Source organism: Thioclava sp. GXIMD4216 (genome assembly GCF_037949285.1).
GTDB classification, from domain to species: Bacteria; Pseudomonadota; Alphaproteobacteria; order Rhodobacterales; family Rhodobacteraceae; genus Thioclava; species Thioclava litoralis.
Window position 1 is genome coordinate 1,486,787 of record NZ_CP149926.1, and the last position, 454,053, is coordinate 1,940,839.

The 454,053-nt window shown below is 60.8% G+C and carries 417 protein-coding genes, 10 tRNA genes, 1 other RNA gene, 1 pseudogene and 2 riboswitches (2 of these 431 only partly in view); of the genes and pseudogenes, 203 read left to right on the plus strand and 226 right to left on the minus strand.

All coding sequences use genetic code 11. From position 1 onward, the window contains the following. From WDB88_RS07435 to WDB88_RS07530, 20 genes are all read right to left on the minus strand, one after another. Positions 1-2,252, minus strand: partial view of a chemotaxis protein CheB gene (locus WDB88_RS07435; RefSeq protein WP_339107047.1) — the 5' portion only. Its footprint begins 955 nt before the window's first position; the window shows 2,252 of its 3,207 coding nt (coding positions 1-2,252); the start codon lies at positions 2,250-2,252; its stop codon lies off the left edge, out of view. 226 nt (positions 2,253-2,478) lie between these two features. Next, entirely contained in the window at positions 2,479-3,408 is a 930-nt protein-coding gene (locus WDB88_RS07440; protein ID WP_339107048.1) for a carbohydrate kinase, read from the minus strand. A 22-nt stretch (positions 3,409-3,430) separates the two neighbouring features. Next, positions 3,431-4,876 (minus strand): xylulokinase, encoded by a 1,446-nt coding sequence (gene xylB, locus WDB88_RS07445; protein WP_339109495.1) that lies wholly within the window; start codon positions 4,874-4,876, stop codon positions 3,431-3,433. A gap of 4 nt (positions 4,877-4,880) precedes the next feature. Continuing rightward, the gene (locus tag WDB88_RS07450; RefSeq protein ID WP_339107049.1) at positions 4,881-6,347 is read right to left on the minus strand and encodes a mannitol dehydrogenase family protein; all 1,467 of its coding nucleotides are present in this window, start codon (positions 6,345-6,347) and stop codon (positions 4,881-4,883) included. An 81-nt stretch (positions 6,348-6,428) separates the two neighbouring features. Next, positions 6,429-7,436 carry an ABC transporter ATP-binding protein gene (locus tag WDB88_RS07455; protein WP_330629236.1) on the minus strand — a complete coding sequence of 336 codons (1,008 nt, stop codon included), beginning with the start codon at positions 7,434-7,436 and terminating at the stop codon, positions 6,429-6,431. A gap of 11 nt (positions 7,437-7,447) precedes the next feature. Continuing rightward, positions 7,448-8,278, minus strand: a complete 831-nt coding sequence (locus tag WDB88_RS07460; protein WP_330629631.1) for a carbohydrate ABC transporter permease — start codon at positions 8,276-8,278, stop codon at positions 7,448-7,450. Between the two features lies 1 nt (position 8,279). Further along, positions 8,280-9,152: a sugar ABC transporter permease gene (locus WDB88_RS07465; RefSeq protein ID WP_330629630.1), complete on the minus strand. Its 873-nt coding sequence runs from the start codon at positions 9,150-9,152 to the stop codon at positions 8,280-8,282. A 125-nt stretch (positions 9,153-9,277) separates the two neighbouring features. Beyond that, on the minus strand, positions 9,278-10,597 hold the full coding sequence (locus WDB88_RS07470; RefSeq protein WP_339107050.1) for a sugar ABC transporter substrate-binding protein: 1,320 nt from the start codon (positions 10,595-10,597) through the stop codon (positions 9,278-9,280). A gap of 230 nt (positions 10,598-10,827) precedes the next feature. After that, positions 10,828-11,790, minus strand: a complete 963-nt coding sequence (locus WDB88_RS07475; RefSeq protein ID WP_339107051.1) for a sugar-binding transcriptional regulator — start codon at positions 11,788-11,790, stop codon at positions 10,828-10,830. Then, positions 11,787-12,518 carry an HAD-IA family hydrolase gene (locus WDB88_RS07480; protein WP_339107052.1) on the minus strand — a complete coding sequence of 244 codons (732 nt, stop codon included), beginning with the start codon at positions 12,516-12,518 and terminating at the stop codon, positions 11,787-11,789. Before WDB88_RS07480 ends, WDB88_RS07475 begins: the two co-directional genes overlap by 4 nt. An 82-nt stretch (positions 12,519-12,600) precedes the next feature. Beyond that, on the minus strand, positions 12,601-15,651 hold the full coding sequence (locus WDB88_RS07485) for an efflux RND transporter permease subunit (protein WP_339107053.1): 3,051 nt from the start codon (positions 15,649-15,651) through the stop codon (positions 12,601-12,603). 11 nt (positions 15,652-15,662) lie between these two features. Then, the gene (locus tag WDB88_RS07490; protein WP_339107054.1) at positions 15,663-16,802 is read right to left on the minus strand and encodes an efflux RND transporter periplasmic adaptor subunit; all 1,140 of its coding nucleotides are present in this window, start codon (positions 16,800-16,802) and stop codon (positions 15,663-15,665) included. After that, complete coding sequence (locus WDB88_RS07495) at positions 16,799-17,905, minus strand: efflux RND transporter periplasmic adaptor subunit (RefSeq protein ID WP_339107055.1); 1,107 nt, start codon at positions 17,903-17,905, stop codon at positions 16,799-16,801. The genes WDB88_RS07490 and WDB88_RS07495 overlap by 4 nt, the downstream gene beginning before the upstream one ends. A gap of 216 nt (positions 17,906-18,121) precedes the next feature. Further along, the gene (locus WDB88_RS07500; protein ID WP_339107056.1) at positions 18,122-19,396 is read right to left on the minus strand and encodes a LysR substrate-binding domain-containing protein; all 1,275 of its coding nucleotides are present in this window, start codon (positions 19,394-19,396) and stop codon (positions 18,122-18,124) included. A 215-nt stretch (positions 19,397-19,611) separates the two neighbouring features. Continuing rightward, positions 19,612-20,715: a TRAP transporter substrate-binding protein gene (locus tag WDB88_RS07505; protein ID WP_339107057.1), complete on the minus strand. Its 1,104-nt coding sequence runs from the start codon at positions 20,713-20,715 to the stop codon at positions 19,612-19,614. Between the two features lie 196 nt (positions 20,716-20,911). Further along, on the minus strand, positions 20,912-22,006 hold the full coding sequence (locus tag WDB88_RS07510) for a TRAP transporter substrate-binding protein (RefSeq protein WP_339107058.1): 1,095 nt from the start codon (positions 22,004-22,006) through the stop codon (positions 20,912-20,914). Between the two features lie 165 nt (positions 22,007-22,171). Then, complete coding sequence (locus WDB88_RS07515; RefSeq protein WP_339107059.1) at positions 22,172-23,002, minus strand: arginyltransferase; 831 nt, start codon at positions 23,000-23,002, stop codon at positions 22,172-22,174. A gap of 162 nt (positions 23,003-23,164) precedes the next feature. Beyond that, positions 23,165-23,653 carry a DUF2852 domain-containing protein gene (locus WDB88_RS07520; protein ID WP_339107060.1) on the minus strand — a complete coding sequence of 163 codons (489 nt, stop codon included), beginning with the start codon at positions 23,651-23,653 and terminating at the stop codon, positions 23,165-23,167. A 171-nt stretch (positions 23,654-23,824) separates the two neighbouring features. Continuing rightward, positions 23,825-24,292, minus strand: coding sequence for a YbaK/EbsC family protein (locus WDB88_RS07525; RefSeq protein WP_339107061.1), 468 nt, complete (start codon positions 24,290-24,292; stop codon positions 23,825-23,827). 56 nt (positions 24,293-24,348) lie between these two features. Beyond that, positions 24,349-24,651 carry an HNH endonuclease gene (locus WDB88_RS07530; RefSeq protein WP_339107062.1) on the minus strand — a complete coding sequence of 101 codons (303 nt, stop codon included), beginning with the start codon at positions 24,649-24,651 and terminating at the stop codon, positions 24,349-24,351. Positions 24,652-24,783: 132 nt separating this feature from the next. Between WDB88_RS07530 and WDB88_RS07535 the strand changes: the two genes are divergently transcribed. Together WDB88_RS07535 and WDB88_RS07540 are read left to right on the plus strand one after the other, a co-directional pair. After that, positions 24,784-27,561: a glutamine-synthetase adenylyltransferase gene (locus tag WDB88_RS07535; protein WP_339107063.1), complete on the plus strand. Its 2,778-nt coding sequence runs from the start codon at positions 24,784-24,786 to the stop codon at positions 27,559-27,561. Between the two features lie 11 nt (positions 27,562-27,572). Next, the gene (locus WDB88_RS07540) at positions 27,573-27,851 is read left to right on the plus strand and encodes a hypothetical protein (RefSeq protein ID WP_339107064.1); all 279 of its coding nucleotides are present in this window, start codon (positions 27,573-27,575) and stop codon (positions 27,849-27,851) included. Between the two features lie 170 nt (positions 27,852-28,021). On the opposite strand, the gene eda is transcribed toward WDB88_RS07540, so the two are convergent. Next, entirely contained in the window at positions 28,022-28,663 is a 642-nt protein-coding gene (gene eda, locus WDB88_RS07545) for a bifunctional 4-hydroxy-2-oxoglutarate aldolase/2-dehydro-3-deoxy-phosphogluconate aldolase (RefSeq protein WP_339107065.1), read from the minus strand. A gap of 21 nt (positions 28,664-28,684) precedes the next feature. Further along, positions 28,685-30,505 carry a phosphogluconate dehydratase gene (edd, locus tag WDB88_RS07550; RefSeq protein ID WP_339107066.1) on the minus strand — a complete coding sequence of 607 codons (1,821 nt, stop codon included), beginning with the start codon at positions 30,503-30,505 and terminating at the stop codon, positions 28,685-28,687. 230 nt (positions 30,506-30,735) lie between these two features. Between edd and WDB88_RS07555 the strand changes: the two genes are divergently transcribed. From WDB88_RS07555 to WDB88_RS07565, 3 genes are all read left to right on the plus strand, one after another. Beyond that, complete coding sequence (locus tag WDB88_RS07555) at positions 30,736-31,929, plus strand: class I SAM-dependent methyltransferase (protein ID WP_339107067.1); 1,194 nt, start codon at positions 30,736-30,738, stop codon at positions 31,927-31,929. Next, on the plus strand, positions 31,929-32,477 hold the full coding sequence (locus WDB88_RS07560; protein WP_339107068.1) for a PIN domain-containing protein: 549 nt from the start codon (positions 31,929-31,931) through the stop codon (positions 32,475-32,477). Before WDB88_RS07555 ends, WDB88_RS07560 begins: the two co-directional genes overlap by 1 nt. Before the next feature lie 203 nt (positions 32,478-32,680). Continuing rightward, positions 32,681-33,946 carry an arabinose transporter gene (locus WDB88_RS07565; RefSeq protein ID WP_339107069.1) on the plus strand — a complete coding sequence of 422 codons (1,266 nt, stop codon included), beginning with the start codon at positions 32,681-32,683 and terminating at the stop codon, positions 33,944-33,946. A gap of 424 nt (positions 33,947-34,370) precedes the next feature. Here the strand turns inward: WDB88_RS07565 and pgi are convergent, their stop codons facing one another. From pgi to WDB88_RS07590, 5 genes are all read right to left on the minus strand, one after another. Then, positions 34,371-35,975 (minus strand): glucose-6-phosphate isomerase, encoded by a 1,605-nt coding sequence (pgi, locus tag WDB88_RS07570; protein ID WP_339107070.1) that lies wholly within the window; start codon positions 35,973-35,975, stop codon positions 34,371-34,373. A gap of 47 nt (positions 35,976-36,022) precedes the next feature. Continuing rightward, positions 36,023-36,694 carry a 6-phosphogluconolactonase gene (gene pgl, locus WDB88_RS07575; protein WP_339109496.1) on the minus strand — a complete coding sequence of 224 codons (672 nt, stop codon included), beginning with the start codon at positions 36,692-36,694 and terminating at the stop codon, positions 36,023-36,025. Continuing rightward, positions 36,694-38,166, minus strand: a complete 1,473-nt coding sequence (zwf, locus tag WDB88_RS07580; protein ID WP_339107071.1) for a glucose-6-phosphate dehydrogenase — start codon at positions 38,164-38,166, stop codon at positions 36,694-36,696. The genes pgl and zwf overlap by 1 nt, the downstream gene beginning before the upstream one ends. Before the next feature lie 128 nt (positions 38,167-38,294). Further along, positions 38,295-38,768, minus strand: a complete 474-nt coding sequence (locus WDB88_RS07585; RefSeq protein ID WP_339107072.1) for a DUF2478 domain-containing protein — start codon at positions 38,766-38,768, stop codon at positions 38,295-38,297. Further along, positions 38,765-39,982: an MFS transporter gene (locus tag WDB88_RS07590; RefSeq protein WP_339107073.1), complete on the minus strand. Its 1,218-nt coding sequence runs from the start codon at positions 39,980-39,982 to the stop codon at positions 38,765-38,767. The genes WDB88_RS07585 and WDB88_RS07590 overlap by 4 nt, the downstream gene beginning before the upstream one ends. 81 nt (positions 39,983-40,063) lie before the next feature. Between WDB88_RS07590 and WDB88_RS07595 the strand changes: the two genes are divergently transcribed. The 4 genes from WDB88_RS07595 (at position 40,064) to WDB88_RS07610 (ending at position 43,028) form a co-directional block, all read left to right on the plus strand. Continuing rightward, complete coding sequence (locus tag WDB88_RS07595; RefSeq protein WP_339109497.1) at positions 40,064-40,696, plus strand: DNA-3-methyladenine glycosylase 2 family protein; 633 nt, start codon at positions 40,064-40,066, stop codon at positions 40,694-40,696. Continuing rightward, positions 40,693-41,355, plus strand: coding sequence for a dienelactone hydrolase family protein (locus tag WDB88_RS07600; protein WP_339107074.1), 663 nt, complete (start codon positions 40,693-40,695; stop codon positions 41,353-41,355). The genes WDB88_RS07595 and WDB88_RS07600 overlap by 4 nt, the downstream gene beginning before the upstream one ends. A 218-nt stretch (positions 41,356-41,573) precedes the next feature. Continuing rightward, positions 41,574-42,173: an HNH endonuclease gene (locus WDB88_RS07605; RefSeq protein WP_339107075.1), complete on the plus strand. Its 600-nt coding sequence runs from the start codon at positions 41,574-41,576 to the stop codon at positions 42,171-42,173. Between the two features lie 231 nt (positions 42,174-42,404). Further along, positions 42,405-43,028 (plus strand): thermonuclease family protein, encoded by a 624-nt coding sequence (locus WDB88_RS07610; protein ID WP_339107076.1) that lies wholly within the window; start codon positions 42,405-42,407, stop codon positions 43,026-43,028. A gap of 335 nt (positions 43,029-43,363) precedes the next feature. Here WDB88_RS07610 and WDB88_RS07615 read toward each other — a convergent pair whose 3' ends face one another. Then, positions 43,364-44,212, minus strand: coding sequence for a DUF1206 domain-containing protein (locus tag WDB88_RS07615; RefSeq protein WP_339107077.1), 849 nt, complete (start codon positions 44,210-44,212; stop codon positions 43,364-43,366). A 277-nt stretch (positions 44,213-44,489) separates the two neighbouring features. On the opposite strand from WDB88_RS07615, the gene adhP reads away from it, so the two are divergent. Then, the gene (adhP, locus tag WDB88_RS07620) at positions 44,490-45,524 is read left to right on the plus strand and encodes an alcohol dehydrogenase AdhP (RefSeq protein WP_339107078.1); all 1,035 of its coding nucleotides are present in this window, start codon (positions 44,490-44,492) and stop codon (positions 45,522-45,524) included. Positions 45,525-45,724: 200 nt separating this feature from the next. Next, positions 45,725-45,946, plus strand: a complete 222-nt coding sequence (locus tag WDB88_RS07625) for an HGGxSTG domain-containing protein (RefSeq protein ID WP_339109498.1) — start codon at positions 45,725-45,727, stop codon at positions 45,944-45,946. A 76-nt stretch (positions 45,947-46,022) separates the two neighbouring features. Here WDB88_RS07625 and WDB88_RS07630 read toward each other — a convergent pair. Further along, positions 46,023-46,112: transfer RNA gene (locus WDB88_RS07630), tRNA-Ser, on the minus strand. A 361-nt stretch (positions 46,113-46,473) separates the two neighbouring features. On the opposite strand from WDB88_RS07630, the gene WDB88_RS07635 reads away from it, so the two are divergent. Beyond that, entirely contained in the window at positions 46,474-47,034 is a 561-nt protein-coding gene (locus WDB88_RS07635; RefSeq protein WP_339107079.1) for an outer membrane beta-barrel protein, read from the plus strand. 90 nt (positions 47,035-47,124) lie between these two features. Here the strand turns inward: WDB88_RS07635 and WDB88_RS07640 are convergent, their stop codons facing one another. Together WDB88_RS07640 and ppk2 are read right to left on the minus strand one after the other, a co-directional pair. Next, positions 47,125-47,742 (minus strand): TetR/AcrR family transcriptional regulator, encoded by a 618-nt coding sequence (locus WDB88_RS07640; RefSeq protein WP_339107080.1) that lies wholly within the window; start codon positions 47,740-47,742, stop codon positions 47,125-47,127. After that, positions 47,735-48,631 (minus strand): polyphosphate kinase 2, encoded by an 897-nt coding sequence (gene ppk2, locus WDB88_RS07645; RefSeq protein WP_339107081.1) that lies wholly within the window; start codon positions 48,629-48,631, stop codon positions 47,735-47,737. The genes WDB88_RS07640 and ppk2 overlap by 8 nt, the downstream gene beginning before the upstream one ends. Positions 48,632-48,773: 142 nt before the next feature. Here ppk2 and WDB88_RS07650 point away from each other — a divergent pair, with 142 nt between their 5' ends. Then, positions 48,774-49,406 carry a LysE family translocator gene (locus WDB88_RS07650; protein WP_339107082.1) on the plus strand — a complete coding sequence of 211 codons (633 nt, stop codon included), beginning with the start codon at positions 48,774-48,776 and terminating at the stop codon, positions 49,404-49,406. Here the strand turns inward: WDB88_RS07650 and WDB88_RS07655 are convergent. From WDB88_RS07655 to WDB88_RS07675, 5 genes are all read right to left on the minus strand, one after another. Further along, positions 49,403-50,362 carry an alpha/beta hydrolase gene (locus WDB88_RS07655; RefSeq protein WP_339107083.1) on the minus strand — a complete coding sequence of 320 codons (960 nt, stop codon included), beginning with the start codon at positions 50,360-50,362 and terminating at the stop codon, positions 49,403-49,405. The two genes, WDB88_RS07650 and WDB88_RS07655, sit on opposite strands and share 4 nt — an antisense overlap. Beyond that, a complete protein-coding gene (gene metA / locus WDB88_RS07660; RefSeq protein ID WP_339107084.1) occupies positions 50,337-51,257 on the minus strand; it encodes a homoserine O-succinyltransferase in 921 nt (306 codons plus the stop codon). Before metA ends, WDB88_RS07655 begins: the two co-directional genes overlap by 26 nt. Positions 51,258-51,313: 56 nt before the next feature. Next, positions 51,314-52,186: an ATPase gene (locus WDB88_RS07665; RefSeq protein ID WP_339107085.1), complete on the minus strand. Its 873-nt coding sequence runs from the start codon at positions 52,184-52,186 to the stop codon at positions 51,314-51,316. Positions 52,187-52,310: 124 nt separating this feature from the next. After that, entirely contained in the window at positions 52,311-53,435 is a 1,125-nt protein-coding gene (locus WDB88_RS07670) for a hypothetical protein (protein ID WP_339107086.1), read from the minus strand. Positions 53,436-53,488: 53 nt separating this feature from the next. Then, complete coding sequence (locus WDB88_RS07675) at positions 53,489-53,617, minus strand: hypothetical protein (protein WP_339107087.1); 129 nt, start codon at positions 53,615-53,617, stop codon at positions 53,489-53,491. 101 nt (positions 53,618-53,718) lie between these two features. Here WDB88_RS07675 and WDB88_RS07680 point away from each other — a divergent pair, with 101 nt between their 5' ends. After that, complete coding sequence (locus WDB88_RS07680; RefSeq protein WP_339107088.1) at positions 53,719-54,588, plus strand: GNAT family N-acetyltransferase; 870 nt, start codon at positions 53,719-53,721, stop codon at positions 54,586-54,588. A gap of 437 nt (positions 54,589-55,025) precedes the next feature. Here WDB88_RS07680 and guaB read toward each other — a convergent pair whose 3' ends face one another. Next, complete coding sequence (guaB, locus tag WDB88_RS07685) at positions 55,026-56,474, minus strand: IMP dehydrogenase (RefSeq protein WP_339107089.1); 1,449 nt, start codon at positions 56,472-56,474, stop codon at positions 55,026-55,028. A gap of 259 nt (positions 56,475-56,733) precedes the next feature. Here guaB and WDB88_RS07690 point away from each other — a divergent pair, with 259 nt between their 5' ends. Beyond that, positions 56,734-57,906, plus strand: a complete 1,173-nt coding sequence (locus WDB88_RS07690; protein ID WP_339107090.1) for an RsmB/NOP family class I SAM-dependent RNA methyltransferase — start codon at positions 56,734-56,736, stop codon at positions 57,904-57,906. A gap of 95 nt (positions 57,907-58,001) precedes the next feature. Next, positions 58,002-60,347, plus strand: coding sequence for an ATP-binding protein (locus WDB88_RS07695; protein ID WP_339107091.1), 2,346 nt, complete (start codon positions 58,002-58,004; stop codon positions 60,345-60,347). Here the strand turns inward: WDB88_RS07695 and WDB88_RS07700 are convergent. Beyond that, a complete protein-coding gene (locus WDB88_RS07700) occupies positions 60,335-60,943 on the minus strand; it encodes a hypothetical protein (protein WP_339107092.1) in 609 nt (202 codons plus the stop codon). The genes WDB88_RS07695 and WDB88_RS07700 overlap by 13 nt on opposite strands. 216 nt (positions 60,944-61,159) lie before the next feature. Here WDB88_RS07700 and recA point away from each other — a divergent pair, with 216 nt between their 5' ends. From recA to WDB88_RS07720, 4 genes are all read left to right on the plus strand, one after another. Beyond that, entirely contained in the window at positions 61,160-62,227 is a 1,068-nt protein-coding gene (gene recA, locus WDB88_RS07705; RefSeq protein ID WP_339109499.1) for a recombinase RecA, read from the plus strand. 134 nt (positions 62,228-62,361) lie between these two features. Then, the gene (locus WDB88_RS07710) at positions 62,362-63,243 is read left to right on the plus strand and encodes a bifunctional helix-turn-helix transcriptional regulator/GNAT family N-acetyltransferase (protein ID WP_339107093.1); all 882 of its coding nucleotides are present in this window, start codon (positions 62,362-62,364) and stop codon (positions 63,241-63,243) included. A gap of 89 nt (positions 63,244-63,332) precedes the next feature. Further along, positions 63,333-65,987 (plus strand): alanine--tRNA ligase, encoded by a 2,655-nt coding sequence (gene alaS / locus WDB88_RS07715; protein ID WP_339107094.1) that lies wholly within the window; start codon positions 63,333-63,335, stop codon positions 65,985-65,987. 51 nt (positions 65,988-66,038) lie between these two features. Next, positions 66,039-66,329: a DUF1330 domain-containing protein gene (locus WDB88_RS07720; protein ID WP_339107095.1), complete on the plus strand. Its 291-nt coding sequence runs from the start codon at positions 66,039-66,041 to the stop codon at positions 66,327-66,329. Positions 66,330-66,370: 41 nt separating this feature from the next. On the opposite strand, the gene WDB88_RS07725 is transcribed toward WDB88_RS07720, so the two are convergent. Then, complete coding sequence (locus tag WDB88_RS07725; RefSeq protein ID WP_339107096.1) at positions 66,371-67,303, minus strand: hypothetical protein; 933 nt, start codon at positions 67,301-67,303, stop codon at positions 66,371-66,373. Positions 67,304-67,591: 288 nt separating this feature from the next. On the opposite strand from WDB88_RS07725, the gene cysS reads away from it, so the two are divergent. From cysS to WDB88_RS07760, 7 genes are all read left to right on the plus strand, one after another. Beyond that, complete coding sequence (gene cysS, locus WDB88_RS07730) at positions 67,592-68,977, plus strand: cysteine--tRNA ligase (RefSeq protein ID WP_339107097.1); 1,386 nt, start codon at positions 67,592-67,594, stop codon at positions 68,975-68,977. Between the two features lie 27 nt (positions 68,978-69,004). After that, the gene (gene cimA, locus WDB88_RS07735; protein ID WP_339107098.1) at positions 69,005-70,621 is read left to right on the plus strand and encodes a citramalate synthase; all 1,617 of its coding nucleotides are present in this window, start codon (positions 69,005-69,007) and stop codon (positions 70,619-70,621) included. Further along, positions 70,618-71,376: a squalene/phytoene synthase family protein gene (locus WDB88_RS07740; RefSeq protein WP_339107099.1), complete on the plus strand. Its 759-nt coding sequence runs from the start codon at positions 70,618-70,620 to the stop codon at positions 71,374-71,376. Before cimA ends, WDB88_RS07740 begins: the two co-directional genes overlap by 4 nt. A 116-nt stretch (positions 71,377-71,492) precedes the next feature. After that, complete coding sequence (locus WDB88_RS07745; protein WP_339107100.1) at positions 71,493-74,630, plus strand: methyl-accepting chemotaxis protein; 3,138 nt, start codon at positions 71,493-71,495, stop codon at positions 74,628-74,630. A 76-nt stretch (positions 74,631-74,706) separates the two neighbouring features. Continuing rightward, positions 74,707-75,753: a chemotaxis response regulator protein-glutamate methylesterase gene (locus tag WDB88_RS07750; RefSeq protein WP_339107101.1), complete on the plus strand. Its 1,047-nt coding sequence runs from the start codon at positions 74,707-74,709 to the stop codon at positions 75,751-75,753. Continuing rightward, positions 75,750-76,262, plus strand: coding sequence for a chemotaxis protein CheD (locus tag WDB88_RS07755; protein WP_339107102.1), 513 nt, complete (start codon positions 75,750-75,752; stop codon positions 76,260-76,262). Before WDB88_RS07750 ends, WDB88_RS07755 begins: the two co-directional genes overlap by 4 nt. A 16-nt stretch (positions 76,263-76,278) precedes the next feature. Continuing rightward, complete coding sequence (locus WDB88_RS07760; protein WP_339107103.1) at positions 76,279-77,628, plus strand: ATP-binding protein; 1,350 nt, start codon at positions 76,279-76,281, stop codon at positions 77,626-77,628. 17 nt (positions 77,629-77,645) lie between these two features. Here the strand turns inward: WDB88_RS07760 and WDB88_RS07765 are convergent, their stop codons facing one another. Continuing rightward, positions 77,646-79,052, minus strand: a complete 1,407-nt coding sequence (locus WDB88_RS07765; protein ID WP_339107104.1) for an MFS transporter — start codon at positions 79,050-79,052, stop codon at positions 77,646-77,648. 98 nt (positions 79,053-79,150) lie between these two features. Beyond that, positions 79,151-80,290 (minus strand): tRNA 2-thiouridine(34) synthase MnmA, encoded by a 1,140-nt coding sequence (gene mnmA, locus WDB88_RS07770; protein WP_339107105.1) that lies wholly within the window; start codon positions 80,288-80,290, stop codon positions 79,151-79,153. Positions 80,291-80,416: 126 nt separating this feature from the next. On the opposite strand from mnmA, the gene WDB88_RS07775 reads away from it, so the two are divergent. From WDB88_RS07775 to recG, 4 genes are all read left to right on the plus strand, one after another. After that, positions 80,417-80,695 (plus strand): DUF1153 domain-containing protein, encoded by a 279-nt coding sequence (locus WDB88_RS07775; RefSeq protein ID WP_339107106.1) that lies wholly within the window; start codon positions 80,417-80,419, stop codon positions 80,693-80,695. A gap of 95 nt (positions 80,696-80,790) precedes the next feature. Continuing rightward, positions 80,791-81,498: a response regulator transcription factor gene (locus WDB88_RS07780; RefSeq protein WP_339107107.1), complete on the plus strand. Its 708-nt coding sequence runs from the start codon at positions 80,791-80,793 to the stop codon at positions 81,496-81,498. 205 nt (positions 81,499-81,703) lie between these two features. Further along, on the plus strand, positions 81,704-83,827 hold the full coding sequence (gene ligA / locus WDB88_RS07785) for an NAD-dependent DNA ligase LigA (RefSeq protein WP_339107108.1): 2,124 nt from the start codon (positions 81,704-81,706) through the stop codon (positions 83,825-83,827). Next, on the plus strand, positions 83,827-85,917 hold the full coding sequence (gene recG / locus WDB88_RS07790) for an ATP-dependent DNA helicase RecG (protein ID WP_339107109.1): 2,091 nt from the start codon (positions 83,827-83,829) through the stop codon (positions 85,915-85,917). The genes ligA and recG overlap by 1 nt, the downstream gene beginning before the upstream one ends. Positions 85,918-86,369: 452 nt before the next feature. Here recG and WDB88_RS07795 read toward each other — a convergent pair whose 3' ends face one another. Together WDB88_RS07795 and WDB88_RS07800 are read right to left on the minus strand one after the other, a co-directional pair. Further along, positions 86,370-87,776 (minus strand): methyl-accepting chemotaxis protein, encoded by a 1,407-nt coding sequence (locus WDB88_RS07795; protein WP_339107110.1) that lies wholly within the window; start codon positions 87,774-87,776, stop codon positions 86,370-86,372. Between the two features lie 52 nt (positions 87,777-87,828). Beyond that, positions 87,829-88,260: an iron-sulfur cluster assembly scaffold protein gene (locus tag WDB88_RS07800; RefSeq protein ID WP_339107111.1), complete on the minus strand. Its 432-nt coding sequence runs from the start codon at positions 88,258-88,260 to the stop codon at positions 87,829-87,831. A 61-nt stretch (positions 88,261-88,321) separates the two neighbouring features. Between WDB88_RS07800 and hisI the strand changes: the two genes are divergently transcribed. Further along, on the plus strand, positions 88,322-88,681 hold the full coding sequence (gene hisI / locus WDB88_RS07805) for a phosphoribosyl-AMP cyclohydrolase (protein WP_339107112.1): 360 nt from the start codon (positions 88,322-88,324) through the stop codon (positions 88,679-88,681). On the opposite strand, the gene gluQRS is transcribed toward hisI, so the two are convergent. The 7 genes from gluQRS to WDB88_RS07840 form a co-directional block, all read right to left on the minus strand. Further along, positions 88,671-89,504, minus strand: a complete 834-nt coding sequence (gene gluQRS, locus WDB88_RS07810; RefSeq protein WP_339107113.1) for a tRNA glutamyl-Q(34) synthetase GluQRS — start codon at positions 89,502-89,504, stop codon at positions 88,671-88,673. The two genes, hisI and gluQRS, sit on opposite strands and share 11 nt — an antisense overlap. Positions 89,505-89,510: 6 nt before the next feature. Then, positions 89,511-90,854: a methylenetetrahydrofolate--tRNA-(uracil(54)-C(5))-methyltransferase (FADH(2)-oxidizing) TrmFO gene (gene trmFO / locus WDB88_RS07815; protein WP_339107114.1), complete on the minus strand. Its 1,344-nt coding sequence runs from the start codon at positions 90,852-90,854 to the stop codon at positions 89,511-89,513. A 217-nt stretch (positions 90,855-91,071) separates the two neighbouring features. Then, on the minus strand, positions 91,072-91,422 hold the full coding sequence (locus tag WDB88_RS07820; RefSeq protein ID WP_339107115.1) for a DUF6614 family protein: 351 nt from the start codon (positions 91,420-91,422) through the stop codon (positions 91,072-91,074). Positions 91,423-91,593: 171 nt separating this feature from the next. Continuing rightward, positions 91,594-92,298, minus strand: coding sequence for a porin (locus WDB88_RS07825; protein WP_339107116.1), 705 nt, complete (start codon positions 92,296-92,298; stop codon positions 91,594-91,596). Between the two features lie 84 nt (positions 92,299-92,382). Continuing rightward, positions 92,383-95,187: a DNA gyrase subunit A gene (gene gyrA, locus WDB88_RS07830; RefSeq protein WP_339107117.1), complete on the minus strand. Its 2,805-nt coding sequence runs from the start codon at positions 95,185-95,187 to the stop codon at positions 92,383-92,385. Between the two features lie 142 nt (positions 95,188-95,329). Beyond that, complete coding sequence (locus WDB88_RS07835; protein WP_339107118.1) at positions 95,330-95,800, minus strand: disulfide bond formation protein B; 471 nt, start codon at positions 95,798-95,800, stop codon at positions 95,330-95,332. Next, positions 95,797-96,375: a YqaA family protein gene (locus WDB88_RS07840; RefSeq protein ID WP_339107119.1), complete on the minus strand. Its 579-nt coding sequence runs from the start codon at positions 96,373-96,375 to the stop codon at positions 95,797-95,799. The genes WDB88_RS07835 and WDB88_RS07840 overlap by 4 nt, the downstream gene beginning before the upstream one ends. Before the next feature lie 215 nt (positions 96,376-96,590). Between WDB88_RS07840 and WDB88_RS07845 the strand changes: the two genes are divergently transcribed. Next, positions 96,591-96,674 (plus strand) — tRNA-Leu (locus tag WDB88_RS07845). Between the two features lie 84 nt (positions 96,675-96,758). Here WDB88_RS07845 and WDB88_RS07850 read toward each other — a convergent pair. Genes WDB88_RS07850 through WDB88_RS07870 form a run of 5 tightly spaced genes read right to left on the minus strand, consistent with a single transcriptional unit; the run spans position 96,759 to position 99,417 of the window. Next, positions 96,759-97,799, minus strand: coding sequence for a tyrosine-type recombinase/integrase (locus WDB88_RS07850; RefSeq protein WP_339107120.1), 1,041 nt, complete (start codon positions 97,797-97,799; stop codon positions 96,759-96,761). Next, on the minus strand, positions 97,796-97,996 hold the full coding sequence (locus WDB88_RS07855; protein ID WP_339107121.1) for a hypothetical protein: 201 nt from the start codon (positions 97,994-97,996) through the stop codon (positions 97,796-97,798). Before WDB88_RS07855 ends, WDB88_RS07850 begins: the two co-directional genes overlap by 4 nt. Beyond that, positions 97,997-98,635, minus strand: a complete 639-nt coding sequence (locus WDB88_RS07860) for a hypothetical protein (protein WP_339107122.1) — start codon at positions 98,633-98,635, stop codon at positions 97,997-97,999. Continuing rightward, positions 98,632-99,144: a hypothetical protein gene (locus tag WDB88_RS07865; protein WP_339107123.1), complete on the minus strand. Its 513-nt coding sequence runs from the start codon at positions 99,142-99,144 to the stop codon at positions 98,632-98,634. The genes WDB88_RS07860 and WDB88_RS07865 overlap by 4 nt, the downstream gene beginning before the upstream one ends. Before the next feature lie 51 nt (positions 99,145-99,195). After that, positions 99,196-99,417 carry a hypothetical protein gene (locus WDB88_RS07870; protein ID WP_339107124.1) on the minus strand — a complete coding sequence of 74 codons (222 nt, stop codon included), beginning with the start codon at positions 99,415-99,417 and terminating at the stop codon, positions 99,196-99,198. Between the two features lie 57 nt (positions 99,418-99,474). On the opposite strand from WDB88_RS07870, the gene WDB88_RS07875 reads away from it, so the two are divergent. Continuing rightward, on the plus strand, positions 99,475-99,609 hold the full coding sequence (locus WDB88_RS07875; RefSeq protein WP_339107125.1) for a hypothetical protein: 135 nt from the start codon (positions 99,475-99,477) through the stop codon (positions 99,607-99,609). 119 nt (positions 99,610-99,728) lie between these two features. Here WDB88_RS07875 and WDB88_RS07880 read toward each other — a convergent pair whose 3' ends face one another. From WDB88_RS07880 to WDB88_RS07895, 4 genes are all read right to left on the minus strand, one after another. Next, on the minus strand, positions 99,729-100,001 hold the full coding sequence (locus tag WDB88_RS07880; RefSeq protein WP_339107126.1) for a hypothetical protein: 273 nt from the start codon (positions 99,999-100,001) through the stop codon (positions 99,729-99,731). Between the two features lie 53 nt (positions 100,002-100,054). Beyond that, on the minus strand, positions 100,055-100,213 hold the full coding sequence (locus WDB88_RS07885) for a hypothetical protein (RefSeq protein WP_339107127.1): 159 nt from the start codon (positions 100,211-100,213) through the stop codon (positions 100,055-100,057). Continuing rightward, a complete protein-coding gene (locus tag WDB88_RS07890) occupies positions 100,213-100,647 on the minus strand; it encodes a TerB family tellurite resistance protein (protein ID WP_339107128.1) in 435 nt (144 codons plus the stop codon). Before WDB88_RS07890 ends, WDB88_RS07885 begins: the two co-directional genes overlap by 1 nt. 187 nt (positions 100,648-100,834) lie before the next feature. Further along, positions 100,835-101,110: a DUF2312 domain-containing protein gene (locus WDB88_RS07895; RefSeq protein ID WP_339109500.1), complete on the minus strand. Its 276-nt coding sequence runs from the start codon at positions 101,108-101,110 to the stop codon at positions 100,835-100,837. Positions 101,111-101,171: 61 nt separating this feature from the next. Here WDB88_RS07895 and WDB88_RS07900 point away from each other — a divergent pair, with 61 nt between their 5' ends. The 7 genes from WDB88_RS07900 to WDB88_RS07930 are packed head-to-tail and all read left to right on the plus strand — an operon-like array spanning position 101,172 to position 106,517. Beyond that, the gene (locus WDB88_RS07900) at positions 101,172-103,433 is read left to right on the plus strand and encodes a hypothetical protein (RefSeq protein WP_339107129.1); all 2,262 of its coding nucleotides are present in this window, start codon (positions 101,172-101,174) and stop codon (positions 103,431-103,433) included. Continuing rightward, a complete protein-coding gene (locus WDB88_RS07905; protein WP_339107130.1) occupies positions 103,433-104,047 on the plus strand; it encodes a hypothetical protein in 615 nt (204 codons plus the stop codon). Before WDB88_RS07900 ends, WDB88_RS07905 begins: the two co-directional genes overlap by 1 nt. Continuing rightward, a complete protein-coding gene (locus WDB88_RS07910) occupies positions 104,044-104,655 on the plus strand; it encodes a hypothetical protein (RefSeq protein WP_339107131.1) in 612 nt (203 codons plus the stop codon). Before WDB88_RS07905 ends, WDB88_RS07910 begins: the two co-directional genes overlap by 4 nt. Positions 104,656-104,659: 4 nt before the next feature. Beyond that, positions 104,660-105,076 (plus strand): hypothetical protein, encoded by a 417-nt coding sequence (locus WDB88_RS07915; RefSeq protein ID WP_339107132.1) that lies wholly within the window; start codon positions 104,660-104,662, stop codon positions 105,074-105,076. 4 nt (positions 105,077-105,080) lie between these two features. Continuing rightward, the gene (locus tag WDB88_RS07920) at positions 105,081-105,464 is read left to right on the plus strand and encodes a hypothetical protein (protein ID WP_339107133.1); all 384 of its coding nucleotides are present in this window, start codon (positions 105,081-105,083) and stop codon (positions 105,462-105,464) included. A 43-nt stretch (positions 105,465-105,507) separates the two neighbouring features. Beyond that, on the plus strand, positions 105,508-106,161 hold the full coding sequence (locus WDB88_RS07925) for a glycoside hydrolase family 19 protein (RefSeq protein ID WP_339107134.1): 654 nt from the start codon (positions 105,508-105,510) through the stop codon (positions 106,159-106,161). An 11-nt stretch (positions 106,162-106,172) separates the two neighbouring features. Next, positions 106,173-106,517 carry a hypothetical protein gene (locus WDB88_RS07930; RefSeq protein WP_339107135.1) on the plus strand — a complete coding sequence of 115 codons (345 nt, stop codon included), beginning with the start codon at positions 106,173-106,175 and terminating at the stop codon, positions 106,515-106,517. A gap of 31 nt (positions 106,518-106,548) precedes the next feature. Here the strand turns inward: WDB88_RS07930 and WDB88_RS07935 are convergent, their stop codons facing one another. Further along, positions 106,549-106,941: a type II toxin-antitoxin system HicB family antitoxin gene (locus WDB88_RS07935; RefSeq protein ID WP_339107136.1), complete on the minus strand. Its 393-nt coding sequence runs from the start codon at positions 106,939-106,941 to the stop codon at positions 106,549-106,551. A 59-nt stretch (positions 106,942-107,000) separates the two neighbouring features. Next, positions 107,001-107,183: a type II toxin-antitoxin system HicA family toxin gene (locus WDB88_RS07940; protein WP_339107137.1), complete on the minus strand. Its 183-nt coding sequence runs from the start codon at positions 107,181-107,183 to the stop codon at positions 107,001-107,003. Positions 107,184-107,376: 193 nt separating this feature from the next. Here WDB88_RS07940 and WDB88_RS07945 point away from each other — a divergent pair, with 193 nt between their 5' ends. The 7 genes from WDB88_RS07945 to WDB88_RS07975 all read left to right on the plus strand — a co-directional run bounded on the left by WDB88_RS07945 (position 107,377) and on the right by WDB88_RS07975 (position 115,038). Then, entirely contained in the window at positions 107,377-108,699 is a 1,323-nt protein-coding gene (locus WDB88_RS07945) for a hypothetical protein (RefSeq protein WP_339107138.1), read from the plus strand. 554 nt (positions 108,700-109,253) lie between these two features. Beyond that, positions 109,254-109,460, plus strand: coding sequence for a cold-shock protein (locus WDB88_RS07950; protein WP_339107139.1), 207 nt, complete (start codon positions 109,254-109,256; stop codon positions 109,458-109,460). Continuing rightward, the gene (locus tag WDB88_RS07955) at positions 109,457-109,687 is read left to right on the plus strand and encodes a hypothetical protein (protein ID WP_339107140.1); all 231 of its coding nucleotides are present in this window, start codon (positions 109,457-109,459) and stop codon (positions 109,685-109,687) included. The genes WDB88_RS07950 and WDB88_RS07955 overlap by 4 nt, the downstream gene beginning before the upstream one ends. A 346-nt stretch (positions 109,688-110,033) precedes the next feature. Next, a complete protein-coding gene (locus WDB88_RS07960; RefSeq protein ID WP_339107141.1) occupies positions 110,034-110,261 on the plus strand; it encodes a DUF982 domain-containing protein in 228 nt (75 codons plus the stop codon). 492 nt (positions 110,262-110,753) lie between these two features. Then, on the plus strand, positions 110,754-111,179 hold the full coding sequence (locus WDB88_RS07965) for an SMI1/KNR4 family protein (protein ID WP_339107142.1): 426 nt from the start codon (positions 110,754-110,756) through the stop codon (positions 111,177-111,179). 309 nt (positions 111,180-111,488) lie between these two features. Continuing rightward, a complete protein-coding gene (locus tag WDB88_RS07970) occupies positions 111,489-112,439 on the plus strand; it encodes a BRCT domain-containing protein (protein WP_339107143.1) in 951 nt (316 codons plus the stop codon). Positions 112,440-112,848: 409 nt separating this feature from the next. After that, a complete protein-coding gene (locus tag WDB88_RS07975) occupies positions 112,849-115,038 on the plus strand; it encodes an AAA family ATPase (protein ID WP_339107144.1) in 2,190 nt (729 codons plus the stop codon). Between the two features lie 511 nt (positions 115,039-115,549). Here the strand turns inward: WDB88_RS07975 and WDB88_RS07980 are convergent. Genes WDB88_RS07980 through WDB88_RS07990 form a run of 3 tightly spaced genes read right to left on the minus strand, consistent with a single transcriptional unit; the run spans position 115,550 to position 117,055 of the window. After that, a complete protein-coding gene (locus WDB88_RS07980; protein WP_339107145.1) occupies positions 115,550-116,545 on the minus strand; it encodes a tyrosine-type recombinase/integrase in 996 nt (331 codons plus the stop codon). Next, entirely contained in the window at positions 116,542-116,715 is a 174-nt protein-coding gene (locus tag WDB88_RS07985; protein WP_339107146.1) for a hypothetical protein, read from the minus strand. Before WDB88_RS07985 ends, WDB88_RS07980 begins: the two co-directional genes overlap by 4 nt. Before the next feature lie 16 nt (positions 116,716-116,731). Continuing rightward, positions 116,732-117,055, minus strand: a complete 324-nt coding sequence (locus WDB88_RS07990; RefSeq protein WP_339107147.1) for a hypothetical protein — start codon at positions 117,053-117,055, stop codon at positions 116,732-116,734. Between WDB88_RS07990 and WDB88_RS07995 the strand changes: the two genes are divergently transcribed. Both WDB88_RS07995 and WDB88_RS08000 read left to right on the plus strand, forming a co-directional pair. Further along, the gene (locus WDB88_RS07995; RefSeq protein ID WP_339107148.1) at positions 117,024-117,470 is read left to right on the plus strand and encodes a lysozyme; all 447 of its coding nucleotides are present in this window, start codon (positions 117,024-117,026) and stop codon (positions 117,468-117,470) included. The two genes, WDB88_RS07990 and WDB88_RS07995, sit on opposite strands and share 32 nt — an antisense overlap. After that, positions 117,452-117,622 (plus strand): hypothetical protein, encoded by a 171-nt coding sequence (locus tag WDB88_RS08000; RefSeq protein WP_339107149.1) that lies wholly within the window; start codon positions 117,452-117,454, stop codon positions 117,620-117,622. Before WDB88_RS07995 ends, WDB88_RS08000 begins: the two co-directional genes overlap by 19 nt. 20 nt (positions 117,623-117,642) lie before the next feature. Here WDB88_RS08000 and WDB88_RS08005 read toward each other — a convergent pair whose 3' ends face one another. Both WDB88_RS08005 and WDB88_RS08010 read right to left on the minus strand, forming a co-directional pair. After that, complete coding sequence (locus tag WDB88_RS08005) at positions 117,643-118,464, minus strand: IS3 family transposase (RefSeq protein ID WP_339107150.1); 822 nt, start codon at positions 118,462-118,464, stop codon at positions 117,643-117,645. A gap of 42 nt (positions 118,465-118,506) precedes the next feature. Further along, entirely contained in the window at positions 118,507-118,815 is a 309-nt protein-coding gene (locus tag WDB88_RS08010) for a DUF1153 domain-containing protein (RefSeq protein WP_339107151.1), read from the minus strand. Positions 118,816-119,528: 713 nt separating this feature from the next. Between WDB88_RS08010 and WDB88_RS08015 the strand changes: the two genes are divergently transcribed. The 3 genes from WDB88_RS08015 (at position 119,529) to WDB88_RS08025 (ending at position 126,690) form a co-directional block, all read left to right on the plus strand. Further along, positions 119,529-124,481 (plus strand): Hint domain-containing protein, encoded by a 4,953-nt coding sequence (locus WDB88_RS08015; RefSeq protein ID WP_339107152.1) that lies wholly within the window; start codon positions 119,529-119,531, stop codon positions 124,479-124,481. Between the two features lie 245 nt (positions 124,482-124,726). Then, positions 124,727-125,878 carry a Hint domain-containing protein gene (locus tag WDB88_RS08020; protein WP_339107153.1) on the plus strand — a complete coding sequence of 384 codons (1,152 nt, stop codon included), beginning with the start codon at positions 124,727-124,729 and terminating at the stop codon, positions 125,876-125,878. A gap of 125 nt (positions 125,879-126,003) precedes the next feature. Beyond that, the gene (locus WDB88_RS08025; protein WP_339107154.1) at positions 126,004-126,690 is read left to right on the plus strand and encodes a Hint domain-containing protein; all 687 of its coding nucleotides are present in this window, start codon (positions 126,004-126,006) and stop codon (positions 126,688-126,690) included. A 115-nt stretch (positions 126,691-126,805) separates the two neighbouring features. Here WDB88_RS08025 and WDB88_RS08030 read toward each other — a convergent pair whose 3' ends face one another. Continuing rightward, positions 126,806-126,943, minus strand: coding sequence for a DUF1127 domain-containing protein (locus WDB88_RS08030; RefSeq protein WP_339107155.1), 138 nt, complete (start codon positions 126,941-126,943; stop codon positions 126,806-126,808). A 172-nt stretch (positions 126,944-127,115) separates the two neighbouring features. On the opposite strand from WDB88_RS08030, the gene WDB88_RS08035 reads away from it, so the two are divergent. The 4 genes from WDB88_RS08035 to WDB88_RS08050 all read left to right on the plus strand — a co-directional run bounded on the left by WDB88_RS08035 (position 127,116) and on the right by WDB88_RS08050 (position 131,476). Then, entirely contained in the window at positions 127,116-128,543 is a 1,428-nt protein-coding gene (locus WDB88_RS08035) for a PLP-dependent aminotransferase family protein (protein ID WP_339107156.1), read from the plus strand. Positions 128,544-128,682: 139 nt separating this feature from the next. After that, the gene (locus WDB88_RS08040) at positions 128,683-129,573 is read left to right on the plus strand and encodes an ABC transporter permease (RefSeq protein ID WP_339107157.1); all 891 of its coding nucleotides are present in this window, start codon (positions 128,683-128,685) and stop codon (positions 129,571-129,573) included. Then, positions 129,570-130,376: an ABC transporter permease gene (locus tag WDB88_RS08045; RefSeq protein ID WP_339107158.1), complete on the plus strand. Its 807-nt coding sequence runs from the start codon at positions 129,570-129,572 to the stop codon at positions 130,374-130,376. Before WDB88_RS08040 ends, WDB88_RS08045 begins: the two co-directional genes overlap by 4 nt. Positions 130,377-130,402: 26 nt before the next feature. Further along, positions 130,403-131,476 (plus strand): ABC transporter ATP-binding protein, encoded by a 1,074-nt coding sequence (locus WDB88_RS08050; protein ID WP_339109501.1) that lies wholly within the window; start codon positions 130,403-130,405, stop codon positions 131,474-131,476. Positions 131,477-131,635: 159 nt separating this feature from the next. Here the strand turns inward: WDB88_RS08050 and typA are convergent, their stop codons facing one another. The 4 genes from typA to WDB88_RS08070 all read right to left on the minus strand — a co-directional run bounded on the left by typA (position 131,636) and on the right by WDB88_RS08070 (position 135,316). Next, the gene (gene typA, locus WDB88_RS08055) at positions 131,636-133,453 is read right to left on the minus strand and encodes a translational GTPase TypA (RefSeq protein WP_339107159.1); all 1,818 of its coding nucleotides are present in this window, start codon (positions 133,451-133,453) and stop codon (positions 131,636-131,638) included. A gap of 72 nt (positions 133,454-133,525) precedes the next feature. Continuing rightward, positions 133,526-133,858 (minus strand): SMR family transporter, encoded by a 333-nt coding sequence (locus tag WDB88_RS08060; protein WP_339107160.1) that lies wholly within the window; start codon positions 133,856-133,858, stop codon positions 133,526-133,528. A gap of 56 nt (positions 133,859-133,914) precedes the next feature. Further along, positions 133,915-134,622: a YitT family protein gene (locus tag WDB88_RS08065; RefSeq protein WP_339107161.1), complete on the minus strand. Its 708-nt coding sequence runs from the start codon at positions 134,620-134,622 to the stop codon at positions 133,915-133,917. An 85-nt stretch (positions 134,623-134,707) separates the two neighbouring features. Continuing rightward, positions 134,708-135,316: a YitT family protein gene (locus tag WDB88_RS08070; protein WP_339107162.1), complete on the minus strand. Its 609-nt coding sequence runs from the start codon at positions 135,314-135,316 to the stop codon at positions 134,708-134,710. Between the two features lie 231 nt (positions 135,317-135,547). Here WDB88_RS08070 and WDB88_RS08075 point away from each other — a divergent pair, with 231 nt between their 5' ends. Beyond that, positions 135,548-135,868, plus strand: a complete 321-nt coding sequence (locus WDB88_RS08075; RefSeq protein WP_339107163.1) for a hypothetical protein — start codon at positions 135,548-135,550, stop codon at positions 135,866-135,868. Between the two features lie 59 nt (positions 135,869-135,927). Here the strand turns inward: WDB88_RS08075 and WDB88_RS08080 are convergent, their stop codons facing one another. The 4 genes from WDB88_RS08080 to WDB88_RS08095 form a co-directional block, all read right to left on the minus strand. Then, the gene (locus WDB88_RS08080) at positions 135,928-137,136 is read right to left on the minus strand and encodes an NADP-dependent isocitrate dehydrogenase (RefSeq protein WP_339107164.1); all 1,209 of its coding nucleotides are present in this window, start codon (positions 137,134-137,136) and stop codon (positions 135,928-135,930) included. Between the two features lie 297 nt (positions 137,137-137,433). Further along, positions 137,434-138,054: an HD domain-containing protein gene (locus tag WDB88_RS08085; protein ID WP_339107165.1), complete on the minus strand. Its 621-nt coding sequence runs from the start codon at positions 138,052-138,054 to the stop codon at positions 137,434-137,436. 218 nt (positions 138,055-138,272) lie between these two features. Further along, positions 138,273-138,503, minus strand: a complete 231-nt coding sequence (locus tag WDB88_RS08090; RefSeq protein WP_339107166.1) for a hypothetical protein — start codon at positions 138,501-138,503, stop codon at positions 138,273-138,275. Continuing rightward, complete coding sequence (locus WDB88_RS08095) at positions 138,503-139,162, minus strand: alpha/beta hydrolase (RefSeq protein ID WP_339107167.1); 660 nt, start codon at positions 139,160-139,162, stop codon at positions 138,503-138,505. Before WDB88_RS08095 ends, WDB88_RS08090 begins: the two co-directional genes overlap by 1 nt. Before the next feature lie 300 nt (positions 139,163-139,462). Here WDB88_RS08095 and WDB88_RS08100 point away from each other — a divergent pair, with 300 nt between their 5' ends. From WDB88_RS08100 to WDB88_RS08150, 11 genes are all read left to right on the plus strand, one after another. After that, positions 139,463-139,921 (plus strand): Rrf2 family transcriptional regulator, encoded by a 459-nt coding sequence (locus tag WDB88_RS08100; RefSeq protein WP_339107168.1) that lies wholly within the window; start codon positions 139,463-139,465, stop codon positions 139,919-139,921. Positions 139,922-140,046: 125 nt separating this feature from the next. Further along, entirely contained in the window at positions 140,047-141,132 is a 1,086-nt protein-coding gene (locus tag WDB88_RS08105; protein WP_339107169.1) for an aminotransferase class V-fold PLP-dependent enzyme, read from the plus strand. Between the two features lie 83 nt (positions 141,133-141,215). Then, a complete protein-coding gene (gene sufB, locus WDB88_RS08110; RefSeq protein ID WP_339107170.1) occupies positions 141,216-142,730 on the plus strand; it encodes a Fe-S cluster assembly protein SufB in 1,515 nt (504 codons plus the stop codon). 15 nt (positions 142,731-142,745) lie between these two features. Continuing rightward, positions 142,746-143,084 (plus strand): DMT family protein, encoded by a 339-nt coding sequence (locus tag WDB88_RS08115; protein ID WP_339107171.1) that lies wholly within the window; start codon positions 142,746-142,748, stop codon positions 143,082-143,084. 10 nt (positions 143,085-143,094) lie between these two features. Next, positions 143,095-143,409 (plus strand): heavy metal-binding domain-containing protein, encoded by a 315-nt coding sequence (locus WDB88_RS08120; protein WP_339107172.1) that lies wholly within the window; start codon positions 143,095-143,097, stop codon positions 143,407-143,409. A 14-nt stretch (positions 143,410-143,423) separates the two neighbouring features. Continuing rightward, on the plus strand, positions 143,424-144,197 hold the full coding sequence (gene sufC, locus WDB88_RS08125) for a Fe-S cluster assembly ATPase SufC (protein ID WP_339107173.1): 774 nt from the start codon (positions 143,424-143,426) through the stop codon (positions 144,195-144,197). After that, positions 144,197-145,507: a SufD family Fe-S cluster assembly protein gene (locus WDB88_RS08130; protein ID WP_339107174.1), complete on the plus strand. Its 1,311-nt coding sequence runs from the start codon at positions 144,197-144,199 to the stop codon at positions 145,505-145,507. The genes sufC and WDB88_RS08130 overlap by 1 nt, the downstream gene beginning before the upstream one ends. A 9-nt stretch (positions 145,508-145,516) precedes the next feature. Continuing rightward, positions 145,517-146,014 carry a YIP1 family protein gene (locus tag WDB88_RS08135; protein WP_339107175.1) on the plus strand — a complete coding sequence of 166 codons (498 nt, stop codon included), beginning with the start codon at positions 145,517-145,519 and terminating at the stop codon, positions 146,012-146,014. Positions 146,015-146,016: 2 nt separating this feature from the next. Beyond that, positions 146,017-146,601: a YIP1 family protein gene (locus WDB88_RS08140; protein ID WP_339107176.1), complete on the plus strand. Its 585-nt coding sequence runs from the start codon at positions 146,017-146,019 to the stop codon at positions 146,599-146,601. A gap of 70 nt (positions 146,602-146,671) precedes the next feature. Next, the gene (locus WDB88_RS08145) at positions 146,672-147,892 is read left to right on the plus strand and encodes a cysteine desulfurase (protein ID WP_339107177.1); all 1,221 of its coding nucleotides are present in this window, start codon (positions 146,672-146,674) and stop codon (positions 147,890-147,892) included. 75 nt (positions 147,893-147,967) lie between these two features. After that, a tRNA-Arg gene (locus tag WDB88_RS08150) sits at positions 147,968-148,044 on the plus strand. 440 nt (positions 148,045-148,484) lie between these two features. On the opposite strand, the gene WDB88_RS08155 is transcribed toward WDB88_RS08150, so the two are convergent. Both WDB88_RS08155 and WDB88_RS08160 read right to left on the minus strand, forming a co-directional pair. Then, a complete protein-coding gene (locus WDB88_RS08155) occupies positions 148,485-149,408 on the minus strand; it encodes an EamA family transporter (protein ID WP_339107178.1) in 924 nt (307 codons plus the stop codon). A 1-nt stretch (position 149,409) separates the two neighbouring features. After that, positions 149,410-149,994: a helix-turn-helix domain-containing protein gene (locus WDB88_RS08160; RefSeq protein ID WP_339107179.1), complete on the minus strand. Its 585-nt coding sequence runs from the start codon at positions 149,992-149,994 to the stop codon at positions 149,410-149,412. 605 nt (positions 149,995-150,599) lie between these two features. Here WDB88_RS08160 and WDB88_RS08165 point away from each other — a divergent pair. The 8 genes from WDB88_RS08165 (at position 150,600) to WDB88_RS08200 (ending at position 155,353) form a co-directional block, all read left to right on the plus strand. Next, complete coding sequence (locus tag WDB88_RS08165) at positions 150,600-150,833, plus strand: hypothetical protein (protein WP_339107180.1); 234 nt, start codon at positions 150,600-150,602, stop codon at positions 150,831-150,833. Positions 150,834-151,014: 181 nt separating this feature from the next. Next, positions 151,015-151,686, plus strand: coding sequence for a class I SAM-dependent methyltransferase (locus WDB88_RS08170; RefSeq protein ID WP_339107181.1), 672 nt, complete (start codon positions 151,015-151,017; stop codon positions 151,684-151,686). Positions 151,687-151,865: 179 nt separating this feature from the next. Continuing rightward, complete coding sequence (locus WDB88_RS08175) at positions 151,866-152,804, plus strand: pirin family protein (protein WP_339107182.1); 939 nt, start codon at positions 151,866-151,868, stop codon at positions 152,802-152,804. A gap of 253 nt (positions 152,805-153,057) precedes the next feature. Beyond that, positions 153,058-153,134: transfer RNA gene (locus tag WDB88_RS08180), tRNA-Asp, on the plus strand. A gap of 38 nt (positions 153,135-153,172) precedes the next feature. Next, positions 153,173-153,249: transfer RNA gene (locus tag WDB88_RS08185), tRNA-Asp, on the plus strand. Positions 153,250-153,280: 31 nt separating this feature from the next. Further along, a tRNA-Asp gene (locus tag WDB88_RS08190) sits at positions 153,281-153,357 on the plus strand. Between the two features lie 105 nt (positions 153,358-153,462). Next, positions 153,463-154,728: a glutamate-5-semialdehyde dehydrogenase gene (locus WDB88_RS08195; RefSeq protein WP_339107183.1), complete on the plus strand. Its 1,266-nt coding sequence runs from the start codon at positions 153,463-153,465 to the stop codon at positions 154,726-154,728. Positions 154,729-154,921: 193 nt separating this feature from the next. Then, positions 154,922-155,353, plus strand: coding sequence for a hypothetical protein (locus WDB88_RS08200; RefSeq protein ID WP_339107184.1), 432 nt, complete (start codon positions 154,922-154,924; stop codon positions 155,351-155,353). Here WDB88_RS08200 and WDB88_RS08205 read toward each other — a convergent pair whose 3' ends face one another. Next, positions 155,354-155,992, minus strand: a complete 639-nt coding sequence (locus tag WDB88_RS08205; RefSeq protein ID WP_339107185.1) for a histidine phosphotransferase family protein — start codon at positions 155,990-155,992, stop codon at positions 155,354-155,356. It lies immediately after the preceding gene. On the opposite strand from WDB88_RS08205, the gene WDB88_RS08210 reads away from it, so the two are divergent. From WDB88_RS08210 to WDB88_RS08220, 3 genes are all read left to right on the plus strand, one after another. Next, positions 155,991-156,164, plus strand: coding sequence for a DUF3553 domain-containing protein (locus WDB88_RS08210; protein WP_339107186.1), 174 nt, complete (start codon positions 155,991-155,993; stop codon positions 156,162-156,164). The genes WDB88_RS08205 and WDB88_RS08210 overlap by 2 nt on opposite strands. Positions 156,165-156,309: 145 nt before the next feature. Continuing rightward, positions 156,310-157,083 (plus strand): GNAT family N-acyltransferase, encoded by a 774-nt coding sequence (locus WDB88_RS08215; RefSeq protein ID WP_339109502.1) that lies wholly within the window; start codon positions 156,310-156,312, stop codon positions 157,081-157,083. Then, positions 157,080-157,910, plus strand: coding sequence for a lysophospholipid acyltransferase family protein (locus WDB88_RS08220; protein ID WP_339107187.1), 831 nt, complete (start codon positions 157,080-157,082; stop codon positions 157,908-157,910). Before WDB88_RS08215 ends, WDB88_RS08220 begins: the two co-directional genes overlap by 4 nt. On the opposite strand, the gene WDB88_RS08225 is transcribed toward WDB88_RS08220, so the two are convergent. Then, a complete protein-coding gene (locus WDB88_RS08225) occupies positions 157,899-158,156 on the minus strand; it encodes a ribbon-helix-helix domain-containing protein (RefSeq protein ID WP_339107188.1) in 258 nt (85 codons plus the stop codon). The genes WDB88_RS08220 and WDB88_RS08225 overlap by 12 nt on opposite strands. Beyond that, positions 158,153-158,350 (minus strand): DUF4169 family protein, encoded by a 198-nt coding sequence (locus WDB88_RS08230; RefSeq protein WP_339107189.1) that lies wholly within the window; start codon positions 158,348-158,350, stop codon positions 158,153-158,155. The genes WDB88_RS08225 and WDB88_RS08230 overlap by 4 nt, the downstream gene beginning before the upstream one ends. A 188-nt stretch (positions 158,351-158,538) precedes the next feature. Between WDB88_RS08230 and cydD the strand changes: the two genes are divergently transcribed. From cydD to cydX, 5 genes are all read left to right on the plus strand, one after another. Then, positions 158,539-160,308: a thiol reductant ABC exporter subunit CydD gene (gene cydD / locus WDB88_RS08235; protein WP_339107190.1), complete on the plus strand. Its 1,770-nt coding sequence runs from the start codon at positions 158,539-158,541 to the stop codon at positions 160,306-160,308. Further along, a complete protein-coding gene (locus tag WDB88_RS08240) occupies positions 160,305-161,972 on the plus strand; it encodes an ATP-binding cassette domain-containing protein (protein WP_339107191.1) in 1,668 nt (555 codons plus the stop codon). Before cydD ends, WDB88_RS08240 begins: the two co-directional genes overlap by 4 nt. A 108-nt stretch (positions 161,973-162,080) precedes the next feature. Continuing rightward, complete coding sequence (locus WDB88_RS08245; RefSeq protein ID WP_339107192.1) at positions 162,081-163,691, plus strand: cytochrome ubiquinol oxidase subunit I; 1,611 nt, start codon at positions 162,081-162,083, stop codon at positions 163,689-163,691. 6 nt (positions 163,692-163,697) lie between these two features. Next, positions 163,698-164,858: a cytochrome d ubiquinol oxidase subunit II gene (cydB, locus tag WDB88_RS08250; RefSeq protein WP_339107193.1), complete on the plus strand. Its 1,161-nt coding sequence runs from the start codon at positions 163,698-163,700 to the stop codon at positions 164,856-164,858. Positions 164,859-164,874: 16 nt separating this feature from the next. Then, positions 164,875-164,985: a cytochrome bd-I oxidase subunit CydX gene (gene cydX, locus WDB88_RS08255; RefSeq protein WP_339107194.1), complete on the plus strand. Its 111-nt coding sequence runs from the start codon at positions 164,875-164,877 to the stop codon at positions 164,983-164,985. A 52-nt stretch (positions 164,986-165,037) separates the two neighbouring features. Here cydX and WDB88_RS08260 read toward each other — a convergent pair whose 3' ends face one another. The 6 genes from WDB88_RS08260 to ssrA form a co-directional block, all read right to left on the minus strand. Continuing rightward, positions 165,038-165,496, minus strand: a complete 459-nt coding sequence (locus WDB88_RS08260; RefSeq protein ID WP_339107195.1) for a hypothetical protein — start codon at positions 165,494-165,496, stop codon at positions 165,038-165,040. Continuing rightward, a complete protein-coding gene (locus tag WDB88_RS08265; protein ID WP_339107196.1) occupies positions 165,493-166,113 on the minus strand; it encodes a L,D-transpeptidase family protein in 621 nt (206 codons plus the stop codon). Before WDB88_RS08265 ends, WDB88_RS08260 begins: the two co-directional genes overlap by 4 nt. 79 nt (positions 166,114-166,192) lie before the next feature. Continuing rightward, entirely contained in the window at positions 166,193-167,587 is a 1,395-nt protein-coding gene (gene fumC, locus WDB88_RS08270) for a class II fumarate hydratase (RefSeq protein ID WP_339107197.1), read from the minus strand. A 188-nt stretch (positions 167,588-167,775) separates the two neighbouring features. Then, entirely contained in the window at positions 167,776-168,237 is a 462-nt protein-coding gene (locus WDB88_RS08275; protein WP_339107198.1) for a ClpXP protease specificity-enhancing factor SspB, read from the minus strand. Positions 168,238-168,341: 104 nt separating this feature from the next. Next, entirely contained in the window at positions 168,342-168,770 is a 429-nt protein-coding gene (locus tag WDB88_RS08280) for an ester cyclase (protein ID WP_339107199.1), read from the minus strand. A 188-nt stretch (positions 168,771-168,958) separates the two neighbouring features. After that, positions 168,959-169,314: a transfer-messenger RNA gene (gene ssrA, locus WDB88_RS08285) on the minus strand. A 166-nt stretch (positions 169,315-169,480) separates the two neighbouring features. On the opposite strand from ssrA, the gene ndk reads away from it, so the two are divergent. Then, positions 169,481-169,903 (plus strand): nucleoside-diphosphate kinase, encoded by a 423-nt coding sequence (gene ndk / locus WDB88_RS08290; protein ID WP_339107200.1) that lies wholly within the window; start codon positions 169,481-169,483, stop codon positions 169,901-169,903. 158 nt (positions 169,904-170,061) lie between these two features. On the opposite strand, the gene WDB88_RS08295 is transcribed toward ndk, so the two are convergent. After that, complete coding sequence (locus WDB88_RS08295; protein WP_339107201.1) at positions 170,062-170,547, minus strand: Rrf2 family transcriptional regulator; 486 nt, start codon at positions 170,545-170,547, stop codon at positions 170,062-170,064. Between the two features lie 182 nt (positions 170,548-170,729). On the opposite strand from WDB88_RS08295, the gene speB reads away from it, so the two are divergent. The 5 genes from speB (at position 170,730) to WDB88_RS08320 (ending at position 177,755) form a co-directional block, all read left to right on the plus strand. Continuing rightward, complete coding sequence (gene speB / locus WDB88_RS08300) at positions 170,730-171,701, plus strand: agmatinase (protein ID WP_339107202.1); 972 nt, start codon at positions 170,730-170,732, stop codon at positions 171,699-171,701. A gap of 86 nt (positions 171,702-171,787) precedes the next feature. Then, complete coding sequence (locus WDB88_RS08305; protein ID WP_339107203.1) at positions 171,788-173,404, plus strand: FMN-binding glutamate synthase family protein; 1,617 nt, start codon at positions 171,788-171,790, stop codon at positions 173,402-173,404. Positions 173,405-173,635: 231 nt separating this feature from the next. Continuing rightward, the gene (locus WDB88_RS08310) at positions 173,636-174,865 is read left to right on the plus strand and encodes an MFS transporter (protein WP_339107204.1); all 1,230 of its coding nucleotides are present in this window, start codon (positions 173,636-173,638) and stop codon (positions 174,863-174,865) included. Positions 174,866-174,924: 59 nt separating this feature from the next. Further along, complete coding sequence (locus WDB88_RS08315) at positions 174,925-175,320, plus strand: VOC family protein (RefSeq protein WP_339107205.1); 396 nt, start codon at positions 174,925-174,927, stop codon at positions 175,318-175,320. A gap of 122 nt (positions 175,321-175,442) precedes the next feature. Beyond that, a complete protein-coding gene (locus WDB88_RS08320) occupies positions 175,443-177,755 on the plus strand; it encodes a Tex family protein (RefSeq protein ID WP_339107206.1) in 2,313 nt (770 codons plus the stop codon). 31 nt (positions 177,756-177,786) lie between these two features. Here WDB88_RS08320 and WDB88_RS08325 read toward each other — a convergent pair whose 3' ends face one another. The 9 genes from WDB88_RS08325 to WDB88_RS08365 all read right to left on the minus strand — a co-directional run bounded on the left by WDB88_RS08325 (position 177,787) and on the right by WDB88_RS08365 (position 184,965). After that, positions 177,787-178,179, minus strand: a complete 393-nt coding sequence (locus tag WDB88_RS08325; protein WP_339107207.1) for a hypothetical protein — start codon at positions 178,177-178,179, stop codon at positions 177,787-177,789. Next, positions 178,176-178,562 (minus strand): response regulator, encoded by a 387-nt coding sequence (locus WDB88_RS08330; RefSeq protein WP_339107208.1) that lies wholly within the window; start codon positions 178,560-178,562, stop codon positions 178,176-178,178. The genes WDB88_RS08325 and WDB88_RS08330 overlap by 4 nt, the downstream gene beginning before the upstream one ends. 15 nt (positions 178,563-178,577) lie before the next feature. Further along, a complete protein-coding gene (locus WDB88_RS08335; RefSeq protein WP_339107209.1) occupies positions 178,578-179,420 on the minus strand; it encodes a protein-glutamate O-methyltransferase in 843 nt (280 codons plus the stop codon). Beyond that, on the minus strand, positions 179,417-179,884 hold the full coding sequence (locus tag WDB88_RS08340; RefSeq protein WP_339107210.1) for a chemotaxis protein CheW: 468 nt from the start codon (positions 179,882-179,884) through the stop codon (positions 179,417-179,419). Before WDB88_RS08340 ends, WDB88_RS08335 begins: the two co-directional genes overlap by 4 nt. A 5-nt stretch (positions 179,885-179,889) precedes the next feature. Further along, a complete protein-coding gene (locus tag WDB88_RS08345; protein ID WP_339107211.1) occupies positions 179,890-182,073 on the minus strand; it encodes a chemotaxis protein CheA in 2,184 nt (727 codons plus the stop codon). An 11-nt stretch (positions 182,074-182,084) separates the two neighbouring features. Continuing rightward, positions 182,085-182,450 (minus strand): response regulator, encoded by a 366-nt coding sequence (locus WDB88_RS08350; protein ID WP_339107212.1) that lies wholly within the window; start codon positions 182,448-182,450, stop codon positions 182,085-182,087. Next, the gene (locus tag WDB88_RS08355) at positions 182,447-182,722 is read right to left on the minus strand and encodes an STAS domain-containing protein (RefSeq protein ID WP_339107213.1); all 276 of its coding nucleotides are present in this window, start codon (positions 182,720-182,722) and stop codon (positions 182,447-182,449) included. Before WDB88_RS08355 ends, WDB88_RS08350 begins: the two co-directional genes overlap by 4 nt. A gap of 122 nt (positions 182,723-182,844) precedes the next feature. Then, positions 182,845-183,828, minus strand: coding sequence for an ROK family protein (locus tag WDB88_RS08360; RefSeq protein WP_339107214.1), 984 nt, complete (start codon positions 183,826-183,828; stop codon positions 182,845-182,847). Positions 183,829-183,939: 111 nt separating this feature from the next. Then, entirely contained in the window at positions 183,940-184,965 is a 1,026-nt protein-coding gene (locus WDB88_RS08365) for a LacI family DNA-binding transcriptional regulator (RefSeq protein ID WP_339107215.1), read from the minus strand. Between the two features lie 251 nt (positions 184,966-185,216). Here WDB88_RS08365 and WDB88_RS08370 point away from each other — a divergent pair, with 251 nt between their 5' ends. Together WDB88_RS08370 and WDB88_RS08375 are read left to right on the plus strand one after the other, a co-directional pair. After that, on the plus strand, positions 185,217-186,851 hold the full coding sequence (locus tag WDB88_RS08370; protein ID WP_339107216.1) for an alpha-glucosidase: 1,635 nt from the start codon (positions 185,217-185,219) through the stop codon (positions 186,849-186,851). A gap of 75 nt (positions 186,852-186,926) precedes the next feature. Next, positions 186,927-188,405, plus strand: coding sequence for a trimethylamine methyltransferase family protein (locus WDB88_RS08375; RefSeq protein ID WP_339107217.1), 1,479 nt, complete (start codon positions 186,927-186,929; stop codon positions 188,403-188,405). 63 nt (positions 188,406-188,468) lie between these two features. Here WDB88_RS08375 and WDB88_RS08380 read toward each other — a convergent pair whose 3' ends face one another. Genes WDB88_RS08380 through WDB88_RS08395 form a run of 4 tightly spaced genes read right to left on the minus strand, consistent with a single transcriptional unit; the run spans position 188,469 to position 192,785 of the window. After that, positions 188,469-189,794: an HlyC/CorC family transporter gene (locus WDB88_RS08380; protein ID WP_339107218.1), complete on the minus strand. Its 1,326-nt coding sequence runs from the start codon at positions 189,792-189,794 to the stop codon at positions 188,469-188,471. 30 nt (positions 189,795-189,824) lie between these two features. Beyond that, positions 189,825-190,772 carry a site-specific tyrosine recombinase XerD gene (locus tag WDB88_RS08385; RefSeq protein WP_339107219.1) on the minus strand — a complete coding sequence of 316 codons (948 nt, stop codon included), beginning with the start codon at positions 190,770-190,772 and terminating at the stop codon, positions 189,825-189,827. Next, on the minus strand, positions 190,769-192,385 hold the full coding sequence (locus WDB88_RS08390; protein ID WP_339107220.1) for a hypothetical protein: 1,617 nt from the start codon (positions 192,383-192,385) through the stop codon (positions 190,769-190,771). The genes WDB88_RS08385 and WDB88_RS08390 overlap by 4 nt, the downstream gene beginning before the upstream one ends. Before the next feature lie 13 nt (positions 192,386-192,398). Beyond that, positions 192,399-192,785 carry a hypothetical protein gene (locus WDB88_RS08395; RefSeq protein ID WP_339107221.1) on the minus strand — a complete coding sequence of 129 codons (387 nt, stop codon included), beginning with the start codon at positions 192,783-192,785 and terminating at the stop codon, positions 192,399-192,401. A gap of 45 nt (positions 192,786-192,830) precedes the next feature. Here WDB88_RS08395 and WDB88_RS08400 point away from each other — a divergent pair, with 45 nt between their 5' ends. The 5 genes from WDB88_RS08400 to WDB88_RS08420 all read left to right on the plus strand — a co-directional run bounded on the left by WDB88_RS08400 (position 192,831) and on the right by WDB88_RS08420 (position 197,434). Continuing rightward, positions 192,831-193,388 carry a shikimate kinase gene (locus WDB88_RS08400; protein WP_339109503.1) on the plus strand — a complete coding sequence of 186 codons (558 nt, stop codon included), beginning with the start codon at positions 192,831-192,833 and terminating at the stop codon, positions 193,386-193,388. Further along, positions 193,381-194,490, plus strand: coding sequence for a 3-dehydroquinate synthase (gene aroB, locus WDB88_RS08405; protein ID WP_339107222.1), 1,110 nt, complete (start codon positions 193,381-193,383; stop codon positions 194,488-194,490). Before WDB88_RS08400 ends, aroB begins: the two co-directional genes overlap by 8 nt. A gap of 150 nt (positions 194,491-194,640) precedes the next feature. Then, positions 194,641-196,203, plus strand: coding sequence for a glutamine-hydrolyzing GMP synthase (gene guaA, locus WDB88_RS08410; RefSeq protein ID WP_339107223.1), 1,563 nt, complete (start codon positions 194,641-194,643; stop codon positions 196,201-196,203). A 353-nt stretch (positions 196,204-196,556) separates the two neighbouring features. After that, positions 196,557-197,186 (plus strand): hypothetical protein, encoded by a 630-nt coding sequence (locus tag WDB88_RS08415; RefSeq protein ID WP_339107224.1) that lies wholly within the window; start codon positions 196,557-196,559, stop codon positions 197,184-197,186. Beyond that, positions 197,159-197,434, plus strand: coding sequence for an antibiotic biosynthesis monooxygenase (locus WDB88_RS08420; protein WP_339107225.1), 276 nt, complete (start codon positions 197,159-197,161; stop codon positions 197,432-197,434). The genes WDB88_RS08415 and WDB88_RS08420 overlap by 28 nt, the downstream gene beginning before the upstream one ends. Before the next feature lie 36 nt (positions 197,435-197,470). Here the strand turns inward: WDB88_RS08420 and WDB88_RS08425 are convergent, their stop codons facing one another. The 7 genes and pseudogenes from WDB88_RS08425 to WDB88_RS08455 form a co-directional block, all read right to left on the minus strand. Next, positions 197,471-198,802, minus strand: coding sequence for a branched-chain amino acid ABC transporter permease (locus WDB88_RS08425; protein ID WP_339107226.1), 1,332 nt, complete (start codon positions 198,800-198,802; stop codon positions 197,471-197,473). Then, positions 198,799-199,851 (minus strand): branched-chain amino acid ABC transporter permease, encoded by a 1,053-nt coding sequence (locus WDB88_RS08430; RefSeq protein WP_339107227.1) that lies wholly within the window; start codon positions 199,849-199,851, stop codon positions 198,799-198,801. Before WDB88_RS08430 ends, WDB88_RS08425 begins: the two co-directional genes overlap by 4 nt. Beyond that, the gene (locus WDB88_RS08435) at positions 199,851-200,213 is read right to left on the minus strand and encodes a hypothetical protein (protein WP_339107228.1); all 363 of its coding nucleotides are present in this window, start codon (positions 200,211-200,213) and stop codon (positions 199,851-199,853) included. The genes WDB88_RS08430 and WDB88_RS08435 overlap by 1 nt, the downstream gene beginning before the upstream one ends. Before the next feature lies 1 nt (position 200,214). Further along, positions 200,215-200,919, minus strand: a complete 705-nt coding sequence (locus WDB88_RS08440) for an ABC transporter ATP-binding protein (RefSeq protein WP_339107229.1) — start codon at positions 200,917-200,919, stop codon at positions 200,215-200,217. Continuing rightward, positions 200,916-201,707 carry an ABC transporter ATP-binding protein gene (locus tag WDB88_RS08445; RefSeq protein ID WP_339107230.1) on the minus strand — a complete coding sequence of 264 codons (792 nt, stop codon included), beginning with the start codon at positions 201,705-201,707 and terminating at the stop codon, positions 200,916-200,918. Before WDB88_RS08445 ends, WDB88_RS08440 begins: the two co-directional genes overlap by 4 nt. Before the next feature lie 108 nt (positions 201,708-201,815). Further along, positions 201,816-203,000 (minus strand): ABC transporter substrate-binding protein, encoded by a 1,185-nt coding sequence (locus WDB88_RS08450; RefSeq protein ID WP_339107231.1) that lies wholly within the window; start codon positions 202,998-203,000, stop codon positions 201,816-201,818. Positions 203,001-203,364: 364 nt separating this feature from the next. Further along, positions 203,365-204,375 (minus strand): annotated as a pseudogene (locus WDB88_RS08455) (GlxA family transcriptional regulator); the annotation flags it as partial. A 217-nt stretch (positions 204,376-204,592) separates the two neighbouring features. Between WDB88_RS08455 and WDB88_RS08460 the strand changes: the two are divergent. Further along, positions 204,593-205,966 (plus strand): 3-deoxy-7-phosphoheptulonate synthase class II, encoded by a 1,374-nt coding sequence (locus WDB88_RS08460; RefSeq protein ID WP_339107232.1) that lies wholly within the window; start codon positions 204,593-204,595, stop codon positions 205,964-205,966. A 185-nt stretch (positions 205,967-206,151) separates the two neighbouring features. Here WDB88_RS08460 and WDB88_RS08465 read toward each other — a convergent pair whose 3' ends face one another. Further along, on the minus strand, positions 206,152-206,850 hold the full coding sequence (locus tag WDB88_RS08465; protein WP_339107233.1) for a PAS domain-containing protein: 699 nt from the start codon (positions 206,848-206,850) through the stop codon (positions 206,152-206,154). A 999-nt stretch (positions 206,851-207,849) separates the two neighbouring features. Between WDB88_RS08465 and gmk the strand changes: the two genes are divergently transcribed. Together gmk and WDB88_RS08475 are read left to right on the plus strand one after the other, a co-directional pair. Continuing rightward, on the plus strand, positions 207,850-208,488 hold the full coding sequence (gmk, locus tag WDB88_RS08470) for a guanylate kinase (RefSeq protein WP_339107234.1): 639 nt from the start codon (positions 207,850-207,852) through the stop codon (positions 208,486-208,488). Continuing rightward, the gene (locus tag WDB88_RS08475) at positions 208,485-209,003 is read left to right on the plus strand and encodes a gamma carbonic anhydrase family protein (protein WP_339107235.1); all 519 of its coding nucleotides are present in this window, start codon (positions 208,485-208,487) and stop codon (positions 209,001-209,003) included. Before gmk ends, WDB88_RS08475 begins: the two co-directional genes overlap by 4 nt. 17 nt (positions 209,004-209,020) lie before the next feature. Here the strand turns inward: WDB88_RS08475 and WDB88_RS08480 are convergent, their stop codons facing one another. Next, the gene (locus WDB88_RS08480; RefSeq protein WP_339107236.1) at positions 209,021-209,440 is read right to left on the minus strand and encodes a hypothetical protein; all 420 of its coding nucleotides are present in this window, start codon (positions 209,438-209,440) and stop codon (positions 209,021-209,023) included. Positions 209,441-209,610: 170 nt separating this feature from the next. Here WDB88_RS08480 and WDB88_RS08485 point away from each other — a divergent pair, with 170 nt between their 5' ends. The 3 genes from WDB88_RS08485 (at position 209,611) to WDB88_RS08495 (ending at position 213,910) form a co-directional block, all read left to right on the plus strand. Then, on the plus strand, positions 209,611-210,666 hold the full coding sequence (locus WDB88_RS08485) for an ATP-binding protein (protein ID WP_339107237.1): 1,056 nt from the start codon (positions 209,611-209,613) through the stop codon (positions 210,664-210,666). Between the two features lie 260 nt (positions 210,667-210,926). Next, positions 210,927-212,552 carry an alpha-D-glucose phosphate-specific phosphoglucomutase gene (locus tag WDB88_RS08490; RefSeq protein ID WP_339107238.1) on the plus strand — a complete coding sequence of 542 codons (1,626 nt, stop codon included), beginning with the start codon at positions 210,927-210,929 and terminating at the stop codon, positions 212,550-212,552. A 119-nt stretch (positions 212,553-212,671) separates the two neighbouring features. Beyond that, the gene (locus tag WDB88_RS08495; RefSeq protein ID WP_339107239.1) at positions 212,672-213,910 is read left to right on the plus strand and encodes an aminopeptidase; all 1,239 of its coding nucleotides are present in this window, start codon (positions 212,672-212,674) and stop codon (positions 213,908-213,910) included. Between the two features lie 112 nt (positions 213,911-214,022). Here the strand turns inward: WDB88_RS08495 and WDB88_RS08500 are convergent, their stop codons facing one another. Both WDB88_RS08500 and WDB88_RS08505 read right to left on the minus strand, forming a co-directional pair. Beyond that, positions 214,023-214,655: a peptide chain release factor-like protein gene (locus tag WDB88_RS08500; RefSeq protein ID WP_339107240.1), complete on the minus strand. Its 633-nt coding sequence runs from the start codon at positions 214,653-214,655 to the stop codon at positions 214,023-214,025. After that, positions 214,652-215,770: an RNA ligase RtcB family protein gene (locus WDB88_RS08505; protein WP_339107241.1), complete on the minus strand. Its 1,119-nt coding sequence runs from the start codon at positions 215,768-215,770 to the stop codon at positions 214,652-214,654. The genes WDB88_RS08500 and WDB88_RS08505 overlap by 4 nt, the downstream gene beginning before the upstream one ends. Before the next feature lie 470 nt (positions 215,771-216,240). Between WDB88_RS08505 and WDB88_RS08510 the strand changes: the two genes are divergently transcribed. Genes WDB88_RS08510 through WDB88_RS08520 form a run of 3 tightly spaced genes read left to right on the plus strand, consistent with a single transcriptional unit; the run spans position 216,241 to position 220,383 of the window. Further along, positions 216,241-216,924, plus strand: a complete 684-nt coding sequence (locus tag WDB88_RS08510; protein WP_339107242.1) for a response regulator transcription factor — start codon at positions 216,241-216,243, stop codon at positions 216,922-216,924. Positions 216,925-216,946: 22 nt separating this feature from the next. Beyond that, positions 216,947-218,149: an FIST N-terminal domain-containing protein gene (locus WDB88_RS08515; protein WP_339107243.1), complete on the plus strand. Its 1,203-nt coding sequence runs from the start codon at positions 216,947-216,949 to the stop codon at positions 218,147-218,149. Beyond that, positions 218,146-220,383, plus strand: coding sequence for a PAS-domain containing protein (locus WDB88_RS08520; RefSeq protein ID WP_339107244.1), 2,238 nt, complete (start codon positions 218,146-218,148; stop codon positions 220,381-220,383). Before WDB88_RS08515 ends, WDB88_RS08520 begins: the two co-directional genes overlap by 4 nt. 115 nt (positions 220,384-220,498) lie before the next feature. On the opposite strand, the gene WDB88_RS08525 is transcribed toward WDB88_RS08520, so the two are convergent. After that, positions 220,499-221,464 carry a zinc-binding alcohol dehydrogenase family protein gene (locus WDB88_RS08525; RefSeq protein ID WP_339107245.1) on the minus strand — a complete coding sequence of 322 codons (966 nt, stop codon included), beginning with the start codon at positions 221,462-221,464 and terminating at the stop codon, positions 220,499-220,501. 67 nt (positions 221,465-221,531) lie between these two features. Here WDB88_RS08525 and WDB88_RS08530 point away from each other — a divergent pair, with 67 nt between their 5' ends. Then, entirely contained in the window at positions 221,532-222,023 is a 492-nt protein-coding gene (locus tag WDB88_RS08530; RefSeq protein WP_339107246.1) for a MarR family transcriptional regulator, read from the plus strand. A gap of 193 nt (positions 222,024-222,216) precedes the next feature. Here the strand turns inward: WDB88_RS08530 and WDB88_RS08535 are convergent, their stop codons facing one another. Continuing rightward, positions 222,217-223,095, minus strand: coding sequence for a LysR family transcriptional regulator (locus WDB88_RS08535; protein WP_339107247.1), 879 nt, complete (start codon positions 223,093-223,095; stop codon positions 222,217-222,219). A 93-nt stretch (positions 223,096-223,188) separates the two neighbouring features. On the opposite strand from WDB88_RS08535, the gene WDB88_RS08540 reads away from it, so the two are divergent. Further along, entirely contained in the window at positions 223,189-224,124 is a 936-nt protein-coding gene (locus WDB88_RS08540) for an AEC family transporter (protein ID WP_339107248.1), read from the plus strand. 266 nt (positions 224,125-224,390) lie between these two features. Here the strand turns inward: WDB88_RS08540 and WDB88_RS08545 are convergent, their stop codons facing one another. Both WDB88_RS08545 and WDB88_RS08550 read right to left on the minus strand, forming a co-directional pair. Further along, positions 224,391-224,609, minus strand: coding sequence for a hypothetical protein (locus WDB88_RS08545; RefSeq protein WP_339107249.1), 219 nt, complete (start codon positions 224,607-224,609; stop codon positions 224,391-224,393). Then, complete coding sequence (locus WDB88_RS08550) at positions 224,606-224,812, minus strand: cold-shock protein (protein ID WP_339109504.1); 207 nt, start codon at positions 224,810-224,812, stop codon at positions 224,606-224,608. The genes WDB88_RS08545 and WDB88_RS08550 overlap by 4 nt, the downstream gene beginning before the upstream one ends. 544 nt (positions 224,813-225,356) lie before the next feature. On the opposite strand from WDB88_RS08550, the gene dusA reads away from it, so the two are divergent. Together dusA and WDB88_RS08560 are read left to right on the plus strand one after the other, a co-directional pair. Then, on the plus strand, positions 225,357-226,397 hold the full coding sequence (dusA, locus tag WDB88_RS08555) for a tRNA dihydrouridine(20/20a) synthase DusA (protein WP_339107250.1): 1,041 nt from the start codon (positions 225,357-225,359) through the stop codon (positions 226,395-226,397). 37 nt (positions 226,398-226,434) lie between these two features. Beyond that, the gene (locus WDB88_RS08560; protein ID WP_339107251.1) at positions 226,435-227,253 is read left to right on the plus strand and encodes a sulfite exporter TauE/SafE family protein; all 819 of its coding nucleotides are present in this window, start codon (positions 226,435-226,437) and stop codon (positions 227,251-227,253) included. A gap of 23 nt (positions 227,254-227,276) precedes the next feature. On the opposite strand, the gene mazG is transcribed toward WDB88_RS08560, so the two are convergent. Beyond that, the gene (mazG, locus tag WDB88_RS08565) at positions 227,277-228,122 is read right to left on the minus strand and encodes a nucleoside triphosphate pyrophosphohydrolase (RefSeq protein WP_339107252.1); all 846 of its coding nucleotides are present in this window, start codon (positions 228,120-228,122) and stop codon (positions 227,277-227,279) included. A gap of 349 nt (positions 228,123-228,471) precedes the next feature. Between mazG and WDB88_RS08570 the strand changes: the two genes are divergently transcribed. From WDB88_RS08570 to WDB88_RS08620, 11 genes are all read left to right on the plus strand, one after another. After that, the gene (locus tag WDB88_RS08570) at positions 228,472-228,945 is read left to right on the plus strand and encodes a hypothetical protein (protein WP_339107253.1); all 474 of its coding nucleotides are present in this window, start codon (positions 228,472-228,474) and stop codon (positions 228,943-228,945) included. A gap of 532 nt (positions 228,946-229,477) precedes the next feature. Next, entirely contained in the window at positions 229,478-229,999 is a 522-nt protein-coding gene (locus tag WDB88_RS08575) for a hypothetical protein (protein WP_339107254.1), read from the plus strand. A gap of 357 nt (positions 230,000-230,356) precedes the next feature. Beyond that, positions 230,357-230,698: a preprotein translocase subunit YajC gene (yajC, locus tag WDB88_RS08580; protein ID WP_339107255.1), complete on the plus strand. Its 342-nt coding sequence runs from the start codon at positions 230,357-230,359 to the stop codon at positions 230,696-230,698. A gap of 17 nt (positions 230,699-230,715) precedes the next feature. Beyond that, entirely contained in the window at positions 230,716-232,380 is a 1,665-nt protein-coding gene (gene secD / locus WDB88_RS08585) for a protein translocase subunit SecD (RefSeq protein WP_339107256.1), read from the plus strand. 13 nt (positions 232,381-232,393) lie between these two features. Further along, entirely contained in the window at positions 232,394-233,374 is a 981-nt protein-coding gene (gene secF / locus WDB88_RS08590) for a protein translocase subunit SecF (protein WP_339107257.1), read from the plus strand. A gap of 18 nt (positions 233,375-233,392) precedes the next feature. Then, positions 233,393-233,779, plus strand: a complete 387-nt coding sequence (locus WDB88_RS08595) for an Mth938-like domain-containing protein (RefSeq protein WP_339107258.1) — start codon at positions 233,393-233,395, stop codon at positions 233,777-233,779. A 10-nt stretch (positions 233,780-233,789) separates the two neighbouring features. Further along, entirely contained in the window at positions 233,790-234,425 is a 636-nt protein-coding gene (ccmA, locus tag WDB88_RS08600) for a heme ABC exporter ATP-binding protein CcmA (RefSeq protein ID WP_339107259.1), read from the plus strand. Further along, on the plus strand, positions 234,422-235,078 hold the full coding sequence (gene ccmB, locus WDB88_RS08605) for a heme exporter protein CcmB (RefSeq protein ID WP_339107260.1): 657 nt from the start codon (positions 234,422-234,424) through the stop codon (positions 235,076-235,078). The genes ccmA and ccmB overlap by 4 nt, the downstream gene beginning before the upstream one ends. 68 nt (positions 235,079-235,146) lie before the next feature. Next, on the plus strand, positions 235,147-235,875 hold the full coding sequence (locus WDB88_RS08610) for a heme ABC transporter permease (RefSeq protein WP_339107261.1): 729 nt from the start codon (positions 235,147-235,149) through the stop codon (positions 235,873-235,875). Continuing rightward, positions 235,872-236,078, plus strand: a complete 207-nt coding sequence (gene ccmD / locus WDB88_RS08615; RefSeq protein ID WP_339107262.1) for a heme exporter protein CcmD — start codon at positions 235,872-235,874, stop codon at positions 236,076-236,078. The genes WDB88_RS08610 and ccmD overlap by 4 nt, the downstream gene beginning before the upstream one ends. After that, positions 236,071-236,601, plus strand: a complete 531-nt coding sequence (locus WDB88_RS08620) for a DsbE family thiol:disulfide interchange protein (RefSeq protein ID WP_339107263.1) — start codon at positions 236,071-236,073, stop codon at positions 236,599-236,601. The genes ccmD and WDB88_RS08620 overlap by 8 nt, the downstream gene beginning before the upstream one ends. A 429-nt stretch (positions 236,602-237,030) precedes the next feature. On the opposite strand, the gene hpt is transcribed toward WDB88_RS08620, so the two are convergent. Then, a complete protein-coding gene (gene hpt / locus WDB88_RS08625; protein ID WP_339109505.1) occupies positions 237,031-237,579 on the minus strand; it encodes a hypoxanthine phosphoribosyltransferase in 549 nt (182 codons plus the stop codon). A 110-nt stretch (positions 237,580-237,689) separates the two neighbouring features. Between hpt and WDB88_RS08630 the strand changes: the two genes are divergently transcribed. Beyond that, the gene (locus WDB88_RS08630) at positions 237,690-238,145 is read left to right on the plus strand and encodes a type II toxin-antitoxin system RatA family toxin (protein ID WP_339107264.1); all 456 of its coding nucleotides are present in this window, start codon (positions 237,690-237,692) and stop codon (positions 238,143-238,145) included. Positions 238,146-238,221: 76 nt separating this feature from the next. On the opposite strand, the gene WDB88_RS08635 is transcribed toward WDB88_RS08630, so the two are convergent. The 4 genes from WDB88_RS08635 to WDB88_RS08650 form a co-directional block, all read right to left on the minus strand. After that, positions 238,222-239,400 carry an ammonium transporter gene (locus tag WDB88_RS08635; RefSeq protein ID WP_339107265.1) on the minus strand — a complete coding sequence of 393 codons (1,179 nt, stop codon included), beginning with the start codon at positions 239,398-239,400 and terminating at the stop codon, positions 238,222-238,224. 179 nt (positions 239,401-239,579) lie between these two features. Then, positions 239,580-240,053, minus strand: a complete 474-nt coding sequence (locus WDB88_RS08640) for a CinA family protein (protein ID WP_339107266.1) — start codon at positions 240,051-240,053, stop codon at positions 239,580-239,582. A 14-nt stretch (positions 240,054-240,067) separates the two neighbouring features. Beyond that, positions 240,068-240,559 carry a phosphatidylglycerophosphatase A gene (locus WDB88_RS08645; RefSeq protein WP_339107267.1) on the minus strand — a complete coding sequence of 164 codons (492 nt, stop codon included), beginning with the start codon at positions 240,557-240,559 and terminating at the stop codon, positions 240,068-240,070. A 35-nt stretch (positions 240,560-240,594) separates the two neighbouring features. Then, complete coding sequence (locus WDB88_RS08650; protein ID WP_339107268.1) at positions 240,595-241,755, minus strand: bifunctional 2-C-methyl-D-erythritol 4-phosphate cytidylyltransferase/2-C-methyl-D-erythritol 2,4-cyclodiphosphate synthase; 1,161 nt, start codon at positions 241,753-241,755, stop codon at positions 240,595-240,597. Positions 241,756-241,983: 228 nt separating this feature from the next. Between WDB88_RS08650 and dusB the strand changes: the two genes are divergently transcribed. From dusB to hflX, 9 genes are all read left to right on the plus strand, one after another. After that, positions 241,984-242,958, plus strand: coding sequence for a tRNA dihydrouridine synthase DusB (gene dusB / locus WDB88_RS08655; protein ID WP_339107269.1), 975 nt, complete (start codon positions 241,984-241,986; stop codon positions 242,956-242,958). Next, on the plus strand, positions 242,955-244,022 hold the full coding sequence (locus WDB88_RS08660; protein ID WP_339107270.1) for an ATP-binding protein: 1,068 nt from the start codon (positions 242,955-242,957) through the stop codon (positions 244,020-244,022). Before dusB ends, WDB88_RS08660 begins: the two co-directional genes overlap by 4 nt. Positions 244,023-244,027: 5 nt before the next feature. After that, on the plus strand, positions 244,028-245,407 hold the full coding sequence (locus WDB88_RS08665) for a response regulator (protein WP_339107271.1): 1,380 nt from the start codon (positions 244,028-244,030) through the stop codon (positions 245,405-245,407). 256 nt (positions 245,408-245,663) lie between these two features. Next, a complete protein-coding gene (locus WDB88_RS08670; protein ID WP_339107272.1) occupies positions 245,664-247,850 on the plus strand; it encodes a PAS domain-containing sensor histidine kinase in 2,187 nt (728 codons plus the stop codon). After that, complete coding sequence (locus WDB88_RS08675) at positions 247,847-249,250, plus strand: sigma-54 dependent transcriptional regulator (RefSeq protein WP_339107273.1); 1,404 nt, start codon at positions 247,847-247,849, stop codon at positions 249,248-249,250. Before WDB88_RS08670 ends, WDB88_RS08675 begins: the two co-directional genes overlap by 4 nt. 73 nt (positions 249,251-249,323) lie before the next feature. Further along, positions 249,324-250,703, plus strand: coding sequence for a Trk system potassium transporter TrkA (gene trkA, locus WDB88_RS08680; RefSeq protein ID WP_339107274.1), 1,380 nt, complete (start codon positions 249,324-249,326; stop codon positions 250,701-250,703). Between the two features lie 10 nt (positions 250,704-250,713). Then, the gene (locus WDB88_RS08685; RefSeq protein WP_339107275.1) at positions 250,714-252,237 is read left to right on the plus strand and encodes a potassium transporter TrkG; all 1,524 of its coding nucleotides are present in this window, start codon (positions 250,714-250,716) and stop codon (positions 252,235-252,237) included. A 139-nt stretch (positions 252,238-252,376) separates the two neighbouring features. Further along, positions 252,377-252,610, plus strand: a complete 234-nt coding sequence (gene hfq / locus WDB88_RS08690) for an RNA chaperone Hfq (protein WP_339107276.1) — start codon at positions 252,377-252,379, stop codon at positions 252,608-252,610. A gap of 85 nt (positions 252,611-252,695) precedes the next feature. Next, positions 252,696-253,901 carry a GTPase HflX gene (gene hflX, locus WDB88_RS08695; RefSeq protein WP_339109506.1) on the plus strand — a complete coding sequence of 402 codons (1,206 nt, stop codon included), beginning with the start codon at positions 252,696-252,698 and terminating at the stop codon, positions 253,899-253,901. Positions 253,902-254,057: 156 nt separating this feature from the next. Here hflX and WDB88_RS08700 read toward each other — a convergent pair whose 3' ends face one another. After that, a complete protein-coding gene (locus WDB88_RS08700) occupies positions 254,058-256,514 on the minus strand; it encodes a penicillin acylase family protein (RefSeq protein WP_339107277.1) in 2,457 nt (818 codons plus the stop codon). 131 nt (positions 256,515-256,645) lie between these two features. On the opposite strand from WDB88_RS08700, the gene WDB88_RS08705 reads away from it, so the two are divergent. The 5 genes from WDB88_RS08705 (at position 256,646) to WDB88_RS08725 (ending at position 260,573) form a co-directional block, all read left to right on the plus strand. Then, entirely contained in the window at positions 256,646-257,530 is an 885-nt protein-coding gene (locus WDB88_RS08705; RefSeq protein ID WP_339107278.1) for an NAD(P)-dependent oxidoreductase, read from the plus strand. A 238-nt stretch (positions 257,531-257,768) separates the two neighbouring features. Further along, complete coding sequence (gene rpe, locus WDB88_RS08710) at positions 257,769-258,467, plus strand: ribulose-phosphate 3-epimerase (protein ID WP_339107279.1); 699 nt, start codon at positions 257,769-257,771, stop codon at positions 258,465-258,467. Next, complete coding sequence (gene gph / locus WDB88_RS08715) at positions 258,464-259,159, plus strand: phosphoglycolate phosphatase (protein ID WP_339107280.1); 696 nt, start codon at positions 258,464-258,466, stop codon at positions 259,157-259,159. Before rpe ends, gph begins: the two co-directional genes overlap by 4 nt. A gap of 80 nt (positions 259,160-259,239) precedes the next feature. Further along, entirely contained in the window at positions 259,240-259,671 is a 432-nt protein-coding gene (locus tag WDB88_RS08720; RefSeq protein ID WP_339107281.1) for a TIGR01244 family sulfur transferase, read from the plus strand. A gap of 107 nt (positions 259,672-259,778) precedes the next feature. Then, a complete protein-coding gene (locus WDB88_RS08725) occupies positions 259,779-260,573 on the plus strand; it encodes a LuxR family transcriptional regulator (protein WP_339109507.1) in 795 nt (264 codons plus the stop codon). A gap of 384 nt (positions 260,574-260,957) precedes the next feature. Here the strand turns inward: WDB88_RS08725 and tsf are convergent, their stop codons facing one another. The 3 genes from tsf to WDB88_RS08740 form a co-directional block, all read right to left on the minus strand. Beyond that, entirely contained in the window at positions 260,958-261,836 is an 879-nt protein-coding gene (tsf, locus tag WDB88_RS08730) for a translation elongation factor Ts (RefSeq protein WP_339107282.1), read from the minus strand. A gap of 75 nt (positions 261,837-261,911) precedes the next feature. Next, a complete protein-coding gene (gene rpsB, locus WDB88_RS08735; protein WP_339107283.1) occupies positions 261,912-262,676 on the minus strand; it encodes a 30S ribosomal protein S2 in 765 nt (254 codons plus the stop codon). 204 nt (positions 262,677-262,880) lie between these two features. Then, positions 262,881-263,477: a helix-turn-helix transcriptional regulator gene (locus WDB88_RS08740; RefSeq protein WP_339107284.1), complete on the minus strand. Its 597-nt coding sequence runs from the start codon at positions 263,475-263,477 to the stop codon at positions 262,881-262,883. 227 nt (positions 263,478-263,704) lie between these two features. On the opposite strand from WDB88_RS08740, the gene WDB88_RS08745 reads away from it, so the two are divergent. The 5 genes from WDB88_RS08745 (at position 263,705) to WDB88_RS08765 (ending at position 268,248) form a co-directional block, all read left to right on the plus strand. Beyond that, entirely contained in the window at positions 263,705-264,322 is a 618-nt protein-coding gene (locus WDB88_RS08745) for a hypothetical protein (RefSeq protein ID WP_339107285.1), read from the plus strand. A gap of 76 nt (positions 264,323-264,398) precedes the next feature. Then, positions 264,399-265,634, plus strand: coding sequence for a porin family protein (locus tag WDB88_RS08750; protein ID WP_339107286.1), 1,236 nt, complete (start codon positions 264,399-264,401; stop codon positions 265,632-265,634). Between the two features lie 46 nt (positions 265,635-265,680). Next, positions 265,681-266,574: a PfkB family carbohydrate kinase gene (locus WDB88_RS08755; protein ID WP_339107287.1), complete on the plus strand. Its 894-nt coding sequence runs from the start codon at positions 265,681-265,683 to the stop codon at positions 266,572-266,574. Then, complete coding sequence (locus WDB88_RS08760) at positions 266,571-267,485, plus strand: pseudouridine-5'-phosphate glycosidase (protein WP_339107288.1); 915 nt, start codon at positions 266,571-266,573, stop codon at positions 267,483-267,485. The genes WDB88_RS08755 and WDB88_RS08760 overlap by 4 nt, the downstream gene beginning before the upstream one ends. Positions 267,486-267,570: 85 nt before the next feature. After that, positions 267,571-268,248, plus strand: a complete 678-nt coding sequence (locus tag WDB88_RS08765) for a DUF502 domain-containing protein (RefSeq protein WP_339107289.1) — start codon at positions 267,571-267,573, stop codon at positions 268,246-268,248. A gap of 18 nt (positions 268,249-268,266) precedes the next feature. On the opposite strand, the gene WDB88_RS08770 is transcribed toward WDB88_RS08765, so the two are convergent. Both WDB88_RS08770 and WDB88_RS08775 read right to left on the minus strand, forming a co-directional pair. Continuing rightward, positions 268,267-269,316: a patatin-like phospholipase family protein gene (locus tag WDB88_RS08770; RefSeq protein ID WP_339107290.1), complete on the minus strand. Its 1,050-nt coding sequence runs from the start codon at positions 269,314-269,316 to the stop codon at positions 268,267-268,269. Positions 269,317-269,456: 140 nt separating this feature from the next. Beyond that, positions 269,457-270,230: a 3-hydroxybutyrate dehydrogenase gene (locus WDB88_RS08775; RefSeq protein ID WP_339107291.1), complete on the minus strand. Its 774-nt coding sequence runs from the start codon at positions 270,228-270,230 to the stop codon at positions 269,457-269,459. Between the two features lie 574 nt (positions 270,231-270,804). Here WDB88_RS08775 and WDB88_RS08780 point away from each other — a divergent pair. From WDB88_RS08780 to WDB88_RS08800, 5 genes are all read left to right on the plus strand, one after another. Next, positions 270,805-272,541: an extracellular solute-binding protein gene (locus tag WDB88_RS08780; protein WP_339107292.1), complete on the plus strand. Its 1,737-nt coding sequence runs from the start codon at positions 270,805-270,807 to the stop codon at positions 272,539-272,541. Then, entirely contained in the window at positions 272,538-272,657 is a 120-nt protein-coding gene (locus WDB88_RS08785; RefSeq protein WP_339107293.1) for an entericidin, read from the plus strand. The genes WDB88_RS08780 and WDB88_RS08785 overlap by 4 nt, the downstream gene beginning before the upstream one ends. Positions 272,658-272,904: 247 nt before the next feature. Then, complete coding sequence (locus WDB88_RS08790; RefSeq protein ID WP_339107294.1) at positions 272,905-273,240, plus strand: hypothetical protein; 336 nt, start codon at positions 272,905-272,907, stop codon at positions 273,238-273,240. A gap of 75 nt (positions 273,241-273,315) precedes the next feature. Next, the gene (locus WDB88_RS08795) at positions 273,316-273,963 is read left to right on the plus strand and encodes a DsbA family oxidoreductase (protein ID WP_339107295.1); all 648 of its coding nucleotides are present in this window, start codon (positions 273,316-273,318) and stop codon (positions 273,961-273,963) included. Positions 273,964-274,082: 119 nt separating this feature from the next. Then, a complete protein-coding gene (locus tag WDB88_RS08800) occupies positions 274,083-275,306 on the plus strand; it encodes a multidrug effflux MFS transporter (protein WP_339107296.1) in 1,224 nt (407 codons plus the stop codon). A gap of 30 nt (positions 275,307-275,336) precedes the next feature. Here WDB88_RS08800 and mfd read toward each other — a convergent pair whose 3' ends face one another. Continuing rightward, positions 275,337-278,789: a transcription-repair coupling factor gene (gene mfd, locus WDB88_RS08805; protein WP_339107297.1), complete on the minus strand. Its 3,453-nt coding sequence runs from the start codon at positions 278,787-278,789 to the stop codon at positions 275,337-275,339. Between the two features lie 63 nt (positions 278,790-278,852). Next, a complete protein-coding gene (locus tag WDB88_RS08810) occupies positions 278,853-279,383 on the minus strand; it encodes a component of SufBCD complex (RefSeq protein ID WP_339107298.1) in 531 nt (176 codons plus the stop codon). A gap of 142 nt (positions 279,384-279,525) precedes the next feature. Here WDB88_RS08810 and hemB point away from each other — a divergent pair, with 142 nt between their 5' ends. Both hemB and WDB88_RS08820 read left to right on the plus strand, forming a co-directional pair. Beyond that, positions 279,526-280,533, plus strand: coding sequence for a porphobilinogen synthase (hemB, locus tag WDB88_RS08815; protein WP_339107299.1), 1,008 nt, complete (start codon positions 279,526-279,528; stop codon positions 280,531-280,533). A gap of 139 nt (positions 280,534-280,672) precedes the next feature. Next, on the plus strand, positions 280,673-281,224 hold the full coding sequence (locus tag WDB88_RS08820) for a lipid-binding SYLF domain-containing protein (protein WP_339107300.1): 552 nt from the start codon (positions 280,673-280,675) through the stop codon (positions 281,222-281,224). Positions 281,225-281,297: 73 nt separating this feature from the next. Here the strand turns inward: WDB88_RS08820 and WDB88_RS08825 are convergent, their stop codons facing one another. Further along, positions 281,298-281,912 (minus strand): lytic transglycosylase domain-containing protein, encoded by a 615-nt coding sequence (locus WDB88_RS08825; RefSeq protein ID WP_339107301.1) that lies wholly within the window; start codon positions 281,910-281,912, stop codon positions 281,298-281,300. 227 nt (positions 281,913-282,139) lie between these two features. Between WDB88_RS08825 and ssb the strand changes: the two genes are divergently transcribed. Next, positions 282,140-282,661, plus strand: coding sequence for a single-stranded DNA-binding protein (ssb, locus tag WDB88_RS08830; protein ID WP_339107302.1), 522 nt, complete (start codon positions 282,140-282,142; stop codon positions 282,659-282,661). Between the two features lie 214 nt (positions 282,662-282,875). On the opposite strand, the gene WDB88_RS08835 is transcribed toward ssb, so the two are convergent. The 5 genes from WDB88_RS08835 to WDB88_RS08855 all read right to left on the minus strand — a co-directional run bounded on the left by WDB88_RS08835 (position 282,876) and on the right by WDB88_RS08855 (position 289,322). Then, positions 282,876-283,727, minus strand: coding sequence for a bestrophin family protein (locus WDB88_RS08835; protein ID WP_339107303.1), 852 nt, complete (start codon positions 283,725-283,727; stop codon positions 282,876-282,878). Positions 283,728-283,853: 126 nt separating this feature from the next. After that, positions 283,854-286,799, minus strand: coding sequence for a Hint domain-containing protein (locus WDB88_RS08840; protein ID WP_339107304.1), 2,946 nt, complete (start codon positions 286,797-286,799; stop codon positions 283,854-283,856). A gap of 89 nt (positions 286,800-286,888) precedes the next feature. Continuing rightward, positions 286,889-287,287: a DUF4186 domain-containing protein gene (locus WDB88_RS08845; protein ID WP_339107305.1), complete on the minus strand. Its 399-nt coding sequence runs from the start codon at positions 287,285-287,287 to the stop codon at positions 286,889-286,891. A gap of 5 nt (positions 287,288-287,292) precedes the next feature. Continuing rightward, positions 287,293-288,243 carry a lipoyl synthase gene (lipA, locus tag WDB88_RS08850; protein ID WP_339107306.1) on the minus strand — a complete coding sequence of 317 codons (951 nt, stop codon included), beginning with the start codon at positions 288,241-288,243 and terminating at the stop codon, positions 287,293-287,295. Positions 288,244-288,380: 137 nt separating this feature from the next. Continuing rightward, complete coding sequence (locus tag WDB88_RS08855; RefSeq protein WP_339107307.1) at positions 288,381-289,322, minus strand: LysR substrate-binding domain-containing protein; 942 nt, start codon at positions 289,320-289,322, stop codon at positions 288,381-288,383. 108 nt (positions 289,323-289,430) lie between these two features. On the opposite strand from WDB88_RS08855, the gene WDB88_RS08860 reads away from it, so the two are divergent. After that, the gene (locus WDB88_RS08860) at positions 289,431-290,879 is read left to right on the plus strand and encodes a catalase (protein WP_339107308.1); all 1,449 of its coding nucleotides are present in this window, start codon (positions 289,431-289,433) and stop codon (positions 290,877-290,879) included. 131 nt (positions 290,880-291,010) lie between these two features. On the opposite strand, the gene WDB88_RS08865 is transcribed toward WDB88_RS08860, so the two are convergent. Continuing rightward, entirely contained in the window at positions 291,011-292,033 is a 1,023-nt protein-coding gene (locus WDB88_RS08865; RefSeq protein WP_339107309.1) for a DUF6456 domain-containing protein, read from the minus strand. Positions 292,034-292,242: 209 nt separating this feature from the next. Here WDB88_RS08865 and WDB88_RS08870 point away from each other — a divergent pair, with 209 nt between their 5' ends. Beyond that, positions 292,243-292,539, plus strand: coding sequence for a DUF6477 family protein (locus tag WDB88_RS08870; RefSeq protein WP_339107310.1), 297 nt, complete (start codon positions 292,243-292,245; stop codon positions 292,537-292,539). 54 nt (positions 292,540-292,593) lie between these two features. On the opposite strand, the gene WDB88_RS08875 is transcribed toward WDB88_RS08870, so the two are convergent. Further along, a complete protein-coding gene (locus WDB88_RS08875; RefSeq protein ID WP_339107311.1) occupies positions 292,594-294,141 on the minus strand; it encodes a helicase HerA-like domain-containing protein in 1,548 nt (515 codons plus the stop codon). Between the two features lie 478 nt (positions 294,142-294,619). Here WDB88_RS08875 and WDB88_RS08880 point away from each other — a divergent pair, with 478 nt between their 5' ends. Next, complete coding sequence (locus tag WDB88_RS08880; RefSeq protein ID WP_339107312.1) at positions 294,620-295,297, plus strand: invasion associated locus B family protein; 678 nt, start codon at positions 294,620-294,622, stop codon at positions 295,295-295,297. A gap of 49 nt (positions 295,298-295,346) precedes the next feature. Here WDB88_RS08880 and WDB88_RS08885 read toward each other — a convergent pair whose 3' ends face one another. Genes WDB88_RS08885 through WDB88_RS08900 form a run of 4 tightly spaced genes read right to left on the minus strand, consistent with a single transcriptional unit; the run spans position 295,347 to position 299,635 of the window. Further along, a complete protein-coding gene (locus tag WDB88_RS08885; RefSeq protein ID WP_339107313.1) occupies positions 295,347-296,552 on the minus strand; it encodes a beta-ketoacyl-[acyl-carrier-protein] synthase family protein in 1,206 nt (401 codons plus the stop codon). 3 nt (positions 296,553-296,555) lie between these two features. After that, positions 296,556-296,834, minus strand: a complete 279-nt coding sequence (locus WDB88_RS08890) for an acyl carrier protein (protein WP_339107314.1) — start codon at positions 296,832-296,834, stop codon at positions 296,556-296,558. A 7-nt stretch (positions 296,835-296,841) separates the two neighbouring features. Next, positions 296,842-297,942: a UDP-3-O-(3-hydroxymyristoyl)glucosamine N-acyltransferase gene (locus tag WDB88_RS08895; protein WP_339107315.1), complete on the minus strand. Its 1,101-nt coding sequence runs from the start codon at positions 297,940-297,942 to the stop codon at positions 296,842-296,844. Between the two features lie 52 nt (positions 297,943-297,994). Next, on the minus strand, positions 297,995-299,635 hold the full coding sequence (locus tag WDB88_RS08900; RefSeq protein ID WP_339107316.1) for a L,D-transpeptidase family protein: 1,641 nt from the start codon (positions 299,633-299,635) through the stop codon (positions 297,995-297,997). Between the two features lie 303 nt (positions 299,636-299,938). On the opposite strand from WDB88_RS08900, the gene WDB88_RS08905 reads away from it, so the two are divergent. Beyond that, complete coding sequence (locus tag WDB88_RS08905) at positions 299,939-300,502, plus strand: DUF882 domain-containing protein (protein WP_339107317.1); 564 nt, start codon at positions 299,939-299,941, stop codon at positions 300,500-300,502. A gap of 29 nt (positions 300,503-300,531) precedes the next feature. Here the strand turns inward: WDB88_RS08905 and WDB88_RS08910 are convergent, their stop codons facing one another. The 4 genes from WDB88_RS08910 to WDB88_RS08925 all read right to left on the minus strand — a co-directional run bounded on the left by WDB88_RS08910 (position 300,532) and on the right by WDB88_RS08925 (position 307,138). Then, the gene (locus WDB88_RS08910; RefSeq protein ID WP_339107318.1) at positions 300,532-301,206 is read right to left on the minus strand and encodes a DUF1045 domain-containing protein; all 675 of its coding nucleotides are present in this window, start codon (positions 301,204-301,206) and stop codon (positions 300,532-300,534) included. Then, a complete protein-coding gene (gene metH, locus WDB88_RS08915) occupies positions 301,206-304,973 on the minus strand; it encodes a methionine synthase (RefSeq protein ID WP_339107319.1) in 3,768 nt (1,255 codons plus the stop codon). Before metH ends, WDB88_RS08910 begins: the two co-directional genes overlap by 1 nt. Before the next feature lie 152 nt (positions 304,974-305,125). Continuing rightward, a complete protein-coding gene (locus WDB88_RS08920; protein WP_339107320.1) occupies positions 305,126-305,674 on the minus strand; it encodes a CHAP domain-containing protein in 549 nt (182 codons plus the stop codon). A 378-nt stretch (positions 305,675-306,052) separates the two neighbouring features. Then, positions 306,053-307,138 (minus strand): AI-2E family transporter, encoded by a 1,086-nt coding sequence (locus WDB88_RS08925; RefSeq protein WP_339107321.1) that lies wholly within the window; start codon positions 307,136-307,138, stop codon positions 306,053-306,055. Between the two features lie 195 nt (positions 307,139-307,333). On the opposite strand from WDB88_RS08925, the gene WDB88_RS08930 reads away from it, so the two are divergent. The 3 genes from WDB88_RS08930 (at position 307,334) to WDB88_RS08940 (ending at position 311,243) form a co-directional block, all read left to right on the plus strand. After that, positions 307,334-307,423, plus strand: a tRNA-Ser gene (locus tag WDB88_RS08930). 248 nt (positions 307,424-307,671) lie between these two features. Beyond that, positions 307,672-309,765 carry a DEAD/DEAH box helicase family protein gene (locus tag WDB88_RS08935; protein WP_339107322.1) on the plus strand — a complete coding sequence of 698 codons (2,094 nt, stop codon included), beginning with the start codon at positions 307,672-307,674 and terminating at the stop codon, positions 309,763-309,765. Next, positions 309,762-311,243: a hypothetical protein gene (locus tag WDB88_RS08940; RefSeq protein WP_339107323.1), complete on the plus strand. Its 1,482-nt coding sequence runs from the start codon at positions 309,762-309,764 to the stop codon at positions 311,241-311,243. The genes WDB88_RS08935 and WDB88_RS08940 overlap by 4 nt, the downstream gene beginning before the upstream one ends. Positions 311,244-311,249: 6 nt before the next feature. Here the strand turns inward: WDB88_RS08940 and WDB88_RS08945 are convergent, their stop codons facing one another. The 15 genes from WDB88_RS08945 to WDB88_RS09015 all read right to left on the minus strand — a co-directional run bounded on the left by WDB88_RS08945 (position 311,250) and on the right by WDB88_RS09015 (position 332,462). Continuing rightward, positions 311,250-311,546: a hypothetical protein gene (locus tag WDB88_RS08945; RefSeq protein ID WP_339107324.1), complete on the minus strand. Its 297-nt coding sequence runs from the start codon at positions 311,544-311,546 to the stop codon at positions 311,250-311,252. 341 nt (positions 311,547-311,887) lie between these two features. Continuing rightward, the gene (locus tag WDB88_RS08950) at positions 311,888-313,039 is read right to left on the minus strand and encodes an alginate lyase family protein (RefSeq protein ID WP_339107325.1); all 1,152 of its coding nucleotides are present in this window, start codon (positions 313,037-313,039) and stop codon (positions 311,888-311,890) included. Further along, positions 313,036-315,831, minus strand: coding sequence for a hypothetical protein (locus WDB88_RS08955; protein WP_339107326.1), 2,796 nt, complete (start codon positions 315,829-315,831; stop codon positions 313,036-313,038). The genes WDB88_RS08950 and WDB88_RS08955 overlap by 4 nt, the downstream gene beginning before the upstream one ends. 17 nt (positions 315,832-315,848) lie before the next feature. Next, entirely contained in the window at positions 315,849-316,553 is a 705-nt protein-coding gene (locus WDB88_RS08960) for a hypothetical protein (protein ID WP_339107327.1), read from the minus strand. A 2-nt stretch (positions 316,554-316,555) separates the two neighbouring features. Beyond that, complete coding sequence (locus WDB88_RS08965) at positions 316,556-317,926, minus strand: hypothetical protein (RefSeq protein ID WP_339107328.1); 1,371 nt, start codon at positions 317,924-317,926, stop codon at positions 316,556-316,558. Positions 317,927-317,938: 12 nt separating this feature from the next. After that, positions 317,939-318,628, minus strand: coding sequence for a hypothetical protein (locus tag WDB88_RS08970; protein ID WP_339107329.1), 690 nt, complete (start codon positions 318,626-318,628; stop codon positions 317,939-317,941). Between the two features lie 115 nt (positions 318,629-318,743). After that, on the minus strand, positions 318,744-319,982 hold the full coding sequence (locus WDB88_RS08975; RefSeq protein WP_339107330.1) for a hypothetical protein: 1,239 nt from the start codon (positions 319,980-319,982) through the stop codon (positions 318,744-318,746). Positions 319,983-319,991: 9 nt separating this feature from the next. Further along, complete coding sequence (locus WDB88_RS08980; protein WP_339107331.1) at positions 319,992-321,488, minus strand: MBOAT family protein; 1,497 nt, start codon at positions 321,486-321,488, stop codon at positions 319,992-319,994. Positions 321,489-321,491: 3 nt separating this feature from the next. Beyond that, a complete protein-coding gene (locus WDB88_RS08985) occupies positions 321,492-323,180 on the minus strand; it encodes a right-handed parallel beta-helix repeat-containing protein (protein ID WP_339107332.1) in 1,689 nt (562 codons plus the stop codon). A gap of 15 nt (positions 323,181-323,195) precedes the next feature. Then, on the minus strand, positions 323,196-324,692 hold the full coding sequence (locus WDB88_RS08990) for a sugar phosphate nucleotidyltransferase (protein ID WP_339107333.1): 1,497 nt from the start codon (positions 324,690-324,692) through the stop codon (positions 323,196-323,198). 2 nt (positions 324,693-324,694) lie between these two features. Next, the gene (locus tag WDB88_RS08995; RefSeq protein WP_339107334.1) at positions 324,695-325,828 is read right to left on the minus strand and encodes a hypothetical protein; all 1,134 of its coding nucleotides are present in this window, start codon (positions 325,826-325,828) and stop codon (positions 324,695-324,697) included. A 69-nt stretch (positions 325,829-325,897) separates the two neighbouring features. Beyond that, positions 325,898-327,373 carry a glycosyltransferase gene (locus tag WDB88_RS09000; protein WP_339107335.1) on the minus strand — a complete coding sequence of 492 codons (1,476 nt, stop codon included), beginning with the start codon at positions 327,371-327,373 and terminating at the stop codon, positions 325,898-325,900. A gap of 1 nt (position 327,374) precedes the next feature. Then, a complete protein-coding gene (locus WDB88_RS09005; protein WP_339107336.1) occupies positions 327,375-328,691 on the minus strand; it encodes a nucleotide sugar dehydrogenase in 1,317 nt (438 codons plus the stop codon). Between the two features lie 319 nt (positions 328,692-329,010). Continuing rightward, a complete protein-coding gene (locus WDB88_RS09010; protein WP_339107337.1) occupies positions 329,011-329,751 on the minus strand; it encodes a response regulator transcription factor in 741 nt (246 codons plus the stop codon). Positions 329,752-330,173: 422 nt separating this feature from the next. Continuing rightward, positions 330,174-332,462 (minus strand): calcium-binding protein, encoded by a 2,289-nt coding sequence (locus tag WDB88_RS09015; RefSeq protein WP_339107338.1) that lies wholly within the window; start codon positions 332,460-332,462, stop codon positions 330,174-330,176. 342 nt (positions 332,463-332,804) lie between these two features. Here WDB88_RS09015 and WDB88_RS09020 point away from each other — a divergent pair, with 342 nt between their 5' ends. After that, positions 332,805-333,518, plus strand: coding sequence for a peptidoglycan peptidase (locus WDB88_RS09020; protein ID WP_339107339.1), 714 nt, complete (start codon positions 332,805-332,807; stop codon positions 333,516-333,518). Positions 333,519-333,691: 173 nt separating this feature from the next. Here WDB88_RS09020 and WDB88_RS09025 read toward each other — a convergent pair. The 3 genes from WDB88_RS09025 to lon all read right to left on the minus strand — a co-directional run bounded on the left by WDB88_RS09025 (position 333,692) and on the right by lon (position 336,720). After that, a tRNA-Val gene (locus WDB88_RS09025) sits at positions 333,692-333,766 on the minus strand. Between the two features lie 59 nt (positions 333,767-333,825). Further along, complete coding sequence (locus WDB88_RS09030) at positions 333,826-334,173, minus strand: HU family DNA-binding protein (protein WP_339107340.1); 348 nt, start codon at positions 334,171-334,173, stop codon at positions 333,826-333,828. A 129-nt stretch (positions 334,174-334,302) separates the two neighbouring features. After that, positions 334,303-336,720: an endopeptidase La gene (gene lon / locus WDB88_RS09035; protein WP_339107341.1), complete on the minus strand. Its 2,418-nt coding sequence runs from the start codon at positions 336,718-336,720 to the stop codon at positions 334,303-334,305. Between the two features lie 270 nt (positions 336,721-336,990). Between lon and WDB88_RS09040 the strand changes: the two genes are divergently transcribed. Beyond that, positions 336,991-337,176 (plus strand): hypothetical protein, encoded by a 186-nt coding sequence (locus WDB88_RS09040; protein ID WP_339107342.1) that lies wholly within the window; start codon positions 336,991-336,993, stop codon positions 337,174-337,176. A gap of 19 nt (positions 337,177-337,195) precedes the next feature. On the opposite strand, the gene WDB88_RS09045 is transcribed toward WDB88_RS09040, so the two are convergent. Continuing rightward, on the minus strand, positions 337,196-338,539 hold the full coding sequence (locus WDB88_RS09045; RefSeq protein ID WP_339107343.1) for an ATP-binding protein: 1,344 nt from the start codon (positions 338,537-338,539) through the stop codon (positions 337,196-337,198). A gap of 41 nt (positions 338,540-338,580) precedes the next feature. On the opposite strand from WDB88_RS09045, the gene WDB88_RS09050 reads away from it, so the two are divergent. From WDB88_RS09050 to WDB88_RS09060, 3 genes are all read left to right on the plus strand, one after another. Then, positions 338,581-339,477 carry an MBL fold metallo-hydrolase gene (locus WDB88_RS09050; RefSeq protein WP_339107344.1) on the plus strand — a complete coding sequence of 299 codons (897 nt, stop codon included), beginning with the start codon at positions 338,581-338,583 and terminating at the stop codon, positions 339,475-339,477. 70 nt (positions 339,478-339,547) lie between these two features. Continuing rightward, a tRNA-Asn gene (locus tag WDB88_RS09055) sits at positions 339,548-339,622 on the plus strand. Positions 339,623-339,658: 36 nt separating this feature from the next. Then, positions 339,659-339,733: transfer RNA gene (locus WDB88_RS09060), tRNA-Asn, on the plus strand. Positions 339,734-341,052: 1,319 nt separating this feature from the next. Here WDB88_RS09060 and cobF read toward each other — a convergent pair. The 7 genes from cobF to cbiE form a co-directional block, all read right to left on the minus strand. Continuing rightward, entirely contained in the window at positions 341,053-341,817 is a 765-nt protein-coding gene (gene cobF / locus WDB88_RS09065; RefSeq protein ID WP_339107345.1) for a precorrin-6A synthase (deacetylating), read from the minus strand. Between the two features lie 118 nt (positions 341,818-341,935). Next, on the minus strand, positions 341,936-342,601 hold the full coding sequence (locus WDB88_RS09070; protein ID WP_339107346.1) for an energy-coupling factor ABC transporter permease: 666 nt from the start codon (positions 342,599-342,601) through the stop codon (positions 341,936-341,938). Positions 342,602-342,654: 53 nt separating this feature from the next. Further along, a riboswitch (cobalamin riboswitch) is annotated at positions 342,655-342,874 on the minus strand. A gap of 75 nt (positions 342,875-342,949) precedes the next feature. After that, positions 342,950-343,684 carry a uroporphyrinogen-III C-methyltransferase gene (gene cobA, locus WDB88_RS09075; protein ID WP_339107347.1) on the minus strand — a complete coding sequence of 245 codons (735 nt, stop codon included), beginning with the start codon at positions 343,682-343,684 and terminating at the stop codon, positions 342,950-342,952. Beyond that, the gene (locus WDB88_RS09080; protein WP_339107348.1) at positions 343,681-344,991 is read right to left on the minus strand and encodes a cobyrinate a,c-diamide synthase; all 1,311 of its coding nucleotides are present in this window, start codon (positions 344,989-344,991) and stop codon (positions 343,681-343,683) included. Before WDB88_RS09080 ends, cobA begins: the two co-directional genes overlap by 4 nt. Next, positions 344,988-345,773 (minus strand): precorrin-4 C(11)-methyltransferase, encoded by a 786-nt coding sequence (gene cobM, locus WDB88_RS09085; protein ID WP_339107349.1) that lies wholly within the window; start codon positions 345,771-345,773, stop codon positions 344,988-344,990. The genes WDB88_RS09080 and cobM overlap by 4 nt, the downstream gene beginning before the upstream one ends. Then, on the minus strand, positions 345,770-346,147 hold the full coding sequence (locus WDB88_RS09090) for a cobalamin biosynthesis protein (protein WP_339107350.1): 378 nt from the start codon (positions 346,145-346,147) through the stop codon (positions 345,770-345,772). The genes cobM and WDB88_RS09090 overlap by 4 nt, the downstream gene beginning before the upstream one ends. After that, positions 346,144-347,334 (minus strand): precorrin-6y C5,15-methyltransferase (decarboxylating) subunit CbiE, encoded by a 1,191-nt coding sequence (gene cbiE / locus WDB88_RS09095; RefSeq protein WP_339107351.1) that lies wholly within the window; start codon positions 347,332-347,334, stop codon positions 346,144-346,146. The genes WDB88_RS09090 and cbiE overlap by 4 nt, the downstream gene beginning before the upstream one ends. Between cbiE and WDB88_RS09100 the strand changes: the two genes are divergently transcribed. Beyond that, positions 347,333-348,112, plus strand: coding sequence for a cobalt-precorrin-6A reductase (locus WDB88_RS09100; protein WP_339107352.1), 780 nt, complete (start codon positions 347,333-347,335; stop codon positions 348,110-348,112). The two genes, cbiE and WDB88_RS09100, sit on opposite strands and share 2 nt — an antisense overlap. On the opposite strand, the gene cobJ is transcribed toward WDB88_RS09100, so the two are convergent. The 7 genes from cobJ to WDB88_RS09135 are packed head-to-tail and all read right to left on the minus strand — an operon-like array spanning position 348,094 to position 356,050. Next, positions 348,094-348,840 carry a precorrin-3B C(17)-methyltransferase gene (gene cobJ, locus WDB88_RS09105; protein ID WP_339107353.1) on the minus strand — a complete coding sequence of 249 codons (747 nt, stop codon included), beginning with the start codon at positions 348,838-348,840 and terminating at the stop codon, positions 348,094-348,096. The genes WDB88_RS09100 and cobJ overlap by 19 nt on opposite strands. After that, positions 348,837-349,553, minus strand: a complete 717-nt coding sequence (locus tag WDB88_RS09110; protein ID WP_339107354.1) for a precorrin-2 C(20)-methyltransferase — start codon at positions 349,551-349,553, stop codon at positions 348,837-348,839. Before WDB88_RS09110 ends, cobJ begins: the two co-directional genes overlap by 4 nt. Position 349,554: 1 nt before the next feature. After that, positions 349,555-350,184, minus strand: coding sequence for a precorrin-8X methylmutase (locus WDB88_RS09115; protein ID WP_339107355.1), 630 nt, complete (start codon positions 350,182-350,184; stop codon positions 349,555-349,557). Next, entirely contained in the window at positions 350,184-351,374 is a 1,191-nt protein-coding gene (locus WDB88_RS09120; RefSeq protein ID WP_339107356.1) for a precorrin-3B synthase, read from the minus strand. Before WDB88_RS09120 ends, WDB88_RS09115 begins: the two co-directional genes overlap by 1 nt. After that, a complete protein-coding gene (gene cobN, locus WDB88_RS09125) occupies positions 351,371-354,631 on the minus strand; it encodes a cobaltochelatase subunit CobN (RefSeq protein WP_339107357.1) in 3,261 nt (1,086 codons plus the stop codon). Before cobN ends, WDB88_RS09120 begins: the two co-directional genes overlap by 4 nt. Positions 354,632-354,634: 3 nt before the next feature. Further along, complete coding sequence (gene cobW, locus WDB88_RS09130; protein WP_339107358.1) at positions 354,635-355,678, minus strand: cobalamin biosynthesis protein CobW; 1,044 nt, start codon at positions 355,676-355,678, stop codon at positions 354,635-354,637. 3 nt (positions 355,679-355,681) lie between these two features. Next, positions 355,682-356,050 carry a DUF1636 domain-containing protein gene (locus WDB88_RS09135; protein WP_339107359.1) on the minus strand — a complete coding sequence of 123 codons (369 nt, stop codon included), beginning with the start codon at positions 356,048-356,050 and terminating at the stop codon, positions 355,682-355,684. A gap of 90 nt (positions 356,051-356,140) precedes the next feature. Then, positions 356,141-356,352: riboswitch (cobalamin riboswitch) on the minus strand. A 38-nt stretch (positions 356,353-356,390) separates the two neighbouring features. On the opposite strand from WDB88_RS09135, the gene cobO reads away from it, so the two are divergent. Continuing rightward, the gene (cobO, locus tag WDB88_RS09140) at positions 356,391-357,029 is read left to right on the plus strand and encodes a cob(I)yrinic acid a,c-diamide adenosyltransferase (RefSeq protein ID WP_339107360.1); all 639 of its coding nucleotides are present in this window, start codon (positions 356,391-356,393) and stop codon (positions 357,027-357,029) included. A 311-nt stretch (positions 357,030-357,340) separates the two neighbouring features. Further along, a complete protein-coding gene (locus WDB88_RS09145) occupies positions 357,341-358,786 on the plus strand; it encodes a cobyric acid synthase (RefSeq protein WP_339109508.1) in 1,446 nt (481 codons plus the stop codon). Here the strand turns inward: WDB88_RS09145 and cobD are convergent. Genes cobD through WDB88_RS09165 form a run of 4 tightly spaced genes read right to left on the minus strand, consistent with a single transcriptional unit; the run spans position 358,766 to position 362,195 of the window. Further along, entirely contained in the window at positions 358,766-359,740 is a 975-nt protein-coding gene (cobD, locus tag WDB88_RS09150; RefSeq protein ID WP_339107361.1) for a threonine-phosphate decarboxylase CobD, read from the minus strand. The two genes, WDB88_RS09145 and cobD, sit on opposite strands and share 21 nt — an antisense overlap. A gap of 27 nt (positions 359,741-359,767) precedes the next feature. Continuing rightward, on the minus strand, positions 359,768-360,706 hold the full coding sequence (gene cbiB / locus WDB88_RS09155) for an adenosylcobinamide-phosphate synthase CbiB (RefSeq protein WP_339107362.1): 939 nt from the start codon (positions 360,704-360,706) through the stop codon (positions 359,768-359,770). Then, a complete protein-coding gene (locus WDB88_RS09160; RefSeq protein ID WP_339107363.1) occupies positions 360,706-361,599 on the minus strand; it encodes a propanediol utilization protein in 894 nt (297 codons plus the stop codon). The genes cbiB and WDB88_RS09160 overlap by 1 nt, the downstream gene beginning before the upstream one ends. Before the next feature lie 11 nt (positions 361,600-361,610). Further along, positions 361,611-362,195, minus strand: coding sequence for a histidine phosphatase family protein (locus WDB88_RS09165; protein ID WP_339107364.1), 585 nt, complete (start codon positions 362,193-362,195; stop codon positions 361,611-361,613). 48 nt (positions 362,196-362,243) lie between these two features. Between WDB88_RS09165 and cobU the strand changes: the two genes are divergently transcribed. From cobU to WDB88_RS09195, 6 genes are all read left to right on the plus strand, one after another. After that, entirely contained in the window at positions 362,244-362,756 is a 513-nt protein-coding gene (gene cobU, locus WDB88_RS09170; protein WP_339107365.1) for a bifunctional adenosylcobinamide kinase/adenosylcobinamide-phosphate guanylyltransferase, read from the plus strand. Further along, on the plus strand, positions 362,753-363,790 hold the full coding sequence (gene cobT, locus WDB88_RS09175) for a nicotinate-nucleotide--dimethylbenzimidazole phosphoribosyltransferase (protein WP_339107366.1): 1,038 nt from the start codon (positions 362,753-362,755) through the stop codon (positions 363,788-363,790). Before cobU ends, cobT begins: the two co-directional genes overlap by 4 nt. After that, complete coding sequence (locus WDB88_RS09180; RefSeq protein ID WP_339107367.1) at positions 363,787-364,539, plus strand: adenosylcobinamide-GDP ribazoletransferase; 753 nt, start codon at positions 363,787-363,789, stop codon at positions 364,537-364,539. Before cobT ends, WDB88_RS09180 begins: the two co-directional genes overlap by 4 nt. A 126-nt stretch (positions 364,540-364,665) precedes the next feature. After that, a complete protein-coding gene (locus WDB88_RS09185) occupies positions 364,666-367,998 on the plus strand; it encodes a transglutaminase family protein (protein WP_339107368.1) in 3,333 nt (1,110 codons plus the stop codon). A 24-nt stretch (positions 367,999-368,022) separates the two neighbouring features. Beyond that, on the plus strand, positions 368,023-370,440 hold the full coding sequence (locus WDB88_RS09190) for a circularly permuted type 2 ATP-grasp protein (protein WP_339107369.1): 2,418 nt from the start codon (positions 368,023-368,025) through the stop codon (positions 370,438-370,440). 3 nt (positions 370,441-370,443) lie between these two features. Then, complete coding sequence (locus tag WDB88_RS09195; RefSeq protein WP_339107370.1) at positions 370,444-371,322, plus strand: transglutaminase family protein; 879 nt, start codon at positions 370,444-370,446, stop codon at positions 371,320-371,322. 90 nt (positions 371,323-371,412) lie between these two features. Here the strand turns inward: WDB88_RS09195 and lpxB are convergent, their stop codons facing one another. From lpxB to pyrH, 12 genes are all read right to left on the minus strand, one after another. After that, positions 371,413-372,564: a lipid-A-disaccharide synthase gene (gene lpxB, locus WDB88_RS09200; RefSeq protein ID WP_339107371.1), complete on the minus strand. Its 1,152-nt coding sequence runs from the start codon at positions 372,562-372,564 to the stop codon at positions 371,413-371,415. Then, positions 372,564-373,364 carry a UDP-2,3-diacylglucosamine diphosphatase LpxI gene (gene lpxI, locus WDB88_RS09205; RefSeq protein WP_339107372.1) on the minus strand — a complete coding sequence of 267 codons (801 nt, stop codon included), beginning with the start codon at positions 373,362-373,364 and terminating at the stop codon, positions 372,564-372,566. Before lpxI ends, lpxB begins: the two co-directional genes overlap by 1 nt. Positions 373,365-373,389: 25 nt before the next feature. Continuing rightward, the gene (lpxA, locus tag WDB88_RS09210) at positions 373,390-374,190 is read right to left on the minus strand and encodes an acyl-ACP--UDP-N-acetylglucosamine O-acyltransferase (RefSeq protein ID WP_339107373.1); all 801 of its coding nucleotides are present in this window, start codon (positions 374,188-374,190) and stop codon (positions 373,390-373,392) included. A gap of 10 nt (positions 374,191-374,200) precedes the next feature. Then, complete coding sequence (fabZ, locus tag WDB88_RS09215) at positions 374,201-374,662, minus strand: 3-hydroxyacyl-ACP dehydratase FabZ (RefSeq protein ID WP_339107374.1); 462 nt, start codon at positions 374,660-374,662, stop codon at positions 374,201-374,203. 133 nt (positions 374,663-374,795) lie between these two features. Continuing rightward, entirely contained in the window at positions 374,796-375,491 is a 696-nt protein-coding gene (locus WDB88_RS09220; protein ID WP_339107375.1) for an OmpH family outer membrane protein, read from the minus strand. A gap of 40 nt (positions 375,492-375,531) precedes the next feature. Next, entirely contained in the window at positions 375,532-377,877 is a 2,346-nt protein-coding gene (gene bamA, locus WDB88_RS09225) for an outer membrane protein assembly factor BamA (protein ID WP_339107376.1), read from the minus strand. A 155-nt stretch (positions 377,878-378,032) separates the two neighbouring features. After that, entirely contained in the window at positions 378,033-379,379 is a 1,347-nt protein-coding gene (gene rseP, locus WDB88_RS09230; RefSeq protein ID WP_339109509.1) for an RIP metalloprotease RseP, read from the minus strand. A 13-nt stretch (positions 379,380-379,392) separates the two neighbouring features. Continuing rightward, the gene (dxr, locus tag WDB88_RS09235; protein ID WP_339107377.1) at positions 379,393-380,556 is read right to left on the minus strand and encodes a 1-deoxy-D-xylulose-5-phosphate reductoisomerase; all 1,164 of its coding nucleotides are present in this window, start codon (positions 380,554-380,556) and stop codon (positions 379,393-379,395) included. 3 nt (positions 380,557-380,559) lie between these two features. Next, entirely contained in the window at positions 380,560-381,354 is a 795-nt protein-coding gene (locus WDB88_RS09240; protein WP_339107378.1) for a phosphatidate cytidylyltransferase, read from the minus strand. After that, positions 381,351-382,127, minus strand: a complete 777-nt coding sequence (gene uppS, locus WDB88_RS09245; protein WP_339107379.1) for a polyprenyl diphosphate synthase — start codon at positions 382,125-382,127, stop codon at positions 381,351-381,353. Before uppS ends, WDB88_RS09240 begins: the two co-directional genes overlap by 4 nt. A 34-nt stretch (positions 382,128-382,161) precedes the next feature. Further along, positions 382,162-382,725 carry a ribosome recycling factor gene (gene frr / locus WDB88_RS09250; RefSeq protein WP_339107380.1) on the minus strand — a complete coding sequence of 188 codons (564 nt, stop codon included), beginning with the start codon at positions 382,723-382,725 and terminating at the stop codon, positions 382,162-382,164. Between the two features lie 86 nt (positions 382,726-382,811). Further along, positions 382,812-383,546: a UMP kinase gene (pyrH, locus tag WDB88_RS09255; RefSeq protein WP_339107381.1), complete on the minus strand. Its 735-nt coding sequence runs from the start codon at positions 383,544-383,546 to the stop codon at positions 382,812-382,814. 144 nt (positions 383,547-383,690) lie between these two features. Here pyrH and miaA point away from each other — a divergent pair, with 144 nt between their 5' ends. Both miaA and WDB88_RS09265 read left to right on the plus strand, forming a co-directional pair. Next, on the plus strand, positions 383,691-384,572 hold the full coding sequence (miaA, locus tag WDB88_RS09260; RefSeq protein WP_339109510.1) for a tRNA (adenosine(37)-N6)-dimethylallyltransferase MiaA: 882 nt from the start codon (positions 383,691-383,693) through the stop codon (positions 384,570-384,572). A 97-nt stretch (positions 384,573-384,669) separates the two neighbouring features. Next, positions 384,670-385,554 (plus strand): AraC family transcriptional regulator, encoded by an 885-nt coding sequence (locus WDB88_RS09265; RefSeq protein ID WP_339107382.1) that lies wholly within the window; start codon positions 384,670-384,672, stop codon positions 385,552-385,554. A 281-nt stretch (positions 385,555-385,835) separates the two neighbouring features. On the opposite strand, the gene WDB88_RS09270 is transcribed toward WDB88_RS09265, so the two are convergent. The 6 genes from WDB88_RS09270 to WDB88_RS09295 form a co-directional block, all read right to left on the minus strand. Beyond that, complete coding sequence (locus WDB88_RS09270; RefSeq protein ID WP_339107383.1) at positions 385,836-386,081, minus strand: hypothetical protein; 246 nt, start codon at positions 386,079-386,081, stop codon at positions 385,836-385,838. A 149-nt stretch (positions 386,082-386,230) separates the two neighbouring features. Then, positions 386,231-386,572, minus strand: coding sequence for a DUF779 domain-containing protein (locus tag WDB88_RS09275; protein ID WP_339107384.1), 342 nt, complete (start codon positions 386,570-386,572; stop codon positions 386,231-386,233). Positions 386,573-386,647: 75 nt separating this feature from the next. Continuing rightward, a complete protein-coding gene (adh, locus tag WDB88_RS09280) occupies positions 386,648-388,177 on the minus strand; it encodes an aldehyde dehydrogenase (protein WP_339107385.1) in 1,530 nt (509 codons plus the stop codon). Positions 388,178-388,348: 171 nt separating this feature from the next. After that, positions 388,349-389,299 (minus strand): helix-turn-helix domain-containing protein, encoded by a 951-nt coding sequence (locus WDB88_RS09285; protein ID WP_339107386.1) that lies wholly within the window; start codon positions 389,297-389,299, stop codon positions 388,349-388,351. A 133-nt stretch (positions 389,300-389,432) separates the two neighbouring features. Then, on the minus strand, positions 389,433-390,188 hold the full coding sequence (locus WDB88_RS09290; RefSeq protein WP_339107387.1) for an RlmE family RNA methyltransferase: 756 nt from the start codon (positions 390,186-390,188) through the stop codon (positions 389,433-389,435). A gap of 3 nt (positions 390,189-390,191) precedes the next feature. Further along, positions 390,192-391,304, minus strand: coding sequence for a Ppx/GppA phosphatase family protein (locus WDB88_RS09295; RefSeq protein WP_339107388.1), 1,113 nt, complete (start codon positions 391,302-391,304; stop codon positions 390,192-390,194). 280 nt (positions 391,305-391,584) lie between these two features. Here WDB88_RS09295 and queF point away from each other — a divergent pair, with 280 nt between their 5' ends. The 8 genes from queF to WDB88_RS09335 all read left to right on the plus strand — a co-directional run bounded on the left by queF (position 391,585) and on the right by WDB88_RS09335 (position 399,794). Then, positions 391,585-392,049 carry a preQ(1) synthase gene (gene queF, locus WDB88_RS09300; protein WP_339107389.1) on the plus strand — a complete coding sequence of 155 codons (465 nt, stop codon included), beginning with the start codon at positions 391,585-391,587 and terminating at the stop codon, positions 392,047-392,049. A gap of 738 nt (positions 392,050-392,787) precedes the next feature. Then, on the plus strand, positions 392,788-394,092 hold the full coding sequence (locus WDB88_RS09305) for a DUF2927 domain-containing protein (protein ID WP_339107390.1): 1,305 nt from the start codon (positions 392,788-392,790) through the stop codon (positions 394,090-394,092). 108 nt (positions 394,093-394,200) lie between these two features. Beyond that, entirely contained in the window at positions 394,201-395,382 is a 1,182-nt protein-coding gene (locus tag WDB88_RS09310) for a VWA domain-containing protein (RefSeq protein WP_339107391.1), read from the plus strand. Beyond that, a complete protein-coding gene (locus WDB88_RS09315) occupies positions 395,379-395,750 on the plus strand; it encodes a hypothetical protein (RefSeq protein ID WP_339107392.1) in 372 nt (123 codons plus the stop codon). Before WDB88_RS09310 ends, WDB88_RS09315 begins: the two co-directional genes overlap by 4 nt. Beyond that, the gene (locus WDB88_RS09320; protein WP_339107393.1) at positions 395,747-396,415 is read left to right on the plus strand and encodes a DedA family protein; all 669 of its coding nucleotides are present in this window, start codon (positions 395,747-395,749) and stop codon (positions 396,413-396,415) included. Before WDB88_RS09315 ends, WDB88_RS09320 begins: the two co-directional genes overlap by 4 nt. After that, a complete protein-coding gene (locus WDB88_RS09325) occupies positions 396,412-397,140 on the plus strand; it encodes a M48 family metallopeptidase (protein WP_339107394.1) in 729 nt (242 codons plus the stop codon). Before WDB88_RS09320 ends, WDB88_RS09325 begins: the two co-directional genes overlap by 4 nt. Before the next feature lie 57 nt (positions 397,141-397,197). Next, positions 397,198-398,436, plus strand: a complete 1,239-nt coding sequence (locus WDB88_RS09330) for a hypothetical protein (RefSeq protein WP_339109511.1) — start codon at positions 397,198-397,200, stop codon at positions 398,434-398,436. Beyond that, the gene (locus WDB88_RS09335; RefSeq protein ID WP_339107395.1) at positions 398,433-399,794 is read left to right on the plus strand and encodes a cytochrome P450; all 1,362 of its coding nucleotides are present in this window, start codon (positions 398,433-398,435) and stop codon (positions 399,792-399,794) included. Before WDB88_RS09330 ends, WDB88_RS09335 begins: the two co-directional genes overlap by 4 nt. A 27-nt stretch (positions 399,795-399,821) precedes the next feature. Here the strand turns inward: WDB88_RS09335 and WDB88_RS09340 are convergent, their stop codons facing one another. The 5 genes from WDB88_RS09340 to WDB88_RS09360 form a co-directional block, all read right to left on the minus strand. Further along, positions 399,822-401,276, minus strand: a complete 1,455-nt coding sequence (locus WDB88_RS09340; RefSeq protein ID WP_339107396.1) for a sugar porter family MFS transporter — start codon at positions 401,274-401,276, stop codon at positions 399,822-399,824. 197 nt (positions 401,277-401,473) lie between these two features. Continuing rightward, a complete protein-coding gene (locus WDB88_RS09345) occupies positions 401,474-402,946 on the minus strand; it encodes a carboxypeptidase M32 (RefSeq protein WP_339107397.1) in 1,473 nt (490 codons plus the stop codon). Between the two features lie 4 nt (positions 402,947-402,950). Next, positions 402,951-404,093 carry a heme A synthase gene (ctaA, locus tag WDB88_RS09350; protein ID WP_339107398.1) on the minus strand — a complete coding sequence of 381 codons (1,143 nt, stop codon included), beginning with the start codon at positions 404,091-404,093 and terminating at the stop codon, positions 402,951-402,953. Between the two features lie 207 nt (positions 404,094-404,300). Then, the gene (locus WDB88_RS09355; RefSeq protein WP_339107399.1) at positions 404,301-404,555 is read right to left on the minus strand and encodes a hypothetical protein; all 255 of its coding nucleotides are present in this window, start codon (positions 404,553-404,555) and stop codon (positions 404,301-404,303) included. A 51-nt stretch (positions 404,556-404,606) separates the two neighbouring features. After that, positions 404,607-405,374, minus strand: coding sequence for an RNA methyltransferase (locus WDB88_RS09360; protein WP_339107400.1), 768 nt, complete (start codon positions 405,372-405,374; stop codon positions 404,607-404,609). Between the two features lie 128 nt (positions 405,375-405,502). Between WDB88_RS09360 and WDB88_RS09365 the strand changes: the two genes are divergently transcribed. Both WDB88_RS09365 and WDB88_RS09370 read left to right on the plus strand, forming a co-directional pair. Further along, positions 405,503-406,123 carry a thiamine phosphate synthase gene (locus tag WDB88_RS09365; RefSeq protein ID WP_339107401.1) on the plus strand — a complete coding sequence of 207 codons (621 nt, stop codon included), beginning with the start codon at positions 405,503-405,505 and terminating at the stop codon, positions 406,121-406,123. Positions 406,124-406,160: 37 nt separating this feature from the next. Beyond that, positions 406,161-406,865: a hypothetical protein gene (locus WDB88_RS09370; protein ID WP_339107402.1), complete on the plus strand. Its 705-nt coding sequence runs from the start codon at positions 406,161-406,163 to the stop codon at positions 406,863-406,865. Between the two features lie 54 nt (positions 406,866-406,919). Here the strand turns inward: WDB88_RS09370 and tgt are convergent, their stop codons facing one another. From tgt to WDB88_RS09390, 4 genes are all read right to left on the minus strand, one after another. Next, complete coding sequence (gene tgt / locus WDB88_RS09375; RefSeq protein WP_339107403.1) at positions 406,920-408,050, minus strand: tRNA guanosine(34) transglycosylase Tgt; 1,131 nt, start codon at positions 408,048-408,050, stop codon at positions 406,920-406,922. Positions 408,051-408,243: 193 nt separating this feature from the next. Continuing rightward, positions 408,244-409,011, minus strand: coding sequence for a YoaK family protein (locus WDB88_RS09380; protein WP_339107404.1), 768 nt, complete (start codon positions 409,009-409,011; stop codon positions 408,244-408,246). A 215-nt stretch (positions 409,012-409,226) separates the two neighbouring features. After that, positions 409,227-409,694, minus strand: coding sequence for a DNA polymerase III subunit chi (locus WDB88_RS09385; protein WP_339107405.1), 468 nt, complete (start codon positions 409,692-409,694; stop codon positions 409,227-409,229). Between the two features lie 3 nt (positions 409,695-409,697). Next, positions 409,698-411,161, minus strand: a complete 1,464-nt coding sequence (locus tag WDB88_RS09390; RefSeq protein ID WP_339107406.1) for a leucyl aminopeptidase — start codon at positions 411,159-411,161, stop codon at positions 409,698-409,700. A 210-nt stretch (positions 411,162-411,371) separates the two neighbouring features. Between WDB88_RS09390 and lptF the strand changes: the two genes are divergently transcribed. The 6 genes from lptF (at position 411,372) to rsmA (ending at position 419,166) form a co-directional block, all read left to right on the plus strand. Continuing rightward, on the plus strand, positions 411,372-412,502 hold the full coding sequence (gene lptF, locus WDB88_RS09395; protein WP_339107407.1) for an LPS export ABC transporter permease LptF: 1,131 nt from the start codon (positions 411,372-411,374) through the stop codon (positions 412,500-412,502). Further along, entirely contained in the window at positions 412,499-413,614 is a 1,116-nt protein-coding gene (gene lptG / locus WDB88_RS09400; protein WP_339107409.1) for an LPS export ABC transporter permease LptG, read from the plus strand. Before lptF ends, lptG begins: the two co-directional genes overlap by 4 nt. A 3-nt stretch (positions 413,615-413,617) precedes the next feature. Continuing rightward, positions 413,618-415,837 (plus strand): LPS assembly protein LptD, encoded by a 2,220-nt coding sequence (gene lptD / locus WDB88_RS09405; protein WP_339107410.1) that lies wholly within the window; start codon positions 413,618-413,620, stop codon positions 415,835-415,837. A gap of 55 nt (positions 415,838-415,892) precedes the next feature. Further along, a complete protein-coding gene (locus WDB88_RS09410; RefSeq protein WP_339107411.1) occupies positions 415,893-417,179 on the plus strand; it encodes a SurA N-terminal domain-containing protein in 1,287 nt (428 codons plus the stop codon). A gap of 59 nt (positions 417,180-417,238) precedes the next feature. Next, on the plus strand, positions 417,239-418,210 hold the full coding sequence (pdxA, locus tag WDB88_RS09415) for a 4-hydroxythreonine-4-phosphate dehydrogenase PdxA (RefSeq protein ID WP_339107412.1): 972 nt from the start codon (positions 417,239-417,241) through the stop codon (positions 418,208-418,210). Between the two features lie 113 nt (positions 418,211-418,323). Next, entirely contained in the window at positions 418,324-419,166 is an 843-nt protein-coding gene (gene rsmA, locus WDB88_RS09420) for a 16S rRNA (adenine(1518)-N(6)/adenine(1519)-N(6))-dimethyltransferase RsmA (protein WP_339107413.1), read from the plus strand. Between the two features lie 70 nt (positions 419,167-419,236). On the opposite strand, the gene WDB88_RS09425 is transcribed toward rsmA, so the two are convergent. The 3 genes from WDB88_RS09425 to prfA form a co-directional block, all read right to left on the minus strand. Beyond that, a complete protein-coding gene (locus tag WDB88_RS09425; protein ID WP_339107414.1) occupies positions 419,237-420,034 on the minus strand; it encodes a DUF4167 domain-containing protein in 798 nt (265 codons plus the stop codon). A 333-nt stretch (positions 420,035-420,367) separates the two neighbouring features. Then, positions 420,368-421,201 (minus strand): peptide chain release factor N(5)-glutamine methyltransferase, encoded by an 834-nt coding sequence (gene prmC / locus WDB88_RS09430; RefSeq protein WP_339107415.1) that lies wholly within the window; start codon positions 421,199-421,201, stop codon positions 420,368-420,370. Positions 421,202-421,206: 5 nt separating this feature from the next. Next, positions 421,207-422,262 (minus strand): peptide chain release factor 1, encoded by a 1,056-nt coding sequence (gene prfA, locus WDB88_RS09435; protein WP_339107416.1) that lies wholly within the window; start codon positions 422,260-422,262, stop codon positions 421,207-421,209. Positions 422,263-422,441: 179 nt separating this feature from the next. Between prfA and dld the strand changes: the two genes are divergently transcribed. Continuing rightward, positions 422,442-424,121, plus strand: coding sequence for a D-lactate dehydrogenase (dld, locus tag WDB88_RS09440; protein ID WP_339107417.1), 1,680 nt, complete (start codon positions 422,442-422,444; stop codon positions 424,119-424,121). A gap of 199 nt (positions 424,122-424,320) precedes the next feature. Here the strand turns inward: dld and WDB88_RS09445 are convergent, their stop codons facing one another. The 5 genes from WDB88_RS09445 to WDB88_RS09465 form a co-directional block, all read right to left on the minus strand. Continuing rightward, entirely contained in the window at positions 424,321-426,855 is a 2,535-nt protein-coding gene (locus tag WDB88_RS09445; RefSeq protein WP_339107418.1) for a DUF3772 domain-containing protein, read from the minus strand. After that, on the minus strand, positions 426,852-427,883 hold the full coding sequence (locus WDB88_RS09450) for a cysteine synthase A (RefSeq protein WP_339107419.1): 1,032 nt from the start codon (positions 427,881-427,883) through the stop codon (positions 426,852-426,854). The genes WDB88_RS09445 and WDB88_RS09450 overlap by 4 nt, the downstream gene beginning before the upstream one ends. A 336-nt stretch (positions 427,884-428,219) precedes the next feature. Next, positions 428,220-429,359 (minus strand): NUDIX domain-containing protein, encoded by a 1,140-nt coding sequence (locus WDB88_RS09455; protein WP_339107420.1) that lies wholly within the window; start codon positions 429,357-429,359, stop codon positions 428,220-428,222. A gap of 68 nt (positions 429,360-429,427) precedes the next feature. After that, on the minus strand, positions 429,428-429,961 hold the full coding sequence (locus tag WDB88_RS09460) for a TrgA family protein (RefSeq protein ID WP_339107421.1): 534 nt from the start codon (positions 429,959-429,961) through the stop codon (positions 429,428-429,430). Positions 429,962-429,983: 22 nt separating this feature from the next. After that, positions 429,984-431,399, minus strand: a complete 1,416-nt coding sequence (locus WDB88_RS09465; RefSeq protein WP_339107422.1) for a deoxyribodipyrimidine photo-lyase — start codon at positions 431,397-431,399, stop codon at positions 429,984-429,986. Positions 431,400-431,562: 163 nt separating this feature from the next. Here WDB88_RS09465 and WDB88_RS09470 point away from each other — a divergent pair, with 163 nt between their 5' ends. The 5 genes from WDB88_RS09470 to WDB88_RS09490 all read left to right on the plus strand — a co-directional run bounded on the left by WDB88_RS09470 (position 431,563) and on the right by WDB88_RS09490 (position 437,204). Continuing rightward, positions 431,563-432,609 carry an extracellular solute-binding protein gene (locus WDB88_RS09470; RefSeq protein ID WP_339107423.1) on the plus strand — a complete coding sequence of 349 codons (1,047 nt, stop codon included), beginning with the start codon at positions 431,563-431,565 and terminating at the stop codon, positions 432,607-432,609. Between the two features lie 237 nt (positions 432,610-432,846). Further along, complete coding sequence (locus WDB88_RS09475) at positions 432,847-433,287, plus strand: hypothetical protein (RefSeq protein WP_339107424.1); 441 nt, start codon at positions 432,847-432,849, stop codon at positions 433,285-433,287. Positions 433,288-433,329: 42 nt separating this feature from the next. Then, positions 433,330-434,514, plus strand: a complete 1,185-nt coding sequence (locus WDB88_RS09480) for a hypothetical protein (RefSeq protein WP_339107425.1) — start codon at positions 433,330-433,332, stop codon at positions 434,512-434,514. 110 nt (positions 434,515-434,624) lie between these two features. Further along, the gene (locus WDB88_RS09485; RefSeq protein WP_339107426.1) at positions 434,625-435,272 is read left to right on the plus strand and encodes a hemolysin III family protein; all 648 of its coding nucleotides are present in this window, start codon (positions 434,625-434,627) and stop codon (positions 435,270-435,272) included. A 78-nt stretch (positions 435,273-435,350) separates the two neighbouring features. Then, on the plus strand, positions 435,351-437,204 hold the full coding sequence (locus tag WDB88_RS09490; protein ID WP_339107427.1) for an ABC-F family ATP-binding cassette domain-containing protein: 1,854 nt from the start codon (positions 435,351-435,353) through the stop codon (positions 437,202-437,204). A 12-nt stretch (positions 437,205-437,216) separates the two neighbouring features. Here the strand turns inward: WDB88_RS09490 and WDB88_RS09495 are convergent, their stop codons facing one another. Beyond that, positions 437,217-438,620: a sulfotransferase gene (locus WDB88_RS09495; RefSeq protein WP_339107428.1), complete on the minus strand. Its 1,404-nt coding sequence runs from the start codon at positions 438,618-438,620 to the stop codon at positions 437,217-437,219. A 119-nt stretch (positions 438,621-438,739) separates the two neighbouring features. Beyond that, positions 438,740-439,591: a MipA/OmpV family protein gene (locus tag WDB88_RS09500; protein ID WP_339107429.1), complete on the minus strand. Its 852-nt coding sequence runs from the start codon at positions 439,589-439,591 to the stop codon at positions 438,740-438,742. A 237-nt stretch (positions 439,592-439,828) separates the two neighbouring features. Here WDB88_RS09500 and WDB88_RS09505 point away from each other — a divergent pair, with 237 nt between their 5' ends. Both WDB88_RS09505 and WDB88_RS09510 read left to right on the plus strand, forming a co-directional pair. Continuing rightward, positions 439,829-440,830, plus strand: coding sequence for a Fe(3+) ABC transporter substrate-binding protein (locus WDB88_RS09505; protein ID WP_339107430.1), 1,002 nt, complete (start codon positions 439,829-439,831; stop codon positions 440,828-440,830). 133 nt (positions 440,831-440,963) lie between these two features. Continuing rightward, the gene (locus WDB88_RS09510) at positions 440,964-441,899 is read left to right on the plus strand and encodes a nucleoside hydrolase (protein WP_339107431.1); all 936 of its coding nucleotides are present in this window, start codon (positions 440,964-440,966) and stop codon (positions 441,897-441,899) included. Here the strand turns inward: WDB88_RS09510 and WDB88_RS09515 are convergent. Beyond that, positions 441,896-442,897: a DNA topoisomerase IB gene (locus WDB88_RS09515; protein ID WP_339107432.1), complete on the minus strand. Its 1,002-nt coding sequence runs from the start codon at positions 442,895-442,897 to the stop codon at positions 441,896-441,898. The genes WDB88_RS09510 and WDB88_RS09515 overlap by 4 nt on opposite strands. 63 nt (positions 442,898-442,960) lie before the next feature. Beyond that, complete coding sequence (locus WDB88_RS09520; RefSeq protein ID WP_339107433.1) at positions 442,961-443,179, minus strand: DUF2945 domain-containing protein; 219 nt, start codon at positions 443,177-443,179, stop codon at positions 442,961-442,963. 120 nt (positions 443,180-443,299) lie between these two features. Between WDB88_RS09520 and WDB88_RS09525 the strand changes: the two genes are divergently transcribed. Next, positions 443,300-444,733, plus strand: coding sequence for a YdiU family protein (locus WDB88_RS09525; RefSeq protein ID WP_339107434.1), 1,434 nt, complete (start codon positions 443,300-443,302; stop codon positions 444,731-444,733). Between the two features lie 2 nt (positions 444,734-444,735). Here WDB88_RS09525 and WDB88_RS09530 read toward each other — a convergent pair whose 3' ends face one another. Then, on the minus strand, positions 444,736-445,434 hold the full coding sequence (locus tag WDB88_RS09530) for a hypothetical protein (RefSeq protein ID WP_339107435.1): 699 nt from the start codon (positions 445,432-445,434) through the stop codon (positions 444,736-444,738). Between the two features lie 158 nt (positions 445,435-445,592). On the opposite strand from WDB88_RS09530, the gene WDB88_RS09535 reads away from it, so the two are divergent. From WDB88_RS09535 to WDB88_RS09550, 4 genes are all read left to right on the plus strand, one after another. Beyond that, positions 445,593-446,300, plus strand: coding sequence for an endonuclease/exonuclease/phosphatase family protein (locus tag WDB88_RS09535; RefSeq protein WP_339107436.1), 708 nt, complete (start codon positions 445,593-445,595; stop codon positions 446,298-446,300). Positions 446,301-446,519: 219 nt separating this feature from the next. Next, positions 446,520-447,794, plus strand: coding sequence for a phosphopyruvate hydratase (eno, locus tag WDB88_RS09540; protein WP_339107437.1), 1,275 nt, complete (start codon positions 446,520-446,522; stop codon positions 447,792-447,794). Positions 447,795-448,016: 222 nt separating this feature from the next. Next, entirely contained in the window at positions 448,017-448,931 is a 915-nt protein-coding gene (locus WDB88_RS09545) for a DMT family transporter (RefSeq protein ID WP_339107438.1), read from the plus strand. Beyond that, a complete protein-coding gene (locus WDB88_RS09550) occupies positions 448,928-449,353 on the plus strand; it encodes a cupin domain-containing protein (protein ID WP_339107439.1) in 426 nt (141 codons plus the stop codon). Before WDB88_RS09545 ends, WDB88_RS09550 begins: the two co-directional genes overlap by 4 nt. Here WDB88_RS09550 and WDB88_RS09555 read toward each other — a convergent pair whose 3' ends face one another. After that, positions 449,354-449,698, minus strand: a complete 345-nt coding sequence (locus WDB88_RS09555) for a hypothetical protein (RefSeq protein ID WP_339107440.1) — start codon at positions 449,696-449,698, stop codon at positions 449,354-449,356. A 128-nt stretch (positions 449,699-449,826) separates the two neighbouring features. After that, positions 449,827-450,924, minus strand: a complete 1,098-nt coding sequence (locus tag WDB88_RS09560; protein WP_339107441.1) for an anhydro-N-acetylmuramic acid kinase — start codon at positions 450,922-450,924, stop codon at positions 449,827-449,829. 59 nt (positions 450,925-450,983) lie between these two features. Between WDB88_RS09560 and tyrS the strand changes: the two genes are divergently transcribed. Then, complete coding sequence (tyrS, locus tag WDB88_RS09565; protein ID WP_339107443.1) at positions 450,984-452,234, plus strand: tyrosine--tRNA ligase; 1,251 nt, start codon at positions 450,984-450,986, stop codon at positions 452,232-452,234. A gap of 184 nt (positions 452,235-452,418) precedes the next feature. Here tyrS and WDB88_RS09570 read toward each other — a convergent pair whose 3' ends face one another. Together WDB88_RS09570 and WDB88_RS09575 are read right to left on the minus strand one after the other, a co-directional pair. Next, positions 452,419-453,321, minus strand: coding sequence for a fructose bisphosphate aldolase (locus WDB88_RS09570; protein WP_339107444.1), 903 nt, complete (start codon positions 453,319-453,321; stop codon positions 452,419-452,421). Between the two features lie 231 nt (positions 453,322-453,552). Then, a protein-coding gene (locus WDB88_RS09575; RefSeq protein WP_339107445.1) for a phosphoglycerate kinase crosses the window boundary here: on the minus strand, positions 453,553-454,053 show its end. The gene runs 690 nt beyond the window's last position; the window shows 501 of its 1,191 coding nt (coding positions 691-1,191); its start codon lies off the right edge, out of view; it ends in the stop codon at positions 453,553-453,555.

Sequence of the window (454,053 nt, forward strand, 5' to 3'; positions counted from 1 at the left end):
AAGGTCCGTGTGGCCGACTGACTGGCATGGCGGATCAATAGCCCCTGATCAAGCATCATCATCACCGTGGGCAGACCCTTGATCAGCCCGTTCAGCTCGGCCGAGGTGCGTTCGAGCTGGCCGGTATTGACCAGCAGCTCCTCGTTGACGGTGATCAGCTCCTCATTCGTGGATTGCAGCTCCTCGTTCGAGGTCTCCAGCTCCTCATTCGTGGATTGCAGCTCCTCGTTCGAGGATTGCAGCTCTTCGTTCAGCGATTGCAGTTCCTCGTTCGAGGTCTGGAGCTGCTCTATCGTGATCTGTAGCGTGTCGCGGGTGCGCGACAGCTCTGTTTCGAGATAGTTCAGGTAATCCGAACGCTCGATATTCTCGGGGTCGGGCTCCGAGCGCATCTCGGTCTCGAAACCGATCAGCACCACCGGCTCCTCGGCCTTGTCGTCGATGATCGGCCACGCGGTCATCCGCACGGTATTGAAGTCGCGCCCGTCCACCTGATGCCATTGGCCCGACCGTGCCTCACGCTGCTTGAGCGCGACCAGCACCATGGAATTGGCCTCATAGGCCAGCGCCTTTTGCAGCACATCCAGCGTCATGCCGCCATGAATGGGGGTGCGCATTTCCACGAAGGGGGCGATATCGCCATAGATTTTCAGCACGGCGCGGTCGCGATTGGTCAGGAAGCCATTGCGCACCACGGATTTCGCCAGCGCATCGAAACGCCACCAGTCATTGGGAGGCGTCGGTGCATTGCGGTAGCTTGCAGGCGACGCGGCGCGCAGATGATTGGCAGGCGGCAGCGAGCCGTTCAGGGCAGGGGCTGCCGAATTCAGCCTTGTGGAGCGTTTGCGCAGGATCTTTCCATGCTGGCTGAGCGGCACGAAGAAGCTTTCCAGCGCGCCGGTCGTCTCGGATGTGCCCAGAAACAGCAGACCGTCCTGTTTGAGCGCATACTGGATCCGCGTCAGCACCCGTTCCTGCAGCTTGGGTTCGAAATAGATCAGCACGTTACGGATCGACACGAGGTCGATCGACATGAAGGGCGCATCCTGAAAGACGTTATGGCGCGAGAACATGACGAAGCTGCGCAGCTTCGATTTCACCACGACATGATCTTCGGCCAGATCGAAATAGCGCGACAGATATTCCTGCGGAATATCGGTGACGGCAGAGGCCGGATATTGCCCGCGCCGACCGATGGCCAAGGCACGGTCATCGATATCAGTGGCAAAGATCTGCAGCTTGTCCTTTTCGACCTTTGCCAGCCCGCCCAAGGCCTCGACGATGAGGATGGCAATCGAATAGGCCTCCTCGCCGGTGGCGCAGCCCGCAATCCAGACCCGCAGCGGCTCTTGCGCGCCATCGGAGACCTTCTTGGTAATCGCATCGCGCAGCGCCAGAAACTGGTCGGGATCGCGGAAGAAATTGGTGACCGAGATCAGCAGGTCGCGATAAAGCGCCTCGACCTCGTCTACCGACCGGCGGCAGAGTTCGACGTAATCGGCGTAATTCTCGATGCCCTTGGCGATCATCCGGCGATGGATGCGGCGGTTGATCGTGCTTTCCTTATACTGGCGGAAATCGACCAGCGTATGGCCCAGCAGGATCTGGAACAGATCCGAATTCTTGCCGGTGTGTTCGTTGATATCCTTGAGGCTTTCCAGATCACGCGGCTGGGCAAGGATCATGGCCAGATGCTGGCCCATCTGCTGCGGTGTCAGCGTCAGGTCCACACAGCCGGTGCGGATGGCCGACACCGGCATGGAATCGTATTTGGAGCTTGAAGGTTCCTGCGCGATGGTGATCCCGCCCGCCTCGCGGATGGCCTGCACCCCGTAGCTGCCATCCGATCCCGTGCCCGACAGCACGATACCCACCGAACGTTCGCCCACTTCTGAGGCTATGGATTTGAACAGCCGGTCTGCCGAGGGTTTGGGGGCCGCCGGATGCCCTTCGGGGTTGCGCAGCACAAACTCGCCATCTTCCAGAACGACGTCATGGCCGGGCGGCGGGATGTGGATGGTATTGGCCGCAGGCACCACACGTTCTTCGATCTCGACCACGGCAAGGCTGGTTTCACGCGCCAGAAGCTGCACCAGCATGGATTTATGGCTGGGCGACATATGCTGGGCCAGCACATAGGCCACATCAAGCGATTTGGGCAGGTTCTGTGCCAGCAGGGATGTGGCTTCAAGCCCGCCTGCGGACGCGGCGATCCCCACGATGTAAGCGGGGGTTTTCGCATCGCTTGTCACGTCATGTTCTCCCGAGAATGGTGCCCGATGGGCAGTGCACCGTAAGGCGAAAAGCTTGAAAGAATAAATCCTTATATTTGTGATATAGAAGCAATTATCTGATCTGTCCAAAAAGAATGACGCGAAATAGTAAAACTACTTCGCGTCGTAGGCATCTGGTTCAAAAGACGGCAGCCGCCTCTTTGTGGCTGTTCCGTTGCGGGCTGCCTGATGTGGTCACACCCTGTCAGGCCAGTTCCACAGCCCAAGGCGGGTTGGCCCCCGCGCGCGAGACGGTGACGGCCGCGACTTTCGCCCCGAAGGCCAGAACGCGGCGCATATCGTCCGGCGCAAGACGGCGCAGCTGGGGTTTCTCCAGCAGGCCCAGTTCCGACAGCTTCGCCAGAATGCCCGCGTTGAACGTATCTCCCGCACCGACCGTATCGATCACGGTGACCCGCTCGGCGGCAATGCTGACCTCGGTGCCATCCGCAAGCCACGCGCTGGCCCCTTGCGCCCCGCGTGTCACGATCACCACGGCAGGGCCGCTGGCCTGCAGCGCCTGTGCCTTCTGGGGCAATGTCTGCGCGCCGGGGAGGATCCAGTCGAGATCCTCGTCGGAGACTTTCACGATATCGGATTGGGCCAGCATCGCGCCAAGCCGTGCCCGATAGCGCGCCGCGTCACGGATGAAACCGGGGCGGATATTGGGGTCGATCATCACCGCGCGGTTGGTATGGTTGCGGGCCAGAAGGGCGGCATAGGCATCGGCCCCCGGTTCGCAAGCCAGAGAGATCCCGCCAAAATAGAGCGCGTTCACGCTGTCGGGCAGGGGCGGCAGATCGGCTTCGGTCAGCATGCGTCCCGCCGAATTCTCGTCGTAGAAGACATAGCTTGCATGTCCGTCGACCAGCTTGACGAAGGCCAGCGTAGTTGGCCTGTCGCTGCGGATGCAGAGCTGGGTGTCCACCTGACTGTCGCGCAGCCCCTGATCAAGCTGCTGCCCGAAAAGATCGCTCGACAGTCCGGTCAGCATCCCTGCCGTCTGTCCAAGCCGCCCCAAGGCGATCGCGGTGTTGAACACCGCCCCGCCATTATGGGGAACAAACCCATCGCCGCCCGAGACGGTCGGGGTGGGGATCATGTCGATGAGGGCTTCACCAGCACATAAAATCATCGCTTTGTCCTTAGTGAGAACGTTACTGGATGGCACGGATGGCCGGATAGGCCGCGCGGAAGGCGCGATAGGCATCGTCATAGGCGGGGACCAGATCGGCTTGCGGTGCGATGACTGCGCCAATGGGCGGCGGTGTCATGATCCGTGCAGGGTCCGCGCCTGTCGCCGCAACCTGACCAAGGCGCGCAGCCCCGAGGGCCGCCCCGAATTCACCGGCTTCGGGTTTGGCCAAAGGCAGATCCAGCACCGTCGCAATCAGTTTGAGCCAGAGCGCCGAGGCCGAGCCGCCGCCGATGGCGAAAAGCTGGCCCAGTTGGGCACCTGTGGCGCGTAATGCCTCGGCGCTGTCGCGCAGCCCGAAGGCCACGCCGGTCAGCACGGCCAGCACCATGTCATTGACGGTTGTATCGGTGCCCAGCCCCGTGAAACTGCCACGGATGGCGGCGTCATTATGCGGGGTGCGCTCGCCCGAGAGATAGGGCAGGAAACGCACCCGCCCCGGAGGGGGCAAGGTCTCGCCCAGCGGCTCCACCAGCTCGCGCGGGGATTTGCCGGTGATCGAGGCCAGCCAGTTGAGGCTGTCGGTGGCCGAAAGCATCACGCCCATCTGGTACCAGCGGTCAGGCACCGCATGGCAGAACGTGTGCAGCGCCGTCTCGGGCGCGGGGGCAAAGCCGTCACGCGCGGCCAGCAGAACGCCCGATGTGCCCAGCGACACAAAGCCCTGGCCTTCGGTCAATGCACCGATCCCGCAAGCGGCGGCGGCATTATCGCCCGCGCCGCCTGCCACGGTGACATCGCCCACGCCCCACGCCTGCGCCAGATCGGCGCGCAACTGTCCGGCGGGGGCGGAGCCCTCGACCAGACGCGGCATCTGGTCCTTGCGCATATGGCTTGCGCTGAGCAGGCGGCTTGACCAGTCACGCGCGCCCACATCCAGCCAGCTGGTGCCCGCGCTATCGGACATATCGGCCACATGCGCGCCCGTCAGATACCAGTTGAGATAGGCCGCAGGCAGCAGGACCTTTGCAACCTTGGCAAAGATCTCGGGTTCATGTTTGGCCACCCACATCAACTTGGGCGCGGTAAAGCCCGGAAAGACGATATTGGCGGAAATCTCGCGGAAAACCGGCAGGTGATCCAGCGCCGCGGCCTCGGTATGGCTGCGGGTGTCGTTCCAAAGAATACAGGGCCGCAGAACGTTATTCTCGGCATCCAGCAGCGTCGCACCATGCATATGGCCCGCAACACCGATACCCTTGAGGGCTGCAAATTCCGGATGGCTGGCGCGCAGGTGCGCAACGGCCTTTTCCAACGCCGCAATCCATTCGGCGGGGTCCTGTTCGGACCAGCCGGTATGGGGATGCACGGCGCTATAATGCGCCTCCGACGAACCAATGGCGCGCCCCTGATCATCAATCAGAAGCGCGCGCAGACCCGATGTGCCAAGATCGATGCCCAGATACATCGGATCAGGCCAGATAGGCGTCAAGCGCGGCTTCAAGGCCCTGCGCATGGATCATCGTCAGCCATTTCGCGAAGGGCTCGGCAAAGCGCGCATCATCGGCCAGTTCGCCATATAGAAGGCGGTTTTCCAGCCATTCCTGCGGGTTCTCTTTGGCAGCCAAGGCGCGGATTTGCAGGTCCGCCCAGAAGGGGTCATTGGGTTCGACGACCGTGCCATCCTCACGGATGCCGGTGCAGTAGCGCGCCCAAGCCGCCGAGACGAGCGCCAGACCCTCGACGGTCAGGCCCTTCTCGAGGCATTCGCGCACCGAAGGCAGGATGAAGCCCGGATGGCGTGACGACCCGTCAAAGGCCACACGACGGGTGGTGTCGACAATCATCGGGTTCGAGAAACGCGCCTCGATCAGGGCGACATAGCCTTCGGGCGTCATGCCGGGCACGGCATGCACATGCGGCATGATCTCTTCGGTCTCCACCTTGCGGTAGAACGCGTGGATCTTGGGATGGTCCATACATTCGGAAATATGTGCAACCGAAAGCACTTCGCCCACATCCGAAATGACCTGATGGCCACCATTGAGAATGCGGATCTTCATGGTCTCGAAGCTGTGCACATCATCCGAGAAGGTCGCGCCCGCTTTGTCCCAATCGGGGCGGCCCGCGCAGAAGTTGTCCTCGATCACCCATTGGCGGAAGTTCTCGTGGGTGACGGGGCAGTTATCCTCGATGCCGATCGAGCGCACCAGTTCCAGCTCTTTCGGGCCGGTGGCGGGGACGATGCAATCGACCATTGCGTTGGGGAAGGTGCAGTTGGCATCGATCCAGTCGGCCAGCTCGGGGTCCGACAGACGCGCCAGCGACACCACGGTCTGACGCAGGATCGCGCCATTGCCCTGAAGGTTGTCGCAGCACTGGCCGGTAAAGGGGCCGACGCCCGTGTCACGGCGGATTTTCAGCGCGGCCACGATGGCCCCGAAGGCGGTCTTCGGCGTCTCGGGATTGGCGGCGTCATGCAGAATATCGGGGTGCTTGGCGTCAAAGCCTTTGGTGGCGGGGTCGATGAAATACCCGCCCTCGGTGACGGTCAGCGCCACGATGCGGATCTGCGGATCGGTCATCGCCTTGATCAGCGCGCCATTGCCGTCCTCGATCGGAATATAGTCGATCATCGAGCCCACGACCTCGGCCGACTGGCCTTTGGGGTCCAGCTCGATCAGCGTGGTCAGACAATCCTGCGCCAGCAAACGGTCGCGCATGGCCGCATCGGGGGCACGCACGCCCGCGCCGATGATCGCCCAGTCATGGGCAAGGCCCGCTTCCATCAGCCGGTGCAGATACCACGACTGGTGGGCGCGGTGGAAATTGCCCAGACCGATATGCACAATGCCGGGGGTCAGTTTGCTGCGGTCGTAGCTGGGGCGCTTAACGGCCTCGGGCAGTTGCGACAGAGTGGCGTTGGAAAGCTGTACCATGGTGGCACCTATCTGAAATGGAGTGGGGGCCACCTGAAAGGGGGCGCAAGGGGCAGGGGCGCCAGCCCCTGCCAGAGTGGTTTACCGGATCGCTTTACCGTTTTCGTCGAAGCGGTGGATGTTATGCTCTTGGGGGGTGAGCCAGACGGTGTCGCCGGCATGGACATCGACCTCGCCCGAGACGCGGACGTTGAACTGGCCGATGCCTTCGACCTGCACATGGGCATAGGTGTCCGAACCAAGGTGCTCGGAGACGCCAACCAGACCCTCGATCGCGCCGTCGACCGGCGTGGTCGAGAGGTCGATATGCTCGGGGCGGATGCCGATGGCATGGGCCCCGCGGGCCGCGGCGCGCTCGCCTTCGATGAAGTTCATCTTGGGGCTGCCGATGAAGCCCGCGACAAAGCGGTTATCGGGGTTGCGGTAGAGATCGAGCGGGCTGCCCACCTGCTCGATGCGGCCTGCGCGCAGCACCACGATCTTGTCGGCCATGGTCATCGCCTCGACCTGATCATGGGTCACATAGATCATCGTGGTCTTGAGCTTCTGATGCAGCTCCGAGATCTCGAGGCGCATGTTCACCCGCAACGCCGCGTCAAGGTTCGAGAGCGGCTCGTCAAACAGGAAGGCGGCCGGTTCGCGCACGATAGCCCGCCCGATGGCCACCCGCTGGCGCTGGCCGCCCGAGAGCTGGCCGGGCTTGCGGTGCAGGTAATCGGTGAGGTTGAGCGCCTCGGCCGCCGATGCGATGCGGCGCTCTTGCTCGTCGGTGGGCACACCGGCCATCTTCATCGGGAAGGCGATGTTTTTCTTCACCGACATATGCGGGTAAAGCGCGTAGCTCTGGAACACCATCGCGAGGCCGCGCTTGGCGGGGGGGGCCTCGGTGGCATCCGTGCCGTCGATCATGATCTGCCCGCCCGAAAGATCCTCGAGCCCCGCGATCAGACGCAGCAGGGTGGATTTGCCGCAGCCCGACGGGCCCACGAAGACCACGAATTCGCCGTCCTTGATATCCAGATCCAGCGGCGGAATGACTTCGACTTCGCCAAAGGTCTTGCGCACGCCCTTCAGAGTGATTTGTCCCATGACTTATGTCCTTATTTCACCGCGCCGAAGGTCAGGCCGCGGACAAGTTGTTTCTGGCTGAACCAGCCCATGATCAGGATCGGCGCGATGGCCATGATCGAGGCGGCAGAGAGTTTTGCGTAGAAGAGGCCCTCGGGCGAGGAATAGGAGGCGATGAACTGCGTCAGCGGCGCGGCTTTGGAAGCCGTGAGGTTGAGCGTCCAGAAGGCCTCGTTCCAGGCGAGGATGATGTTGAGCAGCACCGTCGAGGCCATGCCCGGGACCGCCATCGGCGTCAGCACGTAAAGCACCTCTTCCTTCAGCCCCGCGCCATCCATGCGCGCCGCCTCCAGGATCTCGCCGGGGATCTCCTTGAAATAGGTGAACAGCATCCAGACGATGATCGGCAGGTTGATCAGCGTCAGCACGACGACCAGACCGATGCGGCTGTCCAGCAGTCCCAGATCGCGGAAGATCAGGTAGATCGGCACCAGAACCCCCACCGGCGGCAGCATCTTGGTGGACAGCATCCACATCAGGATATCCTTGGTCCGACGGCCCGGCACAAAGGCCATCGCCCAGGCGGCGGGCACCGCGATGATCAGCGCCAGCAGGGTCGAACCGACCGAGATGATGACCGAATTCATGAAGAATAGCGGGTAGTTCGAGCGTTCGAGCACGGTATGGTAGCTTTCCAGCGTCCAGCCCGAGAAGAGCACCTTGAGCGGCGAGGCGATCGCATTCCCTTCCGTCTTGAACGACAGGATGAAGATCCACAGGATCGGGAAGAAGATCGCAATGCCCACAGCCCAGGCAAGCACGGTGGTCAGCGCCTTGCGGCGGGGAGTGACGATACGGGACATCTCAGGCCTCCAGATTCTTGCCGATCATCCGCATCAGGAAGATCGCAACGATATTGGCCAGAATGATCGCGATGACACCGCCCGCCGAGCCGCCGCCGACATCGAATTGCAGCAGCGACTGCACATAGATCATATAGGTCAGGTTGGTCGAGGCCACGCCCGGACCGCCATTGGTGGTTACCAGGATCTCGGCAAAGATCGACAGCAGGAAGATGGTCTGGATCAGGATCACCACGGTGATCGCCCGCGACAGGTGCGGCAGCATGATGTAGAAAAACCGCGCCAGTTTCGAGGCCCCGTCCATCTCGGCCGCTTCCAGCTGTTCCTGATCAAGCGATTGCAGGGCCGTCAGCAGGATCAGCGTCGCAAAGGGCAGCCATTGCCACGAGACGATCCCGATGATCGAGGCCAGCGGCGCCTGAGCCAGAAAATCATAGGCCGGAAGCCCGAAGAGATGCGCGATATGCGCAAACAGCCCGTTGACCGGATTGAGGAACATGTTCTTCCACACCAGCGCCGAGACGGTGGGCATCACGAAGAACGGCGCGATCACCAGAATGCGCACGATCCCCTGCCCGAAGAAGGGCTGGTCCAGCAGCAGCGCCAGAAGAATGCCCCCCACGATGGTGATTGCCAGAACCCCCACCACCAGTAACACGGTGTTAAGCAGCGCCGTGATAAAGGCAGGATCCGTGACAAAGAACTCGTAATTGAGGAAGCCTGTCCATTCTTCCATGCCGGGCATGAGAAGGTTGTATCGCAGGAAGGAGAAGTAGAGCGTCATCGCCAGAGGGACGATCATCCAGCCGAGAAGAAGAATAACGGCAGGAGAAATCATCAACCTCGCAGCGGCGCGGGAATGCTTCGTGGCCATGGGCTACCTCGGCACGCTTGGTTGGATTTTGGGTCGAAGGTCCACGGTCCCGCGCTGCGGGGCCGTGGTGTATAGCGCAATGCGGGCAGGGGGACCTGCCCGCAGCTATAATTGCGGTTGGTGGATTACTTGACGTAACCGGCTTTCTTCATTTCACGCTCGGTCAAGGCCTGCGCGGATTGAAGTGCCTGATCTGCCCCCATCTGGCCTGCCAGAGCGGCGGAGAAGATCTGGCCCACAGCCGTGCCGATCCCTTGGAATTCGGGGATCGAAACGAATTGTGCGCCGACATAGGGCACATCCTGCACCGACGGTTTCTCGGGCGTGGCCTTCGAAATCGTGTCGATGGTCAGCTGTGCGAAGGGCGCGGCAGCCAGATAATCGGGGTTCTCGTAGAGCGAGGTCCGGGTACCGGGAGGGGCTGCGCGCCAGCCTTGCTTGTCGGCCACAATCTGGGTGTACTCTTTCGAGGTTGCCCATTCGACGAAGGCTTTCGCCGCGTCTTTATGTGCCGAGCTTTCCGGAATGGCGAGGTTCCACGACCACAGCCAGTTGCCGTGATTGTCGACGCCTTCCTTGTTCGGGAAGACCGCATAGCCGACCTTGTCAGCCACGGTGGACTCTTCAGGGTCGGTCACGAAGCCTGCCGCGACGGTCGCATCGATCCACATGCCACACTTGCCTTGCTGGAAGAGCGACAGGTTTTCGTTGAAGCCGTTGGACGACGCACCGGGCGGGCCGTATTTGGTCATCAGGTCGAGATAGTCGGTGAGCGTGGCTTTCCACGGCTCGCTATCGAATTCCGGCTCCCAGTTCATATCGAACCAGCGGCCACCATAGGAGTTTGCCATAGCCGAGATGAAGGCCATGTTCTCGCCCCAGCCGGGCTTGCCGCGCAGACAGATGCCATAGATGCCGTTGTCTTTATCGGTCATCTTCGCGGCGGCGTCCTTGATCTGGCTCCAGGTCGGCTGGTCAGGGATACTCACACCGGCCTTCTCGGCCAGATCCTTGCGATACATCACCATCGCAGATTCGCCATAGAACGGCACCGCGTAAAGCGTACCATCCACCGACAGCGCCGAGCGCATGGCGGGCAGCAGGTCATCGGCATCATAATCTGCCGGAAGATCGTTGAGCGGCACCAGCCAATCACGTTGGGCCCAGATCGGAACCTCGTAATTGCCGATGGTCATCACGTCGAACTGGCCGCCATTGGTGGCGATGTCCTGCGTGACACGCTGGCGGAGAATGTTCTCCTCGAGCGTCACCCACTCAACCTTGATGTCGGGATGTTTGGCGTAAAAGTCGTCCATCAGCCCTTGCATCCGCACCATGTCGCCGTTGTTCACGGTGGCGACGGTAATGGTGGTTTCGGCTGCAGCAGCTGTGGCAAGCGCGCCAAGGGCGCAAGCACCCAGAAGGGCACGGATTGTCATGGTCATGAATTCCTCCCAAAATTCAAACGAGCAATTATCCGCTCTATGGGCAAATGCTCATGAACGGGGCTGTGAGTCAAGTGTGAATTGCGCTGGGGAGAAAGGTGATATGCGCAAAACGCCGCTTGGATGTGCGCAAATTGGTGATAGCGGTAACATATCCTCTCCTTCCGCGCAGGAATGCGGCCCTTGTCAGGGGGACGCAATGGCTGGTTCGCGCCAGAGTAGAATGGGAATCAATCGTTAAGAAGTGCTTTCGCGGTGCGCTCATCTGTCACCAGATGGCTCAGCAGGCGGCCTTTGAGGGCCGCCGTCAGGGCCGGAAGCTTCTTCTGGCCTGCGGCAAAGCAATGGACCTGCATATCGCCATGAGGCACCCGTGCCCCCACGATGCGCCGCGACATCGGGTGGTCGAGAAACTGCCCTTCGGCGTTGAAAGCGTGGCCGCCGATCTCGCCGATGGCTCCGGCGCGAACCCAGTCCGCATGCTCTTCTGGGGTGATGAACCCGTCCATCAGAAGCGGCGCATCGGCCCCCATCTGCCCCATGCCGACAATCGCGAAATCGGCGCGCAGTGCCAGATCGATAGAGGCTTTGACATGCGGCAGCGAGCGGTAGAGATCGCGTTCCGCCTCGGAGGCGGCAACCACAGGGATCGACATCGGGAAATGCGGTGCCGAGACCTTTTCGGCCAGACGCACGATCACTTCGTAATGCGAGGCCGAGCCGTCGGGGGCGACGTTGCCGATCAGCGAGACCAGCTTGTGATGGCCGCCCGCAAGGCTTTGCATCTGCTCGACAATCATGCGCAGGGTCCGGCCCGTGCCAAGCGCGATCAGCTTGGGGGCGGGGTCGGTGAAAAACCGCTCGAGCAGAGGGGCGGCAAAAGGGGCCAGCGCGTCATTCGGGTCGCCGGTGGCCGAAAGCGAGGGCGCAACGCGGGCGGAGAGCAGCCCGTAGCGGTCGCGCAGCCTTTGTTCCAGTTCCAGACATTCGGCAATCGGGTGATCGATCCTGACGCGGATCAGCCCTTCGGCAGATGCCCGCGCCACCAGCCGCTGGACGCGCTGGCGCGAAATGCCCAGTTCAAGCGCGATCTGGTCCTGCGTCATGCCGCCCACAAAGGAAAGCCATGCCGCGCGGGCGGCAAGATCAAGAAGGTTGGCTTCGGCTTCATTGACGCGGTCGGACGGGATCATTTGGAGGCTCCGGAAAAGGGGCTGGACTGGATAAGCGGCCGCAGGGGCCATGCCGAGAGCAATGCGGTGAACTGCGCGAAACTGTCAAAGGCCAGATCGGCCCCGCCCAGCAGAGCGGGGTCCTGCGGTGTTTGGGGAAGGGCTGCGGCCAGAGGGGCAAGATGGGCCCCGCCCAGAAAGCGCCAGACCCGCATGCCCGCTGCACGGGCCCCCGCAATGCCCACCTCCGAGTCCTCGATTACCAGACAATCCTGCGGTGCGACATCGTAAAGGGCGGCCACATGCAGGAACAGATCGGGGGCGGGTTTGCCGCGTCTGACCTCGGAGGCCGTAGAGCAGCGGCCCTCGAAGAGCGTGTTCAGGCCGGTAATGGCCAGAGATTGCGCCAGCCGTGCCGGTGCCGAGGAGGTGGCCAAATGATAGGGCCTGTCCAGCCGACGGATGGCCTCGACAACTTCGGGCATGACCTTCAGATCGCGCGAGAAGCGGGTCATCAGCTTGGTGCGGTAATGTGCCTCGAACCCCTCGGGGAGGGCTTGTCCGAAATCGCGTTCCAGCTTTGCACGGACGCTTGGAAAGGCGCGCCCCAGACAGTTGCGGGCGAAATAGTCGAGGTCGATCCCCATTCCCAGCAGGGCCAGCTCTTCCATGAAGACAGAGGCCGAAAGCGCCTCGGAATCGATCAGGACGCCATCGCAATCAAAGATCACCAGCGCGGGGCCAGCCATCGGGTTCCTCCTCTTTGGTCTTCTCGCTATAGCGCGGCAGGGCCGGTTTCGCCAAGCCCTGCCGTGATCGGCGGAGGCGGACCTAGCGCGCCCCTTGCTCGGGCGCAGGCGCCTTGACGCGGAAGATCGCGCAATAGAGGGCGGGCACGAACAGCAGCGTGATCAACGTACCGGCGATAATCCCGCCCATCATGGCAATCGCCATCGGCCCCCAGAAGATCTGCCGTGCAATCGGGATCAGTGCCAGCGAGGCCGCCGCCGCGGTCAGCAGGATCGGGCGGGCGCGCTGGTCGGAGGCATGCCAGATCGCGCTCCAGCGGTCATGGCCCTCGGCGCGCAGATCCTCGGTGGCCTGAATCAGGATGACCGAATTGCGGATCAGGATGCCGATCAGCGCCAGCACCCCCAGAAGCGCCACAAAGCCCATCGGCGCGCCGAGCGGCAGCATCGAGGCCACCACCCCGATCAGCCCCAGAGGTGCCGCCGCCAGCACGACCACCATCAGGCGGAAGCTGCGCAACTGGAACATGATCAGCGACAGCATGATCAGCACCATGAAGGGCACGATCGCGATGATCGGAGCTTGCGATTTGCCGCTTTCCTCGACCGAACCGCCCATTTCCAAGCTGTAGCCCAAGGGCAGAGCGGCGGTAAACCGCGCGATCTGCGGCGCGAGGTCATTGACGATTGTGGCGGGCTGGGCTGTGCCGTCAATCGCGCCGCGCACGGTGATTGTGGGTACACGGTCGCGCGAGTGGATCACCGGAGGTTCGGTGACATATTCGAAATGCGCGATCGAGGTCAGCGGGATGGGCTTGCCGCTGGTATTGGCAAATTGCAGGCTTTTCAGCCCGTCCAGCGTGTCACGGTCGGATTTGCGGCCCCGCAGTTCCACCTCGATCAGGTCGATCCCCTGCCGCAGATTGGTGATGGTGGTGCCGGAATAGAGCGTGGTCAGCACCTGCGCCACATCCGACTGGGTCAGGCCAAGCTGGCGCATCCGCGCCTGATCAAGGTCCAGCCGCACGACACGGGCAGGGGCCCCCCAATCCATGTCGATGGCGTAAAGGCGGTCATCCTTTGCCATCAGCGCGGCCAGTTTGCGGGCCTCGCCCAGCAGGGTGGTGTAATCGCTGCCCGAAATCCGGTATTGCACGGGCTTGCCCACGGGGGGGCCAAGTTCGATCGGTTTGGGGTAGAACTCCACCCCCGCGCGGCTGTCCGAATAGCTGCGGATTTTGGCCCGCAGGCTATCGCGGTCGGTCAGGCTTTTGGTCTCGATCACCACCTGCCCCTCATTGGGAACGGCGGGCTTCACATCCAGTGTCAGCACGAAACGCGGAGCGGGGGTGCCGACATAGGCGGTCCAGAATGCCACCTCCGGCTGGGCTTTCAGCCATGTCTCGAAGCGGGAGATCTCGGCATCGGTTGCCTCGAAGCCCGCATCATCGCGCAGCGTCACATCGGTTATCAGCTCGGTGCGTTCGGAAGAGGGGAAGAACTGCTGTTCGACATGGCCAAGCCCCAGCACCGAAAGGGCAAACAGCCCCACGGTGGCGAGAATGGTGATCCAGCGATGGACCATCGCCTTTTCCAGAACGCGGTGGAAGCTGCGGCGCAGGCGGCCCGCCTCATGGGTCTGGTGCTTCCATTTGGCGGGCAGGAATGTCTTGCCCAGAACCGGCGCGAAAAGCACGGCCACGATCCAGCTGATCAGCAGGGATATGGCGATCACATAGAAGAGCGAGCGGGTATATTCGCCCGCCTGCGAGGCATTGAGGCCAATCGGAATGAAGCCCGCAACCGTGACAAGCGTGCCCGTCAGCATGGGCCATGCAATGGCGGTCCACGCGTAAGAGGCGGCCTTGGTGCGGCTTTCGCCCCGCTCAAGCCGCGAGATCATGGTTTCGATCGCGATCATCGCATCATCGACCAGAAGCCCCAGCGCGATGATCAGCGCCCCGAGCGAGATCCGCTGCAGGGTGATCCCCATCAGATCGAGGATCAGGAAGGTCACGGCCAGCACCAGCGGAATGGTCAGCGACACCACAAATCCCGCGCGCACGCCCAGCGAGACGAAGCTGACGGCCAGCACGATCACCAGCGCCTCGGCCAGTGCCCGCACGAAATGGCCCACCGAATCCTGCACCACCGTCGGCTGGTCGGCGATCTTGTGCAGGGTGATCCCCATCGGCAGCTTGGCGACTTCCTGCGCCATCAGCGCATCGAGGCTCTTGCCGAAATTCAGGATATTGCCGCCCTCGCGCATGCCGATGATTAGGCCCACCGCAGGCTGCCCCTTGTAGCGGATCAGCGAGGCGGGCGGGTCGTCATAGCCGTCCTTTACCTCGGCCACATCGGAGAGGGTGAAGAAGGTGTCATCCACCCGCAGCGGCGCATGGGCCAGCGCCGTGGCATCGGGGAATGCGCCGGTAAGCCGCAATCCGATCTGCTCTTGCGGGGTCTGGATCGTGCCGGTGGGGGTGATCTGGTTCTGGGTGGAAAGCGTGTTGAGCACGGTTTGCGCATCCAGCCCCAGTGCCGCCAGGCGGCGGGTCGAGAATTCGACGGTCACCACACGGTCGCGGGTGCCGATCAGGTCGACCTTACCGGCCTGATCCAGCCGCTCGACATCGTCGCGGATCTTGCGCACCCATGACTTCAGCTCGTCTGGGCTGTAATCGGGGGCGGTAAAGGCATAGACATTGCCATAGACATCCCCGAAATCGTCATTGAAGGAAAACCCTTGGAACGCGCTGGGGAAATCGCCGCGGATATCCGACATCAGCTCGCGCACGCGGGTCCAGGTCGGCTGGATCTGGTCATCGGGAATACTGTCGCGCAGATCGACATAGATCACCGCCTGACCGGGATAGGTGATCGAGCGGGTGACATCGAGCGCGTCGATCTCGGCCAGCTTGCGTTCGATCCGGTCGGTGACCTGTTCCATCGTCTCTTCGGCGGTGGCACCGGGCATGCTGCCCGACACGACCATCGTGCGGATGGTGAAGCTGGGGTCTTCCTCGCGCCCCATCGAGTTGAAGGCCAAGATGCCTGCCACCAGCGACATGACCATCAGGAACCAGATGACAGAGCGGTTGCGCAGCGCCCAGTCCGAAAGATTGAACTTCATATCTGCGGACCTCATTTTGTCGTGCTTTCCTGTGCCGTTGGGGAGGTGGTGCGCGGCGCGCCCGCAAGGGTCAGGCCCTGACCGGCCCGCGCGCCTTCCTGCAAGGCGTCAAGCCCGCGCAGCACGACCTCGTCGCCGCTTTTCAGGCCTTGGGTCACCACGATGCGGCTGCCGTAATCGGTGCCGGTGGTGATGGTGGTGCGGTGCAGCACGCGGGGGGTGCCGCTCACCACCCAGACGCTGGGCGGGGTGCCCGCGACAAGAGCCGCCTTGGGGATGCTCAGCATTTCGCCATTGCCGGTATCCAGCCGTGCCGATACCAGCGAGCCGATACGGTAATCCTCGCTGGGCGCGATCAGGGTCAGATGGGCGCGCATCGTATCAAGGCTGGAATTGGTGACCGGCTCGACCAGTCGCAGCTTGGCCTTGATCTGGGGCACATCGGTGGAATGATGGCTGACGGTAAAGCTCTGGTCGCGCTCCAGCGTGCTGGCCAGAACCTGCGGCATGTCGATCACCGCCTCACGGTCATCGCCGCGCGCAAAGGTCACCACCTCGGTGCCTGCCGAAACCAATGTCCCCGGCTCGATCGCGCGCGAGAGCACGATGCCATCGGCAGGGGCCGTCAGCTTGCCATAGCCTGCGGCCTGCGTGCTCTGGCGTTCCTGCGCCTGGGCGCTGTCAAACTGGGCCTTGGCTGCGGCAAGGCTTGCCTCGGCGGTTTCGAAATCCGATTGCGCCAGCACGCCGCGTTTGCGCAAGGTGGCGGCGCGATCATAGCTTGCCTGCGCATAATCAAGCGCGGCCTGCGCCTGCCCGACTGCGGCCCTGGCCTCGCGCAGGTCCTGTTCTAGTGTGATCTGGTCCAGTTCGGCAATGACATCGCCCTGTTTGACACGGTCGCCCGCCTCGACATGGATGCGCGACACCCGCCCGCCCGTGCGAAAGGCCAGCGAGGTCTCGTAGCGCGCGTCGACCATGCCCGAAAAGACACGCTGGCCGGTGGGCACCTCGCCCAGAATTTCGGTGATGACAGGGCGTGGTGTGGCCGTGTCCGGCCCGCTCTGCGTCGGCTCGCTCTGTGTTGAGGCGTCCTGTGCGAAGGCGGGCAGGGCAAGGCAGCAGCCCAGAAGGATAGCGGCATATCTCATTGGCTGTCTCCGCGGGTCTCTGTCACGGTCTGGCCGTCGAACAGGCCATCGGCTCCGGTTGCGACGATCTTCATATCGGCAGTGATCGCGGAAGACGGCACCAGTTCGATCTGAGTCGTGCTATAGGCGGCGATCTCGACGGGGGTCAGGCGGATCTGCATGCTCTGCGGGTCCACCACCCAGACGGCATCGCCCTCGGGGCCGCTCACCAGCGCATCCCACGGCAGGGCAAGGCGCTGCGGTTGCGGCAGCGAGATCTGGCCGGTGATCAGCGTGCCGATCCGTGGCGGCTGGGCGCTGGCATCATCGATGCGGGCCTTGATGGTCACGGTGCCGGTATCGCTGAGTTGTGGCGAGACTTCGGTGATCTTGGCATTCAGCGGAGTGGTCTGGGCGGGGCTTTCAACGGTGATGCTGCGGCCTGCCAAACCGGCCAGTCCGGCGATGTCGGGGGCCTGAAATACCGCCTCGCGGGCCGTTTCATTGGCCAGCATCACCACCTCCTGACCGGCGCTGACGACCTCGTCGATTTCGGCGGCGCGTTCGGTGATCACGGCATTGTCGATGGCGCGTAAAACGGTATCGTCCATGCCCTGCTGTGCGGTTTCAAGCTGGGCCTGGGCCTGATCGAAACCGGCTTTCGCCTGCAGGAAATTCTGCGTGGCCTCGTCCAGCGCGTCCTGTGTGCCGGTGCCACGGGCAAGCAGGCCTTGTGCACGGTCGCGGGCCTGTCGCGTCTGGTCCAGCTGGGCCTGCGCCGAGGTCAGGCTGGCCTTGGCCGCATCCAGAGAGGCCTGCGCCGCTGTCTGGTCAAGCGTGGCGATGATATCGCCTTTTGCGACATGGTCGCCGGTATCCACCGCCATCTGGGTGATCCGCCCGCCCGAGCGGAAGCTGGCGGGATAGGTTTCGGGGGCCTCGATCGTGCCGATAAAACGCACATCATGCTGGGCTGGCACGGTCTGGGGCTGGGTGATTTCAACGGCGACGGGCGGCTGCGCCTGAAGCGGCCGCGCCGGTAGGGTGGTCAGGCATAGCAGTGCTGCGAGCCACAGATATGTTGTTTTGCGCCCTTGCGCGGCCCCGAAACGAGGACGGATCATCGCCGATCCTTTCCAATAGATGGTCCAGCGTCATGATGATGCTGTCTGGTAATGGCTGGCCCTCAATGTGCTGGCCCTCAATGTGCTGGCCCTAATGTGCAGGCCTGTCAATGGCTTGCCCGATGGTCTTTCGATGCTGTGGCAAGTCTGCGCAAATGATGCGCGGACATTAGCCTCTTTCGGAGAAAAGGCAATCTCGGGGGAAAGATTAGATTTTTATCGCGCTTCGGCCAGAGCTTTTGCGCGCTGGATGAAATGTTCGGCCGCAACGGAATGTCCGCTGGCCAGCGGATAGACCAGTATCGCCTGATCGACCGCCCCCGCGCGCAATTCCAGCCGCCGCGCGACGATCTTGTGACCGGCGAGATCGGGCGGGCTGAGCGGGCTTGCGGCGCGCAGCGAAAACCCCTTTTCCTGCGCCACAGCGGTCAGGATCTGGATGTCGTCGGGATATTCTTCCACCAGCCGCGGCTCGACGCCTTCGGCCCGCAGGATATTGGGGAACAGGTCGCGTGCAGGGGGCAGCGACAGGCCGATCATTGCCTCGCCCTCCAGATCCTGCGGTTTGAGACTGTCCTGCGTGGCAAGCGGGTGGGTTTGCGGCAGCAGAACCCAAGGCTGGAAAGGGACCAGCGGGATCTGTGCCAGCGTGTCGGGCAGATTGGCCTCATGGACCAGCGCCACCTCTATGCGTCCTTCGTCCAGCGCGTGCAGGAGGCGCCCCTGATCACCGCGCAGCAATCGGGGCGAGACCTCATGCAACCCGCGCAGAAGTTCGGGCAGAAGCCAGCCCGCGAAAGACGGGATCGCTCCGATCCAGAGCGGCAGTTTGGGCTGCGCCTCCGGCTCGTCAAAAAGCGGATCGCCGGTCAGGGGGCGGATGAATTCGCTATCGCGGCCATAGACCTGCTTGACCGTGTTCAAAGGCAGCCCGAGTTCGCCCAGAAAGGGGCGTTCCTGCGAGACATAGCCAAGTTGCGAGGAAAGCGGCAGGCGGTCCTGTGCCCGTCGCTCTGCCGCGCTGGTTGTGGCATTGCGCGTGGCCAGTAGGGCGGCCTGTATCAGCGCCGGTTGCAGGCTGTCTGTCATCATCCGTGCGGGCAATGCGGCGGCGTTCTGGCTGGCGGCCTGCGCGGTGCTTGTCTGGGCGGCGGTCTGCGCATTCGGCAAAGCCTGCGAGGGCATTTGCGGCGTCACGGGGGGCGGTGCTGGCTGGGTCGCCGTCTGCGAGGTGGCGCTATTGCTGCCACTTGTCGCAGCTGCGGCGCTTCCGGCAAGTTTTGCTGCGGTGGCGGTTGCGGTGGCGGGGTCGGTGGAGGGCTGCGACGGAGACTGTGTGCCGGAGCCCGTCTGCGCGGCCGCCGTGCTTTTGCCGAGTTCCTGCAAAAGGGTGCCGAATTGCGCGCTTTGCTTGCCCGCCTGCACACCGGCCTGTGCCGCCAGCCGCAGCAGTCCGGCCAGCCCGTCCGCCGTGAGGCGCGGGGGGATCATGCAAGCCCCCGTAATGAGCCGCGCCTATGCTGCATTGCACCTTCTCCCGATGGCAGTTCCTTTCACGATAGAAGCGGAGTGGTTTAGATTTTATTGAGGCCCTTTGCCCTCTCCCGTTTTGCCCTGTCCCGTGCGGTCAGGCTGTCTGCGCGCTGATCCCAATGCAAAAGGCCCCGCAGATTTGCGGGGCCTTCCGGTGTATCTGTGCGGCTGGATTACAGCGCGCCTTCACGTTGTTTGATCATCATGAAGGTGTCGTAGTTATATTCGGCCAGCTGCGCCCAGAGATAGGCGTCTTTCTTGAAGGCCGCCTGGCTTTCATAGACTTTCTTGAAGTTCTCGTTCGAGCCGTTCAGCTCGGTATAGACCTCTTTCGCCGCGTTGAAGCAGGCATTGAGAACCTCTGCCGAGAAGGGACGCAGTTGCGCACCCTGACCGATCAGAGATTTCAGTGCCGTCGGGTTTTTCTGGTCGTAGGAGGCCAGAACATCGGCATTCGCTGCCTGACAGGCCACCTTGATCGCGTCTTTGTAGGCCTCGGGCAGGGCGTCATATTTCTCTTTGTTGAAGAAGGAGTGCAGCACGGCGCCACCTTCCCACCAGCCCGGATAGTAGTAATAGGGGGCCACTTTCACGAAGCCGAGCTTCTCGTCATCATAGGGGCCGACCCATTCGGTCGCGTCGATGGTGCCTTTTTCAAGCGCGGCATAGATATCGCCACCCGCGATCTGCTGCGGCACGACGCCGAGCTTTTCCATGACCTTGCCCGCAAAGCCACCTAGACGCATCTTCAGACCATTCAGATCCGCAACCGTCTTGATTTCCTTGCGGAACCAGCCGCCCATCTGGGCACCGGTATTGCCGGTCGGCAGGCCCACGACATTGTAGTTCGCGTAGAACTCGTTCATCAGGTCGATGCCGCCGCCGTAATACATCCACGCGTTCTGCTGGCGCGAGTTGAGGTTGAACGGCACAGCCGTCCCCAGCGCAAAGGTCGGGTCCTTGCCCCAGAAATAGTACGAGCAGGTGTGGCAGGCTTCGACCGTGCCATTGGACACCGCATCAAGCGCCTGCAGACCACCGACGATTTCACCTGCGGCAAAAACCTGAATCTTGAATTTGCCATCCGTGATCTCTTCGACATATTTTGCCATCGTGGCACCGCCACCATAGATCGTGTCGAGCGATTTCGGGAAAGACGAGGTGAGGCGCCAGTTCAGAGTGGGCGCTTCCTGTGCGATCGCGGGGGCTGCAAGTGAGGCACCTGCTGCCGCAACACCACCCAGCGCACCTTTGCGAATAAACGAACGACGATCCATATTACCTCCCAACCGTCAGAAAATCTCTGGGCGACGCTCCTCTTGTCACCCTGTTTGGCTATATTGCCTTACCAATTCCGCTTGTCCAGCATTTCCTTGGCCCGAGCTTGCGCTTTTGATCTCTCTCGCGCAAGAAAAAACCCGAGCCGGTGGCTCGGGTTCGGAACTGCGGTGTTTTCGGGCCTGCGTCGCGCGCTTAGAGCGTGCCCTGACGCTGCTGCACCATCATGAAGGTGTCGTAATTATACTCGGCCACCTGCGTCCAGAGATAATATTCGTTCTCGAAGGCGCGCAGCGAGTCATACATCTTCTTGAAGGTCTCGTTTTCTGCCGAGATTTCGGCATAGACTTCTTTGGAGGTCTCGAAACAGGCCTGCATGATTTCTTGGCTGAACGGACGCAGCTGGGCACCTTCGGCCAGAAGCGTGCGCAGGGCCTTGGAATTCTCGTAATCATAGGTTTCGAGCATATTGGCATTCACGCTCTGGCAAACGGTTTGCAGAAGCGATTTATACTGATCGGGCAGACCCTCATAGGCGGCTTTGTTGAACAGGAAGTGGACCATCGCCCCACCTTCCCACCAGCCGGGATAGTAGTAATAGGGCGCAACTTTCACAAAGCCGAGCTTCTGGTCGTCATAGGGGCCGACAAACTCGGTTGCATCGATGGTGCCTTTTTCCAGCGCCGCATAGATATCGCCGCCCGAGATCTGCTGCGGCACAACGCCAAGACGCTTGAGAATGGCCCCCGCAAAACCGCCCACGCGGAATTTCAGACCTTTGAGATCCTCGACAGTGTTGATTTCCTTACGGAACCAGCCGCCCATCTGGGCACCGGTATTGCCGCCCGGAAAGCCGATAAGCCCCTTATCCGAAAGGAACGCATTGAACATGTCATTGCCGCCGCCATTGCGCATCCAGGCATTCATGCCACGTGCGGACAGGCCGAAGGGCAGGGCCGTGGGGATCGCCCAGACCGGATCCTTGCCCCAGTTATAATAGGTCGGAAAATGCGCGACCTCGACAGTGCCCGCTGCTGCCGCATCGGCCCCTTGCAGGCCGCCTACGATTTCCCCTGCCGAGAAGGACTGGATCTGGAACGCGCCGTCGGTGGCTTCGGCCACACGTTTGCCCAGCTCTTGGCTGTTGCCGTAAAGGGCGGGCAGCGAGTTCGGGAAGGACGAGGAAAGACGCCACGTGATTTGCGGCTTTTCCTGCGCGATGGCAGGGGCAGCAAGGGCGGAGGCGGTCGCGCCAATGGCGGCCGAAGAGAGGAAGGAGCGGCGGTCCATGATGATCGTTCCTGAAGGTTTTATCGGGTCATGCGAATGGCGGCATACCTGTCAGGACAATCGACCCCTGTAAAGGCTTCATGTAAGGGCTCTGGCCGCAATCGACATGTTTTGGCCGCCGCTTGCGGGAAATGGCGCATTTCCTCCGGAGAACCCTGTGCAGGCTTATTTTTTCGAGGCATCCGGAAGGTTGATCTGGGCAACCTGTTCGGCAATCGGATCGACCGAAAGCGGGTGGGTCTCGCTCTCATGTTCCTGCGGATCGCCAATATCCATCCACTGCCCGCCCTTGAAGATCTCGAGCGCCCCGAAATTCGCTTTATAGCCCATCTTGCGCGAACCGGGCACCCAATAGCCAAGATAGACATAGGGAAGGCCTGCCTTGAGCGCGATATCCACATGATCGAGGATCAGATAGGTTCCGAGGCTGTTTTTCTGCAGGCTGGGATCGTAGAAGGAATAGACCATCGACAGCCCGTCATCGAGCACATCGGTCAGGCAGACGGCCATCAGGTCGCGGGTCGAGCCCGGACGGTCGGCGGATTCCCGGTATTCGATCACACGCGACTTGATCGGCGTTTCCTCGATCATGGCGGCAAATTCGAAGATATCCATATCCGCCATGCCGCCATCGGCGTGACGGCTATCGAGATAACGGCGGAACAGGGCGAACTGCTCTTCGGTGGCCCAAGGGCTGGTCGCTGTCCGCTTGAGCCAGTCATTGCGTTTGAGAATACGCTTTTGCGTGCGGGTCGGGGCGAAATCCGCCACGCGGATACGTGCCGACAGACAGGCGGTGCAATCGGCACAGGATGGCCGGTACAGCACGTTTTGCGACCGCCGGAAGCCTTGCCGTGACAGCGCATTATTCAGCTTTTCCGCCCCCTCACCTTGCAGGGCAGTGAATAGCTTACGTTCCGCGCGCCCGTCCAGATAGGGACAGGGCTGCGGGGCGGTCACGTAAAACTGCGGAGCAAGCGGGAGAGAATGTCGCATGAAACTCGCGGCGATTTAGGTTTATGGCGATAAGGTAGCAAGTTCACGCCCATGCGCCAAGTCCTCACGAAAGAGTTGTTCTGGCAAAACGGTAAACTCCCGGCCTTTTGAAGCCGGGAGCGGTTAAAACTGCCTTAATGCTGGGCGGGATGAGGCGCGATTTTACTTCGCATCGCCTTTATGGTCGAGGGTGGTGCCGGTCGAGGCCGCCTCGGGTTCGGCTTCGGGGCTTTCTTCGGCGGCGGTGCGGGCGCGCTCGTCCATATACTGGTCGAACTCGGCTTTGTCGCGGGCGTCGCGAAGACGTTTCAGGAAGGCTTCGAAGTCATTTTGTTCCCGTTCGAGGCGGGCGATGGTTTCGGCTTTGTAATTGTCGAAGGCGGCATTTCCCGAGGGGCGGGACATATGCATGCCGTAACCGCCAAAGCGCTGGGCGCAGAACTGGCGGGCTTCGGCCCGGCGCCGACGGCCTTTGCCGAAACGACCGGTGAACAGGATGAACCCCAGCACCAGAAGGCCCAGCGGGCCGGCAAAGATGAAGGACGCCACCATCAGCGCGATCCAGGAGAGCGGCCCGTTCTCATCCATCCACGCGATAGCGCGGCGGATCGGTCCGGTGCGAGGGGCGGCAGAGGCATCAAGATAGGACATGGGTCATTGGCTCCTGAAAGCGGTTTTGAGGATGTGAATGCTTTTCACATAACCGGAGATAAGGACTCTGCGGGGCGGTTCAAGAGTGTATGTAAATATTTTTTACATAGGGCCGTCCCGCCTATGCCGCTGTCATGATACGCCGCTGTCATAGGGGTGCGGGCGGCTGACCTATTCGGTGAAGCTGCCGGTTCTGGCCCGTGTGGCATGGGCCAGTTGCGCCGGTGTGATGCGGAACAGGTGGCGAGGGGTGCCTGCCGCCGCCCAGACCGTGTCGAACGTCGTCAGGCGCAGGTCCAGAAACGCCTGCACGGGGGTCAGATGGCCGACCGGAGAAACGCCGCCGATGGCAAAGCCCGTGACCTCGCGCACCTTGCTGGCATCGGCGCGGGTCAATGGCTGCCCTGCCAGACCTGCGGCGCGCTGCTGGTCGACCCGATGTCCGCCTGCCGTCAGGAACAACAGGATCTCGCCGGTATCGGCCCCTTCGAAGAGGATGGATTTGGCGATCTGGTCGATCTCGCACCCCACCGCATCGGCGGCGTCCTGTGCGGTGCGCGCATTTTCGGTTTCGATAATCTCGATTTCCAGCCCTGCGGTTTCAAGGGCCGCTTTGACGCGCTTGAGGGATTTGCTCATGGGATATCCTTTCCGTCGTCCCTGTCGTGGCATCACGGCGGCCGGAAGAAAAGGCCTTAGCGCCGTTTGCGTCGTCCGCCGCTGGATCTTGCGTGAAATGTGGGCGGGCGGCTGGCGATCCATGTCAGGAAGGGCTGCATCGCGGGATGGGCGCGCAGGGCGTCGGCTGTGTTCAGGTTGCGGGCCAGTTCGGTCTCGCGGAAGGTCTTGTGGATCTCGTTATGGCAGATCTGGTGCAAAAGGACGGTCGGGCCGTTCTTGCCGCCGCGCAGCTTGGGCACAAGATGGTGCAGGCTCTGGCGCGCCTCGCGGGGGATCGGGCGCAGACAAAGCGGGCAGATCGGGTCGGTTTCGGTCATCGGAGGCGGTTTCGGTTGGATCGGGACGTCACGCAAACATTGTTAACCCAGACCATAATCGGCATTCTTGCGAGGTCAAATTTCGGCTAAGCTGTGATTGACGCCTTGTTCTTGCCAAGCCACTGTTGAGCCATGAGTTTTGCATCCAGATTATCCCGCCTGCCCATTGTCGTAGATCAGGAGCGCGCCGATACGGTCGTTGCGCTCTATTCCGGCCAGCCGCCGGAGGTTCTGGCCCTGATCGAGGGGGTGGCAGGCACGAGCCCTTTCCTTGCCACGCTCCTTGAACGCGAGAAGGGCTGGATCGCCCCGTATCTGTGCGATAATCCCGAAGAGGCGATCACGGCAGAGTTCGCCCGCCTGCCAGAGGTCGCGCCGCCGGATATGGCGGTCGAGTTGCGGCGTGCCAAGCGCCGCGTCGCGCTGGTGATCGCTCTGGCCGATCTGGGGGGCATATGGGGGCTGGAAGAGGTCACGCGGACGCTGTCGGCCTTTGCCGATCTGGCGGTCGATCTGGCGTTGAAATCCTTGCTGAGCGAAGAGATCCGGCGCGGCAAGATCCCCGGGATCGGGGCGGAAACGCTGGCACGGGCCTGCGGCATCGTGGCGCTGGCGATGGGCAAGATGGGGGCGGGGGAGCTGAATTATTCTTCCGATATCGACCTGATCTGCCTCTTCGACCAGACGCAGTTCGATCCCGATGATCTGTTGGAAATCCGTGCGGGGTTTGTGCGGGTGACGCGCAAAATGGCGCAGATGCTGTCGGATATCACCTCGGAAGGCTATGTCTTCCGCACCGACCTGCGGTTGCGCCCGGATGCGGGCGCGACGCCGGTCTGCCTTTCTATGGCGTCGGCAGAGCTGTATTATGCGGCGGAAGGCCGCACATGGGAACGGGCCGCGCATATCAAGGCCCGTCCTTCGGCGGGGGATCTGGAGGCCGGAGCCGCCTATCTGGACCGCCTGAGCCCCTTTGTCTGGCGCAGGCATCTGGACTTCGCGACCATTCAGGACACCCATGACATGCGCACCAAGATCCGCGATCACAAAGGGCTGAACGGGCCCTTGAAGATCGAGGGGCATAATCTCAAGCTGGGGGCGGGCGGTATTCGCGAGATCGAGTTTTTCACCCAGACGCGCCAGTTGATTGCGGGCGGTCGGGACCCCGATCTGCGCGATCCGACCACAGTGGGCGGGCTGGCCGCGCTGGCGCAAAAGGGCTGGATCCCGCGCGAGGTCGCGGCCAAGCTGACCGCGCATTACCGCGCCCATCGCGAGATCGAACACCGGTTGCAGATGGTCAATGACAGCCAGACCCAGACGCTGCCGAACGCGCCCGAGGGGATTGCACGGATTGCCGCGATGATGGGCGAGAGTGACCCTGATCGCTGGATGGCAGAGTTGAAAGACCGGCTGGAAGAGGTCGAGGCCCTGACCAGTGATTTCTTCGCTCCGACGCAGGATGCGGCCCCCCGTCCGGCGTTGTCGGAGCGGGCGGCTGCACTTGTGGCGCGCTGGACGTCCTATCCTTGCCTGCGATCCTCGCGCGCCCGTCTGATTTTTGCGCGGCTGGAGCCGGATATCCTGCGCAAATTGCAAAGGGCCGCCGATTTCGAGGAGGCTTTGCAACAGTTTGACAGGTTCCTGCACGGGCTTCCTGCGGGGGTGCAGCTATTTTCGCTCTTCGAGGCCAACCCGCAGCTTGTCGATCTTCTGGTGGATATCTGCGGCACCTCGCCGATGCTGGCCAATTATCTCTCGCAAAATCCCGGCGTGCTGGATGCCGTGATCGGCGGCAGTTTCTTCGAATCCTGGCCGGGGATCGCGACGCTGGAAACCGAGCTGGACCAGATCCTTGCCCAAGCCAGCGATTACGAGAACGCTCTGGACCAGACGCGCCGCTGGGCGAAGGAATGGCGCTTCCATGTCGGGGTGCATCACCTGCGCGGGCTGATCGATGCCACCGAGGCCGCGAAATATTTCGCGGATATCGCGGGGGTGGCGCTGGAGCGGCTCTGGCCGGTGGTCTGCACGGAATTCGCCGGTAAATACGGGCCGCAACCGGGGCGGGGAGCCTGCGTGATGGCGATGGGGTCCTTTGGCTCCGAGCGGCTGACAGCAGCCTCCGATCTCGATCTCATCGTGATTTACGATGCACAGGGTGTGGAGATGTCGGACGGGCCGAAGCCCTTGGCATCGCGCCAGTATTTTGCCCGTCTGACGCAGGCGCTGATTACGGCGGTGTCCGCGCAGATGCCGCAAGGCCGCCTTTACGAGGTGGATATGCGCCTGCGCCCGTCGGGGCGCTCGGGGCCTGTGGCGACCTCTCTGGATGCGTTCCGCTCCTATCAGATGACCGAAGCATGGGTCTGGGAGCATCTGGCCCTGACGCGTGCACGCCCGATTGCCGGTGACCCGTCGCTGGCGGCAGATCTGGAATACCAGCGCCGCGAGATCCTGCGGGCGCGGGGCGGGGATGCGCGGGTGCTGCCGGATCTGGCCGAGATGCGCGCGCGGATCTTTGCGACGAAACCTGTCGAGACGCCTTGGGAGGCCAAGGTCGGGCCGGGGCGGTTGCAGGATATCGAACTGTTGGCCCAGAGCCTTGCCTTGCGGGCAGGCTCGGCGGCGCGCAGGGTCGAGCAGCAGTTGCGCGCGGGCGGACGGGCGGGGCTGATCCCCCATGCGCAGGAAGAGCGACTGGCCTCGATTTACCGCTTCCTGTGGCGGTTGCAATCGGTCAACCGTCTGCTGAGCGAGAACGGTATGGACATCGCCACCCTCGGCGAGGGCGGGCGCAGTTTCCTTTTGCGCGAAACAGACCAACCGGATGTTAAGACTTTGCAGGCTAGGATTGCGCAGCTAACGGAAGAGGCTGCCGCGATGATCAACCAGATAGTGGATCCCTGATGGGGCGCGCCATGTTGCCCTTACACCGTGCCGATCCGCGCGGCTATGTCCGCACGGCATTTGAAAGCGCGCTGATCGAGCCGGAAACCTGTCGATTTCTGATTCTGGAATGGGCGTTGAAGCTGCCACAGGATGTCCGCCCCGCCGAAGCGGCCCGCGTGCTTCTGGCAGAGTTTCACGCCCAGAGCACGCATCCGATGTATCAGCTTCTGGGAAAGGTTCTGGCCGATCCGGTTCCGGCGGCACAAAACACTCCGCAGGGTCGGGCGGGGCTGCATCAGGACCAGTAGTTTCGGGCCCGAAGGGACTGTGCCGAAATGGGACAGGCCATTTCGGCGCTTGGTTCCGTTTTAGCGCTTGGCTGTGTGGGGATGCGGCGAAGGGCCGCGGTCGCACATGAAAAGGCCGCGCAAGTTATGCGCGACCTTGCAAGGCTATCGGGGGATGTGTCGTGCAGCCGTCAGGCAGTAAGGGCTGCCGCCTCGCGGGCCAGCGTCTCGATAGCGGCCCAGTCGCCCGTTTGCACCAGCTTGTCAGGCGCGACCCACGACCCGCCACAGCAGACCACGTTTTTCAGTGACAGGTAGTCGCGGGCATTGCCCATGTTGATACCACCCGTGGGGCAGAAGCTCATCTGCGGCAAGGGGCCACCGAAGTTCTTCAGCGCGGGCGCGCCGCCATTGGTTTCGGCAGGGAAGAATTTGACCATGTCATAGCCAAGCTCCAGCAGCTTCATCACATCCGAAGGCGTTGCCGTGCCGGGCAGCAGCGGCAGCCCCTCGTCGGCGCAGGCCTTGATCAGATTATCGGTGATGCCGGGGCTGACGCCGAATTTCGCGCCCGCTGCCTTGGCGGCTTTCACATCGGCGGGGGTCAGCAGGGTGCCAGCGCCCACAACGCCGCCTTCGACATCGGCCATCGCGCGGATCGCCTCAAGCGCGCATTCCGAACGCAGGGTGACTTCCAGCGCGGGCAGGCCGCCTTTCACAAGGGCCGTGGCCAGAGGCACCGCATGGGCGACCTCTTTGACCACGATCACCGGAACGATGGGGGCCAGTTCGCAAATCTTGCGGGAGGCGGCGGATTGTTCTGCGGGGGTCATGTGAGACTCCTTTCGTGATGATCAGACGACAACGGCGGCGCCGCTGGTCGAGGGGCCGACCTGATTGCGGAAAGCCTCGAAAAGTTCGCGGCCCAGACCGACGTGATTGGCCGAAAGATCTTCGACGACCGGCTCACGCGCGTCCAGATCGGCCGAGAGGCAGGTCAATTCGCCCTTGGGCGCATCCAGCCGGACGATATCGCCATCGCGCAGTTTCGACAAAGGCCCGCCATTGGCCGCCTCGGGCGAGACGTGGATCGCCGCGGGAACCTTGCCAGAGGCACCCGACATCCGGCCATCGGTCACCAGCGCCACTTTCAGCCCGCGCTGTTGCAGCACCGACAGAACCGGCGTCAGCGAGTGCAGTTCCGGCATGCCATTGGCCTTGGGGCCTTGGAAGCGCACCACAACGATGGTGTCTTCGGTAAACTCGCCTTTGTTGAAGGCTTCTTTCACCTCGGCCTGATCCTTGAAGACACGCGCCTTGGCCTCGACTACGCGATGTTCCTCGGCCACCGCCGAGATCTTGATCACGCCACGGCCCAGATTGCCGTTGAGCTGCTTCAGACCGCCCGTCTTGGCAAAGCCCGAAGAGGCGGGGCGCAGGATCTTGTCGTTCAGCGTCTCTGCCGCACCATCTTCCCAAGTCAGCTGACCGTCGATCAGCTTGGGCTCTTGCGCGTAACGCGCCATGCCGTCGCCCGCCACGGTTTTCGCATCGCCATTCAGCAGGCCCTCTTTCAGAAGCTCGCGGATCATGAATTGCAGCCCGCCCGCCGCGTGGAAGTGGTTCACATCGGCCAGACCATTGGGATAGACCTTGGCCATCAGCGGCACCACATCCGAGATATCGTCAAAATCTTCCAGATCCAGCGCGATACCGGCAGCTTTCGCCATTGCCGGCAGGTGCAACACAAGGTTGGTCGAGCCACCCGTCGCCATCAGGCCGACAAGCCCGTTCACGAAGGCACGCTCGTCAAGGATCTCGCCTGCGGGGCGGTAGTCATTGCCCAAAGCAGTGATCTCGGCGGCACGTTTGGCGCCTGCAACCGTCAGCGCCTCGCGCAGGGGCGTATTGGGGTTGACGAAGCTTGCGCCCGGCAGGTGCAGCCCCATGAACTCCATCAGCATCTGGTTGGTATTGGCGGTGCCATAGAAAGTACAGGTGCCCGGACCATGGTAAGAGGCCATCTCGGCCTTCATCAACTCCTCACGGCCCACTTCGCCGGTGGCATAGAGGTTACGGATGCGCGATTTCTCGTCATTGGGCAGACCCGAGGTCATCGGACCCGCAGGCAGGAAGACCGCCGGAATATGGCCGAAGGTTGCAGCGGCCATGATGAGGCCCGGCACGATCTTGTCGCAGACCCCCAGATAGATCGCGGCGTCAAAGGTGTTATGCGACAGCGCGACAGCAGAGGCCAGCGCGATCACATCGCGGGAAAACAGCGACAGCTCCATCCCCGGCTGGCCTTGGGTCACCCCGTCACACATGGCGGGCACACCACCGGCCACCTGTGCGGTCGCACCGGCTTCGGCGGCGGCCTTCTTGATCAGCTGCGGGAAGGTCTCATAGGGCTGATGCGCCGAGAGCATATCGTTATAGGCGGTGACGATCCCGATATTGGGTGCACGCCCCCCCACAAGCGCGTCTTTCGCATCACCCATCGCGGCGTAGGCATGGGCCTGATTGCCGCAGGTTAGATGGGCACGGGCGACACCTTTCGAGGCCGCCTCGTTGATACGGGCCAGATAGTCGTCGCGCATCGCCTTGGACCGCGTGCGAATCCTGTCGGTCACACGGGCAATCGTGGAATTGAGGGGGGTGGCTGTATCAGTCATGATGGGCTTTCCTGATCGTTTGACACGGGCCGCGGCTCTTGCGGGTAGGGACTCGGCATATGTGGTTGCGGCGACTTTACTCGGTTAGCGCTAACGGTGCAACCAATCGAACAATGTTTGATATTTGGCCCCTTGAGAGGGCTTGGCAAGACGCTCGGGGCGTTCTTGGCTTTGCAACGCTGCGGTATTGGGGATAGGAGAGGCCAAATGCCGTCCAAGGAGTCGTCCCCATGTCCACCGATCTGCCCGTCGTCCGTCTGCGTCCCAAGGGGGAGGCCCGCGCCATCCGTCACGGTTTTCCTTGGGTCTATGTGGACGAGCTGGTTCTGGACCGTCGCACCAAGGCGATTGCTCCGGGAACGATGGCGGTGCTGGAAGATGATGCGCGCCGCCCGCTGGCGCTGGTGACGGTGAACCCCAATTCCAAGATCATCTGCCGCGTGATGGACCGCAACGCCGAAGCGGTGATTGACCGTGCCTGGCTGGTGGAAAAGATCGCTCGGGCCGCGCAGATGCGTGACCGTCTGTTTGGCGCGCCTTTCTACCGTTTGATCCACGCCGAGGCAGACGGGCTTCCGGGGGTGATTATCGACCGTTTCGGGGATGTGGCGGTGATCCAGCCCAATGCCGCTTGGGCCGAGGCGATGATCGAGGATCTGTCGGGCGCTCTGGTCAAGGTGACGGGCGTGAAAACGGTCATCAAGAACGGCTCGGGGCGTGCGCGAACGCTGGAGGGGCTGTCTGAAGAGATGGTCACCCTACTGGGGGGCGTTGATGCGCCTGTTCCGGTGCAGATGAATGGCGCGACCTATATGGCCGATGTCATGGGCGGGCAGAAGACGGGGCTGTTCTATGACCAGCGTCCGAACCATGCCTTTGCGGCGGCGCTGTCGAAAGAGGCGCGCGTTCTTGATGTGTTCTCGCATGTGGGTGGCTTTGCCCTGGCGGCTTTGGCGGGGGGTGCGCGTTCGGCCCTGTCGGTGGACGGGTCGGCCTCGGCGCTGGATCTGGCCGAGCAGGGGGCCAAGGCGATGGGCATGGCAGAGAAGTTCTCGACCCGTAAGGGAGATGCCTTTGTCACGCTGGAGGCTTTGGCTGCGGAAGGGGCGGAATATGACGTGGTCATCTGTGATCCGCCCGCCTTCGCGCCCGCAAAACCCGCGCTTCAGGCCGGTCTGCGCGCCTATGAGCGTGTGGCACGTCTGGCCGCCCCTCTGGTGGCCAAGGGCGGCTATCTGGTACTCTGCTCGTGCTCGCATGCGGCGGATCTGTCGAACTTCCGTGCGGCCTCAACGCGGGGCATCGGGAAGGCGGGGCGGTCGAGTCAGCTTTTGCATACCGGTTTCGCGGGGGCTGATCACCCGATGCTGCCGCAGCTGGCCGAAAGCGGCTACCTCAAGTCTCTCTTCTTCCGGCTTGACTGATGAAACTGGTTCTGGATGCCTGCGTTCTCTATCCCACGGTCCTGCGTGAGATCCTGATCGGTGTCGCGGCCAAGGGGCTTTACCAGCCCCTTTGGTCCGAGCGCCTGCTGGAGGAATGGGCGCGCGCCGCAGCCCGTCGTGGAGAGGCCGATGAGGTTATCGCCCGGGGTGAGGTTGCCATGTTGAAGGCCCGCTTCCCGCAGGCGATGATTGCCCGTCACGAGGGGTTGGAGAACCGCCTGCATCTACCGGATGAAAACGACATCCATGTTCTGGCCACGGCCATTGCCGGAAACGCCGATGCGATTGTGACGATGAATGCAGCGGATTTCCCGCGTGGGGTGCTGCAATCCGAAGGGCTGGATCGTCGCAGCCCTGATGACGTGCTTTGGGCTTTGTGGTCGGATCATCCTGACACCGTGGCCGAGGTGGTCGAGACCGTCCGTCAGGAGGCCGAGCGCCTGTCGGGCAAGCCCCAACCCGTGCGTGCGCTTCTCAAACGTATCCGCCTATCGCGCCTTGGCCGTGCGCTTGAGGCGGCCTCCTGATCGGCGCCGCTTGCGCAAACAGGTTGACGGGGCAAATTTCGTAAGGTAGCTCATAAACGCCGGAGCGATCAATCTTGGTCGGACGTCTTCGGTCGTAAGCGTCTAACGTCAAGCAACGCACCTTCTTTCCGCTCGGTCGGGGAGGGTGTGTGCATGGCTTGCGCCGCTCTCCCGCCGATGTGACCAGACACCGGAGTGAGAACATGTCTGACAGACTTTCCGAAACCATTGCCGATCCGCCCCCGGGTCCGCCTGCCCACAACGGAGCATCCGAGGCCAAGCCCGTGGTCAGCGAGGCGCAGGGCCTGCGGCTGCTGCTGGCGTTGAGCGTGATCCTGTTTTTCGCCTATATCTGTGTGGCGATGGCGCTGCCTGTGGTCTCTGTGCATGTGGTAAAAGGGCTCGGGCTGAGCAATGGCTGGGGCGGGCTTGCCGCCGGTATGGCCTTTGTCTCGACCATCTTCAGCCGCGCTTGGGCGGGTGGGGTATCGGACAGGCTCGGCCCTAAACCGGCAATGGCGCGCGGGCTGTGGTTCTATCTGATGGGCGCGGTGATCTGCATTCTCGCCGGTGTCTTGGGCGCGCAACCTTGGCTGGCGCTGGCTGTTCTGTTGTTGGGGCGGGCGATTGTCGGTGTCGGTGAAAGCTATGTGTCGGTCAGTATGGTGACATGGGGCATCGGTCTGGCCGGACAGCACCGCGCCGGTCGGGTCATGGCGTTCATGGGGGCTGCGATGTATGGCGCGCTGGGGGCGGGGGCACCGCTGGGGCTGCTGCTTTACCATATCGGCGGGTTCAGTGCGGTCATGTCCTTCAGCGCCCTCTTGCCGCTGATCGGCCTTCTGGCGATTATCAAGATGCCCGGTGTGGCACCGCATGCTGCCACGATGCGGCGGTCCTTCCTCAGCATGATCGGCACGATCTGGAAACATGGCTTTGTCATTCTGGCACAGGGGATCGGCTTTGCCGCGATCGGGGCGTTCTTCTCGCTTTATTTCCTTGCGCAGGGCTGGCAGGGCGCTGGGCTTGGTCTGACCGCTTTCGGGGCGGGCTTCGTGCTGGTGCGGGTGCTGTTTGGCCATCTGCCCGACCGTATTGGCGGGCTGCCGGTGGCGATGGTCTCTCTCGGGGTCGAGGTTATCGGGCAGTTGCTGATCTGGGGCGGGGATATGTCCGGCCTTGCCTTGCTGGGGGCATTCATGACGGGGCTGGGATGTTCGATGATCTACCCGTCCATGGGGCGCGAGGTGGTGGCACTTGTCTCGCCACAGCAGCGCGGCATGGCCTTGGGCGGGTTCGCGGCCTTTCAGGACCTTGCCTATGGTCTGACGGGGCCTGTCGCAGGGATGCTGGCAGACCGTGCGGGCTACGGGCCGATCTTCCTGATTGGGGCGATTGCGGCGGCGTCGGGGCTGGGCATGGTGCTGTGGCTCCGGCGCGGGGCGCGGATTGCCGTGCACGGCACCTGACCGTCATCTCCATGCGCCCTGTGGCGAAGGACCACTGGCGATCCGGAGGGGGCGCTACAGGGGCCATGAGAGCCGCGTTGAAGATGCGCGGCATCAGGTCTTGGGGCGTCTCGGTTTTGCCCGATCGAATGGGATCATGTCGATGATCCATTCGATCGGGCAAAGACGCGGCCATAGGGCGGGTTTGTTGTCGCTATAGGGGCGGCATCTCTTCGCCGGAATGTGCGACGCATGCTTCTGCAATATGCGGCATGTCATGAGACATGACGATACGGCGGTGTCGAGGCTTCTCGGTGGCGGCTACGTCGCCGTGTAGCATCCGCCCCCGACCGGTCCGACCTATGAAAACAGCCGCCGGTGCTCCGGCGGCCGTGTCATGTCTGCGAAAGGCGGGCCGATGGGGGCTTGGCACCCTGTCGCGCGTCTAGTCTTGTGCGTCGCGGATCATCTGCGCCAGCCGCAGGGTCGAACCGTCCTTGCCTGCTCCGTCAGCCTCGCCGGTCAGAACCGGTTGCAATGCCAGCGCGAGTTCCTTGCCCAGCTCGACCCCCCATTGGTCGAAGCTGTTGATGCCAAGGATCACGCCCTCGACAAAAACGCGATGTTCGTAAAGTGCCACGATGCCGCCGAAGACCTCGGGGGTCAGCATCGGGTAGATCAGCGTGGTCGAAGGGCGCGAGCCGGGGAAGACGCGATGTGCGGCCTGACGTTCCAGTTCTTCGCCCTCGAAGCCCTTGGCTTCCATCAGCTTGCGGGCCTCATCCATCGAACGGCCCCGCATCAGCGCCTCGGATTGCGCGAGGCAATTCGCCGCCAGCAGGATATGCTGATGCGCCAGATCGGGTTCATGGCCCTTTTCGGCGATCATGAATTCACAGGGAACGATCCGCGTGCCTTGGTGGATCAGCTGGTAGAAGGCGTGCTGGCCATTGGTGCCCGGCTCGCCCCAGACCACAGGGCCGGAATGATAGGGCAGCACCTCGCCATCCATCGATACACGCTTGCCGTTGCTTTCCATCTCAAGCTGCTGGAGATAGGCGGGCAGGCGCGAGAGGCGCTGGTCATAGGGCAGCACGGCACGGGTTGCGAAATCGCAGAACTGGTTGTGCCACATGCCGACAAGCGCCAGCAGGACAGGCAGGTTCTCCTCGAAACCGGCCTCGCAGAAATGCTGGTCCATCGCGGCCGCACCGGCGAGGAAATCGCGGAAATGTTTCGGCCCGATGGCGATCATCAGCGACAGCCCGATCGGCCCCCACATCGAATAGCGCCCGCCGACCCAGTCGGCAAAGCCGAAGACGCGTTCGGGAGAAATGCCGAAGGCCGCCGTCTTTTCCGCCGAGGTCGAAAGCGCGACGAACTGTTCGGCAGGGTCTTCGATGTCTTTCGCCATCCATGCCTTCGCGGTTTCCGCATTGGTCATGGTCTCGATGGTGGTGAAGGTTTTCGATGCGACGATCACCAGCGTGGTTTCGGGGTCGAGATCCTTCAGCGTATCGTGGATATGCGCGCCATCGACATTGGACACGAAATGGCAGCGCGGCCCGTCATGATAGGGGGCCAGCGCCAGACAGGCCATCGCCGGACCCAGATCCGAGCCGCCAATGCCGATATTGACGACATCGGTGATGCGGCCCCCATGACCGTGAAATTTGCCCGAACGCACATCATCGGCAAAACGGACCATGCGGTCATAGGTCTCGCGGACCTCGCCCATGATGTTCTCGCCATCGACCTCGACATCGTTTTCCAGCCGTCGCAATGCGGTGTGCAGCACGGCGCGGCCTTCGGTGTCGTTGATTTTCTCGCCCGAGAACATGGCGTTGCGTTTTTCGGCCAGACCCGACTGCTCGGCCAGCTGGACCAGAAGATGGCGGGTAGAGGTGTCGATATTGGTCTTCGAATAGTCGAACAGGAAGGGGCCAAAGGATGCGCTAAACTTCTCGGCACGGCTGTCGTTGAACAGGTCGAGAATGCGGCGCTCACGCACGTCGGATGCGTGGCTGCGTAGCGTTTGCCAGATGCTCATGGAAATTCCTTATGTGTGACCCTGTGTCGGTGTATCTGAGCGCGAGCTTACGCCGCCCAATGCACGGTTGCGTTGTGCAGAATACACTTGATCGGGGCTTGTTCAACGGGCAGATTCTGCGCCGCCTCTATCGCGCGCTTTTTTTCCTCGCCGGTGATCAGCACATGGGTGTGCATCGCATTCTTGAGCACACGCGCGGTCATGGTGATCCGCGGCTCGCCTGCGGCTTCGGCGCGCAGGGCCATCAGTTCGGGCGCGTCATCCGAGAGCGCCTCTTGCAGGCGGTCCGCTCCGGGAAAGAGCGAGGCCGTATGCATATCGGCCCCCATTCCCAGCAGCAGCACCGAGATCGGCAGATTGGGGCGCAGGTTTTCCGACAGCGCATCCAGCCGCTCTTCGGGGACGGGGGCATTGACATAAAGCGGCAGGAGGCGGGCCTTGATGGCCTTGTTTTTCAATAGCCGCTCCGAGAGCAGGGCAGTGTTCGAGCGCGGGCTCGACAGCGGCACCCAGCGTTCGTCATTCAGCACAACGGCCACATGTTCCCAATCCAGATCGATATCGCTGAGAATGTCGAAGACGGGGCCGGGCGTTGTGCCGCCGGGTACCGAAAGCGTCGCACGGCCCTCGCGGTCGAGAATGGCCCGTAATTGGCTGGCGATCTTGTCGGCCAGCGAGACCATCAGCAATTCGCGGTCGGGATAGGTTTTGAAATCCATCATTTGATATGTCTCCAGCGCCGCCCGTCACGATGCATCAGCATAAGTGCATCATCGGGGCCGGTCGTTCCGCTATCATAGGGGCGGGGCGTATCCCCGCGCTCTTCCCAGCCTTGGATGATCGGATCGGTCCAGGCCCAGGCCGCTTCAACCTCGTCGCCGCGCATGAACAGCGTCTGGTTGCCACGGATCACATCCATGATCAGCCGCTCGTAGGCATCGGGCATATCCGCGCCTTCCTCGCCAAGCGCCTGCGCAAAGGACATATCCAGCGGCACCTGTTTCAGGCGCATGCCGCCCGGACCGGGTTCCTTGATCATCATCTTGAGGTTCATGCCCTCGTTAGGTTGCAGGCGTATGACAAGCTGGTTGGGCTGCCACGAGCCTTCCGCCTCATCGAAGATCGAATGCGGCGGTTCCTTGAAGGTGATCGCGATCTCGGAGGTGCGCGCACGCAGACGTTTGCCGGTGCGCAGGTAGAAGGGCGTGTTCTTCCAGCGCCAATTGGCGATATGCACCTTCATCGCGATATAGGATTCGGTCTTGGAATGCGGGTCTTCGCAATCTTCCAGATAGCCGGGCATCGGGGTGTCCTGATCTTCGCGATGCCAGCCCAGATATTGCCCGCGCACGATATCCTGCGGCGGCACCGGTTGCAGCGCGCGGATCACCTTCAGCTTTTCGTCGCGTACGGCATCGGGGTCGAAGTGATAGGGCGGCTCCATCGCGATCATGCACAGAAGCTGCATCAGGTGGTTCTGCACCATATCGCGCATTGCCCCCGATTTGTCGTAATAGCTGCCGCGGCCCCCCACGCCCACGGTTTCGGCCACGGTGATCTGCACATGGTCGATATATTGCGAATTCCAGATCGGCTCGAAGAGGATATTGGCAAAGCGCACGGCCATCAGGTTCTGCACCGTCTCTTTGCCCAGATAGTGGTCGATACGGTAGATCTGATGTTCTTCGAAATGCTCGGCGAGCGATTTGTTCAGCGCCCTTGCCGAGGCGAGATCGCGGCCAAAGGGCTTTTCCACCACAATGCGCGCGTCGTCACCGGCAATGCCATAGGCTTTGAGGCGCTCTGCCAGATCCCCGAAAAGTGCGGGCGCGACCGAGAAGTAGAACGCATTGATCACCTCGGGGCGGATCAGGGCCTTGAGTTCGGGCCAGCCCGCCTCGCCACGCGCATCGATCGGGACATAGTGCAGGCGGCTGATAAAGGCGTCAATCTGCGCGCTATCCTGTTTGGAGGGCGACACGAATTCCTTGATGGCCGCACGGATCTGGGCCTGAAATTCCTCGCGGCTCTGTTCGGTGCGCGCCGCGCCAATCAGGCGGGCGTCATCGGGCATCTGGCCCGCGAGAAAACGGCGGAACAGGCCCGGAAAGATCTTGCGATTGGCAAGGTCGCCAGTGGCACCGAAAATTACCAGATCGAATGCGTCCACCGGGATGATGCGCGAAACCATGGGGTCCTCCGTAATACACCGTCGCTTGAGCTGTGATAGCGCTAACGGGGCGCAATTGGCCACAACGGCACAGGAAAGTCTAGTGCTCTAAGAGAGCAGGCGCAAATTCTGCGGGCAAGAATCTTCTCTTAGCCACGCAAAAAATCGATAAGGCCTTGGATATCATGGTCCAATTTCTCCGCAAGCGGCCCCGCAAAGGCGTGAAATGCGGCTTCGGTCTGGGTCGGGACGCCGAGGATGATCGGATGTCCCGCCTCGAGTGCCTGCGCGATCAGCGGTCGCAGGCCGTGGCCCTCGGCCTCCTGCCGTCCGAATTTGTTCAAGATCACCGGCACGTTGCAGGGCAGGCGGGCAAGGTCTTGGGACAGGCGGAATACGGCGCCCTCCAGCGCGGTGCTGTCCAATGTGCAGGCCGCCGCCCCGCGGCCCAGATCCTGCCGGATCGGCCAGCGCAGATCGGCGGGCCACAGGTGCAGCAACAGATTATCCTGCGGGTCAGGGCTGACAAGCGCGGCCACATCCGGTCGCAGCCTCAGGGCCAGTTCGGTCAGAAGGCGGTCGGTCATGCCCCGCTTGGCGGACTGGACATATCCCAGCCTCATCGGCCGTCTTTCGGGCGCAGCGCCAGCCAGATCAGCGCACCACCTGCCAGTGTGACAAAGGGCACCATCGCCAGATTGACCGCCTGCCATCCGGCCTGCGCATCGCCTCCCTCAAGGCAGTTCATCAATCCTCCCGAGCTGAGTGAGGCCAGAAAGACGCCGCCGAAGACGATGAAATCATTCACCCCCTGCACGGTGGCGCGTTCCTCGGGGGCGTAGCTTTGCGCCAGCATGGCCGTGCCGCCGATAAAGCCGAAATTCCAGCCGAGCCCCAGCAGCACCAAGGCACCGAAGAAATGCATCAGCTCCACCCCGCTAAGCGCCACAGCTCCGGCGCAGATCAGGATGAAAAGCCCAAGCCCCACGATCACCCGCGCGCCGAAGCGTGCGATCAGATGGCCGGTGAAGAAGGACGGGATATACATCGCCAGCACATGCGCCGAGACGATATCGGCGGCATTATTGGGGGTGAAGCCGCAGCCAACCACCGCCAGCGGCGAGGAGGTCATCACAAGGTTCATCAGCGCATAGGAGACCATCGCGCAGATGATCGAGACGGTGATCACGGGGTCGCGCAGCAGCTCCATTTTGCTGCGGCCTCTGGGCGCGCGGGCCTGCGCGTGGTGGTCGGGACGCGGAATGTCGAGAAAGCTGAAGAGCAACGGTCCCAGAAGGTTGAGCACGATGATCACCAGATAGGTCGCCATGAAGGGCACGACGGTGGCATCCGATGTCAGCTTGACCAGTTGCGGTCCCAGAAGGGCGGCCACCAGCCCGCCTGCCATGACATAGCTGATGGCTTTGGGGGCGAATTCGGGCGCGGCGGTATCGGTTGCGGCAAAGCGATAGAACCCCTGCGAGGACATATAGACGCCGGTGAATAGCGCGCCAAAGGTAAATAGCGGGAAGCTGCCCCAGTAAAGCCCGCCTGCGCAGATGGCCGCCCCCAGAGCGCCCGCAAGATTGGCAAGGATGAAGCCCCGTCTGCGTCCGTGCCGCCCCATGAAACGCGACAGCGGCTGTGCCGTCAGCACCGAGCCCAGAATGATGAAGGACAGGGGCAGGGTGGCCAGACAGGCATTGGGGGAGAGCATCTGTCCCGCCAGGCCTCCGATGGTGAAGATCATTGGCATCTGCGCCCCGAGGATCGCTTGGGCAAGGACCAGAACCAGAGTATTGCGCCGGTCGCGCGGGAGGAGAAGAGAGCTGTTCATAACCCTATGCGTAAGGCGGGTTTTCGCGGCTGGCAAGCAGCCATTCTTGCGCAGCGCCCCGCTTTGCGCCAAGCTGCCGCGATGCATATGAGGATCATCGAGACCGAGGAGGATATTGCCGAAGGGGCCGCCTGTCTGGCGCGTCTCGAGCCGCGCTTTGGCGATGTTCTGGCGCAGACCGGCCCTTGGCCCTTGCGCCGCCGTGCCGACGGCTTCGGGGCGCTGCGTGATGCCATTCTGGGGCAGCAGGTCTCGGTTGCGTCGGCCAATGCGATCCGTCTGCGTCTGGAGGCGGCGGGGCTCGGGGGACGCCGCGCCCTGGCCATAGCCGCCCCCGAGGATCTGCGCGCCTGCGGGTTCTCGCGGCAGAAAATCCGTTATATACAGGCGCTGGCGCAGTCGGATATCGACTTCACCCGACTGCGGTCCTGTTCCGATGCCGCGATCTTCGATCAGTTGCTACCGCTTCCGGGGATCGGGCGCTGGACAGTGGAGATGTATCTGATGTTCGCGCTTGGCCGCGCCGATATCTTCGCCGCCGATGATCTGGCACTGGCGGAGGCCGCCCGAATGCTGTTTGATCTGCCCGAGCGCCCGAAGCCGCGCGCTTTCCGCGAGATGGCGGCCGCTTGGGCGCCGTGGCGGTCTGTCGCGGCGCGCGGGCTCTGGGCCTATTATGCCTATAGCAAGAAACGGGAAGGGGTGTCGCCATGACGCGTGTATTGAAAGCTGGCCGCAAGGGGCCGAAATCGGGGCAGGTGAAGTCAGTGGTCGTGCTGCTGCACGGCTATGGTGCGGACGGCGCCGATCTTCTGGGGCTGGCCGATCCGCTGGGCGATCACCTGCCGGACACGCTTTTCATCGCGCCCGATGCCCCCGAAACCTGTGCCGCCTCGCCCTTTGGCCGCCAGTGGTTTCCGATCCCGCGCTTTGACGGATCGACCGAGGCGCAGGCCAGCGCCGGTCTGGAGGCTGCGGCCCAAGACCTGAACGCCTTTCTCGACGGTATTCTGGAGGAAACCGGTCTGCCGGCCAGTGCGATGGCCGTGATCGGGTTCAGTCAGGGCACGATGATGACCCTACAGGTGACCCCGCGCCGCGCCGCGCCTGTCGCGGCGGTCGTCGGCTTCTCGGGCAGGCTCTTGCGGCCCGAACTTCTGGCCGCCGATGTCGTCTCGCGACCGCCGGTCCTGCTGTGTCATGGTGATGCCGACGAGGTCGTGCCCTTCGCCTCTATGGCCGAGGCGGGGCAGGCGTTGATCGACGCAGGCTTCGAGGTCTATGCCCATGTCGAAAAAGGCACAGGGCATGGAATCGCGCCAGACGGGCTTTCGGCGGCGTTGGGCTTTCTCAAGGCGCATTTGCCGAAATAACGGGCAGAGAGACCGCTGTCACAGCAATGTCGCGCAATATTGCTAAGCCTGATCCCGCAAGCCGCGCTTTCCCGCCCCCGTGGGAAAGCGCCCAGATCAAGAGGCTTGCCAGATGGCTGACGCCATATATAGTTGATTTATCGGCTGGGGCGTTCCCCGCGCCCCGGACATGATCCCGCCTTCGGGGCATGTTCCGCCGCGCGAACAGGGAGTGCACAATGCTGGACCACGCAGACAGGACGGATTTCAGGCACCATTTCACCCGCGAGGCGGCATCGCTGCGGCGTCATCCGGCGCTGGTGCTCAACGCGGATTTCCGGCCTCTGAGCTATTATCCGTTATCGCTCTGGCCGTGGCAGGAAGCCATCAAGGCGGTGTGTCTGGATCGGGTGACGATACTGGCCGAATATGAAGAGGTGGTGCGAAGTCAGCGGACCGAGATACGTCTTCCCTCTGTTGTGGTGTTGAAAGAGTTCGTTCAACCGAGAAAGCGCGTGGCCTTCACGCGCTTTAATCTTTTTCTGAGGGATGAGTTCGAATGCCAGTATTGCGGCTGCAAGGATCATCTGACCTTCGATCACGTCATTCCGCGTTCGCGTGGCGGGGTGACAAGCTGGGAGAATGTGGTGGCGGCCTGTTCGCCCTGCAATCTGAAAAAGGCCAACAAGCCGCTCTCGCGCTGCGGGCTGAAACTGCGCCGGATGCCGAAACGCCCGAGCTCCGAAGACATGCTGCGCATCGGTCGCCGCTTCCCGCCGGGGCATCTGCATAAAAGCTGGATGGATTTTCTCTATTGGGATGCGGAGCTTGAGGAATGATCGGCATACAACGCTTGACGCCGTCATATGGCGTCCGCGCAGTGCGGGGGGGCTGCCAGTGTTTGGGTTCCGGCACTGCGCATGTCGCCTGATAACGCGCTAACCGTTGCAGGGTGATTGGAATGTCGGCAGGAATATCGAAGATAATTTATCGAGAGATTTACTGATCTTGTCCTTTGTTTTCAATGTAATCCGCTTGCCCGGAAAGCGGGCCGTTCTTACAATCCTGCTATGTGGAAAATTCTTTTAAAAGCTCTTTTTAAGTCGACCCATCGACCCAAGCCTCGGGTATATAGAAAACCTGTTGAGGAAACGCGTGTCCTTCAGGCGGCTCTTGAAGAGACCCCGCCTTCTGCTCAGCCTCATATGTCACAATCCGATGTGGTAGAGCAGGGGGAGACATTTGATGACGCACAAGCGCGTCCGGTTGCGCCGCCGCGGGTGCTGGAGGGGCCAGCCTATGTGACGGATGGTGACACGATAACCATACGAAAGACCCAAATCCGCCTCTTTGGAATAGATGCACCGGAACTCCATCATCCCTTTGGCAAGAAAGCCAAATGGGCCATGATACGTCTGTGTAAAGGCCAGATTATACGTGCTGAGATGACGGAGGAAGACGTCTATGGCCGCGCGGTTGCAACGTGCTTTCTGCCCGATGGTCGGGATCTTTCTGCGGAGCTGGTGAAGCAAGGACTCGCTATCGACTGGCCAAAGTTTTCGGGCGGAAAATACAGTGATCTTGAGGTTGAAGGTGTCCGTAAGAAGCTTTGGCTTGCCGAGGCACGGCAAAAAGGCCGTATGAGTGTCTGGGAAAAGTTTGACGCGTTAAAAGAGGCGGAACGCAGACCCTAGTGGCAAGACGTCCGAGATGTTGGCAGGGGGCTGCGATAGGGTGCAATGCCTACCCAAGCTTGCTGCGAATGCGAGTGGTGTAGCCGTGAACGCTGGATGATCCGGTCTGGCTGGGCTTGAACGGAGCCGCCTTGTGCAGGCCGTGCCCGTGACGCGGATAGATCGGCATGGCTCCCCTTCGCCGAAAAGCCGAAGCAGGATTGCCTGAAATGTCCCGATCGTAAAATAATGGTACTTTGTGACGGGGCCTGACAGCAAACCGGTCAGGCATGGTTGGGGGCTAGGGCGCGCTTTGCCCCATGCTGGGCAGTCACGATAAGGCAAAGGCCGCAGGGTCAGTCCCCGGCTGCCTTTGCCTTCAGCTTGCGGGCCAGCGTCTCGACATCCGTTTCTGTCGCGCGGGGTACGATGCGGTAGAGCGCGTTTACGAAACAGAAGAGGGCAAAGCCCAAAAGTCCTGCACTGACCGCGCCGCAGATCATGCGGCCATAGGGGTGGGCCCTCATCCATTCGAAGGCCCGATCCATCCCGCCTGCGGCCTCTGGCGCATAGGCATAGGCCGCATAGATAATCAACCCGCCCGCGACGCTAAGAATGGCCGCCTGTGCCAGCAGGCCGAGTTGCAGGATCACATTGGCTTTCTCGGTTACCGCATTCGCCCGCAGACGCTGGCGGTAGCTGGCTTTTGCGCCTTTAATGACGTAATAGCCCCCCGCGCCGATGACAGCAAAGCCGACCGCTCCGACGGCAAGACGGCCAAAAGGCAGCTGCATCACCTGCGTTACCAGCTGTGCAGAGCCGTCGCTTTGCAGCCGTGCCATCAGGGCGGTCACGGCAACACCGCCCAGCCCGAGATGGATCACGCCGCTGATTGCCAGTCCACACCGCGCCGCCAGACCTTTGACCTCAGCGCCATAGGCTTCCAGATCCCAGATCGCATCGGTGACCCGCCATACGGCATAGGCCAGCATCCCGAGCGCAATCAGGATCAGGACAACACTGCCGCCTGCGCCTTTCAGATGGCGCAACGCCTCCTGCGTGCCTTCGGCCTCGCCCCCTTGCAAAAGCGACCAGATCGACGTCACCCCGACGGCCAGATATACAAGCCCGCGCCCTGCATAGCCTGCGCGCATCACGGGGACGGCCCATGCGAAGTCGTCAGGATTGTGAGTGCTTCCAGCCATTTCGCCGCCTTTTTTACCTATGGATCGTCACGGTTCTACAATGCGTCCGCGCCGGAAGAGGTTCCCGGTTGCCTGTCGGGACGGGACAGGGCGCGCGGAATGCGGGCGGTGCAGGAAAAATGGCACGCATCAAAGCTGTTAATATTCTGTGTGAAGCTGTCTCAATATCGAAACAGCGTGCCGCAGTAAAAGCACCGAACGGGGCTGACATTATGCCTACTTACGACACATCTTTCCTTACCCGGTCGGAGGAACCGGGACTATCGGAGGAAATATTTTGGCTAAAACAATGAAAGCCGCCGTCGTTCGCAAATTCGGCGCACCGCTGACCATTGATGAAGTGCCGGTGCCGGAGGTTTCGGATGGCATGATTCAGGTCGCGATCCAGGCATCGGGTGTGTGTCACACCGACCTGCACGCAGCCGAGGGCGACTGGCCGGTCAAACCCGAGCCGCCGTTCATTCCGGGCCATGAAGGTGTGGGCTATGTGTCGGCGGTCGGCAAGGGCGTGAAGCATGTCAAGGAAGGCGACCGTGTGGGCGTTCCGTGGCTTTACACCGCATGCGGCTGCTGCCGTCACTGCCTTGGTGGCTGGGAAACCCTGTGCGAGAGCCAGCAGAATACCGGCTATTCGGTCAATGGTGGCTTCGCGGATTATGTGATCGCGGATCCCAACTATATCGGCCACCTTCCCGCAGGCAGCGACTTCGCCGAAATCGCGCCCGTCCTGTGTGCCGGTGTGACCGTCTACAAAGGTCTGAAAATGACCGAAACCAAGCCGGGCGATACTGTTGCCATCTCCGGTATCGGTGGTCTGGGTCACATGGCGGTTCAATACGCTGTGGCGATGGGGCTGAATGTCGTGGCCGTCGATATCGATGATGCCAAGCTCGATCTGGCGCGCCGTCTTGGTGCGAAACTGACCGTGAACGCCCGCGATATTCAGGATCCGGCAGCTTACGTGAAGAAAGAAACCGATGGCGGCGTCAATGGCGTTCTGGTGACTGCGGTCAGCGAGAAAGCCTTCGAGCAGGCTGTTGGCATGGTTGGCCGCGGTGGCACCGTGTCGCTGAACGGCCTGCCTCCGGGGGATTTCCCGCTCAACATCTTCGGTATGGTGCTGAACGGTGTGACGGTGCGCGGCTCGATCGTGGGCAGCCGTCTGGATCTGCAGGAGTCGCTTGATTTCGCTGCTGCAGGCCGTGTCAAGGCGACCATCTCCAAAGCGCCGCTCGAGCAGATCAACGATGTGTTCGACCGTATGCGCAAGGGGCAGATCGAAGGCCGCATGGTGCTGGATCTCGCAAGCTAATCTAGCCGCTCCGGAAAGCGAACTAGCGCGCCAGCGATACCCCGCTGGCGCGTTTCCTTTTGGCGGTCGTGTCCTTGGCTGTGCAGGGCTTTGCCAGCGGTCGCTATTGTCGCATACACAAGGCAGAGGTCGAGGCAGGTGTGCGCGTGCGCGCGGCATGGGGTCTTGTGGAGCCAAAGGCTGAACCGCATGAAAAGAAGGTGGGCAAAAACGTTCGCATCATATGCGGCGCAAAAACGCGCAAAGGTGAAACATGCAAGGCGTTGGCGGTCGTGGGTAAGAAACGCTGTAAACATCACGGCGGCCTAAGCACGGGGCCAAGAACGCCAGAGGGCAAAGCAGCTATCGCCTATGCCCAGCGCGCGCGGTGGCAGGTATATCGCGAAAAAGTCTCACGGCGAGAAAACAGCAAGGGTTTCTAGCGCTTCGGTTTTTGATGGGTCGTATGTTGGGCCAACTTTGTTTTCATCAAAAAAATTCAACAAAAACAAGGTAAGGTGGCGGAGAGACAGGGATTCGAACCCTGGGTAGGCTTTCACCCACAACGGTTTTCGAGACCGCCCCGTTCGACCGCTCCGGCACCTCTCCGCACTGGATCATCTTTCGATCGGGTAGCGGCGATGTACCCAAGTCCCGAGGGGAGCGCAACAGCTTTTTTCGGCTTTGCATGATTTTTTTCGCTACGCCCCGAAATGGCCCCGAAATTGCGCCTTGTGAATGTCGCAGCGCGCCTGCGCGCGGGGGGAAGTCAAGCGAAGCGGTCGCTAATCTACGAAAAAGGCACCGGTTTTTGTGTTACCTTGGGGCATCGGCGGGAACTTGCGGGCCTCACATGCTGCGCCGTTTCTTGTGATCATCTGGCCTCTCCCAATTTCCGATAAGAGGTATATGTGAGCAATACGAGCTTGAGAGGGACAGCCCTCAAGATAACGAAAAAAGGAGAGTTAAGATGAAAACTCTGGTTCTGGTTTCTACCGCTCTGATCGCTGGCGCAAGCGCTGCTATGGCTGGCGGCTATTCGCAACCCGTTGTGGCTCCGGCCCCGATCGCTCCCGCTCCGGTCGTGACCCCCGCTGCAAACTGGACCGGCTTCTACGCTGGTGCCAATCTCGGCTATAACAACATGGAAGGCGATTACGGCGATGACCGTGGTGGCTCGCTTGGTGTTCAAGCCGGTTATAAATACGACCTCGGCAAATACGTCGTTGGTGGTGAAGTCGATTACTCGGCAATCGATTCCGACTACTATGATGGCATGGGCCATATCAAAGCCCTCGCCGGTGTGAAAAACGGCCAATGGCTGTATTACGGCTCGCTCGGTGGCGCGTATATCGACGGTAAAGACAACTCCGATTGGGCACCGTCCGTCAGCGCAGGCGTCGATTACATGTATAACGACAACTGGGTTCTGGGCGGCGAAGTCTCCTATGCGGATACCAATGACTTCGACAGCACCGACCGTGACTTCAACAACACCACGGTTGCTCTGAAAGCTTCCTACAAATTCTGATTTGTCGGAACCTCTACGGAAAAGCGCGCCCTCGGGCGCGCTTTTTTGCTGTTCTACGACCCGTAGCTATACGGGCGAATGCGTGACGCTTTACTGATCTGGCGGCAAAATACCCAAGCCGCGCAGATAGATCCCGACACCGCTTTCCAGCAGATCTTCCGGACTATAGGGGCTGCGGGTGCCAGCGGGCGGGCGGGCATGAAGTTCGATCACGCCATGCGATAATGCGGCGATATGGGCGGAGACCATCGCAAGAGGCGGGCGGCGGTCGGGCGGGATATGGGCCAGCAGGGCCTCGGTGGCCTGATCCATGACATTGCGCGCCTTGAGCGCAACCTGTCCCAAGGCGGGCGAATTCTGGGGCGAAAGGCCGCTTTCGAACATTGCCATATAATGGCCCGGATAGCGTTTGGCGAAGGCCAGATAGGCCCGTCCCACCGCACTGAAGGCCGAGAGGGCCGAAGGCTGGCCGCCATCCCACGCATGTTCCAGCACGTCACCGAAAATCACAAAGCCCTGACGTGCGCATTCGGCGATCAGGTCTTCGCGTCCGGCGAAATGGCGGTAGACGGCAGCGGGGGTGACACCTGCGGTTTTGGCCGCCTCCGACAGGGTAAACCCCGTGGGGCCTTTCTCTTCGATCAGATGCAGCGCCGCCTCGACCAGCGCACGGCGCAGATCCCCGTGATGATAGCCTTGCTTAGACATTCAGGATGTCGAGCCCGCCACAGATGCTGCCATCGATTTCGCCGATCACATCCCGATCCTTGCCCGGATAGCTGATCGCATTGAGAATTGTCTGGATGGCCGCGATCCGCGCGCGTTTCTTGTCATCCGAACGAATGACCGTCCAAGGGGCATGCAGATTGTCCGAGCGTGTCAGTGTTTCGACGATCGCCTGACTATAGGCGTCCCATTTGCGCAGACCCTCGACATCGATCCAGCTCAGCTTCCATTGTTTGAGCGGGTCCCTCTCGCGGTCAAGAAAGCGCCGCAGCTGCTCGGCGCGGTCGACATTGAGCCAGAGCTTCACCAGAATGATACTGTCATCCACCAGCATTTTCTCGAATTCCGGCAGCTGGTAGAAGAAATGCTCGCGCTGTCGCTGGGTGCAGAAGTCGAATACTTTCTCGACCACGCCGCGATTATACCAGCTCCGGTCAAACAGCGCGATCTCTCCGGCGGCGGGGATCCGTTCGACATAGCGCTGGAAATACCATTGCGAGGCTTCGCGGTCATTGGGCTTGGGCAAGGCAACCACATAGGCCGAACGCGGATTGAGGTTTTCCTGCACCCGCTTGATCGTGCTGCCCTTGCCGGCGGCATCGCGGCCCTCAAACAGCACCATCATCCGCTTGCCCGACGCCTTCAGGCCGTAATGCATTTTGACAAGCTCGATCTGGAGCTCTTCCATCCGCTTGTCATAGTCCTTCCCCTTCATCGCTGTCGGATAGGGATAAGAGGGGCTGAGCATCTCTTTGGGGCCTTTGGTGCGAATGGCCTCGCGGATGTCTTCGGGCGCGGTATGTTCGAGAAAATCAGTGATCTGCCCGATGAAGGGTACGGCCTGCGTGCTGGGTTGAGGTGTCTCGCTCATGGGCCCTCCTTTGGATCGTTCTACTATGCAAAACTGCGACCGTCAGGGCAAGGGTCGCCCCTGCCATATGCCGCGCGATATCCTGCTTGTAGAATGCCGTGCGATGCCCGAAGATTACGGAAATTTTTCAAGGAAGCCGTTGATGTTTGAATATTCTTTGCTGCATTGGCTGACATTCCTGTCGGCGGCGGTTGTGCTGAATGTCTCGCCCGGTCCGGATATGGCCTTTATCCTCGGCCAGACGCTCAGCCGTGGAAAGCGGGCGGGGCTTGCGGCGCTGGCGGGGGTCTGGTGCGGGGCGCTTGTGCATATCTGTGCCGCAGCGACCGGGCTTTCGGCGCTTCTGGCAGGGTCGGCTGTGGCCTTTTCCGTCGTGAAATGGGTCGGCGCGGCCTATCTGTTCTATCTGGGCCTCATGGCGTTTCGCACGAAAGCGGGCGTGTTGCAGATTGCCCCCGTCCGGCCAGCCTCGTTTGGCAGAACGCTCCGGCAGGGGCTTATAGTGTCTGTCCTCAATCCCAAGGTGGCCCTGTTTTTCCTCGCGTTTCTGCCGCAATTCGTGGTGGACGGGGCAGGGCCCGTCTGGGCGCAACTGGCGCTGCATGGCGGGCTGATCATTGTGGTGGCGGCGCTTTTCGAGCTGCCGCTTGTTTTTGTCGCAGACAGGCTTTGTGCAGGTTTGCGCCGCGCACCCCGCCTCGGAAAGATCTTCGACCGGATATTCGGGTCGATCCTGATCGTTTTGGGGGTGCGTCTGGTGGTGTCCCAGCGTTAGGGCGCAATCCGCCGGATGGCGGCAAGAACCGCGTCCAGCCGCGTATGATTGATCATATGGCCCGCTCCCTGTAGCACCGTTAGCTGCGCCTGTGGCAGCAGGGCCTGTGTCGGGCGCGAATGGATGCCAAGATCGACGATTGTATCCCGATCGCCATGCAGCAATTCGACCGGCACGTGGATCTGTTGGTAACGCGGCACCATCTGCCGGATTTCCGTCTCCAGATTGGCACGCTGGCGGGCATTGGCGCGCATGGTCTTGTGGCGCAGGGTCATCTGCGGCCCGAAATGCGCGATATAGCCCTCGGGCATGGCCTCGGGCGCGAATACCTCTTCGACGGCAGAGCTGACAGCCCCGTCGGGTGCCCAAGCCGAAATCACCGGCACGGCCAGGGCCTGCCCCAGCGCAGGGGCGGTCAGGCGGTAGAGCCACGGCAGAGGCGTATGCCATTCCTGCGATGCGGCCGCCAGAAGCACCAGTCCCGACAGGCTTTCAGGAGCCTCGCTCGCCCATGCCAGCGCCACGGCCCCACCATAGGAGTGCCCGACAATCAAGGGCTGTCGCGCCCCAAGCCGGGAGGTGGCCGCCTGTAGCAGACGCGCCTGACGGAAGATGCTGTCGTGTTTGAGCGGGTCCGACCAGCCAAAGCCGGGGCGGTCAACGATAAAGAGGCGGTAATCGCGCTCCAGAGCGGGGGCGAGCCGGAAGGTCATGTCACGCAGGCTTCCCGAGGCCCCGTGGATCAACACGATCTGCGGGGCCGCTTCGGGGCCGCGTATGTCGATATGGACGCGGGCTCCGGCAAATTCGCCCGCCGCAAGCGTCACGATCTCGCCGGTAGGGGGGTATCGCGCTTCGGCGCGGGCTTCGCGCCGCGCAGCCTGCCAGAGCGTGCCCCCCGATGCGATGGCCGCAGCCAGAACCGTATATTCAAGCGCCGATATCGCGAAGGTCATAGGGCGTATCCTGATAGATCTGATTGATCCAGTTGCCGTAAAGAAGATGCGCATGGCTGCGCCACCGGTTCTTCGGCATCCGGGTTGGGTCATTCTCAGGATAGTAATTCACCGGAAGGGCGACGGGTTTCCCCGCTGCCACATCACGATCATATTCGTCTTTCAACGTCGCGCTGTCATATTCGAAATGGTTGAAGACATAGAGCGCCCGCGCGGCTTTGTCCTCGACGAGGCAGGGGCCCGTTTCGGCACTGTCAAGCAGCATCTTCAACCCTGCCGCTTCCATCTCGGCACGGCGCATCTCTGTCCAGCGGGAGACGGGCACGAGGCAGTCATCCGAAAACCCGCGCAGATAATGCGAGGTCGGGTCGCAGTTCTCGTGCCGGTAAAGGCCGAACTGTTTTTCGGGAAGCAGGTGCTTGGGGATGCCGTGGGTGTGATAGGCCATTGCCATCCCGCCCCAGCACACGCCAAAGGTGGAAAACACATGGGTCCGCGTCCAGTCGAAGACGCGGCGGAGCTCGTCCCAATAGGTGACCTCCTCGAAGGGCAGATGCTCGATCGGGGCGCCGGTGATCAGCAGCCCGTCGAAACGCTCGCCCGCGGCCTCGACCTCGGCAAAGGGGCGGTAGAAAGCCTCCATATGTTCGGCGGCGGTGTTCTTGGTCTGATGTTCGGTCATGCGGATCAGCTGGAAGTCGATCTGCAGGGGTGTTGCCCCGATCAGACGGGCAAACTGGTTTTCGGTCTGGATTTTCTTGGGCATCAGATTCAGCAGCCCGATCCGCAAAGGCCGGATATCCTGTGTCGCCGCGCGACCGGGGCTCATCACCATCACGCCTTCCTTCGACAGGATGTCAAAGGCGGGGAGCGTTTCGGGCAGGGTGATGGGCATGGGTCTGTTCCTGAAGGTAATGTCTATGCGGAAGATAGTAGATAGGGAGGAAAGGCTTATTTGGGAAGGGCAGAGGCCACCAGCTGGATGAAGTCCTGTTCATCGCGCACCGTGACAAGCTGCTCCGCCTTCAGCGTGATGCCCCAGTTCCGTGCCATTGCCGCATAGCGCGGCTGACGGTGTTCAAGTGCCTGGCGGTAGGTCCAGCGCACGAAATCATCGGGATCGACCTCCTCCTCCTTGAGGCCCCGCGCCACCCGATATTCAACCCATTTCCGTTCAAGGAATTGCGGCTGGTAATACATGGGTTTGGGAGCACGGTCGAAGCGGCGGACAAGCTCGTCCGTATGGGCGTCCGACCCCTCGATCCAGATCATCAGGTTATGGGCGGCCAGTTCCGACAGGATCGGATCTTTCGGGTCTTCGGGGTCCACGACCTCGCAGATGGACCCGCCGGTGTCACAGATGAAATGCGGGATGTCATAGATGGCGCGGGCGCGGCGGATGAAATGGGTCGTATCCAGAAGGGCTGCGGTCTCGGCGCGACGATGCTGGTCCTGACGCAGCATATATTCCTCGAAGGGCAGGCCGCCTTTCTGGCTGGAGCCGGGCTTGCCGAGATAGGTGGACAGCGGCGCGAGATTGTCGAAGGTGATGTTGGACGCGATATAGACCGCATCTTGCAGCAAAAGCTCGCGCAGGAAGGGCACCTTCATCGCCTCGCTTTTGAAGTTATCGGCAATATATTCGCCCATGTATCGGGTGCCGATGCGGTAATCGATGGAGTAGTGGAACCATCTCCCTCCAGCGCGCAGCATGGAGGAAAGGTAGGTTTTTCCCAAACCCGACATTGCAAAAAGCAGGACATGTCTGTTTTTGGCCGCCAGCCAGTCTGCCCGTGTCTTGTAAATCGGTGTTCCGTAGCTCATCGGCGCGCCTCAACCCTCTGTCTTCAGCCGCAGCTTTAGCGGGTCGGGCGGCCAAGGTCACGGGGTTTCATCGCATGGCGGCGATCTGAGCGATGTGATCCGTGGGGAAGAACCGGACCGGTTTTTAAAACCGATAGCCGAGCCGCAGCCCGACGGCCCAGCCGGAATTGTCGTCAAATTCGGCAATCCGTGTTTTTGCGCCACCGATCTCGATATAACGCAGCCCTAACGTGGCCGAAAGCGCGCCATCGGTCCATGTGGCGGCCAGCGCGAGGCTCCGGTAGCCATCGGTCGGACCGAGATTGCCGACGATATCGCCGCTGGAGGGCTCGTAGGTTGCAATCACCGCTCCCGACCACATCGCGTTGAAGCGATGCCCGACACCGAGCGTGTAGGTCATCGTATCGGCCACCGGATCAACAAGATCGCTGCCCTCTACGCTGAAAGGCGTCTGGCGGTAGAGATCCGGTCCGATGGAGAAACTGCTCCAGTCCGTCCAGCGGATAGAGCCGAAGAGAAGCGTGTCGGGGGCGATCCCCGTCTGGGCTTCCAGCAGAATGGATTGCGGTGTCTTGGTGGTCCAGTGGCTGCGCGCCTGCAGGCCCATTGTGGTTTCCCTGCCGCTGAAGTCATGGGTGATCGAGGAAAGATAACTGAGTGTTACACGTGCCGCGATTTCTGGCTTCTCCCATGCCACGCCGATGATATAGCCCGGATCGGCTTCCCGACTGGCCGCCAGATCATAGGTCAGCACCGCCGGTCCCATATGCAGCTGCAATGCGGCATCGCCGGTCATCTGCTCGATACGTATCCCCGCCAGCGCCGAGATCGAGGGAGTGAGCCTGTACCGCAACAGGCCGGTCAGCGCCTGACTTTCCAGTTTGGCGACCGATCCGGCAAGCGGATAGCCATCTGTCGAGGAAGGATAGGCAACATTTGCCCCGAAGGGATGGTCGACACTCAGCACAAGATCCGTTTTCTCGGATAGCGGTAGTTTGACACCCAAGGTCCAAGTGCCGAAGCCCGTCGACATATCGCCGGATTTCAGTCCGGGCGGGAAGACGGTGCCGGAGCGCAATTTCCCCGAGACCTCCGGCTGGAAGCCGCCCAGCTCGAACTGGACGATGCGACCGGGTTCAAACAGTAATTCCGTGCTGAAAGGGGTACGGTCGATTCCGCCCGCATGGACGGGACCGCAGAGACAGAGGGTGACGGCACAGGCCATGACGGCTTTGCAGGAAACGCACATAGAGGATCCGTTTTCGCAATGAGTGGAGGCAGGCTACGGATAGTCCGTCGCTGTCAGGTGATCAGACGGACGCAGACAAACAGGCCAAGCCAGAGGATCGACAGGCCGGATGCAAGGCATCCTGCGGCCCAGAGCGTATAGCGCGGCGCGGCAATTCTGGGCAGAGATGAATGATCGGACATGGACTATCCTTTAGCCGTGAATTCGATCCCCATTAAGCACGCGTTAGGTGAATTTGTGCTTAACAGAGACCATGAACAAAATAACGGTTACAGAATCGCGCTTGGACGCTGCGGGATGGGATGCTGCCCTGCTGGCCTTCAATGCGGCTTACCCTCCGGCGTTCCAGCAATTCGGGGCCTATGGCGAAATTGCGCGGGCTGGCGGGCGGCGTGTGGCGCGGCTTGTGCTGTCACATGCAGGGGAACGGATCGCGCTGGCGCAGGTGATCGGCCGGCGTGGTCTTTGGTGGCTGGGGCGGGGGCCTGTCTTTGCCAAGGGCGTGTCTGATGCGGATCAGGCGCGGGTCTTGCGTAAACTGGCGCGCAGATTTGCGCCGGGTCTTCTGCTTGTAACGCCCGAAACGCCGCTGTCAGGGCGTGGCCTTATTCCGATTGTAACGGCACGACATGAAGCGGTTTGGGCCCTGGGCCCCGAGATTGCCAATCTGCGCAGCTCGCTGGACCCGAAATGGCGCAATCGCCTGGCCTCTGCCGAGCGCAAGGGGATGCGGATCACGCTGGAGGAAGACCCGGCATGGCTTCTGGAGGCCGAGCATGCCCAAAGAAAACAGCGTGGTTACAAGGCACTGCCACGTGATTTTATCACGGCGTGGGAGATGGCGATGCCCGGGTCGGTGATCTCTCTCGGGGTGCAGTCCGAGAGCGGCGCGCGTTTGGCCGGGATGGTGCTGATGTGTCACGGGCGGGTTGCGACCTATCATCTTGGCTGGTCCGGTGAGGAAGGCCGCAAGGCGGGGGCGCATAATTTCCTGCTCTGGCAGGTCTCGATCGCGCTGCGCGCTCAGGGAATCCGATGGATCGATCTGGGGGATGTGAACTCGGAAGAGGGGGCGGGGCTCATGCGCTTCAAGATGGGAACGGGGGCACAGCTGCAATCGCTTGGTGCGACAGTCTGGGTGCTGCCGATCTAGAGAATGTCTGCCAGCTTTTGCGGTGTTTCTTCTTTGGACAGAGGGGCTGGAGCCATGATGATCCGCGCGACGGAGAGGTCATGGGGCGCACTCGTCTCGTCCAGACAAGTGGGAGGGGCAAGAAAGGCGGTGCGCGTTCCCCCCCCCCTTGGTTCTGCGCATGCCGATATCGACGTTCGGGACTTGCGCATGATGCCGAAGGGCGCGACCGAGCCGAACAAGCGTGACAGTGATGTGAAGCGGGCCAGCAGCCATCCTTTGCAGGGTCGTTGATTTCTCCCAGACCCGCCGCTGGCGTTCATCCCTTTTTCGGAATGGTTCCAAACATTCCTGTATCCGCCATCTGCTTGATACTCTGCCCGGTTCGCCTTGTGGTCATGAAAAAAGGCTGGGGCGATTTCTCGCCCCAGCCCCATAAAGCCCAGTAAAATACGGGGTCAGCCGATCCGATAGTTCGGCGACTCCCGCGTGATCTGCACGTCGTGGACATGGCTTTCTTTGAGGCCCGCGCCGGTGATGCGGACAAATTCGCAACCGCCGCGCATGTCGGCGATGGTGGCCGAGCCGGTATAGCCCATAGCTGCGCGCAGGCCGCCAACCATCTGGTGGATCACGGCACCGGCGGCACCTTTATAGGGCACCTGACCTTCGATCCCTTCGGGGACCAGCTTGTCGGACGCGGCATCTTTCTGGAAGTAACGGTCTGCCGAGCCGCGGGCCATTGCCCCCAGAGACCCCATCCCGCGATAGGACTTATAGGAGCGACCTTGGTAAAGGATCACTTCGCCCGGCGATTCATCGGTGCCAGCAATGGCCGAACCGACCATTGCGCAGCTTGCGCCCGCCGCAATCGCCTTTGCGAAATCGCCCGACATCTTGATCCCGCCATCGGCGATGATCGGGGTGTCACCCGCGCCCGAGACGCAGTCCATGATCGCCGAAAGCTGCGGAACACCGACGCCTGCTACGATACGGGTGGTGCAGATCGAGCCCGGGCCGATCCCGACCTTGATGGCATCCGCGCCCGCCGCGATCAGGGCTTGGGTGGCTGCCGCTGTCGCAACGTTCCCCGCCACGACCTGAACGTCGGAGCGATAGGCCTTGATGGCCTCGACCGCTTTGGCCACGCCGGCGCTATGGCCGTGGGCGGTGTCGATCACGATCAGATCGCAGCCTGCATCGACAAGCGCGGTCGAGCGTTCATAGCCCGCGTCACCTACGGTGGAGGCCGCCGCCACGCGCAACCGCCCCTTGTCGTCTTTGCACGCGAGCGGATTCAGTACGGCCTTGTCGCTGTCTTTCAAGGTCAGCAGACCCGTCAGATGGCCATTGGCATCGGTCACCAGCAGTTTCTCGATCCGGCGCTCTTTCATCAGCTTGCGTGCTTCGTCGCGGTCGGCAGGCTCTTGCAGAATGGCCAGATTGTCTTTGGTCATCATCGCCGAGACCGGCGTTTTCGCATCGGAGGCAAACCGCATGTCGCGGTTGGTCACGATGCCGACCAGACGGTTATCGGCATCCACAACGGGGAAGCCCGAGACGTTGTAGCGCGTCACCAGATCCTGTGCATCGGCCAATGTCTGGTCGGGGCGCAGGGTGATCGGGTTATAGACGATGCCGGATTCGAACCGCTTCACACGGCTGACTTCCTCGGCTTGCTCGGCAACGGTGAGGTTGCGGTGGATCACGCCCATCCCGCCAGCCTGCGCCATAGCAATCGCCATACGGCTTTCGGTCACGGTATCCATGGCCGAAGAAAGAAGGGGGATGTTCAGACGGATCGATTTCGTGACGAAGGTCGAAACATCGGCCGTCGATGGCAGCACCGTGGATGCTGCTGGAACTAATAGGACATCGTCGAAGGTAAGTGCCTCGCGAATCTGCATGACCGGGTCTCCGTGGCAGGGTTCGTTTGACGCTTCCTCATTTCACTACTTTTCGGGAAAGGCAACCCCAAGAGCATGTTGATTCGTGCATAGTCGATGTGCGTCTGGTGGGAAAACTGTCCTGAGAGCCTCTGGCACGGGGTTGTGGGTCTGGCGCAACGCCTGTGCTCCGTTTGCACCCGCCAACGGGTGAAAGCGGCAACACCTCTGGCAAGTGTGGCGGTCTTTGCGTAGCACTAGGAAAAACGAAGAGGTTCTTATGACCCCGGCAGCGCGGGTCGCGGCAGCGATCGAGATTTTGGATTTGGTACTGTCGGGCGAACCGGCAGAGCGGTGTCTGACGACATGGGCGCGCAATAACCGCTTTGCAGGGTCCAAGGACCGTGCGGCGATCCGCGATCATGTCTATGATGCCTTGCGGTGCCGCGAGAGTTTTGCCCGTCTGGGCGGGGCGAAAAGCGGGCGCGGTCTGATGATCGGTGCGTGCCGGAGCCAGAATGTCACCCTTGGCGAGGTGTTCTCGGGGGTGGGGCATGCGCCTGCGCCATTGACCGCGACGGAAGAGGCCGCGCTTCTGGCGCCTGTGCCCGAGGGGCTGGAGCTTCTGGACTGGCCGGACTGGCTCTTGCCGCAGCTCAAGGCCGATCTGGGAGAGGATTTCGTAGCGGTCAGCCTGGCCCAGCGGGAGCGGGCGCCGCTTTTCCTGCGGGTCAATCTGGCAAAGACCACGCGCGAGAAAGCGATGGCGATGCTCCGGCGCGACGATATCGATGCAGAGCCGCATCCTGCCGCCTCAACGGCGCTGAAGGTTGTGCAGGGCGCGCGCAAGCTGCGTCTGGCGCAGGCCTATCTGGAGGGGTCGGTCGAGTTGCAGGACCTGGCCTCGCAGATTGCCATCGAGGCCTTGCCGCTTGACGGGGTGGCATCGGCGCTTGATTTCTGCGCGGGTGGCGGAGGCAAGGCGCTGGCTTTGGCCGCACGGGCCCCGAAGCTGCGTCTCAGCGCACATGACATAGATGCCGGACGTATGAAGGATTTGCCCCTGCGTGCCGAGCGGGCAGGCGCGTGGATCGACCTGCTCCCCCCGGGGGCCGTGACGGGGCAGTGGGATATGGTTCTTGTGGATGCGCCCTGTTCCGGTTCGGGCACGTGGCGGCGGACGCCGGATGCCAAATGGCAGCTGCTTCCGGAGCGGCTGGACGCGCTTGTGGCGCTGCAATCGGAGATTCTGCAGGCGGCCTCTCGGTATGTCGCGCCGGAGGGCTATCTGGTCTATATGACCTGTTCGCTATTGCATTGCGAGAATATCGCGCAGGCGGAGCAATTTGCTGTTAACCCAGAATGGCAATGGGTCGAACATCGCCAACTGACGACGCAAGACGGATCGGACGGATTTTTCTATTCTGTTTTCAAAAGGATGGACGCGGAATGATGCCAGAATACCGGTTGCCACACTATCTGTAATGGTCTCAATTCGAGGTTGTGCTTTGATGCCTGTTAATTCGCCTTTAACTGATTTGATGCTTCATGCCTGAGAACGAAGACAAGAATGAGGTCCAGAAGGTGGTCCATCCCGATCAGCCCGTGCACAGCATCGGCCGCAATGTTGGTGTGATGACCCCTGGCGCGATGTATCTGCTGCTTGCGGCTCTTGGCGCGATTGTCGCGGGGCTGGTGGTGCAGGACCGGCTTATGATGATCGTGCTCTTTGCCGTGGCGGCGACATTTGTGGCGATCTCCGCAGGGATGAAACTGTCGCAGCTTTGGGCGCGTCACCAGCGGCGCCAGATGCATCTGCAGATTGCCAATTTCGTTGCACAGGATGCGTCTCCCTCCTTTACGACGGATGCCGAGGGTGAGATCGGCTACCAGAACCGTGCGGCGCTGGAACGGTTCGGGGCGCGGGGCCAGCAAAGCTTGACCCACGCCCTCGGGGAGCTTTTTGCCAATCCCGGGTCGGTCCTGAACCGTCTGCAAGCCAAAGCAACCGCTCTGGGGGCCGCGCGCGAGGATCTTGTGACGCGGCGCGGGCATGTGCGCCTATCGGTCCATCAGATCGGGGATGGCGATTTTCTCTGGCGTCTCGAAGATATGGCCGAACGCCCGTCTGGCGGTCGTGGGGCCGAAACGATCAGCCTGCCCATGCTGACGGCGTCGAAAAACGGCACGATCCTGTTTATGAACGAGGCATTGCGCCGCCTGACCGGCGAGCGCTATCGCACGTTGGATCGTATCTTCAATGACCTGCCGCTGCGTTCGGGCGAAGAACACGAGATCGGCACGCCCAACGGGCCGATCCGCTGTCTGGTGTCCGAAATCGAGGCGCGTGCCGGTCGCCGGGAGATCTATCTGTTGCCGGTGGCCGAGACGCGTCCGCTGCAGCATGATCCGGCCTCGTTCGAGGCGCTGCCTGTGGCTTTGCTGCGGGTTGACGGTCATGGGCGCATCATTGCGTCCAACCGCGCCAGCCGTGCCTTGCTGGGCATGCTGCCGCCCCATCCCACTATGGTCGATATGTTCGAAGGTCTGGGACGTCCGGTCAATGACTGGGTCGTGGATGCATTGGCCGGGCGTGCGGAGCATCGTCCCGAGGTTTTGCGTACACGGCATGGCGAAAAGGAAACCTATCTGCAAATCACGCTGAGCCGTGTGGTCGAGGAAGGGCGCCCCGGACTGGTGGCGGTGCTGTCCGATGCCACGCAACTCAAAACGCTTGAGGCGCAATTCGTGCAAAGCCAGAAGATGCAGGCAATCGGTCAGTTGGCGGGCGGCGTTGCGCATGATTTCAATAACTTGTTGACGGCTATCTCGGGGCATTGCGATTTGTTGATGCTGCGCCACGACAAGGGGGATCCCGACTTTGCCGATCTTGACCAGATCTCACAAAACGCCAATCGCGCCGCTTCGCTGGTGGGTCAGCTTCTGGCCTTTTCGCGCAAGCAAACGCTCAAGCCGCAGGTGCTGGATCTGCGCGATACGCTGTCTGATCTGACACATCTGCTCAATCGTCTGGTCGGTGAGAAGGTCCTACTGACACTCCAGCATCCGCTTGATCTGCGCCAGATCCGTGCTGACAAACGCCAGCTTGAACAGGTCTTGATGAATCTGGTCGTGAATTCCCGCGATGCGATGCCGGAGGGGGGCGAGATCCGGATCGAGACGGAAAATCTGTATCTCAAAGAGGACTTCAAGCGTGATCGGGTGTCCGTTCCGAAGGGCGATTATGTCTCGGTCAAGGTGATTGACGAGGGGACAGGGATCGCGCCGGACAAATTGACGAAGATTTTCGAGCCTTTCTACACCACCAAACGCACTGGGGAAGGCACCGGTCTGGGGTTGTCGACGGCCTATGGGATCATCAAGCAGACGGGCGGCTATATTTTCTGTGATTCCGTTTTGGGGTCGGGCACCTGTTTCACTATTTACCTTCCGGCTCATGATAAGGCGCAGGGCGATGACGACGAGGTGGCCAAGCCCATTGTCACTCAGGAACTGGCCCAGAGCGAGCGGACCGCAACCGTGTTGCTGGTCGAGGATGAGGCACCGGTGCGTGCCTTTGCCTCCCGCGCGTTGAAACTGCGTGGCTATACTGTTTTCGAGGCGGAGAATGCCGAGGAAGCCCTTGAAATACTGGAAGATGAAGGGCTTGCTGTCGATATTTTCGTGACAGATGTGATCATGCCCGGCATGGATGGACCGACATGGGTTGTCGAAGCGTTGAAGAAACGACCGGGGACGGCGGTGGTCTTCATGTCGGGCTATGCCGAAGATGTCTTCCTTGACGGCAAGCCGCCGATCAAAGGGTCGGCTTTCTTGCCGAAACCCTTCTCGTTAAGCGAACTGACCGCTACGGTGCAAAATCAGTTGGGCTGAGAAGAGAGAGCCTGATCATAAAGCCGGAAATCGTCTTTCATAAAGGCGACCAAGCGCGCCTCGACGGGCGCGCTTAATTTTGTGTCCACGGTTGGGGGAACATTTATGCGCGGTAGAGAGATTTCGAATCTTAACCGGTCTTCCAGAAATTGTAGAAAATTTCCGATATCCTCGTAACGGTACAGTCGATCCACCAGTAGATTTCCGGCTGTATCTGTCAGGAAGTCCGATTGTTTCTGCAACTTCGCATGCGGGGGACAGGGCGCCTGCATATAGTCCAAAGCAAATTCCTCGAAACTGCGATTGTGGAGCGGATGGTCGGGCAGATCAAACCCATCCCGCAACAAGAATCGGTACCACGAGCGCAGCCATTCTACCGGATGCCGGATAAGAGCGACCGTGGTGAAGGGGCTTGATGAATTGGCGCAAAGATAGGGCTTCAGGTGTTTCTGAAAATCCATTGCAGTCATGTGCTTGAGCACATCCGGCCGTTGCATCGAGACCGAGGCCAGTGGTTCGAGGGCCGTTTCGATCGCGGTCGAACCCGCCTTCGGTGTTGCAAGAAAGACCAGTTTTTGATCCCAGAAAATCAGCATAATTCGCCCAGAATTCTATTATTTTGGTGTCAGGCCGCAGAGCCCGGTTTTGTTGTAAACTATTGATTAACTATACGGGCGCAAGCTTTGTTAGGCCGATATGTTGAATTGTTCTTGTTTTGGTCTCAATTTCGGCTTAACGAACATTACTAGAACATTCACCATGTCCGGGTAATTGTGATCCGGCGTGCACTGTGAAATAAGGAGATGATCCTAATGGTAACGGCGGGCCTTTTCGATATGGCGGACAAGATGAAAGCAGATAAGCAGAAGGCGTTGGAATCGGCGCTTTCGCAAATTGAGCGGCAATTTGGCAAAGGCTCGATCATGAAGCTTGGCGAAGGGGCCAAGATTGATATCGAAGCAACCTCAACCGGTTCCTTGGGGCTTGATATTGCCTTGGGTATCGGTGGGCTGCCGAAGGGGCGGATTGTCGAGATCTATGGTCCGGAAAGCTCCGGGAAGACCACGCTGACGCTGCATACGGTTGCTGAAGAGCAGAAAAAGGGTGGCGTCTGTGCCTTTGTCGATGCAGAGCACGCCCTTGATCCGGCCTATGCACGCAAGCTGGGCGTTAATCTTGATGAACTGCTGATTTCCCAACCCGACACGGGCGAGCAGGCTCTGGAGATTGTCGATACGCTGGTGCGTTCGGGGGCGGTTAGCCTTGTCGTGGTCGACTCCGTGGCTGCGTTGACCCCTAAGGCCGAGATCGAAGGCGATATGGGCGATGCGACAGTGGGGGCGCAGGCGCGGCTTATGTCTCAGGCGATGCGCAAGCTGACCGCGTCAATCGGGCGGTCGAATTGCATGGTGATCTTCATTAACCAGATCCGCATGAAAATCGGCGTGATGTTCGGCAATCCGGAAACCACGTCGGGCGGCAACGCGCTGAAATTCTACGCCTCTGTCCGTCTGGATATCCGCCGCACCGGTGCGGTCAAGGATCGTGATGAGGTGGTGGGCAACGCGACCCGTGTGAAGGTCGTCAAAAACAAGGTGGCTCCGCCCTTCAAACAGGTCGAGTTTGACATCATGTATGGCGAGGGCATCTCGAAGGTCGGTGAATTGATCGATCTTGGTGTCAAGGCGGGTGTCGTCGAGAAATCGGGGGCTTGGTATTCCTACGGTGATGAACGCATTGGCCAAGGGCGTGAAAACGCGAAGCAATTCATGCGTGACCATCCCGATATCGCGAATGCGATCGAAGAGAAGATCCGGTCGAGTCATGGGTTGAACCTTGATTCGAACGATGAGGATAACGCGCTGACCGAAGACGAGTAAGCGCGCGGCGCAGAACGCGCCAATAAGGTGCAGAATGCACTGAAATCTGGCCGGGCCCGTTGTGGCCCGGTTTTTCTTGTCTTGGGGCTTTTGTCTGACTAAAGTCAGTTAAAACATCGGATCGGAGTCAGTATATGGCACGTGAGGCAGAGCCGGCGGTCAAGCGTTTGAGGCGGTTCAATCGGGTTGTGACGCTCGAATTGGGAGCGCTTGATCTGAGTTTTCTGGGGCGCGGGCGTCCTCTGCTTGAGGCGCGCGTGCTGCATGCGGTCGGGTCCGGTGTTTCGGATGTGGGGGATCTGCGTGAGCGGCTGAACCTCGATTCCGGGCTGATGAGCCGCCTGTTGCGCAAGCTTGAGGCCGAAGAACTCATCGTTCTCTCGCCCGATCCGAAGGATGGCCGTCGTAAGCGCATTCTGCGGACCCGCAAGGGCGAGAGAGAATTTGACGCCTATGAGGCGCTGTCCGATCAGGCCGCCCAAACCGTGTTAAACCGCGTGAAGGACAAAGAGGAATTTCTCAAAGCCGTGGATCTTGTGGCCTCTGTCATCGGGCGCGAGCGGATCGAGATTGTCGAGGTTGATCCTGATGACGCGCGCGCGATTGCCTGCGTGAATGCCTATGTGGCCGAACTCTCTCGCCGTTTCGGTGAGGATTTCGACCGCGCGCGCTCGGGGGAGCCCGAGGCCGATGCGATGCGTCCGCCGCGCGGCACCTTCCTTCTGGCGCTGTCGGAAGGGCTGGCGATGGGCTGTGTCGCGGTGAAAGACATGGGGGAACGTGCTGAAATAAAACGCCTTTGGGTCGATCCTTCGGCGCGCGGCATGCGCCTGGCCCATCGTCTGATGCGCGAGGCCGAAACCCGCGCCTATGATCTGGGGCACCGCGAGCTGGTGCTGGATACCTCGGCCAGATTGCCCGAGGCGCGGGCTTTTTACCTCAAGACGGGCTGGGGCGAAATCGCGCGGTATAACGACAATCCCTATGCCGATCATTTCTTTGGCAAGGAATTATAAGCCTCGATTGGTTACAACACCCGTGCTTTGCTGGACAGCCAGCCCGCACGGCGCTAAACGGAAGCAAATCCCCAAGAAGGGCGCAAGATATGGTCTCTCTGAACGAAATCCGGTCCACCTACCTCAACTTCTTCGAGCGGAACGGGCACCGGATCGTGCCCAGCTCGCCGCTGGTGCCGCGCAACGACCCCACGCTGATGTTCACGAACTCCGGCATGGTGCAGTTCAAGAACTGCTTCACCGGTGTCGAGAAGCGTGATTACACCCGCGCGACCACCGCGCAGAAATGTGTGCGCGCAGGCGGCAAGCATAATGACCTCGACAATGTGGGCTATACCGCGCGCCACCATACCTTCTTTGAAATGATGGGGAATTTCTCCTTCGGCGATTACTTCAAGGAAGGCGCGATCAATTTCGCATGGGAGCTGCTGACCAAGGATTTCGATATCCCGAAGGACAAGCTCTTGGTCACCGTCTATCACACCGATGACGAGGCGGCCGATATCTGGAAAAAGGTCACGGGCTTTACCGATGACCGCATCATCCGCATCCCCACGAAAGATAACTTCTGGCAGATGGGCCCGACCGGCCCCTGTGGTCCCTGCACCGAGATCTTCTTTGACCATGGCGAACATATTGCCGGTGGCCCTCCGGGCAGCCCCGATGAGGATGGCGACCGTTTCATCGAGATCTGGAACAACGTCTTCATGCAGAACGAGCAGTTCGAGGACGGCTCGATGCGCGAACTCGACATGCAGTCGATCGACACCGGCATGGGGCTGGAACGGATCGGCGCGCTCCTGCAGGGCAAGCACGACAATTACGACACCGATCTGATGCGCCATCTGATCGAGGCCTCGGCCCATGCCACCTCGACCGACCCCGATGGGGCGGGCAATGTGCATCACCGCGTGATTGCCGACCACCTGCGCTCGACCTCCTTCCTGATTGCCGATGGGGTGATGCCCTCGAATGACGGTCGCGGCTATGTGCTGCGCCGTATCCTGCGTCGTGCCGCCCGCCATGCGCATATGCTGGGTGCCAAGGATCCGGTGATGTTCAAGCTGGTGCCGGCGCTGGTGCGCGAGATGGGCGCGGCTTACCCCGAGCTTGGTCATGCGCAGGCGCTGATCGAAGAGACGCTGAAGATGGAAGAAACGCGTTTCAAGATTACCTTGGATCGCGGTTTGAAGCTGCTTGATAACGAGATTGCTGATCTGAGTGCGGGCGCTGTTCTGCCCGGCGAGGCGGCGTTCAGGCTGTATGATACCTATGGTTTTCCGCTGGATCTGACGCAGGATGCGCTGCGTGAAAGAAACATGACCGTGGACGTGAACGGCTTTGATGCCGCGATGGCTGCGCAAAAAACGGCGGCGGGCGGTTCTTGGGCAGGTTCTGGCGAAAAGGCTGACAGCAAGATCTGGTTCGAACTGGCCGACAAGCTGGGCGTGACTGAATTCCTTGGCTACGACTCCGAAGTGGCGGAAGGCCAGATCACCGCGCTGGTGTCTGATGGTGCGGAAGTGGCCGAAAGCGATGCGACCTGCATGATCGTGGTCAACCAGACGCCGTTCTACGGTGAATCCGGTGGTCAGGTTGGCGATACCGGCGTGATCGAGACCGAAACGGGTAAGGCGCGCATCACCGACACCAAAAAGGTTGCGGGCGTCTTCATCCACATGGCTGAGGTAACCGAGGGCAAGATTGCCCGTGGGCAGGGCGCTCGTCTGGTGGTGGATCATGCCCGCCGTTCGGCGATTCGTGCCAACCACTCGGCCACGCACCTGCTGCATGAGGCGCTGCGTCGTGCACTTGGCGATCATGTGGCGCAGAAGGGCTCGCTGAATGCCGAGGACCGCCTGCGGTTTGACTTCAGCCATGCCAAGGCGCTTTCGCCTGAGGAAATGCGCCAAGTAGAGGCCGAGGTGAATGAGTTCATCCGTCAGAACACCGCCGTTGATACCCGTATCATGACCCCCGATGATGCCCGCGCGCTTGGCGCTCAGGCGCTGTTTGGCGAGAAATACGGCGATGAGGTGCGCGTTGTGTCGATGGGCAAGCTGGCTGGCTCGGGCAAAGGCACGGCGGGCGATGTCTATTCGCTGGAACTTTGCGGCGGCACCCATGTGACCCGCACCGGCGATATCGGCGCTTTTGTGGCTTTGGGCGATAGCGCGTCCTCGGCAGGTGTGCGCCGCTTCGAGGCGCTGACCGGTCAGGCCGCGATCGATTACCTCAAGGCGCAGGAGGCGCATCTGGTCGAGGCCGCTCATGTTCTCAAGGCGGCGCCTGCCGATCTGGCAGATCGCGTGAAGGCGTTGTCGGACGAGCGTAAGGCATTGGCCAATGAGGTGGCGCAGCTGCGCCGCGAATTGGCGATGTCGGGCGGTGCGACCGGCGGCAATGAAGCCGAAGAGATCAACGGGATCAAGGTTGTGGCCCAGTTCCTGACCGGCGTCACCGGCAAGGATCTGCCGCCGCTTGTCGATGAGTATAAGGCCAAGCTTGGCTCGGGGGCCGTGCTTCTGGTGGCCGATGCCGGTGGTAAGGCCGCTGTGGCCGCTGGCGTCACCGAAGACCTGACCGCGCGTCTGTCGGCGGTGGATATGGTCCGCGCGGCTGCTGGCGCGCTGGGGGGCAAGGGCGGCGGTGGCCGTCCGGATATGGCGCAGGCCGGTGGGGCCGATCCGTCGAAATCGGATGAGGCGATTGCCGCCGTCAAGGCATTGATCGAAAGCAAATAAGCAAAACGGGGCCGCAGTCAAAATGCGGCCCCTTTCAACAGGAGAGAGCGGATGCCGGGTGCGTATTGGATTGCCCATGTGACGGTGACGGATGCCGAGGCCTATGGCAAATATGCCGAGTTGGCAGGCCCTGCCATCGCCGCAGCGGGCGGCAAGTTTCTGGCCCGTGGGGCGCGGTTCGTGCAGCTTGAGGGCAGGGAACGCCCGCGCAATGTTCTGGCGTGGTTCCCGAGTCTGGAGGCCGCCGTCGCGTGCTATAACGGGCCTGCCTATCAGGCGGCGCTTGCGCATGCCAAAGGGGCTGCAGAGCGCGAGTTGCTGGTCGTCGAGGCGATGGAGTAAGACCCCGCCTTTGCATCGCAAAGCGCCCCAAGGGGCGCTTTTTATGGGAGCGTGGCCTGTCTTGCGTCACGCCGCCCGATGCGCAGGGCTTTGCGCATCTGCTTCAGCTTCCAATGCTGTTCGTGCTGCAAGGCCAGATCGGCGGCCCATAACCCCATCTGGTAGTGTCCGCGCTCCTTCGCATTTTTCAGCATCAACTCGTTATAGAGTACGGATTTATGGCGTACCCGTAGCGCCTGTGCCAGCCATTGGTCGCTGATATCGCCACGCAGCGCGCGCAGGGAGACCTCGGTCAAAAGCCGCAATTTCAGCAGGACCGGCGGCACCTTATGGCCGAAATGGCGCAGGCGGTGCAGCTGGACAGTGGGGCCGGACAGGCGCGCGGCATGGGCTTTGTCCTGCGGCTCGAACGGATCGAAGAAAAGATGCGCGGAGGCCAGGTCTCCGACCGCTTCTGCCGCATCGCCATAGGGCAGGGTCCAGTCGGTGATCTTGCGCGCGTAACGGTAGCGGGTCTCGAAAGGGGCAATGCTTGTGTCCAATGTCGATTGCGGCGCAAAGGCCACCACATGCGCGCCGGGCGAGAGCCGCGAAAAGGTAAACGCCCCGAAGCCCCCCATCGACGCCCCGTAGAATGTGACGCGCTCGAAGCGGCGGAAAAGCCCCTCGGCGCGCAGCGTTTCCAGCGCGGCGATCAGGTCGGGATCGCGATACCAGTCGTTGCGTTTGTTGATCAGGCCAAGGATCGACCATCCCTGTTTGCGCAGCAGGTGATGGCCCCAGGGGTGCTGCTCGCCTTCAATCCGGTTGGTCGAGAGATTGCCGAAACTGACCACCAGATGCTGACCTTCGACGCCTGATTGCGGCAGATAGGCCAGCGCGTGATGGGCCAGCTCATGGCAGAACCCGCCCTGCTGTTCCGCTTCGGCGGTGATATCGGTGAAAGAGCGATGGATGGGTGTGACGTCGTTCATAGGCAGGTCCTGTCTGTTGGCCTCAGGATAACGCAAGACAGCGGGAAGGTAAGGCATGTTTTTTCGCCCTGCGATATGGGGGCGGGCGGTCTCGTGCGGCGGGCAGTTTGTGCTTCACAAGCTCTGTCGGACAGGATATGAGAACCTCCATGACCCAGACCGCAACCATCACGATCTGCTGCATTATCGGCTGACATTCGTCGGGCGGTCCGGTCTTGCTTTCCCAAAGCTGAAATCCCGAACCCGCCCGAGCGGTGGCCGTTCCATGCCGTGGGGGAGAGACTTCAGATGACCCAGATTCGCTTGCGCAACACGATGTCCCGTCAGGTGCAGGATTTCGCGCCGATTGATCCGAAGAATGTGCGGATCTATCTCTGTGGGCCGACGGTTTATGACCGTGCGCATCTGGGCAATGCCCGCCCTGTGGTGGTGTTTGATGTGCTGCAACGGCTGCTGCGCCATGTCTATGGCGAGAGCCATGTGACCTATGTCCGCAACTTCACGGATGTGGATGACAAGATCAACGCCACCGCCGTGAAGCGCCGTGAAGAGGGAGCGGAAGGGACGCTTGAGGATCTGATCCGCGCCCGTACCGAGGAAACCATCGCGTGGTATCATGCGGATATGGATGCTCTGGGAGCGGCGCGCCCCGACCACGAGCCGCGCGCGACCGATTACATCAATGCGATGATCGCGATGATCGAGCGGCTGATCGAGGGCGGGCATGCCTATGCCGCCGAAGGGCACGCGCTGTTTCGGGTGCGGTCGTATAAGGACTATGGCCGCCTTTCTGGGCGTTCGGTTGATGATATGATCGCGGGCGCGCGGGTCGAGGTGGCGCCCTATAAGGAAGACCCGATGGATTTCGTGCTGTGGAAGCCCTCGGATGACGGTTTGCCCGGTTGGGACAGCCCTTGGGGCCGCGGACGTCCGGGTTGGCATATCGAATGTTCGGCCATGAGCTATGAGCTGTTCGGGGATAGCTTCGATATTCATGGCGGCGGCATCGACCTGCAATTCCCCCATCACGAGAATGAGGTGGCGCAAAGCTGCTGCGCCCATCCGCATGGCGAGTTTGCCCGCTTCTGGCTGCATAACGAGATGCTGCAGGTCGAGGGGAAGAAGATGTCCAAATCCTTGGGCAATTTTTTCACCGTGCGGGATTTGCTGGACGAGGGCATTCCGGGCGAGGTGATCCGCTTTGTGTTTTTGCAGACGCATTATTCGAAGCCGATGGATTGGACTGCCGAGAAGGCGCGCCAGGCGGAGGCCACCTTGCGCAAGTGGCGGGCGGCCGTCGCGGGCATCGAACCCGCGCCGGCCGCAGCGCCCTCGGTGATCGCTGCGCTGGCGGATGACTTGAACACGGCGGGCGCTATTGCGGCATTGCATGCGTTGAGCGATCCGGCGGAGTTGAAGGCTTCGGCGCAGATGCTGGGGCTGTTGCTGGAGGGCATGGGCGAGTGGGCCGAGGCGCCGGTGGCGGATCTTTCGGCCTATGCCGATCATCTCGCCGCCCTGCGTGCTACGGCGATGGAGACCAAGGATTTCGCCCCTGTGGATGCGATGAAGCAGGCGCTGGTGGCGGCGGGTGTTGAGGTGCGGATGTCGAAGGCGGGGGTGGAGCTATTGCCTGCGGCGGGTTTCGCACCGGAGAAGCTGCCTGCGCTGTAAGGCGCAGCGCAGGAGGGAGAGCAAGCGATGAAAGAACGTCTTTATCTATACGACACGACGTTGCGGGATGGCCAGCAGACGCAGGGGGTGCAGTTTTCTGTCTCCGAGAAGGTGCAGATTGCGCAGGCTTTGGACCGGATCGGGGTGGATTATATCGAGGGCGGCTGGCCGGGGGCCAATCCGACCGATAGCGATTTCTTTGAGGCTCGGCCCCAGACGCGCGCGACATTCACCGCCTTTGGTATGACCAAACGGGCAGGGCGGTCGGCGGCCAATGACGAGGTTCTGGCGGGGGTGATGAATGCCGCAACGCCTGCCGTTTGTCTGGTGGGCAAGACGCATGATTACCATGTGACGGCGGCGCTGGGGATCTCGCTTGAGGAGAACCTCGAGAATATCGGGGCGAGTGTCGCGCATATGGTCTCCGAGGGGCGCGAGGCTTTGTTTGACGCCGAGCATTTCTTTGACGGCTATAAGGCCAATCCCGATTATGCGCTGTCTTGTGCGCGGGCGGCCTATGAGGCGGGGGCGCGTTGGGTGGTGCTATGTGACACCAATGGCGGCACCCTGCCTGCCGAGATTTCCGCCATTGTGGCCGATGTGATTGCGGCGGGCATTCCGGGGGATCATCTGGGCATCCATTGCCATGATGATACCGGCATGGCTGTGGCCTGTTCGCTGGCGGCGGTGGATGCGGGGGTGCGCCAGATTCAGGGCACTCTGAACGGGCTGGGCGAGCGCTGTGGCAATGCCAATCTGACGGCTCTGATCCCGACGCTTTTGCTGAAAGAGCCCTATCGCAGCCACTATGACACTGGCGTGCCGGAGAGCGCGCTTGCAGGCATCACGCGGCTGTCGCGCAAGCTGGACGATATTCTGAACCGCGTGCCCTTGCGCAGCGCGCCCTATGTCGGCGCCTCGGCCTTTACCCATAAGGCGGGGCTGCATGCCAGCGCGATCCTGAAGGACCCTGCGACCTATGAACATATCCCGCCCGAGACGGTGGGCAATACGCGCCAGATCCCGATGTCCAATCAGGCGGGGCAGTCGAACCTGCGTGCGCGTCTGGCGGATATGGGGCTCGAGATCGCCAAGGGCGACGAGCGGCTGTCCGGGATCCTTGACGAGATCAAGCGCCGCGAGGATCACGGCTATGCCTATGACGGGGCGCAGGCGAGTTTCGAGCTGGTCGCGCGGCGGGTGCTGGGCGAGTTGCCGCGGTATTTCAAGGTAGAACGCTATCGCGTGGTGATTGAGCGTCGCCATAACGGGCGCGAGATGGCCAATTCCTCCGAGGCGGTCGTGGTTCTGGATGTGGGCGGCGAGCGGATGCTGTCGGTGTCGGAAAGCTGGGATAGCGAAGGTTATGATCAGGGGCCGGTGAACGCTTTGTGGCAGGCTCTGGCGAAGGATCTGGGGCCGTATCAATGCCATATCGAGGATATGAAGCTGGTCGATTTCCGCGTGCGGATTACCGGCGGCGGCACGGCAGCGGTGACGCGGGTGGTCATTGATTCCGAGGATGGCAATGGCAACCGCTGGTCGACGGTCGGGGTGAATGCCAACCTTGTCGATGCCTCTTTCGAGGCGCTGCTTGAGGCGATCCAGTGGAAGTTCCTGCGTGACGGGGTGCGCCCGCTATGAGTGCCCTGACCGAGGCCGAGGCCCATTGTGCGCAGATGGTCGAGCAGAGCGACCCCGAGCGGTTCCGTGCCTTGATGGCGACACCCGAGGCGGATCGCCGCAAACTCTGGCCGCTTTATGCGGTGAACCTAGAACTGGCGCGGGCGCCTTGGGCCTCGAAAGAGCCGATGATCGCCGAGATGCGCGTGCAATGGTGGGTCGATGCGCTGGAGGCCTTGCGGGCAGAGGGCACGGCGCCACCATCCGAGATCGGTCCGGCATTGGCGGGGCTGCGGCCTGTGGCGGGGCTTTTGCTGGAACTGGCCGAAACACGGCGACAGGATTGCTGGCCCGATGGCTTCGAGGATCACGAGGCGGTCTGGCGGTATCTGGATGGCACCGCCGGGGCGCTCTATCTGGCGGCGGCGCAGCTTCTGGGGGTTGATGCGCGCGAATGGTCCGTGCTGCGTGGGCAGGCACAAGGGGTCGGTCTGGCGGCCTATCTTTGTGCGGTTCCCGAGATCGAGCGGCGCGGACGTCACCCTTTGCCAGATGGCCGCAGCGCCGCTATCGCCGGTCTGGCGCAGGCCGGTCTGGCGCGGCTTGCGCATGGAAATCTGTCGCGGCAGGCGCGGCGGGCGTTACTTCCGGGATGGGAAAGTCGTGCGATTTTGACAGAAATATCGCGCAATCCTGCTTGTGTTAGCCAAGATATTCCTAGGAAAAACGGCCTCAAACGCCAATTTTCTTTCCTGAGGCATGCGCTCGCGGCGTAAGCTGCTTTTGGCTTAAATGAATCTTCAGCACTTCACAGCATGTTTATGACCTAACGCGGGGGCAGAATCCCGCTTTGGGTTGGGACACCGCGTCGTGTCCGAGTGGAGGCTGCTGTATGAGAGTTCTGGATAATGTGAAGATCGGGGTGAAGTTGCCCCTGATTCTTTTTACGATTGCTTTGGTTGCACTTTCCGTCATGGCTCTGACCGCCTATCGGGATTCCCGGCATTTGCTGGAACAGGCCGCGACGGAACGTCTTATGCATGTTGCACAGGTGCAGGCTGACCGTGTGAATGAATGGGAAGCCGATTTCCGGACCGAGGTAAAAGACAGCATCGCATCCGATTTCATGCGCGATACGCTGCGGGATTTCCAGAATTCGTGGACGCGTCTTGGGGAGGGCGCCGCAGATCAGGTGCGGAGCGCCTACGTCGAGGGCAATGCCTATCGGGCGGAGGATCGCTGGAAGCTGACTGCGGCGGCGGACGGGTCCTTGTATTCGAAGCGCCATGAAAAATACCATCCGATGATTTTGCAGCAGGCGAAGCGTGCGGGCTTTTCCGACATCTATCTGATTAGTGCGGAGGGGGATGTCCTGTATTCAATCGAGAAGGCGGATGACTTCGGCACGAATTTCGTGACGGGCCCCTTTGCCGATAGCAAACTCGGTCAACTGGTGCAAAAGGCGCTGAAGGCCAGCACCGAAAATCCGCAGATCTCCGAAGCGACGATCCATGAAACGGATCATGCGGGTGTTCTGTCCTATTTTATGGCCGCTCCGATCCTGGATCATGCCGGCAACCCCAAAGGTGCGCTTGCATTTGAAATTCCGCTTTCGGGCTTGAATGCCATTCTGGCGGACGGGCGCGGATTGCAGGAGACCGGTCAAAGCTATCTTGTTGACCAGAATATGAAATATCAGAATAATCTACGCCTGTCGCAAGTGCCGACGGTCATGCAGGCTGCGCCCGAAAATCCGGCGATCACGCGTGCTTTGGCGGGAGAAAGTGGCACGGTGGATGCTGCTGGTGTACTGGATGGCAGTGATGCGACTGCTGCGTTCCTGCCGATCAGTTTCATGAACCATCCGGCGGCGCTGATCGTCGAACAATCCGACAAGGAACTGTTCTCGCCGATTATTGCGCTAGCGAAATCGATGAGCCTGCATGGAGCAATCGTTCTGGTCGCTTTGGTCCTGCTGGCCACCCTTATGGCGCGCAGTATTTCTAAGCCGCTGGTACGGCTGAAAGACACGATGGATCGGCTGGCGGCTAAGGATTACGATCTTGTCGTGCCCTTTACCCGCCGCAAGGACGAGGTCGGGCGGATGGCTGTGGCACTCGAAGACTTCCAGATTGCGCTGGCGACGGCAGAGGCGGCGTCGAAGGATGTGGCGCTGAAAGGGGCGGCCTTCAATGCCGGATCGTCCTCGATGATGATGGCTGATACGAATTTCAATATCAGCTATGTCAATCCCGCGATGACGCATCTGATCGAAAATCGTCTGGAAGATTTCCAGGTGCTCGATCAGACCATCGAAGCAGATACCATGGTTGGCCGCTCGATCGATACGTTCCACAAAAATCCGCAGCGTATCCGTGATTTCCTTTCCGATAGCGCTAACCTGCCTTACTCGGCCAATCTCAAAATCGGTCAGGCCCAATTTGCGCTTGGCATCTCCGAGGTTGTCATGCCGGGCGAGGGGCGCATCGGTTATGTGGTGGAATGGCGCGATATTACGGAAATCGGTATGTCGCGTGCCATGCTGAAAGCGCTTGATTCCGCACAGATGCTGGGCGAGGCCGATCTGAACGGTCGTATCAGCAGCGTGAACGAGAACTATTGTAAGGCTGTCGGCATCTCCGCCGAAGAGTTTATCGGTCGTCCCGTTGCGGATGTAACCAGCACCGTGGACAGCGAATTCACGATTGAGGATGTTGCGCAACGGGTGATGAGCGAAGGTGTGTCCGTGACCGGTACGTGGAAAATTTCTGCGGGCGACGGGCGCGACGCGATCTCGGAGGGGATTATCGCACCGGTTCACGACGAGATCGGGGATGTGGTCAAGGTTGTCTTTATCGGCAGCGACGTAACGACGTCCCGTAAGGAAATCGCGCGTGCAGCAGAACAAACGCAAGAGACATCCCGCCGGCAGGCCAAGGTTGTCGAGACCTTGCGCGTGGGGCTAAGTGCGCTCTCCGATGGTAATCTCACGGCCAAGATTGCGGAGCATCTGGGCGATGAATACGAGGAGCTTCGGGCGGATTTCAACACAGCTGTCGACCGTCTGGCAGAGGCAATGCGGGTCGTGATCGACAATGCGGTTGCCATTGATAACGAAGCGCGCGAAATCTCGAATGCGGCAGAAGATCTGAGCCGTCGCACCGAGCAGCAGGCGGCTACGCTTGAAGAGACCGCAGCAGCGCTTGATGAGTTGACTTCTTCTGTGGCCAGCGCGTCCGACGGGATCAATGAAGCCGATCGCATCGTTATGCAGGCTCGCAAAGATGCGGAAAGCTCCGGCCAAGTTGTGCAGCAAGCTGTTGAAGCAATGGGTGAAATCTCGGAAAGCTCGCAAAAGATTTCCAAGATTATCAGTGTGATCGACGATATCGCCTTCCAGACCAACCTCCTTGCCTTGAATGCGGGTGTCGAAGCGGCACGGGCAGGAGAAGCGGGGCGCGGTTTTGCTGTGGTGGCATCGGAAGTGCGGGCGCTTGCGCAACGATCTTCGGAAGCGGCGCGCGAGATCGACGGTCTGATCACGGCATCTTCCGATCAGGTCAGCCGCGGCGTCGGGCTGGTCGGGCAGGCCGGAAATGCTTTGGAGACGATCCTTCATTCCGTAACGGATATCGCCGAGCGGGTGGGACGTATCGCGACATCGGCAAAAGAGCAGGCCTCCGGCTTGTCCGAGATCAATACTTCGGTCAACCAGCTCGATCAGGTGACTCAACATAACGCAGCAATGTTTGAGGAAACGACGGCGGCAAGCCAATCCCTGAGTCAAAGTGCGAATGCTCTCAACGAGACAACGCGACGCTTTTCCATCGACAATCACGCAAAACCGGCGGCGGCTTCAGCCAAGCCTGCACCCAAGGCTGTCGCGTCCAAAGCGACAGGAGCGCCTGGGACGGCTGCTAAGCCAGCGTCTAAGCCCGCTATGCCTAAAGCTTCGGTGCCAGTGGTTGAAGGAAATCTCGCCCGTCAGGTGCCGCCGGCACCGAGCAGCGATGATTGGGAAGACTTTTAAAACAGGTTTGGGGATCGCTCAAACCCTATTCAAAAAGACTTAGAACGTCACTTTTTGACGGCAAGAAAGGCAAGAAATGAGTGCCAAACGTGTTTTGATTGTCGATGATTCTCCCACAATTCGACAGCTGATTCGAGCTCAGCTGCAGGGAGATTCACGTCTGGTGGTGGTGGGTGAGGCCTCTGATCCCTATGATGCTAGAGAAAAGATCAAAGCTCTAGCGCCTGACGTGCTGACACTGGATGTCGAAATGCCCCGTATGAACGGTTTGGAGTTTCTTGAGAAGATCATGCGTCTGCGTCCGATGCCTGTCATTATGGTATCAACGCTGACGCAACGTGGATCGACAAAGGCGATGGAGGCTCTGTCCTTGGGCGCTGTCGATTGCATCGGCAAGCCGAAATACGGCAACCCTATCGAGGCTTTCGGCATCCTGCCGGACCTGCTGGTCGCGGCCGCAGACGCGCGCCTGCGTTCTGGCCCGCGCAAAAAAGTCGAACCTGCAAGTGGATTTACTTGGAACGGTAAGGTCATCTTGATCGGTTCGTCGACGGGCGGCGTCGATGCTTTGGAAACGGTTCTGTCGGGTTTCCCTGCGAATTGTCCACCGACCCTGATTACGCAGCATATGCCGGAAAGTTTTCTGGCAAGTTTTGCCCGTCGTCTGCAGGGATGTATCGCGCCGAATATGGGCTTGGCCCGAGATGGCCTGCCTTTGACACAGGGCAATGTCTATCTTGCGCCAGGAGGGGAGTATCATCTTGCGGTAAAACCCGGTGAACCGGCCCGTTGCCGGCTTGAGGCAAGCGAGAAACGGAATGGTCATCGTCCTTCGGTCGAGGTTCTGTTCGATTCAGCTGTGCCTATGGCCTCAAAGGTCGTTTCTGTCATGCTGACCGGCATGGGGCGCGATGGTGCGGACGCGATGCTGCGCCTGCGGCAGGCTGGTGCACGGTGCTTTGCGCAGGACTCCGCAACGAGCGTGGTCTATGGCATGCCGCGCGCTGCGGTTGAAAATGGTGCGGCAGAAAAGGCTGTTCCCTTGGGACGGATTGCGTCGACAGTTCTAGCACAATGCGGGCGACAAACGGCCGCCGTCGAAAGAGGGGGGCGTTTCGCATGACGATGATGGGAATCGGTCGCCCGAAGCACATCTCTCAGGGCGAGTTCGCTGTTGGGCGGGTCGAGGGCATGTCTATCACGACAATTCTCGGCTCCTGCGTTGCGACCTGCCTCTATGATGAACATAGCGGTGTTGGAGGCATGAACCATTTTCTTTTGCCGGAAGGGACTGGCTCTACCGCCAGTTTCGGCGTGAATGCGATGGAATTGCTGATCAACGAGATCATCAAGAACGGCGGACAACGGACCACCTTGAAAGCGAAGGTTTTTGGCGGTGCGCGGATGATCGCAGGGCTTTCTGATGTTGGCGCGAAAAATGGTAGCTTCGTTTTGGACTTCCTGCGGCGGGAAGGGATTCAATGCCTTGGGCAAAGTCTTGGTGGCACGCAGGCTCGCCGGGTCGAATTCTGGCCGAATGGTGGGCGCGCGCGCCAGCGCCTTCTGGGCGAGGCGCAGGTGATCGAAACGCCGCCGCCGCCGCCGCCGAGCAATGATGTCGAACTGTTCTGAGCGAAATGGCCCCATTATGAGTTCACGTGAAGCCGGACATTCCATAGATTACAGGCGTGAAATTGATCGTCTGATGCGTTTGGAGTTCGGCTCGCGCAGTGAACTCGTTTTGCGATATCTTGCTGTGTTTAATGGTGGTTTGACACTGCACTTCTATTTGCAGTGGACCTCTGCCCTACTATGGATGCCGGTCTATTTCGCATTGCAGGCGCTTTATTACGTTTTCTTGCGTAGTCGTGCGCCGGTATGCACGGCCAGAGACACGACGATTGCTTCTATCTTGTTTCTGGTCTTGCTCGGCTGGTTCAGCTGGCTTCCTGCGCTGATGCTGCTTGAGCAGGATACGGCCTTGCGGATCAGTGCGGCGGCAGGGCTGGGATGCCTGATGGTGTTTCTTATCCGGCGGAGCGACCGTCTGAAACTGATGATCTATGGCGAAATCGTTATGATCACCCTGATTCTTGGGGCTGTTGCGTTTCTGGTGTTGCCGCAGGTTCCGTCGCTGAGTGCCAAATCGGCCATGCTGGTCTGTTGTGCTGCGTTGATTGTCTATTTTGCGAATGCTTTGTTGGAAGGCCGGAAAATGCGCCTTGACGCAGAGCGAGCATCCGAGCGGACTTTACAGGCTCAGAAGATGGAAGCTGTCGGCCAGTTGGCTGGGGGGGTCGCACATGATTTTAACAATATCCTCACTGCGATCATCGGGAACCTCGATCTGTACGAGCTGACCGAAGATCGCCCCGAGCGGGATGATATGGTGCACAATGCGCGAGAAGCGGCACAACGCGCTGCAACCTTGGTGCAGCAACTGCTGGCCTATTCGCGCAAGTCCAACCTGCAATCGGAGCCGCGCGATATCGAAGTCATGCTGGAGCGTGTGCGGGTTCTGGGCGCGCGGCTTATACCGGCGTCCATCTCGTTGGAGGTGATCAATTCTCCTCGGCGTAACTGGGTAAAGGTCGATGAGACCCTATTGATGACGGCATTGATCAACCTGATCGTGAATGCCCGCGATGCTATGCCGAAAGGTGGTCGGATCCGGATATCTGCCGATCATAGATGTTTCGAGAGCCCCGAATTGATGGCAGACGGCTATGTTCTGCCTGCGGGAAATTATGTGGAGCTAACCGTTGCCGACACCGGGACCGGCATTCCTGAAACCGTGCTAGATCATGTGCTGGAGCCGTTTTTCACGACAAAGCCCGTGGGCAAAGGTTCAGGGCTTGGCTTGCCGATGGTGTTGGGATTCGCGCGTCAATCTGGCGGGGGGTTGAGTTTGCGCAGCTCTGCCGCCGGGACCCATGTCTCGGTCTATCTGAAAGAAGTGGAAGCGCCGCTTAATCTGGTTGCCAATCGGGCCGCATAGGCGCGATGCCCGTATGATCATGCAGTGCGTTTGAGGTGACGTAAAGATGCTCCGTCGGTTGTTTTCAATCGGCTGAAAATCAGGATGGCCAAAGGCCCGGTGGTGGCCACAATCGCGAAGCCTAGAGTAAAGGCGTGCAATGGTATGGCACTATTGCTAATTTCGGCACCGGTTGCGAAGGCAGAAAGTTCCAAAGCACCACCGGCCAGCGCGATCCCCAAAGTCAGCGAGACCTGTTGGGCGACCGCTGCAAGCGAGGAGCCGCGGCTCATTTCTTGCGGATCCAGATCGGCAAAAGTAATGGCATTGATCGCGGTGAAGGTCAGTGCTTGCGCGACGCCTCCGATTAAAAGCAATGGCACAAGATACCAGTCATAGGGGCTGGTGACGGTTCCAAACCCCAACAGGCTCGCGGCACGGACGCAGGTGCCAAGGATCAGCATGCTGCGAAATCCGAACCGGTCGACAACCTTGCCGGAAAATCCCCTGATGGAGAGTGCGCCGACGGCGGTCAAACCGGCAAGCGCTCCCGAGGCGAGAATGGACATTCCTAGGCCAAGCTGGAATAGCAGAGGCAGCAAAAGCGCAATGGCGCCGTTGCTCAGGCGGAAGGCCGTGCCGCCCCAGATGCCAATGCTGAACGTCCGGTGCCGGAAGAGGTTCGGGTCGAGAAGAGCGTCGTTGCGGTGACGGGCGCGCAGGGCATAGGCCACCATTAAACTCAAACCGGTCAGGCTCAACCCAAGGGCGACGGGCAGGGGCATGATATGCTCGCCCAAGGCGCTTAGCCCTGCCATAAGGGAGCCCAAGCCGATGGCCGAGATGAAAAAACCCAGTATGTCGAACCGCTTCGGGGGGGCGGGGGTGTCATGCGGCAGGTGGCGGAATGCCAGAGCCAGCGCGAAAGACCCGAGCGGGATGTTGATCAGGAAAATCCAGCGCCAGCCAAGTGTTTGGGTTACTACCGCGCCAACCAGCGGTCCGAGGGCTGGACCGATCAGCGCGGGGACGGTCAGATAGACCATCGCTTTGACCAGTTCCTGCCTGTCGGTATTGCGCAGTACGATCAGGCGACCGACAGGGGTCATCATCGCGGCCCCTGCGCCCTGCAAGGCGCGCGCCAGAACCAGGCCAAGTAAGGTGGATTGATCTGCGCAGAGTGCGGAGGCGCCGATGAACAGAAGCATGGCAAGGATGAAGGTGCGGCGCGCTCCGAACTTATCGGCGATCCAGCCCGAAATCGGCACCAATGCTGCAAAGGCAATGAGATAGGTGGTCATCGCCATTTTCAGCGATAGCACCGCAACATCGAGGTCCCGCGCCATCACCGGAAGGGCGGTCGAGAGCACTGTCGCGTCGATCAGCTCCATTAGAAGAGCGAAGGCAATGGTCAGGGGGAGAATGTTTTCGCGGAGTTTTTGCATGATCGGGCTTTCGTCAACATCGCGATCCTAGCGCCCGAACCCCTCCTGTCCATGACAGGGCTGCACAGGAGGGTGTGCTTTGACGATTTCGGGCCCCGTTACCGGCCCTTCCAGATCCAACCGCCGCCGAAGATCCGGCTGTCATCATTGGAGTAGAAGACGCAGGCCTGACCGGGCGAGACGCCTTCTTCCGGTACGATCAGCTCGACCTCCGCTTCGGTCGCTGAAATCGGGCGAATGATGGCAGCACGCGGTGGACGGGTCGAACGGACCTTGACCGAAACATGCCATTCCTTGCGCGAGGTGAAGGGCTCGTCGCCGAGCCAGTTGATCTCGCGCACCGGAATCGTGCGGGTGGCCAAGGCCTCTTTCGGTCCCACGATCACACGGCGATGATCGGGGTCGAGTTTGACCACGTAGAGCGGGTCGGCCATGCCACCAATTCCAAGACCGCGTCGCTGGCCGATCGTGTAATGGATCACGCCGCGATGTTCGCCCAGAATATTGCCGTCCATATCGACAATCTCGCCCGGATCGGCGGCACCCGGACGCAGTTTTTCGATTACACTGGCATAATTGCCGTTCGGAACGAAGCAAATGTCCTGACTGTCGGGCTTGTCGGCAACCGGCAGGCCGTGTTTTGCAGCCAAAGCACGGGTTTCGGCTTTGGAATGCAAATGTCCAAGCGGGAATCGCAGGAAAGAAAGCTGTTCGGGTGTGGTCGAGAACAGGAAGTAACTCTGGTCACGATTCGAATCGGCTGCCGAATGCAGCTCGGGACCATTCGGCCCCATTTTGCGCTGGATATAATGCCCCGTCGCCATACAATCGGCATCCAGATCCTTCGCGGTTTCCAGAAGATCCTTGAATTTGACGCGTTCGTTACAACGGATACAGGGGACAGGGGTTGCTCCGCCAAGATAGGCATCGGCAAATTCGTCGATCACCGCTTCTTGGAAGATGTTTTCATAATCAAGCACATAATGCGGGAACCCCATCGTTTCCGCCACGCGCCGCGCGTCATGGATATCACGTCCGGCACAGCAGGCGCCCTTTTTGGCAAGCGCGGCCCCGTGATCGTATAGCTGCAACGTCACCCCCACGACATCATAGCCCTGTTGTGCCAATTCCGCGGCCACGACAGAGCTATCGACGCCGCCAGACATGGCGACAACGACTCGCGTGTCTTCGGGGCGCTTGGCAAAACCAAGCGAATTGAGTGGCATATCCTTGCTCATGGAAAACGTCCCTTAACCAGGTCCGCAGAAATATAGGAAAATCCTACCTATTCTCAAGGGTTAGTTTCACCCGTCGTTAAGACCCATCCGTCACATTCTAGAGCATCGAAGTGAAGGGGTGTGCCCATGTATCTGAAAAAAGTCGATGGTCCGCGGTCTATCACACTGCCTGATGGTACGATTTTGACCCGTGCGGACCTGCCACCTGCCGAAACGCGCCGTTGGGTGGCGTCGCGTAAGGCTATTATTGTTAATGCGGTCTCTCATGGTCTGATCACGCGCAGTGAAGTGCTGGAGCGCTACGATCTGTCCGATGAGGAACTCGATATCTGGACCCATGCCGTGCAAAAACACGGTCTGGCGGGGTTGAAGGTGACTGCTATCCAGAAATTCAGACAACCCTAGGAGGAATTGAATAAATTAACGTTCTAGGGTAATAGTGTGTTAACCATTTGGTGCGAGGGTTCCAATAACCAAGGAATTAATGCGGAGAACCGAATATGCGGATTTTGTTGGTGGAGGACGATCCCACGACGTCGCGAAGCATTGAGTTGATGCTGACTCATGCCAATCTCAACGTCTATTGCACTGATCTTGGTGAAGAAGGGATCGATCTCGCCAAGCTGTATGACTACGACCTGATCCTGCTTGACCTGAATCTGCCCGATATGAACGGGCATGAGGTTCTGCGGCAGTTGCGCATGTCGAAGGTCGATACCCCGATCCTGATCCTGACCGGTGCTGATGATACCGAGAACAAGATCAAGGGGTTCGGGTTCGGTGCGGATGACTACATGACCAAACCCTTCCATCGCGAAGAGTTGGTCGCCCGCATCCATGCGATCATCCGTCGCTCGAAAGGGCATTCGCAATCGGTGATCCGCACGGGTAAGGTCTCTGTCAATCTCGACGCCAAAACCGTGGAGGTCGAGAATAAGCCGGTCCATCTGACTGGCAAAGAGTATCAGATGCTCGAACTTCTGAGCCTTCGTAAGGGGACGACGCTGACCAAAGAGATGTTCCTGAACCATCTCTACGGTGGCATGGACGAGCCCGAATTGAAGATTATCGACGTTTTCATCTGTAAGCTTCGTAAGAAGTTGGCGGATGCAACTGGCGGGGAGAATTACATCGAGACCGTCTGGGGCCGTGGCTATGTGTTGCGCGATCCTGATCCGGGCGAGATGGAGCGCCGCGTCGCCGTCTAAAATCGACTCAGTGTCGCGTATTCCTTGTTTGATCTGAGAGGCCGCATGAAAATGCGGCTTTTTCATTTGGTTGGTGGCATTTTTTAATCTGTAGCATGAAGTTTGTATCTGTGTATTTCACGGCTGTTTGGGTGCTGTGGCTGGACGTGCGGCGGAGAAGGCCATATTTGTGACGCGCGCGATGTAGCAAGATAGAGAGCCCGCCATGAATTCTTCCGCCATTCCCCCCGGTGATATGACAAAAGATACGGCGGCGCGCGAGATTGCGGACCTATCAGCGCGGCTTGAACGGGCGAATACGGCGTATCATACGCAGGATGCGCCGGAGATCTCTGACGCCGAATATGATGCGTTTAAACGCCGCCTTCTTGCATTGGAGGCGCAATTCCCGGATCTGCAACGTGGCGACAGCCCGTCCCAGAAAGTAGGCGCGGCCCCGGCGGAAGGGTTTGCGAAGGTCCGGCATGAACAACGGATGATGAGCTTGGGCAATGCCTTCGAGGATGAAGATGTCGAGGATTTTGTCCGCGGCATCCGGAAATATCTCGGATTGGCAGCGGATACGCCCTTGTCTTTTACCGCAGAGCCAAAAATTGACGGGCTATCGCTTTCGTTGCGTTATGAAAAAGGTGTGCTTGTTTACGCTGCAACGCGTGGCGATGGGGAAACGGGTGAAAACGTTACGGAAAATGCGCGGACGATTCCCGATATTCCGCAGCATTTGAAAGATGCGCCGGATCTCCTTGAGGTGCGCGGCGAGGTGTATATGGCGCATGACGATTTTGCGGCGCTCAATATCTCGCAAGATGAACGGGGCGAGAAACGTTTTGCCAATCCGCGGAATGCCGCCGCAGGGTCGTTGCGCCAGCTGGATCCGCGGGTCACTGCGCGCAGACCATTGAAGTTTTTTGCCTATGCTTGGGGGGTGCTGTCGGCTCCTCTTGCAGATACCCAAAGCGGAGCGATCAAGCGTTTGGCCGAACTTGGTTTTTCGACAAATCCGCTGACCAAGACCTGTTCTGGATCGGCGCAGATGATTGCCCAGTATCATGCGATCGAAGCAGATCGGGCGATGCTCGGCTATGATATCGACGGTGTCGTCTATAAGGTCAACGACCTTGCGTTGCAGGCTCGGCTGGGCTTTCGTTCGACAACGCCGCGTTGGGCGATCGCACATAAATTCCCTGCCGAACTGGCATGGACCCAACTTGAGAAGATCGAGATTCAGGTGGGGCGGACTGGTGCGCTCAGTCCCGTGGCGCGTCTGACACCGGTCACGGTTGGAGGTGTGGTTGTCTCCAACGCGACCTTGCATAACGAAGACTATATTGCAGGGCGCGATTCGAAAGGCGAAGAGATCCGTGGCGGGCGCGACATCCGCGAGGGGGATTGGGTGCAGGTTTATCGCGCAGGCGATGTGATCCCGAAAATTGCGGATGTGGATCTTACGCGTCGCGCGGAAGGTCTGCAACCCTATGAATTTCCTTCAAAATGCCCTGAATGTGGTTCGGACGCTATTCGCGAGGAAGGGGATGCGGTGCGTCGGTGTACCGGCGGATTGATTTGTCCGGCGCAGCAAGTTGAAAAGCTCAAGCATTTTGTCTCGCGCGCTGCGTTCGATATTGACGGGCTTGGCGCCAAACAGGTTGAGGCGTTTTATGAAGATGGCTGGGTCAGGGAGCCTGTCGACATTTTCACTCTGCGGGACAGATATGGGCCGGGTCAGGTGCGGCAATTGAAAAATCGCGATGGTTGGGGGGAGAAATCCGCGCTCAAACTGTTTGACGCGATTGACCAGCGGCGTGATATCGCGCTTGCGCGTGTGATCTTTGCTTTGGGGATCCGTCATGTGGGAGAACAGACCGCGACGTTGCTGGCGCGCCATTATGGCACATGGCCGTCTTTCGAAGCCGCAATGACGCAGGCCGATCCGAAAGGCAATGCAGCCTGGGAGGATCTGCTTGGCATTGACGGTGTTGGCAAGGTTCTTGCCGAAAGTCTGGTGAGCACCTTCCATCAGGAAGCCGAGCGCGGGTCGATTGACCGGTTGATCGCGCAGCTTCGGGTGCAAGAGGCTGAAAAGCCGAAAAATAATAGCGAAATCGCAGGGTTGACGATCGTATTTACCGGAACGCTTGAAAAGATGACACGTTCGGAAGCCAAGGCGCGGGCCGAGGCGCTGGGGGCAAAAGTGGCGGGATCCGTGTCGAAGAAGACCGATATCCTTGTGGCCGGTCCGGGGGCCGGATCCAAGGCAACCAAAGCGGCAGATCTTGGTGTGCGGGTGATTGACGAGGATGCGTGGCTGGTTATGGCCGGGCAAGGCTGATGGCAGGTCGGCCCGAGAGTCTTTTCCCGCTATTCGGTAAGCTTGAAAGCTTGCCCGGTATCGGCCCGAAGCTGGCACAGACATTGACACAGGCTGGCCTCGAAAAGCCGCGTGATCTGCTGCTCACTTTGCCTTACAGCCTGGTCGATCGCCGTCCGGTGCCCACGGTGGCGGGGGTGCCGCACGGGCAGGTTGTGACGACCGAGGTAACGGTTCTGCGCCATGTGAAGGCCGCGCGGGCGGGGGCACCTTCACGGGTGATCGTCGAAGATGCGCAGGCCGAGATCACGCTGGTCTTTTTTCGGGGCAATGACCAATGGTTCCAGAAGCAGCTTCCTTTGGGCGAGCGGCGGATCGTTTCGGGGAAGGTCGAAATCTACGAGGGCCGCGCGCAAATCGTACATCCGGATTTTATCCTTCTGCCTGAGCAACTTGAAGAGATTCCGCGCTTCGAGCCGATTTACGCTCTCTCTGCGGGGATTACGCAGAAGGTCATGGGCAAGGCCACCGAAGGAGCGCTGGCCTTGTTGCCCGAGCTTCCCGAATGGATCGATCCCAACCTGAAAAAGCGTGAAGATTGGCCGGATTGGCACGTGGCCATGCAGGCGGCGCATCATCCGGAAGATCTTGCGCACTGTATGCCGCAGTCGCCGGCGCGTATGCGGCTGGCGTATGACGAGTTGTTCGCGCATCAGCTGACCTTGGCTTTGGCGCGACGTAATGCCAAACGCAAACCGGGGCGGGTGACGCGCGGTGATGGCCGTTTCTCCGCGCGCATTTTGCAAAATCTGCCCTATGCGCCAACTGGCGCGCAGACCCGTGCGGTTGCCGAAATTCGGGGCGATATGGCCTCTGATCGCCGCATGAACCGTCTGCTTCAGGGGGATGTCGGGGCGGGGAAAACGCTGGTGGCATTGCTGGCCTTGGTCACAGCGGTCGAGGCGGGAGGCCAATCCGTTATGATGGCCCCGACCGAGATTCTGGCGCGCCAGCATATGGAGGGGATTGCGCCTCTTGCCCGCGATGCGGGGGTGCGGGTCGAGCTTTTGACGGGGCGCGATAAGGGTGCGGATCGTGCGGCCAAGCTGGAAGATCTTGCCGCAGGGCGCATTGATATCTTGCTCGGCACCCATGCCGTTTTCCAGAAAGATGTGCATTTTCATGACCTTCGCTTTGTGGTCATAGACGAGCAGCATCGCTTTGGCGTGGCGCAGCGGATGGAATTGGGGGCTAAGGGGCAGGCGGTCGATATTTTGGTCATGACGGCGACGCCGATCCCGCGCTCTCTGGCACTGACCCAATATGGCGATATGGATGTTTCGGTTCTGGACGAAAAGCCCCCCGGCCGGACGCCGGTCAAGACCGCGTTGATCGCGGATGAGCGTCTGGCAGAGGTCGTCGCGCATTTGACGCGTGCGGTAGACGAGGGGCGTCAGGCCTATTGGGTATGCCCGTTGGTCGAAGAAAGCGAGAAATCGGATCTGCAATCGGCTGAAGAACGGTTCAAACATCTGCGGGCGGCCTTGGGGGATGAGGTGGTCACCTTGGTGCACGGGCAGATGTCCCCGTCCGAAAAGGACGCGGCGATGGCAGAATTTCTATCGGGGACGAAACGTGTTCTGGTGGCGACCACTGTGATCGAGGTGGGGGTCAATGTGCCCAATGCCTCGATCATGGTGATCGAGCGCGCCGAGAGTTTCGGGCTTGCGCAGTTGCACCAGTTGCGCGGACGGGTCGGGCGCGGGGCTGCGGCCTCAACCTGTCTTCTGATGTATCGCGCGCCCCTGACAGAGACCGGCGAGCGGCGACTGAAGGTGTTGCGCGATAGCGAGGATGGCTTCCGGATTGCCGAGGAAGATCTCGCGTTGCGTGGTGCGGGCGATATGATCGGCACCGCGCAATCGGGGCTTCCACGGTTTCGCGTGGCCGATCTGGAACGTCAGGCGGGGTTGATGGCGACCGCGCAAACTGATGCGCGCGCGCTTCTGGAAGGGGACCCCGGGCTTGAAAGCGAGAGGGGACGCGCAGCCAGAACGCTGCTTTGGTTGATGGAGCAGGATCGCGCAATCAAACTGATTTCCGTTGGGTAACCCTAAGCTTGGTAAAAATGTTCTTTACTTGTTCTCTTTTTAATGGGAACAAAAGAGCAACAGAAGCAAGGAGGTTACATCGATGTTGCGAAAAATTGGAACGGTTATCGAAGGCGATAGCCTTTTGTCCGACGTGCTTGGCGCCGCGTCGATCTGTGTAACCTGCTTGGGGCTTCTGTGTTTGCCGGGGCTTTTTTAAAGCCCGGTCTGCCTCGCACTGCGCCGCACTGTCCCCGCGGCGCGCGCCCATCGTCCTGCCCGGACGAGCCTCTTGATCACACCGGGCGCGTAGAAAGTGCCTTACTCGCCGCCATCCTCGGGATGGCGGTTTTTTCATTCAAGGTCCGTTTCGAGGATGCTGTGGAGCGCCGTTTCAGGCCCTCATCATCGGCTTGGCATGCATTGGAACGATCCGTTCCCTCCGGAAAGGCAGGGCTATATAGGTTTTTCGATCAGAAGGCATAGGCAATGCGCAACCCGCCCCAGTGCCGTCCGTTCACGGTGATAGGGGCCGAGAGGTCTTTCATCAGAACGAAGTGCCCGTCTCCCATGTCGCGACGATAGATCTGCAGGACAAAAGGCGCGGTCGAGCGGCCTGCACGCAACCCGACCCGATCGTCGAAAATCCGCCGATTGCGGCAGTTTGCGGTATTCCATGCAGGATCAGCCCCCTGCGGTTTCGAGAACTTTCTGTTATGCGTGGGCAGATATCCGTTTTCATCCACCGCTGCGCAGAACACGATCTTGCCGTCCAGCTCCAATGCCGCTTCCTGAATGGGGGGCAGAACCTTATCGGTAAATGGTGTAAATCGCGTCATGACCTGTTGCGGGTTCGTGCCCTCGATCGGTTCGTAGCGCCGGTCAAAAAGAGCCGCAGTTTCGATCTGCCCCGAAGCAACTGCCTGCGTGAAAATCTCGCTGATCTTGGCGGCTTCCTGCTGCACGAAGTCGATAAGGGCCGCATCCTCCAGCGCGCCGCCAAGCTGGACAGAGTTTTGCACGATGGTCTCGCCGACGGTGATCAGGGCGGTTGTGCGTTTTTGCGCCTGCGTGACCTGTGTTCCGGTCTGCTTCATCGCCTGCGTCATCGCCCCGAAAGCCGGTGCGAAACGGCTATTGGCTTCGCGCACTTCATTCGCCCGCTGCGCAATCTCGCCCACGGCTTGACGGGTCTCGTCAACAGAGGCCGTCATGCGCGACATGGCCTGATCCGTTTCAACGGTGCCACTGAGCACGCGGGATGCGTTATCCGTGATGCTCTCGGCCTCTTTGCGCAAGGTCTGGATGCCGCTATCCAGACCTTCAATGGCCTGACTGATCCCGCCCGCCGCATTTGCCGTTTTGCGCGACAGCTCGTTAATGGCCTCGGCGACCACCGCAAAGCCGCGCCCCGCATCTCCCGCCCGCACCGCCTCGATCTTGGCGTTGATGGCCAGAATATTGACCTGCGAGGCGATCTGCCGGATCTCGCTGTTTTCCGATTGCACCTGCGCCAGGGTCTTGCCGACATCCGACATGCGCTGCGCGACCGATGTGACCCAGCTGGCGATCTTCTGCGCGTGCTGGGCTGTTTCGCGCATCTGGGTGGTGGTTTCGGCCACATGATCCTGCGTGCGCTGTGCGGCGCCGGCCACGGCCTCGATGCCGGTGATGACCCGTTCATTCGCACTCTGGATAATGGTTGCGGCACGATCGGCATGGGTCAGATGGCCCATCTGTTCCGTCGCGTTCTGGGCCAGAAGATCCAGAGCGGCTGCAATTTCGACGATTTCGCGACCTAATGTGATCGCCTGTTTGGCGATCTGGTCCAGTCCGGTTCCATTAGTCCCGGCCCCGGGATGAAAAGAAAGATCGTTCATGCAGCCTCCACCTCAGACTTTGGGAGGCTCGCATAGAAGGTTTTACATCCCGTTAAATCTGGTCGAAAGCCAGCAGGGTCGCATCCGGTGCCAGCAGGATAGATCCGTGGCGATTGGGATAGTCCTGTGCGGCCTGCAGGATCTCGTATTCCGCAAAAGGGGCCGTGGGGACGGGGCCTTGGCCCGCCAGCATCCGCGCCAGTGCATCGCGCAGCGCCTGCACCTCCTCGCGCGACCGGCCGATGATATTATGCCCGAAAATCGCAGCCGAGGCCTGCCCCAACGCGCAGGCACGCACGGTCTGGCTATAGCCGGTGATGCGCCCGTTTTCGACAGTCAGCGCCACCTCGACGGTCGAGCCGCAAAGCGGCGCGCGTTTTTTGGCCGTGGCATCGGGTGCGGGCAGGGGGGCGCTATGCGGAATATCCGCCGCCAGCGCCAGAATGCGTTGCGAATAAAGCCGGAACAGATCTCCGTCGCTCATGGTCTTTTCCCCTATCTCGGTTTGCGATAGATAGGGCCTTCACCTTGCAGAGGAAACCCCTATGTCTTTCGATCTTTCCAGCCTGAAATATGATGCCAACGGTTTGATCCCCGCCATCGCCCAAGATGCCGAAAATGGCGAGGTTCTGATGATGGCCTGGATGAATGCCGAAAGCCTCGCAAAGACGCTGGAGACGGGCCATGTCACCTATTGGTCGCGCTCGCGTCAAAGCCTCTGGGCCAAGGGGGCAACCTCGGGCCATATGCAGCATCTGGTCGAATTGCGCATCGATTGCGACCGTGACTGCCTGCTTGTAAAGGTCACGCAGAAGGGGCCGGCCTGCCATACCAACCGCCGCAGCTGTTTCTATACGCTGGTCGAGGATGGTAAAGAGGTGATCACCGCAGAGCCTATGGCTTAAGGCCAACCATCGCGCGGATATCGGCGGGCGAGGCACCTTCGCTGCGGTAAAGCGAGATCGCCCGCGCATCATTGCGTTTGGCCAGCCGCTTGCCGTTCTCGTCACGGATCAGCCGGTGGTGATGATAGCGCGGCGTGGGCAGGCCCAACACGGCCTGCAACAGTCGGTGTAGCATGGTGGCCTCTGCCAGATCGGCCCCGCGAATGACATCGGTGATGCCCTGTTCGGCATCATCGACCACGACCGACAGGTGATAGGCCGCCGTGCCGATATCCTTGCGCATCAGCACAATGTCGCCATGATCCTGCAACAGGCGGGCAGGGTCCAGATGGTGCAGCCCCGCATCAAGCCCCGTTTCTTCCCATGTCAGAGCCTGCTCCGGCAGGCTGGCCAAAGCCGCCGCCATATCCAGCCGCACCGCGTCGCCCGCCTGCGGATATTGCCCCTTCCGGTGACGACAGGTGCCCGGATAAAGATGCGGTGCGCTGACACCCTCTTGCGGAGCCGACATCGCCGCCTGAATATCGCGCCGCGTGCAGGAACAGGGGTAGGCCAGGCCACGGTCGATCAGATCATGGATCACCGCCAGATAGACCTCACGCCGGTCCGACAGGCGCATCACCGGCTCGGGCCATGACAGCCCCAGCCAGCGCAGATCCTCATAGCAGCCCGCCTCATATTCGGGGCGGCACCGCTGGGTATCATTATCCTCGATCCGCAGCAGAAACTCCCCGTCCGCCGCCATATCCCACGCAAGACAGGCGGAATAGGCATGGCCCAGATGCAGCGGGCCGGTGGGCGAAGGAGCAAAGCGCGTCCGCATCCGCCTTTATTTCGGCTGGGCGCCAAGCCACGCGGTGAACTGCTCTTTCGCGCGGTCGGTATACAGCTTGTAACGGTCCTTGCGACCGCGCCGCCCGCCACGCGCATCCACTGGCGGGAAAAGACCGAAGTTCACATTCATCGGCTGGAAGGTCTTCGCCTCGGCACCGCCGGTGATATGGTTCACAAGGCTGCCCATCGCGGTCTCATAAGAGGGCGGGGGCAAATCACGGCCAAGGATCTCGGCGGCAGCCATCCGGCCCGCCAGAAGTCCCATCGCCGAGGATTCCACATAGCCCTCGACACCGGTGATCTGCCCCGCAAAACGGATATTGGGGCGCGATTTCAACCGCATCTGATCATCCAGAAGCGTGGGCGAGTTGATAAAGGTATTGCGGTGGATGCCGCCCAGACGCGCGAAGCTCGCGTTCTGAAGGCCGGGGATCATCCGCAGCACTTCCGTCTGCGCACCATATTTCATCTTGGTCTGGAAACCCACGATATTATAGAGCGTCCCCAGTGCGTTATCGCGACGCAGCTGCACCACGGCATAGGCTTTCTCTTCGGGCTTATGGCGGTTGGTCAGGCCGATGGGCTTCATCGGACCATGGCGTAGGGTCTCGCGCCCGCGCTCGGCCATCACCTCGATCGGCAGACAGCCATCGAAATATTTCGCGGTCTCGCCCTCGTGGAACTCGGTCTTATCGGCGGCCAGAAGCGCATCGATGAAAGCCTCATATTCGGGCTTGGTCATCGGGCAGTTGATATAGGCCGTGCGCTCTTCTTCGGTTTCGCCCTTGTCATAGCGCGATTGCAGCCAGGCTACATCCATGTCGATCGACTCGAAATAGACGATGGGCGCAATGGCATCAAAGAAAGCCAAAGCATCGGCGCCTGTCTCGCTGCGAATGCTCTCGGCCAAAGCGCCAGAAGTCAGCGGCCCCGTCGCCACAATCCAATGCCCGTCTTTCGGCAGTTCGGTGATCTCGCCATAGCGCGTCTCGATCAGCGGATGATCCTTGATCGCGCGGGTGACACCGGCTGAAAACGCATCGCGATCCACCGCCAAAGCGCCACCGGCAGGCAGGCTGTGCTTGTCGGCCATCGCCATGATCAGCCCGTCTGCCGCCCGCATCTCCCAATGCAAAAGCCCCACGGCATTCTGCTCGTCATCATCCGAGCGGAAGGAATTCGAGCATACCATCTCGGCGAAATCGCCGGTGCGATGGGCAAAGGTCTCAACAGTCGGGCGCATCTCATGCAGCACAACGCGCACGCCTGCATTCGCGGCCTGCCACGCAGCTTCGGAACCGGCCATGCCGCCGCCAAGGATATGGAGTGTATCTGTCATGGCGTTCGTCTAGGCCAAAGCCGTGCTTTTGAAAAGAGCCATTCTCAAGGGACAATCGGCGGTTTGTGCAAGAAATCGGCTCGGTCGCTTACTCTACGGGGCGGGCCGTAAGGCCCGATCCCGCGCAGCCCAAGGGGCTCGATGCCCCGCAGGGCTGCGGCCCTGCGCATAAGGATGCGCGGCCCTTGGCCGGCAGGATGCGGCATAATCGGGGCCGTCAGATCAGGGCGATACGCTCGCGCCGTTCGGGATCTGGAAATTCACGGTAAAGCCCGACGCTGGAGGTCGCGATCATCGCATGCATCTGGTCGTAATGGCGGGCCAGTTCATCGTCACTCTGGCCTACAGCCCGAAACGCGTTTTCCAGCATGGCCATGTCGGCCACCTCGATTTCTAACAGAAAATCCGCCTGACCCTCTGCGCCCAAGCCCAGCTTGCGCCGCATCAGCCGCCACGAACTGATCAGTCCGCGCTTTTGCAACCCGCCATACCAGATCTCAGCCGCTGCCGCGAAGGCCAGCGCTTTGGTGCCCGATGTCAGTTCAATCATACAGTGATACAAATTCATATCCAACCTCCCGGCCCATCTACCACCCCGTTCTTGCGGGCTGTCCCTCAGGCGCGTGGTCGGGATTTCAGCACAAAGGATTTGATATTCGATTAAAACCCTTTTGCACCGGTCGATAGGCAAACGGCCACCCGATCACCGGATGGCCGCATCATCGCATGTCGGTAAAGATCAGTGCCCGACGATCAGATCCGACAGGCTGTGGTCGCTGAAGCTGACGCCACCTTGGCCCAGATCGGCACGCAGGCCGATCCCCACATAGCTTTCCGCATCGTCGTGGTTGGGATCATTGAAGCCCAGCTCGCCCGTCATGGCATAGCCGTTGCCCATCTTGTATTCGCCGGTTGCGGCAATACGACGGCCGGTCACATTATCGGTGTCGTAATAATCCACACGGCCCCCCACCGAGACCTGCGAATTCAGCGGCATCGAGGCGGACACATTGTACAGATTGCCCTGCAGGTCGGCATCGTGGTTCTTCATGTGGTTATACGCCGCCTCAACCGAGAACAGCCCGTAATCCGCACCATATTCCACGCCCAGCGTGGTGATGTCATCGCTGTCGAGGCGCTCATACCCCGCACGTGCACCGAATTTCATGGTGTCGTTCATGTTATAGATCGCATGCAGGGCGGTGGATGCGCCGTCCCAGCTATCGTCCCAATAACGGTTCAGTGCCATGTCACCCTGCACCGAGAATTGCGGCGCAAAGCCGATTTCCATCTGGCCACCGATGCTGGTGCGCGAATTGTCCCGCGAATCCGCATCAAGGAAGTTGTAATGCGAAAGGCCGACATTGGCGCCGACGACATCGGCAGCATGGCCAGCCAAGGGCGCAAATCCGGCCAGAAGGGCGAGGATAGCTGTCTTTTTCATTGTCTCTACTCTGCTCGTTGGTCTGTGATCTTGCGCCACAGAATTTTTAGGGCAGGTCACATCTACATGTGCCTGCCCGTGATTTTACTCTTGTTCCGATGCGCCGTCAGCGGGTGGCGTATCATCCGTCTGTGACGTTTGCGTGATCGGCTGATCTTCGCCGTCCTCGTCGCCCTGATCCGCGATACGCGCGACAGAGACCACCGTCTCGCACTCGGCCGTATTGAAGACCCTCACACCGCCTGCACCGCGCGAGCGGAAGGAGATCCCGTCCACCGGACAGCGGATCGACTGGCCGGTCGAGGTGGCCAGCATGATCTGGTCGCCCATCTCGACAGGGAAGGAGGCCACAAGGTCGCCGCCGCGCATCTTCTTGTCAAACGCGGTCACACCTTGGCCGCCACGCCCGCGCACGGGGTAGTCATGGCTGGACGAGGTCTTGCCAAGGCCCTTGGCGGTGATCGTCAGGATCAGATCCTCGGCGGCAGACATCTCGGCGTAACGCTCAGGCGAGAGCTGCCCGCCTTCTACCGCGTCCTCATCCTCGTCGGCCTCGTCCTCTTCGGTGATACCGGCCATCAGACGGCGCTGCTTGAGGTAAGCCGTGCGCTCTTCCGACGTTGCATCGAAGTGACGGATGACCGACATCGACACGACCTCGTCATCGCCCAGAAGCTTCACGCCGCGCACACCGACCGAATTGCGCGAGTTGAACACCCGCACTTCCGGCACGGGGAAGCGGATGGCGCGGCCCTTGGCGGTGACCAGCATCACATCGTCCTCCTCGGAACAGATGCGCGCATTGATCAGACGCATGCCCGCATTCTCTTCGTCGAATTTCATCGCGATCTTGCCGTTACGCATGACATTGGTGAAATCCGACAGGCGGTTGCGGCGCACGGTGCCTGCCGAGGTGGCAAAGACCATCTGCAGATCGGCCCATTCGGCCTCATCGCGATCGACCGGCGTGATGGCGGCGATGGAAACGCCCGTGGGGATCGGCAGGATATTGACGATCGCCTTGCCCTTGGACGCGCGCGAACCGGCAGGCAACTGCCACGTCTTCATCTTGTAGACCATGCCTTCGGTCGTGAAGAACAGAAGCTGCGTATGGGTATTGGCCACGAACATCGTGGTCACCGCATCATCATCTTTCAGACCGCCGCCCGAAAGCCCCTTGCCACCGCGTTTCTGCGCGCGGAAATCGGCCAGCGGCGTGCGCTTGATCCAGCCCGACTGGGTGACCGTCACGACCATGTCTTCGCGCTCGATCAGGTCCTCGTCGTCGATATCGCCGACGAAATCGGCAATCTCGGTGCGGCGCGGCACGGCGAAGAGTTCGCGCACCTCGCGCAGCTCGTCCGAGATGATCGCCATGATCCGGTCGCGCGAGGCAAGGATGGCAAGGTAGTCCTTGATCTTCTCGGCCAGTTCCGCCAGCTCGTCGGTGACTTCCTTCACCCCGATCTGGGTCAGGCGCTGCAGGCGCAGATCAAGGATCGCACGGGCCTGAACTTCGGACAGGTTATAGGTGCCATCGTCATTGACCGGATGCAGCGGGTCGTCGATCAGCTTGAGATATTCGACGATGTCATGCGCGGGCCAGCGACGGGTCATCAGGCGCTCGCGGGCCTCGGCGGCATCGGCCGAGGACCGGATCGTGGCGACGACCTCATCCACATTCGACACCGCCACAGCCAGACCACAGAGGATATGGCTGCGTTCACGCGCCTTGCGCAGCTCGAACGCGGTGCGCCGTGCCACCACTTCCTCGCGGAAGGTGATGAAATGCGTGAGGAAATCGCGTAGGGTCAGCTGCTCGGGGCGGCCGCCATTCAGCGCCAGCATGTTGCAGCCGAAGGAGGTCTGCAAAGGCGTCAGACGGTAAAGCTGGTTGAGCACCACATCCGGCGTCGCATCGCGCTTGAGCTCGATCACCACGCGCACGCCGACACGGTCGGATTCATCGGCAATGTTGGAGATGCCTTCCAGACGCTTGTCGCGCACCAGCTCGGCTATCTTCTCGATCATCGCGGCCTTGTTGACCTGATAGGGGATCTCGTCGACCACAATCGCATGACGGTCCTTGCGGACCTCCTCGATACGGGTCTTGGCGCGGATCACGACAGAGCCGCGGCCCTCCAGATAGGCTTTGCGCGCACCGCCACGACCAAGGATCAGACCGCCCGTCGGGAAATCGGGGCCGGGGATGATCTGCATGATCGCCTCGGTCGACATATCGGGGTTGTCGATCAGCGCAAGGGTGGCATCGACCACTTCGCCCAAGTTATGCGGCGGGATATTGGTGGCCATACCGACGGCAATACCGCCCGCACCATTGACCAGCATATTCGGGAACCGCGCGGGCAGAACGACCGGCTCGCGGTCCTTGCCATCGTAGTTGTCCTGAAAATCGACAGTGTCTTTTTCGATATCGGCGAGCAGGAAGGCGGCGGCCTTCTGCATCCGGACCTCGGTGTAGCGCATGGCGGCGGCGCTATCGCCATCCATCGACCCGAAGTTGCCCTGACCATCCAAGAGAGGCAGCGACATGGAAAACGGCTGGGCCATACGGACCAAAGCGTCATAGATCGCGGCATCGCCATGAGGGTGGTATTTCCCCATAACATCGCCCACCGGACGTGCCGATTTGCGATAGGGTTTGTCATGCGTATTGCCCGTTTCATGCATCGCATAAAGAATGCGGCGGTGCACGGGCTTGAGGCCGTCACGCAGATCGGGGATCGCGCGCGAGACGATCACGCTCATCGCGTAATCGAGATAGGCCGTCTTCATCTCGGACGCGATGGAGACAATGGGAAACTGCTCGGAAGAGGGGCGTCCCGGCCCTTTATCTTCCGTGTCCGGCGTATCGGGAGTATCGTTCACGCGCGCCTCTATTCTTCTAGATCTTGTTGGGGCTTCTTATAGCCCGCCCGACGGTTAGTATGCAACTTCCATTCCCCGTCTTGTCGGGGAAAGGCCGCGCTCGGGGCGATGCATTTTCGATAGGGGCGCGATTGGGCGCGGTTCAGCTGCGCGCGCCGGACCTTGCCGCCAGCATCCAGAGCACCCAAAGCACCAAAGAGAAAACAACGTTCAGATTGGCCATTGTGACGCCGAACATCTCCCAGGAGATCTGGTCGCATTGGATCAGCGGTGCGCGGTTGATCTGGTCCAGCAGGTCATCGACAGAGCCAAGCCCCGGCCCGCCGGAGGTGCAGCTTGTGGGGCCCGCGATGATATGACGCTCGACGAGCGAGTGATAGATGCCGATTCCCGCCGTGGTCAGCGCCGCCAGCCCCCCGAGATAGGCGAAGGGGCTGCGCAGGTGGAAAACCAGCATCGCGGCACCGATGATCACCGCCACCAGATGCGGCCAGCGTTGCAGCAGGCACAGATGGCAGGGCGCATAGCCCGCCGCCTGAAACAGGAAGGCCGCGGCCAGAAGAGTCGCCGAACCGACGCTCGCAAGAAGGATATAGGCGCGGGATTGGGTCATAGATATTTCACCAGATAAAGGCCGCCCAACAGTAAGGCGACGAAAAGCGTAAACACAAGCCCGAGCCGCTTCTCGATGAAATCACGCATCGGTGCGCCGAATTTCCACAAAAGCGCGGCGACTACGAAAAAGCGCAAGGCCCGTGCAAAGACCGCGGATCCCAGAAAAATCGGCAGGGAAAGGTGGGTGACCCCCGAGAAAATGGTGATGACCTTGAACGGGAAGGGGGTGACACCGGCGATGATCACCGCCCAGGGTCCGTATTCGTTGAAACGGGTGGCCAGCTCGTCGAATTTGTCGGATTTGCCGTAGAATTCCAGAATGGGCTTGCCCACGCTATCCATCAGCCCGTAGCCGATGCCGTATCCCACGATGCCGCCGATGACAGAGGCCAATGTGGCGATAAAAGCGATCCGGAAGGCCCGGTGCGGTGCCGCGATGATCATCGGGATCATCAGGACATCCGGCGGGATCGGGAAAACCGAGCTTTCCAGAAATGCGATGAACGCCAACGCCCAAGTGGCGTGACGATGTCCCGCCAGACGCATGGTCCAGTCATAGAGTCGGCGGATCATGTCGCCCCCTGTTTTGTGTTTGTAAGGGATGCCCTGACCCGCAGGAAGGGTCAAGCATCCTCAACCTCAAAACAGGCCCTGTCGCGACAGTCTGCCGTGAGGTCTCTGGCGGATGCGCGGTTTTTCCACAATTTTGCCCGCACCGCAGGGATTTATGCGGTAGCGACATTGACTAGCGATTTGAAGCCCAGTAAGAGACCAAGGCACATTGCATTGCGGGCGTGGTGGAATGGTAGACGCGGCGGATTCAAAATCCGCTTCCGAGAGGAGTGCCGGTTCAAGTCCGGCCGCCCGTACCAAGCTGAAATTAAACGAAAATTCAGCTTGCAGCAATCGGACCGAATGGGCGTCATTCTAGACTGTTCCCAATGCTGTTCCCACTTTCATGTTCTGTCCCTGTTCTGTTCCGCGAGCCTGTGGGCCGCTTTCGACAGGCGCTTTCGGCTGGCCTTCTTGCGGTAATAGGCCACCATCTGGGGCGATTGGTTCGTGATCGCTTGGATCTGCGCATCGGTGCATCCGGCCTCGGCCAGCCGCACGATAGCCAGCTTCCGCAGCCCGTGCAGTGAGTAGGGCTTGGCCTTGTCGCCGAGCGTCTCCCGCCATGCGCTGAATGACTTCTCCGCCGAGTTATAGCTGACCGGCTGCGTCATGTTCTTCGCGATCAGGTGGCGGCCACGCACAGGTAGCGCCTCGACATATTCGCGTAGGGAATCGGGGCAATATACTTCGTAAGCCTCGTCACCCTTTTCGTCGGTAACGGTCATGGTCTCGCCGTTGAACTGGTCTCGGCGCATCGCGATCGCAGCGCTCGGGCGCTGGCCGGTGCCGAGAATCACCTCGATCATGGTGCGGACTACCTCCGGCGCGGTCTCGGCCTTCTGGACCATCCACTCCGGCCACGGCTCGAACTCGCGCTGCTTGCCGAATAGGTCGATCCCCTCGGCGGGGTTTTTCACATCCCAATCAAGCTGTTTCGCGGCGAAGTTAAACAAGATCCGCACGATTTGAACAAACCAGTCAGCTTGCCGTGGCGTGTCCCTCAGTTTCTGCTGCATGGCGCGGACGGTGGCGCGGTCCATGTCACGCACGTCCTTATCTGCGTTCTTCGCGAGGATCTTTTTGAGCCAGACACTATAGGATTTCTGCGTGCGCGGGGCCAGCTTGCGGAATTTCGGGCTCGCCTTGTATTCGGCGATCAGCACGCGCCAGCTTGTCTTGATAGTGGGTTTCTTGATCTTTGGCGACTTCCCCGACCGGATGGCCCAGTATTCGACCATGAATTCTGGCGTGTCGGGATTGGCCTTGATCTCGATATACCGCTCACGCCGCTTTGCGCCATCCAGCCATGTGATGCGATAGAACAGGCGCTCCTCGCCCCTGATTTTCTTGGTCGCGAGATATGGCAGGTCGGGCTTTTTCACAGGTCGAACTCGTCTTTTGGTTTCGCGGCATCGCCGCGCAAGATCGCGGCAAGGGTCTCTCTATCCCAGCGCCCTAGCGGGCCGGGGGCGGGCAATGCGCCCCGTGCTACGAGCGCATTGAATTCGGCGGTTTTCATGTCGCAGAAACGGGCTGCGGTCACGTCGCGCATGAAGGCCGGAAAGTCGGCTTTCCCCATCTATTCCTCCATTTCCCGATAATCTTCCTTCCGCTCCAGCCGCTTCCGGCAGGGCGCGATCCAGTGAAAGCGCGCGGGCTCGCCCGCCGCGTCCTTGCGCCAGACGATCCAGCAGTAGGCCGTCGCGGTGCTGCCGTTCTCGGACAGCTTGCCCTTGTGCATCACGACCCGCTCGGTGAACTGCAGAATGTCCGTGGGCGGATGCAGCGAGAACAGGCGCGTGTGGCGTCCGATTCCCTCAAGGAAGGCGCTGCGCACGATCACGGCCACGCCAGCGCGGCTCTGGGCGAGCGCCTTCAGGATGAACTGTTCGGCCAGCCGAAAGGGCGGGTTGGTAATCGTCCAATCGAAGCTGTCAGGATTCGCCGGATAAAACAGGTAATCCTCGATTGGGAAGCCCGCGCCGTAGTCGTGAACGTCGCTGCCTGTGACGACCCCGAACGTCTCGCGAAGGGGGCGCACCATGTGGCCACGGTTTGCGGCTGGCTCGTGACAGGCCATGCTGGCCAGATCCTGACCGATCGACAAAAGCCAGTCGCAAAGGGCGCGGGTGGCCCACGGCGGGGTCGGGAAATCGTCCAGGCTATCGTGTGGCTCGATGCGCTGCTGCATGACGGCGCTGCTGGTGTTGCGGGTCATTGGCTCCCCTTCCTCACGACCCGATTGGCGGGCGCGCTGTCCTCGTGGTGGCCGGTGGCGCGCTGGCGCTCGGCCTGTTCGTCTTTGGCGTTGGCTTCGGCGGGGGTGGTGTCCTGTGTGGCGGGGGCGGGCTCTTCACAAAGCGCCTGAATTTCGTCGTCTGTCATGCTTGCCCAAAGCTCGGCGTCTTCCAGCAGGTAGATCGGGTCGTGAGCGTCGTGAGGCTCGCCAGTAACATCGAGGCCCGGAGGCCAGTGCAGGATCAGCCCGCGCGGGATAGCCTGATCAGCGACAAAGCCTGATTGTGAGATCCACTCAGGGCGATACTTTGACCAACCGTAGAGGCATGGCTCTTCATCATCGGATACCTTGTAAAAGTCTTCATCCCTGTAACCGTGGCGCTGAACGAGGAATCCTTTCGCGGCCTCGGTCCGGTGTATCCATTCTTCGGCGGTCAATATGTTCGGGTCCGTGACCGCGCGAACATTCTCTGGAATTGGGTTCGCCATATCGGCCTCCTTATTGCTGTTCTGAGCGGGGCCGGTGGCCCGCGCTGGGGGTTATGGATGGGCTTTGGCAATAAGCTCGGCCCGAAATCGCACGGCCTGCGCGTCATAGATTTCGCCGCATTCAGGGCAGTCCTGAAAATCGTGCTCCACGTCCACGCCATCCTCGGTGAGCGCGTCATACTCGATGACGAACACCGCTCCGCAGGCCCCGCATATGCAGTGCAGAGAAGCGACATCTACTGCGTCGATAGGAAAGATATGCCGCTCGCTCACAGCCACACCCAAGCGGCCAACGCGCCCCAAAACAGCACGCCACACATAGCGGCGGGGATGATCCACCAGCCGGAAGGGACGCGGCGGGGTGGCACGGGGTCATTCATCGGTCATACCTCTTGCGGCGGCGATGGCGAGGGCGGCAGCGATGGCCGCGCCTGCGATGATGGCGATCAGCATGTGGCCTCCTGAATGACTGGATCTGCGGGGGTGCGTCGGACAGCATTGCCCCCGCAGATCATCCGCGCGACCGTCGCGCGAATTCCTGTTTTTCGGGATGCCGCCCCGGCACGGGGGCGGGCACCGGAAGATCAGGCGCTTGGCAGAAGCTTGGGGCCGGCGGGCAGGGCTGCGGTGCCCGAGGGTTTGTGTCCCTTGCACTTGCCGGGGGTGCAGGCCCCGACATGCGGGCAGAGATCGTCCATCGTCAGATTATGTGCGCGGGCGGCGAGGCGCAGCGCGCCGATCCGGTCGGCACGGCTCGGCAGGCCCATCAGGAAGAAGGGCCGGTTTTTCGCCAGATGGTCGAGATAGGTGATCTTCGCGGCGCGGATGGCGTTGGATTTGCGGCGGGATGTGAACATGGCAACCTCTTCGGGTGAAGGGCGCAGCCCGCGCGAGAGGCGGGCTGGCAGGGTCAGGGCAGGCGGGACAGGCGCGCGGCCAGCCAGACAAGACCCACGATCATCGCGCGCAGGATCCAGTCGAGGATGGACGGGGTGATTGCCTGCAACAGCGTCAGGGTCAGCGCGGCGGACGTGGTCCAGCTGATGACGTGGGATTTCAGCCAGTCCATCAGAGGTAATTGGACAGGTTGAAGCCGAGGCGCTTGGCCAGATCGGTCAGCACGATCTTCTCTTCCGGCTCCAGCTCGCCATCGGCCATCGCGATATCGATGCCGACCATCAGCGCCATTTCAAGTTCGTCGCTGGCGTTTTTGGACTTCATCTCCTCGATCTCGCGCTTCAGGGCGAGCTTGCCGGTCATCGAGCCGTTGGCGCGCTTGAGCTGCTTATCAAGCGCCTGTTCGATCTGCGTCCCGCTGAAGGCTGTGGCCAGCGTCGGGTGGTTCTGCAACGCCTCCAGTGCGCCGGTCACTTCCGAGTCCTCGATCTCGCCATCGGCGCAGGCGACAAGGGCGCTGATCGCGCAGATGCCTTCCAGCAGATCGGTTTTTCCGGACAGCTTTTTGGAGCCGCCCGAGAGGCGTTCTTTCAGTTTTCCAAACATGGGTCTTCCTTGGTTCTTGGTGAAAGGGCGGCGGAAGCTGCGATGCACAAACAGGGTACGGGTTACGCGCGGCTTCCGCCTATCATCCGAGTGGGATCGGACGAATTCGGGTCTCGGGGCGGCGCGGGGTGAATTTGCGCCGCCCCATATCTGGCCCCCGAAACAGGGAGGATGGGGCCAAATCTCGCTATTCCATGCCGAGCGCTTCCTTGTAGATCGCCATGATGGCCTCTTCCTCGGCCACGTCGTTCTTGTCGCGCTTGCGCAGGGCGATGATTTTCCGGATCACCTTGGTGTCGTAGCCGCGGGCTTTGGCCACGGCCATCACGTCCTTCTGCTGTTCGGCGATATCGGCCTTTTCGGCGGCAAGGCTTTCGAACTGCTCGATGAACTGGCGCAGCTCGTCGGCGGTGACCTGATAGGCCTTCTCGGCGGCGGCCTTGAAGTCGGCATCCTCTTTCATCGGCGGCTTGCCAGCCTTTGTGCGGCTGATGCTGTGGGCGGCTTTGGCGAGGAAAGCGGGCGTGTCCTCGGTGATCGGAATGGTCGGCATGGCGTTCAAGGCAGCGAACAGCTCTGAGCAGGCATTTGTTCGCAGTAATGCTAAGACGGTCACGGGATTTAACAGCGCGGAACAGAGCGCTGGAGCGTTTTCTGCTGAATTGGACCGTCTTCGCAATAAGTATGACCCACTTTATGCCGCGCAGCAGAAGTACAATGCGCAGCTTGCCGAGCTAAACCGGATCAAGCCTGAGCTTTCGGTGGGGGCTTACGAGAAGGCTCTGGAGTCTCTGAACGCCGACCTTGCACGAGCCAGCACGTCAGCGGGCGGCGCAGTTGTGGCGACTGCCAATAAAGTCACGGCCTCTAATGTGAAAATGGCCAAATCTTTCTCCGGCATTTCGCCGTCAGCTCGCGGCCAGATCCAGAACGTCAGTTATCAGCTGCAGGATTTGTTTGTGCAGATCTCGGCAGGAACAGCGGCCACGACTGCCCTCGGTCAGCAGATGCCGCAGCTTCTGGGCGGCTTCGGTGCGCTCGGGGCTATTCTTGGGACGGTGTCCGCTTTGGCATTTCCGTTGGCCGGAGCATTTCTTAAAATCGGCGGTAAGGTTGAAACACTTGATGAGCAGATCAAAAATCTCAAGAGTGCCGTCAGTGATTATAGCGCGGCTGTAGATGCAGCCATTCTACCAACTGCCGATCTTGCAGAGAAATATGGTAAAGCGACGGATGCGGCGCGTGATTTCCTTGCTGCGCTGGAGGACATTAGCAAGACCAACACCCAAGAAAAATTGGACCAAACGCTCGTTGGGATCTCTGAGAAATTCGGCAAGCTGCAGTCTGAAAATCTTCAGCCCAACGCGCAGATTCTAGATATTGTTAACGGCTTGAACTTCGGCGGTTACGACACTCGTACGCTTGATGAGTTGGCAGATAAACTGGAGACAACGCGTGGGGTTGCGCTGCAGGTAGCAGCTGGTCTTGAGAAACTGCAGCAAGCGGAGGGCCCGGCAGCCCAAGCAGAGGCGGCGCAAGAATTGGTGCGCTATTTGAAAAGCGCGCTTGGTTCGACCGATGATATGTCGAAGGGGGCGTTGGAATTATACACAGAAGTTGCCAAAGCGGGCGATGCTGCGGTTGAACTTGAGGGTGCTGCAGATCGGGCGGCAGGGGCGCTTGGAGGCGGAGCCAGCGCTGCAGGGCGTATTGCAGACCAACTGAAGCGGGCGGTGAATAATGCCATCGAACTTTCGGCGCAGAGCGTAACTGACCTGCAGCGTTCCCAGATCGAGCTAGAGTACAAAGATAATCCGGTAGGCCGCGCCGCAGCCTTGGCGGGTCTGGAATTCGACAGCAAGACTGAGACGCCCGCCGGTTCTGACTCTGCTGCGACCAACGCGATCAATGAACAGCGTAGGGCCTTCATCGAGAATGCGACGGCTACGGAAAAAAACCGACAGGCGCTGATCGCTTGGCAGAAAGCCCAAGCCGCTGCGGCATCTGCCGCCAAGAAGTCTGCCAATAAGAAGAAGGATGATCCTTTCTTCGCCGCCTCTGACGAGGATCTGCTGCGCATCGAACGGCAGATGGAATTGCTGGGTAAATCAGCAGGCGAGGTTGCGGAGCTGCAGGCTCGTTGGGCGCTTCTTGATGAGGCCAAAAAGCGTGGGATGACAGTGGATGACGCGCTGAATGCAAAGATTGATGCGCAGGCCGAGGCTATTGGCAACCTTACCGAAAAGCATAAGCAACTGTCCGATCAGCAGGCGTTTGTGGATGGCCTGACGGACGATCTGAAAGATGGCTTTCTTGACGCGATTGTCTCTGGTGAAAGCTTGTCAGGCGTCTTTGAGGATTTGGCAAAATCCATCGCCAAGGCGGCGTTGCAAGCGGCACTCTTTAACGAGGGCGTTTTCGCTTCGGGCAGCGGTGGCGGCTTGCTCGGCGGTCTATTTTCAAGTGCTACGAGTCTGCTTTCCGGCAAGCGTGCAACTGGCGGTGGGGTCGGCGCGGGGTCGGCCTATCTGGTCAATGAGAACACGCCGAACAGTGAGATATTCGTGCCCTCGCAAAACGGGGCTATTTTGAATGTTCCACAGGCCCAGGCGGCGCTTAGAAAGTCGGCGGGCAGCGGGGCGGCCACCGTCGTGCGTAACATCTCGATTGACGCGCGCGGCGCACAGGCAGGTGTGGCGGATCAGATCGTTTCGGCGTTGGCGGCTTATGATGAACAGCTGCCCGCTCGTGTAGTTGGCATCACTCGGGAAGATTGGAGGCGTTGATGGCAATTTCTTTCCCTGCGGATCTGGGGTGGATTTCCGATCTGATTATACCGTCGTCCTGTACAATGGATCTGCAACGCAACGAGGAAACCAGCGGTGTGGGTTCGGGCCAGTTTTGGTCTGCAGAACTGGCTGAACCGCTATGGACGGCGCAGGTTGGTATTCCACGTTTTCTGACCCACGCTGAAGGGCGGGCATTTGATGCGAAGATGCGCCGCCTCGGCACCAATCGCACCCTTTTATTCGCAGACCCGATGTATAAAGGGCTCGATCAGAGTGGGGTGGTAATCTCGTCCTTCTCGACCGACCGAACGGCGATCACCTTATCAGGGCTTGCCCCTGGCACGGACATTCTGGCTGGCCATCGGTTATCCGTCGTTTATGGCGGTCATATTTGGTTTGCCGAGTTTGATGAGGATGTCACTGCTGACGACAGCGGCGTTGCAGGACCGGTTGCGGTCTATCCTTTCCCGCCCATGATCCTTGCTGCCGGGGCAGTGGTTGAACTGGCTAAGCCTTATCTGAAAATGATGCTTGTTGATGCCGCAGCATCTGCAGCTCTTCCGGGTAATCGGGTGGGTGAGAAAACCCTGACATTGAGGCAGAAACCATGAGAGACCTTCCCGCAGGCTTTATCGCCGCGCTACAGGACGCACCGGAGCGTGGTATCGAGCCGGTCTGGTTCGTCACGGTAGAGGCCACGGATCGCGACACAGGCGAGACCGTAGCCTTTCCGTTCTGGACGGGCAGTTATGACCTTCCGCTGGACATGCCGCGTCCGGATGGTACCATTGAGGCGCGCACCCATATTGGCGGCTGTGGGCTGTCTGTCGGGTCCATCACCTACGTCGCGGATTTGACCTCGAAGACCGTCAATGTGACCATGAGCCAGATTGCCGATGCGGCACAGTCCATGCTGCGCGGTCACATCATCAAGGGCGCGCCGGTCGAGATCCATGTCGGGCTGCGCGCGGGCGGCGGCATGGCCTCGATGCCGGTGCTGATGTTCGCGGGGATCGTGGACGAGGCACCGCTTGTGACGCCTGCGGCTGGCGGGGAGGGGTCGATCACATTGACGATCCAATCCGAGATCATCGCGCAGATGCGGCAGATCAATCCCGCGAAGTCGTCGGATCAGCACCAAAAACGACGGAATAGCGGTGACCGCTTCGTAGAGTATGCATCCACCGTCACCAGCCGCCCGATAAAATTCAACGAGTAATGCTATGAAAAGATTTAACAACTGGCGGGCCCGGTTGCGTGACGAAATTTTGCGTCAGACACCGTTGGCACATGTCTGGGGCACTCATGATTGCGTTGTCGGCCTTGGCGGCGGGGCTGTGCTGGCGATGACCGGCGAGGATATCGTGGCCGATCTGCGCGGGCGATACGACAGCCCCGAAACGGCTGCGGCCTTACTGGCCGATATGGGCTTTGATAGCTTGGGCGCTGCTGTTGCTTCACGCCTGCCGGAGCATGAACGGCTTTCCAAGGTTAATATGGGCGACATTTGCGTTGTTCCCGTTGATGGCCCGCTCTCCGAGGCCGTGGGCCTTGTCGATGTGTCGCACATCAACATCCTTACCCCGAACGGGCGCGGCATTGTCCCGCGCCGAATGATGACCCGCGCCTTCAAGGTCTGACCCTATGAAAAAATTGCTTCTACTCTCCACCGCGCTGATCGCCGTCAGCGCGGTTCCGGCACATGCTGGCCCGGTCTCGTGGGCGCTGCTGGCCAATGGGGCCAGTCTCTGGTCGGTTGCGGCAAATGCGGCCAGCGCATTGCTTGCAACGTCGTTTGGCCGGATCGCGGTTTCGGCGGCTTCCTCGCTTCTGTCTGCGGCGTTGCCCGCGCGGTTCGATGACAGGCCGCAGATCCGCGCGGTCGGGCGCATGGAGTTCGAAGCGCTGGTGGTCGGCCTGACCGAGGCCCAGCTGGCCGAGAGCTACGCCGATGTGCGCCACGCCTGCCACGGGCGGATCGGCGAGAAAGCTTTCCTCTGGGCCACAGGGTCCAAATTCTGGAACTGACACACCCCGCCCCTTGGGCGGGGTTTTTTCATGGAGAAACCACATGCTGAGCACAGCACATCTGGCGGCCATCGCGGGCCGTCGGGAAACCCCGCTTATGCGGTCGGTGGTGGCCGGTCTGGCCGATCCCCGCGCGCGGGATATGGCCCCGTCGCACCGGATGGCGCAGTTTGTCGCGCAGATCGCGCATGAAAGCGCGCGCTTCCGCTATGCCGCGGAAGCCTGGGGCCCGACCCGCGCGCAGCGCCGCTATGAGGGGCGGCGCGATCTGGGCAATCTGCAGGCGGGCGATGGCTACCGCTTTCGCGGGCGCGGGCCGATCCAGATCACGGGGCGGGCGAATTATGCCCGCTTCACCGCCTGGGCCGAGGGGCCGGATTTCGAGGCGGTGCCCGATGCGGTCATGGGCGATCCGTGGCTCGGGCTGTCGGCGGTCTGGTTCTGGCAGGCGGGGGCGGGGCGCAGCCTCAATGCCTATGCCGATAAAGGCGATATCGAGATGATCACCCGCCGCATCAATGGCGGGCTGAACGGCTATGCCGACCGGCTGGCCCTCTATACCCGCGCGGGGCTGGTGCTGCTGGGGCAGGGCCCGAACGATGTGCGGGCCTTCCAGCGGCTGGCCGGTCTGACGGTCGACGGCCTCGCAGGCCCCGCCACGCGCGGCGCGCTCCATTCCCATCTTCTCAAGCTCTGAAAGGATCTCCCATGCTTGACGCAATTATCGCGGCGCTGATGCCGCACATCCTGCAACTGCTGGCGCTGGCGGTCACCGCGCTGGTCGGCTGGATCGCCGCCGAGGTCAAACGCCGCTTCGGTATCGAGATCGAGGCCCGTCACCGCGAGGCGCTGCATTCGGCGCTGATGACCGGCGCGCAGCTCGCGCTGGCGCGGCTGGGGGCAGGGGCGGGCCCCACGGCGCTGACACAGGCCGCCGTCGATTACGCCAGAGCCTCGGTGCCCGACGCGATCAGCAGGCTCGGCCCTTCGGCGCAGGTGCTGCAGGATCTGGCCGAGGCCAAGGTTTCGGCGCTGGCCGGCGTTTTGAAATGATAGAAGGGAGCCGGTTGGCTCCCTTCCCGTCTTATGCGACGCGCTCGATCTCGTTTCTGACAGCCTGGGCAAGAAAGGCGGACCGGTTCATCTGCAAGCGGTCTGCTGTTTCATCGACCGCTTCGAGAAGGCCCTGTTCCATGCTGATATTTGCGCGCACGGTCTTAGTGATACGGCGCACCAAGGGCACTTGAACGAGAAATGCGCCCTCGGCCAGATCTTCCTTCACCTCGCTCCGGATCGCCTCCAGATCGCGAGGATGGGGGGCTTCATGGCCGTCTGCAAAATAGTCATCAAGCGCCGCGATAGCATACGACATCAGGTCTTTCTCTTCATCTGCCGCTGCAAAGCAGTCAGGGACATCCGGAAAGGACACGCCATAAGCGCTACCCGGATCATGATGGACGATGGCCCAGTATTTCATTTCTCTTTCCTCTCTTTGCCGGAACGGCCCGTTTGTCCCTTGGCTGCCGACAGGCCGGATTAAATCCAGCCTGCCTGCTTTGCGATGTTGCGGGCGGTGCCTGTCGGCAAGTCCCGCTTTGGATGAGGGACGATCACCGTTCGATCTCCTTTCCTGAGCTTTGCATGCGATCCTCTTTGAGAAACCTCGATAAAGCCTTCGGATTTGAGCCGGTCGATGATCTTTCGGCTATTCCTTTCCATGTGTATTTATATACACACATTCCCCAATCTTCGCAAGTTTTTTGTGTATATAAATGCGCAAAAAACTTGGTGCGCGCCACAGAGCCTGCGTTCTGAAAGCGCCTGCGATGGCCGCCGCCGTGTGGCCGTTGAAACCTATGACCGTGCGCAATGACGCACACGCCAATAAACCCCTGAATAGGAGCATAATATCATGGCACGTTTCCCCTCACGTGGCGGCCCGCGCCCGCCCTTTGGCTATCCGCGTCCCATCCCGCGCCCAAGTATTCCGGGGCATTTCCTCGATCCTTTGAAGGCCGATGCCATTGTGCTGATCGGGGCGAGTCTGATGGATTATGGCGACGATAGCACCGAACAGGCCGCGTATATTCAGGCCGCGTTCCGGAACCTCGGCTATCGGGGTGTCCTCGATAACCGTGCCGTGCGCGGGGACCGGATGGCCCAGACGCAGACGCGGCTGGATGATGTGGCCGTGGATTATGCCAGCACGGCGCGCCGGGCGTTTGCTATGATGCACCGCCCCGGCAATGACATCACGGCGATGCGGCCTCTGGATGACACGCAGGGGGATTTCATCCGCACCGGCCTGTCCGGCATCACCGACCGGCTGAAGCGGATTGGCTTTGGCGGGTTTGCCGCGGCCAGTGTGACGAAGCGGTTCTACACGGCAGATCCGGCGGTGCTGTATAATGACCCTGCCACTGATGTGAATGGCTCGCTGCCCTATAACGAGGCCTATGTTATCCCGTGGATCGAAAAGGAAATGCCGCGTTACGCCTCGGATGGGGTGGCCAAGATCGATGCGTATGAATGGGTGAACGAGTCGCGCTGGATTGTGACCTATGGCGACAAAACCCATCTGGTGGCATCGGTCGAGCATATCTTCCCCGAGTGGTTGCTGTACCAGCTCAAGCGTCAGCACGACAACGACGTGCGGGCTGATGTGGCGGGTAAGTCCTTTGTGTTTCGCTGTGCGGCGGGGGATGATACCGCAGCGGCGGCGGTCGATGCGGTCACCTATGGCGGGGCGGTCAATGTCATCCCGAAGTTCCGCAGCTATATCACCGATCAGACGGGGGCGGTCTGCCCGCATTTCGCGGTGGATATCATCGGCGGGTCTATCCCGTCGAACCAAGGTGGTGGCGATGCGGCGATTATCTCCGACGCACGGCTGCAGGGGGCGGCAATGAATACGCATTACACCTATGCCTCTGCGGCGGAGAGCATCACGCGGCAGGCTTTCGTGCAGACGCGGCATATGGGCTTGCCGACTGGCGCGACCGGTCGGCTGACGCTGGCCGCGTCGCGTGCGGCCACTGGCACCGACCGGCGTGGGGATGTGGTGGTGAACGGCGCAACGGTCGGGGTGCTGGATGCAGCGACTAACGCAACATCGAACGAGCTGGCCAATATCCCCTTCGAGATTAGTGATGACGGGGTTTTGGATGTGAGAATCACGCCGAGCGCAGGGTCGAACTATGCCTATCAGACATCGTGGGCACTAGATTTCGACTGATGTAACCGAAAAGGGGAGCCGATTGGCTCCCCACACTCTGCACGCCTTAGGACATATGAACCCCATCTTGATAGCGCGGGCAGGTTAAGGGCTGGCTAATTCGTGGGGGGTGGGCTTTGGCCCTATCCGGACATTCATCGGGCCGATCTATGCGGCGATGCAGTTCACTGAACCAGACAATCGTGGCACTGTGCAGCATGCTCCGAATGCTCGACGTCCGGAATGCGGACGAAGCTGCCCTTTGCCGCAGGTACTTAGTTTTTACTGCACACGCGAGAGCGTTGGCGCGCAGGGCGAAAACCGGGCCTGCGCCGCAACCGCGCGCTCTAGATCTACAGTGGAAGTGAGTACATCTCGAGGCGCGTTTCCAGTGCCACTCGCAAAATAAAAATAATAAAGCTTGCCGTATGGTCCCAAACCAGTCATGCAGTAGGAGCTACGTTTCTTCTCTTCGACATGCTGTCTCCGTTCATTCGGTTCCGGTTCTCGACTTGGATCGACATTTGCCGGGTTGTCGCAATTTTGCGGGCAGCATAATCAAGGAGACCACGGATATGGCCAATGGCACCGTGAAATGGTTCAATTCCACTAAAGGCTTCGGCTTCATTCAGCCGGAAAATGGCAACAAGGATGTGTTCCTGCACATCTCTGCTGTTGAACGCGCAGGAATCTCGCGGCTTGAGGATGGTCAGAAGGTGACCTTCGACATCGAATCCGGTCGTGATGGTCGCGAGTCGGCCAGCAATCTTGAGCTTGCGTGAAGCACAAGTTCGACGATCTGTTCAAAGCAGTTCCGGTCCACGATCGTAAGGGCCGGACCGCAGGCGCCGCGACACGCACAGCAAGTACCGGCCCTGCCACCGCTCTGGATAAAACATCCAGCGCCGCCTGGGAAATCCTTGACGAAGAAGCCGAGATCCGCGCTCAGAAAACCGCACGCCTGAAGGCGGCGCGGGAGATGCAGAAGAAAGCCGCCCTCAAGGAATGACCCTCCGGTTCAGGTCGGCCCGAATGCCGACCTGTCCTCCGGTTTTCACAGTTCCACGACACCAGCGCATTGTCTCGATCTTCCGCAAAACTTGTGGCGGGATCTGTATAAGGAAACCCGCATGGGATATTCATCACCGAAGAAGCAACTGGATCTGAAAGCCTTTCTGAGTGAGCCCGCGAAACGGCACTACGGAGGCAAAGGCTACAGCTTCCACAGATCTGCAGCCCCCAAAGCTGCACCAGCCCCCCACAAAGACATATCGAAAGCACCGCATGATGCGGTCTCCTCGTCTGACGAAAAAGAAAATAAAAACTAGATGATAGAAATTCACTGGGGTCACCAGATGACCCTAATTGCACCGCATGATGGCGCTGTGGAACGGTTCAGCACGATCGAAAAAGCCCGTTACTGGCTTAAGCGCAAATGGCCCGCCGCCCATGCGACCAGAGAGTTGGCCCTGACAAAGATCGATGCGGCGATGGATTGCCTCGTTCCAGTAGAAGAGGCCCGCTGCGCCTTTCTGGCCGCAGCAACTTCGGCAGGGTTTATCTCCGTCAAAGACGCGTCTTGACCAAGCATCGAGAAAGCTGCGGGTTCGCAATGAAAGTTGCGTCAATAACGGGCGTTGGATCTGCACTATTAACCGTGGCCGACCAAACCACAAGCACTGCAGACCGGTATGACCGGTTCGGGTATGCTGCATAACTGGCAGCGTCCTGAGCGAACGGCGACTTGGGGCAGTCATTGGTGGCATGCCCCTTCTGCACTCGCGAAATGCTGTGCCGGCGGAATATGGTAGTTTGGGCTCAAACCGGTCATGCGGCGGCGCGGCAGCCCAATCAGCAGGCCGCACCGCTGTATCGACGTCTTTCGGCCCTGTCCGGACATTCATCTGGCGGGTGTACGCGGCGATGCAGTTCATTGAACCGGTCATTCGTGGTATTCTGCAGCATCACCCGGTTGCCCAGTTTCCGCAAAGCGGGACGAAGCGGACGGTCGCGAATATTGCGAGCACCTCGTGACACGGGCTAAGATAAAAATTGGGTAGGCTATCAAGAGAGTGATGATGCAGACGAGTATCCAGTCCGTCGTGGACGTCGTTGATCGCCTTGATCCCCCTGAGCATCGAAGGGGAAGTCTCCCAGATGACAACCTGATAAGGCGATACGAGGTAGCGACCGGCTTCACCTTCTCAGACGATTATAAAACGCTCTTGAAGCGTTCAAGCAACGCGTTCGTGGGGGCGTTCGACATCTTAGCATTAGATAGAGAAATGCTTGGAGCGCCAGGCGATCTACTTGCGGAGTTGGGCGATGCGAGGGCGGTCGGCGTCCCATCGGATTGGCTTCCGATCAGCACGGATAACGGCGATTATTATTGCTTGCTCGAGGATGGGTCGGTGCGATTTTGGAGCCATGATGGCGCGACAAATGAAGCGTGGCCATCGGTTGCCGCCTGGGCAGCAGAGGTATGGGTCGGCGGCAATTAAGCGTTTTTGCCAACCCAATAAGGCTGACCGTCCGCTTTGGGCTCAAACCGGTCATGCGGCGGCGCGGCAGCCCAATCAGCAGGCCGCACCGCTGTATCGACGTCTCCGGCCCTATCCGGACCTTCGCCAGAATGAGCTTCGTTGCGGCGCAGCTTCCCTAAAGCCGCCGTTCACATCATCATGGTAACATCGGGCCACTAATGGCGGTTGATCGCTGTGGCGATTTGCCCGACATCAAGCTACGAAAATGTTTGCCTAAGTCAGATCTCTGTGCCTACGCTGGATCATTCGTATCCAAAGGGCCCATTCATGTCTCTTTCTGACAATGCACTTTCCAAGATTTCATCACCCACGTCACCTCCGAAAACCAGTGCAGATATCGACCGCATCCAAAAGGGCGCGAACGATAGAAAGCGTGAGGTCTACTGGATCGGCTTTCTCGAAGGCGCCCTTTCATCTCACGCGATTGAGCCTGGTGAGGAGGCCGCAATCCTCGCTGAAGCCGACAAATTCGCGGAGTTTTTCGACGATCCTGATGCGTCGGACTTGGCTGAAGATATCCGCGCGCGATGCTTTTCCGGCCAAAATGACTTGATGGCAGCGTTGGAAGACGTAATCGCCGACAAAAGGGATGAGATCCAAGCCACAGCGCCCTACAGTGATCGTGACGAAGTAAACGAGTTCCTCGGGTTTTGCGCTGGTATCGTCTGTGATGGACTGATCCTCCCCGAAGAAGCCGACGCCATACTTTCAAGGATTAGGTCGAGCGACACGCTTACATCTTCGCCGGTATATCGTGATCTTTGGCGTGCGACCGAGGCCGCGATGGCAGACAGAGTGCTGAGCGCCGACGAGGCAGAGGAAATCCGGCAGTGGATCGCCTTGCTGGTCGGCGACGGTTACGTGGATACGGGTGTTCCGAACATTGGCAACACCGCACAGCTGGACGAACCGATTTTCGACCCGGCACTGATCGAGTTTGTAGGTAAGTGCTTTGTTCTGACAGGCCCCATGAGGATGGGTACCCGCAGCTTCATCATTGAGGAGATCGAACGTTGTGGCGGTGAGGTCGGGAAAACCGTCGTACGCCGAACAGATTATGTGGTTGTATCCTCGACTGCGTCAAAGAACTGGCGCACCACGCATTTCGGGACGAAGATCGAGCGGGCAAAAGAGCTGATCGTCGAGGGTTACAAGTTGCGGTTCGTTGCAGAACACGCCTTAGAGAAGGCAATCAAAATGTACGGGCAAGGGACTTGAACACCTTACAAGCACGGCCTCGGCTGCGCTGCCGTGGAGCAAAGGCCCTGAACTTCTTTTATTGCCAGCGTGCTGGATGCGCTTGGTGTCCGGCCCTGAGCCGTCACTCGCTTTTAGAAACAACGCTGCGTAATAGTTTTCCCGAACCGGCCATTCGTCGCATCTTGCAGCATAAAATACCGCAAGCTACCTTGGGGCGGTAGATAAAGTGCAGCTTTACGAAGGGCGAAAAAGTGCGGGTCAATTCAGCTGATCTATAGGCGCCACCTCGGCAGTGAAATGCGGTTTCTTCCGTCTGTCTTCGGGGGCGCAAATTCGTGCCGATACCGCTGACAAGTTAAAGCGCGCCTGTCTGTAGAGCATATCGGGTCGTTTGGGACCGACAAACGTTGAGGAATACCTTTTAACAATGCTGACTTTTGTGGAAATTCGCTCAGAAGCTTCATTTTCCGATACCGGTGTCCGGCTCGACGACCTTGGGCCTTGCAACGTCATTTTCGGACCTAATGGTTCGGGAAAATCGACCATCAGTCGAGTACTCGCCGATTTGAAGTCATATCCATCGTGCGCCAATGGATGGGCTTCAGGACCAAAAGAGGTGATTGTATTTAGTAGGGACTACATCGCCCGCAACTGTCACCCATCACAAGCGATGCCCGGCATCTACACTCTCGGTGGTGATGCCGATGCGGCGCGAGAGGTCGAGAAAAAAGAGGGCACCCGCGATCACGAACGCAAGAGATTAAATTCTGCAATAGAGCGCTTGCGGGCACAAGACGGCGAACCCGCTCTGAACGCTGAAAATGCGACCTTCAGCAGGAATATCTGGAATCTGCGGAGGGAGACGTGGACACAGTACAAATCCCTAACCTTCGCGGGCACATGGAGCGCTGAGGCTCGCTTCGCATCCGAGTATTATACGCGTGCTGAACAATGGAATGGAGAAGATCCACCACCTCTTACCGAGCTGCTCGGGCAGGCTCAGATTTTTTCAGACACCCCGCCGACGGTAGCTGAGCGCCTACCTCGTCCACCGAACCTTGCGAACAAAGAACCCATTCAAGATCGCCTACGTAAACCTCTTTTACCGGCGAGCGATCAGCCAATTGCTGAGTTGGTCGCCGAACTCGGATGCGCCGACTGGGTAAAAGCGGGGCTTCCGCTTTTGCAACAGTCTTCTGGCCGTTGTCCATTCTGTCAACAGAAAGTTGACCATTCTCTTTCCACTCGCATCGCTGCAATTTTTGATGCGACATACGAAAGTGGGATTGAAGCAATCCGTTGCGAGCGAGATATTTATACTAAAGATATCGAGGCGATTGCCAAATGGATTGGTGAGGTCGCTGGCTCACCACTTTTGGACGTTGATGCCGGTAAGGCATTTTCCACTTGGATAGAAATCCATCGGCGTAATCTCGAAGCTATCGATCGTAAGCTATCAGCTCCATCGTCCACAATCGATTTGGAAGCGGATATAGACGCTTTTTCGATGGTTCTGTCCTTCATAGATGCTGCTAATGTCAAGGCTGATCATCAGACCAACCTATCCAAAAACTTTGTTCGTGAACGCTCCGCATGGCAGGAGAATATCTGGTGCCGTTTCCTCTCAGACACGCGCTCTGACTATGCAGGTCACGTTGCGCGCCGACAACCGCTTCTTAAAAAGATCAATGGACTCGGTGATACAATCAAGCAATGCGAAGCCACCGTGGCGAAATTGGATGGCGAGATTGCGGAGCTTCGGCGTGGCATCTCTGGTATCGAGGCCACCGCCGCTGCAATCAATAACTTGCTTCGGCTCCAGGGGCATGCCAGCTTCCATCTTCGACCCACATCAGGAGATGGCACCTACTCTGTTCATCGAGCTGATGGATCGCCAACTGGGGACACCCTTTCGGAAGGAGAGAGGTCCTTCCTTGCCTTCGTGTATCTTTACTATCATTTGGCGGGCGACCACAACGACGCGGAGCAAAACACGGGGCGTGTTGTGGTGATCGACGATCCGATGACCAGTCAAGATGCCGCCGCAGTTCATACAGTCGCCGCTATGGTTCGAAAACTGTTCGAGGACGCGTGTACCTCGGGCGGTCGGATCTCTCAAGTCATTGTCTTGACACACAATGCACATTTCCATCACGAGATCAGTAGCTATTGGAAGGGTAAAGCTCCAGATCCAAAGCACTGGATCCTTCGTAAGCCCGCTGGAGTTTCGTCGGTAACGAGTCATGGGACGAATACTCCGATCATGACAGCCTATCGTGCGCTTTGGGACGAGGTAAATGATCCAGCGACAGTCCCAGTGGCTTTGTGTAATGCGATGCGGCGCATCTTGGAGCACTACTTCAAGTTTATCGGCGACAGAGATTGGATTTCAGGCCTCGACAACCTTGATGGAGCGGACGCCTTTGCATTCGGTGCACTTCGACGCTCTCTCAATGACGGGTCACATGGCTACCTTGGCGCGGAGGAATTCTACTTTGATGCAGATGCGGGCGAACGCCTTCGCAGTGTTTTCCGTCGCGTTTTTGAATTCCACGGACAGCGTTCACATTATGAGATGATGTGTGGTGACAGCAATCTGCTTGCGCCTGATATATAAGTGGAAATGCCCTTCTGGGCATGCAAACTTGTTAGAACTGCGGAGCGCTAAAAACTTCGATTTAGGGCAACCCTGAACGACTGCTTCCATTGTTTGGGGTCATCTGATTGGAAGCGCCGCGAAGGTCCGGTCTCCGCCCTTCTATACGGTGCTTGGCCTCGTGCTGCGGCGTGCACCGGTGATCACCGAGGTGCTGGTGTCAGCCAGTGCTTCACGTTGCTTGACTGCTACGAACAAAGCCTTACTCGCTGCCGTCCGAAGGCCGTTCCCATATTTACTATCTGTGCCTTGTTTGTTCTTGGGAACGATCTCCGCTAGTCAATTGATATAATTATAATTCACTTGAATTCAAAATCCGCTTCCGAGAGGAGTGCCGGTTCAAGTCCGGCCGCCCGTACCAACTTCAAAACATTGATGTTTTCGAGAGCGCGGCAGGGCCGTTATGCCTCTTGTTTTGTGGCTCTCAACAAATCTCTCAACATTCCTGTTTCGGGCCTGTTCTGTTCCAGCCTCAAATATCGCTCTTGTCGCGCATGGATTGCGCGATTTTGGCGCGCGCTTTCTGCCGGGCAGGGCCTGCATATTTCGCGACCATCGCTTTGGTCGTATGGCCCGAAACGGCCATGATCATATCGTCGTCAAGGCCGAGCGCACCGAGTTCAGCGCAAGCCGTATAGCGCAGACCGTGAAGGTCGTAATCCTCGGCCCCGATCTCCCGACGCACGGCGATCACGGCCTCATGCGCCGTCCGGTATTTGAGCGGCTTCCCATGGTCACCCCATGCACAGATCGTCAGGCCGATTCTCGGCGTCTTATCCAGAACGCTGCGCAGGTTCTGCGTCATAGGGATCCAGAGCCTGACGCCGGTCTTTCCCTGGCGGACCTTGATCCCACCATCCTCGATGTCATCCCACCTCATTTTGAGAACGTCACCGATCCGCTGGCCGGTCTGCAGGCACAGCTCGAAGATCAGGCGCGCTCTCGGTGGGGCTGCTTCCCTGAATTTCTCGACCATTGGCGTGGGCCACGCTTCGCGGGGTTTGGTCTCCGATTTGAGGAGCGAGACCCCTTTGACCGGATTGTCGTCGCGCCAGCCAAGATCGATCGCATGCTCGAAAAGGATTCGGGTCACCTGCACCGTGTAGTTGGCAAAGCGGACGGTATCGGCGTTGGCATCGCGCGCCCTGATCGCATCTTTTCGGCGATAGCCCTCGACGGGCAGGGCGCCGAGCTTGTCTCGGACCCAAGCTATGACCTTGTCGTAATCACGGCGGGTGCGCTCGGCCAGATTCCGGTAGCGCGGGCTACGCTCGTAAGACCGGCAAAGATCATCGAAGGTCCGCCCCCGGATCACAGGGGCCTCGGGTCCATTCAAGAGGCGAGCATATTCGAGCGCAAATTCCTTGGTGCCCGGAGCATGCTCCACTCTGACGGTGGGCAGGCCGCGGCGCTGGAAATACAGGACGCCCTTCTTGTTGTAGATATAGGCCGGTAGATCGCGTTTCATCGCTTAAGGTTCACCATGTCGAAGGGATCGCTGTTGATAGGCTGCTCGGCGGGCTTCACTTCTATCATGCCGTCCGGGCCGATGCGGACAGAAAACCCTTTGGTGACCCATTCGGAGACCGCCCGCCGTAAATCCGAGGGCCGGAATATGCTTTGATCCTGCTTTCCCATGTTGAAACCTCTCTTGTTAATGGGGGTGGGGGAAGTCTTCGCTGTCTAGCTTCTCATTGGGATCAATGGCAGCCATTGCACCTTTCCTCGTCAGCCAGAAGCGCACCGTGTTGATCCTGCTTTGCAGCTCCGTTCTCTCGGCAAAACCGAGATCCTTCATTTCTTCCCATGCGGTGAAATCACTATGCGGCCCATAGGGCGTAACGAAGCAATTCCGGTAGCTGGTATGGTTTCGATTGGGGAGGCCAAGTGCATGGCGCGCCAGCTTCTTTTGTGTACGCAAGCGCCATGCGGCAGGCGTGGCCGGTATGGCGGCGGCCATCGCGCTGGCGATAACCACGATCGCGCCTTGGGAGGGCAAAGAGCTGCGGGCTTACCGCGATATCGTGGGTATCCCGACAATCTGCTTTGGCGAGACCAAAGGCGTGAAGATGGGCGATGTGGCGACGGAGGCCGAGTGCCAGACGCAGCTTGCCAAGCGGGTCGCGCAGTTCGAGGCCGAGATCCGGCCTTGTCTGCCCGCCGACCTGCCGGAGCAGACTCGCGCGGCCTTCATCAGCGCGGCCTACAACATCGGATCGCATGGCTTCTGTGGGTCGAGCATGTCGCGTCGCGCCTTGGCTGGGGATCTGCGCGGGGCCTGCGATGCAATCCTGATGTGGAACAAGGCCAGAGTGAACGGCAAGCTGCAACCTGTGCGCGGCATGACAAACCGGCGCAAAGCGGAGCGTGATCTATGCCTGTCCGGTCTGTAATCGCGGGCACCGCCTTCCTGCTGATGATGGCGGCGAGCTTCGGGGCAGGGTGGCAGACGCAGGGCTGGCGGATGACCGCGCAGCTGGAAGCCAAACAGGCGGCATGGGATGCGGAGAAAGCCGCGGCGCTGCTCACAGAGCGTCTGTATTGACCCAGCTGAATCTGCTCAGGTTAAGCCGCTGATCTGAATGCCTCGACAGGCGTGCGCATTGCAAGGGCCTGATGAGGGCGGCGGTTGTTATAAAAGCTGATCCAGTCGCCGATGACGCGGGTCGCGTGCTGGATGCTCTCGAAGCGGTGCCGGTGAATGCACTGCTCCTTGAGTGTGCGGATCACGCGCTCGACCATTCCGTTCTGCTGCGGGCAGTGCGGCGTGATGAACTCCTGGCGCAGGCCATAGCTACGAACCAGAGCTGTGAAGTGGCGGCTGGTAAAAACGAGCCCGTTGTCTGACCTTAGCAGAAATCCCCGATCGACCCGACCGAGCGTGCCGAACCGGCTGATCAGGGCGTGCTCGAGCGCGGCACTGGCCGTGGTAGCCTTTCCTGAGCGAGACAGGTGCCAGCCCAACAGTTCGCGCGTGTGGCAGTCGATGACCAACGCCAGAGACGCCCAACCGTCCTTCCCGGTCCAGACCCGCGCCAGATCCGTCGACCACCTCTCGTTTGGCGCGGTGGCGACGGAGGGCACCGCCTCGATGCGCGGCCGCATGCCCACAGCGCGCTTGCGGACCTGCCAGCCCTTGAGCTGAAAGATCCGCTGCACCGTGTTCTTGTTGAAGCCAAGCAGCCACGCGACCGTGCGATAGCCAAAAGACGGCTCTTGTTCGATCAGCGCCTTGATAGGATCGGCGAAGGGAGGATCGATCTTCGGCGCGGCTTTGGTCGGTGTATAATAGACCGTCCGCCGTGGCACGCCGAACCAGGCGCAGAGCCTGGCGATCGAGACCGCTACACCATCGGCTAGCAGGCCCTCATGGAGCGTCCGGATCAATTGCCGTCCTCCGTTCGGCAGTGGCCTCGGACCAGTGGCGGCCTACTGCCTCACCATGAGGGCCTGCAGCTTTTTTCGAGCGCGCAGTTCCAGCATCGCCTCACCATAGGCTTCCTGCAGATCCTTCAGCTGCTTCTCGTATTGCTCGCGAATGTCGAGCGGGTTCGCGCGCAGGGAGTTCTCCATGCCCCGCTTTGCATCCTCGACCCAGCCTTCGATCTCGGAAGGCGTCAGGTCGAACGATCGGCTGGCTTCGGCCACCGTCGTTTTGCCTTGAATGATCTCGATGACCAGCGCCGTCTTCCGCTTGGCCGTCCAACGTTTGATGCTGTCGTCCATTGTCATACTCATTGCCACGTTCTCCTTTGTAGCATGAGCAGGATTTCAGTGGGTCAATACACCGCTTTCGACAGTCGCTTCCGGGCGAGGTCGGCGTGGCCGGTGCTGAGGAGCGCAGGCGAGGGGGCGCTTCCAAATCCACGATTCGCTTTGGGTCGTGAGCCGCGTGATCAATCCTCTTTTTCCAGCGGCACTGTTTCTGATTGGAGGGAATGCGTTAACTTCGATCGCGACTTATTTGCGTTGATTTGACGGCATTTCGCCCATGCGCCGATATGTTGAATTGTTTCTAATGTGGCGAAGATTGGGCGCGTATATTGGTGCAAACCCACGGTTTCCGCAATCATGGCGGGGTATTGTTTCGTCAAGGGAAACGGGATTTTGGCAACAATAAGATGGTTCGCGTCCAGATTGTGGTAAATGTGGTGAGTGACGCTTATGAACTTCGTAAGAGAATAAAAATATTGCTTTTTATATTCTCAAGCTTTCGTTATTTCAGGCAATAACGCGACGGAAAGGCGAGCTATGGGGGTAGCGCGCGGTGGCGGGGATCAGGAGGCGCAGCCTTCAGTCCGTTTTCCGGTCCTGCTGGCCCGAAAGGGTCGGGTTCGGTCTGCTTTCATGTCGCCATCTGCCCCTGCAGGGGTGGGCTGAGAGGCGCAGGCATGCGCCATAGGTTGGCTGCTACCGGAGTGAAGGCCGGTTTTGGGTAAGGTTGAGTAGACGTGACAAATACTTATACACTTCAAGCGTGGGATCTTTCCGATATTGCTGCGTCCTCGTCCTGTGTGTTCCCCGATAGCGAAACCAGTTCGAAAAGCGCGGTCGGCCAGTCGTTCACGATCAGCTCCGACGCGTGGGTTCAGTCGATCTCGCTGAGCGATTGCGATGACCGCTTCAGCGATAATGACAGCAACCAGCACATCACCCAGACCACCACGCTGGAAGGCAGCACCTATAGCGCGTCCTCTTCGATCACGCCCGAATACCGCTATGTAGTGACCGATAGCAGCGGCAACAGCATCAATGTCTATGTCTTCGATATCGGTCGCGGAACCGATGAATCCGGCCTGGTTTCCGATGCACCGCTGGTGCCGGGCGAGACCTATACGATTACCAAATATGAAAGCTGCAACAGCAGCTACGAGACGCCTTCGGTGCATTACAGCGATCTGGCGACCTATCCTGACGAGGCCCCCGATCTGAGCGACGGGGTCGTCTATGGCACGGATGGCAATGACCTGATCGACACCGCCTATACCGGCGATAATGACGGCGACATGATCGACAATAATGATGGTCATCTTGACGGGTATACCGGCGACGCCGATGTGGTCGTGGCGGGCGCGGGCGATGATACGGTCTTTTCGGGCGCGGGCGATGACGCCGTCTGGGGCGGCGATGGCGATGATTTCCTCGATGGCGGCGCGGGCAATGATTACCTGTCGGGCGGCGCGGGCGATGACACGCTGGTCAGCGGTGCCGAAGTCGATACGCTTTCGGGCGGCACCGGGCTGGATATGGTCGATTATTCGGCGTCTTCCGCAGGGGTGAATGTCGATCTGGTGTCGATGACCGGCAGCGCGGGCGATGCGGCGGGGGACCAGTATGACGGGATCGACGGCGCGTTCGGCTCTGCCTATGATGACACGCTGACCGGCTACGACCAGCAGAGCACGTCGGGCGATGACAGCTATACCAACGTCTTTTATGGCAATGCTGGCGATGATCTGATTGATGGCAAGGGCGGGGATGACTCGCTCTATGGCGGGGCCGATAACGACACGCTGATCGGTGGCGCGGGCAATGACTATATCGAGGGGAATGCGGGCAACGATTCCCTGACCGGCGATGACGGGAATGACACGCTGATCGGCGATGGCGGCACCGGCACGACCTCGGGCAGCGATGTGAGCGTGGACTGGACGCAGTTCGGCAGCGCGGGCTGTACGCTGGCCTCTGGCTCCTCGTTCGATATGGGCGATGTGAAGGTGACCTTCGGCTTTACCGCGCAGGAGCGTGGTGCCTATGCCAAAGTGACCAATACCAGCGAATATACCGAAAGCGGCGATGGTCTGGACGCGAATAGCGGGTTGATGCTTTACGGGGCTGGCGGCGATTGCAAGGCGGGGGATACCTCGACCACCACGCTCGATTTCTCCTCGGATGCCGAGGGTGTGGCCGATGCGGTGACCAATGTCAGCTTCCGTATCAATGATATCGATTACGCCAATGACACGGCCGGATATCACAAGGATATCGTCACGGTTCATGCCTATGACGCCGATGGCAACGAGCTGGATGTGACCATCACGCCTGCGGGCGGCGCCACGGTGGATGGCAATACCGTCTCGGGTGGGGTGCAGGATACGGGCAGCCTGAACGCCAGCAGCGCGCAGGGCTCTGCCCTGGTGACGGTTGACGGGAATGTGGCCAAGATCGTGATCGATTACGACAATGGCGGCGATTCCGATCAGGCGATCTACCTGAGCGATATCAATGCCACCACGATCGTGGACGAGACCGAAGGCGATGACACTATTGAGGGTGGCGCCGGTGATGATGTCATCGAAGGAAATGGCGGCAACGACCTGCTGAGCGGTGGCGACGGTGCCGACAGCATCTCGGGCGGCGATGACCGCGATACGATCATGGGCGGCGCGGGCGATACCGTTGATGGGGGCGCGGGCGGCGACGATTGGGATACGCTGGATCTGACGGGGCAGGGTGCCTATCGTCTGACCGATGTGACCGAAGACGAAAACGGCAACGGCACCAATGGCACCGTCGAGTTTCTGGATGATGACGGCAATGTCACCGGCTCGCTGAACTATACCGAGATCGAAGAGATCAAGGGAGATGGCATCAACCTCTCGCCGGATGCGGAAAACGACACAGCCACCGTGGCCGAGGATGACAGCGTTATCATCGATGTTCTGGGCAATGACAGCGATCCGCAGGGCGATACGCTGACCGTCACCTCGGCCAGCGCCGAACATGGCAGCGTGACGGTGAATGATGACGGCACGCTGACCTACACGCCGGATGCCGATTATAACGGCGACGACAAGATCACCTATACGATCGACGACGGCAACGGGAACACCGACAGCGCCGAAGTGGCTGTCAGCGTGACGCCCGTCAATGATGATCCGGTTGCGCAGGATGATACGGCAAGCACGGGCTATAACACTCCGGTGACGGTCGATGTGCTGGCCAATGACACCGATATCGATGGCGATACGCTGTCGATATCGGGCACGCCGGTTTCGGAGGATGGCTCTGTAAGCGTCAATAGCGATGGCACGCTGACCTTCACCCCCAACGAGGGGTTCTCGGGGGAAGCGACCGTGACCTATCAGGTCAGCGATGGTCAGGGCGGGCTGGATGACGCGACCCTGACGGTCACCGTCGGGGCCAATCCCAAGGACGGGATCGTGCAGGGCACCGATGGGAATGACACCATCGATTATGCCTATACCGGCGACCCGCAGGGCGACATGATCGATCATGGCGATGCGCTGCTTCCCGGAGAGGTCGGCGATGATGATATCGTCAAGGCCGGCGCGGGCGATGACACGGTCAAGGCTGGTGCGGGCAATGACGAGGTGTATGGCGGCGACGGCAATGACAACCTTCAGGGCAATGCGGGCGATGATGCGCTGTATGGCGAGGCCGGAAATGACGTTCTGGATGGCGGCGCGGGCGATGACACGCTGCTGGGCGGCGATGGCAATGACACGCTGAAAGGTGGCGCGGGCAAAGACCTTCTCGAAGGAGGTACGGGCGATGACAGTCTTGTGGGCGGGTCGGAAAATGACACGCTCTGGGGCGGTGATGGCAATGACACCCTGCAAGGGGCCGATGGCGATGATGAATTGCATGGCGGTGCCGGTAATGACTCGCTCAATGGCGGGATCGACAATGACACGCTCTGGGGCGATGACGGTCAGGACAGCCTGAACGGCGCTGACGGTGATGACGAGTTGCATGGCGGGGCCGATGACGACCTGCTGCGTGGCAATTCGGGCAATGACACCGTTTATGGTGATGCGGGCAATGACGAATTGCATGGCGGCACCGGCGATGACCGCCTGTTCGGCGGCGAGGGCAATGACACGATCTATGCCGATGAGGGCAGCGATTATGTCGAAGGCGGCGACGGGGATGATTATATCGATACCGGCAAGCCGCTTGTCGATGCGCTTCCCGACCGTGGCTATGAGGGGCTCTGGTCTGCTGATAGCGACCCCTATGACGATCGCGATACCGTTCTGGGTGGGGCCGGAAACGACACCATCTTCACCGGTGACGATAACGACTATATCGAAGGCGGCGATGGCAACGATTCCATCAATGCAGGCTATGACGATGACACCGTTCTGGGTGGTGCGGGCAATGACAGCATCATTGCGGGCGAAGGCAGCGATTATGTCGAGGGCGGCGATGGCGATGACACGATTTATGGTGGCATCGGTCCGACCAGCGGTCTGGATGTCAACCTGCCTGACACCGCAGGCGACAAGGTCACCGACAATGGCATGGACACGCTGATCGGCGGTGCCGGCAATGACGTGATCTATGGCGAGGATGACGACGATTCGATCGAGGGCGGCATCGGGGATGATTATCTGGATGGCGGCGTTGATGATGACACTCTCAAGGGCGATGAGGGCAATGACACGCTGATTGGCGGTCAGGGCAATGATCTGCTGGAGGGTGGCGCGGGCGATGACCTGCTGGAAGGCGGCACCGGCACCGATACGGTTTCGGGCGGTGATGGCAATGACACCATCATCGGCGGCGGCGATAATGATGTGCTGCAGGGCAATGCGGGCCGCGACCTGTTCAAGATCACCCCGATCAGCACGACCGGAAACTACAATATCACCGTCGATGGCGGTTCGGATGGCGACGACTGGGATACGCTCGATTATTCGGGGATGATCGCGGCGGGCTATGAAGTCCAGAGCATCGTCAAAAATCCGGAATATAACGGTAATCCGGGCTTTAATGGCCAGATCACCTTCTACAACTCCACCACCCATTCCTATGCGAATGTCAATTTCTACGACATCGAGGAACTGGTGCCCTGCTTCACGCCCGGCACGCTGATCGCGACCCCGCGTGGCGAAAAGCTGGTGGAAGAGCTGGTGGTTGGTGACAAGGTCATTACCCGCGACAACGGCATTCAGGAAATCCGTTGGGTCGGGCGTCGCGATCTGACCAAAGCCGAACTGGATGCAGCAGCCCATCTCAAGCCGGTTCTGATCCGTGCCGGAGCCTTGGGGCCGAACCTGCCCGAACGGGATATGATGGTGTCGCCCAATCACCGTATGCTGGTGGCCAATGCGAAAACGAGCCTGTTCTTTGAAGAGCACGAGGTCTTCGTTTCGGCCAAGCATATGGCAGGGATGGAGGGGGTGGCCACGGTCGAGACCTTGGGCACCAGCTATCTGCACTTCATGTTCGACCGCCATGAGGTGGTTCTGGGCAACGGGGCATGGACCGAAAGCTTCCAGCCCGGGGATCAAACCTTGGGCAGCATGGGCAATGCACAGCGCGACGAGATCTTCGAGATCTTCCCCGAACTGAAAACGCATAAAGGCCTTGAAGACTATCAATCGGCGCGGAAATCGCTCAAGCGCCACGAGGCAGAGCTTCTGAAACGCGCGTGAAAGAAAGGCCGGTTCCCCTGAAGGGAGCCGGCCTTTCCCGTTTCGGGCTTCGGTCAGTCGTATTGCGCCCGATCCCATTGATGTTCTGCGCCTAATAGCACTTTTTTTGCGCAGTTTTATGTTTTATCGCTGTGTCGTAAGAGCTTCACTTTTCACAAAGCTAACCTTAGGGTAACGTTTCTTTAATGGTTCAGAGCCGGGCCGAGCAGAATCCTGGCCGTTTTCTCGTTAATGAGGGGAATAAGATGACGGAGAGTCTTCTCGGCGCGTGGTATGACGCGGACGGCTACGATAAAGATGGCTATGATAAAGACGGATATGACCGTAGCGGTTGCGACAAGGATGGTCATTGCAGGCCCATCACCGGCACCAATCGCTCGGACGTGCTCGTCGGCTCGGATGGTTGTGACGATGTGATCAACGGCTTGGGCGGGAATGACCTTCTTAAAGGGCTCGGCGGGGATGACCTTCTGGATGGCGGCGCTGGCTGCGACACCCTTTTGGGCGGCAGCGGCAATGACACGCTCATCGGCAGCGGCGGCGACAAGCTGTTCGGAGAGCGTGACGCGGACACATTCATCCTCACCGGAGACTCGGCGGGCGACATTTATGTGGATGGCGGTTGGACCGGCAAGGATTGCGATACGCTGCAATATGGTCAGATCCTGAAAGCAGGCTATGAATTGCAAACGGATTGGCATTATCCCGAATTCTGCGGAAATTGGGGGCAATCCGGTGTTCTGAAATTCTATAATTGCGACACCGGAAAATATATCACGGTGCATTACTGTGATATCGAGCATGTCGTGCCCTGCTTTACGCCCGGATCAATGGTGGCCACGCCCTATGGGGAAGTGCCCGTTGAGGAGCTGAAAGCCGGTGACAAGATTCTGACCCGTGACAATGGCGTGCAGGAGCTTGTCTGGAGCGGGCGTTGCGAGTTGGGACGCGAGACGCTGCTGCGCAAGCCCGAGCAGGCGCCGGTGATGATTGGTGCGGGCGCTTTGGGCAATGGCCTGCCCGAGCGGGACATGTTTGTGTCGCCCAATCACCGTATGCTGGTCACCGGCGAACGCGCCCAGCTTTATTTCGAAGAATATGAAGTACTTGTGGCGGCAAAATATCTGGTAGGCTTGCCCGGGATCGTGAGCGCGGTTGTGCCGTCGGTGAGCTATATCCACTTCATGTGCGAGCGCCACGAGATCGCCTTGGTCGATGGGGCATGGACAGAAAGCTTCCAGCCCGGTGAGGTGACGCTGACCACGATGGGCGAGGCGCAGAAGACAGAGATCTTTGCGCTTTTCCCCGAGTTGCAGACAGCGGCCAATCTGACGAATTTCACCTCGGCGCGGCGGAGCTTGCGCCGTCACGAGGCGGCATTGCTGCTTTACGCCTGAGCAATCCCCGCAATCGGTTGCCCCGTTCAAGGAAACGGGGCAATTTTAGATTTTATTAAACTTGCATCCGCATAGTCATCCCCGAACCGCTGTATCAATGGCGCTATCTGGATGGGATGATGGGCTTGCCGAACCTCAACGCGTTTTCCGCCCTTTCGCTCGGGGCCGAGCCTTGTTCGGACGATGTGCTTGTTCTGTCTACGATCGAGCAGGCGACAGAGGCGCGCTTCGCATTTTCCGATTATGACGAGAAGGCGGGAGAGTTTTCTTTTGCAGACCCGGAGGACGGACCGGCGGCGTCCGGCCCTCTCCACGCGCTTTATGCGCTGGGGACGGGGATCGAGGGGGGCTGCCGTGTTTTAACGGCGGACGGGCTGCGACGCTGTGACGAGCTTCGGAATGGCGATCTGGTGATGACGCGGAACGGGTTGCAGCCGGTTCTCTGGGTTGGCCACCGGCATTTGCAATGGCGTGTTTTGGGCCTTGCGCCGCAATTACGACCCAGCCGGATTGCGGCGGGGACATTGGGTGGTGGCCTGCCGGAGGCAGATCTGAGCCTTGCGCCGATGCAAAGGATTGTAGCCGATCCGTCACTGTCCGAGATATGTGGGAAAGATATTGCCACGCGTTCGGCGGGGCTAGAGCCGGTGAGCTCCTGTAACTATGTGCAGATCCTTTTTGCGGACACCGAGGCAATGCTTGTCGAGGGGGTCTGGCTGGAAAGCTATGTGCCGACCCGTAAGAATATCGGCCTGTTGGCAGAAGATGACCGGATGGAAATTCTGTTTCATAAACGGCATCTTCTGGGCTGAACTTTATCTATCGGATGAAGACCGGTAAGCCAAAAAAGGCCGGGCATTTGCCCGGCCAGTGCAGCAGAACCGACAGGGGTAGACGGTTCTCACTGGGGTTCGTTATGGTCTGCGATTAGCGCCAGAACGGGCGTTCCGCCTCGCGTTCGGCGTCATATGTCGACAGACCGATATCCTTCAGAATATAGGGGGGCAGCTCTGCCAAGGCGCGGCGGCTGCGGGCGCGGAACATCCAGAGCATGACCGTTTTCATGATCGACGGTTTCGCAATGTGCTGCGCGGGATGTCTGAAGATGAAAAGGCTTTGCATGGGGCACCTGAGTATTTTGTATTGATACAATCCGATCCTTTCGGTAAAATACTGGTACAATGAGCCTGCTGCCGTCAGCCAGTGAAATATTGTACCCGATACAAGAGAGGTGCCCATGCCCGATCAGGCCCTGCAGTGGAAGCCGCAGCTTTCCAACCAGAAAGGTCCGAAATATCTGGCGCTCGTCAGGGCTTTGCGGGAAGGAATTCGCGAAGGAAAACTGGTGCCTGGGCAGAAGTTACCCACGGTTCGGGATCTCGCTTGGCGGTTGGGGGTGACCCCTGGCACCGTGGCGCGTGGCTATCAGATTGCGACGCAGGAAGGTCTGCTTCAGGCCGAGGTGGGGCGCGGCACGTTTGTATCGATACAATCTGCTCGACTCGGCCCGACAGAGCCGCTCTATTCCAATAGCAGCTACGAACATAGAGAGGGGCAGAATGACGGCGTGGTCGATTTCCGCTCGCCCATTCTGCCGGATGTCGGGCAGGCGGCGGCATTGTCGCGCGCGATGGCCGAAGCTGCGCGCGAAGTGAATGACCAGTACCTGAAATATCCGGGGCTGCGGCGCGATGCCTATTGCCGCGAGGCCGTGCTGGAATGGTTTCCGCCGGGATGCAGTCTACGGTCTCTGGTGACGGTCGAGGATGTCGTGCTGACGCTAGGCGGGCAGAACGGGCTGTCGCTTGTCATGCAATGTTGCCTGCGCGGGGATCGTCCTGTCGTTTTTGCCGAAGAACTTGCCTATCCGGGCTTCCGGCATGCGGCGCGCCTGCATCGTGCGGAGATCCAGCCGATTGCACTGGATGACGAGGGTATGATCCCCGAGGCACTGGACCATGCCGCGCGGCGCTATAATGGCCAGCTCGTCTTCATCACTCCGGATGCCCAGAACCCGACAGCCGTGCGCATGGGCACCGCGCGTCGTATCGCGATTGCCGAGGTGGCGCGGCGGCATAATCTGCAGATCGTCGAGGATGACTGTTACACCGCGCCGGTGACCAATCTGCCCGCGATGCGCACGGTTGCCCCCGAGCGGTCTTGGTATGTGACCTCGCTTTCCAAGACGATTTCGGCGGGCATGCGTTTCGGAATCGTTGTCGCTCCCGATGGCATGGGCGAGGCGGGGCGTCTGACTGCGCAGCATAGCTATTTTGGCCTGCCGCGTCCGGTGACCGATATGGTCACGCGGCTGTTCACCTCCGGTGATGCGATGCGCCTGCGATTTGCCGCACAAGCCGAGATGGACCGGCGTCTGAAGATGGCGATCAATATATTGGGCGCACAGGAGATCACGTGGCAGGAGGGGCTGTCCTTCCTGTGGATGCGTCTGCCGCTGGGCTGGCGCAGCTCGACATTCGTGCGGATGGCCGAGGCCGAGGGCGTGCTGCTGCGCTCGGCCGATGAATATGTCCTGCAAGACGGTCACGCCCCGAATGCGGTGCGCATCGCGCTTTCGGGCGGCGTTTCGGAAGAGCTGATGTGTCAGGCCTTGACGCGATTGACAGTACTTTTGCAGAACCAGCCCAACGATCTTCCGGTATGATTGGCGGATAAAGAGGGGTTTGTGTTTAATATTTAGGCGTCTGCCGTCAGATAGGGCTTAAAATACTGTGCTAGGGCTTTCCTCCGCTTAATCGCTATGCTTTCGTCAAGGAAAGCGCGTCAGATTTTGGGAGATTCATATGGCGTCATCCTCGTGGAGGCGGAGCGAGACCGCCCAGGGATATTTTACGCTCAGCCCGGTTTTGCTCTATGCTCTGGTGATGCTGGCTGCACCGTTGCTGACCATCTTTGCCTATTCCTTCTTCAAGGACGGGTATCTGACGATCATCCATGAATTCACGTTGCAGAACTATATCGACGTCTGGAAAGACCCGATCTTCCGCGCGATCCTCCTGCGTTCGGTCATTGTGGCGCTGATCGTCACGGCGCTTACCGTGGGCACGGCCTTCCCCATCGCCTATTTCATTTCGTTCAAGGTCGCCCCCTCGCGCAAGAGCTTCTGGCTTTTTCTCATCACCATCCCGTTCTGGACGTCCTACCTGATCCGCATCTTCGCGTGGAAGGTGATCATCGGCTATAATGGTGTGATCAATTCGGGCCTTGAAATGCTGGGTCTTATGGGGCCGGGCCATCTGTTCGAAGAGCCGTTCCGCATGATGGGCACGGTTCCGGCGATTGCGGTAGCGCTGGCCCATGCCTATGCGCCCTTTGCTATTCTGCCGATCTTCGTGGCGCTGGAAAAAATTGACCGCTCGCTTCTGGAAGCAGGGCGGGATCTGGGCGAGAGCTATTTCAACAGTTTCCGCCGGATCACCCTGCCGCTGGCCATGCCGGGGGTGGTCGGGGCCGTCCTGGTGGTCTTCATTCCGGTGATCGGCGATTACGTCGCGCCGGAACTGATCGGCGGCGGCAAGATGCCGATGGTCGCCAATCTCATTCAGGCACAGATGCTGCCTCTGGATAACAAGCCGATGGGATCTGCCATCACCATCTCGGCTATGGCCGTCGTGGCGCTGATCGCGGCGCTCTTCGTTCTGGCAAACCGGAAATATCTGCGAGGCCCCAAATGAAACTCTCGGGTCTGAAACTCTATACGGTTCTCTATCTGGTCTTTCTCTACGCGCCGATCATCCTTTTGCCGGTCTTCGCGTTCAACAATGGCACCATTGTCGCTTTCCCGCTGACGGGATGGACCACCCAATGGTTCGCCGCAATGGCCGAAAACGATACCCTGCGCCGTGCTTTGGGCAATTCACTGGTCATCGGCCTGTCCACCGCGATCCTGTCGACCGTGCTGGGGCTCTTTGCGGCCCGCGCGACCACGCGGTTCAAGTTCAAAGGCAAGGGGCCGGTGATGGGCTTCATCATGCTGCCTCTGGTGCTTCCGGAGATCATGATTGGCGGCTCGCTTCTGATCGTGCTTCTGGGGATGGGGGTGAAGCTCTCGATCCTGACGGTGATCTTCGGCCATGTGCTGATTGCCACGCCCTACGCGGTCACCATCCTCTCGACGGCATTCGCCTCTCTCGATCCGTCCTATGAAGAGGCCGCCTATGATCTTGGCGAAACCAGATGGTCGACCTTCCGTCTGGTGACCCTGCCTCTGGTGCTGCCCGGGATCATCTCTTCGATGCTGATCAGCTTCACCATCTCGATGGATGAATTCATCATCGCCTTCTTCCTCGCGGGCAACGAACCCACATTGCCCACTTATATCTTCTCGCAGCTGCGCTTCCCCAAGGCCGTGCCGGTAATCCTTGCCCTTGGCACCTGCCTTGTGGCGGCCTCGATCGTGCTGCTGACCATTGCCGAATATTTCCGACGCCGCGGGATCGCCAAGACCGGTGGTAAGGATCAGGGAGGTTTCCTGTGAACAAAGTCAAAACCGATGCGAAACCGATGATCGAGTTTCGCGATGTGCAGAAATACTATGGCGATTACCATGCCCTGCGCGGCATCAACGCCACCATCCGCGAAGGCGAGTTCTTCTCGCTGCTCGGTCCCTCGGGCTGCGGCAAAACCACGCTTTTGCGTACCATTGCGGGCTTCGAGGATATTTCCTCGGGGGTGGTTCTGATTGACCGCAAGGATATGGGCTCCGTGCCGGCCAACCGCCGCCCCACCAATATGGTGTTCCAGTCCTATGCCATTTTCCCGCATCTGACCGTGGCCGAAAATGTGGCCTTCGGTCTGCGCCGTGACCCGCGGACCAAGCTGGAAAAAGCCAAGCTCGTCGAGGAGGCGCTCGAAATGGTCGGGCTTGGCGGCTATGGCAAACGCGCAGCCCATGCGCTTTCGGGCGGCCAGCGCCAACGTGTGGCTCTGGCCCGCGCGTTGATCCTCAAACCCAAGGTGCTGCTGCTGGATGAACCCATGTCGGCGCTCGACCGCAAGATCCGCGAGCAGATGCAGGTCGAGCTGATCAAACTCCAGCGCGAATTGGGCATCACCTTCGTGCTCGTGACCCATGATCAGGAAGAAGCACTGGTGATGTCGGACCGGATTGCCGTGATGTTCGAAGGCGAGATCGCCCAGCTCGACGATCCGGAAGAACTCTACCGCCGCCCCAAATCCCGCCGCGTGGCCGAGTTCATCGGCGCGATGAACTTCCTTCCGGCCCATATCGAGGACGAAACGGAGGGTCGGATCGCGGTCATGGTCGCAGGGCTTGGCGCCTGTCACCTGCGCCCCGATCAGGTCTCGCATGCCCATGACGGGCAGGTCTCTGTGGGGTTCCGCCCCGAAACCATGACAATTCTCTTCGGTGACCAACCCGCGTCAGGCCGCGAAGCCCCCGCAACCATCGAAGAAGTCGTCTATTATGGCGACATGACCTATTACGATGTCCGCCTCGATGGCGTCGAACAGACCGTGCGCCTGTCGATGCGCAATGTCTTCGGACGGCCGGTGCTGGATGTGGGCGCGCGGACCCGTATCGCATGGAACGAGGGCGCGCTGATCCTGTTCCGCTAAACCATCATCCTATCACAAGGAAAAACGGCGCGAAGCTCTGCCTTTCGCGCCGTTTCCATATCCAGCTGCCGGAAATATCCTCGGGGGGAATTTTTCGTCGCAGACGAAAAAGGGGGGCAGACAGCCCCCCTTCCTCGATCGTCAGTGCCACGCCTGAAATCAGGCCTCGCGCGAGGCGCGCTTGCGTTCGTGGGGGTCCAGATGGACCTTGCGCAGACGGATGGCTTTCGGGGTCACTTCCACCAGCTCGTCATCGTCGATATAGGCGATCGCCTCTTCCAGCGACATGCGCACCGGCGGGGTCAGGCGGACGGCTTCATCGGTGCCCGAGGCACGGACGTTGGTCAGCTTCTTGCCCTTGAGCGGGTTCACTTCCAGATCGTTGTCACGCGAATGCTCGCCGATGATCATGCCGGTATAGACCGCTTCCTGCGCGCCGATGAACAGCTTGCCGCGCTCTTCGAGGTTCCACAGGGCATAAGCGACCGAGGTGCCGTTCTCCATCGAGATCAGAACGCCCTGACGGCGGCCTTCGATGGCGCCTTTATAGGGGGTCCAGCTATGGAACAGACGGTTCAGCACGCCCGAGCCACGGGTGTCGGTCAGGAACTCGCCCTGATAGCCGATCATGCCGCGCGAGGGCACATGGGCCACAACGCGGGTCTTGCCGCCTTCTGCCGGACGCATCTCGACCAGCTCGCCCTTGCGGTAGCCGGTAAGCTTCTCGATCACGACGCCGGAATATTCGTCATCCACATCGATGATGACTTCTTCCACCGGCTCCATGCGCACGCCATCTTCCTCGCGGAAAATCACTTTCGGGCGCGAGATCGACAGTTCGAACCCTTCGCGGCGCATGTTCTCGATGAGAACGCCCATCTGGAGTTCGCCCCGACCCGATACGATGAAGGCTTCCCCGCCGGGCGTATCCTCGACACGGATTGCCACATTGGTTTCGGCTTCTTTCATCAGGCGGTCACGGATGACACGCGACTGGACTTTGGAGCCGTCTTTACCCGCCAGCGGGCTGTCATTGATGCCGAAGGTCACCGAGATGGTCGGCGGGTCGATCGGTTTGGCCTGAATGGCCTCTTCGACTTCCAGCGCGCAGAGCGTGTCGGCCACGGTGGCTTTGGTCATGCCTGCTACGGTGACGATATCACCGGCCTGCGCTTCGTCGATGGGCTGCTGGCTCAGGCCGCGGAAGGCAAGGATCTTGGTGCAGCGGAACTGCTCGATCTTGTCGCCCTTGCGCGACAGTGCCTTGAGGCTATCGCCCACTTTCAGGGTGCCGGATTCGATACGGCCGGTCAGGATGCGGCCGATGAAGTTATCGGCGGCCAGCGTGGTGGCCAGCATCGCGAAGGGCTCGTCTTTTTTCTCGACCTGTTTCGGGGCCTCGACATGCTTCACGATCAGGCGGAACAGCGCGCTCAGATCCTCGCGCGGCCCGTCCAGTTCATCATCGGCCCAGCCGCCGATGCCCGAAGCGTAGACATGCGGGAAATCAAGCTGTTCTTCGGTCGCGCCGAGGTTGGCGAAGAGGTCGAACACCTCGTCCAGCGCGCGATCGGGATCGGCGGCCGGCTTGTCGACCTTGTTGAGCACCACGATCGGCTTCAGGCCGAGCGCCAGTGCCTTCGAGGTCACGAATTTGGTTTGCGGCATAGGGCCTTCGGCCGCGTCGACCAGAAGGCAGACACCGTCCACCATCGACAGGATGCGCTCCACCTCGCCACCGAAATCGGCGTGGCCGGGGGTGTCGACGATATTGATGCGGGTGCCTTCCCACTCGACCGAGGTACATTTTGCAAGGATGGTGATCCCGCGTTCCCGTTCGATGTCGTTGCTGTCCATGGCGCGTTCTGCAACGGCCTGGTTTTCGCGGAATGCACCGGATTGTTTCAGAAGCTGGTCGACCAGAGTTGTCTTGCCGTGGTCAACGTGCGCGATGATCGCGATATTGCGAAGTTCCATGAGAAATCTTGCCTGCTAGGGAGGATTGCCCCAGCGCATAGTGCATTTGGGCCGGTCATTCTAGCCCTCAACTCAATGAACAGCGGATTTAGACCAGAGATTGATCACAAATACGCCCGCAAGGATCAAGATAATGCCGCAAATCCCCGCAAAGTCGAGCCTCTGTTTGAAGATCACAAGGCCGATCAGACTCGTAAGCACGATCCCGATCCCCGACCAGAGCGCATAGGTAATTCCCAGCGGTAAGGTCTTGAGCACCTGTGTGAACAGATAGAAGGCCCCCGCAAAACCGGCGAGAACCCCGAGGCTGGGCCAGAGCCTGCTGAATTGCTGGCTGGCTTGCAGGCAGCTTGTGCCGAACACCTCGAACAGGACAGCGAGCGTCAGCAGCAGATAGGTTTTCATGCGGGAGATACTCCAATCGGGCCAGCTGTGCTCGGTGTCCTGCCGAGCCTGCCAGATCAGGTCACAACATACCAGTCCCGTCGGTGATTGAAGGCAATCACCGCATTCAGGACAACCGCGCCCAGAAGGGACCAGCCTACATTGCCAAGCGGTAGCACCCAGAAAGCGATCAGGAACAGGCCAAGATCATGGATCGTCTGGGTCCAGCCCGCCTTGAAGCCGAAGCGGTCCTGCAGCACCAGCGCGACGATCGACACGCCGCCCAGACTGCCCGAATGGCGGAATAGCCCCAGCAGCCCGACCCCCGCACTGACCCCAAACAGAAGGGCGGCGACAGCGGGGTGGATCTGGTCGACATGCAGGAAGGGTTTGAGAGCCTCGGCCATCAGCGAGACCAGCGTCACGGAGGCAAGGCTTTTCAGGCAGAAGCCGATCCCGCGTGCTTTGTAGGCGAAAGCATAGAAAGGGATATTGATGGCAAAGAAAATCCCCCCGAAGGTCAGGTGGATGCCGTGATCTTGCGCAATATAGGTCAGCAAAAGCGCAAGCCCCGCCGTTCCTCCGGTCATCAGACCCGCCGCACGCAACAGGTGGATGCCAAGCGCGGCCTGCGCACAGGCAATCAGCAACCCTTGGGCATCTTCGAGGCGGGTATAATGTTTGTCATCAGGATGGCGCAGGCCAGGTCGGGCAACCAAACGTTTGCGGCGTCCGGTCGGTGGGGGGCAGCGCAGTTTGAGATCGGCATTAATGTCAGCACACATGACCTAACTATGCGCCGATCTGGCAAAAAATCAAGGGCCGCAGCACGCGGCCCTGACAGAATAGCTAAGGATGCTTAATAAATACTCAGGTTGCGATATAGCGGTCGCGCCGATGGTTGATGCCGATCACCATATTCATCACGACAGCGCCAAGGAAGGACCATGCCACGGTCTCGAGGTCGCGCAGGGTCAGGGCCAGCGCGAAAACGGCCACGTCAAAGCCCATCTGCGTCCAGCCTGCGCGAAAGCCGGTCTTGTCCTGCAGGTAAAGCGCGACGATGCCGATTCCGCCCAGGCTGGAGCCGTGCCGGAACAGCGCCAGCAGCGCCGAGCCGGTGATCAGTCCGAACAGCACCGCCCCCGCTGCCGGATGCAGCAGGTCGAAATGGACGTAGCGGGGAAGGACGGCGGTGGTCAGTGACAGCAGGCTGACTGCGGCCAGAGATTTCCACACGAAGGCGGGGCCGATCCGTTTCCAGCCCAGCCAGTAGAAGGGGATATTGATCACGAAGAAGACGGCCCCGAAGGACCATCCGGTTGCATAGGAGATCAGCACCGCCATTCCGGCGGTCTGGCCGGTGACGAAACCGAGCGAGGTCAGGATCAGCAGGCCGAACCCTGCGATGATGCCGCCATAGGCGATGCCCTGAGCATCATCGAGCGTGCTGTGGGAAGGGGGGAGAAGATGTGTCATGCGGCCATGATTTATCGCGGGCAGGGCCAAGTGCAAGATGTTGTGTCATTTGACGTGTGTAATCCATTTTCACGCCACAATTTCGCCACGGGTTAACTTTAGTGAACAAAATGTTAATTAGTGGCTGGGGAATTAATGTCTGACTTATCAGTGTTTTGCCTAGGGATCGTGCTGTCTTGTCTGACGGTTGCGATGGTAATTGTTCATTTTCGCCTTGCGCTGGTGGATCGCATGGCGAAGCTCCGATTTTCTCAGGCGCAGCGGGCGCATGAGCGGCACGGGATCATCCAGATGGAGCAGGAGGAGCGTTTCCTGCGTCATTACGCGCTTCTGACCGTGCTGGAAGAGCAAGGGGTGAATTTGCGGGGGCCTGTGCCGCAATGGGAGGCGTTGAGCGAAGATATGCGCGAGGCGCTTCGGATCATGATCTTCGTGATCTATTTCGAAGGCCCCGGCCAGCTTTACCTACAGCTTCTGGCCCGTCGGCAGGACCGCGCGGCCCTCACCGAAATGCGTCATTATTGGCAGGATCTGCAGCTTATCGCTGCCTGAAGGTTGCAGGATTTGCCAATGAAAAAGGCCGGGCGTGATGCCCGGCCTTTTTAGGATGTTCAGAACGCTTTGTTGAGGTTCTCGTCGACTTTTTCGAGGAAGCCCATCGTGGTGAGCCATTTCTGGTCGGGGCCGACCAGCAGGGCAAGGTCCTTCGTCATGAAGCCCGATTCCACGGCTTCGACAACCACGCGTTCCAGCGTTTCCGCGAAATTCATCAGCTGGCTGTTGTTGTCGAGTTTCGCGCGGTGCTTCAGGCCACCGGTCCAAGCGTAGATCGAGGCGATCGAGTTGGTCGAGGTCTGTTCGCCGCGCTGGTGCTGGCGGTAGTGGCGCGTCACGGTGCCGTGGGCGGCTTCGGCCTCGACGATCTTCCCGTCGGGCGTCATCAGCTGCGAGGTCATCAGGCCCAGCGAGCCGAAGCCCTGTGCCACTGTATCCGATTGCACATCGCCATCGTAGTTCTTGCAGGCCCAGACGAATTTGCCCGACCATTTCATGGCCGAGGCCACCATATCGTCGATCAGACGGTGTTCGTACCAGATACCGCGCTTCTTGAATTCTTCTTCGAATTCATTGGCGTAAACTTCGGCAAAGATATCCTTGAAGCGGCCGTCATAGGCTTTCAGGATGGTGTTTTTGGTCGACAGATAGACCGGCCAGTTCAGCGACAGACCGTAGTTGAACGAGGCGCGGGCGAAGTCATAAATCGAGCTGTCAAGGTTATACATCGCCTGATAGACGCCCGCCGAGGGCGCATCATAGACGACCTTCTCGATTACGGTGCCATCATCGCCCACGAATTTCATCGTCAGCTGGCCTTTGCCCGGGAAGGTGAAATCGGTCGCCTTATACTGGTCACCGAAAGCGTGGCGGCCCACAACGATGGGGTCGGTCCAGCCCGGCACAAGGCGCGGCACGTTGCGGCAGATGATCGGCTGACGGAAGACCACACCGCCCAGAATATTGCGGATCGTGCCGTTGGGCGATTTCCACATCTTCTTGAGGCCGAATTCCTCGACGCGCGCTTCATCGGGGGTGATGGTCGCACATTTCACACCAACGCCGATCTCTTTGATCTTGTTGGCGGCATCGATGGTGATCTGGTCATCGGTGCGGTCACGTTCTTCGATGCCGAGATCGTAATACAGCAGATCGACATCCAGATAGGGTTCGATCAGTTTCTTCTTGATAAAATCCCAGATGATCCGGGTCATCTCGTCGCCGTCGAGTTCGACGATCGGATTCTCCACCTTGATCTTGGACATATGAACCCCTTCCTAGGCTTATATATATGAGTCGGGACAGGCCCCATTTAGCGCAAACTTATGGGAATAGCCAGAGTTTGTATGCCGTAGTATACGACGGTATTCTACAATTCGACATATTCGTCCGGTTTTATGTTAGCGCAGCATGAAATCCGGTTGTGCCGAAAGGTAGGGGCTGTTTGCAAAGATATCGTTGCGAAGATGAGCCTGCTTGAAAAATAGGCGCAGCTTGCCGCAGGCCCGCACCGTATCGCGTCAAAACGGTGCCGGTCGGGCCCGCATGGAGGGCGGGGCGGCTCAGAGGCGGCGGTTGTCTTCGAACCACGGAAAGATCCGCGCCTTGATCGCGGACCAGAGCGCGGGAAGGCCGCGATTGATCTTGCAGCCCACGCGCTCTTGTAACTGGTCCCACGTCACCTTGTATTCGCGCCATGATCCGCCGCCCGATTGCAGGTTCAGCATCACCGGCTGCGCGCGGTCGAGCGATTTGGCATAGATGGCGGTCGGGGTCTCGTTGGCTTCGAATTCCTGCCAAGTGCTCAGGAAATCCTGCGCCATATCCGTCGGGAGCAGTCCGAAGATGCGCTCTGCCGCGCGGGCTTCGGCGGCACAGGTCTCGGCGCTGTCATGCGCCTTACCGCCCTTCGAATGGATCGGCACATCGCCCACATCGATTTCGACCATATCATGCAGCAACAGCATCTTGATCGCGCGCACCGGATCGACTGCAGGATCGGCCTGATCGGCCAGGACCAGCGCCCAAAGCGCCAGAGACCAGCTATGTTCGGCAGAATTCTCGAAGCGGGAATCGTCCATGACGGGGGTCGCGCGGATGACCCCTTTAAGCTTCTCGGCCTCGGCCAGAAAGGCCAGTTGCCGATCAAGCCGTTGGGTGGCTGGGTCTGCTGCGGTGGTCATGGGCCTTATCCTTTTCACCCCGGCGGGAAAAGACGGGCACCTGAACGCTGCGCCAGGATCAGCCCACGGCCCCGCAAGCGGAGCGGGCAGGTGCGGCGGTCCTTGCGCCATGCGAGACGGACGAAAGGCCTGCTTCCGACCTAACGGGTTTGCACGCCCAGAGCCAGTGCCAGATACCAGCTAAATGCGCATAGCCGCCGGTCACGTGCTGCACAGCTTTATTTGCCGGATTTCAGGGCAGAGATGCGCCGCGCCATGAAGTCTTCGGCGCGCAGGGCGGCCATATGCAGGCGGCAGGCGGTCAGAAAGGCCTCTTCGAGAGAGGGCGAGGCGGTGCCGATATGGGTGGCAACGTCTTGGTAGAGGCGATCGGCCGTGGGGCCGATCTCCTTTTGGGCTTGCATGCAGTCGAAGGCCAGCTTTTCGGCCAGGTCTTCGAGCAGTGCCATTAGCGGGTGTTCTCCGTCAGGCGGCGCTTCACATAGGATTGGACCGTATCGATCATCGGCTTCATATGCGCCTCGTCATCCTTGAAGAAGTGATCGGCACCGCTGATCTCTTCATGGGTGACGGTAATCCCTTTCTGCTCGCCCAGCTTGCTGACCAGCGTGGCGGTATCTTTCGGCGGCGCGACGCGGTCGGCGGTGCCGTTGATGATCAGACCCGACGAGGGGCAGGGCGCGAGGAAGCTGAAGTCATACATATTCGCCGGCGGAGCCACCGAGACGAAACCGGTGATCTCGGGGCGGCGCATCAGAAGCTGCATCCCGATCCACGCGCCAAAGCTGAACCCCGCAACCCAGCAGTGTTTGGAATTGGGGTTCTGCGATTGCAGGTAATCCAGCGCCGAGGCGGCATCCGACAATTCGCCGATCCCCTGATCATATTCCCCTTGGCTGCGGCCCACACCACGGAAGTTGAAGCGCAGCACGGTGAAGCCCAGCTTGTGGAACGCGTAATGCAGGTTGTAGACGACGCGGTTGTTCATCGTGCCACCGAATTGCGGATCGGGATGCAGGATGATGGCAATCGGCGCGTCGGGGGCGGCTTGCGGGTGATAGCGGCCTTCTAGGCGACCTTCGGGACCGGGAAAAATGACTTCGGGCATCGGTTCTCGTCTGCTCTTGCATGGGCCCGGATCCAAGGGTGCAGGGTTGCTTGACGCAGGGTCTGCATCCCCCTAGGGAGGGCCATCCCCGGCACAATGCCGGATCTACGGGTGGAAACGAGTTAAGGGGGCCAGCGCGCAAGGTCAATGGTTCTTGCGCCATTCTCTCTGTATTGATGATCGACATCGGGGCATTCTAGCGTAAATTTGCCGCGATTCGGAGGTGGCATGGCATGATCGCCTCTCGGGGAGGTCAGAGCCCGTCCTTTTCGGCGCGGGTGATTAAGCGGAGGATACTGTATGAAACTATCGACCAAAGGGCGTTACGCGATGGTGGCCTTGTCAAGCCTGGCCTTGTCGGGACCGAATGGCCGGGTTTCATTATCGCAGCTTTCCGAAGGCGAGGATATTTCGCTGGCCTATCTCGAACAGATCTTCGTGCGGCTGCGTCGTGCGGGGCTGGTGCAGTCGGTGCGCGGTCCGGGTGGTGGGTACCAACTGGCACGTCCGCCCGCCGAAATCCGCGTGAGCGAGGTGTTCGAGGCGGTGGACGAGAAAGTCTCGGCCATGCATGTGGGGGCAGGAGCCTCGGGCGGGAAATCCGGCACGCGGGCGCAGTCTCTGTCGAACCGTCTGTGGGAAAGCCTTTCGGCGCAGGTCTTCGTCTTTTTGCACCAGACCACGCTGCAGGATGTCATCGGCAACGGGCTCAAACCCTGTCCGGCCGTGCCGTCGCTGTTCTCGGTGGTGGATGATTAAGCGATTTGCGCACACCCCCTTGCTAACCTGAGTCATAGACTCGGGTTATTGTCTTTTATCCGTTCTGCGCCTATGTCCAAAGCCAGATAACGGCCCATGTTACGGGCGCAGAAGGACATCGTGTCATGGAACGGCTCTATCTCGACTGGAACGCAACCACGCCTCTGCGGGCAGAGGCGAAGGCGGCGATGGTCGAGGCGATGGACCTGCTGGGCAATCCGTCTTCGGTTCATGCCGAGGGGCGGGCCGCGAAATCGCTGATGGAACGTTGCCGTGCGCAGATTGCCCATGCGATTGGCGCGGATGGTCAGGATGTTGTGTTTACCTCCGGCACGACCGAGGCATCGGCGCTGGTGCATGCGGGGCGCGGTATCCATTGCGCCGAGGTCGAGCATGACGCGGTGAAAGCATGGTGCGAGGCCGATCTTGCGGTGGATGGCTATGGTCGTGTGACCGTCGCGGACCCCGCGCGCTCCAGTTTGCAGATTGCCAATTCGGAAACCGGTGTGATTCAGGATCTGCCCGAGCGGCTGTGGTCGACCGACCTGACGCAGGGCTTTGGCAAGATCCCTCTGGCCTTCAACTGGATGGGCGCGACCTGTGGTCTTGTGTCGGCCCATAAGCTGGGCGGGCCCAAAGGGGTGGGGGCGGTGATCCTGAAGCAGGGCACCGATCTGGCAGCGGGCCTGAAGGGCGGCGGGCAAGAGATGGGGCGCCGCGCAGGAACGGAAAATCTGATCGGTATCGCCGGATTTGCTGCGGCATCCGAGGCTGCGATGTGCGATCTGGCCAATGGTGTCTGGGAAGAAGTGGCCGAACTTAGAAATATTCTAAAAAAGGCACTGGAAGAGGCTGTCGAAGACGTTTACTTTCCCGGATGGAACGCACCCGCAGACGGGCAGGGTCAGGCAGCAGCGCCTGCGCTTCTGCCCAATACATTGTCGGTGATCAGCCCCGGCTGGAAAGGCGAGACGCAGGTGATGCGGATGGACCTTGCAGGGGTTGCGGTCTCTGCCGGATCGGCCTGCTCGTCGGGTAAGGTTCGGGCCTCTGGCGTGTTGCGCGCTATGGGGTGGGGCGAAGATCTTGCGGGATGTGCGATGCGCGTCTCGCTTGGGCCGGGCATCACGCGCGAGGCGATCGACCGTTTCGTGGAGGCTTGGTCCAAAGCTCGGCGCAAGCATGGCGACAAGCTTCGGGAGCGTATGTGATAGGTCCGCAAGCCAGAGCTTGGCGCGGCGGATTTGGGGAAACGGTCGGCCATGAGCGCGACCAGCAAGATAGGGAATGACACGTGGCAGACGAGTTGCAAATCCGCGAGGGCGTCGACCGCGAGACGGTTGAAACGGTCCAGAATATGGGGTCGTATAAATACGGCTGGAATACCGAGATCGAGATGGAATACGCCCCCAAGGGCGTAAACGAGGATATCGTCCGCCTGATTTCTGAAAAGAACGAAGAGCCGGAATGGATGACCGAATGGCGTCTTCAGGCTTTCGCGCGCTGGAAAGAGATGGAAGAGCCCGATTGGGCGCTGCTCAACGTGCCGGAAATCGATTTTCAGGACCAGTATTACTATGCGCGTCCGAAATCGATGGAAACCAAGCCCAAATCGCTCGATGAGGTCGATCCCAAGCTTTTGGCGACCTATGAGAAACTGGGCATCCCGCTGAAGGAACAGATGATCCTTGCCGGTGTGGAAGGTGCCGAAGACTATGACCCGAGCAAGCGTCAGGTCGCCGTGGATGCGGTGTTCGACTCGGTCTCGGTCGGCACGACCTTCAAGGACAAGCTGCGCGAGGCGGGTGTGATCTTCTGCTCGATCTCGGAAGCGATCAAGGAACACCCCGAGCTGGTCAAGAAATATATCGGCTCGGTCGTGCCGCAGTCGGATAACTACTATGCCACGCTGAACTCTGCGGTCTTCTCGGATGGGTCCTTCGTCTATATCCCGCCGGGGGTCCGCTGCCCGATGGAGCTGTCGACCTATTTCCGTATCAACGCGGAAAATACGGGGCAGTTCGAGCGCACGCTGATCGTGGCCGACAAGGGCGCCTATGTGTCCTATCTTGAAGGCTGCACCGCGCCGAAACGGGACACCGCCCAGCTGCACGCGGCTGTCGTGGAGATCGTCATCGAGGAAGATGCCGAGGTCAAATATTCGACCGTTCAGAACTGGTTCCCCGGTGACGAGGACGGCAAGGGCGGCATCTATAACTTCGTGACCAAACGCGCCGATTGTCGTGGCGACCGTGCCAAGGTGATGTGGACGCAGGTGGAAACCGGCTCGGCCATCACGTGGAAATACCCGTCCTGCATCCTGCGCGGGGAGGAATCCTCGGGCGAGTTTTACTCGATCGCAATCGCCAATAACTACCAGCAGGCCGATACCGGCACCAAGATGGTCCATCTGGGCAAGAATTCGCGCTCGCGGATCGTGTCCAAGGGGATCTCGGCGGGCAAGGCGCAGAACACCTATCGGGGGCTGGTCTCGATGCACCCGAAAGCGTCCAACTCGCGCAACTACACGCAATGTGACAGCCTGCTGATCGGGTCGGAATGCGGGGCGCATACCGTGCCCTATATCGAGGTCAAGAACAACACGAGCCGTGTTGAACACGAGGCCACCACCTCGAAGGTCGATGACGACCAGCTGTTCTACTGCCGTGCCCGCGGCATGGACGAGGAAGAGGCGGTCGCTCTGGTGGTGAACGGCTTCTGCCGCGAGGTGCTGCAGGCGCTGCCGATGGAGTTCGCGATGGAAGCGCAGTCGCTGGTGGCGATCTCGCTGGAAGGCTCTGTGGGCTAGGGGCGTTGGGCGTTCATGAGCGCATATCTCCTTCCGGTCGTGCTGCTGATCGCGTCCAACGTTTTCATGACGGTGGCGTGGTACGGGCACCTGAAATATTCCACGGCACCGCTTTGGGCCGTGGTGATCATCAGCTGGTCGATTGCCTTTGTCGAATACTGGATGGCCGTTCCGGCCAACCGGATCGGGCATCAGGTCTATTCGACGGCACAGCTCAAGACGATCCAGGAGGTCATCACGCTGGTGGTCTTTGTGGGGTTTTCGACCTTCTATCTGAAGGAGCCGCCCAGCCTGACGACCGTCGCGGGATTTGTGCTGATCGGGTTGGGGGCCATGCTGGTCTTCAAGGGATGAGGAGCGCGTCATGATCGTCACCACCACAGCCACGATCGAAGGTCACAAGATCACCGCCTATCACGGCATTGTCGTGGGCGAGGCGATTATGGGGGCCAATATCGTGCGCGATTTTTTCGCGCAGATCACCGATATCGTGGGCGGCCGTTCGGGCGCCTATGAGGCCAAACTTGCCGATGCGCGCGAGGTGGCCTTCAAAGAACTGGAAGAGCGCGCCCGGGCCAAGGGCGCAAACGCAATCGTTGGCGTCGATCTTGATTACGAGGTCGTCGCGGATTCGATGTTGATGGTGTCGGCATCCGGCACGGCTGTCACCATCGACTGAACAGGAAAAAGACTATGCTAGAGATCAAAAACCTGCACGCAGAACTCGAAGAGGGTGGCAAGAAGATCCTCAAGGGTGTGAATCTGACCATCGAAACCGGCAAGGTCCATGCTATCATGGGGCCGAACGGTTCGGGTAAATCGACGCTGTCCTATGTGCTTTCGGGCCGTGACGGCTATGCCGTGACCGAAGGCTCGGCCACGCTTGATGGCGAGAACCTGCTGGAGCAGGAGCCCGAAGAGCGCGCCGCCGAAGGTCTGTTCCTTGCATTCCAGTATCCGGTCGAGATCCCGGGCGTGGGCAATATGACCTTCCTGCGCACGGCCGTGAACGCCCAGCGTAAAGCGCGTGGCGAGGAAGAATATTCCGCAGGTGAATTCCTGAAGATCGTGCGCGAGAAGGCGAAATCGCTGAAGATCGACGCCGAGATGCTGAAGCGTCCGGTCAATGTGGGCTTCTCTGGCGGTGAGAAAAAGCGCAACGAGATCTTGCAGATGGCGATGCTGGAACCGAAGATGTGCATCCTTGACGAGACCGACTCGGGGCTGGATGTGGACGCTATGAAACTGGTGTCGGACGGCGTGAATGCGCTGCGCTCGGAAGGCCGGTCCTTCCTTGTGATCACCCACTACCAGCGCTTGCTGGACCATATCAAACCCGATGTCGTGCATATCATGGCGGCGGGCCGTATCATCAAGACCGGTGGCCCCGAGCTGGCACTGGAAGTCGAGAAGAACGGCTATTCCGACCTGCTGAAAGAACACGGGATCAGCGAGGTGATGGCCTGATGGCAAGCGCAAAACTCCGCAATCAGGCGCTCAAGGCCGAAGCCTTGACCGCCCGCTTGGCCGCGCTGGATCTGCCCGAAGGCGGGTTCACCGCAGCCGCCCGTGCCGATGCGCTGCAACGGCTGACCGCGATGGGCCTGCCGGGCCGTCGTGATGAATACTGGCGCTGGACCAACCCGACGGGGCTGAACGCGCCGGAGGCACCGAAAGCCGCGCTGTTCAACCCCAAGGACGAGCCCGCGAATTTCGACACGTTCGAGCGCGTGCGTCTGGTCTTTGTCGATGGCGTCTTCAACGAGGATCTGTCGGACGACCTGATCAATGCCGGTGTCGAGATCTCGCGTCTGGCCGAGGCGGATGCCGCCGATATCCATTGGGCGCAGTCGCTTTATGGCAAGCTGGAAGCCGATGGCCAGAAACCGGTCGACCGTCCCTATGCCGCGCTCAATACCGCTGCGGCCAAGGACGGGCTGCTGATCAGGGTCACGGGGCAGGCGGCGAAACCCGTGCATATCGACTACCTGCACGAGGATGACGGCTCCGACGTGATGCTGCACCATGTCGTCAAGCTGGAAGAAGGCTCCGAGATCACCTTGCTGGAAAGCGGTCCTGCGGGCGCGCGTTTCAATATCGTGACCGAGGTCGATGTGGCCAAGGGCGCGAAGTTCCACCATCTGCGCATTCAGGGCCGTTCGCAGGAACGTCTGGCCAATACCCATATCTTCACCCGCGTGGCCGAAGAGGGGCTTTTCAAGTCTTTCACCATGACCTCGAACGGGCAGCTGACGCGCAATGAATGCGTGATCGATATGGTGGGCGACGATGCTGTGGCACATGTGGCGGGTGCCGCTTTGGGCGACGGTCACAAAGGTCCGTTCCACCATGATGATACCGTCTTCATCACGCATGGCGCTCTGCGCGGCGAAAGCCGTCAGGTCTTCAAGAAAGTGCTGAAAAACGGCGCGCACGGCATTTTCCAGGGTAAGATTCTGGTGAAAGAGGGCGCGCAGAAGACCGATGGCTACCAGATCAGCCAGTCGCTTCTTCTGGACGAGGACAGCCAGTTCCTCGCCAAGCCCGAGCTTGAGATCTATGCCGATGACGTGGCCTGTTCGCATGGCTCGACCACCGGTGCGATTGACGAGACCGCACTCTTCTACCTGCGCTCGCGCGGTGTGCCGAAGGCGGTTGCGGTCAATCTGCTGGTCCTGAGCTTCGTGGCCGATGCGGTCGAGGAGATCGAGGACGAGGCCCTGCGCGAAGACGTGCTGTCGCGTCTTGAGGGCTGGCTGGCCCGTCACCGCTCCTGAGCCTGTCGGATGTCGGCTCTTTCGGATATCCTTCGCAGCTATCGCGCACCCCGTCAGGTGGTGCGCGATCACCTGTCGCACGCGCCGTCCGAACCTCGGGCGCTGACCTTTCTGCTGTCGGCGCTGGTGCTGGTTTACATCGCGCAATGGCCGGGACTGTCCCGGTTTGCCTTTGAAAACCCCGCTACCCCTTTGCCTGCCCTGATGTTGGGACAGGCGCTGGGGCTGTTGGTGGCCGTGCCGCTTTTCTATCTGGTGGCGCTGATCGCCAGGGGGGTGGCAAAGCTTCTGGGCGGGAAGGGCAGCGGATATGGCGCGCGGATCGCGCTCTTCTGGGCGCTATTGGCGGCCTCGCCGCTGCTGCTCTTGCGCGGGCTGGTCTCTGGCTTTATTGGCGTAGGGCATCAGGCGAATATGGTGGGGGTCGCGACCTTTCTCGTGTTCGTCATATTCTGGATCTCGGGAATGCGCGTCGCCTTCTTCGAGACCACCGCAAAGCGGGGATGATCTTGGAACAGTTTACTTTCAGACAGGCAATTTTAGGCACGATTACCCAGCCGCAATCCGTCGCACGGGCGCTGATTGACTGGAACCCGCCAACGCAGGCGCGCTGGCTGGGGCTTGCGGTTGTGGTGGTGCTGTCCGCCTGTCTTGGCCTGTTCGGTCAGGTGCTGGCCAGCACAATGGTCCCCGATACCGAGCGGCTGAGCCTGAACCCCATTCCGATGATCCTGATTCAGGCCGCGATCCTGATCTATGCGGCAGGGGCCATGACCTTTGTCGGGCGGATGGGCAATGGCCACGGTGCTTTCCGCGATGCGCTTTTGCTGATGACATGGGCCGAATTTGTCATGGTCATCTTGCAGGTGGTGCAGCTTGCGCTGATCATGATCCTGCCCTCCGGCCTCGGGGCCACAACCGTTATCCTGCTGACGCTGATGTTCTATTTCATCGTCAATTTCGTGGCGGCTTTGCACGGGTTCCGCAACCTTGCTGTGGTTGCGATCGGCACGATTGTCACGTTCTTTGCCTCGGCCTTCGCGACCGGTCTGGTCCTGATGCTGCTGGGGGTCATGCCGTCGCCCTCGCCATAAGCCAAATCGTTCCGGACGGGTCCCGCTGGGGCCCGTTCCATCTGTTCTATATCCCGTCAGGGGGGCTCCCATGTTCGATGTTCAAACCATCCGCGCCGATTTTCCGATCCTGTCGCGTGAAGTGAACGGCAAACCGCTGGTCTATCTCGATAACGGTGCCTCGGCGCAGAAGCCGCGGGTGGTGATCGATGCGATGACGCGGATGTATGAGGAGGATTATGCCAATGTCCACCGTGGCTTGCATACGCTTTCCAATCTTTCGACCGAGAAATACGAGGGCGTTCGTGGCATCATTGCCCGCTTCCTGAACGCGCCTGACGAGCACGAGATCATCTTTACCACCGGCTCGACCGAGGGGATCAATCTGGTCTCTTATGCATGGGCCGCCCCGCGCCTTCAGGCCGGCGACGAGATCGTGCTATCGGTTCTGGAACATCACGCCAATATCGTGCCGTGGCATTTCCTGCGCGAACGTCAGGGCGTGGTGCTGAAATGGGTCGAGCCGGAACCCGATGGTTCGCTGCCTGCCGAGAAAGTGCTGGAGGCCGTAGGGCCGCGCACCAAGCTGATTGCCGTCACCCATATGTCGAATGTGCTGGGCACGCTGGTCGATGTGGCCGCTATTTCGAAAGGCGCGCGCGAGAAGGGCGTGCCGGTGCTGGTCGACGGCTCGCAGGCGGCGGTGCATATGCCGGTGGATGTGGCGGCGATCGGCTGCGATTTCTACGCGATCACGGGGCACAAGCTTTACGGGCCCTCGGGGTCTGGCGCGATCTGGATTGCGAAGGACCGTCAGGCCGAGATGCGTCCCTTCCTTGGCGGTGGCGACATGATCGACACGGTGACCCGCGATACGGTGACCTATCACACACCGCCGATGAAATTCGAGGCCGGGACGCCGGGGATCGTGCAGCAATACGGGCTGGGTGTCGCGCTGGACTATCTGATGTCGATCGGCATGAAGACGATCGAGGCGCATGAGCAGGATCTGCGCCGCTACACCGCCGAGAAGCTGCAGGGGTTGAACTGGCTCAACCTGCAAGGCGTGCCCCCCGAGGGCGGTGCCATTTTCTCGATGACGTTGAACGGTCCGGCCCATCCGCATGATATGTCGACGATTCTCGACAAGCGCGGCGTGGCTGTGCGGGCGGGCAGCCATTGTGCCATGCCGCTGATGCAGCATCTGGGGGTCACGGCGACGGCGCGTGCGTCCTTTGCGATGTATAACACCAAAGCCGAGGCCGATGCGCTTGTTTCGGCCCTTGAGCTTTGCCACGATCTTCTGGGGTGAGGCGATTTAATGCAGCGGGCAGGGTGATTTGCCCGTTGCGAAGGTCTTCCGGCTCGGATATACGGACGACAGCACGCACCCATAGCTCAGCTGGATAGAGCGCTGCCCTCCGAAGGCAGAGGCCGGAGGTTCGAATCCTCTTGGGTGCGCCATTAAATCAATCAGTTATAATCATGGCTTTCGTCGCTCGGTGCGGAGATGGTGCGGTTATTCGCGATTTAGGCGCGTTTATCTATTGCCGCGACCGCCGATTCTGGGTGCATCGGGCTGTGATGCCCATAGGTTTTCTCGATGGTCTGGGCGCTCGTCCCGAAATATCCAGCCGCATCCCAGAATGTCGCCCCGCCTGCAGCGTCCATGTGCTTGTCGCGCATGTCAGGGGGGAAGCGTTCCGTCAGACAGGTTGATCCGCACTCCACAGGTCCAAGCCATCTTCTGGCCAAGTTCACAGGCGCGCCGGATCTCGGTGGGCTGGCGGGCAGGCGGGCTGGCGGGCAGGCGGGCTGGGCCTCGCCTCCTTTTCATTTCGCGTCTGGTCCCCGACAGACACAAAGGACGCCTTTGGGTTGAGGATGGTCTTTATTCGGGGCGCTTACGATGGGGGTGGCTCTGCTTTTCGATCTGCGGAACCGGGTGGCAGGGTGAGAAGGGTGAGGCATCCCACCACCAGTGCCACGCCGACCCAGCCCAAGGGAGGGAGGTGTTCGCCGACGACGAGAATGGCCAGAATGGCGGCGATGACGGGTTCGAGGAGGGTGATGGTCGTGGCTGTGCTGGCCTCGACATGGGCGAGGCCGTAGCCGAAGCAGAGATAGCCCAGAAACATGGGCACGGCGGCCATATAAAGCCCTACAGCGGCATTCGACCAAGACATAAGAAACGCGCCGCCCGTGCCCAGAAGGACCGGCATCAGAAGCACCCCGCCCAAGCCGAACGTGGCGCCCATCGCGACAGAGGAGGGCAGCCCCCGCAGCATCATACGACGTGCGGTCCAGGCATAAAGCCCGTAAGTCAGCCCCCCCAAGATGCCCAGCAGGATGCCGATGATCGTGTCATATCCTTTGTCCAGCGGGGTATCGGGCAGTTGCTCTGCCAGACAAATCAACGTCATGCCGAGCAATCCGACCGCGGCGCTGATGCCCCAGCGCAGGCTCAGCCGTGTTTTGTCGAACGCATATTCGATCAGCGCGGAGAGCAGCGGGGCCGCGCCGATCGTGACCACCGTGCCCACTGTGACACCGGCAAGCCGCATCGCGCCGTAAAAGGCCAGCGGATAGATGGCCACCGCCAGAGCGCCTGCCACAAGCAGGGTCCGGTCTGCCCAGAGGGCGGGGGCGGCGCGGTTGATCCCGCGCACGGCCAGAAGGGCCTGTGCAATGCCGCCGATCCCCATTGCGGCCGCGCCGATTGCGGCGGCGCTGACATCGGGGGCGAAGGTTGCAGCGGTGCCGGTGGTGCCCCAGACACAGGCCGCAAAGAGAATGGCCGCGACGCCCTTGCCATAGCTTGCGCTCATCTCACAGCCTCTCCAGTAGGTCGGTGATCAGGGCCTTGGCGCGTATCATCTGCGCATTGTGGCCTTCAAGGCCTGCCCGCATCATCGCGCCCTCCAGCAGAAAGGCGATATGGGCGGTCAGTGCGGCGGCCCGATCCGGCGTTTCGGGCAGCATGGCCTGAATATGCTGCGCCAGAATGGCTTCGACCTGTTCCTTATGGCGGCGCACGGCGTCCCGTGCAGGGTCGCCAGCCTCCAGTTCGGCGGCGGCATTCAGCAATCCGCAGCCGCGAAAACCGCGCTCATAGGCCTGTTCGGCATGATCCTGATAGGCCTCGAACACGGCCAGAACCCGCGCGCGCGGATCTACGGCCTGCGCCAGTCGCCGATCGTAAAGGGCCAGCCATTCGGCGTGGCGGGCCTCGATATACTGGCCGACAAGGTCCGCTTTCGAGGTGAAGTTGTTGTAGAGGCTTTTCTTTGCGACGCCTGCGCGGGTGATGATCGCGTCGATCCCCGTGCCGTTGATGCCGTGACTGTAAAAGAGCTCCATCGCCGCCTGCAGGAGGCGGTCATGGGCGGTGTGTCCGGTTCGGGGGTGGGGCATCACGCGGCGACCTCCTTGAAAGTAGGTCGATTGGTATACCTGCTTCCGGTCCGCCGCAAGATGCAAAGCCTTCTCCGGCGGCAAGGGGCGCCTGTCACAAGACAGGGGCTTGGCCGTAGGCAGGCCATGTATCAGGCGATGTCAGGAAAGAGGGAGGGCGAATGGGCGCGGGGCTGTTACGACGGTGTGAACCCCGCGCCCGAAACTCGTTACATCATCAATATGGGCCGGGGTCTGCGATCTTTCAATCGCGACATTGGTCGATTTCACAAGCCCCCGAAACCTGGTGCGGCCTTGCCGGTGCCAGGTTTCGGAGCCGGTCCTGATGGCCTGCAAGCAGAGCGGCTGCGGAATGGGCCTTCCGGAGATCAGCCGTCAGATCTTGCAGGAAAACAAGGTAAGGGCAGGCGCGGTCTGGGCCGCACCCGATACTCGTTATGCAAAACACGTTACCCGCTTATAATATACAGATGAAATATATAAATCAATAATTAGATTGAATGCGCCAATTTATTTGATTAATGTTTTGCATATGCATCTTTATTGCCGGTTCTGGAACAGAATGGGCATGCCATATTGTGCGTCTCGGAGGGAGCTGCGCCATCATGCAGGTTGCATATACATTTGTTTGTCTTGATGCCTCGGGGAACCGCTACACGGTTCAGGCATGGCGGGCGCGCGTGATGCGGACATTGCCCTCTGGCCGAGACCTCAGTGTGGGCGGTCCGGTCAAATACACGCTCGAAGACGGCACGAAGGTTATCCAGAAGGCCGATGGGGCCTATCTTGTCGAGCGCGTGCCCACCATCGAGATTTTCCGCGACCGGAGGGCAGTCTAGCACCGCACAGCCGATCCCGCACCGGTCGCGAGAGGGCCGGATTCATGCAGGCCGCGCGCCAACGGGGAAGGGGCTTGCCGGCTTGGGAATGCCCCGTTATGAGACGGCGCTGCCCTCCGGCATGGTCCGCCGGATGTCCTGACTGTCCCGCGCCTTGCCGCGCCTTTCTGCGAGAGAGCGAATGTCCTATTCCCACGCGCCCTATACCCGCCCCGGCTTTTACGCGGATATGCTGGCCAAAGGCATGCATCGCGATATCGTCGGCGGGCGCTGGGAAGAGACCGGCGAGCGGCAGATGGAGATTATCGAAGAGGCCGGAGTGCTGCCGCATCACCACCTGCTGGATATCGGAGCGGGGCCGCTGCGTCTGGGCTGCAAGGTGGTCGAGTATCTCGACCCCGGCCATTACTGGGCAACGGATGCCTCACGCGCGCTGATGCTGGTCGGGCATGGGCGTGAACTGGCCGATCCGGCGCGTCTGGACCCTGCGCAACTGGTCGAGGATAGCGGTTTCGAATTTCCGGATATCCCCGAACGCATCACCCATGCGATCGCCTTCGGGGTGTTTCCGCATCTGCCGCCCGAAAATCTGGCCATATGCCTGCGCAATCTGCAGCGGCTCCCGCAGCTCGAACTGTTCATGTTCACGGTGTTTCTGCGCCCCGACGAGATAGAGGCGGAGCTGCCCTATCGTCAGCGGGACGGGGTGGTGACCCATGCGGCGCGTGCTCCCCATGACATGCGGGCCGTGACCGTTCACGGGATGGCCCGCGACACCGGCTGGTCGCTGCGCGAGGACCCGAAGAAGCTGCCGCGCGGGCAGATCCTGTTTCACGCCCGTCGTGTTGGCTAAAGTCGTATTGGCTAAAAGAGCGGGCTGGCTGGACGGCTGGGCTGGTTGAGAGGCGCAGCCCCGCGCCGTTGCGGCGCCCTGCGGCCCCTGCACAGGGTCTGCGCGCCTGTGCCTGTTTCATTTGCCCCCGAAGCTGCCACATTTCTCTCCAGCAAATGATGCCATGATGGAGCGCCAAGATGAGCTGGAACCCGATTCTCGATGCCGATATCCCGATTGGCGATGCCGTGGATCTGGTCGATATGGAGATCGTGCCACGGGCGCGTGATCTTGGGTCTTTCGAGGTGCGGCGCGCGCTGCCTTCGGCCAAGCGGCAGATGGTGGGACCGTTCATCTTCTTTGACGAGATCGGGCCGGTCGAATTCCTGTCGGGTCAGAAGGGGGTGGATATCCGTCCGCACCCGCATATCGGTCTGGGCACGGTCACCTATCTGCTGCAGGGGCGGCTGCATCATCGCGATTCCCTCGGGACCGATCAGTGGATTACCCCTGGTGCGGTGAACTGGATGAATGCGGGCCACGGGATCACCCATTCCGAACGCACAGATGAAGACCTGCGTGTGACCGGAGATACGATGTTCGGCATCCAGACCTGGGTCGCGCTTCCCAAGGATGCAGAGGATCACGCGCCGGAATTCGTGCATTCGGAGGCGGGGACGCTGCCCGAGCTGGAGGCCGAAGGCAAGAGAGTGACGCTGGTGCTGGGCGAGGCTTGGGGCGCGAAAGCGCCGCTGAAGATGCCGTCGGAACTGTTTTACGCCGATGCCGAGCTTGCCGCAGGGGCGGCCTTGCCCTTGCCCGACAATCACGAGGATCGCGGCGTCTATGTGCTGCGCGGGCAGGTGCGCGTGGGCGATGCGACCTATGAGGCGGGGCGGATGCTGATTTTCCGTCCCGGCGACCGGATCTCGCTGCGGGCGGGGACGCAGGGCGCGCGGCTTATGGTGCTGGGGGGCGCAACGCTGGAAGGTCCGCGCTATATCTGGTGGAATTTCGTGGCCTCCTCGAAAGAACGGATCGAAGCCGCCAAAGAGGCTTGGCGGGCGGGCGACTGGATGCATGGGCGATTCCGCCTGCCGCCGACGGATCGCGACGAGTTTATCCCGCTGCCGGAGTGATCCGGTTATGAAGGGGGTGGGCACCGGACGGATTTCTGGCGGAAATCTCTTCTGATTCCCGCAGGGTCAGTGCCGCGCTGGCCCGCATGAAGGGGCGGCAACGCCTTGAACACGCGTTGTTTTCAAAGGTTTCCAACGGCGCGCGGCGGGGATTTCGTGTTTTTTTGAAAAGAATGCGAAACCGTGCTTGACGGGCGCGATACTGGCCCGTATTACCCACCCCACGCTCCGGGCGATGCCGGAGAGGATGAGAGCGGTTGTAGCTCAGTTGGTTAGAGTATCGGCCTGTCACGCCGAGGGTCGCGGGTTCGAGCCCCGTCAACCGCGCCATCATCCTCACTCAAGTCGCCCAAAGCCGAAACATATGCGCGGTTGTAGCTCAGTTGGTTAGAGTATCGGCCTGTCACGCCGAGGGTCGCGGGTTCGAGCCCCGTCAACCGCGCCACTGTTTCGGAATTGGAGTTTGGAGATGCTGTGCGGTTGTAGCTCAGTTGGTTAGAGTATCGGCCTGTCACGCCGAGGGTCGCGGGTTCGAGCCCCGTCAACCGCGCCACCATCTTCCCGTCATCAGGCACCCTTCGGGGTGCCTTTGTCGTTTTAGGCTTCTTTTGCACCGGACGGGCCGCTATATGCGGAGTGTCACAAAAGGAGTAGACGGATGAAAGATGCGTTGGATGCAAAGCAGCTGATCGACACCCTCGGTGCCGCTGCCCGTGAGGCCGCTAGAGAGCTGGCCTTCGCACCAGCGCCTCAGAAGACCCAAGCCCTTGAAGCCGCCGCCGATACTGTCTGGGCACGCCGCGCCGAGATCATCGCGGCCAATGCCGAGGATCTGGCCTATGGCGCGGCCAAAGGTCTGACGCCGGCCATGATGGACCGCCTCAAGCTGGACGAGGCGGGGATCGAGGGGATCTGCAAGGGCCTGCGCACCATTGCCGCGCAGGACGATCCCGTGGGCGCCGTGATCACCGAATGGGACCGCCCCACAGGGTTGCATATCCAGCGCGTGCGCACGCCTCTGGGGGTGATCGGGGTCATCTATGAATCGCGCCCCAATGTGACGGCCGATGCGGGCGCGCTCTGCCTCAAATCCGGCAATGCCGTGATTTTGCGTGGCGGGTCCGAAAGCTTCCATTCTTCGCGCGCGATCCATGCCTGTCTGGTCGAGGGGCTGAAGGCCGCAGGCCTGCCCGAAGCCGCGATCCAGCTTGTGCCCACCCGCGACCGTGACGCCGTGGCCGCCATGCTGCAGGCGGTCGAGTATATCGACGTGATCGTGCCGCGCGGCGGCAAGGGGCTGGTGGGGCTGGTGCAACGCGAGGCGCGCGTGCCGGTTTTTGCGCATCTGGAGGGCATCTGCCACATCTATGTCGATGGCAGCGCCGATCTGGAGAAAGCCCGCCGTGTGGTCCTCAATGCCAAGACCCGCCGCACCGGTATCTGCGGCGCGATGGAATGTCTGCTGATCGATCAGGGTTTCTGGGCAAAATATGGCGATGTGCTGATCCGCGATCTTCTGGCCAAAGGCGTAGAAGTGCGCGGGCAGGGGGATCTTCTGGCGACCGAGGGGGTGGTGGAAGCCGCCGATGACGATTACGGGCGCGAGTTCCTTGACATGATCTGCGCCGCGAAAATCGTGGACGGGGTGGATGGCGCGATTGCCCATATCCGCCGCTACGGCTCGAACCATACCGAGGCCATCATCGCCGAGGATCCGGCCCCCGTCGCGCGCTTTTTCCAGCGGCTCGATAGCGCGATCCTGATGCATAATGCCTCGACCCAGTTTGCCGATGGTGGCGAATTCGGGATGGGGGCCGAGATCGGGATTGCCACCGGCAAGATGCATGCGCGCGGGCCTGTGGGGGCCGAACAGCTGACCTCGTTCAAATATCTTGTGACGGGCGACGGCACGATCCGCGCCTAGGCAAAGGGGTGGCCCCGGGAAAACGGCAGGTATCGGAGAACGCCTGACGGATGCGCCGCGCCATTCGGCTCGCAAGGGTCAGGCGGATCGCACGGGGCAGGTATCGTGCGGCCGGATATGCCCCCCGTTTTTATGGCAGCACTCTCCTACGGTGCTGGCAGGCAGCCGGAGGCCACGCTTGCGGGCAGGTGACATGAGAGAGATATATCGCTTCGACCATCTATGGGACGGGATCGTGGAAAACGGTCCCGAAGGGTTGGTCTATGAACTGCCCGTGGCGTCGGGGCATGTCGACAAGATCTTCAGGTTTGCGATCTCGGAGGCGGCTTTCGCACGGATGAAGGCCGACCCCGAGCGACGGATCTTTCTGCAGGCGTTTTTGCACAGCCTCTACCAGATGCGTCCCGTGACGCAGCAGGTGACTGTGGATCACCATATCGACCTGATCCTGTCGGGCGATCCGGCGCGGGTGGAGGAGGTGCTGAACCGGCAGGAGGCGCTGGATTGCGGCGCGGTGTCCAATATGGTGCGGATCCTCACAGGCCGTGATCCGGCACCAATGCGGCAGGGAACGTGGTTTGCGCAGGGCCGCGGCACGGCACGGCCCTGTAGCTCGGGCGGCTGATCAGAAGTTCATCCGTGCTTCGGTCTCGTTGATCTGCCAGTCGATATGGCGGCCATATGTCTCGGCTTCGCGCGGCAGCAGGATGAACTGCACCTGCGCAGGGCGCAGATCTGCCGGAGCGTGCCCCGCAAGCGCCTGCCAGAGCGCGTCATCGGGTTTGGTGCGCCGCGTTTCCGCAACCAGATGCCATTCGCCATTATGTTCGGTAATCACCAGACGCCCGCCGAAGGGCAGCGCGGTTTCCATACACAGAATCGCCAGATAGGCCATTTTGACCAGATGGCGCGGCTGGTCCCCGTCAACCTGCCAGTCGAATTTCGTGCGCCCGGTCGCCGACATCTCGGACAGAAGGCTGCGGATTTCGTTCTGGCTGACGCGCTGTTCGGTATTGGCCTGCCCGAAGGCCACACGGAAGAATTTCACGCGCGCATTCGCGGCACTGACGCTTTCGGCGATCAGTTGCATTTCCGGACTCATCGCGCCGCCCGACATGGCCAGCAATTCTACCCCATTGCTGATTGCGCCCAAAGGGCTGATAAGGTCATGACACAGGCGCGACCCGACAAGGGCCACAAGATCGGCCTCGGAAGGTTCGGCGCTGGCGTCAGAGGGAAGCAACGGAGAAGACAGGGCAGTCATGAACGAATTCCTTGAGCCGGGGATGTTGGTCCGGAACCCGAAAGCGCCGGAATGGGGTGTGGGTCAGGTGCAATCGCGCATAGGCGACAAGATCACTGTCAATTTCCGCGAAGCGGGTAAACAGGTGATTGACGGGCGCTTCATTGCTTTGACTCTCGTTATTGAAGATTAAAGTTGATGAAAGGTTAACGTGAAAGGGGGCCGCTTGGGTATTCTTTCTTTGCCAGCCGTCCTTGCCGGACTTGCCTTTTGGCGGGTGGCTCGCCACAACAGGCGCAAGGCGTGACCCTTCTGAGAAGTGACCGGAAGAAAACATGATGGAAAGCAGTCGTTTAGAGATCCGTCTTGCGGCCAGTCAGGAGGATCTTCTTGCGTCGCAACGACTACGCTATCAGGTCTTCGTAACCGAATTGGGGGGCGGGGGCGAGATGGTGGACCATGCCCGCCAGCTGGAATGCGATGCTTTCGACCCCGTTTACGATCATTTGCTTTTGGTGGACCCCGAGAGGGATCCGGCCAGTCTGGCGCATGTGGTGGGGGTCTACCGGTTGCTGCGGTCGGAGCGGGCAGAGGCGTTCGGGCGCTATTATTGCGATGCCGAATACGACCTGACGCCGCTCAGGGCTTTGGGGCGGCCGATGCTGGAGCTGGGGCGCTCCTGCGTGCATCCCGATCACCGCGGGGGGGCGGCCATGTTTCTGCTGTGGAACGGTCTGGCGGAATATGTGCTCACGCATGGGATCGAGATCCTGTTCGGTGTGGCGTCTTTTCATGGCACCGATATCGCGGCGCTCAGGATGCCTCTGGCGTGGTTGCACCATCATCACCTTGCGCCCGCCGGATTACGGGCACGGGCGCAGGAGCGGGCTTTCCAGCCGATGAATCTGGTCCCGCCCGACGCGCTTGACCGGCGGCAGGCCATGACGGCCATGCCCAATCTGATCAAATCCTATCTCAAGCTTGGCGGCTATGTTGGCGAGGGGGCGTTTGTGGATCATGCGTTCAATACGACCGATGTGCTGGTGATGATGGATACCAAAGCCATGAGCGGGAAACATCGCAGCTTCTATACCCGCAGGGCGCCTCTATGAGCCCGCCGTCTCCGACATGGGAGGGCGGACCGCCGCCCGCATTGCCGCCCGCGCGGGCCGGAGACCGCTGGCGCCTGGTCGGGCGGCTGCTGGCTTTGGGCCTGTGCCTTGCGACCGGTCTGCTTGTGCTGGGGCTGGTTTCTGCGGCGGAGCGGCTCTGCGGCAGGCGCGACAGGCGCTGGTCGGTCCATGTGCCGCGTCTGGTGTCGCGGGCGGCGGTGGCGATACTGGGGATTGCCTATCACGTCGAAGGGCGGCCCATGACCCATCCGGGCGCGGTGGTGGCCAATCACGGATCATGGCTGGATATTCTGGCACTGAATGCGGCGGTGAATGTGTTCTTTGTGGCAAAGGCCGAGGTGGCGGGCTGGCCGGGCATTGGCGGACTGGCGCGGGCGGCAGGCACCGTCTTTATCCGCCGCGACCGTCGCGAGGCGGCCCAGCAGGCGCAGCTTTTTGAAGACCGTATCCGCGCGGGCCATCGCCTGCTGTTTTTTCCAGAAGGCACTTCCACCGACACACAACGAATTCTTCCTTTTAAATCAACGCTTTTTCAGGCGTTCTTTACCGAGGATCTGAAAGAGCGCATGTGGGTCCAGCCCGTGACCCTGCGCTATATCGCCCCCGAGGGGGAAGATCCGCGGTTTTATGGCTGGTGGGGCGATATGCCCTTGGGGCCGCATCTGCGCAAAGTGCTGGTGGCAAAACGTGGCGGGCGGATCGTGCTGGATTTCCATCCGGCGCTGCGCGTCAGGGATCAGGCCAATCGCAAAAGCCTCGCGGCCGCCTGCGAGGAGGCCGTGCGGCATGGCGGCCTAGCCCTCTGAGGCCGGAGCCGCCTTCGGCCCAGCGTTCTCTGCCTGCGCACGGTAATGACGCAGCACGAACAGCCGGATGGCGGTGGCCAGCCCCATCTCCATGCCACGGGCCACATCAATCTCGGCGGCCAGCGCGTTGATCCCCTGATCCCTGTCGCGCGCAATGTCGCGGAATGCCTGCCAGAACTCTTCTTCCAGCGTCACCGATGTGCGGTGTCGGCCCAGGGTCAGCGAATGCTTGCGCGGGCGGCTCATGGGGTGGGGTCCGCCTTGGGCGGTGTGATCTTGTGGCCATCCAGATGGCGCGAGGCGGCGCTTTCGCTGGCCTCGTCACGGGCGCGCTCGGCTTTGCTGCGCCCGAATTTCACCGCATTGGCATCCGCCTGTGCGCGCTTTCCGGCACGGGCCTTGGCTTTGCGGAACTGGTTGAGATTGGTGACATTGCTCATGGGGTGATTTTGCCATGCTTCGGCTGCGCTGAAAAGGCCCAACCCATAGCGCCCGCTTCCGCCGCTCTTGCAGCGGACAAACATATATTGCGCCTGCGCTTTTTCCCGTTGAAATGATGCAGATCAAATGGACTTTTGCGGATTGCCGTTAAAGCCGGACGCAACAAAGCGAGGACGGGGTGCACAGGATGGGCCACTCACAGAGCGAACCGGGGCGCGAACCGGGGCGCGAGCTCACGGGCGAACCAGGGGGCGAACCAAGGGGCGAGGCGGGCGAGGCAAGCGGGGCATCCCCCGCAGCGGACGAGGCGCTGATCCGTGCGCGGCGCGGGCGCAAGCTGCTGCGGTCGTTGATGATGCCGGAACAGCGGCAGCTGCGGACGGCGTCCGGCCTGTCGGTGTTGGCCGCGCTGGTCTGGCCGCTTCAGGCGCTGCTTGTGGCGCATGTGCTGGGCGGGCTGCTGCTGGGTAGGCCGTCCGATCCGCTGCGCGCCGCTTTGGTGTTTCTGGCATTGGGGGCTCTGCGTGCTGGGCTGGGATGGGCCGCCGAGCATATGGCGCAGCGGGCGGCCAATCAGGTGCTGCACCGGTTGCGCCTGCAGATCGTGGCGCAGGAAGCGTCCTGCGGCGAAGAAAGCGCGTTTGGTGGTGCGGGGGCGATTGCGGCGCTGGCGGCAGAGAAAACGGACCTGCTCAAGCCCTATATCACCCGCTATATGCCCGCGCAGTTTCGGGTGGCCGTGGTGCCTTTGCTGTTTCTGGCACTGGCGCTGTGGCCCTCTTGGGCGGTGGCGGTGATCTTTGCGATCTCGGGCCCGCTTATTCCGGTGTTCATGGCGCTGGTAGGCATGGCTGCAAAGGAAGCCTCGATGCGCCAGCTCGACGAGGTCGGCAGCCTGAACGACCTGCTGGTCGAACGGCTGGGCGCGGTGCTCGATATCCGCGTGCTCGGAGCGCAAAAGCAGGTGATGGCGGGGTTCGAGGCCCAGACAGGCCGCCTGCGCCAGCGTACGATGGCGGTGCTGCGGGTGGCCTTCCTGTCCTCGACCGTGCTCGAACTCTTCTCGGCGATCGGTGTGGCGATGGTGGCGGTGTTTGTCGGCTTCTCGCTTTTGGGCGAGATCGGCTTTGGCACATGGGGACGAACGCTGAGCCCCGAGGCGGGGATTTTCCTGCTGTTGATTGCGCCCGAATTTTACCAGCCGCTGCGTGACCTGTCGGCGGCATGGCATGACCGCGCCTCGGCCGAGGCGGTCGGGGCCGAGATCGAGGACTGGATGCAGGCCCGTCCGGCCCCGCTGATCGGGTCGGGGGGGCAGGCCACCCCTGTGGCGGGGCGCTGCCAGATTGCGGCGACGGGGCTGGTGGTGCATGGGCGCGCCTTGCCTGATCTGCACCTGTCCCCGGGCGAGAGTGTGGCGCTGGTGGGGCCGTCCGGTTCTGGAAAAACCACGTTGCTGCGGCTGGTGGCGGGGATCTTGCAGCCCGATGCAGGCCGGATCGATGTGGCCGGACAGGCCCTTGTGCCCGAGCGGGCCGATGGCTGGCGGGCGCGGCTGGGCTGGATGCCGCAAACTCCGCATTTCCTGTCGGGAAGCCTGCGCGACAGCCTGATGCTGCCGGAAGGAGCCGACCCTTGGCCGGCCCTGGAACGGGCGGGCGTGGCCCATGTGGTGCGCGCGCTGCCGGAAGGGCTCGAGACCACGCTGGGGGAAACCGGTGGCGGTTTGTCCGGCGGGGAGGCGCGGCGGATCATGCTGGCGCGTGCATTGGCGCGCACCCCCGATCTGCTTCTGGCCGACGAGCCGACCGCCGATCTTGACGAAGAGACGGCGCGACTGGTCAGCGACGGGATTCTGGCCGCCCATGCCGGGGGGATGGGGGTGCTGGTGGCCACCCATGATATGGCGCTTGCGCAGCGTATGGACCGGATCATCCGGTTGGAGGACGGGCTATGAAAGATCTCTTGGCCATTTTCTGGCGTCTGTTGCGGGCGCATCGCTGGGCGATGATCCGTGGGGGGGGGCTGAGCTTTGTGGTGCTGTTCATGGGGGCGGCGCTATTGGGTCTGTCGGGCTGGTTCATCGTGGCGGCGGCAGCAGCAGGGCTTGCCGGTGTGGGGGCGATGTTCGACGTGTTCCGCCCTTCGGCACTGGTGCGGTTTCTGGCTCTCGGACGAGCGGCGGGGCGCTATGGGGAACGGCTGCTGACCCATGATGCGACGCTGCGCGAGCTGGAGCATCTGCGGGCCGATATCCTGCGCAGCTTTCTGGGGGCCTCCTTTGGCCGGATGACGCGGATCAGGGGGGCGCAGGCGCTCAACCGGCTGACGGCGGATGTCGATGCGCTGGACGGGGTATCGTTGCGGCTGTTCCTGCCGGTCATGGCGGCGCTGGCGACGCATCTGGTGGTCTATCTGGGGCTGCACTGGCTGCTGGGCGGGCAGATCGCGGCATGGATTTCACTGGGCTATGTGCTGGGGGGCGGGCTGATCCTGAGTGTGGCGGCGCGTCTGTCCGCGCAGGGGGCCACCGCGCGCGAGAGGGCCAGTCAGGACTTTCGCAGCGCCCTGATCGATATGATCCGCGCAAGGCGCGATCTGGCGGTCTATGGGCGGTTGCCCGAACAGGCCGCGCGCGTTGGCGGGGCCGAGATCCGTCAGGCGGCGGGCGCACAGGGGCAGGATGCGGCAGAGCGTCGGGTCGGGGTGCTGCTCAACCTGCTGACACAGGGCATCGCGGCAGGGGCGCTGGGGCTGGGCGTGGCGGCGGTCAGTGCCGGAGACTTCGCGCCCGCCTTTGCCTCGCTTGGATTTTTCGCCGCGCTGGGACTGGCCGAGACTCTGGCCCCGCTGCGTCGTCTGGCCCCCGATCTGGGGCGGATGCGGATGGCTGCACATCGGGTGCGTGTCCAGATTGGCGTTCCGGCGGCGGATCCGGTGCGGCCTGCGGGGGGGGCGCCTGTCGCACGGACCGGCCCGCGAGTGGTGCTGGAGCGGGTGTCGATCGCGCGTCCGGGCACCCGTCTGCCGGTGGTTCGCGACCTTTCCCTGACGGCGGCGCAGGGCGAGACGGTGGCGCTGACGGCTCCGAGCGGCGGCGGCAAGAGCACCGTCCTTCTTGCGCTGGCCGGTTTGTTGCCGGTGGCGTCGGGGGAGATGCGGCTGAACGGCACTGCGATTGCCACATTGGACGAGGCCGCGCTGCGGGCATCGGTGGTGCTGGTGCCACAGCGCAGCGCGCTGATTGCGGGCACTCTGGAAGACAATCTGCGGCTGGGCTGCGAGACGATCACCCCCGAGGATATGCAGGCCGCGCTGCGGGCCTGCGCGCTCGAGCGGGTGAGTGTCGCGCGGGGCGGGTTGCAGATGCGGATCGGGGCGCGGGGCGAGGGGCTTTCGGGGGGCGAGGCGCGGCGCGTGGCGCTTGCCCGCGCGATTCTGCGCAGGCCGGAGGTGCTCTTGCTGGACGAACCCACCGAAGGGCTGGACCAGAAGACCGCCGCCGAGGTTTTAAAAGGCATTCGTGATTACCTTTTACACTCTACCATCATAATGGCTTCTCATAGGCAATCTGAGGTTGTTTTCGCCGATAAAACCGTAAAAATCGAAACAGGCATTTGATTTCTACTTTTTGACGCAGATCAAGGAGCGCCCTCCGCAACAGGCGTAGGTCGCTCATATCGAAAAACGCGAATGGGAAACTCATCTTTCCCGCTAGGAGCTGAGGATATGGATTTCGGTATCGTCGAGCTGTCACGGTTTCAATTTGCCATGACTGCGATGTATCACTTCCTCTTCGTGCCGCTGACGTTGGGTCTGTCGATCCTCGTGGCGATCATGGAGACGGTCTATGTGATGACCAACCGCCCGATCTGGCGCCAGATGACCAAATTCTGGGGCCTTTTGTTCGGGATCAACTTTGCCCTTGGGGTTGCCACCGGCATCACCATGGAATTCCAGTTCGGTATGAACTGGAGCTATTACAGCCATTATGTGGGCGATATTTTCGGCGCCCCGCTGGCCATTGAAGGCCTGATGGCGTTCTTCCTCGAAGCCACTTTTGTCGGCCTGTTCTTCTTTGGCTGGAACAAGATGTCGAAGATCGCGCATTGCGTCGTGGCATGGCTTGTCGCCATCGGGTCGAACTTCTCGGCGCTGTGGATCCTGATCGCCAATGGCTGGATGCAGAACCCCGTGGGTGCCGAATTCAACCCGATGACCATGCGCATGGAGATGGTGAATTTCTTCGAGGTGCTGTTTAACGAGGTGGCTCAGGCGAAATTCGTCCATACCGTTTCGGCGGGCTATGTGACGGCGTCGGTCTTCGTGATCGGTGTCTCGGCATGGTATTTGCTGCGCGGGCGCCATACCGAGCTTGCCCGCCGGTCGATCACGGTTGCCGCAGCCTTCGGTCTGGCTTCGGCGCTGTCGGTCGTGCTTCTGGGCGACGAGTCGGGCTATAACGCCACCCATACCCAGCGGATGAAACTGGCCGCGATCGAGGGGATGTGGGAAACCGAACCGGCACCCGCACCGTTCACCGCCTTCGGCTTCCCCGACCAGACTGCGCGCGAAACCCATTACGCCATCCATATTCCCTATGTGATGGGTCTGATCGGTACACGCTCGCTGAATACGCCGATCCCCGGTATCGCGGATCTGGTGAAAACCTCGGAAGAACGCATCCGCAACGGTCTGATCGCCTATGATGCGCTGATGACGGTCCGTCAGGACCGCGCCGCCACAGCGCCCGAGGTGATGAAAACCTTCGAGGATCACTCCGCCGATCTGGGCTATGCCTTCCTGCTGAAGAAATATATCGACGATCCGCGTCAGGCGACCGACGCGCAGATCAAGCAGGCCGCCAATGATACCGTTCCCACCGTCTGGCCGCTTTTCTGGGCCTTCCGTGTGATGGCAGCGCTTGGCTTCCTGTTCATCGGCACGATGGCCTATATGTTCTACCGCGCGTCCTTCAAGGGGATGAACTATCCGCGCCCGATGCTGCATGTCGCCGTCTGGATGATCCCCGCGCCGTGGATTGCCGCCGAAATGGGGTGGTTCGTGGCCGAGTTCGGGCGTCAGCCGTGGACTGTGGACGGTATCCTGCCCACCGCACTTTCGGTCTCGTCGCTTTCGGCCACCGAACTGCTGATGACCATTGCCGGGTTCATCCTTTTCTACACGGTGCTGTTCATCATCGAGATGGGTCTGATGCTGAAATATATCCGCAAAGGCCCGCATGAGGATGTCGCGGAAACCGAAAGCTGGATGGAGGCCCATCGGGCACGTCTGAGCGGCAGAGGCCATGCCGATGCCATCGCGGAACCTGCGGAGTAAATTGCTATGATCCTTCATGATTTAATCAGCTATGACATCTTGCGGGTGATCTGGTGGGTGCTGCTGGGCATCTTGCTGATCGGCTTCGCGGCCACTGACGGGTTCGATATGGGAACGGCTGCGATGATCCCCTTCATCGCCCGCACCGATACCGAGCGCCGCGTGGTGATCAACACCGTAGGCCCCGTCTGGGAAGGCAACCAGGTCTGGTTCATTCTGGGCGGTGGGGCGATCTTCGCCGCTTGGCCGCCGCTTTATGCGGTCAGCTTCTCGGGCTTCTATCTGGCGATGTTCGTGGTGCTTGCCTCCTTCATCGTGCGCCCCGTGGCCTTCAAATACCGCTCCAAACGCGACAGCGTGACATGGCGCCGTAACTGGGACTGGGCGCTGTGCATCTCGGGTGCGGTTCCGGCCCTGCTCTTCGGTGTGGCCGTGGGCAACGTGATCCAGGGCGTGCCGTTCCACCTGACCGATGACCTGCACACCGTCTATGAAGGCGCGTGGTATACCAAGTTCATCGGTCTGCTGGATCCCTTCTCGCTTCTGGCAGGGGTGGTCTCGCTGTCCATGCTGATCATGCATGGCGGCGCATGGGTAAACCTCAAGGCCGAAGGCGATGTGGCCGCCCGTGCGCGTGCCATCGGGTCCAAAGCCGCGCTGGTGGCTGTGGCAGCCTATGTGCTGGCCGGTATCTGGTTGGCCTTCATTCCGGGCTTCACCTTTGCCGGAGATGTGGTCACCGACGGTCCGTCCAATCCGCTCTACTTCACCGTCGAACGCTCCTCGACCTGGCTGACCGCCTATGGCGAGCGTCCGTGGATCGTGATTGCACCGGCTTTGGGGATCGTTTGCGCCTTGCTCACCTATCTGGGGCTGAAAGCGGGGCGTGAGGTGTCGACCATGCTGCTATCGGGCGTGTCGGTGCTGGGCGTGATCTCTTCGGTCGGCCTGACGATGTTCCCCTTCATCATGCCCTCGAGCAGCGCGCTGAATTCGTCGCTGGCGGTGTGGAACTCGTCCTCCTCGCATCTGACCCTCTTCATCATGCTGGTCTGTGCGGTGATCTTCGTGCCGATCATCATCGCCTATACGAGCTGGGTCTATAAGGTGCTCTGGGGTAAGGTCACCGAAGACGAGATCACCAATAACTCGCATTCGGTCTACTGAGAAAAGGAACAGACAGATGTGGTATTTCGCATGGATCTTGGGCCTGCCGCTGGCCGCCATTTTCGCCGTCATGAATGCGATGTGGCTGGAGCTGAAGGAAGACCAGAAACAGATCGACAATAAGTAAACCCTGGTCACTGGAGACAGGGTTGGAAGAGGCGGCAGAAATGCCGCCTCTTTTAGTGTCGCCCGGCAGGAAAGATCCAGAAGGCCAAAGCGGGGGCTGGCCATAGGATGGAAAGGCATCTGAAAAGGAGGAAGGCGGGGGACTGTGGCGGAGTTTGCCGCAGGGCCAGCACCGTCACACATATCACAAACCCCGCTGTTCCGGCCAGCACCGTCACCGCACGCGGGTTGCGGAAATAGGGGTAGTAATGGCGCAGCGCATAATAGAGCCAGAGTTCCGGTAGCAGGAAAAAGGGCCGCAGGCACAGCCAGAGCATCGCCTGTGCCATCAGGGTCTCACTGACGCTGTTCATGCCCATGAAAGCCGCAAGCAGTGTGATATGGTCCATATTCTGGCCCATATTCTGGTAAGCCGCGACTGCAAAGCTGACGGCCCCCCAGAAAAGTTGCGCCAAAAACAGTAGCCCCCAGAAGGCCGGATAGCGCCATGTACGAAACAGTGGCGCGATCATGGCTGTGGCCGGTGCGCTGCCACGATCCGATCTGTCGCGGCATCCGATAGCACGACCCGCGTGCCATTCGGCACCAAGGACCAGATCTCCTCCATCTGGGCATTGGTCACCGCAACGCAGCCATCCGTCCAGTTCCACAACCTATGCAACCGCCCCAAAGCGCCCCATCCATTGGGCAGCCCGTGGATCATGATATTGCCGCCCGGATCATGGCCCGCCGCAGCTGCGCGCGCGCGATCTGTCGCATCGGGATAAGAGATATGCAGGCTGAGATGGGCCATTGATTGAGAGTTGCGCCAGTCGATGTGATAGCTGCCTTCGGGCGTGCGCTCGTCGCCCTCGACCTGTTTCGGGCCATCCTGCCAATGCGCGCCGAAGGTGACTGGATAGCGTTTGAGGATCTGCCCCTGTCGCATCAGCACCATCTGCCGGTCGGGCTTCGAGACCACCACCAGATCGGCCTGTTGCGCTGTTGCGGCCATTGCGGGCGGGGTGCCGGAGCCTATGCGGGCCATGATCTTCGTATAGGCGGGCAGGGCGATCGCACAGCCTATCGCCAGGACAAGCTTCGGGATAAGCCTCGGGACAGGTCCCGGAACAGGCGGGGGGTTGGTCATGGAAATCAGTATCGGAAAGGGAATACGCAAAAGGGCGGCCCGAAAGCCGCCCTTCAAAGATCAGACTGCCGGTGGCCGATCAGTCATGCGGGCCGATCATCAGCTCGGGACGGACAACCTCGTCAAAGGTCTTCTCGTCCACGAACCCAAGCGCGATGGCTTCGTGCTTCAGCGTGGTGCCGTTCTTATGCGCGGTTTTGGCAACTTTGGTGGCGTTGTCATAACCGATGGTCGGCGCAAGCGCGGTAACCAGCATCAGCGATTCATGCAGGAGCTTCTCGATGCGCGGCTCGTTGGCTTCGATGCCGGCCACCATATTATCGGTGAAGGCCGAGGCCGAGTCGCCCAGAAGCTGCATGGATTGCAGCACGTTATAGGACATCATCGGGTTGTAGACGTTCAGCTCGAAATGACCCTGAGAGCCCGCAAAGCCGACGGCTGCGTTGTTGCCCATGACATGGGCGCAAACCATGGTCAGCGCTTCGGCCTGCGTCGGGTTCACTTTGCCCGGCATGATCGAGGAACCCGGCTCGTTTTCCGGCAGGATCAGCTCGCCCAGACCGCAACGCGGACCCGAGCCCAGCAGACGGATGTCATTGGCGATCTTGAAGAGCGAGGCCGCAACCGTGTTGAGCGCGCCCGAGAACATGACCATCGCATCATGGGCTGCCAGAGCTTCGAATTTATTCGGAGCCGTCACGAAGGGCAGGCCGGTGATCTCGGCCATATTCGCCGCAACCGCTTCGCCCCAGCCTTTCTTGGTGTTCAGACCAGTGCCAACAGCGGTGCCGCCCTGCGCCAGTTCGTAGATGTCACCAAGGCAGGCCTCGACACGTGCAATGCCCTTGCGGACCTGATGCGCATAGCCCGAGAATTCCTGACCAAGGGTCAGAGGGGTCGCATCCTGCGTATGGGTGCGGCCGATCTTGATGATATCCTTGAAGGCTGCGGATTTCGCCTCCAGCGCTTCGGCCAGTTTCGTCAGGCCGGGCAGCAGCACATCACGCGCCGACATGGCGATACCGACATGCATCGCGGTCGGGAAGGTGTCGTTGGAGGATTGCCCCATATTGCAGTGGTCATTGGGGTGGACAGGCTTTTTCGAACCCATCTCGCCGCCCAGCATCTCGATCGCGCGGTTCGAGATGACCTCGTTGGCGTTCATATTCGACTGGGTGCCCGAGCCGGTCTGCCAGACGACCAGCGGGAAGTTGTCGTCGAACTTGCCGTCAATCACTTCGCTGGCGGCGGCGATGATCGCATCGGCGATTTTGGCATCCATCGAACCATTGGCCTTATTGGCCATCGCGCAGGCTTTCTTGATCACGCCAAGCGCGCGGATGATCGGCACGGGCTGCTTTTCCCAGCCAATCGGGAAATTCATGATCGAGCGCTGCGTCTGCGCGCCCCAGTATTTATCTGCGGGAACTTCCAGCGGACCGAAGCTATCGGTCTCGGTACGGGTCGCGGTCATAGTGGGCCTCCGTAATAACCAGCTCTGGCCATGAAACCGGCCAGCCGTCAACGCCGTTTTGTCTAAGGGCTGGAACGGGGGAATGCAAACGGTATGCGCCTGTATACGGGCGCTAACATAACAAAAGAGCCGCCCCCTGAAGGGCGGCCTGTGATCTGTGCCGGACGGTCATGCCGACCCGCGCCCGCTCAGGACTTGCGGAACTTGTCGAGGCTGACAACTTCGGCCTCGGGGCGGTCGCCTGCGGGCGGCGGATCGTCATCGCCATCCTCTTCCGGCGCGTCCTCTTCCTCGGAGTCTTGGGTTTCGAATCTCAGGCCGAATTCGACACTGGGATCGACGAAGGTCTGGATCGCGTCATAGGGAATATAGAGCGGCTCGGGATTGTTGCCGAAATTCAGCGTCACGCCGAAACCGTCATCATCGACATTGAGATTGTCGAACCAGTGCTGGATGACCACCGTCATTTCTTCAGGATAACGCGAATGCAGCCAATCCGCCATTTCAACGCCATCCGCCCGCGTGTCGAAGGTGATGAAAAAATGGTGCGCGCCCGGAAGGCCGTTTTCGGCCACATCCGAAAGCACCTCCTGTATCAGGCTTCGCATTGCGCGATGCATCAGGTTGCCATAATCGATGCTGCGGGTCATTCCTTGTCCTTCCATACCTTGGCAGGTGTTCCCTCACCATAGGGGTTTTACGACCGTTGGAAAGGGGCACTCTTGCGTCCAAGGTGCTTTAGACGCGAGAAATCTTACGAAATCTTCTCGCTGGAGAGACAGAGTTCGACAGTGTCCTTGGGTAAGAAGCCGAGTTGGCTGAACAACCCGATCAGATCGTAGTGATCCTGTGATCCGGCAATCTTGTCCCCGTCGAATTCGATCAGGGACTGGCCGGTAAAGGCGACCGTCTCACCGGAGGACTTCGAAAGCCCGCTGACGCGCATCATCACATGTAAAAAACGGCCGTTTTCATAGGAGTACAGAATGTCGTGCTGGATCGCGTCAAGCAGGGCGCGCAGGGCGGGCACCAGATCCTCGAGATCGTCGCGGGTCATGCAGACATCGGTGATGAGGCCGTGTGATTCTGTGGCATCCGTCACGAAGGCGGGCAGGCGCTCGACGCGCCCGTTTGCCCAGACTTCTTCCAGAAACTGCCGGTACAGATCGAGTTTGTCTGCCATATCTTCCCCAAACGTTCTCATGGAAAGAGTTACATCAGCTACAACTTGAAGCTGGGTTAACAACACACCCCTCAAGCATAATATATGCTACATCCTACAATTTATGGCTGCGTTGTCCAAAACAAACCGTCGATGCCATGTGTGAGGATGACAGGAAGGGCAGGGCCAAAACGCGATTTTGGGGGAGAGGTGCAGGATTCTGTTGCCAGGCTCCTGCGGGCCCCGCCTTACGTCGCTAAACGCAAGGAGTTAGGTTTCGGTACCCGAGCTGCTTACGCAGCCAGAGCCACCGGAGCACGATTGTCGTTTGCAATTGTACTTTGTGAACCGATAACGGTGGTATCTCACCGAGACAAAGCTACATCTTTAGACGTTCGTCGATCCTATTTCGGCCCCGTGATCCCAAACGAAAGGATATATGGTGGAGCCGCCGGGTACCGCCCCCGGGTCCGAGCCGTGTATTACATGCGCGTTTATGTCCATAGTCCGGAGCAAGCCCCGAACATTGATCGATATAAGGCGCTGTCTGGCGGGTTTCAAGCCGCCGTAATGCGCCGTCTTCAGAAAACGTCACGTTTTCGGGTCGGGAAGCGGGGCAAGAGCAGTTGCCGGGGCTTTTCAAGCGCGGATGCCCATGATAGCAGGCAGGCGATATTCTCAATCGCCCCCGGTCTCCCCGCGCGGGCAAGATGCAATGGAAAGAGCTGACTATGGCTATCGAACGCACGCTGTCGATCATCAAACCCGACGCAACCCGCCGCAACCTGACCGGCAAAATCAACGCCAAGTTCGAAGAAGCGGGTCTCCGCATCGTCGCACAAAAGCGCATCAAACTGTCGATGGACCAAGCCGGCAAGTTCTATGAAGTCCACAAAGAGCGTCCCTTCTACGGCGAACTGTGCGAATTCATGGCATCCGAGCCGGTTGTTGTTCAGGTTCTCGAAGGCGAAGGCGCCATCCTGAAAAACCGCGAAGTCATGGGCGCAACCAATCCCGCGGATGCGGCAGAAGGCACCATCCGTAAGGAATACGCCCTGTCGGTCGGCGAGAACTCGGTGCACGGTTCGGACGCGCCCGAAACCGCAGCGCAAGAAATCTCGTTCTTCTTCTCCGGCCTCGAGCTGGTGGGCTGATTTCTTCCGCCATCACATGAAAAAGCCGCCTCGGTCGAGGCGGCTTTTTTTATGGGCCCGGTTCTTCCTTCCAGGGGACATGCGCGAAGGATCCGCCGGGGAGGCCTGCGGAACAGGGGGGCTGCGGAACAGGGGGGAGCCTGCTCCGCAAGACAGGCTTAGTGCAGCGCCGAGATCCGCGGGCTGCAGGCGGTGACATGGGGCATCGCATTGGGCAGCAGCAGGATCTTTTCAAGCTTGTCGTTGTTTTCGACAAGGTCGGCCAGATTGTAGCGATCCAGCTCGGCGAAGAAGGCTTCGAGTGCCTTGCTCAGCGCGTTGCGCAGCATGCAGCCGTCGCGCAGCGGGCAGGTGTTCGAGCCTTCGTCAAAACATTCGGCAAAGGGCAGGCCGCCCTCGAAGCTGCGGAAAACCTCGCCGACCGAGATTTCGGCTGCCGGACGCGCAAGCTGCATGCCGCCGGCACGCCCGCGCCGCGTCTCGATAAAGCCGCGCTGCGACAAGGTGTTGATCACTTGAGCGAGATGGTTTTCGGAGGCGTTGCAATTCTCCGCAATTTCCGATTTTCGCACGGTCCGACCGGCATTGATGGCACAGAACATCAAGGTGCGCATTGCCAGATTGGTACGGATTGTAAGTCGCATATTCCCTCCTAAGTTGCGCGGACCTTAACCTGTTTCTGATTTGTGCGATTTGACATAGATCATATAACCGAAACCCATCTTTACGCACGGGCTTGGCTGTGCGGATTATGGCCGGACGGGGCTTGACCCGTGCATGACATAGCGTCACGTCTTGAAGGTGTGGTTGAAACAGGGAGGCACGGATGGCGCTAGAGGATGCCAAGACACAGGTCGATGAGGCCTTTACCAGACAGAAGCGGCGTGGCCTGAGCTACGAGAACGCCTTTGGCGGCGCGACCAGCTTTCTGCGCAGGCGCTATAGCAAGGATCTTGTCGGGGTCGATGTGGCGGTGACCGGCATCCCCTTCGATCAGGCGGTGACCAACCGGCCGGGGGCGCGGTTCGGGCCGCGGGCCATCCGCGAGGCCTCGACGCTGCAGGCCTTCGATGCGCCCTATGGCTGGGGCTATGACCCGTTCTCTACCCTGAGTATAGTCGATTATGGCGATCTGGCGTTCGATTATGCCAATGTCGCACAGACGCCTGCACGGATCACCGAGCATCTGCGCGGCATTCTTGCGGCGGGGGTGACGCCACTGTCGATGGGCGGCGACCATTATGTGACCCTGCCGATCCTGCGCGCCGTGGCCGAGATCTATGGCCCGATTGCGCTGATCCAGTTCGATGCGCATAGCGACACATGGGTCGATGACGATCCGGCACGGATTGATCACGGCACGTTTCTGTATAAGGCGATCAAGGAAAAGCTGGTGGACCCGAAGGCTTCGGTCTCTGTCGGGATCCGCACCGACAATCCCGATACGCTGGGGGTGACGATCCTTGACGCGCCTTTCGTGCATCGCAAAGGGGTGGAGGCGGTGATCACCAAGATCAAGCAGGTCGTGGGCAGGCGTCCGTGCTATATCACCTTCGATATCGATTGCCTTGATCCGGCCTTTGCACCGGGGACGGGGACGCCGGTCTGGGGCGGGCTGGCAAGCTGGCAGGCGGCCGAGATCCTGCGCGGCCTGCGCGGGCTGATGCTGGTTGGCGGGGATGTGGTCGAGGTCTCGCCCCCCTATGACACCACGGGGGCCACCGCGATTGCCGGTGCCCATGTCCTGACCGAACTGATTGCCTTGCGCGGGCTTGTGCCTTCGGGAACCAGTTTGTGATCCGTTGTGTCGGTAAGTTTCCGGTTACACTCCCATATTAAACTCGGCTATAGCCCCAAGAAATGCGCTTTACAGGAGAGCAAGCCATGCATTCGAGAGATGTCAGCCGCTTTACACCGATGATTGTTTGCGGTGCCCTTGCGCTGTTATCGCTGTTCGGCGTGCCTTTTCACGGGATTTTCTGGTTGCCCCTCGTGATCTTCGGCGCGCTTTTCCTTGTGGGCTGCTATGACGTGCGCCAGACACGCCATGCGGTGCTGCGCAATTACCCGATCATGGGGCATATGCGCTATCTGCTGGAAAGTATCCGTCCCGAGATCCGGCAATATCTGATCGAGGCGGATCAGGACGAAGAACCCTTTTCGCGCGAGGAACGGTCGCTTGTCTATCAGCGTTCCAAGAATGTCGAAGATGCGCGGCCTTTCGGCACCAAGCAGCGGGTCTATGATTCCGGCTATCAGTGGATCACCCACTCGGTGCAGCCGCGCCATATCCAGAGCCATGATTTCCGTGTGACAATCGGCGGGCCGGATTGCACGCAGCCCTATTCGTCCTCGATCTACAATATCTCCGCCATGTCTTTCGGGGCCCTGTCTGCCAATGCCATTCAGGCGCTCAATACCGGTGCGAAGCTGGGGGGCTTTGCCCATGACACCGGTGAGGGGTCGATTTCGCGCTATCACCGTGCGGGCGGCGGCGATCTGATCTGGGAGATCGGTTCGGGCTATTTCGGTTGCCGCAATCATGATGGCAGCTTCAATCCCGAGACCTTCGCGCAGCGCGCGCAGGACCCGCAGGTCAAGATGATCGAGATCAAGCTCAGCCAGGGTGCCAAGCCCGGTCATGGCGGGATGTTGCCGGCGGCGAAAATCTCGCCCGAGATTGCCGAGGCACGTGATATCCCGATGGATCAGGATTGCGTCTCGCCTGCCTCGCATTCGGCGTTCTCGACGCCGATCGAGCTGTGCGAATTTATCAAGACGCTGCGCGATCTTTCGGGCGGAAAACCTGTGGGCTTCAAACTCTGTGTTGGTCACCGCCGCGAATTCATGTGCATGATCAAGGCGATGATCGAAACCGGCATCACCCCCGATTTCATCGTGGTCGATGGTAAGGAGGGCGGCACCGGGGCGGCACCGCTGGAGTTTGCCAACCGTCTGGGCATGCCGCTTGTCGAAGGGCTGACATTTGTCCACAACGCGCTGCGCGGTGCGGGGCTGCGTGACAAGATCCGGATCGGGGCCTCTGCCAAGATCATTTCCAGCTTTGATATTGCCCGCACGCTGGCGCTCGGGGCGGATTGGTGCAACTCGGCACGGGGCTTCATGTTCGCGATTGGCTGTATTCAGGCGCAGGCCTGCCATACCAACCGCTGTCCGGTCGGGGTGGCCACGCAGGACGCCCGTCGCCAGAAGGCGCTTGTGGTTGAAGATAAGGCGACGCGGGTCGCGAATTTCCATCGCAACACGATGAAAGCCCTCAAGGAAATGACTGGCGCTGCGGGGCTGGACCATCCGTCGAAATTCCTGCCCCATCACCTGATGATGCGCGAGAAGGACCGGCAGATGGTGGTGGGCAGCGAGGTGTATCCTTATATGCCCGAAGGCTTCCTGCTGCGCGAGGAAGAGGATAAATTCGGCTATCTGTCGCGCTGGCACCGCGCGCGCTCCGATAGTTTCTTCCCGATCGATGACGGTGTGTGATCTCGCAGGTTCTGGTCTGCCTGACTGGGGGGGCTGCAAACTGACCTTGCAGAACGGCGGTTTCCGGACCGCCGTTTTTTTGTGCCGAACCCGTCTTTGCGCCCGATTGCAAGCGGGCTTGCAATGAGCGCATACATAAAATCATGTCGGTCGCTTGTTCTTTTTCCACATGCTCCATACTAGGCACATAAAGGCCCGCTGGCTTCCCCCTCCAATGCTAGGACCCATCTCATGAGCATCGAACACTCTTCAACGGCTGGCCCGCTGCAGGGGGCCGAACCGCCCGTCTTCAAGGCATCGCCGAGATTGATTATTCTGGCCTTGGCGCTCGGGGGCTTTGCCATTGGTACGACGGAATTCGCCTCGATGGCGCTGCTGCCCTATTTCTCGAAGGAACTCGGGGTGAATGCCTCGCGTGCGGCGGATGCCATCAGCGCCTATGCGCTGGGAGTGGTGATCGGTGCGCCGACGCTGGCAGTGATCGGGGCCAAGGTGCGGCGGCGTCTGATGCTGACATGGCTGATGGTTGCTTTTGCGGTGTTCAACATGCTCTCGGCCCTTGCTCCCAATTTCGGCAGCTTCATGGCGATGCGGTTTCTGTCAGGGCTTCCGCACGGGGCCTATTTCGGCGTGGGCGCGCTGGTGATCGCGGCGGCCGTCCCCAAAGAAAAACGTGCGGCGGCTGTGTCCAAGATGTTTCTGGGGCTGACCATCGCCACTACGCTTGGCGTGCCGATGGCCAATATATTGGGGCAGACGGTGGGCTGGCGCTGGAGCTTCCTGCTGGTCGGCGCGATTTCGTTGATGACCGCGATCTCGGTCTTTCTGGCGGCCCCGCGCGTGCCCGTGGACCCGAATGCCAGCCCGCTCAAGGAGTTGGGGGCGCTGAAAAACACGCAGGTCTGGCTGACATTGGCGACCGGCGCTATCGGGTTTGGCGGGTTTTTCTCGGTCTATACCTATCTCGCCTCCACCACGACGGACAGCATGCATCTTCCGGCCACTTACGTGCCCTTCATTCTGGCGCTGGCGGGGATCGGGATGACGATTTTCACGATAATCTATGGCTGGGCGTCTGACCGCAGCCACACCGCGACCGCCTTTTTCAGCCTGACGGTGGGGACGCTTCTGTTGCTGGCCTATCCGTCGGCCACCAGCCATCTTGGCAGCTATGCGGTCTGTGTGCTGCTGTTGGGCCTTCTTAGCGGGGTCTCTATGCCGTTGCAGATCCGCCTGATGGATGTGGCGCGTGACTCCCAGCAACTTGCCGCGGCCCTCCATCACGCGGCCTTCAATCTGGCCAATGCGCTGGGGCCGTTTCTTGCCGCCAAAGCCTTGACGGCGGGCTATGATTATCCGGTTTCGGGCTATGTGGGGGCTGCGCTGAGTTTTGGCGGGCTGCTTCTGTTCTGTGTCACGGTCTTCGACTGGCGTCGCCGCGCGCGCTTCGGCTATATCTGAACGCCGGCCTCTGAACGCGGGACGGCGCGCGCAACCACCTCGTAGCAAAAGGGTTTGAAATGGCAAAACTGGTCCACTCCATGATCCGCGTGACGGATGAGAGGAAATCGCGTGACTTCTACCATCGGGCTTTCGGGCTTGAACTGGTGGAGCGGCTCGAGTTTCCGGAATTCACGCTGGTCTATCTGTCGAATTCCGAAACGGAATTCGAACTGGAATTGACGGTGAACAAGGGGCAGGGCACGCCCTATGATCTGGGGACCGGCTATGGCCATCTGGCGGTGACGGTGGCCGATCTCGATGCGGAACACGCGCGTTTCGAGGCCGAAGGCTTTGCCCCCCGCAACATCGTTGATTTCGCACCGGCGGGCACGTCGATTGCGCGGTTCTTCTTTGTGGCCGATCCCGATGGATACCAGATCGAGGTGCTGGCGCGTTCGGGGCGCTTTGCCTGAGGCTGTGATCGGCAAAACCGAGCCGGTCGGCCTTGCGCGGATGCAATCCCCCTTGGCGGCTGGGCGGATCGGGGATAGACCCCTTCTTCCGAGAAGACTGCCTAAGACGCATGGAGGAAGCCTTGGACCCCGAACTCCGCATATCCCGCCAGATTGCCAGTGATATTTCTGCCCGCCCCGAACAGGTGGTGGCCGCGGTCAAGCTGCTGGACGAGGGCGCGACCGTGCCTTTTGTCGCGCGGTATCGTAAAGAGGCGACGGGGGGGCTGGATGATACACAGCTGCGTCTGCTCTCCGACCGGCTGATCTACCTGCGCGATATGGAAACGCGGCGTGCGGCGATTGTGAAATCCATCGCGGAACAGGGGAAGCTTGGCGATGATCTGGCACTGCAGATCGCGCGCGCCCAGACCAAGGCAGAGCTGGAAGACCTTTACCTCCCCTATAAGAAAAAACGCCGCACCAAGGCGATGATTGCGCGCGAGAACGGTCTTGAACCCTTGCTTGACGCGATTTTGGCCGATCATGGCGCGGACCCCGAGACAGTGGCGGCCGCGTATCTCAACGAGGCTGTGCCAACTGTCAAAGAGGCTTTGACCGGCGCGCGTGACATTCTGGGCGAGCGTCTGACGGAGGATGCCGCGCTTCTGGGACGGTTGCGCGACTGGATGCATCAGAACGCGGTCTTGCGGGCGAAGCTTGTGGACGGGCAGGCCGACAAGGGCGCGAAGTTTTCGGATTATTTCGATCACAGCGAGAAATGGCAGACGGCGCCGTCGCATCGCGCTCTGGCTATGTTGCGGGCCTCGAATGAGGGGGTGATCACGCTTGATATCCTGCCCGAAGAAGCCGTGGCCGACCGGCCCGCAGAGATGATTGCCGCGTCGCTCAATCTGCGGGGGCATGGCGCGGGGGCGCATTGGTTGCGTCAGGCCGCTGCATGGACATGGCGGGTCAAGTTGTCCCTGTCGATGATGCTGGACCTTCTGGGGGATTTGCGGACGCGGGCGCAAGAGGAAGCGATCTCGGTATTTGCCCGCAATCTCAAGGATCTGCTTCTGGCGGCTCCTGCTGGCGCGCGCGCGACATTGGGGCTGGACCCGGGGATTCGGACAGGCGTGAAAGTGGCCGCTATCGATGCCACCGGCAAACTGCTCGAGAGCACAACGATTTACCCGTTCCAGCCGAAAAATGATCTGCGGGGGGCGGAAGCCGCGCTTTTGGCCCTGATGATGAAACATAAGATCGAATTGATCGCGATTGGCAATGGCACCGCCTCGCGCGAGACCGAGCGGTTGGTGCTGGATGTTCTCAAACGTCTGCCCAAGGGGCAGCCTGTTCCGACAAAGGTTATTGTCTCCGAGGCAGGCGCTTCCGTCTATTCCGCCTCGGAACTGGCTGCGCGGGAGTTTCCGGATCTGGATGTGAGCCTGCGGGGAGCAGTTTCTATTGCGCGACGCCTGCAGGATCCGCTGGCCGAGCTGGTCAAGATCGAACCCAAAAGTATCGGCGTCGGGCAGTATCAGCATGATGTGGACCAGCACCGTTTGGGGCGCTCGCTGGAAGGGGTCGTGGAAGATGCCGTGAACGCGGTGGGCGTTGACCTGAATACGGCGTCGGCGGCGCTTTTGTCGCATGTGTCGGGGCTCGGGCCCGCTTTGGCCGAGGCGATTGTGTCCCATAGGGAAACAAACGGGGCATTTTCCGCGCGTAAAGACCTTTTGAAAGTGGCCCGACTGGGGCCGCGCGCTTTCGAGCAAGCCGCCGGTTTCTTGCGCATTCGCGACGGGAAAGAACCTCTGGACGCCTCGGCGGTGCACCCGGAAGCCTATGACATCGCGCGCGATATCGTAAAAGCCTGCGGGCGCGATCTGCGTTCGGTCATGGGCAATGAGGCCGCTTTGCGTATGATCCGGGCCGAAGATTTCCTGCGTGACGGGTTCGGCCTTCCAACTATCCACGATATTCTGGCAGAGCTACAAAAGCCAGGGCGTGATCCGCGTCCGGATTTCAAGACCGCGAGTTTTGCAGACGGGATTGAAGAAATTTCGGACCTGCGCCCCGGAATGCGCCTTGAGGGGACCGTGACCAATGTCGCCGCTTTCGGAGCCTTTGTGGACATCGGCGTTCATCAGGATGGGCTTGTGCATGTCAGCCAGTTGGCAGACCGCTTCGTTAAGGACCCGCATGAAGTGGTGAAAGCGGGTGATGTGGTCAAGGTCATGGTGACCGAAGTTGATATTGCCCGTAAACGTATCGGGTTGAGTATGCGTCGGGATGCCAAGCCCGCAGCCGCCGCCGCGAAAGAGGGCAAGCCTGCGCGCGATCAACAGAACGCATATCGATCCCGCAAAGGGACCGGGGATTCTCCCAAAACCGGTTCCACTGGGGCTTTAGGGTCTGCCTTGGCCGAAGCGTTTGGCAAACGGAAATAATCCAGAGATCGTTCTAAGCGGGTTGCTCCGCTTAGAACCACTCGATTTCGCCATCGGCTTCTTCATGGCTGAGCACGATCCGGTCCTGGGACGGATTGAGATTTGTGATCAGCTCGTGAAGTCGCAGACGGGACAGGATCGGAACGGCGTGAAGTTTCACGCCCTCCGGCATTTCCCCCGAGACCGCCGCCATCAGGCGACCAAGATCTTCGAGCGATTGTGTGATCCGGTCGATGCCTTGCATCCCCCGGATCGCCTCGGCCCGCGTATGTTCGGAAAATTCGCATTCCGAAATCGCTTTCTGAACATCGGCGGAAAGACGTGCCAGAGTTTCCAGCTCGTCGCCAACACGAGCTGCCAACGCATCAAGAGGTAGGTCTTGATGCTTTGGCGGAATGGTTTCCTGTGCGGTGCTGGTGATCATAGGCGCCCCACAACGGCCTCGATGCAGTTGCGAAGATCTTGCGGCTGGAACGGCTTCTTGATGAAGTTGTTCATGCCAAGCTTCTTGCCGTTCTCGATGATCTCTTTATCCGCACGACCCGTGATCAGAATGAACCCGCTACGCTGGGTCTTCGGATTTTTACGGATCGCATGAAGCAGCTGCAGCCCGTCCATTCCCGGCATGTTATAGTCCGAGATGACAAGGTGGACCGGAGTTTTCTCCAGAATGCTCAATGCGCCCGGGCCATCGACTGCATAGCCCACTTGGCGAATACCCATAGCGTCCAGCGCCTGTAGGATCAGGCCGCGGCTTGTGGACATATCATCGACCACCATGACTTTAAGTTGGTCTCGCAATGCCATTTGTGGCCTCCTTCATTAACCCGTTTCGGGGAGTCGATAAGTGGTGATTCCGGCCGGCAGGAGTTTGCTGCCCGTGTCCAGCGGAACCCGCTCGGAATGGCCAACAAAAAGCCAGCCGCCCGGAGCAAGGATTTTTTCAAAACGTTTCCACAGAAGGTTTTGGGCTTCTGGAGAAAAATAGATCATCATGTTCCGACAGAAGATGATGTCAAATTGGCCTTTCATTGGCCAATCCGAATGGATATTCAGCTCGCGGAAGGCTGCGCGATTGCGCAACCTGTCTAGAACCTGAAAATCTTCCCCGTGCTTCTGAAAGTACTTTTTCTGAAGAGGGCCGGGAACGGCTTCTAGAATAGTCTCAGAATAGACGCCCGCAGTGCCACGTCGGATCATGACCGGATCGATATCGGTTGCCAGAAGCCGGATATCGGACTGGTCGAAATCTCGGACGGATTCTGCCGCAGTCATCAAGATCGAATAGGCTTCCTGACCATTGGAGCAGCCCGCCGACCAGATACGGAGCCTTTTGCCGCGCGAGGCCAACAACTGAGGCAGGGCCGTTGTCTTCAACGTTTCGAAATGATGATTTTCTCGGAAGAAATTCGTCACATTCGTGGTCAGGGCAGAAATCATCTCCTGACGTTCGCTCAGGCCGTCCTGACTGCTGACGAGGTCGATATAGCTACGGTAGGAGTTCAGCCCCAGAGCACGAAGCCGTTTCTGTAGCCGGGATTGGACCATCGAGCCCTTTCCCGGTGCCAGGACGATTCCCGCATGCGCCATAAGAATCGCGGCAATTTCTGCCAGTTCTTTCTCGCTAGGGGTCGTCTGGGGAATATTGGGGGTTAGTGCGTTCATGCGGCTTCCGCGGTATCTTCGGGCAGAACCGTGGCGAGATCCAAGACGCGGATCATACGTCCTTCCACAATGGTCAGTGCCGAAATGAAGCTATGCGACATATCCGCAGCGAGATCCGGCGGCGGTTGTAGCTCTTCGCGCGGGATCGAGAGAATATCCGATACGGCATGGACAAGCAGCCCTGCGGTCTGGTTGCCGAACTGGACCACAATGATCACGTTACGCGCATCGCCTTCTACTGGGCTCATGCCCAAACGGACGGACAAATCCACCACCGGCAGCACTGTGCCGCGCAGGTTGATGACACCACGCACATGCGGCGGGGCATGCGGCAGAGGGGTTGCACGCGTCCATCCACGGATTTCGCGCACAGACATGATATCGACGCTATATTCTTCGTCTGCCAAGCGGAAAGACAGAAGTTCGATCTCGGACGAGGTTTGGCTCGATGCTGTTTCAGTCATCTTAATCATCCTGCTAGGGCAAAGTCGGACCGGGTGTGGCCGGTTGCGTTTTGAACAAGGTCGGCGGGGTCAAGGATCAGAGCGATCTGACCATCGCCAAGAATAGTGGCTGCGGCGATGCCGGGGATGTGCCCGTAGGCTTGCTGCAGACCTTTGATCACGACCTGACGTTGTTCCATGATCTGGTCGACAATCAGGGCATTCCGGCGGCCATCTTCCTGCGCGGTGAGCAAGACGATGCATCCCTCATAGTTGCTTTTCGCGCCGCGATATCCAAGCTCGGCCCCAAGATCGTAAAGGGGAACGAACTCGCCACGGACATGGATGACATTGGTCGTCGGCCCCAGTTTCCGCAGATCTTCCGCCGTAAGGGTCTGCGTTTCCAGAATGGCGTTCAAAGGCACGACCAGCGTTTCTCCGGCGACATTCACGACCATACCATCCAGCACGGCCAGGGTGAGCGGCAGAGAGATCGAGAAGATCGTTCCCTTGCCGGGTTCTGAATGGATGGTGATCCGCCCGCCCAGAGACTGGATAGAGCTACGCACGACATCCATACCGACACCACGACCGGACAAGGCCGAGACCTGATCTGCTGTAGAGAAACCCGGCAAGAACAGCAGGTTGTCGATCTCTGCATCCGTCAGTTGCGCCTCGGGCGCGACAAGACCTTTTTCGATGGCCTTTGCCAGGACTTTCGGCCGGTTGATCCCTGCACCATCATCTTCGATTTCGATAACCACACGTCCCGAGCGATGCTGCGCCGAGAGTGTGATGACGCCTTCTTCGGGTTTTCCTGCCGCGCGACGCTTATCGGGCGTCTCGAGACCGTGGTCGACCGAGTTCCGGATCATATGGGTCAAAGGATCTGCAAGGCGTTCGATGACGGTCTTGTCGACCTCGGTCGTTTCGCCTTCGACCTTCAACCGGACATCCTTGCCAACTGCGGCCGACGCCTCGCGCACAATCCGCCCCATCCGCTGGAAGAGCGGTTTGACAGGCTGTGCCCGGATCATCATGACCGAGTCCTGAATATCCCGGGTCAGCATCATGAAGGCTTCAAGCCCGGTCATGACGGCAGAGTTCGGTGGCAAACCGGCCTCGGCCACGCTTTGTGCGAGCATTGCCTGGTTGATGACCAGCTCCCCGACAAGGTTCACAAGACGGTCGATCCGGTCCAGATCCACACGTACGGTGGGGGACGGGTCATTGCCATGTTTCGCTTGCGCCGCAGCGGCCCCCGCCTCCGTCTCTTTCGGAGCCGCCCGTTCGGGCGCAGGTGTCGCCTCCACAGGAGCGGGCATTACTGCCGTGGGCTCGGGTTGCGGAGCAGGTGATGACGGGGCATCCATGAATTCTGCATCCATGACGGCATCAGTCGATGCTTCTGCGCCGTCATTGGCAAAAGGGAGAAAACTGTTTTCGACGCCGTTATCCTGTTTGATTTCAAGCGTGCTGACATCTTCCACGAAATCGAAGACTTCGCGGATATCCATCTCGTTGACATCGCCTGTCAGAACAACATTCCAGGACAGATAGGGGATCTCCGGATTGAGGTCGTCGAGCTCGGGGATGGCATCCAGATCAAGGGTCGCCACCATTTCCGGACATAGCTCGTGCAAGGCACGGAACAGATGCAGCGGCTCATTGCCCGAGGTGAACAATTCGGCCTTGGGCACGAAGTCCACTTCGATCCGGGTTTCGCTGACCTCGTCAACTGCCCCCAGATCAAGATCAAAACTCAACCCCATCGGCTGGAAATCGTCAGAGGAGACTTCCTCTTCCTCGACAGCCCCGCCAGGGGCCATGCCCATCAGGGATTCCAGCTCGCACAGGGCTTCCTCGGCCCCTTGTGGCGGAGGATCACCAGCTTGTGCTGCACGGACGTGATCCGACAGGAAATCGGCGCATTGGAAAAAATGCTTTACGGCATCGGGCGAAAGCTGAAGTTTGCCGGAGCGCACCTCATCCATCACCGTTTCATACCGGTGGGCGAATGCGACGAGCGCGTCCAGTCCGAAGGCTCCAGCCCCACCTTTGATGGAGTGCACGGCCCGGAAGACGACGTTGATCGTCTCGTTATCATAGGCGCCTTCATCCATCTCGATGAGTGCGTCCTGAAGACTTTCAAGCAGTTCTTCGCATTCAACAAAGAAACTGGCCCGAATTTCTGCCATCGGATCAGACATGGATCCCTCCCTTAGCCTGCCACCATCTGAAGTGCCTTAACCAGCTTGGGCGGGTCGAAAGGCTTCACGATCCAGCCGCTTGCACCTGCCGCACGGGCACGTGCCTTCAGTTCAGGGGCGGATTCTGTCGTGAGGACGAGGATCGGGGTTGCCCGATGCTTTTCCTGACCGCGGACGGCTTCGATGAAGCCAAAGCCGTCGAGGCGCGGCATGTTGATATCGGAGATGATCGCGTCGGGTTCGATGCCCTCAAGCACCTCAAGCCCGTGCACGCCATCTTCGGCGACGTGAAGTTCAATGCCCGCATCTTTCAAAGCGAGTTTGAGCATGTCGCGGATGGTACGGCTGTCGTCGACGGCCAGAACTGTCAGGCTCATGCGGCCTCCGTGGATTGTAAATCATCAAGGGAAACCCCAAAGATCCCAAGCGCTTCGTCGAAGGCTTCGGAACGGGGAGAAATTGTCAGCGAGTGACCGCTGTCACGCCAGGTCTTCGCGGCGGAAACAAGAACCTGCAGGCCCAAAGCCCCCAGATGGCTTACCTCTGCGGCATCGATAACCAGATCGCTACCCTTATGAGAGCGAAGTGTATCCGTTAGTCCTGCGACCTTGGTCAGGTCTAGCTTTGGGTCCAGGGGAAGCGTCGTCATGTGCGACCCCCAGGGATGTCTGAGTGAGAAAACTGCACCTAGTTCCCCTTTCATTCGGTAATGAAATGGGTTTAGCGCAGGTCTGTTAACATAGACTTGACGACACAGGGGTCGGCGTCGCTTTACAGCAATCCCAGCTTATGGGCGGCAAGATAATTTGCGCAGCCTGCCAGCGCGGCATAATCATCTTCCACCACATGGATCGAAAACCGCTCCATGTAGTCTGAAAAAGATCCTTTGTCTTTAAAGGCTTGCTGGAAATTGAACCGTTCCAGCCAAGGTTCTATCGCGCGGGCGGCCCCGCCAATCAGATAAATGCCACCAAAGGGCAGGTGGGTCAGTGCGAGATCGCCCAGCACACCTCCAAGGAGAGTCGTGAAGATTTCGGCAGCCTTTAAGGCGTCACGGTCTTCACTTTGCATGAGGGAAAGAATCTCTTTTCCGTCGACCGTGGCGTCCTCCTGTCCCGTCACGAAGGCGTAGATTCGTTCCAGACCACGTCCGGCGCAGGCATGTTCGACACTGGCAAAGCGGTGCTTGCGTTCGAAATAGCGCTTGATCTCGATATGCAATTCGCTGCGCAGGGGCAGGGTGATATGGCCGCATTCCGACGCGGGCACCACGACATAGCCCTGCGGTGCGTGATGCACGGGCGCGGCATTGAAGCCGGTGCCGATGCCCACGACAAGCTGCGCGGCCCCCTTGGGCGCGGGGGCACCGGGCAGAACCATCCGCAGCGCCTCGGGAGCCAGCCCCGAAAGCGCATGGCCCTGAGCTTGAAGATCGTTCAGGATGGACACATGCGCGGCCCCTGTCGTGGCCTGCAGGGCACTGGCACGGATTGTCCAGTCCAGATTGGTCATTCGTGCGTCCTGACCATCAACCGATACCGGCCCGGCCACCGCGACACAGACGCCCGCCAGATTGGATACCCGCTCGGCCACCATATATTCTGTCAGGATCTCTTCCAGAGCGGCCCGCCCTTTATTGGGAAACCGCGCGACCGAGGCGGGCACCAGCGTCGAGCCCTGCGCCAGGGCCACCCGCGTATTGGTACCGCCGATATCGGCCAGAAGCGTGTAACGGGGGGCGGTAGCTGTGTGCATCTCGGTCTCCTCAGCGATCCTCGCCCTTTGATAGAGGCCCTGACAGGGCCAAGCAAGGGTGCGTTTGGGCGCTAACAGTGGCGCCCCCGCGCCTTGGCTGATCGGCGCCGGTCAGCCGTTCCACGCGCCGATGGAATGTCCCATCAGCAAGGCAGGCTCGATCAGCAGGGGCGACTGGGCGATCTCGGGGGTCTCGATCCGGTCAATCAGCATCTGCGCGGCGCGCTGTCCGGCCTCGCGGATCGGGGATTTCATCGTGGTATAAAGCGGGTTCAGGCCACGATTGCTGACAAAGGACAGCTCGTCATCCCATGTCACCACCGAAATATCGCGCCCCAAGACATGTCCCGTATCCTCGACGGCCCGCCGCACCCCCATCGCAGCCATCAGCGAGGCGGTCACAAAGGCGCTGGGGCGCTGTTCCCAGCTGAGCATTTCAGCCGCCGCGTCGCGGCCGGTTTCATCGGAAACCTCCCCCGCGACCATATAGAGCCGTGGCACCTCCAGCCCGCGGGCCAGAAAGGCGCGCTCGAACCCCGTGCGGCGATAGGCCGAGCTTTGCAGGGGATCGGGGCTGTTGATAAAGGCGATCTGCCTATGCCCCTGATCCAGCAGCAGAGCGGTCAGCTGCTCGAAGGCGGCTTCATGATGGGCATCGACCCAGAGATCGGTCTCGGACGATGCGGGCGGTCGGCCATGCGTGACAAACGGCAGGCCCAGACTGCGCAAAAGCGCGGGGCGGGGGTCATTCTGGCGCGCCCCGTGCAGGATCACCCCATCGACATTATGTTTGGCGGCCATCGCGCGATAGGCGGCCTCTTCGTCCTGAGCGGGCACGAGGGTCATCACCAGATCATAGCCGCGCAATGCATAGATCTCGCCAGCTCCGGCGATGAAGTCGGCAAAGACCGGATTGACCAGATCATGCTCGGGCGCCATCGGCAGGATATGGCCAATGGCCATCGCGCGGCCCGTGGCAAGGCGGCGGGCCTGCATATTGGGATGGTAGCCGCTTTCGCGCGCGGCTTCGCATACGCGCAGGCGCGTGGCCTCGGCCACTTCGGGAAACCCGTTGAGCGCGCGGCTGACAGTCGTGGGCGAAAGCCCGAGTTGACGGGCGAGGTCTTTCAGCGTCATTTCAAACCCCGAGATATCTGGTCCTTTGAAAGGAAACGCTAAAACGGTTTGAAATGGTTCCAAACTGATTTTGCCGTCTCTTTCGTCAAAGACGGGCGGTGTTGCATGCAGGTGTCGCTTCAGGGCCGCAGCATGGGCCCGCGCGACATATTCCACCTCAGTTTTTTGTCATAGGGGTTCATCTCGTTTGCAGGGCTTCCTATCCTTTGAACGCGACGAGGACCGGAGAGTGACAAAAGGAGACAGCTGGTATGAGTGTGATGCGCAAGGATCCCGACTGGTGGCGTGGTGCGGTGATCTACCAGATCTATCCGCGCAGTTACCAAGACAGCAACGGGGACGGGATCGGCGATCTTCTGGGGATCGTGCGTCGCCTGCCGCATATCGCGCGGCTCGGGGCGGATGCGATCTGGATCTCGCCGTTCTTCACCTCTCCGATGAAGGATTTCGGGTATGATGTCGCCGATTACTGCGATATCGATCCGATGTTCGGCACGCTGGCCGATTTCGATCAGGTGATCGAGACGGCCCATGCTCTGGGCATCAAGGTGCTGATCGATCTTGTCTTCTCGCATACTTCCGACCAGCATCCCTGGTTCAAGGAAAGCCGTTCCAGCCGCGATAATCCGAAATCCGACTGGTATGTCTGGGCCGAGCCGAAACCCGATGGCACGGTGCCCAATAACTGGCTGGGGATGTTCGGCGGTTCGGCATGGCATTGGGACAGCCGCCGCGAGCAATATTATCTGCATAACTTCCTGACCCAGCAGCCCGATCTCAACCATCACTGCGCCGAGGTGCAGCAGGCATTGCTGGATGTGTCGAAATTCTGGCTGGACCGCGGGGTGGATGGGTTCCGTCTGGATGTGGTCAATTATTACATGCATGACGAGAAGCTGCGCGACAATCCGCCCCTGCCGCCGGAACAGCGCAATGATTCCACCGCCCCCAAGGTCAATCCCTATAATCACCAGCTCCATCTTTACGACAAGAACCATCCGCGCAATCTTGAGTTCCTGCGCAAGCTGCGCACCTTGATGAACGGCTATAATGCGGCTGCGGTGGGCGAGGTCGGAGATGCCCAGCGGGGGCTGGAGCTTCTGGGGGAATATACGTCGGGCAATGACAAGGTGCATATGTCCTATGCTTTCGAGTTCCTCTCGGGCCACGCGCCCCTGCCTGCAAGCAGCTTCAAGGCGGTGTTCGACAAGGTGGCCGAAGTGGTGCCAGATGGCTGGCTCTGCTGGGCCTTTACCAACCATGACGTGGAGCGCCATATCACGCGCTGGGGGCTCGTGCCGCAGGCGGCACGCCTCTATACCACGCTGATGTCCTGTCTGCGCGGCTCCCTTTGTCTCTATCAGGGCGAAGAGCTGGGCCTGCCCGAGGCGGAGCTGGATTACGAAGACCTGCAAGACCCCTATGGCATCGAGTTCTGGCCCGAGTTCAAGGGGCGCGACGGCGCGCGCACGCCGATGGTCTGGGAAGAGGAGGCCCCCTATGCGGGCTTCTCGCAGGCGAAACCGTGGTTGCCGGTGCCGCGTGCCCATGCCCGTCTTGCCGTGGATGCCGCCGATAAGGACCCTTCGGCCCTGCTGCATCACTACCGTCGGGCCTTGGCGTTCCGGCGCAACCATCCGGCCTTGCGCAAGGGGGATATCCGCGATGTCTGGGCAGGCGACGAGGTGCTGGCCTTCCAGCGCGTGCTGGAGGACGAGGTGGTGCAATGCTTTTTCAACCTGTCGGATCATCCGGTCAGTGTGACGGTGCCTGCGGGCAACTGGGTGACGATTGCGGGCGAACTGGGATCGATCCGGCCCAATCCCGATCACAGCCTGCATCTGGGCCCGTGGCAGGCCAGTCTTCTGCTTTTGCAACAGAGTTGAGCAGGGCGGTTGAACTCCGGCGGGGTTCGGGGGCAAGATCGGGGCCGAACCTGTCTGCCATGAACGGAACCCCGAATGCCCCTGCCGTCCTCCTCGCCACATAGCGCCGTGCAGCCGATGGGCCGTATCCCGCCCTGTGATCTGCTCAGTGAGGCCAAGGCGGCGGAGATCGAGGCCGAGGCCGAGACGATTCTCGCCGAGATCGGGATCAATTTCACCGATCACCCCGAGGCACTGGCCCGCTGGCAGGCTGTCGGGGCGCAGGTGCAGGGCGAAAGGGTGTATCTGCCGCGTGGTCTTGCCCGCAAATTGTGCCAGACCGCCCCCGCCCGTTTCGTGCAGCATGCCGCCAATCCGGCCCGCGATGTCGAGATCGGCGGCGCGCGGCCGGTGACTGCGCCGGTCTATGGCCCGCCTTTCGTGCAAGATCCGGTGGCTGGACGACGGGATGCGCGTTTTGGCGATTTCCAGCTTCTGATGCGTCTGGCGCAAGCGTGCGACAGCGTTACCCATGCGGGCGGCACGCTGTGCGAACCGACGGACCTGCCGCTGGAAACCCGCCATCTGGATATGTTGCTGGCACATGCGACACTGTCGGACAAGCCGTTCATGGGGGCCTCAACCGACCCTGAACGGGCCCGCGATTCCATCGCCTTCGCGAAGATCCTGTTCGGATATGAAGGGACAGAGTTGCCGGTGCTGCTGAGCGCATTGATCAATATCGGTTCGCCGCTGAGCTTCGATGCGACCATGAGCCGATGTCTGGAACTCTATGCGCAGGCGGGGCAGGCGACGGTGATCTCGGCCTATGCGATCATGGGGGCCACCGCGCCGGTCACTGTGGAAGGGGCGCTGGCGCAGGCTCTGGCCGAAGTCATGGCCGGCATCGCCTATGCGCAACTCATACGCTCCGGCGCGCCCGTGATCTTTGGTCTTTACGCCAGTGCGCTGGATCTCAGGACCGGTGCCTCGATTTTCGCCTCTCCGGAAGTCACACAGCTGACCATTGCCGCAGGCCAGCTTGCGCGGCGGTTGGGGGTGCCTTATCGGGCGGGCGGCTGCCTGACGGGGGCGTTCCAGTCCGATGCCCATGCCGGATACGAGGCGGCAGGGTCGCTTTGGGCCAGCCAGCTTGCAGGGGTGGATTTCATGCTGCATGGCTGCGGCTGGCTGGAAAGCGGTCTGGCGACCTCGGCGGAGAAATTCGTGCTGGATGCCGATCAGCTTTCGGCCATGCTGCGCCAGTATGGCGGGATTGCGGCCCCAAGCGGTGCCGCGCTTGCGGCCCTGCGCGAGGTCGGGCCGGGCGGGCATTATCTGGGGGCGCAGGAAACCCTTGCCGAGGGGCAGGCGCGGCTTTGGAAAAGCGAGGTGGTCGAGGACCGGCCATTTGACGCATGGGATCACGCGGGGCGGCCCGATACCGTCTGGCATGCCCATCAGCGGGTGTCGGCGCTGTTGCAGACTTACCAGCCGCCAGCTCTGGCCCCCGAACGGCGCGCCGCGCTTGAGGCTTTCGTGGCCCGCCGCAAAGCGGAAATACAACGCGGCTAGGCAAGAAAAAAACCGGTTTGGATCTTATCCAAACCGGTTTGGTCGCAGGGGCAGGCCGCCATGTTAGCCCTCTTCTGCCGCCGAGGGCAGGAGCGGGCGTATCTTCAGGCGGGTGATGCGGTTATCCTTGCGGGCCAGTACCTCGAAGCGGAAGCTATGGAAGCTGAACACCTGACCCGGCGTCGGGATGGTCTGGGCCTCGTGGATCACCAGACCGGCAATCGTATGGGCTTCGTCATCGGGCAGGGACCAGTCTGTTTCGCGATTGAGGTCGCGGATGGTCATGCCGCCATCGACAATATAATCGCCAGCCGCATTGGGCAGCAGCCGCGAGGGCGCTGTGGGGTCGTGTTCGTCGGTGATCTCGCCCACGATCTCTTCCAGAATATCCTCCAGCGTCAGCAGGCCGCGAAGGTCGCCATATTCATCCACCACCAGCGCGAAATGGGTGCGGCGCTTGAGGAATTCGCGCATCTGTTCATCCAGCGGCGAGGTTTCGGGGATGAAATAGGGCTTCATCATCACCTGCGTCACATCCAGCTGGCGGATGCTTTGCAAGGTAGACCCATCCTCGCGCAAGAGCTTCTCCACCGCGCGCAGCAGGTCTTTGGAGTGGATGATCCCCACGACATTCTCCCGCTCGCCATCATAAAGCGGCAAACGGGTATAGGGCGAGGACAACACAGCGGTCAGGATCTCGCTCGGTTCGGAATTCACATCGAGCATCTCGATATGGCTGCGGTGCAGCATGATCTCTTCGACCGTCCGGTTGCCCAGATCCAGCGCGCCCAGAAGCCGGTCGCGGTCTTCCTTATCCACGGTGCCTTCGGATTGCCCCAAGGCCAGCGCGCCCGCAATCTCTTCATGGATCGAGAACATATGCGTATCGGCATTGGTTCTCTGGCCGAAAAGCCGCAAGATCCCCCGCACCACAAGGCGGACAATCGCGACAACGGGGGCAAGCAGGATGGTGATCAGCTTGATCGGACGGGCCACCTTGGTGGCCACGGTCTCGGGATTGTTGATCGAATAGGTCTTGGGCAGAACCTCGGCAAAGATCAGCACGAGCACCGTCATGGCTAAAGTGGCCAGCGCCACGCCGGAATCCCCGAAGACCCGTGTCAGAAGGGCGGTGGCCAGCGATGTCGACAGGATATTGACGACGTTATTGCCCAGCAGAATGGCCCCGATCAGCTTTTCGCTGTCTTCGGTGACATTCAGCGCCACATCCGCGCCTTTCTCGCCCTTATCGGCACGTGCACGCAATTTGGCGCGGCTCGCGCCGGTCAATGCGGTCTCGGACCCCGAGAAAAAGGCCGAGAAGGCCAGAAGGATCAGGATGGTTGCAGCCGAGCCGATGAAGGCGGCATCAAGAAAATTGGTGTCCATAGCCGAGTTTTATACTGCTTTTGCCCTGCTTCAAGATCGTTTTGCCAGCGGATGATGCTGCATCACCAGCGTTTTCAGCCGCTCGTCCAACACATGGGTATAGATCTCTGTCGTGGAAAGATCCGCATGCCCCAAAAGCATCTGGATCGCCCGTAAATCTGCGCCGCCTTGCAACAGATGCGTGGCAAAGGCGTGGCGCAGCACATGCGGCGTGACTTTGGCAGGGCTTATCCCCGCCTCGACCGCAAAGTCTTTCAACAACCGGTGGAAAGCCTGCCGCGTCAGATGCCCGTCTTTGCCCGAAGAGGGAAAAAGAAAGCGTGACAAGGGCTTGCGGGCCTTGCGATGGGCGTCATCTTCGGCTTCGTCGCGCAATATGATCCAATCGGCCAGCGCCTGACGCGCATGTTCGGACAGCGGAACCATACGGTCCTTGCCGCCCTTGCCATTGACCATCAGCATCGCCGGATTGCCGCGCGCGCCTGAAACGGGCAGGGTGACCAGCTCGCTGACACGCATGCCGGTGGCATAGAGCATTTCCATCAGGCAGCGATTGCGAGCGCGGTCAATCGGATGGCGCCCATGATCGCGCGCCGCCACAAGCAGGCGGTCAACCTCTTCTATCGACAGGATTTTCGGCAATGCCTTCACCTTGCCGGGGCCGCTGATCCGCAAAGACGGGTTGTCGCTGCGCCAGCCTTCCTCATAGGCAAAACGGAAAAGCTGCCGGATGGCCGACAGTCGGCGCGCGCGGGTGGATTGGGCCAGACCATCGGCCTCGCAGCGGATCAGATAGGTCTCGATATCATCCTGTGCAAGCGTGCCGAAAGACAGCGACCTGGCGCTTGTGAAGGCCAGAAAGTCGTTCAGATCGCGCCCGTAGCTGAGCACGGTATTATGCGCAGCCCCCGCTTCGGCGGCCTGCGCCTCGAGAAAGATCGACAGCCAGTTGAGATCTGTCGGGACAGGATCACTCATCCCCGGCGCTCCAGAATGATCATTTCCAAGGCGGTGCGGCGCGCTACATCCTCTAGCCCGACCAGCCGCAGCAGTGTCAGGCCGTTCACCATACGGGGGTAATCGCCTCTGGCGCCATTAGTGATGTCATCCGCCGCTTCCAGCACCGCCGCACCAAGCTGGTCGGGCAGGAGACCACGATAGGGCGCGGGGGCCTGTTCGGGCGGGGCGTCGAACACGCGTTTGAGCGCAAGGCCAAGCTGGTCCTGTGCGGGAACGGTTTCGGTATTGCCCAAGGCAAGCGCGATCAGCAGCGCATCATCGGGATCGTCATCCGCCGCATTCTTGGCGACATTCTCGTAATCTTCCGACAGCAGGCCCAGCCGGAAACCGATCTGCTTGGCCACGCCCTGCAAATCCATCGCCGCCAGTCGCGGCCCGTAAAGCTGGGCCAGAACAGGCTCCAGCTCGACCTGTTCCATCGCTTTATAGGCTTGCGGCAGGATCTCGTTGATTTTGTCGAGATCGTTTTCCTCCACCGCCTTATCCAGTTGCGATACCGCCGAGACTCGATCCCATAGGCTGCCGGAGGCCGCTGCCCGACGTTCGGTATAAAGGCCCAGAAGCTGGTTCGGGTCGATCGCCCCATGCGGTGCCAGCCGTTCGGCCGCCTCGATCTGGGCTTTCCAGCCGTTATTCGAGCGGAGATCGGCATGGGCAAAGGCCAAAGGCAGGCTGGTGGTGGGCAGGGATTGCCCGATGGCCTCCATCATGCGGAAATTCAGCGGGGTGATGCGGGTGGGCGGCGGCAGATCCTCGCTGTCATCGGTCAATTCGGGTTCCAGAAACCGCTCCATAAGGGTCGCGGTTTCCGGATCGAACTGCCCCAAAGCCTCGCCGCTTTGCAACGACACAGCCGCCGCTTCCCAATCCCCGTTGCGTGCCAGACAGAAGATCCGCGCCCCGAAAGACGGTGCCACATCGGGGGTGGTGTCCATCAGCTTGCAGGCGCTGTCTTCTTCGCCCAACAAAAGCGCCACATCGAAACGGCGGCGGAACACTTCCGGATCGGCGGTCGTATCCTGTTCGAGCATCGCTAAAGCCGGTTCCAAAGCGCCTTGATCCAGCAGCTTGTCGATCCGCGCCAGAAACAGGCTGTCTTCGCGATTGGGATTGGAAATCTCGGGCGGGTCCAGCTCGGCCAGCAGCAGTTTTTGCAAGAGAGACTGGATGGCCGGCAGCGCGGTATTGATCTGCTCCTTGCGCACCAGCGCCACCAGATCTGTCTCTGGCGTTTTGCCCCAAAGCGTTTTGGGCAGGCCCGCGCGCGCCGCAGGCAGAAGCCCGATCATATTCGGATCGGGTCCACCCAGAGTGAAAACGGAAATATCTTCCGTTCCCACGCCTTTGCTGATGGGAGGCTCGCCCGGAACCGGTGGCATCACCGATAGGCTTCCGCCGGGAGTGGCGGGCTGCGCGCCCCCCAAGGTCGGGCTGGCGGGCATGGCGGTCGGTGTCACGATCGAGTTGGACAGCCAGTCGATGGCCGAAATCGGCGCATCCTCCTGAGCCTGCGCCCAGCCGACCGTCCCAATCCAGAGAATCGCCGCAGCTGCAAGAGGAGGGGTGGCCACGCCTGATCTCCGGTTATTCTTGCGCGGCCGGTTGGTCCGGCAAGGTAACGTCCACGGATGTCTCTTCCTGCCGCGGCGCCATATCACCGATATAGGCGTAACCGATGACGGCCAGAACGGCCAGTATCAACAGGATTACGATTACTTTGAAGATGCGCCCCATCTGTCCCCACGTCTTTCGTCTGTTATGTCTTTTCGCGTTCTGCTCTTGCGATTTCACGGCGTTGATGCGGCAGGTGCAAGGCGGATAACCGTCCCCCGCTGCCGCATCGATCACAAAATCCTGCACATTATAACTGGCATTTTGGGGAAGTTCACGCCATTGAGGAAGGAAATCTTCACGATTGCGCCAAGTAAGAGGCTTGCAGGCCTTTTTGCGATTTCCGGTGCGGTGGTGCACAGAGGCGACTGTAGGGCAAGACAAGAGGGGCGCGTGGGCGGACGAGTGACAAACCGGCTGGAAAGAAGCATCGTGTTGGTGGGCATGATGGGCTGCGGCAAGACCACGATCGGTCAGGCTTTGGCCCAGACGCTCGATGTGCCCTTTCTCGATAGCGACGAGGCCATTGAAGAGGCTGCGCAGATGAGTGTCGCCGAGATATTCGCCCGCGATGGCGAGCCGTTCTTTCGTGCGCGCGAAACCGAGATCCTCGAACGGTTGTTGCGCGGTGCCCCTGCGGTGATTTCCACCGGCGGCGGGGCGTTTCTGTCCGAAGCCAATCGACGCGTCATCGCCGAACGCGGTGTGTCGGTCTGGCTTCAGGCCGATCTGGAGACCCTGTGGCATCGCGTGCGGCTCAAGACAACGCGCCCGCTTCTGAAAACCGCTGATCCGAAAGGCACCCTGCGCGCCATGCTGGAGGCACGCCTTCCGGTCTATGCCCAAGCGCAGATACATGTGGAAGCCGGTCCTCAAACCGATGTGAGCGCGATGACAGCCAAGGTGCTCGAGGCGCTGCATAAGGTGCCGGACCTATTCAAGACGGAGCGACAGAATGGTTGATATCGTAGCGGTGGAACTGGGCGCGCGCGCCTATCAGGTGCGGATCGGGGCAGGGCTTCTGGCCCGTGCGGGGGCCGAGATCGCGCCGCTCTTGCGCCGTCCCCGCGTGGCGGTCGTCACCGACGAGACCGTGGGCGCACTTCATCTGGCAGCGCTGCGCGCGGGGCTGGGGGATATGGAGATGGTATCCCTGACGCTTCCGGCAGGCGAATCCACCAAAAGCTGGCCGCATTTCACCCATACGGTGGAATGGCTGCTGGAACAGAAGGTCGAACGCAAGGATATCGTCATCGCCTTTGGCGGCGGCGTGATCGGTGACCTCGTGGGCTTTGCGGCTTCGGTCCTGCGGCGCGGTGTGCGCTTCGTGCAGATCCCGACAACGCTTCTGGCACAGGTGGACAGCTCGGTCGGCGGCAAGACGGGGATCAATGCGCCCAGCGGCAAAAATCTGATCGGGGCCTTCCATCAACCGTCCCTGGTGCTGGCCGATATCGACCTATTGGGCACGCTCACCCCGCGCGATTTCCTTGCAGGCTATGGCGAGGTGGCGAAATACGGTCTGCTTGGCTCGGCAGATTTCTTCGACTGGCTGGAAACCAATGGCCCCGCATTGGCCAAAGGCGATACGGCGCTGCGTCAGGAGGCCGTGCGTCGCTCGGTGCAGATGAAGGCCGATATCGTGGCGCGCGACGAAACCGAAGAAGGCGACCGCGCCCTTCTGAATCTCGGCCATACCTTCGGCCATGCGCTGGAATCAGCCACCGGCTATTCCAGCCGCCTGCTTCACGGCGAGGGCGTCTCTATCGGCTGCGCCCTGGCCTTTGAACTCAGTCAGAAACTGGGCCTTTGCGCACAGGAGGCCCCCTCGCGCGTCCGCGCCCATCTGCGCGCGATGGGCATGAAAACCGACCTTGCCGATATCGAGGGTCCGCTGCCCGACGCCGAAGGCCTCATCGCGCTGATGGCGCAGGACAAGAAGGTTCTCGATGGCAAGCTCCGCTTCATTCTGGCGCGCGGCATAGGCGAGGCCTTTGTCACCTCCGACGTCCCGCGCGACACCCTGAAGACGGTGCTGGAAGAAGCCCTCGGCCGTCGGCGGTAACCCCTGCATCCAGCTGCCCGAAATATCCCGGGGGTGAATGGCGCGGGGCATCCCGCGCCAGAGGGGGCAGAGCCCCCGTCTTCTCCCCATCCACACGCGGCTTTCGCAAAGTTATTGCCTTTGTGAAAAACGCCCCTTAAAGGCTCGCATATGGCACAGCATCAGACCCTCCTTATCATCGACTTCGGTTCCCAGGTGACGCAGCTGATCGCGCGCCGCCTGCGCGAGCTGAATGTCTATTGCGAAATCCGCCCCTATCAATCGGTCACCGAAGAGGTGATCCGCGAGATCGCGCCTCTGGCCGTGATCCTCTCGGGCGGTCCTGACAGCGTGACGCGCGAAGGCTCTCCCCGCGCGCCGCAGGTCCTGTTCGAGATGGGCCTTCCGATCTTTGGCATCTGCTACGGTCAGCAAGTCATGATGGAACAGCTCGGCGGCAAAGTCGAAGCAGGCCATCATGCCGAATATGGCCGCGCCTATGTGACGCCTGCCGAAGGCCACAAGCTCGACGGTATCTTTGCCGGTCTCTTCCTCAATGATGGCCGCGAGCAGGTCTGGATGAGCCACGGTGACCGCGTGACCCAGCTTGCTCCGGGCTTCGAGGTCATCGGCACCTCGCCGAATGCGCCCTATGCAATCACCGCAGACGAAAGCCGCCAGTTCTACGCGGTCCAGTTCCACCCCGAGGTGCATCATACGCCCAACGGCAAGGCGCTGATCGAGAACTTCCTGCGCAAAGCAGGCTTTACCGGCGACTGGACCATGGCCGCCTACCGCGAGGAAGCCATCAAGACCATCCGCGAACAGGTTGGCGACAAGCAGGTCATCTGCGGCCTCTCCGGCGGCGTTGACAGCTCGGTCACCGCGATCCTGCTGCATGAGGCCATCGGCGAGCAGTTGACCTGCGTCTTCGTCGACCACGGGCTTCTGCGTCAAGACGAGGCCGAGCAGGTCGTCGCCATGTTCCGCGATAACTATAATATCAAGTTGATCGCCGCAGATGAATCCGATCTGTTCATCGGCGCACTGGAAGGGGTCTCGGACCCCGAGGTCAAGCGCAAGACCATCGGCAAGCTCTTCATCGACGTGTTCCAGAAATACGCCAATGAGATTGAGGGCGCCGAATTCCTGGCGCAAGGCACGCTCTATCCCGATGTGATCGAATCCGTGTCCTTCTCGGGCGGTCCTTCGGTCACCATCAAGTCGCACCACAATGTTGGCGGCCTGCCCGAAAAGATGGGTCTGAAGCTGGTCGAACCGCTTCGGGAGCTCTTCAAGGACGAGGTTCGTGAGCTTGGCCGTGAACTCGGTCTGCCCGATAGCTTCATCGGCCGTCACCCGTTCCCCGGACCGGGTCTGGCGATCCGCTGCCCCGGCGAGATCACCCGCGAAAAGCTGGAGATCCTGCGCAAAGCGGATGCGGTCTATATCGACCAGATCCGCAAGCATGGCCTGTATGACGAAATCTGGCAGGCCTTCGTGGCGATCCTTCCGGTACGGACCGTGGGCGTTATGGGCGACGGTCGCACCTATGACTACGCCTGTGCGCTGCGCGCGGTGACCTCGGTCGATGGGATGACGGCGGATTACTACCCCTTCACCCACGACTTCCTTGGCGAGACAGCCACGCGGATCATCAATGAAGTCAAGGGTATCAACCGCGTGACCTATGACATCACCTCGAAGCCCCCGGGCACGATCGAGTGGGAATGATTTCGGACGTTGATTCCTGAGAAACTGCATTTAAGCCCGCATTCTTGCGGGCTTTTTTGTGCCCGCCATGCGTCGTCAGAAGGCGAGGCCAAAAGTTTCCCTCGCATCGGGCCGCTTTTCGGACGCGTCTCTTTGCACTCGTGCGGGCTTTGAGGCATTGGCGTCATACTCTGGCAGGCTTTATTATAAGCATGTTGCATAAAATATGATCGCCCTTCGGAGTATTGCCTGTATGCAACCTGTGGTTTTGTTTCATCCTCAGGATTTCCTGCCTTATTTCAATATCTGTTAACCATTTGCCGCCCATCGTGCCTTTAGGATTTCAACCCAAGGAGGATTGCATGGATGGTGATATGAGTAAGCTCGTCGACCTGAACCGGAAGCCTTTGCATCTTTCCGGTATGGTTCTGGGGCTGCGCGCTTTGGAAGAGGCCTATGGCCCGTTGGAGGCGCATTTTCTACGTGATGATGGCGTGTCGGTGCGGCGGGCCTTGCAGCACGGGGCGCAGATCGCCCGTCAGAACGCGGCGGATATGGATCGCGGGTTGATCGGGTGCCTGAACGAGCTGCGCGCCTGTCTGGACTATTATGACCGCTATCTGCACGGGCGCGTGAGGATGGATCACCTGCCGCGCTATATGCCCACAAGTGATGCCGCCGGCTCTTTGGACCAGATGACCGTCAGACAGGCACCGGTTCTGGTGATGGATGCCTTTCAGGGGCTACGGATGCAGCTTCTGGATGCCGAAGGGCACAGAGTGTTGCTGTATTACAAACCGGTGCAGGCGGTCCATGCGGATCTGTTCCATGTGCATCGCAACCTGTTTGATGCGTCGCGTCTGACCACGCCGCAAACGGGTATCTTGGTGGCTCCGGCGTTTGACGATAAACTTCTGGAACAAGCACATCTGATTCCAAATCTGGTTCTCAGATCCAGTCGTCCGGGAGAAACGCTATGCCGGTCCATGTCTCTGGCCATCTGATTTGTAAAAACCGCGAGGAGGCCGAGCTTATCCGCCTCTATCTGCCGCAACACCGTGCGCTGACACTGGCCGAGCCGGGATGCCTGCTATTCGAGGTGGAGGAAACCGAAGATCCGCTGGTCTGGCGCGTGACCGAAAGCTTTATCGACAGGCGGGCGCTTGAGGCGCATCAATCGCGGCTTGCCCATTCGATCTGGGGCGAAAGGACCCGTGCGATCAAGCGCGACTATGACATCACGCGGAGTTAGGCGCATCCCGTTTGTCACGGGACACGCCAGTTATCATCAGCGCTCGGGCAGAAGCCCGCGTGGCGCAAAGCGCAGCACCAGCAGCAGGACCAGCCCCATCGCCAGATAGCGCATCTGGGCCGCAGATTCCAGAAGATGGTCCTTGAGCGCGCCCGGTGCCATGCCTGCGGTCAGAAGCTGCAGCAGATCCGGCCCCCAAGCCTCGGCCTTGATCCACAGGAACCATACCAGAATACCGCCCAGAACCGCGCCCCAGTTATTGCCCGACCCGCCAAGGATCACCATCACCATGATCAGGAAGGTAAAGCGCAGCGGGTTATAGGTTGCAGGGGTCAACTGGCCGTCCAGCGTCACCATCATGGCCCCTGCGAAACCGCAGATGGCGGAACCGATGATGAAGATCTGCAAATGGCGCTTCGTCACGTTCTTGCCCATAGCCGCGGCTGCCACCTCGTTTTCGCGGATGGCGCGCATCATGCGGCCCCAGGGCGAATGCAGGGCCAGTTGCGCAGCAATCACGAAAACCACCAGCACCACCGAGAAAAGCACAAGATACAGGAGTTTGACGAATACGGTCGAGGCCAGCACCGGATCCATGCCGAATTGCGCGGCATGGGCGACGAACTCGCCCGAGGCCTGCAGGTCTATCTCGCGCGGGATGAAGAAGGGGCGCGGGATGCCGTTGACATTCATCACCCCCCGATCCAGCCAGTTCTCGTTTTTCAGCACGGCCACGATGATTTCCGCGATGCCAAGCGTGGCAATCGCCAGATAGTCCGAGCGCAGGCCCAAAGCGGCCTTGCCGATAGCCCATGCAGCCAGCGCGGCAAACAGCGCCCCGACCGGCCATGCCAACAGCACCGGCAATCCGAGCCCGCCCAGATAGCCCTGTGCGGAGGGGTTGATCGCCTCCACCGCGCTGACGCCGGGATCGAAGACGCCGCGGAACAGGAAGAAACCGATCACCAGCACGAGGCAGGTGGCCAGCCCGCGCAGCCCTTTACGCAGCCGCTTCCACAGTTGCACCGCAATCGCCAGCACCGCAATGGCGATGGCCAGCGCCAGCAGGATGCGCCAACCACCCGCGCTCATCGCGCCTTGGGTGGCAGGCATAGAGATCAGCACAGGCGCAACGCCACCCAAGGCGATAAAGCCCATAGTGCCCGCGTTGAACAGGCCCGCATAGCCCCATTGCAGATTGAGCCCCAGCGCCATGATCGCGCTGATGACGCCCATGTTCAAAATCACCAAAGCCGCATTCCAGCCTGATGTCGCCGCCTCGATTGCGAACAGCGCCAGCAAGGCAAGAAACAGAATGGGGGTGCGCAGTTTGCCGCCCGCTGCGGCATCCGCTTGACGAGAACTCATATCGATTTCCCCTTGAAAAGACCGGTGGGACGGAAGATCAGCACGGCAATCAGGATGGTGAAGCTGACCGCGAATTTATAATCGGTGGAGAGCAGTTGCACGAGGCCCGAGGGCTCCCAACCGGGGATCAGATAGGTCGCGATTTTCTTCCACGCATAGGTCACACCCACCTCCGAGAAGGCGATGATATAGCCGCCGACAATGGCCCCGACCGGATTGCCGATCCCGCCCAGAATGGTGGCGGCGAAAATCGGTAGAAGCAGCTGGAAGTAGTTGAAAGCCTTGAAGGATTTATCAAGCCCGTAAAGCGTGCCTGCGATGGTGGCGAGGGCGGCGGTGATGATCCATGTGATCATCACCACACGTTTGGGGTCGATCCCCGACAAAAGCGCCAGATCCTCGTTATCCGAGAAAGCGCGCATCGATTTGCCCGCCCGCGTCCGGTTCAGAAACCAGAATAGCGCGATCATCACGAGGATTGCGGTGACGAAGGTGATGGCCGAGCTGGCGCGGATGGCCAGCGGCTCCGACAGGCCGCTCCAGTTCTTGAATGCGCGCGCCGAGACCAGAAAGCGTTCGCCATCGGCAAAGCGGATTTCGTCGACGCCCGAGACCGCCTCCTTCGCGCCCAGAACAGGCACGGAGAGCACGGAGATCATGATGCGCGTCAGCGCGTTCATCACGAACATCACCCCGACCGAGACCATGACCAGCACCACCGGTGTCGCACGGATCTTGCGGTAATGGGCATAGACAAGGCGGTCTGTCACCAAGGCCAGCGCGGCGGTGACGACGATGCCGATCGGCAGCGCCAGAAGCGCCGTGGGCAAGGGACCAAGGCCCAGACCGGCATCCTGCAAAAGCCATGTCACAAGAATTGTCACGCCCGTGCCGAAGGCCATCATATCGCCATGCGCGAAATTCGAGAAGCGCAGGATCGAGTAGACAAGGGTCACTCCAAGCGCGCCAAGGGCCAGTTGCGAGCCATAGGACAGCGCGGGGATGAAGACGTAATTGGCGAAGGCCACCAATGCGTTGAGGGCTTCCATTAAACCGGTTCCTCACAAGTGCCGTCGAGAGCGGTCGGCGTCAGCCCCAGTCCCGAACGGGTGAATTTTGCAGGCGTGCCAGCGGGGATATGGTCCATTGCCGGCAGGGTGATCATGACGGAAAGATCCATCACCAGAGGCGTTGTGATCTGTATGCTGGTGTCGTTGCGCGTCCATGCGGCCATGACGCCGGTGGTATGGTCGCGGTTATCGGTCCAGAGCAATCCGTCGGCGCCATCCTGGGAAAGGATGACCTCGCGGCTGTCGAAGTGACAGGTCAGAAGCGTGTCCTTGCGACCTTCTGCAGCGCAAGCTTGCGCGAAAAAAGATATTAGAACAAAGGGATATAGGATGTTTTTCATCTTATCCCCCAAGAAAGGTGCGGCGCACTTCCGGATCAGCCAGAAGCGCGGGGCCGGTATCGGTATAGGCATTTGCGCCCTGCACCAGAACATAGCCGACATCCGCGATTTCAAGGGCTTGGCGCGCGTTCTGCTCCACCATCAGGATCGAGATCCCTGTCCGTGCCACGTCGATGATGCGGTCGAAAAGCTCGTCCATCACAATCGGGCTGACCCCTGCGGTGGGCTCGTCCAGCATCAGCAGCTTGGGTTTCGTCATCAGCGCACGGCCCACGGCCACCTGCTGACGCTGCCCGCCCGACAACTCGCCCGCATTCTGCCGACGTTTTTCGCGCAGGATCGGGAAAAGCTCGTAGACCTGCTCGATAGTATCGCGGAAATCGTCGCGGCGGGTGAATGCGCCCATCTCAAGATTTTCCTCGACGCTCATCGTCGGGAAGACATTGTTGACCTGCGGCACAAACCCCATTCCGCGGCCAACACGGTCCTGCGGCGTGAGGGAGGTGATGTCGTCGCCATCCAGCGTGACCGAGCCGCTGCGCAGCGGCAACATGCCGAACACGGCCTTCATCGCGGTGGATTTTCCGGCCCCGTTCGGGCCGACGATCACCGCAATCTGGCCTTTCTCGACCGTTAATGTGCAGCCATGCAGGATATCCGCCTTGCCATAGCCGCCAGTCATCTGGGATGCTGAGAGAAAGCTCATTCTGCCTCCGTGGCCACAACGGCCTTGTTCTTCAGTCCGGTGCCCAGATAGGCTTCGATGACCGCTTCGTTTTGCATGATCGTATCGGGAGCCCCCGTGGCCAGCATCTTGCCCTCGGCCATCACGATGACCGGATCGCAGAGCCGCCCGATGAAATCCATGTCATGTTCGATCACGCAGAATGTATAGCCGCGCTCTTTGTTGAGCCGTACGATGGCATCGCCGATCGTGTTCAGCAGAGTGCGGTTGACACCGGCGCCGACCTCGTCAAGGAAGACGATCTTCGCATCGACCATCATCGTGCGTCCCAATTCCAGCAGCTTTTTCTGACCGCCCGACAGGTTGCCGGCCTTTTCATCCTTCAGATGGGAAATCGTAAGGAAATCAAGCACCTCATCGGCTTTCTTCAGAAGCTGTGCTTCTTCCTCGCGGATTTTCTTGCGCTGGAACAAGGCCGACCAGAGCGTTTCGCCGCTCTGGCCTGCGGGCACCATCATCAGGTTTTCGCGCACCGTGAGCGAAGGGAATTCATGCGCAATCTGAAAAGTGCGCAGTAAGCCCTTGTGAAACAAGGAATCCGGTGAAAGGCCGGTGATGTCCTCGCCATCCAGAAAGACCTGACCGGAGGTCGGTTTATGGACGCCTGCGATGACGTTGAACAGGGTGGATTTTCCCGCGCCATTCGGGCCGATCAAGCCGGTGATCGAGCCTTTGGCGATGTCCAATGTGACCCCGTCGACAGCATGGAAGCCGCCGAATTGTTTCTTTAGGTTTTCAACCCTTATCATTTTTTGTCCCGTCTGTTGACCGCGCCGGACCCTTGACCCCTGATCCTTGCGCTACGGAAAACAGCCCGGGCGCATTGGTCCCGGGCTGTCCACTGCATGTCGGAGAGCTTAGCGGTATTTAACCGTTTCGATCTTGCCATCCTTGATTTCGACTTCGCGGAAAGTGCCCGCGGACTCGCCACCCTTGATCAGATTGACCGAAGAGGCGCCGTCATAATCGATCTTTTTGCCTTCAGCGATTAGGTCAAGCGCATGGCCCAGTTGACCGGGCAGGATCTTTTCGCCCGGACCGTTTGCAATATCCATGATATGGGTTTTGTAGACCTTCGGATCGGTGGATTTCGCCTCGGCCATCGCCAGCATGATCAGGGCCGCTGCATCGTAGGATTCGCCGGAATAGACCTGATTGCCGTCGAAGCCTGCCGCTTGCGCCAGCGCAAGGAATTTGTCCTTGCCTTCGCCTTCCGAAGAGGGGATCTGGCCGAAAGAGCCGTCGAGCTCGTCGCCAAAGTTGTTTTCAAGCGCCGAGGCGATCATGCCATCGGGCAGAACGAAGGTGTCGAACGCACCGGTATCAAGCGCCCCGCGCAGAATGCCCGAACCGCCCTGGTCGACATAGCCCGCAACCACCAGCGCATCGCCGCCCGCCGAGGCCAGCGCGCCGACTTCGGCCGAGTAATCGCCCTTGCCATCCTCATGCGACGCCGAAATCGTGACTGTGCCCCCCTTGGCCTCGTAGGCGCTTTGGAAACTATCCGCGAGCCCCTTGCCATAGTCGTTATTGGTATAGGTCAGGGCAACCGATTTGATGCCATGTTCCAGAATGATATCGGCCATGACATCGCCCTGACGCGCATCGGAGGGCGCGGTGCGGAAGAAGAGCCCGTCATCTTCCATATCCGACAGGGCCGGAGAGGTGGCGGAAGGCGAGATCATGACCATACCATTGGCCATAGCGACGTTTTGCAGAACGGCGCTGGTGGCGCCCGAGCACATCGCACCAAAGATGCCTTTCACGCCATCGCTGGTGATCAGGCGCTCTGCGGTGGAGGTTGCCGCACCTGCATCGATGCAGGTGGAATCTCCGCGAACCGGCGTCACGGTCGAGCCATCCATGAACTTGCCGCTATCGCTGACTTCTTTCATCGCCAGTTCCGCACCTTCGGCCATGCCGGGGGCCAGCGATTCAAGAGGGCCGGTAAACCCGAGCAGAACGCCGATTTTCACGTCATCGGCAAGAGCCGCCGTGCCGGTCATGGCAAGAGCGGTGGTTACCAGCAAAAGGTTGCGCATCAGTTATCTCCCCTGATCGTGTTTTGACTTGCCGGTCAGAATAAAAGGGATGCGCATCAAAGGGAAGGTGTGCCACAGCAGGTGCTGGACGAAAATACGGCGAAGGGGCTGGTAGCACAGAAAATAATCGCCCCTTGCGCGAGTTGATCGCCTAGAAGTTCCGCTCATGCGGTCGGCGGGCTGGCGCATTTCCGTCTTCTGGTCCATTTTCTGGCCCATTTTCTGGATCGTCTGCGTCGAAGGCCTCGTTCTCGTCGAAATCGTCCTGCGCGATCTCGATATCCCAAGGCGCGTCGATGGGCAGTTCCTCGACCATCGGCAGGGCTTCCTCGACCAGATCAGGAGCCGGATGCCCGCCCGAGGCACCGCGTTCGCGATAGGGGGTGGTCTGGTAATGCGCGCGGTAGCATTTGGAGAAATGCGAAGGGGAGGCAAAGCCACAAGCCAGTGCCACATTGATCACCGACATCTCTGTCTGCATCAGCAGCGCGCGCGCTTTCTGAAGCCGTAATTCCATATAATAGCGTTTCGGGCTGCGGTCGAGATAGCGGCGGAACAGCCGTTCCAACTGCCGTGTCGACATGCCGACTTCGGTGGCCAGCTTGGCGGGGGAAATCGGTTCTTCGATATTCGCCTCCATCCGCCCGATCACTTGCGAAAGCTTGGGGTGGCGCACCCCGATCCGTGTGGGAATGGAAAGACGCTGGCTGTCTTTTTCCGTGCGAATAGAAGTGTATATGAGCTGATCCGCAACCGTGTTGGCAAGAGCCTCGCCATGATCGCGTGCCACGATGCGCAACATCAGGTCAAGGGCCGCCGTGCCACCTGCCGAGCTCATCCGGTTGCCATCGATCACATAGACCGATTTCGCCAGATCCACCTCGTCGAACTCTTCGGTGAAGGCATCGTGGTTTTCCCAGTGGATCGTGGCGCGGCGTTCATCAAGAAGCCCCGCTTCGGCCAGCGCCCATGCACCCGTGCACAACCCGCCGATCACGCCCCCTTTTCGGGCCTCGCGCCGCAGCCAGCTGATCACCGGCTTGGTGGTGGCCTCGATCACATCGATCCCGCCACAGACAATGATCGTGTCCTCGCGCTGCACCTCGTCCAGCCCCATATCCACCGTGATCTCGACACGGCTGGAGCTTTGCACCTTGGTGCCCCCCTCGGCGGCCAGCGCCCATTCGTATAGCGGCTGACCCGAGATCTGGTTGGCCAGCCGCAGCGGTTCGAGCGCGCTGGTAAAGGCCATCAATGTGAAACGGTCCAGCAGCAGGAAGACCACACGCTTGGCGCGGTTCTGCACCGGAAGGCGCTGGGAGCCATAGGAAGGGGCTGGCCTGGCCGTGAGTCTTTTGGGGGTGGTTTTGCGCATCCTACACACATCACTCTTTGATGGGCTTCGACCCAATCACCGAATATGGACGCCCGCAAGAGAAAGCACGGCCCCGATGCCCTCGGGCTAGGCAATTCACTGCCACTTCTGTCATCATGGATTAAACTTTATGCAGTCGGGGAAAATATTGTTTAATGCCGCGAAGGTCCGGTCTATAACGCGGGCCTAATTATAAGAAGCCGGAATGGAGGAACTGATGGCTCAGAGTTGGAAAAAGTCGGACTGGCGCGCGAAACCGCGGGTACAGATGCCCGACTATCCCGACGCGGCGGCGCTCAATGCCGTTGAACAGTCGCTCTCGCGAATGCCTCCTCTGGTTTTTGCGGGCGAGGCCCGTAGTTTGCGTGACGAGTTGGCGCGGGCTTGCCGCGGCGAGGCGTTCTTGCTTCAGGGGGGGGATTGCGCCGAAAGCTTTGCAGAATTCGGCGCGGATAATATCCGTGATACATTCAAGGTAATGCTGCAAATGGCCATTGTCCTGACCTGGGGGGCGAAAGTGCCCGTGGTCAAGGTTGGCCGGATGGCAGGCCAGTTCGCCAAGCCGCGTTCGTCGGCGACCGAGGTGGTGGGTGGCGTCGAACTGCCCAGCTATCGTGGCGATATCATCAACGGGTTCGATTTCACCGAAGCCGCGCGCGTACCGGACCCGAACCGGATGCTGCAGGCCTATACGCAGGCTGCGGCCTCGCTAAACCTTCTGCGCGCGTTCTCGACCGGCGGTTACGCCGATATCCATCGCGTACACGGTTGGATCACCAGCTTCACCGACGAGGAAAAAGCCGCGAAATACCGTGTGTTGGCAGATCGCATCACCGAAGCGATGGATTTCATGGCCGCCGCTGGCGTGACATCGGAAACGGCGCCCGAGCTGAAAACGGTCGATTTCTTCACCTCGCATGAAGCGCTGCTTCTGGAATATGAAGAAGCGCTGTGCCGGACCGATACCACGACGGGTCTGCCGGTTGCGGGATCGGGGCATATGATCTGGATCGGCGATCGCACCCGTCAGCCCGATGGCGCGCATGTCGAGTTCTGTCGCGGGGTGCAAAACCCGATCGGCCTCAAATGCGGCCCGTCGACCACGGCGGAAGACCTCAAGGTTCTGATGTCCAAGCTGAACCCGAAAAACGAGGCCGGTCGTCTGACCCTGATCGCGCGCTTCGGCGCGGGCAAGGTGGGCGAGCATCTGCCGCGTCTGATCAAGGCCGTGCAGGAAGAGGGAGCCAATGTTGTGTGGTCCTGTGACCCGATGCATGGCAACACCATCAAATCGGCCAGCGGTTACAAAACCCGTCCGTTTGAAGCGGTGCTGCAAGAGGTGCGGGAATTCTTCGCCGTGCATAATGCCGAAGGCACGATCCCCGGGGGGGTGCATTTCGAGATGACCGGTAAGGATGTGACCGAATGCACCGGTGGTCTGCGCGCCGTGTCCGACGAAGATCTGTCGTCACGCTACCATACCGCCTGCGACCCGCGTCTGAACGCCAATCAGGCGCTGGAACTGGCCTTCCTTGTGGCAGAAGAGTTGCAAAACCGCCGCTCGCAGCAACGCGCTGTCAGTAATCTGTAAGCGGGAAACCTTTGAAAAGGGGGGCTGCGGCTCCCTTTTTTTATATCCAAAGGGCTTTGAGGCCGTGATATTCCCAAATGGTCGAAGCCCCGCCGCGTTTTGCGTTGGGGCTTCACTTCTTTCTGAAGGCTCTGAGTGACCATGCGCCGATGCGGAAAACCGCAAGGAGGCGCCGTCCTTATGGTTTAGTCGTTATTGCTGACCACGCGGAACATGGCGCGACGTTCCTCGGGGGTGGTCATCTGCGGGGCCGCAGGCATTTCGGGTGCGGCGGGGCGCGGTTTGCGCGGCGCATGGCCGAAGACCGGTGCGTCCTCGGCAAAACCGGCCAGCTCGGGGCGGACGGGCTGGGGCAGCTCGGCAGGGGTCGGCTTGCCTTGCTGGACCTGCGTGATGCGCGCATCGGTCACGGTAAAGCGGCGCGGCGTGCGCCCGATCGACTCGCCCTCGGCCACAAGGCAACCAAGCGCGCGGTTGATATCGCCCAGATCGGATTTCAGCGGCAAAATTAGAAGCTTGGCTTTCAGGGCGGGGCGCCCGATCCCGTCATCGGCAATCAGATCCAGCTCGGCAATCGCGGGGCCGGTAAAGCAGGCTTCGGTGGCTTCGGCCACTTTTTTACGGCCAGCGGGTTCGAACATGGCGGTCATCGGCATGCCGCGCACTTCCATTCCCATCAGGTCATTGAGATGCATACCGGCCAGACGGAAACGGCCCATGCCCGGTGCGACACGTTCGATGATGAACGCATATTCCAGAGCACGTTCGATACCACGGGGGTCGATATCCGAGCGCGCCGGAACCGTGCGGCCCATGCGAAGCGCTTCCCAATAGGCGCGGAGTTCAGAGGTCACCTGACGGGCTTTGCCAGCGTTAAGGTCCATGCGCACAATCTTCGTATCGTTTTCCATCGTTATCGTTCCTACCATCCGCGGCGGCGTATCGTGCCTGCCAGTCTGATTGCGTTGTGGTCCCCTCGCTTTTGCGGCATGGGCCATTTTGCAGGCCGTGGGATCGAATTGCTTACTGAACTCTTAATACGCCATTTTCTCGTCGAATGGAGAACTAACTTGTTAAATGGTTAAGGCCGTAGCCCTGTGAGCCCTGCCTGCCCTTGGGAAATTTATAGCAGGTTTTCTGCGGCAGGAGGGGCAGAATTTCGGGCCCGTTTTGCGAAAGTTTGCCCCTAGGTCAGGCCGTGTCGGCGGGCCTGTTAGCGGCGAACATATGGTTGAATCCCTATGTGTTATGCCTTGGATCAACGGGTGGAATATTCTTAAGTATGGAACGCAAATTTTTGAAATTTATAGGTTATATATTTTATACATAGGGTCTGCATATTATCAGATTTTGCATCTTTAAGATGATTTGAGAAAAATATATGACCAATTTGAAGCTTTGACGCATCCCGGCTTGAGACCTGTCCAAATGGTCAGGTGATTAAAGTAAATAAATCAATGTCTTATGGTTAATATTTCTGAAGAAACCGAGGTTTATTTCTGGGCCTTGGAAAGGATTTGTTAAGACTTGTCGATTTGGACCTGAGTCGCGTCAGATTTTTTCAGCGTCAATCGTAAGAAAGCCCGCCGATATTTTAATGGATTGCCCCGTCGAATCGTAACGAAGAGGGGTTTGTGGCGGGACTGCGGCATGGAAACGGGCCGGTTTTCTGCGCGTGCGGCCACCAAAAAACCGCCTTGTGGCAGATCTTTGCGCCAGATCGGGAGGTGACCGGCCTCGGGCGGGCTCTGTGGCTCGACTTTTTATTGCTAAAGATGCTAGGCGGGGCGGACATGTCTGTTTCTCGTGCGAAAGCCGGATCGTCCGGCTGGTTCGCGGCGGCAGATTCCCCATACACGACCCTAATGTGGAGTGCTGACTGAATGGCCGATCGGCGTGGTATCCTGATTATTCTTTCCTCGCCCTCGGGGGCGGGAAAATCCACTTTGGCGCGCCGGTTGATGAGCTGGGACCCGACCCTGAGTTTCAGCGTGTCCGCAACCACCCGCGAACCGCGACCAGGCGAGCGGGAGGGGGTCGAGTATTTCTTCAAAACCCATGAAGAGTTCGATCATATGGTGGCGCAGGACGAGATGCTCGAACATGCGCGCGTCTTCGGCAATTCCTATGGCACACCGAAAGCGCCGGTCGAGGCCGCGATGGCGGCAGGCCGCGACACGCTGTTCGACATTGATTGGCAGGGCGGGCAGCAGATCCGCAATTCGGCGCTTGGCAAGGATGTGGTGTCGATCTTCATTCTTCCTCCCTCGATTGCCGAACTGGAAAGCCGGTTGCGTACACGTGCGCAAGATAGTGACGAGGTGATTGCGGGGCGGATGGAGAAATCCATGTCCGAGATCAGCCATTGGGCGGAATATGACTATGTGCTGGTCAATCGCGATCTGGATGTTGCGGAGGCCGAGCTGAAAACCATTTTGATGGCCGAACGGGCAAGGCGGGATCGTCAGCCCGGGCTGAATGCGTTCATTCGTTCTTTGGATGAGGAGTTCGAAAACCGATGATCTATGAACTTGACGGGATCAAGCCGCGTCTTGCGGAGAATGTCTGGATTGCCGCAGATGCCAATCTGATCGGGCGCGTGGTGCTGGAAGAGGGGGCCTCGGTCTGGTTCGGCGCAACCTTGCGCGGCGATAACGAGGAAATCTTTATCGGCGCGGGGTCCAATGTGCAGGAAAGCGTGATCATGCATACCGATATGGGGTTCCCGCTTGTGGTCGGGCCGGACTGCACCATCGGTCATCGCGCATTGCTGCATGGGTGCGAAATCGGCGCGGGCACGCTTGTCGGGATGGGCGCAATGATCATGAATGGCGCGAAAGTGGGGAAGGGCTGCCTGATTGGTGCGGGTGCGCTGGTGACCGAAGGCAAGGTCATCCCCGATAATTCGCTGGTTCTGGGGGCTCCGGGCAAGGTCGTGCGTGAATTGCAAGAGGCGGATCGTGCGATGCTGCGCAAGGGGGCTGATCGCTACCGCGCCAATGCGGAGCGGTATCGCAAGGGCCTCAAAGCGCTCTGACCTCCCGCGTCTTGCGTTTACCTTCTGCGTGAAAAGTTTGGAGAGGGCGCGAGATTCGGGATTTCGAATATATCGAAATCACCATTTGGCCAGATCTGGCGCACTTCGCGCCGGATCAGGTCTGCATTGGGCAGAGGCAGGGAATAGGCCCGCAACGGTCCGTTATAGCCATAGCGGATCATCACCCGCGCGAGATCCAGAATATCGAACGCTTCGGAAAGCAGCGGCGAGAGCACAAGATCTGGTGCTGTTCTTTCAATCAGAGCGGCATCTATAGTTGTCAGCCGTGCAATAGTGATGGCCGCGCCCGTTACGCCGCGCAGCGCATGCGGCAGTTCCATTGTCGGTTCTATGACCAAGATCCGTCGGTCGGCAAGCTCTGCTGATTTGCGTTCGACCTCTGATGGAGGGTTATTGGGTCCAAGACGAGAGATCATTTAGCGTCAATCCTTTTCGTTATGATCAGGTTAACTCGCCAACGGGTGGAATGTCACACCCCAAAAACAGCTAGTGGTTAGCAAATGGTAAATGCGAAAATTTCCTGTCATCAACTGTTTACCGTGATCTGATTTAGGTCAATTCTGCAAAAAGGAAAAAGGAGTCCGTTTTGAATAAATCTTCGACGATTGCGGCCTTGGGGGCGGTTCCCTTTCCGATCCTGCTGGTAGGAAAGGACGAGAAAATCGTCTACGCCAACCCCTCGGCGCTTGGATTGTTCGGAGAGGGGCTTACCGGACGCACCTTTGTGACCGTGATCCGTAAACCCGCCATCAATTTCGCCCTCGACGAGGCGCTCAGGCAGGAGCGGGAAGAGCGTGTGCGCGACCGCCTCTCGCTTGGCGCGCGCGAGATGTCGGTGCGGGTGACGGTCTCGCCCATGCCGGCCGAGCCGGGGGGCACCTTGCCGCATGGGGGCGCATTGGTGGTGATCGAGGATATTACCGCTCTGGAAGAGGCGGAAGCGCAGCGCCGCGATTTTGTGGCCAATGTCAGCCATGAATTGCGCACCCCTCTGACCGCACTTTCGGGATTTATCGAGACTTTACTGCATGCAGCGAAAGATGATCCGGTCGCGCGGACGCGGTTTTTGTCGATCATGGAGCGGGAAGCGGCGCGGATGAACCGGCTGGTGGGGGATCTTCTGTCGCTCAGCCGCGTCGAATCGGAAGAGCGCAGGCGTCCGACGGAAAAGGTGGATATCTCTGCCGTTCTGAACGGTGCGATGCAGGCTTTGGCTCCGGTGGCCGAGGCGCGCAATGTGACCTTGCTGCGCGATGGTGAACCCGGACCCAAACGGGTCTCGGGCGATCCGGACCAGTTGACACAGGTTTTCTCGAATCTCATCGAGAATGCGATCAAATATGGGGCGCGCGATGCGCAGGTGCGCGTGACGCTCGGCTCTGTCGAACATGAGCCTACCCTGCGCGGCCCCGCGCTGCGGGTGGTGGTGGCCGATCAGGGCGACGGCATCGAGGCGATCCACCTGCCGCGCCTGACCGAACGTTTCTATCGCGTCGATACCCATCGTTCGCGCGAACAGGGGGGGACGGGGCTGGGCTTGGCGATTGTCAAACATATCGTTTCGCGCCATCGGGGGCGGCTGAAGGTTGAAAGCGAAAAGGGCAAAGGCTCGCGGTTTATCGTCTATCTGCCGCTGGCATGACGCGTCCGGCTGATGCTTTTTTCACCTTCAGCTTAAGGTTGTGGCATTTGTGACGTGCCGTTCTCAGGACGCGCGTCTCTGGCTGGAATATGTATCCGCTCGCGTTAACTATGCGATGAGAAAGGGGCGCGGAGAGGGGCGCAGCGGTCGCGCGTAACGGAACCGGATGCGCAGTTCCACGCTCATAACCCGCCAAGCACTTGCAAGAAGTCGCAATATGATCAAATCATTAGCCGACCGACTGTCCATGAGGAGAGATCATGACAACGATTCAGACCACCCCGTTCGAGGGCCAGAAGCCCGGCACTTCGGGGTTGCGCAAGAAAACCAAGGTTTTCATGCAAAAGCACTTTTTGGAAAATTTTATTCAATCCACCTTTGACGCGATCGGCGGTGTGGATGGTAAAATTCTGGTTCTGGGCGGTGACGGACGGTATTTCGGCAAAGAAGCGGCGCAGATCATTCTGAAAATGGCGGCGGCCAATGGGGCGGCCAAAGTGTTTGTGGGGCAGGGTGCGTGGCTTTCGACGCCTGCGGCCTCTCATCTGATCCGCACGCTTGAAACCGATGGCGGGATCATCCTGTCGGCCAGCCATAATCCGGGCGGCCCCGAAGAGGATTTCGGCGTTAAATATAACGCGGCCAATGGGGGGCCAGCGCCGGAAAAGATCACCGATGCGATCTTCGAGCGCACGAAAAACATCACCTCCTATCTCAAACTGGACGTGCCGGACGTGGATCTGGGCCATATCGGCACGCAGACGCTGGGGGAAATGGTTGTCGAGGTGCTCGATCCTGTGGCGGCCTATGCCGATATGATGGAAGGCATTTTCGACTTTGCCGCGTTGAAAGCGCTGTTTGCCAAGGGCTTCCGGATGCGCATGGATTCGATGTGCGCGATCACCGGTCCCTACGCGGTCGAGATCTTCGAGAACCGTCTGGGGGCGCCGAAAGGTACTGTGGTCCATGAGGTGCCGCTGGAGGATTTCGGTGGCATGCATCCCGATCCGAATCCGACCTGGGCGCATGAGCTGATGGCCGAGATGATGGGCGAGAATGCCCCCGATTTCGGCGCGGCTTCCGATGGCGATGGTGACCGCAACATGATTCTGGGCGCGGGCACCTATGTCTCGCCCTCCGATAGTCTGGCGGTGATCGCGGCCAATGCGAAACTGGTGCCGGCCTATGCCGAGGGGCTGAAGGGTGTGGCACGCTCGATGCCGACGTCGGCGGCGGTGGACCGTGTGGCCGAGGCACTGGGACTGGCCTGTTTCGAGACCCCGACCGGTTGGAAGTTTTTCGGCAACCTGATGGATGCGGGGCGCGTGTCGCTCTGCGGCGAGGAAAGCTTCGGGACAGGCTCCGACCATGTGCGCGAGAAGGACGGCCTCTGGGCGGTGCTGATGTGGCTCAACATCATCGCGGCGCGTGGCCAGTCGGTCGGCGAGATCGTTGCGGATCACTTCAAGCGCTTTGGCCGCAACTATTATTCGCGCCATGATTACGAGGCGCTGCCGAAAGAGCTGGCGGAAGGCATGCTGGATGATTTGCGCGCCAAGCTTTCCGACCTTCCCGGCAAGGAATATCAGGGGCTTGTCGTCGGCAATGCCGATGAATTCGCCTATACCGATCCGGTCGACCAATCCGTTTCGCAGCATCAGGGCTTCCGTATCCTGTTTGCGGGCGGGTCGCGTGTTGTGCTGCGCCTGTCTGGCACGGGCACCGAGGGCGCAACCCTGCGGGTCTATCTGGAGCGCTATGTTGCAGGTCCCGAAGGTCTGGCTCAGGACCCGCAAGAGGCCTTGGCCCCGATCATCAAGGCGACCGAAGAGATTGTCGGCATTGCCGCGACCACCGGCAAGCAGCAGCCGGATGTGATTACCTGATCTTGGTCAGGTTTTACGGCAGAAGGGGCGGGTCTTTCCGCCCCTTTTCTTTTGCCACTTGCTTGACCTTGCGTGGGGAAGGGCAGAACGTGGGGGCGAAGACGATTACGGAGGGCCCTATGGCTGATTTACCCTTTGATCTTGAAGCCCTTGACCGCTTGGCGAAAGTGGCTGTCCAAACCGGTTTGAACCTGCGGAAGGGGCAGGATCTTGTGGTGACCGCGCCGGTCGAAGCACTGCCGCTTCTGCGTCGTATCGTGGCCGAGGCCTATAAGGCGGGCGCGGGCCTTGTGACGCCGATCCTGTCGGATAGCGAGATGGCAAAGGCGCGCTATGACTATGCTGCGGATGATAGTTTCGACACCGCAGCGGGCTGGCTTTATGAAGGTATGGCCAAGGCTTATGCCAATGGCGCGGCACGTCTGGCGATTGTGGGCGAAGACCCGATGCTGCTTTCGGAATGCGATCCGGCGAAAGTGTCGCGCGCGGGCAAGGCCAATGCCAAAGCCTATAAACCCGCATTGGAGAAAATTTCGAATTTTGAAATCAACTGGTCGATTGTCAGCTATCCGACCGTGGCGTGGGCCAAGCGTATTTTCCCCGATCTCTCGGATCGGGAGGCTCAGGCGAAACTGGCCGAGGCGATTTTTGCGGCTTCCCGTGTGGATCGAGCTGATCCGGTCTCGGCTTGGGCCGACCATAACGCGACGCTTGCGAAAAAATCGGCCTGGCTCAACGAAGAACGGTTTTCGGCGCTGCATTTCACGGGGCCGGGCACTGATCTGGTGGTGGGGCTGGCCGATGATCATGAATGGCATGGCGGGGCCTCGCCCGCGCAGAACGGGATCGTCTGCAATCCGAATATCCCGACCGAAGAGGTTTTCACCACGCCGCATAAGGACCGCATCAATGGCACCGTGCGCGCGACCAAGCCGCTGTCGCATCAGGGCAGCCTGATCGAGAATATCGAGATGGTGTTCAAGGATGGCCGCGCCATCGAGGTCCGTGCGAGCAAGGGCGAGGCGGTTCTGAAAGAGCTTGTCGCGACCGACGATGGCGCGTGCAGTCTGGGCGAGGTGGCGTTGGTGCCCTTCCATTCGCCTATCTCGGAATCCGGTATTCTGTTCTACAACACGCTTTATGACGAGAATGCCGCCTGTCACATCGCTTTGGGGCAGTGCTATTCGAAGTGTTTCCTTGACGGCGCACGCCTGAAGCCCGACGAGATTGCGGCCAAAGGGGGCAATAGCTCGCTGATCCATGTCGACTGGATGATTGGCGGGCCGCAGACCGATATCGATGGTATTCGTGCCGATGGCAGTCGTGTCGCGATTTTCCGCAACGGCGATTGGGCCTGATCCGCAGGGTCTTCGCCCAAGCTGGCGAGCATCCTTGACACAACAAACGGCCCCGCAGGACGGGGCCGTTTTTTAAGTTATTGATCGTCAAACCGGTTTGAAACGGGACGCTTCATGCGGGCCGGAAGTTCGGCCCGTCGAACACCCGCCTCGGGTTCCCGCGCTGGATCTGGCCGTGCAGGTCGTGCAGCGCCATGCGCGCCGCCGCCTCGTTCATGGCCCGATCGGCAGAGATCAGCGCCGAAAGCCGGTCGATTGCGATCTTGCGGTTCTGGTGCTGCGAGCGGCTCTCACGCACCACAACCGACCAGAGGCGGCCCTGCGGGTCACACCAGCGTGCCCGAATCGCGCTGGAGGTCTTGTTCTGGTGCTGGCCACCCGGACCTCCGGCGCGCAGGCCGTCCATCACCACCTCATCGGGGGCAATGGACAGGCAGGCAGGACGGGAGGGCAGGCGGAAGATCTGGGCAAACCAGTTCTTGCGCGGATGTGCGGGGCGCAGCCTTGAGGCGCAGCGCCATAGCACCGTGCCTTCCCAGTCGCGCGCCATATCCGTCGCCCCCGAGCCGGTCAGAACGACCACAGCCGAAGACGGGCCATGCAGGGCAGCACGTTCGGATATGTCGATATCCAGCCCGAGGATCCCGGCCTCGTCAGCCAGTGCCTCCAGCAGATATGCGACCGCCTGACGGCATTCTGCCGGTCCGTTGCCCGAGGAGACAAGTAGGGTTTCGCGTGGGCTCATCTTTGGCCTCCTGACGTTTTATAGGTGATCAGCGGCACCATGCGCGCCAGCGGCGTGGCCAGCCCGAAAGCGGTCAGATCCGCCAGCACCGCTTCGGGAGCCTTATAGGCAGGGCCGGCCTCTTCAATCAGCAGGTCGCGGTCATGGCAGATCACGCGGCCCCCGAAGCGGGTGCGGGTCAGCGCTTCCAGTTCGGATCTGACCTTGCGGATGCGCCCATGCATCGAGGCGCGGTCGTAGCGCCGTCCTGCACCATGTGACACCGAGGAGAGGGCTTCGGGCACCGTATCCGGCAACGCCAGCAGGAAGCTTGGTGCCTCGCGCGAACCGGCCAGCGGAACCAGACCACGATCGGCCTCGGCGGCCCCCTTGCGATGCAGCCAGTGCCCCTGATGCGCCACCACCGAATTATGGACGCTGTCGCAAAGAGGCGTGACGGTCGTGCCCAGAGCGTCGGCGGCGGTTTCGGCAATCAGGCGACGATTGAGGCGCGCCCATGCCACGGCCCGTGCATGCAGGGCCAGATAGGCGTTCCCCGCCGCGCTTTGCGGGTCAAACCCCGCCTTCCAGCTGTCCTCCAGCCCGTCGAAAATCTGCGCCCCGTAACCGCGCGAGCCAGAATGGACCAGCAGACACAGATCACCCTTGCGCAGCCCCGCAGTTCCGTCGGTCTCCTCGACGGTCTGGAGCTCGCAAAAATGGTTGCCGCCGCCGATGGTGCCCAGACCGGCCTCCCCGATCTGCCCCGTCAGCCCTGCGGCTGCCAAGGCATCAGCGGCCTGCGCGGGATCGGTCCCCCGTTCCAGAACCTCAAGTCGTTTCGCGGCTTTGTCGAGTTTTAGTTTGCGGCGTGGCAGGTCCAGCCGCCAGAGCCCCATACCGCAGCCGATATCGGTGCCGACAAGCTGCGGATAGATCCGGTCGGCCAGAAAGGCCGCCCCCACCGGCCCGAATTTTCCGGGATGGAGGTCAGGAAAGCCCGCCACCGATTGCATGCCGGACCAGCCCGCCACTTGCGCAAGCTGGTCTTCCGCGCGGCCGTCAATCCAGCTGTCGCGCGTGTAGAAATGGCGGACGGGCGCGCGGCCTGTCCTGCCTGAAAAGGAAATGCCCATAGGCTGTATGTCTTTCCAAGAAGAAATAGCGATCTGGAATCGCGACTGGACAGACGGGGAAAGGAACGCTTTGGGCCGATCAGAACCGCGCCATGTCCGAAGAAAGGACTGTGGTGATGAATGTCGTCATGTCATGCTCTCCTCGGGCTGGGGTTTCAGAGGGGAGCTGGATAGGCCGATATGCGGCAAAGCACCAGAGCTGAGGGCGGGATCGTTGAGAAATAGTGCTAATTATGCACCGCGTGTGTTGCTTTTATATCCCGCTTTGCGCGGGGCTTTTTCCCTCTTTCGGGGAGGGCAGGGCCTTCGGGGATCATTTTATCGTTTCCTGCGCCATTCGGGCTTATACTTTTTGCCAGTATGAGAAAGGCTAGGGACACCGCTACCCTAGATCCTATTACAGATGCTTTTGCGTGAAACGATTGCTTCCCTTGTGAACGAGTAGACGCGATGCCTTGCAGGAGATGCTTATGAGCCGAGAGTTTCGCACCGCCCTTATTGTCGAGGATCACCCGCTTTTCGGGGATGCGCTGGCGATGACCTTGCAGACGGTCGCAGGGATCGAAGAGGTCAGCCATGCGGAGCGGATCGGTCTGGCGCTGGAATTTCTGGAAAGCAGGCCCAGTCCCGATGTGATCGTGCTTGATCTCAACCTGCCCGATGTCACGGGGCTTGACGGCCTGATGAAGCTGCGTGCTGCCGCACCGCAACTGCCGATCGTGGTGATTTCCTCGGTGGATGAGCCGCGGGTGATCCGGCAGGCGCTTCTGGCGGGTGCGGCGGGTTTTGTGCCCAAACATTCCAAGCGCGAACTGTTCCGCATCGCCTTCAGCGCGATCGCCCAAGGCGAGGTCTTCGCCCCCGAATGTTCGGGCGACGATCTGACCAAATCCGACGAGGCGTCGTCGCAGGATGAGGCGATCCGCCGCCTCAGCCAGTTGACCCGCCAGCAGGCGCGCATTCTCGACCAGATCTGCGAGGGCAAGATGAACAAGCAGATCGCCTATGATCTGTCGATTGCCGAGACCACGGTGAAAGCGCATGTCACCGCGATCATGCGCAAGCTCGGGGTCTATTCGCGCACGCAGGCCGTGCTTCTGGCGCGCGAAGCCCATTCGCTTTCGTCCTCGCCCGATCCTGCGACCCCGCGCTGATCCCGCCTGACGGAGTTCGCCCATGCTGTCCGCTGCAATAGAACACAGGCGCATCGAAGGCGCTTTGATGCCGCTGACCGCCTCTGTGAGTGCCGATGCAGCGCGCCCGTTACAGGCGCTGTCCGAAGAACTGGGCGCGGGGCCCTTCGCGCTGGTGCTGCTGTTTTGCAGCCCGCAGGCGCAGATCGGCAAGATCGTCGCGGAGGCCGAGGTGCTGTTTTCCGGCTCTGTTGTGGCGGGCTGCACGACAAGCGGAGAGCTGACCCGCCACGGCTATAGCGAGGGGCAGATTCTGGCTTTTGCCTTCCCGCAGGAGGGGTTCGAGGTCGAACCGGTGCTGGTGTCCTCGCTGGCACGCGAAGATGCGCGCCAGATCATCGAACAGATCACCAACCGGCGGCAGGCGATGGCCCTGCGCGAGGGGGCGGGGCCGAATGAATTCGCCCTTTTGCTGGCCGACGGGACCAATGCCCAAGAGGATGCGCTGCTGAACACGCTGTCCGGCGGTCTGGGGCCGGTGCCGGTTTTCGGCGGCTCGGCGGGTGATGGGGGGGCGGCGGGGCAGACCTGCCTGTTCCTGTCGGGCAGGCTCTATCAGGATGCGGCCATCCTGCTTCTGGTGCGCGCCCATGCCAGCTTCCGGATGTTTTCGGTGAACCATCTGGTGCCCACGGGGCGGCGCATGGTGGTCACGCAGGCAGATCCTGCCCGCCGCGCCGTGCTGCGGATCAATGACGAACCTGCCGCTGCCGAATATGCCCGACTGCTCGGGGTTGCCGAGAAAGATCTGTGCCAGTTTCTTTTTTCCATCAACCCTGTGCAGGTGCGTGTGGGCGGGCGCTATTACGTGCGCTCTATCCGTGAATGCAGCGAGGATGGCGGGCTGGTGTTTTTCTCGGCGATTGATCGCGGATTGGTGTTAACGCTTGCGCGTCCGCAAAATATGGTGCGTCATCTGGAAGATGAACTGGAGCGTCTCAGTCAGCCCGCCGCACCCGGTCTGATTTTGGCCTTCGATTGTATTTTCAGACGTATAGAGGTCGAGGGACGGCAGATTATGCAGCCCGTATCCGATTTGTTGCGGCGCTATAATGTGCAGGGGTTCTCCACCTATGGCGAGCAGTTCGGAGCGATGCATGTTAATCAGACTTTCACCGGCATCGCGTTTTACTCTCCCTTGGGTCGCGGGCCTCGGGGCCAAGGGGAGGAAGAGGAGAGAGTATGACGGACCGGATGCCGGACCAGCTTGCAGCATCCCTGCTTGGGCCCGGTGATGACATTCTGCGACAGAACGAGAAGCTGCTGGCGATTGCCTCGGCATTGATCCGCCATGCGGAATCGTCTCGTGGTGACAGCGAGGCAGGATATGCGCAGTTCGAACGCGCGGCCCTTCTGGAAGATCAGGTGCGCGAACGCACGCGGGATCTGGAAAAGGCGCTGGATCTGCTGAACATGTCGAATGCGCGGCTGGCCGAGGCCAATCGCGAAACCGAATCTGCCCGCCAGAATCTGGCCTCGGCCATCGAGACGGTGCAGGAGGGGTTTGCCCTGTTCGATGCGCATGAACAACTGGTGATGTGCAATACCCGTTTCAACGCGCTGCTGATCGATATTCGTGCCGATCTCAAGCCCGGCCTCGGCTTTCTCGACTATCTCGATCTGGTGTCGGCCTCGTCGCATCTGCATTTGCCGGCAGGCATGACGCGGGCGGACTGGGTGGCGATGCGCCGCAAGCGCCATGACGAACATCACTTCATCTTCAATCAGGAGATGGGCGATGATCGCTGGATTCAGGTCAGCGAACACCGGACCCGCGATGGTGGCACGGTGATCTTGCAGACGGAGGTGACCGATCTGATCCGCCGCGAACGCGAAGAGCGCGGGCGGCTTCTGGATGACCAGACACGGATCTTGCAAGCCACGCTGGAACATCTGAAGCTGGGGGCCTGTATCTTTGACGCGCGGTTGCGTCTGTTGGGGTGGAATGAACGGCTGGCAGAGCTTTTGCTGTTGCCGCGCAACCGGTTGCGGCGCGGGATGCAGTTCGATCTTTTGCTGGAACAGGTGCGCGACCAGTTCGTTTTTCCGCATGGTCTGTCGGCTTACCGGCTGGCGGATTGGGTGCGGCGCGCGCGGCGGCGCGACAATTTCCAGATGGAGCTGACGCGCGAGGGCGGGCAGGTCTATGACCTTTACGCGCAGGAACTTCCCGATGGTGGCTTCGTGATGTCGCTGACCGATATCACCGCCGAGCGGCAGGCCATCAGCGAGTTGAGCCGCGCCAAGGATACGCTTGAGGCGCGGGTGATGGAGCGGACGCTCGAGCTTGAAGACGCGCTGTCACGGGCGGAACGGGCCAATGCCTCGCGCGCACGGTTTGTTGCCGCCGCCAGCCATGATCTTTTGCAGCCGCTCTCCGCCGCAAAGCTTTATATGGCCTCGCTCAGCGACGAGACCATGTCTCCGCTTGCGGCAACAACGCTGGAAAAGGCGCAGAATGCGCTGCTGTCGGTCGAGGGGATTCTTTCAGCGCTGCTGGATATTTCACGGCTCGAGGCCGGTAAGGCGGCTGTGCATCCCGGTCCGATCCCGCTGGCCCCGATGTTCCGCGCGCTGCGCGACGAATTTACGCCCATTGCCGAGATGAAAGGTTTGCAGCTTTTGATCCGCGACACGGAGGCGGTTGTGGTGTCCGACAACACCTATCTGCGCCGTATCCTGCAAAACCTGATCTCCAATGCGATCCGCTATACGCCCAAGGGACGGGTTCTGGTCCGCGCCCGTCACCGGCGTGGCGCGGTGCGGGTGGAGGTGCGCGATAGCGGGCCCGGTATTCCCGATGACGAACAGGAGCTGATCTTCCGCGAATTCCATCGGGTCAATGCCAAGGCCTCTGCCTCGGAGGGGATGGGGCTCGGGCTTGCGATTGTCGAGCGGGCCGCGGCCTTGCTGAGCCATCCGCTGACCCTGCGTTCGCAGTTGGGATGTGGTGCGACGTTCAGCGTCGAGATTCCTCTGGCCCGTAAGGACAGCCTGCCCAAACCGGCGGCCGATCTTCTGGCCTATCATGCCAGCGAACCGGATAGCCGGGAACAGACCGTCCTGCTGGTCGAGAATGACGCGGAACTGTCGCGGGCGATGGTGCAACTGCTTGAAAAATGGGGCATTAATGTGCTTGATGTGTCAAGCGCCGAAGAGGCGTTGGAGCTGATCGCCGATACTGGTGTAGAGCCGGATTTCTGGCTGGTGGATTATCAGCTTGGCGAAGGTATGAACGGGGTCGAGCTGATCCGCATGCTGCGTCAGCAGCAGGGGGATATCAAGGTGCGGCTGGTGACGGCCAATCGTTCCTTGGAACTGATGAAGCAGGCCGAGGCCGAGAAGATCACGATCCTGCCCAAGCCGATTGTCCCTGCCGCTTTGTCGGTGTTTTTCTCGGGGTTGGAGCAAGGGCGCTAGGGTCCCGTGAGGGGCGTGCCCCGTCATCTCCTGCAAAGGCGCGTCGCCAAGCGAGGCGGGGTATGGTGGCAGGGCCCGCAGGAAGCAGGCCCTATGCGATATTGGATCGGTCGGCTTACACCGTTTCCGGGAATGTGATGACCTGCCGCATATCCGAACCGGTATCGGCCCATGCTTTGCGCAACGCGCTCAGGGGATGGGCCTGTGTCGGTATACGGATCCCCGTGTCTGCGGCAAGCTGTAGCATCTCGCCGATGGCGGCGATGATTTTCGGGGTCGGCACGCTGCCAAGGCCGCTGCCCATCAGCTCGATCGCGCAAGAGCGCAGCCAGCCGCCGGGAAGGCTGATTTCGGCCCCGCTTTGCGAACCGATCTGTACGAAGCGCCGGCGCTTCTCATGAGGGAGCGCATGGCTTGCCGCCTCAAGGAGCGCGCGCGCCGATGGGCCCCAGAGATAATCCAGAATGACATCCGCCCCCGTATCGAGCGCCGCCGAGAAGGTCTTCTGCATCGCAGCGGCATCTTCGGTCAGCTGTATCGTCTCATCCGCCCCAAGCGTTTTGAGATGGGCCAGTTTCTGGGCATTGCGCCCTGTCGCGATGATGTGGCTGGCCCCGAGATGTTTGGCAATCTGCACCGCAAGCATCCCCGATGCGCCGGTGGCCCCGTTGATCAGCACGCTTTCGCCCGCATGCAGGCCCGCACGTTCCTTGAGCGCGATCCAGGACGACATACCCGGATTGGCGAGCGCCGCGGCGCTGATATCGTCAAGCCCGTCGGGCAGTGTGACACATTGCAGGCGGGGCACGGCCACCTGTTCGGCCATTGCCCCGAACGGCGCGGCGGGAAAGGCAAAATAGACCCGCGTGCCATCGGGCAGGGTGCCGACCCCGTCGACGCCGGGAATAAACGGGTAATGCCCATCGAAAGAGTAATGCGTGCCGGATGCACGGGCGCGCACAAGCTGGCTGATGGCCGCCGCGCGGACATGTACCAGAACTTCGCCGTCCTTGCAGGAAGGAGCGTCAAACGTCGAGGCTTCAGGGGGCTGGCCCAGTTGGGTGACAATGGCGGCTTTCATGAATCTCTCTTTCGATAGATGAATATATGTGTATTATGCAGGTAATTCACGCAGCCTGAGGGTGTCAATGAAAAACGTGCATAATACACATATGTCGGCAGAAATGCGGCAGCTTCATGGGGCGGTTCTGGATATCGTGGCGGTGATGAACCGCCCGCAGCATGATGGAAAAATGGTCGAGGCCGCAGGGATCAAGCTGGATCGGGCATTGTTTCCTTTGCTGGTGCTGGTCGAGAGGCTGGGGCCGATTGCCTTGGGCGAACTGGCGGACAGGGTCGGGCGTGACCATACGACAATCAGCCGTCAGGCCGCCAAGCTGGAGGCACTGGGGCTGATCCAGCGTCAGGCTTCGCGCGATGACCGGCGGGTACGCGCGGCGGTCATTACCGACGCGGGACGGCAGATGACGGACCGTATCGATGCGGCCCGCGAGGCCATCATGCGCCGCACGTTGACGGGGTGGTCTGGGGAGGAGGTGGCGGCATTGGTGACGTTGACCCGTCGTTATGCGGATGCGATGCTGGAACAAAGTGCGCGGCTCGCCGATCCGCAGGACTAGGGACGGTTTTGCTGGGGGGCTGTCATGCCGGTTGCGCGGTATGGGCCGCGATCCACAAAGGCGCATTGTTGAAGCATGCGGGAGTGCGGGCTTGATTGCCGTTTCACATGGTCCTCAAAGCGCTTTGAAGGCCCGTGTTGCGGGTCATGTTCCCCGCGTTGCGCCAGAATATTTTCTGCACAACGCATTGGAATTAAATGTTTATGTTTTGTGCAAGCGTGATAAGCGGCGCTAGCGCGGCATTGTCCGCATCGCGACGCGTCTTGAGCACGACGGACAGATGTGGAGGCTGGAAAAGCGGGCGCATCACAACCTCCGCCCCTAGCTGGTCGCAGATGGAGGAGGGCACCAGCGCCACCCCCAGATCGGCAGCGATCAGGCGCAAGACGGTGTTTTGCAGCTTTGGCTCCAGCGTAAAATGCGCTGGAAGTCCTGCGCGAGCCAGAAATTCGGTGATTGCGTGACGCAAAACGGCCACCGTCTGGTCGGGGGCCGCAATCAGCGGCTGCGCCTTGAGGTCTTCGGGATGGATGATCGCGCGCTTGGCCAGCGGATGCGTGGGGCAACACACGAAGCTGAGCGTGTCACGCATCACCTCCACTTCGTGCAGCGCGGGCGTCGTGCGACCGGCGAAGGTAATCCCCGCATCCAGAACTCCTGAAAGCAGCAGATTTTCGATCTCGCCGGGCGTTGTTTCTTCCAGTCGCACACGCACATCGGGGCGGAGCGCGGTATAGGCGCGCAGCAGGTTCGGCACAAGCCGGTGCGCGGCATGCATCATGAAGCCCAGACGCAACTCTCCCTTCAGCCCTTCGCCGACAAGGCGGGCATCGCGGCAGGCATCCTCGAAACTTGCCAGAACCTTACGGGCATCTTCCAGAAAACGTTGTCCCGCCGCGGTCAGGCGGGTCTGACGGGCGCTGCGATCCACCAACACAGTGCCGATATCCCGTTCGAGATTGGCAATCTGTCGGCTGAATGGCGGCTGCGTCATGTTCATCCGCGCGGCCGCCTGCCCGAAATTCAGGGTTTCACCAAGGGCCACGAAAAGCCGCATATGCCGTGTGTCCATACCTTTTGGGTATCCTGAGCGTATTTGATATGGATTGGATTATATCGGTCAGCCTTTCTAAAAAGAACCCGTTTTTAGTAACGGAGCCCAATCATGTTGGCGAACCTTCTTATCGTGTTGCCTATCTTTGCCCTGATCCTCACCGGATGGGTCGCGCGCAGGAGCGGGGCATTGGGGCCGAATGCCACGCGCGAGGTCAATCGCGTGGTGGTCTATCTCGCGCTGCCCGCCCTGCTTTTCGATATTATGGCCAAGGCGGATCCGGCGCAGATCTGGCAGCCTGGGTTTATCCTCGCCTTTGGCGCGGGCTGTCTTGTGGTGTTTGCTGGGACCGTTTTGTTGCGCAAGTGGCAGGGCACCGCTCTGGCCGATGCCGCGATTGACGGGCTGAATGCCGGTTATGCCAATACCGGATTTATCGGATTTCCCCTGATCGCCGCCGTGATCGGGCAAGACGCTCTTGGGGTGACACTGGTGGCGACGATCATCACCGCCTGCGTGTTATTCGCGATTGCGATCGTGCTGATCGAGGTGAGCACGATGGAGGCGGCGCGCCCGTCGCAAATTGTGTTCCAAACCGTTTTGAAACTGGTGAAAAACCCGCTTCTTATCGCGCCGGTTCTGGGGTTGGTCTTTATGGCGGGGCATCTGCCGATGCCTCATGCGCTTGATACCTATCTCAAGCTGATGGGAGGCGCGGCCTCACCCTGTGCACTGATCGCTTTGGGCCTGTTTCTGGCCGAGAATGCGGGGCGTGCCCCCAAGGCCGGAAAGCCGATGCAGATGACGCTGGTGCTGCTGAAACTGGTAAGCCAGCCTTTGGTCACATGGATTATCGCGGTGCCGTTGCTGCATTTGCCGCTCCCTATGGCGTCTGCCGCTGTGATTCTGGCGGCTTTACCCACCGGAACCGGCCCGTTCATGCTGGCGGAATTCTATGGCCGCGAAGCGCTATTGACCGGCCGTGTGGTCTTGATCTCTACGGTGCTGTCCATCGTAACCCTCTCGGCCTGTCTCGCATTGTTCTGATTTGTCACCTCCCACGCAGGGAAGGCACAGAGGCCCGCATCAATCGGGCCTTTTTGCTGAAAAAAGCGCTTTGGCAAGGCGTGACCCAAGCGTTGTAGGGAGCTTTTCCCTTGTTGCCGGTGGTGCGCGTGCCAGCCCGATATGCAAGCTGCCATAGCAGAAAACCGCAATAACAGGACGTTTGCGGTGGGAGGTATATGATATCTGGAAGGGAGGACGGGGAGGGGGGGGTAAACACCCTCGCCAGAGGCCGATGATCAACAGAATCAATTCTGGCTATCACGGGTAAGGCGGGCGGCCTTAAGCCGCGCCGTCTTCTCGATACGTTCTAACGTCTCTTCATCCATGATGCTGCGGAACGCTGCATCGGTCTTGTCCAAAGCGCTCACAGGCTTGCGTGAAGCATCGCCGGAAAGTGGCTTTTGTACCGATGCCGCGTCTGTTGCATCAGAGATTTTCTTGAAGAGATCGTCAGTGCGACTCAAACGAGTTCAAGATTAACAGCAGATTCGCGACCGTCGCGACCGGCTTGCAGTTCAAAGGTCACTTTCTGACCGTCTTTCAGGCCTTGCAGACCCGAGCGCTCTACTGCCGAGATATGCACGAAAACGTCTTTAGCGCCACCTTCGGGCTCGATGAAGCCGAAACCTTTAGTGCTGTTGAACCATTTTACGGTGCCGTTGGCCATATCCGTAGTCTCCAATTTTAAAATGCTGCCCGCGATATGCGGCAACCCGGCGATAGTCGATCCAAGTCGATCAGCCGAGACCGCGAGACCGCGGGGGCAGAATTTCGAAGAGAAAAGCAATAGCCGCCCAAACATGAAGCGCGCGATTGGAATTGGCAAGTAAAATTTTTGATGGCGTGCGAAATTGGCACGGGTTTGACATGTTCGCGCCTGTCCATGTTTTGCCATATGGCAGGGGCGCATTGCGACAGTGTCGGCGGTTCCGGCCTTGCAGGAAGAATTTCCCATGTTTTCAAGAAATGGTCGTGTTTTGCCGAGGCCCTTTACGCGGCTTTGGCCGTTCAAAACCGAAAGAAACGCAACACTCTTGCCGTCTCGCATTATTCGGACTTGTGCGGTATAGACCGCTGACCCATCGCGGCAGCGCCGTTGTGAATGGGGGCCATTTGCTGAAACCCCGTGCTGCAATTTGCTGAAATTCAGCAGATGCAAAACGGATATCAACAAGACCTACTGTAAATAAACGAAAATCTTGCGGGATGATATGACAGAACAAGGCCTGAACAAACCTGATTTTATTCATAAAAACAGTAGCTTTAGGCTCTCTGTGGCACCGATGATGGATTGGACGGACCGGCATTGTCGTTTCTTTCATCGCCAGATCTCCCGTCACACCTTGCTCTATACCGAGATGGTGACGGCTCCGGCGATTGTGCATGGGGACCGGCGCAAGCTTCTGGAGTATAACGCCCCCGAGCACCCCGTTGCTTTGCAACTTGGCGGCTCCGATCCGGCGGAATTGCGTGCGGCAAGCGTGATTGCCAATGACTGGGGGTATGACGAGATCAACCTGAATTGCGGCTGTCCGTCTGATCGGGTGCAATCGGGGGCGTTCGGGGCGGTGTTGATGAAAACGCCCGAGCTGGTGGCGGAATGCGTGTCAGAGATGGGCGCGGTCAGCACGGCGGAGGTTACCGTGAAATGCCGGATCGGGGTGGATGATCAGGACCCGCAGGAGGTGCTGCCGCGCTTTCTGGAAACCGTTTCGGCGGCAGGGGTGAACCGCTTTACCATCCATGCGCGCAAGGCTTGGTTGCAGGGGCTTTCGCCTAAAGACAATCGCGAGATCCCACCGCTGGATTACGAACTCGTGGATCGGATGAAGCTGGAGTTCCCGCATCTGAACCTGTCGCTGAATGGCGGGCTGGCGGATCTGGCTGCTGCCGAGGCCGCTTTATCGCGTGGGTTGGACGGGGCGATGATCGGGCGGGCGGCCTATCATGAACCGATGGCGATCCTTGGAGAGGCCGATCTGCGGATCTGGCAAGAGGGGAGCCTGCGCGATCCCTTTGAAATTGCCGAAAATATGATCGCCTATATCGAGTCACATCTTGCTCAGGGCGGGCGCTTGCACCAGATTACCCGTCACATGCTCGGCCTGTTCCATGCCCGTCCGGGGGCGCGGCGATACCGGCAGATCCTGTCCGAAGGGGCGACGCGCTCCGGGGCTGGGGTTTCGCTATTCCGTCAGGCGGTTGCCGCCGTATCCGAGGCGATGGCGGCGCAGGCAGAGCAAGATCCATGAGCCCTTGCGGGCTCTCCACATTTTCGGGGATGTCCGTATGACGACTGACGCTGCCACTTTAGGGCCGCTTATTCTTATCCTGATTGCAACCGGTGCCGTTGCGGGTGTTCTGGCAGGGCTTTTGGGCGTTGGGGGCGGCATCGTGCTTGTGCCCGCGTTCCTCTACCTGTTCTCGGCTCTGGGCTATGCGTCCGATGATCTGATGCAGATCTGCGTGGCAACCTCGCTTGCCACGATCATCGTAACCTCCTGCCGCTCGCTGCTGGCGCATAACAAGCGCGGCGCGGTCGACTGGTCGATCCTGCGGTCATGGGCGGTGTTCATTGCCATTGGCGCGCTGGCTGGGGTTTTGGTGGTCCACCATCTCAGCACCACGATATTGCAGGCATTTTTTGCGGTGATGGTGTTTGTGATTGCAATGTATATGCTGTTTGGAAAACCCACTTGGCGGCTGGCCGAAACGATGCCCGGCCTTGCGCGGCGGGCGATCTATGCGCCGCTGACGGGGTTGGTGTCCGTGCTTCTGGGGATCGGGGGAGGGTCCATCGGAACGCCGCTGATGACCCTGCATGGCGTTCCGATCCATCGCGCGGTCGCGACGGCCTCGGGCTTCGGAGTGATTATCGCGGTGCCTTCCGCTATCGGATTCTTGCTGACTTCGGTCAGCAATCCCCCGCCTTACACTATCGGGGCGGTGAATATTCCGGCCTTCCTGATCGTGATCGCCACCACCACGCTGACCGCCCCCATAGGCGCTACGCTGGCGCATAAGCTGGATCCGAAAGTGCTCAAACGCGTTTTTGCGCTCTTTCTGGCACTGGTCGCGCTGAATATGGCGCGGAAGGTCTTCTTTTAAGGCTCGGACCGATAAGGCAGGGATTATTTGATCCCTGCTGCTTTTGCCGCGTTCCAAAGCGCATCCATTTCCTCCAAATCGCTTTGATCTGGCGTTTTGCCCCGTTTGCGCAGGGCGTCTTCGATATAGGCGAACCGGCGGGTAAACTTGCTATTGGCCGCCCGTAGGCAGGCTTCGGGGTCAAGATCCAGATGCCGCCCCAGATTCACCATGACAAATAGCAGATCGCCATATTCTTCGGCAATCTCGTCTGCGCCCAGCATGGCGCGCGCCTCGACCAGCTCTTCGGATTCCTCCGAGATCTTGGCCAGAACATCCCCGATATCGGTCCAGTCGAACCCGACCCGCGCAGCACGCTTCTGCAGCTTGAGGGCGCGGGTGAGCGCGGGCAGGGCCAGAGCCACATCGTCCAGCACGCCCGTCGGCGTCTCGCGTTTTCCCTTGGTCGCGCGCTCTGCGGCCTTGATCTTTTCCCAGTCCGCGCTCTGCTGTTGCGCCGTTTTGTCACGATTTTCCGTGCCGAAGACATGGGGATGGCGATGCACCATCTTGTTGTTGATCGCGCGCAGCACATCCGTCACGTCGAACAGGCCGCGATCCTTGGCGATCTGCGCATGGAACACCACCTGCAACGCGAGATCGCCCAGTTCGGCAGGCAGCTCGTCCCATGCCGCGCGCTCGATCGCATCGGCCACCTCATGCGCCTCTTCCAGAGTATAGGGCGCAATGGTGCCGAAATCCTGTTCGATATCCCACGGGCAGCCCGTATCCGGGTTGCGCAGATTGGACATGATCGCCAGCAGGCGCTGGAACTGGTGGCCGGCCTCGGGCTGGTCGTCGAAGATGATCGGATCATCGGGAGATGTCATGTCTGAACCCTTCCTGCAGTCTGTGCGCCCATATGGGGGGCTTTATCAAACCGCGCCGCCCCAAAGTCCAGAGCTGGTGGCGGAGAAAAGTGATCAAAAGGGGAACAAATTCACCTTGCGTTAAGCGTGCTGCACTAACGTCAACCGTGAAGACCGCGCCAGCCAGGCGGGGCTGCAAGCAGGAGCTTGTGGAATATGTACGGCAAAAATTGCCGTCTCTTCGCTTGGCGCAGTTGTCCGGATGTCCTCGAACGGGGCGTGCTCGGGCCGTGGTGTTTCGGGCTGCCGTATTTCGGGGCTCTATGGCGAAAGCCGGAAACGATTGCGCACCAAGAAGGGATGACGGGTGATGTTTGCAGAAGTGAAGACCGAGACCGGATCGGGCAGTATCCCCGCAGGACGGCTACCGATGACAGAGCTCGTGGCCCGCCACAGCTATCTTCGCGATCTTAGCGACAAGATGATCGGGGAACAGGATGCGCTGGCGCGCACCGTATCAGCAGGGCAGGGTCGTTTTGCGCCCGATGCGATGCCTGCAGAACTGTCGGCGCTTGCCGATAAGCTTCTTGCCGAGATTGACGAACTGGAACAGGAGATCCGCATTCTCGGATACCAGATGGAACTGATCGAGGATGTGATCTTCGAGACGCCTCCGCGCGATCCGGCAGAGGCTCTGGCCAAACTGCGCTTTCTCTCGGGGCAGATGCAGGATGGCTATGAATTCTCTCCCGACTATTTCGCGAATGTCATGGAAGAATGTTCCGAGCTTCTGGATCATGGCGCGGTTCAGGGCTGCGAGAGTCTGATGGCGTTCCATCATTAGCGCCATCATTAGTGGCCCCCTCGGCCGCAGGGCCGGGGTCGTGTCTGACGAAAGGCGCTTTCGGGCGCCTTTCATCTGCCTGCGGTGTATCGGCCCGTTATCCGCCCTGTCATGCGCTTGGCTGCCACGATGCAGGGGGTGATTCTGCTCCGATGGGGAATCACCGGCAAATCACGATTGTTGCCAAGATCGAACCACTGTCCAAATCTGCCCTGATCGCCTGTGAAATAGGGCAAAGCCTGCCTGATTGGTAAATAAAGGGTAAAGATTCACGGCGCCCCGACGCGCCAGATTTTCTGCCTTATTTTCGCCTTCAAGCCTAACCTTACAAGTTTATGAAAAATAACAAAAAATCTTCCATGCCTTCGTGTTAACCAAATTTAACCATCTTCCCGCCTTCGTTAAGGAATTGGTAACCAAGTGGGAAACAATGCCTTGGTTCCTCCCTCATTTGGTCAAGCCTACTCGCAATTATGTGTTCATCGGCAGCAGACAGGGCTGACTGCCCAAGGCGAACAGAAGGACGAACACAATGCAGAACGCAGTTGAATTCCAAACCATCGGTGCTCCCAAAGCAGAGCGTGCAGATAGCAAGACCTTGATCGAACTGATCCGTCGTTATGACTATATCGAAGGGCTGTGCGATCGCGTCCTGACCGAACAGCAGGCCAAGATGTCGCGCTATCACCAGATGATCAGCGAAGAGCGTATCAAGCAGGCTCTGCGTGGCACCACCGACATTCCGGAACGTCCTCCCGTCCATACCCGCGAGACCGCCGAGATCGAAGAACTCGAGACCGAGGTCCGCATCTACCGCTACCAGCTCAACACGCTCGAGAGCGTAATTTACGAAACCGAGCCGTCGAACCTGAAAGAAGCTCTTGCCAAGCTGCGCTTCATCGCCCGCCTTGTGGTGGATGGTGTCGAATTCGAAAGCGATTTCTTTGCCTTCATGATCGAGGAATGCACCGATATCGCCGAGATGAGCGCGCAGGATATGGTCGGCGCAGAACGCGCCAAGCTGCAAACGCTGATCGACGCCCAGACCCTGTGATCCCTCCTGCGGGTGGTCAACTCCCCTGTGGCCACCTTCCTGCCACGTGATCTTCCGCAGCCTTGCGGGCGATCGCACGTCTTTCGCCAATGATCCTGTCCGGGTCACCCCGACCGGGGAGCAGCTCCCCCGGTCTCACCCCTCCCGGACAGGATCACGGCCGATGCCCCAGAACGGGGGCAGATCCCCAGAATTTCCTGACATTTTCGTGTGACCGTCGGATGCGTCGTGTATTCCGGCGTTCTGTTCGTTACTAGGGCGGCAGAAACTTGCCATCGTCCCAAGGCCCATATAGGGTGCGCGCCGAATTCAAGGCGTTTTTGCGCTCTCTGGCCCTCAGGAAAGGACCCAAAGTCAATGTTCGTGACCCCCGCATATGCTCAGGCAGCCGGTGCAGCAGCACCCGGTGGTATGGCTGCTCTCGGCCAGTTCTTGCCGCTGATCCTGATCTTCATCATCATGTATTTCCTGCTGATCCGTCCGCAGCAGAAAAAGGCGAAACAGCATCGCCAGATGGTGGAAGCCCTGCGTCGCGGTGACGAGGTTGTCACCCAAGGCGGCATTCTGGGGAAAGTGACCAATGTGCGCGAAGATGGCATGGTCGAAGTGGAAATCGCTCAGGGCGTCAAAGTGCGCGTGGTGAAATCGACCATCGGTCAGGTGGTTTCGAAAACCGAACCTGCTGCTGAATCCAAATAAGAACGAAAGCGTCGGCCATGCTGCATATCCCGCTTTGGAAGCGTATTCTCATTATCGCCCTCTGTGTTATCGGGCTGGCAATGGCCGCGCCAAATATCTTTTACGCCAAGGTCGAGGGGCATAATGATGCCGCCTCGACTTTCGCCAAAACCAAGACCCTGACGACCGAACAGCAAGCTGCGCTGGACGCCTGGCCCGCTTGGCTGCCCAACGGGCTGGTCAATCTCGGGCTCGACCTGCGGGGCGGTGCCCATCTTCTGGCCGAAGTCCAGCTTTCGGATGTCTATGCGGCGCGGATGAAATCGCTCTGGCCGGAAATGCGCAGCGCGCTGGCCAAAGAGCGTTCCACCATCGGTGCGATCCGCCGCGTCTCTTCGCCCGAGGACGAACTGCGGATCCAGATCGGCAATGCCGACCAGATCCAGAAGGCGGTCGAAATTGCCAAAACGCTCGCCTCGCCGATTGTGACGCTGACTGGCGTCGGTCAGGATGATCTGCAGATCACGGGGCAGGGCGATACCATCACCATCAAGCTGTCGGATGCGGAAAAACAGGCCACTGACGACCGTACCATGCAGCAATCGCTTGAAATCGTGCGCCGCCGGATCGATGCCGCAGGCACCCGCGAGCCGACGATTGCCCGTCAGGGCTCGGACCGGATCCTGATCGAGGTTCCCGGCATCGGCTCGGCTCAGGAGCTGAAGGATCTGATCGGCACGACCGCGCAGCTGAACTTCATGCAAGTGAATGGCAGCACGCAGGACGAGAACGCCAATCCCGGCGCGGGCAACGTGCTGGTCCCTGATGCCAACCGCAAGGGCCTTTACTACATTCTGGGGGATGTGCCGGTTGTGTCGGGGGATGCCCTGACCGATGCGAAAGCCGCCACCGACCAGAACGGCTATCCGGCAGTCAGCTTCCGTTTCAATACGACCGGCGCACGCCAGTTCGGGGATTTCACCGCCTCGCATATCGGCGAACCTTTCGCCATCGTGCTGGATAACGAGGTGATCTCGGCCCCCACCATCCAGAGCCATATCGCGGGCGGTTCGGGCATTATCACCGGCAATTTCTCCATTCAGGAATCCACCGATCTGGCCCTTCTGCTGCGTTCGGGCGCGCTTCCGGCCAAGCTGGACTTCCTTGAAGAACGCACGATCGGGCCGGAGCTGGGCGCGGATTCCATCCGTGCCGGAGCGATTGCCGCCGTGGTCGGGCTGTTCCTCGTGATTGCCTATATGATTGCCAGCTACGGGCTGTTCGGGACGTTCGCGGCGATTGCGCTGCTGATCAATATCGGCCTGCTCTTCGGGATCATGTCGATGATTGGCGGCACGCTGACATTGCCGGGGATTGCGGGGATCGTGCTGACGATGGGCACCGCCGTGGATGCCAATGTGCTGATCTACGAGCGTATCCGCGAGGAACTCAAGCGTGTCAAAGGCCCTGCGCGGGCGATCGAGATCGGCTATGAAAAGGCGATGTCGGCCATTATCGACGCCAATGTCACCACCTTCCTGACAGCCCTTATCCTGTTTGTGCTGGGGGCAGGGCCGGTGCGCGGCTTTGCCGTGACCCTGATCATCGGGATTGTGACTTCGGTGTTTACCGCAATCTGGGTGACCCGCCTGATGGTGGTGACCTGGTACGACCGCCGTCGTCCGAAAACGCTAGACCTCTGAAGGAGCGAAACACATGGCATTCCGTCTCAAGCTCGTTCCGGACGAGACCAAATTCGATTTTTTCCGTCACCAGTTCCTGACCTTCGGGTTTTCGGTGGTTCTGGTCATTGCCTCGATTGTCGCCACCGCGGTGATGGGGCTGAATTTCGGCATCGACTTCCGCGGCGGGACCACCATCCGCGCGGAAAGTAGCCAGTCGATCGATGTGGGGGCCTGGCGCTCGGCGCTCCAGCCGCTTGATCTGGGCGATGTGGTGATTACCGAGGTGTTCGACCCCTCCTTCGGCCCCGACCAGAATGTGGCCGAGGTGCGCATTCAGGCGCAAAATGACGAAGGGTCGATCACGCCGCAGACCGTCGATGCAATCAATGCCGCGCTGAAAGAGGTAACGCCGGATGTCAAATTCACGGCTACGGAATCCGTCGGTCCGAAGGTTTCGGGCGAGCTGATCAAAACGGCGATCCTGTCGGTTCTGGCGGCAACCGCCGCGATCCTCGTCTATATCTGGCTGCGCTTCGAATGGCAGTTTGCCGTGGGCGCTGTGGCCGCGCTGGTGCATGATCTTGTGATCACCGTCGGCATTTTCGCCGTGGCGCAGATCAAGTTCGATCTGACGATCATCGCAGCGCTGCTGACCATTCTGGGCTATTCGATCAACGACACCGTGGTGGTGTTTGACCGGTTGCGTGAAAATCTGGTCAAATACAAAACCATGCCGCTGCGCGAGGTAATGAATATCTCGGTCAACGAGACCCTGTCGCGGACGGTGATGACCTCTGGCACCACGCTGATTGCGCTGATCTCGCTTCTGGTGCTTGGGGGCGACGTGATCCGTGGTTTCGTGTTCGCGATGACCTTCGGTGTGGTGGTCGGGACCTATTCCTCGGTCTTTGTTGCGAAAAACATCGTTCTGATGATCGGTCTCAACCGTTCTGAAAAGAAAGACCCCGCCGAGAAGTTCTTTGACAAGAACACCGGTAGCGAAGCCAAATAACGACCCAAGGGGACCGCGATGCAGATGACCGAAGCCAGTTTTTCCGGACAGACGCCCATTGACGGCTATGGGCCGGGGTTTTTCCGGATTGCTGGTGCGGTGCGTCGCGGTGCGCAACTGGTATATGGGGCAGGGGCTGTCGATTGGGGCGGCTTCGAGGATCTCGCCGCGATCCGTGCGCTGGTCGGGCGCATTGATGTGCTGTTTGTCGGCATGGGGGCAGATATCGCCTTTCCGCCTGCCGATTTCATCGCGGCGGTCGAGGAAATGGGCCTGATGCCCGAACCGATGTCCAGCCCCTCTGCCGCGCGCAGCTACAATGTCCTGCTGACCGAAGGCCGCCGTGTGGCCGTGGCGCTGCTGCCGATGCCGGGCGACCTGCCGCCCGAGCTGGCGCGTGACTGAGGGCGGCCCGATGCCCCTTCTGACGATCACCGATCTCAGTGTCGCGCGTGCGGGGCTTCCGATCCTCTCCGCGCTTTCCTTCTGCGTGGATCATGGCGAGGCACTTGTGCTGCGCGGGCCGAATGGCATTGGCAAGACCACCCTTTTGCGCACCATTGCCGGCCTGCAACCAGCCTTGGCCGGAGAGATGTCCCTGGCCGCCGAATCTATGGCCTATGCCGGCCATTCGGACGGGTTGAAGGCCACGCTGAGCGTTGTCGAAAATCTCAGATTCTGGGCCGATATCTATGCGACAAAGGATATCGCGCCTGCCCTTGCGCAGATGAATCTCGACGCTTTGGCGGATCGCGCGGCGCATAGTCTTTCGGCCGGACAGAAACGGCGCTTGGGGTTGGCGCGTCTGCTGGTGACGGGGCGACCGATCTGGGTTCTGGACGAACCGACCGTGTCGCTGGATCAGGCGTCGGTGCAGCTGTTTGCCGAGGCCATCCGCAGCCACCTTGCGCAAGGCGGGGCGGCCCTGATGGCGACCCATATCGACCTCGGTCTCCCCGAGGCACGCGTGCTGGACCTTGGCCCGTATCGCGCCGATCCGCTGGCCCCCACAGGCGGGTCCGCCGGTGCTTTCGACGAGGCCTTCCTATGAGAGCCCTCTTGCTGCGCGATCTCAAACTGGCGGTCAGGGCTGGTGGTGGCTTCGGTCTCGGGCTGGCCTTCTTTCTGATCGTGGTAACACTTGTGCCCTTCGGTGTTGGCCCGCAGGCAGAGATTCTGGCCCGTATCGCGCCGGGAATCCTGCTGGTGGGGGCGCTGCTGGCCTGCCTGCTGTCGCTGGACCGGATCTTTGCGCTCGATTACGAAGACGGATCGCTCGACCTTCTGGCAACGGCCCCCGTTCCGATGGAGGCGGTGGTCTCGATGAAGGCGCTGGCGCATTGGCTGGTGACGGGCCTGCCGCTGACGCTCGCCTCGCCGCTTTTCGGCCTGCTGCTGCATCTGGACCCCAAGGGCTATATCTGGCTGGTAAGCGCGCTTTTGCTGGCAACGCCCGCGCTTTCGGTGCTGGGGACATTCGGCGCGGCCCTTACGGTGGGCATCAAACGTGGCGGGTTGCTGCTTTCGTTGCTGGTGCTGCCGCTCTATGTGCCCACGCTGATTTTTGCCGCCGAGCTGGTGCGCCGCGGGGCGGAGGGTGCAAATGTCGAGGCGCCCGCTCTGGTGCTGGCAGGGATCACCCTTGCCTGTGCCGCTTTGGTCCCATTTGCATCCGCAGCCGCAATCCGGATAAATCTGAGATAGATCAGAGACTCTCACGCCCGTGGCGGGCATGGGTCATCTGCGACGTTCGTTGAAAGGTGCCGCCACTGATGTCCATTTGGGAATACGCCAATCCGGTCAAGTTCATGCGAACGACCGATAAGCTGCTGCCATTCGTGGTGGTCCTGACTGTCCTTACCCTCGTGCCGGGGCTGGTCTGGGGGTTCTTCTTCACGCCTGCCGCCGATAATTTCGGCTCCAGCGTCAAGGTCATCTATGTGCATGTGCCCGCAGCGATGATGGCGATCAATATCTGGATCATGATGCTGGTCACCTCGCTGATCTGGATTATCCGCCGCCACCATGTCTCCGCGCTTGCGGCCAAGGCCGCTGCCCCCGTTGGTATGGTTATGACGGTCATCGCCCTGATCACCGGTGCGGTCTGGGGCGAGCCTATGTGGGGGACGTGGTGGGCATGGGATCCGCGTCTGACCTCGTTCCTGATCCTGTTCCTTTTCTATCTCGGCTATATGGCGCTTTGGGCCGCTATCGATAATCCCGATACCGCCGCCGATCTGACGGGCGTGCTGTGTCTTGTGGGGTCCGTGTTTGCGCTGCTGTCGCGCTATGCGGTGAATTTCTGGAATCAGGGGCTGCATCAGGGGGCGACGCTGTCGATGGACCGCGAACAGCATATCGCCAATGTCTACTGGTTCCCGCTTCTGCTGTGTCTGGTGGGGTTCGGCCTTTTTTTCGTGACGCTGGTTCTGCTGCGGACCCGCACCGAGATCCGGCGTCGTCGTTTGCATGCGCTTGAACAACGGGAGCGGATGGCATGATGATCGATCTGGGGAAATACGAATATACGGTGCTGATCAGCTGGGGGGCCTGTCTGTTTCTGCTGCTGGTGCTTGTGGCTGTCACGCTTTGGCAGGGGCGCCGCGTGAAGGCGGCACTGGCGCGGCAGGAGGCCCGTATGCACGACATCCGTCGGCAAAACACGCCGATGCAGGACAGCCGTGAGGAGAGCCACAATGGTTAAGCCTCTGATGCTGGCGCCGCCGCTGGTTTTCGCGGGATTGGCGATCCTGTTCGTCTGGGGGATGTGGCGGCAGGATCCAAGCCAGTTGCCCACAGCCTTTGCCGGAAAGGACGCGCCCGCCGTGGCCCTGTCCCCGCTGGGCAGCCTGCCGGAGTTCAACAATAGCGATCTCCGCGACGGTCAGGTGAAGCTAGTGAATTTCTGGGCGTCATGGTGCGCGCCCTGTCGGGTCGAGCATCCAAATCTTGAGGCGCTCTCTGGGCAAGGGGTGGAAATTCTTGGTGTAAACTATAAAGATACCCCTGATAAGGCGCTGAAATTCCTCAATAGTCTTGGGAATCCCTTTGCGCGGGCCGGTCAGGATCCGCAAGGTCAGATGGCGTTAAACTGGGGCGTCTACGGGGTGCCGGAAACTTTCGTCGTGGATGGGCAGGGCAAGGTTTTGATGCGGTATGCAGGGCCTCTGACCGAGGATGTGATTGCTCAGAAAATCCGGCCTCTGCTGCCGAAAGCGTCGCAATAGAGCCTGTCGATCACCGGATGCCACGCGATGGACGGCTGGCCTGATCATCGATCATGCCGCCGGAGGACGAAGGCCCTCTTGCGGGCCTTGGCATGATGTTTACGCCCGCCAGTTTGAGAGCCTGCGACACTGGGGAGCCCTGTCCGACATGTGGTTCATGGCCGGTTGTGCTCCGTTCTCTCAGACGCGCCCATGATGACGTGTTTTTTTTATTTCAAACCGCTTTGAAAATCATCCAAAGCGGTTTGGTTGTTCAATAAATCCTCTGCCGGCTCTGTGGCGTGCTCTTGGCCCAATCCGGCCATAGTCCCAGCCAATCCAGCCCCAGAACAAGGAGGACGCAGCCCGCAACGACCAGCATGATCCGCACCTGTCGTTTTGAGGGCGGATGACGTACCCATTTCGCCATCCGCAGGAGCCAGATCAGGTTCACTTTTTGTCATCCAGAAATTTGACTGTGCCGATATAAGGCAGGTTGCGATGACTTTGTGCAAAATCAAGCCCGTAGCCGATGACAAACTCGTCGGGAATCGAAAAGCCGCACCAGTCGGCTTTAACGTCGACTTCCCGTCGCGAAGGTTTATCAAGCATGGCGCAGCAGGCGATTTTGCGCGGACCACGCGCCCGAAGCATCTCCATGATCTTCGAGATCGTGTGGCCGGTGTCGACAATATCCTCGACCACAAGCACATCCCGCCCGCCAATATTTCCGCGCAAGTCCTTGAGAATGCGGACTTCCCGTGAAGATGTCGTTTCATTGCCATAGCTTGATGCCTCAAGGAAATCGACCTCGCAGGGCAGATGGATCTCGCGGATCAGATCGGCGATGAACACGAATGACCCGCGCAGCAGGCCGATGACCACCAGCTTGTCGGTTCCAGCGAAATGTTCGGTGATTTCGGCGGCCAATGTCTCGACACGCGCGGCGATTTGCTTGGCAGAAATGAACGTTTCGATTTCATAGGGACGGTCGGTCATCGGCTTTGGCTCCTTGGGAGAGCCGCTTTGCGTGATCGGCTCTTGAATCTCGTTCCGTTTATCGCAAGTAAAGGGGCGGCGAAACAAGGGTAATGGGAAGAAGGCCGGGTATGCCAAAACAGTCTGACAGTCGCGTGCTACCGTATAGCGCACGCCAAATGTATGATCTGGTGGCAGATGTGCAGAATTATCCGAAATTCCTGCCGTGGAATTCTGCGGCGCGTATCCGTTCGACCGAGCTTCAGGCCGATGGCTCTACGGTCATGCTCGCGGATCTGGTGATTTCGTTTAAAGTTTTCCGCGAACGCTTTGGATCGCGTGTGACGCTTTGGCCCGACCGCTACCATATCGATACCGAATATCTTGACGGGCCATTCAAATATCTCAAAAGCACATGGGATTTCGAAGACCTTCCCGAGGGCGGCTGCAAGGTTCAGTTCTTTGTGGATTTTGAATTTAAAAACATGATCTTGCAAGGCGTTATTGGCACGGTTTTCAACGAGGCCATGCGCCGTATCGTGAAGGCGTTCGAGGATCGCGCCCACGCGCTTTACGGCAATGCCTGAGGCGGCCGGAATGCCCGAGGGCCGTCGCTAGATGCTGTCAAAAAAAGCCGCCCCAAGAGGCGGCTTTTTAAATGGCTCAGGACGTATGGTCATAGGCGCGCTCGCCATGCGAGCTGAGATCGAGGCCGTTATTCTCGTCTTCTTTTGAGACCCGCATCGGGAAGACCCGTGCGACGAGTTTCGCGATCAGCCAGCTGACGCCAAGTGTGTAAAGCCCGACCACCACCAGCGCGCCCAGCTGTGCCAGCCACGCACCGTGGCCGAGGGCCGCAATCATGATGGTGCCGAAAATGCCACCGATTCCGTGCACGGCAAAGACATCCAACGAGTCGTCGATGCGGATTTTGTCGCGCAGAAGGATCACGGCTTCCTGACACAGGATCCCCGCGATGACGCCGATGGCCAAGGCTTCGAGCGGGCCGACAAAGCCTGCCGCTGGGGTGATCGAGGCCAGTCCTGCAATGGTGCCGGTGACAAGGCCGATCAGGCTGGATTTGCCGAATTTGATGCGCTCCCACAAGGCCCAAGACAGCGAGGCCGCCGAGGCCGAGATATGCGTGACGGTGATTGCCATTGCCGCCCCGCCATCGGCGGCCAGTTGCGATCCGCCGTTGAAGCCGAACCAGCCGACCCAGAGCATTCCCGCTCCGATGGCCACCAGCACGGGGCTATGCGGCGGCGTGTGGCGTTTGGCGCGCGGCCCGACCATGACTGCCAGAAGCAGCGCGGCAAGAGCTGCGGTCTCATGCACCACGATTCCGCCGGCGAAATCTTTGGTGCCGGTCGCGCCGAAAATCCCGCCATCGGCCATCATGCCGCCACCCCAGATCCAGTGGGTGACGGGCGCATAGACCGCCAGCATCCACAGGGCACAGAAGGCCAGTACGAAGGAGAAATTGATCCGCTCGACGAAGGCCCCGATAATGAGGGCGGGCGTGATGATGGCGAAGGTCATCTGGAACGCGAAGAAGGCGATTTCGGGAATCGTGCCCCAAAGCGTTTCGGGTGTAAGCCCGATCAGCGCGATTTTCCCGAAGCCGCCCCAGAAGCCGTTCGCATGACCAAAGGCGAGCGAGTAGCCGAAGACAAGCCACAAAACGCTCATCAGGGCGGCGACGGCAAAACATTGCATGAAGACCGACAGGACGTTGCGCGCCCGCACCAGCCCGCCATAGAACAGGGCCAGCCCCGGCAAGGTCATGAATAGAACAAGGGCCGTGGCAACCATAACCCATGCGGTATCTGCTCCGCTCATCCGACGTCCTCCGTAAAAAGATAGCGCGCAGGCGGCATATCTCTTCTTGGGGGCCTTGAAAGAGGCAAATCGGACCTTGATCGGGTTAATATCTGCGCATTTTATGAAACGCTGCAAAAATGGCGTATATTTTGGGGTGTATGATTAAATACTGGCCGTTATGAGAATTTTTCCGGCGCTTATTTTAGCGCCGACAGGATTAAATCCAGAGCATGTTCGCGGGTATGCAGGCGCACCAGTTCGCGCCCGATGGCGCCGAATTCGCAGGTGCTCGTGACGGGGGCCGCCCAGTCACAGGCCAGTCCGAAACAGACGCGCCCTTCGGGTTTATGCTCCGATCCGCCGGGGCCTGCGATGCCGGTGACCGAAACGGCAAGCATGGCACGGCTGTTGCGCAGGGCGCCGGTGGCCATTGCGCGGGCGACCTCTTCCGAGACCGCGCCGTAGCGGGCGATCGTCTCGGCAGGCACGCCCAGCATTTCGGTTTTGGCGGCGTTGGAATAGGTGACGAAACCACGTTCGAAGACGGCGGAGGACCCCGCCAGATCGGTGAGGGCGGCTGCAATCAGCCCCGCCGTGCAGCTTTCCGCGGTGGCAATCATGATCGCGCGGGCTTTGGCTTCGGCAATGACACGGGGGGCGAGGTCGGACATGACGGGGCTCCGGATCAGGACATCAGGATCAGCGGGATATGGTAGAGTGCGGCCAGCACGATGGTGCCGATGCCCGCGAAGATCCCCGCGAAGAGGTCGTCCAGCATCACGCCTTGCGGGGTGTGCAGGCGGTCGGCCCAGCCGACAATCGAGGGTTTCCAGATGTCGAACAGACGGAACAGCAGGAAGGCCGCAACGGGGCCGGGCCAGACCATCGACATATCGCGCATGTAAAAGCCCACAGCAGGAAACAGCATGGCGAGCCAGAGCCCCGCGACCTCGTCGATCACGATCTCGGAGGGGTCATCGCCGGGGCGGTCTTTCAGTTCGGCAGGCACCGTGATGAAGCCCACAACGGTTGCAACGACGAAGGCCAGAACCAGCGGCCAGAAGCCCAGCCAGTGCTCGATCGACCATCCCACGGCCAGCGCCGCCAGCGACCCCCAGGTGCCGGAGGCCGGTTTCAGCTTGCCCGACCAGAAGAAGGTATTGATGAAATTCAGCATGGGCGTCTCCTCAAGGCGCAGATAGGGCGGTCGGGTCAGTCGGCAATCAGGGTGACGGTGGCGATGGCGGCGATGCCTTCTTCGCGGCCCGTAAAGCCCAGCTTCTCCGAAGTGGTGGCCTTGACCGAGACACGGCTTGCCTCGCAGCCCATGATGCGGGCCAGTTCGGCCATCATCGCGGGCGCGTGGGGGCCGATCTTGGGGCGCTCGCAGATGAGTGTGACATCGGCATTGCCGATCCGGTAGCCCATCTCGCCCGCGAGCTTGGCGGCATGATCAAGGAAAATCCAGCTGGCCGCGCCTTTCCATTGCGGGTCCGATGGCGGGAAATGGCGGCCGATATCGCCCTGCGCCAATGCGCCATAGATCGCGTCGGTCAGCGCATGCATGCCGACATCGGCATCCGAATGGCCTAAAAGCGCTTTGGAGTGCGGAATCTCCACTCCGCATAGAATGACGTGATCGCCCTCGGTGAACGCATGCACGTCATATCCGTTGCCCAGTCTTACATCCATTCTGGCGTCCTTTCTTGCCCGCAGGATCGCCTCGGCGCGGGCGAAATCTGCGGGATAGGTGATCTTGAGATTGTCTTCATGCCCAAGAGTGATCGCAACGTCCATCCCTGCGCTACGCGCAATTTCGACATCATCGGGGGCAGGGCCCTGATGGGACCGATGGGCTGCCAGAATGGCATCGTAGTGGAAACCCTGCGGGGTTTGCGCGCGATAGAGGCCGCTACGGTCGCGGGTGCCCGCCACGCGGGCCCTGTCTCCCAGCCACAGCGCATCCGAAACGGGCAGGGCCGGTGCGGCGGCGGGCAGGGTCTCGAGCGCGTCCAGCACGCCTGTCAGAACGGTTTCGGGCAGGAAGGGGCGCGCGCCGTCATGGATCAGCACCTTGTCGATATTCTGGTGCTCCAAGGCTTCCAAGGCGTTTCGAACCGAGGCATCACGGCTTTCGCCCCCCGCAATGAGCGTGACGGTGCCGCCGGTCAGTTCCAGTCCGCGCGCCATATCATCGGGATGCAGCACCAGAAGCAGCCGTGCATCCCTGCCCGCGTTGCGCAGAGCCGTCTGGCAACTGTCGATCGTATGGGCCAGCACCGGTTTTCCGGCCAGCATCTGCCATTGTTTGGGCTGCGTCCCTCCGGCGCGGGTGCCACGCCCTGCGGCAACGATGATCAATGCAATCGACATCCGAACCTCTTGCCTGTCGAAATCTGTGCCAAGGACTTAGGCGAAGCGCAAGTTCTGTGCAATCAGAACAGGCTTTTATTGAAATGCGACCAATTTCCGCGTTATGATGCCTAAATAATGTGCGGATGCATATTTTTCCTGCCTTTCTGCCCATAGAATCGCCCGAGGGGATTTGTGAATCGCGGTTCAAGGCGGTAGCAGAAAACCAGAGTTACTTCGGGAAGTTCCGTGTCCATCCAGCTTGATAATGTCTTGATCGATCCGCCGGTGCTGTTGGCACCGATGGCCGGTATTACCGACAGGCCGTTCCGCAGCCTTGTCGGCGGGTTCGGCGCGGGGCTTGTGGTGTCCGAAATGGTGGCCTCCGGCGAGATGCTGACGGCAAAGCCTTCCGTGCGGGCGAAGGCCCGTACCGATATGTCGTTGGACATGCCGTCTTCGGTGCAGCTTGCGGGGCGCGAGGCGCAGCCGATGGGCGAGGCGGCCAAACTGGTGGCGGGGATGGGCGCACGTGTCATCGACATCAATATGGGCTGCCCCGCGAAGAAAGTCACAGGCGGGGCCTCCGGCTCGGCGCTGATGCGCAATCCCGACCATGCGCTGACCTTGATCGAGGCTGTGGTGGCGGCGGTCGAGGTGCCGGTGACGCTCAAGATGCGCCTTGGCTGGTGTGACGAAAGCCGGAATGCCGCCGAGATCGCGCGTCGGGCCGAAAATGCGGGCGTGCAGATGATTGTCGTGCACGGGCGCACGCGGATGCAGTTCTATAAGGGCGAGGCCGATTGGGCTGCCATTCGCGAGGTGGTCGAGGCGGTGCGCATTCCGGTAGTGGCCAATGGCGACATCACCGATGCTGCAAGCGCGCGCGAGGCCCTGCGCCAGAGCGGCGCGGCGGGGGTGATGGTCGGGCGCGGCATTCAGGGCCGCCCGTGGCTTCTGGCCCAGATTGCCCATGAGATCTACGGCACGCCCGCGCCGGAGATCCCGCAAGGGGTGGATCTGGCCGAGCTGATCCTTGGACATTACGAAGAGATTTTGCGCTTTTACGGCGCAGAGCTGGGGCTTCGGCTCGCGCGCAAGCATCTTGGCTGGTATGCCGAGGCGGCGGGTGCGCCCCTGCGTGACGAGATGGTTCGTGCCCAGACGCCAGAGGCCACGCGCGCTCTGATCCGGGCCGCATTCGGTGAAAGGATGGCCGCGTGACCCTGCCTGCTCCTGGTGTAATCTGGAACTCCCTGCCTATTCCGGCCCTGTTGATTGACCGCTATGATTGCGTAAGCGAGGTCAATCCCGCAGCCGAGCAGTTCCTCAATCTGTCGGCCCGTGCAATGCAGGGCAAATCCGTCTCCGAGCGGCTGGCCATCAATGCCCCGCTCGAAGAGATCTTTGCACGGACCCGCTCCGGCCAGACCACGGTTTTCGTGAATGATGTCGAGGTGACCACGGGCGAGAAGGCGCCGGTGCAATGCAATCTGCAAACTGCCACGCTGGGCTCCGATCCCGACCAGATCCTGTTTCTCATCACCCCGCGCGAGCTGTCGGACCGCCTTGGCCGCGCCAATATGGCAAAGACCGCGGCGCGTTCGGCGATTGGCATGGCCGAAATGCTGGCCCACGAGATCAAGAACCCGCTGGCGGGGATTGCAGGGGCGGCGCAGCTTTTGTCGATGGGGCTGACGGGCGAGGATCTGGAACTGACGGATCTGATCGTTGACGAGACGCGGCGGGTGGTCAAGCTGCTTGAGCAGGTCGAGCAGTTCGGCAATGTCCGTCCGCCGGAGAAGAAGCCTGTCAACATCCATGACGTGCTGGACCGTGCGCGCAAATCGGCAGAGGTCGGCTTTGGCGGGCATATGGTCATCCGCGATGATTACGACCCGTCGCTGCCGCTGACGCTGGGCGATGCCGATCAGCTGACGCAGGTCTTCCTGAACCTTCTGAAGAACGCAAGCCAAGCCGCTAAAACAGAAGGCACAATCACGATTCACACCTTCTACGAACACAAGCTGCGTATCCGCACGGCGGATGGGCGCGGGAAGGCGCTGCCGCTGCAGATCGAGATCATCGATGACGGCCCCGGCATCCCTGCAGATATCGCGGCGAATGTGTTCGAACCCTTCGTCTCCGGACGCGAGAACGGCACGGGGCTTGGTCTCGCGCTCGTCTCCAAGATCATTTCCGACCATGATGGATGGATCAATCTCGATTCCGTTCCCGGTCGGACCGTATTCCGTATTTCCCTGCCAGTCGCCCGAGAAGAGGAGTAACGCCCATGGACGGTACAGTCCTTGTTGCTGATGACGATCGCACCATCCGAACCGTTTTGACCCAAGCTTTGACGCGGGCAGGGTGCCGCGTGCATGCGACCGCCTCCCTGACCACGCTGATGCGCTGGGTCGAGGAGGGCAAAGGCGATCTGGTGATCTCGGATGTGATGATGCCCGACGGAAACGGGTTGCAGCAGCTTCCGAAAATTGCCGAACTGCGCCCCGGCCTGCCGGTCATCGTGATTTCGGCGCAGAACACCATCATGACGGCGGTGCAGGCTGCCGAGGCCGATGCCTATGACTATCTGCCCAAGCCGTTCGATCTGCCCGATCTGATGAAGCGCGCGCAGAAGGCGCTCGAGCAGAAACGCAAGCATCAGGTCTCGCCGCCGAAGCCCGTCGAGATCGAGCCGCGCGAGCAGAAAAGCGACCTGCCGCTGGTCGGGCGCACCCAGTCGATGCAGGCGCTCTATCGCCTTGTCGCGCGGGTGATGAATGCCGATCTGCCGGTGCTGATCTTGGGGGAATCCGGTACAGGAAAGTCGCTTATCGCACGGGCAATCCACGATTTTTCTGATCGTCGGACATTGCCCTTCGTGGTCGCGCAGGCCTCGGATCTGCAAGGCAGCGAAGGGGCGGCCTCGCTGATCACGCGGGCCAAGGGCGGCAGTCTCGTGTTTGACGAGGTGGGCGATTATGACGACGAGACGCAGGCGAAAATCGTGCGCCTGCTGGATGCGCTGCCGGACCCCGCGCCGCGGATCATGGCAACAACGCAGGTCGATCTGGCGGCGCTGATGGAGGCGGACAAGTTCCGTCAAGACCTCTATTACCGCCTCGGGGGGGTGACCTTGGCGGTTCCGCCGCTGCGTGAAAGGGTGGAGGATATCCCGCTGCTGGCCGAACATTTCCTTGGCCGCTCGGAGAATGAGGGCTTGGGGCTGCGGCATTTCTCGGCGGATGCGATGTCCTTGGTGCGGGCTTACGCCTGGCCGGGCAATGTGCGCCAGTTGGAAAACACCATCCGGCGGCTGGTTGTAACCTCTTCGGAGGAAGAGATCTCGCGGCTTGAGGTTGAGGCCGTTCTGGGCAATCAACCGGCTGTCGAACCGCTTCGACCAGGCGGGGAAGGCGAAAAACTCTCGGCGTCGATTGCCCGTCACCTGCGCCGGTATTTCGATCTTCACGGGGGCAACCTGCCAGCTCCGGGGCTCTATGACCGGATCCTGAAAGAGATGGAAGCGCCGTTGATTGAAATCGCTTTGGATGCCACCGGTGGCAATCAGGCCCGCTGCGCCGACCTTCTGGGCATCAACCGAAATACCTTGCGGAAGAAAATCACCGATCTCGATATTCAGGTGACACGCCGCCGGAAACTGACCTGAAATCCTACCGCCCGGAGGTTTCTCCGGGCGGTTTTTCATTGCAAAGCCATATTTAAATTTTCGTTTCTGTGACTTATTTAGCGTGACACTCCTGCCGCGCTGATGTAATCTGGCAACAGAAGCAAGAGATGCGCCCAAAAGAAGGACATCCGGCTTTTTCCGGTATTCGGGGGCGGCAGTGAAATCGGTCAATCGACATCGAGGGGCGTGGTGGGATCGGCTCGTGCGTTTGCGTAGGCAGCGTCGGGTCCAGAACATGATGACCCTAAGTCTTGTTATCCTCGGGCCGATTCTGGCGATTGCCACATTCGTGGTTCTGGGGCCGCTGGCACAGGGGAGCGATAGCGGTTCCCTGCGTCTTATTCTGCTTGCCGATTTCATTTATTTCATGGGCTTGGCAGGGCTTATTACCACGCGACTTGCACAGATGCTTGCCGCGCGACGAAAGCGCTCTGTCGGGTCCCGACTGACATTGCGCCTGACGGGGATCTTTGCCTTTGTCGCGCTTGTCCCGACAGTTCTGGTAGCGCTATTTGCCGGTTTGACGGTCAATATCGGCATGGAAGGCTGGTTTTCGGATCGGGTCCGGCAGGTGGTTGGCACGTCTTTGCAAGCTGCCGAAGCCTATCAGGATGAACATCGTCGTGACCTTCTGGAAGATGCCAATGCGCTTGCAGGGTTTCTGAATCTGCGCCGACAGGCCGCGACCTTCATGTCGAACGGGGAGCTGCGCGAACTGCTGGTGGCGGGGCAAAGCGGCATTCAACGCGGTTTGAAAGAAGCCTATGTCATTGACGGAACCGGCGAGATTGTCGCGCGTGGCGATCGCAGCTATCTGTTCGATTTCGAGAAGCCAGCGCCAGAGAAAATTGTTCAGGCGCAATCGGGTAAAACTGTCCTGATCGAGGATTGGGATGACAACGAATTTCGCGCGCTCAAGCAGTTAGACGCCTTTGCTGACAGATACCTTTACGTGTCACGCAAAGTGGATGGCTCGATTTTGTCGCTGTTGGACGACACGCGCACCACGGTGACGCTGTATCAGCAACTGGAAGCCACGCGCGGACGGGTTCTGTTTGAATTCGGGCTTGTTTATATGGGCTTCGCGCTCATTCTCATTCTCGCCGCTGTCTGGCTTGGGTTGTGGTTTGCCGAGAGGCTCTCGTTGCCGATCGGGCGTATGGCGGTGGCCGCTGAAAAGGTCGGTGCGGGGGATCTGGATGCGCGGGTGCTCGAGGCTGAGGGCGATGACGAGATTGCCATGCTCGGGCGGAGCTTCAACCGGATGACCGGCCAGCTTAAGGACCAGCGAGTGGCTCTGATGGCCAGCCATTCGATCACCGAAGAACAGCGCCGCCTGTTTGACTCGGTTCTGGGGTCGGTGACATCGGGTGTGATCGGACTGGATGCCGAAGGGCGCATCGATTTCATCAACCGCTCTGCTGCCAAGCTCCTCGATCTGGATAATATCAAGGATCACCAACGGATGATCGCTGATGCCGTTCCGGAATTTCTGGATATTTTCAGTCGTTTGCACGGTGCTGTTCAGGACGTGCTTCAAGAAGAGGTTCGGGTTTCGCGCTATGGCAAGCTGGAAAGCCTTCTTGTGCGTGTGGCGCTGCGTCTGCGCGAGGACGGGTTGCGCGAAGGCTATGTGATCGCCTTCGAGGATGTGACAGAGCTTGTGTCTGCACAACGGATGGCGGCTTGGGGGGATGTGGCCCGCCGTATCGCGCATGAAATCAAGAACCCGCTGACCCCGATCCAGCTTTCTGCTGAAAGGATCAAGCGCAAATTCCGCAAACATGTGGGCGATGAGGAGCCGGCCCTTGAGCAGCTGACGGGCGTTATCATTCGCCAGACCAATGACTTGCGGCGTATTGTTGACGAGTTCTCTAAATTCGCGCGTATGCCCGAGCCGGACCGGCGCGAGGTGGATCTGGTGCAGTTGCTGCGGGATGCCATTACCATTCAGGAAGGTGCGCTGCATGGCGCCGTCTTGAATGCCGATCTGCCGGAGGGCCCGCTTCTGGTCGAGCTTGATCAGACCATGATCGGGCAGGCGGTAACAAACCTTATCAAGAATGCCGGTGAAGCGGTTGAATCGCTTTATGAAAAAGGTGCTGAAGAGGGGTATGCGCCGGAAGTGCGCGTTGTGATGCAGGTGCAGCCCGAATTCGTGACGCTGCGCATTATGGATAACGGGATAGGTCTGCCCGAAGACCGGTCGCGTCTGTTTGAGCCCTATGTGACGACCCGCTCTAAAGGAACAGGTCTAGGGCTTTCTATTGTAAAGAAAATCATTGAAGAGCATGGCGGCACTTTGATGCTTCGGGATGCGCCGCCATTTCACCCCGGTGCCCATTGCGGTGCCCTTGCCGAAATCCGCCTGCCTCGTGCCCATGCGGCAGTGCGCGCCATCAAGGATAGTGAGCTGACATGAGCGATATTCTGATTGTCGACGATGAGAAGGATATTCGGGAACTGATTTCCGAGATCCTGCAAGACGAAGGTTATTCGACCCGCATGGCGTCGAATTCCGATGAATGTATGGATGCGGTCAATGCAGAGCCACCGGCGCTGATGATCCTTGATATCTGGCTCAAGGATAGCCGGATGGACGGGATCGACATCCTGAAGACGACAAAGCGTGACAATCCCGATATTCCGATCATCATCATTTCGGGGCATGGCAATGTCGAAATCGCGGTGGCCGCGATCAAGCAGGGTGCCTATGACTTCATCGAAAAACCGTTTAATATCGACCAGTTACTTGTGGTTATTTCACGTGCTATGGAAACATCGCGTTTGCGGCGCGAAAATTCTACGCTGAAGCGCCGTGATATGCAGACGGGCGAGATGCTGGGCGAGAGTGCGGCGTTTAAAAAGCTCCGCGATCAGCTTGATAAGGTTACGAAATCCAACGGTCGTGTCATGCTGACCGGCGAGCCAGGTTCGGGCAAGGAGACTGCTGCGCGGTATATCCACCAGCTTTCGACCCGCGCCACTGCGCCTTTTATCACCGTCAATTCCGCCTCGATCGAACCCGACCGTATGGAAGAGGTCCTGTTCGGGCGCGAAACGCCGGAGCGCGGCATCGAGAAAGGCCTTCTGGAACAGGCACATGGCGGCGTTGTTTACTTTGACGAAGTCGCCGAGATGCCGCTGGGCACGCAATCTAAGATCCTGCGTGTCCTGACGGAACAGCAATTCCTGCGTGTGGGCGGTGCGGATAAGGTGCGGGTGGATCTGCGCGTCATCAGCTCGACCACGCGCGACCTGACCGCCGAGATCGCGGCGGGCCGGTTCCGGCAGGAATTGTATGACCGGTTGAATGTGGTGCCGATTGCCGTGCCGGGCCTTGCGGAGCGGCGCGAGGATCTGGCGCTGCTGGCCGAGTATTTCCTTGCGCAGTTCAACGAGACCCAGGGTCTGCCGCTCCGCAAGCTGTCCGCCGACGCCTTGGCGATGATGCAGACGATGGAATGGCCGGGCAATATCCGCCAGTTGCGCAATGTGATCGAACGTCTTCTGATCCTCGGGGATGGCACGGGCGAGATCGAGGCGCGCGAGCTTGAGGGGGACCAGCCGGCAGAATCCGAATCCAGCCGCATTGTGCTGTCGGGGCAGTTGGCGACTTTGCCGCTGCGCGAGGCGCGCGAATTGTTCGAGCGGGAATATCTGCTGACCCAGATCAACCGTTTTGGCGGCAATATCTCCCGCACAGCGAATTTCGTCGGCATGGAGCGTTCGGCCCTGCATCGCAAACTGAAGTCTCTTGGTGTTGTGACCGGGGCGAAAACGGGCGGTCGTATGGCGCGGATTGAAGAGGATGCGGATTAAGGCACGGGCGCGGGTGATTGACCCCTGCCGCGCTGCCGCATAGAACCGGAGCCAGTGAGTTGCGGAGGGTCGCATGAAGGTGATCATTTGTGGGGCCGGACAGGTTGGCTGGCAGATTGCACGCCATCTTTCGGGCGAGCGCAATGATGTGACAGTGGTCGATAGCAACCCCGAGCTGGTGCGCCGTGCCTCGGATATGCTGGATGTGCAGGGGACGGTGGGCTTTGCCTCGCATCCCGATGTGCTAGAGGCCGCGGGCGCGCGCGATTGCGACCTGATCATCGCCGCGACCCATTCCGACGAGGTCAATATGGTGACCTGTCAGGTTGCGCAATCTGTCTTCGGCGTGACCCGCAAGATTGCGCGGTTGCGCTCGCAGAGCTATCTCAACGAGGAATATCGCGACATCTACCGCCGCGACCAGTTGCCCATTGATGTGATCATCAGCCCCGAGCGTGAGGTGGCCGAGGCGGCGATGCGGCGGCTGCTGGCTCCTGCGACATTCGATACCGAAAGTTTTATGGAAGACCAGTTGCGGCTGATGGGCATATCGCTTCAGCCCGATTGTCCGGTGCTGTCCACGCCTTTGCGGCAGTTGACGGATCTGTTTTCGACCCTGCGGGCGATTGTGGTGGGCGTGCGCCGCGAGGGGCGGCTGTTTGCGCCCGAGCCCAATGACCAGCTTTTTGCCGGCGACCAGATCTATCTCTGCACCCATCGCGATGATGTATCGCGCACGCTGGAAATTTTCGGCAAAAACACCCATAAGCAGGAACGGATCCTGATTGTCGGGGGCGGGAATGTCGGGCTGGCTGTGGCCAAGAAACTGGAAGCCCGCAGCGACAGGACGCGCGCCAAGATCATCGAGATGTCGCGCGAGAAAGCCGAACGGGCTGCGGATTCGCTTGAGCGCACCATTGTGCTGCATGGCGACGGGATGTCGCAGGAGCTGCTGGAGGAGGCCAATGTCTCGGCCACCGATGCGCTTTTGGCGGTGACCGATGATGACAAGACCAATCTTCTGGTTGCGGTGCGCGCGAAACAGGCGGGCTGCAAGATGGCGATCACGCTGGTCAACGACCCGACGCTGATCCCGATGATGGAGCCGCTGGGGATCGATGCCCAGATCAATCCGCGCGCTACGACCGTGTCCTCGATCCTGCGCCATATCCGGCACGGGCGGGTGCGCCAGATCTATTCGATCGGCGATGCCGAGGCCGAGGTGATCGAGGCGCAGGTGCTTGGAACCTCACCTTTGTCTGGCAAGTTGTTGCGCGACATAGATTTTCCCGAGGGCGTCCTGCTTGGCGGGTTGAAAAAAGGCGACAAGATCGTGGTGCGCCCGCGTGCCGATACCCGCATCGAGGAAGGCGATGTCGTCGTTCTTTTCGCGCTGGCCGATGACGTGGCCGAGGTGGAGCGCCTGCTGCAGGTCTCCATCGACTATTTCTGAAGCGCGTCCGATGGGAGCCAATCTACGCAATCTGCCGCTCTTCGTGATTCTGGTCGCGGTGTCGGGTCTGCTGATGTATCTGCCCGCGATACACGCGCTGACCCTGCATCAGCACGCGGTGGCACGACCGTTTTTCTATACCGGCTCGCTGTTGCTTTTTGTTTTCGTGCTGCTGGCGCTGGCCACGGGGGCAAACCGGCGCGGCCCGCGCGAGCGGTCCTCGCTCTTGACGATGGTCGGGGCCTTCACGCTGCTGCCGCTGGTTCTGGCGATCCCTTTCCACGAGGTCATGCGCGACACCTCGCTGTTCAATGCGTGGTGGGAGATGGTCTCGGCGCTGACGACGACGGGCGGCACGCTATATGCGCCCGCGCGCCTGCCGCCGTCGCTACATCTGTGGCGCGCGCTTGTGGGCTGGAGCGGCGGCTATTTCATGCTGGTGATGACGATTGCCGTATTGGCTCCGCTGCGGGTCGGCGGCTTCGAGATCTTCTTTGCTGGCGGGCCGGGCGGCGAGGTGAAGGATGTCAATCTGCGCGGCACCCAGCGCGGGGTTGTTACCCGTGACAAGATGATCGGATATGCGCTTGAATTGCTTCCGGTTTATACGGGGCTGACCGGCATTCTCTGGGTGCTTTTGCGGATTTCGGGCGAAGATAATCTGGTGGCGCTTTGTGCGGCAATGTCCACCTTGGCAACCTCGGGGATCTTGCCGACCAGCAGCCTGGCCTCGGGGCAAAGCTCCGTGCTGACCGAGGTCATCATCTTCGTTTTCTTCCTGCCCGCCCTGTCGCGCCGGTTCTGGCCCGGTGACGGAGAAATGCGCGCGACCAAGCGGTTGCGCGACGATCCTGAATTGCGGCTGGCGGCGATGATCGTATTGCTGACGGTGATCTTGCTCTTTTTCCGCCACTGGCTTGCGGCGCTGGATACGGATTCCCATCCCGGTCCGGGGGTGATCTTGCGCACGCTTTGGGGCGGGCTGTTCACGACATTGTCCTTTCTGACCACCACCGGCTTCGAATCAAGCGGCTGGGAGGATGCGCGGGCATGGGCGGGGCTGGGGACGCCGGGTCTGATCCTGTCGGGACTGGCGATCATTGGCGGCGGCATCGCCACCACCGCCGGCGGTGTGCGCCTGCTGCGGGTCTATGCGCTGATCCGGCATGGCGAGCGCGAACTGGATCTGCTTGTCTATCCCAGCTCGGTCGGCGGCGGAGGCTCTGCGGCGCGCCGTCTGCGCCGTCAGGGGGCATTCGTGGCATGGATTTTCTTCATGCTCTTCGCGCTCTCGATTTCGGTGGTCATGATCGCGATTTCCTATACAGGCCTCGATTTCGAACCCGCCATGATCTTCACGGTTGCGGCCCTGTCCAATACCGGCCCGCTGACCGCTGTGGCAGGAGATTTTCCGCTGGCTTGGGGGGATCTGAGCGCCGCCGCCAAGGCCATTCTGGCGGCTGCTATGGTGCTGGGGCGGCTGGAAACTTTGGCGATCATTGCGCTCTTCAATCCCGAACTGTGGCGAAAATGAGTGCTTTAATGGCACGATTTGTCGCGTCATGTGGGGCCAGCGCTTTTTGGGGGTGGTAACTCCCGTTGACTTGCGCATACTCAAGCCAGAGTGGGACGAGCCAACGTCCCCGAAATGCTAAGAGAAAAGGCAAAATATAATGGCTGCCGATAAACAGAACCTGCAGGACGCGTTTCTGAACCACGTACGGAAAACGAAAATTCCGGTGACGATCTTTTTGATCAATGGTGTGAAACTGCAGGGGGTTATTACTTGGTTCGATAACTTCTGCGTCCTCTTGCGCCGCGACGGCCAGTCCCAGCTTGTCTACAAGCACGCGATTTCGACGATCATGCCGGGCCAGCCGATTTCGCTTTATGAAGGCGACGACTGAGTTTCCTTTGAGCGAGAGCGTTTCCCACGATAAGGCTCCCACGCGGGCCTATGTGCTGCATCCCGACCTTAAGATCGGGGACGGGATGCGACTGCCCGAACACGGTCTGGCAGAAGCCGTGGCGCTGGCTGCGGCTTTGCCCGACCTCGAGGTTGTGGGCTCGGAGATTGTGCGCCTGCCCAAGCCGCATGCCGGACATCTGTTCGGGACCGGCAAGATGGAGGAGTTGGGCGCCAGGCTTCAGGAGCTGGAGATTGAACTGGTGCTGGTAGACGGGCCGGTGACGCCTGTGCAGCAGCGCAATCTGGAAAAGGAATGGAAGGTTAAACTTCTTGACCGAACCGGTTTAATTCTCGAGATTTTCGCTGATCGGGCGCGAACCCGTGAAGGGGTGCTGCAGGTTGAACTTGCCGCGCTCAGCTATCAACGCACGCGGCTTGTGCGGGCCTGGACACATCTTGAACGCCAACGCGGCGGACTTGGCTTTGTCGGGGGCCCCGGCGAAACGCAGATCGAAGCGGACCGCCGGGCGATTGACGAACAGATGGTCCGTATCCGTCGCCAGCTGGCGAAGGTGGTCAAAACCCGCGAGTTGCATCGGGCGTCGCGGCGCAAGGTGCCGTTTCCGATTGTCGCGCTTGTCGGCTATACCAATGCCGGAAAATCCACGCTGTTCAACAAGGTGACCGGCGCGGATGTGCTGGCCAAGGATATGCTTTTTGCCACGCTTGACCCGACGATGCGGGGGGTGACGCTGGCTTCAGGGCGCAAGGTGATCCTGTCGGATACGGTGGGCTTCATCTCGGAATTGCCGCACCAGTTGGTTGCCGCTTTCCGTGCGACGCTGGAAGAGGTGCTTGAAGCCGATCTGATCTTGCATGTGCGTGACATTTCCCATCCGCAAAGTGACGCGCAAGCGGCTGATGTCGAAGACATTCTCGACAAACTTAAAGTGGATGATGATGTTCCTTTCATCGAGGTCTGGAACAAGCTCGATCTGTTGTCGGAAGAAAATCATGCGGCGACCGCCTTGCAGGCCGAGCGGCGGGATGATGTCTGTGCGATTTCTGCGCTGACGGGGGAAGGCTTCGAGGCGCTCCTGCTTGAAATCGAGCAGCGTCTGGGGGAAGAGCGTCTGAACGAGGAGCTGCATCTGCCCTTTGCCGATGGCCGCCGCCATGCATGGCTTCATGCCGAGAATGTTGTGCGTGACGAGGCGCAGTCGAAAGAGGGCTGGGTCTTGCAGGTCGAGTGGACGGCCTCCCAGAAGGGGCGTTTTAACGCCCTTTGACGCTGTTCTGTGAACGATGGTGATGAATTTCCTCGGCGTAGCAAATGGTTACGCCGAGGTTTTCATATTCCGTGGCATAGTCCTGCGTCGCTTGCCTCAGGCCTTCTTGAAACGCTTTGACATCTGCGTATTAGCGGTTGGTCTTCATCTATGCTCTTAAGAGGCAGGCACCAGCTTGGTAATGCCTGCCGCTGCCGCGCGCGCCAGTTCCGGGTCAAGGGACATCGGAATATATTCGCCGCGACGCCAGAGTTCGGCCAGATCGTCATAATGGCGCGAGAAGAGATGCCCCGATTGTCCTGTGGCGATGATAAAGACAGAGCTATCGGGATCGGCCAGATCATAGACACCACGATAGCCTGCCGCCTGCACATTGGCGAAGGGGGCGTCGGGCGTGCCGAGGGTCTTGCCGCGCATCAGGGTGAAATCTCCGCCCGAAGATGATTGCCGGATATCTGCGAACCAGCTGATCAGCGGCATGTTCTTCAGAACAGGATGGTCGTGGCGGGCCTCATGCGCATCGCCCCAGCGCCAGCTCTCGACATTCGGGCCGTATTTCTCTTTCAGCGACAGCAAGGCCGCATCCAGCGAGATCCGCGCGATATCGGTGCAGCTTTCCTGCGCATCGGACTGGATGACATTGCACCAATGGGCCGCCCCTTGGGTATTGCGGAAAACACGTTCGATAAAGAGCGGGTCTAGCGCGGTAAATTTACTGGCCAGCGGCCCCAGTTCGTCGCGGATCAGACGGTTTTGCAGCTCGCGCATCCATGCGGCATAGATCAGCGGCTCCGGCAGATGCTCGGACATTTCGCCATCCCATGCCGCCAGAAGCTCAAGCGCGCGTTGCCGCAGCCGTTCGGGAGTACCATCGGGGGCAGGCGTGCCGGTATACCACAGATCCGCGCCCACCAATGGCAGCAGGTTGCGCGCGGCGGGGCTGACCGTATCCAACTGTGCCGAAATGAAGCTCTCGCGGGAATGCACCTCGCGTTCGCTCAGAAGCTTGCTCAGCCGCTGGATGCGCTGGCTGTCTCCCCAGTCAAAGGTGACATTGTTCGGAAAATTGGCATCGGTTGTTTTATTGTTCGTATTCAGCACGATACCATCGGCAGGATTAACCTCGCGCGGGTTGCTGTCATAGGGCAGGCGTCCCATCCAGCGGTTTTGTGCCAGCCAGCCCGCCGAGGGCATGCGCCCCTCGGTCTGATTGGTCGGATCGCGTTTCGGGATGGCTCCGACAAGCACACGCGCCACCTCTTTCTGATCCGCGAGAATCAGATTTTGCGCCGGAGTGATATAGTCGCGGCCGGCCTCGATTGCAGCGGTGACATCCTTGGCCTCCATCAGCTTCATCGCCGCGCTCATGGTGGTATCATGCGGGTCGAGTGCCGTCCAATCGACAGAAATCACTGATCCGGGCGGCGTGATCGTGCCCAGATCGAAATGCGTCCCCGGCAGGACCGGTCCGTTTTCGGTGCTGCGCAGGGTCAGGGTCAGCGGCTGTGCATCCTTGACCTTGAGAATGGTGCGCTTGGTGATGAATTTCTGCCAGCCATCGGGGGTGCGATAGGTTTCGCGGTCCTTGGGATTGATCTGTTCGACATGCAGATCCATGTCATCGACATAGGCGGCGGTCACGCCCCAGGCCATATGTTCGTTACGGCCCGTGATCACCAGCGGAATGCCGGGGATAGTACCGCCAATAATGCCGCCCGATGACAGTTGCAGCCGCGCCAGATACCAAAGGGCAGGGGCGGTCAGCCCGAGTTGCGGGTCATTGGCCAGAAGCGCCCCGCCTGCGGCAGATCGGTCAGGCGCTGCCGCCCAACCGTTCGAGCCTGCCTCAAGGCCTGCGGCGGGAAAGGGCGAAAGCGGCTCGGGCGCGCTTTCCTGCTGTAAGGCGCGCGGCACATCGGGGAAGAGGTCGTGATAGGCGGGCAGGGTATCTGTCACGCTCCCCGGCATATCGGGCAGCAGATCGCGCACCCAAGACGGGTCCAGCAGCGACACACGGGCCCGCAGCACTTCGCGGCTGAACTGGTTGTTCTGTTCGACAGCCATCAGCTTCAGGATTGCGAGAGAATCCGCAGGTGTCCAATAGGATATTGAATTATCGAACAAAAAGAACTCTGGCGCGCCACGCCCCTTGGCCCCTTTATTGACCTGTGCGATCCATTGGTTCACGCCTGCCGAATAGGCTTCAAGGGCGGCTTTGGTCTGCGGGTCCTGCGCATCGACCGAGGCCAGAGCCGCGTCATAGAGGCCCAGCCTGCGCATCAGCTCGTCGGTTTTGACCGTGCTTTGCCCGAAGACTTCCGAAAGCCGCCCCTGAACGGTGCGGCGCAGCATGACCATTTGCCATAGCCGGTCTTGCGCATGGGCGAGACCGAGGCCGAAAAAGACGTCCGGATCGTTCTTGCCGAAGATATGGGGGACATCCTCTGTCGAGCGCACGATCTCGACCGGTGCGGAAATGCCCGAAACACGATAGGTTGCATTGTAATCAGGCAGGGAGCGCGAGGCAAAATACCACACGCCGATTGCGCCAAGCACCACCAATGCGATTGCGACTGCGGTCAATCGCACCATCCAGCGGAAGAGTTTGTACATGCGCGCTCCGGGTAGGTCTGCAAAAGTTGAGCCGGATGTGACCAGCAGGGGTTGCGGCTTAGTAAGTCAGGTATGACAAAGGATCAACGCGCGTTTGCGCGAGTTTGCCGATCGGATGAGGGAGTTTGCCGATGACAAAAATCGCATTTCTGGGGCTTGGCGTAATGGGCTATCCGATGGCGGCCCATCTGAAGGCCGCAGGCCATGACGTCACGGTGTATAACCGCACTACTTCTAAAGCCGAAAAATGGGTTGCTGACCACGGCGGTGCGCTTGGAAAAACGCCTGCCGAAGCGGTTCGGGACGCGGATATGGTGATGACCTGCGTCGGGAATGATGATGATCTGCGCATGGTCTGTGCCGGTGCCGACGGCGCGTTTTCCGCCATGAAGAGCGGCGCCATTCTGGTGGACCATACGACCGTGTCTGCGATGGTCACGCGCGAATTGGCGGCTTTGGCTGACGGGAAAGGTCTGGGCTTTGTCGATGCGCCGATTTCAGGCGGTCAGGCGGGTGCGGAAAATGGCGCGCTGTCCATCATGTGCGGTGGGACCCAAGCCCATTATGACGTGGTCGAGCCCGTGTTGGCGGCCTATGGCAAGATCTGCCGCCGTCTGGGCGAAAGCGGTGCCGGGCAATTATGTAAATCGGCCAACCAGATCGCGATTGCGGGCGTGGTGCAAGGCCTGTCCGAGGCGCTTCTTTTTGCGGAAAAGGCAGGTTTGTCGATTGCGGATGTCGTCGAGGTGATCAGTCAGGGCGCGGCCGGTAGCTGGCAGATGTCCAACCGGTCAGAGACAATGGCCAAGGGGGAATATGCGTTCGGATTTGCCGTAGACTGGATGCGGAAAGACCTTGGTATCTGCCTGACCACAGCGGATGAAATCAAGGCACCATTGCCGCTGACAGCTTTGGTGGACCAGTTTTACAAGGATGTCCAAGCCTTGGGTGGTGGCCGTTGGGATACATCCTCGCTTATCGCGCGGTTGCGTAAATTGTCGGAAAATGCGGGCTGACTGTTCCGAAATCTCCCATCGGCATCACGATGTCGGCGGGAGATATAAAAATGCATATATTACAATGAGTAATGCGGCTTATTTGATTTGCTATATAAAATGCGAATAATCAGGATTATGTAAAAAATTTGGCTCTATCTCATATCATTCAGGACGGTTTTCCGATTGTTTGCTGGACCTGAGCCACGCAACCCACTAAAGCATCGGTAATTCCCTTTAAATCGCAGGACACTGAGCCATGAGCTTTGACCGCAGCATCAAAATTGCCCCCTCGATCCTTTCGGCGGATTTCGCGGATTTCGGTCGTGAAATTCAGGCCATTGAGGCGCAAGGCGCCGATTGGGTCCATGTCGATGTTATGGACGGCCATTTCGTTCCGAACCTGACCTTCGGGCCGCCGCTGTGCAAGGCGATCCGCCCGCATATCAAGACGGTCATGGATGTCCATCTGATGATCTCGCCGGTGGATCAGTATATCGATGCCTATGCCGAGGCTGGTGCTGATGTCATCACCGCGCATCTTGAAGCCGGTCCGCATATCCACCGCACGCTGCAAGCGATCCGTGGCGCAGGCTGCAAAGCCGGTCTGGCGCTGAACCCCGGTACCGGTATCGAGCAGATCGACTATCTTCTCGACCAGCTCGACCTGATCTGCGTCATGACCGTAAATCCCGGTTTTGGCGGTCAGAAATTCATCCATAGCCAGATCGACAAGGTCCGCAAGCTGCGTGCCATGATCGGAGACCGTCCGATCCATATCGAGATTGATGGTGGGATCACGCCCGAGACCGCGCCGCTGATGGCGGCAGCCGGTGCCGATGTTCTGGTGGCCGGGTCTGCCGTATTCAAAGGTGGTTCGGTGACAAATCCCGATGTCTACGGCCGCAATATCACGGCGATCCGCACGGCGGCCGAAGCGGCACGTGTGAAAGAATGACCGCGATCGCCGCAGCAGCTCCGCCGCTTTCCGTTATATTCGATCTTGATGGAACGCTGGTTGAAAGCGCTGCGGCGATCCAGCTTGCCCTGAATCAGGCGCTTGCGGCGCAGCACCTGCCCGAACTTCCGGTTGCGACCGTGCGCGGGTTCATCGGGCATGGGGTGCCGCATCTGATGAACTGTGTCGCGGATCATCTTGAAATACCTCGAAGTTCATCCAAACTCTCGCAGCTTTTCCATGCGTTTTCGGCCCAATACGAGGTCCAGCGCGAGGGGAATACGCTCTTTGAGGGCGCACGTTCGGCGCTGCAGGCGCTACGCCTTCAGGGTGTGGCGCTCGGCCTTTGCACGAACAAACCGATGCAGCCTGCGAAGACTGTCTTGCAGCATCTTAATATTGAAGAGTTTTTTGACTATATTATTGCGGGTGACAGCTTGTCTGTCCGCAAACCCGATCCGCAGATGCTGTTGGTCGCCAGGGCCGCGTTATCTGCCGAGCATTGCCTTTATGTCGGGGATTCCGAGGTGGATGCCGAGACGGCCCATGCGGCGGGCGTGCCGTTCTTGCTGTTCACACGCGGTTATCGCAAAAGCACGATCGACAGCCTTGCACCTTGGGCGAGTTTCGATGACTTCGCGCAGTTTCCTGACTATGTCGCGAAGTTTCTGCGCGAAATCCCCGAGGCTTGAACAGATCGCTCTTGCGGCCACCCTGCCCTATGGGCTCTATAAACTCCGAATACTGCCGGTTTTCCGGAAAGGAGCATGTTATGGATATTCGCCCGCTTTCATCTGAATTTGCCGTCTCGCCGCAGATTTCTCTGGAGGATGTCTCGACGCTGGCCGAACAGGGTTTCCGTTCGCTCATCATCAATCGCCCCGATGAGGAGAATCCGCCCGAACTCGCGCATGAGCATTTTGTGAAAGCGGCTGCGGAGAATGGTATGACTGCGCATTACCTGCCGTTCTATCCGGGGGAAATGACGCTTGAACTTGTGCAGGCGTTCGAAGCCTGTCTGAACGATGCCGAGAAACCCTGTTTCGCCTATTGCCGCTCTGGCACGCGCAGCTCGCATCTGTGGGCGATGGCACAGGCGGGCCGCATGGACATTGCCGAGATCGTGTCGGCGGCGGCCTCTGCGGGCTATGACCACCGTCCGCTTATTACAACTTTGGCATCATATGCGGAACAAAAGGCCTGATCATTCCGTGTATTCGGATATTTCCTTCAAAGGTCAACGCGTGTTGAGGTATTGATATTTTTAGCAGTTGCAGACTACTCCTTGCGAGAAAGAGTGGTGACTTGCGTATGCTGGAATATATCGAAACTCTCCTGAGTTTGACCTCGGTCGAAGAGATCTGGGCGCATCACTGCCGGTTTATGGACGATTACGGGTTCGATCGCCTGCTTTATGGTTACACTCGCTTTCAGACCCAGCCGAATCTGCTGGATCTGGATGAGACCATCGTTCTGTCCAATCACGAAAAATGCTACATAAAGGCGCTGCTGGACGGTCGCCTTTATGCCGATGCCCCGATGATCCAATGGGCCTGGGAGAACGAGGGCTGGGAAAGCTGGGGACTGGTTGCCCAGAAGCTCCAGTCGGGGACTCTGGATGCCGCCTCTTTGAAGGTGCTCGAACTCAATCGCCGCTATGACATTCTGGCCGGTATCTCGATCGGCTTTCCGCAATCGAATACGCGGGCGCGCGGTGGCATTGGCCTTTGCGCGCGCAAGGGGCTGTCGCAGACCGAGGTGGACCAGATCTGGTGCGAACATCAGCGGACGCTTCTTGTGGCCTGCCAGCTGATGCATATGCGCCTGTCCAGCCTGCCCTATATCCCCCCGAAACGCCATCTCTCGCCCCGCCAGCGCGAAGTGCTGGAATGGATCGCAGATGGCAAAACCGCGCAGGACGTGGCCTGTCTGATGGGGCTTACCGTCACCACGGTCGAGAAACATCTGCGGCTGGCCCGCGAATCCCTGAATGTCGAGACAACGGCGCAGGCTGTTTTGAAAGCCGCCGTCATGAACCAGATCTTCCAGCCGCAACACGGGGCAATCGCTGCGGGCGCAGATCTTAAAAATCATCCAAGAGTTTAACACCGTATCTTCTATTTTCTTGATCGATGAGCAAGGTATGGTTTTCCTTACTTCTCAAGCGGGATGAATTTACGTTAGATTAAATCTGTTCCGTGAGTGGTGGCTTTGGCCAGGAACATGGGGATCTTGAGGCGTGCGAGCATTCATCCGCGTTGTTTCGAGGTCTTGCCGGGGTACCGGTTTCGGGTCTGACATACGCATTTTCGTATGTCAGGCCTTTTTGGTTTTGGTCCCCTAGCGCCTGTTCTTTGCATCCGGCCCCTCAGGGAACCCGCCTGCCCTATGCGCGTCTCCTAGCTTGAAATCCTGCTGTGCCTGTCAGGCGTCCATAAAAAAACGAGCGCCCCGCAGGACGCTCGTTTCAAATCGTTCAGATCGAAGAGATCAGTTGCCAGCGGCAGTCTTTGCGACTTCTGCCGCGAAATCTTCTTCTTTCTTCTCGATGCCTTCACCGACTTCGACGCGGGCGAATGCAACGATTTCAACACCTGCGTCTTTGGCGGCTTGGCCAACGGTCACATCGGGGTTGATAACGAAAGCTTGGTTCACGAGGGTGATCTCTTGCAGGAACTTCTGCATACGACCCACGATCATCTTCTCGATCACGGCTTCGGGCTTGCCCGATTCACGTGCGATATCGATCTGAACCTGCTTCTCTTTCTCGACGATTGCCGGATCCAGATCCGCTTCCGACAGCGACGCCGGATTGGTTGCTGCGATATGCATCGCGATTTGCTTACCGATGGTTTCGTTGTCGCCTTTCAGCGCAACCAGAACACCGATTTTGCCCATGCCTTCAGCTGCGGCATTGTGGACGTAGGAGACAACGGTCTCGCCTTCCACTTTCACCATGCGGCGCAGGGTCAGGTTCTCGCCGATTTTCGCGATTGCGTCGGTGAGGACTTCCGAAACCGGCTTGCCGTCAACGGGAGCGTTTGCCAGCTCTTCGGTGCTGTCAACGGTCAGTGCAGCTGCCGAGATTTTCGCAACGATCGCTTGGAATTCGGCGTTCTTACCAACAAAGTCGGTTTCCGAGTTCACTTCGACAGCCACACCTTTGCCACCGTTCACAGCCACGGCCACCAGGCCTTCTGCTGCAACGCGGCCCGATTTCTTGGCGGCTTTTGCAAGACCTTTGGTGCGCAGCCAGTCAACCGCGGCTTCCATGTCGCCATCGGTTTCGGTCAGCGCTTTTTTCGCGTCCATCATGCCTGCGCCGGTGCTTTCGCGCAGTTCTTTCACCATTGCTGCGGTGATCGCCATGCTCGGATCTCCTGTCAAATATAATTGGGAGGGGTCATAGCCCCCTCCCGTGTCATTGGGATGACGGTGAAGCGATTACGCTTCTTCTGCCTCGACGGCTTCTTCAACCGGTGCGTCTTCCAGAGCGCCAAGGTCAACGCCTGCAGCGCCCATCTGAGCGGTCATACCGTCAAGTGCTGCGCGTGCTGCCAGATCGCAATAGAGCGAGATGGCGCGTGCGGCGTCGTCGTTGCCCGGGATCACGTAGTCAACGCCTTTGGGCGAGCAGTTGGTATCGACAACAGCCACAACCGGGATACCCAGTTTGTTGGCTTCTGCGATGGCCAGATCTTCTTTCTTGACGTCGATGACGAACAGCAGGTCCGGCAGGCCGCCCATTTCGGCGATACCACCGAGCGACGCGGTCAGCTTCTCGTGGTCACGCTCCATGCCGAGGCGCTCTTTCTTGGTCAGGCCTTCTGCGCCTGCTTCAAGCTTCTCGGTGATGGTTTTCATGCGCGAGATCGACTGGGAAACGGTTTTCCAGTTGGTCAGCGTACCACCGAGCCAGCGGTGGTTCATGTAGTATTGTGCGGATTTCTCTGCAGCTTCTGCGATCGGCTTGGCAGCCTGACGCTTGGTGCCAACGAAGAGAACGCGGCCGCCTTTTGCAACGGTGTCACGCACGACTTGCAGAGCCTTGTCCAGCATCGGGACGGTCTGGGTCAGGTCGAGGATGTGGATGCCGTTACGGTCGCCGTAGATGTATTGTTGCATCTGCGGGTTCCAGCGTTGCGTCTGGTGACCGAAGTGAACGCCAGCTTCAAGCAGCTGACGCATGGTGAAATCGGGAAGCGCCATGGTCTTTTCCTTTTCCGGTTTGCGCCTGGGCGAAGGTTTTGAGAACCACCGTGCTAGGTGGCCCCAACCGGTGGACCTTCGAGGATGTCTCCCTCGAGAGGCCCGCCTTCGCCTGTGAAGTGCGCGCCTGTTACCGTGGTTTTTCCAGCGTGACAAGCGAAATATGCCATGAACGGGCATAGAAACGACTTTAGGGCGCAGATTTCAGCGCAAACCCAGCTCGTAGCCACGCGCCACGGCCTCTGGCAGGGTTTTGGCCCCCAGTTTGCGCCGCAATCCGGTCATGTGCAGATCGATGGTTGCCAGCGAGATCGACAGCTCGAACGCGATCTGGTCGCGGCGCATCCCGTCGGCAATCATATGGAATATCTGCAGTTCCCGCTTGCTCAGCAATGTCGAGAAGGCAGGCTCCGGTGTCATATTGGCCGCCCAGAAATAGACCAGCGCCGTATTTTTAAGCCCCTTATGCGCAAAGATATGGCAGGTGATCCGCCCCAGCTTGCTGTCGCTCACATCCAGCCGCACAGGCACCAGCGATTGCGACAGGATCACCTCATCCAGCGCCCGTAAGACCGGCGCATCGGCGCAGAACTGGCCGTTGCATTCTGCAAAGCTGTCCGAGGCGTTCAGCAATTCTGTCGCGGTCTCGGTCTGGCTGGAAATTCTGCCATCACCGCCGACCAGAAGATAGGCACCCTCGAAGGGGCGGCGCTGGGGGCGTTCATATGCGGGCGGTGTAAAGGCAGGCGCAAGCGGTTCGGGCGTCTGGAGGAAAGGGTCTTGTGGCTTGGGACGTCTCATAAACGTGCCTCGGCTCCCGAATTGTCTAACATCAACATCGCCGGTCCGTGATAATGTTCACGGCCGATTTTACCTGACTTGTCCCACCATTTTCCAGTTTACGCAGCGTTTACCGCAGATCGCAACCTATAAGAATTCCTAGGTTGCGGTGCGGTATCACATCACCTCAACTTCCCGTTACCTAAGGGCGTGACGATGTTGCGCAGGCATATCAAAGGAAGAATTTCATGCGTATTCAACTTTCCGGCTTTGCACTTTTGGCCTGTACGGCGCTGGTTGCCTGTGGTGGCAGCAGCAGCGGCGGTGGCAGCAACGGCACGGGTGGCGGTGCCCGCCTGAGCGCGTCCGAGGCGGCGACGGTGATGACGCAATATGACGAGGCTATTGCCGCCGTGGAGAACGGCGATGCCACCGTGGCCACCGATGCCTCGGGCGCTGTGTCCATGTCGGGCTATATGGGCTTCAGCATCGAGGAAGAGGAGGACGAGATTGATGCGCTCGGCAAGCTGAGCATGGATGTCGATTTCGACAATGGCACCGTCAGCGGCACGGCGGATAATTTCGCGCTCTTCGATACGTCCGATGAAGTCAATCCGGTGAAAGTTAGCAATGTTTCCGGCGCGTTGACGGTGGATGGCACCGTGACCTCCGCTGCCATTGACGCAAGTGCGACGGGGCATCTGTCGGATGGCGATGGTGGGGCCGATTTCGACCTGACAATGACCGGGAATGTCTATGAGCAGGACGATGCGTTGATGGCGCTTGGCGATGTCGAGGGCACGTTCACCACCGATGAGGGCGTGACCGAAACCACGGGCGGTGGTTTTGTGGCTTATGAAGACTGACTTTATCGCTTATGATAACTGATAGGATGCGCCAGCATTGGCGCATCTTTTTACGTTTTGAAATCGGATATCCCACGTGCTGTCTTTTGCCCGCTCTGTTCTGATGCGTTTTGTTTGGTTCTTCCTGTTTGTGGGGCTTTGTACCCTGCCCCTGCGCGCCGAGCAGACGCGGACGATTGCACAGTGGATGGCGCTGGCCGCGCAGCTGGAGATGTCTGGGCAGCCGCTCAAGGCGTTGAAAGTCTATGGCGAGATTGCCGCGCAGCGCCCCGATTACCGGCCTGCGGCCAGCGCGATTGACAGGGTTCTGGCGCAGATGGGCAGGCCGCAGCGGGCCGAGGCCGTTCTGCGCTATGTGCTGCGGCATGAAACGCGCAACCGTCCCGCCTATCTTGCGGCGCTTCGGCAGCTCGATCGCGCGCATCCGTTCCGATTTTCCGGATCTTTCGGTCTGCTGCCCTCGACCAATATCGCGCGCAGTTCCTCGCAGACCTATCTGGTGACCGATTACGGCACCTTTCTGATCGAGAATGGCGGTGATGAAAAAACCGGCATCGGCGCGGAGTTTTCGGTCAGTGGCGACTGGATCTTCCACCCTGCGCCCGGCCACAGGCTGCGTCTGTCCTCTGTGCTTTCGGGCGAGTGGTATGCGCAGCGCGATCTGCGCTATCTCCAGCCGTCGGTGACGCTGGCCTATGAAAACCTCCTCACACCGGATGACTGGGGGGTAAGTGCCTATGGCCGGTATCGGGCCTATGACGGGCTGGCGGATCAGAAGACTTCGGATTATCGCGCCTATGGGGTTGTGGCCCGCAAGCGCTGGTGGCTGGACGCCGCGTCGCTGCCGCAAGCCAGCCTCAGCGGATCACTCCTGGCGGAATATCGGGATTATCTTGATAAACAAGGCTATGACGGGCGTTTTTACCAAGCTGCTGGAAGTTTCTCACATCAGGCGGGGGCGTCCCAGCTAAGTTACGGGCTGCGGCTCGGGCGCTCGGATGTGCGGCTGGACTATCATCGGTATCGCGCGCTGGGTCTTTCGGCGGGGATCGTCCGTCCGCTGGGGCGCAAGGTGACGGCGGGGGCCACGCTGCGCTATGACTGGCGCCGCTACGATGCCGATTTCCCGCTATTGGGCGAGGTGCGTCATGACGAGACGGCCGAGCTTTCGGTCTTTGCCAGCTTCCGCCAGATCCGCATTGGCAACAGTCTTCCGAAGCTGCGCTGCAGCTACACCAATAACCGCTCGAATGTCGCGCTTTACCGGTATGACAGTTTCGATTGCGGGCTGGATCTTGATTTGACCTTCTGATCAGGTTTCTCTTGCGCCGTGTTCTGCCGCGCGGCAAGGAGGGCTTATGACAGAGATGCGTGACATAGTATGTATCGGCTCGGTGCTGTGGGACATTATCGGCCGGACGCCCGCTCCGATGCGGTTCGGTGCGGATATGCCCGGACGGATCACCCGCTTGCCGGGGGGCGTTGCAATGAATATCGCGATGACCCTGACGCGCTTCGGTATGCGCCCTATCCTGCTATCCGCCGTCGGGCGCGACAGTCAGGGGGTGGAGCTTCTGGCGCAGGCCGGGCGGCTGGGGATCGATGCGGGCCATGTCTACCGTTCGGCTGACCTGCCGACGGATCGCTATATGGCGATAGAATGCGCGACGGGCCTTGTGGCTGCGCTTGCCGACGCGCATTCGCTGGAGGCCGCGGGCGACAAGATCCTGCAGCCGCTGGCGGATGGCCGTCTGGGCTCTGCCGACGCGCCTTGGCACGGGCCTGTGGCGCTGGACGGAAATCTGACGACCGACCTTCTGGCACAGATCGCCCGATCCCCGCTTTTCGCGCGCGCCGATTTGCGCGTGGCCCCGGCCAGCCCTGGCAAGGCCGAGCGGCTTTTGCCATTGCTCGCCCATCCCCGCGTCACGTTTTATGTCAATCTCGAAGAGGCGAGCATTCTGTGCCAGAGCCAGTTCGGCTCGGCGCGCGAGGCCGCCGAGGGGCTGGCCCGTCGTGGTGCGCGGCGCGCCTTGGTGACCGATGGCGGGCGCGATGCGGCCGATATGTCGGCAGGGGGCGTCCTGACCGCCTGCCCGCCCGAGGTTCTGGTTTCCCGCGTGACTGGCGCGGGCGACACGTTCATGGCTGCCCATCTGGTGGCCGAATATGCTGGTTGCCCGCGCGAAGAGGCTTTGTCGCGCGCCCTTCTGGCTGCTGCCCGTTATGTTTCCGGAGATATTGCGACATGACCGATCTACTTGTCTTCACCCCCGAGGTCTCTGCCGCGCTCGCGGCAGGACAGCCCGTCGTGGCGCTGGAATCCACCATCATCACCCACGGTATGCCCTATCCGCAAAATATCGAGACAGCGCGCCGTGTCGAGGCCGCGATCCGTGCCGAAGGGGCCGTGCCCGCAACGATTGCCCTGATGCGGGGCCGTATCCATATCGGTTTGAGCGATCCGCAACTCGAGGAACTGGCACAGGCCGAAGGGGTGATGAAGGTCTCGCGGGCCGATCTGGCGGTCTGTTTGTCGCGCGGGGCCTATGGGGCCACCACGGTGGCGGCCACCATGATCTGTGCGCAGCGGGCGGGTATCTCGGTTTTTGCGACGGGCGGGATCGGGGGCGTGCATCGCGGTGCCGGAGAAAGCTTCGATATCTCCGCCGATCTGGCAGAGCTGGGCCAGACCGCCGTAACCGTGGTCTGTGCTGGTGCCAAAGCCATTCTGGATCTGCCGAAGACCTTCGAGGTGCTGGAAACCGATGGTGTGCCGGTCTTCGCTTATGGGCAGGATACCCTGCCCGCCTTCTGGTCGCGCGATTCAGGGCTTGCGGCGCCGCTGCGGGCGGATCACCCTGCCGAGATTGCGAAAGCGGCGCTGATGCGGGCAGCGTTGGGTCTGCCGGGGGGGCAGCTTGTGGCCAATCCGGTGCCGCCCGAGGCAGAGATCCCGCGCGAGGTCATCCTGCCGGTGATCGAACAGGCTCTGGCCGAGGCGGACGCGCGCAATATCAAGGCCAAAGCGGTCACACCCTTCCTGTTGCAACGCATCTTCGAGTTGACCGAGGGGCGTTCGCTTGCCGCCAATATCGCGCTGGTTCTGAACAATGCGCGACTGGCGGCGCAAATTGCGAAAGAAATCGTCACTTTGCGCTAAGCAAATGTTGCTAAAGCGGTAGGGCTCTCCCATCTAGGGCGGGTTGCCCCCGGCAGGCGGGGGATTCGTGATTGCAGGACATGGTATGACCCTTCCCCCGACCGACCAGAAACCCAAGCCCCGCCGGCGCTTCGCTGCGATCAGGGCGTCTTTCCTGACCGGTCTTGTGGTCATTGCCCCTATCGGCCTGACAGCATGGCTGATCTGGACGGTGGCAGGATGGGTTGATGGCTGGGTGCTGCCGCTGGTGCCGCACGAGCTGCGCCCCGAACATTATATCGGGGTCAATCTGCGCGGGATCGGGGTGCTGATCTTCCTGATCTTCACGCTGGTTGTCGGCTGGCTGGCCAAAGGGTTCTTCGGGCGCGCGCTGATCCGTTCGGGGGAGGCGATTGTAGACCGCACCCCCGTCGTGCGCTCCGTCTATTCCGGTATCAAGCAGATCGCGGAAACGGTTTTCAGCCAAGGCGAAGAAAAATTCGACCGCGCCTGTATCATCGAATATCCGCGCCCCGGTATCAAGGCGATGGCGTTCGTTTCCTCCACCGCCAAGGGCGAGGTCGCGCGGCTGGCCGATACCCCCGAAGATCCGCTGATTTCGGTCTTCATGCCGACCACACCGAACCCGACCTCGGGATTTCTGATGTTTGTGCCGCGTTCGCAGATCACCTATCTCGACATGTCGATCGAAGATGCTGCCAAGCTGATCATCTCTGCCGGATTGGTCTATCCTACGGAAAAAGACGCGCCCAAACCGCGTTGAGCCGCGTTTTCGCAAGGGTTAGCCGAAAAGCTCCGCCAGATTGACCGAAGGCTCCTTACCGATTTTGTCGGCATGCTGGTCCAGAAACCGGTCTGCCGCCTGCTGACCGGCCGTTTTCAGCCGCCCCAGCGTGCCATAGCTGGGAGAGACCTTGGAACTTTGGCTGAGCGACAGCATCGTGTCGTCATCGGCAATCAGATGGATCAGCACGTCTTTCATCGCGCGTTCGGGCAGGTGCTTCTCGGCGATGACCCGACGGGCGAAATTGATCGCGCGCAATTCCCGCAGCAGCGAGGTGTTGAACGAGATTTCCGTGATCCGCTCCTCGATCTGCTGTGGCGTGGTCGGGATGCCCTCGCGCGCCAGTGGATTGATATTCACGATCATGATGTCGCGCGGGAATTGCGGCTCGAAAAGCGGAAACAGTGCCGGATTGCCGGTGTAACCGCCATCCCAATAGGCTTCGCGCCGTCCGGTCACGGGATCGTCGATTTCGACCGCGCGAAACAGGTTGGGCAGGCAGGCCGATGCCAGCAGCGCATCGGGCGTGACCTCATCGCCCGAAAAAATACGGATCTTGCCATTGCGCACATTGGTGGCCGACACAAAAAATGCCGGTCCTTCCTTGGCGCAGACATTCTCGAATTCCAGATCCTGAACCACCCGAGCGAGCGGGTTGATATAGAACGGGCCGGAATCATAGGGAGAAAGCAGCCTCAGCCAGTTTTCGATATAGAAGGCAGGCGTGAACAGGTCGAACCAGCGCGTCACCGTGTCCGGATAGGGAAACAGTGCCGAGACCCAGCGATCCGTGCGGAAATCATTGCCTTCGGCCACCTGCGACCACAGCCAGTTCAACGCCTCGCGAGCGGCCTCGCGCCCTTTCGTGCCGCTTGCCTGCGCCAGTCCGGATTTCAGCGCGGCACCGTTCAGCGCGCCCGCAGAGGTGCCGGAGATGGCGGCGATCTCGATCCAGTCCTCATCAAGGAGGCGGTCCAGAACGCCCCATGTGAAGGCCCCATGTGCGCCGCCGCCCTGAAGCGCGAGATTGATCCTTTTGGTGTCCATCCGTGATACTCCCGCAGCCGTTTCAAACCGCTTTGAATTACAAATCCATCATGGTGTAGCCGCAATCGGGCGACCAATCGTGCCCGTCGGAACGGTGCCGGTAAAATCGGAGGGGGCCTGCGCCCCCTTCGGTCGCGATCTTACAGGGCGGTCCAGCCACCATCGACCGAAATCGTGGTGCCTGTGATCTGTTCCGCTGCGTCCGAACAAAGAAATACCGCCGTGCCGCCGATCTGTTCGACGGTGGCAAACTGTTTCGAAGGCTGACGGTCCAGAATGATCTTCTCCACCGCCTCTTCTTCGGTCATGTTGTATTTCTTGGCCGTATCGGGGATCTGCGCCTCGACCAGGGGCGTGTGCACATAGCCCGGGCAGATCGCATTGGCGGTGATCGGCTCTTTCGCGGTTTCCAGGGCCACAACCTTCGTCATGCCCACCACGCCATGTTTGGCGGAGACATAGGCCGATTTATAGGGCGAGGCGGTCAGGCCATGGGCCGAGGCGATATTGACCACCCGTCCCCAGCCTGCCTTGCGCATCATCGGCAGTGCGACAGCCGTGGTGTGGAACGCCGAGCTGAGCATGATGGCAATAATGGTGTCCCATTTATCGACGGGAAATTCGTCGATCGGGGCCACATGCTGGATACCGGCATTATTGACCAGAATATCGCAGGTGCCAGCCTGCTCGATCAGACCACGCGCCTCGGCCCCTTTGGAAAGGTCGCCTTTGATATAGCGCGCCTCGACGCCGAATTCCTGTGCAATGCTCTTCGCCAGTTCATGATCTTCGGGACGGTCCGTGAAAGAGTTCAGAACAACATTCGCCCCCGCGCGGGCCAGTTCGCGGGCGACGCCCAATCCGATTCCCGAATTAGATCCGGTAATAACTGCAGTTTTTCCGTTTAGGCTCATGAGGTCCTCCTTTGGATTATGCCTGCGATCATCATCCTAGGGCCGAATCTGGCAAGGTCCAATCACGTGAAAAATCGCTTATTCACGCAGCCGTGCGGTTTTTTCGCTTGCGTTCACGAATCGCATCAAGCAAAAGCGCCCTATTATCTGAAACCGCTTCGTCGAGGTGCCGCCGGATCTTTCCGGGCTGGTGCCTTTCTGATTTGGACCTAAAAAACCTGCGCGTTCAAAACGTTAATGGATGCAACTGCAGCGGGAAACTGGCTAAGAACTGCCATTAGAAACAAAAAAAACGCCCGCACAAGGCGGGCGCTAAGTCATGAGGCAGGTTTCATACAGGCAAGAAACCTATCGAGCAGTGAGTTTGTTATAGGCCGAACTGCGCGTAGTTTCAAAGGGAAAATTGCGTAAGCCCTAATGCTCCGTTAGATTTCCTTCAAATACCACGAGCAGAAACGGGATCATCGCGATGCAACGAACCGCCTTTAGACGCATGCTTATAGGTGCCATGCTTGCAGCAAGCCCTTTATTGATTGGCTCAAAAAGCTTTGCGGCACCGCAGCATGCTCTGGCGATGACCGGTGCACCTGCCCTGCCCGACGGGTTTGACCACCTGCCTTATGCAAATCCCGACGCGCCCAAGGGCGGAGCGCTGAAACTGGGCGAAGTCGGCACGTTTGATTCTCTTAATCCGTGGATTCTGCTTGGCCGGCCCGCGACGGGAATCAGCCAATATGTGACCGAGTCGCTGATGGCGCGCTCGATCGACGAACCCTTCACCCTTTATGGTCTTCTGGCGGAAAGCGTCGATACCGATGCGGCGCGCAGCTATGTCGAATACACGCTCCGTCCCGAAGCGCATTTTTCCGACGGCAAGCCGGTGACCGTCGAGGATGTGATCTGGTCCTACAAGACGCTTGGCGAACACGGGCATCCGCGCTACCGCAACGCCTGGGCCAAGGTGAAAGACATCCGCCAGACCGGTCCGCGCTCCGTGCGTATCACCTTCAACGCCCCCGACCGCGAGCTGGCCTTGCTGATGGGGATGCGCCCTATTCTGGAAAAAGCGCAATGGGCGGGCAAGGATTTCGAGGCGACCACCGACATGGTTCCGGTCGGTTCTGGCCCTTATGTGGTGGATCAGGTTTCCAACGGGCGGTTCATCAGTTTCAAGCGCGATCCCGACTGGTGGGGCAAGGATGTGAATTTCAATCACGGCCTTTGGAATTTCGACACGATCCGCCATGAATATTTCAAGGATGGCAATGTGATATTCGAAGCTTTTAAAGCTGGGGATGTCGATGCATGGCGCGAGATGAGCGATGCGCGCTGGCAGAATAATTACAATTTTGCCGCCGCCCAATCCGGCGAGATCGTCAAGGACGAGATCCCGCATGCCCGTCCTTCGGGAATTGACGGTCTGGTGATGAATACCCGCAACCCCTTGTTCAAGGACTGGCGGGTTCGCGAGGCGCTGACCGAGGTTTTCAATTTCGAATTCATCAACAAGACTCTCAACAATGGCGCCGAACCCCGCGTTACATCGTTCTTTTCCAACTCTGAGCTAGGCATGCAGCCCGGCCCTGCCAGCGGCAAGGTCAAGGCTCTGCTGGCCCCCTTTGCCGACCAGCTTGCCCCGGGCACGCTGGAGGGCACGCCCCTGCCCGTCTCGGATGGTCGGGAGATGAATCGAAAGAACACGCGCAAGGCGTTGAAACTTCTAGAAGACGCAGGCTGGACTGTGGCGCGTGACGGGGTGCTGCGCAATGCGTCGGGCCAGCCGTTCCAGTTCGAGATCCTGCTGCGTCAGGGTGGCGGCTATGGCAGCGGCCCCTATGATCCGCAATCGGTGGTCGATATCTATGTGCAGGCGCTTGAACGGATCGGCGTCAAGGCCCGCGTGACCACGATCGACGATGCGCAATATGTCCAGCGCGCGCGCAACTACCAGTTCGATATGACATGGTACTGGCGCGCCCTCTCGCTGAGCCCGGGCAACGAGCAGATGCTCTATTGGGGCTCTGCCGGTGTGGCGCAGCCGGGAAGCTGGAACTATATGGGCATGGCAAGCCCCGCCGCCGAAGCGATGATCCGCCATATGCTGGCAGCCACTGATCACGATGATTACGTGGCCGCAGTGCGGGCCTTGGACAGGATCCTGACCCAGGGGCGCTATGTGATCCCCGCATGGTATTCCAAAAGCACGAGGCTTGCACATAAATCCAGCCTTCATTATCCCGAAACCTTGCCGGTCTATGGTGACTGGCCGGGCTTCATGCCCGACACTTGGTGGTATGAGGCAGACAAATGAAAAAGCTCGTTTTGCTTGGTCTTCTGATGGTGTCGCTGAGCGCGTGCAACACGATTGCAGGCGTCGGGGATGACGTGTCCGATGGCGCGCGCACCGTGCAGGGCTGGATGAACTGAACGCGTCTGTGGCGGGCCTTGCGGGCCCTGCTATATGCCGCATTGAAAAAAGGGCCGATGTGCAAGCAACGGCCCTTTTGTTTTGTGCGTTTTCCGGTTCTTGGACCGGAGGCTGCCCGTCTTTTCCGTGCTTTGCCCCCTTGCCTGCGGGGGTGGCAGATAGTTGGGAACAAATGGCGATGGGCGGGCTTTCTCTCCACAGGATGACGATGCCCCGTCACGAGGGGCTGCTACTCAGGAGGACGCCATGAAATGGAGCCATGTCGAGCAGAACTGGACCGCGTTTTACGAGGCGATCACCGATCGCTGGCCCGATTTGACCGAGGATGACCTCGAAGAGATCGATGGCGACCGGCGCGCTTTCATCAAGGCTGTGTGCGACGCCACCGGCGATGAGGCCGAAGATGTTGCTGAAGAGTTGCGCGAATGGCTGGCGGGCGAGCTGCCCTCGGATGTGGTGATGGACCCGACCCATGATGACCACTCGATCCGCAATTCCGCAAAATATGTCGGCGATGGCGAAGACGAATATGACGAGGATGAAAACTTCGGCGATGACGAGGAGGAAGATGGTGCCGCGTGAGCTTGCGTCTTGACGCCAGAGGTCGAGCCTGAAACACAGACGTTCTGAACGTCTTGCCCCCTCTGGAGAAAGCCCATGATCGCGCTTGATATCTTTGCCGACCCGGTCTGCCCCTTCTGCCTGATCGGCTATGAACGGCTGCGCCGCGCGCTCGCAGAGCGGCCCGGCCATCCTTTCCAACTGGCATGGCACCCCTTCCAGCTCAACCCCTCCATGCCCCGCGAGGGCATGGCGCGCGCTGATTACCTGCAGGCCAAATTCGGGCAGGACGGAGCGGTGAAGATGCACCAGCAGCTTCTGGAGATCGCCGCCTCCGATGCCCTGCCGCTTGACCCGCTGAAAGTGCTGCGCCAGCCAAACACGCTGGATGCGCTGCGTCTGGTCTATTGGGCCGGTCTGGAAGAGAAAGCGACCGCTGTGATGGAGGGCGTGATGGCGGCGCATTGGTATGAGGGGCGCGATATCGGCGATCCGCGCGAACTGGTGCGCATTGCGCAGGCGGCGGGGCTTGATGGCACGATGATTGGCCGCCTTCTGGCCAGCGATGCCGATTGCGACACGATTGCCAGCCGTGATGCCCATGCCCGCGAGCGCGGCATCACCGCTGTGCCGACCTTCATCGTGGCCAACACCCATGCCATCACCGGCACCCAGCCGAAAGAGCTGTGGCTGAAAGTGATCGACGAGCTGTCTGGCGCGCCTTCGGATGCCATTCTGAACTGAGGCTTTCAGGCGCTGCACATCTGATATTGCAGGTTGTGCTTTTTTGCGCGTCCTAAAAGGTGGACGCGCTAAGGCTGCTTATTATAGTCAGGCTCAAACATTCCTTCTTCGAGATATACATGACCCATATGGACCATAGCCTCGAGCAGACGGCTAGGACGTTGTCGCTGCGCGAGTTCACCGTCATGCTGGCGTCTCTGATCGCCACAGTCGCGTTTTCGATTGACGCCATGCTTCCGGCCTTGAGCGATATCGCCGCAGCCCTCACCCCCGAGGATGTGAACAAGGCCCAGCTGATCCTGACCTCCTTCGTCTTCGGAATGGGGGCCGGAACCTTTTTTGTCGGCCCGATTTCCGATGCGATTGGGCGCCGTGTCACAATCGCGCTTGGGATTGTCATCTATATGACCGGTGCCATTATCGCGATCTCTGCCAATTCGCTCGAGGCGCTGCTTGTCGCCCGTTTCATTCAGGGGTTCGGGGCCTCCAGCCCGCGTCTGGTGCCGATGGCACTGGTGCGTGATCTCTATCGCGGGCGGGAAATGGCGCAGGTGACTTCGATCATCATGATGATCTTCATTATCGTGCCGGCGCTCGCGCCTTCGATCGGGGCGGCCATCATCGCCTTTTCCGACTGGCGTGGCATCTTCTATGTCTTCTGTCTGTTCGGGACGATCGGCGTGACATGGCTGTTCCTGCGTCAGCCCGAAACCCTCCCGCCCGAGCGCCGTCGTCCCCTGCGGCTGGGCGCGCTTGTGGCCGGTGCCAGCGAAGTACTGCGCGACCGGCAGGTCTGCCTTTACATTGTCATCATGACCCTTGGCTTTTCTCAGATGTTCGCAGCCGTCAGTTCGGCGGAACAGCTTTATAAAGCCTATGGCGTCACCGATCATTTCCCGCGGTGGTTCGCGCTTGGGGCGTTGATGGCGGGCAGTTTCTCTTTCCTCAATTCGCGCCTTGTCGTGCGGCTGGGGATGCGCCGGATCGTGTCGGTGGCGTATCGCACGCAGGTGGTGATTTCGCTGGTCATGCTGGCTTTGCAGATTGCGGGCATGCCGCAAAGCGGCTGGGGCTTTGCGGTGTTCTTCCTTTACTTCACCTCGGTCTTTGCAATGGCGGGGGTCACCTTTGGCAATCTCAACGCTCTGGCGATGCAGAATGTGGGGCATCTGGCGGGAATGGCGGCCTCGGTGATCACCGCGCTGTCGACCGTGGGATCGGTGATGATTGCGGCCCCTATCGGGCTGGCCTTCAACGGCACCGTCCTGCCGCTGGTGATCGCGACCTTTGTCTGCTCGGGGCTGGCCATGCTGCTGATGACACGCACGCAGGGTGAAGGATGAAGCGTAAAGGCCGGGAAATCCCGGCCTTTTTTATTTCGCTCCCTTTTCGGCCTCGCGCACTTTTGCGGCCAGATCGCGGGCAATCGCGAAGCTGCCCTTGATCTTCTCGGCGTCATTGGACCAGTCGCGACGGATGATCAGCTTGTTGTCGCGCAGCTTCGCCAGATCACGTTCTGTGGTAAGATAATCCACCAACCCCGCGGGATTGGGGAATTTATCATTGTGGAACTGGAGTGTGACCCCTTTCGGCCCCGCATCCAGCTTGCCGATATGGGCCCGCTTGCACATGCCCTTGATGCGGATCACCAGTAGCAGCGTGTTGACTTCCTTCGGCAGCGGGCCAAAACGGTCAATCAGCTCGGCGGCAAAGCCCTCCATTTCGACCTTGGTGGTGATCTGGCTCAGACGGCGATACAGCCCCAACCGCACATCCAGATCGGGGATATAGTTTTCCGGAATGGTGACAGGCACACCCAGATTGATCGTGGGCGACCATTCGCCATCGGCTACATCTTCCCCCAGCTCGCCCGATTTCAGCTTCGAAATCGTTTCTTCCAGCATGGACTGGTAAAGCTCGTAGCCGACTTCCTTGATATGCCCCGATTGCTCTTCACCCAAAATGTTACCTGCGCCGCGCAAGTCCAAGTCTTGGCTAGCTAAATTAAACCCTGCCCCAAGGCTGTCCAGCGATCCGAGAAGCCGCAGCCGCTTTGTGGCCTGCGGGGTCAGCGGCATCCGCGGCTTGGTTGTCAGATAGCAGTAGGCCCGCATCTTCGAGCGCCCGACCCGCCCGCGGATCTGGTAGAGCTGGCTGAGGCCGAACATATCGGCGCGGTGGATCACCATCGTATTGGCGGTCGGAATATCCAGCCCCGATTCCACGATGGTCGTGGCCAGAAGCACGTCATATTTGCCATCATAAAACGCGTTCATCCGCTCATCCAACTCGCCCGCCGCCATCTGCCCATGCGCGGTGATGAAGGTGACTTCGGGCACCTCATTGCGCAGGAACTCCTCGATTTCAGCCAGATCGGTGATGCGTGGCACGACGTAAAAGCTTTGCCCGCCACGGAAACGTTCGCGCAAAAGCGCCTCGCGGATGGTCACCGTGTCGAATTCCGAGACATAGGTGCGAATGGCCAGACGGTCGACAGGCGGTGTGCCGATCACGGATAGATCCCTGACTCCGGTCAGGGAAAGTTGCAGCGTCCGTGGAATGGGGGTCGCGGTGAGTGTCAGCACATGGATATCCGAGCGCATCTCTTTCAGACGCTCTTTATGCTGGACGCCAAAATGTTGTTCTTCATCAATGACAAGCAGGCCAAGGTTCATAAACCGAACCGCTTTGGCCAGCACCGCATGGGTGCCGATCACGATATCGACGCTGCCATCTGCCAAGCCCGCGCGGGTTGCCGCGGCCTCTTTTGCGGTCACGAAGCGCGACAAGGGGCGGACATTGATCGCGGTATTCCGGAAACGTTCGGCAAAGGTTTTGTAATGCTGGCGCGCCAGCAGCGTGGTGGGGGCGATCACCGCAACCTGTACCCCTGCACTGGCGGCGACAAAGGCTGCGCGCATGGCAACCTCGGTCTTGCCAAAACCGACATCGCCGACCACCAGCCTGTCCATCGGTGTGCCCGATTTCAGATCCTCCACCACATCCTCGATCGCCGCAAGCTGGTCATCGGTCTCGCTATAGGGGAAACGCGCGGCGAAGGCCTCCCATTCGTGATGCGGAACCTCCAGAACCGAGGCCTTGCGCAGGTAACGCTCGGCGGCAATGCGCATCAGCTTGTCGGCGATCTCGCGGATACGCTCTTTCAGGCGGGCTTTCTTGGCCTGCCATGCCCCACCGCCCAGTTTGTCAAGAAGTCCGTCTTCATGCCCGAAACGGCTGAGCAATTCGATATTGACGACCGGCAGAAACAGCCTGTCGCCGCCCGCATATTCCAGCAAGATGCAATCCAGCGGCGCCCCAAGCGCCGAAACGGTTTCCAGCCCCTTATAGCGCCCGACCCCATGATCGACATGCACGACCAGATCACCTTGAGACAACGACTGAGCTTCGGTCAGGAAGTTATCCGCTTTACGCTTCTTTTTCGGTTTGCGGATGAGCCGGTCTCCCAGCACGTCCTGTTCCGAAATCACGGTCAGCGCCGGATCATCCCCCTTGGGCGGTGCTTCGAACCCCTGATCAAGCGTCCAGACCGTCAGGTTGACCCCCGGCCCGATCTGGCGCGCATCCGAAATCAGCCGCGCGATATGTAGCCCTTCATCTTCCATCAGCCCCTTGAGCCGCTCGCGCGCGCCGTCCGACCAGGAGGCGATCACTACGGGCCCCTGTTTGAGCCGTGTCTGAACATGGTCACGTAACGCACCGAAAAGACTGACGTCTTCCATCTGTCGTTCGGGGGCAAAACTGCGCCCGATCCGCGCCTCGGCATCCAGAATCCCTGGTCCCGGCGGTGCAGAGAGCACTTGCAGGGCAAGCACACGGCGCGGCTTCAGGATGCTGTCCCACGCCGTTTCATCAAGATAGAGAAGTTGCGGTGCGGCGGGTTTGTAGACGCTATCCACCCTGTCGCGCCGTGTCATCGCCTCGCGACGGGTGTCATACTGGTCGGAAATCTGTTCCCAACGCGCCTCGCGCAAGACCGGAATTTGATCGTCCAGCAAGATGGAGGCCTCTGGAATATAGTCAAAAATCGTTTCCATCCGGTCATGGAAAAACCCCAGCCAATGTTCCATGCCCGCATGTTTGCGACCGGCGGAGACGGCCTCGTAGAGCGGATCTTCGGCACCACCCGCACCGAATTCCACGCGATAATTCTGTCGGAAACGGGCGATCGAGGCCTCGTCGAGGATGACCTCGGAGACAGGTGCCAGTTCGATCCGAGTGAGCTTTTCCGTCGTGCGCTGGGTTGCCGGATCAAACCGGCGCACCCCGTCAAGCACATCGCCCCACAGATCCAGACGCACGGGACCGCTTTCTCCGGGGGAAAAGATGTCTATGATACCGCCACGCAGGGCAAATTCGCCCGCTTCCGACACCGTGGGCACAGGCGAAAATCCCATGCGTGTCAGGAAACCGCGCAGCGCCTCATCCTTAAGGTGCCCACCAACCTTGGCCACAAAAGAATTATCTGCAAGTACCTGACGCGCAGGTATTTTCTGCATTGCCGCCGAAAGCGTCGTCAGCAGGACAAAGGGTCCGGGCACCCCCGATTGAAGGGCTGCCAGGGTCGCCATGCGGGCTGCCGAGATTTCGGGATTTGGCGAGACGCGGTCATATGGCAGGCAGTCCCATGCCGGAAAACTGAGCACCGTCACCTGAGGGGCAAAAAATCCCAGCGCCAGACGCATCGCCTCAAGCCGCCTGTCGTCGCGGGCGATATGGATCACGCTTTGACCACGCTCCAGCTCGCGGACCAGAAGTTTCGCGTCATACCCTTCGGGTGCGCCGGAAAGAACGAAATGCGTCATCGCTTGGGGCCTTTGTCTATGCGCGTCTCGGGCGCGGTCCGCAGGGTTAGATAGGTGCCGCGCCTACCAAAGTCGAATGGTCTGTGACAGCAGATTGCTCAGCATCCCCCAGAGTGCAGTGACAAAGATCACGGACATTCCAAGAAGTTGCACCCGAAATCTCGCACCATGTACAAAGTTGGCAATCGCCTCGGCCTGCCCGTTCTCGCTCAGGCTCAACAAGAGCTTTGCGTTGTAAAGGGTCATGATTGTTACAAAACTGAGAGGCACGCCCAAAAGAAAGGCGGCCTGTGCCAGTTCGGCGCCATAGCCAAACCCGGTGATCAGAAGGAAGCTTGTCAGGAAAAACCACCCCCCCGTCAGCGCCGCCTTGGCCTGACTGAAACGGATCAGGCGGCGCGCGCTCAGCCCTGCGGCCAGAACCAGATCGTCCGCCGTCTCGGCATTGCGCCGGTACTGGGTGACCAGATCATAGGGGATGCCCATCGCGAAATGGGCGGCAAAAGACCAGCAGACCGCCAGCATGATCCAGTACCAGAGGCTGGAAAAGGAGTGCATGTCGATCAGGGCGAATATGGTGTTGGTGAAGTCCACTCTTTATCTTCTTTTGGCTTGATCGCGTGGATGTGTTCTTTTTCTAGCCGATTCAAAGGCTAGAGGGAAGCATCCCCGCGGTCAAAAGGCTTGAGTTTCTGGCCGCTGCGTGGCACCCCGTTTGTAATAACGGAGACATAGAATGACACCGCTTTTTCCTGCTTTTCCTCATAACCGTATGCGGCGTTTGCGCCGGACGGCGGCTTTGCGCGATCTGGTGCAAGAAAACCGTCTGAGCGTGAAAGACCTCATCTGGCCGATTTTCATCACCGATGTCGCGGGGGCCGATGTCGAGGTGCCTTCGATGCCCGGTGTGTTCCGCAAGACGATCGAGGGCGCGGTGCGTGCGGCGGAAGAAGCGGCAGAGCTTGGCATTCCGGCGCTATGTCTGTTCCCTTATACCGATCCGGCGGTCAAGACGGAGCTGTGCGAAGAGGCGTGGAACCCCGAAAACATTACCAATCGGGTGATCCGCGAAATCAAGAAACATGTGCCGGAAATCGCGATTATGACCGATATCGCGCTGGATCCCTATAATTCGCTCGGCCATGACGGTCTGGTGAAGGATGGCGTGATCCTGAATGACGAAACGGTTGAGGCGCTTGTGAAAATGGCTTTGGCTCAGGCCGAGGCCGGTGCCGATATTCTGGGGCCTTCCGATATGATGGATGGGCGCATCGCGGCAATGCGCAAGGCGATCGAGGATGCGGGCTACGGGCGCGATGTCTCGATTTTGAGCTACTCGGCCAAATTCGCCAGTGTCTATTACAGTCCTTTCCGCGATGCGGTCGGTGCGTCGGGCGCCCTGAAGGGCGACAAGAAGACCTATCAGATGAATCCGGGCAATTCCGACGAGGCGCTGCGTCTGGTGGCGCGCGATCTGGCGGAGGGGGCGGATATGGTGATGGTCAAACCGGGCCAGCCCTATCTGGATGTCTGCCGCCGCGTGAAAGACGAGTTTGGCGTGCCGACCTTCGCCTATCAGGTCTCGGGGGAATATGCGATGGCGATGGCCGCGATCCGCAATGGCTGGCTGGATCATGACAAGGTGATGCTGGAAAGCCTTCTGGGGTTCAAACGGGCCGGTTGTGACGGGGTGCTGACCTATTTCGCCCCCGCCGCCGCGCGGGCTTTGGCCAACGGGGCCTGATCAAGGCTTGGCCCGAGGCCGACAGCCCCTTACAGGAAGTGACAGGCCCGATTTTTCGGGCTAGTCTTTCAAACAAAGGGGTGCGCCCCACCTAGGCGGGCGGTCAAGCCCGATGTGAAATCGAGCGAGAGGCAGTGAGATGATTTCCAGACGTAACCTTCTGGCTATGGGCGGCGCCGCATGCGGTCTTGCAGCCTGTGGCAACGGGATCGGGTCCAATGGCGGGCCGCAGATCGATGCGCGGGTCGACGCGACGCGTGATTATTTGCTGAACCGCTATCCGGGGACGCAGGAGCTGATGGGCAAAGCGGTCGGTGTTCTCTACATGCCGCTGGTGACCGAGGCGGGCTTCGGTATTGGCGGCTCTTACGGGCGCGGTGCGCTGCGGATCAATGGCGCCACGGTTGATTATTACGCCGTGACCTCGGCGTCTTTCGGGTTCCAGATCGGGGCGCAGCAATATGCGCATGCGCTGTTCTTCATGACCCCCGAAGCCTTGTCGGGGTTCCGCCGTGCGGATGGCTGGCAGATTGGCGCGGATGCCAAGTATGCGCTGCCCGATCGGGGCGGCTCGCTTGGCACCGACACCACCACCTCGCGCGCGCCGGTCATTGCGCTGGTCTTCGGTCAGGCCGGTCTGATTGCGGGGGCGTCGCTTGCGGGCAGCAAATACACCCGCATTATTCCGTAATAAATACCGGCATAACAAAGACAAAGCACGCGAACTTCGCGTGCTTTCTTATGTCTGGTCTTTGGCCTGTGCCTCAGCTGCCCAGAATGACCTTCACATAATTCATCGTTTCCTGATACGGCGGAATACCGTTATATTTGGCAACAGCTTCCGGACCCGCGTTATAGGCGGCAAGCGCATGGCGCCAATTCCCGAAGCGGTCATACATCATGCGCAGATATCGCGCCCCGCCATCAAGATTCTCTTCCGGATTGGAAATATCGACATTCAGTTTGGCCGCCGTGGCGGGCATCAACTGGGCCAGCCCGCGCGCGCCTGCATGCGAGACCGCCTGCGGATTCCAACCGCTTTCCTGCTGGATCAGACGCAGGAACAGATCGGGCGGAACGCCGTGTTTCTGGGCCGCAGCACGCGCAATGGGCATGTATTTCCCGCGATATTTTCCGGTATAGCTGGGAATGACCGCCGCCGTGATGGTCTTGCCATCGGGCCGCAGGCGCGAGCTGTGTTCATATTGTCCGGCAGCACGGGAATCCAGAAGCTGGGTCTGGTTGCGGAAAAGCTGGGTACGGTTCGAGCTGGAGGCGCCTGAAAGGCGCAGACCTTCTGCAATCGCAGGGCTGCTGGCCACCGAGATGGCACAAGTGATCAAAGCAAGGAGCGTCCCCGCAGCCTTTATCCGCATCATCCTCTGTCCCCAGCTTTTTTGGTTGCGGCTGAATATACCCAAAAACGTCGTGTTGAAAACCCTTTGAATCTGCCGTCGGGGCAAGCGTATGGGTGCGCGGATTTGGCGGGGTGACCCGCCATGCAGGCGCATTCGTGCTTTGCATGCCGTGCCGGTCTGGTATACCCGGCGCAATCACTTGAATCGCGGCATGCGTCGCATGTCAGCCAGCCAGCGGAGGTTTTTTGATGGCAGGATCGGTCAATAAGGTCATTATCGTGGGTAACCTCGGCCGTGATCCGGAAGTTCGCAGTTTTTCGAATGGTGGCAAGGTCTGCAACCTGCGGATCGCGACCTCGGAAAACTGGCGTGACCGTAATAGTGGCGAGCGCAAGGAACGCACCGAGTGGCATTCGGTCGCGATTTTCAGCGAGCCTCTTGCGAAAATCGCGGAACAATATCTGCGTAAAGGGTCGAAGGTTTATATCGAAGGCCAGCTTGAAACCCGTAAATGGCAGGATCAATCCGGTCAGGACCGTTACACGACCGAAGTCGTGCTGCGCCCCTATCGCGGCGAACTGACTTTGCTGGACGGGCGCAATGACGGCGGCCAAGGTGGCGGCGGTTACGGTGGAGGTCAGGGCGGCGGCTATGGCGGCCCCTCTTCAGGCGGCTATGATGACGGCCCGTCCTCGGGCGGCTATGGCGGCCCGTCGCAAAGCGGTGGCGGCAGCAGCCGTCCCGATTTCGACGACGAGATCCCGTTCTGACGGTCATACCTCCATATCGCACGTTTTGAGATGAAACATCCCTTACCATCTAAGTGGTAAGGGATGTTTTTGGAACGGGTGCGGGATGCGACAGTGGCGATGGCTGTCCGGATGGCGCAGCCGTCTTATGACCGCGGAGACCTAATTGCGGCTCGGGCTTGTGCCGGGGGCAACCGGATGGACCATGCGGTTGCCCGTTGTCTTGCAAGGAGTGTCAGCGCAGGATGAAATCGACGGCTTCGGGCATCTGCGGCAGATCCGTCTCGCCCAAGGCGCGTTTCAGCGAGATTTCGATGGCGGTCGCAAAAGCTGTCAGCGGCAATGCGTTGACGCGGTCCGAGAAAGGCTGTTCCAGCTCTTCGGCCAGCGCATCAAGTCCGAAGAACGCATAGGCCACAAGCCCCGCCACCAAGGGGGCCACCGCCCCGAGCGTGTCGACAAAGCCGAAAGGCAGGATGACACAATAGATATAGGCGGTGCGGTGGAGCAAAAGCGAATAGGCAAAGGGCACCGGCGTATTGGCCAGCCGTTCGCAGGCAAGAAGCGACTGCGACAGGCGGGTCAGGCTTTCATGCAGTACAAGCGCCTCGACATGGGTCAGCTTGCCCTTGCGTTCGGCCTGCCCCACGATCCGCGCGGCCTGCGCCAGAGCCTCGTCGCTCTGCCAGTTCTGGCTGCGTCCGCGCAACTGCGTCTCTACCAGATGCGCAAAGCGGATCAGGCTGTGAAGAAGAGCGCTCCGTTCGGGCAGGTCTTCCAGCATGGTGGTCTGGCGGATCACATCGCGTGAGGACTGGATCAGCACGCCCCAATGTTTGCGCGCCTCCCACCAGCGATCATAACAGGCGCCGTTACGGAAGCTGAGAAAGATCGACAGCGCAATCCCGATCAGTGCGAAGGGCGAGGGATCAAGGCCCTTGATATAATCGGGGAAATGATCATGCCCCAGAACGACGGCAATCCCGATGCCGAATACCACCAGAATCTGGGGCCAGATGATCTGGACGACCGAGCCTTGCAGGATAAAGAACAGCCCCAGAATTGTGGGGCGTTTGCGGATGATCACGATGATCCCCTTTTGGCTGAAGAAAGCGACTCTCACCGCTGGCGATGAACGCTAGCATGCTTCGCCTACGCAGATGAAGATCTCCCCACAAGCGCCATGATGCAGGCAACGTAAGGGCAAATTGTCTCAGGTGACAGGCTGGGCCATCGCCCGCCAGCGCCGGAGATGTTCGGGGGTCACCATTTTGCGTGCGAGCACAGGGGCGATCTGCGGCCCGTAGAGGCTTTGCACGGGCCAGTTGCCCAGTAGCGCGGGCGCAAGCTGCGGACAGGTGCGCAGCAACGAGATCTGGTCCTGCCGCGACAGCGCCTGAAACCCCACAGGGCCGGGCCAGAAGCTTTCGACCCAGAGACCGTTGATCCGAACGGCGGAATGCGTTTCGAGCAGCAGGTGGATATAGCTGATCTGGCGTTTGCCGCGCATGGTCCTTGCCCCCTGCCAGCCGCAATCGGCCAGATGTCTGGCACGGATAAGACGCGGACCGGTCTCGGTCCTGAGCCAGACGCAATGCTGGCCCGACAGCACGATCCTTTCATGCGCCCCCAGTGATCCGGCCCGAATCTCTATCGGCAGCAGACGGGGGGTCTTCAGGTCTTGCTCCCCGAGATCGCGACGCCCGACCCAGAGCACGCGCGCGGCTTTGTCCTGCGTCTGCACGAAATCGCCCGCGCGCAGGGTCTCGATGGCACGCGGCCCTTCGGGGGTGGCAATCTGCATCCCCGCCGCGATACAGGGAATGCCGATGGAATAGAGCTGCGGCGCGGTGGATAGCAGGCTCGGGTCCACATTCTGCAATGTGAGCGTCTCGCCATTTGGGAAGGACAGAACCGAGCCGCCTGCCCCGTCCGAGCTGATCACCACATCCCATGCATTCACCGGATCGCCATTGGTATCGGTGAGTGCGGACACGTCGAGCTGGTCGACCGTATGCCCGTCGCCGCTATCGGTCATGTCGAAATCGGTGACGATGTCAGAGCCGAAATCATCGGCCAGACCCAGCGTATCCGCACCGTCGCCTGTCGTGATCAGGTCGTCGCCGGTGCCACCATAAATAAGATTGGCCCCCTGACCGGCAAGGATCGTGTCATTGCCCTCACCGCCATCCAGCGTGTCCTGTCCGGTGGTGGTCGAGCCGACGAGGGAATCGTTGCCCGCGCCGCCTGACAGGGAATTGGCACCGGTTCCGGCGATCAGCGTGTCGTTGCCATCGCCCCCGTCAAGCGTCGTATTGCCGGCACCGCCATGAAGGTAATCATCGCCCGCCTCGCCATAAACGACATCATTGCCGTGATCGGTATAGACGATGTCATCGCCAGCACCGGCATAGACGGTATCATCCCCCGTGCCTGTATTGATTGTGTCCGCATAGGCGCTGCCATCGATCTTGTCGGCCCCTGCGCCCGCATCGATATTGACGCCACTGCCGGCCAGACCGGCATCGAACTGGTCATCATAGCTGGTACCGTCGATTTTCTCGACATCCCAGAAATAGGTCAGAGTGCTGCCGCCATCATAGCTGATGGTGCCGACACCATTGGGGTCGGAGGTCCAGCTGACCTCTGCGGCCCCGCCCGAGAGCGAGACCGTATCGAAATCCGCCCCGCCATAGATGCTGCTCGCCCCGTCGGTTGCGCGCAGATCGAACAGGTCGTCTCCGGCATCGCCATAAAGCTGGTTCTGGCCGGTGCCGCCCCAAAGCGTGTCATTGCCCGCGCCGCCGCGCAGGGTGTCATTTCCGGCCCCGCCATCCACATAGTCATTGCCCGCACCGGCATCGATGCTGTCATTGCCATCGCCACCAAAGAGCGTGTCGTCCCCCGCACCCGCCTGAACGGTATCGTCCCCCGCCTCCATATTGGCGTAAAAGCCCGACCCATCGAGGGTGCCGTCCAGCGAATCCGCATAATTCGAGCCGACATAGCCTTCGATATTGTCATAGGTCAGGCTGCTGGTGCCATCGGTGGCGGAGCCATCCTCGAAATCGCTGGAGGTGATGGTGACCCCATGCCCCAGACTGTAGAAATTGAGGATGTCGTTATCCGAACCGGTGGTGGTCGTGCCGCCGCCCAGCACCGTGTCGATGCCCCAGCCATCGCTGAAGAAGAAGACATCGGCATCGGCCCCGCCATCAAGGGAATCATTGCCGCTGCCGCCCGTGATCGCATCCGCGCCGTCGCCGCCGTGGATGGTGTCGTTGCCTTCATCCCCGTGCAGCGTATCATTGCCCGCATCGCCATAAAGCAGATCATTGCCCGTTCCGCCGCTGATGAAGTCATTGCCATCGCCGCCGTAGAGGGTGTCATTGTCTCCTTCGCCGTAGATCACATCATTGCCGGTCCCCCCGAGGACCGAATCCGCACCGGCATTGGCCCAGATGGTGTCGTTGCCCGCACCGCCATCGATCGTATCGTTATAGGCCCAGTTATTGGTTCCGCTGATGTCGTCGATGATATCGTCGCCATCGCCGCCTCTGACACTGTCGCCATCAAGCGAGCTGGCCCCGCCTTGGCCGTAATAGATGGTGTCATTGCCCGCGCCGCCGTCAATAGTATCGGCACCAGCATTGGAGGTGATGGAATCATCTCCGGTGCCACCCGCGAGCGAGTCGCCATTGGACGCGCCGATGATCGTGTTATTGCCGGTAGAGCTGTAGCTTGCCGAATGGATCGCCGAATAGTTGACGCCCGAGGTGTTGGTGGTTGACGAGGGCGACATAACGACGCCCGGCTGGATCTCGGAACTGGCGAGATAGCCGACGATCGTGTTGCCGATCTTGACGGTATAGAAGACCTGCGGATTGCCGCTAGGATCGGTATAGTTGAACGCATCCTCGATATAGGCGGTGCCCGAGGTGATCAACGTGCCGCTGGAATCGCGGATCTCCAGATGCTGGAAGTTGTCATTGCTGACGTTATCGGTGGCCGTATCGCCCGATAGCTGGCTGTCATCATCAGTGAAGGTATAGGTCAGCCCGTTGGTTGACGCCTCCCAGTCCGGCCGGAGCCGGTACCCCCCGCTGACAAGCTGGAAGTCGCTGGTGCTGTAACCAACAAAGGTATAGGTGGTCGACATACAAACTCACAGATGAAACACGTGGCCAGAGAGATGAGGCCATCCTGTCTCAAATGTTCGAATGTCTGGTTAATGCCATATATGGTTTTTTAAATAGAATCAGGATTTTGTCGCTTTGCGTCCGCAGAGCCGGGGGCAAAGCCCATCTCGCGATCCACCCATGCGATCACTATGGCGACAAGACGTTGCTGCACCGCAGGCGTTAGCGCCTGTCCCTGCGGGATATGGTGCCACGTTTCCAGACAGCTACGGCAACAACAGGCGGTGGCATGTTGTGCAATAAACACCGGATGGCCCCGCATCGGGGTCTGTTTGCCGTCCTTATGCGGGTATGCAGGGGCCAGCCGCATAGCGATGAAATCCTGCGCATGGCGCATAATCACCGACCGGCCCTTTGCATCGCAATAGGCCCGCTCGCGCGGGCCCAGATGAAAGCGGGATCTGAATCTGGATCGGGACAGGCGCGCGAAAAGCTCTGCCTGTGCCATCGCGCTCAGGCGCGACCGAGTTTCGCCAGACGGGCCGAACGCAGCTGGGCGAAATCATCGCCCGCATGGTAGCTCGAACGGGTCAGCGGCGTTGCCGAAACCATCAGGAAGCTCTTGGAATAGGCCGCCTTTTCGTAGGCTTTGAATTCTTCCGGCGTCACGAATTTTGCCACGGCATGGTGTTTGGGCGTCGGCTGCAGATACTGACCGATCGTCAGGAAATCGATATCGGCAGAGCGCATGTCGTCCATGACCTGACGGACCTCATGGGCCTCTTCGCCAAGGCCGACCATGATCCCCGATTTGGTAAACATGGCCGGATCCAGCTCTTTCACGCGTTGCAACAGACGCAGCGAGTGGAAATAGCGCGCACCGGGACGCACTGTCGGGTAAAGCGACGGCACGGTTTCGAGGTTGTGGTTGAATACATCGGGACGCGCCTCGACGACCTTCTCGAGCACTTCCGGCCCGCATTTCAGGAAGTCCGGCGTCAGGATCTCGATCGTGGTTGACGGGCTGCGATGGCGGATCGCGCGGATGGTCTGGGCGAAATGCTCTGCCCCGCCATCTTCCAGATCGTCACGGTCCACCGAGGTGATCACCACATGCTTCAGGCCGAGCTTTTCAACGGCATGGGCCACACGACCCGGCTCGAACACATCCAGCGCGTCGGGCTTGCCGGTGGCCACATTGCAGAAAGAACAGCCGCGCGTGCAGATCTCGCCCATGATCATCATGGTGGCGTGCCCCTGCGACCAGCATTCGCCCACATTGGGGCAACCGGCCTCTTCGCACACGGTCACAAGCTTGTTCTCGCGCATCAGATCGCGCGTCTGCTTGTAGCCTGCCGAGGTGGGCGCCTTGACCCTGATCCAGTCCGGCTTCTTTGGCTGGGCATTATCGGGGCGGTGTGCCTTTTCCGGGTGGCGCTGGTCGGGGATTTTGAGATCGCGCATGGGATGGGTATCCTTTCGGCTTTGAACCAGCACATAGGCCCAAATTCCGACGAATGCAACGGAGAGTGCGACAGATCGTCCCGCCTGACAGCTTGCGCATATCAGCCTTTCGGTCTGCGCACACCCTGCACCCGTTCTTATTGCGCCGCTTGCAGGCGCGGACGACGGTAACTTCCGGCGACGGGGAATTCGCTGCGCGCCTTGTCGATCACGGACTGCCCCGCCTCGCGCAGGATATTGGCCACGTTTTCGAACCATTCGCCATCATCAACTGCATCGGCACGACGCACAAGGCGCAAGACCCGACCGGGTTGCTCGCCAAAGCGCGAGAGCGCCAGATCGGGGCTTGAGTTCTTTTCGGCCATCGCCGCGATCTCGGGGATCAGGGTCACGCCCATGCCGCTGGCCGCCAAGGCGCAGAGCGTCGAGAGCGACGAAGCCCCCAGATCGACCGATTGCGCCTCGCGGTTCACATTGCAGACCTTGAGCGCCTGATCGGCCAGGCAATGCCCCTCTTCCAGCAGCAAAAGCTCGCCCGGATCCAGCGCATCCGGAGCCAGACCGGCCATGCGCTCCAGTGCTTCGGGCAGACCTGCCAGCAGGAAATGATCCTCGAACAGCTCGATCTCTTCGGTCTCGGGAGCGGGCGTGGCAATTACGGCGGCATCCAGACGCCCCTTGCGCAGATCTTCCAGAAGCTCTGCCGTCTGGGCCTCGCGCAGTCTGAACCCCGATTGGACAGATTGCAGTCTGGGCAGCGCCGAGGGCATCAGATACGGCGCAACCGTCGGAATGACACCAAGGTTCACCTGCCCCTGCCCGCGCCGCAGATCGGCCTCGAGCGATTTCAGCTCGGCATCGATCCGGAGTGCGTGATCAATCACCATGCGCCCTGCCCGCGTCAGTCGGATATCGCGCGGACGGCGTTCCACCAATGTAAGCCCGAGTGATTGTTCCAGCTCGCGGACCTGCATCGACAACGCCGGCTGGGTGACATGGACTGACTCCGCTGCCCTGGAAAAATTCCTAAATTTTTCAAGAGCTAGCATGTATTGCAACTGGCGCAGGGTGATATTCATAAGACTACCTTATTGCTAATCTAAGTATTACCGATTTCCCTTTATCACGTATCTGCCGGATAGTTCCGTCGTAAGGAATAAGGCTAAATTTGCAAAGCGGAGGAACAAATGACCGATAAGTGCAAATTAACAACGAGTGCGGGTGCCCCTTGGGTGTCGAACGAAACCTCCGAAACCGCAGGTGCGCGCGGGCCGGTTTTGATGCAAGACTATCAATTGATTGAAAAACTTGCACATCAAAATCGCGAGCGCATCCCGGAACGTACCGTCCATGCCAAGGGTTGGGGCGCGCAAGGCACATTTACTGTCACACATGACATTACACGATATAGTTGTGCCAAGCTCTTCTCGGAGATCGGCAAACAGACCGAAGTCCTGTCGCGTTGGTCTACCGTCGCCGGAGAGGCCGGAGCCGCCGATGCAGAGCGCGATGTGCGTGGATTCTCGTTGAAATTCTACACAGAGGACGGAAATTGGGACATGGTGGGCAACAATACGCCCGTCTTCTTCGTGCGCGATGCCTATAAGTTTCCCGACTTCATCCACACCCAGAAGCGCCATCCCCGCACCAATATGCGTTCTCCGGAAGCAATGTTCGATTTCTGGGGACGAAGCCCCGAATGTGTGCATCAGGTAACGATCCTGATGTCCGATCGCGGCATTCCGAAAAACCCCGCCCATATGAATGGCTATGGGTCGCATACCTACTCCATGTGGAATGCGGCGGGCGAGCGGTTCTGGGTCAAGTTCCACTTCCGCACCATGCAGGGACATGCCCATTACACCAATGCCGAAGCCGGAGCGTTGATCGGCAAAACCCGCGAGAGTTATCAGGAAGATCTCTTCGGGATGATCGAGGCGGGCAATTACCCCAAATGGCGTTTCATGATCCAGGTGATGCCCGAGAAAGAGGCCGAAACGCTGGCGTTCAATCCGTTCGATCTGACCAAGGTCTGGTCACATAAGGAATATCCGTTGATCGACGTGGGTATTCTGGAAATGAACCGCAATCCGGATAACTACTTCCAGATGGTGGAAAATGCGGCCTATTCGCCCTCGAACAAGGTGCCGGGCATTGGCTATAGCCCTGATAAGATGCTGCAGGCGCGCGTATTTTCCTATGCCGACGCCCATCGCTACCGCCTTGGCACGCATTACGAGGCCCTGCCCGCGAATGCGCCGAAATGTCCGGTGCATCACTATCACAAAGACGGTGCGATGCGGTTTTTCCCGCAGCAGACCGGTCATCCGGACGCCTATTATTCGCCCAACCAGTATGAGGAAGCGGCCGTTGCGGACCCTGCGGCTCAGGAACCGCCGCTGCGGATTGACGGCAATGCCGATCGCTATGTGCAAGAAGATGCGGATGCCGATTATATCCAGCCGCGCGCGCTTTATCTGGAGGTCATGAATGATGCCGAACGCGACCGCCTGCATCACAATATGGCCGAAGCGATGGCGTCCTGTTCCACGCCGGTCACGGAACGCTGGCTGTCCGTGCTGAACCGTGTGCATCCGGATTATGCGGCGGGTGTGCGCAAGGCGCTTCAGGGATAAGATGCCGCAAGAGCCTTTCGGGCCTTTTTCCCTTGGCGCGTAGCGGAGTGTGTAAGACCTGAAAAAGGCCCGGGAGATGGAGATCTCTCGGGCCTTCAACATGGCGCGCGCCCCAAGGTTCGGGCGCCGGGTCAACCGATCAACGGGCTTTTGCCGCCATAGCGTTCCTCGTAATGGCGGTGCAGCCGGATCAGAGCGATGCGTAAAACGATTTTGCCAGAGCGCGCCGACCAGCCCATATCCCGCTCGGTCGTCTCCAGCCCTTCCAGAAAACAGCAGCAACGAAGCACGATATCGCCCAGTCCGGGCCCCAGATCCTGCAGGGCCGCGCCGACCCGCAGTTTGGCTGCCTCGGATCCGGATTCGAGATTGCCCTGCACCGAAAGCCCCCCCGAAATGCCCGCCGTCAGGAAGCGGTCCCAGTTCTGCGTCACGCGCGGCCCCATTTGCGCCAGTTCGAAATCCTCGCGCAGCCGCTCGCCCGCGGCAACAAGCTCGGCCCCCAGAAACGGCTTGCCATCCCTGTCACGCCGCCGCGCAAGAATGCCCAACGGGCTTTCGGAAGTGTTGATGCTGGGGCGACGTGCGGTTGTCTCGCATTCCGGATCTTCAGGATGTGTGCCCGGCTTGCTGCCCTGCTTGGACGCCGCCGCCAACCGTAAGGCATCGCGACCACCCCGCGTGATCTCGTAACTGGTCACACGGCCCTGATGCTTGACGGCAATCCAGTTGCGCAGCGCAAGGGATTCCGCAAGCCCGACCTCGACCACCATCAACCGCACGGTGCCGCGCAGCACAACAGCCTTGTCCATATTGGAGGCCATCACAAGCAAGGCGCCAAATTCGGTCAGACGTTGCAAAACGCGACGGGACTCATAGGAGAAATCGACAATATCGTCTTTCTTCGGAGGCGTGTCATCTTGGAGCGCAAGGCACGCACCGCCATCGCGCAGATGTTCCAGAGCCGCATCCACCAGAGGATCTTCGCGACGTTCTTCGATGCGACGGATACGCCGCAGAATAGTCGAGGCGTGACAGCCCTCTTGGCGGGCCAGTTGCCGAATCGAGATCCCGTCTTCGACATGGTTGAGATACAGTTTCGCGTAGCTTGTTAACCAATTAGGAACGGAGCCATGACGCAAGTCAGAATGCATTTCGGTTCTCCCAAAAAGGTGGCGGCACGCAAAGGTTGAATAAGTGTCATTCACAGAATTGTGCCGTCTATTTGTTAACCATGTTTGGAAGGGAATGTTCGGGCGGAATCTGATAAAGATTACCAATACCTGCGCACGGTCCTTTGCAAAAACACGCAACACACCCAGAGGTTGATTAGCATTTGTCTTCGGGAAAAATGGAGGCAAAAGTGACAGTATCGGACTCTCTCGCAATCGATATCCGCCGTCCCCGCCTGCTTCTTCAGGCGGCACGTTACAGCGCAAAACACTATCGTCGCGACCGCGATCTGCGGCGTATTTCGGGGATCACGCCTCTCGGGAGCTCAGGGGATGTTTTGAAAACCCTGCTGGCGCAGGAGGCCGAACTGGACGCGCTCAGGCGGGTCTCGCCGTTGCAGGCAGGCCGGTACAGCATCGCGCGGCATATCGATCTGCTGGCCGCCATTCTGTGTGAATTGCCGCGCTGCGGGCCGCTAGCGGTATAGCGGCACGCCGCATGATGACATTCGGGCCGCCTATCCCTGGGATGGGCGGCTTTGCTATTTGCGGAAAAGAGATCCCAATAGGCCCCGCACCAATGCCTGACCGCTACGGCTTCCTAATTGGCGCGCAAAACTTTTTCCAAATGTTTCCAGAATTGTATCAGAGCTTTTTCTTGCGCTGCCCGAGCTGGATTTGGAATGGGTTCCGCTATAGCGGCGGGCATGGCTATGCGCTTTTTCCTCACCGGGTTGGGCGCTTTCCTGACTCTGGCCCGCGCGGTGTTGCAAAATCTCGTAGGCAGAGTCGGGGTTGACCGGTTGCCGGTATTTTTCAAAAAGATCGCAGGACCGGATGAGCGCCTGCCGATCGACATCCGTTATCGGCCCAAGCTTTGACATGGGCGGGCGGATCAATGTGCGTTCGGCGATGCCCGGAATGCCCTTCCGATCCAGAAACGAGGTCAAAGCCTCGCCTGTCCCGACATCCCGAAGTGTATCGAGGATCGAAAAGCGTGGATTGTCGCGATATGTCTCGGCGGCGCGTTCCAGATTTTTCTGGTCTTTTGCGGTGAACGCGCGCAGCGCATGTTGCACCCGATTCCCAAGCTGCGAGAGAACATCATCCGGAATATCCGTCGGATTTTGCGTCACAAAATAGATGCCTACCCCTTTGGAGCGGATCAGACGCGCGACCTGTTCGATTTTCTCCAGCAAGGGTTTGGGGGCGTCGTCAAAAAGCAGATGGGCCTCGTCAAAGAAAAAGGCGCAAACAGGTTTCTCGGGGTTGCCAACCTCTGGAAGCGTTTCAAATAGCTCGGAGAGAATCCATAGTAAGAATGTCGCGTAAACCTTTGGCGAATTTATAAGTTTATCTGCAGTCAGAATGTTGATCTGGCCGCGCCCGTCAGGTGCGCTCCGCAGCATGTCGGGAAGCGATAGCGCGGGTTCGCCAAAAAAAACTCCGGCCCCCTCCGTTTCGAGAATAAGCAACTGGCGTTGGATCGCGCCGATGGAACGGGCATCGACATTGCCATAGCGTGCCTGAATTTCATCCGCTTTTTCAGATACGTACAGAAGCAGCGCCCGCAGGTCATCAAGGTCGAGAAGGGCCAGGCCTTCTTGGTCCGCCAGATGGAAGGCAATATGCAATACGCCTTCTTGCGCCGGCGACAATCCAAGAAGCTGTGTCAGAAGAACCGGCCCCATTTCCGAGATCGTCGTGCGTACCGGAATGCCCTGCTGGCCGAAAACATCCCAGAAAACAGTTGGATAGGCGCGATACCGGATGTCAAACCCAATGGTTTCGGCGCGCGTTTGAAAAGCCTTGTGAAGCTTGGCTGTCTCACTGCCGGCCTGGGCCAATCCGGAGAGATCGCCTTTGACATCCGCCATGAAAACCGGCACGCCAGCGTCGCTGAAACCCTCTGCAAGAACCTGTAAGGTAACGGTTTTTCCTGTTCCTGTCGCACCTGCGATCAGGCCGTGGCGGTTGCCGTGGTCAAGGCGCAGGGACTGGACGTCTTGATAATCGATACCGCCACCGCCGACGAAAATCCCTGTTTCTGTCAGCGTATTGGGCCGTGTCGGGCGGGAAAGATCACTCATGCTGGACTCTCGAACTCTGGCAGTTGAGTGAGGGTAAAATCTACGTTCAATGACGGCAACGAAAAATTAAGTATCTTCCCCTAGTCTCCTAGATATCAGGACGGCGAATTGAGCATCGCTTTTTCTGATTTTTCCTCCCTGTCAGACTGGCCGCATCTAGGTGCGGCTTTTTTTTGTGCAATCGCTTGAAAATTCACTGTGTCACACAGGTTTCATGCGCAAAGCCTGTTGACGAGTTTCCAAGAGGCTTCTAGCGTCGCCTTAAATGACGACGTCGGCCAAGTCCGACAGGGGGAACCTCTTGAAAAGGGCACCGAAAAATCGGGCCCTTTTCTTACTTCAGACCATCCTGTTCCGTTTTCACGACCTGCCTCGCTTGGTTTTGATCACAAGGATTTTGCCCTGACACTCTCTTATCTCCGTGCTATGCCTGACCGCGACGGCCATGATTGGCCCGAATGAAGGATTGAAAGGCATTATGACCAATCTGAATAAGACATTGATGCTCGCCTGCGCGCTGAGCATGTCCGCCTCGTTCGCAATGGCGCAAGATGCTGCGCCGGCAACCGACACCCCCGCCGCACCCGCGCAAGCCGCACCGGCGGCAGAGGCGCCCGCAGCTTCCGGTGACGCTGCTGCAGACGCTAAAGAGCCTGCTAAAGACGGCCCCGGCACGACCTATATCGCTTCGACTCATGGCGATTGGAAAGTGCAATGCGTGCATACCGAAGACGGTTCGGATCCCTGCCAGCTTTATCAGCTGCTGAAAGATCAGACCGGCAATAACGTTGCCGATATCTCGATGTTCCCGCTGCCCGATAATTCGCGCGCAGCTGTTGGTGCCACCATCATGGTACCGCTGGAAACGCTGCTGACCCAGAATGTGGTCATGAAGCTCGATGGGAACGAGCCGAAGGTCTATCCCTTTACCTTCTGTGCTCAGGCGGGCTGTTTTGCGCGCATCGGTCTGACCCCCGAAGAGCTGAACCAGTATAAAAAAGGCAACAAGGTTGAGATGACCATTGTTCCGGTGGCCGCACCGACCCAGAAGGTTAATGTGACGATCTCGCTGTCTGGCTTTACGGCTGCCTTTGACGAAGTCAAAGCGTCCAACGCAAAAATCCAAGCCGAGAAAAAACCGGCAGACAACAAGTAATCCGTTGATACAGAACGAAAAAGCCGCCTTTTGGGGCGGCTTTTTATGTTTAGGCCCGCTTCAATGCCAGCACGGCATTCATGCCACCAAAGGCGAAGGCATTGGATAAGGCGATATCCACCCTGCTTTGCCGCGCGGTATTCACCACGATATCAAGGGCGCATTCAGGATCGGCTTCGTCATAATTGATCGTCGGGGCAAGCGTATCCTCGTTCAGTGCCAGAAGGCAGGCCAAAAGCTCCACGGCCCCTGTGCCGCCGATGCAATGACCATGCATAGCCTTCGTCGAACTGATCGGAACACGGGATGCATGCGGTCCCAAAGCGCTTTGGATCGCGGCGCATTCGGTTTTGTCATTGGCTGTTGTGCCGGTCCCGTGGGCGTTGATATAGCCCACCCGACCAGCCTCGATCCGGCCATCCTCCAAAGCGCCACGGATCGCACGGGCAGCCCCGTCCTGTGACGGCATCACAATATCACTCGCATCCGAACACATTGCAAAACCACAGATTTCGGCAAGAATTTGCGCGCCTCGCGCCCGCGCATGCGCAAGACTTTCCAGAACGAAAACACCGGCACCCTCGCCCTGCACCATCCCGTCACGGCTTTTGGCAAAAGGACGACATCCGGTCTTTGACATTACCCGCAAGCCTTCCCATGCCTTGAGCCCGCCAAAATTCAGCATCGCTTCCGAACCGCCCGCCAGCATACCATCGGCAAGACCCGCGCGGATCATTTGATAGGCCAGACCGATTGCATGGTTCGAACTGGCGCAGGCTGTCGCGACCGAAAAGCTTGGTCCCTGAAGCTGCCATCGCATAGAAAGATGGGAGGCGGCGGCATTGTTCATCAACCGCGGTACGGTAAACGGATGAACGCGGGATTTGGCTTCTGCATAAACGGTATGAAACGCGTCATTGACAGTGCCGTTCCCGCCACCTGCCGTTCCCATGATACATCCCCATCTCAATGGGTTATCAGGCGTTTCTAATCCGGCCTGTGCCATCGCCTCGGCCCCGGCCACAAGCGCAAATTGCGTAAAGCGGTCGTAAAGGCCTAGTTCTGTACGGGTGAAGCGCGCCTCGGGCTGCCAGCCTCTTACCTGCCCCCCGATCCGGATCTGTAACCGCTCAAGATCGGGGATATCCAATGTGCCGATCCCGCAACGGCCTTCACGCATGGCTTCGAACGTGCCGCGCACATCCTGCGCGAGCGCATTAACGGTTCCGGCTCCGGTGATAACGACGCGCTGCATGGCTCAGGCGAGCGCCCCGCCTTTTTGACCGCAAATCATTCGCTCGACCGCGCCGACAATCGCACCGACCGAAGAGATGTCGAAATCCGACTGGCTCGGCTCGTTTGCGTTGAACGGCACGGAGATATCGAACGCTTCCTCGATGGCAAAAATCATTTCAACCAGACCAAGGCTGTCCAGCCCCAGATCCTCAAGCGTCATATCCGGTTGCACATCTGCGGGCGCCATAACAGCTTCCCGCGCAATGATGGAGATGATTTGCTCTTGCACGTCAGACCTCATGAGGTGATTACTCGGTGCCCTTGTTTTCTCTCAGATCTGCAACAGTTTTACGAAGATCTGCGAATTGTGCAAACAATCTCGGCAAGCGGCGCAGGGATTTCTGGATTTCAACCTGTGTTTCCATCTTCACGGCAGGCGAGCCAAGAAGCACCCGTCCGGCCGGTGCATTTGTGAAGATTTTGGTTGAACCACCGGCGATAACGTCATCACCAATAAAGATATTATCCGAAACGCCGGTCTGGCCGCCTAGCACGACACGGTTGCCGATCTTGGTGGAACCGGCAATCCCGACCTGACCACAGAGCATGCAGTCCTCGCCGATCTGGACATTATGACCGACACAGACAAGATTATCGAGCTTCGTGCCATTCCCGATTTTCGTCGCACGGATAGTGCCCCGATCCACCGTGCTATTGGCACCGATCTCCACATCATGTCCAATTTCGACCGTGCCCAGAGAATGGATGCGCGTCCAATGCTGCTCGCGGATTTCCGCCCGCTTGCCAACGGTATCGCGGATCTCTTCCACACCGGACTTTTCGGGCGTCACGAAAGAAAATCCGTCTCCGCCCAGCACGGCATTGGGGTTGCAGATGAAACGGTCGCCGATCTTCACATAGGCCATGATCCGGACGCCAGAATGGATTAGCGCCTGCGCACCGATCTGCGCACCCTCTGCGATATAAACCTGTGCAGCGATACGGGCTTGCGGCCCGATCTTCACACCGCGTCCGATATAGGTGAACGGCCCGATCGCCGCGCCCTCGCCGATTTCGGCGCTCGGATCGATCACGGCAGAAGGATGGATGCCAGGGGCAATTTCCGGACCCGGATCGAAGACGCGCGACAGGCCGGCCATCGCCAGACGCGGACGGGGCACGAAAATGGCCGCCTCAAGCGGGAAATCTGCAAGCGATGCGCCTTCCCACAACATCGCAGCACGTGCCTGACCCTCTTGCAGACCGGCGGCATATTTCGGGTCCATTGCCAAGGCGATCTGATTGGCGCTGGCAGTCGCGGGCTCGGAGGCGCCGGTAACGCAGATCGCGCCATCCCCCTCGAACCGAGCGCCAAGAGCCTTTGCAATCGTATCAATGCGATGTGCCATCGAACTGCCTTTCTTTCGGATGGGTCCGTAGATCGGGCCCTTTCCAAATGACTTAATTCGTCAGGGCTGCAGATTCCACCCCAGCCTTATGCAGCGCTGCGTAAAGACGCGCATCGCGACCATACACATCCTTGCGATATTCGATCCCGCCCTTCGCATTGGGCCATGCGGTAAAATAGACCAGATGGACCGGCACCGGCGGCGTAATCTTGACCGTTGTCTCCTGACCGCTGTCGAGGATACGTTGGAAATAGGACTTGGGATCGGTCACCTGCGGCGCAAGCAAAGTATAGGCCAGTTCGAAAGGCTGGCCCACCCGCACGCAGCCATGACTGAAAGCACGCTGCTCCTTCGAGAACAGAGATTTGGACGGCGTATCATGGAGATAGATGTTATACTTGTTCGGGAACAAGAACTTTACCAGCCCGAGTGCATTTGACCGCGATGGGGCTTGCCGCATGGCGAATGGGAAGGTTTTTGTGGTGTATTGCGCAAAATTGATCGCGTTGCGTGGAATGACCTGACCGCGGGAATCGACCACCTGAATCTGCGCCGCCGCATTGGGGTTACGCTGCATCATCGGCAGATATTCCTTGGTCACGATCGACCGCGGCACATGCCATGCCGGATTGATCACCATCCGATCCATGCTGTCTGAAAATTCCGGTGTCTGCCTATCGGGGCGGTTTTGTCCAACAACTGTAACAGATTGGAAGGTGACCTTATCATCATCTATCACCTTAACGGAGAAGTCTGCGATATTGACCCAGATCCGACGCTTGCCAAGATCCATGCCATTCATCCAGCGCAGCCGTTCCAAGGCGACAAGAAGTGACTTCAGCCGCTCTTCCGGCGCGACATTCAGTGCTTCAAGGGTTGATGCACCGGCGATACCATCCGCGCTCAGCCCCTGATCCGCCTGATATTGCTGCACCGCTTTCTGGATCTGCGCATCATAGCGGGCCGTCGCCGTGCGCGAGAGATAGCCCATGCGCTGCAAGCGGTCCCGTAGAGCCAGAACCGCATGGCCTGTATCTCCGGGGCGGAGCACGCTGGATGGAACCTGCGGCCCCCAGCCGCCCGTTTCAATCTCATGTTCCAGATCAAGTTTGGCTTTTAACAGTTTGGCATAGGCCGGATCTTGCGGTGCGAGGCTGTGCAGCCATGCAAGCGGGCTGTCGCTTTGCGAGAACTCACGCAGCAGGGTCAGGTTATCGGGTCGTTCCACCACACGGACGATCGTCGGGTCGACCTTTGACGGTGTCAGCACGCCGCGTGACGCATCCTGTGCATAGCGCAGAAAAGCTTCGGACATTCTCACTTCAAGCTGGCCGCGTTGCCGCTCGGATTTCAGATCGAAAAACGCCTGTTGCAATGCGCGGGCGTGGTAGCTTTCTGCCGGTAGGCCTTGCGCCTGTGCCTGCCCGAGGGCGCGGAAAAACGCAGCCCTGCGGGGGGCATCTTCTCCACTGGTCCAGAGCGGACGATAGTCACGGGCCGCATAGAACTGCGACAAAGCGGGATGGTCCGCCGTCTCTTCCGAAATCGCCTGCATGAAACCCGACATCGCCAGAGCGGGCATCTGTATCGCCCCGACCGCTGCCTGCGACACATCGCTTTGGGCAAACGCGGCGGACCCCAGAATGGTCGCGACCAAACCCGCCATGCCTGCATATTTGAGAGAATCGATCATCGGCCAGCCTGTCGGAACTTAATAAAAACTCTGAAATAGGGATTGCGCGACAGCGGCTAAATGTCCAGTATCAAGCATTTGTTAACCATTTTATTGGCAACTATGTCGCATAACATCAACAAACGCCCCTTCATGACCCTTGAATTGGCGGGATTTCGCCCAAATTTCAGTTAACGTTCGGTTAACCAGAAAATTCACAGTTGATCGCGATGCCGTGGGCGACCTAACGTGATCGCGATCTGACGAGAGGCATGCGCCAAGCCGCAGATAAGCGGCGCGCAATTAACTTAGGCAGGCAAAGAAATGGCAAGCAATCAGTTGTTCACGCGTCGCGGGCTCCTTGGGGCTTTTGCAGCCACGGCAGTCGTCGCTGCACCGACCATGTCCAATGCGTTCGGGTTCCTGCGCGGTGCAGGCGATGTCCGTCGGATCCGCATGTATTCGGGGCGAACCGGCGAAAGCATCGACACGGTCTATTGGATCGATGGCGAATATATCGACGAAGCGTTGAACGAGATTACCCATTTCATGCGCGACTGGCGCACCGGCACGAAAAAGACGATTGACCGCCGCACGATCGATATTGCAGCGGCCTCCCATAACCTGATGGGCATTAACGAACCCTATATCATGCTCTCCGGATACCGTTCGCCCAAAACCAATGCGATGTTGCGTTCCCGCTCGGGCGGTGTTGCCAAGAATTCGCTGCATATGCGCGGTCAAGCCGCCGACCTTCGCCTGAAATCCCGCTCTGTCAACCAGATGTATAAGGCGGCAATGGCTTGCCATGCAGGGGGCGTTGGAAAGTATAGCAATTCCAACTTTGTCCATATGGATTGTGGTCCGGTGCGCACTTGGGGTGCCTAAGCTGAAAAAGGCGCCTACGGGCACCATTTTTATTGGCGGATCGGGAAACGCTGCAGAAGATGAAAGCGCTTGGACGTGGCGTTTTCCCCGACAAGGCAAAGCGACCTCAGGGTGACAGGATCGTGCAAGACGCTTGAAAACCAATGGGTTGCCGCCTGCTCTACTATCGGCATCTGAGCTTTCGAAAGTGTGTCCGTCAGTGTTATATGAAAGCGGAACCGCTGCATCACATGCGGATAGCCCCAGTCCACCAGGTTTTGTCGTCCTTCATCCGGAAAGGCTCTGGGCAGGCGTTTTGTGATTTCGTCATCGCTCAAGGGGCGACGCAGCGGATTGCTCTGCCTGACAATATAGGAAGCGAAATCTTCGATCTGCGTGTTATGTTCTGGGATAAGCGCAAGAAAACGCCCCAAGCGCGCCAGTCGTAGCTCCCCTAAGGGTAATGGGCGCAGAGTCAGGGATAGCTCTTCGCATAGGTTTTCAAGATCGGTTGGCAAAGCATTGGCATTCAATGCGAAAGGCGCGCGGAGTGTGGCGTGAAGCCCGTAACGCGCAGGTTTTTCTGTGACGGATGCCCAGTCAAATCCCAATGCAGGCTGCACAGCCGCTGCTCCGCGTGAAAGATCCCAGCCCAGCCATGCCGTGCCACGGGCAAAAAGTTCGCCCTCGGGCACAGCATAGATGGCATAGCGGGAAAATTCCATTAGGCTTCAGCGGCTTTGGGCGTGTAGTTAAGAATTGGTGCCAGCCAACGCTCCGCCTCGCGAAGCGGCATCTCCTTACGCGCGGCATAATCTTCAACCTGATCCTTCTCGACCCGCGCCACACCGAAGTAATAGGCTTCGGGATGACCAAGATACAGCCCCGAGACCGATGATCCCGGCCACATCGCATAGCTTTCCGTCAGCTCGACCCCTGTCTGAGAAGTAGCATCCAACAGTTTGAACAATGTGTCTTTTTCGGTGTGATCAGGTTGTGCCGGATAACCGGGGGCCGGACGAATACCGTCATATCTGTCGGCAATCAGATCCTCGTTGTTGCAGGCCTCGTCGGGCGCATATCCCCAAAGCTCTTTACGGACATATTCATGCAGTCGCTCGGCAAAGGCTTCGGCAAACCGGTCCGCCAAGGCCTTCACAAGGATCGAGTTGTAATCGTCATGCGCGGCTTCGAACTTCTCGGCAATGGCCTGTTCCTCGGGGCCAGCGGTCACCACAAAGCCGCCCAGATAATCCGCCTTGCCGCCCTCGGGCGCGATGAAGTCGGACAGCGCCACATTCGGACGCCCCTCGCGTTTGGTCACTTGCTGGCGCAGCGTATGCATCGTCGCCAGCTCGGTGCTGCGATCTTCGGCGGTATAAAGCCGGATGTCATCGCCCACCGCATTCGCCGGCCAGAAGCCGACAACCGCCTTGGGCGTAAACCATTTCTCGTCAATGATCTTGGCCAGCATCGCCTGCGCATCGGCAAAAAGCGCACGCGCCGCCTCGCCCTGCTTTTCATCCTCGAGGATCTTCGGATAAACGCCTTTCAGCTCCCATGTCTGGAAGAACGGCGTCCAGTCGATATAGCGCGCAAGCTCGGCCAGATCCCAAGTGTCAAAGGTCTTGGTACCAAGGAAGCTGGGCGTTTTCGGCGTATAGTTCGTAAAATCGGCCCTATAGGCATTGGCGCGCGCGTCTTCTAGGGGCAGACGCTTTTTCGCCAGTTCCGCGCGGGCGTGCTTCTCCGCCGTTTCGGTATAATCGGCCTGAATTTCAGCCACATAGCCGGGTTTCTGCGTCTTCGATAGCAGCTGCGACACAACCCCCACCGCACGCGAGGCATCGGTCACATAGATCGCCTGCCCCTTGTTATAGCGCGGGTTGATCTTCACCGCCGTATGCACCTTGGAGGTCGTCGCCCCGCCAATCAGCAGCGGCAGATCCATCCCCAGACGCTCCATCTCCGAGGCCACATGCACCATCTCGTCCAGCGAGGGCGTGATCAAACCCGACAGGCCAATCACATCTACCTTCTCGCGTTTGGCGGTTTCAAGGATCTTCTCGGCGGGCACCATCACGCCAAGGTCGATGATCTCGTAGTTGTTGCACGCCAGCACGACGCCCACGATATTCTTACCGATATCATGCACATCGCCCTTCACGGTCGCCATCAGGATCTTACCGGCCGCTTCACTTTCAGCGGTGCCGTTCTGGCGCTTCTCTTCTTCCATATAAGGCAGCAGCACGGCCACCGCCTGTTTCATCACGCGGGCGGATTTCACCACCTGCGGCAGGAACATCTTGCCCGCGCCAAAGAGATCGCCCACCACATTCATCCCCGCCATCAGCGGGCCTTCGATCACATGCAACGGGCGCTCGGCCGCCTGACGGGCCTCTTCGGTGTCATCCTCGATGAATTCCGTGATGCCATTGACCAGCGCATGTTCGAGGCGCTTCTCGACGCCCCATGTGCGCCATGTCATATCCTTCTCGCGGCCTTTCGCACCGCCCTGCCCGCGATATTTCTCGGCAATTTCCAGCATGTTTTCAGTGGCTACGCCGCCGTTCTTCGGAGAACGGTTCAAAACAACATCTTCGCAGGCCTCGCGCAGGTCGGCATCGATCTGGTCATAGACCGCAAGCTGGCCCGCATTGACGATCCCCATATCCATCCCGTTTTGGATGGCATGATACAGGAAGACGGCATGCATCGCCTCGCGCACGGGCTCGTTGCCGCGGAACGAGAAAGACAGGTTCGACACACCGCCCGAGATATGCACATGCGGGCAGGTTTCGGTGATGATCTTCGTCGCCTGGATGAAGTCCACCCCGTAATTGTCATGCTCTTCGATGCCGGTCGCCACGGCAAAGACGTTCGGGTCAAAGATGATATCCTCGGGCGCAAAGCCCACATCCTCGGTGAGGATCTTATAGGCGCGCTGGCAGATCTCGACCTTGCGGGCGCAGGTATCGGCCTGACCTTCCTCGTCAAAGGCCATCACGACCACGGCGGCCCCATAGGCCTTGCACAGGCGCGCGTGATGGACAAAGGCCTCGACGCCCTCTTTCATCGAGATCGAGTTTACGATCGCTTTGCCTTGCACGCATTTCAGACCGGCCTCGATCACCTCCCATTTAGAGCTGTCGATCATGATCGGCACGCGGGCGATATCGGGTTCGGCGGCGATCAGGTTCAGGAACTCGACCATCGCGGCTTTTGAATCAATCAGACCCTCGTCCATATTGATATCGATGATCTGCGCGCCGTTCTCGACCTGCTGACGGGCCACATCCAAAGCGGTTGCATAATCGCCTGCGGTGATCAATTTCCGGAATTTGGCCGAGCCCGTGACATTGGTCCGCTCGCCCACATTCACGAAAGGAATGTCCGAGGTCAGGGTAAAGGGCTCCAGCCCCGACAGGCGCATCAGAACCGGCGGCTGGGGGATTTCCCGCGGCGCGATGTCTTTCACAGCTTCGGCGATGGCGCGGATATGTTCGAAGGTCGAGCCACAGCAGCCGCCGACGATATTGACCAGCCCGTCGCGCGCAAAACCCGCCACCTGCTCGGCCATATGTTCGGGCGACTCGTCATATTCGCCCATCTCGTTGGGCAGACCGGCATTGGGATAGGCGCAGATCAGCGTGTCGGCCACCCCCGCCAGTTCCGAGATATGGGCGCGCATGGCTTCGGCGCCAAGGGCGCAGTTCAGGCCAACGGTCAGCGGGCTGGCATGGCGCACCGAATACCAGAAGGCGGTCGGCGTCTGCCCCGAAAGCGTGCGGCCCGACAGGTCGGTGATGGTGCCCGAGATCATCACCGGCAGCTCGATCCCGCGGGCGTCGAAAACCTCCTGACAGGCGAAGATCGCGGCCTTGGCATTGAGCGTATCGAAGATCGTCTCGATCAGCAGGATATCCACGCCGCCATCAATCAGCGCATTGATCTGCTGGGTATAGGCGATGCGCAAATCATCAAAGGTAACAGCGCGGTAGCCGGGATTGTTCACATCGGGGCTGATCGAGGCCGTCCGGTTGGTCGGGCCAAGCGCGCCCGCCACAAACCGCTTGCGACCATCCTCGGCTTCGGCACGATCCATAGCGCGGCGGGCCAGCTGCGCGCCCTGATAGTTCAGGTCGTAGACCGCGCCTTCCAGCGCATAATCCGCCTGCGCGATGGTGGTCGAGGAGAAGGTGTTGGTTTCTGCAATATCGGCCCCCGCCATCGCATAGCGATAATGGATCTCCTCGATCGCCTCGGGCAGCGTCAGGTTCAGCAGGTCATTATTCCCCTGCTGGGGGTGGCTATTGCCCTTCAGATGCGCCTCGAAGGGGCCGCTTTTTGCGGAGATCTGGAAATCGGCCTCGCCCAGTCCCAGTTTCTGGATCTGCGTGCCCATCGCCCCGTCAAGGATCAGGATGCGGTCTTTTGCGGCATGTGCGATGTGATCAAAGACAGCGGAACGGGTCAAAGTCGTACGGGACACGGCAGAATTTACTCCTGTGGTTTCAAGATGCGTTACATAGCTCGCTGAAAAAAGTAAATCCAACTCATATTGGTCATGAACAACATGAACAAAATTCAAGGCCCCGTCCAGTTACGGACGAGGCCTTCAAAAGGGTACGCTCGGGGCGCGGATCAGCCGCGATTGATGTTCTGGATAAAGCCATAGACCGGATAGTTGCGACCATAGGCGGCGCTGCTGGAGCGCACGCGCACTTCGCTCCAGTCATTTTTGGCAGAAACGTCAATGACTTCCATGCCAAGCGAGACCTGGTTGCGTTTCCAGTTCGCATGATCCACCAGAACCTTGCGGCTATCGACGATCTTGGAGACCACGGCCACATGCCCCATCGGCATGGATTTGGTGCCCTTGAACACCATCACAGCGCCCGGTGCGGGGCTATGGCGGCGAAGGTAGCTGCCCTCGGCCTGCCCCCACCAAGTGCGCGCATTGCCGCGCAGCTCGATCCCACTTGCATTGCGGGCGAAGGGCACGCACCAGACGCGCTGGCCCTTGGCTCGCATTGCCGCTGCGATCTCGACCGCAGCATCCCGGCGCGCGGGGTCCAGACCGAATGTGGTCTGGTGGTCCATACGCGCCGAGGCGAAATTCATCGAACTCATCTGGCTCAGATCGCCCTTGGACGAGCAAGCCGTAAGAGAAAGCAGGGCTACGGCTGCCAAAGCCGGCCCACGTAAAGTGGAAAGAACGCCTGTCACGCTCGGGACCTCGAAAATTATTATGGGCACCCCGCGCAGTCGTCAGATCCACTTGGAGCACGACAGTTTTTTGCGCGAAAACGCGGTTAAGGGAAAGTGACTTGCTGTGAGCTCGGCGGGATTTTGCTCATAGTTAAGAATGTGATGGAACCGCCTTCATGGCGGGTCTGAGATACGCCCTGTAACAATATGATTCAGCTTGTGAAAAAAATACCGTGTTGCTTTTTTGCAAATGGTTAATGGCAAAATGGTCGCAGCTCTTGCGACCAGATTTTGCCTTAGGGTTTTATTAGGAATTGGAACGTTTTCAGAACATTATCTGCCGCCGCCCCCGGTCCGGCCTTAATCCGGCAACCCCTCGCGCGAGAGAAGAATCGCCAGCGGGCGCAGCGTCGGGGAATGGGCGCAGGAAATCATCAGCGCCACCATGATCGGTACTGCCAGAAACATTCCCGGCAGGCCCCAGATCGCGCCCCAGAATGCCAGCGATATGATGATGCCGAAGCTCGACAGGCGCAGCGCATGGCCCATCAGCATCGGGTCGATGATATTGCCGATGATGAACTGTACGCCACCGGCGATGGCAAACACCACAAAAGCCGAGGTCAGATCGCCCGTCAGGATATAGGCGGCAAGCCCTGCAATGACGGTCGCGATAATCGAGCCGATCGACGGAATGAAGTTGAGAAAGAAGGTCAGAATGGCCACCGGCAGCGCCAGCTCCAGCCCGCCGAAGAAAAAGACCGCATAGATCGCGATTGCCGTTGCCAGCGACACGATGGCTTTTACCAGCAGGTAGTGGTTCACCAACTGCATGATCCGCTCCACCATCGCCGAGATACGGTCGGCGCGGGCGGTCTCGCCGCCGAAGAGGCTGAGCAGCTTCGAGCGGAACCAGATCCGCTCCACAAAGAGGAAGCCGACAAACAGAATGATGAGGATCGCCCCCGAAAGCAGCGAGGATGCCTGCCCCGCCAAGGCCGTCAGGTAGCCTCCGATGCGGATATTCTGCATGTATTGTAGCACGGCGGCCTCGACATCGCTGCCCATCCAGCCGAAAATCTGGGCAATGGCGCGCTGTGCGGGTTCGGTATAGGTCAGCGCCAGCGTCACCACCTGATTGGCCTGTGCCAGAATGAAGGCCGAGGCGGAAAGCAGTCCCGTTGCAATCAGGATCATCGCGAAGATCGAGGCCAGCCACATCGGAATCCGCACCGGCCCGATTTTCAGGCGCGCGATCGCGTTGATCGCTTCGGAGGTCAGCGAGAACAGGATGATCGCGATGGCCAGAGAAATCAGCACGAACCGCGCCTGTGTCAGTAAAAAGAGCACCAGCACGAAGGCAATGAGGCCAAGCAGGGTATTCGTAAGCTGGCGTGGTTCCCGTCGAGAGGGCGCGCGCTGCGTCGGGAGGTTCTGATCTGACATGGTATTCCTGCTGGCTGAAGGGCGGCGTCATGCAGCAGGGCCAAGATTTTCCTGCTGTCCTGTTCCAACCTAATTTCGCCCGCGCGCCAAAACAAGAACAGCCCGAAAGAGGGTTTCTGACGGCTTGAAAAATAAATGACATTTCAGCCAAAAAGCTGCTTGCACCCATTTGCGGTTTTGAATAGACACCCCCTCGGACAGGTGGCCGAGTGGTCGAAGGCGCACGCCTGGAAAGTGTGTAGGCGGGGAACCGTCTCGAGGGTTCGAATCCCTTCCTGTCCGCCATACCACCCACGCAAGCGCATGAAAACATTAGCAAATTAAGCGTAGCGCGTTAGCTCTTCCCCCTTTAATTCCCCCAATTCATCTCGGCACATGCCAGAACGTGCTGGTATATAAATTCGTCATGCTTGCTGCATGGGACACCGCTCAGTGTTTAAGAACCAAAACCAAGCGGCGCTGCAAACTCAGCTTAGTGCATTGCGCCCATCAAAATAGCCGGTAGAGTTTCTGGAAATTGATAAGTGGCTAATATGCGAAAAAGAGATTTCACCGAGCGCGATGTCTGCAGCAAGCTGATAACACCAGCTTTGCGAAGTGCGGGCTGGGATTTATTAACACAGGTCTCTGAAGAGAAAACGCTTACAGATGGCAGGATAACCGTAAGGGGACGCGTCACAACGCGGGGAGTGCGCAAGCGCGCGGATTACGTTCTCTATGTAAAGCCGAATATACCGATCGCTATCATAGAGGCTAAAGATAACCGCCATGCCATCGGCGATGGCATGCAGCAGGCCCTCACCTACGCGCAAATGCTACGAGTGCCATTCGCTTTTTCATCTAACGGTGACGGTTTTCTGTTTCACGACGCGACCGGCCAGTCTCCATTAGTGGAGACCACACTTGGTCTTGATAACTTTCCTTCCCCTGCTGAATTATTGTCTAAATACGAAGCTTGGAAAGGCCTGTCGTCAGAAGCCTCAAAAATTGCGTTCCATGATTACCGCGACATGGGGAAGACGCCGCGCTACTACCAGATCAACGCTATCAATTCAGCCGTCGAAGCCATTGCAAAGGGACAACAGCGGCTGCTCTTGGTGATGGCGACAGGCACGGGTAAGACCTTTACTGCGTTCCAGATCATCTGGCGTTTATGGAAATCTGGCGCCAAGAAGCGGATCTTGTTCCTCGCGGATCGCAATGTTCTTGTCGATCAGACAATGGTCAACGACTTCCGACCATTCACAGGAGCTATGGCAAAACTGTCGACCCATGCGAAGACCATCGAACGTGCTGATGGCACGCGGGAAAGCCTGACACTGGCCATTGATAAAAAGCGCCGGATCAATACCGCCTATGAAATCTACCTTGGCCTTTATCAGGCGCTGACCGGTCCTCAAGAGCATCAGAAAATCTTCAAGGAACTCTCACCGGATTTCTTTGACCTGATCATCATCGACGAATGCCATCGCGGCAGCGCCGCCGAGGATTCCGCTTGGCGGGAGATTCTCGAGCATTTCGCCTCTGCAACCCAGATCGGCATGACCGCGACGCCAAAGGAGACCGAATACGCGTCCAACATGGATTACTTCGGGCAACCGATTTACACATATTCCCTTAAGGAAGGGATCAGCGACGGATTCCTTGCTCCCTATAAGGTCATCAAGAGCCATATAGACAGGGATGTGGAAGGGTATCGACCGACGCCTGGCCAATTGGACCGTGAGGGCAACGAGGTCGAGGACCGCCAATATAACATCAAGGATTTCGACCGTACGCTGGTCTTGGATGACCGGACGAAGCTAGTCGCTAGACGCGTCACGCAGTTCCTAAAGGAAAGCGGCGACCGGATGCAAAAGACAATCGTTTTCTGCGTGGATCAGGAACACGCAGCACGGATGCGGCAGGCTCTCATCAACGAAAACGCCGACCTCGTGGCAAAGGACCATCGCTATGTCATGAGGATCACCGGCGGGGACAAGGATGGGCTGAACGAACTGCCCAACTTCATTGATCCGGAATCCGATTACTCAGTCATCGTCACCACATCGCGCCTTCTCAGCACTGGGGTTGACGCCCAGACCTGCCGCCTGATCGTCATCGACCGCGAGATCGGCTTAATGACCGAATTCAAGCAGATCGTTGGTCGCGGCACCCGCGTGCATGAGGACAGCGGCAAGAAATTTTTCACACTGATCGATTTCCGTGGGGCGACCAACCATTTCGCGGATCCAGAATTCGATGGCGATCCGGTTCAGATTTACGTCCCACCGGATGACGGAACGATGACACCACCTAAGGATGGCACCGATACAGCATCGACAGTCGATGACGACGAGACGGGCCCCGAAACACTGCCTGCCATGCCCCCAGACACGCCCGGCACAAACGGCCCGATCCGGAAGATCTACGTCGATGGCGTCGGCGCCACTATCCTGAAGGAGCGTGTCGAATACCTCGATGCCGACGGCAAGCTCATCACCGAAAGCCTGCAGGACTTCATGGCCCTCTGCGACCGGCTGGAGGCCGCCCTGACCACCACCGACACCACCCGCACTCGCCTCCTCGAAGCGCTCCTCCACGAGACGCTGGACCCCGCCACCGACAGCAAGGAAGCCGCAGAATGACGCTTTCCCCCGCCGAGGCAGAACGCCTCCTCCGTTCCCGTTACGGCGAACCTGCAAAAGCGCCGACCGACTACATCATCGGCTTCCGAAATCCGGTCGGGCGCGTCCTTGCCATCCACCGCACGAACCAGACCACCCGTGTCTGGTTTCAGCCGCCCGCACCACCGCATCTGGACGGCGTCACGCTTCTGTCCGAACCCAACAACGGCAACTCGAACATCAACGGCCCTCTTGCGCCATTGAAGCGACCAGACACCCAGCGAGCCGAAATCGACAGCCCCACAGCCCTTCAACGCTTCCTCGATTGGTACGATGGCGCGCCCGCCAAGGCACCGAAAGCGCCTGATCTGCTGGAAGGCGTCGATTTCACCAGCGTCTTCGCCCGCTTCCAATCCCTGATCACCGCCTTCGACGCGCCCCTCACGCGGTTTGACGAAGGTCTGATCGCCGCCTGGGAAAGCTACAAACCCCGCGTCCGTGCCGAAGCCTTGACCCGTCTCGGCGCCGACAGCTGGACGCAAGATCAGGTCGGTTCCGGCACCATCGTCGCCAAGGTCATCGATGCCATCGAAATCCAGGCGACGCATGGTGACCTGAACAACAACATGGTGTTCTGGCAGAACCGCTTCGGCCACGCCAATCGCGACCACCGCGCCCTGATCGAAGCGGCGACAACGGGCACCGGCCTGCAAACCCTCGAACGCCTGTTGTTCCAGCTCTATTGCACCGACCGGAACGAAGGCGCGCTGTTCGACGAATTGAGCGAGGCGACCGGCGCAAAGTACCCGCTGATGGCCTATCTGTTCTTCCTCAAGGATATGGACCGCTTCATGCCGATCCAGCCGACCGGCTTCGACCGTGTCTTTGGCGAGATCGGCGTGAATTTCCGCACCCTGCGCAATTGCACCTGGGAGAACTACAGCCAGTTCAACGGGATCCTGAATGCCCTGCGCGAGCCAATTGCGGATCTGGCCAAACTGGACTACGTCCGCCTCATCGACGCCCATTCCCTGCTGTGGCTGTTCTCGAACCTATTGCGCAAGGAAGCCGAGGGTGCCTTGGACAAGTGCGAAAAGGCCGAAGCCCGTTACCTCGGGGCCCGGGAGAAATCCATCGCTGACATCAAGTATTCGGTGGGCAAGACGGTCTTCAGCTCCAACGGGCAAGTAGTCCCGACGACCGTCAAGAACAAGGCACTACACATGTCCGACGTAGAGTTGGACAAGCTGATCCGGGACCTGCTCACCATTCAGGAAGACCGCTGCGCCATCACCGGCCTGCCGTTCCAGTTTCGGGGCGCACAGACGGACGATAACATGCTGCCCTCCTTGGACCGCATAGACAGCAGTGGGCATTATGCCAAGGGCAACCTCCAACTTGTCTGCCGGTTCATCAATTTCTGGAAGCAAGCCTCGGACGATGGCGAGTTCCGCAGGTTGCTGAGCATCGTGCGTGGCTATGAAATGGAAAGCCGCTGAACAGCCTCATCTGCGACGAGTATATTGGTAAATCGCAGCTAGCTGCAGACTTTCATTGTAATTTGCGCCTTGTGCCCCAATTCGGGCGCGGTGAGAGGCTGTAAAGCTGGAAAATATATCTGAAACTTCGAAATCGACCTCAACATTTCTCAACATGCCAGCGAAGTGCTCGCGCTGAAAACCAATTTCGACTTCATCATTTTTCATCATGTAAATCGCCGCAGGAGGCCGTTTGGCGGCGTCGACCAATTCGGAAATTCGATTGTGGGCGGCAGATGGGGAGGGTGACGGCGAGCGGTTCATGATGGATGGATCACGTTCCGAGGTGCTGGCCCAAGGGCTCAACGGTCCTGCATTGGAAGGCCACGCCGTCAGTATGACAATAATCCGACATACGTTTTGGAGCAATGTCTTTCGGAGCTGTCGCTTATGCGGCTGAGAGCGCTTCGCTCCACCGCGAGTTCTTTTCGGTCGGTTTGAACCGTGTAACGGGTCACTTCGGCAAGCGATTCATGGCCCGAGAATGACATGATTTGATGCGGCGCACCTCCGGCTTGGCCTAACCGGATGGGGTGTCGAGCGGCAACCTATCAAGGATCACCTGCAATCTGCTATGGAGCAATAACGCCAATGCGATATGCGGGTTACCACACAAGGCTCTGATCGCCACCCAGTTTGGAATTGCTCAACCCGGGAAATTCCGAGACAATCTCGCTGAGTTCGCTGGAATCCTCGTATTTCAGATAGGCGGCCCCCCAAGCGAAATCGTAGCTTTTCAGATCGTCGTCCATTTTCTGTGCCACGCCGGTTCGGGTCTCGATGGCGCTGGGGTCCTCGAGGCCCGCAAGCGTGTAATTGACGATTTTCGAGATGGCCCCCTCACAGGCGTCGAAAGGTTTGAGGGGCGTGTTTTCGGTCAGAAGCGCCGCCGTGACCACCAAGGGGGTGACGGCATGCATCTGGTAATGCAGAGACAATTCGCCCCGCTCCATTTCCAGCGGCAGCGCCCCATCTGGGTCGGCATGGCAGGCCGTGTAGTCGACAGTCTCGTTGGCCCAGGCGATCATGGCCTCGTCTTCGGTCGTCAGCCCGACCAGCGCCACCGCAAGCCCCGCCCATTGGCGCAGATTGTTGCGCGAGGCCCGTTCGGGGGCGTCCGTGTCGAAATAGGTCATATGGGCCTGTGCCCGTGCTTTCAGCCAGTTATCGATATGGTCTTTCTGCACGGGATCGGGCGTGGCGACCTCGAGTGCGTTGCGATAGGCAAAGACAATCCCGCCCAGACGGCTTGGCACGGAGATCTGCGCATTCATGCTGCCGAGATCGGACAGGGCGTCGGCCTGCGCCCATGTTTCCAGCCGGTCGAAGACACAATGGGCCGAGGCCTCGCCGCGTTTGCCCTTCCGGCTGAGTGCACGGTTGCTTTCGCGCGCCAGCTTCGAGATGAACATGTCCACCGGCTTCAGGGCCTCGTTTACCTCCCTGTTCGAGGCCTCGTCAAACTCTGACCGTGTCTCGCTGTCTTCGGTATAGCGGCTGCCATAGGAGAGGCTGACAACGGGTGCGATTTCGTCAAAGCAGGTCTCCGCCTGTTGCGCCTTCGGGTCGGAAGTTTCGGTATCGGGGGCCGTATCAGGGGCCGTATCGGGGGAAGCCGCCGTATCCGTACCGGTTTGAGCGCCTGTCTGGCTGTCTGGCGCGACCGGCATTGCCGGAGCGGTTTCGGCCAGTATCGCTGTGGCGGGGAAAAGCGTCAGCAGCAGACAGCCTGCGGGAAGGGTCAAAGCGGTCTTCATTGCATCGGCACCTTTCCCAGTTGCATGGAATTCAACAACCCGCTGGCCTCTTCGTTGCCCAGTGCCGCCGCCTTGACCAACCAGCCACGCGCGGCGTCGGGGTCCGGTGTTCCGGTGATGCCGAAGGCCAGCGAGCGTGCCTGATCAATCATCGCATCCACATTGCCCCCTTCTGCCGCGCGCCCAAGCCAGAGTTCCGCATCCGCAATATCGGCTGGCGTGCGCGCCTTGTCACGCGTCAGGGCGGCATATTGATACATCGCGAAGGTATCGCCCGCCTCGGCTGCCCGTAAATATAGCGCCCGAGGGTCAATCCGGTCACCAATGGCGCGTTTTACGGCAGGCTCGGCCCCGTTGATCCGCGCGACGACATCCGAAAGCCCTGCCCCGTCGCTGCGCTGCGCCAAAGCCACATAAAGCTCTGCCGCCCGTGCCGGATCAAAGCCCGGCTTGCCCGGTTTCTCGACTTTGGGCAGCAGGCGCATGATCGCGGTGCGGTCTCCGGCCTCATAGGCGGCCAGATACATCTGTTGCGCGGTCAGGGCCGCATCCTCGCCAAGCTGGTCTTTGAAAATGGCGTAGAGGTCGGCAATCTGGGTACGGGCCCACGGTTTTTCATGACGGGCCAGCGCCTCGCTGACGGCGATCCAATGCTTGAGGGCTGCGGTATTGTGCACACGCCCCGCCACCATCGCCAGTTCGCGGGCCTGCGGAAAGATACAGGCCATTTCGGATTTGGCGTGACGCAGCCAGAGGGCCTGATCCTCGGGGGCCGCATGGGCCAGCGCCAGAAGGCTTGCGTCGAAATCCCCCCTGTCGCGGATCACATCGTCAAAGGCTGCAAGGACCGAGGCCTCATCGGGATAATGTGCGGGATCGGCGGTCATCAGGGCCTCCATCGCGACGCCATTGCCCTGCTGCGCCAGAGCCAGCAAGAGGGCGGGCGTATCGGCGCTTGCCGGATAGAGCTGCGCGAATTGCATCAGAAGGCGCGGTTGCAGCAGCGTCACATAATCCTGAACCGATTGCGGTGCGGCCACCTGCAAAAGCCCCGCCACGCGCGTCCAATAGGCCTGTTCCGCATCTGACAGCGCGGGATTGGTGGCAAGCGTCGCGAGATCCGCAAGCTGTGGGCTTGCCGGAAGCACGTCCTGCGCATGTGCCATCACCTTGCGCGCTATCTCGCGCGGCAGATCGGGCACCTGCGCCTCTTCCACGCGTCCAAGCACCGCCGTCAGGGTTTCGCTGGCACCAAGCGCGGCAGGATCGGCCATCGAGGACCAGTAATCGGCCTGTTCGGGCAAAGGCCCTTGCGGCGTAAGGCAGAGATGGGCGTCGACCAGTTCCCGAACCGCGCCGGTCTTGCCCATCTGTTCAACGGCAAAGATCAGGTCATCCACGCCGGAATAGAACGTGTCCATCTTGTCATTCAGGCTCATTGCCACTCTGGCGCGCCCGCGAATGGCCTCGGCATCTCCCAAGGCGACCCCCTTCTCCCACAGCGCCAGAGCCTCGTCCTGCCCTGCCCAGCGGCCCTTGCGCTCGAGCGCCATCTGACCCGCCCGCGCATAGGCCCAACCGGGGGCATCATCGCGCGCCAGAAGGTGGGTCAGGGCGGCCTCGAACCGCGGCTTGTAGTTGGGATTCACATCGGCACGTTTTTCCAGAAACAGCGCCTGACGCACCAGCGCCCCGCGCGCCCCGCTGGCGGCTGCCTGATCATAGAGCGCCTCGGCCTTGCCGAGATCCTGCCCGATCAGCGCGCCCTCTTCATAAAGCCGTCCCAAGGCAATCAGCACCGAAGGCGAACCGTTCTTGGCAGCCTGATGCAGGTATTTCAGCATGACCTCGTTGTTCTTCTTGATCTTTTCAGACCGTAAATGCATCTCGGCCACCGCATAGGCGGCGTTCCCATCCCCGAGATCGGCGGCAAAGCGATACCATTTCTCCGCCAGAGCATAATCGGGCTGGACCAGTTCGCCATTGTTATAGGCACGGGCGATATTGATGACGCGGTCACAGATCGTGGGGTTCATCGCCCCGACCTGCGCGGCAAAGCCCAGCATGATTGTCATCTGCGGATCCACCGTCCAGTTGGGCAGCGCGACACCACGGTTCTGGAAATCGGCAAGGGTCAACAGCGCCTGTGCGTCACCGCCGCGCGCGGCCTCGACAAGCAGGCCGATGCCGCGCATGCGATCTTTGTCGATCCCCTGTCCCGATACCAGATACTCGCCCAGACGCCGCTGGTTATGCGGCAGCTTCGCACCGGGCGTGTCCAGCGCCTTGCGCACCAGCCCTTCCGATTTCACCGCAGCCGCCTCTCCGGCCGCCACCCGCATCGCGATAGTCTCGAAAAGCTGCTTATCCGCGTCGAAGCTGGGGTCGATTTGCGGCAGCAGCGCGATCACACGTGCATAGACCGGCTTCCATTCGGCGGCATCGACCTCCATCAGCCGCCGCATATCGCCCCGCACCTCCTCGGCATTTCTGCCCGCCAATGTCTTGCGATCCCAGTTTTTCCAGCGATCCTCGATCTGCTCGTCGCTCAGGCGCGGGGCGCAGACCGATTGCATCTCGATCACCGGCGGCTCGAAATCCACAGCAACGAGCTCTTTGGCCGAGGCCGTCTGCGCAAGTCCCCAGAGCGTCCCGACAGCCAGCGCGCGCAGACCGTGTCTGGCCCATGACCGGCCACGCAGGAAACCGGCCCTTGGAGAGGGTCCTGACAGGCCAGCGGACGAAGGCTGAAATCGCAAGGAGGCGGCAAGAGAATGGACGCGATATGTCATGGAAACCCTCGTTCTGTTCAGTTGGCTTTGGTCGCGGCTTTCAGGGCCACCAATTCGTAGCGGCCGGACTGGCCACGGAAGACCAGCGTGGTTCCCTCGCGCCGCACCAGCGCGACATCGGCCACCGAGGCCAGAACGTCTTCCCCGTGTCGCACCTGAAACTCCAGCGATAACGGGGCCTTGAGGGCAATCCATTCGCCGGTGCCAGTATCGATATCGGTCATAGCCGCGCGTTTGGCGGCTGGCACGTAAAGATCGACATCATCCAGATCGGAGATGTTGTAGAAGGTGACATCGGCCTGTGCGGGGCTATGGGTCAGCGGATCGGTCACCATATGCCCTTCGCCGCTGGCAGTGATCAGATAGGTGTTCCAGCTGCCCTTGCCGACCTCGGCCTCGCCCTGCGCGGCTCCCGCGCTGACGGCAATCGTGCCGGGCGTGTCGATCATCACATAGGGCGAGACCCCGTCATCCAGCTCCGAGAAACTGTCGCCCGCCACGATGGCCGAGGATTTTCCGGGCATGATCACCCGCAGATAGCCCGCATCGGGATTGACGGCATCGGCATAAAGCTTGGCATCCTGCGCAAAGCCTGCGGCAGGCAGGCCCAGCATGGCCAGACCAAGGATCGCGATGGCCAAAGGTCTGTGCCGCGCCATCGAAGCGGTTTGAGCCAGAGCGGCTTGGAGCAAAGCGGCTTGGGAAAGCATAATCTTGCGCATGGTCATTCTCCGATATCGAAGCACAGGGATAGGGACGAGCCGTTATTGACGGGGCGGTCAAAGGTGACCCGCACCGAATTGAGCGGGGTTTGCGAATAGGGAGCGAGGCTGAGCCAGAAATTTCCGGTGGCCCGCAGGCGGTCGCCGCGCCGGAAATGGTATTGCCGTTCGATGCCGCTTTCGGTGCGCAGCACGAAGGTTGCCTTGCGCGGGCCCTCATCACCGAAGCGGGCGAAAATGGCATCGGATGTGCCGAAGGTGGACCCGTTCAGCTGGGCCTCAAGCGTGCCGTCGACATCGTGCAAGACCAGCTTGTGGCTGCAGGATTTGGCATCCGCTGCTGCGACCAGTTCCTCCATCGGGCCGGAGCCGAACTGCATGATATCGGCATAGATCGGGCTTTCCCACACGATGAAAGCGGGACGCTGGCGGGCATAGTCATCGCTGGTCAGGTAAGATAGCAGCGCGCCGAACTGCCCGCCGCCGGTGACGGCATAATTCAGCACCTCAAGATCGCTATACTGTTCGATCCAGCCTGCGAAATTATTGGTGGGATTGTCCGAGAAAGAGGTGCCCAGCAGCACGACCGGCACCTGCTCGTCGGCATCGGCGAAAATATCCAGAGGCTCGTCGGCCGTTTGCGACGGGTCGGCCACGGCGGTGGTGTCAAACCCCATCGTCTCGACCTCGGGCAACGCCTGACGGCAGCGCATCTGCATGGTGCGGCGCATGGTCGAGAACCCCTCGCGCGCGCCGATCGACACGGTCTCGAAAGTGGTTTTCGGCAGGGCGTCATAGCTGGCTTGCTGGCGCATCTGGCCAGCAATCTGGCGGGCCGCGCGGCGCGCACCTTCGGATGTCCAGTGATAATCGGAGCGGAAGAAAAGCGGCACCTGCCCCGTGCCATATCGCGCCACATCCTCGGGGCCGATATCCTCCAGCATCCCGTGCAGCAGATCGGCGGTGATCACCCCCCGCGCCCGTAGCGCGCGGATCGACTGGCGGTATTCCTGCTGCGCGCTGGCCCAATCGTATTCCAAGGCGCTCAGATCATCGGGAAGGGCTTCGGGCATGGCCTCAGCCTTGGTCGGCACAGGCGCGAAAATCAGCGTCGTGCCCGCCTCTTCGAGAGCGGCGGACAGACGCGCCACGGCCTCGACGGCGGCGGGCGAGAGATCCTGCCCCAAGGTCAGATCCGTGGCCAGACGGTAGAACACCCCGTCCTTGCCCTCCATCGCGGGTACAACGGCCTCTTCCTTCAGCCCGTAGCATCCGAATTCGGAAACATCGCGGGCTAAAGCCGGTGCCGCCCAGACCGCAAGCGCCACAGCCAGTCCCCATCTGCATCCGCTGGTCTTTCTGTCAGCCTTCATGCGTGTTGCCTCTCAATTCCTGTCAGTTTCCAAGCGCACAACATTTTGCCCCAAGGCAAGCATTCCAATATTTGCATTCTGACCAACCAACTCGAGAACCTGTTGTAACCCGTCGCTATCCTTTGCTTTTGCCTTCTCGACAATCATCTGGGACGCCAGATTGAGGTTGCCATTGGCAATCGCGAGCTGCCCATATTCGGTGGCTTTTTCCGCATCCTGCGTGCCGAAGAGATCGCCTGTCCGCCACGCCTCCGCCACGCGCGAGGCGGCATTGGCATTGCCATGAACCGCGGCAAATTCCAGTGCCTGCCCGATCTGTCTCAGCCGCGTCGCCGCTCCCTCGAAGGCCCCCTCGGCCAGACCGCGATCGGTGGTCTCGATCAGGCGGTTGACTGCAAAAACGCGCCCCGTATGCACCGCAATCGCGTAGTAATGCGCGATATCTGCGCGCAGGTCGGGCCGGTCCTCGGCTTCGAGGATCTTGGCAAAGTTGAAGGCCGCCAGCCCGTCGCCCGCATCCGCCAGCGCACGCAGGCGGTTAATGGTCACCGGACGGTCCTCGATCATCGCGCGGCGGGTATGGCGCAACTGCGCGCTGGGCAACTGGCGCGTGGCGGAGACCCCGAACGGGGATCGAATGCTCTCCCCGCCAGCCGGTGCAAGGCCGAGGCCCAGCACCGCACCGACGAGGAGAAGCACCATACCCGACGGTGAGCGAAGACCATACGGATACCTCCGTGGCTTTAGCCGGGCATGTTCCATCTGCACTGACGGGCAGTCCTGTCCATGAGTGGTCACTTCGGGATGCAGACGGGGATTATTTGTCATTGAATATCGGTCCTTTCGGCAGGTCCGGCCCCGCGCCCAGATCGGCGAAACGGGCAGGATAGGTCAGCGCGAGATCGGCACTGCGCACGGGCGACTGGTCGGCCCCGATATGCGCCAGCACCATCGCGGCGCGCTGGCCGGCCAGAAGCGGCGCGTCCTGCAGGTTTTCGGGGGCGGTCCAGATGTCGGGGTCGGCCAGATAGCGCACGGGCACTTCCCAGATCACCTGTTTGGGGGGCGAAAGCTGGAAGGCCTGATCGGCCAGCATTTCCAGGAAGGGTTTGACGGGCCCCTGTCCCTCTTTGGCGTAATTCAGCACATCCTGATGCAGATCCAGCTTGAGGCTTTCCGCGAAGGACCAGTTGGGATTGGCCGAATAGGACGTGCCAACCAGCACCGTCTCGACAGAGGCAGGCCCCAGCAGCGTGTCGAACAGATCGTCCCCGTTCTCCGCGACCTGCGTCACGAAGGGCCTTGCGGTTTCCTCCGGCAGCCCGACCCGCTGGGTCCATTCCGCCGAGGTGATGAATTTCGTCAGATCGCCGTGGAATTGCTGCGCGGGTTCCTCTTGTGCGCTCACGCTGGCCGATCCTTGCGGCACCACCTGCGCGACGGCCTCGGCCACTGCGGCGGCGCCTGCACGTGTCCAATGGGTGTCGGAGCTATAGAACACCTGCGCGTGGCGGGCGGCATCCAGCAAGGCGCTGCGGCTGTCGACCACTTTGATGCCCATCGCCTGAAGCCCTGCGAAGAAGGTCGCGTAGCGTTCTTCCAGATCGCGGGCCATTCCGCTGCCGCCCAGTTCGTTGCGATAGATATCGGCCTTGCCCGCCAGCGGCACCACCACCAGATCGATGCCCTTATCGGCCAGAGTCTCGCGCAGGATCTCGGTGCGGGCAAAGACGGCCTCCATCGGCTCGTCCATCTTGCGGGCCTCTTCTTGCGTGAACAGCCAGCCATTGCGGCCCGAAACCACGCCCTTGCGCCCTTCTTTCAGCGCAAGCCAGCGTCCGGCCCCCACGACCCCTGCGGCAAAATCGTGATGCGGCAGCGCGGCGCGCCATGTGTCGTTGATGGTGGCGCTGGCGCGGCCCTGCATCCAGTCGGCCAGCGTCCAGCGGTGGTCCTGTGTGGTTCTGTCCAGCGCCGGAAGGGCACCGGCAATGCCATAGGCGGCATAGGCCAGAACAGCTGCGGGAAAGACAAGGCGGATGGTGGTGGAGATCATGGCACCCTCTTAGAACTGGAAATACAGGAAGGGCGTGAAGGCGGCCTCGGAGATCCGCAAAACACAGGCGGTGAACAACAGCGCCAGTGCCAGAGAACCCGCCAGAGAGCTCGCTGCCGCCGTGGCGCTGCGTGTGGGGGCCATGACGGAGACCATACCTGAGGTCCCGCTATCTGTCCCCGCAAGACCCGCGGCGGTGCCGCTTGAGATGTCCTGTGCCCGCCACTGGCGAACCAGATCCTTCAGGCGGGGTTCGAGGGCTGCGACCATGATGGCCAGGGCAAGGAAAACCAGTGCCTCGTTGCGGATCTGCACGGCGATGTCGAACGGAATGGCGGTGCCGTTCAGCCCTGCCATGCCCGCCAGCACCCCGAGCGCCTGATCGAGATCGGCGGCACGGAAGAAGACCCAGCCGACCAGCACCGTCAGCAGTGTGCGCAGCACCGACAGCGCCCCGTTGCCCTGCGGCACGATTTTTGCCCGCTCCAGCGCCAGCCATGTGCCATGCCATGCGCCCCAGATCACGAAGGTCCAGTTTGCCCCGTGCCACAACCCGCCCAGCACCATGACGATCCAGAGGTTGAAATAGGTCCGCGCCGTGCCAAAGCGGTTTCCGCCCAGCGGGATATAGAGATAATCGCGCAGCCAGACCGAAAGCGAGATATGCCAGCGCCGCCAGAATTCGGTGATCGAGCGCGAGATATAGGGGGTGTTGAAGTTCTCGGTAAAGCGGAACCCCATGATCATGCCCAGACCGATGGCCATATCGGAATAGCCCGAGAAGTCGAAATAAAGCTGCAGCATATAGGCAACCGCCCCAAGCCACGCCACGGGGTTCGCCGGATCGGCAGTGGTGAAGGCCAGATCGGCCAGAGGCGCGATGGCATCGGCCAGCAGTACTTTTTTCGCCAGCCCGATGGTAAAGCGGGCAAAGCCGTCGGCCACCATTTCGGGCGTCGAGCGACGGTCGCGGAACTGGTCGGCCAGATCCTTGAAGCGCAGGATCGGTCCGGCGATCAGCTGCGGAAACAACGCGATGAAGGCGGCAAAATCGATCAGTCCGGTATCGGCGGGCGCATCCTTGCGCCAGACATCGACAAGATAGGAAATCGACTGGAAGACATAGAAGCTGACGCCGATGGGCAGGATGATCTGCCAGTGAAAGCCGAGTTGGTCAGGCGTGGTACCGAAGGCGGCGGCAAGGCTGTCCATGAAGAAGCCCAGATATTTGAACGTGCCCAGCACCGCGAGATTGCCGCCAAGCCCCGCCACCAGCCATGCCTTGCCGCGCCGACGGCCCAGATGCGCCGCGATGCCACGGCCACAGACCCATGTGAACACGGTGGTTGCCACGAGAAGGCCCAGAAAATCGATCCGCCACCATGCGTAGAACAGATAGCTGCCCAGCAGGATGGTCAGGTTCTTGCCGCGGCGCGGTGTCAGGAAATAGGCCAGCAGGAACAGCGGCAGAAACAGAAACAGAAACGTTTCGGAGGCAAAGACCATAGATCAGATCCCTTCGCAGCTGGGCGCGACAGATGGCGCCGCTGTCGGCGTGGTGAGAGAAAGTGCGGTATGGGCCTTTTGCGCCGCCAGCCACGCGGGCTGCTGGCTGGCAACGGGGCCGCTCATCAGGCGGGGAAATTGCGCCGCCAGCCGGTTGCCCTGCAGATGCAGCCGCGCAGGCCGATCCCCGCGCAGGCCCTCGCGGTTATGAGCCATCAGATTGTCCGAAAGCGACAGCCCCCCCGCCGCCATATCCACCAGCTCTACCGCTGCGGTGCGGGCCTGCAGGAAACCGTTCTGGTGGATTGTGACCGCATCGGCATGGTTGAGGCGCAGGGCCGTGGTTCCGGCCCCTACCACCAGATTTTGCTCGACCAGCACACAGCGGCTGTCGCGGATTTCAAGGCCGGTGGCGAGGGGCTTCAACAGCATGTTCTGGCGCAGCCGTAGGGCCTGTGATCCGCCGCTGACCAGAATGCCCCCCGATCCGGCGGCAAAGCTGTTCTGCTCGATCCGGCTCTGGCGCAGCCCCGCAAGCTCCAGCGCCGAGGCGCTGCCGGTGGTACGGAACGCGACATTGCGGATCTCTGCCTTGGCCAGATTGCGCAAAACGACCCCTTCGCGGGTGCGGCCTTCGAACTGGCTATCGGTCAGGGAAAACCCGTCCACCCCTTCGACGCGCAATTCCGCGACATCCAGAAACTGGCTCTCGCTGATGCGCGAGGTCTCTTCGGCATGGTAGAGAAGGCCGGAGCTGATCGACAGGCCGGCTATCGCGCCCATGCCCGTTGTACCAACGCTGCCTGTGCCATTGGTGCTGCCCTGCGCCCCCAGCCCGATAAAGGCCGCATGCTCGGCCAGCAGCACACCCTGCCCCGCAACCGTCACGAAGGGTTCATAGCTGGCCAGATGGGGATTGACCGGTCGGGTGCTGGCAATGGTGGCGCCCTGCAATTCCAGCGTTCCGAAGGCCAGCACGAAGGCTCCGGCTGCGCGTGACAGATAAAGCGTCTCGCCTGGTGCCATCCGCAGCGCGGCGTCGTTCCACAACACCAGTGGACGTTCGACAACCACCCCGTCCTCGACCGCGTAAAGCCCCGGCAGGCCCGCTTTGGCAAGCGTTGCCAGATCGGCCGTGCCGCCAGTGATATAGATCGCCGTATCCTCTCCCGCGCGGGCGGCCATGATCGGGGCGAAATTCGACGGCCCCGCCATCACGGCAAGCCATGTCAAAGCGGTGTTCAGCGAGCCTTCGCTCAGTTCCGCTTTCGCGGAGGGCCGTTGGAGCGCCACAGGCGGGGCTGGAACGGCCTCTGCCTGTGGGGCGGCCTCTGCCTGCGGAATGAGAGGCGCGCCGATCTCCTTGCGGAAGGCGGCATAAAGAAGGGTCGGATCTGCGTCTTGGGCCGCCTGCCCAAGCCCGCCAAGCCCGTCATGGCTGTCCAGCGACAGCCCCGCGCGCCCGCGCTGCGGGGCGGGCATGGCCGTGGGGGCGTGCCGCAGCAACGAGCTTGGTGCGGCCAGCCCCCCGAGCCGTAAGGACCCCTTGCCGACCGTCATATCCTGAGCGGAGAGCTGCGCCCCCCCGAGCCCCCACAAAGCCACGGCAGTGGCCAGCGGCAGGGTCTTGGGCCAGAAGTGCCGGGGCGGACAAGCGGGACGGGCGGATCGCGGGCGCGGGAGGCGGATCATGGATGCAGGCTCCGTTCAGCGGATATCGGCGACATTGGCGGCCAGCGTGACCTGCGCCACCTCTTCCTCCAAGGCGACAAGTTTGCGGATCGCATCCTCGGTGCGGGTTTCGGCCAGTGCCGCCTGCCGGACCTTCTCGAGCTCGGTCAGCTTGACATGCAGCATGATGATCGCACGGCCCGAGATATTGCTGACCGGCATGGCGTAATCGGCATCGATCATGATCGAGCACCCCTCGAACAACGTGCGTTCGCCTTCGGGCAGCGTGCACTCGCCCTGCCCCGAGATCATGGTCAGGATCGAGCGGCCCTCGCCCGTGCCATTCACCGTCAGCTTGGCACCGCTTTCCACCCGCATCATTTCCATCTCGCAATCGCCCTGACTGCGCAATGTCTCGCTCTGGCCCCATGTCACATCGCGCAGGCGGTGGCTGATGACCTCGTTGCGCTTGTTTTTCTTGAGCTGTTCGACCACCAGTTTGACATCCTGCGAGCGTTGGCGATTGGCCAGCAGCAGCGCATCGGGCGTGTCCACCACGATCACATCATCCAGACCGATCACCGCCACCAGCCGGTCTTCGGAACGGATCAGCGAATTGGCGGTGTCATGGGTGACAACATCGCCAAAGGTGACATTGCCGTTTTCCTTCTGGTCGGAAATCGAATGGACCGAATTCCAAGCGCCGACATCATTCCAGTCGATCCCCGGCAGCGGCGCCAGCGAGATATGTTCCGAGCGTTCGAAAATCAGCCGCTCGGTCGGTTCGTTGGCGGCTTTGCCAAAGGCGTTTTCCTCCAGCACGCTGGCCCCGAGCTGATCCTCGGAGGCATGGGCCAGCGCGTCCGATACGGCGGCCAGTGTCTGGGGATCGAATTTGGCAAATTCCTCGACCAGAAGATCGGCGCGCAGCATCGAGATGCCCGAGGCCCAGTAGGATTGCCCGTCCTCGAGCATCTTCAGCGCCACCTCCGCCGGAGGCTTCTCGACGAAGCGCAGCACGCGGTGCAGGCCGCTGAAATGGTCATAGGCCCCACCGTCGGTAATATAGCCATAGCCCGTTTCGGCATAGGTGGGGATCACGCCGAAGGTGATGATCTGTCCGGCCTCTGCGGCGGGCAGCATGGCGGTGATGATGGTGTTGATATCGCCCGAGATGATATGATCCGAGGGCAGCACCAGCAGCTTGGCATCCCTGTCGTCGCGCAGGGCATAAAGGGCCGCCGCCAGCACTGCCGGTCCGGTGTTGCGGCCCATCGGTTCCCCGATGATCTGGCCGGTCTTCTGGATATCGCGCAACTGGCGTTTGACAATCGCCGTCTGGCGCGCGTTGGTCACCACGATCGGGTCGCCGAATTCCTTGCCGGTATGGCGCTGCACGGTTTCCTGAAAGAAGGTGGCCCCTCCGCGCCCATTGACGGACTGGAACTGTTTGGGCTGTTCGACGCGGGACATCGGCCAAAGACGTGATCCCATGCCGCCACAAAGAACGGTCGGTCGGATTGCATTATACATAATTACTCCTCCGATACAGATTTACGCGTGAACTGATCAACCAGGCTGTCGAGCGGTGTGGCGCGGTGAATGGTCAACTGGGCCAACTGACCTTCGCGGTCAGCAGGCAGCGGTGTCTGGGGCACAAGATCCACGCGAACCTGACGGTTGGCACCAAGGGCGGCCGCCGCAGCCAGAGAGGCGGCATCGGCATGGGTCGCGATGCGCGTCCCGTCCGGAAATTGCGCGGTAATCTCGCGGGCCTGCGCCAGCGCATAAAGCTGGTCGGAGGCGATATTGGCTTTCAGTACAACAGGGGCGTCTGCCTCCGAGAGCTGGAACACCGGCTGGCCTTCTTGCACGGTGGCCCCAAGCTGCGGCCCGACAGAGCGCGCGTTACAGTCGCAGGGCATAGCGACCGCAAGGGTCTGGCCGGTGGTCGAGCGGATCGAGAACGCGACCTCGCCCATCTGCGCGCTGGGGTCGATATAGTCGATCTGGCCCGCGCTGATGGCGTTCAGTTGCGGCCCTGCGGCAAGCGCCTGTGCGGGGGCGGGAATGGCAAGGGTGAACAGGCGCTCGCGCAGGAGCCATGCCCCGCCTCCGACCAGAAGGGCCGTGGCCAGCAGCATCAGCGTGCCATTGACCAGACGCCGCCCGAGGCCCGTCCCGCCGGTTGCGGCGGCATGGCCTTTGGCACCGGCGACCTGCATCGGTTGCAAGGCCACGCCCAGCACCCGCCCGAGCGAGATCACATCCCCCGCGATATAGCTGTTCAGCACATGGCGGAGCTGTGGCAGATGGCTGCCGGAAGGGTCGATGAAATCAACCGCGATGGTGCCCTTTCCGGGGTCGATATCGGTTACCAGCGCAGGGATCGGCAGGGTCAGGTTGAACCCCTCGAAGGGGAAGATCACGCGCAGCAGGCGTTGTTCGCCCACAATATGGGGGTCGGCCAGACCGCCGAGTTTGGCGCGCATCAGCGAGATGGACTGGCCTTGAAACTGGCGTCCGTCGATTTCGGCGGAAAAGGGCAGTTCCAGCAGCGGGTGATCGCCCGGCAGCGCCAGATCGGGGGTGAGGTCGGGGGGTGGAAAGGCGCTTTGGGCGGTTCGGGTGGTCAGGTTGGATCTATGCGGATCGGCCATCGTGGACATCGGGGAAAGGCTCCTTGAGTTGGCGCGAAAAAGGGGGCGTGATCTTCGGGTCGGGCAGATTCTGGCGGGTCACAGAGAACCGGAGGCAATCAGCGTCGCCAGAGCCAGCCAGCCAAGTGCAAGCGCATGGACATAGGTCGAGGACCATGCGCGCAGTCTCTGTCTGGGGGTGGGTTTGAGTTTGCCTTTCGCACCGCCCGGCTGGCGGGTCCATTTCTGGCGATCGATGCGGAACAGGATGAAGCTTTTGACCGAGGCCCCGACGATCTGGCTGAAATACAGCAGGAAGGGATAGGTGATCGGGAAGCCCGGTTTGCGGACCAGCGACAGGATCCAGCAGAAGATGTAGCGGGTGAACAGGATCCACGCGATATAGGCGGGCAGCACCATCGGGCTGACGAAGACCGTGCCGAAGAGCACCGAGATCGGCCCCGCAAGCGTTGTCCATATCCCCATGCGCTGGTCGAGAAGCGCCCAGAATGTGTAAAGCCCCGTTACACGCAGCGGCAGTGCCAAGGCGCGGCCATTGGTGCGCAGCATATTGCCGAACCAGCGTGTCATCAGGGTTATCGCGCTGTCCATGAAGCCGGGTTTGGGCTGGCTTTCCATCGAGACAGAGGCGACATCGGGCAGATAGCGCATCAGATAGCCATGCGACAGCAGCCAGAACCAGGTCGATTTGTCATCGCCGGTCAGGAATTTCACGCGCCCCAGACGCCAGTGCTCGACATGGTCCGATTGCACCTGAGCAATGAAGCTGGGCTCGATCAGAAGATCGGCGCGGAAAACCGACATCCGTCCCGTAAGGGTCAGCACGCGGCCCGCAAGCCCCTGCGAGGACATCATCATCTGACGTTGCGAGAAGCGCAGGTTATACCAGTCACGGAACAGGCCGGGTTCGGGGGTTTCGGCAATCTCGTCGGTGGTGACCGCGCCCACCCGCGGATCGGTGAAAAACGGGGCCGAGGTCTCGACGATATCTTCGGGCACGCAGGTATCGCCATCGACCACCACCACGATATCGTGGCGTGTCGGGTGCTGGCGCGCAATCAGCCGGTACGACCGCGCCAGCGCGTCGCGCTTGCCGGTGCCCGGAATACGGTCGATCAGCAGCGCGACATTGCCCATAGCAACCGGCATCGTGTCGTAGACCCGCTGGATCAGCGCCTGATCGGCCAGATCCACCACCGAAACCACCACCGAGGCGCCGCCGCGCGATGCTGCCGCCGCGCGGAAGATGGAGCGGTAGACCGGCACGGTGACCTCGGGTTCGATCTTGAAGGAGGTCACCAGAAACCATGCATGGGCCGGTGCGGGACGGGCGGCATAGGCCTGCTCGGCACGGGCGCGCAGGCGCGGAAAGGCATAGTTGAGATAGATCGCTGCGCGGGTGAAGTTCAACGCGGCCCAGCTATAGCGCCAGATCCCGATGACGCCGATCACCAGCAGCCCTTTCGAGACGGCCTGAAGGTCGGCGCTGGCCACCAGGGTCATAAGCCAGACCATGACCGCGAGATAAAGAAAATGCGCAGCGATCCGTTGCATGTTACCAGCAGATCCCTTCATAGACGCCATTCGAGCGGGCTTCGGGAGAGATCCGCGTCAGATCGATGATCGGGCGGTCCATCGCGCGGGTCAGCGGTTCGAGTGTCTCGGCATAGCTGTTGCCGACCAAAATCACATCGGTCTCCGCCAGCAGATCCTCGATCGAGGGCACCAGACGGTCGCGCAATTCGATGCCGTAATCATTGCCCCGCCCTGCGGCGGAATGGTCATTGGAATAGGCTTCGTTGACATAGGGATCATAGACCTTGATCTCGCGGCCCTTCTCGATCAGCCGTGCGGCCAATGTGGCCAGCGGGCTTTCGCGCAGATCATCGGTGCCCGGTTTGAACGAAATCCCGACCATGCCGATCCGGCTATGGCCGCCCTCCTCCAACATCTTCTCGGCGCGGGCGATCTGTTCGTCATTGGCCACCAGAACCGCGTCCAGAAGCGGGGTCTCGACGGCATGCTGATCGCCCAGTGCCCGCAGCGCACGCACGTCCTTGGGCAGGCAGGACCCGCCAAAGGCAAAGCCCGGACGCATGAAATAGGGCGACATGGCGGCTTTGTTATCCGAGCACAGGATCCGCATCACAAGCTGGCCATCAATTCCCGAGGCCTTGGCGATATTGCCGATCTCGTTGGCATAGGTCACCTTGACGGCGCGCCAGCTGTTCGAGGTGTATTTGACCATCTCTGCGGTGCGCAGATCGACCGAATGGATTTTGCCGATGGTGTTCTTGTTCAGCTCGGTCAGGAAATCGCCGGTCAGCGCATCAAGCGAGCCGAAGACAATCAGACCCGGCTCTTTGTGATCCTCGATGGCGGTAGATTCGCGAAGGAATTCAGGGTAATAGCCAACCCCAAAGGCATCCCCCGCAGTCAGGCCAGAGGCGGATTCCAGCATCGGAATACAGGTGGTTTCCATCGATCCGGGCACAATGGTCGAGCGCATGATCACCGAATACCATTTGCGCTCATGGGCGATGGCCTGCCCGAGCTGGGCACAGGCGGATTTGACGTAATCGAGCCCGATAGAGCCATCCGGCGCCGAGGGGGTGCCCACGCAGACGAAACAGGCCTCGGTTCTGGCGACGGCTTCGGCGATATCGGTGGTCGCGCTCAGCTTGCCCTCGGCCACGGTCTGCGCGATGAGTTCGGGCAGGCCCTTTTCGACAATCGGGGACTTGCCCGCATTGATGGCCGCCACTTTGCCCGGATCGACATCCACGGCCACCACAACATGCCCGTCCCGTGCCAGACATGCTGCCGAAACAGCCCCGACATATCCAATTCCGATCACAGCGATATTCGCCATACCCATTCCTTTCATCAAGCTTACAAGCCGTGTCTGCCCTTGGAGGAAAACCGAATGCCATGCCGGTTCCGGTCTTCGGCCAGACAGATCGGCGGGGAGGCCGACCATCAATTTCGTTAATGACAAGTTAAGATTTGCGCCGCTGCGGAAGAAAAAATAGTCCGTAAAAAAGCCTATTCTTGTCAGGAAAAGAGCCGCTGAACTGATCGGTTTCCTACAGGCGGAACCTCGGGGTCGTAGGGGATTTTCCGCTGGGAGACGCGCATTAAAAAAGCAGCCTCTCGGCTGCTCGTTTCGTCATAAAATCAGGTGGATAGTCTTAAACGAGACCGTTGCGCATCGCATAGTCGACGATCTGGCTTCGGGATTTCAGCTGCAGTTTGTTGGCCGCGCGTGCCTTGTAGGTTTCAATGGTTTTCGAGGACAGGTCGAGCTCTCGGGCAATCTCCTTCATGCTCTTGCCCAAGGCGATGGATTGCACGACGAAAGCTTCGCGGTCCGTCAGCCGGTCTTTCATCCTTTCGGCCAGATCGCCGCCGTCTTTCTCAAGTAAGATCGGCTGCGGAGGGTCGGATCTGCCGCCGCGGCCCGATACGGGCGGCCCGACCTCTCGCCCCTTTGCCAGCACCTCGCGGGCAAAGGTCTCTTCCAGATGGATGAAGCCGTGGCAGACCGAAGCCACCGCCACTTTCACGGCTTCCAGATTGAGATGTTTCGAGATGATGCCGCGAAATCCGACATCGAAGAAATTCTCGATCAGATCGTCATCGGGGGCCTCGCAATAGGCAATATAGAGCGGCGGCTTGCCGATGATCGCGTTGAGCCGCCCCACGATGGTGGAGACATCCATTTCAAACTGGGACGGATCAAGAATGACAACATTGGGCAGACAGGGCAGATGCTCGCGCTTCAGCCCTTCCGGTTTTGACCAATCTCCCGGCAAAGACAAAGACCGCGCCTCCAGCCAGCTTTCCTCCGAAAGCAGCATGGAAATTCCTCTGGCAAGAAGCGGGTTACTGTCGATGGCGAGAACGACCTGAACGATATCGTCTCTGAACATATGTGGTCCTTGGCTACCACGATCTGTGGATTTGAAGCTAAAGGGGATTTACCGCGCTCGGCGGTAAATGGACGAAGCATTCGGCAATTTTTCGCCGTAATCGTATTCTGCCTTTATCTAGCTAATTCAAATTATGGAGAGTCGATCCTTGAATGCAACTTTCTTGCCGATGCGACGCGGAGATTTCATTGGAACCCCGACTAATGCTTACGTCGCGTCAATATTAGCACGATGATTTCCAATAAGAATCTCTGTGCGTGATTAATTTTTAACAGAATGCGAGTTTTGCCGTGGCTAAGGTAGTGCTGCACGGGGGTATTTCAACCCAAGCGATTATTCGCCGAGTGCTGTCCACCAGACAGTCACCGGATGCTCACGGGCCGGTGGGGAAAAGGGGCGTGTCCGCCCCTTTGCGTGGCGCCTCACCCGTGGTCATACCACTCCGAGACGACATCCATCGTAATCCCCCTGAATTCGATCGAGGCATCCGGTGTGGCAACGGTCAGGCTGCCATCGTCTTCGACAGAGAAGGAGAAGATGTCGGAGGCCACCCCGTCTTTGGACCAAAGCAGCGCCGCCTTGAAAATCTCGTCGGCTTTGTGACCGTTGAGATAGGCGCTATCGCCTTCCTCGAAGGAAAAATCGAGGATCAGGTTGTCGCCATCGGTCAGGATGAACTTGTCCGCCCCCGTGCCGCCTTCCAGGGTGGCCGAACCGCTTCCGGCGTTCAGCTTGTCATTTCCGGCCCCGCCATAGAGGAGGTCGTCATCATTATTTCCGTACAGCGTGTCATTGCCCTCACCGCCCCAAAGGACATCCACACCCTTGTTGCCGCGCAGCACATCATTGCCATCGCCGCCCAGAATGGTGTCATCGCCCGAGGCACCGTTGCCCTTGTCGGCACCGGCCCCGAGATCGATATAGGCCCCCGCATCCGAGGCCTTGACCGTGTCATTGCCCGCAAGCGAGAAACAGATACTGTCGCCTCCGCTCAGAGAGATCGAATCCTTTGAGGCCGTGCCCAGAACATCGGCATCGGCTTGCGTGACATCGGTCTTGGTGCCGGTCTCGGTGCCTGTCTCGGTGCTGGTTTCGGCGGTGGCGGGGGCTGCTGGGATCTCTTCTGGCGCGGCGACCAGCGCCGTCGGGGCGGTATCGTCAGCGATGACCGCGTCCGCCTGCACCGTGTCCTGCACAACCTCCTGCTGCGGCGCGGGATCTTTGGCGCTGACATCCGCATCGCTTGGGATCTGCGTCGCGCTATACCCCCCTGCCTTCAGCAGATAGTCCAGATCATCGGACAGCGAATAGGTGCCATCGGTGGTTTGCAGCACCTCGACCTTTTCCAGCAGCGAGCGCCCGCCCGCATGGTACAGCCACAGCCCCTCCGTCTCCTGCACCAGTTTGAGATCGGCCAAGCCGCCATTGACCACAAGCGTGTCCGTGCCCGATCCGCCCTGAAGCGTATCCTCGCCCGCCGAAAGCACGATCACATCGGTCCCCGTCCCCATGTCGATATAGTCATTTCCAGCCCCGCCGGTGACGGTATCGGCGCTGCCATACATCTGCACATGCCCGCCCTTGTCCGACAGGGTGATCTCTTCGGCGCGCACGCTGCCCTCGACCGTGGTGAAAAGCACGGTATTGGCTTCGCGCTCGGTCGGCGGGCCATAGCTTGCCCCCTCTTCGTTGACAAAAAGCGTCAAACCGAGCGCCTTCTGTTCGGCCAGCGTGTCACGGATGGAATTGTCAACGCTGATGGTATTGTCCTGATCCAGCCCGCCATGAAAGTTGATATCGCGATTGGTATAGCTGACCTGTACCTCATTGCCCGAGGCCGAGGTGTAAGACGCAAACAGGACCGCGTGGCGCGTATCAACAATCGTCAGGTCGGTAAACGAGCTGTCATAGACATCGCGGATCCACAGCCCGTAGCCATTGCCGGAATCGCCTTTGTTATGCGCGCCCGAGACCGACAGCCCGTCGATATCGGCATCGATCGATTTTGCCACGACCAGCCCGTTCGACCCCGGTTCGATCATCGACACATCCTCGAGAGTGAACCCGCGCGAGGTGTTGACGAGGATCATCATCCCGTCATCTTCCGCCGAAATCGTATTGGTGAAATCGGTCGGATCGGAGGTGCCGTAATCGCCCTTCAGTGTCAGGTTCGAGATCGTGACATTATCGACGGTGTCCACAACCTGCGCGGTGGCGGCCTTGCCGAAATCGAATTGCAGGGGGGAATCGAACCCGACGGTCTTGCCGTCAACCGAGGTGACCACCACCATCTGCGTCTGCAGCGGCTTGTCCTTCTGCCACTGCGTATCGCCGATTTCTGCGAAAAGCGCCGCGGTGTTCGGGGTCTCGATCCAGAGCACATCCCCGACCTGAACCCCGTCGGTCGAGGCAAGTGTCAGGCTCTGGCTTCCTTTCACCCCCGAGGTCACACCGATATCGGGCCCGAGATCTTCTTTGAACAGATCGTCGCCAACCTGAAATGCGGGGTCGCCCTTCATGGAAGCATCAAGGGTGATCACCGTCTGACCATCCGACGCGCCACGCAAAACGACATTATCCGTCTCGATCTTGACGGTCGAGGTGAAGGTATATTCCCCCGCCTCAAGTTCGATCACCGTCCCAGGTTCTGCGCCCGAGACGATTTTCTGAATGTCTTCCGATGAGGTACCGGATTTTATGTATAAGACCATTCCTTGCGTCCTTTTAAGAGAGGAGGTTTAGAAAGTCTTCGCTCGCGGGCACCTTATCGGATTATGGGTTAATGATGCCATAATCGCGCTAGGAAAGATGGATCACAAATGATTCAAAACTGTCATGACTTTGCGTAATGATGGACGGATTTTACGCGTTTTTCTGCCTGTCTGGCGAAAACAACGGCTATGTGACAGGTCTCTTCGGGGGTGGGGCGCAGCCTTCGGGCGGCTCTGCCGCGCGTGCATGGATGGAGGCGGATACCTATCGTCCTGAGGAAGGGGTTGATCCTTTACCGGACAAGGACGATGATCTGCCCAAATGCATTTGGAGCAGAATTTATGAACCGGTTTTTTCCGCTTTTTGCCATTCTATTACCGATGACTTTCGCCTCTGCGCTTGCTGCGCAAGAAACGGACTGGGCGGCGATTATGGCCGAAACCGCTTGGGACTGGCATCCGGGGGATCTTGTTTTCCGTAATGGGCTCAATGCCTTCGACGACACGTTGCGGCAGGCACAGGGTGCGGAATGGGCTTCGGTCGGCATTATGCGGGCCTCCAGCGGCAGCCCGCGCGTAGTCTATGCCGATGAGGTGGAGGGCGTGACCGAAGTTATGGTCGAGCAGTTTCTCGATGGGTTGGACGAGGGGGATTATGCCGTCTACCGGATCGAGGCGCTCGATCCCAACCGCACGGGCAAGCAGATGGAACAGGGGCCGATTGCGAAATTCGTGCTGCGTAAGGCCTATGAAGCGCCTTTTGACCCGTGGATGCAGTTGGGCAATGGGCGATATTATAATGCCGAACTGCCCTATCGCGCGGCGCTTGCGGCGGGCGTTGACCTTGGTCCGCTTGTGCCGTTGCGGAAAATCGCGGCCCGAAGCGATGCGGTCAAAGCCCTGCTGCTGCAGGACTGGCGCGCAAATCCGGCCTGCCAGCCTGAAAGCGGCATCACCACCAAAGCTGCCTGTTGGGACGCGATTGCGGATGGGGCTGTGATCACAACGGACGGCATACGCAATTCTGCCGCCGTCACCCGCATCTTCCCCAATTAAGGGAGCATGTCACGCCCCCTGACCCAGCATATTGACCGCTACGCGGGTCTGCGTGGAACGGGGGCTGCTTTTCACGCTCCAAGCGGCAAGAATCGCCACTCTTATCGCGTCCTTGCCCTGAGGCCGGTCATAAAGAAAGACGCCCAGAAAGCAGGTTGCCATATAGAGGAAGATGGTGGGCGATGAGGGATTTGAACCCCCGACATCATCGATGTGAACGATGCGCTCTACCACTGAGCTAATCGCCCTCCATGAGGCGGTGTTTAGCCTCCCGCGCGCGCAGGTGCAAGAGGCTATATGAAGTTTTTTAAACTTCTTCCTCATCAGCCGTTTCCGGCCCCTGCGCGGCAGAACTGCGTCGCAATTTCAAGACCATAACCTCGCCCTGCCCCTTGGTGTCGCGCCGCGCGACGCGCAGTTTCCCAAGCGGCGGCAAGATCAGCGGCACGTCCTGCGACAGAGCCTCCCCCAGCTCTTCCAGCAGCGCATCCATCGCCGCTTTCACCTGCGGTTTTTTCAACCCGCTCCGCGCCACGACCCGTTCGATCAGATCTTTCTTGCGCAAGGCAATCTGGGCCTGCGGTGGGGTAGCGGCCTCGGTATCGACCGGCATGGCTTCAAGGCCAGCGCCCGGCTCGGGAGTATCAGACGACATGCTCCAACAACCTTTCTTGCGAGATGGTGCGCCCTCAGACTAGCGGCTCTATGGTCGAATCGGAAAGGCCCCACAAAAGAGAACGGGCGCAGGTTTCCCCACGCCCGTTCCAAATAAAGACCATGCCCCTTAATGGGTCACAGCGCCCTGCCCCGATTGGGCCGCTGCCGCCGCTTTGGCCGCTGCGGCGGCCTCTTCGGCCTCTTCATCCCATTCGACCGGCTCGGGTTTGCGCACCAGCGCCTGTTCCAAGACCTCGCGTACATGGGTCACGGGAATGATCTTCAGGCCTTCCTTCACATTCTCCGGAATATCGGCCAGATCCTTCTCGTTCTCCTCGGGGATGAACACCGTCTTGATGCCCCCGCGCAGCGCGGCCAGCAGCTTTTCTTTCAAGCCACCAATCGGCATCGCATTCCCGCGCAAGGAGACCTCGCCCGTCATCGCGATATCCTTGCGGATCGGAATCTGCGTCAACACCGACACAATCGAGGTCACCATGGCAAGGCCAGCCGAAGGCCCGTCCTTCGGGGTTGCCCCATCCGGCACGTGCACGTGGATGTCCCACTTTTCGAAACGCGGCGGCTTGATCCCGATTTCCGGCGCGATCGAGCGGACATAGCTGGAAGCCGCATCAATCGATTCCTTCATCACATCGCCCAGCTTACCGGTGGTCTTCATCCGGCCCTTACCGGGCAGTCGAAGCGCTTCGATATGCAGAAGATCACCGCCCACTTGCGTCCACGCAAGGCCGGTCACCACGCCCACCTGATCTTCCTTCTCGGCCAGACCATAGCGGAATTTCTTCACGCCCAGATAGTCGCCAAGCTTCGCGCTATCCACGTCGATATGCTTGATCTCGCCCTTGGACTTGATGATCTCGGTCACGGCTTTCCGCGCCACTTTGGCCACTTCGCGTTCAAGGTTCCGCACACCGGCCTCGCGCGTGTAATAGCGCACGATATCGGTGATCGCCTCATCCTCGATCTCGAATTCGGACTTCTTCAGACCATGCGCCTTCACCTGTTTCGGCACGAGGTGATGCTTGGAGATTTCGAGCTTCTCGTCCTCGGTGTAGCCCGAGAGCGAAATGATCTCCATCCGGTCCAGAAGCGGGCCCGGCATATTATAGCTATTGGCCGTGGTCAGGAACATCACATCCGACAGGTCATATTCGACCTCAAGGTAATGGTCGACAAAGGTCGAATTCTGTTCCGGATCAAGCACTTCCAGCATAGCCGACGCCGGATCACCACGGAAGTCCTGCCCCATCTTGTCGATCTCGTCCAAGAGGATCAGCGGGTTCGTGGTCTTGGCTTTCTTCAGCGCCTGAATGATCTTGCCCGGCATCGAGCCGATATAAGTCCGGCGGTGGCCACGAATCTCGGATTCGTCGCGCACGCCCCCCAGCGAGATGCGGATGAACTCGCGCCCCGTGGCTTTGGCGACCGACCGGCCCAGCGAGGTTTTCCCCACGCCCGGAGGGCCGACAAGGCACATGATCGGGCCTTTCAGCTTGGCCGAACGCGCCTGCACGGCGAGATATTCGACGATCCGCTCTTTGACCTTTTCCAGACCGTAGTGATCGGTATCAAGGATCTCTTCGGCGCGGCCCAGATCTTTCTTTACGCGCGATTTGGTGCCCCACGGAATCGACAGCATCCAGTCGAGATAGTTGCGCACGACGGTCGCCTCTGCCGACATCGGGCTCATATTCTTGAGCTTCTTGACCTCGGCATCGGCTTTTTCGCGCGCCTCTTTCGACAGTTTGGTATTGGCGATCTTCTCTTCCAGCTCGGCGATCTCGTTCTGACCGTCCTCGCCATCGCCCAATTCCTTCTGAATGGCCTTCATCTGCTCATTTAGATAGTATTCGCGCTGCGTCTTCTCCATCTGGTTCTTGACGCGGGTCTTGATCTTTTTCTCGACCTGCAGAACCGAAACCTCGCCCTGCATCAGGCCATATACCTTTTCCAGACGCTCGGAGATGTCCAGCGTTTCCAGCAGTTCCTGCTTGCGCCCGACTTCCAGCCCCAGATGACCCGAGACAAGATCGGCCAGCTCTGCCGGCTCGCGCGTGTCGGAGACGGCGGTCAGCGCCTCTTCGGGGATATTTTTCTTGATCTTGGCGTAACGCTCGAATTCTTCGGCGACCGACCCCAGAAGCGCCGAGATGGTTTCCTCGTCGCCGCGCACCTCTTCCAGAAGCTCGGCGCGGACCTCGAAGAAATCCTCATTATCGACAAATTCGGTGATGCGCACGCGCGTCTTGCCCTCGACCAGCACTTTAACGGTGCCATCGGGCAATTTCAGCAGTTGCAGCACATTGGCAAGAACGCCGGTCCGGAAGATACCATCGGTATCGGGCTCATCCACGCTGGGATCTATCTGGCTGGCCAGAAGAATCTGACGATCCTCGGCCATCACCTCTTCCAGCGCACGTACCGATTTTTCGCGGCCCACGAACAGCGGCACGATCATGTGCGGGAACACAACGATATCGCGCAGCGGCAGAACCGGATGGGTTTGCGAGGAGATTTCGGTCATGGTCATTCCTTATATGGCGAAAGAGAACCGGCCCCGTTTCGGCAACCCCGTCTCTTCCCTAGTCCAGCAATAGATAGGCGGCGTCTCGTGCCTGTTCAACCACCTCTGCGTTACGCAAATGTTACGTCAAGCACGGGCGGAAAGCGATATATGGATCGCAAGAGTGCGAATATATTTTTCAGAATTTTCGTGAAATATTGTTGCGTAGGTGAATTGCATTCGGTAATCTTAATTCGTGGATAGGTGAGAATAACCTAAAGGATAAGCGCCATGAATACCCAGCAACGTCCAGCACAAGCCGCTCTTCGGCAATTCCTCCGCGTCTCTTCGATCAAGGGATGCATGGCGCATGCCGCAACGGTCACCCTGCCTTCGGGATGGTGGGTCCTACCCAGTGCGGGGTTGGGTCTGGCAAGCTATCTGCTGGTGGCGCTGGCGATCTGGTCGGCCCATTGAGCGCAGCAGGTGCCGCCCCTTAACGGGGCAGCACGATCTCGGCCATCAAACCGCCAAGCGACGGGCTTTCGCGCAAATTGAGATTGCCACCGTGGGCGCGCACGATATCGGATGCGATTGACAGCCCGAGGCCCACGCCCTGCCCCAAATCCTGATTGCGCGCCGGATCAAGGCGCGTGAACGGGCGCAGGGCCTCTTCGCGGCGCTCGGGCGCGATGCCCGGCCCCGGATCCTCGACCGCGATCTTGATGGTCTTTTCTCCCAAAGTCACACCAATCTCGGCCTGCCCGCCATAGCGCAGCGCATTGCCGATCAGATTGTCGAGCGCGCGCCGGATATCGTCGCCGCGCAGTTTCGCAATGACCTCTCCCGCCTCCGGACAATCACCCAGAATCACGGGGCGCCCGCTGCGTTGGGCATAGTGCACCGCCTCGCGGACAAGCTGGCCGATATCGGTGTCATCTGGCGCGGCGGCCTGTGCCTGATTGCGCGAGAATTCGAGGAAAGCGTCGATTAGACGGCCCATCTCGGCCACATCCATCTCCATATCCTCGATATCCTTGGCATCTTCGGGGTCGCGCGGCAGCATCGACAGGCCAAGACGCAACCGCGTCAGGGGGGTGCGCAGGTCATGGCTGATGGCCGACAGCATCATCGTGCGCTGTTCGATATGCCGCTCGATCCGGTTGCGCATATCCAGAAAGGCCGCCCCCGCCGAGCGCACCTCCGTCGCCCCCGAAATCTTGTAGGGCACAGACTGACCACGCCCGAAGGCTTCGGCCATCAACGCCAGATGCCGGATCGGCTTGAGCTGGTTGCGCAGGAACAAGAACGCCACGACCGTCATCAGCAGCCCGACCACAAGCATCAGCACAAGAAGCTGATGCGGGTTCGACGCAGAGGCCCTCTGACGGGAAAAGTCTATCTTCATCAAGCCTTTGTCGGTTGAAACCCACAGCACCACCCGATCCCCGTCCGTCAGATCGATGGCCCGCACCGGACGGACAAGCTGGTGCAGAACGTCCATCACCACCAATCCGGTCAGGTCATAGAACTTGCGATGGTCGCCGCGTGTCTCGTCGAGAATCGCGGGCAGATCGGTGGTCATCTGTAAAGGTGTCCCGAGGCGCTCCACCTCGGCCCGCGCGGCGGACAGATCGGGGGCCTCATCCACGGCATCAATCAGCAGGTCGATTTCCAGCAGCATCGAGCCGGTCATCTGCTCGGTCACACGCTCGAAATGGCGCTGGATAAAGACAATAGATACCACAAGCTGGATCGTAACGATCGGCAGCAGGAGGATCAGCGCGCCGCGACCATAGAGCCCGCGCGGCATCATTTGTTTCAGCCACTGGAATTTCATGTCAAAACCGTAGCGAGCAGCCGCAGAAAGGGAAAGCCAAGATGCCGTGTTCCGACGAAAATAATGGCACCACGGGAGCCTATGGCATCCGCCACGTGCTGGCCCCCAATCCCTCGCCGATGACACAGAACGGCACCAACAGCTATCTGCTGGGGCAAGGCGATGTGGCGGTGATCGATCCGGGGCCGCTGGATGAGGCCCATCTTGCGGCGATTCTGGCGGCGCTGGGTCCGGATGAGCGGATCACCCATATTCTGGTGACCCATGCCCATCTTGATCATAGCGCCGGTGCTAGGGCGCTTGCCGCGAAAACGGGCGCGGCCACCTATGGATTCGGGGCGCCCCAAGCGGGTCGAAGCGCTTTGATGCAGCGATTGGCCGAGGAAGGCCAGCTTGGAGGGGGCGAAGGTATCGATCATGACTTCCTGCCCGACCACAATCTGGCAGACGGGGCGCAGATCACTGTGGGCGGGGCAAGAATTACCGCCCATCACACACCGGGTCATTTCAGCAACCATCTGAGTTTCGAATTCGGCACGACGGTGTTTAGCGGTGATGTCGTCATGGGCTGGACCTCGACGGTGATCTCTCCCCCCGATGGCGATCTGGCGTCCTATTTCGCCGCGCTCGACCGGCTCGAGTCACTTGCCCCGCACCAGCTTCTGGCCGGACATGGCGCACCAATCCTTGCCCCGCGCAAACGGATCGGCCAGTTGCGCGCCCATCGCCTTGCTCGCCATGCCCAGATTACCGAGGCCACACACGCAGCCCCCGTCTGCGCCACAACGCTCGCGCGGCAGATCTATGGCGATCTGCCCCCTCGCATCCTGCAAGCCGCAACCCGGAATTGTCTGGCCCATCTCATTGACATGATGGAAAAAGATGAGCTTTCGGTGGCAGGTCCCATCACCGATCAGGCAATTTTTCAACGAAGATGAATTTCTGCCAAAAAAACGTCATTTAGCCTCTTGCATGCCCGAAAACCCGTCGCTATACAGCGCCACATGTTCCGGCGTAGCTCAGAGGTAGAGCAGTTGACTGTTAATCAATTGGTCGTAGGTTCGATCCCTACCGCCGGAGCCAACATCCCGTCATCTGGGTCAAGATGAAATACCGTGTTCCGGCGTAGCTCAGCGGTAGAGCAGTTGACTGTTAATCAATTGGTCGTAGGTTCGATCCCTACCGCCGGAGCCATTCTTCCAAGAATGTACATAAAAAAGAGTGTTAGAAAGATTTCTTCACTCTCTTTTTATTAATTCGCCCTCTGTGCCCACGCATGCGTCCCTTTCGTCCGCTATTGGCAATAGCAATGCGTGGTGTCTCACTATCGTAAAACTGGACTCTCACAATCTGGATGGCGCCCGAAACTCGTGCGAAGAAAAGAGGATCCGAGGTCCGCGAGAAGCTGATGGTAATTCGCTGCAATACGCCGACCGTCGACGTGAACTCTGGACCTGCGACACTGATCACGCCCGCAGCGTCACAGGCCGTGATGACTTCGAGAGTGTCAACAGTGTCATAGACTTCGCAGAATATCATAACGACAGGATCAGTCGTGGTGGAACGCGTCCACATAGGCACCAAGGCGAAGCTGCCGAATGCCTACCCTGCACACTCACGTCAGGTCAGTAGGTTTCGTAAGCAGCACCGTCATCATACCCGTTACTGCCGACAATCGCATCAGCAGTTGCGATAACGCCCGTCAGGCACTTCGACATGACATAGGAGACGATGTGCTTTCGACGGGAGCGGACACCCCGCTGCCATCCGTCGTACACCCGCCCGTGAAACTGTCACCGACAGACATCACCTTGTACTGACAGGCCACCAGTAGTGTACGGTCTTTGCGAGGGCGAATTTTACGGGGGGCTTCTTAAGGGGGATTGGGGCAATTCGGGGAAGCGCACAAACCGCCGTCGAGGAACTCGGAAGCCGGACGGGCTCAAAGCGGATGTTCGCCCTCGGCGGTCAGAGCGCAAAGGATGGCGAGACCTGCACTAGCAGAAGGCGGAGGATCGGTCCTGTTATGGTTGGAAAAAGAAATCCAATATGTTTTGATCAGTATATTGGGTCTATTTATCCCCTTAGCACAACTACGTGTAATTGTCTTATGATATCTCCGCATATCGCCTGCGCGCAAATGCGGATTGTGCGTTCGGCAGATCAATTTATAAAACGGCCTAGCTTACGAAAGTAGGCTGAAAGCGTAACGAGTTTCCTTTTAATCCGGATACTGTTCGAAAATCCGGTTGCTTGGCTTCGGGATCGGCTCCGCTCGTTCCTGAAGTGGATGCCCTTTCGATGACGCGGCCAAGCACAGTGGCGTGTTTTACCAGTGCAGGTTCTCAGGGTTCGTACCGTTGGGCCAGTCGGTCCGCGGTATCGACCTTTTCCTGATCCTTCCGCTATGCGTCCTTCAGATATGCGGTGTCGAGCGCGGTTCGAGCGTGGCCCATGCCAGGCAGGGACCATGCGCCTATCGCCCGGGGGCGATAGTTTCCCGCCTTTCTGCCTCAGGCGCTGTGCCGTGTTTTGCGCATCAGATAGATATCCATGATCCAGCCGTGGGTTCTGCGGGCCTCGGCGCGGGTCTTCATGATCTGCGGTGCCATGCGCGAGAGCGGGCCGCTCAGGCGGATTTCTTCTTTCATACCGGCATAGGCGGACCACCAGATCTCGATACCTTCCGGATCGAGAGCCTCGAAGGCTCCGCCCTGATCCAGCATCACGACAACTGTCCCGATGCTTTCGGGCCAGCCCTCCTGGCGCAGCTTGCGCCCGGTGGTGATGGCCACGGCCGCGCCGATTTCGTTCAGCGGGATCGCGTGGCCCGCAGTCATCGCCTGTATCGCGGTGATCCCGGGCACAACGCTCAGCTCGAGCGGGGTAGCGCGCGCCACCCTTTCGGCAATGCGCAGGGTGCTGTCGTAAAGCGACGGATCGCCCCAGACCAGAAACCCCGCGCGCCCGCCTTTTGGCAAGGCCGCGTGCAATTCGCGCTCCCAGATGCGGGCAATGTCGTCATGCCAGTCATCGACCCTGCGACGATAATCGGGTTGGGCGGGGTCGCGCACCGGCAACCGGAATTCGCGCAGCTGTGGCCCCTGCGTGCCGGTGACCCTGGCGCAGATCGCGCGGCGCGCTTCGGCCAGATCGTCTTTCCCGGGGCCCTTGAGCGGGATCAGGATCACATCGCAGGCCCTGATCGCGTCAATGGCCTGCAAGGTCAGATGGTCAGGATTACCGGCCCCGATCCCGATCAGCGACAGATGGAACATCCTACTCCCCCGAAAGATGAAAAGCGCGCCCCTTGCGGAACGCGCCTTGTCTTTAACAGGTTGGAACGGGGCTCACCAGTTCTTCGCCCCGTTTCTTCTGCGAAACCGTCGCGCGGCCTCAGGCGGTATAGACCCGCGAAAGCACGAAACGGTTGCGCCCGATCGCCTTGGCACCGGCCAGAACGGCCAGATCGATCAGCGGCTCCAGCAGGATCACCGACATATAGGCAATACCGAAGGTCGCCACATTTGCCAAAGACGCCGCCGAGACGCCCTCGCCATAAAGGACCCAGAACGCGACCCAGGCGACAACGCCCCCCTGATAGGCGGTCGAAAGTGCCAGTGCCTGACGATAGGTGATATCGGCATAGGCCGTGTGAGGCGCGATGAGACGTTTGGCCAGTGCCGAAAGCGCAAAAAGCGGGACCAGCAGCGTGGTGACGTTCATGAAATATTGCGGCAGATCGAAGGGGGCAAAGAACAGCCCCTGCAGCAGCAGCCCCATTGCCAGACCGATGGCCGCCGGCACAAGGCCCAAAGTCAAAAACAGCGTCGAGCCCAGAATCAGGTGGACTTCGGACACGCCGACCGCGTGATGCGGAAAGACTTCGAAAAACACGAAAACGGCAGCGGTGGCCGCAACGGCGCGTGCAAGCGTGACCGGCAGATCGCCAAGATGGAGGGTTTTGATCGCCTCGCGGGTGACATAGGTGGCCGCGCCTGCGGCGGTGGCATAGCTCAGAAACAGTTTGGCGCCCGTAACGACGCCCGGTTCGATATGCATAGCGGTATCTCCCTGCCGTCGACCCCGACGGCGTGATTGATGGAACAGACAGGGCTTGCGCCCCGACGCACGGCAGGTCTCCTGACTTGCGGTTCATCGCCATCGCGCCGCCTTCCCCCGATTTCGGACCGGAGTGGCTGTCAGGCGCGGACTCGCCGCTTACAGTTGCGGGGGCAGTTCCGGATTTGGCGCCTGATGGCTACACCGCACCGGATTCCCTTTTCATCCGGCAACACCTCTTGGCTGCCGGAAACCGTCTCTCTGGTTTTGAATAAGCAAAGGGCTCAGGTCAATAAGACCTAAGCCCCGAGCGGAAGTTTTTCTCTGTAGCTGTCTCGGATTCGCGTCTCAGGCGGGGGCAAGCGCCCCGTAAAAGATCAATGCCGGTTTTTGCGACACGGCTCCGGCGGATAGTTCCGCCGTTATCTTGGCCGCCAGCGCGCGCATCGTGCCGCGCCAGATCACCTCGTCGGGATGGGAAATCGATTCGGCCATCAGCGCCGGAGTGTCCAGATCCAGCCCCGCCTCGGCCAGCCGCTCGGACAGCGCAACAAAGGTCCGGCGTGCCATATAGACCGCCGTAACGGCCTGCGGATCGGCCAGCGCGGCCATATTCATCTCGTCGGGCAGCGCCCCCGTGACATCATGGCCGGTGACAAATTGCAGCCGCCGCGCCGTCAACCGCCGTGTCAGCGGGATTTGCGCCGCCGCCGCCGCCGAAGAGGCCGCCGTCACCCCGGGAACGATCTCGAAGGCGATCCCCGCCGCACGGCAGGCGGCCAGTTCTTCTTCCAGCCGCCCGAAAATACCGCAATCGCCGGATTTCAGCCGCACCACCTTGCCGCCGCTGCGGGCATGGTCGACCAGAAGGCGGCTGACATGGTCCTGTTTCGGCGAGGGGCGCCCTGCCCGCTTGCCAACGCCGATCAGGTCACAATCGGGGCGTGCAAGATCAAGGATCGGTCCGGCAGAGAGATCATCGAACAGGATGGCGTCGGCCTGCCGGATACGGTCGGCGGCGCGCAGGGTCAAAAGCTCCGGATCCCCCGGACCCGACGAGACGAAACTGACGAAACCGCTCATGCGACCTCCGAAATCAGGTGAAAGAATGTCCCGCTGACATAGCCCCTGCGCGAGCCGGTTTCCACCACCGATGCACCCGCCGCATCCACCACCTCGGCCAAAGGCAGATCGGGTTGCGCGAGGATGGTCGAGAAATGGAACTCGTGCCCGCGCAGTCTCTGGCCTGCCGCCAGACCGGGGATGGGCGCGGCCAAGGTGGCCAGCCGGTAGCCCAGATGCATCTTGCGCGCCGCATAGGATGTCTCGAGCCCCAGCAATCCTGCCATCTGGTGGCGGTGCCCGTCCTTATCGACAAGCCCTTGCCCCAACACCATATAGCCGCCGCATTCGCCATGCACGGGGCGGGTTCCGGCCAAAGCCGTCAGACCCGCCAGAAAACGCCCGTTCGCAGCCAGACGCCCTGCATGCAATTCGGGATAACCACCGGGCAGCCAGACGCAATCGGCGCTTGGGTCGGGGGCCTCATCCGCCAGCGGCGAGAAGGGCATGATCTCGGCCCCTGCGGCGCGCCATCCTGTTACAAGATGCGGATAGAGAAAGGAAAATGCCTGATCCTGCGCAAGTGCGATGCGTTGTCCGGGCGGGGGAACGGGGCGTCCGGCCCCTGCGGGACATTGCGTCGGTGCGGCCAGTTCACGGATCTGCGCCAGATCCAGATGGGCGGTCACCAGATCAGCCATCGCGTCAATCTGTGTCTCAAGCTCGGGGCGCTCGCTGGCCTGAACCAGCCCCAGATGGCGCGAGGGCATTTCAAGCCCCCTGACCCGTGGAAGGCAGCCCAGACAGGGCACAGCCGCTGCGGCCAGACCCTCGCGCACCATCGCCTCGTGACGCGGGCTGGCCACGCGGTTGACAACCACGCCCGCCACCCGCACATCGGCGCGCAGCCGTGCAAAGCCCAAGGCCACCGCGCCGACCGATTGTGCCTGACCGGATGCATCGATCACCAGCACCACGGGCCAGCCTGTCAGCGCCGACAGATCCGCCGCCGTCCCGCGCGCCGTAGCCCCGATCGCGGCGACCCCGTCAAACAACCCCATCGCGCCTTCCGCGATCACCAGATCGGCCCCCTGCGCAGTGGCGATGATCTGCCCCATCAGCCCCGCCGGCATCGCCCAGCTGTCAAGATTGGCCGAGGCCATGCCCGAGGCCGCATGATGAAAGCCCGGATCGATGTAATCCGGCCCCGCCTTGAACGGGCGGACCACCACGCCCGCCCGCCGGAAGGCGCGGAGCAAGCCCAATGTCAGCGTGGTTTTGCCAGTGCCCGATCCGGTGGCCGAGACGATCAGCCCGTCGGGGATCATTCCTGCCCCTCCGGAAAGCGCGGCGCGGTGCCCACGGGGCGGTAGCGGCGGTCGTAATCGCCCGCGTAAAGGCAGCTCTCGGCAAAGCCTTCCTGCGCAAGGCTCCGCCCCACCAGAATAAGTGCCGTGCGCCCGCGTAGCCCGTCGCTGGCGGCGATCACCTCACCCAGATGCGAGCGCAGGATCTGCTGGTCGGGCCAGCTTGCGCGCCAGACCACGGCCACCGGACAATCCGCCCCGTAAAACGGGGTCAGCCGCGCGACGACCTCGTCAAGCACATGCACCGACAGATGGATCGCCAAGGTCGCGCCGCTGCGTGCAAAGGTTTCCAGCGTCTCGTTTTCCGGCATGGGCGAGGCGCGGCCCGAGGTGCGCGTCAGCACCAGCGATTGCGCGACACCGGGCAGGGTCAGTTCGGTTTCAAGTGCCGCCGCCGCCGCCGCAAAGCTGGGCACACCGGGGCAGATCTCGTAGGGGATGGCCTCGGCACGCAGACGGCGCAGCTGTTCGCCCATCGCCGACCAGATCGACAGGTCCCCCGAATGAAGCCGCGCCACATCCTGCCCGGCCTGATGCGCCTTACGGAGTTCGGCGATGATCTCGTCCAGTGAAAGCGGAGCGGTATTGATGATCCGCGCGCCGCTCGGGCAATGCGCAAGCAGCGCCTCGGGCACCAGCGATCCGGCATAGAGGCAGACCGGACAGGCGGCAATCAGATCGCGCCCGCGCAAGGTAATCAGGTCGGCGGCCCCCGGGCCCGCGCCGATGAAATAAACGGTCATTCCTTCTTCTCTCCCTTCAGGCTGTCGGCAAGGGCGGTCGTCATTGTGCCGCAGGGCGAGATGGCCCTTGGCTGCACGATCCGCGCCTCCGGCCCTGCCGCCACAAGCGCCAGTGCCTCGGCCACCGAGCCGGTGCCGAACCTCTCGGCCACGCGGGCCGAATATGTGGGGGTCGCAACCCCGTTCAAACGGCTGCGCGCAATCAGGCAGACCGGCAAACCAGCGGCTTGCACGGCCTGAAGCGCGGGATGATCGGCCTTATCCGCAAGGATCGCCAGCATATCGGGCGCAGCTTCGCGGGCGGCATCAAGAAGCGCCGCGAGGGCCGCGCTTTCGGCACGCGATTGCAGCCCCACTCCCAGCACCCGCGTCATCTGATGGCACTCCATTGCAGGATCGGTCGTGCCCTGTTCCAGCCACGCATGCGCCCCAGCGGGGCCTCTTCGGCCAGTTCGACCCGCAGCAGATGCCCGCCACATTCGGCCTGAAGCGCCAGATACAGCGCCTCGCTTTCCAGCGTCACCGCATTGCCCACCAGACGTGTGCCTGCGGGTATCCGCGCCCAAAGCGCTTCGAATCCTTCGCGCGACAGCCCGCCGCCGATAAAAACGGCATCGGGGGCGGCAGATGGCAGGGTCTGGGGCCACTGCCCTTCATGGATATCGATACGGTGCTCGACACCGAATTGCGCGGCGTTCTGTCCGATCTGCGCCAGCCTGTCCGGGCGCGGCTCCAGCGCGCTGGCCTGCCCGCCTGCCAAAGCCCATTCCACCGAGATAGAGCCGCATCCCGCCCCCAGATCCCAGAGCCTTTCGCCCATACGCGGGGCCAGCGCCGAAAGCGTCAGCGCCCGAACGGGGCGTTTGGTGATCTGGCCGTGATGGGTGAAAAGATCATCGGGCAGGCCGAAGCCACGCGGCAGGCCCTGCCCGCCCGCAACGGCAATCGCCACCAGAACCGGTGCGCCGAAATGACCTGCCACCTGATCGGCGCGCATCCGGTGACGGCGCTCTCTCGGCCCCCCCAGAGCCTCGAAGACCGTCAGCTCCGACGCCCCGAAGCCCAAGCCCGTCAGATAGGCCCCGAGGTCGGGCACCTGTGCACCGCCGCGCAACGTCACGACCAGCTTCGCGCCCTGCTGCAAATCCGCCCGCATGCGGGCCAGCGGGGCGGCATGCAGACCGAAGCTTGTCACCTCTTCCAGCCGCCAGCCCAGCCGCGCCGCAGCCCATGACACCGACGAGACCGCCGGATGGCAGATCCAGTCCTGCGGCGACAGATGGCGCACCAGAGATCCGCCCGCCCCGTGCCAGAACGGATCGCCCGACGCCAGAACCACCACCTCCAGATCTGCGGGCCGTCCCTCGCGCAGCGCCAGAACGGGGGCCAGATCGAAGGGGATCGGCCACGCGCGCCCGCGCGCCCCCGCCCCCACCAACTCCAGATGGCGCGGCCCGCCGAAAATGACCGCCGCGCGTGCCAGAATTTCGCGGCTTGCATCCGACAGTCCCGCTGGTCCATCCTCGCCCAAACCGATTATGTGCAGCCAAGGCTTACCCATGTCCCGTATCCTTCTTCTGGGTGGCACCACCGAAGCCGCTGAAATGGCGCGCCTTCTGGCTGTTTCGGGCCAGAGCGCGGTATATTCCTATGCCGGTCGCACCCGCGCGCCGGTGGCGCAGCCGCTGCCGCTTCGGGTGGGCGGATTTGGCGGTATCGAAGGGCTGCGCCACTATCTGCGGCACGAGACCATCACCCATGTCATCGACGCGACCCATCCTTTTGCCGCGCAGATGAGCCGCCACGCCCTGCATGCCTGTGCGGCAGAATCTGTGCAACTGTGCAGCTTCGAGCGGCTGCCCTGGCAGGCGGGACCGCGCGACCGCTGGCGATCCGTGCCCGATATGGAAGCCGCCGCCGCCGCGCTGCCCGCCATGCCCGGCCGCATTTTTCTGGCGATCGGACGGCAGAACCTTGCGGCTTTCGCTGGGGCGCCCCAGCATCATTACCTGCTGCGTCTTGTCGATCCGCCCACCGATCCGCTGCCGCTGCCCGATGCGCAGGTCGTGCTGGCACGCGGACCGTTCGAGACAGCACAGGATCTGGCTCTGATGTCCAAGCATCGCATCACGCTTGTGGTGGCCAAAAACGCCGGAGGACGCGGGGCGGAAGCCAAAATCGAGGCGGCCCGCCAGTTGCAGATTCCGGTGATCATGATCGAACGCCCCACACTTGCAGGGCGCCGGATCTTCCATCACGCCGATGACGTTCTGGGCTGGCTTGAAAGCACCGGTGCAGGGGCCGCGGGAGATCATGGCGTTCAGGATGCCTCGGGATAGGAGCGCGGCGTATAGGTGAACCGCCCGACCTGCCGTGTTTCGGCGGTGCCCAGAATCACGACGGTGCGCATATCGGCCATGTCTTCACGGGCCTGCCCCAGAGGCACCGTCACAATCCGTTCGTCAGGGCGCGAGACATTGCGCGCAAAGGAAACCGGCACCGTTGCGGGCAACTCTTCGCGCAGGATCGCCAAAGCCTGACCGAACTGGTGCGGGCGCGAGGCCGAACGCGGATTGTAGAAGCCCATCGAAAATCCGGCCTGTGCCGCAAGCCGCAGCCGCTTCTCGATGATCGGCCACGGTTTGAGGTTATCCGACAGGTTGATGGCGCAGAAATCATGCCCCATCGGTGCCCCGATCCGCGCACTGGCCGCCAGCATCGCTGTAATGCCCGGCAGGATACGGATATCGAGATCCTGCCAGCCCTGCGGCCCCGCCTCAAGGGCCTCGAACAGCGCCGAAGCCATTGCAAACACCCCCGGATCGCCGGAGGAGACAATCACCACCCGCGCGCCCTTGGCGGCCAGTTCCAGCGCATGGCGGGCGCGGTCCAGCTCGACCCGATTGTCGCTTTCATGCTTGGTGAGCCCCGCACGGTCGGGCACGCGGCGGACATAGGGAATATAGCCGATGATGTCGGTGGCCTCGGACAGCGCGGCCTGCACTTGCGGCGTCACCAGATCCTCGTCACCGGGGCCAAGCCCCGCCACTTGCAACCAGCCGCTCATGGTCTGCGTCCCTGCCCATGCACCACAACAATCGAGAAATAGGGCACCTCGCCGGTGACCTCGTCAAGCCGTCGCACGGTCTGGTTGTCCATCGTGCCATGCGTGACGATCCACGCATCCCCGAATTTACCGGCGCTCTGCAACGCGCGGGTCAGCTTCGGCAGATTGCGTCCGATCTTCATCACCACAAGCGCGTCGGTCTGCGCGATCCGTGCCGCCAGATCGGCCTCGGGCAGGGTCGCCATCGCAACGGTCAACACATCATCGCCCCATGTGATCGGCGCGCCGGTCGCCGTCCAACAGCCCGACATCCCCGTAATTCCGGGCACGACCTCAACGGGAATACGGTCCTTGAGGCGGGTATAAAGATGCATGAACGAGCCGTAGAAGAAGGGGTCGCCCTCGCAGAGCACGATCACATCCTGCCCCTGACACAGCATGGCAAGGCGCTCGGCCCAATCGTCGTAAAATTCCGAAAGCAGGCGGTTATATTCGGGGTCGGTAAAAGGGATCTCGACCGTCACCGGATAATCCATCGGATATTCGGTGACCCCGTCCGGCAACAGGCCCTCGACGATGCGGCGCGCCTGCCCCATCCGCCCCTTCTTGCGGAAATAGGCGACATGACGGGCCGCCCCCACCAGACGATGCGCCCGAACCGACATCAGATCGGGATCGCCGGGGCCAAGCCCCACACAGACAAGCTTGCCCATCTTATTCCTTCCGGCTGGCCAGCGCGTTGACGGCCGCCACGGTAATCGCCGAGCCGCCCAAGCGTCCGCGCACGATGACCGAGGGCACGGGCAGATCCTGCATCAATGCCTCTTTGGATTCCGCCGCCCCCACAAAGCCGACAGGGCAGCCGATAATCGCCGCCGGACGCGGGCAGTCGGGGTCTTCCAGCATATTGAGCAGATGGAACAGGGCCGTGGGCGCATTGCCGATGGCCACCACCGCACCGGCCAGATGCGGGCGCCACAGCTCCAGCGCCGCCGCCGAACGCGTATTGCCCATCGCCTTCGCACGCTCGACGATATCGGGGCTGTGCAAGGTGCAGATCACCTCGTTTTGCGCAGGCAACCGCGCGCGGGTGATGCCTTCCGAGACCATCCGCGCATCACACAGGATCGGGGCCCCCGCCTGAAGGGCGGCGCGGGCAATGCTTGCCATGCCCGGCGAAAATATCACATCGCGTTCCAGCCCCACCAGCCCCGCGGCATGGATCATCCGCACCACAACCGGTTCTTCATCCGTGTCAAACCGTGCCAGATCGGCCTCGGCACGGATCGTCGCAAAGCTCTCCGCGTAGATTTTGGCCCCGTCGGTTTCGTATAAATGCGGCATTAGTCCCCCGCGCCTTCTCTGATTTCTTTGGTCAATTCGGTTTCACTCAAATGCCCCGCAGCCAGCGCCGAACTCCGGCAGTTCCGGCCAAAGGCCCATCCGCTGGCGGTCGCCACCGCCACCATGTCGCAGTCTTGCGGGTGGGCACAGCCCTTGGTGCAGCCCGAGATATGCAGGTGCCCGCCAGCCGGCAGGCCCTGTCTGGCGATCTTCTGTGCCAGAGGCCGCGTCGGGCTGAGACCTTGCGGGCAGGCAGGTGCGCCCGTGCAGGCAGACATCCGCAGGCGCGGATCATCGGCCCTGGTCACAGCACTGGCAATATGCGGAAATTCACGGGCCTGCTCGACAAGAACCATGCGCCACGGCGTCAGACGCAGCTTGCCATAGCTGGCAATCTCGGCCAGTTCCTCGGCCCTGATCTGCCCGAAGGCCACGCCAAAAAACGCGCCCTGTGGCAAAAGCTCCGGAGCGGGGGGCGCCGCCCCCTTCTGTTTGGGGCTTTCGCGCCATGCAGGCGGCAGATCCGCCCCCTGCGCCAGATGCCGGTGCATCCGGCCACGCCCTTCGGTCATGCCGCCGCTGGACAGAAACCATTCGGCCATCTCCAGACAGGCCGCCACAGCCGTTTGCACGGTCACGGGACGTCCGGCGCTGGCCCCGTCCGCACGGCAGATCAACCCCGCCTGCCCGCGTTCGAGCCGGATATCGGCAGAGGCGTCCTGCAACAGGGGCACCTCGCCGCAATCCACCGCAAAGCCGAATTTCGCCGGAAGCGCGGGGCCGTCCTCACCGGCCAGCGCCGCGCTCAGCGCATCGCCAAGCCGCTGGGTCAGATCGCCCATCTGCCAGAAGGGCTGGGTGATGACATTGCGCCGCGTCTCGGCAGCCAGCGAATGATCAAGCAGCCCTAACGGTGCCAGCGCCTTCAGCACGGCCTCGTGATCTTCGGGCTGGATCCCCCGCAGCTGCAGATTGCCGCGCGAGGACAGGTCGATGAGACCGTTGCCGAATTGCGCGGACAGGCCCGCCAGCGCCCCTGCCTGCCCTTTCGTCAGCCGCCCGTACCAAGGCCGGACCCGCACCACCAGCCCGTCGCCCGACAGCATCGGTCTGTGGGCACCGGGGCACCATCCCCTGATCTGCGCTGCATTGCCTTGCGGGGCCTGCGGCTGCCCTGTGGCCTGTGTCATTCATCTGCTCCCAAAGCGGTTTGAGCCAGCGCATCCTGAATCGAATTGCGCCGCGTAACCCAGAGGTTAGCATCAGACAAGGCCCGAAACCTATCCCACATCGCCGCCAGTGCCTGCGGATTGTCCTTTTCAAGGAAATCGACCACCTCGCTGCGGCCCAGAGTGGCCTCGAAATAGAGGTCGAACAGATGACTCGGCACAGCGCGTGACAGATGCGCGAACGCGGCAAGATGATCCAGTGTCGCGGCAATTTCAGCCCCGCCACGAAAGCCGTGCTGCATCATGCTATCGGCCCAATCCGGATTGGCGGCGCGCGCCCGCACCACACGGGCGATTTCTTCCGTCAAGGCACGGGCGCGGGGCTGATCGGGACGGGTGGCATCCAGATGGTAGGATTTCGGGGCCGCCTGCCCCAGACGCGCCATTGCCGCCGCAAACCCCGCCTCATGCGCGGCATAATCCGAAGCCACAAGAAGATCCGTCTCGGGCAGATCCTGCAGATGCACGAATGTATCCGCCTCTGCCAGCCGCATCTCGAGTGCCGCGCGGGCGGGCATGATATTTCCTTTGGCATCAATCGCATGGGACGAAGCATTCAGCCATGCCTCCCCCGCCATCACGCGCCCCTCATCAGAATAATCCTCAAGCGCCTCTCCCATATTCAACCCGTAAAGACCGGGTTTGGGGCCGAAAACGCGCGGGGTTCTGGCCAGATAGGGATTGTCTTCTGCCGCTTCCTCGCGCTGTGCCAAAGCCTCTGCCGCCAGTTCGAAAAGCTGCGCCAGCCCCGGAAATACGTCACGGAACAACCCTGACACCCGCAAGGTCACATCGATCCGCGGACGGTTAAGCAAGGCCAGCGGCACCAGCTCGAACCCCGAAACCCGTTCGGAATTGCTATCCCAAACCGGTTTGATACCGGCAAGATGCAGCGCCATCGCAAATTCTTCGCCTGCGGTGCGCATCGTGGCCGACCCCCACAGATCGACAACCAGCCCCTGTGGCCAATCCCCGTGATCCTGCAGGTGACGGCGGATCAGCTCTTCGGCCAGCTTGACCCCTTGGGTATAGGCCGCCCGCGACGGCACTGCGCGCGGATCGGTGGTAAAGAGATTGCGCCCCGTCGGCAGCACATCCGCCCGCCCCCGATGCGGACTGCCGGAAGGACCGGGCGGCACGAAACGCCCCGCCAGCGCGCGGATCACCCCTTGCGTCTCCGCCGTGCCGCAGGCACCGGTGCCAAACACATGCAGCCCTTCGGCATATTGGCTTTCCTTGATGTCGCAGACGAACGCATCCAGACGGGTGATCGCCTCGGCGGCCGAGGCGGCCTCCGCGATCCCCAGATCGGCCTCTACCCCGCGCCCCTGTGCCTCGGCACGGATATCGGCAATAAGGCGGTCGCGGCGGGCGGGGTCCAACCCGTCGGCGGTGGAATATTCATCCATCAACGCCTCCAGCCGCATCAGGCTTTCAGGCATCGCGGTCTGCGCCAAGGGCGGCGGCACATGGCCAATCGTTACAGCGCCGATGCGACGCTTGGCCTGTGCGGCCTCGCCCGGATCATTCACGATAAACGGATAGATGACAGGACAGGCGGCCAGCAGGGCCTCTGGCCAGCAAGCTTCTGATAAGGCAACAGATTTCCCGGGAAGCCATTCAACCGTGCCATGTGCGCCCATATGGAGGACCGCATCGGTCTGGCCACGCAGCCAGAGATAGAAGGCCACATAGGCATGACGTGGCACGCGTGACAGATCGTGATAATCCGTCTCGCGCGAGGCACGATCGGCGCGTTCGGGCTGCAAAGCCACGACCGCCTTACCACAGCGGATCGCCGGAAACTGGAACTGCCCGTTGCGGCAGGCGGGGTCGTCCTCGGGGGCACCCCATGCCTCGGCCAGATCATCGCGCAGACTGTCGGGCAGGTTGGCCAGCGCCAGCCGGTAGTCATCCAGCGAATAGTGCAGCACGGCATGCTGCAAGACGGCGCCCAGATCGCTGACTTTGGTCAGGGGATATCCCTCTTCCGCAAGCGTCGCCACCAGATGTTCCACCGAGGCCAAGGCATCCAGCCCCACCGCATGGGCAATCTGGTAGCTCTTGCCCGGATAGGTCGAAAGCACGAAGGCCAGACGTTTTTGCGCGGCAGGCATCTGACCGAGCCGATACAGCGCCAGAACCCGTTCGGCAACCTGCGCGACCCGCCCCAGATCGGGGCGATGGGCGAAACGGGAATATTGCAGATCCGGATCGCGTTTGCCGGGGCTTTTGAACGAGATCACGCCACCAAACAGGCGGCCATCCACCTCGGGCAGCACAACATGCATCGCCAGATCCGAAGGGGCGAGACCGCGCTCGGAGGCGGCCCAATCGCGGCGCTGCGCGGTGGAAAGCGCCACCTGCACCACCGGCACATCGGCCTGATCCAAGGGCGAGCCACCTTCGGCACCCTGCGCCGAAAACGCAGTGGCATTGACGATTGCAACCGGTTTGAGCCGCGCAATCTCACCGCGCAGCCAATCCGGCACACCCGCCGCTTTCAGGGAGGGCACAAAGACCCCGAAAGCTGCAAATCCCCGCGCCCGAAGCGCTTCGATCAAGGCATCGACAGGGGCGGTATCGGCCGCCGTCAGATAGGACCGGTAGAAGGTCACAAAGGCCACCGGCCCGGTGTCCTCGGGCGGCGCAATAACGCCCTTTTCGGGCAGGTAGAACCCGTAATCGGGCACCGATTTCAGCCCCGCCACCGGCCCCGCATACAGCCCCGCAGCCAGAGCAAGCTGGGCCAGCGCGGCCTGTGCGGCCACCGCCCCGCCCGCATCGCACAGCGCCTGCAAGCGCCGCAATGTCGAGACGGGCAGCGTGGAAAGCGTATCAAGGCGCGCATCCTCGCGCCCGTCCGCAGGCAGGACCGCAAGTGCGATGCCCTTGCGCCGCGCCAGATCCTGCAGGCAGGCCAGCCCGTAAGGCCAGTAGCTTTCGCCACCAATCAACCGCACAAGCACGCCCTTTGCCCCCGAAAGGGTCTGTTCGACATAGGTATCGACCGAAAGCGGATGTTTCAGCGCGACCAGATTGGCCAGTCGGCAAGAGGGCAGCGGGCTGCCCCCCTTCGCACGTTTCCAGCCTGCCGCGAACGCGCCCAGATCACTATCGGAAAAGGACAGCACCACCAGATCCGCAGGGGCCTGCGCCAGATCCTGCGGCTGATCGGATTGATCAAGCCCGTGAGTTTCGCGAAAGACGACATGCATGATTTAGGCCGATACCAGTCCCAAAGCGGTTTCGATCGCCGCACGGTCGATATGATCATGCTCGGCAATCACCACCAGCTGCGAGGCACGCGGACGGCTGCCCCAAGGCTGGTCGAACTGGCCGCGCAGGCGGGTGCCCACCGCCTGCACCAGATAGCGCATCGGCTTGCCCTTCACCGCCAGATAGCCTTTCATCCGTAGGATATTGAGATCCCCCGCCATCGCGATCATGCGTGCCTCAAGCCCTGCGATATCCTCGATCTCGCCCAGATCCACGACAATCGTGTCGAAATCGTCATGTTCATGGTCGTGGTGGCCGTCATGATGGGACGGGCGCGCCTCAAGGTCGTCTTCCGCCGCCGCATTCAGCCCCAAGATAACCTGCGGGTCGATTTCGCCTTCGGTCATCGGCAGGATCGGCAGCTTGCGCGGGGCCTCGGCCTCGATGACGGCACGGGCTTTTGCCAGCCCCTCTTCGCCCGCCAGATCGGCTTTGGACAGAAGCACGATATCGGCGCAGGCGATCTGGTCCTCGAAGACCTCCGACAGCGGCGTTTCATGATCAAGCGAGGGATCGGCGGCGCGCTGTGCATCGACCGCTCCCAGATCGGGCGCGAACTGGCCGGAGGCGACAGCCTCGGCATCCGCCAGCGCGATCACCCCGTCCACCGTGATCCGCGAACGGATCGCAGGCCAGTCGAAGGCTTTCAGAAGCGGTTTGGGCAGCGCCAGCCCCGAGGTCTCGATCAGGATATGGTCGGGGGTTTCAGGCAGCGCCAGAAGGCGTTCGATGGTGGGAATGAATTCATCGGCCACGGTGCAGCAGATACAGCCATTGGCCAGTTCGAGGATGTTATTCTCGGGGCAGTTTTCATCGGCGCAGGATTTGAGGATATCCCCATCCACCCCTGCGGTGCCGAATTCATTGACCAGCACGGCCAGACGGCGGCCTTGCGGGTTTTGCATCAGATGGCGGATCAGCGTGGTTTTGCCCGCGCCCAGAAACCCTGTGACAACCGTTACCGGAACCTTTGCGAGATTGGTCATTGATCACTCCTGCGGATCATTTTGCGGCGGAATACGCGCAATGGATTGTTTGCGAAAGATTACCGGGCGTGCGCGCCAAGGCACCAGACCATCGGTGGTGTCCTTATAGGCGCGGATCCCGCTAAGGATATCCTCAAGATGCAGATCGGGATCGAGATCGCCATAGACATAGGTCCAACGCTGCGCCCCTCCGGCCAGAACCATCGAACAGGACCGCGTGCAGGCCGAAAGACATTCGGCAGCCCGCACCTTTACGCCCTGCGGCAGGTCGGCGTGCTGCAGCGCCTGATGCAACCGCGTTCCCGGACGCGGATCGGCCTCGTCCCCTGCGCGGCGGCAGGTGGTGCAGATTGTCACGGTTACATCTGTCATATGCTCTCCCTTACAGGGCGCATAGCACTGGCCGAAAGCCGAAACCACCGGTTTCCCCTTCCGTCCGGCCACGACACACCCCGATCGCCCGTTCTCATCCGCGTCTCAGGCAGGTCTCCCGGCTTGCGAAGTCAGGAAGAGAGTCTCCTCCTGCCGGTCGCGCCTTCCCGGATGGCTCCAGTGGCATGCGGCCTCTTCGGTCACGGTCGCGGGGGCGGCTGCGCTTGGGACCGTGTCGCACCGTCCCTATCGCATTCCCTTTTCACCTGTCATAGACAGGAACCTGAACGCAGGGCTAAAAGACGTGAGTGCCCCGCCTTTGTCAAGGAAGGAGATCCCGATGCCCGAGACATCGCAAACGACCCACTCGCCCGAAGATATGGCCGACCGCCATGCCAGCAAGATGGCCAAGAAGAAGGCCGCCCGTGACAAGATCATGGCCACCAAGGAAGGCGAAAAAGGTCTGATCATCGTCAATACCGGCGCAGGTAAGGGCAAATCCTCTGCCGGTTTCGGGATGATCTTGCGCTGTATCGCCCATGAAATGCCCTGCGCTGTCGTGCAGTTCATCAAGGGCGCATGGGATACGGGCGAACGTCGTCTGATCGAAGAGCATTTCTCCAATATCTGTCAGTTCTACGCGATGGGGGAAGGTTTTACCTGGGAAACGCAGGACCGCGCCCGAGATGTCGCGATGGCCAAGCGCGGGTGGGAAAAAGCGAAAGAGCTGATCCGCAATCCGGAAATCCGTTTCGTGCTGCTGGACGAGATCAATATCGCGCTGCGCTATGACTATCTGGATATCGACGAGGTCGTGACCTTCCTGCGCGACGAGAAACCGCCGATGACCCATGTGGCGCTGACGGGGCGCAATGCCAAGGACGCGCTGATCGAGGTCGCCGATCTGGTCACCGAGATGACCTTGGTCAAGCACCCGTTCCGCTCGGGGATCAAGGGCCAGAAAGGCGTGGAATTCTGAACGATCGCGGGCCGTTTTTGCGAAAAGGCTTGCTTGACGCATCGTCCTTTGGAAGCCCTGCCGGACCAGTTTACATGCGGGGCTTTCGGGATGAGGGAAAACAAGGTTATTTTAACGATGTTACGCCATGATGCTCCTGCCACATTCGGCAGGGTCCCGAAGCTGGCAGAAGGTGGGCGCACCGCATTTCCCGAAGCCAGCTGCCACTGTCTTGGTCGAGATGCGGTGCAGTCCCGCCCGTGCTCGGCGGCTTGGGGGCGGGGCTGCCCTGGCGCGGCGCAGCGTGACGTGACAGGCCGGAGGGCTGCGTGATGGTGGCGCTGATGATTCAGGGCGCGGGCTCCAATGTCGGCAAATCGATGCTGGTGGCAGGGCTTTGCAGGGCCGCACGGCGGCGCGGGCTGACGGTGGCCCCGTTCAAGCCGCAGAACATGTCCAATAACGCAGCGGTCACGGCGGATGGTGGCGAAATCGGTCGGGCGCAGGCGCTTCAGGCACTGGCCTGCGGGCTGGAGCCCGTCACCGATATGAACCCTGTCCTGCTCAAGCCCGAAAGCGAGACGGGATCGCAGGTCGTGGTGCAGGGCCAGCGCCTGACCACCGTGCGTGCGCGGGACTATGCCGCGCTGAAACCGTCCCTGATGGGCGCGGTTCTGGACAGTTTCAACCGTTTGCGCGCCCGCCATGATCTGGTGATCGTCGAGGGCGCGGGCAGCCCGGCCGAGGTCAATCTGCGCGCCAATGACATTGCCAATATGGGCTTTGCCTGTGCCGCGGATGTGCCGGTGGTGCTGGCGGGCGATATTGACCGCGGCGGGGTCATCGCGCAGATCGTGGGCACGCAGGCCGTTCTGTCCGCGCAGGATGCGGCGCAGATTGCCGGCTTCCTGATCAACAAGTTCCGCGGAGATCCACGGCTTTTCGATGAGGGCTACCGGCTGATCGAGACACGTACCGGATGGCGCGGGTTCGGCGTTCTGCCGTGGTTTGCCGAGGCCGGTCGCCTCCCTGCCGAGGATGCGCTGGACCTGCCAAAAGTCTCGCAAGGGGCGGGGCTGAAAGTGGTCTGTCTGGGGCTGTCGCGCATTGCCAATTTCGATGATCTCGACCCCCTGATGCAGGAGCCTTCGGTTCAGGTCTCGATCCTGCGGGCCGGTCAGGCCCTGCCCGGAGACACCGATCTGGTGATTCTGCCCGGATCGAAATCGACGCGCGGCGATCTGGCCTTCCTGCGCGCGCAAGGCTGGGATATCGACCTGCAGGCCCATCTGCGGCGCGGCGGGCATATTCTGGGGATTTGCGGGGGATACCAGATGCTTGGCCGCAGCATTCAGGACCCGCACGGGCTGGAAGGGCCTGCGGGCACCGAGGCGGGGCTGGGCTTTCTGGAGGTCGATACGCAGATGGTGGCGCAAAAGCGCCTGACCCGCGTCAGCGCCCGTCATGCCGCCTCGGGCGCGATGTTTTCCGGCTATGAAATCCATATCGGGCGCAGTGATGGCCCCGATAGGGCGCGCCCCTTTGCCTATGTCGAGGGCACGCCCGAGGGGGCGATATCGGCGGATGGACGGGTCAGCGGCAGCTATCTGCACGGGATGTTCGGTGATGACGGGTTCCGCAGCGCATGGCTGCGCGCGCTGGGGGCACAGTCTAGCGGCATGAATCACGGCGCGCTGGTCGAGGCGACGCTTGACCGGCTTGCCGACCATCTGGAAGCCCATCTGGATGTGGCGGGGCTACTGGCCCTCGCCCGTTAGGACCGCCTCCAGCCGTGCCCATTCCTGCGCGGATCCGGGCAGGCCCAGCCTGATCCAGCGCGGATGCCACGGGAAAATCCGGCTCCAGATGCGCGCGCGTGCAAGGCGGGTCTGCGCGCCTGTGGCATCGGGGGTCTCGTATAGCCGGAACAGTTCGGCCCCGCCCGCCCGTTGCCAGCCCGCGCGCTGTGCGAGGCTGTCCATACGGATGACATCCTCATGCAGCCGCGCGCAGGTCTGTTGCTGCCAGCGGGTATCGGCCAGCGCCTGCTGCCCGATCACCAGCGCCGCACCGCAAACCGGCCACGGACCCGCCATCTGCCGGATCTGCGCAATCTGGGCCTCAGCCCCCAGCACAAAACCCAAGCGCAGCCCGGCCTGACCGTAGAATTTCCCGAAGGACCGCAGCACGAACAGATCCGGCGCACCAAGATGGGCCACCACTGACAGATCGGGGCGCGGATCGGCAAAGCTTTCATCGACCACCAGCGCGCCGACCTCCTGACGCAGCGCCAGCAATGTCGTGGCGGGATGGCTCTGCCCGTCGGGGTTGTTGGGGTTGACCACAACCGCCAGATCGGCCCCGCGCAGCTCTGCGATCGTGGTGACCTCCTGCACCTCCCAGCCCGCCTGTCGCAGGCTGGCTGCATGTTCGTTATAGGTCGGGCCAAGCACCCGCGCCCGTTTCGGCCCGCCGACGATATGCGGCAGGGTCTGGATGGCGGCCTGCGCACCGGCCAGCGCGGCAATCGCGGCGTCTTTCAGGCCATAGGTCCGGCGCGCCACGGCCAGAAGGCCCTCCATCGCGCTGCGCGTCGGCAGATCGGTATAGGCCTGCGACGGCAGCGCGGGCACGGGATAAGGCACACGATTGATGCCGGTCGAGAGATCGATCCAGTCATCGCCCCCGAATATGGCCATCGCCTGATCGAGATTTCCGCCGTGATCGCGCATAGGATACCTTTCAGAACAGGGGCCGTTTCAGACAAAGGCCAGAGCAAGAAGACAGAGCCCCATAAGCCCAATCGCCCGCAGATAAAGCCGCAATCCGCGTTGCAGATCCTGCGGCACGGGATCGGGGGCCGCGGCATTCACGAAAGGCTCGTCGGCCATATGGGTGCCATAGATGCGCGGACCGGACAGGCGCACCTGAAGCCCTGCGGCCAAAGCGGCTTCGGGCCAGCCCGCATTGGGCGAACGATGCAGCCCCGCATCACGGCGCATCACCCGCAGCGCGCGCATCGGCGCGGAAACCAGCGCAAAAAGCCCCCCGCTCAGCCGTGCAGGCGCAAGATTGACCAGATCATCCAGCCGCGCCGCAAATTTGCCAAACCACTCATACCGCGCGTTGCGATGGCCGATCATGGAATCCAGCGTATTGATCGCCTTATAGGCCGCAATCCCCGGCAGGCCCAGCACGACACCCCAGAAGACCGGTGCCACAATCCCGTCGGAGGTGTTCTCGGCGAGGCTCTCGAGGGCGGCACGGGCGACCCCCGCCCTGTCCAGACGGGAGGGATCGCGCCCGACGATCATCGACACCGCAATCCGTGCCTGCGGCAGATCGCCCGCACAAAGCGGGCGCGCCACAGCGGCCACATGGCTATACATCGAACGCGCCGCGATCAGCGGCCACGCGCATAGCCCCAGCAAAAGCGTGCCGATCCACGTCTCGGGCAGCATCCATTGCACCAGACAGGCCATGCCCGTGGTGACCCCGATCACCAGAACAGAGGTCGTCACCCCGCCCCAGAACCGCTGCCGGTCGGACCAGTGGCACCGGTTCAGACGCGGCTCGAGCGCGCTGATCAGGGCCCCGATCCATGTGACCGGATGACCGATGCGGCGGAACACGGCCTGCGGCCAGCCAAAGAGGCCATCCGCCACCAGCCCGATCACCATCAAAAGCGCGCCTGTCATCATTCTCTCCGCCCGTCTTGCGGCGACATGGCCCCAAGGGTGAATTCCATCACCCGCCCATATCCTGCCGCACGCAATTTGTCATGTGCCGCCTGACGTTGCGCAGGCGGCGCCGTCCGCTCGAGGATCAGCCCACGGGCAGAACCGGTATGCGCGCGCAGATAGCCGAGGCAGGAAAGCTGGCTTGCAATCTGTGCGGTAGGATCGGCGGTCGGGCCCCGGATGGCTGCCGTGCGCGCCGCACTCAACGATGCCAGACGGGCAATCTCCGGCAAGTCGCCCCGCTGCGCCGCGCCGTGCCATTGTGGCACCAGATCGCAGAGATCGGCAAAGTGGCTATCTGCCGGATCGGTCCGTTCGGGCCCACCCCAGAGCCCGCCAATGATGCGCATCGGCGGCGGGGCCGGAAGCGGCACCAGCCCCTGCCCCAAGCGCGAGGCCCAAAGCTGCGCTGCGGGTTCGACAAAGGCCAGCGGGTCGGTTGCCCCCTCGATCTGCCAGCAGATCCGCATGACCTCCTGCGGGGCCAGCCAGGGGGCCAGATAGCGAATCACCGCCACCAAGGCCGCAGTCGAGGCCCCCGTCCCCGCGCCGGGCAGCATATTGGTGGCCAGCCTAAGCCGCCCCCGAAGCCTGCCCCCCCGTAGCGCCCCCCCCCGTAGCGGACCACCCCGTAGCGGGCGCAGCAACTGTCCAAGCCGGCGCAGCGCGTCACGTGGCAAAAGCCGCATCGGATCATGCAGCCCGAAGACGCGGGACGGCTGCACCGAAAGCACCGCCTGTAGTGGCGCGCAAGGCACCGACACCAGCGCCACCGGCCCTGAAGGCCCGAGCCGCCCCTGCAGGAATTCCCCGAAATGGCCACTGACCCGAACGGCGGCGTGGCGCGGCATCGGGTGGTCGCTCAGACGCATCGGTTCACGGCGGTAATCACCGCTCCCTCGGGCCGCAGGACTGTCACATGGCTGAGCGACAAAGGGTCGATGCCAAAGCGCAATCCACCCTGCAGCGCGCCTGTGGCCCAGCCCAGAACCGCACGGATACTGCCCGCATGGGCGACCACCGCAATCCGCCCCGGTGACGCCGCGAGCGTGTCGATCGCGCGGATGACCCGCTGCCCCAGATCCAGAAAGCTTTCCCCGTCAGGGGGGCGATGCGCCGCCAGATCCTTGAGCGGCAGCGGCCCCAGATCGGGCAGCTCGGCATAGGCGCGCCCTTCCCATGCCCCCAGATCCTGCTCCCACAGATCGGCGTTCAGGGTGATCGGTTCTGTGGGCCAAAGCGCTTTGGCTGTCTGCTGGCAGCGCAGCGCGGGACTGGCCACGATCCGGTCAACCGCCCCCACCGTCAGGGCGATCCGCGCCAGTTGCTCGGGCGCGGGAAGGCAGGCTGCCAGATCGCGCCGCCCATAGACGCAGCCATCCCCGATAACAGGCGCGTGCCGGATCAGAACCAGCTCGGTCGCCTCTGACGCGGGCGTGATCGACATGAATCTTCCTCTTTGCTTTTCAGCCCTTTTCTGCTTTGTCATCGCTCGATGAGCAAGATCATACTAATGACCGGCGGGGCCCGTTCGGGCAAATCCCGCCTTGCAGAGGAGCAGGCACAGCGCCTTGGCTCCCCCGCGATCTATATTGCCACCGCCCGAATCTGGGACGACGAGACACAGGAGCGTGTCGATGAACACCGTGCCCGCCGCGTGACGGGCTGGCGCGATATCGAAGCCCCGATCGATCTTGCCCGAGCCCTGCGCGAGACAGATGGCACCGCCCCGCGCCTTGTCGATTGCCTGACCATGTGGCTGACCAATCTGATGATGGAAGACCGCGATCTGGCGCAGGAGCTGGACGCGCTTCTTGCCACTTTGTCTCGCCTGACATCTCCGGTGGTTTTTGTCACCAACGAGGTTGGTATGGGAATCGTCCCCGAAAACGCACTTGCGCGCCGTTTCAGAGACGCGCAGGGGCACGTTAATCAAAAAATAGCCGCGCTAGCAGACGAGGTCTATCTGGTCACCTGCGGCTATGCGTTAAAGGTCAAACCGCAATGAGCCTCTTTCCTCTTTCCGCCCTGTCCGAACTGGACGTTCTGGCCGACAAGCTGCCGGTCTTCGATCATGCTGCGGCCGATCTGGCCAAGTCCCGTCAGGACCAGCTGACCAAGCCGCCGGGGTCTTTGGGGCGGCTGGAGGATCTGGCGATCTTCATGGCGGGCTGGCAACGCCGCGAGCGCCCGCATATCCGCAAGGCGCAAGCCCTTGTTTTTGCCGGAAATCATGGGGTTTGTGCCCAAGGGGTGAACCCCTTCCCGCAATCGGTGACCGCGCAGATGGTGGCCAATTACGAACATGGCGGGGCGGCGATCAACCAGCTTTGCCGTGCCAACGGGGCCGAACTTTCGGCTGTGGCGCTGGATCTGGACACGCCCACGGCGGATTTCACGCAAGCGCCCGCCATGACCGAGGCCGAAACGCTGGACGCGCTCAATCGCGGGGCGGCGGCGGTGGACCCCGAAGCGGATGTGCTGATTCTGGGCGAGATGGGGATCGGCAACTCGACCATTGCCGCGGCGCTGGCCGCGGCCCTGTTTGGCGGTGAGGTCGGCGATTGGGTCGGGCGCGGCACCGGATCGGATGATGCGGGCGTGATGCGCAAGATCTCGGCCATCAGCCGCGGGCTGGAGCGCCATAAGGGACTGTCTGCCAAACATATTCTGGCGGCACTGGGCGGGCGTGAACAGGCCGCGATCTGTGGTGCGGTGCTGGCGGCGCGGATGTATCGTATCCCCGTGCTGCTGGACGGGTTTATCTGCACCGCGTCGGCGGCCCCGCTTCACGGCGTAGACCCCGCCCTTCTGGCGCATTGCCTTGTGGGGCATGTCAGCGTCGAGCCGGGCCATCGCAAGCTGCTGGCGGCGCTTGATAAACAACCGATCCTCAATTTCGACATGCGCCTTGGTGAGGGCACGGGCGCGGCCCTTTCGCTGGGGATCCTGCGCTCGGCGCTGGAGTGCCATAACGGAATGGCCACCTTTGCCGAAGCGGGGGTCGACGGGGCGGAAGAACCGGCGGTGTCCGCACAATGATCCGCGCACGTCTGGCCGAGCTGCAACTTGCCATCATGCTGTTGTCGCGCCTGCCCGCAGGGCGCCTGCCCGAAGAACGGATCAGTCTGGGACATACGGTCTGGGCCTATCCGATTGCCGGTCTGGTCATCGGGGTTGGCGGTGCGCTCAGCCTCTGGCTATCGGCCCTTCTGGGGCTGCCCGCCTTTGCCGCCGCGCTGATTTGTCTGGTTGCGCTGACCTTTCTTACAGGGGCGCTGCATGAGGACGGGCTGGCCGATCTGGCCGACGGGTTGGGCGGCGGGCGCGACCGCGAGAAGAAGCTGGAGATCATGCGTGACAGCCGGATCGGCAGCTACGGGGTGACCGCGCTGGTGCTGGCCTATGGTCTGCGCGCCTGCGGGATTGCCACGCTTTACACCCACGGGCCGCATCTGGCGGCGGCAGCCCTGATCGCGCTGTCGATGGCCTCGCGGGCACAGATCGCGCTGTGGCAGCATGTCATGCCGGTTGCCCGTACGGACGGGATGGGCCATGCCGCGCATGGGGTGCCACGGTCGGCACTGACTCTGGCGCTGCTCTATGGCGCGCTGGGGCTGAGCCTGACCGGCTGGATGGCACCGGTTGTGGCGCTATGCGTTCTGGCAGGCGGCGGGGCTGTCGCCATCGTGGCGCGGCGCCAGATCAGCGGCCAGACCGGCGACGTCTTAGGGGCCAGCCAGCAAGTGGCCGAAATCATGGGCTGGATCGGCCTTATGGCACTGATCTGAATTTGCCTAAAAAATAATCGCACACCGGCGGGCGGCGGGAAACTTCCAGCGGCCCGCCGAAATCGCTGGCCCTTGCGCGCATGGCTTGCCTAGGTTGTCTTAACAGCCTTGGAAGGACAGCGCGTCATGGCGATCTATGCATCCATTCATCACCTTACCCATTACAAATACGACAGAAATGTCATGCTTGGGCCACAGATCATCCGGCTGCGGCCTGCGCCCCATTCGCGTACCAAGGTGATTTCGCATTCGCTCAAAGTGACGCCTGCCGAGCATTTCGTGAACCTCCAGCAGGACCCCTATGGCAACTGGCTGGCGCGTTTCGTCTTCCCTGAGCCCGTGCGCGAATTCAAGATCGAGGTCGATCTTGTGGCCGATATGACGGTCTATAACCCGTTCGATTTCTTCGTCGAGGAATCCGCCGAGCATTGGCCGTTCGACTACCCCGCCGATTATGCCGCCGATCTGGCGGTCTATCGCACGCCCGAAAAAAGCACCAAGCTTCTGGACGCTTTCGTCGCCAGCATTCCGCGCAAGAAGACCCGCACGGTGGATTTTCTGGTCGGGCTGAATACGCAGATTTCCGGCCTTGTCGATTACACCATCCGGCTGGAACCGGGCGTGCAGACACCCGAGGAAACGCTGACGCTGAAGTCGGGCTCCTGCCGTGACAGCAGCTGGCTTCTGGTGCAGGTGCTGCGTCAGCTGGGCTTTGCCGCGCGCTTTGTCTCGGGCTATCTGATCCAGCTGAAACCCGATGTGAAGGCGCTCGATGGCCCCTCGGGGACCGAGCATGATTTCACCGATCTGCACGCCTGGGTCGAGGTCTATCTGCCCGGCGCGGGCTGGATCGGGCTGGACCCGACCTCGGGGTTGATGACGGGCGAAAGTCATATCCCGCTGGCGGCCACCCCTCATTACCGCACCGCCGCGCCGATTGCGGGGGGCTTCACCGCCGATGGCACGCCCAAGGTCGCGTTCGATTTCGACATGCAGGTCACGCGCGTGGCCGAACATCCCCGTATCACCAAGCCGTTTTCCGACGAGGCTTGGGACGCGCTGAATGATCTGGGCAAACAGGTTGACCGCGATCTTGTCGCAAGCGATGTGCGCCTGACGATGGGCGGCGAGCCGACCTTCGTGTCGATCGATGACTTCCAGTCCGAGGAATGGAACACCGCCGCCGTCGGCCCGCAAAAACGCGACCGCGCCGATGTGCTGATCCGCAAGCTGCAATCGCGTTTTGCCCCCGGTGGCTTCCTGCATTACGGTCAGGGCAAATGGTATCCGGGCGAGACCCTGCCGCGCTGGACGTTTTCGCTTTACTGGCGCCATGATGGCCAGCCGGTCTGGTCCAATAATGACCTGATCGCCCCCGAAGGCACCTCGCAGGATGCCACGCCCCATCAGGCGCAAGAGCTGATGCGCGAGATCGCCCATCAGCTGGATGTCGATGAAAACTATGTCATCCCCGCCTATGAGGACCCTGCCGAATGGCTGGTGAAAGAAGCCCAGCTGCCCGAGAATGTGACGCCCAAGAATTCGAAACTGGAAGATGCCGAGGCGCGCCATCGGATTGCCCGCGTCTTTGATCGCGGCTTGACCACGCCCACGGCCTTTGTGCTGCCGGTCCAGCGGTGGCAGGCCAAGGCGGGCGGTGCGGGTTGGCGCTCTGAACAATGGAAGCTGCGGCGCGGTGCGATGCTGCTGGCGCCCGGTGACAGCCCCGCAGGCTACCGTCTGCCGCTGGCCTCTCTGCCGCATCTGAGCGCTGCGCAATACCCCTATCACAACCCCGCCGATCCGACGATTCCGCGCCCGCCCCTGCCCAAGCACGATCCGGTGAAACCGGCGGAACGGCTCAGCCAGCCGATGGCCTCTTTCATCCCGTCCGACCCTGTGACGCAGGGCTTTGTCCCGCAGGGCTCGCCCGAGATCGACGGTTTCGTGCGCACCGCCCTTTCGGTCGAGCCGCGTGACGGGCGGCTATGCGTTTTCATGCCCCCCGTGGTCTGGCTGGAGGATTATCTGGACCTTCTGCGCGCCGCCGAGGCCGCCGCCGCCAATCTGGGGCTGAAGGTCCATATCGAGGGCTATGCGCCGCCCCATGACCCGCGTCTCAATGTGATCCGCGTGGCCCCCGATCCGGGCGTGATCGAGGTCAATATCCATCCCGCCCATTCTTGGGAGGATTGCGTGGCCACCACCGAGGCGATCTATGAAGAGGCCCGCCTCTCGCGGCTTGGGGCTGATAAATTCATGATCGACGGGCGCCATACCGGCACGGGTGGCGGCAACCATGTGGTGGTGGGGGGCGAGACCCCCAATGACAGCCCCTTCCTGCGTCGCCCCGATCTGTTGAAATCGCTGATCCTGACGTGGCAGCGGCACCCCTCGCTCAGCTATCTCTTCTCGGGCATGTTCATCGGCCCGACCTCGCAGGCGCCACGGATCGACGAGGCCCGCCATGACAGTCTTTACGAGCTTGAGATCGCGCTCCACCAGATCCAGCCGCATATGTCGGTGCCGCCTTGGCTGACCGACCGCCTCTTGCGCAATATCCTGATTGATGTGACAGGCAATACCCACCGCGCCGAAATCTGTATCGACAAGCTCTATTCCCCCGATGGCCCCACGGGGCGTCTGGGGCTGGTCGAGTTCCGCGGCTTCGAAATGCCGCCCCATCCGCGCATGTCGCTGGCCCAGCAGCTTCTGATCCGCGCGATCATTGCCCGCGCGTGGAAAGCGCCTATCGAGGGCCGCCCCGTGCGCTGGGGCACCGTGCTGCATGACCGCTTCATGCTGCCGCATTTCATCTGGCAGGACTTCCTCTCGCTACTGGAAGACCTCAGCCTGCATGGCTATGACTTCGACCCCGCGTGGTTTGTGGCGCAGGAAGAATTCCGCTTCCCCTTCTGCGGGCAGATCACCGTCGAGGGCGTCCATCTGGAGTTGAAACAGGCGCTGGAGCCGTGGCATGTGCTGGGCGAGACCGGCGCGATTGGCGGTACCGTGCGCTATACCGATAGCTCGGTCGAGCGGATGCAGGTCAAGATGACCTCGCTGCACCAAGACCGCTATAAGGTCACCTGTAACGGGCGCTTCATGCCGATGACCCCCACGGGCACCTCGGGAACGTCGGTCGCGGGGGTGCGCTATAAGGCGTGGAAACCGCCGGAATCGCTGCACCCGACGCTGCCCACCAATGCGCCTCTGGTCTTTGACATCTATGACACATGGTCGAACCGCGCGATTGGCGGCTGCACCTATAACGTGGCCCATCCGGGCGGGCGCAATTACGACACCTTCCCCGTCAATGCCAATGAGGCCGAGGCGCGGCGTCTCGCGCGCTTCCAGCCCTTCGGCCACACACCCGGCGCCTATGTGCCAAAGGTGGAACAGCCCCACCCCGAATTTCCGCTCACGCTTGACCTGCGCCGCCCAGTCGGGCTGATCTAGGCGCAGAACATTTAGGGCGAAGCGATGGCCGATAGACCAAACCCGCCTGCCAGCCCGCTGCTGGCAGGGTATACACCCGTAAAGGGGGTGGCGGACGAGCTTTTCGATGCGACAGGCCGGATGCGACCGGTCTGGCGCCGCTTTGTCGAGCGGTTCCTGCGGCTCTCGCCCGAGGAGATCGAGGCCCGTTTCGAACGCGCCGATCTGTATCTGCGCGATGCGGGCGTGTTCTACCGGCAATATTCCAATGACCCGCTGACCGAACGTAGCTGGCCGCTCAGCCATATTCCGGTCATCCTGCACGAGGCGGAATGGCGCGGTATCTGCGAGGGGCTGACCCAGCGTGCCGATCTTCTGGAACAGGTGATGGCCGATCTTTACGGGCCTGCTGATCTGGTGACGCAAGGCCACCTGCCCGCAGAACTGATCGCGGGGTCCAGGCAATTCCTGCGCCCGATGGTGGGGGTGCAGCCCAAGGGCGGGCATTACCTGCATTTTCTGGCCTTCGAGATCGGGCGCTCGCCGGACGGGTCGTGGTTTGTGCTGGGCGATCGGACACAGGCGACCTCGGGGGCGGGGTTCGCGCTGGAAAACCGCATGGCCACGGGGCGCGCCTTTCCCGAACGGTTCCCGCGTGCCTATATCCATCGTCATGCCGGATTTTTCGGGGCCTTTCTGCAAGCGTCCGAACGGCTGGCCGAAGATCGCGAGCACCTGCGCGCGACACCGGCAATCCTGACCCCCGGCCCCTCGAACGAAGCCTATTACGAACATACCTATATCGCCCGCTATCTGGGCATCCCGCTGCTGGAGGGGGAAGATATTGTCGTCGAGGACGGGCGGGCCAAAGTGCGCACCATCTCGGGGCCACAGCCGCTCGGGGCGCTCTGGCGGCGGATCGATGCCGGATTTGCCGATCCGATCGAATTGGACGAGACCAGCCAGATCGGCACGCCGGGGCTGATGGAGGCCATCCGGCAAGGCCATCTTGGCATGGCCAATGCGCTGGGATCGGGCATTCTGGAGATGCGCGCCATGCTGGCTTTCCTGCCGCGCATCTGCGAGGTGCTGACCGGCAAACCGCTGACCCTGCCCAATATCGCGACATGGTGGTGCGGGGCCGCCGACGCCCGTGCCTATGTCAACGCCAATGCCAAGCGGATGATGATCGGCTCCGCCTATGCGGTGAACCTGCCCTTTGACCTGAATGCCACCACGGCTCTGGGCGGGCAGTTTCGCGGCTCGGCCCGTGAGTCGGTGACAAAATGGCTTGAAGAGGAAGGCCGCAGCCTTGTGGGACAGGAAGCCGTGACGCTATCCACCACGCCTGCATGGTCGCGCAATGCCGCAGGAGAGGCGCAGATCACCCCCCGCCCGATGACCGTGCGGGTCTTTGCCGCGCGCACCGAAACCGGCTGGCGCTTCCTGCATGGCGGCTATGCCCGTATCGGACGCTCCGAAGACCCCACGGCGCTGGCCATGCAGCGAGGCGGCTCGGTGGCCGATGTCTGGATCGTGGCCGATCATCCGGTCTCGCAAGAGAGCCTTGCCCCCGAAAAGACCGGCCGTTTCCTGCGCAGCGATCCGGGCATTCTGCCGGCACGCGCTGCCGACAACCTTTATTGGCTGGGCCGCTATATCGAACGGACCGAGGACGCGATCCGCCTGCTTCGCGCCTATCATCTGCGGCTGGCGGCCACCGGAAACAGTGCCGATCCGCGGCTCAAGCTGATGCGCAGCTACCTTGCCTCGGTGGGCTATACATTCGAGAAAGCGATCCCCGACACGCTTCTGGGACGTTTCGAAATGGCGCAGGGCTGTGCGGCCAAGGTGCGCGACCGGTTCTCCACCGATGGCTGGAACGCGCTTGGCGATCTTCTGTCCACGGCGCGGCGCTTGCAGAAAACCGCAAAGCCGGGCGATGATGCCGCCCGCGCCATGTCGGTTTTCCTGCGCAAGATCACCGGTTTTTCGGGGCTGGTGCACGAGAATATGTATCGCTTTTCCGCATGGCATTTCCTGTCCTTCGGGCGGGCGCTGGAACGCGCTGATGCCACGACCACCCTGCTGGAACTCTACGCCGCCCCCGACAGCCCCGAAGGCGGGCTGGATCTGGCGGTCGAGGTCTGTGACAGCGTGATCACCCATCAACGGCGCTTCCGCGTGGAAACCAGCCGCGACACCGTGCTGGACCTGCTGGCGCTGGATGGCGACAACCCGCGCGCGCTGGCCTTTCTGATGACGCGCATGTGCGATCTGGCGCGGCGGATGCCCCATGCGATGGATCATGGCCGCCCCAATGCGCTGATGCGGGCGCTGATGCAGCTTGAAACCGAATTCAGCTGTGCCGAACCCGACGATCTGACCCCCGAGCGCCTGCGCCACCTGCGCCATGAATTGGGACAGGTCTCCGACCTTCTGACCACCGCCTATCTGAGATGACCGATGTTCTATGATCTGAAACTTGTCATCGAATACCATTACGATTACCCCACGGATCGCGCCCGCAATATGCTGCGGCTGATGCCTGCGCGGCTGGCGGGTCTGCAAGAGGTGCAGGCCGCCGCCCTTGTCGTTACGCCCCGCCCTGACGAGCGCCATGATCTCACCGATTATTTCGGCACATCCGCCAGTCAGGTGGCATGGGCGCGCCCTGTCTCGGCGCTGCGGTTCGAGGTCACAGCCAAGGTCGAGCGCAAAGAGGATCCGCGCGCGATGGATGTCTCGGCAAGCCTGCAGACCCTCCCGCGCGAGCTGGCGCAGCAGGCAAGCCTTGCCCCCCTCGCGCCGCATCATTTCACTCAACCGTCGGCGCGTATCCTGCGCAGCCCCGCCATCACCGCTTTCGGGCAGGACTGCCTGATCCGCGAGATGAGCACCCTTGAGGCCATCGAGGCGATCGGCCATGCGCTGCACCGCGAGATGGAATTTGATGCAAGCGCCACCACCGTCGACACATCCGCTACCGAAGCCTTCACCGCACGGCGCGGGGTCTGTCAGGATTTCGCCCATATCATGATCACCGCGCTGCGCGGGGTCGGCATTCCGGCAGGCTATGTGTCCGGGTTTCTGCGCACCAATCCCCCGCCCGGACAGGAGCGGCTGGAGGGGGCCGATGCGATGCATGCCTGGGTGCGGGCATGGGCGGGATCGGAAATGGGCTGGGTCGAGTTCGACCCGACCAATAACCAGTTCGCGGGAACCGATTATATCGTGGTGGGCTACGGGCGCGATTATGCCGATGTGGCCCCCGTGCGCGGCGCGCTACGGTCTATGGGCGGGGCCACGACCACGCAAGCGGTCGATGTGATCCCGCGCCCATAGGGAAGAGGGATTCGGGCAAAGCCGAGGACGTTCAGGGGCCGAGACCTTTCCCGTTTGGCAGGTCTATGGCCCAATCAAACCCGGATCCGTTCAGGCGCGATCCAGAAAGCCCAGCACCGAGCGCGCCGCGCGCAGACCGGGAGGATCGCCTCCCTCGCCCAGACGCTGCATGGTCAGCTCCATCGCCGCGATCTGACCGGCGCGGGCCTCGCGATCTTCCAGCAGCTGCAACAGCTTTTCCGAAATCAGACGCGGCTGACAGTTGGGGCCAAGAAATTCGGGCACCTGACGGGTGTCAGAGACCAGATTGACCAAGGTTACCGTGTCGATTTTCATCATATTCCAGACAATATGCCATGTGATGCGCGAGGCATCATAGGCAATCACCATCGGCGTGCGGTTGGCGGCCAGCTCCAGCGAGACCGTGCCCGAGGCCGCCAGCGCCAGATCGGCCGCGGCAAAAGCCGCGCGCTTGTCCTCGCTGGCTTCGACAACGATGGGCGCAACCGGCCAGCGGGCCGTCATCTGCCGCACGAATTTCGAGACCCCCCTCACCGTCGGCACCACCACCCGCAGGCCCGGCTCGCGGTCGCGTAGCTGCATCAGCGCCTCGTCAAACCGTGCCCCCAGACGCGCAACTTCGGATTTGCGCGATCCGGGCAGACACAGCACCAAGGGCTGGTTCGGGCCGATCATATGGGTTTCGCGGAAGGCTGCGGCCTCTTCGGCGGTGGCACGCGGTTCGGTCACCACCGGATGCCCGACAAAATCGCAGCTCATCCCCGCCGCTTCCATATAGGGCGGCTCGAACGGTAAAAGCGCCAGAACATGATCGACGGTCTTCGCCATCTTGGCCGCGCGCCCTGCCCGCCATGCCCAGACCGAGGGCGCGACATAATGCACGACCTTCTGCGCGGGACGCGTCGCTTTGACGATCTTGTGGACGCGCAGGCAGAAATCGGGACTGTCGATCGAAATCACCACATCCGGCGCCTCCGCCAGAATGGCCTCGGCGGTCTCGCGGATCCGGCGCTTGAGTTCGCGGTATTTGGGCAGGATTTCGGCGATCCCCATCACCGAAAGCTCTTCCATCGGGAAGCGGCTCCCGAGCCCCTCTTCTTCCATATGCACCCCGCCGATCCCCGTGAAAGAAATCTCGGGCACCAGCGATTTCAACCCTGCCATCAACGCGCCGCCAAGCTTGTCGCCCGACGGTTCGCCCGCGATGACGAACACCCGCATCAGGGGCGCACCCAGAGGAAGATTCCGGCTTTGGTCGCGGCATCCGCCGTGGCGGCCTGATCCAGCACCATCACACCGCCGGCTTCGATGACAATCCCCGCAAGCCCCGCATTGGCGACCCGCGCCACGGTTTGCGGACCGATCACCGGCAGGTCGATCCGGCGGTCCTGACCCGGCTTCGGCGCCTTGTAGAAGACCCCGCCACCTGGGTTCAGTGCCTTGTGCAGGCTGACAAAATCCAGCATTGCATCGGTGCCCGGCTGGGCCTCAACCGCAAGACAGAGCCCGTTCGACACAACGCAACCCTGCCCCACATCCACAGCGCCCATCGCCGCGACAATCGCCGCCGCCCGCGCGGCGTCTTTCTCGTCGCGTTCGGAAATCGCGCCGAGGCGCAATCCGGCAGGCGGCAGAAGCTGCGGCAGAAGTTCGTGAATGCCCAGCGTCTGGATGTCCCATTCGGCAAACAGCTCGATGACCGCGCGCAGCGTGGCATCATCGCCCTGCTGCATAGCCCCCAGCATCCGCGGCACAAGTTGCGCGGTTTTCAGATCGAACATCTCGGGTTCGATCTTCGGGCGGCTCAGCGCGCCCGCGAAGACCACATGGGTGATCCCGCGCCCGACAAGCTCGTCGAGAAAGGGCACCAGCCGCTCGAAGCGGAAGCGGATCACCTCTTCGCCGCCGATCTCGCAGGGGAACCCGTCCATCTCGCAGACCGTCAGCCCCGGCACAGCCTGCGCCAGCAGCTTCGGTGCGGCTCCCTGACCGGCGATCAGCGCAATCGTCTTGGGGTTCATCTGTCCGTCCATCCTCTTTCGGGCCTTATTTATGTTGCGGCGTCAGGAACGAACGATCCGACGGTCCCAGAATAAAATCAAGCACTTCACGCACAAGTTCACTCTCCGGTCCGGCCTCGTTATGTTCGCGGGCCACCTCGCGGAAATTGCCCTCGCCCAACGCCTTATAAAGATCGCGCAAGGCATTGATTTCGGTGCGGTCCGTGCCACGGCGGCGCAGTCCGACAAGGTTCATCCCTTCGACCTGCGCCCGTGGACCGGCAACCAGCGCATTGGGCATGACATCGGCGGCCACCATCGACAGCGCCCCGATCATGGCACCGCGCCCGATCCGCACCCATTGGTGTACCCCCGAAAGCCCGCCGACAATCGCATCGTCATCAATATGGCAATGCCCCGCCACAGCGACCGAATTGACCAAGATCACCCGGTCACCGATGATGCAGTCATGGCCGACATGGCAGGACGACATGAACAGCCCGTCATCGCCCACCTTGGTCAGACCGCCACCGCCTTCGGTGCCGGTATTCATCGTCACATATTCACGGATGCGGTTCCGCTTGCCGATAACCAGCCGCGTTTTCTCGCCCTTGAATTTCAGATCCTGCGGGATCTGTCCCAGAGAGGCGAAGGGAAACACTTCTGTCCCCTCGCCGATCTCGGTCGCACCGGTGACCACGATATGGCTCTTGAGCGTGACATTGGCCGCAAGAACCACTTCGGAGCCGATTAGACAGAAAGGACCGATCTTGCAGCCCGGGCCGATGACGGCCCCCTCTTCCACGATGGAAGATGCGTGGATCTCGGCGGTAGGATCGATCGCCATGCCTGTCTCCTTACTTCGCCGTCGCCATCATGGCGGTCAGCTGCGCCTCGCAGGCCAGCTCGCCATCAACCAGCGCGCGGCCCTCGAACTTCCAGACCTTGCCACCACCACGCTTGAGCGTCAGCTCCATGCGCAGCACATCACCGGGCACGACCTTGCGGCGGAATTTCACACCATCCATCGACATGAAATACACCGACATATCCTTGTCGATCAGGTTCTTCGAAATGCCCGTGATCACAGCAGCGGTCTGTGCCATCGCTTCCACGATCAGCACCCCAGGCATCACCGGCTCTTGCGGGAAATGGCCTTCGAAATGCGGTTCGTTGGACGTGACACATTTGATGCCAACGCCGCTTTCCATCGGGACAATGTCAATGACCTTGTCCACCAACAGGAACGGATAGCGATGCGGCAGCATGCGTTTGATGAGCGCCAGATCGGCCTCGGTATAGGGGGCGGCTTCGGTCATTTTCTGTCCCTTTTATCTTTTGCCGACGACATAGTTAGCCAATGAGGCCGGGAGCATGGATTAGCAAGCCAATCAGAACTTTGCAAGAAAAGCGAAAGCGATACCCGCCTCCGGATTGCGGGTGGTCGGCCGTTTATGGCGCGCTCGGACCGGATGGCAGCGGCTCTTCCTCCAGAAGATCGGGCGCGGTGCCGGAATTTGGCGCCGGCGCAGGCTGTGCAGGTGGATCGGGCGCATCCCCGCCCAGCTCTTTCGGCACGGGCTGCGGCTCTCCGGTGCCCAGCTTGCTATCGACGATTTCCAGCATGTCATCGGTCACGTCGATCTGCGCAAGGCCACGGATGATCACCCGCCGGTCGATGACGATCTGCGCGCCCTTCTGCTGCAGCAGATCATCCAGCAATGGCAGCGCCGCCTTCAGGAAGGCCTGTTGCTCGGCCTCGACCTGACGGGCCAGCGCCTCGGCCTTGGCCTTTTGTGCCGCGCGGATGCCGGTGGCCTTTTCGTCAAACGCATCGGCCGCACTTCGGAAAGCCTCGGGGGTCATGGTGGCACGCCGCCGCGTCAGCGTCTTCTCTTCCTCGATAAGATCATCGGCGATGCGCTTGTTTTCGGCCGCGAGCCGTGTCGATTCTTGCGCAAGCTGCTGCTTCACGCGCCGCGCCCAGGCCGATTTCTGGTAAAGCTCTTCCCACTCAAGCGTCAGGATCGGCATATTGGCCGCCACCGCCCCATCGCGCGAGACGGTGACCCCTTTGGCGTCCTGCGCCATGACAGCAACCGGCAGGATACAGGCGGGCAGGACAAACAGCGCCGCAGCACCGATCATCCGCGACGCACCCGCCCTATACCACGCCCATCGCATCGGATTAGAACTTCGTCGACACGGTCAGGTCGAAGTTCTGCTCTTCGTCGTAATCCTCTTTGACGATGGCCTTGGAGAAGTTCAGACGCAGCGGGCCGATGAAGCTGTCCCACAGAAGCGAGACACCGATGGCCGAGCGCAGGTGGAACCCGTCATCGACCTCTTCGACACCATCGGTATCGTCCAGACCCCAGACAGAGCCGGCATCAAGGAAGACCGCGCCCCCCAGCTTATATTCCTCGGGCAGACCCAGCGGGAACTGCGCCTCGAGGCGGGCGACTGCGAAATATTTACCGCCAAGCGCGTCTTCGTTGGGCGCGGCCGTATCGCGCGGGCCGATCCCGTTGGATTCGAAGCCGCGGATTTTGCCGTTTCCGGTAAAGCGGTCCAGAATGGTGGTATTGCCGGAGGAGGCAATGATCGCGCCGCCTTCCAGCTCGGCACGCAGCGTCACCTCGTCATTCCAGACCTTGCGCTGTGCGCGGCCCAGAACCGTGGTCGTCACCGCCTCGACATCGCCGCCCAGACCCGCGAATTCCTGATCGAAGCGCAGCAGATAGCTGTAGCGCGGGTCGATATTGGTCTCCGTGGTGTCGAAGGTATAGGTATATCCCACCGCCGATTTGTAGCGGGCCCCCTCTTCGCGCGACAGGATCGGCGACGAGCCGGTTGCCTCGCTTGCATCATAGGTGTCCACATCGGACAGCTCTTCGCGGCTGAACTCGTAGCGCAGTTTCAGACGCGCATTCTCGGCCACGGGGAACTCGATCGAGGGCTGGATGCCCGCACGCATGGTCGAGTAATCGGAGTTGTCGTTATCGGTGGTGCTATAGAACAGCCGCCCCGTTGCCGCCAGATCGCGCCCGAAGAGATAGGGTTCGGTGAAGCTGATCACCGAGGTCTGGTTATCCGAGGTCGTCCCGATGCCGATCGAAAGCTGCTGGCCACGCCCGAGGAAGTTGCGCTCGTTCAGCGAGGCATTGATCCCGAAACCGGCAGAGGCGCCATAGCTTGCACCGAAGGTCAGCGAGCCGGTCGGCTGCTCGGTCACGTTCACGTCAACGATGACCTGATCATCATTGGTGCCCTTGCGGGTGTTCACATCGGCATTCGAGAAATAGCCCAAGGCGCGGATACGCTCGGCGGAGCGCTTGATCTCGCGCGGGTTATAGGGGTCGCCTTCGACCGAGTGGAATTCACGACGGATCACACGGTCCAGCGTCGCGGTATTGCCCTCGATATCGATGCGCTCGATAAAGATACGCGGGCCCTTGACCAGCGCGAACTGCACATCCAGCGTGCCGGTGCGCGGGTTGCGGGTCACACGCGGATCGACCCGAACGAAGTTCAGACCGGCCTGACGGGCTTTCTCTTCCATCCGCGTCACGGCCAGATCGATGGCGGTGGGCGTGTAGATCGCGCCCGCGCGGATCTTGCTCAGCTTGGAATACTCGTCCGCGCTTACCCCGTTCACTTCGGAGACGGTCGAGATCTTGCCGAATTTGAACTGCTGGCCTTCGCTGATATTGAAAGTCATGAAGAAGGCGTCGCGTTCGCGGGTCATCTCGGAGGAGACACCATTGACCTGCACATCCGGATAGCCGCGCGAGCGGTAGAAATCGGTCAGCAGCTGGCGATCCACATTGACGCGGTCGGCCACGAACGTATCGCGCTGGATGAACGCCCGCAGGATGCCCGCCTGTTTGGTTTGCAGGACCTGACGCAGACGGCGATCCGAGAAGGCATGGTTGCCGGTGAAGGAGATCCGCTCGATCTCGGTGACCTTGCCTTCCTTGATCTCGAAGGCGATATCCACGCGGTTATTGGAGCGGCGGATGACCTTGGGCTCGACGCGGGCATTGACACGACCGCCCTGAGCATAGGCTTCGGCGATCAGCTGGGCATCGGCCTCGACGGTGGCGGGGCTATAGACACGGCGGCTTTGCGACTGGACGATCTTGGCAAGCGCCTCGTCCTTCATCCGCTGGTTGCCCTCGAAGCTGATCACGTTGATCGTCGGATATTCCTGCACAGTGATCTTCAGCGTGCTGCCTTGCGGCTCCAGATCGACCTTCTCGAACAGCCCCGAGGATTGCAGCTTCTGATAGGCTTCATTGAGCTGGCCCGCGCTGAGGCTTTCGCCCGCCTTTATGCCTGCGGTGCCCAGAACGGTGGCGTTGTCCACGCGCTCGTTGCCCGAGATCGACACCGACGAGAAGCTGTAGCTTTGCGCCAGAACCGAGTCCGGCAGTGCCACGCTTGTCAGTGCCACAGCAAGCGACAGGGCCGCTGGTGCGAGAATACCGGAAATTTGTCCAAGACCTTGCCGGCCTTCTTGCCTGTTCAACATCGCCCTCTCCACCCTTTCGGCAGCCTTCTTTGTTAATCTGTCGATACCGAGTCTGTGAGGGGTTGTCAAAGCGAAGAACCCCTTTGTCCAGACGGTTTTCATCAATTCGGCGCTTCGGCTGCCCCAGCGCCCGAGCCTTGGCCCGTTCCCGTCAATCAGGGGCAGAAAATGTCGTTGGACAGACCGAAGACCATCAGGCTCAGCACAGCGGCGATCCCGATCGACATCAGCACGTTCATAATGCGGTCTGAGGGCGGTTTGCCGACGATCGCCTCATAGCAATAGAACATCAGATGCCCCCCATCCAGGGCGGGGATCGGGAAGAGGTTCAGAAAGCCCACGGCGGTCGAGAGCACCGCAATGAACCAGATGAAATTCTCCAGCCCCGATTTGGCCGCCGCCGCAGAGCCCTGCGCGATGCCGATGGCCCCTTGCAGGTTGCACGAGGAAATATTGCCCGCCACCATATTGGCCAGCCCCGAGACCGATTGCGTGACGATGCCCCATGTCTGGCTTACCGCTCCGTTCAGCGCCTCGCCCAGCCGCGTCGGGCGGGTTTCGGGGGCAAAGACAAACCCGCCGGTCGCGCCAATCATCCAGCGCGTCTCGAAGCCGCCATCGGGCGCGGGAATATCGGTGCGTTTGGGGGTCAGGGCCACCTCGGTGGTCTCTTTCGTTGCCGGATGCCAGACCGTCAGCTTCAGTGTGCGGCCATTCGAACCCGCGACCGCCTGCCGCAGATCCTCGAAGGTCCAGACCGGCGTGCCGTCAATCGAGGTAACCACATCGCCCTCGCCCAGCCCTGCCGCATAAGAGGCGGATTTGGGGGTCACGCCGGTAAAGCGCGGCGGGAAAAGCTGTGGCCCGTCCAGATCGATCGTCTGGCCGTTGCGGTCCACCTGCATCGGCAGCACCGGACCGGTGGGCGCCGTATCCAGCGCCTCGCTGAATGCGGGGTAATCGGGCGTGGCCTTGCCCGCAACCGACAGGATCTGGTCGCCGCTTTGCAGATCGCCCGTGCCTTCAGGCAGCTCGAACAGCGTCCCGATCACCGGCTTATCGGTGGCGGTGCCGGTGTAAAGCATCAGCCCCGCGATCACCGCGATGGACAGGATAAAGTTGAACAGCGGCCCCGCGATCACCGTCGCCGCCCGCGCCCAGAGCGGCGCGCCATGCATGGTGTGACGGCGCTCTTCGGGGCTGAGCTGCGCCATTTCCGCGTCATTGGCCTTGGCCGAGGCCGCATTGGCATCGCCCAGAAACTTGACATAGCCGCCAAAGGGAAGCGCCGCGATCTGCCAGCGTGTGCCATGCTTGTCGGTGCGCGAGATCAGACGCGGCCCGAAGCCCAGCGAGAACACCTCGGCCTTGATCCCCGACCAGCGTCCGATGATATAATGCCCGAATTCATGGATCGTGACGATGATCGACAGGGCGACCACGAAGCTCACGACCGTAAAGACGAAATTCCCCAGATCCGGCAGCAAATCCACGCGATCAATTCCTTGCTTTACGTCAGTTGGTGACTTTGGTCAGGTAATGCGACGCCAGCGCACGGGCCTCGGCATCGGTATAAGCGATGGTATCCAGACTTAGCGCCGAATTGCAAAGCCCCTGACGTGCCGACATCTCGTCCAGCACCTCTTCGACCACGGTGGCCATATCCAGAAAACCGATCCGGCCATCGATAAACCCGTCAAGCGCGATCTCTTTGGCGGCGTTGAAGGCCGCCCCCGCCGTGCCGCCGATCTCCATGACCTCATAGGCCAGCCGCAGCGCCGGATAGCGCGCGGCATCGGGCGCACGGAAGGTCAGCGCACCGAGTTTGGCCAGATCCAGACGCTCGACAGGCAGCTCGGCCCGTTCGGGCCAGTTGAGCGCATAGCCGATGGCATGGCGCATATCGGGCGCGCCCATATGCGCCATCAGCGCCCCGTCGCGAAACCCGACCAGCGCGTGCACCATACTTTCGGGATGGACAAGCACCTCGATCTTCTCGGGAGCCACGCGGAAAAACTCGCGCGTTTCGATGATTTCCAGCGCCTTGTTGAACATCGAGGCGGAATCGATGGTGATCCGCTGCCCCATATTCCAGTTCGGATGGCTGGAGGCCTGCGCCACCGTCGCGGTGGCCAGCTTTTCCATCGGCCAGTCACGGAACGCCCCGCCCGAAGCGGTGATGATAATGCGCTCGACCGCCGAGATATCCTCGCCCACCAGCGCCTGAAACACGGCAGAATGCTCGCTATCGACAGGCAGGATGCGCGCACCGTGACGCTCGGCCTCGGCCAGAAGCAAAGGCCCTGCGGTCACCAGGCTTTCCTTATTGGCCAGCGCAAGCGTGGCCCCCTGTTTCAGGGCGCGGAACCCCGGTGCAAGACCCGCAGCCCCGACGATCGCCGACATCACCCAGTCGGCAGGGCGCTCGGCAGCCTCGATCAGGGCCTGTGTGCCTGCGGCGGTCTCGATGCCGGTGCCTGCAAGCGCCTCGCGCAGCGCGGGAAGACAGTCGTCATAGGCGGTCACCGCCAGTTCGGCCTTCAGCGCGATGGCCTGTTCGGCCAGACGCCGCACATTGCGCCCGCCCGTCAGCGCCACGACCTGATGATCGGATCGCTGCAAGAGATCGAAAGTGCTTTCGCCAATAGACCCCGTCGACCCGAAAACTGAAATGCGCATTGTTTAACCGGCTGCCGTCAGCGGCAGCTCTCCGAATTGTGCAAGAAGAAGAAGCACCAGCACCACGCCGATCAGCGCGTCGAAACGGTCCAGCACCCCCCCGTGACCGGGGATCAGCGACGAGCTGTCCTTGACCGCCGAGCGCCGCTTCAGCCAGCTCTCGAAAATATCGCCCAGCTGACCGGCAAAGGCCAGAAGCGGGGACATCCAGATCAGTGCGGCGCCTCCGCCCAGCTGCACAAAGCCGAAGCCGAGAACCAGCGCCCCGACCCAGCCTGCCACGGTGCCGGACCATGTTTTCTTGGGGCTGATCTTGGGCCAGAATTTCGGCCCGCCAACCATGCGGCCCACGAAATAGCCCAGCACGTCGGAAACCACGACCACACAGATGATCCAGGTGATCGCCCCCACACCCTGCCCTTCACGCAGAGCCACAAGCCCGTAGCCCGTCAGCATGATCGCCAGCGCATAGCTGGTGAAAAAGCGCCGGTCGCGGCGCGGACGCCAGAGCCCCGCGATGGGCGGCAGGATCAGAAGCGGCAGGTAGAAGGGCGAATGCATGAACAGGATCAGCGCCAGCGTCCCCGCTGCGATCAGCCCCAGAAGGATGGCGCGTGTAGTGCGGTCGGGGGCCGTCATCGCCGACAGCTCCCAGATCATCAGTCCCGTCACGATGCAGCAGACGGTGGCAAAGGCCAGACCGCCCCAGCCCACCGCGACCGCGCCGATCGCCGCCATGACAATCGCGGATGCGACCCGCTTGCGCAGATCCCCCCAGCGTCCAGCCGTCTGGGTCATGCCTTCACCCCGCCAAAGCGCCGGTCGCGATTGCCGAACCGCGCCAAAATCCCTTCCAGCTCTGCCGGTGTGAAATCGGGCCAGAGTGTCTGGGTGAATTCATATTCCGCATAAGCGGCCTGCCAAGGCAGGAAATTCGAAGTACGGGTCTCGCCGGAGGTGCGGATCACCAGATCCGGATCGGGCAGCCCCGCCGTATCGAGGCGGGCCTCAAGCGTGGCCTCTGCGGCGGTTGTCAGCGCCTCCTCGGAAATCAGACCGGCAGCAAAATCCCGCGCCATCTGCGCTGCCGCACGGCCCAGTTCATGCCGTCCGCCATAATTGATCGCCACCGTCATGGTCAGGCGGTCATTATGTTTCGTGCGGTCTTCGATACTGGCCATCAGCCGCGCCAGCTTACCATCCAGCCGCCCGCGCGCACCGATAAAGCGCATCCTGACACCAAGCGCCGAAAGCGAATCCGCCTCTTTCTCGATATAGCGCGAGAAAATGGCCATAAGGCCCAGCACTTCCTCGGTCGAGCGTTTCCAGTTCTCTGTCGAAAACGCATAGACCGTCAGGTAGCGCACGCCGAGCGAGGGGCAGATCTTGGTGATTTCCTTGATCCGTTCCGCACCGCGCCGGTGACCGGCCAGACGCGGCCAGCCCCGGTTTTTGGCCCAACGCCCGTTGCCATCCATAATGATGGCAACATGGCGTACACCGTAATCGATGTCGCCACCTTGCGTCGAAGCCGACAGGTCCTTGCCCTGCTTTCGCTTGCTCAGCGCCATTTGGGCCGCCTTTCGCACTGCATTCCGTCGAGGCTCAGACCTGCATAATCTCGGCTTGCTTGCCCTCAAGCGCCTTGTCGACCATCGCCGTATATTTGTTGGTCAGGTCCTGAACTTCGCCTTCCCAGAGCTTCACATCGTCTTCCGACATGCCATTGCCCTTGGCTTTCTTGATCTGGTCCATCCCGTCGCGGCGCACATTGCGCACGGCCACACGCGCGGATTCCGCATAGGAGGCGGCCACTTTGGTCAGCTCGCGGCGGCGTTCCTCGTTCAGCTCGGGGATCGGCAGCATGATGATGGTGCCGTTGAGCTGCGGGTTGATGCCCAGACCGGATTCGCGGATGGCCTTTTCAACCTTGCCGACCATGCCCTTGTCCCAGACATTGATGGTGACCATGCGCGGCTCGGGCACGTTGACCGTGCCAAGCTGGTTGATGGGGGTGATTTGACCATAGGCATCAACCGTGATCGGGTCGAGCATGGAGCCCGCCGCACGACCGGTGCGCAGCGAGGCAAATTCGGTTTTCAGCGCGCCCATTGCGCCTTCCATGCGGCGCTCCAGATCATCGGTGTCGATTTCGAAATCGTCAGACATGTCGTCTCCGTCTGCTTCTTTGTCTTGCTTGAACAGTATCTAGCGCGCAATCACGCAAATGTATAGGCCGCGCGGGTGCGGGCGGGTCAGCCCTGCACGCGCGTATAGGTCCCCTGACCTGCCAGTATCCCCTTGAAGCCGCCCGGCTCGTCCAGCGGGAAGACGATAATCGGCAGGTTGTTGTCGCGTGCCAGCGCAATCGCCGAGGCATCCATCACCTTGAGGTTCTTTTGCAGCACCTCGTCATAGGTCACATGGTCATAGCGTTTGGCATCGTCGAATTTCTTCGGATCTTTGTCATAGACCCCGTCGACCCCGTTCTTGCCCATGAAAATGGCTTCGCAGTTCATCTCGTTGGCGCGCAGCGTCGCGGCGGTATCGGTGGTGAAATAGGGGTTGCCGGTGCCTGCCGCGAAAATGCAGATGCGTTTTTTCTCGAGGTGGCGCACGGCACGGCGGCGGATATAGGGCTCGCAGACCTCATCCATCGGGATGGCCGAGATCACACGGGTATGGATACCCAGCGCCTCAAGCTGCGCCTGCATGCCAAGCGCGTTCATCACGGTGGCCAGCATTCCCATATAGTCGGCGGTGGTGCGCTCCATGCCTTGGGCCGAGCCTGCCAGACCGCGGAAAATATTGCCGCCGCCAATCACCATGCAGATCTCGACGCCCAGATCATGGACGGATTTCACTTCGCTGGCGATACGGGCAACGGTTGGCGGGTGCAGGCCGTAGCCTTGGTCGCCCATCAGGGCTTCCCCCGAGATTTTCAAGAGGACACGTTTATACTTCGCTGCCGGGTGTTGGTCCGCAGACATCTCGGGTTCCTCATTTGTCAGTTGTCATCGGGGCGCAAAATGTCGCAAATGCGCGTCGGGTTCAACTCGGGAAATGCGCCGAATGGCGGTTTCGGCGATATTTGGTAACATCCGACTTGAGGTAACTTCGTGCAGACGGGCGATATCGTGGAAAATCTTGAAGAAAATCGTCCGGTTGTGATTGGGGGCGCGACCGCGAGCGGAAAATCGGCGCTGGCGATCGCGATTGCCAAGGCGCAAGGGGGCGTGGTGGTGAATGCCGATGCGCTTCAGGTCTGGTCCTGCTGGCGCGTGTTATCGGCCCGCCCGAGCCCCGCAGAAGAGGTCGAGGCCCCTCACCTGCTTTACGGCCATAAGACACCGGGAGAAAACTACTCGGTCGGGCACTGGTTGCGGGAGGTGGCGCAGATCCTTGACGCGCATCGTGCGGGCGGGCCGCGCCCGATCATCGTTGGCGGCACGGGCCTTTATCTGAGCGCGCTGACCGAGGGGCTGGCCGATATTCCCGCAACGCCGGAGGCCATCCGGCTTGAAGCCAACCAGCGGCGCGCAACCGAAGGCGCCGAAGCCCTTCTGGCCGAGCTGGACCCCGCCACTGCCGCCCGCATCGATACGCTCAACCCGATGCGCATCCAGCGCGCATGGGAGGTGCAGCGCAGCACAGGGCGCGGACTGGCCGCGTGGCAGGATGACACCCCGCCGCCTCTGCTGCCGCGTGATCAGGCCCATTGTCTGGTGATCGAGGCCGATCGCGACTGGCTTGCCAAGCGGATCGACCGCCGGTTCGATCTGATGCTGGAACAGGGCGCAATCGACGAGGCCCGCGCCGTGCTGCCCTATTGGGACCCGCAGGCGCTCTGGGCCAAAGCCATCGGTGCGCCCGAACTGGTGGAACATCTGCTGAGTCGCCTGACGCTAGAGGAGGCGCGCACACTGGCGCAGGCGGCCTCGCGCCAATATGCCAAACGTCAGCGCACATGGTTTCGTAGCCGGATGAAGCTCTGGCACAAGATACCGCGCCCCTGACCGCCCAGCCCTGCCGAAATGCAAAAAACGCTTGGTCAAAGCGCGACACCGGTCTTAGTCTTCCAGACGGGGTGTATCCGAGTGCTCGGAGTTTGTTATGGCAATTTTTTCTGCAAGGCCGTTTTCTGCAACCGGACGTTCTTTACCGATTGATCCCCCAGATGTCCGCTCTCCCCCGCTCTCCGGCACATCCTCTGCGCCGCCGCCCTACCGGCTGGAGCCCATCGCGCATCTGTCGCAGGCCGGACGCTGGCGGATGGAGGCCCTGCGCGCCCTGTCCGAACCCTGCCTTTACTGGATCACCCGCGGTCAGGGCCGTGTGACAATCGGCGGCATCCAACGAGGCTATGGGGCCCATAACGCGCTTTATCTGCCAGCCGGTATCATGCATGGGCTGGAAATCAGCAATACAACGCAAGGGCTTGCACTGTTTCTCGGGCAAGATCACGATCCCTCCTTTCCGGCGCATCCCCACCACCTGCGTATACGCGACCTTCAGGACCAGAGCGAACTGACGGGCCTGCTGGACAATCTCGGGCGCGAGACGTGCTCTACCCGACCCGCCGCACCCCGCGCCGCCCAGCATTATCTCGGCCTGCTATCGGTCTGGCTGGAGCGTCAGATCGCGCTGTCACCGCGCGACGATCTGCGCGGTAAGGCCACGCGGCAACTGGTCAACCGTTTCACTGCCCTTGTGGAGCGCGACTTCCGCGCGACCCAAAGCGTTTCGGATTACGCGATGAAGCTGCGGGTCACGCCCACCCATCTGTCGCGTGCCTGCCGTGATGCCTGTGGCCGTCCGGCTTCGGATCTGCTGCAGGAGCGGCGGCTTTACGAGGCCCGCAAACTGCTGCACGATACCGACATGCCCATCAAGGACATCGCCGCGCGGCTGGGGTTCCGCAGCCAGACCTATTTCGCGCGCAGTTTCCATAGCCAGACCGGGAGCACGCCCAGTCATTTCCGGCAGACAAGGCCCTGACACCTCGGCCATTTTGCCCTCGGGCATAGCGCAGAGCAATGAGCCAGCCCTCACGTATTGCGCCCTTCAACGCGCTTGACCGGATATCACTCCAGTGGCGATAAATAGGGAAACGGCTGCCCCCGCCCTTGGCGGGTCTCTTTGGCGAACACCTTGCAAAAAGGCTCTGCCAAGGCGTTCCCTTGCCTGCCCGGCCCTTTCAGGGGGGCATGTTCAACGGAGGCATGGCTCCGGAAAGGACCGGAAACACCACGCCCCTAGGGGCGCAGGTCTCGCGTGACCTAGCGTTTCGTGCCCATGCCCAGCCCTAGCCCCTGCTGTATCAGCCCCAACTCAAGGCTGATCTTGCGGCGCTGCGCGTCGACATGCAGCTCTGTCGCCTGAATACGGCGGGTATGATGGGTAATCTGGCGCAAAGCGCGGCCATGATCGTCATGGGAACGGGTCTCGCGATCCACACAGGACCGGTCATCCTCCAAGACAGGATCTGTCGCACTCTCCCGCGACAAGATACGGGACTGGTACATACACACTTCCTCCCTACTGCAAGCCAGTTTCGACTGGTTACAGTCAGGAGGTTACATGAAACAGTTAACAAGCATTTAACAGTTTTCAGCCAAACCCCGCCATGACGAAAACTTACTTTCGCCAAACGTGCATTTCCGGGTCGTGCTGCCTACTCTTCAGGCAGGCGACAGATATCGGAGCGCGTCAGAAACCGCATCGGGCGCCCGTTATCAAGGCTGAACTGGCCGCCACCCAGACCGGGGATCGCATCGATGATCAGGTCCGTATGCTTCCAGCCCTCGTATTGACTGCCGGACATGTAAACGGGCATTCCGCCGATCTCGCCCAGCTTCACGTCATTCTCGCCAAGCCGGAACTCGCCCTGCGGATAGCACATCGGCGCAGAGCCATCACAGCACCCGCCGGATTGGTGAAACAGAACCGGACCATGCTCGGCCACGATCTCCGCCAAAAGCGTCAGGGCGGGTTCGGTTGCGCTGACCTGTGTCATGCTCTTTCCCTTCTTGGCAGACCGCCCGACCCTCGCGGGCCGGGCGATCCGGAACATTTTACCCTCAAGCGGCGCTTAGAAGAAGCCCAGCTTGTTCGGGTTGTAGCTGACCAGCATGTTCTTGGTCTGCTGGTAGTGGTCGAGCATCATCTTGTGGGTCTCGCGGCCGATACCGGACTGCTTGTAGCCACCGAAGGCCGCATGCGCCGGATAGGCGTGGTAGTTATTGACCCAGACGCGGCCCGCTTGGATGTTGCGACCGAAGCGGTAGCAGGTGTTCGCATCGCGCGACCAGACGCCCGCACCCAGACCGAAGAGCGTGTCATTGGCGATTTCAAGCGCCTCATTGGCATCCTTGAAGGTGGTTACCGAGACAACCGGTCCGAAGATCTCTTCCTGGAAGACGCGCATCTTGTTGTGACCGCGCAGAATGGTCGGCTGGATGTAGTAGCCATTGGCCAGCTCGCCCGACATTTCTGCCGCCGCACCGCCGGTCAGCACTTCCGCGCCTTCCTTACGACCGATATCCATATAGGACAGGATCTTCTCTTTCTGCTCGGCCGAAGCCTGCGCACCGATCATGGTCGCCGCATCACGCGGGTCGCCCTGGATGATCGCCTGGGTGCGCTTGATGGCGCGCTCCATGAACTGCTCGTAGATGTCTTCCTGGATCAGCGCACGCGACGGGCAGGTGCAGACCTCGCCTTGGTTCAGCGCGAAGAGAACGAAGCCCTCGATCGCCTTGTCGAAGAAAGCGTCATCTTCGCGGCAGACGTCGGAGAAGAAGATGTTCGGCGATTTGCCGCCCAGCTCCAGCGTCACCGGAATGAGGTTTTCCGACGCGTATTGCATGATCAGACGGCCGGTGGTGGTTTCACCGGTGAAGGCGATCTTCGAGATACGCTTGGACGAGGCCAGCGGCTTACCGGCTTCGAGGCCGAACCCGTTGACGATGTTCAGCACGCCCGGCGGAAGGATGTCGGCGACCAGTTCCGCGAAGACCATGATGGTCGCGGGGGTCTGCTCTGCCGGCTTCAGAACGATACAGTTGCCTGCCGCCAGTGCCGGTGCCATTTTCCATGCCGCCATCAGCAGCGGGAAGTTCCACGGGATGATCTGGCCGACAACGCCCAGCGGCTCGTGGAAGTGATAGGCCACGGTGTCCTCGTCGATCTCGGACATGGTGCCTTCCTGGCTGCGCAGGACGCCTGCGAAGTAGCGGAAGTGGTCGATGGCTAGCGGAACGTCTGCCGCGCGGGTTTCACGGATCGGCTTGCCGTTATCCCAGGTCTCTGCCGTTGCCAGCAGTTCGAGATTGGCTTCCATGCGGTCCGCGATGGCCAGCAGGACAGCGGCGCGTTGCGCGGGCGAGGTTTTGTGACCCCAAGCCTCTTTTGCGGCATGGGCAGCATCAAGCGCGTCATCGACGTCCGAAGCGTCGGAGCGAGCGATCTCGCCGATCACACCGCCGGTGAGGGGCGTGATATTCTCGAAATAACGGCCCGCATTCGGAGCTTTGAACTGACCGTTGATGAAGTTGTCATAACGCTGACGGAAAGGCGAAACCATCACGCCTTTGAATTCGGATGCCAGATCATTGGCCATTTTTGTCTCCTCCCAAAGAACTCCGGCATATGCGCCGGTCTGGATGTATCTTTACAACAAACAACCGCTTTGCATAGGCGCTATGCATAGGAAGAAAGTCGTAGATGTCTCACAGGTGAGACAGCCCGCCTTCTGCCCGCCGCCAGACACGCGGTCAGACACGCGGCCGCGTCAGACCTTCAGGCCCAGAAATTTTGCCTTGCGATAAAAGGTTGCGCGCCCGATCCCCAAGGCACGGGCGGCAGCGGTCACATTGCCCCCGCTGCGCGCCAGAGCACGCGACATCTCGGCCCGCTGGGCGGCATCCAGCCCCTGTTTAGGGGCCAGATCCAGCAGATCGGCGGCGGGAATCGTCCCCAGCACACCGCAGTTCAGGTTCAGCCTGCGCCGTGCCGCGCGGGTTGCCCCAACCACCAGATCATCGCGGTCAAGCGCCAGCAACGCCACGCTCTGGCCACCGCTTTCCTCTTCGGCCAGCGACAAGATCCGCGCATCGGAATATTGCGACCGGAACAGCGCCGTCTCGATTCGCTGCGCGGTGTCCTGAACGCTGACCGCCAGCAGCCGCGCATAAGAGGCATCCAGATCCAGACGCGCGGAGCTGACATCAATCACCCCCGACAGCAGCCCGCTCGGTCCGAAAATCGGGGCCCCGCTACAGCACAGCACGGTATTGCTCTCGCGGAAATGATCCTCGCGCCAGATCGTGACGGGGCGCTCCTCGGCCACACAGGTGCCGATGCCATTGGTGCCTTCGGCCTGCTCCGACCAATCGGTGCCGGTGACCAGATTGCAGGACTGGAACCCGTCGATATCGGCGCTGCGGATACGTTCATCCAGCACGACACCATGCGCATCCGACAGAAAGACACTACAACCGCTATCGGCCACGGTCGCGGCGAGCCGGTCCAGATGCGAGGCCGCCAGCCGGATCATCGGGCCGACGATCTCCTGCCGGTCACGAATCTCGTTGGATGTCAGGCGCTCGCGGCCCGGTGCAACCGAAGGGTCCAGTTTGTGGTGAATAAACGAACGGCGCCAGCTTGCAGCGACGCCCGAACGTCCTGCCGCAGAATTCGACGCAATCACAGCCTGAATACGATCGCTATGACGGTCTTTCATGGACTCTTGCATAATACGCAAATTGAAAAGCCTCCCCTCTCTTCCCTGCACAAGCGAAGGATAGGCCGGAAGCGCTTTTCAATGCAAACGCTGTCTGAGCGATGGGCGCCGCTCAGACCCGAAGTCAAGGAGATCAAAGCTCTCCGTCTTCGTCGTCCTCGCCTTCATGGCGCTTGCCGCGGAAGCCTTGCGCCACCACGAACTTCTCCGAACTATCCGAGCGGGACGCCGGAGGTTTGACATTGGCAACCTTCGTAAAATTCTTTTTCAAGATGGTCAGCAATTCGTTTTCTGCCCCACCTGCCAAGACCTTAGCCACAAAGGTGCCGCCCTCTTCCAGCACATCGAAGGCAAAATAGGCGGCCGCTTCACATAAGGCGATGATGCGCAGGTGGTCGGTGTTCTGGTGCCCCGAAGAAGCCGCCGCCATATCGGACATCACCACATGGGCCGTCCCGCCCAGCCACGCCTTCACCTTATCGTCAGCACCCTCGGAAAGGAAATCCAGCTGGTGCACTTCGGCCCCCGCAATCGCATCGACCTCCTGCAGATCGACGCCCAGAACGGTGCCCACCTTCTTGCCCGATTTCTCGCCAAGCGCGTTCACACGCTTGACCGCCACCTGACACCAGCCCCCCGGCGCACAGCCAAGGTCAACCACACGTGCCCCCGGCACGAGGAAGCGGTATTTGTCATCAAGCTCAAGGATCTTGAACGCCGCCCGCCCGCGATAGCCTTCCTTGCGCGCCCGCGCGACATAGGGGTCGTTCAACTGGCGCTCAAGCCAGAGCGTCGAACTCAGCTTGCGGCCCTTTGCCGTTTTGACCCGCACGCGCAGATCGCGCTGGCCCCGACCCGAGGTGTTCTTGCCCGTAGGTGTCTTGACCATACTCTACTCCAGTTCTTCAAGGACGCCATCGGCGGCCATCTGTGCATATAACAGGCCCTCGCGCAGGCCACGGTCGGCCACGGAAAGCTGGTTGGTGGGCCAGACCCGCATCAGGGCCTGCAGGATTGCCGCCCCCGACATGATCAGCGAATGACGGTCCCGCCCGATGCGCGGGTCAAGCCGCCGCCCGTCAGGCCCAAGCCGCAGGAAGGACCGGATCACCCCGTCAATCTCCGAGGTGTTCATCATCAGCCCGTCAACCCGATTGCGGTCATAGCGACGCAGGCCCAGATGGCAAGCCGCAACCGTGGTGACCGTGCCCGAGGTGCCGATAATCTGGAAGCCTTCCTGCGGGCTGCCCGAGGCATAGGGCGTGAAATCGGCAAGCTTTTCCTCGAAAAACCAGCTCATAAGGGCAAAGCGCGCCGCATCATCCTCGACATCGCCATATTGGTCCTTCAGCGTGGCCACCCCCAAAGGCACCGAAATCCAGTCAACGACACGCGCGGCAGGCCCCGGCATGTTGCTTTGGTCAAATCCATTCGCCAGCCGCATGATGGCCCGCGCCCGATCTCCGGGCGGGACATCCTCGAGGTCGATCCACACGAGTTCCGTCGAGCCGCCCCCGATATCGACCACCAGCACCTGCTCGGTATTGGGCCGCACCAAAGACCCGCAAGAAATCACTGCAAGGCGGGCCTCTTCTTCCGCCGGAATAATCTCCAGCGGCAGGCCGGTCTCGCGCCGGACATAGCGGATGAAGTCACGCGCGTTGCGGGCGCGGCGGCAGGCCTCGGTGGCCACCAATCGCATCCGCTTGACGCGGTGTTTCTCGATCTTGCGGCGGCAGATCTGCAACGCCTGCACCGTTCGCGCCATCGCAGAGCGCGACAGCCGACCCGAGGCTTCCAGCCCCTGACCGAGTTGGACAGCTTTCGAGAAGCTGTCGACCACATGGAACTGAGAGCCCTTCGGACGGGCAATCAGCATGCGGCAGCTATTGGTGCCCAGATCCAGCGCGGCATAAAGCTCGTTGGAGTCTGGACTCGGGCGCACGGGGTGCTCTACCGATATATTCGGGAACGCGCCCGCAGCCCTGGGACGCTTGGGCGTCATGGTCACGCCCTCCGATTTCAAGTTGCCTCCAATCTATCCACTCCCCTCCGGAGTATCAAGAGAGCCAAAGCAAATCCGCCCCGCGAATAGCCAGACCGTCCACACCTGAAATGACACTGTATACGGCCCCGAATGCGGCAGTGGCCTGTCCGGCTCCGGATCTCTTGCGTGATCCTCTGGCGCGAGCCGCGGGTCCGCGCATCGAATCACGAATAGGCCGCGCTGCGATATTCCCATTCAGCCGCCCATCCCGTAGAAAAAGACCAACAGGAGATCTGACATGACCGAAGACATCTATAGCCATCTCACACAGCTCGGCGGCGAGACCAAGCTGCCGCTCTCGCCCGATCAGGCGGTTCTGGAACGCGTGCCCAACCCGCATCCCGGCACGCGCTATACCGTGCGCTTTGTCGCCCCCGAATTCACCTCGCTCTGCCCGATGACAGGGCAGCCCGATTTCGCGCATCTGGTGATCGACTATATTCCGCGCGACTGGCTGGTAGAGTCGAAATCGCTCAAGCTCTTTCTGGGATCGTTCCGCAATCATGGCGATTTCCACGAAGCCTGCACCGTCGGCATCGGCAAGCGCCTTGCCGAAACACTGGACCCCGAATGGTTGCGCATTGGTGGCTACTGGTATCCGCGCGGCGGCATTCCGATTGACGTCTTCTTCCAGACCGGCCCCCAGCCCGAGGGCGTCTGGATCCCTGATCAGGGCGTTCCGCCCTATCGTGGCCGCGGCTGACCAGGCTTTCACAGTGAGAAAGAACGCGCCCCCTTTCGGGCGCGTTTTTGTTTGCGCAAACGATCCGCAGGCACCGCTTGACTTCCGGCCCCTAGGGAAACTAAACCTTTAATTGCATTTTAACGGGAAAGATCAACTCACAATAAGCATGTTTATAATACCGTAACCGATATGCGCGATCTTCTCCTTACGTAAAGCGTTCCGGCGTCGCTCTTCACCCCATTACGCGATCCGTCGAAGCGCTCTCATTCCCGCCCGCACTTGATGGCAGCCTGTTCGGGCGGGAATGAACGTCTTGATTCTGAAGGCCCATCAGGAACGTAAACGGAACATTTTGAGCTTGCTCAGAAAACGGTCAGCCTACATCCCGTGAAAAAGCGGAAATCTATGGCTCTGATCGTTAAATATTAGCTTAAGTTTGAGAAACAAACCGTTGAATTGCCAAGATTTCACCCAAGGATCAAAGGGCTTTATGGCGGGAATGTGACCAAAACCCTCGATTTCAGGGGCATCATCGGAAAAGATGGTCTCATTGCGGCAAAATGAAGATGCGACCGACGGATTTCGTCCAAATTTGCCTTAAAGTTTATACAATCGTAAACCAAACGTTTACTCACGAAGATGCACGTTTTAGCGTGTAGTGGGGTAAAATAACTGGGGGAACGCACTGCCATGCGGTTCCAATTTCTGCGTAATGCAGTGAGACACGAGGGGTCGTGTCCACTGCGCTCATTGGCTATGCCCAAGAGCAACTTTACAAAACGTGTTCTAGCGGGTCTGACCGCTGGCACGACGGCTGCGCTTCTTTCGGGATGCACGGTCGATCACCCGAAAGTCACGCCATCCGCGCGGGCTTCAACTGCCGCATTTGCGGCCTCGCATGATGACCTGTCACGACAGGTCGCGCCGCGTGTGTCATCCAGCAATATGGCCAGCAACAGCCAGCTTGCCACCGATTTCCTCGAACTCGGGTTCGAGCTTGAATCGGGGCGGCCTCTGGCACAGTTCACGCGTTTCGAGGGGCCGATTTCGGTGGTTCTCACCGGCAAGGTTCCGGCGCGAGCGCCCAGCGAGCTGGGCACGCTGATCTCGCGGCTGCAACGCGAAGCGGGCATACCGATTTCGGCTAAAACCGGTAATTCCAACAGGATAACGGTCGAATTTGTGCCACGACGCGAGATGCGCAGCCTGGTGCCAAGTGTCGCCTGTTTCGTGACGCCCAATGTCACCTCCTGGGAGGAATACCGCAAAACGCGGCGTTCCGCGGTCTCGGACTGGACGCGCGTGAAGCAGCGGACCCGTGCGGCGGTGTTCATTCCGGCAGATGTGTCCGCGCAAGAGCTGCATGACTGCCTGAACGAGGAAATCAGTCAGGGGCTCGGGCCGCTGAACGATCTGTATCGCATTCCGGATTCAGTCTGGAATGATGATAACTTCGTCTCCACCCTCACCCGTCATGACATGACGATCCTGCGGGCATGGTATGATCCGGCACTGCATTCGGGCATGAGCCAGCCCGAAGTCATGGCGGCGCTGCCCGCTGTGCTGTCGCGGATCAATCCCTCGGGCGGGCAGTTCAGCCGCGTGCTGTCGGACCCGACACCGCGCAGCTACGAGGATGCCGTGAACCGCGCGATGGCCTCGGGCGGGGCCGGTCGCCGGCAGGCGGCGGCGCGGCAGGCGATCCAGATCGCGGCGGCGCAGGGCTGGACGGATACCCGCATGGGGTTTGCATGGTATCTTCTGGGGCGGCTGTCGCCCAATGATCCCAATCAGGCGCTTCAGGCCTATCTGAAAGCCAGCGAATATTTTGCGATCACGCCACGGGCCTATATGCAGACAGCGCATACCGATATGCAGCTTGCGACCTTTGCGCTGGGGTCCGGACGCGCCGATCAGGCCATCCGCCTCAGCACACGCGGATTGCAGAATTCCAGCGCTTCGGGCAACGGAAAGCTGGCCTACGAGCTGCAAACGATCCGCAAGCAGGCGCAAAAAACGCTGGGACAGAGCGGCGGCGCGATGATGGCTTTCGCGGAATGATCCCGACGGGGCCGCTGCATTTTCCTGTAGCGGCCCCGTCTATTACGGCTGTCTTTTGCAATCGGATATGCCACACTGGCGCCCGACCCGCCCATAAAGATACCCGAGATGTTCCGTCCCTTCCTTCTTCACCTCCGCCAGCATCAGGTGCCCGTATCCTTGCGGGAATATCTGGCCTTTCTGGAAGGTCTCTCGCGCGGTTTATGTCTGTATGACAGCGAGGCGTTCTATTATTTCGCCCGCAGCGCGCTGGTAAAGAACGAAGCCCATATCGACCGGTTCGACAAAGCTTTCTCTGCTACTTTTCAAGGGCTTGAGATGCTTTCTTTAGACGATGTCCTTACCGCCTTCGATCTGCCTGAAGAATGGCTGACAGCCCTTGCCGAGGCCACGCTCAGCCCGCAAGAAAAGGCCTTGATGGAGGGTGCGGGGAGTTTCGAAGAGCTGATGAACACCCTGCGCGCGCGTCTGGCCGAACAGAAAGACCGCCATCAGGGAGGCAGCAAATGGATCGGTACGGCGGGTCGGTCCCCCTTCGGGGCCTATGGCTATAATCCCGAAGGGGTGCGGATCGGGCAAGATAGACCGCGTGAAAGACGTGCCGTAAAGGTCTGGGATAAGCGGGAATTTCGGGATTTCGATGATGGTCTCGATCTTGGCACGCGCAATATGAAAATCGCGTTGCGTCGTTTGCGGCAATGGGTGCGCGAGGGCACCACCACCGAGCTGGACCTGCCCAACACGATCCGCGCCTCCGCCGATGCGGGCTATATCGATGTCAAAACCCGTCCCGAGCGGCGCAACGGTGTGAAACTGTTGCTGTTTCTGGATGTGGGCGGCTCGATGGATGACCATATCACCTTGGTGGACGAGCTGTTTTCGGCCCTGAAGACCGAGTTCCGGCAGTTCCGTCACTTCTATTTCCATAACTGTCTTTACGAATATGTCTGGACAGAGAACCGCCGCCGCTTCACGGAGCGGCTGTCGACATGGGACATCCTGCGCCAGTATGGCAGCGATTACCGCTGCATCTTTGTCGGCGATGCGGCCATGTCGCCATATGAAATCGCGGTTGCGGGTGGCGCCAATGAACATTGGAATGACGAGCCGGGCCAGATCTGGCTGGAGCGCGCCCGCCAGCAATGGCCGCGCCATATCTGGCTCAACCCCGCGCCGCAGTCTCTGTGGGCCCGGACCCACTCCACCCAGATGATCCGGCAGATCTTCGAAAACCAGATGTATCCCCTGACCTTGGACGGTATCTCCCAAGGGGTAAAGGCACTCTCATGAACTCCAATCTCATCCGCTGCCACCGTATCTGGTGCCGCCATCGGCTACTCTCGCTGGTCTTCGTTCTGGCGGTCGGCCTGACGGCGGTCTTTGCCTGGCACACGATCGACCGCGCGGTTTACTGGGCCGATCCGGGGCATCACGAAAGAACGCCGGAAAGCTGGATGACACCGCGTTATATTGCCCGCTCATGGGACCTGCCGCAGGATCGGGTCGAGGTCCTGCTGGATCTGTCCGATCAGACCGAGCAGGGGCATAAACCGAGATTGCGCGATCTGGCGCGCGCGGAAGGAGTACCGGTATCCGTCTTGATTGACCGTTTGAAAACAGGTCTGCCCGCTATGGTCCGCGCGGAGCAGAGCCCATGATGGCGCAGCTGACAGACCAGCTTCTGGCGCTGCTTCCTCTTTGGGGGCCGTGGCTGATTGCACTGGTAACTTTCGGCAGTTGCCTTGCCCTGCCCGTGCCCGCCTCGCTCGTGATGCTGGCAGGCGGCGCCTTTGTGGCCTCGGGCGATCTGGATCTGTGGTCACTGTTTCCGGCGGCGCTGCTGGGGGCGGTCTGCGGTGACAGGCTGGGCTATGCTATCGGGCGGATCGTGGCCCGCCACCTGCCCGAACCCGAAAGCAAGCGCGCGCGCCTTATGGCCAAGGCGCTGACCCGTCTGGACCGCAATGGCGGCTGGGCGATCTTCCTGTCGCGCTGGCTGTTCTCGCCGCTTGGCCCCTATGTCAACTTTGCCGCAGGCACCGCCCGTTATCCGCGCCACCGCTTCTGGCTGGCCTCGGTTGCGGGCGAAAGCGTCTGGGTCTCGCTCTATATCGGGCTGGGCATGGTGTTCGGGACCAATCTCTCGGCGGCGTCGGATCTGGCGGGCAGCATCATCGGCACGATTGCCGCCGCCACGGTCGCGATTTTTCTGGGGCGCTGGCTATGGCGCAGTGTCCGCCGCAAGGCACCGCATCAGGTCTCCGATGCTGAGGGAATGCTGCCGGAGGTCCCCGTCGAGGGCCTGCCGCAGGTGTCCGAATGATACGGCTTCTGGTTCTTCTGCTGCCGGTGCTGGCCGCAGTGGTGATGTGGCAGGTCTCCGCATGGTCCCTTGCGCGGCGGCTTGATAAAAGCGCGACACGCCTGAAGGACCCTTTGTTGCTGGCAGGGGTCGACCGACTGGCCGCCGCGATGGAGTTGCGCGCCATTCCGGTCTATGTGCAGGAAGTGCCCACGATCAACGGCCTTGCCGCGCCGGACGGGCGGGTATTCCTGACACGCGGCTTCCTGCGGCGCTACGAAAGCGGCGAGGTCGGCGCCGAAGAGTTACTCTCGGTCATCGCGCATGAGCTGGGGCATGTGGCACTGGGGCATTCGAAGCGGCGGATGATCGACTTCGCGGGACAGAACCTTGTGCGGATGCTGATCTTTTCGGTTCTGGGGCGGATGGTGCCGTTTCTCGGTCCGCTGCTGGCCAATCTGGCCATGCGGGCTTTGGCTGCGCGCCTCAGCCAGCAGGACGAATACGAGGCCGATGAATTCGCCACCGCGCTGATGATCAAGGCGGGCTACGGGGCCGAGCCGCAAATCCGGCTTTTCGAAAAGCTCGACGCCCTGACCCGACAGGGACCACGCAGCACGCCCGCATGGCTGATGACCCATCCCGAGACCCGCCTGCGGGTCGAGACCATCCGCCGGAATGTTGCGAAATGGACGGGCACGGGATCAAAGCCGCCATCGGCCCCGCCTTCGGGCCGCCTGCAATAATTCTTACTTTCGCAGGATTTAGGCGCTATCGTGCCGCAAAGAGATCAGGCAGGGTCAATGGTGCACCAGCAATCACAAGATCAGGGGCTGCGCAGGCGGCGGGTGTTCTATATCCCCGGCTATGATCCGTTTCCACCGCGCCGCTACCGCGAGCTCTATCGCCGCGAAAGCGCCCAGCAGGCAGCGATCTCGGGGTACGAGATCAGCCAGAAAGCCAGTGGAAGCGCGGGCAAATACGGCTGGCAGGTAAGTTCGACGCAAGACGGGCAACAGGTCGAGGCGGTGATCGAGGTGCTGCTCTGGTCGGATATCGTGCGCGCGTCGATGGGGCGCTCTATCGCCGCCACCTATCTGCAACTGGTCCAGACCGCGTGGCGCTATATCGGCAGCGCGGCGCTGTTCCGCCTGATGCGGCTCCGCCTTGGGCCGGTGATTGCCGCGCTTTATCCGGTGGTGGCGTTGCTGACCCAGTTGCTGTTGGGCCTTCTGGCGGCCACGGCGGTCTATGGGGCCACATTCTGGGCGGGCGAGGCGCTGGGGCTTGGCCGACACCCGCTCGCCTTGCTGGCGCTTTTGCCTGCGGGCGCGGTGCTGGGCGTGATCCTGCGCTGGTTTCGCGCCCATGATAACCGCTTCTATGCCTATTACCTGCTGCATGATTATGCCTTCACCGCCCGCTGGAACGGGGCCTATCCCGCAACGCTCGACAGCCGCATCCAGCAATTCGCAGACCGGATCGCCCATGCCCTGCACGAAGATTGGGACGAGGTGCTGGTGATCGGCCATAGTTCGGGAGCGCATGTGGCAATCTCGGTTCTGGCAGAGCTGGACCGGCGCGCGCCCGCCTCTGACACGCCTCTGGCCCTGTTGACGCTTGGCCATGTCGTGCCGATGGTCAGCTTCCTGCCCAAGGCAGAGCGGCTGCGTGGGGACCTGCACAGGCTTGCCGCCAGCCACAGGGTCACTTGGGTGGATGTCACGGCTATGGGCGACGGCTGCTGTTTCGCGCTTTGCGATCCGGCAGGGGTCAGCGGGGTTGCCCCCGCCCGACAGACCGGCCCCCTGATCTTCTCGGCCGCATTCCGGCAAAGTCTGAGCGAGGCGCGTTGGAAGGCTGAACGCCGGCGCTTTTTCAGGTTACATTTCCAATACTTATGCGCCTTTGATCGCGTGCAGGATTATGATTACTTCCGCATCACCGCAGGCCCGCTGACCTTGGCCCAACGCTATGCCACGCGCGCACCTTCGCCCAGCAGGCTTGCCACGCCCGTCAACCGCTTCCGGTCCATGTCATGACCCCGCCGAAACCCGCACCGCGCCCCGATAAGGTCTCGCTCTGGCGCTATATCCGGCTGTTCAAACAGGATATCCTCTCGGCGCAACCGGCACGGCTTTATCGCGCCAAGATGGCCGAATTCCGCACGCCCTTCTTCCGGTCCTATCTGTGCAACACGCCCGAGCTGGTGGATCTGGTGCTGCGCGCCCGCCCGCAGGATTTTCCGAAATCCGACCGTATCCGCGAGGGTCTGGCCCCTTTGCTGCGCAATTCGGTCTTTGTGACGAATGGTGCGGTCTGGGCCCGCCAGCGCCGCATCATCGACCCCGCCTTCGAGGGCGGCAAGCTACATCAAAGCCTGCCCGATATGTGGCAAGCAGGGTTGAACTGCCTGAAGCGCCTTCACAAGAGTGCCGGACAGCCTATTGATATAGAACCGGAAACCTCGCATGTGGCGGCAGATGTCATCTTTCGCACATTGTTTTCGCTACCGATCGAGGACCGCACTGCCGCGCAGGTATTTACCGCCTTCCGCGCCCATCAGATGTCGGCCCCTGTGGTCAATCTGGCGGCCCTTCTGCCCTTGCCGCGCTGGCTGCCGCGCCCGCATTCGCGCCAGACCCGCGAAACGGCGACCCAGATCCGGCAGCTGATCGAAGACCTCACGCGCCGCCGCGCCGAAGAGATCGCGCAGGACACAGCCCCCGATGATCTGGCGACCAAGATCATGACCATGACCGATCCCGAAACCGGCACCCGTTTCAGCACCGATGAGATGGTCGATCAGGTGGCGATCTTCTTTCTGGCGGGGCATGAAACCTCGGCTTCGGCGCTGGCATGGGCGCTCTATCTGCTGGCGCCCCACCCCGAATGGCAGGAAACACTGGCCGAGGAGGCGCTTTGCCTGCCTGCGCATGAGGCCCCCGATATGGCCCTGCTGAAACAGCTGAAACTGTCCCGCGCCGTCTTCCGCGAGGCCATGCGGCTATATCCGCCGGTGCCGATGTTCGTGCGCGAGACCACCTGCCCCGAGACCTTCCGCAAGCGCCCCGTCAAACGCGGGTCGCAGGTGGTGATCTCGCCCTGGCATCTGCACCGCCATGAATTGCTATGGGACAACCCCGACGGCTTTGACCCCTCCCGCTGGGACACGGAAAACGGCAAAAGCTGTGCGCGTCAGGCCTATATCCCCTTTTCAGCCGGTGCGCGCGTCTGCCCCGGTGCGGGATTTGCGATGGCCGAGGGCGTGCTGCTCCTGTCGATGATCCTGCGCGACTTCCACCTGACCGCCCTGCCCGAGCGCCCACCCCGGCCTGCCGCCCAGCTGACCGTGCGCAGCAAAAACGGCATCTGGCTGACCCTTACGCCGCGCCAATGAAAAACCGCCCCGAAGGGCGGTCTCAGCTTATTCTCCGGCGACCCGTTCGGCCTCGGGGATTTGGCTTGAGGGCTTGCCCTCGACCATATCCTCAAGGCTCATACCGCGCGTCTCCGACACCATCTTCCAGACGATGAAGAAGGAGATCAGCGCAAAGCCCGCATAGAGGCTATAGGCCAGATCCAACCCGATCGCGGCCAGCACGGGGAATGTGGTCGACACCACGAAATTGGCCAGCCAATTCGCCGCGCCCCCCACGCCAAGCGCCATGCCGCGGATCTTATTGGGGAACATCTCGCCCAAGAGAACCCACATGACCGGACCCCAGCTGGCACCAAAGCCGATGATGAACACATTAGCCATCACCAGCGCCACCGGTCCCCAAGGTGCGGGCAGCGAGACGCTATCTGCCGTGACCACCGCATGGTTGAAAGCCAGCGCCATCACCCCCAGCGAGACGGTCATCAGGGCCGAGCCCCAAAGCAATAGCGTCTTGCGCCCCAGACGGTCGATCAGCAGGATCGCGATGATCGTCGCCACGATATTCACTATCGACGAGAAGACCGAAATCATGAAGCTGTCGCTTTCCTGAAAACCGACCGACTGCCAGAGCGTAGTGGAATAGTAGAAGATCACATTGATCCCCACCAACTGCTGGAACACCGCGATCAGGATACCGACCCAGACGATGGGGCGGAAGAAGAATGCCCCGCCGGTGAGGTCGCGGAAGCTCTTGCTGTCCTCGCGCTTCATGGTCTCGCGGATCTTGGCGATCTTGCTGTCCAGACGCGCGCGACGAACGCCGACGATCGTCTCGAGGATGTCACGCGCCTCGCTGATGCGGTCTTTCTCCACCAGATAACGCGGGCTTTCCGGCAGACGCAGCGCCAGCACACCGTAAAGCACCGCCGGAATCAGTTCCGAAAGGAACATCCAGCGCCATGCTTCCATGCCCATCCAGAGGGTGCCAGCCGCTCCACCAGCGACACGGGCGACAATCGCACTGACCAGAAGCGCCACGAATATGCCCGAGACAATGGCCATCTGCTGCATGGTGCCAAGGCGGCCCCGCTCGTCCTTGGGGGCGACTTCCGCGATATAGGCGGGCGCGATCACCGAGGCGAAGCCCACCCCGATCCCGCCGACAAAGCGCCACAGGATCAGATCCCACTGGCCGAAAGCCAGCCCCGAGCCAAGCGCGGAGATGGACAGAAGCGCGGAGGCGATGATCATCGTCTTCACCCGCCCGAACCTGTCCGAGCACACCCCCGCATACCAAGCCCCCGCCATAGCGCCCAGAAGCGCGCAGGAGACCGTAAAGCCGATGCCCGAGGCCGAAAGTCCGAAGCCATCGCGCACGGCATCCACCGCGCCATTGATGATCGAGCTGTCATAGCCGAACAGAAAACCGCCCAAGGCCGCTGTGCAGGCGATCATCAAAAGCCTGCCGGACATCACCCCGTCATCCGAAATTTCCGCCATACTCCCCTCCTGCGCCGTAATGTCCGGCGCTTGCCTGATCTGCTTTTCATGTGTCGGATATCTGTCCGTTCACATGATGTGAGACAGGGCAAGGTCAAGCGGCGGACGAAGGGTCGCCTTTGGTCTGTGGCGCAAAACCACGAAAAAGCCGGCAAAAAATGCCGGCTCTGTTACATTTGCTTACAAACCGGAAAAGATCAGAGTTTGTAGATGGCCGAGAACTTCTCTTCGAGATAATCCAGAAGCGCGGTCTCGTCGGGGGCTGTCCCGCAGGCGGTGGTGATGGTCTCGACCGGCGGACGTAGCCCCCCGTGACGCTGCAGGTTCTCGCGCAGCCAGTCGGTGGCGGGCGCGGTATGCCCCTCGGCCAGCGCCCCGTCCAGATCGGGCACCGCGCCACGGATCGCCTTCATCAGGCAGCCCGCATAGAGATTGCCCAGAGCATAGGTCGGGAAATAGCCGAACAGCCCCACCGGCCAATGCACATCCTGCAGGAAGCCATGCGAGGGCTTATCGACCGTCAGCCCGAAATCGGCTTTGAAGCGGGTGTTCCATGCCTCTTCAAGGTCGGTCACCTCCAGCTTGCCGGAAATCAGGTCCCGCTCCAGATCAAAGCGCATCATGATATGCAGGTTGTAATGCAGCTCGTCGGCCTCGGTGCGGATATAGCCCGGCGCCACACGGTTGACGGTGGCAAAGAAGGCGTCAGCATCAGACACACCGAAATCGCCAAACATCTCGGTCATGCGCTGGTAGAGCCAGCCGGTAAAGGCGCGCGAGCGGCCCAGCTGGTTTTCATAGATCCGGCTTTGGGATTCATGCACGCCCATCGACACACCCGCCCCAAGCGGCGTGAAATTATAGGCGGGATCGATGGCCTGCTCATAGCAGGCATGGCCCGTCTCATGGATCGTCGAATAGATATTGTTGAAGGGGTCACGTTCGACCACGCGGGTGGTGATGCGCACATCATTGCCCGATCCGGTCGAGAATGGATGCACGGCAATATCCATCCGCCCCCGCGTCCAGTCATAGCCGAAGGCCGAGGCACAGATCCGCGACAGCCGCATCTGCGCCTGCTCGGGGAAGGTGTGGTCAAGCGCTGCGGGCTTGACGGACGACCCCGCCACGCGGTCGCAAAGATCCACCAGACGCGGGCGCATCCGGTCAAAAACCTTGCCGATGTCCTTGGCCGAGGTGCCGGGCTCATAGGCCTCCAGCAGCGCATCATAGGGGTCGCGCCCGTCCGATAGCGCCTGCGCCTCTTCGCGTTTCAGCCGCACGACCTCCTCGAAGGTCGGCAGAAAGGCCGACGGGTCTTCGGCGGCGCGCGCATCCGCCCAGATGCCCTGGCTGAGCGAGGTCAGCCGCGCGATTTCTGCGGCCAGACGCGCCGGAATACGCATCGCGCGGTTATAGTCGCGCGCGACCATATCCAGCACCCGCGCCTCTGTCTCGTTGCGCGCCTCGGCCCGTACCAGCCAGTCCGAGATCCGCGGGTCGGTGCGGCGGGCATGCAGGATTGCCTCCAACGCCCCCGTCTCTTCCGCGCGGTCATCGGCAGCCCCGCGCGGCATCACCGTTTCCTGATCCCAAGACAGCCGCTGGGCGATCTTCTCGAGGGCTGCGGTTTCGCGCAGATGGGCGGTAAGGTCTTGATAGGCAGACATTGGGTCAGGCTCCTCTGACGGATTGCACCACCGGATAACGCGCATGGAAACGCGCACGGATGATCAACACCCACAAGATCACAGCGCCGAACTGATGCGCAAGCCCAAGTGGCATCGGGGCCGCATGCATCACCGTCACAATCCCAAGGATCACCTGACACAGAAGCATCGCCCCCATCGCCATGAACGCGCCCTTGGTATTGGGATGGGCCGATTTACGCGCCTTGAGCACAACCACCATGCCAAACACGAACAGCGTATAGGCCACCATCCGGTGCACGAATTGCACCATGCCGGGATTCTCGAAGAAATTGCGCCACAGAGGGTCGTAATTCAGCGCATCCGAAGGGAAGAACTCGCCATTCATCCACGGCCAGTCGATATAACCGCGCCCCGCATCGATTCCGGCAACCAGCGCGCCCAGAAGGATCTGCAAGAAGGCCAGATGCATCACGCCCGTGGCCATGCCGAACAGTTTGCGCTCGCCCATGCGGCGGGCCTGCAACAGCTCGCCCTCGCGACGCGAAAGCTGCAGGCAGAACCATGCGATCGTGCCCAGAATGATAAAGGCGATGCCCAGATGGGTGGCCAGCCGGTAGGAGGCCACGGCGATCATCTGTCCGCCCAGCCCCGAAGACACCATCCACCAGCCAATCGCGCCTTGCAGCCCGCCAAGCGCTCCCAGCCCCAGAAGCTTCGGCACCCACCCCTTGGGGATGCGGCCCGTGACCAGAAACCCGAGGAAACCAAGCGCCCAGACCATGCCGATCAGGCGGCCAAGGTTGCGATGCGCCCATTCCCACCAGAAGATGCCCTTGAAGCCTTCCAGCGTCATATTCGGGTTGATCAGCGCATATTGCGGGATCTGCTTGTAATTCTCGAATTCGGCCTGCCATTGGGCCTCGTTCATCGGCGGCAGCGCCCCCGAGATCGGCTTCCATTCGGTGATCGACAGCCCGCTATCGGTCAGGCGGGTCGCGCCGCCCAAGGCGATCATGCACACGACCAGCGCGAAAATCACGATCAGCCAGGCGCGGATCCATTTACGCGCCCCTTTCGGCTGGCGGTCGATCATGCCGCCTTTCGGCTCGGCGCGGGTTTGGGTGGGCTGGGCCACATCCTCGAAGATGCTGCGTTTCTGGCTCATCGGGGCTCTCCTTCAGTCGCCGCGCAAACTAGGCGCGCGGGCGGGCGCGTTCAAGCATCATTCCGCCGATTGCCGCAGCCTATCGCGAAGGTGACCCGTGCCCGGGCGCGCCCGCGCGGGGAGAGTGGCCGGAGGCCCGCATCGTCGATGGCCGCAAGAGGCGGCGCGGGACTGGCCCAGAGGCTGTGCGAGAGGCGACAGACGCGCCTAAAGGATCTGGTGCAGCACAGCCACCGCCGTACAGCCCCCGAAGAACACCATCAGCTTGCCCGAAACCAGCAGCCCCAGATGCAGCCCCCGCGCCTGCCAGCGTGACAGCCCGTCAAACATCGCCTGAAGACGCCCCTGCCGCCCCAGATGCATCATCCAGACATGCACGCCCAGATCAAAGACCAGCGCCAGCACGCAAAGAACCGCCCAGAAGGCCGGATGGACAAGCATCGAAAGCAGGGAAGCGGTCACGGCAGTCCTTTCGTCGGGGCCACATCCGGGCCGGTTACAGCCTTTGTCGTCCTAGCCCTTACCACGCAGAAGCTGCTTGAGCGCCCCGTGCAGCGTCTGGACCTCGGAGCGCGTCATCGCGAAGCGCGTCCACATATTGCGCATATTACGCTTCATCATCGGGGCTTTCTCGGGCGGATAGAAAAAGCCTGCCTCCTCCAGACGCCCCTCGATGTGATCGCCCCACGCCTCGACATCGCCCGCGCTGGCCGGTTCATGGCCCGCCAGACCTTCTGCAATATCTTCCGCCTCCAGAACATGGCGCGAATACTCGTAGGAGGTCAACAGCACAGCCTGACCAAGGTTGAGGGAAAAGAACTCGGGATTGGTCGGAATGGTGATGATGGCATTGGCGCGGATGATATCGTCATTTTCCAGCCCCGTGCGCTCGGGACCGAACATCACGGCCACCTTCTGCCCTGCCTGAATCCGGCGATGCGCCTCGATCATCGCGGTCTCGGGGGTATAGATGGGCTTGGGCAGCTCGCGCCCCCGCGCCGTGGTGGCAAAGACGAAATCGCAATCGGCCACAGCCTCGGCCACGCTGTCAAACACCCCCGCATGATCCAGCACACGACCCGCCGCCCCCGAGGCCATCGCCACAGCCTTCGGATTGGGCCAGCCGTCGCGCGGCTCGACGATCCGCATTTTGGACAGCGTGAAATTCAGCATCGCCCGCGCGGCCGCCCCGATATTCTCGCCCATCTGCGGACGCACCAGCACGATATGCGGCTGGCTGGATTTCGGGGCGTTACTGGGGTCGGCAGGCTGGTCAATCATCACGGGCTCCTTTTGCAGAGCCTTCCATAAGCACAACGCAAAGCTCTTTCAAGCAAGCGCCGCCTGCGCTATGAGGACGCAAACACCTCATTCCGGCCTGCAAAGGCCTCCGCAGTCAAGGATATATCATGGCAGACGAAGATCGCCCGCAAATCTACCTGCTGACGCCCACGAGCTTCGAGCCGGAGACATTCCTGCCCAAACTCAAGGCCGTTCTGGAGGCGCATGAGATCGCCTGTATCCGCCTGTGCCATGCCTCGAAAGACGAGCTGGAGCTGGGCCGCATCGCCGATGCCATCCGCGAACTCGCTCATGCCCGCGACGTGGCTTTGGTCATCGACAGCCATATCCATCTGGTCGAACGTCACGGGCTGGACGGCGTGCACCTGACCGATGGGGCCCGTTCGATCCGCCATGCCCGCAAGGAACTGGGCGAGGATGCCATTGTCGGGGCCTATTGCGGCAATTCGCGCCATGACGGGATGAATGCCGGTGAAGCCGGCGCCGATTATGTCTGTTTCGGCCCGATCGGCGAAAGCGCCCTTGGCACGGGCGAGCGCGCCGAATTCGACCTCTTCCAATGGTGGTCCGAAATGATCGAGGTGCCGGTGGTGGCCGAAGGCGCGCTGACGCTGGATCTGGTCAGGCAGTTCGCGCCGGTCTCTGACTGGTTCGCCTTTGGGGACGAGATCTGGAAGAGCGAAGATCCGGTGGCCACTCTGGGCGCACTTGTCGCCGCAATGGGCTGATCCCCGCCAGAACGGCGAGTGCAGGAAAGGGCTGACAATGGCAACGCGCACCGAAGACAACACGATCCAGCGCGACGGCCCGATGGGCGATTGGGGCGCGTTCATGCATTCGGAGCTGCGCGTCGACCGTGCCGATCTGGCGGGCCATATCCGCCAGATCGAAGGGGCGCGGGTTCTGGTGGCGGTTGCCGGTGCGCCGGGGTCTGGCAAATCGCGGCTGGCGCGCGAGATCTGCGAAAAGCTCAATGCCCATACTGCCGCCTGTGCCGCCATCCTGCCAATGGACGGCTTCCACCGCTCGAATGACTGGCTGGACGCGCGGGGCCTGCGCGGACGCAAAGGCGCCCCCGAAACCTTCGACACCGAGGGCTTCGCCGCGCTTTTGCAGCAGGCCCGCACCGCCGGTCAGGCCCTGCATGTGCCGACCTTCGACCGCGACCGCGACCGCGTGATCCCCGATGGTGACGAGATCGAGGCACGGACCCGCTTCATCCTTGTCGAGGGCAATTATCTTTTGCTGACCCGTGCAGGCTGGCGCGATCTGTTTCCGCTATTCGACCTGACGATCCGCCTGCATGTGCCCGAAGACGAACTGCGCGCCCGCCTGATCCGCCGCTGGGAAAAACGCGGCATCGATCCGGCGGAAATCACCCGCCGCGTCGAGGAAAACGACCTGCCGAACGGGCGGCTGATCCTGACCGAAGGCCGCGCCGCCGATCTGCGGGTGCTGGATTACAGCTGATCATCCGATCCTGAAGACCAGAACAAAGGGGGCCGAAGCCCCCTTTTTATGACCTCAAAGCGGTTCGATATCGCCTTCGGCACGTTTGGCGTGGAAATCGGCGACATAGGCCTTGAAGGTCCCCGCCTCGATCGCATCGCGCATGCCCTGCATCAGATCCTGATAGTAATGCAGGTTGTGCCATGTCAGCAGCATCCCCGAGATCATCTCGTTCGCGCGGAAGACGTGATGCAGATAGGCGCGCGAATAATTGCGGCAGGCAGGGCAGCCGCAGTTTTCATCCAGAGGCCGCGGGTCATCGCGGTGGCGCGAGTTCTTGATGTTGATCTGACCGTGGCGGGTCCATGCCTGCCCCGTCCGACCCGACCGCGAGGGCAGCACGCAATCCATCATATCCACACCGCGTTCAACCGCACCCACGATGTCATCGGGCTTACCGACGCCCATCAGATAGCGCGGACGGTCCTCGGGCAGGAAACCGGTGGCGTAATCCAGCACGCCGAACATCGCCTCCTGCCCCTCGCCCACGGCCAACCCGCCGATGGCATAGCCGTCAAAGCCGATATCGGTCAGGGCCTTGGCAGATTGCTCGCGCAGCTCTTGCGTGACACCGCCCTGCATGATGCCAAACAGCGCATGTCCCGGACGGTCGCCAAAGGCCTCCTTGGACCGCACAGCCCACCGCATCGACAGCTCCATCGCACGGGCCACTTCCTTATCGGTCGCAGGCAGCGCGGGGCATTCGTCGAAACACATGACAATGTCCGAGCCAAGAAGCTTCTGGATCTCCATCGACCGCTCGGGGCTGAGCATATGTTTCGACCCGTCGACATGGCTGGAGAAGGTCACCCCCTCTTCGGTCAGCTTGCGCAGCCCTGCCAGCGACATGACCTGAAACCCGCCCGAATCTGTCAGGATGGGTTTTTGCCAGTTCATGAACTTATGCAATCCGCCAAGCGCCGCCACACGTTCCGCCGTCGGGCGCAGCATCAGGTGATAGGTATTGCCCAAGAGGATATCGGCGCCCGTCGCGGCCACCGATTCCGGCATCATCGCCTTGACGGTTGCCGCCGTGCCCACCGGCATGAAGGCGGGCGTGCGGATATCGCCGCGCGGCGTATGGATCACACCCTTGCGCGCCGCGCCATCCGTGGCCTGAAGCTCGAAGCTGAATTTTTCTGTCATCACCTGTCTCCTTGCGCAGCCCCCATAGGATGAAACCGGCTCTTTGGAAAGGCGGCAGTTGGTTAGCGGATGCAAAAGCGGGGCCAAAACAGCCCCGCATGACAGATTTCACCCGCTCTCCCCTACCAAGCTCCCAAAGCGCAGGCAGAACGGTGCTTGGCGCAAGCGCGCGGCAGAGAGGGCCCGAGACGGGTCAGGCCGCCCCCTGTTCGACCGCGCGCAGGGCACGCGGGGCCGTCAGCGCCGAAATTCCCAAAAGGACCACAGCCGGCAGGAAGGCAAAAGCCCAGCCAAAGGCCCCATGCCCCAGCCCGCCCATGATCCCGCCTAGCACAAAGGCCGCGACAAGCTGCATGAACAGCATGAGCCGCGCATGGTCATAACCGTCATCGCCGCTGTCACGACCCCGCCCGTACAGCCCGCGCCCGATCTCGATGCCCATATCGGTCAGCAGGCCCGTGGCATGGGTGGTGCGGATACGTGCGCCGGAGATCCGGGTGATGGTGGCGTTTTGCAGCCCCATGATAAAGGCCAGCAGACCCAGCCCCAGATGCCCTTCCCAAGGCTGCGGCAAGAATTCGGCGGTGGCCAGCACGGCCAGCAAGATCCCCTGCAAGGCCAGCGGCATATAATAGGTCAGGCGAGAATGGCGGGCAAAGCCCCGCGCGATCATCGCCGAGGCCAGCGCCGCCCCTGCCACAAACAAAAACAGCACACAGAAACTGAGCAGCACCAGCGAAAGATTGGCACCGACAAGGCTGCCCGCCAGCTGGGACAGATGCCCCGTCATATGCGAGGCATATTGGCTCATCATCAGAAAGACACCGGCATTCAGCGATCCGGCGATTACGGCCAGCACGATCCCCAGCCAGCGATCCGCCTCGGGGGCACGCCGGTGCGAGGTGAAAAGACGCATGGCACGGACAGAGAGGTGACGACGGAATGCGGATCGGATGGGCATGGGGAGGCCTCGCAAATGACGGATGATGCAATGTGGTTCCATCATCATGTCGGGGCGGCAGGCAACGGATCAAGAGGAGCGTAACGTCGGGAATGCGGCGATGCAGCAAATTCCCGCCAAAGGTGCAAATAAAAGGCACATTTTCGCCAATATCAGATCAATTTATCCATAAAACCATAAACTTGGCGTTATATTGAGAACAACTTAAGGATGATTTATCCGCTTTCGCTCTTCTTTTGCCACCGGCCGGACTCTTCCGACCAGTACTGCGCCTTCGCACCTGCAGCAGTAAACTGCTTCCACTGCACCCGCGCCCGCGAGAGCGCCTCGTGGTCATGCCCGTCAAACAGGATCCAGACCCGCTCGTGGCGCTCCAGCTCTTCGGGCACCACCTCTGCGCCGTCGATGCTCAACACCGCGTCACGCCCGGCCTTGGCGGGCTGACTGGCCGTGGTCAGCAGGACCGGTTGCAGGGCATCTTGCGCGCCCCCCGCCAGACCATGCGGCAGAAAGCTCTCCGCCCCGCCCATTTCCCACAGGCTGCGGTCATACCAGTGCATCCGGTCCGGCAGGGTGCCGCGCAATTCTATCTTCCAGCCCTGTTCCAAGGCGCGGCCAAGAAGGTTGACGACAACCTCCGCGACCGAGCTTTCGGTGACGTGATAAAACAGCGCAGCGCCCATGCTTCAGCCCTCGAACGTATCGGCAATCAGACGGTTGAGGGTCATCACGCCCCAGCCGGTCGGGCCTTTCGGCGCAAGCTCCGTTTCCGTGGGCGGCAGCGCCACGCCTGCGATATCGATATGGCACCACGGCACCTCCGGCGCAACAAAATGCTTGAGGAAGGTGGCGGCGGTGATCGCACCTGCCGGACGTCCGGCAGAATTCTTGATATCGGCCAGCCGCGATTTGATCAGCCGGTCATAAGAGGGCTGCAATGGCAGCGGCCATGCACCCTCTCCCTCTTGCTTCGCCGCTTTCAACAGATCGCCCGCGAAAGCGTCGTCATTGCTGAAAACCCCCGCATTGTCATGACCGAGCCCCACGATCACCGCGCCGGTCAGAGTGGCCAGATCGATCATGGCGCGCGGGGCGAAATGCTCTTGTGCATACCACAGCACATCGGCCAGAACGAGACGCCCCTCGGCATCGGTATTGATGACCTCGATGGTCACGCCCTTGGCCGAGGTCACGATATCGCCCGGACGCTGGGCGCGGCCATCGGGCATATTCTCGACAAGCCCGACGATTCCCACGACATTGGCCCGCGCCTTGCGCAGCGCCAGCGTGCGCATCACGCCCGCCACCGTGCCCGCACCGCCCATATCCATCGTCATCTCTTCCATACCGGCACCGGGCTTGAGAGAGATCCCGCCGGTGTCAAACACCACGCCCTTGCCGATCAGCGCCAGAGGCGGTTCCTCGGCGCCGCCATTCCATTTCATCACCACAACCTTCGAGGGGCTTTCCGAGCCTTGCCCCACCGCCAGCAGCGCCCGCATTCCCAGCGCCTCGAGATCGGCCTCTTCGAGAATCTCGACATCCAGCCCCAGTTCCTGCATGGCCGCCAGACGGGCGGCAAAATCGGAGGTGGTCAGGATATTGGCCGGTTCATTGACCAGATCACGGGTGAAAAACACCCCCTCGGCCAGCGCGGCCAGCGGCTGTGCCTCCTGCGCCAGTTTCTCGGGGTTGTTGGCCATGAAACGCACCGGCCCGTAAGCGGGCGTCTCGGCGCTATGATAATTGAAGCGGTAGGCCCTGAGCGCCAGACCAAAGGAAACCTCGGCCGCGCGGGCATGGCTTTCGGCCAGCACCAGCCCCCCCTTGGCCCCCAGCGCACGGGCAATCGTCGCCCCTGCCTTGCGCGCCACCGAAATTTCGCAGCGCCGCGGCAGCGATACCAGCAACACCAGCTCCGCAGCCATTCCCGCCGGCCATTCCAGCCGCAGCGCCGATCCGTGATCCAGCTTGGCAAAGGCCTCCGACTCGACGGCACGTTTAAGCGCGCCATGCGTCAGACGGTTGACCCGCCGCCCCGCAAGCCCCAGATTGCGCCCGCTTTCGGCAAAGACGACAACGACACCGCTGGCCTCGGCCACGGTCTCCAGATCGGTTTCAGTGAAGCTGATGGCAAGGGGTTCGGTCATCTGTGTTGTTCCTATGGTCCAATATGCTCGACTGGCCCGACCCTACAAAGCTATAAGGGATTTGGAAAGCCACGGGCGGATTCCTGCACGGCAAAAGACCCGCTTGGCGGGGAAATTCGGAATGCGGGCTTTTCCAGCGCCCCGCAAGACGATAGAGACAGAGACAAGACCGCGTTCAGCGCGGCGTGATCAGGAGTAAAGAGCAGCACTGTGACCCGGCTGGACCGATATCTTTTGTCGCAATTCTTGGCGATCTTCGGGTTTTTCGCCCTTATTCTGGTCTCGATCTACTGGGTCAACCGGGCGGTCAGCCTGTTCGAACAGCTTATCTCGGATGGCCAGACCGCGCTTGTGGTGCTGGAATTCACCGCGCTGACCCTGCCTTATGTGATCCGCGTGGTGCTGCCGATTGCCGCCTTCGCGGCCACGGTCTACACCCTCAACCGCCTGTCGAGCGAATCCGAGCTGGTGGCCATGCAGGCCACCGGGGCCTCGCCCTGGCGGCTGGCCCGTCCGGTTCTGGTCTTCGGGCTTCTGGTCGGGCTGATGATGGCGGTGCTGACCCATTTTCTGGTGCCGCAATCGCGCGCGCAACTGGCCACGCGGCAGGCACAGCTGGCCGAGAATGTGACCGCCAGCCTGCTGACACCGGGACGGTTCCAGCATCCGGTTGACGGCATTTCGATCTATATCCGCGCGATCAGCGATAATGGCGAATTGCAGGATTTCTATCTCTGGGACAGCCGCACCCCCACCAACCGGATGAGCTATCTGGCCAAGAAGGCGGTTATCGTGCGCACCGATAACGGGCCGAAACTGGTGCTTTTCGACGGTATCGCGCAAAGCCTGCGCACCGAGGGGCGCAATCTTTCGGTCACGCGGTTCTCGAACTTTACCTATGACCTGAGCAGCCTCATTCAGGGCTCGACCGAGGTGGACCGCAAGCTCGAACAGATCTCCAGCCTCGAATTGCTGCGCGCGCCGCAAAGCGTGCTGGAGGAAACCGGCAAAAGCGCAACCGAACTGGGGCTGGAGCTGAAAATGCGCTTCGTGCAGCCGCTGCTGGCGCCTGTGGCCGCCCTTGTGGGCTTTGCCGCGCTGATGGTGGGCAGCTTCTCGCGCTTCGGCATCTGGCGGCAGATCACGCTGGCGGTGGTCATTCTGGTGCTGGTGCAGGTGCTGACCAATGTCACCGAGACCATCGCGCGCAGCCGACCCGACCTCTGGCCGGTGCTCTTTGCGCCTGCCGCCGTCGGAGTGCTGGCCAGTCTCCTTCTTTTGCATCTCTCCGCGCGCCGGAAATTCACCGGACGGCGTCTGGCCGCAAAAGGTGCCGCATGATCCTTGGTCGCTATGTTGCCCGCCGTTTCCTGCGCAGCTTCCTGCTGGTGCTGGCCAGTTTCTGGGGCATCCTGTTTCTGGTCGGGCTGGTGGAAGAGGTCCGCAAGCTCGATGCCGAGGCAAGCTTCGGGCGGGCGGTGCTGCTGTCGCTGCTCAATATCCCCGAAACGCTTTACACGATCATGCCGCTGATCATGCTGCTTGCGGCGGTCGTGCTGTTTCTCAACCTTGCCAGAAGCTCGGAGCTTGTGGTGATGCGCGCCTCGGGCCGGTCGGCGCTTGGCATTCTAGTCAGCCCCGTTCTGACGGCTCTGGTGCTGGGCGGGTTGCTGATCAGCGTCGGCAATCCGCTGGTCTCGGCCACGTCCAACCGCTATGACGAACTGCGCAGCGATGTCGGCATGCAGACCACCGTCTCGGTCGGGCGCAACGGCGTCTGGATGCGCCAGAGCGCGACCTATAAGGACAGCAGCGGCAAGATCCGCACCGGACAGGCCGTGATCTCGGCGGCGCGGGCCAATGGCGATGCGACCACCCTTTATGATGTCAGCTTCCTGATCCTTGACAGCGACAGCAATGCCGTGCGCCGCGTGGTGGCCGACCGTGCCATTCTGGAGACCGCCCAATGGCGGCTGTTCAACGCCAAGGACTGGCCGCTTGGCAGTTCGACCAATCCCGAGCGCGACGCCACCACCTCGTCGCAACTGACCATCGCCACCAGCCTGACTGCCTCCTCGATCCGCGACAGCTTCGGCGCGCCCTCGGCCATTCCGCTGTGGAAACTGCCCGCCTTCATCAAAACGCTGGACGCGGCAGGGTTTTCGGCATTGCGCCACCGCGTCTGGTTCGAGATGGAACTTGCACAGCCGCTGATGATGGTGGCAATGGTGCTTCTGGCGGCCTCCTTCACCATGCGCCCGACGCGGTTCGGCGGCATCGGCCAGCGGGTGCTGCTGGCGCTGGTCTCCGGTCTGGCGGTGTTCTTCCTGCGCAATGTCGCGCAGGTTCTGGGCGATAGCGGCCAGATTCCGGTTCTGCTGGCGGCATGGGCACCGCCGGTGATTGCACTGATGTTTTCGATTGCCCTGCTTTTGCATCTGGAGGATGGCTGAGCCATGACCCTGCCCAAGACCTGCTCTCCTGCAAGGACGCTGCTCGCCGCCCTCACCCTTGGCACGGCGCTTGGCACTTTCGGCCTTGTGGCAAGCGGCTACGCACAAGACAGCAACGCCTCGCAGAACAGCCTGAGCAATGTGCCCGCCAGCCTGATGGCCGACCGGATCTCGCTTTCGGGGTCTGACACGCTGGTCGCGGAAGGCGCGGTGGAGATCTATTACGAGGGCAACCGCGTCACGGCCAAGCGCGTCACCTATGACCAGAAGGCCGATACGATCAAGATGGACGGGCCGATCCGCCTGACCGAGCCGCAGGAGGCCGGTGCGGTGATCGTGGCCGATCAGGCCGAACTCTCGCGCGATCTGCAACATGGCATCCTGTTGGGCGCGCGCATGGTGATGGCGCGCGAATTGCAGCTTGCTGCCGCCAAGATCGAGCGCGAGAACGGCAATGTCACCACCATGACCAATGTGGTGGCCTCGTCATGCAATATCTGCGTGGTCGGTGAACGCCCCCTGTGGGAAATCCGCGCCCGCAAGATCACCCATAACGCGCAGGAGCGTAAGCTGAGCTTCGAGGATGCGCAGTTCCGCGTCGCCGGTGTGCCGCTGGTCTGGGTGCCAAAGCTGCGCCTGCCCGACCCCACCGTCACGCGCATGTCGGGCTTTCTGGCCCCGAGCTTCCGCAGCACCTCCAGTCTGGGGATGGGCATAAAGATCCCGTATTTCTTCGCGATCGATCCCAGTCAGGATCTGCTGGTCGAGCCCTATATCTCCAGCGGTTGGACCCGCACGTTGGGGCTGCGCTACCGCCGCGCCTTCAATGACGGCGAGATCAGCATTTCCGGTGCCTTCAGCAATGACAGCATCATCAAAGGGGCCAATCGCGGCTATCTCTTTGCCGATGGCAGCTTCACCCTGCCCGATGATTTCAAGCTGGGCCTGCAACTGCGGATGGTGTCCGATGATGCCTATCTGCTGAATTACGATGTCAGCGATGCCGACCGGCTGTGGTCGGGGCTGACCCTTGAACGGGTCCGCTCGGACGAGCTGATCTGGGCCCGCGCCGGTCGCACCCATTCGCTGCGCGAGGACGAGGACAACAATACCGAGCCGATGCTGGCAGGCGATGCGGAATGGACACGGGTCTATCACCCCGCCCGTATCGGTGGCGAGCTGACGGCAAGCTGGGATCTCGAGACCTTCCGCCGCAATTCCAGCTCGACCACGGACGGGCCGGATTGGGACGATATTCCCGACGGGCGCGACATGACCCGCAGCTCGCTGACCGCCAACTGGCGGCGCAACTGGCTGCTGTCTTACGGCATCATGGCCAGCACGCAGGCCCAGCTTGCCGCCGATGCCTTCGTGATCCGTCAGGATGACTCCTATGACGATACCATCCTGCGCGCCCAGCCGCAGCTTGCCACCGAATTGCGCTGGCCCTGGACCCGCAGCACCGGTCGCGCGGCCCATGTGATCGAGCCCATCGCGCAGATCGTCTGGGCCCCCAACAACCTCACCCGTGCGCCCAACGAGGACAGCACGCTGCGCGAGTTCGACGAAGGCAACCTGTTCAGCCTGTCGCGCTATCCGGGGCTGGATGCACGCGAACGCGGCCTGCGCGCCAATGTCGGCGTCAGCTATACCCGCTATGACGCGGCGGGATGGTCTTTGGGTACCACTGTCGGGCGCGTGTTCTATGCGCAGGATCTCGAACAGTTCTCGTCGGAAAGCTCGCTTTCGGGCAATAGCTCGGACTGGCTTCTGGCCAGCAACCTGCAAACCTCGGGCGGGCTGACCGTGTCGAACCGTGCGCAGTTCGACGATGATTTCAACACCACCCGCGAAGAGCTGCGCCTTGCCTATTCGGGCGCGACCTATGATCTGGCGGCGGGCTATCTGTGGATGGACAGCGCCATTCTGGCGGGCACCTCGGAGGATATCTCCGAATTGCAGCTTGACAGCGCATGGCATTGGGGGCGCGGCTGGTCGGGCACATTCGATGCCCGCTACGACCTTATCGCAGAGCGGGCGGCAAAGGCGAAACTGGGCGTGACATGGGTAAATGATTGCGTGAGCGTCGATCTTTCCCTCTCGCGCCGCTTCACTTCCTCGACTAATGTGGACCCCGAAACAAGCGTCGGACTTTCCGTGGCTTTGGCCGGATTTGGCGGTGCCAATGACGGAACCTCGGCCAGTAAGGTTTGTGTAAGGTAAGACAGACGCCCGATGCAGATTGCGTATCGCGGCCAATGACGACAAAGCAGGTATAATGATGACGGCACTTTCAGGCATGGCGAAAAGCAAAGGCTTCAACGCATTGCGCAGCAAGGTAACGCGGCTCGGCTGTGTCTCGGTTCTGGCGCTTGCCCTCATGGGACCTGCCGGTTCGGCCTTTGCGCAGGGCGGCATGTTCTCGCCGGTGATCACCGTCAACGGTCTGGGAATCTCTGCCTATGAAATCAGCCAGCGCGAGCGGATGATCGAGGTGCTGGGCACCACCGAATCCGACCCCCATCAGGCGGCGATCGACGCGCTGATCTCGGATCGTCTGCAAACATGGGAAGCCAAGCGTCTGGGGCTGAGCGTCTCGGATGCGGCGGTCCAGAAGGGCATGGAAGAATTCGCCTCGCGGGCCAATCTCAGCGCCAAGCAGTTTATCGCGGCAATCGGTCAGGAAGGCGTGGACGAGGAAACCTTCCGCGATTTCACCAAGTCCGGTCTGTTGTGGCGTCAGGTCGTGCGCGCGCAGTTCGGCGGGCGGATCTCGATTTCCGATCTGCAGATCAACCGCGCGCTTGCCCCCGAATCCCAACGGGGTCAGGGCACACGCGTGCTGCTCTCCGAGCTGATCATCCCGACGGAAGGGCATGAGCAGGAGGCCATGCAGCTTGCCGAACAGGCCACCCGCGGGAGTGCGGCACAATTTGCCGATATCGCCAGCCATGTTTCGGCCTCGCGCTCGCGCGAGAACGGTGGTGCCATCGACTGGATGCCCGTGGCCAACCTGCCCGGCCCCCTGCGCGCCCGTATTCTGGCGCTGAAACCCGGTCAGGCCACCGGCCCGATCAAGATCCCGAATGCCGTGGCCGTGTTCCGCCTGCGCGCAATCGACGAGAACGGGGCAAAACAGGCCAGCCCGCAAACGGTGGAATATGCGCTTTACACGCTGGGCGCGACGGGCAGCGAGGAAGTAGCAACCCGTCTGGGTCAGGTGCAGGCCAGCCCGCATAGCTGCGATGCGCTTTATCCGTTGGCGCGCACATTGCCCGCCAGCCGTCTGCTGCGTGAAAGCGGCACCCCCGACAGCCTGCCGCGCGACATCTCGGTGGGGCTGTCCAGCCTGGACCCGGGCGAATATCAGGTGCTGCAACAGGGCGGCAATAGCGCGCTTTTGATGCTGTGCAGCCGCGAAATGAGCCGCAAGGGCGAAGATGGCAAGGTCGAGACCCCCAACCGTGACGCGGCCATGACCAGCCTTGAAAACCGCCAGATCCAGATTCAGGCGGATGGTCTTTTGGCCGATCTGCGCGACGCAGCCGTAATCACACGGCCTTGATTTTGGTGGCGCCAGACTTATCTGACGCTCCAACATATTGGAAATAGGGGGTAAATCCCATGCCTCAAGCACCTGTCATTCTCACCTGTGGTGAACCGTCCGGAATTGGTCCGGAAATCGCCGTCAAAGCATGGGAGGCGCTTGGCGCAAGGCTTCCCTTTGCATGGCTTGGCGACCCCGCACATCTGCCGCGGGGCACCAAGATCCGCGAGATCGGCACTCCGGCCGAGGCCATCACCCATGCAGGCACGGCAATGCCCGTTTTGGTGCATGACTTTCCCAAAGCCGCCATTCCCGGCACCCCCGACCTAGACAATGCCCGCTCGGTGATCGATGTGATCGCACGCGGTGTCGATCTGGTGATGCGTGGCGAGGGCTCGGCCCTGTGCACCGCACCGATCAACAAGAAAGTGCTCAAGGACGGGGCCAATTTTGCCTTCCCCGGCCATACCGAATATCTGGCCCATCTGGCGGGCGGGTGTAAGGTTGCGATGATGCTGGCCTGCCACGAGTTGCGCGTCGTGCCTGCCACGATCCATATCGCTTTGGCAGATGTGCCCACCGCCTTCACCCCCGAAGTGCTGCGGCAGGTCGTGCGCATTACCCATGAAGGGCTGACGCGGGATTTCGGGCTGGAAAATCCGCAGATTGCCATTGCGGGTCTGAACCCCCATGCGGGCGAAGGCGGCGCGATGGGACGCGAGGAACAGGACTGGATGATCCGCGAGATTGCGGGGCTCAAGGCCGAGGGCTATGCGCTGACCGGCCCTCTGCCCGCCGATACCATGTTCCACAAAGCCGCCCGCAGCCAGTATGATGCGGCGATCTGCGCCTATCACGATCAGGCCCTGATCCCGATCAAGACGCTGGCCTTCGATGCGGGCGTCAATGTCACGCTGGGCCTGCCCTTTGTCCGCACCTCGCCCGATCATGGCACCGCCTTCAATATCGCGGGCACGGGCGAAGCCAGCCCCGCCAGCCTGATCGCCGCGTTGGAAATGGCCGATACGATGGGTCGCGCGCGCGGATGACCCCTTCGAGGCGCAGCGAGAGGCTTGCCTCGCGCGCGCGGCTCACATATCCCCTGACAGGTCCGGATGCCGCATCCGGACCTTTTGCATATGAAGACAGACAGGATAGAGCAATGGCAGCGATAGACGGGCTTCCGCCTCTGCGGGATGTAATCCGTGACCATGAACTGGTCGCGAAAAAGCAGCTTGGCCAGAACTTCCTGCTCGACCTCAACCTGACCGCCAAAATCGCGCGTGCGGCGGGCAATCTTGACGGGCATGATGTGCTTGAGGTCGGCCCCGGCCCCGGCGGTCTGACCCGCGGGCTTCTGGCCGAGGGGGCGCGCAAGGTGCTGGCGGTCGAGAAAGACCCGCGCTGTATGCCCGTGCTGGCCGAGATCGCCGACCATTATCCGGGCCGCCTTGAGGTGATCAATGGCGACGCGCTCGAAGTCGATGTGACGGCGCATCTGCGCACGCCCTACAAGATTGCCGCGAACCTGCCCTATAACGTGGGCACCGAACTGCTGGTGCGCTGGCTGACGCCGAAGGACTGGCCGCCGCAATGGGACAGCCTCACGCTGATGTTCCAGCGCGAGGTGGCCGAACGGATCGTCGCACAGCCGGGCGACAACCATTACGGACGGCTCGCCATTCTGGCGCAATGGCGCACCACCGCACGCATTGTGATGTCGCTGCCGCCCGAGGCCTTCACCCCCGCGCCCAAAGTGCATTCTGCCGTGGTGCATCTGAAAGCCCTGCCCGAGCCGCGCTATCCGGCGGATGCCAAGATTCTGTCGCGCGTTGTGGCGGCGGGCTTCAACCAGCGCCGCAAGATGCTGCGTGCCTCGCTGAAATCTGTCGCGCCCGATATCGAGGCCAAGCTGGAAGCGGTCGGCATCCCGCCCACCCAACGCGCCGAACGGGTCACGATCGAGGAATGGTGCCGCCTCGCCCGCAGCCTCGAAACAAACTGACCGCACAGACCATAAAAAAACCGCCCGCGCAGATCTGCTGCACGGGCGGTTTTTCTGTCAGTCTCGTAACTTAGCCGTTTGCCGCTTTCGGAGCATCCTCGGAGGGACCGGCCTCGCCATTGCCCTCTTCGCTTGCCGCTTTCGGCTTGCGACGGTTGCGCGGCGCTTTGGGCTTCTCACCATCGGCGGTGTCGGCCTTTTTGGCGCGCGGCTTACGCGGACGCTTGGGCTTTTCAGCCGCATCAGGGGCCTCTTCGGCCGCAGGGGCTGCGGCTGGCTCGGGCTGGCGTTCCGGCTGCGGCTCGGCGCTTGCGACCGGCGCAGGCTCGCTCTCGCGGCTGACACGCAGATCGCTGCGGCTTTCGGGCGTCTCGACCAGATTGGAATCCTCGGCCTCTACCCGCTCGACATCGCGTGCGGTGTCGCGCTTGCGCCACCCGCCGGTTTCCCCCTGCGGAGTGGCCGGAGCGGACGCTTGGGCATAGCCGTCATTCTGGCTGGAAGCGGCATCGGACATCGCCGCCTGCGCGGGCTGGTCCATATCGGCACCGGACGGGCCATTGCCCTGGCCTGCGCCGTTCTGGTTGCCATTGCCCTGCCCGTTGGGCTGACGCTGCGCCATCTCGCGCTGCGCCTCGTGCAAAAGGCGGGTGTAATGCTCGGCATGCTGCAGAAAGTTCTGCTCTGCCACGCGGTCGTTCGACAGCTGCGCATCCCGTGCAAGACCAAGATATTTATCGATGATTTGCTGGGGCGTCCCGCGGACCTTGCCCTCAGGACCCGAGCTTTCAAAAACCCGGTTGATGATATTCCCGATGGAACGCTGCCGGTTCGACTTGGAACGCGAACGTGATTTGGATGATCTCATCTGCTTTCGTTCAATTTATCCGCCTTTAAAAGCGAGCGGTTTTGACAAGGTCTAGGCCAGATCCGTCACGATCCAACCGGGCCGCGCGGGACAGTCTGGTTACATAAGGGGTCTATGCCCTTCAACCAAGCCCGCAGTGTTAAGCTGAGCCATGCCGGGAAACTTGTTTCTCCGTGCACGTCCCCTGATAAGCACGTCACGACGGATCTCGCAAGCTAGATTTTCCCTTTATGCTCTTTTTTCGGGGTATTGTCGCCGAAATATCGTGAAGTTTTAGTGAAGACGAACCGCAGGACACTGGTGGATCGGCATATTTCAGGGCCTGAGTCCGGCCTAAAGCGGACGCCGCGCCTCCACAACACGGTCCCGCCCGTCAAGATCGGGCCATATCCGGCAGCCGTCAAGACCGATCTCGGACAGGAAGCCGCAAACCGCAGCCCCTTGAGTCGGCCCGATCTCGAACAGGATGCGCCCCCCGGGGGCCAGATGCACCAGCAGACCGCGCGCGATCTTGGCATAGGCCGACAGACCGTCGCCCCCCGGCGTCAAGGCGCTATGCGGCTCCCAATCCAGCACGTCGCGCGCCAGACCGGCCATCTCGTCCTGCGCGATATAAGGCGGGTTGGAGACGATCAGATCGAACATGCCATCCACCGCATCGAACCAGTCGGAGACCGTCAAGCGCACCCGCTCGCTCAGGCCCAGATTATCGGCATTGCTTTGCGCAACCGCCAGAGCCTGCGGCGAAAGATCCACCCCGACGCCCGTGGCTTTGGGCATTTCCGCCAGACAGCTCAGCAGAATACAGCCCGTGCCCGTGCCCAGATCCAGCACGTTCCGGAAAGGCTGCTGCAAGGCGCGCTCTACCAGAATTTCGGTCTCGGGACGCGGGTCGAGCGTATCCTGAGTGACCTTGAATTTGCGCCCCCAGAACAGCCGCGCCCCCGTGATCTGCGACACCGGCTGGAAGTCCATGCGCGCCGCCAGAAAGCGGGCAAATCTGGCCTGCGCTTCCTCGGCCACGGGATCATGCAGCGCAAGCGTCAGCCGCTCGGGCGAGACCCGCAGCGCATGGGCCAGAAGGCGTCGCGCATCCCCCGCAGCCGATGCGATCCCCGCCTCCCGCAGCTTGGTCACGGCCTCGCGCAACAATACACCGCCCTGCATGCGCCTTACCCCTCCATCTCGGCCAGTCGGGCCGCCTGATCATCCGCCACCAGTGCGTCGATCACCTCGTCCAGATCACCGCCCATGATCTGGCTCAGCGCGTATAGCGTCAGGTTGATGCGGTGATCGGTCAGCCGCCCTTGCGGGAAATTATAGGTGCGGATGCGCTCGGAGCGGTCACCAGAGCCCACCTGCCCCTTACGCGCGGCAGAGCGCTCCGCATCCATGCGCGCGCGCTCCATATCATAAAGCCTTGCCCGCAGCACGGCCATCGCATTGGCACGGTTCTGATGCTGGGATTTTTCCGAAGAGGTCACCACAAGACCGGTGGGCAAATGGGTGATCCGCACGGCAGAATCGGTGGTATTGACGTGCTGGCCACCGGCCCCCGACGACCGCATCGTATCGATCCGGATATCCGAAGCCGGAATGTCGATATCGACCTCCTCGGCCTCGGGCAGCACCGCGACGGTCGCGGCGGAAGTATGGATACGGCCACCGGCTTCGGTTTCCGGCACGCGTTGCACGCGATGCACGCCCGATTCGTATTTCAGACGGGCAAAAACACCCTCGCCCTCGATCCGCAGCATCACTTCCTTGATGCCGCCCAGTTCGGTTTCGGCATAATCCAGTATCTCGACCCGCCAGCCTCGAATGTCGGCATAGCGCTGATACATGCGCAGCAGGTCGCCCGCAAAAAGGGCCGCTTCGTCGCCCCCTGTTCCGGGCCGGATCTCGACAATGGCCGGACGCGCATCGGCGGCATCCTTGGGCAGCAACGCCAGACGCAGAGCCTGCTCCAGCTCGGGCAGCTTCTTGCGCAGCAGCGGCACTTCTTCCTCGGCCAGATCCTTCATCTCCGGATCGGCAAGCCAGCCCTCGGCCTCGGCCAGATCGGCCTGCGCCTGAAGCCAGTTCTCGATCTGCTCGACCACGGGCTTCAGCTCGGAATATTCACGGGAAATCCGCGCGATTTCGGCAGGGTCCGGCCCGCTCGAAAGCTGGGCTTCGAGATAACCGTATCGGTCGCGGATCTGGTGCAGGCGGTCTGTCGGTATCATGTCATCGCCTGTCGCGGTTTTCGCCGCATCGGTCAAGAGGATCTGCCATTTCCAAAGCGGCCTTTCCCATATTGGATCAGTTTTCTTACCAATATCGCATTTTTGAGGTGACGCAGCCACCTTGCCCGCCTATTGTCTGAGACAATTCGTCGCGACCCTGTACTGGAAGGACCCTTATGATGGCCGATACATCCCTAATTTCCGAACTCCAATCCATCGTCGGCCATCGTCATGTCCTGACCGATCCCCGCGCAACCGAACGGTTCCGGCAGGGATACCGTTCGGGCGAAGGCGAGGCGCTGGCCGTTGTCCGCCCCGGCAGCGTGCTGGAACAGTGGAAGGTGATTCAGGCCTGCGTGAAGGCCGATAAAATCATCATCATGCAATCCTCGAATACCGGCCTGACCGAAGGTTCGACCCCCAAGGGTAGCTATGACCGCGAGGTGGTGATCATCTCGACGCGGCGGATGGACCGTGTGCACCTGCTGGATGACGGGCGGCAGGTGGTCGCCCTGCCGGGGGCGACGCTGTTCCGTCTGGAAAAGGCGCTGGACCCGAAAGGCCGCGACCCGCATTCGGTGATCGGCTCCAGCTGTATCGGGGCCTCGGTGATTGGCGGCGTGTGCAACAACTCCGGCGGCGCGCTGGTCGAACGCGGCCCGTCCTACACGGAAATGGCGCTTTTCGCCCAGCTTGATGCCGAAGGAAATTTACACCTTATTAATCACTTAGGGATCGACCTTGGCACGACACCTGAAGAGATTCTGACCCGTGTCGAGAAGGGCGACTGGGGCGCGATCGACCATGAAGGCAATCGCCATGCCTCCGATCAGGGCTATGCCGAGCGCGTCCGCGATATCGAAGCTGACACCCCCGCGCGGTTCAATGCCGATCCGGGGCGGCTCTATGAAGCCTCGGGCTGTGCGGGAAAACTTGCGGTTTTCGCCGTGCGTCTGGACAGTTTCGCGCGCCCGGCACGGCAGAAGACATTCTATATCGGCACCAATTCGACCGAAACGCTGACAAAACTGCGGCGGATCATCCTCAAAGACTTCCCCGTGCTGCCGATCTCCGGCGAATATATGCACCGCGATGCCTATGATATCACCGAGAAATACGGCAAGGATACGGTGCTGGCCATCGACAAGCTGGGCACCGACCGCCTGCCGCAATTCTTCGCGCTGAAAGGGGCCATTGACGGGCGGCTGAACCGCTTCGGCCCCACCCGCCACCTGACCGACAAATTCCTGCAACTTGTCGCCAATCTCTGGCCCGCGATCCTGCCCAAGCGCCTGACCGAATATCGCCACCGCTTCGAGCACCATCTGATCCTTAAGATGCGCGATGAGGGGATCGAGGCGGCACAGAAAACGCTCTCCGAACTCTGCGACGGCAAGGATGCGGATTTCTTCGAATGCGATGCCCGCGAGACGAAAATCGCCGGTCTGCACCGCTTTGCGGCAGCGGGTGCGGCTGTGCGGTATATGGCCCTGCATGAAAAGGACGTGGCCGATATCCTGCCGCTCGACATCGCCCTGCGCCGCAATGACGAGGACTGGTTCGAGCATCTGCCCCCCGAACTGGATGCCCAGATCGAGCACAAGCTCTATTACGGGCATTTCTTCTGCCATGTCCTGCATCAGGACTATGTCGTGAAGAAGGGCGTGGATTCTCACGCGCTGAAAGCCAAGATGCTGGAAATCCTCGACCAACGGGGCGCAGAATATCCGGCAGAGCACAATGTCGGGCATCTCTACAAAGCCAAACCCGCTCTGGCCGCGCATTATTGCGACTGCGACCCGACCAACAGCTTCAATCCCGGTCTGGGCAAGCAATCGCGCAACAAACATTATCACTGACCGTTACCGGTCCTTTCCCGTCAACAGGCCCCATCCGTGGGGCCTGTTCACGTTTCGGGGGACAAGCCGGAACGGACGAAACGCTTTCCCTCACCCCCCAGAGAGACAAAAACCGGAGGCGGGACGGCCTCCGGTTTTCATGTTCCGGTCCAGATCTTGCAGCCCTTACGGAGGCGTCCCCCCAGCAGAGCCGCGCGGCTCAGCGGGCGTCCCCACCACCATCCGCATCGGCATCCTCGAACCCTTCACCGGGCATCGGCTGCCCAAGATCATGCGGCGTCTCGTTCTCTTTCAGCTTGGCCTCGCGGCGGCTATGGCCTTCCTCCTCCGTGTCACGCCAACGCGCCGGCCGGTCCTCGTAGCGCCCCGAAAGCGCCTCGGGGTTGCGCAGCCAGAGATCGCGCTGCGCGAAGGGAATCTCGATTCCCTCACGGGTAAAGCGGGCGGCAATCTGGTGGTTCACCTCGGACATCACGCGCAGCTTGAAATTCACATCCGACAGGATCATCCGGATTTCGAAATTCAGGCTATCGGCCCCGAACCCCACGAACACCACATTGGGCGCGGGGTCCATCATCACTGTCGGCTGGTCCTCGGCGATCTCCATCAGGAGTTTCTCGATCCTGCGGGTATCGGTGCCATAGGCCACGCCCACCGGCACGATCAGCCGCCCCGTCATATTGCCGCGCGTCCAGTTGGTCACCTGACCCGAAATCAGATCGGCATTGGGCACGATCACTTCGGTCCGGTCGAAGGTCTCGATACGCGTCGAACGCACCGAGATCGCCTTGACGACCCCCATCTGCGTGCCGACCTCGATCCAGTCGCCTTCCGAAATCGGGCGTTCGATCAGCAAGATGATCCCCGAGACAAAGTTCTGCACGATGGTCTGCAGACCAAAGCCCACCCCCACCGACAATGCCCCCGCCACGATGGCAAGCGAGCTGAGGTCGATCCCCGCAGAAGAGATCGCCACCAGAGCCGCGAGGAAAATACCGATATAGCCGATGCCCGACAGGATCGCGTTCTGCCCGCCCTTATCGATATTGGTCTTGGGCAGGATGGTGCTGCGCAGGGCCGCCTGCACCCCACGGGTGATCGCATAGCCGATGGCAAAAACGATGGCCAACACAAGGAAGATGCTCGGAGAAATCCGCACCCCGCCCATATCGAACCCGTTGCTGAACGTGGTCCAGACCTCGCTCAGGTCTTCCACCCTTGCGCCCCAGTTCAGCGCCAGAACCGGCAGCGCCAGCAACACCAGCACAAACCCCATCAGAATCGGCACAAGACTGTCGCGCCCGTCATCCTCGCGCTTGGTCAGCACCACATAGACCTCGGCGACAAAGCGCTGCAGGGTCAGCACCAGCCCCGCAAGGAACAGCGATTTGATCATCGGCCAGATCAGCTGGTTGGCCGCATTGACATAGCCGATCGCCCCCAGAAGCGGGCCGACAACCGCCACAACGATCACCGCATTGCCGATCAGCAGGATCAGGCTGTCACCGAAGGCACGGTCAACCGACTGCTTGTCTTCATTGCGCACATGGCGGCGCAGCACCGCCCCCGTGCGGAACAGCGCAAGCCCCGCCAAGATCTGCAACGGCAGGGTCAGCGCCGCCAGCGCCGCATCAAGCTGTGTGGCCGCTGTGCTGGCCGCATCCGCCGTTGCAGAGCTGACCGAGGCGCGGGTCAGCGCCATCGCCTGTTCGACAACCCAATGGCCGAACGGATCCCACAGGGCCTGCAGGAAGCCCATCGACACCACCAGCAGGCGCCCTTCCGCGCGGCGTTCGCTGAGCAGGTTGAACGGGCTGGCCTGCCGGTCATTCCACGGGAACAACCGCCCCGCCAGCCATGCCGAGAACAGCGTGACGGTGGCCACGCCCGCCAGAACACGCAGGAAATCCTGCCATGTCGCGCCGAACAGTCCCGAAATCTGCAGCGCCTGCAACAGCAGCACGATCCCGCCCAGCGGCACAAGGATCTGCCCCACCGAGACGATCATCTCGATCACCATCCGCGCCCGCATGGAAGACCGGCCCAGCAGCCATTGCGACAGATCCTCCATCCAGCGCCGCCCGCGCCCCAGCAGCACCAGGGCCACGAGCACAAGACCGGCAATTACCGGACCATTCTCGCGCAGTTCCTCGAAGCGGGTGGTGCCCTCAAGCTGGGCCTTGCTTTCCTCATACAGCTTGCCCGTCAACTGCCCTGCCACTTTCAGCGCCGAGGCCCAGTTGACCGGATTGAGCGGCGACGGCGACAGCCGCAGCAGCTTGTCCGTCGACCGGCTGCGCAGCTCGCTATCAAGCGAGCGGATCAGCCCGTCGGCGCGTGTGGCCGCCTCGGTGGCGGTGATCGACGGGGCCTGCAATTTGGAAAGCTGATCATTCAGGTCACTGCGGCGTTTGGCAATGGCCGCGTCTTCGCTGTCGCCTTCGGCAGGTGCCGGACCCAAAGCTTCAATCTGGTCGCGTATCGTCTTGATCTGGCTGGCATTCGTGTCACGGGCGGCATTGAATTTATCGCGCCATGTGACCAGCGTTGCCCGCAGATCTTCCAGATCCTGTTCGCTGATCTGCGCCGTATCCTGATTGATTGAGGTCTGGGCAGATGCGGCAAATTTTTCCCATGATTTATAATCAGGGGCAGTTTGGTCCTGCGCCCAGACCATGCCTGCGACCAAAAGGAAGAAGACGGTGGCGGTAGCGCGCAGGACCTGTTGTATCATCCCTCGAAAACCTCGGGCATCGCTGCGGGGGCGCGGTCCAGCCATTCGGGAACCGGCAGGGATTTCTCTTTGAGGAATTCGGGATTGAACAGCTTGGACTGGTAGCGGTTGCCATAGTCGCACAGGATCGTGACGATCCGGTGGCCCGGCCCCATCTCTTTCGCCATGCGGATCGCACCGGCGATATTGACGCCGGAAGACCCGCCAAGGCACAGCCCCTCTTCCTGCAGCAGATCGAAGATGATCGGCAGGGCTTCGTCATCATGCACGTTATAGGACATATCCGGCGTGAACCCGTCGAGATTTGCGGTGATGCGCCCCTGACCGATGCCCTCGGTGATCGACGAGCCCTCGGCTTTCAATTCGCCTGTGGTGTAGAAGCTGTGCAGCGAAGCGCCATCGGGATCGGCAAGGCCGATCTTCACGCCCTTGGGCTGCAACGCCATGCCCGTGCCCGCAAAAGTACCGCCCGAGCCGACCGAACAGATAAAGCCATCCACACGGCCCCCCGTCTGGTCCCAGATTTCCGGACCGGTGGTCTGGATATGGGCCTCGCGGTTGGCGGTATTGTCGAACTGGTTGGCCCAGATCACCCCGTTGGGGTCGGTCTTGGCCAGCGCCTCGGCCAGACGGCGCGAGTAATGGACATAGTTATTGGGGTTCTTGTAGGGGGCGGCAGGCACCTGCACCAGCTCGGCACCTGCAAGGCGGATCATGTCTTTCTTTTCCTGAGACTGGGTCTCGGGGATCACGATCACGGTCTTGAACCCCATCGAGGCCCCGACCAGTGCCAGACCGATGCCGGTATTGCCCGCCGTGCCTTCCACAATCGTGCCACCCGGCTTGAGCTGGCCGCGTGCGACCGCATCCCGGATGATAAATAGCGCCGCGCGGTCTTTCACCGATTGGCCGGGGTTCAGGAATTCGGCCTTCCCCAAGATCTCACAGCCGGTCAGCTCGGAAGCTTTTTTCAGCTTGATCAGGGGCGTATTCCCTACCGCCTGTGCCAGATCCTCGCATACTCTCATGATCTTCTCCAATCGATTGCAGCGCCACTTGTCGGCCCCAGACTTAGGACGGGCGATTGGCGGCCTCAAGTCATATTCGTCGCGCAAGCGGGCCCTCAAGCCGAATTTAGGCGAAAATTCTCGCGCGAAATCGGCAATTTGCAAAACGCGCGTTCGTGGTCCTTGCAAAAGGCGGACCGCCGTCAAGGCCGCTTTGCCAAAGCTGTGTAAATGTCCTTATCCCCCCGTGCTCCCTCCCGTGCGTGGCCCCCGAACGTAGCCCGCATGCAGGGACGGGCAGCAGCCCCCCCCTTGCACGGGCCTCGGGCTTGGCCGCCGCGTCCGGACGGCATCGCCCTAGGCTTGGCCGAATTCGGCGCGCAGGGCATCGCGGTGGCGGATCAGGGCCTGCGCGCAGATCACGACCATCGAATTGTTCAGCTCGCCCGCGTCCAGAAGCGCCACCATCTCGTCGAAGCTGACCAGATGCGGACGGATATCCTCGCCCTCCTCCGCCAGCCCCCCCGGCGCGGCGGCATCATCCGTCAGGTCAGCGATCCCGATATAGCTATAGACATATTCGCTTTTGGCACCGGGAGAGGAATAATACTGCGCGGCAGGCACCAGCTTGCGCAGGCCCAGATGCGCCTCTTCCTGCGCCTCGCGCAAGGCGGTCTGCTCGGGGGTTTCCAGCGGATCGACACGGCCCGCAATCGCCTCGAGAAGCCACGGATTGCCATCGCCGCGCGCCATAGGCCCCACGCGGAACTGTTCGATCAGCAGCACCCTGTCGCGTACCGGATCATAGGGCAGCACCACCGCCGCATCGCAGGACACGAAAACCGCGCGCTCCATCGGGGCGGACAGCGCACCCGAGAATTTGCGGAATTGTAGCCGGTAATCCTCGACCGAGAAGAACTTGGCATAGGGCATACGCCGGTCGGACACGACGATATCGCCGCGTTCCGCACTGCGCCGGAGTGTGGCGGGGCCGGTCTCGCGGGCGCGCACGCGCGCCGCAGCCCGCACCATCATGGCCTCGCGGCGATCATAGATCTGGTCGAAATCCAGATCCTGCAGGCTGGCCATCGTATCCTCGACAGCCTCGGTCGCCAGCTCGCCCCAAGTCTCGGCCCAGTCGGCAAGGTCCCATGCGCCGCCCGTCTGCCACGCGCCCTCGTCCGGCAAAAAGACCTGCGCCCGAACCGTGCCGCCAATTCCATCGGCACTGACATCGCAGGCATGCAGGCAATATCCGCCCTCATAGGCGTAAAGGCGGGCATCCTCTTCGGGAGTTTCGGTATCGATCAGAATACCGGGAACGCCCAGATCCGAGGGCACCAGAATGGGAAAGGGCAGGTCTTCGCCATTGCGGCGCGCCACGCGCGGCTCGTAGCCATCCAGAAAAGCGGGGCGCATATTCGGCATCCGGCCCAGAACGCGTTCCAGCAAGGGCGGATAGCTAAGGGTTCCGTAGAAGAAATACGTTTTGGTCACGCGATCACCTTATCAAGTCTTGCCAGCCGGAGGGGCGTGGCCTGCCGGACCGAGGGTTAGGACCAGGGTCAGGGCCAGCGCCGCTGTGTCAGCCATGTCAAGATAGCAGCGGTAACGCAACCCACAATGACCATGCCAAGCATGTCAACAGAAAGTAATTCCCCCGCAGCCCGCAACCCGAAGCTGAGACCATCCAGCAAAGCGCCGAAAACATTGGTGCTTTTGACCATATGCGCATGACGGAACATATCGAGTGCGCCCAGATAGACCACCGTCATCGCTGCCAGATAAAGCGCCATCCGCAGCCCCGCCAGCACGGTCCGGTAGGGCGTGCGTAGCGTTTCGCGGCCCAGCCCGTACCAGCCGCCCAGAAGCCCCGTCAGCCCAAGCACCGGCACATATCCCTTGGTCACAGTGGACACGGGCAGCAGGCCAAGCGCCGCTTCGGCACAGGCCCAAGCCACCCCCCCCAGCGCGAGCGCGGCAACCGCCCGCGAGGCGGTTGGCATCCGCGCCCTTGCATTGTCATAGCCGATACGCTGCATCGCGCCCCCCTGCCCGTCACCAAGATCGGCAGCACCATCGCGCAGGAATATGTCCAAAATTGGAAAGGCGCGGGAAAGCCTAGCCTTTTTTATGCCTCTCATAGGCCGCAAGCGCCTTTTCGCGCCCTTCTTTCAGATCCACCAGCCGCGGCGGATAACGGTCATCCGCAGACATCCGCCATGATTTCGGGATCGCATCGAAATATTGCAGCGCCGTTTTGCCGGGCTGCGGCTGTCCTTCGGCGATCCAGGCGCGGCGGTAGCGGCCATCGGGGTCGAATTTCTGGGCCTGCGTCTCGGGATTGAACACGCGGAAATAGGGCGCGGCATCGGGGCCGCAGCCCGCCACCCATTGCCAACCCATCGCATTCGAGGCGGGATCCCAATCGGTCAGGCAGTCCTCGAACCAGCGCAGCCCCACCCGCCAATCGGTCATCAGATGCTTGGTGAGGTAAGAGGCCACGATCATCCGCGCACGGTTATGCATCTGGCCGGTGACGAACATCTCGCGCATCGCGGCATCCACGAAGGGCTCGCCCGTACGACCGCGCCGCCACGCCTCGGCATCGTTATTGTCGCGCCGCCAGCCGAAGCCGTTCCACTCGGCCCGCCAGTTCTCGTGATCGAGCGTGGGGAAATGATAGAGCAGATGCCATGCGAATTCGCGCCAGACGAGTTCCTTCAGAAAGGTCTCGGCCCCCGCGCTACCGGCTTCCATACGCGCCCAGCCGCTATGCCAGAGGCTGCGCGGGCTGATCTCGCCATAGGTCAGATTCTCCGACAGGTTCGAGGTGCCCTTCTGGTCGACCTGATCGCGGGCAGTCTTATAGCCGTCAATCTTGTTCCCGAAGAAAGAGGCCATGCGCCCTTGGGCCGAGGCCTCGCCAATGCAGGCATGTTCCGCCAGCACAGGCCCCCCGCGCCGCATCTGCGCCCCCATCTGCCATGAAGCCAGAGCCTCGCTGTCCGGCCATGTCTCGGGCGCGGCCAGCGCGCGCACCGTGTCACAGGGGGTGTCCACCCCGCGTCCCTTCACGGCATTCCAATAGGGGGTGTAGACCTTGTAGGGCTCGCCCTTGCCGGTGGCGACATCCCACGGCTCGAACATCAGATGGCCCTTATGGCTATGCGCCCCGATGCCGCTCTCCCTCAAAGCCGCCTTCACCGCCCTGTCGCGCGCAATCGAGGCCGGATCATAGGCGCGCGACCAGTGCACCTGCGTGGCCCCCGTCTCCTGCACCAGCCCCTGCAGGACCTCCAGCGCCGCCCCCTTGCGCAGGATCAGACGGCTGCCGATCTCCTCAAGCCGTGCCGCGAAACTGGCGATGGCCTCCCCCCAGCGCCATTTGGCCGCAGCCCCCGTTCCGGCCACGATCTCGTCATGGATGAAGACGCAGATCACGGGAGCGCCAGTTTTTTCGGCAGCCACCATCGCCGGATGATCATGCAGACGGAAATCGCGTCTGAGCCATAGAATAACCGGTTTCAACCCCATGAATCCCTCCGTCAAGCCATTGAAAGGGCTAAATAGCTGGCAAATGACCCACGTCCAGCCCCCAAACCCGCTCACGACGCGGCACGGCGATGTGAAAATCCCTCTTGTCGCGTCGGGCGCTGCGTTTTAGCGTCGGGGGAGAACACATAAAACAGGGACTTCCATGAAACATTTCACCTCTCTGCTCGCAGGCGCGGCCTGTCTGATCGGTCTGCAGGCACAGGCTGAAAGCCCCGATCTTCTGGTCTTTGACTGGTCGGGCTTTGAAGTGCCGGGCCTGTTTGCGCAATATGCCCAGAAATATGGCGCCGGCCCCAGCTATACCTTCTACGGCGACGACGACGAGGCCTACCAGAAGCTTGCCTCGGGCTTCAAAGCCGATGTGGCCCATCCCTGTTCGCAGATGGTGTCGAAATATCGCGATGCCGGTCTGATCGAGCCGTGGGACGTCTCGCGCATTCCCGCCTTCAAGGATATCGACCCGAAATTCCTCAATTCCAAGATCTTCAAGGATGATCAGGGCGTGTGGTATATCCCCACCGACTGGGGCGCGACCGCCATCGCCTATAATCCCGAGAAAGTGCCTGCCGAGGATGTGGCCTCTCTGGATGTCTTCCTGAACCCGAAATATCAGGGCCGTATCTCGCTGCCCGACAGCTCGGATGATGTCTGGGCGCTGGCCTATCTGGCCACCGGCGTGTCGGACTGGACCAATGTGACCGAAGACCAGTTCCAGGCAGCGGCGGCATGGCTGCGCAAAGCCCACCAGAATGTGCAATCCTACTGGACCGACCCTTCGGAACAGGCCCAGACCATGGCGTCGGGCGAAGTGCTCATTTCGTGGTCGTGGAATGATGGCGTGACCTATCTCAAGGCCGATGGCTATCCGGTGGCCTTCCAGCGCGCCCCGAAAGAAGGCTCGTCCACCTTCTTCTGCGGCTATGTCAACCTCAAGGATGGCCCCGGTTCGGAAGATCAGGCCTATGACTTCATCAATTCGTGGCTGGCCCCCGCGGCAGCCCCTGCCCTGATGGAGGCCATCGGATATGGCCATACCAACGTCAAGGCGATGGAGCAGTTCTCGAAAGAGGATCTGGATGCCGCAGGTCTTGGCCATGTCGATGCCCCGATCCTTGCCCAGACCCCCAATGACCCGCAGATGCGCGAACGTCAGCTGGCGGAGTTCGAAAAGATCAAGGCCGGGTTCTGATCCCACCCTTGCAAGCCCGCGAAAGCCGCCCCGCCGAGGGCGGCTTTTTTTATGGGCTGTATGGAGGCCCCTTTTCAGATCCCGGGGCGTGGCTTTGATGTCATATATCAGAAAAATCGGATATGAACGTAACGCTCTGCCCGCGGATTAACGATCTGTTAACCACTACACGCAACAGTTGTTGTGTTAACTATACCCAATGAGGCGCAGGTCTCGTGATACAGAGTAGGCAGTTCGGTGACATATGGGTTCAAAATCGCGATTATGCCGGAATCCGGTGGCATAGATACGCCTGTGATGGGCGGGATCAACCAGCCCGGCTACGGTCAGAGAAGCCGGTTTGAAAGCCTGCGCAGCGCCGAGCTTAAAAACAGATCAGTCGAAGCGATTATTCGCGCCGAAACCACCCATGCCAAGGTTCTGGCCGATACGCTGCATGCCCAGATGCGCACCGTCGAGATGTGGCAGACCCATCTCGACCGGTTGCTCCGCCGCCGTGAAATCTCGCAAAACGAGACACTCTGCCCGATCCTCGAAAGCGAGATCCGGAAAATCTCGGCGCGGCTGGAAAAGGCGGTGGACCGGCTCAAGCTCGCGCAGGATGCGATTGCCACACATGGGCCTGATATTGCAGCACGAATTGAACACTGGCGCGCAATGGCCAGCCCCGAGGTATAAAAACCCCTTTCCTTCCGCCACCACGCGGCCCAGATAGGCGATATGATACTCGATATTGCCATCCTCGCCTTCGCCGCCGCTATGGGCCTGTTCATGTTCTGGCCGAGGATGCGCGCGCGCCCCGGATGGCGGGCAATGATCACGCCGCTGGCCTCGATCATCGGTTCGGGCTTTCTGGTTCTGGGACCGATCCTTCAGGTCCGTTATGGCTGGCTGGCCCCAGCGGTCATGGCCGCGCTTTGCCTTCTTGCATGGGCCTTCGGCAGCGCGATCCGTCACAATATCGCCTGCCTCGAACACGAGACGGCCCCCGCGCATGGCATTCGCGGGCTTGAAACCCTGTCTTCGGTGGCGCTCGGGGTCGCCTATGTGATCTCTGTCGCCTATTACCTCAATCTTTTCGGGGCTTTCGCCGTGTCGCTGACCCCGTGGGACACCAGCCTGAACGCCAAAATCGTGACCACGGTGGTGTTTGTGGTGATTGCGGCGGCGGGCCTGTCGGGCGGGTTCAAACGGCTCGAGCGGATGGAATATGCCAGTGTCTCGCTGAAACTGGCCATCATTGCGGGACTGCTGCTGGGGCTGGCGGTCTATTTCCTGTCGGAGACCTCGAAAGGCACGCTCTATCTGCTGCCGCCCGATCTGGGGCCGCTGGAAGCGGTCCGGTTGGGCTTTGGTCTGATTGTCACCGTGCAGGGCTTCGAGACCGCCCGCTATATGGGGCGCAACTATGATGCCCCGACCCGCATCCGTGCGATGAAGCTGGCGCAATGGCTCTCGGCGGGGATCTATATGGTGTATATCGTGCTTCTGGCCTATGTCTTCCCGCCCGGCGAGATGAAGCTGACCGAAACCGCCATTATCGAAATGATGCGGGTGGTCGCACCGATCCTGCCGGTCATGCTGGTGGCCGCAGCACTTGCGGCGCAGTTTTCGGCGGCGGTGGCCGATACCGGCGGCGCGGGCGGGCTGGCCGCAGAGCTGAGCCATAACCGCCTGCGTCCGGGCCTTGCCTATGTCATGCTGGTGGCCCTTGGCATCGCGCTGACATGGACGGTCGATCTGTTCGCGATCATCTCCTATGCCTCGCGCGCCTTTGCGGCCTATTACGCACTCCAGTCGGCCTTGGCGGCGCTGCGGGCCCAAGGCGGGCAACGCCTGCGCTATGCGGGGCTTGCGGTGCTGGGCGCGGCGATCGCGATTTTCGGGATATCTGCCGAAGGATAAGGCCACATTCGCGTGAACATCCGTGCTAAGGGTGTGAAACGCTCCGTGTCATCCCCATGTCACCCGAAATGCGTTATGCTGCAGATGCGAAGCCATTCGGGATGTCTCTCATGAACAGATACAGACTGCCCCATAGTCTGCGCGAACATGTCGCCGACGGGGTCATGCATGTGTTGGGGCTGGTCACCGTGATTGCGGGGATCAGCGGACTGCTGGTCTGGGCGGCACTCACCGGCCCTGTCACCCATATCTGGCCTCTGGCCATCTACGCGGGCGGATTGCTGGCCAGCTTCAGTTTTTCCGCAGCCTATAACCTGACGCTTCACGCCCCGACCCGCGCCGTTCTGCGCCGCTTCGACCATGCCGCGATCTATCTGCTCATCGCCGGCACCTATACCCCGATGGCCCTGCTGGGCCTTGAGGGCCGGACCGGATGGGCGCTGGCGATTGCCTCTTGGGTGATTGCGGGCATCGGGCTGGTGATGAAGCTTGGCTTTTTCAACCGCTGGCACCGTCTGGGATTTGTGATGTATCTCGCGATGGGCTGGATCGGCTTGGCCGCGAGCTACCCGATTGTCACCTCCCTGCCGCTGACGGCCGTGATCCTGATCGTGACGGGCGGGCTGATCTATACCGCAGGCACGGTTTTCCATGTGATCGAGCGCATCCCCTTTTCGCGCGCGATCTGGCATGGCCATGTGCTGGCCGCCGCCGTGACACATTTTATCGCCATCGTGCTGCTGGCCGCACCCGCCTGACATCCGCCGCGCCCCGACAACCGGCAGGCCAACGAGATTTCCGTTGACGCGCCGCCCGGCTTTCGGCATGGCTCGGGCATGTTGAAAATTTCCGATATCACCTATTCCATCGAAGGCCGTCCTCTGTTCGAGGATGCCTCCGCCACCATCCCCGACGGCCATAAAGTCGGCCTTGTCGGCCCCAATGGTGCGGGGAAAACCACGCTGTTCCGGCTGATCCGCGGACAGGCCGTTCTGGAAAAGGGCGATATCTCGCTGCCCTCGCGCGCCAAGGTGGGCGGTGTGGCGCAGGAGGTGCCTTCCTCCGCGACCAGCCTGCTTGATACGGTGCTGGCGGCAGATACCGAACGGTCGGGACTTCTGGCCGAGGCCGAAACCGCCACCGATCCGGCCCGCATTGCCGAGATCCAGACCCGACTGGCCGATATCGATGCATGGTCGGCGGAAGGACGCGCCTCGTCCATCCTGAAGGGCCTGGGCTTTGACGCCGAGCAACAGCTGATGCCCTGCTCCGATTTCTCGGGCGGCTGGCGGATGCGTGTGGCGCTGGCGGGAGTGCTTTTTGCCCAGCCGGACCTGTTGCTGCTGGACGAACCGACCAACTATCTCGACCTCGAAGGGGCGCTCTGGCTCGAGCAATATCTGGCGAAATACCCCCATACGGTGATCATCATCAGCCACGACCGCGGGCTTCTCAACCGCGCGGTCGGCTCGATCCTGCATCTGGAGGGCAAGAAGCTGACGCTCTATTCGGGCGGCTATGACAGTTTCGTGCGCCAGCGTGCCGCCAATCGCGAACAGCAGGCCTCGGCGGCCAAAAAGCAGGACGAGCGCCGCGCCCACCTGCAGAAATTCGTCGACCGCTTCAAGGCCAAGGCCAGCAAGGCCAAACAGGCGCAGGCCCGCGTGAAAATGCTGGAGAAGATGGAAACCATCACCGCTCCCGAAGATGCGGCCAAACAGGTTTTCACCTTTCCCGAACCCGAACAGCTTTCCCCGCCTATCGTTGCCCTTGAAGGGGGCTCTGTGGGCTATGACGGCCGCGCGGTGCTGCAACGGCTGAACCTGCGCATCGATCAGGACGACCGGATCGCCCTGCTGGGGCGCAATGGCGAGGGCAAATCGACATTGTCGAAACTGCTGGCAGGAAAACTTGCGCCGATGACCGGCTCGATGGTGAAATCCTCCAAGCTGCGCATCGGCTATTTCGCGCAGCATCAGGTGGACGAGCTGGATCTGGGGGCCTCGCCGCTGCTGCATCTGCAACGCATCCGCCCCGATGAGGGGCAATCGAAGCTGCGCGCACGGCTTGCGGGCTTCGGGCTGGGCGCGGATCAGGCCGAAACCGAGGTCGGGCGGCTGTCGGGGGGGCAGAAAGCACGGCTGTCGCTGCTGCTGTCAACCATCGACGCGCCGCATATGCTGATCCTCGACGAACCAACCAACCACCTTGATATCGAAAGCCGCGAGGCGCTGACCGAGGCGCTGAACACCTATACCGGCGCGGTGATTCTGGTCAGCCACGATATGCATCTTTTGTCGATGGTGGCCGACCGGCTCTGGCTGGTAAAGGATGGGCGCGTGGCCCCCTATGAGGCCGATCTTGATGCCTACCGGCAAGAGCTTCTGACCCCGCCCAAAAAGGACGCCGCCCCCGAAGCGCCCAAACCCAAGCCCAAACGCGCACCACGCGAACAGGTGCTGGCGCTGCGTTCGGAGGTCCGCAAATGCGAGGAACGGGTACAGAAGCTGGAGGAAATGGCCGGAAAGCTGTCCACCAAACTTGCCGATCCCGCGCTGTATGAGGACGGGCGCGCCGGAGAGCTTGAAACATGGAACCGCAAATATGCGGAGCTGCGCGAGGCGATGGACCGTGCCGAAGCGCTTTGGATGGACGCTTTGGAAAAGCTGGAAACGGCAGAGGCCCCCTAAGGGGCCTTTTCCCTAGGGCAAACGGAAGCTCCGCGCGCGGTCCTGCGCTTCCCAATCCGCCACAGCCGCCTGTCCCCCCAGTGCCTGAAGAAGCGGCGCAAGCTGGCGTTCATAGATACGCCATTTATCAAGCCCCTTGGTATTGACCCCTTCGCGGACCTGCATCACCGACGCGGTGCGGACCGAACGCACCTCTTCGGTCGTGGCCGGAGTGTCGGATGCGGCTGAAAGACCCGCAAAAGACAGGATCTCGCCCATCTGGGCCTCACGATCCTCGACCAGTGCGCGGTAGGATTGCACCCGCATCCGGTCGCCGAAAATCCGTTTGTTGATATCGCGCATCCGCCATGTCTGCCGCATGACCCCGCCGATCTTGTCGAGATGGGCGTGATAGGGCACAAGGGTGGTGAAGTGGAGCTTGAAATTCGACAGCCCCACATCCATCGGGTGCCGCTCCATATGCAGGATCCGCAGATCGGGCAGCACCGCCCGCGCCACCCAGAGGCTGAACGCATCCGCGGGCATTTTGGTCACCAGAACCTTACCGGCGGGGGTGTGTTTGGGAAGGCTGCCTAAAAAATGCCAGCGCAGCTGCTCGACCATAGGGCGGTCGAGCTTGCGCAGTTTTTCCAGCCGCGCGACATCGGTATGCGAGAAATCCGGCAGCCCGGACAGCAGGGCCGGACCACACAGACACAGATGCTCCCCCATCGCGAACGTGTCGGGATGCTGCGCCAGCAAGCTCTCGGTGATGGTGGTGCCGGAACGCGGCATGCCGCAGATAAAGACAACCTTCGGCATTTGCCAAGCAGGATCGGCGCTGGGAAGATCGGCGGCAATCTCGTCGAGCAGGTCGACATAGCGCGCAAGCTGGTCCACATCGAACTCGCCCTTGATCAGCCGGTTCATCTGCTTCCAGTAGCCGAACGCTTTGGCCGGACTGCCATAACATTCCTCGGCCCGTGCAAGCGCCTGCAGGACTTCGCTTTTGACCGAAGCCGGCAGATCTGTCTGGAGCGATTTTTTCAGATAGCGGGCCTGCGCGCTATTCGGGCTAACGGGGTCAATCTGCCCGATCGTCGCGCGCAAAACGACCGATTGCGGCTCGATCTCCAGCGCTTGGGAAAAACACATGCGCCCCTCTTCGGTCGCGCCATAATTCATGAGACGCTGTCCGAGAATGAACCAGCCGGCAGAGAATTTCGGGAACCGTTCAACCAGAATACGCAGCAGTTCCAGCGCCTTGCCTTCCTCCCCGAGCTGCCAGAAGGTTTCGGCCAGATCGAGGATATACTCGGGCGTGTCCCCGTGAAGTGCGGCAAGATTCTGGAGAAAGTGCAACGCCTTGACGAAATGCCCCTTTTCGAAAAAGGTCAAAAACTCCGCACGGGTATCGCTATATCTGATTGCACGCATTCTGCTGCCCTGTCCTATGAACTTGGCTGCAGTATCGGGACAATAAGCAAAGAAATCCTTTACCAAAATAAAAAGCCGGCCCCGAAGGACCGGCTTTGCCGTTTCAAAGGCCGATGCCGTTACATCGCGCCAAGCGTGAAGACGCGGGTGACATCGAACTTCATGCTCCACTGCTCGTCCGAACCGGCTTTGGTGATCGGGCTGTCTTTGGCATCGTTCATCAGCTTGTCATAGCGCACCGAGCCTTCAACACCCCAGCCGCCATCAAAGCGGTATTTGGCACCGAATTCCACACCGGCGGACAAGAATCCCCCATCGGGATCGAAGGCCGTGAGCGAACCGCCTGCAGCAGCCGAGGCTGCGGCTTCCGCCGCCGACACGCCGTAATAGGTTTGCGCATAACGTTCCGTGCCCCAGAAGGCGCGCGGCCCCATGGTCAGGGTCAGGCGCTCGGTCGGATGCAATTTGAGATCGGCACCGACCTCCCCGACCCAGGTGTTATGACCGATAACGCCATAACGCACATCGCTGTAAACCTTGTAATAATCGGTGTCATAGCTCAGCCCCAGCCCCATTTCCAACGAGGCGTCCACATCGCTCAGACCGGCAAGCTCGTCATAATCGCTGGAATCGCGCTTGCCGATATAGCGGAACGACCCCGAGACCCCGAGGCCCGATTTCTCGGCATAGGGATCGGGATTGCCATAGGTCAGGCCGCCATATTGCAGCGCATGGATGCGGAACACCATATCGGGGCCTGCGGTGTAATCATCCGATCCCGGATATTCCGGGCTGACCGAAACACCAGCGCCAAGCGTGAACTTCATTCCGGCGCCGGAGGATTGCGTCGAAACGCGCGGGGTCGAGAAATTATACCCTTCGGACTGGCTGGTTTCGGCCTGTGCAACAGGAGCCAGAAGCGGCAGCAAGGCAACCGAAGCTGCGGCGATTTTTGCAGTGATCTGGGTCACGGTATGATTCCCTCGTTCTTGGTCCCGCATCGCGCGGCCCGTCGATAATTTGCGCAGATATTAAAGCAGATCGCCAAACTTGCCACTCCTGCAATCAATTTCCCGCGAAACTGTTGCATGGATATATCACGCTCTCCTGCGCCCGCGAAACCGGCCCGTTTCCTTGATCAAAATGATCAACCATTGACCGGTGATCACGGAATTGGCATATCTCGGACGGTCTATAGGAGGTTTCCCATGCGCCCGTTTTCTTTGCTTGCGCCCGTTCTGGCAGTCCTGCCGCTGCCCGCTTTGGCCGATGTGAATATCTATTCGCACCGCCAGCCGGAACTGGTGCAACCGCTTCTGGATGCGTTCACCGCGAAAACCGGCATCAAGGTCAATGTGGCCTATATCGCGCAAGGCATGGTCGAGCGTCTGCAGGCCGAGGGGCGGCGCTCGCCCGCCGATCTGGTGATGACGGTCGATATCGCCCGCCTGACGCAGGTGGTGGATGGCGGTGTCACGCAGCCGGTCGCGGACCCCGCGCTGGATGCGGCGATCCCGGCCGCCTTCCGCGACCCCGATCATCAGTGGTTCGGCCTGACCTCGCGCGCACGGATCATCTACGCCTCGAAAGAGCGCGTGGCCGAGGGCGAAATCACCACCTATGAGGATCTCGCCGATCCGAAATGGAAAGGCCGCATCTGCACCCGTCCCTTCACCTCGGATTACAACGTCGCGCTGACCGCCGCCTATATGATCCATCATGGCGAAGCAGCCACCCGCGACTGGCTGACCGGTCTCAAGGCCAATCTGGCCCTGAAACCCTCGGGCAATGACAGCAGCCAGGTGAAATCCATCTGGGCGGGGCAGTGCGATATCAGTCTGGGCAACACCTATTACATGGGCCAGATGCTGGCCAATGCCGAAAGCGCCGAATGGGCCAAGAGCGTGTCGATCCGCTTTCCGGTCTTCGAGGGCGGTGGCACCCATATGAACATTTCGGGCGTCGCCATGACCAGATCCGCCCCGAACAAGGACGACGCGCGGGCGCTGATGGAGTTTCTGGTCTCGGACGAGGCGCAGCATATCTATGCCGAAACCAATCACGAATTTCCGGTAAAAGAGGGCGTGGCCCCTTCGGAGCTGGTCAAAAGCTGGGGGGCCTTTACCCCCGACGGGCTGGATCTTGTCGAGATCGCGAAAATGCGCCCCGCTGCGCTCAAGCTGATCGAAGCGGTGAATTTCGACGGTTGAGCCAAGCGGCGCGTCTGTCCGGGCGGGCCTGTTCTGACGGGTCTGGCCCCGCAGACCCGTTACCGCAGATCCGCCTGCCCGCTGGACATTCCCGCAGACGCCCCGCACTCTGCTTCCAAAAGGAGTGCAGGGCATGACACGCAAGATCATCATCGACACTGATCCGGGGCAAGACGATGCGGTGGCCATCCTCTTGGCGCTGGCCAGTCCGGAACTGGAGGTTCTGGGGATCACCTGCGTTGCGGGGAATGTGCCGCTGGAGCGGACCGTCACCAATGCGCGCAAGATCTGCGAACTGGCCGGCCGACGGGAGGTGAAGATTTTTGCGGGCTGCGACGCGCCACTCGCGCGGCCCCTGATCACCGCCGAACATGTGCATGGCAAAACGGGGCTTGACGGGATCGACCTGCCCGCCCCCACGATGCCCGTGCAGGAGATGCATGCGGTGGATTTCATCGTGCAGACCCTGCGCAATGCGGCGGATGCCAGCATCACGCTGGTGCCGGTGGGCCCGTTGACCAATATCGCAACCGCGCTGCGCCGCGCCCCCGAACTGACCTGTAAAATTCAGGAGATCGTGCTGATGGGCGGGGCCTATTTCGAGGTCGGCAACATCACCCCCACGGCCGAGTTCAACATCTATGTCGATCCCGAGGCGGCGCAGATCGTGCTGGCCTCCGGCGTTCCGATCACCATGATGCCGCTGGATGTGACCCATAAAGCCCTTACCTCCGCCGACTGGGTGCGGAGCCTGCGCGATCTTGGCACCTTGCTGGGCGAGGCCGTGGCCTCCTGGACCGATTTCTTCGAGCGTTTCGACAAGGAGAAATACGGATCGCAAGGTGCGCCTTTGCACGACCCTTGCACCATCGGCTACCTCATCGACCCGAGCCTTTTCGCGGGGCGCCATATCAATGTCGAGGTCGAGGTGCTTTCGCCCCTGACATTGGGCATGACCGTGGCCGACTGGTGGCGCGTCACGTCACGCGCCCCCAATGTGATGTTCATGAACGAGGTCAGGCGCGATGCCTTCTTTGCCCTGATACGGGACCGGATCGCCCGCCTCTAGCCTCGCGTTTCAGGGCTTTCCAGCAAGGCCAGCAGACGGGCCTCTGCCGCAGACAGCCCGCGCAGCTTGACGGGCTCCAGATCGGGCAACCGCCTCGCCTCGGCCAAGGCAATCACCTTCGGGTGGATATAGCTGTTGCGCGCCACTGTCGGGGTGTTGTTCAGACGCGCGGCCGCCGCGCCGGAAAGCGCCTTGATCGTCCGCCCGCCCGCCTCGGCGGCCTCGAAGGCGGCAAGACTGCCGGACCATGTGCGGAAGGTTTTGGCCGTGAAATTTCCCTGACCCAAGTCAGAGAGATAGGCATTCAGCTGGTCAGAGCCGAGCGCGCGTGGCGCTCCGTCCTCGTCGATCCAGGTGATCAGCTCCGCCCCCGGTAAATCGCGCGCCTGATCAAGCACTTTCAGCAGCTTGCGGTCGGTCAGGCGGCGGCGTATTTTCTTGCCGCCTTTGGCGGTATAGCTCAATCGCAGCCCGTCCTCGCAAAGCCGCATCTGGCGACGGCGCAGGGTCAGCGCCCCGTAGCTGCCATTGGCCTGCGTATAGGCCGCATTGCCCACGCGCATCGCCAGACGGTCGATCAGCAGCACCGCCGCGGCAAGGGCGAAGGACATCTCGCCCGGCCCCTCGGCCAGATCACGGGTGACCGCGCGCCGGATACGCGGCAAGGCATGGCCGAAACCGGTCAGGGTCTCGAATTTCTCTGCCGCCCGCGCCTCGGACCAGAGCGGATGATAGCGGTATTGCTTGCGCGTGCGGGCATCCAGCCCCGTGGCCTGTAAATGCCCGTTCTCGCGCGGCGAGATCCAGACCTCCTCATAGGCGGGCGGAATGCCCAGAGCTTCGATACGTGCGCGTTCGGGGCCACGGGCCAGCGTGGTGCCGTCGGGCAGCGTGTAGCTGAACCCGCGCCCACAGCGCCTGCGCGCGATGCCGGGACGGCTGTCGGGGTAAAAGCACAGCCCCTCTGGCAGATCTTCCGGCGCAGCCCGCACCTTCATCTGCGGTCCGCAGGCCGCCTGCAATGACGTCTTCTGCGGACTGGCTGATGCCGCCCCTGCCATTCACCCCGCCTCCAGTTCGGAGCCAAGCTTGAGCACCCGCGCCCCATCCTCCTGATGGATCTCGTAGGCGGGATTTTCGGCGCTGCCATTGCGGGTGATCGTGCTGCCATCGATCTGGCGCTCTACCCGCGTCTCATGGCGGCTGGCAATCTTGCCCCTGGCCTCGCCCTGCCCCCAGCTCCACGTGACCCACTGGCCGGTCCGGAACGCATTCCCCATCGCCTCTCTCCTCTTGCTGCCTGCGCAACGCCAACGGGATGGCCCGCAAGAAGTTCCCGAAAACGCGCGGGGTTCCCGAAAGGCGGCCTTGCCCCTATATCTGCGTCAACAGGAGGCCCCATGACCGCATCCCATCCCATTCCCTTCACCAATAGCTATGCCAATCTGCCCGAGCGGTTTTTCGCGCCGCAAGCCCCCACGCCGGTCTCTGCGCCCGCGCTGATTGCCGTCAATGACGCGCTGGCCCGCCAGCTTGGCATCGCCCCCGATTTCCTGCGCAGCCCCGAGGGCGTGGCCATGCTGGCGGGCAACCACCTGCCCGAAGGCGCCCAGCCGATTGCTCAGGCCTATGCGGGCCACCAGTTTGGCGGCTGGGTGCCGCAACTGGGCGATGGCCGTGCGGTGCTGCTTGGCGAGGTCACCACACCGCAGGGCAGCTATGACATCCAGCTCAAAGGAGCAGGCCCCACGCCCTTCTCGCGCCGTGGCGACGGTCGGGCATGGGTTGGCCCCGTGCTCCGCGAATATGTGGTCTCCGAGGCAATGGCCGCTCTTGGCCTGCCCACCACCCGCGCCTTGGGAGCGGCCTTTACCGGCGACACTGTCCTGCGCGATATGAAGCGGCGGCGGGGGGCGGTGCTGGCGCGGGTGGCCCGCAGCCATGTCCGCGTCGGCACGTTCCAGTATTTCGCGGCCCGTGGCGATGTCGAGGCGCTCCAGATCCTGACCGATCATGTCATCGCCAAGCTCTATCCCGACTGCCAGAACGCGCTGGATCTGCTACAGGCCGTTGTCGCGGCGCAGGCGCGCCTTATCGCCGGATGGATGAGCCTCGGCTTCATTCACGGCGTGATGAATACCGATAATATGGCAGTTTCCGGCGAGACCATCGATTACGGCCCCTGCGCCTTCAGCGATATCTACCATCCCGAGATGGTGTTCAGTTCCATCGACCAGTATGGCCGCTATGCCTATGGCGCGCAGCCGCAGGTCGCGCTGTGGAATCTGGCGCAATTCGCCACCTGTCTCGTGCCCCTGATGGGGCCGCAGGAGGCCGCAGTGGAACAGGCGACCGCAGCCATCAACACCTTCACACCGCTTTATCAGGCCGAATGGCTGGGCCGCTTCGGTCGCAAGATCGGTATCGCCGAGGCACAGCCCGAAGATCTTCCGCTGATTCAGGACTTCCTGACGGCCCTGGCACAGGGACAGGGCGATTTCACCCGCAGCTTTACCGCCTTGCGACGCGGCGAGGATGCGGCACAGGAACTCAGCGATCCGGCGCTGCTGGAGACCTGGACCTCGCGCTGGCAGACACGTCTGGCGCAGGAGGCGGACCCGCAGGGCGTGATGGCCGCCGCCAATCCGCTCCGTATTCCGCGCAACCACCGCGTTGAAGCCGCGATTATGGCCGCAGAAGATGGCGACCTGACCCCCTTCGAGACGCTTATGAAGGCTCTGGCGCAGCCCTATGGCGAGGCCCCTGAATTTGCCGCTTTCGAGGCAGCGCCCGCGCTTTCGGAACGGGTCATCCGCACCTTCTGCGGCACCTGATCCTAGCGCCCGCGCCCGCGCCGCCGCTTGCCGATCTTACGGAAAAAGCGGCGGTTGCGGGTCACGAAATCCTCGAAGAAGGCACGGGTAAAGCCGGGGCCGCGCCCGTAAAGATAGGCCCAGCCCGCCAAAGCCCCCAATGCGCCACCGATCACATCGACGATCAGATCGCCCATCGTATCCATCAGGCCCGATTTCTGCATATTCGTGCCGAAAATCTGGTCCATGCCGAATTCGAAAATCTCCCATAGCGCCCCGATCGTCACCGCGAAGGAAAAGGCGATCAGCGCCATCGCCCAACGGGGAGCGGCATAGCGGTCCCCTTCGAACAGCATGAAAACGAACACAAACCCCACCAGCCCGAAGCCAAGCGCCGAGCCCCCATGCAGCGCGATATCCCACCACCAGAAACGGTTGTAGAAATCGAATGCCTCACCGAGGAAGATGGTGGCGAAGATAAAGCCCGTCACCGCCACGACCAGCGCCGTGGGCATCGAGATCCCGATGCGCGAGCTGACATAAAGCGGCACCAGAGTCAGCACGAAGGTAAACAGGGCCACCCCCGCCAGCGGCCACTGACGCTCGAACAGCGCAAGCAGGAATTCAAAGGCCAGCATCCCCCAGATGACCTTGACCGGCCAAGGCTGCATACGGGCGATATCGAGGGGCGTCTTGCGTGTCATACGCGAAATATGGGACAACTCCGCCGCTTCGGAAAGACCACAGTGCTGCCCGACCCCACGCGATCACAAAAATTTTCGGATCAATCCGCCACGAAACGAGATTTTTTTCCGCAGACAGGGTGACAAACAGAACCGGCATTCTATATCGGGCCTCAAGATAGGCATGCTGATAACCAATGACTCTCCGAATAGCCTCGTACAATATCCACAAATGCGTCGGTGTTGATCGCCGTCGGGACCCGCATCGCATCATCGATGTCCTCAATACGCTCGATGCCGATGTCATCGCGTTGCAGGAAGTCGACAGGCGGCGCGGCGCGCGCCCTGCGGCCCTGTCGGCAAGCCTGATCGAGGCCGAAACCGACTTCCGCACCATCGAGCAACCCCGCACCGGCCCCGACAGTCTGGGCTGGCACGGGCAGGCGTTTCTGGTCAAGCGCGGGGTCGAGATGCTGTCCTGCACAGGGATCGAACTGCCGGGGCTGGAGCCGCGCGGAGCCTTGCATCTGAGCCTCAAGGCCGAGGAGGATCTGCCCTTCTCGATCTTTGCCGCCCATCTGGGGCTACGCCGCACCGACCGCCGTGCGCAATGGACGCGGATTGCCAAGGAAATGCTGGCCGCCTCTCCGTCGCCTGCACTGGCCATCGGTGATTTCAACGAATGGTCGGGCCGCAACGGCTTCGAGGCCCTGGGCGGGTTTACCGTCCATGCGCCCGGCGCGACCTACCCTTCGGTCGCACCGGTCGGCAAACTGGATCGAATCGTCACCTGCAACCGCGCCCATATCACCCATATGTCGGTGCATGACACGCAGCTGACCCGCCGTGCCTCCGACCACCTGCCGATCTGGGCCGATATCGGCGGGCTGCGTCGCAGACGCTGATCGCAAAAGCACGCCGCGCCCGCGGACCGGCCCTGCGCGGTCGCTTCATGCGGGCTGCGCATGTCGCCCCGTCACGGGGGCATTTCAGAAATTTCATCAAGTTGCGTCGCTAACAGCGCCGTTAGCGGTAACAACGCCCTTTTCACCACTGCCGCCCAAGGATATAGCTTGGCACGGCCCATACAGCACCAAAGTGCAATGACAAGGGAAGAGAGTATAATGAGCACCATCATCGACATCCACGCGCGCGAGATCCTCGACAGCCGCGGCAATCCGACCGTCGAGGTCGACGTGATTTTGGAAGACGGCACCATGGGTCGTGCGGCTGTTCCCTCGGGGGCCTCGACCGGCGCGCATGAAGCCGTTGAAAAGCGCGATGGCGACAAGTCGCGCTACATGGGCAAAGGCGTGCTTGACGCGGTTGCCGCCGTCAATGGCGAGATCGCCGAAGCACTGGTTGGCGCCGATGTGACCGAGCAGGTCGAGATTGACAATGCCATGATCGAACTTGACGGCACCGAGAACAAAAGCCGCCTTGGTGCGAACGCGATTCTCGGCGTGTCGCTGGCCTGTGCGAAGGCTGCCGCCGATTATACCACCCAGCCGCTTTACCGTTATGTCGGTGGCACCTCGGCCCGCGTTCTGCCGGTTTCGATGATGAATATCATCAACGGCGGCGAACATGCCGACAACCCGATCGACATCCAGGAATTCATGATCATGCCGGTTTCGGCCGAAAACATCCGCGACGCGGTGCGCATGGGGTCGGAAGTCTTCCACACGCTGAAAAAAGAGCTGACCGCGATGGGTCTGTCGACCGGCTTGGGCGATGAGGGTGGCTTTGCGCCGAACCTGTCCTCGACCAAGGAAGCGCTGGATGTGATCCTGAAATCCATCGAGAAAGCGGGCTACAAGCCGGGCGAGGATATCTATCTGGCGATGGATTGCGCCTCGACCGAATATTACAAGAACGGCAAATACGAGATGAAGGGCGAAGGCCTTTCGCTGACCTCGGAAGAAAACGCCGAATATCTGGTCAAGCTGTGCAACGAATATCCGATCATCTCGATCGAAGACGGTATGGCGGAAGATGACTGGGCGGGCTGGAAGATCCTGACCGAGAAGCTGGGCGACAAGATCCAGCTTGTGGGCGACGATCTCTTCGTGACCAACCCCAAGCGTCTGGCCGATGGCATCAAGCAGGGCGTGGCAAACTCCATGCTGGTGAAAGTGAACCAGATCGGCTCGCTGACCGAGACGCTGGCCGCCGTCGATATGGCGCACCGCGCACGCTACACCAACGTCATGTCGCACCGCTCGGGCGAGACCGAGGATGCGACCATCGCAGACCTCGCCGTGGCCACCAACTGCGGCCAGATCAAAACCGGCTCGCTGGCACGTTCGGACCGGTTGGCGAAATACAACCAGCTGATCCGCATCGAGGAAATGCTGGGCGAGACCGCGATCTACGCGGGCCGCTCGATCCTGAAATAATCCGGTCTCTCCGGTAAGATCCAAAGGCGCGGCACTGTCCGCGCCTTTTCTTTTGGCCAAGTTTGTTTGACCAGAGGTTTCCGCTTTCGGAAACCTGACAGGTGACTTTCGCGCAAGACGGAAAGCATTTGTCTGGCTAGTTTGCCCCCACGCACCGGTCGCGTCCACTCCCGTTTCCCAGCCTCCCGCCAAAGCCGCGCGGGGGGATCGAAAGGACATCCCATGCAACGACCGCTTCTTCTGGGCATTCTGGCCACCGCCTTCTGGGCCAGCAATTTCGACGCCACCCGCATCGCGCTTGAAAGCCTTGCCCCCCTGACCGCCGCCAGCCTGCGATTTGTCATTGCGATCATCGCCATCATGACTCTTCTGGCCTGCACCGAGGGGCTGGCACTGGCCCCGTTGCGCCGCAATCTTCTGGCCTTCCCCGCATTGGGCATTCTGGGGGTGGCAGGGTTCAATGCCGCGCTCTGTATCGGGCTGCAAAGCTCTAGCCCGCTGACGGGGGCACTGATCATGGCCACAACGCCGCTCAGCTCGACGCTTCTGGAAAGCCTTCTGACGCGCAAATGGCCTGCGGTGCAAACCTTCTGCGGTATGGCGCTGAGCCTGTTCGGGGTGGCGCTGGTGCTTGGCCGTGGCCATTTCGCGACGATAGGGGCAATGCTGACACCGGGAGATCTGGTGATCTTTGCAGGCTCTCTGGCGTGGGCGGCCTATGGTGTGGGGTGCAAACGCTTCGTAAAGGACGCCTCGCCATTGGCCATCTCAAGCTGGACCATGCTGTTCGGCACGATTGCCTTGGTGCTGACGTCGCTGACAGAGGGAAACCCGCTCCGCGCCGCGTGGCGGGCCGCTCCCGACGCGCTGCTGGCCTCGCTCTGGATGGGGATCGTGGGCTCGGCGCTGGCCTATATTTTCTGGACGATCGCGATTGCAGGACGGGGCGTGGCGCGCACGGCGATCCTGTTCAATCTCGTGCCGGTCTTTGCCATGCTGATCGGCTGGGGCATCGGCCAATCCCCCGCGCCGCTGCAGATCCTCGGCACGGCCATCACGATCCTCGGTGTCGCCCTGACGCAAATGCGCCTGTCGCGCTTGACAGCACGCCCGTCCCGCGGCCCAATCGCATCATGAGCATTGCCGATCAAATCATCAGAACTCTGGATCTGGCCCCCCATCCCGAAGGGGGCCATTACCGCCAGACATGGATCGCCGAGGGCACGGGCCGTGCTGCGGGCACCTGCATCTATTTCCTGCTGAAAGCCGGAGAGACCAGCCACTGGCACAGGATCGATTCCACCGAAATCTGGCTCTGGCATGCAGGGGCACCGCTGACGCTGTCGCTTTCGGCCAGCGACGCGGGGCCTGCAACCGACCACCGGCTTGGCCCCGACATTCTGTCGGGCGACCGCCCACAGGTGATTGTGCCGCCCCATCACTGGCAGGCCGCCCGCAGCACAGGCAGCTATAGCCTTGTCAGCTGCACCGTTTCCCCCGGCTTCCGCTTCGAGGGCTTCACGCTGGCGCCCGAAGGGTTCGACATCGCGCGCGGCTGATCAGTTGGTGCAGAAAAACCGCTGCCCCGTATCCGTGACCCCCCAGTATTCGACAAAATCGAAACCGTGATCGCTGCATAGGCCGCGCGCCTGCGCATAATTCTCGCCCGCAGGCGCGTCTTCGTCGAAGTCGTGATCGATTTCCGAGAAGGTGATCATCTGGCCGTTATAGATATAGCCCGAAGCCTCCTGCCCCGCCATCAGGGCCGGTCTGGGAAGATCGGGCAAAGCGGGAAGATCGGGAAGATGTGGCAGGAAATTGGGCGGCGCGATGCGCGAGGCGATCTCGGGGGTGTGCCCACATCCCCAAAGAAGAAAGGGCAACAAAATCATAAACTTGTTCATCCACTCGGCCTTTACGTATTTTTATCGTTGAAAAGCCGGGCAAATTTATGCCGATCACGCGGGCTCACAAACCCGAGATCCCGAAGGTGTTAACGAATGATTAATTCTGTTGCCGGAAAATCGCGCCTTTACACGGGGTAGTTGATCTGCCCGCCCCCGACTTGCGCAGCAACACCCGTGGTCGCCGGACCCGAGGTCGGCAGCCCCCGCGCCACCCTGACGGCCAGATAGGCAAACGCCTGCGCCTCCAGCATATCGCCATCCAGCCCCAGATCCTCGACAGGGGCCACCGCACAGGGCACACGCCTCGCGATCTCTGCCACCAGCGCCTCGTTCAGCCGCCCGCCGCCGCAGAGATAGAGATGTTGCGGCATCTCCCGGAAATGCTCGAACCCGCGGGCGACCGATGCCGCAGAACAGGCCGTCAGCGTGGCCGCCGCATCGGCATCGCCCAGCCCCGAAACCAGTTCCAGCACGCCATGAAAATCGTTCCGGTCCAGAGATTTCGGCGGTATTTTCAGAAAATACGGATGGGCAAGAAACGCCTCGACAACCGCCTCGTCAACCTTGCCCTGCGCGGCAAGCGCGCCACCTTCATCCTGACCGAGATTGAAGCGCAGCCGCATCAGGTCATTGATGGGAGCATTGGCAGGGCCGGTATCGAAGGCCAGCACCGCAGCCTCCTCCTCGGGGGCGGCGCGGCGCGGATCGACCCATGTGACATTGCCGACCCCGCCCAGATTGAGAAAGACACAAGGCGTGTCCAGCCCCGCCCATTTGGCGCAGGCAAAATGGAAATAAGGCACAAGCGGTGCCCCCTGCCCGCCAAGCCGGACATCCGCCGTGCGGAAATCCCAGACCACAGGCTTGCCCAGCACCTCCGCCAGCACCGCCCCATCGCCTGCCTGATGGGTCCCCCGCCCGCGCGGCTCATGCGCCAGCGTCTGGCCATGAAAGCCCACGATCTCGGCCTCGGAAAAGGCACTGAGAATTTCGGCATGCGCCGTCTCGACGACCTCTGCGGCAGGCTCGACCGCAGTCTCTCCCTGCCATGCCCCCAATGCGCTGTGCAGAACGCCCCGCTCGGCCTCGCTATAGGGCCGGTAATCGGAGCGCCCGAAATCCAGAATCCGCAGACCATCGGTCAATAGCAACGCCGCATCCACGCCATCAAGTGACGTGCCCGACATCGCGCCCACTGCCCAGACAGGACCTGCTTTCAACATGGCTTCCCCTTTACGTGACACAAGGATATACGCATGCCCATAAGAAAGGAACAAGCCAGATGACATACCATCCCAAATCGGACTTCCTGCGCACCATTATCGAGCGCGGATTCCTGGCCGACTGCACCGACCTGCAGGAGCTGGACCAGAAACTCTATTCCGGGACGGTCACTGCCTATATCGGCTATGACGCCACGGCCGCCTCGCTGCATGTGGGCCACCTGCTCAACATCATGCTGCTGCGCTGGTTCCAGAAATGCGGCCATAAGCCGATCACCCTGATGGGCGGCGGCACGACAAAAGTGGGCGACCCCTCCTTCCGCTCGGATGAACGCCCGCTTCTGGGGCCGGAGCAGATCCAGGCCAATATCGACGGCATGCAGAAAGTCTTCGCCCGCTACCTCGATTACAAAGAGGGCGGCAATGGCGCGCTGATGCTCAACAATGCCGAATGGCTCGACAGCCTGAACTACCTCGACTTCCTGCGCGATATCGGGCGGCATTTCTCGGTCAACCGCATGCTGTCGTTCGAGTCGGTGAAATCGCGTCTGGACCGTGAACAATCGCTGTCCTTCCTCGAATTCAACTACATGATCCTGCAGGCCTATGACTTCCTCGAACTGAACCGCCGCTATGATTGCGCGCTTCAGATGGGCGGCTCGGACCAATGGGGCAATATCATCAACGGGATCGACCTGACGCGCCGCGTGCTCGACCACGAGATCTTCGGCCTCACCACACCGCTCCTGACCACCTCCGACGGCCGCAAGATGGGCAAATCCCAAGGCGGCGCGATGTGGCTCAATGCCGAGATGCTCAGCCCCTATGAATTCTGGCAGTTCTGGCGCAACACCACGGACGCCGATGTGGGCCGCTTCCTCAAGCTTTACACCGAACTTCCGGTCGAGGAATGCGACCGTCTGGCAGCCCTTCAGGGCTCGGAAATCAACGAGGGCAAAATCATCCTCGCCCGCGAGGTGACCACCCTCCTGCACGGCGCCGATGCCGCCGCCGCCGCCGAAGCCACCGCGCGCGAAGTCTTCGAGAAGGGCGGCACCGGCGATGATCTGCCCACGCTGACCCTCTCGGCGGACGAACTGGGCGACGGCATCAGCCTTGCCCAGCTTGTCACACGCTCGGGCCTTGCCAAAACCGGCAAGGACGGCAAGCGGCTGATTGGCGAAGGCGGCCTGAAAGTGAATGACGAGACCTGCACCGAAGCAGGCCGCATGTTCACCGCATCCGACTTCGAAACGCCGGTCAAACTCTCGGCGGGCAAAAAACGCCACGCCCTCGTACAAATCGGCTAAAAATCAAAGGCGCCCCACAAGGCGCCTTTTTCCATCCGGCATCCAGCTGCCCGAAATATCCTCGGGGGTGAATTGGGCCGCAGGCCCAAGAGGGGGCAGACAGCCCCCTCACTTTCAAACCTCGAAACGAAAAAGGCGGAGCCGCTTACGGCCCCGCCTCTCTCATTTCCAAAACAGGACGACCTCAGGCCGGTTCATGCGCCAGCGAGGCGGCATGGATGCTGTCGATGGCCGAGGCAAGTGCGGCATCGAATTCCGCATCGGATTGTTTATCCGACATCCCTTCGGTCAGGGCACGCGAGAACGAGGCGATCATCCCGTCATTCTTCGACAGGATCGCATTGGCCTCATCGCGCGCATAACCGCCCGACAGCGCCACGACCTTCAGCACGCGCGGATGATCCACCAGCGGCTTGTAGAAATTCGCAACCGTCGGCAGCGACAGTTTCAGCATCACCTGCTGATCGGCAGGCAGAGCATCGAGATGCTTGAGGATCTCGCTACGCAGGATGGCTTCGGCCTCGGCCTTGTCGGAAATCGAAATCGTGACTTCCGGCTCGATGATCGGCATCAGACCATGTTTGATCACGGTCGCAGCCAGATCGAATTGCTGCGCGACAACCGCCGCGATCCCGGCCTGATTGGCCGCAGAAATGACCGAGCGTTCCTTGGTGCCGAAAATACCCGCTTCACGGGCACGGTCCAGCAGCGCGTCCACACCCGGAATGGGCTTGAGAAGCTGCACACCGTTCTCTTCCGCTTCCAGACCCTTGTCGATCTTCAGGAAGGGCACAACGCCACATTTCTCGTTGAGGTAGGTCGCGGTCGCAATACCATCGATCTCGCGGTCCATCGTCTGTTCGAACAGGATCGCACCGATCACCTTACCGCTGGAAAACGCGGGGGATTTGATAATGCGGGTCCGCATTTTGTGGATCAGATCGAACATCTCGGTGTCGTTGGAATATTCGCTTTCCTCGATACCGTAAAGGCGCAGAGCCTTCGGCGTCGAACCGCCCGACTGATCGAGCGCGGCGATGAAACCCTCGCCCTTGGAAATCTGTTCGGTTTGTTGCGCGTTCGGCATATATCTCTCCCTCCGATACGGAGACTGAATTGTGGGCCAGTTCCAGACCTAGCGCGATGCGCGGGGTTAGACAATCTTGGTGGCGCTAACCGACTTGGATTATTTCATTTTGTCGGTCTGCTGCGCGGAAAGCGGCCAGAAATCCCCCCGCTTCGCCCGTCAGGCGGCACCGTGAAAAGAAAACGGGGCGGCCCGCAAGCCACCCCGTTTCCAGTGTCCCTATTGACCGGATCAGTCTTCCAGAGCTTCCACCCCCGGCAGAACCTTGCCCTCCATCCATTCAAGGAAGGCACCGCCTGCGGTGGAGATATAGCTGAATTTCTCCGCCGCACCGGCCTTGTTCAGGGCGGCCACGGTGTCCCCGCCACCCGCCACCGAAATCAGCTGCCCCGCCTGCGTCAACTCTGCGGCTTTGGCAGCCGCGGCATTGGTGGCCGCATCAAAGGGCGTAATCTCGAAAGCCCCCAGCGGGCCGTTCCAGATCAGCGTGCGCGATTCTGCAAAGACCTTCGAGATCCGAGCCACGGCCTCAGGACCCGCATCAAGGATCATCGCATCCTCGGGGCAGGCATCGGCGGCAACGGTCTCATGCGGCGCATTGGCCTTGAACTCGCGGGCAACGACCACATCCGAGGGCAGCACAATCGTACAACCGGCAGATTTCGCCTTTTCGAGAATCTCCAGAGCAGTCTGCGCCATATCGCGCTCGGCCAGCGACGTTCCGACAGAAAT

What these genes read in the sequence shown, in the direction of transcription:
- WDB88_RS08475 (WP_339107235.1), top strand. Translation starts at nt 208,485, where the DNA reads ATGATCTATGAACTTGACGGGATCAAGCCGCGTCTTGCGGAGAATGTC.
- WDB88_RS07525 (WP_339107061.1), bottom strand. Translation starts at nt 24,292, where the DNA reads ATGAGCAAATCCCTCAAGCGCGTCAAAGCGGCCCTTGAAACCGCAGGG.
- ndk (WP_339107200.1), top strand. Translation starts at nt 169,481, where the DNA reads ATGGCTATCGAACGCACGCTGTCGATCATCAAACCCGACGCAACCCGC.
- WDB88_RS09295 (WP_339107388.1), bottom strand. Translation starts at nt 391,304, where the DNA reads ATGACGCCCAAGCGTCCCAGGGCTGCGGGCGCGTTCCCGAATATATCG.
- WDB88_RS08910 (WP_339107318.1), bottom strand. Translation starts at nt 301,206, where the DNA reads ATGGAATTTTCCCGCTATGCCATCTATGCTGTGCCCGAGGGCGAACTT.
- xylB (WP_339109495.1), bottom strand. Translation starts at nt 4,876, where the DNA reads ATGTATCTGGGCATCGATCTTGGCACATCGGGTCTGCGCGCGCTTCTG.
- WDB88_RS09080 (WP_339107348.1), bottom strand. Translation starts at nt 344,991, where the DNA reads ATGATCCCCGACGGGCTGATCGTCTCGGCCACCGGATCGGGCACTGGC.
- WDB88_RS09015 (WP_339107338.1), bottom strand. Translation starts at nt 332,462, where the DNA reads ATGGTCTTATACATAAAATCCGGTACCTCATCGGAAGACATTCAGAAA.
- WDB88_RS08520 (WP_339107244.1), top strand. Translation starts at nt 218,146, where the DNA reads ATGACGGACCGGATGCCGGACCAGCTTGCAGCATCCCTGCTTGGGCCC.
- WDB88_RS09160 (WP_339107363.1), bottom strand. Translation starts at nt 361,599, where the DNA reads ATGCCGCGCCACGCCGCCGTTCGGGTCAGTGGCCATTTCGGGGAATTC.
- WDB88_RS08990 (WP_339107333.1), bottom strand. Translation starts at nt 324,692, where the DNA reads ATGTATAATGCAATCCGACCGACCGTTCTTTGTGGCGGCATGGGATCA.
- cbiB (WP_339107362.1), bottom strand. Translation starts at nt 360,706, where the DNA reads ATGACAGGCGCGCTTTTGATGGTGATCGGGCTGGTGGCGGATGGCCTC.
- WDB88_RS08275 (WP_339107198.1), bottom strand. Translation starts at nt 168,237, where the DNA reads ATGACCCGCAGCATCGATTATGGCAACCTGATGCATCGCGCAATGCGA.
- WDB88_RS08725 (WP_339109507.1), top strand. Translation starts at nt 259,779, where the DNA reads ATGCTGGAATATATCGAAACTCTCCTGAGTTTGACCTCGGTCGAAGAG.
- WDB88_RS08620 (WP_339107263.1), top strand. Translation starts at nt 236,071, where the DNA reads ATGGTTAAGCCTCTGATGCTGGCGCCGCCGCTGGTTTTCGCGGGATTG.
- cysS (WP_339107097.1), top strand. Translation starts at nt 67,592, where the DNA reads ATGACCCAGATTCGCTTGCGCAACACGATGTCCCGTCAGGTGCAGGAT.
- WDB88_RS09385 (WP_339107405.1), bottom strand. Translation starts at nt 409,694, where the DNA reads ATGGGCGCTGCGCTGTTTTATCACGTCACCGAAAGCTCGGTCGCGGAG.
- WDB88_RS08080 (WP_339107164.1), bottom strand. Translation starts at nt 137,136, where the DNA reads ATGTCCAAGATCAAGGTGGAGAATCCGATCGTCGAACTCGACGGCGAC.
- WDB88_RS07670 (WP_339107086.1), bottom strand. Translation starts at nt 53,435, where the DNA reads ATGTGCGTTTCCTGCAAAGCCGTCATGGCCTGTGCCGTCACCCTCTGT.
- WDB88_RS08510 (WP_339107242.1), top strand. Translation starts at nt 216,241, where the DNA reads ATGAGCCGAGAGTTTCGCACCGCCCTTATTGTCGAGGATCACCCGCTT.
- WDB88_RS08070 (WP_339107162.1), bottom strand. Translation starts at nt 135,316, where the DNA reads ATGACACATCTTCTCCCCCCTTCCCACAGCACGCTCGATGATGCTCAG.
- ssb (WP_339107302.1), top strand. Translation starts at nt 282,140, where the DNA reads ATGGCAGGATCGGTCAATAAGGTCATTATCGTGGGTAACCTCGGCCGT.
- cydD (WP_339107190.1), top strand. Translation starts at nt 158,539, where the DNA reads ATGGGCCACTCACAGAGCGAACCGGGGCGCGAACCGGGGCGCGAGCTC.
- WDB88_RS08985 (WP_339107332.1), bottom strand. Translation starts at nt 323,180, where the DNA reads ATGATCCGCCTCCCGCGCCCGCGATCCGCCCGTCCCGCTTGTCCGCCC.
- WDB88_RS08090 (WP_339107166.1), bottom strand. Translation starts at nt 138,503, where the DNA reads ATGGCACTGCTCGAAGACCTGGCCGAAAAGCTGGCCTTCGACTGCATG.
- WDB88_RS09465 (WP_339107422.1), bottom strand. Translation starts at nt 431,399, where the DNA reads ATGGGGTTGAAACCGGTTATTCTATGGCTCAGACGCGATTTCCGTCTG.
- WDB88_RS08535 (WP_339107247.1), bottom strand. Translation starts at nt 223,095, where the DNA reads ATGGACACACGGCATATGCGGCTTTTCGTGGCCCTTGGTGAAACCCTG.
- ccmB (WP_339107260.1), top strand. Translation starts at nt 234,422, where the DNA reads ATGAGAGCCCTCTTGCTGCGCGATCTCAAACTGGCGGTCAGGGCTGGT.
- WDB88_RS09545 (WP_339107438.1), top strand. Translation starts at nt 448,017, where the DNA reads ATGCAACGACCGCTTCTTCTGGGCATTCTGGCCACCGCCTTCTGGGCC.
- WDB88_RS09285 (WP_339107386.1), bottom strand. Translation starts at nt 389,299, where the DNA reads ATGAAAGACCGTCATAGCGATCGTATTCAGGCTGTGATTGCGTCGAAT.
- WDB88_RS07675 (WP_339107087.1), bottom strand. Translation starts at nt 53,617, where the DNA reads ATGTCCGATCATTCATCTCTGCCCAGAATTGCCGCGCCGCGCTATACG.
- WDB88_RS07875 (WP_339107125.1), top strand. Translation starts at nt 99,475, where the DNA reads ATGATCCACCAGCCGGAAGGGACGCGGCGGGGTGGCACGGGGTCATTC.
- WDB88_RS09005 (WP_339107336.1), bottom strand. Translation starts at nt 328,691, where the DNA reads ATGGCGAATATCGCTGTGATCGGAATTGGATATGTCGGGGCTGTTTCG.
- lpxB (WP_339107371.1), bottom strand. Translation starts at nt 372,564, where the DNA reads ATGCGGGTGTTCGTCATCGCGGGCGAACCGTCGGGCGACAAGCTTGGC.
- metA (WP_339107084.1), bottom strand. Translation starts at nt 51,257, where the DNA reads ATGCCCATCACCCTGCCCGAAACGCTCCCCGCCTTTGACATCCTGTCG.
- WDB88_RS08440 (WP_339107229.1), bottom strand. Translation starts at nt 200,919, where the DNA reads ATGAGCTTTCTCTCAGCATCCCAGATGACTGGCGGCTATGGCAAGGCG.
- WDB88_RS09570 (WP_339107444.1), bottom strand. Translation starts at nt 453,321, where the DNA reads ATGCCGAACGCGCAACAAACCGAACAGATTTCCAAGGGCGAGGGTTTC.
- cydB (WP_339107193.1), top strand. Translation starts at nt 163,698, where the DNA reads ATGATCCTTCATGATTTAATCAGCTATGACATCTTGCGGGTGATCTGG.
- WDB88_RS08425 (WP_339107226.1), bottom strand. Translation starts at nt 198,802, where the DNA reads ATGAGTTCTCGTCAAGCGGATGCCGCAGCGGGCGGCAAACTGCGCACC.
- WDB88_RS07590 (WP_339107073.1), bottom strand. Translation starts at nt 39,982, where the DNA reads ATGAACAGCTCTCTTCTCCTCCCGCGCGACCGGCGCAATACTCTGGTT.
- WDB88_RS08445 (WP_339107230.1), bottom strand. Translation starts at nt 201,707, where the DNA reads ATGATAAGGGTTGAAAACCTAAAGAAACAATTCGGCGGCTTCCATGCT.
- WDB88_RS09305 (WP_339107390.1), top strand. Translation starts at nt 392,788, where the DNA reads ATGCCCAAGAGCAACTTTACAAAACGTGTTCTAGCGGGTCTGACCGCT.
- WDB88_RS08120 (WP_339107172.1), top strand. Translation starts at nt 143,095, where the DNA reads ATGATCGTCACCACCACAGCCACGATCGAAGGTCACAAGATCACCGCC.
- WDB88_RS08840 (WP_339107304.1), bottom strand. Translation starts at nt 286,799, where the DNA reads ATGTCGACCACCTATACCTTTGTTGGTTACAGCACCAGCGACTTCCAG.
- WDB88_RS08115 (WP_339107171.1), top strand. Translation starts at nt 142,746, where the DNA reads ATGAGCGCATATCTCCTTCCGGTCGTGCTGCTGATCGCGTCCAACGTT.
- WDB88_RS08635 (WP_339107265.1), bottom strand. Translation starts at nt 239,400, where the DNA reads ATGAGCGGAGCAGATACCGCATGGGTTATGGTTGCCACGGCCCTTGTT.
- rsmA (WP_339107413.1), top strand. Translation starts at nt 418,324, where the DNA reads ATGGCAGCGATAGACGGGCTTCCGCCTCTGCGGGATGTAATCCGTGAC.
- WDB88_RS08845 (WP_339107305.1), bottom strand. Translation starts at nt 287,287, where the DNA reads ATGGCACAGGCAGAGCTTTTCGCGCGCCTGTCCCGATCCAGATTCAGA.
- WDB88_RS07765 (WP_339107104.1), bottom strand. Translation starts at nt 79,052, where the DNA reads ATGCAAAAACTCCGCGAAAACATTCTCCCCCTGACCATTGCCTTCGCT.
- WDB88_RS07500 (WP_339107056.1), bottom strand. Translation starts at nt 19,396, where the DNA reads ATGATCCCCCCGCGCCTCACGGCGGACGGGCTGGCCGGACTGCTGCGG.
- WDB88_RS08040 (WP_339107157.1), top strand. Translation starts at nt 128,683, where the DNA reads ATGGCGTCATCCTCGTGGAGGCGGAGCGAGACCGCCCAGGGATATTTT.
- WDB88_RS08435 (WP_339107228.1), bottom strand. Translation starts at nt 200,213, where the DNA reads ATGAAAAACATCCTATATCCCTTTGTTCTAATATCTTTTTTCGCGCAA.
- WDB88_RS08135 (WP_339107175.1), top strand. Translation starts at nt 145,517, where the DNA reads ATGTCGGCTCTTTCGGATATCCTTCGCAGCTATCGCGCACCCCGTCAG.
- WDB88_RS08010 (WP_339107151.1), bottom strand. Translation starts at nt 118,815, where the DNA reads ATGAGTATGACAATGGACGACAGCATCAAACGTTGGACGGCCAAGCGG.
- WDB88_RS07535 (WP_339107063.1), top strand. Translation starts at nt 24,784, where the DNA reads ATGAGTTTTGCATCCAGATTATCCCGCCTGCCCATTGTCGTAGATCAG.
- cobA (WP_339107347.1), bottom strand. Translation starts at nt 343,684, where the DNA reads ATGAGCGGTTTCGTCAGTTTCGTCTCGTCGGGTCCGGGGGATCCGGAG.
- hpt (WP_339109505.1), bottom strand. Translation starts at nt 237,579, where the DNA reads ATGACCGACCGTCCCTATGAAATCGAAACGTTCATTTCTGCCAAGCAA.
- lon (WP_339107341.1), bottom strand. Translation starts at nt 336,720, where the DNA reads ATGACCGAAATCTCCTCGCAAACCCATCCGGTTCTGCCGCTGCGCGAT.
- fumC (WP_339107197.1), bottom strand. Translation starts at nt 167,587, where the DNA reads ATGACCGCGACCCGTACCGAGACCGATAGCTTCGGTCCGCTGGAAGTT.
- WDB88_RS08130 (WP_339107174.1), top strand. Translation starts at nt 144,197, where the DNA reads ATGGCAAGCGCAAAACTCCGCAATCAGGCGCTCAAGGCCGAAGCCTTG.
- WDB88_RS08045 (WP_339107158.1), top strand. Translation starts at nt 129,570, where the DNA reads ATGAAACTCTCGGGTCTGAAACTCTATACGGTTCTCTATCTGGTCTTT.
- WDB88_RS07755 (WP_339107102.1), top strand. Translation starts at nt 75,750, where the DNA reads ATGACGATGATGGGAATCGGTCGCCCGAAGCACATCTCTCAGGGCGAG.
- WDB88_RS08245 (WP_339107192.1), top strand. Translation starts at nt 162,081, where the DNA reads ATGGATTTCGGTATCGTCGAGCTGTCACGGTTTCAATTTGCCATGACT.
- WDB88_RS08970 (WP_339107329.1), bottom strand. Translation starts at nt 318,628, where the DNA reads ATGGTGCTTCTCCTCGTCGGTGCGGTGCTGGGCCTCGGCCTTGCACCG.
- WDB88_RS08330 (WP_339107208.1), bottom strand. Translation starts at nt 178,562, where the DNA reads ATGGCATTGCGAGACCAACTTAAAGTCATGGTGGTCGATGATATGTCC.
- WDB88_RS08365 (WP_339107215.1), bottom strand. Translation starts at nt 184,965, where the DNA reads ATGACGCTGAAAGACCTCGCCCGTCAACTCGGGCTTTCGCCCACGACT.
- WDB88_RS07985 (WP_339107146.1), bottom strand. Translation starts at nt 116,715, where the DNA reads ATGGGAAAGCAGGATCAAAGCATATTCCGGCCCTCGGATTTACGGCGG.
- WDB88_RS07760 (WP_339107103.1), top strand. Translation starts at nt 76,279, where the DNA reads ATGAGTTCACGTGAAGCCGGACATTCCATAGATTACAGGCGTGAAATT.
- WDB88_RS08335 (WP_339107209.1), bottom strand. Translation starts at nt 179,420, where the DNA reads ATGAACGCACTAACCCCCAATATTCCCCAGACGACCCCTAGCGAGAAA.
- hfq (WP_339107276.1), top strand. Translation starts at nt 252,377, where the DNA reads ATGGCTGCCGATAAACAGAACCTGCAGGACGCGTTTCTGAACCACGTA.
- WDB88_RS08820 (WP_339107300.1), top strand. Translation starts at nt 280,673, where the DNA reads ATGATTTCCAGACGTAACCTTCTGGCTATGGGCGGCGCCGCATGCGGT.
- WDB88_RS08890 (WP_339107314.1), bottom strand. Translation starts at nt 296,834, where the DNA reads ATGAGGTCTGACGTGCAAGAGCAAATCATCTCCATCATTGCGCGGGAA.
- WDB88_RS07835 (WP_339107118.1), bottom strand. Translation starts at nt 95,800, where the DNA reads ATGACCCAATCCCGCGCCTATATCCTTCTTGCGAGCGTCGGTTCGGCG.
- guaA (WP_339107223.1), top strand. Translation starts at nt 194,641, where the DNA reads ATGGCACAGCATCAGACCCTCCTTATCATCGACTTCGGTTCCCAGGTG.
- WDB88_RS07925 (WP_339107134.1), top strand. Translation starts at nt 105,508, where the DNA reads ATGCTGAGCACAGCACATCTGGCGGCCATCGCGGGCCGTCGGGAAACC.
- WDB88_RS07610 (WP_339107076.1), top strand. Translation starts at nt 42,405, where the DNA reads ATGTGGAAAATTCTTTTAAAAGCTCTTTTTAAGTCGACCCATCGACCC.
- WDB88_RS08020 (WP_339107153.1), top strand. Translation starts at nt 124,727, where the DNA reads ATGACGGAGAGTCTTCTCGGCGCGTGGTATGACGCGGACGGCTACGAT.
- cobF (WP_339107345.1), bottom strand. Translation starts at nt 341,817, where the DNA reads ATGTTCCATCTGTCGCTGATCGGGATCGGGGCCGGTAATCCTGACCAT.
- WDB88_RS09020 (WP_339107339.1), top strand. Translation starts at nt 332,805, where the DNA reads ATGAACCGGTTTTTTCCGCTTTTTGCCATTCTATTACCGATGACTTTC.
- WDB88_RS07520 (WP_339107060.1), bottom strand. Translation starts at nt 23,653, where the DNA reads ATGTCCTATCTTGATGCCTCTGCCGCCCCTCGCACCGGACCGATCCGC.
- WDB88_RS09115 (WP_339107355.1), bottom strand. Translation starts at nt 350,184, where the DNA reads ATGCCGCATTTATACGAAACCGACGGGGCCAAAATCTACGCGGAGAGC.
- WDB88_RS09535 (WP_339107436.1), top strand. Translation starts at nt 445,593, where the DNA reads ATGACTCTCCGAATAGCCTCGTACAATATCCACAAATGCGTCGGTGTT.
- WDB88_RS07865 (WP_339107123.1), bottom strand. Translation starts at nt 99,144, where the DNA reads ATGGCGAACCCAATTCCAGAGAATGTTCGCGCGGTCACGGACCCGAAC.
- WDB88_RS07800 (WP_339107111.1), bottom strand. Translation starts at nt 88,260, where the DNA reads ATGAGCGACGGAGATCTGTTCCGGCTTTATTCGCAACGCATTCTGGCG.
- WDB88_RS08375 (WP_339107217.1), top strand. Translation starts at nt 186,927, where the DNA reads ATGCCCCTGCCGTCCTCCTCGCCACATAGCGCCGTGCAGCCGATGGGC.
- WDB88_RS09045 (WP_339107343.1), bottom strand. Translation starts at nt 338,539, where the DNA reads ATGAAATTCCAGTGGCTGAAACAAATGATGCCGCGCGGGCTCTATGGT.
- ccmD (WP_339107262.1), top strand. Translation starts at nt 235,872, where the DNA reads ATGATGATCGATCTGGGGAAATACGAATATACGGTGCTGATCAGCTGG.
- cobN (WP_339107357.1), bottom strand. Translation starts at nt 354,631, where the DNA reads ATGCATGTCGTCTTTCGCGAAACTCACGGGCTTGATCAATCCGATCAG.
- hisI (WP_339107112.1), top strand. Translation starts at nt 88,322, where the DNA reads ATGTCTTTCGATCTTTCCAGCCTGAAATATGATGCCAACGGTTTGATC.
- WDB88_RS08205 (WP_339107185.1), bottom strand. Translation starts at nt 155,992, where the DNA reads ATGACTGCCCTGTCTTCTCCGTTGCTTCCCTCTGACGCCAGCGCCGAA.
- WDB88_RS07980 (WP_339107145.1), bottom strand. Translation starts at nt 116,545, where the DNA reads ATGAAACGCGATCTACCGGCCTATATCTACAACAAGAAGGGCGTCCTG.
- WDB88_RS09185 (WP_339107368.1), top strand. Translation starts at nt 364,666, where the DNA reads ATGGCGATCTATGCATCCATTCATCACCTTACCCATTACAAATACGAC.
- WDB88_RS08705 (WP_339107278.1), top strand. Translation starts at nt 256,646, where the DNA reads ATGACAAAAATCGCATTTCTGGGGCTTGGCGTAATGGGCTATCCGATG.
- WDB88_RS07905 (WP_339107130.1), top strand. Translation starts at nt 103,433, where the DNA reads ATGGCAATTTCTTTCCCTGCGGATCTGGGGTGGATTTCCGATCTGATT.
- WDB88_RS07665 (WP_339107085.1), bottom strand. Translation starts at nt 52,186, where the DNA reads ATGAGCTACGGAACACCGATTTACAAGACACGGGCAGACTGGCTGGCG.
- cobU (WP_339107365.1), top strand. Translation starts at nt 362,244, where the DNA reads ATGAGCAAGATCATACTAATGACCGGCGGGGCCCGTTCGGGCAAATCC.
- WDB88_RS08195 (WP_339107183.1), top strand. Translation starts at nt 153,463, where the DNA reads ATGAAAGATGCGTTGGATGCAAAGCAGCTGATCGACACCCTCGGTGCC.
- WDB88_RS09360 (WP_339107400.1), bottom strand. Translation starts at nt 405,374, where the DNA reads ATGATTGACCAGCCTGCCGACCCCAGTAACGCCCCGAAATCCAGCCAG.
- WDB88_RS07455 (WP_330629236.1), bottom strand. Translation starts at nt 7,436, where the DNA reads ATGGGACAAATCACTCTGAAGGGCGTGCGCAAGACCTTTGGCGAAGTC.
- WDB88_RS07820 (WP_339107115.1), bottom strand. Translation starts at nt 91,422, where the DNA reads ATGAATTTGTATCACTGTATGATTGAACTGACATCGGGCACCAAAGCG.
- WDB88_RS07485 (WP_339107053.1), bottom strand. Translation starts at nt 15,651, where the DNA reads ATGAAGTTCAATCTTTCGGACTGGGCGCTGCGCAACCGCTCTGTCATC.
- WDB88_RS09450 (WP_339107419.1), bottom strand. Translation starts at nt 427,883, where the DNA reads ATGAGAGTATGCGAGGATCTGGCACAGGCGGTAGGGAATACGCCCCTG.
- recG (WP_339107109.1), top strand. Translation starts at nt 83,827, where the DNA reads ATGGCAGGTCGGCCCGAGAGTCTTTTCCCGCTATTCGGTAAGCTTGAA.
- WDB88_RS09335 (WP_339107395.1), top strand. Translation starts at nt 398,433, where the DNA reads ATGACCCCGCCGAAACCCGCACCGCGCCCCGATAAGGTCTCGCTCTGG.
- WDB88_RS07510 (WP_339107058.1), bottom strand. Translation starts at nt 22,006, where the DNA reads ATGGACCGCCGCTCCTTCCTCTCTTCGGCCGCCATTGGCGCGACCGCC.
- WDB88_RS08865 (WP_339107309.1), bottom strand. Translation starts at nt 292,033, where the DNA reads ATGCATTCTGACTTGCGTCATGGCTCCGTTCCTAATTGGTTAACAAGC.
- WDB88_RS08560 (WP_339107251.1), top strand. Translation starts at nt 226,435, where the DNA reads ATGACGACTGACGCTGCCACTTTAGGGCCGCTTATTCTTATCCTGATT.
- WDB88_RS08675 (WP_339107273.1), top strand. Translation starts at nt 247,847, where the DNA reads ATGAGCGATATTCTGATTGTCGACGATGAGAAGGATATTCGGGAACTG.
- gph (WP_339107280.1), top strand. Translation starts at nt 258,464, where the DNA reads ATGACCGCGATCGCCGCAGCAGCTCCGCCGCTTTCCGTTATATTCGAT.
- WDB88_RS08065 (WP_339107161.1), bottom strand. Translation starts at nt 134,622, where the DNA reads ATGTGTGCTGACATTAATGCCGATCTCAAACTGCGCTGCCCCCCACCG.
- cbiE (WP_339107351.1), bottom strand. Translation starts at nt 347,334, where the DNA reads ATGGGTAAGCCTTGGCTGCACATAATCGGTTTGGGCGAGGATGGACCA.
- WDB88_RS07585 (WP_339107072.1), bottom strand. Translation starts at nt 38,768, where the DNA reads ATGAGGCTGGGATATGTCCAGTCCGCCAAGCGGGGCATGACCGACCGC.
- WDB88_RS08955 (WP_339107326.1), bottom strand. Translation starts at nt 315,831, where the DNA reads ATGACATATCGCGTCCATTCTCTTGCCGCCTCCTTGCGATTTCAGCCT.
- WDB88_RS08630 (WP_339107264.1), top strand. Translation starts at nt 237,690, where the DNA reads ATGCCAAAACAGTCTGACAGTCGCGTGCTACCGTATAGCGCACGCCAA.
- WDB88_RS09070 (WP_339107346.1), bottom strand. Translation starts at nt 342,601, where the DNA reads ATGCATATCGAACCGGGCGTCGTTACGGGCGCCAAACTGTTTCTGAGC.
- WDB88_RS08530 (WP_339107246.1), top strand. Translation starts at nt 221,532, where the DNA reads ATGAAAAACGTGCATAATACACATATGTCGGCAGAAATGCGGCAGCTT.
- WDB88_RS09445 (WP_339107418.1), bottom strand. Translation starts at nt 426,855, where the DNA reads ATGATACAACAGGTCCTGCGCGCTACCGCCACCGTCTTCTTCCTTTTG.
- WDB88_RS08740 (WP_339107284.1), bottom strand. Translation starts at nt 263,477, where the DNA reads ATGAGACGTCCCAAGCCACAAGACCCTTTCCTCCAGACGCCCGAACCG.
- WDB88_RS08085 (WP_339107165.1), bottom strand. Translation starts at nt 138,054, where the DNA reads ATGACCACCGCAGCAGACCCAGCCACCCAACGGCTTGATCGGCAACTG.
- alaS (WP_339107094.1), top strand. Translation starts at nt 63,333, where the DNA reads ATGGTCTCTCTGAACGAAATCCGGTCCACCTACCTCAACTTCTTCGAG.
- WDB88_RS08035 (WP_339107156.1), top strand. Translation starts at nt 127,116, where the DNA reads ATGCCCGATCAGGCCCTGCAGTGGAAGCCGCAGCTTTCCAACCAGAAA.
- WDB88_RS07635 (WP_339107079.1), top strand. Translation starts at nt 46,474, where the DNA reads ATGAAAACTCTGGTTCTGGTTTCTACCGCTCTGATCGCTGGCGCAAGC.
- hflX (WP_339109506.1), top strand. Translation starts at nt 252,696, where the DNA reads ATGCGACTGCCCGAACACGGTCTGGCAGAAGCCGTGGCGCTGGCTGCG.
- WDB88_RS08855 (WP_339107307.1), bottom strand. Translation starts at nt 289,322, where the DNA reads ATGAATATCACCCTGCGCCAGTTGCAATACATGCTAGCTCTTGAAAAA.
- WDB88_RS07480 (WP_339107052.1), bottom strand. Translation starts at nt 12,518, where the DNA reads ATGGCTGGCCCCGCGCTGGTGATCTTTGATTGCGATGGCGTCCTGATC.
- hemB (WP_339107299.1), top strand. Translation starts at nt 279,526, where the DNA reads ATGACACCGCTTTTTCCTGCTTTTCCTCATAACCGTATGCGGCGTTTG.
- WDB88_RS07885 (WP_339107127.1), bottom strand. Translation starts at nt 100,213, where the DNA reads ATGGACTGGCTGAAATCCCACGTCATCAGCTGGACCACGTCCGCCGCG.
- pgl (WP_339109496.1), bottom strand. Translation starts at nt 36,694, where the DNA reads ATGGATTTCAAAACCTATCCCGACCGCGAATTGCTGATGGTCTCGCTG.
- WDB88_RS07695 (WP_339107091.1), top strand. Translation starts at nt 58,002, where the DNA reads ATGCCTGAGAACGAAGACAAGAATGAGGTCCAGAAGGTGGTCCATCCC.
- WDB88_RS09315 (WP_339107392.1), top strand. Translation starts at nt 395,379, where the DNA reads ATGAACTCCAATCTCATCCGCTGCCACCGTATCTGGTGCCGCCATCGG.
- WDB88_RS07595 (WP_339109497.1), top strand. Translation starts at nt 40,064, where the DNA reads ATGCATATGAGGATCATCGAGACCGAGGAGGATATTGCCGAAGGGGCC.
- WDB88_RS08700 (WP_339107277.1), bottom strand. Translation starts at nt 256,514, where the DNA reads ATGTACAAACTCTTCCGCTGGATGGTGCGATTGACCGCAGTCGCAATC.
- cobT (WP_339107366.1), top strand. Translation starts at nt 362,753, where the DNA reads ATGAGCCTCTTTCCTCTTTCCGCCCTGTCCGAACTGGACGTTCTGGCC.
- WDB88_RS08230 (WP_339107189.1), bottom strand. Translation starts at nt 158,350, where the DNA reads ATGAGCAATGTCACCAATCTCAACCAGTTCCGCAAAGCCAAGGCCCGT.
- pgi (WP_339107070.1), bottom strand. Translation starts at nt 35,975, where the DNA reads ATGAGCATCTGGCAAACGCTACGCAGCCACGCATCCGACGTGCGTGAG.
- WDB88_RS07440 (WP_339107048.1), bottom strand. Translation starts at nt 3,408, where the DNA reads ATGATTTTATGTGCTGGTGAAGCCCTCATCGACATGATCCCCACCCCG.
- guaB (WP_339107089.1), bottom strand. Translation starts at nt 56,474, where the DNA reads ATGCAGATTCGCGAGGCACTTACCTTCGACGATGTCCTATTAGTTCCA.
- typA (WP_339107159.1), bottom strand. Translation starts at nt 133,453, where the DNA reads ATGGAACTTCGCAATATCGCGATCATCGCGCACGTTGACCACGGCAAG.
- tgt (WP_339107403.1), bottom strand. Translation starts at nt 408,050, where the DNA reads ATGACAGAAAAATTCAGCTTCGAGCTTCAGGCCACGGATGGCGCGGCG.
- WDB88_RS08370 (WP_339107216.1), top strand. Translation starts at nt 185,217, where the DNA reads ATGAGTGTGATGCGCAAGGATCCCGACTGGTGGCGTGGTGCGGTGATC.
- tyrS (WP_339107443.1), top strand. Translation starts at nt 450,984, where the DNA reads ATGACATACCATCCCAAATCGGACTTCCTGCGCACCATTATCGAGCGC.
- WDB88_RS07945 (WP_339107138.1), top strand. Translation starts at nt 107,377, where the DNA reads ATGGCACGTTTCCCCTCACGTGGCGGCCCGCGCCCGCCCTTTGGCTAT.
- WDB88_RS07505 (WP_339107057.1), bottom strand. Translation starts at nt 20,715, where the DNA reads ATGGATCGTCGTTCGTTTATTCGCAAAGGTGCGCTGGGTGGTGTTGCG.
- WDB88_RS07840 (WP_339107119.1), bottom strand. Translation starts at nt 96,375, where the DNA reads ATGATCCGCCGACTCTATGACTGGACCATGCGTCTGGCGGGACATCGT.
- WDB88_RS07975 (WP_339107144.1), top strand. Translation starts at nt 112,849, where the DNA reads ATGCTGACTTTTGTGGAAATTCGCTCAGAAGCTTCATTTTCCGATACC.
- WDB88_RS09290 (WP_339107387.1), bottom strand. Translation starts at nt 390,188, where the DNA reads ATGGTCAAGACACCTACGGGCAAGAACACCTCGGGTCGGGGCCAGCGC.
- WDB88_RS07450 (WP_339107049.1), bottom strand. Translation starts at nt 6,347, where the DNA reads ATGGTACAGCTTTCCAACGCCACTCTGTCGCAACTGCCCGAGGCCGTT.
- WDB88_RS07740 (WP_339107099.1), top strand. Translation starts at nt 70,618, where the DNA reads ATGAGTGCCCTGACCGAGGCCGAGGCCCATTGTGCGCAGATGGTCGAG.
- WDB88_RS08800 (WP_339107296.1), top strand. Translation starts at nt 274,083, where the DNA reads ATGACCCATATGGACCATAGCCTCGAGCAGACGGCTAGGACGTTGTCG.
- WDB88_RS08310 (WP_339107204.1), top strand. Translation starts at nt 173,636, where the DNA reads ATGAGCATCGAACACTCTTCAACGGCTGGCCCGCTGCAGGGGGCCGAA.
- WDB88_RS07960 (WP_339107141.1), top strand. Translation starts at nt 110,034, where the DNA reads ATGACCCTAATTGCACCGCATGATGGCGCTGTGGAACGGTTCAGCACG.
- WDB88_RS09165 (WP_339107364.1), bottom strand. Translation starts at nt 362,195, where the DNA reads ATGTCGATCACGCCCGCGTCAGAGGCGACCGAGCTGGTTCTGATCCGG.
- WDB88_RS08360 (WP_339107214.1), bottom strand. Translation starts at nt 183,828, where the DNA reads ATGCACACAGCTACCGCCCCCCGTTACACGCTTCTGGCCGATATCGGC.
- WDB88_RS08210 (WP_339107186.1), top strand. Translation starts at nt 155,991, where the DNA reads ATGAACGAATTCCTTGAGCCGGGGATGTTGGTCCGGAACCCGAAAGCG.
- WDB88_RS09275 (WP_339107384.1), bottom strand. Translation starts at nt 386,572, where the DNA reads ATGACACAGGTCAGCGCAACCGAACCCGCCCTGACGCTTTTGGCGGAG.
- WDB88_RS08575 (WP_339107254.1), top strand. Translation starts at nt 229,478, where the DNA reads ATGCAGAACGCAGTTGAATTCCAAACCATCGGTGCTCCCAAAGCAGAG.
- WDB88_RS07615 (WP_339107077.1), bottom strand. Translation starts at nt 44,212, where the DNA reads ATGGCTGGAAGCACTCACAATCCTGACGACTTCGCATGGGCCGTCCCC.
- pdxA (WP_339107412.1), top strand. Translation starts at nt 417,239, where the DNA reads ATGCCTCAAGCACCTGTCATTCTCACCTGTGGTGAACCGTCCGGAATT.
- WDB88_RS08595 (WP_339107258.1), top strand. Translation starts at nt 233,393, where the DNA reads ATGCAGATGACCGAAGCCAGTTTTTCCGGACAGACGCCCATTGACGGC.
- WDB88_RS08240 (WP_339107191.1), top strand. Translation starts at nt 160,305, where the DNA reads ATGAAAGATCTCTTGGCCATTTTCTGGCGTCTGTTGCGGGCGCATCGC.
- WDB88_RS08905 (WP_339107317.1), top strand. Translation starts at nt 299,939, where the DNA reads ATGGCAAGCAATCAGTTGTTCACGCGTCGCGGGCTCCTTGGGGCTTTT.
- WDB88_RS08885 (WP_339107313.1), bottom strand. Translation starts at nt 296,552, where the DNA reads ATGCAGCGCGTCGTTATCACCGGAGCCGGAACCGTTAATGCGCTCGCG.
- WDB88_RS08975 (WP_339107330.1), bottom strand. Translation starts at nt 319,982, where the DNA reads ATGATCTCCACCACCATCCGCCTTGTCTTTCCCGCAGCTGTTCTGGCC.
- WDB88_RS08305 (WP_339107203.1), top strand. Translation starts at nt 171,788, where the DNA reads ATGCATTCGAGAGATGTCAGCCGCTTTACACCGATGATTGTTTGCGGT.
- mnmA (WP_339107105.1), bottom strand. Translation starts at nt 80,290, where the DNA reads ATGAGCAAGGATATGCCACTCAATTCGCTTGGTTTTGCCAAGCGCCCC.
- WDB88_RS07795 (WP_339107110.1), bottom strand. Translation starts at nt 87,776, where the DNA reads ATGAACGATCTTTCTTTTCATCCCGGGGCCGGGACTAATGGAACCGGA.
- WDB88_RS08225 (WP_339107188.1), bottom strand. Translation starts at nt 158,156, where the DNA reads ATGAGCCGCCCGCGCAAGCATTCGCTGACCCTGGGCCGACACCGCACA.
- WDB88_RS09495 (WP_339107428.1), bottom strand. Translation starts at nt 438,620, where the DNA reads ATGCGTGCAATCAGATATAGCGATACCCGTGCGGAGTTTTTGACCTTT.
- tsf (WP_339107282.1), bottom strand. Translation starts at nt 261,836, where the DNA reads ATGGCGATCACCGCAGCAATGGTGAAAGAACTGCGCGAAAGCACCGGC.
- WDB88_RS09090 (WP_339107350.1), bottom strand. Translation starts at nt 346,147, where the DNA reads ATGACGCGGGTGCTGGGAGTGGGGCTGCAATCGCGTGCCGAAAGCGCG.
- WDB88_RS08720 (WP_339107281.1), top strand. Translation starts at nt 259,240, where the DNA reads ATGGATATTCGCCCGCTTTCATCTGAATTTGCCGTCTCGCCGCAGATT.
- lptG (WP_339107409.1), top strand. Translation starts at nt 412,499, where the DNA reads ATGATCCTTGGTCGCTATGTTGCCCGCCGTTTCCTGCGCAGCTTCCTG.
- prfA (WP_339107416.1), bottom strand. Translation starts at nt 422,262, where the DNA reads ATGATACCGACAGACCGCCTGCACCAGATCCGCGACCGATACGGTTAT.
- WDB88_RS07745 (WP_339107100.1), top strand. Translation starts at nt 71,493, where the DNA reads ATGAGAGTTCTGGATAATGTGAAGATCGGGGTGAAGTTGCCCCTGATT.
- WDB88_RS08790 (WP_339107294.1), top strand. Translation starts at nt 272,905, where the DNA reads ATGAAATGGAGCCATGTCGAGCAGAACTGGACCGCGTTTTACGAGGCG.
- WDB88_RS07750 (WP_339107101.1), top strand. Translation starts at nt 74,707, where the DNA reads ATGAGTGCCAAACGTGTTTTGATTGTCGATGATTCTCCCACAATTCGA.
- WDB88_RS08160 (WP_339107179.1), bottom strand. Translation starts at nt 149,994, where the DNA reads ATGCCCCACCCCCGAACCGGACACACCGCCCATGACCGCCTCCTGCAG.
- gluQRS (WP_339107113.1), bottom strand. Translation starts at nt 89,504, where the DNA reads ATGCGGACGCGCTTTGCTCCTTCGCCCACCGGCCCGCTGCATCTGGGC.
- WDB88_RS07915 (WP_339107132.1), top strand. Translation starts at nt 104,660, where the DNA reads ATGAAAAGATTTAACAACTGGCGGGCCCGGTTGCGTGACGAAATTTTG.
- lpxI (WP_339107372.1), bottom strand. Translation starts at nt 373,364, where the DNA reads ATGAACCCCAAGACGATTGCGCTGATCGCCGGTCAGGGAGCCGCACCG.
- secD (WP_339107256.1), top strand. Translation starts at nt 230,716, where the DNA reads ATGCTGCATATCCCGCTTTGGAAGCGTATTCTCATTATCGCCCTCTGT.
- WDB88_RS08525 (WP_339107245.1), bottom strand. Translation starts at nt 221,464, where the DNA reads ATGAAAGCCGCCATTGTCACCCAACTGGGCCAGCCCCCTGAAGCCTCG.
- zwf (WP_339107071.1), bottom strand. Translation starts at nt 38,166, where the DNA reads ATGGTTTCGCGCATCATCCCGGTGGACGCATTCGATCTGGTAATTTTC.
- WDB88_RS09050 (WP_339107344.1), top strand. Translation starts at nt 338,581, where the DNA reads ATGCCGTGTTCCGACGAAAATAATGGCACCACGGGAGCCTATGGCATC.
- WDB88_RS08050 (WP_339109501.1), top strand. Translation starts at nt 130,403, where the DNA reads ATGATCGAGTTTCGCGATGTGCAGAAATACTATGGCGATTACCATGCC.
- WDB88_RS07530 (WP_339107062.1), bottom strand. Translation starts at nt 24,651, where the DNA reads ATGACCGAAACCGACCCGATCTGCCCGCTTTGTCTGCGCCCGATCCCC.
- WDB88_RS08500 (WP_339107240.1), bottom strand. Translation starts at nt 214,655, where the DNA reads ATGAGCCCACGCGAAACCCTACTTGTCTCCTCGGGCAACGGACCGGCA.
- WDB88_RS09480 (WP_339107425.1), top strand. Translation starts at nt 433,330, where the DNA reads ATGATACTCGATATTGCCATCCTCGCCTTCGCCGCCGCTATGGGCCTG.
- WDB88_RS09490 (WP_339107427.1), top strand. Translation starts at nt 435,351, where the DNA reads ATGTTGAAAATTTCCGATATCACCTATTCCATCGAAGGCCGTCCTCTG.
- WDB88_RS07895 (WP_339109500.1), bottom strand. Translation starts at nt 101,110, where the DNA reads ATGAAAGAGGATGCCGACTTCAAGGCCGCCGCCGAGAAGGCCTATCAG.
- WDB88_RS08420 (WP_339107225.1), top strand. Translation starts at nt 197,159, where the DNA reads ATGCCGGTCCATGTCTCTGGCCATCTGATTTGTAAAAACCGCGAGGAG.
- ccmA (WP_339107259.1), top strand. Translation starts at nt 233,790, where the DNA reads ATGCCCCTTCTGACGATCACCGATCTCAGTGTCGCGCGTGCGGGGCTT.
- WDB88_RS09410 (WP_339107411.1), top strand. Translation starts at nt 415,893, where the DNA reads ATGATGACGGCACTTTCAGGCATGGCGAAAAGCAAAGGCTTCAACGCA.
- WDB88_RS08995 (WP_339107334.1), bottom strand. Translation starts at nt 325,828, where the DNA reads ATGTCCACGATGGCCGATCCGCATAGATCCAACCTGACCACCCGAACC.
- WDB88_RS08265 (WP_339107196.1), bottom strand. Translation starts at nt 166,113, where the DNA reads ATGACCAACCCCCCGCCTGTTCCGGGACCTGTCCCGAGGCTTATCCCG.
- WDB88_RS08825 (WP_339107301.1), bottom strand. Translation starts at nt 281,912, where the DNA reads ATGATGCGGATAAAGGCTGCGGGGACGCTCCTTGCTTTGATCACTTGT.
- WDB88_RS07690 (WP_339107090.1), top strand. Translation starts at nt 56,734, where the DNA reads ATGACCCCGGCAGCGCGGGTCGCGGCAGCGATCGAGATTTTGGATTTG.
- WDB88_RS08155 (WP_339107178.1), bottom strand. Translation starts at nt 149,408, where the DNA reads ATGAGCGCAAGCTATGGCAAGGGCGTCGCGGCCATTCTCTTTGCGGCC.
- WDB88_RS08220 (WP_339107187.1), top strand. Translation starts at nt 157,080, where the DNA reads ATGAGCCCGCCGTCTCCGACATGGGAGGGCGGACCGCCGCCCGCATTG.
- WDB88_RS09195 (WP_339107370.1), top strand. Translation starts at nt 370,444, where the DNA reads ATGTTCTATGATCTGAAACTTGTCATCGAATACCATTACGATTACCCC.
- WDB88_RS08260 (WP_339107195.1), bottom strand. Translation starts at nt 165,496, where the DNA reads ATGATCGCGCCACTGTTTCGTACATGGCGCTATCCGGCCTTCTGGGGG.
- WDB88_RS08280 (WP_339107199.1), bottom strand. Translation starts at nt 168,770, where the DNA reads ATGGCAGACAAACTCGATCTGTACCGGCAGTTTCTGGAAGAAGTCTGG.
- cobD (WP_339107361.1), bottom strand. Translation starts at nt 359,740, where the DNA reads ATGCGCGATCACGGCGGAAATCTCGATCAGGCGATGGCCATATTCGGG.
- WDB88_RS07460 (WP_330629631.1), bottom strand. Translation starts at nt 8,278, where the DNA reads ATGTCCCGTATCGTCACTCCCCGCCGCAAGGCGCTGACCACCGTGCTT.
- WDB88_RS08380 (WP_339107218.1), bottom strand. Translation starts at nt 189,794, where the DNA reads ATGGACACCAATTTTCTTGATGCCGCCTTCATCGGCTCGGCTGCAACC.
- WDB88_RS09330 (WP_339109511.1), top strand. Translation starts at nt 397,198, where the DNA reads ATGGTGCACCAGCAATCACAAGATCAGGGGCTGCGCAGGCGGCGGGTG.
- WDB88_RS07495 (WP_339107055.1), bottom strand. Translation starts at nt 17,905, where the DNA reads ATGATCCGTCCTCGTTTCGGGGCCGCGCAAGGGCGCAAAACAACATAT.
- WDB88_RS07560 (WP_339107068.1), top strand. Translation starts at nt 31,929, where the DNA reads ATGAAACTGGTTCTGGATGCCTGCGTTCTCTATCCCACGGTCCTGCGT.
- WDB88_RS09010 (WP_339107337.1), bottom strand. Translation starts at nt 329,751, where the DNA reads ATGTTCAGAGACGATATCGTTCAGGTCGTTCTCGCCATCGACAGTAAC.
- WDB88_RS08105 (WP_339107169.1), top strand. Translation starts at nt 140,047, where the DNA reads ATGGAACGGCTCTATCTCGACTGGAACGCAACCACGCCTCTGCGGGCA.
- secF (WP_339107257.1), top strand. Translation starts at nt 232,394, where the DNA reads ATGGCATTCCGTCTCAAGCTCGTTCCGGACGAGACCAAATTCGATTTT.
- WDB88_RS08200 (WP_339107184.1), top strand. Translation starts at nt 154,922, where the DNA reads ATGAGAGAGATATATCGCTTCGACCATCTATGGGACGGGATCGTGGAA.
- WDB88_RS08515 (WP_339107243.1), top strand. Translation starts at nt 216,947, where the DNA reads ATGCTGTCCGCTGCAATAGAACACAGGCGCATCGAAGGCGCTTTGATG.
- WDB88_RS09110 (WP_339107354.1), bottom strand. Translation starts at nt 349,553, where the DNA reads ATGGGCAAGCTTGTCTGTGTGGGGCTTGGCCCCGGCGATCCCGATCTG.
- WDB88_RS07880 (WP_339107126.1), bottom strand. Translation starts at nt 100,001, where the DNA reads ATGTTCACATCCCGCCGCAAATCCAACGCCATCCGCGCCGCGAAGATC.
- ligA (WP_339107108.1), top strand. Translation starts at nt 81,704, where the DNA reads ATGAATTCTTCCGCCATTCCCCCCGGTGATATGACAAAAGATACGGCG.
- WDB88_RS09550 (WP_339107439.1), top strand. Translation starts at nt 448,928, where the DNA reads ATGAGCATTGCCGATCAAATCATCAGAACTCTGGATCTGGCCCCCCAT.
- ctaA (WP_339107398.1), bottom strand. Translation starts at nt 404,093, where the DNA reads ATGAGCCAGAAACGCAGCATCTTCGAGGATGTGGCCCAGCCCACCCAA.
- WDB88_RS07930 (WP_339107135.1), top strand. Translation starts at nt 106,173, where the DNA reads ATGCTTGACGCAATTATCGCGGCGCTGATGCCGCACATCCTGCAACTG.
- WDB88_RS08495 (WP_339107239.1), top strand. Translation starts at nt 212,672, where the DNA reads ATGGCTGATTTACCCTTTGATCTTGAAGCCCTTGACCGCTTGGCGAAA.
- WDB88_RS07470 (WP_339107050.1), bottom strand. Translation starts at nt 10,597, where the DNA reads ATGACCATGACAATCCGTGCCCTTCTGGGTGCTTGCGCCCTTGGCGCG.
- WDB88_RS08860 (WP_339107308.1), top strand. Translation starts at nt 289,431, where the DNA reads ATGACCGATAAGTGCAAATTAACAACGAGTGCGGGTGCCCCTTGGGTG.
- WDB88_RS08795 (WP_339107295.1), top strand. Translation starts at nt 273,316, where the DNA reads ATGATCGCGCTTGATATCTTTGCCGACCCGGTCTGCCCCTTCTGCCTG.
- WDB88_RS09265 (WP_339107382.1), top strand. Translation starts at nt 384,670, where the DNA reads ATGGCAATTTTTTCTGCAAGGCCGTTTTCTGCAACCGGACGTTCTTTA.
- WDB88_RS08415 (WP_339107224.1), top strand. Translation starts at nt 196,557, where the DNA reads ATGAGTAAGCTCGTCGACCTGAACCGGAAGCCTTTGCATCTTTCCGGT.
- WDB88_RS07855 (WP_339107121.1), bottom strand. Translation starts at nt 97,996, where the DNA reads ATGGGGAAAGCCGACTTTCCGGCCTTCATGCGCGACGTGACCGCAGCC.
- WDB88_RS07710 (WP_339107093.1), top strand. Translation starts at nt 62,362, where the DNA reads ATGGCACGTGAGGCAGAGCCGGCGGTCAAGCGTTTGAGGCGGTTCAAT.
- WDB88_RS08480 (WP_339107236.1), bottom strand. Translation starts at nt 209,440, where the DNA reads ATGATCTCTCGTCTTGGACCCAATAACCCTCCATCAGAGGTCGAACGC.
- WDB88_RS07725 (WP_339107096.1), bottom strand. Translation starts at nt 67,303, where the DNA reads ATGAACGACGTCACACCCATCCATCGCTCTTTCACCGATATCACCGCC.
- speB (WP_339107202.1), top strand. Translation starts at nt 170,730, where the DNA reads ATGGCGCTAGAGGATGCCAAGACACAGGTCGATGAGGCCTTTACCAGA.
- WDB88_RS08430 (WP_339107227.1), bottom strand. Translation starts at nt 199,851, where the DNA reads ATGGAAGCCCTCAACGCATTGGTGGCCTTCGCCAATTACGTCTTCATC.
- WDB88_RS08295 (WP_339107201.1), bottom strand. Translation starts at nt 170,547, where the DNA reads ATGCGACTTACAATCCGTACCAATCTGGCAATGCGCACCTTGATGTTC.
- dld (WP_339107417.1), top strand. Translation starts at nt 422,442, where the DNA reads ATGGCCGATACATCCCTAATTTCCGAACTCCAATCCATCGTCGGCCAT.
- WDB88_RS07935 (WP_339107136.1), bottom strand. Translation starts at nt 106,941, where the DNA reads ATGAAATACTGGGCCATCGTCCATCATGATCCGGGTAGCGCTTATGGC.
- WDB88_RS09425 (WP_339107414.1), bottom strand. Translation starts at nt 420,034, where the DNA reads ATGAGATCATCCAAATCACGTTCGCGTTCCAAGTCGAACCGGCAGCGT.
- fabZ (WP_339107374.1), bottom strand. Translation starts at nt 374,662, where the DNA reads ATGACCGAAGCCGCCCCCTATACCGAGGCCGATCTGGCGCTCATCAAA.
- WDB88_RS08780 (WP_339107292.1), top strand. Translation starts at nt 270,805, where the DNA reads ATGACCGGTGCACCTGCCCTGCCCGACGGGTTTGACCACCTGCCTTAT.
- WDB88_RS07565 (WP_339107069.1), top strand. Translation starts at nt 32,681, where the DNA reads ATGTCTGACAGACTTTCCGAAACCATTGCCGATCCGCCCCCGGGTCCG.
- WDB88_RS08670 (WP_339107272.1), top strand. Translation starts at nt 245,664, where the DNA reads ATGATGACCCTAAGTCTTGTTATCCTCGGGCCGATTCTGGCGATTGCC.
- WDB88_RS07655 (WP_339107083.1), bottom strand. Translation starts at nt 50,362, where the DNA reads ATGACCTTCGCGATATCGGCGCTTGAATATACGGTTCTGGCTGCGGCC.
- WDB88_RS08745 (WP_339107285.1), top strand. Translation starts at nt 263,705, where the DNA reads ATGCGTATTCAACTTTCCGGCTTTGCACTTTTGGCCTGTACGGCGCTG.
- WDB88_RS09220 (WP_339107375.1), bottom strand. Translation starts at nt 375,491, where the DNA reads ATGATCGGTGCTGCGGCGCTGTTTGTCCTGCCCGCCTGTATCCTGCCG.
- WDB88_RS07995 (WP_339107148.1), top strand. Translation starts at nt 117,024, where the DNA reads ATGGCGGCGGCCATCGCGCTGGCGATAACCACGATCGCGCCTTGGGAG.
- yajC (WP_339107255.1), top strand. Translation starts at nt 230,357, where the DNA reads ATGTTCGTGACCCCCGCATATGCTCAGGCAGCCGGTGCAGCAGCACCC.
- WDB88_RS07965 (WP_339107142.1), top strand. Translation starts at nt 110,754, where the DNA reads ATGATGCAGACGAGTATCCAGTCCGTCGTGGACGTCGTTGATCGCCTT.
- WDB88_RS07650 (WP_339107082.1), top strand. Translation starts at nt 48,774, where the DNA reads ATGTTTGAATATTCTTTGCTGCATTGGCTGACATTCCTGTCGGCGGCG.
- WDB88_RS07940 (WP_339107137.1), bottom strand. Translation starts at nt 107,183, where the DNA reads ATGGAAAGGAATAGCCGAAAGATCATCGACCGGCTCAAATCCGAAGGC.
- WDB88_RS08385 (WP_339107219.1), bottom strand. Translation starts at nt 190,772, where the DNA reads ATGAGTGATCCTGTCCCGACAGATCTCAACTGGCTGTCGATCTTTCTC.
- WDB88_RS08610 (WP_339107261.1), top strand. Translation starts at nt 235,147, where the DNA reads ATGTCCATTTGGGAATACGCCAATCCGGTCAAGTTCATGCGAACGACC.
- dusA (WP_339107250.1), top strand. Translation starts at nt 225,357, where the DNA reads ATGACAGAACAAGGCCTGAACAAACCTGATTTTATTCATAAAAACAGT.
- WDB88_RS07950 (WP_339107139.1), top strand. Translation starts at nt 109,254, where the DNA reads ATGGCCAATGGCACCGTGAAATGGTTCAATTCCACTAAAGGCTTCGGC.
- WDB88_RS09520 (WP_339107433.1), bottom strand. Translation starts at nt 443,179, where the DNA reads ATGGGGAATGCGTTCCGGACCGGCCAGTGGGTCACGTGGAGCTGGGGG.
- WDB88_RS08980 (WP_339107331.1), bottom strand. Translation starts at nt 321,488, where the DNA reads ATGGTCTTTGCCTCCGAAACGTTTCTGTTTCTGTTTCTGCCGCTGTTC.
- WDB88_RS07605 (WP_339107075.1), top strand. Translation starts at nt 41,574, where the DNA reads ATGCTGGACCACGCAGACAGGACGGATTTCAGGCACCATTTCACCCGC.
- pyrH (WP_339107381.1), bottom strand. Translation starts at nt 383,546, where the DNA reads ATGTCTGCGGACCAACACCCGGCAGCGAAGTATAAACGTGTCCTCTTG.
- WDB88_RS07860 (WP_339107122.1), bottom strand. Translation starts at nt 98,635, where the DNA reads ATGACCCGCAACACCAGCAGCGCCGTCATGCAGCAGCGCATCGAGCCA.
- WDB88_RS07540 (WP_339107064.1), top strand. Translation starts at nt 27,573, where the DNA reads ATGTTGCCCTTACACCGTGCCGATCCGCGCGGCTATGTCCGCACGGCA.
- WDB88_RS07825 (WP_339107116.1), bottom strand. Translation starts at nt 92,298, where the DNA reads ATGAAAAAGACAGCTATCCTCGCCCTTCTGGCCGGATTTGCGCCCTTG.
- WDB88_RS08460 (WP_339107232.1), top strand. Translation starts at nt 204,593, where the DNA reads ATGGCTCAGAGTTGGAAAAAGTCGGACTGGCGCGCGAAACCGCGGGTA.
- WDB88_RS08965 (WP_339107328.1), bottom strand. Translation starts at nt 317,926, where the DNA reads ATGAAGGCTGACAGAAAGACCAGCGGATGCAGATGGGGACTGGCTGTG.
- WDB88_RS07700 (WP_339107092.1), bottom strand. Translation starts at nt 60,943, where the DNA reads ATGCTGATTTTCTGGGATCAAAAACTGGTCTTTCTTGCAACACCGAAG.
- WDB88_RS08315 (WP_339107205.1), top strand. Translation starts at nt 174,925, where the DNA reads ATGGCAAAACTGGTCCACTCCATGATCCGCGTGACGGATGAGAGGAAA.
- WDB88_RS09390 (WP_339107406.1), bottom strand. Translation starts at nt 411,161, where the DNA reads ATGACCGAACCCCTTGCCATCAGCTTCACTGAAACCGATCTGGAGACC.
- WDB88_RS08355 (WP_339107213.1), bottom strand. Translation starts at nt 182,722, where the DNA reads ATGACGACGCTTCCCCTGGACCCAAAGCTAGACCTGACCAAGGTCGCA.
- WDB88_RS08570 (WP_339107253.1), top strand. Translation starts at nt 228,472, where the DNA reads ATGTTTGCAGAAGTGAAGACCGAGACCGGATCGGGCAGTATCCCCGCA.
- WDB88_RS08770 (WP_339107290.1), bottom strand. Translation starts at nt 269,316, where the DNA reads ATGGACACCAAAAGGATCAATCTCGCGCTTCAGGGCGGCGGCGCACAT.
- WDB88_RS09340 (WP_339107396.1), bottom strand. Translation starts at nt 401,276, where the DNA reads ATGGCGGAAATTTCGGATGACGGGGTGATGTCCGGCAGGCTTTTGATG.
- sufC (WP_339107173.1), top strand. Translation starts at nt 143,424, where the DNA reads ATGCTAGAGATCAAAAACCTGCACGCAGAACTCGAAGAGGGTGGCAAG.
- WDB88_RS08875 (WP_339107311.1), bottom strand. Translation starts at nt 294,141, where the DNA reads ATGAGTGATCTTTCCCGCCCGACACGGCCCAATACGCTGACAGAAACA.
- WDB88_RS08775 (WP_339107291.1), bottom strand. Translation starts at nt 270,230, where the DNA reads ATGAGCCTAAACGGAAAAACTGCAGTTATTACCGGATCTAATTCGGGA.
- WDB88_RS09145 (WP_339109508.1), top strand. Translation starts at nt 357,341, where the DNA reads ATGGTGGCGCTGATGATTCAGGGCGCGGGCTCCAATGTCGGCAAATCG.
- WDB88_RS09135 (WP_339107359.1), bottom strand. Translation starts at nt 356,050, where the DNA reads ATGACAGATGTAACCGTGACAATCTGCACCACCTGCCGCCGCGCAGGG.
- WDB88_RS09320 (WP_339107393.1), top strand. Translation starts at nt 395,747, where the DNA reads ATGATGGCGCAGCTGACAGACCAGCTTCTGGCGCTGCTTCCTCTTTGG.
- prmC (WP_339107415.1), bottom strand. Translation starts at nt 421,201, where the DNA reads ATGCAGGGCGGTGTATTGTTGCGCGAGGCCGTGACCAAGCTGCGGGAG.
- WDB88_RS07555 (WP_339107067.1), top strand. Translation starts at nt 30,736, where the DNA reads ATGTCCACCGATCTGCCCGTCGTCCGTCTGCGTCCCAAGGGGGAGGCC.
- bamA (WP_339107376.1), bottom strand. Translation starts at nt 377,877, where the DNA reads ATGTTGAACAGGCAAGAAGGCCGGCAAGGTCTTGGACAAATTTCCGGT.
- WDB88_RS09515 (WP_339107432.1), bottom strand. Translation starts at nt 442,897, where the DNA reads ATGAAGGTGCGGGCTGCGCCGGAAGATCTGCCAGAGGGGCTGTGCTTT.
- WDB88_RS09120 (WP_339107356.1), bottom strand. Translation starts at nt 351,374, where the DNA reads ATGACACAGGCCACAGGGCAGCCGCAGGCCCCGCAAGGCAATGCAGCG.
- WDB88_RS08755 (WP_339107287.1), top strand. Translation starts at nt 265,681, where the DNA reads ATGACAGAGATGCGTGACATAGTATGTATCGGCTCGGTGCTGTGGGAC.
- WDB88_RS09000 (WP_339107335.1), bottom strand. Translation starts at nt 327,373, where the DNA reads ATGCAACGGATCGCTGCGCATTTTCTTTATCTCGCGGTCATGGTCTGG.
- lpxA (WP_339107373.1), bottom strand. Translation starts at nt 374,190, where the DNA reads ATGGCGATCGATCCTACCGCCGAGATCCACGCATCTTCCATCGTGGAA.
- dxr (WP_339107377.1), bottom strand. Translation starts at nt 380,556, where the DNA reads ATGCGCATTTCAGTTTTCGGGTCGACGGGGTCTATTGGCGAAAGCACT.
- rpe (WP_339107279.1), top strand. Translation starts at nt 257,769, where the DNA reads ATGAGCTTTGACCGCAGCATCAAAATTGCCCCCTCGATCCTTTCGGCG.
- WDB88_RS08950 (WP_339107325.1), bottom strand. Translation starts at nt 313,039, where the DNA reads ATGAAGACCGCTTTGACCCTTCCCGCAGGCTGTCTGCTGCTGACGCTT.
- WDB88_RS07465 (WP_330629630.1), bottom strand. Translation starts at nt 9,152, where the DNA reads ATGGCCACGAAGCATTCCCGCGCCGCTGCGAGGTTGATGATTTCTCCT.
- WDB88_RS08505 (WP_339107241.1), bottom strand. Translation starts at nt 215,770, where the DNA reads ATGGGCATTTCCTTTTCAGGCAGGACAGGCCGCGCGCCCGTCCGCCAT.
- WDB88_RS09365 (WP_339107401.1), top strand. Translation starts at nt 405,503, where the DNA reads ATGGCAGACGAAGATCGCCCGCAAATCTACCTGCTGACGCCCACGAGC.
- rpsB (WP_339107283.1), bottom strand. Translation starts at nt 262,676, where the DNA reads ATGGCGCTTCCCGATTTCACCATGCGTCAGCTGCTTGAAGCTGGCGTT.
- cobJ (WP_339107353.1), bottom strand. Translation starts at nt 348,840, where the DNA reads ATGAGCGGCTGGTTGCAAGTGGCGGGGCTTGGCCCCGGTGACGAGGAT.
- WDB88_RS08945 (WP_339107324.1), bottom strand. Translation starts at nt 311,546, where the DNA reads ATGAACCGCTCGCCGTCACCCTCCCCATCTGCCGCCCACAATCGAATT.
- WDB88_RS09560 (WP_339107441.1), bottom strand. Translation starts at nt 450,924, where the DNA reads ATGTTGAAAGCAGGTCCTGTCTGGGCAGTGGGCGCGATGTCGGGCACG.
- WDB88_RS08650 (WP_339107268.1), bottom strand. Translation starts at nt 241,755, where the DNA reads ATGTCGATTGCATTGATCATCGTTGCCGCAGGGCGTGGCACCCGCGCC.
- trmFO (WP_339107114.1), bottom strand. Translation starts at nt 90,854, where the DNA reads ATGACAGATACACTCCATATCCTTGGCGGCGGCATGGCCGGTTCCGAA.
- WDB88_RS08925 (WP_339107321.1), bottom strand. Translation starts at nt 307,138, where the DNA reads ATGTCAGATCAGAACCTCCCGACGCAGCGCGCGCCCTCTCGACGGGAA.
- WDB88_RS08880 (WP_339107312.1), top strand. Translation starts at nt 294,620, where the DNA reads ATGACCAATCTGAATAAGACATTGATGCTCGCCTGCGCGCTGAGCATG.
- cobO (WP_339107360.1), top strand. Translation starts at nt 356,391, where the DNA reads ATGCCCGAGACATCGCAAACGACCCACTCGCCCGAAGATATGGCCGAC.
- WDB88_RS07780 (WP_339107107.1), top strand. Translation starts at nt 80,791, where the DNA reads ATGCGGATTTTGTTGGTGGAGGACGATCCCACGACGTCGCGAAGCATT.
- adh (WP_339107385.1), bottom strand. Translation starts at nt 388,177, where the DNA reads ATGGCCAATGATCTGGCATCCGAATTCAAAGGCGTGATGGTTTCGCCT.
- recA (WP_339109499.1), top strand. Translation starts at nt 61,160, where the DNA reads ATGGTAACGGCGGGCCTTTTCGATATGGCGGACAAGATGAAAGCAGAT.
- WDB88_RS08765 (WP_339107289.1), top strand. Translation starts at nt 267,571, where the DNA reads ATGACCCTTCCCCCGACCGACCAGAAACCCAAGCCCCGCCGGCGCTTC.
- cimA (WP_339107098.1), top strand. Translation starts at nt 69,005, where the DNA reads ATGAAAGAACGTCTTTATCTATACGACACGACGTTGCGGGATGGCCAG.
- WDB88_RS09180 (WP_339107367.1), top strand. Translation starts at nt 363,787, where the DNA reads ATGATCCGCGCACGTCTGGCCGAGCTGCAACTTGCCATCATGCTGTTG.
- WDB88_RS07490 (WP_339107054.1), bottom strand. Translation starts at nt 16,802, where the DNA reads ATGAGATATGCCGCTATCCTTCTGGGCTGCTGCCTTGCCCTGCCCGCC.
- WDB88_RS08760 (WP_339107288.1), top strand. Translation starts at nt 266,571, where the DNA reads ATGACCGATCTACTTGTCTTCACCCCCGAGGTCTCTGCCGCGCTCGCG.
- cydX (WP_339107194.1), top strand. Translation starts at nt 164,875, where the DNA reads ATGTGGTATTTCGCATGGATCTTGGGCCTGCCGCTGGCCGCCATTTTC.
- WDB88_RS08490 (WP_339107238.1), top strand. Translation starts at nt 210,927, where the DNA reads ATGACAACGATTCAGACCACCCCGTTCGAGGGCCAGAAGCCCGGCACT.
- WDB88_RS08095 (WP_339107167.1), bottom strand. Translation starts at nt 139,162, where the DNA reads ATGCCCGAAGTCATTTTTCCCGGTCCCGAAGGTCGCCTAGAAGGCCGC.
- WDB88_RS08645 (WP_339107267.1), bottom strand. Translation starts at nt 240,559, where the DNA reads ATGCTGAATTTCATCAATACCTTCTTCTGGTCGGGCAAGCTGAAACCG.
- WDB88_RS09485 (WP_339107426.1), top strand. Translation starts at nt 434,625, where the DNA reads ATGAACAGATACAGACTGCCCCATAGTCTGCGCGAACATGTCGCCGAC.
- WDB88_RS08000 (WP_339107149.1), top strand. Translation starts at nt 117,452, where the DNA reads ATGCCTGTCCGGTCTGTAATCGCGGGCACCGCCTTCCTGCTGATGATG.
- WDB88_RS08685 (WP_339107275.1), top strand. Translation starts at nt 250,714, where the DNA reads ATGGGAGCCAATCTACGCAATCTGCCGCTCTTCGTGATTCTGGTCGCG.
- cobM (WP_339107349.1), bottom strand. Translation starts at nt 345,773, where the DNA reads ATGACCGTTTATTTCATCGGCGCGGGCCCGGGGGCCGCCGACCTGATT.
- WDB88_RS09040 (WP_339107342.1), top strand. Translation starts at nt 336,991, where the DNA reads ATGAATACCCAGCAACGTCCAGCACAAGCCGCTCTTCGGCAATTCCTC.
- WDB88_RS08940 (WP_339107323.1), top strand. Translation starts at nt 309,762, where the DNA reads ATGACGCTTTCCCCCGCCGAGGCAGAACGCCTCCTCCGTTCCCGTTAC.
- eda (WP_339107065.1), bottom strand. Translation starts at nt 28,663, where the DNA reads ATGACCCCCGCAGAACAATCCGCCGCCTCCCGCAAGATTTGCGAACTG.
- WDB88_RS08895 (WP_339107315.1), bottom strand. Translation starts at nt 297,942, where the DNA reads ATGGCACATCGCATTGATACGATTGCAAAGGCTCTTGGCGCTCGGTTC.
- WDB88_RS08170 (WP_339107181.1), top strand. Translation starts at nt 151,015, where the DNA reads ATGTCCTATTCCCACGCGCCCTATACCCGCCCCGGCTTTTACGCGGAT.
- WDB88_RS08325 (WP_339107207.1), bottom strand. Translation starts at nt 178,179, where the DNA reads ATGATCACCAGCACCGCACAGGAAACCATTCCGCCAAAGCATCAAGAC.
- WDB88_RS09505 (WP_339107430.1), top strand. Translation starts at nt 439,829, where the DNA reads ATGCGCCCGTTTTCTTTGCTTGCGCCCGTTCTGGCAGTCCTGCCGCTG.
- frr (WP_339107380.1), bottom strand. Translation starts at nt 382,725, where the DNA reads ATGTCTGACGATTTCGAAATCGACACCGATGATCTGGAGCGCCGCATG.
- WDB88_RS09270 (WP_339107383.1), bottom strand. Translation starts at nt 386,081, where the DNA reads ATGTACCAGTCCCGTATCTTGTCGCGGGAGAGTGCGACAGATCCTGTC.
- WDB88_RS09190 (WP_339107369.1), top strand. Translation starts at nt 368,023, where the DNA reads ATGGCCGATAGACCAAACCCGCCTGCCAGCCCGCTGCTGGCAGGGTAT.
- WDB88_RS07970 (WP_339107143.1), top strand. Translation starts at nt 111,489, where the DNA reads ATGTCTCTTTCTGACAATGCACTTTCCAAGATTTCATCACCCACGTCA.
- uppS (WP_339107379.1), bottom strand. Translation starts at nt 382,127, where the DNA reads ATGGCGCTGAGCAAGCGAAAGCAGGGCAAGGACCTGTCGGCTTCGACG.
- WDB88_RS09380 (WP_339107404.1), bottom strand. Translation starts at nt 409,011, where the DNA reads ATGCCCATCCGATCCGCATTCCGTCGTCACCTCTCTGTCCGTGCCATG.
- WDB88_RS08340 (WP_339107210.1), bottom strand. Translation starts at nt 179,884, where the DNA reads ATGACTGAAACAGCATCGAGCCAAACCTCGTCCGAGATCGAACTTCTG.
- WDB88_RS09555 (WP_339107440.1), bottom strand. Translation starts at nt 449,698, where the DNA reads ATGAACAAGTTTATGATTTTGTTGCCCTTTCTTCTTTGGGGATGTGGG.
- queF (WP_339107389.1), top strand. Translation starts at nt 391,585, where the DNA reads ATGACCGAAGACATCTATAGCCATCTCACACAGCTCGGCGGCGAGACC.
- trkA (WP_339107274.1), top strand. Translation starts at nt 249,324, where the DNA reads ATGAAGGTGATCATTTGTGGGGCCGGACAGGTTGGCTGGCAGATTGCA.
- WDB88_RS07920 (WP_339107133.1), top strand. Translation starts at nt 105,081, where the DNA reads ATGAAAAAATTGCTTCTACTCTCCACCGCGCTGATCGCCGTCAGCGCG.
- WDB88_RS08345 (WP_339107211.1), bottom strand. Translation starts at nt 182,073, where the DNA reads ATGTCTGATCCGATGGCAGAAATTCGGGCCAGTTTCTTTGTTGAATGC.
- edd (WP_339107066.1), bottom strand. Translation starts at nt 30,505, where the DNA reads ATGACTGATACAGCCACCCCCCTCAATTCCACGATTGCCCGTGTGACC.
- lptD (WP_339107410.1), top strand. Translation starts at nt 413,618, where the DNA reads ATGACCCTGCCCAAGACCTGCTCTCCTGCAAGGACGCTGCTCGCCGCC.
- WDB88_RS08215 (WP_339109502.1), top strand. Translation starts at nt 156,310, where the DNA reads ATGGAAAGCAGTCGTTTAGAGATCCGTCTTGCGGCCAGTCAGGAGGAT.
- aroB (WP_339107222.1), top strand. Translation starts at nt 193,381, where the DNA reads ATGGTTGATATCGTAGCGGTGGAACTGGGCGCGCGCGCCTATCAGGTG.
- WDB88_RS09370 (WP_339107402.1), top strand. Translation starts at nt 406,161, where the DNA reads ATGGCAACGCGCACCGAAGACAACACGATCCAGCGCGACGGCCCGATG.
- WDB88_RS08145 (WP_339107177.1), top strand. Translation starts at nt 146,672, where the DNA reads ATGTTCGATGTTCAAACCATCCGCGCCGATTTTCCGATCCTGTCGCGT.
- WDB88_RS07475 (WP_339107051.1), bottom strand. Translation starts at nt 11,790, where the DNA reads ATGATCCCGTCCGACCGCGTCAATGAAGCCGAAGCCAACCTTCTTGAT.
- WDB88_RS08900 (WP_339107316.1), bottom strand. Translation starts at nt 299,635, where the DNA reads ATGATCGATTCTCTCAAATATGCAGGCATGGCGGGTTTGGTCGCGACC.
- WDB88_RS08540 (WP_339107248.1), top strand. Translation starts at nt 223,189, where the DNA reads ATGTTGGCGAACCTTCTTATCGTGTTGCCTATCTTTGCCCTGATCCTC.
- WDB88_RS08665 (WP_339107271.1), top strand. Translation starts at nt 244,028, where the DNA reads ATGGACGGTACAGTCCTTGTTGCTGATGACGATCGCACCATCCGAACC.
- cobW (WP_339107358.1), bottom strand. Translation starts at nt 355,678, where the DNA reads ATGACCAATCTCGCAAAGGTTCCGGTAACGGTTGTCACAGGGTTTCTG.
- WDB88_RS08100 (WP_339107168.1), top strand. Translation starts at nt 139,463, where the DNA reads ATGAAACTATCGACCAAAGGGCGTTACGCGATGGTGGCCTTGTCAAGC.
- eno (WP_339107437.1), top strand. Translation starts at nt 446,520, where the DNA reads ATGAGCACCATCATCGACATCCACGCGCGCGAGATCCTCGACAGCCGC.
- mfd (WP_339107297.1), bottom strand. Translation starts at nt 278,789, where the DNA reads ATGACGCATTTCGTTCTTTCCGGCGCACCCGAAGGGTATGACGCGAAA.
- WDB88_RS08960 (WP_339107327.1), bottom strand. Translation starts at nt 316,553, where the DNA reads ATGCGCAAGATTATGCTTTCCCAAGCCGCTTTGCTCCAAGCCGCTCTG.
- ppk2 (WP_339107081.1), bottom strand. Translation starts at nt 48,631, where the DNA reads ATGAGCGAGACACCTCAACCCAGCACGCAGGCCGTACCCTTCATCGGG.
- WDB88_RS08465 (WP_339107233.1), bottom strand. Translation starts at nt 206,850, where the DNA reads ATGGACCTTAACGCTGGCAAAGCCCGTCAGGTGACCTCTGAACTCCGC.
- WDB88_RS09525 (WP_339107434.1), top strand. Translation starts at nt 443,300, where the DNA reads ATGACCGCATCCCATCCCATTCCCTTCACCAATAGCTATGCCAATCTG.
- WDB88_RS09240 (WP_339107378.1), bottom strand. Translation starts at nt 381,354, where the DNA reads ATGACCCAGACGGCTGGACGCTGGGGGGATCTGCGCAAGCGGGTCGCA.
- WDB88_RS09470 (WP_339107423.1), top strand. Translation starts at nt 431,563, where the DNA reads ATGAAACATTTCACCTCTCTGCTCGCAGGCGCGGCCTGTCTGATCGGT.
- WDB88_RS08640 (WP_339107266.1), bottom strand. Translation starts at nt 240,053, where the DNA reads ATGTCCGACCTCGCCCCCCGTGTCATTGCCGAAGCCAAAGCCCGCGCG.
- WDB88_RS08935 (WP_339107322.1), top strand. Translation starts at nt 307,672, where the DNA reads ATGCGAAAAAGAGATTTCACCGAGCGCGATGTCTGCAGCAAGCTGATA.
- WDB88_RS09345 (WP_339107397.1), bottom strand. Translation starts at nt 402,946, where the DNA reads ATGTCTGCCTATCAAGACCTTACCGCCCATCTGCGCGAAACCGCAGCC.
- WDB88_RS09030 (WP_339107340.1), bottom strand. Translation starts at nt 334,173, where the DNA reads ATGTCGTCTGATACTCCCGAGCCGGGCGCTGGCCTTGAAGCCATGCCG.
- WDB88_RS08450 (WP_339107231.1), bottom strand. Translation starts at nt 203,000, where the DNA reads ATGCGCAACCTTTTGCTGGTAACCACCGCTCTTGCCATGACCGGCACG.
- WDB88_RS08030 (WP_339107155.1), bottom strand. Translation starts at nt 126,943, where the DNA reads ATGAAAACGGTCATGCTCTGGATGTTCCGCGCCCGCAGCCGCCGCGCC.
- lipA (WP_339107306.1), bottom strand. Translation starts at nt 288,243, where the DNA reads ATGCGCGATCTCAAAATCCCCGACCAGCGCCACCCGGAAAAGGCACAC.
- WDB88_RS08550 (WP_339109504.1), bottom strand. Translation starts at nt 224,812, where the DNA reads ATGGCCAACGGCACCGTAAAATGGTTCAACAGCACTAAAGGTTTCGGC.
- WDB88_RS08785 (WP_339107293.1), top strand. Translation starts at nt 272,538, where the DNA reads ATGAAAAAGCTCGTTTTGCTTGGTCTTCTGATGGTGTCGCTGAGCGCG.
- WDB88_RS07775 (WP_339107106.1), top strand. Translation starts at nt 80,417, where the DNA reads ATGTATCTGAAAAAAGTCGATGGTCCGCGGTCTATCACACTGCCTGAT.
- WDB88_RS09510 (WP_339107431.1), top strand. Translation starts at nt 440,964, where the DNA reads ATGACACGCAAGATCATCATCGACACTGATCCGGGGCAAGACGATGCG.
- WDB88_RS08350 (WP_339107212.1), bottom strand. Translation starts at nt 182,450, where the DNA reads ATGAGCCTGACAGTTCTGGCCGTCGACGACAGCCGTACCATCCGCGAC.
- WDB88_RS07600 (WP_339107074.1), top strand. Translation starts at nt 40,693, where the DNA reads ATGACGCGTGTATTGAAAGCTGGCCGCAAGGGGCCGAAATCGGGGCAG.
- WDB88_RS09100 (WP_339107352.1), top strand. Translation starts at nt 347,333, where the DNA reads ATGTCCCGTATCCTTCTTCTGGGTGGCACCACCGAAGCCGCTGAAATG.
- WDB88_RS08175 (WP_339107182.1), top strand. Translation starts at nt 151,866, where the DNA reads ATGAGCTGGAACCCGATTCTCGATGCCGATATCCCGATTGGCGATGCC.
- WDB88_RS07640 (WP_339107080.1), bottom strand. Translation starts at nt 47,742, where the DNA reads ATGTCTAAGCAAGGCTATCATCACGGGGATCTGCGCCGTGCGCTGGTC.
- mazG (WP_339107252.1), bottom strand. Translation starts at nt 228,122, where the DNA reads ATGACATCTCCCGATGATCCGATCATCTTCGACGACCAGCCCGAGGCC.
- WDB88_RS07890 (WP_339107128.1), bottom strand. Translation starts at nt 100,647, where the DNA reads ATGTTTGGAAAACTGAAAGAACGCCTCTCGGGCGGCTCCAAAAAGCTG.
- WDB88_RS07720 (WP_339107095.1), top strand. Translation starts at nt 66,039, where the DNA reads ATGCCGGGTGCGTATTGGATTGCCCATGTGACGGTGACGGATGCCGAG.
- WDB88_RS07910 (WP_339107131.1), top strand. Translation starts at nt 104,044, where the DNA reads ATGAGAGACCTTCCCGCAGGCTTTATCGCCGCGCTACAGGACGCACCG.
- WDB88_RS09310 (WP_339107391.1), top strand. Translation starts at nt 394,201, where the DNA reads ATGTTCCGTCCCTTCCTTCTTCACCTCCGCCAGCATCAGGTGCCCGTA.
- gmk (WP_339107234.1), top strand. Translation starts at nt 207,850, where the DNA reads ATGGCCGATCGGCGTGGTATCCTGATTATTCTTTCCTCGCCCTCGGGG.
- WDB88_RS08060 (WP_339107160.1), bottom strand. Translation starts at nt 133,858, where the DNA reads ATGAAAACCTATCTGCTGCTGACGCTCGCTGTCCTGTTCGAGGTGTTC.
- WDB88_RS09325 (WP_339107394.1), top strand. Translation starts at nt 396,412, where the DNA reads ATGATACGGCTTCTGGTTCTTCTGCTGCCGGTGCTGGCCGCAGTGGTG.
- WDB88_RS08075 (WP_339107163.1), top strand. Translation starts at nt 135,548, where the DNA reads ATGGCGAAGCTCCGATTTTCTCAGGCGCAGCGGGCGCATGAGCGGCAC.
- WDB88_RS07515 (WP_339107059.1), bottom strand. Translation starts at nt 23,002, where the DNA reads ATGCGACATTCTCTCCCGCTTGCTCCGCAGTTTTACGTGACCGCCCCG.
- WDB88_RS08165 (WP_339107180.1), top strand. Translation starts at nt 150,600, where the DNA reads ATGCAGGTTGCATATACATTTGTTTGTCTTGATGCCTCGGGGAACCGC.